The organism is Duganella sp. GW821-FHT07G03 (assembly GCF_059418605.1).
This window is the reverse complement of the sequence record NZ_JBWKQE010000001.1, coordinates 472,873-837,911: the sequence shown is the minus strand read 5'-3', so window position 1 is coordinate 837,911 and position 365,039 is coordinate 472,873. Positions and strand designations below refer to the sequence as shown.

Below are 365,039 nucleotides of genomic sequence, written 5' to 3'. Positions count from 1 at the left end.
CCACGCGGCCGCGCCGGCCGCCGGGCCGCGCGCCGAAGTGATGCACTGGTGGACCTCCAGCAGCGAGTCGGCCGCCGTGCGCAAGTTCGCCGAGGCCTACCGCGCCGCCGGCGGCGTCTGGGTCGACACCGCCGTGGCCGGCGCCGACCAGGCCAAGGCGGTGGCGATCAACCGCATCGTCGGCGGCAATCCGCCCACCGCCGCCCAGTTCAACACCACCAAGCAGTTCCGCGACCTGATCGACCAGGGCTCGCTCAACAATGTCGACGACATCGCCGCGCGCGACCACTGGGACCAGCTGATGCCGGCGCCGCTGCTCGACGTGGTCCGCGTCAAGGGCCATTACTACGCGCTGCCGGTCGACATCCACATGTCGACCTGGATCTGGTATTCGAAGGCGGCGTTCACGAAGGCCGGCATCGCCGCCGAGCCGGCCACGCCGGAGCAGCTGTTCGCCGCGCTCGACCAGCTCAAGGCGGCCGGCCTGGTCGGCCTGGCGCACGGCGGCCAGCCGTGGCAGGAAAACATCGTGTTCCAGGCCATGCTGGCCAACGTCGGCGGCCGGGAGCTGTACCTGCAGGTGCTGCGCGAGCGCGATCCCAAGGCGCTCAATTCGGCGGCGTTCAAGCAGGTGCTGGTGGCCTTCAAGCGGCTGCAGGGTTATGTCGATCCCGGCTCGCCCAACCGCAACTGGAACGACGCCACCGCCATGCTCATCAGCGGCAAGGCCGGGGTGCAGATCATGGGCGACTGGGCCAAGGGCGAGTTCGCCGCCGCCAAACAAAGCGCCGGCAAGGACTACGGCTGCATCGCCGGCCTGGGTCCGGCCGTGCCCTACCTGATCTCGGGCGACGCCTTCGTGTTCCCGAAAACGTCCAACGCCGACGCCGTCAAGGCGCAGAAGCTGCTGGCCACGACCATGCTGGCGCCGGCCGCGCAGCTGGCGTTCAGCAAACTGAAAGGCTCGCTGCCGGTGCGCAGCGACATCGACGTGTCGTCGATGGACGCCTGCGCCCAGGCCGGCATGGCGATCATGAAGGACAAGGCGCGCCCGCTGGGCATGGTCGAGGTCTACCTGACGCCCGACCAGAACGGCGCCCTGCAGGATGTGCTGACGGCGTTCTGGAACACCCGCATGCCGGTGGAGAAGGCGCAGAAGAGCATCGCCGCCGCGCTGCGCGATTGAACCCGCCGGCGCGCTTGTCACCGCCGGGCGCGATGGGGTATGCTTGCCGCCGACTGAACGGATAAGGGAAGCTGTGGCAACCATCAAAGACGTAGCCCGCCTGGCGGGAGTAGGGCTGGGCACAGCGTCGCGCGTGATCAGCGGCAAGGGTTCGGTGTCGCAGGCGACCCTGGAAAAGGTGCGCAAGGCGATCGAGGAGCTGGAGTTCCGGCCGTCGCACGCGGCGCGCTCGCTGTTGTCGGGCAGCTCGCAGATGATAGGGGTGTACATCCCGTATTTGAGCGGGACGTTCTACACGCCCATCCTGCAGTCGATCTACACGGCGCTGCGGGCCAGCGGCTTGAACATGGTGGTGGCCTTCGGCGTCGGCGAGGGCGACGCGCGGCAGCAGGCGATCGAGGGCGTCAACTTCCTGATCGAGCGCGGCAGCGACGGCTTGATCGTGATGAGCAATGCGCTGGAGGACCAGGACTTTGAGGCGCTGGGGCCGTTCCAGTCGCGGGTGGCGGTGATCAACCACGGTTTCGCCAGCATCGCCGAGCAGTGCTTCACCGTCGACCACGAGGCCGGCGGCCGGCTGGCGGCGCGCACCTTGCTGGAGCTGGGCCACCGCCGCATCGCGGTGATCGCCGGCCGCGCCAGCGCGCCGGACAACCAGCAGCGCATCGCCGGTTTCATGGCGGAGCTGGCGGCGGCGGGCATAGATCCGGCGTCGGTGTGGATGGAGGACGGGCAGTTTTCGCCGGAGGGCGGCTGGGCCTGCACCGAGCAGCTGCTAGCGTCGGGCTACGCCTTCACGGCGGTGTTTTGCGCCAACGATGAAATGGCGGTGGGGGCCTTGTCCTGCTTCCAGCAGGCGGGGGTGGCGGTGCCGGAGCAGGTCTCGGTGCTGGGATACGACGACACGCACAGCGCGGAATTCACCGCGCCGCGCCTGAGCAGCGTGCATATCCCGTGGAGCGAGATGACCTTGAACGGCCTGAACTTCCTGCTCAACCGCTGCTACGCGTTGCAGCGGCCGGTCGAGCGGGCCTACAGCGTGCACGTGACGCAGCGCGCGTCGCTGGCGCCGCCCGCTGAACAGCGGTAAAGAATGAGGGTGTGCGCCGGTCGCACGCTCTTTTTTTGTAGTATATTGGAAACGATTCCACACACGGAGGCGCAGGATGGTCACGACACGATTGCTGAGCACCGCCTGGCTGGCGACAGCCTTGCTGGCCGGCGCCGCCGAGGCGCAGGCCGCGCTGCCCATGCTGCACACGGCGGGCACGCGCTGGCTGGCGGCCGACGGCAGCGCGCCGGCGCTGCGCGGCGTCAACCTGGGCAACTACCTGATCCAGGAATTCTGGATGATGGGCCAGGGCGGCGCCGGCATCGACGACCAGTGCAAGCTGGAGGCGGTGCTGGACCGGCGCTTCGGCTACGCCCAGCGCGAGCGCCTGTATGCGCTGTACCGCGACAACTGGATCGCCGCGCGCTACAAGGACCGCGGCGCGGTGGCCGGCTACAGCATCCTCAACGAACCGTGGGGCACGACGCCGGACAACCTGGCCGTGGTCATGGGCACGCTGTATCGCGAGATCCGCAAGGTCGATCCCAACCACGTGATCATCCTGCCGGGCCATAGCAAGGGCATAGACGCCTACGGCAAACCGTCCGAGCAGGGCCAGGTCAACGTGGCGTTCGAGATGCATCCCTATCCCGGCCACTTTGGCTGGGGCAAGCCGGGCGTCGACGTGCACCGCGACTGGCTGCAATGCGGCCCTGGCGGCAAGGGCGGCGTGTGCGCATGGAAGGCCCAGCAGGAAAAACTGGACACCGCCTACTTCATCGGCGAGTTCCAGCCGTGGGCCGCCATGGGCGCGGAGCTGGGCGGCCAGGTCACGCGCGCCAGCTACGACAGCTACGTCGCCAACGGCTGGGCCTCGACCGCCTGGGCCTACAAGCTGCTGACCAACCAGGGCGGGCAGGGCAAGGGCAGCTGGGGCATGGTGACCAACGCGCCCGGCGCACGCATCCCCAAGCTCGATTTCAACACCGCCTCGCTGGCCGAGATTGAAAACCTGTTCCGGTTGTTCGGCAGCGTGCCTTACGAACCGCAGCAAACCGTCATCAAATGGATGAACGCCACCGTACCGCCCACTCCCTTCGCCCACAAAAACTAAAACCATGACCATGATTCTTACCGACCTGCCTACGGCGATCCAGCGTTCCGACTTTGCCAGCGACTTCCTGTGGGGCGTGTCGACATCGGCCTATCAAATCGAGGGCGCCGCCGCGCAAGACGGGCGCGTGCCGTCGATCTGGGACACCTTCAGCGCCACGCCGGGCAAGGTGCGCGACGGCTCCAGCGGCGCCGTGGCCTGCGACCACTACCACCGCTGGGAGGAGGACCTGGACCTGGCGCAGTCCATGGGACTGAACTCCTACCGCTTCTCAATCGCCTGGCCGCGCATCTTCAACGGCGTCGACGCCGAACCGAACGCCAAGGGACTGGCGTTCTACTCGAAGCTGGTGGACGGCATGCTGGCGCGCGGCCTGCAGCCGTGGTGCACGCTGTACCACTGGGACCTGCCGCAGTACCTGGAGGACCAGGGCGGCTGGGCCAACCGCGCCACCGTCGATGCCTTCCTGCATTACGCCGATGTGGTCAGCAAGCACCTGGGCGACCGCGTGCAGCACTGGATCACGCACAACGAGCCGTGGTGCACGGCCATGCACGGCAACTGGGACGGCATGCACGCGCCGGGCAACAAGAGCCTGCCGCTGGCGCTGCAGGTGTGCCACAACGTGCTGGTGTCTCATGGCCTGGCGGTGCCGCTGATACGCGCCAACGTGGCGGGCGCGAAGGTCGGCATCGCCCTGAGCCTGCATCCGGTCAAAGCCGCCAGCGACAGCGCCGCCGACCAGCAGGCCGTTGCGCGTCACGACGCGCTGCGCAACCGCTGGTTCCTCGATTCGCTGTATGGACGCGGCTATCCCGCGCTGGCGCTGCAGCTGGTGGGCCAGGACGCGCCGCAGGTGCTGCCGGGCGATATGGAGGCGATCGCCGCGACTATGGACTTCCTTGGCGTGAACTACTACTTCCCCGAGGTGGTGAAGGACGCGCCGGACCAGTATCCGCTGCGCACCGCCATCGTCTATCCACAGGACCGCCAGCGCACCGACTTCGGTTGGGAAGTGTCGCCGCAAGGCCTGGTCGAACTGCTGGCGCGCGTGGCGCGCGACTACCCGACCGGCGATCTGTATGTGACCGAAAACGGTTCATCCTACGACGACCACCTGGGCGCGGACGGCGCCGTCAACGACACGGCGCGGCGCGATTACCTGATCCGCCACCTGGCCGCCGTGCGCGACGCCATCGCCGCCGGCGGCAACATCAAGGGCTACTTCGCCTGGAGCCTGCTGGACAACTTCGAATGGGCGGAAGGCTATCTGCGCCGCTTCGGCCTGACCTATATCGACTACCCGACGCAGCGCCGCATCCTCAAGCAAAGCGGCCAGTGGTACAGCGCCTTCTTGCGCGACGCATAAAACACCATCAACAACGGAGACAAGCACCGAATGAAAACCAATAACCACATCCTGCGCCGCGCCGTGCTGGCCGCCACGCTGGCGCTGGGCGGCGCCATCGCAACCGCCGCCGCGCCGGCCGCCAAGCCGCTGGCCGACTGGCCGCACCTCACCAGCGCCGTCAAGCAGGACAAAGCGATGGAGGCGCGCATCGCGCAGATCGTCGCCGGCATGACGCTGGCGCAGAAGATCGGCCAGATGACGCAGCCGGAAATCAAATTCAGCACGCCGGACGACATCCGCAAGTACTACATCGGCTCCGTGCTGAACGGCGGCGGCAGCTGGCCGGACGGGAACAAGCACGCCAGCGCGGCCGACTGGGTCAAGCTGGCCGACGCCTACTACGACGCCTCAATGGCCACCGACATGAAGGTGCGGATCCCCGTCATCTGGGGCATCGACGCCATGCACGGCAACAGCAATATGTACGGCGCCACGCTGTTCCCGCACAACATCGGCCTGGGCGCCGCGCGCGACGCCAAGCTGATCGGCCAGATGGCCAGGTCGGTGGCCAAGGCGGTGCGCGCCACCGGCATCGACTGGGTGTTCGCGCCGACGCTGGCCGTGGTGCGCGACGACCGCTGGGGACGCACCTACGAATCGTTCTCTGAAGATCCGGCCATCGTCAAGGACTACGCCGGCGCCTACGTCAAGGGCCTGCAGGGTGACCTGAAATCGGACCACACCGTGGTCGCCACCGCCAAGCACTTCATCGGCGACGGCGGCACGGCCGAGGGCAAGGACCGCGGCGAGAACCAGGCGACCATGGCGGACATGATCAACATCCATGCCCAGGGCTACTACCCGGCGCTGCAAGCGGGCGTGCAGACGGTGATGGCGTCCTTCAACAGCTGGAACGACGTCAAGGGCGGCGTCGACCACGGCAAGATGCACGGCAGTAAAGAGCTGCTGACCGACGCGCTGAAAACCAAGATGGGCTTCGACGGCCTGGTGGTCAGCGACTGGAACGCCATCGCCGAGGTGCCGGGCTGCGCCAACGACAGCTGCGCCGCCTCGATCAACGCCGGCGTCGACATGGTGATGGTGCCGGAACACTGGAAGGCCTTCATCGCCAACACCATCGCGCAGGTGGAGAAGGGCGAGATCCCGATGGCGCGCATCGACGACGCCGTCACCCGCATCCTGCGCGTGAAGCTGCGCGCCGGCCTGTTCGACGGCAAGAAGCCGTCGCAGAACATCTACGCCGGCAAGCAGGAGCTGCTGCAGGAACGCGCGTTGGCGCGCCAGGCGGTGCGCGAATCGCTGGTGCTGTTGAAGAACAACGGCGGCGTGCTGCCGCTGGCGCGCGGCAAGAAGATCCTGGTGGTCGGCAAGAGCGCCGACAGCATGGCCAACCAGTCGGGCGGCTGGTCGCTGACCTGGCAGGGCACCGACAACAAGAATAGCGACTATCCGGTCAGCGACACCATCCTGGCCGGCATCCGCGACGCCGCCGGTGCGGACAACGTCACCTTCAGCGAAAACGCCGCCGGCGTCGACCTCGGCAAGTTCGACGCCGTCATCGCCGTCATCGGCGAGACGCCGTATGCGGAAGGCGACGGCGACATCGGTCCATCGGGCACGCTGCGCCTGACCGGCCGCCATCCCGAGGACCTGGCGGTGTTGCAGGCGGTGGCGGGCAAGGGCAAGCCGGTGGTGACGGTGCTGGTGACCGGCCGTCCGCTGTTCGTCAACGACCTGCTCAACCTGTCGGACAGTTTCGTTTCGGCGTGGCTGCCTGGCACCGAAGGCAAGGGCGTGTCCGATGTCTTGTTCCGCAAGGCCGACGGCAAGGTCAATGTGGACTTCCACGGCAAGCTGTCGTTCTCGTGGCCGAAGTCGGCCTGCCAGTCGCCGCTAAACGTCGGCGACGCGGCCTACGATCCGCTGTTCAAATACGGCTACGGTCTGACCTATGCGAGCAAGGGCGCCTTGCCGCTGCTGGACGCCGGCTATCCGGCCGGCGGCTGCGGCAAGACCACGGCGGTGCCGGTGTACGCGCCGGCCGACCGTTCGACCTATGCGCTGTATGTGAGCAGCGGCGGCCAGCGCGTGGCCCTGGGCGCGGACCTGAACGCCGTCTTCAAGCTGTCGACCGTCACCGTCGAAACCGCGCAGATCAACACCCAGCAGGACGCCAAGCGCCTCACCTGGACCGGCGCGGCCAAACTGGAAGCGCAAGCGGCCAAGGCGCAGAAGCTGCCGGCCTTCGCCGCGACCGACGGCGCGCTGCAATTTGATGCTATCGTGTCGGCTGCGCCGCAGGGCAAGGTCAGCGTCGGCATCGAAACGGTGGAGCTGGACGCCAGCGCCGTGTTCCAGCGCTTGGCGGGCAAGGGCAAGCAGACGGTTAAAATCCCGTTGGCCTGCTTCAGCGCCAAGGGACTGTCGCTGGCGGCATTGAGCACGCCGTTCAGCGTGGCCGCCGATGCGCCGTTCGCCGCGAGCTTCGCCAACATCCAGATCGTTGGCGGCGCCGCCAGGGACAAGGATGCGCTGGCGTGCGGCGACTTTAAATAAAAATCAGGAGACTCTCAAAGCATGGAACAATATTCCCCAGCCGTCCCGATGTCGGGCGGCCAGACCCAGACCGGCGGTAACACCGGTCCGTTGATCATCGTCACCATCCTGTTCTTCATGTGGGGTCTGCTGACCTCCCTGAACGACGTGCTGATCCCGCACCTGAAGGCGGTCTACACGCTGACCTATGTGCAGGCGATGCTGGTGCAGTTCTGCTTCTTCGGCGCCTACTTCATCGTCTCGCTGCCGGCCGGTATGCTGATCAGGAAAATCGGCTACCAGAACGGCGCCGTCGCCGGCCTGACCATCGCGGCCGCCGGTTGCGCCTTGTTCTACCCGGCGGCGACCAGCGGCTACACGCTGTTCCTGATCGCCTTCTTCGTGCTGGCGGGCGGCATCACCATCCTGCAGGTGGCGGCCAATCCTTACGTGACGGTGCTGGGCGATCCGCAGACGGCGTCGAGCCGCCTGACGCTGACCCAGGCCTTCAATTCGCTGGGCACGACCGTAGCGCCCACGCTGGGCGGCATGCTGATCCTGGCCGGCGGCGTGATGAGCTCCGCCGACATGGCCAAGCTGACCACCGAGCAGCTGGCGGCCTACCATACGACCCAGGCGGCCAGCGTGCAAGGCCCGTACCTGGTGCTGGCGGCGGCCTTGCTGGCGCTGGCGGTCTTGTTCGCGCTGGCGCGCCTGCCCAAGATCGTCGACGCCGAACAGGCGGACGGCGAAAGCGCCGGCTGGTCGGCCGTGCTGCAACACCGCCATCTGGTGCTGGGGGCGGTGGCGATCTTCCTGTATGTGGGCGGCGAAGTCAGTATCGGCAGCTTCATGATCAACTTCATCGGCGATGCGAAAGTGGCCGGCCTGTCGCCTGCCGACGCGGCGCCTTTCGTCAGCTACTACTGGGGCGGCGCGATGGTGGGCCGCTTCATCGGCTTCGCCGTGATGCGCTACGTCAGCCCTGGCAAGGCGCTGGCCTTCAACTCGGCGGCGGTGATCGCGCTGGTGCTGATCGCGATCTTCAGCGGCGGCCAGTTGGCGATGTGGGCGATGCTGGCGGTCGGCCTGTTCAACTCCATCATGTTCCCGACCATCTTCTCGATGGCGCTGAATAAACTCGGCCCACTGACCGGCCAGGGTTCGGGCGTGCTGTGCATGGCGATCGTCGGCGGCGCGCTGGTGCCGTTCGCGCAAGGCCTGCTGGCCGACACCATCAGCCTGCAGATGTCCTTCCTGGTCCCCGCCGCCTGCTACACCTTCATCCTGTACTTCGGCCTGAAATACGCCGGCATGTATTCGGAGAAGTAATTTGCCGCGGGTATACCCACCATGGGTGTACCCGCGCGCTCCTTCTAGCAAACCTGCTGAATTTTTTACTGAATTCTACTGAATTGAACTTCCTTGGGCTGCTGCGGTCTAACTCAGTAGCCGGAAGCAGAATTCAGCAGGTTTCAGTAAGGAGAACAGCATGGTTGCTACAATGAGTGTGAACGTCTCCCCCTCCACCCTGTTCGCACTGATGGAACGGCTGCGCGAGACCGGAGCGAGCATCGATCCGGCCGAAGCGGTCGATGCCGCGATTCGCCATTGGCTCGCAACATCGGGCCATGCACCTGACGCCGCACCGCGCGGCTACCAGTGGAAAACGCTGTTCCTGCCCGAAGGTACTTGGCTGCGCATGGCCTACCGCGGCGACCATGAATACGCCATCGTCGAAGGCGACCACCTCATGTACAAAGGCCGCGCCATCTCGCCCAACCAATTCGCCAGTGGCTACGCCGACAGCGTGCGCAACGCATGGCAAGACATCTCCATCCGCATGCCCGGCGAAAAGCACTGGAAACTGGCCGGCGTGCGCCGCCGCGAACTGGCGCGCGCAACAGCAGTAGCACCGCCCACATCCGCTGTCGCGAGCGTCCCAGCCGCCGCGCCGGCCCCGCTCATTGCCAGCGCACCGTGCGTAGCGCCGCCTGCTGTCCCATCATCGCCCCCACCTCGCAACACCATCCCCGGCCAAGGCTGGACGGAGCCCGAGCGCAGAAAATTCCGCTTCCGGCTCGAAGACGTCGCCTTCGAGTGATGGCCTATATTATTTTTCAATTTTTGATCTGGCGCATGGAAGTAGTGCTTTGGTGTAACGTACGGCATTTTTGACAACATAACCCCCACTATCATGGCAACTTACTTACACTAAAAGGACAGTGCCATGAGCAATAACATCAAAGCATATCTGGTCGGCGGCGGCATCGGCTCGCTGTCCGCAGCCGCCTTCATGATCCGCGACGGCGGCGTCGAAGGCAAAAACATCACCATCTTCGAAGCGATGCCGCTGGCCGGCGGCAGCCTCGATGGCGGCGGCAACGCGGACACCGGCTACACGCTGCGCGGCGGCCGCATGCTCACCACCGACAACTACGAATGCACCTGGGAGCTGTTCAAAAACATCCCGTCGCTGGAGCACGAAGGCCAGAGCGTCTACGACGAAACCGTGGCCTTCAACGAGATGCACAAATCGCACTCGCAGGCCCGCCTGGTCGACCGCAACCGCTTCCGCGTCGACGTCACGTCGATGGGCTTCAGCATGCAGGACCGCACCGAGCTGCTGGCGCTGGCCGAAGCCGACGAAGAAAAACTGGGCAACAGCGCCATCACCGACCGGCTGTCGCCGGAATTCTTCGACACCAAATTCTGGTACATGTGGGCCACCACCTTCGCCTTCCAGCCGTGGCATAGCGCGCTGGAGTTCAAGCGCTACCTGCATCGCTTCATGATGGAGTTCTCGCGCATCGAAACGCTGGCCGGCGTCAAGCGCACCGTCTACAACCAGTACGACTCGCTGGTGCGTCCTTTGCAGCACTGGCTGCAACAGCAGGGCGTGCAGATCGTCCGCAACTGCAAGGTCGACGACATCGAGCTGCTGGAGGCGGGCGGCACGCTGACCGTGACCGCGTTGAAGTGCACCCGCAACGGCGAAGCCATGACCATCGCCGTCGCCCCGCACGACCTGGTGTTCTTCCAGAACGGTTCGATGACCGATGCCTCCAGCTTCGGCAGCATGCGCAGCGCACCGCCCAAGCTGGACAAGCGCGATAGCCAGGGCTGGGCCTTGTGGGAAAAGCTGGCGGTGGACCGTCCGCAGTTCGGCAATCCGGCCGCCTTCAATTCCAGCATTCCGGAATCGTGGTGGGAGTCGTTCACGGTCACGCTGAAAGACCCGGCGTTCTTCGACAAGATGGAGCAGTTCAGCGGCAACGTGGCCGGCACCGGCGGACTGGTGACGTTCAAGGATTCGAGCTGGCTGATGTCGATCGTGCTGGCCCACCAGCCGCACTTCGCCGGCCAGCCGGAAGGCGTGCAGGTGTTCTGGGGTTACTCGCTGCACCCCGACCGCATCGGCAATTTCGTCGCCAAGCCCATGGCCGATTGCAGCGGCGAAGAGATCCTGCGCGAACTGTGCGGCCACCTGAATTTCGACATGGAGATCATGGCCAAGGCGAACTGCATCCCATGCCGCATGCCCTACATCACCAGCATGTTCATGCCGCGCTTCAAGAGCGACCGTCCGTTGCCGGTGCCTGCCAACTCGCGCAACCTGGCCTTCGTCAGCCAGTTCGTCGAGGTGGCGGAAGACGTGGTGTTCACCGTCGAATACTCGGTGCGTGCGGCGCAGATGGCGGTGTACCAGCTACTTGGCGTCAAGCGCGAAGTGCCGCCCGTCAGCCATCACGACCAGTCGCTGAAGGTGAAACTGGACGCGCTCGTGAAAGCTTTTAAATAGACGGCTATACTCTCCGTGTCCACCACACGGGGAGTGTCCATGATTGCAGGCATCGGAAGAAAACACTGGTTCGCGCTGATCGTCTTGCTGACCATGTCGGCGCACTACCTCTACTTCCGCGTGCCGTTCATCGCCAACGACTACGGCCGCAACATGGTCGACTGGCCTTTGCTGGGTGACCTGCTGGTGAGCTTCCCGCTGCTGTACTACTTCATGTTCCGCCCGTCGTGGAAGGCCTTCCTGCTCAAGTGGGTGGTGTTCGCGATGGCGGGATTCGCCTTCGGCAGCCTGATTATCCCCAACGGCAGCAAGGACCTGTGGCGCGGCGTCGAGCGGCTTTGGCCGCTGCTGGCGGTGGCGCAGGGCGCGCTGGAGCTGTTCTTGCTGGTGTACATGGTGCGTCGTATCAGGGCGTTGATGCGCTTGAGCGGCAATGCCGACGAGGCGCTGGCGACCGCCATCCACGGCCGCTTCGCCGGCACCGGCTTCGCGCCGTTCGCGCTGTTCGAGGCGCGGATCTGGTACTACGGCTTGTTCATGCGGCGCGGCGATCAGCTGCGCTTCGCCGGCCAGCAGCACTTCAGCTACGACAAGAACGACGGCAACGTCTCCAACCAGTTCGCGCTGATCATGGTGATGCTGTTCGAGATGCCGCTGTCGCACCTGATGCTGCACCTGGTGGCGGTGCGGCCGGTGTTTGCATGGGTGGTCGATGTGCTTAGCGTGTGGTCGGTGCTGTACCTGGTGGCGGAATACCGCGCCAGCCAGTGGCGGCCGGTGTCGCTGGACGACAAGGCGATCCTGATACGCTACGGCGTGTTCGCGGCCGACCGCGCGCTGCCTTTTCACCTGATCGAATCGGTGGCGCGCTGCGGCGACGACATCCACCGCCAGCGCGGCCTGCTGCGCTACCGCCAGTTCGGCAGCATGAACGTGGAGCTGCGCCTCAAACCCGGCAGCACATTGGCCAATGCCTTTGGCCGTGCGCAAGCCATCACCCGCATCTGCATCAGCCTGGACAAGCCCGACGCCTTCATCGACGCCGTGCGCGGCCGGCTGGTGGAATCAGGCTAGAACGCCCATCAGCTTTTGCATCGGACTCAGTTCAATCAGCGAGTTCGGTTCGTCGATTTCGAGCATGACATCGTTGTACGCGACCGCGCGCAGAGGCTCGATTTCCTCGGCATCGGTTTGTCTGGCTTCATGCAACAGATGCTGGATGGCGGATGCGTCCAGCAGGTCAGACTTGGTGATCAACGCCGCATATTTGCGCACGTCAGCATGGAACGCCGCAATCCTTTCGGCCGGTCGTATCGCGAAATTGAGGATCCCAAAAATGGAGAACGCTGCCAGCATCCATGTCGCCGCGACCGGCATTTGTGCCGCGATGGCGGCAATGGCGCTGCTGCCGGCCAACAAACTGATAAATGTGAATGTGGTTTGAATGCGTCGATAGAAGCGCACGCTGCGCTGGCAAAAGCGCTGTGCGTAGCGCAACTCAATCTGTAATTGCTCCTTGTCCAGTTCCATGTCATTCCCCTTTCTTCGGCTGAGGCTGCTCCGGCTTGGGTTTGCGCTTCCGGCGTTTGGGCTAGGGTATCGTGCGTGGAGGCACAAAGGATTTGGGATCCGGGAGCTTCATTGTAGGCCTTTCGGGCCCGGACTGACGGGCGCGCGAATCCATCTTGCGACTGCTTTCTGAGATCGGCTTGTGCCAAATCAGCAGTGCGCCAGACTGGTCAGCGAATTGGGGTGATACTATGGCCGCTCACCAGGAGTCCTATGCCCAACGAACTCCCCGCCAGCGCCGATGGCCTGCATCAATTGACACTCGATGGACTGGCCTTGCACGGCTGGTCGCAGCAGAACCTGTTTTTATCCCATGATTTGACGCTGGCCCTGGCCGCCGAATGCCGCGCCGGTGCGGCCGCTGGCGCGTTGGCCTTGGCCGCCGTCGGCCGCGGCGCCGCGCAGGCGGTGCGCAGCGAGATACGCGGCGACCGCATCCTGTGGCTGGAAGCCGGCCAGTCCGCCGCCTGCGACAGTTATCTGTTGGTGATGGAGTCCCTGCGACTGGCGCTGAACCGGGAGTTCTTCCTCGGTCTCGACAGCTACGAAAGCCACTTCGCGCACTACGCCCCCGGCGCCGCCTACCACAAACACCTGGACCGCTTTCGCGACGACGACCTGCGTACCGTCTCGGTGGTGATCTATCTGAATCCGGATTGGCAGGTGGAGCAGGGCGGTGCGCTGCGGGTGTATCCGCAGGACGCGCCCAGCTGCGACATCGCGCCGATGGGCAGCCGGCTGGTGCTGTTCATGTCGGCCGACATGCCGCATGAAGTGCTGCCGGCCACGCACGACCGATTGTCGCTGGCCGGCTGGTTCCGCCGCCGGCCGCACTGACGGCACGCGCTTACAGGAAGCGGTCGAGGATTTTCTTGCTGTGCTTATCCAGATCGCGCACATCGCGGATCAGGTAGTGGATGCCGTGTATGTCGGAGATCAACAGCGTGTCCACCGTCAGGCGGCGGATGTCCTCCTCGCCGCGCAGCACAAACTCGGTGTCGCCGCGATCGGTCGCCACCGACCAGGTGCACGGTGTGGCGAAGCTGGTCACGCTGTTGATGCGCGCGATCTCCGGCATGAACTCGCGTCCCTCCAGCTCCTCGCGCACCAGCTGGCCCACCGCCGCCGGCAAGTCCTCGATGCGGTCGATCCAGCCTACCTCTTTGCCATCGGTGCTCACCAGCGCGATGCCGTCGTCCGGCGCCTGCACCGGGAAGGCGCGCACCGGCGCCACGCTCTCGTGCACTTCGCCCTCGGCCGTGGTCAACACCAGGCGGCCAAAGGGATTACGGGTCAAATCAAATGTCGTCGTCATATGCTTGTTCTCTTATTCTTTGCTGGCGCTGTCGTCGAGATCCGTGTCGACGTTGCGGGCCTGCGCCTGATACAGGCGGAAGTAGGCGCCTTCGCGCGCCATCAGGTCGTCGTGCGCGCCTTCTTCCACCACCACGCCGCGGTCCAGCACCACCAGGCGGTCCGCCTTCTGCAAGGTGGACAGGCGGTGCGCGATGGCGATCGTGGTGCGGCCTTGCACCAGGTTTTCCAGCGCGCGCTGGATTTCTTTTTCAGTCTCGGAATCGACCGAGGACGTGGCCTCGTCGAGGATCAAAATCTTCGGATCGATCAGCAGCGCGCGCGCGATCGAGATGCGCTGGCGCTCGCCGCCGGACAAGCCCTGTCCACGTTCGCCCACCATCGAATCGTAACCCTGCGGCAGGCGCAGGATGAACTCGTGCGCATGCGCGGCGCGCGCGGCGGCGATGATCTCGGCGCGCGTCGCCTCCGGCTTGCCGTAGGCCAGGTTCTCGGCGATGGTGCCGAAGAACAGGAACGGCTCCTGCAACACCAGGCCGATGTTGCGGCGATAGTCCGACACAGCGAACGAGCGGATGTCCACGCCGTCGAGCATGATCGCGCCTTCCGATACATCGTAGAAGCGGCAGATCAGGTTGACCAGCGTCGACTTGCCGGAGCCCGAATGGCCCACCAGGCCGATCATCTCGCCGGCCTTGATGTCGAGCGAAATGCCGCGGTTGACGGCGCGGTTACCGTAGCGGAAGCCCACTTCGCGCAAGGTGATGTTGCCATCGACCTTGGCCAGCTTGACCGGATTGACCGGCTCCGGCACCGACGACACGTGGTCGAGAATATCGAAGATGCGCTTGGCGGCCGACGCAGATTTCTGCGTCACCGAGACGATGCGGCTCATCGAATCGAGGCGGCCGTAGAAGCGGCTGGAGTAGGCGATGAAGGCCGACAGCACACCGACCGTGATATGGCCCTTGGACACCTGGTAGATGCCGAACACCCAGATCACCAGCAGGCCCAGCTCCGTCAGGAACGAGACGGTAGGCGAGAACAGCGACCAGATTTTATTGAGCTTGTCGTTGACCGCCAGATTGTGCTTGTTGGCGGTGCGGAAGCGCGACGCTTCGCGCGACTCCTGCGCGAACGCCTTCACCACGCGGATGCCGGGAATGGTATCGGCCAGCACGTTGGTCACTTCGCCCCACACGCGGTCGATTTTTTCGAAGCCGGTGCGCAGGCGGTCGCGCACCACGTGGATCAGCCACGCGATGAACGGCAGCGGCAGCAGCGTGAACAAGGCCAGCCAAGGATCGATCGAGAACAGGATCACGCCGGTCATGATGATCATCAGGCAGTCCGACGCGAAGTCCAGCAGGTGCAGCGACAGGAACACGCAGATGCGGTCGCTCTCGCTGCCGATGCGCGACATCAGATCGCCGGTGCGCTTGCCGCCGAAGTATTCCAGCGACAGCCGCAGCAAGTGGTCGTAGGTCTCGGTGCGCAGGTCGGCGCCGATGCGCTCCGACACCAGCGCCAGCACATAGGTCTTGCCCCAACCGAGTATCCACGCCAGCACCGCCGACGCCACCAGGCCCGACATGTACAGCGCCACCAGCGAGGCATCGACCGGCTGGCCGTTCTGGTAGGGAATCAGCACCTTGTCCATCAGCGGGATGGTCAGGTAAGGGGGAATCATGTGGGCGCCGGTCGACAGCAGCATCAGCGCGAAGCCGAAACCCAGCGGCAGCTTGTACGGCTTGGCGAAGCGCCACAGGCGGAACAGGGTCCAGGTCGACGGCGGCGTGTAGACCACCTTGGTGCAGATCGGGCATTCTTCCTGATCCGGCTCCAGCGGCGCCTTGCAGCTCGGGCAGACATTCTTTTCCTCGCGCGTCACCGGCACGCCCAGCGCATGGCTGTCGCGGTGCGCGCCGAACTGCTCGACCAGGCGGATCGCGTGCAGGTTCTGGCCCAGCGTGAAGCGCCAGGCGGCCAGGCGGCCGCTGTCGTCGATCAGCTCCAGGTGGCCGACGCCCGCGTGGTCGTGGTGCTTCAGCAGCAGATCCTTGGCGAAAGGCCAACGTTGCCAGTCGCCGCGGCCCGGCGCGCGCGCCAGCACACCACGTTCGGTGACGAGAATTATCCCCTTGGCGAAACGAAGTTGTTCATCCAAGTCAACCTCCAGGGCACTTACAACGTTTTCCTCTTGGGAAAGTTGTGCCTGTATCTCGGAACGCCAGCGTTCAGGAAGCTCGCTCTGGCTGGAGTTGGAGGAAAGTTGTTCTGTTGTCATCGTGCAGCGTACTCCGGTGGCGAAAAGGTGGAACAAAGGTGGAACTAGTCGAAGTTGCGACTGATATAAGTGCTTTATTTACGGTATTCTGTCATTGGTTACATCCTTGACAGAAATCAAGAAAAACCAGTGTTTTGTTGGCGGCAAGTATAACGCACGCGCAGGGTGGGCCAAATGCAATTTGGCCGCAGGCGGTGGTACAGAGGTTAAAATACGGCGCGGGCTGGCCACGGCTGATAACAAAGATACAAGAATAGAAACATGACCAAGAAGAAAGACATAGAAGTTCTCCGCGTAACCCATTTGCGCGGACCCAACATCTGGACCTATCGCCCGGTGATCGAGGCGTGGCTGGATATTGGCGAACTGGAGAAATTTCCCTCGAATTTGTTGCCTGGCTTGTATGAGCGCCTGACGGCGATCCTGCCGGGGCTGATCGTCCACCGCTGCGGCGTGGGCGAGCACGGCGGCTTCCTCGAGCGCCTGCGCGACGGCACGTATGCCGGCCACATCCTCGAACACGTGGTGCTGGAACTGCAAAACCTGGCCGGCATGAAGACCGGCTTCGGCAAGACGCGCCAGATCGGCGACGGCACCGGCCTGTACAAGATGGCCTTCCGCACCCGCCAGGAGCAGGTGGGACGCGCCGCCTTGGCCGCCGGCCGCGACCTGCTGATGGCGATGATCGAAGACAAGCCCTACGACCTGGCCGCCACCGTCATCGACCTGACCGACCTGGTCGAGTCGGTCTGCCTGGGGCCGAGCACCGCCAACATCGTCGACGCCGCCACCGTGCGCAAGATTCCATCGATCCGCCTGACCGACGGCAACCTGGTGCAGCTGGGCCACGGCGCCATGCAGCGCCGCATCTGGACCGCCGAGACCGAAGAAACCAGCGCCATCGCCGAAGGCATCGCCAGCGACAAGGACTTGACCAAGTCGCTGCTGGCCTCGTGCGGCGTGCCCGTGCCCGAAGGCGAGCTGGTCACCAGCGCCGAGGCGGCCTGGGAGGCGGCCAAGGACATCGGCGTGCCGGTGGTGGTCAAGCCGTATGACGGCAACCACGGCCGCGGCGTCTCGCTCAACCTGATGACCGAAGCCGACGTCACCGCCGCCTACGCGCTGGCCGCGCGCAAGGGCGACAGCACCAGCGTGATCGTCGAGCGCTTCATCGCCGGCAACGAACACCGCCTGCTGGTGGTGGGCAAGCGCCTGATCGCCGCCGCCGCCGGCGAATCGCTGTGGGTCACCGGCAACGGCAGCTCCAACATCATCGCGCTGGTCGACGACCAGATCAACACCGATCCGCGCCGCGGCACCACCGAGGATTCGCCGCTGAACGCGCTGGCGCCGGAGCACGGCGCCGAGATCATCCTGGAGCTGGAGCGCCAGGGCATGACCGCCTATTCCGTGCCGCAGGACGGCCAGAAAGTGCTGATCCAGCCGAACGGCAACGTCGCCTTCGACGTCACCGACCAGGTGCACCCGCAAGTGGCCGCGATGGCCACCTTGGCCGCGCGCGTGGTCGGCCTGGACATCGCCGGCATCGACGTGGTGGCGGCCGACATCTCCCGTCCATTGGAAGAGCAGGGCGGCGCCATCATCGAAGTCAACGCCAGTCCCGGCCTGCTGGCCCACCTGAAGCCGGCCAGCGGCGAGCCGCGCAACGTCGGCGAAGCCATCGTCGACCACCTGTTCGCGCCGGAGCAGAGCGGCCGCATGCCCATCGTCGGCATCGCCGGCAAGCACGGCGCCACCATGGCCTCGCGCCTGATCGCCTGGCTGCTGCAAATCAGCGGCAAGAAGGTCGGCCTGGCCTGCGCCGACGGCCTGTTCGTCAACGGCCGCCTGCTGCCGCGCGACGGCTTCAGCGACTGGGAAACCGGCGAACGCCTGCTGCTGAATAAAAACGTCGAAGCCGGCGTGTTCGAAGCCAGCGCCCGCATGATCCTGACCGAAGGCTTGGCCTACGACAAGTGCGCGGTCGGCGTGGTCACCGACGTCAGCGATTTCGAGGACGTGGCCGAGTTCTACATCGACAGCCACGACAAGCTGTACGGCGTGCTGCGCACCCAGGTCGACGTCATCCTGCCGAGCGGCGTGGCGGTGCTCAACGCCGCCGACGCGCAAGTGGTCGACATGGCCGACCTGTGCGACGGCGAAGTGATCTTCTACGGCGTCGACGAGCACCTGGCCGCCATCGCCAAACACCGCCAGGACGGCAAGCGCGTGGTGTTCCAGCGCCAGGACCAGCAAGCGAGCCGCATCGTGCTGGCGCAAGGCCACGAAGATGTCGCCAGCCTGCCGCTGTCGCCGCTGGTGCCGCCGGAAGCCGTGCTGGCCGCGATCGCCGCCGGCTGGGCGCTGGGCCTGTCGCCGGAGCTGATCGGCGCCGGCCTGCGCACCTTCGATGCGAATCCAAAGCGAACTCATCACTGATACATCACGGAAAGAACAAGCAGATTTATGGAAGTCATCCGCACCCGCGCCCTTCGCGGCCCGAATCTTTGGAGCCACCACACGGCGGTGGAAGTGATCGTATCGTGCCCGCCCGAGGAGCAGTCGATCGCCACGCTGCCCGGCTTCGAGCAGCGCCTGCACGCGCGCTTTCCCGCCATCGGTGCCCTGCACACCACCGGCCACACCGACGCCGTGCCGCTGGCGCGCGTGCTGGAAGTGGCGGCGCTGAGCCTGCAAGCGCAGGCCGGCTGCCCGGTCACCTTCAGCCGCACCACGGCCACGCTGGAAGACGGCATCTATCAAACCGTGGTCGAGTACAGCGAAGAAGCGGTCGGCCGCCTGGCGATGACCCTGGCGCACAACCTGATCAACGCCGCCCTGGCCGACACCCCGTTCGACCTGACCGGCGCGCTCAACGAACTGCGCGACCTGGATGAAGACGTGCGCCTGGGCCCGAGCACCGGCGCCATCGTCAGCGCCGCCGTCGCGCGCGACATTCCGATCCGCCGCCTGACCGAAGGCAGCATGGTGATGTTCGGCTGGGGCTCGCGCCAGCGCCGCATCCAGGCCGCCGAAATGGACAGCACCAGCGCCATCGGCGAATCGATCGCGCAGGACAAGGAACTGACCAAGAAGCTGCTGCACGCGGCCGGCGTGCCGGTGCCCATCGGCCGCTCGGTCGAAGACGCGGAAGACGCCTGGGCGGCGGCGCTGGAGATCGGCCTGCCGGTGGTGGTCAAGCCCAAGGACGGCAACCAGGGCAAGGGCGTCACGGTCAACGTGATGTCGAAGGAGCACCTGGAAAAGGCCTTCCACACCGCCAGGGAATTCCGCGACGACATCATGGTCGAGCGCTACCTGCCGGGCCACGACTATCGCCTGCTCGTGATCGGCAACAAGCTGGTGGCCGCCGCGCGCCGCGATCCGCCGCAAGTGGTGGGCGACGGCGTGCACACCGTGCGTGAACTGGTCAGCATCGTCAACGCCGACCCGCGCCGCGGCAGCGGCCATTCGACCTCGCTGACCAAGATCCGCTTCGACGACATCGCCCTCGCGCGCCTGGCGCTGCAGGACCTGGAAGCCGATTCGATCCCGGCCAAGGGCCAGCGCGTCATCCTGCGCAACAACGCCAACCTGTCGACCGGCGGCACCGCCACCGACGTCACCGACGACGTGCACCCTGAAGTGGCGGCGCGCGCGGTGGAAGCGGCGCAGATGATCGGCCTCGATATCTGCGGCGTCGACGTGGTCTGCGACGGCGTGCTGCAACCGATCGAGAACCAGCGCGGCGGCGTGGTTGAAGTCAACGCCGCTCCCGGCCTGCGCATGCACCTCGCGCCGTCGTTCGGCAAGGGCCGCGCGGTCGGCGAAGCGATCGTCAACACCATGTTCGCGCCGGGCGAGAACGGCCGCATCCCCGTGGTGGCCGTCACCGGCACCAACGGCAAGACCACCACCGTGCGCCTGATCGCCCACCTGCTGACCGCCAGCGGCCTGCGCACCGGCATGACCAACACCGACGGCGTCTACATCGAAGGCCGCCAGACCGACAGCGGCGACTGCAGCGGCCCGCGCAGCGCGCGCAACGTGCTGCTGCACCCGGACGTCGACGCGGCCGTGTTTGAAACCGCGCGCGGCGGCGTGCTGCGCGAAGGCCTGGCCTTCGACCGCTGCCAGGTGGCCGTTGTCACCAACATCGGCAGCGGCGACCACCTCGGCCTGAACTACATCACCACGGTGGAAGACCTGGCCGTGTTGAAACGCGTGATCGTGCAGAACGTCTCCGAGAGCGGCTTCGCGGTGCTCAACGCGATCGATCCCATCGTCGCCGGCATGGCGGCCAACTGCCGCGGCAAGGTGATCTTCTTCGGCGCCGAACGCGGCCACCCGGTGATCGCCACGCATCTGGCGCAGGGCTGCCGCACCGTGTACGTGGAAGACGGCCATCTGGTCGCCGCCGAAGGCAAGCAGCTGCAGCGCATCGCGCTGGCCGAAGTGCCGATCACCCGCAACGGCGCCATCGGCTTCCAGGTGGAGAACGTGATGGCCTCGGTCGCCGCCGCGTGGGGCGTGGGCATCAGCTGGGACGCGATCCGCCTCGGCCTGAAGACCTTCGCCAACGATTCCGACAACGCGCCGGGCCGCTTCAACGTGTTCGACTACAAGGGCGCGACGCTGATCGCCGACTACGGCCACAATCCGGACGCCATCCTGGCGCTGGTGCAGGCGGTGGAAACCATGCCGGCCAAGCGCCGCGCGGTGGTCATCAGCGGCGCCGGCGACCGCCGCGACCAGGACATCACGCAGCAGACACAGATCCTCGGCCGCGCCTTCGACGACGTGATCCTGTACGAAGACGCCTGCCAGCGCGGCCGTGTCGACGGCGAAGTGGTGGGTCTGCTGCGTTCGGGCCTGAACGGCGCCGCGCGCACCACGCACATCCAGGAGATCTACGGCGAGTTCCTCGCCATCGATACGGCCCTGGGCCGCCTGCAAGCGGGCGACCTGTGCCTGATCCTGGTCGACCAGGTGGAGGAGGCGCTGGCGCACATCGCCAAGCGCATCGCCGAAGCGTAAGCCTTACCGCAGCAGTCGAAAAAAACCATCAGCCTGAACGCGCTTAAGATCGCGTTCAGTGCTGATGGTTTTTTTTGTGCGGGCCGTTCAGGCTTGCTTGGCGGCGCGGCGGCGCAGCGCGCCCACGATCGCCAGGCCGGCCAGCAGCATGGCATAGGTCTCCGGCTCGGGAACGGCGTTGACCTGGAACGCGGCCACGGTGTCGGTATAGGCGCCGTCGGAGGTGACCAGCGTATTGCCGCCAGCGTAACCGGGCACGCCCATGTTGTCGGGGTCATACCATCCGATGAAGTAGTTGCCCGCACCCAGCGAGACACCGCTAATCGTGGCGTGGATCCTGGCGACATCGTCGGTGACGTAGGTCACGCCGTAGGAGCCGGCCAGGTTGATGTGCGAGTACAGCAGGTTCATGCTGTTGTCCAAGATCGTCACTTCGATATTCCAGTTCGATCCATAGCTGCCGGTGATCGCGAAATCAGTGCTGGACAAGGTGGCCGACGACGTCAAGGAGAATTGGTCGATCATGTGCTGGCCGGCGCCGCAATCGGAGCACCAGCCGTAAACCGAGGGGTTGGCGATGTTGGCATAAGCCGACGAGGTAAACACCGGAGTTTCGGCCCGGGCTGCGCCCATCGCCAGCAGGCCGATGGACAGGGAGACGGCAAGGACAGTCAAGTAACGGGAAATAGACATGATTTTCTCTTTTTTTGGTTGACGGGAAAGCATAAGATAGCAGAATTTAAATATCAAATTGAGTAGCTATATAAATAATAAAAATATTCAATCGCGGCTGTTGTTGCGCTGCCCGCAAATTTCCCGCTTGAAATAAAGCGTGGAGGAAAGTATAGCCTGGCTAATTGTTAAATACTATCGAATTTATAGGAATATATAGTTTTTATTTATGACGCGATCTGGTTAGAATCATTGCATCGTTCACCCCAACAGGAGCCCCGCAATGAGCCAGCCACCACGTCTTACCACCGCCTCCGGCATCCCGGTCGCCGACAACCAGAACTCCGCCAGCGCCGGCCCGCGCGGCCCGCTGCTGCTGCAAGACTTCCACCTGATCGAAAAGCTCCAGCACTTCAACCGCGAGCGCATCCCCGAGCGCGTGGTGCACGCCAAGGGTTCGGGCGCCTACGGCAGCTTCACCGTCACCCACGACATCACCCAATACACCAAGGCCAGGCTGTTCTCCGAGATCGGCAAGCAGACCGACACCTTCGTGCGCTTCTCCACCGTCGGCGGCGAGAAGGGCAGCGCCGACACCGAACGCGATCCGCGCGGCTTCGCCATGCGCTTCTACACCGAGGAAGGCAACTGGGACCTGGTCGGCAACAACACGCCGATGTTCTTCATCAAGGACGGCATCAAGTTCCCGGACTTCATCCACACCCAAAAGCGCGATCCGCAGACCAACCTGAAATCGCCGACCATGATGTTCGACTTCTGGAGCAAGACGCCGGAAAGCCTGCACCAGGTGACGATGCTGTTCTCCGACCGCGGCACGCCGGACGGCTACCGCCACATGGACGGTTTCGGCAGCCACACCTTCAGCATGATCAACGCCGCCGGTGAACGCGTCTACGTCAAATGGCACTTGAAGACCAGGCAGGGCATCAAGAACCTGCCTGCCGCCGAAGCCACCCGCATCGCCGGCAGCGACCCGGACTACGCGCAGCGCGACCTGTTCGGCGCCATCGCCGCCGGCGACTTCCCGCAGTGGGACGTCAAGCTGCAAGTGGCCACCGAGGCCGAACTGGCCGCATGGGAAGCGCGCACCGGCTGGAATCCGTTCGACCTGACCAAGGTCTGGCCGCACAAGGACTTCCCGCTGATCCCGGTCGGCGTGTTTGAACTGAACCGCAATCCGCTGAACTACCACGCCGAAGTGGAGCAGGCCGCGCTGTCGCCGGCTAACGTGGTGCCTGGCCTGGGCTATTCGCCGGACAAGATGCTGCAGGCGCGCCTGTTCGCCTACCACGACGCCCAGCTGTACCGGGTCGGCACCAACCACCAGCACCTGCCGGTGAACGCGCCGCGCTGCCCCTTCCACAACCAGCAGCGCGACGGCGCGATGGCGATCGCCAACGGCGGCGCGCAGCAGAACTACGCGGCCACCGAAGCGGGCGGCAGCCATCCGCAGGGACTGGGCCACGGCGAACCGGCGCTGGCGCTGCAAGGCGGCGCGGCCCGCTACGACGGCCGCGGCCAGGAAGACGATTACACCCAGGCCGGTAATCTGTTCCGCCTGATGCCGGCGCAGGAGCAGCAGAACCTGTTCGACAACATCGCCGGTCCCCTGAGCCAGGTGAACGCCGAGATCATCGCCCGCCAGTTGGTCCACTTCGACCAGGCCGACCCGGCCTACGGCGCCGGCGTGCGCGCCGCGCTGGCGGCCAAGGGTGTCGTCGAGGCATAAAGGAAGACTGCGGGCTGCGCTGAATTGCACTACAATCGCATGGTGCAATGCAGCGTAGCCCGCATCCTTCCGGAGGTCACACTTGAATCGCAAACCCGCCCGCCTCGCGTCGCCTTCGATGCCGGGACAAGTCGTACTGGCGCTGCAAGGCGGCGGCGCGCTGGGGGCCTACCAGGTGGGCGTCTACCAGGCCATGCACGAAGCCGGCGTCGAGCCGGACTGGGTGATCGGCACTTCCATCGGCGCCATCAACGGCGCCATCATCGCCGGCAACGAGCCGCGCTACCGCATGGACCGGCTGCGCCAGTTCTGGCAGCGCATGGAGCAGAATGCGTTGGGCTTTTCCGTCATGCCGCGCGCGCTGGCCAACGCGGTGACGATGGGGCAGGGCATACCGGCCTTCTTCGAACCCAATCCGTCCTCGTGGTGGAATCCCGACGCCAAGGTCGGCATCGAACACGCCTCCTACTATCAAACCGCGCCGCTGCGCACCACGCTCGATACGCTGGTCGATTTCGATCGCCTCAATGACAGCGACACCCGCTTCACGGTCGGCGCGGTCAATGCGCGTACCGGCGGCATGCGCTATTTCGACAGCCGCAAGGACAAGCTGAGCGCCTCGCACGTGATGGCCTCCGGCGCGCTGCCGCCGGCCTTTCCCGCCGTGCGCATCGACGGCCAGCCCTACTGGGATGGCGGCATCTATTCCAACACGCCGATCGAGGCGGTGCTGGACGACGAGCCGCGCCGCAGCTCGGTGATCTTCTCGGTGCAGGTGTGGAACCCGGACGGCAGCGAGCCGCAAAGCATGTTGCAGGTGCTGGACAAATACAAGGAGATCCAGTACGCCAGCCGCGCCAGCAACATCGAACAGCAGCGCAAGCTGCACCGGCTGCGCCATGTGATCCGCCAGTTGACGCTGCACCTGTCGGACGAAGCGGCGATGTCGCCCGAGGTGCGCGAACTGGCCTCGTGGGGCTGCGGTACCACCATGCACGTGGTGTCGCTCAAATCTCCGCGGGTCGGCAACGAGGACCACACCAAGGACATCGACTTCAGCGCCGCCGGCATCCGCGCCCGCTGGCAGGCCGGCTACGAAGACACCCAGCGCATGATTGCGCTGCGGCCGTGGGACCGCGAGATCGATCCGATCGAAGGGATCGCGATCCACGAACTGCCGCCTTGACACGTCATTGACGTGTCAACACGCGCCGGTTGACACGGGTTGGGACGGCAATACCCCACATACACGTCATGTTGTCCTGGCGCGGAACTTGCGGATAGGAGCCCAGGCGCCGCATCCGCGCGTCTTCCTATCCATACCGACCGAAGGAGTTTTGCCATGAAAAAAATTGAGACCGTAGTCGCGGGCGCGTTTGCCGCCGTGTTTCTGCTTGGCCAGCCTGCCGCCCGCGCCGACGGCGCCAAACCTGTGACTTCAGGCGCCGTCATACGCGGCGTGACGCTGCCTGGTACCCCCGGTAAATCGGGAACGTCGGCCGGCGCGTCGTGCGATTTCTCAGGCGAGAGCGTGAACAGCGGCGGCAACATGGAGGACGCCAGCGTGAACTGCAAGCCGAACGCGCCGGATGAAAAGACCGTGCTCAAAGGCTTGCCCGTGCGCTTCAAGGCCTATTGCGTCATTCCCAGCGCCGCCAGCCTGAAGACCGGGCGTCTGATCACGTCCCCGCTCAAGGAAAACGCCAATCATTGCTCGCTGTCCGACCTGAAGCCGAGCGAAGCCCAGAGCAGGTTTGGCACGGCGGTCTGGCGCTGATCCGACACCGATCCAATGGGCCGACTTGGCGGTGGCCGGGCGCAGTGCCTGCCCGCCGCCATGAACCGCCGACGGCGGAGTTGCGCTGGTAAAATAGCGTCATCGGCATTCACTTAATATTGGATCAACATGACCATCAAAATCAGCCAAAACTTCGACTCCGGCGCCATCGAAGTGCTGCGCGCGGACAGCGCGGCGGAGATCGAACTGAATCTGCGCAAGGACTCGCACGCCGACATCCACCAGTGGTTCCACTTCCGCCTGCAGGGCGCGCGTGGCCAGCAGGTGCGCATGCGCTTCCTGAACGCCGGCCAGGCCACCTACGCCAAGGGCTACGAGGACTACCAGGCCGTCGCCAGCTACGACACCGAAAACTGGTTCCGCGTGCCGACCGCCTTCGACGGCGAGGTCATGACCATCAAGCACACGCCGGAAACCGATAGCGTGTACTACGCTTATTTCGAGCCGTATTCGTTCGAGCGCCACCTGCGCCTGCTGGGCGAAGTGGCCGAGCATCCGCTGGCCCGCGTGCACGACCTCGGCAACACCATCGACGGCCGCGACATGAACCTGGTCGTCATCGGCAAGCCGGAAGCGGAGAAGAAAATCTGGGTCATCGCGCGCCAGCATCCGGGCGAATCGATGGCCGAATGGTTCGTCGAAGGCCTGATCGATTCGCTGCTGGACGACGCCAATGCTATCGCCCGCAAGCTGCTGCAGCGCTGCGTGTTCTACATCGTGCCGAACATGAACCCGGACGGCTCGGTGCGCGGCAACCTGCGCACCAACGCTTCTGGCGCCAACCTCAATCGCGAATGGATGACGCCATCGGTCGAGCGCAGCCCGGAAGTGCTGTACGTGAAGCAGAAGATGCACGAAACCGGCATCGACATGTTCTTCGACATCCACGGCGACGAGGCGCTGCCGTACAACTTCGTGGCCGGTAACGAGATGCTGGAGAACTTCAGCGAAGAGCGCCGCGTCAAGCAGCAGGCCTTCATCGACCGCTACAAGAACGCCAGCCCGGACTTCCAGGACAAATACGGCTACGCCGCCAGCAAGTACAAGGAAGACATGCTGACCCTGGCGTCCAAGTATGTCGGCCACCACTTCGGTTGCCTGGCGCTGACCCTGGAGATGCCGTTCAAGGACAACGCCGACCTGCCGGACCCGCACGTGGGCTGGAACGGCGCCCGCAGCGCGGCGCTGGGCGCGTCCATCCTGCAGCCTATCCTGCTGTCGCTGGACGCCTGAGATGGGCGTTGAAATCGAGCGCAAGTTCCTGTTGCGCGGCGATGCGTGGAAGAGCCTTGGCGAACCGGTGTTTTTTCGCCAGGGCTATCTGTCGTCGCACAAGGAGCGCGTGGTGCGGGTGCGCATCGAGGGCGATCGGGCGGTGATGACGATCAAGGGCCGCAACGTCGGCGCCACGCGCGGCGAGTGGGAGTATCCGATCCCGATGGCCGATGCCGTCGAGTTGCTGGACCGTTTGTGCGAACAGCCGCTGATCGAAAAATACCGTCGCTGCATCAGCTACGCGGGCAATGTGTGGGAAGTCGACGAATTCCTCGGCGTCAACGCCGGACTGGTCGTGGCCGAGATCGAATTGAGCTCGGAAGACCAGGTCTTCGACAAGCCGGACTGGATCGGCGACGAAGTCACGGATGACCTGCGCTACCTCAACTCCAGCCTGATAAAACACCCGTTTTCGGCTTGGTAGATCGCCGGATCTGGTCTAATCTGGAATGATGGACAGCGAGGTTGCAGCGCTCAAGGCGCACATAGACGCAATCGTGCCGACGTTAGCAACGAAGGCCGACATTGAGGTTTTGCGCGCTGAAATGCACAAGATGTCGGCAGAGGGCTACCGTTGGATGGTGGCATCGATGGTCGGTATGTTTATCGGTTTTGGTGGCCTGTATTTTGCCGCCAACAGGTCGCAGGATGTGCGCTCGCTTCCCATGCAAGCTCAGCCGCAAGCCCAGCAACCCATCGTCATCTACCTGCCACAACCTCAGGCCGCGCCAATGCCGCCACAAAAATAAAAAGCCCCGCGAGGGGCTTTTGTCATCAGTGGAAGTGCTCGGTGCCGGTGGGCGTATCCTCGGGCATTTCCGCGTGCGCCAGTTCGCCGACCGGGTCGGCAAACAGCGGCGCGCCGCAGTCGTCGCAGAACTCGGCCACGAAACGTTCGCTGTGCTTCTTGATCTGCGTGATGCCGGCCTCGTTCAGGTTGTTGATGATTTCCTCCACCGGCGTCACAGGCTGCTGCACGATGCCGCCAGGACCGCCTTGCAGCGGACCCTCCGGCGGCGTGCCTTCCTCATCTTCCTGCCCGTACAGCGGCCACACCACGCCGTAGATCACGTCCGGCGACGAACGCTGGGTGAACGCCACGCGGTATTCGTCGATCTGGCCGTCGGCGTTTTCCTCGCCGAAGCCGGCGATCACCGCGCGCAGTTCGGACGGCTCGATCGCCAGCGTATGCGTCAGGTAATGCACGGCGGCGCGGATCGACACCGGGCGGATCAGCTTGTCCGCCTCGCGGCAGGCCATGTAGTAGGCCTCCGGCAGCAGCAGCTCGACACCGCAACCCGGCAGCAAACGGTTGATGGTCGGCGTGACCTGCGCGCGCCACTGCTCCAGCGCGTTGGTGCGTTCGCTGACGAAGTTGGCCTGGTTGGCCGGCATCTGCCAGCGGAACAGCGGGCCGCCCGCCGGCGTCACCACGGCCACCAGCAGGTAGCGGGTGTCGGCCAGGAAGGGCGCCGTCTCCGGCACCTTGGTGTCGGGCTTGAGCACCGTGCCCTTGAGCGCGGCCTGCGCCAGCTTGTGCACCTTGGCATAGGTCTCGACATGGCTGCGCGGCAGCTGGTCGATCGAGAACAGCGTCGGCGACATCGCCATGTGCGTGCCGTCGGCCAGCAAATGGGCCGAGAAGTGCGCCGACAGCGTGCTCAGGATATCGGCCGGGATCGCGCCCGAGGCGATGGCGAAGCGGGTCCACGCCAGGATGGGCGCGGCCACCAGCAGCACGTCGTACTGTTTGGCGACGCCGTCGGTCTCGATGGTGATGCTGCTCGATTCGCTGACCGCTTCCACGCCATCCATCAACACGTCATACGCGTTCAGGTCTTCCTTGAACAGGCTGTTCAAGGTCGAATCGATGGTTTCCTGGTGACCGGTCTTGAGGAGTTTGTGGAGCTGCGCATCGAGGCTGTGTTCCCAGGCCCGCTCTTCGATACGGCTGGCCGCCTGCCCGACCGCGAGGGCATAGGTGACCAGGCGCTGGCTCTCGGCAGACAATTTATGGGATGAATCTTTATTTGGACGACGCATAGCGCAATAAGAGTCTCATAAAAGTGGATAAAGCGGATCAGTCATGCAGATGATAACCCTTATGAACCGTATTGTAGTTGATTCGCCCGGCAGCCTCGTATTAGTTCTGAATGAAGCGCTAAATTCCCGTCCGGCGAAAAAGTTTGCGTAAGCTGGGAACGCGGCGCCCTCGGCCGCCATCTAATGCCGCACAAACAGTTATCAGACAGGAAGCCCCAGCATGCAAGCCCATCCCAGCCCACCGCTTTCCCCGGACATTCCCGACGCCGAACTGGCCCGGCGCGTGGCCGCCGGCCAGCGCGGCGCCTTCGAATTGCTGATGCGGCGCCATAACCAGGCACTGTACCGCGCCGCCCGCAGCATCCTGCGCCACGACCACGACGCCGAGGACGCGCTGCAGGACGCCTACCTGCTGGCCTTCCGCGCCATCGGCAGCTACCGCTCGGACGCCCGGCTGGCCACCTGGCTGACCCGCATCGTCATCAATGTCGCGATTGCCCGCGCCCGCCAGGGCAAACGGCGCGCCGAGGTGGTGCAGCTGGACGGCGCCGCCGAGCCCCAGCCCGACTTGACAGGAAACCCGATGGACAGCCCCGACGCCGATACCCCCGAAACCAACGCCATGCGCGCCCAGATGCGCCAGCTGCTGGAACAGCACATCGACGACCTGCCGGACGTCTACCGCACCGTGTTCGTGTTGCGGGCGGTGGAGGAGATGAGCGGTGACGAAGTGGCCGCCTGCCTCGACATCCCCGCCGCCACGGTGCGCAGCCGCTTCTTCCGCGCCCGCAGCCTGTTGCGCAGCGCGCTGGCGCTGGAGGTGGACGCCGCGCTGGAATCGGCCTACGCCTTCAACGGCGCGCGCTGCGACCGCATCGTGGCCGGCGTGCTGGCGCGCCTGGAATTTTCCGGCAAGGAGTGACCTTGCCGTTTGCAGCACCAACCTGGAGAAACACCATGTCTTTTTTGATTTCGAACGACGACGACCGCAGCCATCCACGCCGCATGTTCCTGGGCCAGTCCGGCCTGCTGCTGTCGGGCGCCGCGGTGGCGCTGCTGGCGGGGCGCGATGCGCTGGCCGCCAAGGGTAGCGCCGGCGCCGGCGACGTCGGCATCCTCAACACCGCGCTGGGCGCCGAGCTGGAGGCCATCGCCGCCTACCAGCTGGGCGCGGAGAGCGGCCTGCTGCAAAAGCCGGTGCTGGACCTGGCGCTGACGTTCCAGGGCCATCACAAGGAGCATGCCGACGTGCTGGCCAAGACCATCCTCAAGCTGGGCGGCCAGCCGGTGGCGGCCAAGGCCAAGTATGTGTTCCCGACCGATAAGCTGAAATCGCAGGAAGACGTGCTGCGCTTTGCCGCCATGCTGGAGAAGGGCGCGGTCAGCGCCTACCTGGGCGCGGTGCCGCTGTTCGGCAATCCCGAGCTGGCCAAGGCCGCCGCCAGCATCCTCGGCGACGAGGCGATGCACTGGGCCGTGCTGCGCAACGCGCTGGGTGAGGCGCCGGTGCCGTCGGCCTTCATGTCGTGAGTGTGATGAGGACGCTCTTGGCGGCCACGCTGCTGGCGCTGGCCGGCGGCGCGGTGGCCACGCCTGACGCGGAACAGCTGCGCGCCGGCGAGGCTGTCTACGCCCGCTGCCTGGCCTGCCATGCGCTAGCCTACGACCGCACCGGTCCACGCCATTGTGGCCTGTTCGGGCGGCGCGCCGGCAGCGTGCCTGGCTTTGCGTATTCGCCGGCCATGCGGCGTTCCGGCATCGTTTGGGATGCGCGCACGCTGGACAAGTTCCTGGGCGATCCGACCGGCGCCGTGCCCGGCACCAGCATGGGCTACGCTGGCGTCAAGGACAGCAAGGAGAGGGCGGCGTTGATCGCCTACCTGAAGCAGGCCAACGGCACGCCGGACTGCGCGGGCGTGAAGTAAAAAAAACGCCGGGCAAGCCCGGCGTTTTTGTTTTAGCGCTTAAAGAATCAAGCAGCCAGCAGCTGACGCAGCACGAATGGCAGGATACCGCCATGCTTGTAGTAGTCGACTTCGATCGGGGTGTCGATACGCAGCAGCACTTTGACTTCCTGTGCCGGCTTGCCTTCGCGATGGATGACCAGGGTAGCCAGTTGCTGTGGCTTGATCTCGCCTTCCAGACCCTTCAGGTCGTAGACTTCCTTGCCGGTGATGCCCAGCGATTCAACGCTGTCGTTGCCGATGAATTGCAGCGGCAGCACGCCCATGCCGACCAGGTTCGAGCGGTGGATGCGTTCGAACGAACGCACGATCACGGCCTTCACGCCCAGCAGCTGGGTGCCCTTGGCTGCCCAGTCGCGCGACGAGCCGGTGCCGTACTCTTCGCCGCCGAACACCATGGTTGGCGTGCCTTCGGCAACATACTTCATCGCCGCGTCGTAGATCGACAGCGTTTCGCCGGTAGGCTGGTGTATCGTGATGCCGCCTTCAACCGCCGAACCGTCCGCCTTGGCAGGAATCATACGGTTCTTGATACGCACGTTGGCGAAGGTGCCGCGCATCATGATCTCGTGGTTGCCGCGACGCGAGCCGTAGGAGTTGAAGTCCGCCTTCAGCACGCCGTTGGCCAGCAGCCATTTGCCCGCTGGACCGTCTTCCTTGATGGAGCCGGCAGGGGAGATGTGGTCGGTGGTGATCGAATCGCCGAACACGCCCAGTGCGCGCGCGCCGGTGATGCCGGTGGCGGCCGCTTTCGGGACCATTTCGAAGCCGTCGAAGAACGGCGGCTCGGCGATGTAGGTCGATGCCGGCCAGTTGTAGACATTGCCTTCGGTCGAAGACACGTGTTCCCACAGCTTGCCTGGGTTGCCCTTGACGTCGGCGTAGTTCGACTTGAACACTTTCGAGTTCATCGCGAACTTCATCAGCTTGGCGATCTCTTTCGAGGTCGGCCAGATGTCGCCCAGGTACACGTCCTTGCCGTCCTTGCCCTTGCCAACTGGCTGGGTCATCAGGTCGACGGTCATGTTGCCGGCGATGGCGTAGGCCACGACCAGCGGTGGCGATGCCAGGAAGTTCGAACGGATGTTCGGGTGGATCCGTGCTTCGAAGTTGCGGTTACCGGACAGCACGGCCGAAGCGACGATATCGTTGTTGCTGATGGCGGCGTTCAGTTCCGGGGTCAGGTCGCCGGCGTTACCGATGCAGGTGGTGCAACCGTAGGCGGTCACGCCGAAGCCCAGTTGCTCCATGTATGGCAGCAGGCCGGCGGCGGTCAGGTACTCGGTCACAACGCGGGAGCCAGGGGCCAGCGAGGTCTTGATGTGCGGAGCGACGGTCAGGCCGGCTTCGACAGCTTTCTTCGCCAGCAGGCCAGCGGCCAGCAGCACACTCGGGTTCGAGGTGTTGGTGCACGAGGTGATCGCAGCGATCAGCACGTCGCCGTTTTTCACGTTCACGCCGTTGGTGGTGGTGTAGGTCTTGTTCAGGTCTTCGGCTTTTTTGTTGAAGCCGTTGTCGGTGGTCGGCTTCGAGAACAGTTCGGTGAAGTTGTTCTTGACGTTGCCGATTTCGATACGATCCTGTGGACGCTTAGGACCCGCCAGCGATGGCGTCACCGAGGTCAGGTTCAGTTCCACCACGCGGGTGTAGTCGATGTCGCCGGCCTTAGGCACGCCGTACAGGCCCTGGGCCTTGAAGTAGGCGGCGAATGCAGCGATTTCATCCTTGGTGCGGCCGGTGCCTTCAAAGTATTCGATCGTGGCGTCGTCAACCGGGAAGAAGCCCATGGTCGCGCCGTATTCAGGCGCCATGTTGGCGATGGTGGCGCGGTCGGTCAGCGACAGCGTCTCGGTGCCTTCGCCGAAGAACTCGACGAACTTGCCGACGACTTTTTCCTTGCGCAGCAGTTCGGTGATGGTCAGTACCAGATCGGTTGCGGTGCAGCCTTCGCGCAGGATGCCGGTCAGGTTCACGCCGATCACGTCCGGGGTCAGGAAGTAGACTGGCTGGCCCAGCATGCCGGCTTCCGCCTCGATGCCGCCCACGCCCCAGCCGACTACGCCGATGCCGTTGATCATGGTGGTGTGCGAGTCGGTGCCGACCAGGGTGTCCGGGTAGTAGACGCCGTCAGCGGTCTTGTGCACGCCGCGCGCCAGGTATTCCAGGTTGACCTGGTGGACGATGCCGAAGCCGGGAGGCACGACGCCGAAGGTGTCGAAGGCTTGCATGCCCCACTTCATGAACTGGTAGCGCTCGTTGTTGCGCGAGAATTCCAGCTTCATGTTCAGGTCCAGCGCGCCTTTTTCACGGAAGTGATCGATGGTGACCGAGTGGTCGACTACCAGATCCACAGGGACCAGCGGTTCGATTTTCTTGGCGTTGATGCCCATCTTGTAGGCGACGTTACGCATCGCGGCCAGGTCGGCCAGCAGTGGTACGCCGGTGAAGTCCTGCAGCACCACGCGGGCGACGACGAACGGGATCTCGTCGGTACGGTCGGCGGTCGCGCCCCAGTTGGCCAGCTGCTTGACGTGTTCTTCGGTGACTTTTTTGCCGTCGCAGTTACGCAGCACGGATTCCAGCACAACACGGATCGATACCGGCAGGCGGGAGATTTTGGCGCCCAGGCTCTTTTCCAGGGCTGGCAGGGAGTAGAACTTGCCCTTTTTGCCGGAAATGTTGAAATCCTTAAGCGTGTTCAGAGTGTTGCGGGACATGACCTCTCCTTCGTGGGTATCGTCTATTATTGAAGTTAAAACCGTGGTGCTGGCGCCCGTGCCGGCACGCCCCTTTGGAACTTGAAAACTGTATTACTGAATCGTGATCTTGGTGCTGGTCGGCTCGGACGCGCCAGGGGCGACCGGCTTCAGTTGCTCGGCGTTGCGGCATTCATTGGCCAGCTGGCGGTTCTGCTTGGAGTCCAGCAGCATACCCTTGGCCGGAATGCCGATCCAGATCAGGCCGTACAAGCGGTTCTCGAAACGCTGCGCGCCGGTGGTGGTGCCCACGCGCGTCAGGCGGTGCAGGCGCTTCTTCCAGCGCAGCGCGATATGCGCTTCGTCGTTGGTGTTGGCGTAGATGGTGATCTTGTTGCCCAGTTCGCAGTCGAAGTCGGTCACGGCCGCATCGGTGACGGCCGGCTCGTCGGCGTCCTCATCCGGCGTCTTGGTTTCGGCCGGCTTGGCGGCGGCTTTGGATTTGCCCGCCTTCTTGGCGGGTTTTTTGGCCGATGCGTTGGCTGGCGCGTTGCTCTGCGCTTGCGCGCCGGCGGCCAGGGTCATGGAGGCCAGCGCGAAGCTGCAGGCCAGGAGTAGTTTGGAGATGGACATCATGGTGTTTCCAGTGTGGGGTCGGTGGGGCTGCCGTTCATCAGCGTGGTGGCGGACTCGGGCAAGCTCAGCCCGGCCAGCTTGGCGCGCTGTAAAACGGTCCAATAGTATCTGTAGCTTGCACGGTCATGCAAGCGCCCGTTTTGGGAAATTGGCCCCCATTGCTTCGCCTCTGCTTCAAGCAGGATGGCGGCCGCCTCGCTGACCTCGGACAGGCGCGGCGTGAAGGTCTTGATAATTGGTTTGATCTGGTTCGGGTGGATGCTCCACATGCGCGTGTAGCCGAATTCGGCGGCGGCGCGCTGGGCATCGTTGGCGGCGACCGCCGTGTCCTTGATCTCGGTGGTGACGTTATGCGACGGCACCTTGCCGTGCGCGTGGCAGGCGGCGGCGATGTCCAGCTTGGCGCGCACCACCAGCGGGTGGGTGAACTGGCCCGGCGTGCGCATGGCGTTGGCGGGTATCGCGCCGTAGTGCGAGGAGACGAAATCCATGATGCCGAACGACAGGCACTGCACCTGGGGCAGGGCGGCGATGTCGTAGGCTTCGCGCAGCGCGCCATGGGTTTCGATCAGCACGTGCACCGGCAGGTCCTTGCGGCCGGCCTTGGCGGCGTGGGTGTTGATCAACTTGATGGCGGCCGCCACTTCCTTGGCGCCGTGCACCTTGGGCAGCACGATATAGGCCAGGCGCTGGGCGGCGGCGCAGATGATCCCGACATCCTGCTCAAAATAGGGGCTGGCGACATCGTGCACGCGGGCGCCGATGCGGTTGAATTTGTTATCGTCCGACAGCAGCAGCTCCGCCACCAGGCGGGCGTGGGCTTCCTCGTTGCCGGCGCTGGCGCCGTCTTCGCAATCGAGGGTGATGTCGAACAGGGGGCCAAGCTCTTGTTGCAGGGCGATCGATTTGCGCATCAGCTTTTCGGAGCCGGCGTAATGGTCGCAGGCCGGCAGCAGCAGCGGCTGGCGATTGCCCTGGAATAAAACCTCGGATGGGTGCATGCGGGAATCTTGAGTGGATACAGACACCGCGCTGCTCTCGGCAGCGCGGCGGGTGCGGCGGATCGGTGCTTTAACCGGTTCCACTTGCGGGTGGTGTCAGAACTTAGGCTGGCAGCAGGTGCTTGACGCCTTCGCGCTCTTCGGTCAGTTCTTTCAGCGTCAGGTTGATGCGCTCTTGCGAGAACGCGTCGATTTCCAGGCCCTGGACGATTTTGTATTCGCCGTTTTCGGTGGTCACTGGGAAGCCGAACATGGTGCCTTCTGGGATGCCATACGAACCATCCGAAGGAACACCCATGGTGGTCCACTTGCCGGCGGTGCCCAGTACCCAGTCATGCACGTGGTCGATCGCTGCGTTGGCGGCCGAAGCAGCCGACGACAGGCCGCGCGCTTCGATGATCGCTGCGCCGCGCTTGCCGACGGTCGGCAGGAACACGTTGGCGTTCCATTCCTGGTCGTTGATCAGGTCTTTCACAGCCTTGCCGTTGACGGTGGCGAAACGGTAGTCGGCGTACATGGTCGGCGAGTGGTTGCCCCATACGCACAGCTTCTCGATGTCCTTGACGGCGGTGCCGGTCTTGGCGGCCACTTGCGACAGCGCGCGGTTGTGGTCCAGGCGCAGCATGGCGGTGAAGTTCTTGGCCGGCAGCGACGGTGCCGATTTCATGGCGATGTAGGCGTTGGTGTTGGCTGGGTTGCCGACCACCAGTACTTTGACGTTGCGCGATGCGACGGCATCCAGCGCCTTGCCTTGTACGGTGAAGATCTGGGCGTTCGCTTCCAGCAGGTCTTTGCGTTCCATGCCTGGGCCGCGTGGACGGGCGCCAACCAGCACGGCGACGTCGACATCCTTGAAGGCGGTCATCGGGTCGGAGTGGGCGGTCATCTCGGTCAGCAGCGGGAAGGCGCAGTCGTCGATTTCCATCATGACGCCCTTGAGTGCTTTTTGGGCTTTCTCGTCGGCGATTTCCAGCAATTGCAGAATGACTGGTTGGTCTTTGCCCAGCATGTCGCCGTTGGCGATGCGGAACAGCAGAGCGTAACCGATTTGACCGGCGGCGCCGGTGACAGCAACACGCATTGGGGTTTTAGCCATGATGAATCTCCAAAGTGGGAATTAAAACGTTCTCGAAGCTGGACCGGTGCCGGTCCGGGAAATCGTAATCATACTGCAAATTGAGCGCTTAGAATGGTTGCCGAGGCGTTAGCTAATGCGTCTCGCCGGGGAGTGTAGGCGTGTGGCAGGCATCTGTCAATCCTATCTTATGTCTTATATAAGACAGATAAGTTATTGCTTGTTTTTGCTGGACGGCACCGGGCATTTGTGGTGAAATCTTGGTCTATGAATTCAGTCCCGCCCAATCCGAACAGCAATTCCACTGCCGTCAGCACCGGCGGGGCTGCCGGACCGTCTGCGGGCTCCGCGGCCGCGCCGTCGCCGACTTTCTCCCCACTGTACCAGCAAATCAAGGCGCTCATCACGCAAAGCCTGCAATCGGGCGAGTGGAAACCGGGTGAATTGATCCCCAGCGAAGTGGAGCTGGCCAACCGCTTCAAGGTCAGCCAGGGCACGGTGCGCAAGGCGATCGACGAACTGGCGGCGGAAAACCTGGTGATGCGCAAGCAGGGCAAGGGCACTTTCGTGTCCACCCACCATGAGGCGCGCGCCCATTTCCGCTTCCTGCGCCTGATGCCCGACGAGGGTGTGCCGCACTACCCCGAAAGCAAATTCATCGAAGTCAAGCGCATGCGCGCGCCGGCCGACGTGGCGCGCCTGCTCGACCTGAAGTCCGGCGACGCCGTCATCTTCATCAAGCGCGTGCAATCGTTCGACAGCCTGCCGACCATCGTCGAGGAGCTGTGGTTGCCGGGCATGACCTTCAAGGGGCTGACCGCCGAGCGCCTGGTTGAATACAAGGGCCCGATGTACGGCCTGTTCGAATCCGAATTCGGCACCCGCATGATACGCGCGACGGAGAAGATCCGCGCCGTCTGCGCCGGCGCCGACGATGCCGAATTGCTGCATATTCCCGTCAATACGCCCTTGCTGGCGTCCGAACGTGTGTCGTTCACGTATGGCGACAAGGCGGTGGAACTGCGCCGTGGCTTGTACTCCACGGAACGCCATCACTATCATAATGAGTTGAATTAAGGAGACCCTGAAGCATCAGAAACCCGCTTCAGGCAGCGTAAACAGGGCGCCGTCACACCCCGGTAGCATTGTTGCGCTGATAATACGTTGAGCTACGGAAAGTAGTCGTCGCATAGTGTTGCCAAACACTATTTTGGTTATATGTAACAATAGATATTGGTTATGAGTGCGAAAATCGGCGAAAATCGCAGTCTCGATATTTTTGTTTAAGCTTAGGAGGTCTTGTTATGTCAGAAGCCGTAAGGGAAACCCCAAAAAAAGAACGGCCGGAGTTCCGTAACATTCATGTTACCGAATTGTCCAACTACCGCATGCCTTTGGCTGCTCTCGTCTCCATCCTGCACCGCATCAGCGGCTTCATGATGTTTGCGCTGCTGCCTTTCGTGCTTTATCTGCTGGAGCAGAGCTTGCGCTCCGAGATCTCCTTCGCCTACTACCAGGGGATTGTTTCCTATCCGCTGGTCAAACTGATCATCCTGGCCCTGGTCTGGGGTTATATGCATCACTTCTGCGCTGGCGTACGCCACCTGGTGATGGATGCCCACATCGGCCTGGACAAGGATTCCGCCCGCAAATCGTCGGCCGGCGTGCTGATCGTCAGCCTGTCGCTGACCGTGATCGTCGCCCTCAAACTGTTTGGAGTTTTCTGAGATGGCAAATAACAATATTGGACCTAAACGCCTGGTGGTCGGCGCCGGCTACGGCATGCGCGACTGGCTGGCACAACGCGTGACCGCCATCATGATGGTGCTGTACACCGCCATCCTGCTGATTTCCTTCCTGACCGGCCAGAACTTCACCTATGAAGGCTGGGCTGGCCTGTTCGCGCAACAATGGTTCAAGCTGATCAGCGCCGTGACCCTGTTCGGCCTGTTCTTCCACGCCTGGATCGGCGTGCGCGACATCTGGATGGACTACGTCAAAGCCGTCGGCCTTCGCCTGACCCTGCAAATCGCCACCATCCTGTGGTTGGTCGCTTGTGCCGTTTGGTCGGTACAGATACTCTGGAGTGTGTAATCGTGGCAGCTATTAAATCTGCAATCCCTACCCGCCGCTTTGACGCGGTAATCGTCGGCGCCGGCGGCTCCGGCATGCGCGCATCCCTGCAACTGGCTGAAGCCGGTCTGAACGTGGCGGTGCTGTCGAAAGTTTTCCCTACCCGCTCGCACACCGTGGCGGCGCAGGGCGGCATCGGCGCATCGCTGGGCAATATGGCGGAAGACAACTGGTTCTGGCACATGTTCGACACCGTCAAGGGCGGCGACTACCTGGGCGACCAGGATGCGATCGAATTCATGTGCCGCGAAGCACCGAAGGTCGTCTACGAGCTGGAACACTTCGGCATGCCGTTCGACCGCAATCCTGACGGCACCATCTACCAGCGTCCGTTCGGCGGCCACACCGCCAACTTCGGCGAGAAAGCCGTGCAGCGCGCCTGCGCCGCGGCCGACCGTACCGGCCACGCACTGCTGCACACGCTGTACCAGCGCAACGTCCGCGCCCGCACCCACTTCTTCGTTGAGTGGATGGCGATCGACATCATCCGCGACGCCGAAGGCGACGTGGTTGGCGTGGTGGCACTGGAAATGGAAACCGGCGAAACGATGATCCTGGAAGCGAAGACCACCATCTTCGCCACCGGCGGCGCAGGCCGCATCTTCGCCGCATCGACCAACGCCTTCATCAACACCGGCGACGGCATGGGCATGGCGGCACGCGCCGGCCTGCCGCTGCAGGACATGGAGTTCTGGCAATTCCACCCGACCGGCGTGGCCGGCGCGGGCGTCCTGATCACCGAGGGTGTACGCGGCGAGGGCGGTATCCTGATCAACTCCGAAGGCGAACGTTTCATGGAGCGCTATGCGCCGACGCTGAAGGATCTGGCGCCGCGCGACTTCGTGTCGCGCTCGATGGACCAGGAGATCAAGGAAGGCCGCGGCTGCGGCCCGAACAAGGACCACGTCATGCTGGACCTGCGCCACATCGGCGCCGACACCATCGCCAAGCGCTTGCCGTCGATTCTGGAAATCGGCCACAAGTTCGCCAACGTCGACGCGACCAAAGAGCCAATCCCGGTCGTGCCAACCATCCACTACCAGATGGGCGGTATTCCAACCAACATCCACGGTCAGGTCGTCACGCCTGGCGCCGACGGTTCGCAGAAGGTCGTCAACGGCCTGTACGCGATCGGCGAATGCGCCTGCGTTTCGGTGCACGGCGCCAACCGCCTGGGCACCAACTCGCTGCTGGACCTGCTGGTCTTCGGCCGCGCGGCCGGCAACCACGTGGTCGCGTCCAACCTGAAGCAGAAAGAGAACAAGCCTCTGCCGAAGGACGCCGCCGACTTCGCGCTGGGCCGCCTGAACAAGCTGGAAACCTCGACCGGCTCGGAAAAAGTGCAGGGCGTCGCCAACGACATCCGCGCCACGATGCAGAAGTACTGCGGCGTGTTCCGTACCGACGAAATGCTGACCCAGGGCGCCAAGGAGATCATGGTGCTGGACGAGCGTCGCAAGCACGTCTCGTTCAAGGACAAGTCCATGGTGTTCAACACCGCGCGCGTCGAAGCGCTGGAACTGGACAACCTGATCGAAACCGCGAAAGCGACGATCACGTCGGCCGTGGCCCGCAAGGAATCGCGCGGCGCCCACGCCCACAACGATTTCCCGAACCGCGACGACGACAACTGGATGAAGCACACCCTGTGGTATTCGGAAGGCAACCGACTGGAATACAAAGCGGTCGTTACCAAGCCATTGACGGTTGATACCTTCAAACCGAAACCACGTACTTTCTAAGGGCTAGAACATGGCACGCACTCTCAAACTGAAAATTTATCGTTACGATCCGGACCAGGACGCCAAGCCGTACATGCAGGACGTGACGGTCGAGCTGAAGGACACCGACAAGATGCTGCTCGACGCGCTGCAGCGCATCAAGTCCGACGTCGACGACTCGCTGGCCCTGCGCCGCTCGTGCCGCGAAGGCGTGTGCGGTTCGGACGCGATGAACATCAACGGTAAAAACGGCCTGGCCTGCACCACCAACCTGAACGAGCTGAGCGAGCCTATCGTGCTGCGCCCGCTGCCAGGCCTGCCGGTGATCCGCGACCTGATCGTCGACATGACCCAGTTCTTCAAGCAGTACGATTCGATCAAGCCTTACCTGATCAACGATTCGATCCGTCCTGAAAAAGAACGCCTGCAATCGCCGACCGAGCGCGAAGAGCTCGACGGCCTGTACGAGTGCATCCTGTGCGCCTGCTGCTCGACGTCCTGCCCATCGTTCTGGTGGAATCCGGACAAGTTCGTCGGCCCGGCCGGCCTGCTGCAAGCCTACCGCTTCATCGCCGACTCGCGCGACGAAGCCACCGGCGCGCGCCTGGACAACCTGGAAGATCCGTACCGCCTGTTCCGCTGCCACTCGATCATGAACTGCGTCGACGTTTGCCCTAAGGGTCTGAACCCGAACAAGGCGATCGGCAAGATCAAGGAATTGATGGTCCGCCGCGCGATCTAAGCGGCACCACGCGGGCGGCGGCCTCGTCGCCCGTTTTCGTATAAAGTAGCACATCCATATGACTGAACCGAACAGCTCAGCGCATCAGGCCGACCCCGCCAACCGAGCGCGCCTGCGGTGGCGTTCCCGCCGGGGCCTGCTGGAAAACGACATTATCCTGACCCGTTTTCTCGATGCGCATGAAACCGAATTGACCGACGAAGAAGTGGACGCGTTCACGCGGCTCCTCGATTTGTCGGACAATGACCTGATGGATCTGGTACTGGCCCGCAAGGAGCCCGAAGGCGAGGTCGATCTGCCGCATGTGCACGCACTGCTGCAGCGACTGCGTCGCGCGTAAAGACACACCCAGAAAAGTTTCGTTTTTTTTATTTGCCGCATCTCTCCAAGAAGGAAGAGTCCATGAACACCTCTGATAACAAAGCCACCCTATCGTTTTCCGATGGCAGCCCATCGGTAGAATTCCCGATCTACAAGGGCACCGTTGGTCCCGACGTGATCGACATCCGCAAACTGTACGCCGGCACCGGCAAGTTCACCTACGATCCAGGCTTCATGTCGACCGCGGCATGCAACTCGTCGATCACCTACATCGACGGCGACAAGGGCGAGCTGCTGTACCGCGGCTACCCGATCGAGCAGCTGGCCGTGAACGCCGACTTCCTGGAATCGTGCTACCTGCTGTTGAACGGCGAACTGCCGAACAAGGTCGAGAAGGCCGAATTCGTCGAAACCGTGACCAAGCACACCATGGTCCACGAGCAGATGCAATTCTTCTTCCGCGGCTTCCGTCGCGACGCGCACCCGATGTCGGTACTGGTTGGCACCGTCGGCGCGCTGGCTTCGTTCTACCACGACTCGCTCGACATCAACGATGCCAAGCACCGTGAAGTGTCGGCCATCCGCCTGATCGCCAAGATGCCTACCCTGGTGGCGATGGCGTACAAATACTCGATCGGCCAGCCGTTCGTGTACCCACGCAACGACCTGTCGTACAGCGCCAACTTCATGCGCATGATGTTCGGCAATCCGTGCGAAGAATACAAAGTCAACGACGTGCTGGTGCGCGCGCTGGACCGCATCCTGATCCTGCACGCGGACCACGAGCAGAACGCATCGACTTCGACCGTCCGTCTGGCCGGTTCGTCGGGCGCGAATCCGTTCGCCTGTATCGCTGCCGGTATCGCCTGCCTGTGGGGCCCTGCCCACGGCGGCGCCAACGAAGCGGCACTGAACATGCTGAAGGAAATCGGCACCGTCGAGAACATTCCTGCCTTCATCGCTCAGGTGAAAGACAAGAACTCCGGCGTCAAGCTGATGGGCTTCGGTCACCGCGTGTACAAGAACTTCGACCCACGCGCAAAACTGATGCGCGAAACCTGCTACGAAGTGCTGGAAGAGCTGGGCCTGCAAGACGACCCACTGTTCAAGCTGGCGATGGAACTGGAAAAGATTGCACTGAACGACGAGTACTTCGTTTCGCGCAAGCTGTACCCGAACGTCGACTTCTACTCGGGCATCGTGCAGTCCGCGCTGGGCATTCCGGTGTCGCTGTTCACCGGTATCTTCGCCATGGCTCGCACCATCGGCTGGATCGCCCAGTGGAACGAAATGATCGCCGATCCAGAACAGAAAATCGGCCGTCCACGTCAGCTGTTCGTCGGTTCGACCACGCGCGACGTCAAGCCGCTGGACCAGCGTTAATCGCCGGTCTCACGCAACAGACAAAAAGCCCGCCAGCACTGAGCGCGATCTTGATCGCGTTCAGGCCGGCGGGCTTTTTTTCGTCCGCGGCCTATGGCAGATAGGTTTGCAGCACCGTGTTCTGCACGCGGCCGTACAGCATCGGTTTGGCGTAGGCGATGCTGGCGAGGGCAGGCGTGCCCCATGCCAGTTGCGGTGTGGACAGCGTGCCGTTGGGCGCGATTTTGCGCACCGCGCCGCTGCCGCTGACATACAGATAGCCTTGTTCGTCCATCGCCAGCGCGCTGGCGGCGGTCAGGTTCAGGCTGCCGGCGCCGGAGGCGCCGTCGGCCGCGCCGCGCACGCCGGGGATGCCGGCGAAGACGGTGAACCCTCCCTGCGGCACCAGTTTGTAGATGACCGAGTTGCCGCTGTCGGCGATGTATAGGACGCTGTCGGTTTCGTTACCGTACACCACCGAGGCGGGCGCGTAGTTGGCGGCGCTGCCTTGCGTGCCGGCCAGGATGCTTGCCACCTCGGCGCGGGTGATGATCGAGGTGCCGAACTTGGGATTGAGGCGCATGACGCTGGCGCCGCCCTGGTCGACCGCCGCCAGTTCCTCGTAGGCGGAGGCGGCAATCCAGTTATAGCGCAGGCCTGCAAGCGGCGTCGTATTGGCGTTGACGACGCCGTCCAGCCCGACTATGCGGAAGCGGTAGGAGGCGTCGGCCGCCTGATCGATCACGCGCAGCAGGCCGCTGCGGCTGATGCCCACTGCATTCGGCGTCGTGAACGGCGCACCGGCCGCTCCGCCTGCGTGCAGGGTCAGAACACCGGCCGGCGACAGCTTGCGGATGGCGTTCTGACCAGTGTCCGCCAGGTAGACGTTGCCCAGGTAGTCGGCCGCAAACTGCGGCGCAGGCGTGAAGGGCAGCGTCGCCAGCAACACCGGCGCGCAACTGACGGCGATGTTGGAGATAGCCGCGCTGCCCACCGTGCCGCTGCCGTTTTCCAGCTTGCAGGTGGCGGTGGTGCTTTGCGTCTTGATGCTGGCAGCGTAGGCCGTGCCGGCCGGGACGGTGGTCGGAAAAGTGAAGCTGCCACTGACGGCAACGTCGACGCTGTCGCCGCCGTTGCTCAGCGTTAGCGTGGCGCCGCCGGGCAGGCCGCTGACGTTGCCGCCTATCGCGTATTTGGTGACGACAGGCGGCGGGTTGCTGTCGCCGCCGGAGCCGCCGCAACTGCAGAGGGTGGCAACGGCCAGGGGAAGTACAAATCGTGTGCGGTTCATGCTGGGGGCCTTGTATGGGTGTCGAATACAGTACCTTTATAGCATGATTATAAAAAAACTACTTTTTTCGACGCGCATAGCGCTGCCGCACGGCCAGCGGGAGGATTTGGCGATGGGGCTGGTAGCGCAGAACTTCTGCGGCGTGCTGTCAGTCTGCTTCTGACTGATCGGCGCGCCGGTCAGGCCGCACCACCAGCAGCCACCAGGCGATCACGCCCAGCGTCGCTTGCGGCAGGTTGAACAGGAACTTGTCGATGACGACCTGCTGGCGCTGCGGCCAAGGCAGATTGGCGGTGTCCGCGATGATGTTGGTGTGGTACAGGCAAACGCCCAGCAACAGCACCATGGCGATCGCCCAGATCGACGGCAGGCTGGTGACCCGGCGGCGCAGCAGCGCCGCGACCGGATAGGCCACGATGAGGCAAGCGAAATACGCGAACAGATTGGCCAGCAAATCCTGCAAACGGAAATGCGGCAGCAGGATGGGCACGGCGCAAATCGCCAGCGCGAGCATGACGGCAATGACGGGGTGAGGGCGTTCTGGCCAGTGGTTGAGGCGGCTGATCATGGGTAAGGCTCTGATGAATGGGGCCTCATTGTAGTAGATAGCAACGGAGGGTCAAGTCTGACATTCGGACACGGCCTTAACCGTAGTGAGGTGATTAAGGTTGGGCCTGTGTCCGAATGTCAGACTTGACCCTCGGTTTATTTTTCCTGATCCAGCAGCGCCTGGATTTCCTCGCGTTCCTTCTTGCTGACATGGCCGCCGCGCAGCGCGGCCAGCACCAGTGCCTTGCCCGAGCCGGAGAAGGCTTTCTGGATCAGCTCTTTCAGCAGATTGGTTTGCAGCGAATCCTGCTCCTGCGCCGGCGCGTAGACGTGGGCGCGCTGGCTTTCGTCGCGGGTCAGCAGGCCTTTGGTGTGCATCACCTGCAGCAGCCGCAGCACCGTCGCGTAGTTCATGTCGGGACGCGCCTCCATCGCCGCCTGGTGCACCTGCTTGGCGGTCGCCGGCCCGCTTTGCCATAACAGGCGCAGCATTTCCAGTTCGGACGGGGTGGGCTTCGGTGGGGCTGTGGTCATGATGGTGATGGAATGCGGGACAATGCATCTAGAATAAAATATCTAGATGCATTTGTCTAGTTCTACCGCGTTTTTTACATCACCACTTCATTTCACCCTTGGCGACCTTGGCGCTGGTGTCCAGCGCGCCGTTCAGGCCGGCGTTCGGATACAGCTCCTTCATACGGGCGATCAGCGCGGCCGAGTTGGCTGCCTTGGCCGTCTCGGCTTCGAAGCGCACCAGGTAGTCGCGGGTGAAGGCGATGCTGTCCGGCGTCAGCGCGGCGCCTTGCTTGAAGTGGCCCGGCACGATGGTGGCCGGCTTCAGCGCGGCGATGCCGTCCAAGGTCGCCAGCCACTGCTTGCGCGATTCGGCGGTCTGCGTATCGGCGGTCCACACGTGCAGGTCGTTGAACAGCACCACGCCGCCCACCACCGCCTTGATCGACGGGATCCACACGTAGCTGCGTTCCGGCGTCGCGCCTTTCAGGCTCTCGATCTTCAGCGATTGGCCTTCCAGCTTGATGGTGTCGCCCTGCAGCGGCTGCGGCACGATGATGCTCTTCGGTGCGTTGTCTTTCAGGATAGGACTCCAGAACGCCACCTTGGCATCCTTCTTCTTCTCGATGCCGGCGATGGTTTGCGGCGTGGCGACGATCTTCGCGTCCGGGAAGGCGGCGTGGATCACGTCCAGGCCGAAATAGAAGTCCGGATCGCTGTGGCTGACGTAGACGGTGGTCAGATGCTTGCCGCCGGCGCGGATCTGCTCGACCAGCTTGAGTGCTTCGCCGCGCGAGAACTGGGCGTCGATCAGCACCGCATCCTTGGCGCCGCTGACGATCACCGAGGCGACCGGGAAGATGGCCGCTTCGCCCGGATTGAACACTTCCAGTGTCAGCGGTGCGGCGGTGGCGCCGGCAACGGTGGCGGCGAGGGCGGCGGACAACAGGCTTTGCTTGATCATGATGGTCTTTCGTGTGAAGTTGGAGTGACGCCATCTTAAATTTCTTTATTCGATAGAAAAATAGGGTAATCTGCACCTGTTAATTGCATCAATCGGATGAATCGATGGACAGGATCACGGCAGCGCAGGTTTTCGTCAGCATCGCCGAGCGCGGCAGCATGATCGCGGCGGCCGAGGCGCTGGACATGTCGCGCGCCATGGTCACGCGTTATCTGGCCGAGATGGAGGAGTGGGCCGGCGCCCGTCTGCTGCACCGGAGCACGCGCCGCCTGAGCTTGACCGACGCCGGCGACGTTACGCTGGCGCGCTGCCGCCGCATGCTGGAACTGGCCGAGGCGATGGAAGTGAGCAGCGGCGCCGATGCCGATACGCCGCAAGGCCTGCTACGCATCACCTGTTCGCAATCGCTGGCGCAGGCCGCGCTGGCGATCGCCGTCACGGCCTTCCTGAAGCGCTACCCGCGCACGGCGGTCGACCTGCAAATGAATAACCGCGCCGTCAACCTGGTCGAGCAGCGCATCGACCTGGCGCTGCGCATCACCAACGCGCTGGAGCCGAACCTGATCGCGCGCCAGCTGGGCTGGTGCGATTCTGTGGTGTGCGCGGCGCCGTCCTACCTGGCCGAACGCGGCACGCCGTTGCGGGCCGAGGACCTGGCCGCGCACAACTGCCTGACCTACACCTATTTCGGCAAGAGCCTGTGGCAGTTCACGGATCGGAACGGCGAAGCGGTGTCGGTACCGGTCAGCGGCAACCTGTCGGCCAATGAGGACTTGATTTTGCTGAAGGCGGCCGAGGAGGGCGCCGGCATCGCGCTGCAACCCTGGTACAGCGCGGCGCCGCTGATCGGCGATGGCAGGCTGGTGGCGCTGCTGCCGGACTACGCGCCGCAGCAGATGGGCATCTACGGCATCTACACCTCGCGCCAGCACATGTCGCCGGCGCTGCGGGCGATGCTGGACTTTTTGCTGGACTGGTTCGCCCGCGACCCGGCATGGCTGGGCCACGCCACGCCGCGTTAAACTTGCAGCGCCATGATCCGCTGCTCCACATCCGCCAGCGATGGCCGGGCGGCGGGATCGGTTTGAACGCAGGCTGCTTGTAGTTCCGCCAGCGCCGCCTGCTGCGCGGCCGGCAGATCGCAACGCGCCATCAACTCATCGAGCAAATGGCCGAAAGCCCGTACTTCCAGCCGTTGCAAACCCGCCGCGTGCGGCGCGCCCGGCGCGAACAGCGAGGCCGCACCGAAGTCGCCCAGCAGGCTGCGGCCCTGGCCGCAATGCAGGATGTTGTGGCCGTAAAGGTCGCCGTGCATGATGCCCCGCTCGTGCAAGTGGCGCGCTGCCGAAGCAATGCCGCCCGCGATGCCGAACAATTCCGCCGGGCTGAAGCGCTTGCCGTCCGGGTAGGTGTCGCGGGTGCAGCTGTCCAGGCTGGGCGGGCCGGCCAGGTTGCCGAAGCCGGGATCGATCAGCGGCATCACGCAGCCTTTTGCGCCTTCCGGGTGATCGTACACCTCGCCAAGCACGGGAATCAGATTGGGATGTTCGCCCGAACTCACGCAGGCCGTCATCTCGCAGCGGGGCAGGCCATCACTGGTCACCGCGCCCTTGAACATCTTGACGGCCACAGCCCGTTCGCCGTCGGCTTGGCGCAGCGCAGCCTGGTGGATCACGCCGGATGCGCCTTCGCCCAGCTTCTGCTGGAATTGCAAGCGATCCCACGCGATCCCGGCGATGCCCACGCCGGCTTCGGCCGCCAGTTCGTCCGCCGCGCAGAAGGGATTGCCGGCGTAAGCCAGCCAGGACAGGCGCGGCATGTCGAGCAGCCAGGCCGGCAGCTCGGCCAGCCGGTTGGCGGCGATGCGCAGCAGTTCCAGTCGCGAGCAGGCGGCCAGCTCGGCCGGCAGGGTGCTCAGCCGGTTCCCCGCCAACATCAGCTTTTGCAGTTGCATGCACTGGCCGATGGCGGCCGGCAGTTCCGCGACCTGGTTGTCGGTCAGGATCAGCCAGCGCAGGTCCGCCGGCAGCGCGGCGGCCGGAACTTCGCGGATCTGGTTGCTTTTGAAGCCGATCATCGTCAAAGCGGGGCAGGCGCCCAGCACCGCCGGCAGCGTCGTGAACTGGTTGGCGGAGCAGAAAATCACGCGCAGCTTGCGCAGGCGCGGCAGGTCGTCCGGCAGCGAGGACAGGGCGTTGGCCGATAAGTCCAGGATTTCCAGCGTGTCGGCCAGATCGAATATCTCTTGAGGGAACTCGGTGAGACCGCAGGACATTTGCAGGCGCTGAATGCCAGCCAGTTGTCCGGCGCGTAACTGCTCTAAGGTGTGCATGTGGGGCAGGCGGGGTCAGAAAGCGCTATTCTACAACCTTCGGGACTGCGCAAAAAAGCCGTTAAAAATATGGAAACATTACGGGCGAACCGAGCAGCCATGCGGTTTAAGTGAAAACGCGTACCGAAACATTTGTTACGCTTTTTGTCGCGGAATTGGTTGTTGGGATACAATACCGGTGCTATCCTGAATGACCGATTTTTTGTAGTACTGAAGAACTATAGCCCTTCCCCACAACTTGATGTGCAATCCGCTAACCGGTCAGGCCGTGTCGCGGAAGGTTAGATTAACCCGCTAATTCCTCGCGAAGCGCGAAGAAAGGTGAGCAAGATGATGCAACAATATACGTCCAATTCCTACCTGTTTGGTGGGAACGCACCGTACGTCGAAGAACTGTACGAGGCGTACCTCAACAATCCAGGTTCCGTGCCAGACAACTGGCGCGCCTACTTCGACGCCATGCAGCATGTGCCGGCCGTCGACGGTTCCAATAAGCCAGACGTCGCTCACGCTTCGGTCATCGCCTCCTTCGCCGAACGCGCGAAAGCCGGCCCGATCCGCACCGTAGTTGCCTCCGCCGACGCTGAAATGGGCCGCAAGCGCGTCGCCGCGACCCAACTGATCGCCGCTTACCGCTACCTGGGTTCCCGCTGGGCCAACCTGGATCCGCTGCAACGCCAGGAACGTCCATCGATTCCTGAGCTGGAGCCGACCTTCTACGGCTTCACCGATGCGGACATGGACACCGTCTTCAACATCAGCAACACCTACTTCGGCCCTGAGACCGCGACCCTGCGCGACCTGCTGAACTTCCTGCGCGACACCTACACCCGTTCGATCGGCGCAGAGTATATGTACATCTCCGATCCGGCCGAAAAGCGCTGGTTGCAGGAACGCCTGGAATCGATCCGTTCGACCCCGAGCTTCACGGCCGAGAAGAAAAAGCACATCCTGGAACGCCTGACCGCGGCCGAAGGCCTGGAACGCTACCTCCACACCAAATACGTCGGCCAGAAACGCTTCTCGCTGGAAGGCGGCGAAACCTTCATCGCCTCGATCGACGAAATCATCCAGCGCGCCGGCGAAAAAGGCGTGCAGGAGATCGTTATCGGCATGGCCCACCGCGGCCGCCTGAACGTGCTGGTCAACACCCTGGGCAAGTCGCCCAAGGAACTGTTCGAAGAATTCGAAGGCAAGCACGGCGACGACCTGCCAGCCGGCGACGTCAAATACCACCAAGGCTTCTCGTCGGACATCTCGACCGCTGGCGGTCCGGTCCACCTGTCGCTAGCGTTCAACCCGTCGCACCTGGAAATCGTCAACCCTGTGGTTGAAGGTTCGGTCAAGGCGCGTATGGACCGTCGCGGCGACACCCTGGGCAAGCAAGTGCTGCCTATCCTGGTGCACGGCGATGCGGCCTTCGCAGGCCAGGGCGTTGTGATGGAAACCCTGAACCTGGCGCAGACCCGCGGCTACGGCACGGGCGGCACGGTGCACATCGTCATCAACAACCAGATCGGCTTCACCACGTCCGACCCGCGCGATGCGCGCTCGACCATCTACTGCTCGGACGTCGTCAAGATGATCGAAGCACCGGTGCTGCACGTGAACGCCGACGATCCTGAAGCCGTGGTACTGGCTTCGCAGATCGCCATGGATTACCGTCTGCAGTTCCAGAAAGATATCGTTGTCGACATCATTTGCTACCGCAAACTGGGCCACAACGAACAAGATACGCCAGCGCTGACCCAGCCGCTGATGTACAAGAAAATCGGCACCCACCCAGGCACCCGCAAGCTGTACGCGGACAAGCTGGTGGCGCAGACCGTCATCGCAGCCGATGGCGGCGAGCAGATGCAAGCGGCCTTCCGCGATGCGATGGACGCCGGCAAGCACACCGTCGATCCAGTGATCTCCAACTTCAAGAACAAGTACGCGGTCGACTGGCTGCCGTTCCTGAACCGCAAGTGGACCGACTCGGCCGACACCGCCGTGCCGATGACCGAACTGAAGCGCCTGGCCACCCGCATCACCACCGTGCCGGAAAACTTCAAAGTCCACTCGCTGGTCGAGAAAGTACTGGGCGACCGCGCCAACATGGGCCGTGGCGAACTGAACCTGGACTGGGGCATGGGCGAACACCTGGCCTACGCATCGCTGGTCGGTTCGGGCTACGCAGTGCGCCTGACCGGCCAGGACGCCGGCCGCGGCACCTTCGTGCACCGTCACGCCGTGCTGCACGACCAGAACCGCGAGCGTTGGGATGCAGGCACCTACGTGCCACTGCAGAACATCGCCGAAGGCCAGGCGCCGTTCACCGTGATCGACTCCGTGCTGTCCGAAGAGGCGGTACTGGGCTTCGAATACGGCTACTCGACCGCTGAACCAAACACGCTGACGATCTGGGAAGCCCAGTTCGGCGACTTCGTCAACGGCGCGCAAGTGGTCATCGACCAGTTCATCAGCTCCGGCGAAGTGAAGTGGGGCCGCGCTTCGGGCCTGGTCATGATGCTGCCGCACGGTTACGAAGGCCAGGGTCCTGAGCACTCGTCCGCGCGTCCAGAGCGTTTCCTGCAGCTGTGCGCCGACAACAATATGCAAGTGGTGCAGCCGACCACCGCGTCGCAGATCTTCCACGTGCTGCGTCGCCAGATGGTGCGTCAGTTCCGCAAGCCGCTGGTGATCCTGACGCCTAAGTCGCTGCTGCGTAATAAGGACGCAGGTTCGGCGCTGACCGAACTGGCCAAGGGCGCGTTCCAGACCGTGATCGGCGAAGTCGACGAGAAAATCGACGCCAAGAAAGTCAAGCGCGTGGTCGCCTGCTCGGGCAAGGTCTACTACGACCTGGTCAACGCACGCAAGACCCGCGGCCAGACCGACACCGCCATCATCCGCGTTGAACAGCTGTATCCGTTCCCGCACAAATCGTTCGCTGCCGAACTGAAGAAGTTCCCGAACCTGGCGGAAGTGGTGTGGGCGCAGGACGAGCCGCAGAATCAGGGCCCATGGTTCCAGATTCAGCACAACATCTTCGAGAGCATGGACGCCGGTCAGCGCCTGGCATACGCCGGCCGCCCAGCGTCGGCATCGCCGGCTGTCGGCTACTACGACAAGCACTACGCCCAGCAAAAAGACCTGCTGGAGACGGCGTTCTCGAAGCTCAAAGGTTTCATCCTGACCAAATAATCGCACTTCATGACGGAGCGCCCTGCTGCTACGCGGCGGGGCGCCGCAACAATAAAATAAACGGAGTTTTACATGGCACAAATCGAAGTCAAAGTCCCCCAGCTGTCGGAATCGGTAGCAGAAGCAACCATGCTGACCTGGCATAAAAAAGTCGGCGACGCAGTCGCTCGCGACGAAAACCTGATTGACATCGAAACCGATAAAGTAGTCCTGGAACTGCCTGCGCCAGCCGCCGGCGTTCTGATCAAGATCATCAAGGGCGACGGCAGCACCGTGGTTGCTGACGAACTGATCGCTGTTATCGACACCGACGGCGTCGCCGCAGCCGCAGCTCCAGCCGCCGCAGCTCCAGCAGCCGCCGCACCAGCCGCTGCCCCAGCCGCCGCAACCGGCGGTTCCAAAGGCGACGTGGCCATGCCTGCCGCCGCCAAGATCCTGTCGGAAAAAGGCCTGAGCGCTGGCGATGTCGCCGGTTCGGGCAAAGACGGCCGCGTGACCAAGGGCGACGCCCTGGCCGCTTCCGCTCCTTCGACCCCAGCCGTTGCCGCACTGGCGCCAGCCGCCGCCAAGCCGGCCCTGCAGCAAGTCGCCGCTCCGACCGTCGCCAGCCTGGGCGCACGTCCGGAAGAGCGCGTGCCGATGAGCCGCCTGCGCGCACGTATCGCCGAGCGTCTGATCCAATCGCAATCGACCAACGCCATCCTGACCACGTTCAATGAAGTGAACATGGCGCCGGTCATGGAACTGCGCAACAAGTACAAAGACAAGTTCGAGAAAGAGCACGGCGTCAAGCTGGGCTTCATGTCCTTCTTCGTCAAGGCCGCTGTGGCAGCGCTGAAGAAATACCCGATCATCAACGCCTCGGTCGACGGCAACGACATCGTCTACCACGGCTACTTCGACATCGGTATCGCGGTCGGTTCGCCACGCGGCCTGGTCGTGCCTATCCTGCGCAACGCCGACCAGATGTCGATCGCCGACATCGAAAAGAAAATCGGTGAATTCGGCGTCAAGGCCAAGGAAGGCAAGCTGACCCTGGACGACCTGACCGGCGGCACCTTCTCGATCTCGAACGGCGGCACCTTCGGCTCCATGCTGTCGACCCCGATCATCAACCCGCCACAATCGGCCATCCTCGGCGTGCACGCGACCAAGGACCGCGCCGTGGTTGAAAACGGCCAGATCGTGATCCGTCCTATGAACTACCTGGCAATGTCCTACGACCACCGCATCATCGACGGCCGCGAAGCCGTGCTGGGCCTGGTCGCGATGAAAGAGGCGCTGGAAGATCCGGCACGCCTGCTGCTGGACCTGTAATTTTGCCGTGACTCCCGAGGCCCGGCCGGGCCTCGGGGAATTCTCAGAGGGTCATCAATGAGCGTATCTGAAGAAATCAAGCGTTTGCACGAATTGCACCAGGCTGGCGCGCTGTCGGACGAAGAGTTCGCCGCTGCCAAAGCCCGGTTGCTGGACAAGGAAGCCTCTTCCGGCATCTCCAACGACATCACCCGATTGCGCCGCTCGAATACCGATCGCTGGCTGGGTGGCGTATGCGGCGGGCTGGGCCAGATCACCGGGGTTGAATCCTGGATCTGGCGTTTGCTGTTCGTACTGTTTGTGCTGACCTTTGGCTTCGGACTCGCCATCTACATTCTGCTATGGATTTTCGTACCAGAAGAGAACTGATTGGAAAATAAAAAATGAGCAAACAATTTGACGTAGTAGTCATCGGCGCCGGTCCTGGCGGTTACATCGCGGCGATCCGCGCAGCGCAACTGGGTTTCTCGGTCGCTTGCGTCGACGCATGGGAAAATGAAAAGGGCGGCCCGGCCCCAGGCGGCACTTGCACCAACGTTGGCTGCATCCCGTCGAAGGCGCTGCTGCAATCGTCGGAGCACTTCGAGCACGCCGGTCACGCGTTCAAGGAACACGGCATCGATGTCGCCGGCCTGTCGCTGAACCTGCCGCAAATGCTGAAGCGCAAGAACACCGTTGTGAAGCAAAACAACGACGGCATCCTGTTCCTGTTCAAGAAAAACAAGGTCACCTTCTTCCACGGCCGCGCAGCTTTCGCCGGCGCCGCCACCGCTGACGGCTACCCGCTGACGATCTCCGCGCCTGCCAACGAGACCATCAACGCCAAGCAAGTCATCATCGCCACCGGCTCCAACGCGCGCCCGCTGCCAGGCGCAGAGTTCGATGAAAAACTGATCCTGTCGAACACCGGCGCGCTGGCCATCGAAGGCGTGCCTGCCAAGCTGGGCGTGATCGGCGCCGGCGTGATCGGCCTGGAAATGGGTTCCGTATGGCGCCGCCTGGGTTCCGAAGTGACCGTGCTGGAAGGCCTGCCTGTGTTCCTGGGCGCGGTCGATGAGCAGATCGCCAAGGAAGCCGGCAAGCTGTTCGCCAAGCAAGGCCTGAACATCAACCTGGGCTGCAAGATCGGCACCATCACCAAGGGCGCCAACAACGTCACCGTGGCCTATGAAAACGCCAAGGGTGAAGCGCAGACCGCCGTGTTCGACAAGCTGATCATCTCGATCGGCCGCACCCCGAACACCGACGGCCTGGCCGCCGACAAGGTCGGCCTGAAGCTGGACGAGCGCGGTTTCGTAGCGGTCGACGACGACTGCAAGACCAACCTGCCAGGCGTATGGGCAGTGGGCGACGTGGTACGCGGCCCGATGCTGGCGCACAAGGCGGAAGAAGAAGGCGTTGCCGTTGCAGAGCGCATGGCTGGCCAGCACGGCCACACCAACTTCAACACCATCCCTTGGGTCATCTACACCTCGCCGGAAATCGCGTGGGTAGGCCGCACGGAGCAGCAACTGAAGGCGGACGGCGTGGCATACAAGGCCGGCACCTTCCCATTCCTGGCGAACGGCCGCGCACGCGCGCTGGGCGACACCTCGGGCATGGTCAAGTTCCTGGCCGATGCGACCACCGACGAAATCCTCGGCGTGCACATCATCGGACCGATGGCGTCCGAGCTGATCTCCGAAGCGGTGGTGGCGATGGAGTTCAAGGCTTCGGCTGAAGACATCGCGCGCATCTGCCACGCACACCCGTCGCTGTCGGAAGCGACCAAAGAAGCTGCGCTGGCGATCGACAAGCGCACGCTGAACTTCTAAGTAGCACCCATAAGCGGACTGCGGGCGGACTGCGGTCCGCCCGTTTTTATTTGCGCGCCGCCACAAAGAATCGAACACATGAACGTCGAAGAGTTTTATCAGCATGCGCTGCAAGAGCGCAATTTCAAGGCCGACGCCGCCCAGCGGCGCGCGGTCGACCGCCTGCAACTGTGCTATGACGAATGGGTGGCCTACAAGGGCCAGCGTTCCAGCACGTTCAAGCGGCTGATCAATCGTCCCGGCGTGCCGAAAGGCGTCTACATGTGGGGTGGGGTGGGGCGCGGCAAGTCCTTCCTGATGGACAGCTTTTATTCGGTGGTGCCGCTGGTGCGCAAGACGCGTTTGCACTTCCACGAGTTCATGCGCGGCGTGCACCGCCAGCTCGACGAGCTGACCGGCGTCGCCAATCCGCTGGACGAGGTGGCCAAGCGCATCGCCAAGAAATACCGTTTGATCTGCTTCGACGAATTCCACATCTCGGACGTGGCCGACGCCATGATCATGTACAACCTGTTGAGCGCATTGTTCGACAACGGCGTGTCCTTCATCATGACCTCGAACTACGATCCGAAACTGCTGTACCCGGACGGCCTGCACCGCGACCGCATCCTGCCGACCATCCAGCTGCTGTACGACAAGCTGGACGTGATGAACATCGACGCCGGCGTCGACTACCGCGGCCGGGCGCTGGAGCAGGTCGATTCCTACCTGACGCCGCTCAACGCCCATACCGACGAGGCGCTGCGCGAGGCCTACGCCCGCATCGCCGAGACCGCCGACGAAGATCCGGTGGTGCGCATCGAGGCGCGTGAAATCCGCGCGCTGCGCCGCGCCGGCACCATCATCTGGTTCGACTTCAACACCCTGTGCGGCGGTCCCCGCTCGCAGAACGATTACCTGGAAATCGCCAGCCGCTTCCATACCGTGATATTGTCCGGGATTCCGATGATGTCGGCCGCGATGTCGTCGGAGGCGCGGCGCTTTACCTGGCTGATCGACGTGTTCTACGACCAGGGCGTCAAGCTGCTGATGTCGGCCGAGGTGGAGCCGGAAGAGCTGTACACCAACGGCACGCTGGCCAACGAATTTCACCGCACGGTATCGCGCATCGTCGAGATGCAATCGCGCGAGTACATGGATAAAGAGCAGCGCGCCGCGGCCGGCGCGCTGGCGTGATGCAACAGGATAAAAATATGAGACCAAGTTTGAAACCGCTGGGCGAGATGATTGCGGTCGCCGCGCTGGCGGCCCTGGCGGCGCTGGCCGCACCGGTGCAAGCGCAGACGACCGAGCCGACCCATTCAGTTGAGCAGGCCAATGCCACGTTGGCGCAAGTGGCCAAGGACCGCGCCGTGGTCCATGGTGAATTCGCCGCCAGCGAGAGCGTGTGCTACACCAAATTCTTCGTCAATTACTGCCTGGACCAGGCCAAGGAAAAACGCCGCGCCGCGCTGGCCAGGCTGCGCGCCACCGAGGTGGAGGCCCAGCATTTCAAGCGCGCCGACTCGGTCGAGAAGCGCGACGCCGACCTGGCCGAGCGCGCCCGCAAGGATGCGGCGGACGAAGCGCAACGCGCCGCCCAGCCGCCGAAGGAAGCCAAGGTCGTGGATGAAACGCCGCGCCCGGCGCCTAACGGCGGCAAGCTGGTGAACCGCGAAGCCGAGCATGCGGCCAAGGTCAAGCGTCAGGCAGCGCAGGATGCGGCCGACGCCGGCAAGCGCGCCGCCAATGTCGCCGCGTTCGCGCAGAAACAGGCTGAATCGGAAAAACGCCTGGCGCAGGTAACCAAGAAGAAGGCCGAAAGCGACGCCAGGCGCGCCGCACATGAAGCGTCCGAGAAGAAAAAGGAGGCGGCCGCCGAGGCCGCCGCAGCCGCGGCCTCCGCCAGGAAGTAGCAGGCGCGCCGCGCCTCAGACTGCGCGGCGCATTTTCTGGATGGTGTAGTTCGGAATTTCCTTGGGCTGCTCGGCCAGCTTGATGATGGCCATCGAACAGTTGTCGCCCTTGCCCTGGGCGCGTTCGCCGGCCTTGCTGATCAGGCGTTCGGCCGCCTGGCGCGGGGTGTTGCGCGCGACCGCCGCCGCCAGTTCAGTGTCCTTGAAAAATTGCCACAGTCCGTCCGAGCACAGCAGGAAGGCATCGCCCGCCTGCAAGCCGTCGTGGTAGCCGGCCGTGACAAAGGGCGATTTGAAGCTGTTGCCCAGCGTGTTGTTGAGCAGTTTGGAACTGCGGTGTTTTTTAGCGGCTTCCAGCGGCAGCTTGTCCTGCCGGACCAGATGTTCGATGTAGGCGCCGTCGTTGCTGCGCATGGCGCAGGTCTCGCCTTCAAAGCGATACACCCGTGCATCGCCGACATGGGCCCACACCGCCTGGCCGGCCGGCGTCAGCACCATCAGCGCCAACGCGCTTTGCGGCTCGGCGGTCTTGGCGATCGGGTTCATCTTGATGACCTGGTGCGCTTCTTCGGCGATGGCCCGCAGCATTTCTTGCAGGCGTGGAATGCTGGGGGTGTCGCCGACGCGCATCTCGTCAAACAAGTGTTTGCTGGTCAACAGCACCTGGTCCGAGCCGATGGCGCTGGTGTTGCCGTCGGCCAGCACCGCCATCACGTAGCCGGGTGCCTGGGCAGCCGTGTACAAGGCCACCCGGTCGTTTTGCTGGGACCGGTTTCCGATATGCTGGGCAGTACCTGCTTCTATTTTGTATGCGCTCATAAGCGACACTGTATCCTAGACTACGGGTGAGCGATCATTATGTTGGCGGCAAGCCCGCCGTAGATTAAACTATGCACCGTGTCGCGGTTTGTTTGCAATACGTTTGTTGTTCCAGTGAAACTATTTGTGTGGGTAAAGACTGAGAATTATGACTGATGTACAAGATATCCAGCGTCGTCTGATAGAACTCGACGTCGAACACCGCGATTTGGACGCGGTCATCGACCTGCTCACGCTGGACGGCCACCACGACCAGCTGCAATTGCGCCGCCTCAAAAAGCGCAAGCTGCAATTGAAAGACCATATCACTCTGCTGAAAATGCAATTAGTGCCCGACGTTCCGGCCTGAGTCCGGCTCAGCGCAACAACTAAGTTTACCTTGACCGACCACCTTCCCACGCCCGCCGACACCATCCCCGCCGTAGTCGGCGCCACGCCCGACCAGCCCCCCGGAAAGCATGACGCCGAGGTCGAACGCCTGTTCGGCGCCGGCGGACCGCTGGGTCCGGCAGTGGGCGAGTACCGCCCGCGCCGCTCGCAGACCGAGATGGCCAAGGCGGTGGCCGACGCCATCGCCAACCAGACCACGCTGATCGCCGAGGCCGGCACGGGCACGGGCAAGACCTTCGCCTACCTGGTGCCGGCGCTGTTGTGGGGCGGCAAGACCATCGTGTCCACCGGCACCAAGAACTTGCAGGATCAACTGTTCCTGCGCGACATCCCGACCGTGCGCGCCGCCTTGCAGGCGCCGGTGTCGGTGGCGCTGCTCAAGGGCCGCTCGAATTACGTCTGCCATTACCATCTGGAACGCACGCTGCAAAACGGTCGCATGACCTCGCGCGACGACGTTGGCCACCTGCGTGAAATCTCGCGTTTCCTGAAAATGACCAGTTCCGGCGACAAGGCCGAGCTGGCCCGCGTGCCGGAAAACGCGCTGATCTGGAACCTGGTGACCTCGACCCGCGACAATTGCATGGGCGCCGAGTGCCAGTATTACCAGGATTGCTTCGTCATGAAGGCGCGCAAGGAGGCCCAGCAGGCCGATGTGGTGGTGGTCAACCACCACCTGTTCTTTGCCGACGTGGCGCTGAAGGATTCCGGCATCGCCGAGTTGCTGCCGTCCGCCAACACCGTGATCTTCGATGAGGCGCACCAGCTGCCGGACACCGCCACCCTGTTCTTCGGCGACACGTTTTCCACCTCGCAAGTGCTGGAATTGTGCCGCGACGTGCTGGCCGAAGGCTTGTCCAACGCCCGCGACGGCGCCGACTGGGGCAAGGTCGTCACGGTGGTGGAGAAGGCCGCGCGCGACCTGCGCCTGACTTTCCCGCAAGATATCGTCCGTTTGTCGCTGCCGCAGATCGCGCCGTCGAGCGACTTTTTCCCGGCCTTGCAGACGCTTAAGGATGAGCTGGACGGCATGCTGGCGGTGCTGGAAACCCAGGCCGCCCGCGCCGAAACGCTGGAGCAATGCCGCCAGCGCGGCCTGGAACTGGCGCAAAAATTAAAAGATTGGAAATTCGATCCCAAGGCACGGGTGGAAAAAGGCGCCGAGGCGGTGTTCTGGGTCGAGGCTTACGCGTCGTCCTTGCAGCTGCATAAGACGCCTTTATCGATCGCGCCTATCTTCAACGGCCAGCGCGAAGGCGTGCCGCGCAGCTGGATTTTCACCTCCGCGACCTTGGCCGTGAAGAATGATTTCAGTCATTTTTCCGAGCAAATGGGGCTGGACGGCGAGCCGTCGAAGACTTGGCCGAGCCCGTTTAATTACGAGCAGCAGGGGATTTTGTACGTCCCGCAAGGCTTGCCGGACCCGAATTCCCTGGGGTATACCGACGCCGTGCTGGACCATGCGCTGCCGATCATCGAGGCGGCGGGCGGAAAAACCTTCCTTTTGTGCACGACTTTGCGCGCCGTCAAGCGCGCCGCCGAGCGTTTGCGCGACGAATTCGAGAAGCGCGGCCTGCCATATCCGCTGTTTGTCCAGGGCGACAAGGGCCGCACCGAGCTGCTCGATCAGTTCCGCAAGGCGGGAAATGGCGTGCTGATCGGCTCGCAAAGCTTCTGGGAAGGCGTCGACGTGCGCGGCGATGCGCTGTCTTTAGTGATTATCGACAAGCTTCCATTCGCGCCGCCGGACGATCCGGTGCTGGCCGCGCGCATCGAAGTGATGGAAAAACAGGGTAAAAACGGCTTTATGCACCACACTTTGCCGGAGGCGATTATTAACCTGAAGCAAGGTGCCGGTCGTTTGATCCGCGACGAAGGCGATCGCGGCGTGCTGATGTTGTGCGATCCGCGGGTGATTTCCAAGCCGTACGGCAAGCGGATCTGGCAGAGTTTGCCGTCCTTCAAGCGCACCCGCGAACAGACGGAAGTGATCGAATTCTTCAAAAACAAGAATTCTGATCAGTAACTTCCGGTACCAATAATGGCGATTGCCGCGTCGCCGGCGGCGGCGTTACACAAACGCCGCCGGCGCGTCCGGCTTGTCAACCGGGTAATATCACCACCTTGCCCGTGACTTTCCTGGCCGCCATATCATTGAGCGCCTGCGCCGTCTGCTCCAGCGTGTAGCGGCCCGAAATATGCGGCTTGATCTTTCCTTCTTGCAACCATTCCATCAACTGACGCATGCCGGCCAGGTTGGCTTTCGGTTCGCGTTTGACGAACTCGCCCCAGAACACGCCGACCAGTGACGCACCTTTGAGCAGGGTCAAGTTGAGCGGTAATTTCGGAATCTCGCCGTTGGCGAATCCCACCACCAGATACCGCCCGCGCCATGCGATCGAGCGGAACGCCGGCTCCGCATATTCGCCGCCGACCGGGTCGTAAATCACGTCCGGCCCATTGCCGCCGGTGGCCGCCTTGATCGCCTCGCGCAAATCTTCCTTGCTGTAGTTGATCAGCACGTCCGCGCCATGTGCTTTGCACACCGCCAGCTTCTCATCAGTCGAAGCGCAAGCAATGACGCGGGCTCCAAGGGCTTTGCCGATCTCGATCGCAGCCAGCCCCACACCGCCAGCCGCGCCAAGTACTAGCATGGTCTCGCCAGCTTTTAGCGCGGCACGGTCCACCACCGCATGATGCGAAGTGCCGTAGGTGAGGGTGATGGCCGCCGCCGTCTCGAAATCCATGCCTGGCGGCATGGGTGCCAGGGCTTGTGCGGACGCCACTAGTTGTTGCCCAAAACCACCGGTCGGAGTGAAAGCGATGACCTGGTCACCTGGTTTGAAAGTTGTCACATCGTCAGCAACCGAGCGCACCACGCCGGCCACTTCGCTGCCGGGAACGAAGGGCAGTTCCGGCTTGAATTGATACTTGCCCTGGATGATGAGTACGTCCGGAAAGTTCACGCCGGCCGCTTTGACATCGATCACGACCTGCCCCGGACCGGCTTGCGGATCGGGCAATTCCTGAACGGTGAGGGTATCCGGCAAGCCCCAGTTTTGACATACGACAGCTTTCATTACGGTCTCCTTGGTTTGAAAATAGAACGGTCGTTAGATTTTTATAATACCTGAATCCGCCACCGGTTTGCACAAAGTTCGGTCTGCCGCACGTTTGCGTTTGCACAAAGTGTCGGTCGAGGTGATTGTTAGAGTTGGTTAAACGCTGCACCGCTGTAGGGCAGCAACGGAGGATGTCATGACTATCCGTCACGGCTGCTTTTTCAGTTATGCACACGGCCAGCACGCGTACATGAGCAAGTTCAAGAACGACCTGGTCGAAGCGCTCAAGTGCTACCTGGAGCCGCACTTCGACAACGAGAACGAACTCTTTGTTGATAGCGAGCAACTTGGCGGCGGCGACGATCTGGACCAGAAGATCGCGCGCGCCATGTGTGAGAGCGCTTGCATGATTGTTATTTATACACCGAAGTACGAAGCCCACGCCTACACCCGCCGTGAGTTTGCAGCAATGCAACTTATTGAGAGTGAACGCAAGCAGTGGTATCCGCTGCCCAGCCACCTGATCATCCCCGTCATCATGACCCGCCATCCGGACGGTTTGCCGCCGCAAATTTCCGGACCGGGCATGTATGTCGATTTTTCCCGCTACACGCTGGCCAGCGGCGATCTGAAAACCAATCCCGAATTTCTGCCGGATATAGAAAAAATTGTTTTGCGCATTGCCGAGCATTACCACTACTTAAAACGATGCACGCCGCCGGGGCATGACTGTGGTCGTTTTGTCATGCCGGAGATCCCGCCTGAATGGCGTGCCCATCCTCCTCCACATTTCCCACGCTAAAGGTTTGCCATGGACATCACTGCCTTGTCGCTGCCGCCGTTGACTGGAACCGGCGAAGTCGTCACTTTCTATTCTTACAAGGGAGGGACGGGGCGCACGATGGCCCTGTCCAATATCGCAGTGTTGTTGGCGCGACAACAGAACGCCACCACGCCGGTATTGATGATCGATTGGGACCTGGAGGCGCCGGGCCTGCATCACTACTTCGACCACCACGACGAGGGACCGGGTGTGCTGGAACTGTTCGAAGCTTGCCGCGAGCAACTAATGCGCCGACGCAAGGGAGCGGCGGCCTTACTGGACGAGGAGGAGCTGGCGCGCGAAGTGCTGGCCGCCGTCGGCTGGGAGCAATATGTCAGCCGGGTCGACCAGAGCAGCCAGCTGTACCTGATGCGCGCCGGCCGCTTCGACGACAGCTACGGCGAGCGGCTGGCGGCGATGCACTGGGACGAGCTGTTCAACAGCTGCCCGGCGCTGTTCCGCTGCTTTGCCGACAATCTGGCGCGGCATTTCCGTTACGTGCTGGTCGATTCCCGCACCGGCCGCACCGACAGCGCCGGCATCTGCACCACTTTGCTGCCGCGCAAGCTGGTGGTGGTGTTCACGCCCAACCGGCAGAGCCTGGAGGGAGTGCAGGCGCTGGTCACCCGTGCGACCGCCTACCGCCGCAGCCACGAGGATGAACAGCGGCCATTATTGGTCTATCCTCTGCCATCGCGCATCGAAATGGGCGACAGCGCGCAGCGCGCGCAATGGCGGCGCGGCGACCAGCAGCAACGCATACTGGGTTACCAGCCCATCTTCGAACAGTTGCTGTGTTCCTGCTACGGCATGTCGCAGATGTCGCTGGACAGCTATTTCGACGAAGTCCAGCTGCAGCAGACGCGCACCTTCGCCTACGGCGAGCAGCTGGCGGTGCGCATGGATCAGGGCGGCGACCGCTTTTCGCTGACGCGCACCTTCGAGGCCTTCCTCGACTGGCTGGCCGGCGGCTATTTCCCGTGGCAATCGAGCCGCGAGATACACCTGCTGGCCTCGATCGGCGATGCGCGCCGGGCGCTGGAGGATGGCGGCGTGCGGGCGCTGTCGCAGCCGCTGGCGCGCGACCTCAACCTGCTGGGCGAACTCTATCGTCGTGAAGGGCGGCTGCGGCAGGCGCTGACGTGTTTCGAGGAAAGCATGAGCCTGCGCCAGCGCGGCCTGGGCGAAGACCATTCCGACACATTGGCCAGCAAGAGCAATCTGGCTGGCGTGCTGCGCGTGCAGGGCCAGCTGGACGAAGCACAGTTCCTCGAAGAATGCATCGTCGAGGCGCGCGAGCGCCTGCTGGGGCGCGAGCATCTCGATACGCTGTCGGCGCGCGCCAACCTGGCGGCCACGCTGGCCGAGCAGGGGCGGGCGGCCGAAGCGCTGGCCATGCTGGACGCGGTGCTGGACGCCTATCTGCGCCTGCTGGGCTCGGAACACCTGCTGACCCTGGCCTGCAAGGCCAGCCGGGCCGACATGCTGTTCCGGCGCGGCGACACCGAACACGCCCGCATCGCCCAGGAGCAGGTGCTGGCGGCGCGCAAACGCCTGCTGGGCGCCGAGCATGTCGACACCCTGCGCAGCAAGACCGCGCTGGGCTGCACCTTGCTGCGGATGCAGGAGCTGGACGCCGCCAGCAGCCTGTTCGAGGCCGTGCTCCAGGCGCAGATCCGGCGCCTGGGGCCGGACCACCCGGACACCCGCAAGGCGCGCGCCCAGCTGGCGGACGTGCAGGTGCAGCTGGGCGGACCGGTCGGCGGGCGCATGGGCGAGCCGGTGCTGGTGCCGGAGCTGCATCAGGACGCCGCCGGGGCCGATTACGGCGACGCGCTGTCCCGGCCGCCGCGCCCGCGTGACCGGCACGGCGCCAGCGACCTGTGGACCCGCGCGGCCGAAGAGTTGCTGGCGTTGGACGGTCATTTGTCCGCTTCCAGGCCGCCGTCGCGCTAGCGCAAATTTATCTGGTTTGGAGGCCGCAGGTACGCGCAGTCAGGCCATTGCTTCAGGTAAAATCTCCGTATGAGAATCCTGATCAGTAATGACGACGGCTACCTTGCGCCGGGCATCAACGCGTTGGCGGAAGCCCTGGCGTCCATCGCCGACATCGTGGTCGTGGCGCCGGACAGCAACCGCTCCGGCGCTTCCAACTCCCTGTCGCTGGACCGTCCCTTGTCGGTGCAACGGGCCGCCAATGGTTTCTATTTTGTCAACGGCACGCCGACCGACTGCGTCCACGTGGCGCTGACCGGCATGCTGGACTACAAGCCCGACCTGGTGGTGTCGGGCATCAACAACGGCCCGAACATGGGCGACGACACGCTGTACTCCGGCACCGTCGCCGCCGCCACCGAGGGCTATCTGTTCGGCATCCCGGCCATCGCCTTCTCGCAGGGCGCCCACGGCTGGGAGCATATCGAGGACGCCGCCCGTCATGCGCGCGACATCATCCAGCGCTATTATGAAACGTTGCCGGCGCCGTATCTGCTGAACGTCAACATCCCGAACCGGCCCTACGATCAGCTGACCACCCCGGTCGCCACGCGGCTGGGCCGCCGTCACCAGGCCGAGCCGGTGATACGGGCCAGGGACCCGCGCGGCAAGGAAATTTTCTGGATCGGCCCGCCGGGCGCGACCAAGGACGCGGGCGAGGGCACGGATTTCTTCGCCTGCGCCCAGGGCCAGACTTCGATCACGCCGCTGCAGATCGACCTGACCCACAAAACTCAACTTGATGCATTGGCAAAGGCCCTGGCATGAACGACAAGAACCGTAGCTTTCCCCTCCCGCTATCCTCGGTAGTCGATAAGGGGGCCAAGAAGGCGACGGTGTTCGCGCCGGTGGCGACGCCGCAGACGGCGACCCAGAACGCGGCCCGCCACGTGGCGCCGCAGCACGGTTATGCCACGGCGGCGCCGTCCAAGTCGCACAGCTACGCGCTGGAGCGGGCGCAGCCGGTGGCGGCGCCGGCGCCGCGCGGCAATCCGCTGGTGTCGGACGCGGTGCGCCGCGCCATGGTGCAGCGGATCGCCAAGCAGGGCGTCAAGGACGCGGTGGTGCTGGGGGCGATGGAGAGCGTGCCGCGCCATCTGTTCATGGACGAGGCGCTGGCCTCGCAAGCCTACATCGATGCCTCGCTGCCGATCGGCCACCACCAGACCATCTCCCAACCCTACATCGTCGCCCGCATGATCGAGGTGATGCGCAACGGCGGTCCCTTGCAGCGCGTGCTGGAGATCGGCACCGGTTGCGGCTACCAGGCGGCGGTGTTGTCGTGCGTGGCGCAGGAGGTGTATTCGATCGAGCGCATCAAGCCGCTGCACGAGCTGGCCAAGGCCAATCTGCGCCCGCTGCGCGTGCCGAACCTGCGTTTGCATTACGGAGATGGTATGCTAGGCCTGCCGCAAGCGGCCCCGTTCGACGGTATCATCCTGGCCGCGGCCGGCCTGGAAGTGCCGCAAGCACTGCTGGAGCAGCTGACCATAGGCGGTCGGCTGGTGGCGCCGGTGGGCGTCCGCGCGCAGCACCTGGAATTAATTACACGCATCGGCAAGGCAGAATGGGCCAGCGTCACGCTGGAAGACTGCCATTTCGTGCCGCTGCGTCCGGGCACGATATGACGTGCCCGTATCATTAGACTAAGATGAGAATGACAAATAAAAGTAACTTGCTCGCCATGAGCTTTGCGCTCGCTTTATTGAGCGCCTGCAGCACCACCCCGAATCAGGCACCGGTCGTCGACCGCACCGTGCCGCCGCCAGTCAAGCCCGCCACCCCCAGCGAAACGGCGCAGATCGCCCGCGACGAGCGCGGCCTGTACACCGTCAAGAAGGGCGACACGCTGATCCGCATCGCGCTGGAATACGGCCAGAACTACCGCGACCTGGTGACCTGGAACAACCTGGCCAACCCGAACGACATCAAGGTGGACCAGGTGCTGCGCGTGCTGCCGCCCGACAGCGCGGCCAACGGCGTGCAGACCGGCGCCATCGTCATGCCGCCGGTGGAAAAGACGCCGCCGACGCCGCCAGTGGTCAAGAAAACCGAGCCCAAGGGCGAGAAGAAACCCTACTCGGACAGCGCGCTGGCCGAATTGCAGCGCGCCGACAGCAACGGCAACGGCAAGGCCGAAGCCAGCGTCAAGCCGGCCCCGGCGCCATCGGCCGCCGTCACCGCCGCGCCCCCGGCCGCCGCCGCTGCCAGCGCCAGCGCCGACGAGGAAAAATTGAGCTGGATGTGGCCGTCCGACGGGCGCGTCATCGCCACCTTCGACGAGGGCAAGAACAAGGGCGTGGACATCGCCGGCAAGGCGGGCCAGCAAGTCGTGGCTGCCGGGGCCGGAAAAGTGATGTATGCCGGCAGCGGCATCCGTGGATATGGTAATCTCGTTATTGTGAAACACAGTAATAGCTTGTTGTCGGCCTACGCCCACAATCGTACTATTGTGGTCAAGGAAGGCCAGAGCGTGACCAAGGGACAAATGATTGCTGAAATGGGCGATTCGGATGCCGATTCCGTCAAGCTGCACTTTGAAATCAGGCAGCAGGGCAAACCGGTGGACCCGTCCAGATTCCTGCCTAACCGCTAGCTGAACCATGACACAGACGCCGCACGACCCGATGGATGACGACTCGGCACCGGATGAATTTCCGGACGAGAGCAATGATGATGTCGCCATCGAATCTGCGGATGGCGAGGCGGAAACCGTCGAACCGGGCGCGGTGCTGGAAAGCGTCGACGAATTGAAAAAAGTGCTGGCGGCCGAACTGTCGACCGACACCACCCAGCACTACCTGAACCAGATCGGCACCCGTCCGCTGCTGACGGCGCCGCAGGAAGTGCACTACGCCACGCTGGCCAAGGCCGGCGACTTCAGCGCCCGGCAGACCATGATCGAGCACAACCTGCGGCTGGTGGTCTCGATCGCCAAGCACTACATCAACCGCGGCGTGGTCCTGCTCGACATGATCGAGGAGGGCAACATCGGCCTGATGCGCGCCATCGACAAGTTCGAGCCGGAGCGCGGCTTCCGCTTCTCGACCTACGCCACCTGGTGGATACGCCAGAGCATCGAGCGCGCCATCATGAACCAGGCCCGCACGGTGCGCCTGCCGGTGCACATGGTGCGCGAGCTGAACCAGATCCTGCGCGGCAAATACCATCTCGAAGCCCAGCACCACAACGGCAAGGACGCCACCGCCGAGGACATCGCCGAGCTGGTCGGCCGCCCGGTGGAGGAGGTGCAGGACATCCTGGCGCTGTCCGAGCACGCCACCTCGCTCGACGCGCCGCTGGACAACGATCCGCAATCGTCGCTGATGGACATGCTGCCCGGCGACGCCGACGACAGCCCGGACGCGCGCGCCGAGCACCACGAAATGACCTTGCTGGTGCGCGACTGGCTGACCAAGCTGCCGGACAAGCAGCGCATCGTCATCATGCGCCGCTTCGGCCTCGACAACGACGATCCGGCCACGCTGGAAACGCTGGCCGAGGAAATGGGCGTCACGCGCGAGCGCGTGCGCCAGATCCAGCAGGAAGCGCTGGTCAAGCTGAAACGCGCCATGGCGGCGCGCGGCGTAGTGCGCGATTCCCTGCTGTAGTTCCCTTCTGCTATCATGTTGGCCCCGGCAACTACGTGCCGGCGCCAGCCATTCCCAATTCAACATTGAACGTTATGCAAGAAAATACAATCTTCATCAAGTCGCTCGACATGGACGCCCGCGGCGTCGGCCATCTGAAAAATGAAGACGGCTCCCAAGGTAAAGTGGTGTTTGTCGAAGGCGCATTGCCTGGCGAGACGGTGAAATTCACCACGTTCAAGAAGAAGAAAAACTGGGAAATGGCGCGCATGGACGAGCTGCTGCACGAATCCCATATGCGCGTGAAACCCGAGTGCGTGCACTTCGAGATGTGCGGCGGCTGCTCGATGCAGCATCTGGAGCCGACCGCGCAGGTGGCGATCAAGCAGCGCGTGCTGGAAGATAACCTGCAGCACATCGGCAAGGTGCGTCCGCTGTCGGTGATGCGTCCGATGTACGGCCCGACCTGGGGCTACCGCTACCGCGCGCGCCTGTCGGTGCGCCACGTGGCCAAGAAGAACACGGTGCTGGTCGGCTTCAACGAAAAGAAAACCATCTTCGTGGCCGACATCAAGAGCTGCCTGATCCTGCCCAAGCATGTGTCGGACCTGCTGCTGCCGCTGCGCGCGCTGATTGGTTCGCTCACCTTGTTCGACCAGATTCCGCAAATCGAACTGGCGATCGGCGAGGGCGTGACCGCGCTGGTGCTGCGCATCATGTCGCCGCTGGGCGATGGCGACGATGCCAAGCTGAAGGCGTTCGCCGACCTGCACAATATCCAGTTCTGGCTGCAGACCAAGGGCCCGGAAACGGCCGCGCCCTTTTATCCGCTGGACCAGCCACTGTACTATCAGCTGCCGGAGTTCGGCATCAAGATGCCGTTCAAGCCGGTCGACTTCACGCAGGTCAACCACTACATCAACCGCGTGCTGGTGGTCAAAGCCCTGCGTCTGCTGGACGTGCAGCCGGAAGACCGCGTGGCCGACCTGTTCTGCGGCCTGGGCAACTTCACGCTGCCGCTGGCGACGCAGGCGCGCGAAGTGGTCGGCATCGAAGGCCTGACCTCGCTCACCGAACGCGCGCTGGACAACGCCAAGGCCAACGGCCTGTCGGACAAGACCACCTTCTACACCCGCAACCTGTTCGAGGTCACGGCCGATCACCTGATCGAGCTGGGCAAGTTCGACCGCATGCTGATCGACCCGCCGCGCGACGGCGCCATGGCGCTGAGCGAAGCGCTGGTGGCCCTGAGCCAGACCCGCGCCGACCTGCTGCCCAAGCGTATCGTCTACGTCTCATGCAGCCCGTCGACCCTGGCGCGCGACGCCGGCATCCTGGTCAACGCCGGCTATGTGCTCGACAAGGCTGGCGTGATCAATATGTTCCCGCACACCTCGCACGTGGAATCGATGGGCGTGTTCAATCTAGCCTGATGTTTTTCTTGTAATGTTGTTGACATTGCCGGGGGCGTTTGCAACACTGGTCTGATTCCTCATCAGCACCGGAGATGGCATGCGCCTCCTGTCCCGCTTTATCGGCATGGCCGCCTTGTGCAGCCTGCCGCTGGCCGTCCTGGCCCAGACTTCCGTCACCTCGTTTTCTCCCTCCGGCGTCGTCAAAGGCGTGCGGCAGGCGACCGCGCGCTTCAGCGGCCAGATGGTCCCGCTGGGCGACATGCGCCTGGGCGATCCGTTCACCGTCGAGTGTCCGGAGGAGGGCAAGGGCCGCTGGATCGACGGCAAAAACTGGAGCTACGATTTCGCCCGCGACCTGCCGGCCGGCGTGGCGTGCAGCTTCACGCTGAAGCAGGGCGCCAAGGACCTGGCAGGCAAGCCGCTCGCCGGCGAACGCCGCTTCGCCTTCAACACCGGCGGCCCCGCCATCGTGCAGTCGATGCCGCGCGAGGGCGCGTCGGATATCGACGAGCAGCAGATCTTCATCCTCGGCCTGGACGCGCCGGCCAGCGACGAAACGGTCGCCGCCCATGCCTGGTGCCGCGCCGAAGGCATCAACGAAAAAATCGGCGTGCGCGTGCTGGCCGGCGCGGAACGCGAGCAGATACTGGAGCAGCGCAAGTCCTTCATGGACCGCTACCTGACCGTCTACTTCAAGGCGCGCGGCGTGGTGTGGGGCGCAACGGCGACGGTGCGCAGCAAGCGCCTGGAGAAGCTGCCGCTGGCGGTCCTGCAATGCAAGCGCCGCCTGCCCGCGAACGCGGAAGTGTCGCTGGTCTGGGGCGCGGGCATCGCGGCCGACAGCGGCATCGCGACCACGCAGGACCAGACCTGGACGTACAAGACGCGGCCTGAATTTACCGCCAAGTTCAGTTGCGACAGGCTGAAGACCAACGGCGGCTGCATTCCCTTCCTGGCTGCGCGCCTGGAGTTCACAGCGCCGGTCCGCATGGCCGATGCCCTGGCCGTCAAGCTGACCGGCCCAGGTGGCAAAGTCTTCAAGGCCAGCGTCAACAAGGAAGAAGCCAAGGCCGATTACGTTAACTCGCTGACCATCGAAGGTCCGTTCCCGGAGAAGTCCAAACTGACACTGTCGCTGCCGGCCGGCTTGAAGGACGACGCCAAGCGCCCCTTGCTGAATCAGGCGCGCTTCCCGATGACGGTGCTGACGGATGTGCAGCCGCCGCTGGTCAAGTTCCCGGCGCGCTTCGGCATCATCGAAGCCAAGGGCGATCGCCTGCTGCCGGTCACGGTGCGTAATGTCGAGGGCAGCCTGGCCGGGCGCACCGCACGGATCGACGGCGCGGCCTTGCGCGTCAACGATGGCGGCGTCGCGCAGGATGAGCAGGACCGGCAGATCATGTCCTGGCTGCGCCGCATGTCCGGCTATGGCTGGGAACCGCAGGAGCTGTATGGCGAAGCCTTGTACCAGCCGCTGCTTGGCGAGAGCAGGCAGGCGCCGGTGGGCGCGGTCGAGCGCTTCACCATGCCCAAGCCGGGCGGCCGCCAGGCGTTCGAGGTGGTCGGCATCCCGCTGCGCAAGCCGGGCTTCTACGTGGTCGAACTGGCCAGCCCCAAGCTGGGCGCGGCGCTGAACGACAAGCCATCCACCGCCTATATCAGCACGGCGGCGCTGGTGACCAATATGGTGGCGCACTTCAAGCGCGGCGCGCAGTCGTCGCTGGTGTGGGTGACGTCGCTGGATAAGGGCAAGCCGGTTCCCCAGGCGCAGGTGACGGTGCGCGATTGCGCCGGCAAGCAGATATGGCAGGGCGCCACCAACAGCATGGGCGTGGCCAGCATCGCGCAGGAGCTGCCGGAGGCCAGCTGCGAATCCGCCGGCGGCTATTTCATCAGCGCGCGCAATGGCGCCGACATGACCTTTACGCTGTCCAGCTGGACGCGCGGCATCGAGAGCTGGCGCTTCAACCTGCCGACCGAAGGCAGCAACGCCGACAACGTCATCGCCGCCACGGTCTTTGACCGCACGCTGCTGCGCGCCGGCGAGACGGTGCACATGAAGCACTTCCTGCGTCGCCATGTCAATCAAGGCATCGCGCAGGTTGGCGGGCATGACGCCGCGCGCACGGCGCAGCCGGGCAGCATCTTCGTCATGCATGAAGGGAGCGAGCAGAAATATGAGCTGCCGATCGCCTGGAGCGCCAACGGCAGCGCGGAAAACCAGTGGCTGATCCCGGCCGACGCCAAGCAGGGCTGGTACTCGGTCATGCTGGGCGGCCGCACGGCGGGGCGCTTCCGCGTCGAGCAGTTCCGCGTGCCGACCATGAAGGCCGTGCTGCAAGGACCGAAGACGCCGGCCATCCAGGCGCCGGCGGTGGATCTGGATGTGCAGCTCAGCTACCTGTCCGGCGGCGGCGCCGGCGGCGCGGCGGTGCAGTTGCGCACCGTGGTGCAGGACAAGGCGGTCAGCTTTGAAGACTATGCGGACTTCACCTTCAGCACCGGCGACGTCAAGACCGGCGTGGAGCGCAGCAACGGCGCCTTCGACGAGGACGACGGCATGTTCGAGGAAGGCGAGGCCGACGCCGATGCCAACGGCGGTGCGGTCAGCGGCCCGTCCGGCATCAAGACCCGCAGCCTTACATTGGACAAGGCCGGCGGCGCACGCGTCAAGCTGGACCAGCTGCCGACGGTGCAAACGCCGCACGACCTGACGGCCGAAATGTCCTACCAGGACGCCAACGGCGAGACGTTGTCCGTGTCGGCCCGCATTCCCCTGTGGCCGTCCAGCTACGTGATCGGCATTCAGCCGGACGGCTGGGTGTTGAGCAAGGACGCGCTGAAATTCCAGGTAGTGGTGCTGGACCTGCAAGGCAAGCCGGTGGCCGACGCGCCGGTGTCGGTGGACTTCTTCCAGCGGCAGTCGTACTCGCACCGCCGGCGCCTGATCGGCGGCTTCTACGCCTACGAGAACAACAACGAAGTCAAGGCGCTGGGCGCCGCCTGCGAAGGCAAGACCGACAACAAAGGCCTGCTGATCTGCCAGGTCAAGGCGCCCGCGTCGGGCAACCTGATCCTGCGCGCCAAAACGCAGGATGGCCAGCAGCGTGTGGCGATGACCAACCGCGAAACCTGGGTGGCCGACGGCGCCGACTGGTGGTTCAACGCCACCGACAACGACCGCATCGACCTGCTGCCGGAGAAAAAGCGCTACGAGCCGGGCGAAACGGCCAGCTTCCAGGTGCGCATGCCGTTCCGTGACGCGACCGCGCTGATCACCGTGGAGCGTGAAGGCATCATCGATACCTATGTGCGTCCGTTGTCGGGCAGCTCGCCGGTGTTCACCATCCCGGTCAAGAACAGCTACGCGCCGAATGTGTACGTGTCGGCGCTGGTGGTGCGCGGCCGTGTGGCCGGCGTGCAGCCGACCGCGCTGGTCGACCTGGGCAAGCCCGCCTACAAGCTGGGCATCACGCCGTTGCGGGTGGGCTGGTCGGCCAATGAGCTGAAGGTGCAGGTCACGGCGGACAAGCCGGTCTACAACATCCGAGACAAGGCCACGGTGGCGGTCAAGGTCACGCGCTCGGACGGCACCGCGCCGCCCGCCGGCGCCGAAGTGGCGCTGGCGGCGGTCGATGTCGGCCTGCTGGAGCTGATGCCCAACACCAGCTGGGATCTGCTGGAGGCGATGATGCAGCAGCGCAGTCTGCAAGTGGAGACGGCGACCGCGCAGATGCAGGTGGTCGGCAAGCGCCACTTCGGCCGCAAGGCCGTGCCGCATGGCGGTGGCGGCGGCAAGGGCGCGGGACGAGAGCTGTTCGACACGCTGCTGTTCTGGAAGGCCCGTGTCACGCTGGACGCCAATGGAGAAGCCACGGTGCAGGTGCCGATCAACGATTCGTTGACGGCCTTCCGCATCGTCGCCATCGCCAGCGCCAACGCCGATTTGTTCGGCACCGGCCGCACCGAGGTGCGCAGCTCGCAGGATCTGATACTGCTGTCAGGCCTGCCCGCGCTGGTGCGCGAGGGCGATCGTTTCCGCGCCGGCTTCACGCTGCGTAACACCACGAATGCCGCCGTCAAGGTGGCGCTGAGCGCCAATGCGGGCGGCAAGGCGCTGGCGCCGCAGCAGGTGTCGCTGGAGGCGGGGCAGGCGCAGGATATCGGCTGGGACTACCAGGTGCCGCTGGCCGTCAGCACGCTGGCGTGGGACGTGAGCGCCAGCATCGTCACTGAAGGCGAGGGCGGTGCGGCGACGCACGACCGTCTGAAGGTCAAGCAGAAAGTGGTGGCCGCCGTGCCGGTGCGCACCACGCAGGCGACCTTGTTGCAACTGGACGGCAAGCAGTCCATGCAGGTGCGTCTGCCGGACGACGCGCTGCCGGGACGCGGCGGCGTGCAGGCGCAGTTCAGCGCCAGCCTCGGTAGCGATTTGCCGGGTGTGCGCGACTACATGAAGGACTATCCGTATCGATGCTTCGAGCAGGTCAGCTCGCGCGCCATAGCGCTGCATGACAAGGCGATGTGGCAGTCGGCGGTCGATACGCTGCCGGCGCACCTGGACGCCGATGGCCTGGTCAAGTACTTCGCCAGCATGCAGCAGGGTTCCGACACGTTGACCGCCTATGTGCTGTCAGCCTCGCAGGAAGCCGGCTACGCCATTCCCGATGAACTGAAGGGTCGCATGGAGAGCGGCCTGATGGCCTTCGTGCAGGGCAAGGTGACACGCTATTCGTCGCTGCCGACCGCCGACCTGGCGATCCGCAAGATGGCCGCGTTGGAGGCGCTGTCGCGTTCCAACGGCATTCTTCCGGAAGCGCTGGAGTCGTTCTCGGTCGAGCCGAATTTGTGGCCGACGTCCGCCGTCATCGACTGGTACCTGGTGCTCAAGCGTTCGCCCAAGCTGCCGCAGCACGCGCAGCGATTAGCGCAGGCGGACCAGATCCTGCGTTCGCGCTTGAACCTGCAAGGCACGACGATGGGCTTCTCGACCGAGCGCACCGACGACTGGTGGTGGCTGATGGCCTCCGCCGACAGCAACGCCAACCGGTTGCTGCTGGCGATGGTGGACAACCCGGCCTGGAAGGAAGATATCGGCCGCCTAGCGCGCGGGGCGTTGGGACGCCAGAAGAAAGGCCGCTGGGGCACGACGGTGGCCAATGCATGGGGCACGCTGGCGATCGACCGGTTCTCGCAGAAGTTCGAGAACGTCGCCGTGACCGGCACCAGCAGCGCCACGCTGGGGCGGGCCAGCAAGAGTATCGCCTTTGGCGGCGCGACCAAGGGTGGCAGCGTGCTGCTGCCGTGGCCGCGCGGCAGCGGCGAGCTGGAACTCGCCCACGCCGGCACGGGCAAGCCGTGGGTGACGGTGCAGACTTTGGCCGCGCTGCCGCTCAAGACGCCGGTATCGAGCGGCTACAAGATCGCCAAGACCATCACGCCGGTGGATCAGAAGAAGGCCGGCGTCTGGTCGCGTGGCGACGTCTATCGCGTGCACTTGGATCTGGAGGCGCAGTCGGACATGACCTGGGTGGTGGTGGATGATCCGATTCCCGCCAGCGCCACGGTGCTGGGCTCGGGCCTGGGGCGCGATTCGCAGCTGCTCGGTAGCGGGAACAAGAGCAGCGGTTGGACGTGGCCGGTGTTCGAGGAACGCACCTTCGAGGGCTATCACGCGTTCTACCAGTTTGTCCCGAAAGGCAAGTGGAGCGTGGAGTACACTGTGCGCTTGAATAATCCGGGCCAGTTCAACCTGCCTACCACGCGCGTCGAAGCGATGTACAGCCCGGAGATGTTTGGCGAAACGCCGAATGCACCGATGAGCGTGAGATGAAACTGATTGCAGCAACCGTGCTGGCGCTGGCCGGCGTCGCCGGCCCGGCCGCATCTGCCGATGATGCCGGCGTGCCCACGCCGGAGCAGGTGCGCGCCGGCTACCGCTCGTCGGAAGCGCAGCTGCTGGACCGTCACGGCCAGCCGGTGCAGTCGCTGCGCATCGACATGAAGGTGCGCCGCCTGCCGTGGGTGGCGCTGGCCGATATCTCACCCAGCCTGCCGGCGGCGGTGCTGCAAGCCGAGGACCAGCGCTTCTACGAGCATGGAGGCGTCGACTGGAGCGCGGCCACCAAGGCCGCCTGGGATAATCTGTTCCGCAGCCGTCCGCGCGGCGCCTCCACCATCACCATGCAGCTGGCGGCGCAGCTGGACCCGCATCTGCAAGCGTCGGCCAAGGGCCGCAGCTGGGGCCAGAAGTGGGACCAGATCAAGGCCGCCCGCCAGCTTGATGCGACGTGGACCAAACCGCAGATCATGGAAGCCTATCTGAACCTGGTGTCGTTCCGCGGCGAGCTGCAAGGCGTGGGCGCGGCGGCGCGCGGTTTGTTCGGCAAGGCGCCGTCGGGACTGAACCTGATCGAATCGATGATCCTTGCCAGCCTGCTGCGCGGGCCGGGCGCGACGCCCAAGGTTGTGTGGCAGCGCGCGTGCGCGCTGTCGCGTGAGCTCAAGGCGCCGGCCACCTGCAGCGAGATCGAGCTGCGGACCTTGATCGCGATGGGCCGCCCGTTGCTGGCGGCCGAGCTGCCGCAGGCGCCGCAAGTGGCGCAGCAGCTGCTGACTAGTGGCGGCAAGGCGGTGCGCAGCACGCTCGATGGCGATTTGCAGCGATACGCGCAAACAGCCTTGCGCCAGCAGCTGATGACGCTGAGGGAGCGCAACGTCAACGACGGAGCGCTGGTGGTGCTGGATAACGCCAGCGGCGAGATACTGGCCTACGTCGGCAATGCGGGTGGCGGCGAGGTCGATGGCGTGGCGGCGCTGCGGCAGGCAGGGTCCACGCTCAAGCCCTTCCTGTACGAGCTGGCGCTGGAGCGCAAGCTGATCACGGCGGCATCGGTGATGGACGATACGGCGATCGACATCTCCACCCCGTCCGGCCTGTACATCCCGCAGAACTATGACAAAGACTTCAAGGGCCACGTCAGCGTGCGCACCAGCCTGGCCAGTTCGCTCAACGTGCCGGCGGTGCGCACCTTGGTGATGACCGGCATGGAGCGCTTCTACGAGCGCCTGCATGACGTGGGGTTGAGCAGCCTGACCGAGTCGCCGGACTTTTATGGCTATTCGCTGGCGTTGGGTTCCGCCGAAGTATCGCTGCTGGAGTTGAGCAACGCCTATCGCACGTTGGCCAACGGCGGCATGTACGGCGTGGCGACATTGGCGCCGCGTGCCGGTGCGCAGCCTTCGCCGCGCCGCGTGCTTGATCCCAAGGCCGCCTTCATCGTCGGCGATATCCTGTCCGACCGCGCCGCGCGCAGCCTGACTTTCGGTTTGAAGAACGAGCTGGCCACCACTTTCTGGAGTGCGGTCAAGACCGGCACCAGCAAGGACATGCACGACAACTGGTGCATGGGGTATTCGGACAAATTCACGGTTGGCGTCTGGGTCGGCAATTTCGACGGGCAGTCGATGTGGAACGTTTCCGGCGTCACCGGCGCGGCGCCGGTGTGGCGCGACGTGATGGACTACCTGCACCGGGGCCAGGCCAGTCGCGCGCCGCAACCGCCGGCCGGCGTGCTGCGCCAGCAGATCGTCTACCAGCCTGCGCTGGAATCGGCGCGCGGCGAATGGTTCATCGCCGGCACCGAAACGCCGGTCATCGCGCTGGTGCAGGACACGCAGCGCGCGCCGAAGATCCTGTATCCGGGCGAAGCCAGCATCATCGCCATCGACCCCGACATCCCGGACGCCGTCCAACGTGTGTTCTTCCAGGCCCAGGCCGGGAAGGGCCTGTACTGGCGCCTGGACGGTGCCGATCTGGGCCAGGCCAGCGCCGACTACGCCTGGCGCCCCAGCCCCGGCCCGCACCAGCTGGCCCTGATCGACGCCAACGCCCAGGTCGTCGCCAGCACCCGCTTCCACGTCCGCTAACTCCGCCAATAAAAAAGCCGGCGCTGGGCCGGCTTTCGAGGGTGTTGCGGGTGTCGCTTAGTCGCGGCTGCCGCCGAAGATGCCCAGCAGGCGCAGCAGGTTGACGAAGACGTTGTACACGTCCAGGTAGATGCTCAGCGTGGCGCGGATGTAGTTGGTCTCGCCACCGTTGATGATCTGCTGCACGTCGTACAGGATGTAGGCCGAGAAGATCACGACCGCAACCACCGAAATCACCAGCGACATGGCCGGAATGTTCAGGAAGATGTTGGCCAAGGACGCCAGCATCAGCACGATAAGACCGGCGAACAGCCAGGTGCCCATGCCCGAGAAATCGCGCTTGGAGACGGTGGCCACCGTGGCCAGCACCGTAAACACGGTCGCCGTGCCGCCGAACGCCGTCATGATCAGGAAGGCGCCGTTGGTGTAGGCGCGCAGCGTGAACGACAGGATCGGCGTCAGCATCAGGCCCATGAAGAACGTGAAGCCCAGCAGCAGGGCCACGCCCACGCCGGAATCCTTGTTCTTTTCAATGCCCCAGATGAAACCAAAGGCAACCGCCAGGAACAGCAGGCTCATCATCCCGCCGCCCAGCGGCAGCTGCAGGCCTACGCCCAGCACCGCGCCGAAAATCGTCGGCACCATCGACAGCGCCAGCAGCCAGTAGGTGTTGCGCAGCACTTTGTGCTGCACCGACTGGCGGCTTCCCGCCAGGTCGTAGGTGTTTTGCATGTTGTTCATAAGGAACCTCCTTCAGAGTGATTCAAATACCGCTTGCCAAAAGGATAGCACGCCGGGGTAAAAATGCGCAAAATAGGCCCCGAAACCCGCTTAAAGATGGCTTAATCTAGGCATAGTCCTAATATTTGCCCGCCAAACCGGCGAATATGGCCGCTCTTGCAAGCTTATCTACGCCCGATTCTCGGTATATGGGGTGTTCTATGGTAAAATCAAAGGTTGATTGAGTTATCAATTTTGTTTTAAACCTTTCTTTTTATTGGAGTTTTTTAAATGGCAATCGAACGCACCCTGTCGATCATCAAACCAGACGCAGTTGCAAAAAACGTCATCGGCCAAATCTACAGCCGTTTCGAAGGCGCTGGCCTGAAGATCGTTGCTGCTCAAATGAAGCAACTGTCGCGTGAAGAAGCTGAAGGCTTCTACGCTGCGCACAAAGAGCGCGGCTTCTTCAAGGATCTGGTTGACTTCATGGTCTCCGGTCCTGTCATGATCCAGGCGCTGGAAGGCGAAAACGCAGTCCTGAAAAACCGCGAACTGATGGGCGCCACCGATCCTAAGAAGGCAGAAAAAGGCACCATCCGCGCCGACTTCGCCGATTCGATCGACGCTAACGCTGTTCACGGTTCCGACGCTGTCGAAGCCGCCCAAGTTGAAATCGCTTACTTCTTCGGTAAGTAATTTTTAGTAGATCCGTTTCCGCGCCGCGGTGCGGAAACGGAATAAATGATTAGTACTGTTTTGAACCTGAATATGAACGCACCTCTGACCAACTTGCTGGACTTCGATCCCGCGCAACTTATCGCTTATTGCGCCGAGTTGGGGGAGAAGCCGTTCCGCGCCAAGCAACTGCAACGCTGGATCCACCAATTCGGTGCGTCGGATTTCGACAGCATGACCGATCTGGCCAAGTCGCTGCGCGACAAACTGAAAACCCGCGCCCACGTCACGGCGCCGGCCGTCATCAGCGACCACACGTCGACCGACGGCACCCGCAAGTGGCTGGTCGACGTCGGCAACGGCAACGCGGTCGAAACCGTGTTCATCCCGGAAGAGAACCGCGGCACGCTGTGCATCTCGACCCAGGCCGGCTGCGCCGTCAACTGCCGCTTCTGCTCGACCGGCAAGCAAGGTTTCTCGCGCAACCTGAGCGTGGGCGAAATCATCGGCCAGCTGTGGATGGCGGAATTCGAACTGCGCCGCACCAAGGGCATCGAGCCCGGCCCGAAAGGCGAACGCCAGATCACCAACGTGGTCATGATGGGCATGGGCGAGCCGCTGCTGAACTTCGAGCCGACCGCCACCGCCCTCAAGCTGATGTTGGACGATAACGCCTACGGCCTGTCGCGCCGCCGCGTGACCCTGTCCACCTCCGGCGTGGTGCCGATGATGGACAAGCTGGCGCAGGAAGTGCCGGTGGCGCTGGCCGTCTCGCTGCACGCGTCGAACGACAAGCTGCGCGATAGCCTGATCCCGCTGAACAAAAAATACCCGCTCAAAGAGCTGATGGCCGCCTGCAAGCGCTACCTGGAATTTGCGCCGCGCGACTTCATCACCTTCGAGTACTGCATGCTCGACGGCGTCAACGACTCCGACGACAACGCCCGCGAACTGCTGGCCCTGGTGCAGGACCGCGAGTTCGGCGTCAACTGCAAATTCAACCTGATTCCGTTCAATCCCTTCCCGGAATCGGGCCTGCTGCGCTCCAAGAACCCGCGCATCAAGGCCTTCGCCCAGATCCTGGTCGACGGCGGCATCGTCACCACCATCCGCAAGACGCGCGGCGACGACATCGACGCCGCCTGCGGCCAGCTGGCCGGCGAAGTCCAGGACCGCACCAAGGTCGCCCAGCGCATGGAAAAAATGGCCGAGTACCAGCAGAAATTCGGCGCTGACTTCGGCAAGATCGTGGAGATCCGTTCCTGATGACCTTCCTGGCGCAGCGTAGCCGGCTCAGCCTCGTCGCCTTGTGCGCGGCGGGGGCGTTGGCCGGCTGCGCGTCGTCGGGACCGGAGCGAGGCAAGAGCGGCCAGGCCGAGCTGACCACCGTGTCGGACCAGACCGCAGCCCAGCGCAAGGTGGAGATCCGCATGCAGCTGGCGGTCGGCTACTTCCAGCAGGCGCAGTACACCTTCGCGCTGGACGAGGTGAAGCTGGCGCTGGCCGCCGATCCGAATTACGCCGACGGCTACGGCATGCGCGGCCTGATTTACCAGGCGATGGGCGAGCAGGGCCTGGCCGAAGACAACTTCGTCCGCGCCCGCAAGCTGGCGCCGGCGAATCCGGATTTGGCCAACAATTACGGCTCTTTCCTGTGCCAGGCCGGCCGCGTGGCCGAGGCGCTGCCGCTGTTCGACGCGGCGCTGGGTAACCGCGCCTACCGTTCGCCGGCCAACGCCGCGAACAATGCCGGTTCCTGCGCATTGAAGATCAAGGATTACGCCAGCGCGGAGCGTTATCTGCTGCAAGCCTTGCAGTTGACGCCCGACCTGCCGGCCACCAACGCCAATCTGGCGCGGGTATATTTTGAAAAGCGCGATTATGTGCGCGCCAATTTCTTCATTACCCGTCTGAACAAGGTGGCAAAGATGGAGAGCCTGACGGCCGATGTGCTGTGGCTCGGGATTAAGGTGCAGCATAGAGTGGGCGACACGGGTGCGGAAACCAGCTGGGCGACGCAATTGCGCCGCCACCACCCCGGTTCGACCGAGTATGCTGCTTATCAACGTGGGGCGTTTGATGAGTGAGACAGGGATACCAATGAATTCAGAGTGGGCAGAACCGCCAAAGGACCAGGGCAGCAGCCTGGCCACGCCCGGAGCACAACTGGCAGCCCAGCGCGAAGCGATGGGGCTGACGGTCGAACAGATTGCCGATCAACTGAAACTGGCGCCACGCCAGGTCAAGGCGCTGGAAGCAGGCGATTACGCCGCGCTCCCCAACATGGCCGTGGTGCGCGGCTTTGTGCGCGCCTACGCCAAGGTCGTGAAGCTGGACGCCACGCCGCTGGTGGCGATGATCGAAGTTATCTCGCCAACCAGCCATGAAGCGGCGCCGCCGCGCAAGGAAATCGCGGCCACCTTCACCGAGTCGCGCTTTCCGTCGATGACGGGACGTTCGCCTGGTCCGGCCGCATGGTTGGTCGGCGTTGCGGTCGTGGTGGTGGTTGCCGCCGCCGGCGCCTACGCCTACCAGGCAGGGTTGATACCGGCGACGCTGTTCCAGCGTTCGGACAAGGATGCAGCGGCCAGCGCCGCCGTCGAGGCGCCCAAGCCGGCCGATGTGGCGGTCGCGCCGATCGAAACCGCGCTGATTAAACCAGGCCAGGAAACGGCGCCGTTGCAGTCGCCAAGCGTGCCGCTGATTTCGGTGCCGCCGCAAGGCGCAGCGACGGATGCGGCGCCGGCGCCGGCAACCACCGCGCCGGCCGCAGCAACGCCGGCGCCAGCGCCGGCGCCGGTCGCGCAGGTGTCGCCGCCAGCCGCCGCCGCAGCGACGGCCAACGGCAGCCAACTGGTGCTGAAGGTAACGCAGGATTCGTGGGTGGAAATCCGCCGCCCGGGCACGACGCCGCTGATTTCGCGGCTGGTAAAAGCCGGCAGCACCGAGACCTTTGACATCAAGGATCCGGCGCTGCTGATCGTCGGCAAACCGAGCGGCGTGGAAGCCACGCTGGGCGGCGCGCCGCTGGCGTTGCCGCCGGTCGCAGGCGGTACGATTTCGCGCGTCAATATCAAATAAGTCAAATAAGTCAAATAAGTTAAAAGTACGAGTACAACCATGTCTTCAACGCAAACAGCTATTCCTTCGGGACCATTGAATCGCCGCGCCAGCCGCAGCGTGCTGGTTTCGCACGGCCAGCGCAAGATCTGGGTGGGCGGCGACGCCCCCGTGGTGGTGCAGTCGATGACCAATACCGACACCGCCAACGTGATCGAGACCGCGATCCAGATCAAGGAACTGGCGCGTGCCGGTTCGGAGCTGGTGCGCCTGACGGTGGACCGTCCAGAAGCTGCAGCCGCGGTGCCGTACATCCGCGAACAGCTGGACAAGATGGAGATCGACGTGCCGCTGGTCGGCGACTTCCACTACAACGGCCACACGCTGTTGAACGATTATCCTGACTGCGCCAAGGCGCTGTCGAAGTACCGCATCAATCCCGGCAACGTCGGCAAGGGCGCCAAGCGCGACACGCAGTTCGCGCAGATGATCGAAGTGGCCGCGCGCTACGACAAGCCGGTGCGCATCGGCGTCAACTGGGGCAGCCTGGATCAGGCGCTGCTGGCCCGCATCATGGACGAAAACGCCGGCCGCGCCGAGCCGTGGTCCGCACAGGCGGTGATGTACGAGGCGCTGATCACCTCGGCCATCGAGAACGCCGTGCGCGCCGAGGAACTGGGCCTGGGCCGCGACAAGATCATCCTGTCGTGCAAGGTCTCCGGCGTGCAGGATTTGATCGCCGTGTACCGCGAGCTGGCCAGGCGCTGCGACTATCCGCTGCACCTGGGCCTGACCGAGGCCGGCATGGGCAGCAAGGGTATCGTCGCTTCGACGGCCGCGCTGTCGGTGCTGCTGCAAGAGGGCATCGGCGACACCATCCGCATCTCGCTGACGCCGGAGCCGGGCGGCGACCGCACCAAGGAAGTCGTGGTCGGCCAGGAGATCCTGCAGACCATGGGCCTGCGCAAATTTACGCCGATGGTGATCGCCTGCCCCGGTTGCGGCCGCACCACCTCGACCACCTTCCAGGAGCTGGCAGACAATATCCAGACCTATCTGCGCGACCAGATGCCGGAGTGGAAAAAGACCTACCCGGGCGTGGAGGCGATGAACGTGGCCGTGATGGGCTGCATCGTCAACGGCCCCGGCGAATCGAAGCACGCCAACATCGGCATCAGCCTGCCGGGCACCGGCGAATCGCCGGCCGCGCCGGTGTTCGTCGACGGCGCCAAGTTCGCCACCTTGCGCGGTGAGCGCATCGTTGAAGAGTTCCAGGAAATCGTACTGAATTACGTGAAAAAGAATTATGTCCAAAACTGAGAAAATTGTCGCCGTCAAAGGCATGAACGACATCCTGCCGACTGACTCCCATCTGTGGCAGCTGTTCGAGAACACCGCGCAATCGGTGGTGCAAAGCTATGGCTTCCAGCAGATACGCACGCCGATCGTGGAAAACACCGCGCTGTTCTCGCGCGCCATCGGCGCCGTGACCGACATCGTGGAAAAGGAAATGTACTCCTTCGAGGATTCGATGAACGGCGACAAGCTGACCCTGCGCCCTGAAGGCACGGCCGGCGTGGTGCGCGCGGTGATCGAGCATAACCTGGTCTACGAAGGTCCGAAGCGCGTCTGGTACACCGGCCCGATGTTCCGCCACGAGCGTCCGCAGCGCGGCCGCTATCGCCAGTTCTACCAGTTCGGCTGCGAAGCCGTCGGCTTCAACGGCCCGGACATCGACGCCGAAATGATCATGCTGTGCCGCCGCCTGTGGGATGACCTGGGCCTGGAAAACATCCGCCTCGAACTGAACTCGATCGGCGACGCCGAAGAGCGCGCGCGCCACCGCGTCGACCTGATCGCCTACCTCGAAAAGCACGAGGACGTGCTGGACGCCGAAGCCAAGCGCCGCCTGCACAGCAACCCGCTGCGCATCCTCGACACCAAGAATCCGGCGCTGCAGGAAATCGTCACCGCCGCGCCCAAGCTGCTGGACTACCTGGGCGAGGAGTCGCTGGCCCACTTCAACGGCGTGCGCAAGATCCTCGACCACAACAACATCTCGTACGTGATCAACCCGCGCCTGGTGCGCGGCCTCGATTACTACAACCGTACCGTGTTCGAATGGGTGACGGACGCACTGGGCTCGCAAGGCACCGTGTGCGCCGGCGGCCGTTACGATCCGCTGATCGCTTCCTTCGGCGGCAAGCCGACGCCCGCCGTCGGTTTCGCGATGGGCATCGAGCGCCTGTTGGAGCTGATGAAGGAAGCCGGCGAGCCGGCCGCGCCTGACCAGTGCGACGTCTACCTGGTGCACCAGGGTGAGGCGGCGCAGCTGCAAGCCTTCGTGCTGGGCGAGCGCCTGCGCGACGCCGGCCTGGATGTGGTGATGCACGCCTCGACCGCCAACGGCCCCGGCAGCTTCAAGACGCAAATGAAAAAAGCCGATGGCAGCGGCGCCTCGTTCGCCGTCATCATCGGCGAGGACGAAGTGGCCAACCACACCGCCAGCGTCAAGGCGATGCGCGCGGAAGAGGGCGCGGCGCAGCAATCGACGGTGCCGTTCGACGACGTCGTCGATTTCGTGGTCGACCAGATCACCGACAGCGGCGACCACCACCACCACGTGCACGACGAGCATTGCAATCACTAAGCCGTACTTTTTATAAACCGCATCTACTTAACCTCTAGCAGGCGAACTGACATGGCATACGATCTCGAAGAACAAGAACAAATTGCGACCCTCAAAGCATGGTGGGACAAGTACGGCAATCTGACCTCGTGGGTGCTGATCGCCGGCTTGGCCGCGTATTCGGGCTTCACCGGTTGGAGCTACTACCAGCGCAACCAGGCGACGCAAGCCGCCGCGCTGTACGACGAAGTGCAGGCGGCCGTGAACGCGAAAGACAACGCCAAGGTGCTGCGCGCCGCCGGCGACATGGAAAGCAAATTCGGCAACACCGCCTACGCCTCGATGAGCGCGCTGGTGGCGGCCAAGAGCAGCTTCGAAGCGAATGACATGAAATCGGCCAAGGCCCAGCTGCAATGGGCGGCGGAACATGGCGGCGACGAGTTCAAGTCGGTGGCCAAGGTGCGCCTGGCTGGCCTGCTGCTGGACGAGAAAGCCTACGATGAAGCGCTGAAGGTGCTGGCAGGCGATGTGGCGCCGCAGTTCGCCGGCTCCGTGGCCGACCGCAAGGGCGACATCCTGGTCGCGCAGAACAAGCTGGTGGAAGCCCGCGCCGCCTACCAGGCCGCGCTGGACGCGACCGACAAGAAGAACCCTGGCCGCCAGCTGATCCAGCTGAAGTTTGAAGCCATCGGCGGCACCGTGCCTGCCGCCAAGGACGCAGCGTAATTCATCGGCGCCGGCCGATGTCGGCGCCTCCAGATCAAGGTTAAAAAATGCGTATTACCGAAAAAGTTATTGCTGCAAGCGTGTTTGCGATGTTGGCCGGTTGTTCCTTGTTCTCGTCCAAAGATACCAAGAACCTGCCGGCGCCGCTGGTGGAACTGAAGGGCGGCACCACGCCCAAGACGGTCTGGAAATACTCGATGGGCAAGGCCGGCACCGCCGTCTTTACCCCGGCGCTGGCCGGCGACAACCTGTACGTGGCCGACGCCGACGGCGCGCTGGCGCGCCTGAACGCGGCCACCGGCAAGGAGCAATGGCGCGTCAAGACCGGCACCGACCTGACGGCCGGCGTCGGCACCGACGGCGAGGTGGTGGTGGTCGGCGGCGTCAAGGGTGTTATCCTTGCGTACGACGCCAGCGGCAAGCAGTTGTGGAAAGGCCAGGCGTCGAGCGAAGTGCTGTCGTCGCCAGTGGTCGGCGGCGGCGTGGTCATCGTGCGCAGCGTCGACAACCTGATCACCGCGTATGACGCCAAGACCGGCGCCAAGCGCTGGAACGTCACCCGCACCACGCCGGCCCTGACCCTGCGCAACGCGCCGGGCATGGTGGTCAACGGCCCGAATGTGTACGTGGCCCAGCCGGGCGGCAAGCTGCTGGCGCTGGTGCTGGCCACCGGCCTGCCGCGCTTTGAAGTGGTGGTCGGCGAACCGCGCGGCGCCACCGAGCTGGAACGCGTCACCGACATCGCCGGCACCCCGGTGATCCTGGAAAAAGATGTCTGCGCCGTGTCGTATCAGGGCCGCGTGGCCTGTTTCGACGCCATCACCGGCGCGCCGCACTGGAGCAAGCCTGCTTCGTCCGACGTGGGCGTGGCGGTGGACCAGCGTTTTGTATTCGTCTCCGACGACAAAGGTGAAGTTGCAGCCTACAGCCGTGAAAACGGCAGCAACGCCTGGAAGAACGACAAGCTGGCTTACCGCCGCCTGTCGACGCCAGTCTCCTACGGCCGTGCAATTGCCGTGGGCGACTACCAGGGATATGTCCATCTCCTGTCACGGGAAGATGGCGCATTACTAGGTCGCGCCGCGACCGACGGCAGCCCGATCCAATCGGACCCTGTCATCGCCGGCACGAATTTGATTTTCCAAACCCAATCAGGGACAGTGACCGCTCTCGCGGTCGAGTAATAAAATGAAGCCGGTAATCGCACTAGTGGGTCGACCCAATGTAGGGAAATCGACCTTGTTTAATCGTCTGACCCGCTCGCGCGATGCGCTGGTGGCGGACTTGCCTGGGTTGACGCGCGATCGTCACTATGGCGAGGGCCGTGTCGGCGAACGTCCCTTCCTCGTCATCGACACGGGCGGCTTCGAGCCGGTCGCCAAGGAAGGCATCATGCATCAGATGGCGCTGCAGACCAAGCAGGCCGTGGCCGAAGCCGACATCGTCGTGTTCCTGGTCGACGGCCGCCAGGGCCTGACGCCGCATGACAAAACCATTACCGACTTCCTGCGTAAAAGCGGCCGTCCGGTCATGCTGGTCGTGAACAAGTCGGAAGGCATGCGCTACACCGCGGTCGTCGCCGAGTTCTACGAACTGGGACTGGGCGAGCCTTACTCGATCTCGTCGGCACACGGCGACGGCGTCGCCGACCTGGTGGAGGAGGCGCTGGACCTGGCCTTCGCCCAGCGTCCGGACGATCCCGAGGAACTGGAAAAGACCGAGCACGGCATCAAGCTGGCGCTGGTCGGCCGTCCGAACGTCGGCAAGTCTACGCTGATCAACACCCTGCTGGGTGAAGAGCGCGTGATCGCCTTCGACATGCCGGGCACCACCCGCGACTCGATCGAGATTCCGTTCGAGCGCGAAGGCAAGCAGTACACGCTGATCGACACGGCCGGTATCCGCCGCCGCGGCAAGGTGTTCGAAGCGATCGAGAAATTCTCGGTCGTGAAAACCCTGCAATCGATCTCGGAAGCGAACGTCGTCGTGCTGATGCTCGACGCCCAGCAGGACATCTCCGAGCAGGACGCCCACATCGCCGGCTTCGTGCTCGAGACCGGCCGCGCGCTGGTGATCGCCGTCAACAAGTGGGACGGCCTGCGCACCGACGAGCGCGACGAGATCAAGATCGACATCGACCGCAAGCTGGACTTCCTGTCCTTCGCCAAGATGCACTTCATCTCGGCGTTGAAGTCGCAGGGCATCGCTCCACTGATGAAGTCGGTTGAAGCGGCCTACGCCGCCGCCATGTGCAACCTGTCGACGCCGAAGCTGACCCGCGCCCTGATCGAGGCCGTGGAGAAGCAGGAGCCGCGCCGCAAGGGGTCGATCCGTCCTAAGCTGCGTTATGCGCACCAGGGCGGCATGAACCCGCCGGTGATCGTCATCCACGGCAATGCCCTGGACGCGGTCGGCGAGCCGTACAAGCGCTACCTGGAAAAGCATTTCCGCGACACCTTCCAGCTGGTGGGCACGCCGCTGCGCATCGAACTGCGCACCGGTAAAAACCCGTTCGCAAAAACTCAGTCGAAATAAGCGGTTTTTTTTGCAGGTGCGCCCTGCAAAAAAGACAAAAACAGGTTACAGTGGCTTAGAAGCACCATTCCCGGCATGGCGAACGGTGTTTCAGCGAAAATTGTTTGACTTTCGCTGGGCCACGTACTTGAAATTAAGCGTTTCGCCTCCAATTCCAACACAACAACATAAAATGGAGCTGTTATGAGCAACAAAGGGCAACTGTTACAAGACCCATTCCTCAATGCCTTGCGCAAAGAGCATGTTCCTGTCTCGATCTACCTGGTCAACGGCATCAAGCTGCAGGGCCATATCGAATCGTTCGACCAGTACGTCGTACTGCTGCGTAACACCGTGACCCAGATGGTTTATAAGCACGCCATCTCCACCGTGGTACCGGCACGCGCCGTCAACCTCAACATTGAACCCGAAGCGGAATAAGCGCTTGCAACACCGCTTCTACTCAACTCGCCCAGCCTTGACCGTCGTATGCGCGCAGCTCTAGTCGGTATCGATTTCGGTCAAGGCGACTTCGCCGCCAGCGTCGAGGAACTGAACCTGCTGGCACGCTCGGCAGGTGCGGAACCGGTGACGACGATCACGGCCAAGCGTTCCTCCCCGGACGCCGCCTATTTCGTCGGCAGCGGCAAGGCCGATGAAATCGGTCTGGCCGTGCTGGATCACCGCGTCGAAATCGTCATCTTCAACCACGCCCTGTCGCCTGCCCAGCAGCGCAACCTGGAAAAGCGCCTGAACATCCGGGTGCTGGACCGCACCAGCCTGATTCTCGACATCTTCGCCCAGCGCGCCGCCTCCCACGAGGGCAAGCTGCAGGTGGAGTTGGCTCAGCTGCAGCATCTGGCCACGCGCCTGATCCGCGGCTGGACTCACCTCGAGCGTCAAAAGGGCGGTATCGGTTTGCGCGGCCCCGGCGAAACCCAGCTGGAGACCGATCGCCGATTGATCGGCGAGCGGGTCAAGGCCTTGCGTGCGCGCCTGGACAAGCTGCGCAAGCAGCATGAAACCCAGCGCCGTTCGCGCGGCCGCAGCCAGACGTTCTCGGTGTCGCTGGTCGGCTATACCAATGCCGGCAAGTCGACGCTGTTCAACGCCGTCACCAAGGCTGGCGTGTATGTCGCAGATCAATTGTTCGCCACGCTGGACACCACCTCGCGCCGTGTGTACATGGGGCAGGAAGTGGGCAACGTGGTGATCTCGGACACGGTCGGTTTCGTGCGCGAGCTGCCGCACCAGCTGGTGGCGGCGTTCCGCGCCACGCTGGAAGAGACCATCCATGCCGATTTGCTGCTGCACGTCGTCGACGCTTCGTCGCCGGTGCGCATGGAGCAGATCGAGCAGGTCAACCTGGTGCTCAAGGAAATCGGCGCCGATCATATCCCGCAGATCCTGGTATGGAACAAGATCGACGCCGCAGGGCTGGAGCCGTCGGTCGAGCGGGATGAATATGATAAGATTTCCCGCGTTTTCCTCAGCGCGCGCACCGGTCAAGGACTGGACCTTTTGCGCGGCGCCATCGTGGAATGGGCCAAGAACGCGCCGGGTGCCCGGCTCAATCAGGCTTATGACATTGGCGACACTGGCGAAGAAGCAGCGGAACCGGATAGCAGTCCCACCCTCACTCATGTCGGATCACACTAATGCGTGTCTCGTCACTTATGAAACGTCTCGGCCTGAAGCTGTCGCTGAACGATCCCCACTGGGGCTCGGGCAAAAAAGACGGCAAGCCGCAAGCCAATGAAGGCAAGAAGCCCGGCGAAGGGCCGCCCGACATGGAGCAGCTGTGGCGCGATTTCAATCAGCGCCTGAACAGCTTCTTCGGCCAGAAGAATCGTCCCGACGGTAACGGCGGCGGTGGCAGCGGCGGCGGTCGTCCCGACCTGGCCGGCATGCGCGCCACCGCCGGCGCGATCGGCGCCGTGATCGGCCTGATCTGGCTTGCCAGCGGCTCCTTCATCGTGCAGGAAGGCCAGGCCGGCGTGGTCTACACCTTCGGCAAGATCAGCCACGTGACCGGTTCCGGTTTCAACTGGCGCTGGCCGTATCCGTTCCAGAGCGACGAAACCGTCAAGGTCTCGCAGATGCGCATGGTGGAAATCGGCTACCGCAACAACATCAAGAACAAGCAGGCGCGCGAATCGTTGATGCTGACCGACGACGAGAACATCATCGACATCCAGTTCGCCGTGCAGTTCAAGCTGAAGGACCCGGTGGCCTGGCTGGTGAACAACCGCGACGAGGAGGAAACCGTGCGCCAGGTGGCCGAGACCTCGATCCGCGAAATCGTCGGCAAGAACAAGATGGACTTCGTGCTGTACGAGGGCCGCGACAAGGTCGCCCTCGAAACCCAGCAGCTGATGCAGCAGATCCTCGACCGCTACGCTTCCGGCGTGCTGGTCTCGAACGTGACCCTGCAGGCGGTGCAGCCGCCGGAGCAGGTGCAGGTCGCGTTTGACGATGCGGTGCGCGCAGGGCAGGACCGCGAGCGCCAGAAGAACGAAGGCCAGGCCTACGCCAACGACGTGATTCCTCGCGCACGCGGCAGCGCCTCGCGCCTGTTGCAGGAAGCCGAGGGCTATCGCTCGATGATCACCGAGAACGCCACCGGTAACGCCTCGCGCTTCAAGCAGGTGCTGGCCGAGTACCAGAAGGCGCCGGGCGTCACGCGCGACCGCATGTACCTGGAAACCATGCAGCAGATCTTCACCAGCACCAGCAAGGTGATGGTCGACGCCAAGTCCGGCAGCAATATGCTGTACCTGCCGCTGGATAAAATGATCGCCCAGGCAGCGGCCAGCGACAGCGCCGCCGCTGCCGCCCGCGCCGCCTCGCAGGCTGCCGCCTCGACGTCGTCGTCCGCACTGCCGGCCGAAGTGATGCCGCAGGTGGAAGTCAGTCGCCAGCGCGATTCACGCGCCCGCGACGCCTTACGTGAACGGGAGGGTCGTTAATGAACCGCATAGCCAGTACCCTCATTGCGGCCTTCGTCGCGTTCCTGCTGCTGTCGTCCACCATGTTCGTGGTCGACCAGCGCAAGTACGCCATCGTGTTCGCGCTGGGCCAGATCAAGGAAGTCATCCGCGAGCCGGGCCTGCATTTCAAGCTGCCGCCGCCGTTCCAGAACGTGGTCTACCTCGATAACCGCATCATGACCATCGAGACCCCGGACGCCGAGCGCTTCATCACGGCCGAGAAGATGAACATCCTGGTCGACAGCTTCGTCAAGTGGCGCATCGGCCGCGCCGAGAGCCAGCCCAAGCTGTACTACGTGACCTTCGGCGGCGACGAGGGCCGCGCGCGCGACCGCATGTCGCAGATCGTCAAGGCGGCGCTGAACGAGGAAATCACCAAGCGCACCGTGGGCGAGGTGATCTCCGGCCAGCGCGGCAAGGTGATGGAAGCGATCCGCGCCAAGGTGGTGGCGGAGTCGTCGCAGATCGGCGTCGAGATCATCGACGTGCGCCTCAAGCGCGTCGAGTATGTCGAGCAGATCAACAACTCGGTGTACGAACGCATGAAGGCCGAGCGCATGCGCGTGGCCAACGAGCTGCGTTCGACCGGCAACGCCGAATCGGAGAAGATCCGCGCCGACGCCGACCGCCAGCACGCCGTGATCATCGCCGAAGCCTACCGCGACGCCGAGCAGATCCGCGGCGAGGGCGATGCCAAGGCCTCGGCGATCTACGCCGAAGCGTTCGGCAAGAACCCTGAGTTCTACAAGTTCTACCGCAGCCTGGAAGCCTACCGCGCCACCTTCAAGAATCGCAGCGACGTGATGGTGATGGATCCGAGCTCGGACTTCTTCAAGTACTTCAAGGGCTCCGGCGCCGCCGGCCCGGCCGCTCCGGCTGCCGGCAAGAAGTAAAGCAGGAAAGTAAAGTCTGACCTGCGCCGGGGTGTCGAATGGCTCCCCGGCGTATCTTTTTCCCCTCCCGCAACGCATTTTCGCGTAAAATATCAGGTTCGGCCTTCCGCTCCACGGGCCTCGGCGCGTGCGCCACATTGTTCATTTTTAAACTGCCTCCCCATGCCGAATTGGCTTTTGCCTGAGAATATCGCCGACGTTTTGCCGTCGGAAGCGCGCAAGATTGAAGAGTTGCGTCGTCTGATGCTGGATAATTTCCGTCTGTACGGATATGAACTGGTGATGCCGCCGCTGCTGGAGTACCTGGAGTCGCTGTTGACCGGCGCCGGCCAGGACACCGATCTGCGCACCTTCAAACTGGTGGACCAGCTGTCGGGCCGCATGCTGGGCCTGCGTGCCGACATGACGATCCAGGTGGCGCGCATCGACGCCCACCTGCTGAACCGCGACTCGGTCACCCGCCTGTGCTACGCCGGCAGCGTGCTGCATACCCGTCCGTCGGGCCTGCACGCCACCCGCGAGCCCTTGCAGATCGGCGCCGAGATCTACGGCCACGCCGGCCTGGAGGCCGATGCCGAGATCCAGGAACTGGCGCTGGCGTCGCTGGCCCTGGCCGGTTTCACCGAAGTGCGGCTGGACCTGACGCATGTCGGCGTGCTGCGCGCCATCCTCGAAGGCGACGCCGCGGCGTTGAAGGATGAAGCCCAGCTCTACCTGCTGCTGCGCGCCAAAGACGTGCCGGGCCTGCAGGCGCTGACCAAGAATTATTCGCCGGTGGTGCGCGACGCGCTGCTGGCGTTGCCGAACCTGTACGGCGACATCGAAGTATTGAAGCGCGCGCGCGAAGTGCTGCCGGACCTGCCGGGCATCAGCAAGGCGCTGGCGGAACTGGCCGCGTTGGCGGCCTCGGCCATCAATCGCGCCGAAGTGGCGATCGACCTGGCCGACCTGCGCGGCTATCAGTACGAAAGCGGCGCGATGTTTGCGCTGTACGTGCCGGGCCTGCCGAACGCGGTGGCGCGCGGCGGCCGTTACGATCACGTAGGCGAGGCCTTCGGCCGGGCGCGTCCCGCCACCGGCTTCTCGCTCGACCTGCGCGAACTGGCGCGCCTGCTGCCGACCGCGGAGCGCAAGCATTCGATCCGCGCGCCGTGGGGCAATGCGCCGGAATTGAAGGAGAAAATCGCCGAACTGCGCAAGTCCGGCGAAGTCGTGATCCAAAGCATGCCGGGTCACAGCAACGAACTGGACGAGTTCGAGTGCGATCGCGCTCTGGTTCTCGACGATAATGGTAGCAACTGGATTCTTAAAAACTTAGGTTAGTGTGATGTCAAAGAAAAACGCAAAAAACGTCGTCGTCATCGGTACCCAATGGGGCGATGAAGGTAAGGGCAAGATCGTCGACTGGTTGACCGATCATGCACAAGGTGTGGTCCGCTTCCAGGGCGGCCACAATGCCGGCCACACGCTGGTCATCGGCGGCGTCAAGACCGCGCTGCAGCTGATCCCGTCGGGCATCATGCGCCCGGGCGTGGCCTGCTACATCGGCAACGGTGTGGTGGTGTCGGTGCCGGACGTGCTGCGCGAAATCGACAAGCTGGAAAAGGTCGGCGTCGAAGTCGCGTCGCGCCTGAAGGTGTCGGACGCGGCGCCCGTGATCCTGCCTTACCACTCGGCACTCGACCTGGCGCGTGAAGCCAAGCGTGGCGAAGCCAAGATCGGCACCACCGGCAAGGGCATCGGCCCGGCCTACGAAGACAAGGTCGCGCGCCGCGCGATCCGCATCGCCGACCTGCTGAACGAAACCCGTTTCGCCGAAAAGCTGGCCGAGAACCTGGACTACCACAACTTCGTGCTGGAACACTACCTGAAGGCGCCCAAGGTCGACTACCAGAAGACCCTGGACGACGCGCTGGCCTACGTGCCGCGCCTGCGCCCGATGGTGACCGACGTCTCGAGCGCGCTGTACGCCGCGCACAAGGCCGGCGCCAACCTGCTGTTCGAAGGCGCGCAAGGCTCGCTGCTGGACGTCGACCACGGCACCTATCCGTTCGTCACCTCGTCGAACTGCGTGGCCGGCAATGCCGCCGCCGGCGCCGGCGTCGGTCCGAACATGCTGCACTACATCATGGGCATCACCAAGGCCTACACCACCCGCGTCGGCTCCGGCCCGTTCCCTTCGGAACTGCCTACCGATGCAGGCGTTGGCCATCACCTGGCGCAAGTGGGCCACGAATTCGGCACCGTGACGGGCCGCGCCCGCCGCTGCGGCTGGTTCGACGCGGCGCTGCTGCGCCGTTCGGTGCAGATCAACGGCGTGACGGGCATGTGCCTGACCAAGCTGGACGTCCTGGACGGCCTGGAAACGCTGAAGCTGTGCACCGGCTACACCATCGACGGCGTGGCCGTGGACATCTTCCCGTCCGGCGCTGAAGAAGCCGCCCGTTGCGTGCCGGTGTACGAAGAAATGCCGGGTTGGACCGACAGCACCGTGGGCGCCAAGTCGCTGGCGGCACTGCCTGCCACGGCCCGCGCTTACATCAAACGTATCGAAGAGTTGGTCGGCGTGCCGGTTGACATGGTATCGACCGGCCCGGATCGTGAGGAAACGATCGTGCTGCGTCATCCATTCGAGTAATAAAAGGATTGCACAAAAATGACGACCCCACAAACGAACGACAAACACCTCTGGGTCTCCTGGGATGAATACCACCGCCTGATAGAGCGCCTGGCGCTCAAGGTGCACGAGTCCGGCTGGAAGTTCGACCAGGTGCTGTGCCTGGCGCGCGGCGGCGTGCGTCCCGGCGACGTGTTCTCCCGCATCTTCGACGTGCCGCTGGCGATCCTGTCGACCAGCTCGTACCGCGAGGAAGCCGGCACCGTGCGCGGCGACCTGGACATCGCCAAATACATGACGATGACCAAGGGCCCGCTGAGCGGCCGCATCCTGCTGGTCGACGACCTGGCGGATTCGGGCGTCACGCTGGTCAAGGTGATGAAGCACTTGACCGACAACTTCGAGGGCGTGACCGAAGTGCGTTCGGCGGTGATCTGGACCAAGGGCAGCTCGGTGTTCAAGCCGGACTACCAGATGGAAGAATTGCCGCACAACCCATGGATCCACCAGCCGTTCGAAGACTACGACGGCATCCGTCCGCACCAGCTGGCGGCATGGATTAAGAAGGGTGAGAGCGCCAACTAAACGCCCCAATACACTGCGTTTATTGCTCCACAGAAAAGCGGCCACTGGCCGCTTTTCTTATTTGTGTGTCGTGGACAACGAATATATGCTTTAAGGCAATTAAAGTTGCATATTTATCCTGTTAGATGTGTAAAAAGAAATGCAAATAGGATATTTCGTGTTAAGATTGCTTTAAGTTTTGAGGCAGTGCCTTTCAGCAAGTGCTGTACACCGAGTTCAAGTTAAAAATTATTCTAGGGAATCTTCATGAAACCAACCAAAATCGCACAATTGCTAATCGCCGCATCGTGCTTCGTCGCGGCCGCCGCTTCCGCAACCACCGTGAGCGTGTCGAACACCAGTAACGTCATCGTCAGCAAGGACACGGATTGGAGCGACTTCCTGAGCTTCCAGAAATTCAACGCCAGTTTGGGTACGCTGACTTCGGTTAAGTTCGACGTCTATGCCGACGTATCGGGCAGTGTGAACCTGACCAGCTACAACGACGACGCGACCGATGTTCCAGTCAGCCTGGGCGTCAACGTGTTCCTGAATCGTCCAGATAACTCCAGCCTGGTGCTGGTCTCGGCGCCGTTGATCAACACCACCCTGACCGTGGCCGCCCAAGGCAGCGCCAGCGCCAGCAACAGCTATGTGGCATACAACTCGGCTACCTATACCAACCTGAGCGATCTGGCGCTGTTCACCGGCGCCGGCAACATCAACGCCTTGATCGCAGCGAAGGCGTGGTCGTCGGTTGATGGCGATGGCATCGATGCCCAGTTCGCCACCACGGCCGGTGGCCAAGGCACCGTAACCTATACCTACACGGCGGCAGTGCCGGAGCCGGAAACCTACGGCATGCTGCTGGTAGGCCTGGGCCTGATGGGTGTCGTCGCCAAGCGCAAATCGCGCGCCGCCAAAGCTTAAGTCCACATCGGCACAACGAATAATCTAGCGGAAATCCTATGAAAAAACTGACTAAAATCTTGCTGGCTGCTGCCGCATTGACCGCCGGCGCAAGCGCTGCCGCGGCCACCCATAGCTACAGCGTCAATTCCACCACTCCCGTGGCGTTCACCAAGAGCGCCGGCACCGGCGTTCTGGACCTTACCAAGTTCAACACCGCGCTGGGCACTCTGACCTCGGTGCAGCTGGAACTGTTCAGCAATCTGGGTACGACGATCAAGGCTGAAAACCTCAGCACGAGCTCGGGATCTAACATTTCCGGCGTGGTGAATACCGCGCTGACGCTGAAGTCCGGCGCGACCACGCTGTTGAGCCTGACGCATACCGACAGCCACACCTTTGTTGAAACCGCCTTCGACGGCAGCAATGACTTTGGCGGCCACTCGGGTGGTGTCTACACCTTCAGCGCTGTCACCAATAGCAGCAGCCATGTGTTCAGCGACAGCGCGACGCTGGCACTGTTCTCCGGTGCCGGCACGCTGTCGACCACGCTGGTTTCGAGCGGTAGCGCCTCTGTTGCTGGCATTTCCGGCAATACCCGTTCGCTGGTACTGCCGTCGTACAACGGCTACAGCAAGGTAACGTACACCTACACCACCCCAGTACCTGAGCCAGAAACCTACGCCATGCTGCTGGCTGGCCTGGGCCTGATGGGTGTGGTAGCACGCCGCCGCAAATCGGTTTAAGCCGAATCTGGTGGTACACTGCAAACGGGAGCTTCGGCTCCCGTTTTTCATTTGACCCAGGGATGCCATGACCCAGAATTTTTTCCAGACCTTCATCCTGCTGCTGCTGGTGACCGACCCGTTCGGCAACGTGCCGCTGTTCGCCAGCGTGCTCAACCCCGTGCCGGTGGCGCGCCGCTCGCGCATCGTCATCCGCGAGTGCGCGATCGCCTTCGTGCTGCTGCTGGTGTTCATGTTCTTCGGCCGCCACTTCCTGACCGCGCTGCAATTGTCGGAAGTGTCGCTGCGCATCGGCGGCAGCGTGATCCTGCTGCTGATCTCGATCCGCATGATCTTCCCGCATCCGGACGGCGTGCTGGGCCGCACCGAGGGCGGCGAACCCTTCATCGTGCCGCTGGCGATCCCGGCGCTGGCAGGGCCGTCGGCGCTGGCCACGGTGCTGCTGTTCTCGCGCGAGAGCACCGGCGAGGTGCTGGTGCACGTGGCCGCGCTGGCGGCCGTGGGCCTGGTCTGGCTGGCCGTGTTCCTCAGCGCCGAGAAGCTGCAGAAAGTGCTCGGCCCGCAAGTGATGACGGCCTTCGAACGGTTGATGGGCCTGATCCTGACGGCGATGTCGGTCGAAATGCTGCTCGGCGGCATACGCGAGTTCGTCAAGACGCTTTAATGCGGTGAGGCGGGGAGGTGGCTTGACTTGGTCCCCAAGTCGGCCTATATTTAGATGACTGTCTAATTAGATGACTGCCTTAATATGAATGCTTCCAACAACGCCTTCAAGGCCATCGCTGATCCGGGCCGGCGCGAGATACTGCGCCTGCTGCGTTCGGGCGAGATGACGGCTGGCGACCTGGCGGCGCATTTCGACATGAGCAAGCCGACCATGTCGCATCACTTCGCGGTGCTGGCCGACGCCGACCTGATTACGCGCCGGCGCGAAGGGCAGACCATCTGGTACGGCTTGAACACCACCGTGCTCCAGGATGTGCTGTCATGGATGATGGACCTGGCCGGCGCCGAAACCAAAGGGAGGAAAAAATGAGAACCCGTTATCTGCTGTTTTGCGCCTTGCTGATTGCTGTCGCCAGCGCGGCCACCGTCTACTTCTGGCCGCAGTTGCCCGCGCGGGTGCCGGTGCACTGGAACGCCAGTGGCGTGGCCGATGGCTATGGTCCCAAGGCGGCCTTGTGGTTGCTGGGCCCCGGCATGATGGCGATGGTGGCCTGGCTGGGCGTGGTGATGCCGTCGATCGCGCCGCGCCGCTTCGAGATCGACGGTTTTGAATCGACCTACTACTATCTGAGCGGCGTCGTCGTCGGCCTGCTTGCCTACGTCTACGTGCTGGTGCTGGCGGCCTCGCTGCGGGTCTCGGTGCCGATGGGGACGGCCATCCCGGCCGGCATGTTCGTGCTGCTTATCCTGGCCGGCAACCCGATGGGCAAGGTGCGCCGCAACTTCTTCATGGGCATCCGCACACCGTGGACCTTGGCCAGCGAGCGCGTTTGGTACGCCACGCACCGGCTGGCCGCGCAGCTGATGGTGGCCAGCGGCATGCTGGGATTGCTCGCGCTCTGGCTGGGCGCCCCGATATGGGCCTTGCTGGCGCTAATGCTGGCCTGGGCGCCGCTGGCGGTGGGCTACTCGCTGCTGCTTTACAAACGTCTTCCTCACTGATCGGAGAATTGGTATGCGCTTCAAGCTCTTGCTGTCTTTGTTGATGTTGTCGGTGTCGGCCCATGCGGCCCAGCGTCCGGTGTCGCTGGACGTGGGCGGCGGCACCTTGTATGGAACGGAGCTGCTGCCTGATGGCGGCGGCAAGTTCCCGGTGGTGCTGCTGCACGCCGGTTCCGGTCCCACTGACCGCGACGGTAACAACAAGCTGCTGCCAGGCCCTAACGATGCGCTGCGCATGGTGGCCGAGGCGCTGGCCCAGCGCGGCATCGCGTCGGTGCGCTACGACAAACGCGCGATAGGCGCCAGCGCGCTGCCGGTGTGGAAGGAGCAGGATCTGCGCCTGGACGACTACATCGACGACGCCACCGCATGGCTGCGCAAGCTGCGCGCCGATCCGCGCTTCTCGCGCGTGGTGATGGCGGGGCACAGCGAAGGCGCGCAAATCGCCGCCGAGGCCTGCAAACAGGCGGCGACCGATGCCTGCGTGCTGATCGCCGGCGCCGGCCATCCGCTCGACGACATCCTGCGCGAGCAGCTCAAGTCCAAGCTGCCGCCGGAGCTGGAAGCGCAGAACGAACGCATACTGGTCGCGCTCAAGCAGGGCAAGACGGTCGACGATGTGCCACCGGGATTGATGATGCTGTACCACCCGTCGGTGCAGCCGTATCTGATCTCGTCCTTGAAGCACGATCCGCGCGCGGCGATTGCGGCGTTGACGATGCCGGTGCTGATCCTGCAAGGCACGTCCGACATCCAGGTGCAGGCATCGGAAGCGCAGGCGCTGGCGACGGCGGCGCCGCGCGCCAAGCTGGTGGTGGTCGAAGGCATGAACCATCTGCTGAAGATGGTCGGCGACGATGAGGCCATGCAGAAGAAATCCTACGGCAGCCCCGAGTTTCCGGTGGCGCCGCAGCTGATCGACGCCTTGAGCAGCTTCGTCAAGGCGCCGTCGGCGGGCAAGTGAACAACTGAGCCTCAGGCGATATTGTCCGCGCCCGGCGCGCCGAACAGCTGCTGCTTGAGGTGATGCAGCTGGTCGCGCACCTGCGCGGCCTTTTCGAACTCCAGGTTCTTGGCGTGATCGAGCATGGTCTTCTCCAGGCGCTTGATCTCCTTGCTGATCTGCTTCTCGCTCATGGATTCGTACTTGGCCGTCTCCTGCGCCACTTGCAGCTCTTCCTTCGCATCCTGCGGGCTGTAGACGCCGTCGATCATGTCGCGGATCACCTTGTGCACGCCGCGCGGCACGATGCCGTTGGCGGTGTTGAAGGCGATCTGCTTGGCGCGCCGGCGTTCCGTCTCGCCGATGGCGCGCTCCATCGAATCGGTCATGCGGTCGGCGTACAGCAGCGCCACGCCGTTCAGGTTACGCGCCGCGCGGCCGATGGTCTGGATCAGCGAGCGTTCGGAACGCAGGAAGCCTTCCTTGTCGGCGTCCAGGATCGCCACCAGCGACACCTCCGGCAAATCCAGGCCTTCGCGCAGCAGGTTGATCCCCACCAGCACGTCGAAGGTGCCGAGGCGCAGGTCGCGCAGCAGCTCGACCCGTTCCACCGTCTCGATATCGCTGTGCAGGTAGCGCACCTTGATGCCGTGATCGCTCAGGTATTCGGTCAGCTGTTCCGACATGCGCTTGGTCAGCGTGGTCACCAGCACGCGCTCGTTCTTGGCGACGCGCAGCGTGATCTCGGACATCAGGTCGTCCACCTGCGAGCTGGCCGGACGCACGATGATCAGCGGGTCCACCAGGCCGGTTGGACGCACCACCTGTTCGACCACCTGGTCGGCGTGGGTGCGCTCGTATTCGGCCGGGGTGGCGGAGACGAACACCGTCTGCCGCATCTTCTGCTCGAACTCTTCGAATTTCAGCGGCCGGTTGTCCATCGCGGACGGCAGGCGGAAACCGTAGTCCACCAGGTTGGCCTTGCGCGAACGGTCGCCGTTGTACATGGCGCTCAACTGGCCGATCAGCACGTGCGACTCGTCGAGGAACATCAGCGCGTCCTTGGGCAGGTAGTCGACCAAGGTCGGCGGCGGTTCGCCGGGCAGGGCGCCGCTCAGGTGGCGCGAGTAGTTCTCGATGCCCTTGGTGAAGCCGATTTCGGCCATCATCTCCAGGTCGAAGCGGGTGCGCTGTTCCAGGCGCTGTTCCTCGATCAGCTTGTTCTCCTTGCGGTAGAACTCCAGCCGCTCGCGCAGCTCCACCTTGATGGTCTCGATCGCGCGCAGCACGGTCGAACGCGGCGTCACGTAGTGCGAACCCGGATAGACGGTGAAGCGCGGGATCTTCTGCTTGACGCGGCCGGTCAGCGGGTCGAACAGCTGGATCGATTCCAGCTCGTCGTCGAACAGGTCCAGGCGCACCGCCAGTTCCGCATTCTCCGCCGGGAAGATGTCGAGCGTGTCGCCGCGCACGCGGAAGGTGCCGCGGCCGAAGTCCACTTCGTTGCGGGTGTACTGCATCTGGATCAATCGGGCGATGATGTCGCGCTGCGACACGCGGTCCTTGGCGCGCAGCGTCAGGATCATCTGGTGGTACTCGGTCGGATTGCCGATACCGTAGATCGCCGACACGGTGGCGACGATGATGACGTCGCGCCGCTCCATCAGCGACTTGGTGCACGACAGGCGCATCTGCTCGATGTGCTCATTGATGGACGAATCCTTTTCAATGAACAGGTCGCGCTGCGGCACGTAGGCTTCCGGCTGGTAGTAGTCGTAGTAGGAGACGAAGTACTCGACCGCGTTCTCCGGGAAGAATTCGCGGAACTCCGAGTACAGCTGCGCCGCCAGCGTCTTGTTCGGCGCGAAGACGATGGCGGGACGGCCCTTGCGGGCGATCACGTTGGCCATCGTGTAGGTCTTGCCGGAACCGGTCACGCCGAGCAGGGTCTGGAAGGACAGGCCGTCGTCGATGCCCTCGCACAGCAGGTTGATCGCGGTGGGTTGGTCGCCGGCCGGCGGGAAGGGTTGGTGCAGCTTGAACGGCGAGTCCGGGAAGGTCACTACCGTTGGGTTTGGGGTGTCTACTACGGGTAAATCAGCCATCTTGTCCGACCTTTGTTAAAATAATGGCCTGCCAGCGGCCTGAAGCAGTTTTTCATTGGGCGCTGTCTACCTTCAACCGCTGCGTACCGCTTCCAATCGAATCCAATCTTATCATGACGAATCCTAGCTTGTTCAGCGCCATCGACATGGCCCCACGCGACCCTATCCTGGGCATTACCGAAGCCTTCAACGCCGACCAGAATCCGGCCAAAATCAATCTGGGCGTAGGCGTCTATTATGACGACAACGGCAAGGTGCCGCTGCTGTCGTGCGTGCAGAAAGCGGAAGAGATCCTGATCGCTACCCCGGCCCCGCGCACCTACCTGCCGATCGAAGGCCTGGCTGCCTACGACAAGGCGGTGCAGGAGCTGGTGTTCGGCGCCGACAGCGCCGTCATTCAAGAGAAGCGCGCCGTGACCGTGCAGGCCATCGGCGGCACCGGCGCGCTGAAGATCGGCGCCGACTTCCTGAAGCGCTTCGCGCCGGATTCGCAGGTCTACATCAGCGACCCAAGCTGGGAGAACCACCGCGCGCTGTTCGAAAGCGCCGGTTTTACCGTCAACAACTACGCTTACTACGATGCGGCCACCCATGGCGTGAACTTCGCCGGCATGCTGGCCGGCCTGAAGGCCATGCCGCGCGGTTCCATCGTGCTGCTGCACGCCTGCTGCCACAACCCGACCGGCGCCGACCTGACTTCCCCCCAGTGGGATGAGGTGATCGCCGCCGTGACCAATGGCGGCCTGGTGCCGTTCCTGGACATGGCTTACCAGGGCTTCGGCGCCGGCATCGCCGAAGACGGCGCCGTGGTGCGCCGCTTCGCCGCCGCCGGCGGTCCGCTGCTGGTGTCGAACTCGTTCTCGAAGTCGTTCTCGCTGTACGGCGAGCGCGTGGGCGCGCTGAGCGTGGTCGCCGCCAGCGGCGAAGAGGCGAGCCGCCTGATGTCGCAGCTCAAGCGCGTGGTGCGCACCAACTATTCGAATCCTCCGGTCCACGGCGGCAAAGTGGTGGCCACCGTGCTGACCACGCCTGAGCTGCGCCAGATGTGGGAAGACGAACTGGCCGGCATGCGCGTGCGCATCAAGGAAATGCGGATCGCCTTCGTCGCCAAGCTGAAGGCCAAGGCGCCGGCCCATGATTTCGCCTTCGTCAGCGACCAGGTCGGCATGTTCTCGTACTCGGGCCTGAGCAAGGCCCAGGTCGAGCAGCTGCGCGCGCAGTCGATCTACGCGGTCGATACTGGCCGGATCTGCGTCGCCGCGCTCAATTCCCGCAACATTGACATCGTTATTGACGCGATCGCCAAAGTCCTTTAAAATCTTGCTTCTTCGGGTTGAGCGACTAAGCTTAACCTGAATGCAGTGCTAATCCCTGATAGCTCAGTTGGTAGAGCGACGGACTGTTAATCCGCAGGTCCCTGGTTCGAGTCCAGGTCGGGGAGCCAGAATTCGAAAGCCGCATGTGTGCCTAAACGCCACATGCGGTTTTTTTTTTGCGTCCCCGGCGGGAAATCTGGTTTTTATTTCTACGTAGTAATGTATATTGCATTTGGGTAACTTTTGGACTATCATTTCGATAGTTGAAATCCCGGCCTCGCGCCGCTACCCGAAGGAACCCCATGTCAGCCCTGCACGCCGCCCCTGTCAATCGCCACTACCTGGAGAAGGTGATGTCGGTGGCTGAAGTCATGGAGGTGGAAGTGATCGTCGACATCCTCGACGTGCGCGGCTTGAAGCTGGTCGCCAAGGGCACCCAGGTCACCCGCGCGCTGCAGGAAAAGCTGATCCTGCATAAATTACGGCAACCGTTTGAAAGTTGCGTGCGGGCGAGCGGCAGCGTCGATGCGCGCGCCATCGTCGCCATCGCCAGCCGCCTGATCGACACCAGTGCGCCGGTCGCGCATATCGTGCGCGCCACCAGCAAGGGCGGCGCCTCGGTGTTGGCGCAGTTGGGCAAACTGGAATTCGGCAGCGCGCTGGAGATGATGCTGACCGTGGCCGACCGCAGCGGCGCCCATGCGCTGGAACACGCGGTGCTGGTCAGCCTGCTCTCCATCTGTATGGCGCAGAAGCAGGGCCTGAGCGAGCAGGACCAGATGGTGGCGGGCCTGTCGGGTATGCTGCACGACATCGGCGAGCTGTACATCGCCCCGGCCCACCTGGCGCGCGGCAGGCGGCTGCTGCCGCACGAGTGGTCGCACGTGGTCGTGCATCCGCGCATCGGACAGATGCTGATCGACGAGCTGGGCGGTTATCCGTTCGCGGTCGGCCGGGCGGTGGCCGAGCATCACGAGCGCTACGACGGTAGCGGCTACCCGCGCCAGATCGGCGGCGACCAGATCAGCGCACCGGGCCAGGCGGTGGCGGTGGCGGAGATGATCGCCGGCCTGTTGTTGAAGGATCATCCGCTGGAGCGGGCCGAGCTGGCGCTGAAGATCATTCCTGGCGAGCACTCGCACCAGTTGCTGTCGGCCATCTCGGGCGCGCTGCGGATGGCGGCGCCGGAAGTGGGCGCCGATCCGGTCCGCGCGCAGGGCGGGGAGGGTGTGGGGCGTTTATTTGCCCGCATTGCGGCCATCCTCGACATCGGCGAGGGATTGACGGCGGGGGCGGCGGCGAAGTCGCCCAGCACGCTGCAGCTATTGCACAAGACGATGGAGCGGGTGCGCAATATCCGCCGCGCGTTCATCAGCACCGGCCTGGACGTGTATTTGCGGCCCGAGCCGGACCTGGGCGCCGGGACGGACGACATGCTGCTGTTTGAGCGCGAGGTGGCCTGCCGGGAAATTCAATGGCGGCTGCGCGACATCGCGCGCGACCTGGCGTTGCAAACCACGACGCCGGACGAGCGGCTGGCGCTGGCGCCGCTGGTGCGCATGCTGGATGATGACTTACCCGGCGCGCCGGCAGGCGAAGCTGGCGTTGTCATGCCGCCAAGACGCCCGCACACCGGCGCGGGCGTGGCGAATGTGCGGCGCCACGGCAGCTAAGGGAAAATTTTCCCCAAGGGGAAGCCAAATTGGCTGTGAGCAGCTATAATGTTGCCTCTTTTCCCTGATAGCTCAGTTGGTAGAGCGACGGACTGTTAATCCGCAGGTCCCTGGTTCGAGTCCAGGTCGGGGAGCCAGAATTTTAGTTGTACAGAATCAAGGGGTTACATGCTTAGTCGTGTAACCCCTTTTTTTGTTGCGTTCATTGGTTTTGCGACCGGAACGGGAACCTCAGCTGCTTCAAGAACCCATCTGGCATGTAGTCGCCCTGTACGCCATATTTTTCGGGAAAACCCTGTTGGCCCTTGATGGCAGTGCCGAACAGGTGATCCAGGAAGGCATAGTGCGCCGCATAGTTGCGGTCGATCGCGACGTCGTCGGAGGAGTGATGCCAGTGATGGAAGTCCGGCGTGACGATCAGATACCGCAATGGCCCCCACGGCAGATGTACATTGGAATGATTAAACACCGCCTGGAAGCCGACGATGATGATGTAGCTATCCATCACGCTCTTATTAAAGCCGAGTACGTACAGCGCACCCAGCACGCCAACCCGGGTACAGATCAGTTCCAGCATGTGCTGGCGCGAACCCGCCAGCCAATCCATGGTTTTGGCCGAATGATGTACCGCATGAAATCGCCACAGGAACGGCACTTCGTGATAGCTGCGATGTAAGCAGTATTGCACCAGGTCGGCCGCCAGTATGCACAGCAACAGCTGCGGCAGGAATGGGATGGCCTGTACCGCATCATGCACGCTATCGTTCTGCATCCAGCCGAACAGACGATGGATGGCGAAGTTCACCGTCAGCAGCGCCAGGCCCACGATGAAGTGGTTGACCGCAAAGTGCACCATGTCGGTCTGCCACTCTTTGCGGAACAGCAGCTGGCCCTTATAAAGCGGGAAGATTTTTTCCAGCGCGGCGAAAATAATGGTGGAGCCCAGCAGGTCGAGGATGAACCAATCCAGGCCTATGTACGGCGTATGGTCGGGGAAGTCGGCGACAGGCACGTGCGAGCCGCCAGCCGCGACACTGATCAATACCAGCATGCCTGCGATCGCGTTGAGGCTGCGGTTGCGCTTGAACAGCACATTAAGCAGGCTGATTGAACCGGACAGCACCAGCGCGGCGAATAGAATATGGCGGATCAGGTCTGGCGAATAGGCATGCCTTAGTTCGGGCGTGGTCAGATATTGCGGGTAGTGGAACGCAGCCACGCCTAGCAAAGACAATATCGCCAGGGTCAGCGCCAACACTCCACTGGCCAGCCCCAGTCCTTTCGGCAGCGGCCCGCTTTGCTTGAATAGCTCGCTCGTTTCCTGAACCGCAGCGCCGACTTGGCCGACGACCTTGTTTTTCATCCAATCTCTCCAATTGTTGCAGATATACAATGTATGAAATGATAACTCAAGTACAGTGTCGGCGCGAGCGTAATGGCCCCGCCAGTCATGTGAAAAGCTTGCTCGGGGTGTGCATCCCCCTCCTGCGAGGCGGCGCCGACTGATACAACGGGCGCGGCCGCATAATTTTTCACAGATTTCCTGCAAATGGGCCTACCATTTGCAAATCAACACGCAATTTGTGTCCCTTGCGCCGACTGATCAAGGAGCTCGCCCTTATGTTCCAACAACGTGTCGTCTCAGACGATTTCCTGGGGAAGTGGCAGCAGACGACGAATGTGATGGCGGGCATCTTCGACGTGCCGGCCGGTCTGATCATGCGCGTCGGGCCGGAGCAGATCGAGGTGTTGGTGTCCAGTCACACGCCAGGCAATCCCTATGAGGCGTACGAGAAAGCCAAGCTGAACACCGGCCTGTACTGCGAAACGGTGATGGCAACCCGGTCGCTGCTGCATGTGCCGCATGCGCTGGAAGACGAGCACTGGAAGGATAATCCCGATGTCGCCCTGAACATGATTTCCTATCTGGGCGTGCCGCTGCTGTGGCCCGACGACGAGGTGTTCGGCACGATCTGCGTACTCGACAGCAAGAAGCGCTCCTATCAACAGCGCTACGTCGATTTGCTGTGGGAGATCAAGAAGGCGATCGAGGCGGATTTCAAGGTCATGGAGCAGCAGCAGAAATTGATCTCAGGTAATGCCGATCTGCTTAACGCCAACCAGGCGCTTTCGCTCAGCAACGGCGAGTTGACGACGGCGCTGGCCAAGATCGGCGCCATGCAAACCGAATTGCTGCGCGCCGAAAAGATGTCGGCCCTGGGCAATCTGGTGGCCGGCGTCGCCCACGAACTCAATACGCCGATCGGCAATGGCCTGATGGTCGCCAGCACACTCAAAAGCAACGTCGGCACGATAGCCAAGGAGTTGGAGGCGGGCGTAACGCGCAAGCATATGCACGACTTCATCGGCGGCGTCGACCAGGGCGCCGATATCCTGCTGCACTGCCTGGGCCGTGCGGCTGAGCTGGTGGACAGTTTCAAGCAGGTCGCGGTGGACCAGTCCAGCAAGCGCCGGCGTCAATTCGACCTGAAAAAAACCTTCGGCGAGATCTTGGCGACCTTGGGAACGGTCATTCGCCGGAGCGGTCACCAGGTGTTGTGCGAGGTGGACGGCGGGATCACCATGGATAGCTACCCCGGGGCGCTCGAACAGGCGCTGCTTAATCTGATCAACAATGCCCTGGTGCATGCCTTCCCCAATGGCGCGCAAGGACAGATCCGCATCGCGGCCTGCCGGCATGCCGACGACTCGGTAGAAATTAGCGTTGCCGACGACGGCATCGGCATCCCGCAAGCCAATCTGGTGCGCGTGTTCGAGCCATTCTTTACCACCCGGCTGGGGTAGGGCGGCAGTGGCCTGGGGCTGCACGTGGTCTACAACCAGGTGACGACCGCGCTGTGCGGCAACGTGCAGGTGGTGAGCGAGCCGGGTCACGGCGCCTGCTTCACGCTGCGGGTGCCGCGGGTGGCGCCGACCAGTCCGTCCCCATCGTAGATCAATTTGTTGTTTTCAAGATGTTTGCAAAATGAAATTATTGATGTTTCCTTGTATCGTATGCCATGGCGTTAATGCTAGGTGGCCGGCAATCACGCCGGCAGCTCGCACAGCGCGATGGGCTGGCAAACCGAAGGTTTCAGCTTCGTCGCCACCTCGGCCCTGAGTACGCTGACCTTCGCCGGCAGCCCCGCCAACTCGCACTACGGCGCGGCGCTGGACAATGTTTCGGTCACCGCGGCTGTGCCTGAGCCGGAAACCTATGCCATGCTGCTCGCCGGCCTGGGCCTGGTGGGCGCGATTGCGCGTCGCCGTCGCTGTGCATAAAAAAAATTCACGGCGGGGTCGCCAAATCCATTTTGAGCGGATATAATTCGGGCCTCAATTCCCTGATAGCTCAGTTGGTAGAGCGACGGACTGTTAATCCGCAGGTCCCTGGTTCGAGTCCAGGTCGGGGAGCCAGAATACGAAGGGCCGCATGCAAATGCGGCTCTTTTTGTTTTTGTGCAACGAAGCCGTTTTCAATGCTACCATCGGCCGGTTTCCGTGCTTCCCCTCCGCCCGGATGCATTCTGCATCAGTTCAAGTACAAGACTACCCCGGCCGAAGGAGCACCGCGTGACGCAGAGAAACCACCTGGTTCACAGCCTGAAGCAGCGTCACGTCACCATGATCGCCTTGGGCGGCGTGATCGGCGCGGGCCTCTTTGTTGGCTCAGCGGCGATCATCGCCACCGCCTCATGGTCTTGGGCCTATCCATTTTATTGAATATGCAGAGCGGCTTTCCGGCGCCGGGCTTGGTCCATCTGACGGCGCATGGCGGGTTCATGCCCAATGGGATCTCGCCCGTGCTGGCCGGCGTGACGGTGGTGATCTTCTCGCTTGGCGGTAGCGAGATTGCTGCCGTGGCGGCGGGCGAATCGGAAAATCCGCGCGACAACGTGAACAAGGCCATCCGCAGCGTGATTTTTCGGGTCATGGTGTTCTATGTGGGCTCTGTGTCTATCGTGATCCTGTGCCTGCCATGGACCGACACCGTCAATTTGAAGTCGCCCTACGTGTCGCTGTTTAGCCAGGCTGGGTATGGGTGGGCTGCGACGGCGATGAAAGTGGTCCTGTTCGTCTCCTTCATGTCGGTGATGAACTCCTTCCTGTTCTCAAATTCGCGCATGATGTATTCCTTGAGCCAGCGCGGCTATGCGCCGGCGCTGTTTGGCCGCACCAATGCACGCGGAGTCCCGCTCAATGCGCTGGCGCTCAGTTTTACCGTGTGCGCAGGCATCCTGGCGCTGCACTTTGCCAGCGGCGGTGATCTTTTTCTGATGCTGGCCAAGAGCAGCGGCGCCTTTATCATGACGGTGTGGATGTTCATTATCCTGGCGCACGGGAGGATGCGTCAGGCGTCGCCAGCGTCCGAGATCGGCTGCACGCCCTACAAAGCCTGGCTCTTCCCGTTCGGCAATGCCATCGCGCTACTGACGCTGCTGGCGGTGCTGGTGTCGCAGGCTTTCAATCCCGACTCGCGCTTTCAGTTCGTGTTGATGGGCGTGATCGCACTGGCTATCGTCGGCTCCTATTTCATGCTGCGCACGCGGCTGGCGTTTGGGGTTTTGCGGTCGTAGCCTGAACAGCGCTTTCTTCTTCGGCGTGACAAAGAAAAACACCGGCGCCGGGTAGGCGATCGCGACATTTTTCTCGATGATCAGGTCGGGCCCGCGCGTCCTGGCCAGCGCTTCGGTCAGGAGTTCGAGGATGTAACCCGCCCAGGGCTCGCGCTGGCTGAATTTCGGGACGCCCAATTCTTCGGCAGCGACGCGCATGCACATCAGGCTGACCAGTAGTGCAAGAATTATTCGCATGGTTATGTCTCCCTGCTGAGCCGATTATAGGTGTACTCGGCGGGCATGTGGTGGTCGGCGTGTTGCCGCGGCATGCGCTCGGCGTTAATTTCCTGCATGGGGCTTTTGCATTTTGGCACGCAAATCTCACCGAAATGCGCGATTCCGGTGGACGGGAATCTTGCACCTCGGTATTCTGAATCTTATTTCTGGCCGGAAGGAAAAGCGATGGTCATCTCAGTCGAAGCGGTCGATCAGGTGCGACGGGTGCGTGAGCTGGAGCGCGAAGTGGCGCTGTTGCGCAGCACCCTGGCCGCCCTGCCGGCTGGCGGCAGGGACCAGGAATGGAAAGATGAGGTCGTCCGCTTGCTGAGCGAAGTGGTCTTGTTCCGTCTCTCGCTGGACCAGGAAACCGTGCTTTCATCTTTTAAAAATAACTAGAGGTAGATCATGAGCGAGGAAAACAAGGAAGTTGTGTACGGGACCGAAGACTTGTTGATGAGTCTGTGCAACTCGGTGACCCGTGTCCTGAACGTCGCCACCCAGAGCAAGGTCAATTATTCCGGCATGGTGCAGCGCATCACCAAGACCGGCCTCAAGCCCGATATCGGCTGTTTCGTGCTGTTCGACGGCGGCTTCACCGGCCTGGTGGTGCTGAACTTCGCGGCCGACACGGCCATGGAACTCTACGAACGCTATATGTTGCACATGGGCATGCCGAAGTCCGAGCTGGCCAGTTCCCACACGTCGGACGAGGTGTCCAACATCCTGGGCGAGCTGATGAACCAGATCGTCGGCGACTTCACCGGCAAGGTGCGGCGCGAGCTGCAAACCAATATCACGCAGAACCAGCCGAAAATGCTGGTGCTGAACAAGCAGGTGATGCTGAGCGTGGACACACCGTTGGATCGCCCTGAGATGCGGCGCGTCACGTTTTATACGGAAAAGAGTAATATCTTTTATCTGGAGCTGGCGATCGACCGAACCGAGTTCATCCGTTTGCACGATTTCGACTCCAGCGAGGTGGGCGATCCGGACGCGCTGATGGACCGGGAGCGCGGCAATCAGGGCGGTGAATCGGCGGCCCTCTCGGCTTCGGCGGAAGATGAAGCCAACGACGAGCTGCTGAGGTCGCTGGGTATGTAGGGCGATCCGAGACTTGTGCTATTAAAGCCACCACGACCGCCCGGGATAAGACTATGATCAAAAGCAAGGGCCGTGGTTGTCGGTTGGGGGCGGCCCAGTGACTTACCCTCACGGAGGCACGACATGGACAAGCACACCCTTCTTGGCAGCCTGCGGCTCGGGCACAAGTTCCTGATCCTGAGCCTGATCGCGGTGATCCTGGCCAGCATTCCTACCTGGCTGTACATGCGCGAAGCCGGCAAGGGACTCGATGCTTATCTGGACGAGCGCGCCGGCATGCCGGCCGTGGTGAGTGGCCTGCGCATGGTGCAGCTGACCCAGCAGCATCGCGGTCTGTCTGCGCTGGTGCTGGGTGGCGCCACCTCGGACGACAAGCGCGCGGCCAAGCAACAGGAAGCCGACAACGCCTATGCGGCCACCGACGCCCTGGTCAAGACCCTGCACGACCCCGTGCTCGATGCGGCCTGGTCGCAGGCGCGCAGCGACTGGCAGACTTTGCGTTCCCAAGTGTCGTCGAAGAGCCTGACGGTGCCGCAAAGCTACGCCGCGCATACCGCACTGATGCCCAAGCTGCTGAAGGTGAACGACCTGATCGGCGATTACTACGGCCTCAGCCTTGATCCCGACCGCGACACCTACCAGCTGATCCAGGCCATGTTTTATCAGCTGCCCTATCTGTCCGAGGAGCTCGGCAAGACCCGCGCCAAGGGCGCCGGCCTGCTGGCGAGGAAGGAGGCCAGTCCGGCCGACCGGCTGCTGCTGTCGTCCATCGTGGCGCGCGTGACGGACCGGCTGGACCAGACCCTGACCGCCTTTGGCAAAGCCGCCCGCTTCAACCCTGACTTCGAGACCACGCTGGCGCCGGCCATGCGCGAGGCCGCCCAGGCTGCGGCCAAGATCACCGACCTGGCCCTCCATGAGATCGTGCAGCCGGAGGCGCTGACCTATTCGGCGGAGAATTACGTGGTGCTGGCGACCCAGGCCATCGACCTGCAGTTTGCGCTCAACGCCGTCGCCAGCAAGCAGCTGGACGCCCTGCTGGACGAGAAGATCCGCGCCTTCTACACCACCCGCTGGATGATGCTGGGCGCTATGCTGGCCTTGCTGGCGCTGGCCGGCTATGTGGCGCTGCTGATTGCGCGTTCGGTGACGCGGCCATTGAGCAGCGCCATCGCCGTCGCGCAGAGCGTTGCGCGCGGCAACCTGGTGAGCGACTTCGACGTCGGCGCGCCCAACGAGGTGGGGCAGGTGCTGCGCGCGCTCAAGGATATGAACGACAGCCTGCGCGGCATCGTCGGCGACGTGCGGGGCAGCATCGACCATATCAGCGCCGCCACCCGCGACATCGCCAGCGGCAACGCCGATGTGTCGGCGCGGCTGGAATCGCAGGCCTCCAACCTGGAGGAGACGGCCTCGTCGATGGAGCAGCTGACTTCCACCGTCAGGCAGAACGCCGACAACGCGCGCCAGGCCAACCAGCTGGTGATCAGCGCCGCCGATGTCGCCAGCCGGGGCGGCGCGGTGGTGTCGCAGGTGGTGCAGACCATGGGCGAGATCAACGAGAGTTCGCACAAGATCGTCGACATCATCAGCGTCATCGACGGCATCGCTTTCCAGACCAACATCCTGGCGCTGAACGCCGCCGTGGAAGCGGCGCGCGCGGGCGAGCAGGGCCGCGGCTTCGCCGTGGTGGCGTCCGAGGTGCGCAACCTGGCGCAACGCTCGGCCGCCGCCGCCAAGGAAATCAAGGAGTTGATCAACCGCAGCGTCGAGCGGGTCGAGGTCGGCAACCGGCTGGCCGACCAGGCCGGCGAGGCGATGGGCGAGATCGTCACCAGCGTGCAGCGCATCACCATCATCATGTCGGACATCGCCACCGCCTCGGCCGAGCAGGGCGTGGGCATCGAGCAGGTCAACGACGCGGTCACGCAAATGGACGACACGACCCAGCAAAACGCCGCCCTGGTCGAGCAGACGGCGGCGGCTTCCGCCAGCCTGGAAGAGCAAACCCAGGCCCTGGTCCAGGCCATGAGCCACTTTGTGCTGGGGAACGAGAAACCGGCCGCCGCCGCCGCGCACCGCCCGGCGGCAAGGCCTGTTGTGCAACAACAACGTTTGGCGATCCGGCATGGCTAAACAACAAGCTTGATCGATCGGTCATCGAAGGCGGTGCGGCGGGCTGTCTAGCCTTTTATTATTCAGTCCGCCCTGCTGATGCACCAAATTTCTAACAGTAAATTCCCATTTGCTTATATTGCTCTTGCAATACCTGCTATCAATGAAAGAAAATACCGCCTTTCTGCAAGACGGTGCATTCTAGACATCGAAAAACGGCCTCACATCCGCTTGCACCGCCACGGACACGTTAGATGACCGGGTGGTATCAAAAAGAAAGAGAGAACAGGAGACACTGTTTTTAACTCTTTGCCTTACCTCAAATCGGGAAATTGAATGATCAAACTGTCGAAGATGCACAAGCGCCTACTGGCGCTGAGCGCCGTGATGCCTATCGGTACCGCCATGGCACAAACCGCCGCTGAACCGCAGCTGGAAACCGTCACCGTCACCGCCCAGCGCCGTGCCGAAAACATCAAGGACGTGCCGGTCTCCGTCACGCTGTTGAAGGACGAGAAGCTGGACGTGCTGCTGTCCGGCGGCCAGGACATCCGTGTGCTGGCAGGCAAAGTGCCGTCGCTGAACGTGGAGTCGTCGAACGGCCGTACCTTCCCGCGCTTCTACATCCGCGGCTACGGCAACACCGACTTCAGCACCTTCGCCTCGCAGCCGGTTTCTCTGGTGTACGACGACGTGGTGCAGGAAAACGGCATCCTGAAAGGTTACCCGATGTTCGATGTGGCTGGCGTGGAAGTGCTGCGCGGCCCGCAGGGTACGCTGTTCGGCCGCAACACCCCGGCCGGCGTGGTCAAGTTTGAATCCGAAAAGCCGAACACCAAGAAGGTGGAGGGTTATTACAACCTGTCGTGGGCGACCCACAACACCATCAACGCCGAAGGCGCCGTCAACGTGCCGCTGACCAGCGAATGGGCGATGCGCGTGTCGACCCTGCGTCAGCACCGCGACAACTTCGTCGACAACACCTTCACCAAGCAGAACGATGTGCTGGAAGGCTACAACGAACACGCCGAGCGCGTGCAGTTCCTGTACACCCCGAGCACCACCTTCAACGCCTTGTTCAACGTGCATTCGCGCACCACCGACGGCAGCGCCCGCCTGTTCCGCGCCAACCTGATCAAGAAGGGCAGCAACGACTTCGCCGACGGTTACAGCTTCACCAAGATCGCCACCAACGGCCAGAACATGCAGAGCCTGAGCACCAACGGCGCCAATGCCCGCCTGAGCTGGGACCTGGGCGCGGTCAAGCTGTTCTCGATCACCGGCTACGAAGCCGTGGACAACTACTACAGCCGCGGCGACATCGACGGCGGCAGCCCGGCCGGCCCTGGCTTCATCCCGTTCCAGGTGCAGACCGGTGGGGGGCTGAGCGGCCTGCATCAGTACACCCAGGAATTCCGCGTCGAGTCGAAGAACCCGGGTCCGCTGAACTGGCAGAGCGGCGTCTACTACTTCAAGGAAAGCGCCAGCGGCTACAGCGACAACTTCGACAGCGACACCCAGCTGCAGACCTCGCACCTGGCCAGCCACCAGAACAACACCGCTGCCGCGGTGTTCGGCTCGCTGACCTATGACGTGTCGGAGCAGCTGGTGCTGCGCGGCGGCCTGCGCTACACCCACGACAAGAAGGACTTCGCCACCACCTCGCGCGTCAACGTGAAGCAGACCGGTCCTGACTCGGTCGACGAGAGCAAGAACAAAGCCAACTGGGACATGAGCGCGACCTACAAGATCAACCAGGACGTCAACGCCTACGCCCGCGTAGCGACCGGCTTCCGCGCGCCGAGTATCGCCGCCGCGTCGCAATTCGTACCGATCACCGTGGCCGATGCGGAAACCATCGTCTCGTACGAGGCCGGTATCAAGGCCGACCTGTTCAACCGCCGCGCCCGCGCATCGGTCAGCATCTACAACTACGATGTGAAGAACCAGCAGCTGACCGTGGTTGGCGGCACTTCCAATGTGACCAAGCTGATCAACGCAGCCAAGACCGTCGGTCGTGGCCTGGAAGCGGACTTCGAAGCCTTTGTGACGCCTGATTTCAAGGTCACCGCTGGTGGTTCGTACAACTTCACCAAGATCGAAGATCCATCGCTGTCGGTCGCCAAGTGCGGTTCGTGCACCGTGACCGATCCGCTGAACGCGGCCGGCCGCGTCAGCATCGACGGCAACCCGCTGCCGCAAGCGCCCAAGGTCATCCTGAACGCCACCGCGCGCTACAACTGGGCGCTGGCTGACGGCAACCTGTTCGTGCTGACCGACTGGGCCTACCGCAGCAAGATCAACTTCTTCCTGTACGAAGCCAAGGAATTCACCGGCAAGGCCATGGTGGAAGGCGGCCTGCGCGTGGGTTACAACTGGCAGGGCGGCAAGTATGAAGTGGCGGCGTTTGGTCGCAACATCACCAACACCGAGCGTATCGTCGGCGCGATCGACTTCAACAACCTGACCGGTTTCGTCAACGAACCGCGCCAGTTCGGCGTGCAGTTCAAGGGCAGCTTCTGATTTTTTGGAAATTTGCCTGCTAGCCTAGACAGCTAGAAATTGGCCGTATATAATGCGGCCTCTTTTCCCTGATAGCTCAGTTGGTAGAGCGACGGACTGTTAATCCGCAGGTCCCTGGTTCGAGTCCAGGTCGGGGAGCCAGAATTTGAAAGCCGCAGGTGTGCATTGCAACGCTCAAGATCGTTGCAATGCCGCCTGCGGCTTTTTTGTTTTTGCGGTCGGGCTGGATGTAAGATGTTGTTTTCCTCGCCTTTATTGACGGCGCTGCACCGGCGGGCGCAACGATGCCAAGGAATTCCAGATGAAGCTCGTCGCCTTCGATAAGCTGCTGATCGCCGCCTGCTGCGCGATGCTGGCGCTGTACCCCTTGGTCGCAGGGGCGCGCTGGCACAGCAGCAGCGATGTGCACGCCTTGCTGGAATTCTCTTCGTCGCTGGTGGCCGTCACGGCCGGCGTGATGGTGCTGTTGCATTTCCTGACGACGGGACGCTGGTTCTTCCTGTTTATCTCGGTCGGCTTCGTGCAGGTCGGCGCGGAAGAGTTTGTGCACGCGCTGTTTTCCTTTGATCGCCTGTGGCCGGCCGATTTGCCGACCGCGAAGCTGGCGATTTCGACCACCTGGCTGGCCGGACGCTCGGTTTTCGTGCTGGCCCTGATCCTGGCGTATTGCTGCGGTCGTCGGGAAGTGGCGCCGGCCAAGCGGCGCGGCGACGCGCTGCGCTTCAATTTTGCCGGCTTCCTGCTGTCGGCGTTGCTGGCCCTGGTGATCTTCGGCGCGCAACACTTGTCGTCGTCCCTGCGGCAGGGGCAGCCGCTGAAGCAAGCCCTGGAGGCGGGCATCGCCGGCCTGTTCCTGCTGGTCTTCGTGCTCTACTATCGGCAATACGCGCGGACGCGCACGCACAGTCCGCTGATGCTCAGCATACTCGCCTGTATCGTCTTGCAAGTGATGCTGCACCTGTACTTTTCCGGCGCGCGGGAGTTTTACGACGCCCGCTGGGATGTGGCGCACTTGCTGAAATTGCTCGGTTACTTTTTCCCGATCTTCGGCGTCTGGGGCGAGACGATAGCGACGCATCGGCTGGCGCGGCAGCAATACGAGGTGCTGTGCAAGGAAATGGCCGAGCGCCGCCGCTCCGAAGCGGAGCTGGCGACTTACCGCGATCATCTGGAGGAGCTCGTCGCCGAGCGTACCGCTGAGCTGGAGCAGAGCTTGAACAATTTGCGCAGCGCGCAGCACCAATTGCTGCAGGCTGAAAAATTGTCGGCGTTGGGTTCGATGGTGGCGGGCGTGTCGCATGAGCTCAACACGCCGCTCGGCAATGCCCAGATGGCGATCACCACGCTGATCGGCCGCATCGTCGAGATCCATGCCAGCTATGCGGGCAGGGGACTGAAAAAGACCCAGATCGACCAGTTTTTCGACGAGGGCCGCAAGCTGTCCGATATCGCCCGGCGTTCGATCGAGCGCTCGCTTGAACTGGTGACGTCGTTCAAGCAAGTCGCCGTCGACCAGACGTCCGAACAGCGCCGCGCCTTCGACCTGGCCACCGTGGTGCGTGCAACCATCGACTCGCTGCGTCCCAGTTATCAAAACAAGCCCTGGGAGTTCGCGATTGACGTGGCGCCAGGCATCGCCATGGAAAGTTATCCGGGGCCGCTTGAGCAGATCATCTTGAACCTGGTGCAAAACAGCATCCGCCATGGCTTCGATGGGCGCGATCGCGGTTGTATCCGCATAGAGGCCCAGGTCGACGCCGGCGCCGACCACGTCGTGCTGAGTCTGTCGGACGACGGCAACGGTATCGCGCCGGAGCACGTTGGGCGCATTTTCGATCCCTTCTTCACCACCACCCTGGGACGGGGCGGCTCGGGCATCGGCTTGAACGTCACGCATCGGATCGCGACGACCCTGCTGGGTGGGACGATTTGCGTGCATTCGCCGGCGCGGCGCGGCGCCACCTTCACGCTGCGCATACCGCAGCGCGCGCCGGCGCTGATGTAGTTAAATTGGCATCGTTCCCGTGTTATATTCTGGACACTGAATTTGTCCGGGGGATGATGATGTCGAGAAAGTGGCTGCTGGGGATGGGTGTGGTGATGAGCATGATGGCCGCGCGTGCCGAAGTACCCTTGCCGGTGCAAGTACGCCTGACGCATACTGCGCCCGATACCTGGCGCGCCGACTATCGGTTTTCGCAGCCGGTGACGGCAATCCAGTTCGAGCCGGTGGCCGACTTCCGCAAATCCTTCTGGAAGGTGTTGACGCCCGGCGTGACGCTGACCACCGGCGGCGAGCATGACACGCTGGCCGCCGCCAACGGCAAACCGCTGCGGCAGTTCAGCGTGGAAATCTCCACCTTCGATCGACTGCTGGAGAAGCAATACCTCGCCATGGACCGCTACTCCGATGGCGGGCGCCTGATCTACCTGGGCTTCCTGCAAGGCGAGGCCAGGCAGGGCAAGGTGGTGCGCGATATCGCGGCCAACTTCACGCTGGCAGGGCTCGGCAAGGAAACCGTGCTGGTGCCCGCCACCCCGGCCGCACCGTCCAACAGCGCCACGCCATATGCCTACTTCGGTCCGCAGACGCCGGTCACCGCCGGCGAGGCGCAGGTGCTGCTCGACCCTGGCCTGTCCGCCTGGGCCAGGGAAACGCTGCTCGACACCACGGCCAAGATGTCCACCTACTACCGCGCGGCGTACCGGCAACCGCTGCGCCAGCCCTTGCTGCTGCTGGCGGCCGTCAGCGATACCGCCTCGCCTGGCCTGTCGATCAAAGGGGGCGTGGTCGGTGCGCAGATCGTCTACCGTTTCGGCGGCACCGCCCTGCTCACCGCCGAAAGTCCCAAAAAGCGGGAGATGGTGGCCAAGATCGTGGCGCATGAAATGGCGCATCTGTGGCAGAACAATGCGCGCCGCGGCGGCACCAGCGAGCACTCGCCGCCGTGGGTGCACGAGGGCGGCGCCGAAGCCATGGCGCTGGATGGGCTGCTGCGCACCGGCATCTGGAGCGAGGAGCAAGGCCAGGCGTTCACCGCCGCCACGCTGGACGAGTGTGCGAAGCTGGACCACAGCTTCGACAGCTATCGCGGCATCTACGCCTGCGGCTTCGAGCGCTACAGCCAGCTGAAGGTCGACATCGTGCCCCTGTGGCGCGACATGATCAGCGCCGCCGACAGCAAGGGCGAAATCTACAGCGAGGCGATGATCAACTCGCTTGTCGAACGCGCAGGTAAAGCCGCGCCTTGATGTGCGTCAAAGGAGGGGATGGGGCGCTACTTATCATGGTAGTCCAACCACTTGAAGGAGGCTGCCATGGCTAACAGTTTGATGCGTATAGATCCTTTCCGCGACCTTGCCCGTTTCGATCCCTTCCGCGACATGGATGAAATGTTCCGCGACTTTGCGCCGGCGGCATGGCGCGGCACCGACGTGGCGCCGCGCATGCGGATGGATGTGAGCGAGACCGATAAGGAGTATCTGGTCAAAGCCGAAATCCCGGGCGTGCAGAAGGAGGACATCAAGGTGGCCGTCAACGGCAACCAGGTGTCGCTGAGCGCCGAGATCAAGGACGAGCAGCAGGCCGGCACCAACAAGACCGGCGCCCTGCGCAGCGAACGCTACTACGGACAATTGCAGCGCAGCTTCAGCTTGCCGCAGGACGTGGATGACGACCAGGCCGAGGCGCGCTACGAAAACGGCGTGCTGCACCTGACCCTGCCGAAAAAAGTCGGCACCGGCGGCAAGCAGCTGTCCATCCAGTAATCAGTGCGAGGGGGCGTTGCAGGCCGGGTCGGCATCCCAGCGGCCCGAGCAGATGCGCGAGCGGCACAGCATGCCTTCGATCAGCCCCAGCTGCTTACAGCGCGCCAGCAGTTGCGCCGTGCTGTCGCCCTCCTGGCGCTCGACCACGTCGCGGCTGCGCTCCGGCAGCACGGTGGTCGGCTTGTTTGAATGCGCGACCAAAGCGGTGAGCAGGGCGACATCGGTATCGCCGGAAGTCGCTGCCGGTGCGGCGACGGCGGGATGGGCCGCTGGCAGGCGTGCGGCGGGCGCGGTGGCGGTGCCTGCGGCGCCTGGCTGTCTGTGTGCCGGGCCGGCCGCGCGTGGCGCTTCGAACCTCGCCAGCGTGTGCGCGGCCGGGGTTGTTGCTGCGGATGGCGGGTGAGACGCCGGCGCCGGCGGTGGTGATGGCCGGGCTATCGATTCATTCACGATCGCCGCCGCCTGTACGGCCGGCGCAGTGGCGGTAGCTTGCGCCTCCACGGCTTCCAGTGGCCGCCGCTCGAAATGCGTGCGCACGCTGCTGCGGCTGCGCGCGAATGAGCCCGGGGTGAGCGTGTCATCGTGCACCAGCCAGGCGACCGCGCAGATGGTCACCACCAGCAGGCCCAGGCCGACGGTCCAGCCATCGATGGCCCAGCCGCCGGTGCGGGGTGGTTTGGACGCTGTCTTCGGACCATGTTCCAGATGCGCCAGTATGCGTTTTCCGCCGTCCGCCGCCACGCGGTTGGAGTTCATCAGGTCGGGTTTTTGCTTCGACGTATCCACGGTATTTCCTCCGAATTTGATCTGGTCTTTCACGCCGCTTGCTGGAGCGCCTACGATGAAGCGTTCTAGCACCTCAGTGTCCGATCTGCGGCGCGACCTTGCTTTGACGGAGCGCACCATGTTTCTCTTTTCAGTCTTGCTGTTTTTCATCTTGGCTTGCGTGGGCGCATGGCTGGCGCTGTTTCCTGCTGGGCGAGACGTGGTGGCGCAGTCGATGTCGGCCATCGGCCGGCGCATCGAACAAGGATTGCGCGGCGGCTACCGGCAGGGCGCGCAACAGGTGTCGCTGGCGGGACGCAGCGCCGGCGGCGGCGTGCTGCGCGCGTTGAAGTTTTTGCAGCGCCGCTATCTATTGCTGCTGTCGGCCGCGGTGCTGCTGACCGTGCCGCCGATGCTGGCGCTGGTGCTCAGCGGACGCAGCATGCTGGGCGGCTACGACGGCGATAGCCATGCCATCAACGACCAGGTCGCCGATCTGCTGAAGGGCGAGCAGCTGGCGGCGCCGGCGCCGTTGCCGCCGCCGGTCTTCACCACGGCGGAGGTGACGCTGGTGCGCCCGCTGCTCGACGGCGCCAACCGCAACTGGCGGCTGCTCGATCCCGACTTCGCCCAGCGCCTGCTGCTGGTGTTCAGGATCATGAAAGAGAACCACGGCTACGACATGGCGATCCTGGAGGGCTACCGCAGCCCGGAGCGGCAGAACGCGCTGGCCGCCGCCGGTCCCAGCGTGACCAACGCCAAGGCCTTCCAGAGCTACCACCAGTTCGGCCTGGCGGCGGACTGCGCCTTCCTGCGCGACGGCAAATTGCTGATTTCCGAAAAAGATCCGTGGGCGATGCGCGGCTACCGCCTGTACGGCGAGGCGGCCGAAGCGGTCGGCCTGCGCTGGGGCGGCCGCTGGACCATGATGGACTTCGGCCACACCGAGTTGCGGGTGGCGGGCACCGTGCGCAAATAGCACGGCGCGGGGCGATGATTGTGCTGCCTCAAGTAATCCCTGCTTTGTTGGTGGCAACATTGTTCGGTCCGCTTGCTGCTCAGGCGCTGTCGTTCAAGCCGGCCTCCACCCATGATGCGAAGAATCTGGTACTTCCTCACCGATACCCGCCACCTGACCATCATCGGCCTGACTGCGATGGCGGCCCTGTTCTACCTCGGCGCGCAAGTGCTGGAGCTGGCCCTGGTCTGGGCGCTGGCGGCCACCGCGCTGATGCTGCTGCTGGCCGGTCTGGTCTGGCTGTGGCGGCGCCGGCGCGCCCGCCGCGAATCCGAGCAGCTGGGCGCGGCCATCGGCGCCCAGGCCGCCGCCGAGGCGCCGCCGCAGGACCAGTCCGGCGCCGAGGTCAAGCTGATCCGCGACGACATGCTGAAGGCGATCGACACCATCCGCGGCTCGAAGATGGGCCTCGTGTCCGGCACGCGTGCCTTGTACGAGCTGCCGTGGTTCCAGGTCTTCGACAAAGGCGTGATGGACGACGCCGAGGGGCGCGAGATCGACTTCCGCAACACCATCATCATCGCCACCTCCAACGCCGGCTCGGCCGCCATCATGCAGGCTTGCCTGAACCAGGAAACCCCGCCGACCGAAACCGCGCTGGAGGAACTGCTGCGGCCCCACCTGGTCAAGCATTTCAAGCCGGCCTTCCTGGGCCGCCTGAAAGTGGTGCCGTACTACCCGATACCGGACGCGGTGCTGGTGCAGATCATCGCGCTCAAGCTGGAGCGCATCGGCCAGCGCATCCGCGATCACCACCGCGCGGAGTTCAGCTACGACCAGGCGCTGGTCGAAGCGGTACTGGCGCGCTGCACCGAGGTCGATTCCGGCGCCCGCAATGTCGACCATATCCTCAACGGCAGTCTGCTGCCGGAGATCGCCGAGGCGGTGCTGCAGCGGATGTCGGAAGGCGCCGCCATCGGCAAGATCAAGGTCGGCGCCAGCAAGCAAGGCCAGTTCAAATACACCATCAGATAGCCTGGAGGCGGACCATGTTCAGCATCGCTCAACTGCTACAACCCATCAGCGCAGCACAGCCCTGCGGCGAGGACGTCGCCTTCAGCGCGGAGGTGGACCAGATCGCGCAGGCTCGCATGCACGACGACCCCACACTGGACCAGGGTGAATGGATCGCCGCCCTGAAGGAGGCCGACTGGCCGCTGGTCGCCAGCCGCAGCGCCAGCATGGTCGCCAGCCGCAGCAAGGATATGCGGCTGGCGGTGTGGCTGGCCGAGGCGTTCGCCAAAACGCGCGGCCTGCGCGGCTTGGGCGACGGCTACGCAGTGCTGAGCGGATTGTGCGAACACTATTGGGACGGCATGTTCCCCGTCGCCGACGACGGCGACTACGAACAACGCATCGGCAACCTGTTCTGGCTACTGGCCCGCACGCCGGTGCTGGTCAAGGAGATACCGCTGACCGAAGGCGCGGCGCTGCTGCCGGAGGCCGAGTACTGCCTCGCCATGCTGACCGGCCTGGAAGATATCGTTGACCGGCGCTTGGGCGCGGACGGCCCAGGCTTCAGCGCCGCCAAGGACTGCCTGCAGGCCGTGATTCGAAGCGTGACCCCGGCTGGCGGTGTGCCGGCATTGGCGGTCCTCGGTGACGCCCCCGCGGGCCAAGTGGCCGTGGTTGCCAACGGCACGCCGCAAGACCGTCGCCAGGCGCTGGCGCAGCTGCGGGGGGTGGCCGATTTCTTCCGCCGCACGGAGCCGCACAGCCCCGTCGCCTACCTGGCCGACAAGGCCGCCAGTTGGGGCGACATGCCGCTACATGTCTGGCTACGCGCCGTGATCAAGGACCCCGCCGCCATCTCCAGCGTCGAGGAGTTGTTAGGCGCGCAAACCGCCGGCGAATGAGTAATATCCTTGAGGAAATATTTCTTTTAAGGCTATAGTTTTCCCTCAAATGGTGCTAGCATGGATTGAAAGGCCCATCCATCTCCATTTTGAGGACTGCTATGAACAACCTGAAAATTGGCACTCGCCTCGGTTTCGGCTTTTCACTCATCCTGTTGATGCTGACGGCGATGACCATCATCGGCATCCTCCGGCTGAGCAGCGCCAGTTCGCTGACCGACCACATGATCAACGAGAAGATTCGCGACGAGCGGCTGATCGCGGAGTGGGGCAAGATCATCGAGGTGAACGCCGCACGCACCACCGGCGCCTGGATGGTCGCCGATCCCGCCGACCAGAAGAAGCTGGAAGGCATGATGGCCGAATCGTCCGGCCGAGCGACCAAGATCCAGGACCAGATCGGCGCCAGCATCGAGGACGAGGAGCTCAAGCCCCTGTTCAAGAAGGTGCTTGATACGCGCAAGACCTACACCGACATCCGCAAGGCCGTCTTCGCCGCCAAGAATGCCGGCGATCTCGAAAAGGGCAAGAGCCTCTACGAAGGCGACATGGCGCAAAGCCGCGTGCTCTATCTGGACGCGCTGAAAAAATTCGCCGACAAGCAGGCCGACTTGCTGGACCAGGCGGCAGTCGAGATCCAACAGCAGTACACCAGCGGCCGCACCTTGCTGGTGTTACTGGGATTGGCCGCGATTGTCATGGGCGTGTTCGCCGCATGGTGGATCACGCGCACCATCACCCATCCAATTAACGAAGCGGTGAAGGTGGCGGAGACGGTATCGTCGGGCGACCTGACCAGCGACATCCAGGTGAGCAGCAGCGATGAAACCGGCCAGTTGATGAGCGCCCTCAAAACCATGAACACGAACCTGGTCAACATCGTCGGCCAGGTGCGTAATGGCACCGACCTGATGGCCCACGCGTCCACCGAGATCGCCGCCGGCAACCACGACCTGTCATCGCGCACCGAGCAGCAAGCCAGCTCCTTGCAGGAAACCGCATCCTCGATGGAGGAGCTGACATCGACCGTGCGCTTCAACGCCGAGAACGCGCGCGAGGCCAACAAGCTGGCCGTCAGCGCATCGGAAATCGCTAGCCGTGGCGGCGCCGTGGTGGGGGAAGTGGTCAGCACCATGGGCTCGATCAACGACTGCTCGCGCAAGATCGTCGACATCATTTCGGTCATCGACGGCATCGCCTTCCAGACCAATATCCTGGCCTTGAACGCGGCGGTGGAAGCGGCACGCGCCGGCGAGCAGGGACGCGGCTTTGCCGTGGTGGCATCCGAGGTGCGCAACCTGGCGCAGCGCTCGGCCGCCGCCGCCAAGGACATCAAGGGCCTGATCGACGATTCGGTGTTGAAGGTGGCGCAGGGTTCGGACCTGGTCGACAAGGCAGGGCAGACCATGAGCGAGATCGTCGTCAGTATCGGCCGTGTCACGCAGATCATGACCCAGATCAGCCACGCCAGCGAAGAACAGAGCATCGGCATCGCGCAGGTGAACGACGCGATCACGCAGATGGACCAGGTAACGCAGCAGAACGCGGCGCTGGTGGAGGAGGCCGCAGCGGCGGCTGAATCGATGCAGGAGCAATCGGCCAAGCTGGCCGACGTGGTCAGCGTGTTCAAGCTTGGTGCGACGCAGATGGCGACGCAAGCGCGTGCCTTGCCGCCTGTGCGGCCGCGCGATGCGCTGCGGCCCCTGCGTCCGGCGCCGGCAGTGAGGGCTCCGGCCCGCAAGGTGCTGGCCGCGGCGCCCAAGCGCGCGGCAGTCGCCTCCGCCAAGGATGGCGACTGGGAAGAGTTCTAAGCGCGGCCCGCGCCTTCGGTACAATGGCGGTCTATGACGACCAGTACCGACGGCGCCGCCGCACCATCCACTCCACGTTCCACGCGCGCGCTGTGCGCTGCCTGTCTGCGTCCACAGCAGACCTGCATTTGCCGCTGGGTCGCGGCTCTGCCGAACCAGGTGGAAGTGCTGATCCTTCAACACCCGATGGAAGTGAACAACGCCAAGGGCAGCGCGCGCCTGTTGCATCTGAGCCTGGCCGGCAGCCGGCTGGAAGTGGGCGAGGCCTTCGCACCGGAGCGCTTGCAGGCGCTGTTGTCGCCCGAGCGCCGCAGCGTGCTGCTGTATCCCGACACGGCGGCCGATAAGTCGCTGGGCCTGGCCGCGGCGCAGCCTTTCAATCCGGTCTGGCTGCGCGAACCGCAGCTCCTGCGGTTGGTGGTGCTGGACGGGACCTGGCGCAAAAGCCGCAAGATGCTGTACCTGAATCCAGCGCTGCAAGGCTTGCCGCGCCTGCCGCTGCGCGATACGCCGCCGTCGCACTACCTGATCCGCAAGGCGCACCTGCCGGACCAGCTGTCGACACTGGAGGCCACGGTCTACGCGCTGGCCCAATTGGAAAACGATATAAACAAATTCAATCCGTTGATCGATGCCTTCGACGGCTTCGTCGCCCAGCAGGCCGGCTACGTCGCGCGGCCGCCGTCAGGCGATCAGCTTTAAGCCCGGCGGCAGGGCTTCGCCCAGCATGCGTTTTTCGTCGGCCTGATCGAGCTGCACCACCTCGCGCACCATCGCGCTCCAGTTGGCCGGCGCGCCAACGGCGGCAAGGCGCCGCAGGATTTCCGCCCGCAGCGTTTCACCGATGTCGCGGGTGCGGTCGCCCGTCATGCGCGCCAGATGGGCTGCGGCGAAACCGGCCGGCTCCACCTTTTTCCAGTCCAGCGACAGGATCGCTGCCAGCCAATGTTCGACGACGGCTGTTTCCACCACATCGTGCGCACTGCCGTGGAAGGGTTGGCGCGCGCCGACCCGGCTCAAGCCCCACAGGAAGCGCGCCTGTGCCGCTTCGGCTTTGCCGGCGGCCTTGGTCGCCGCTTCGAGCTGACCCAGCATCCACGCGCCGATTTCGGCCTTGTAGTTGCCGGGGATGCGTTCCAGCGATGCGCCCAGGCGCAGCATGTCTTCCTCGCTGCCGTTGACCAGCGTGTGCGGGCGGCGTCCGCGTTCCTGGGCGTCGGCCTGCACGTTGAAGGCGAAATCGTCCAGCACGCGCAACTGCGCTTCCACACTTAAGCCGCCGGCCACGCGGCGCCACAGCGTCCACCATTCGGCGCAGACTTGGCTGTCCTTGTGGTGCTGGATGCCGGTGTCGAACATGGCCCACAGCTGCTCGATGCGCCATGCGTCCAGCGTGTAGCCGAAGCCGGGACGCAGGCAGTAACCGCTCAGGTTCAGCCACGCGCGTTCGTGTTCGGACGAACGGCGGCGGCCTTTGGCGCGCTGCATCAGTGCGTCGAACAGGCGGCGCAGCAGCGGCGTGGCCCAGCTCTCGCGGCTGCCCAGCAGGTGTTCGAGCTGCGCTCGCAGCTGCTTGACTTCCTTGATGTCGACCTGCTGCGCGCGACTGCCGAAAATGCGGTCGATCTTGTCGATGGCGGCGTCGAAGCCGGTCGGCATCGGCGCTTCCTGCGGCGCCGCAGCATCGGCTTCGCCATCATCGACGGCGGCTTCGCCGCGCAGCTGGAACTCCAGCAGCCAGCGTTGGGCGCCTTCGATGGCGACGCAATGTACGTCCAGCGTACCGACCTCGCTCAGCGTGGCGGCCAGCTGCACCGGGATCTCCTTGCGGGCGTCGGCGTTGCTGCTGTCGCGCAGCACGGTGGCGATCGGCGGCAGCTGGATGTATTCGTCGGCTTGCAGCTCGACCAGCTCACCGGCTTGCGGCGGCGCGGTTTCGGAGATCGACGAGGCCAGATGGAAGCGCACCGGCCGGCCGAGACGCAGCGCGAAGGTGCGGTCGGCCAGCAGGATCTCGCGGCTCTCGACGCTGCCGCGTGGCAGGATGCAGATCGCGCGGCGCGGCTTGTCCTGGCGCGCTTCGTCGTCGAGCAGCAGGAAGTAGCTGCGCGGCGAACCGCCGCCGATCACCGGCGCTTGTCCGGCCTGGCCCAGCGCGTAGGCGACGCCGCCGCGCGCCACCGCTACATCCGGATTGTCGTTGTGCAGAACTTGCAGCGGCTGTCCGCGCCAGTTGGCCAGCGTGGCTTCAAGGCGGCTGGCCAGCGCGTCGGCGCGGAACACGCCGCCGTTGAGCAGCAGCGTGTCCGGGATGGGGATGGCGGCGCGGTCGTCGGCAGTGAGGCCCAGAGCCTCGCGCGCGGCTGCCGCGTGCTGGCGCAGGAAGCTGGCCAGGTGGCGCGTGATGGCCGCGTCGCTGGCGTAGGGCAGGCCGAATTCGACGATGGCGCCACGGCCGCGCCGCGCGGGTTCCTGCTCTTCGTTGAGGGGGAAGAAACCGTCCACCACCAGCGCCGCGACTTCTTCGCGCGTCAGGTCGGCCGAACGCGAGCCGCCGATCAGGCGCGAGCCGGAACCGAGCAGGGTGACGGTGGTGCGCTCCGGCGCATCGGCGGCCAGCAGTAGCTCCTTCGCCGCCCGGCAGCGTTCCGCCAGTTGCGACAGGCTGCTGGCGGACAAACGCGCCGCCGCAGCTCCGGCATTCGACGCCATGCGCGTCTCGACCAGATGCGCCAGCGCGAGATCCATGTTGTCGCCGCCGAGGATCAGATGGTTGCCCACGCCGATACGGCTGATCTGCGGCTGGCCTTCGATCATCTCAACCTTGATCAGACTGAAGTCGGTAGTGCCGCCGCCGACGTCGCACACCAGCACCAGACGGGTGTCCGCCAGGTCCGTGGACAGCGTCGCGCGCTGGCGGAACAGCCAGTCGTAGAACGCCGCCTGCGGTTCCTCCAGCAGGCGCAAGGCGGGCAGGCCGGCCATGCGCGCCGCCTCCAGCGTCAACGCGCGCGCGCCTTCGTCAAACGATGCGGGTATCGTCAGCACCAGCTGTTGATGTTCCAAGGGATGCGCAGGGAAGCGCGCATTCCACGCCGCCCGCACATGCGCCAGGTACGACGCGCTGGCGGCCACCGGCGACACCTTGGCCACATCGGCTTCCGCGCCCCACGGCAGTATCGGCGCCATGCGGTCGACCTGGGGATGCGACAGCCAGCTCTTGGCGCTGGAGACCAGCCGCCCCGGCACCTGCGCGCCCAGCTTGCGCGCCAGACGGCCGACCACCACCTGCGACAGGCCCGCGACATCCGCCGAAGGCCAAGGCAGTTGCAGGTCGCCGTCCGCCAGCTCGCCCGGCGCCGGGTGATAGCGCAGCGAAGGCAGCAAGGCGCCGGCGCCGACTTCGCCGGGCGCCACCAGCTGCTCGATCTCGAACAGGCGGATCTGCGCGCTGCCCGGCTCCGAATAAGCCAGCACCGTGTTGGTGGTGCCGAGATCGATGCTGACGACGTATTGACTCATACTCAGGCGGCGCGGACGTCGAACTCCACCTTCCAGCGCTGGCCGTCGTTGGATACTGCCTGCAGCTCCAGCGTGCCCGACTCGGTCGCCATCGCATGCAGGCGTACCTGCACCACGTCGCTGGTCTGGCGGCCTTCCGGCGACAGCGTCGCCTGAATCTCGTTCAACTCGATCAGCTCATCGGCGCTCCAGAAGTCCAGCAGGTCGCCGATCTGGTCCTGGCGGCGCACCGACGAACCGAAGAAGCGGAACTGCACCGGCTCGCCGACCACCAGGCCGAATTCCTGGTTCGGCAGTTCGATCTCGCTGCCTTCCTCCATGCCGAACGGCGCCACGCACAGCGCCTGGATCGGCGGCTCCATGCCGGGGATGGCCGGCATCGACGATTCGATCGCCACATAATAGGAACGCGCCGTGCCGCCGCGAATGCGCACACCGCTGCCGCGACGCACGTAGCTGTAGTAGGCCGCGCCGCGCGCCACCGCCAGGTCCAGGTCCGCACCGCCCAGCATGCGCGCAGGCTCGGAGCCTTCCAGGTACAGCCAGTCGTTGATGGCGCCCATGATGCGCTGCGACAGCAGCTCCGACTTGAACACGCCGCCGTTGAACAGCACCGCCGTTGGATGCAGGAAGGTCGCGTCGGCGCTTTGCTTGCCGACGTAGCCTTCCAGTTCGCTGGTCGCGGCCAGCTGGCGCGCCAGGAAGGCGGCCAGATGGCGCGTGATGCCCGCGTCCTGCGCATACGGCAGGCCAAGCTGCGTCAGGCCCGCGCGCGTGCGCACCGCCGGACGTGCCGACGCTTCCACCTGCGGGAAGAAGCCGTCGAGGATGAAGGTGGTCACTTCGTCGCGCGTCAGTTCGGTGCGGATCGAACCGCCGATCAGTTTCGAGCCACGGCTCGGCACCACGATGGGCCAGGTGTCGACGCTGGCGTCGGCCAGCAGTTTTTCCTTGGCGCTGCGGCAGCCGTAGGTCAGCGCGCGCATTTGCCAGGCGTCGAGCTGGGTGCCGTTGGCGGCCAGCTTGCGCGCCACCAGATGCGCCAGCGCCAGGTCCATATTATCGCCGCCGAGCAGAATGTGGTCGCCCACCGCGATGCGGTGCGGTTCCAGCACGCCGTCGCGTTCCAGCACGGCGATCAGCGAGAAGTCGCTGGTGCCGCCGCCCACGTCCACCACCAGGATGATGTCGCCCGGCTTGACTTCCTTGCGCCAGCGGCCTTCGCTGCCCTGGATCCAGCTGTACAGGGCCGCTTGCGGCTCTTCCAGCAAGGTCAGGTTGGTGTAGCCGGCGGCGCGTGCCGCGTCGGCCGTCAGTTCGCGCGCGCCCGGGTCGAACGATGCGGGGATCGTCACCGTCACCGCCTGTTCGCCGAACGGCGCGTCAGGGTAGGCCTGCTCCCATGCCTTGCGCAGGTGCGTCAGGTAGCGGGTCGAGGCTTCCAGCGGCGAGACGCGCGACACTTCTTCCGGTGCGTCGTTCGGCAGTAGCGCGGAACGGCGGTCGACGCCTGGATGGCTCAACCAGCTCTTGGCGCTGGAGACCAGGCGGATAGGCGTGGTGGCGCCACGGCTGCGCGCCATTTCGCCGGCGACGGCGGTTAGCTCTTCCGGTGACTGCTGCCATGGCAGGCTCAATTCGCCCGGCGCCAGTTCGTCCGCGTGCGGCAGGTAGAGGAAGGACGGCAGCAGCGGCAGTTCTTCCACCGTGCCCGGTGCGGTCAGCTGCGCAATGGCCAGCACGGCGTGCTGGGTCTTCTCGCCATCGCTGGCGGCCAGGTCCACATAGGACAACGCGCTGTGCGTGGTGCCAAGGTCGATGCCGATGGCGTAGCGTGGATCGCTCATAATTCCACCTCCGCCGGCGCCAGGATGGCGGCATCGTGTGCTTCGGCCAGTTTCGGCAGGCGCACGTTGGAGGCGCGCCAGCCGCGATGGCTCAAGGCGCCGCGGAACGGCGCGCTGCCGACCACGTTGCCGGTCAGGCGCACGGCGCTGGCGTCGAAGCCTTCTTCCAGCACCACGCGGCTGCCTTCGGCCTCGCTGCGCACCGCTTCGATGGTGAAATGCTCGCGCAGCACTTTGCTGCAGCCTTCATGCACCACGCGCGCGGCGGCGCCGATATCGGCGTCGGAATAGGCGCTCAGGTTCTCCTGCGTGAAGTCGATCAGGCGCGCTTCGCGCTGGAACAAGCTCAGAAGCTGCAAGGCGGCGTCCGGAGTCGCCACGCGCAGCGTTTGCGCTGGCGCTGGCGCCGGGGCAGGTGCTGGAGTCGCTACGGGAGCGGCGGCCGGCTGCGGCGCGTCGTCGATGCGGGTCAGGCGGGCGGCATAGTCAGCGTCGGACAGGGCGCGGAAAAACGCGCCGATGGCGATGGAGATCCTGCTAAAAAACGACGGCAATGGTTGGGTCGAATTGTTCATATTGTTTGCTCGTATCGGGTGAGCCGGGGCGCCGCATCGGCGGCATCCTGGCGAGGTGTGGGTTGGGGGCGCGCGTGGCGCGGGGAAATTCCGTCCCCCGGAACCCCGCATGATACCAGCTTGACCACTTGGTTCCCAAGAAGGCAAGCATGCACCTTTGATATTTCGCTTGATATCGTCATTTCAAGGGCATAGAATACTGTACATGTATACAGTAGTTTGGTGCCGCGATGTCTTACGATGATAACCACGATGAAAATAATCAAGAGCATGTGATGCTGCCGCCGCCGTCGTTGAAGGCGCAAAAAGGCCGTGGCGCGGTGTCGAACCTGCAGGGCCGGTTCGAGGTCCGTGCGCGCGAGGCGTATGACGACGGCTGGGAACGCGAAGAGGAGGAGGCCGCGCCTTGGAAGACGCAGGTCACGGACGAGCTCTGCAAATCCATCCTCAGCCGCAACGCCTCGCCGGACTTGCCGTTCAGCGTCTCGCTCAATCCCTACCGGGGTTGCGAGCACGGCTGCATTTATTGTTTCGCGCGGCCTACGCACAGCTATCTCGGCCTGTCGCCCGGCATGGACTTCGAGAGCAAAATCTTCGCCAAGATCAACGCGCCGGAAGTGCTGCGGCGCGAGCTGGCCAAGGCCGGCTATGAGCCGTCGTCGATCGCACTCGGCGTCAACACCGACGCCTACCAGCCCTGCGAGCGCGAGCGCAAGCTCACCCGCCGCGTGCTGGAAGTGCTGCAGGAATGCCAGCACCCGGTGGGCCTGATCACCAAGTCATCGCTGATCGAGCGCGACATCGACATCCTGTCGGCGATGGCGGCCCGGCAGCAGGCCGGCGTCGCCATCACGCTCACCACGCTGGACCCGGCCATCGCGCGCACGCTGGAGCCGCGCGCGGCCGCGCCGGCCCGCCGCCTGCGCACGATACGCACGCTGACCGACGCCGGCATCCCGGTCGCGGTCAGCGTCGCGCCCATCATTCCCTTCGTCACCGAGCCCGATCTGGAGCGCATCCTGGAAGCGGTGAAGGAGGCCGGCGCCGTCAGCGCGCACTACACGGTGCTGCGCCTGCCGTGGGAAGTGGCGCCGCTGTTCCACCAATGGCTACAAGCGCATTTCCCGGAGCGGGCCCAGCGCGTGATGAACCGGGTGCGTGAAATGCGCGGTGGCAAAGACTACGACAGCAACTTCGGCGCCCGCATGAAAGGCGAAGGCGTGTGGGCCGAGCTGATACGCCAGCGCTTCAAGATCGCCACCGAACGCCTCGGCCTGACCGGACGGGGCAGCCGCTTCCACAACATGGACGTGTCGCAATTCACGCGTCCGTTGGTGGTGCCGCCGCTGGGCGCGCGGGCCAAGGCGGCGGCCGATGCCGGTCAGCTGGACTTATTTTGAGGAGGCCACCATACCGATGTTGACGGACAGTTCGACATCCTCCGCGAACGGCAGGGACATGAACCCGGATGCAGGCGAGCGCACTAGCGCCACGTAGTCCGGATTCATGTCGGCGTTGTCCGCGATGACGAGCGCGCCCGGCCGCAGCCGGCTGCGCACCAGGCCGAGGATCTCGGGGTAGAGCGCCTTGGCGCCGTCGAGCAGCAGCAGGTCGATCTGCTCGGGCAGATCGTTGGCCAGCGTTTCCAGCGCATCGCCGGCGCGGATGTCCACCAGGTCGAGCAGGCCGCCTTGCTCCAGATGGCCGCGCGCCCGCGCCACCTTGGACGGCTCGAACTCGCTGGTGATCAGGTGGCCGCCGCCGTTGTCGCGCAAGGCAGCCGCCAGGTACAAGGTCGAGATGCCGAACGACGTGCCGAACTCGACGATATTGCGGGCACGGCAGCTGCGCGCCAGCATGTATAGCAGCTCGCCGGTCTGGCGCGACACCGGCAGCGGCACATCCTTCAGCCGATGGTAGAGGTTGAGGTATTCGGTCTTGCTGCGCAACAGGCGATCGCGCTCGTCCTTGGACAGTTCGGCGACGGCGGGAATCGCGGCGATCTGCACGGCATCGGCTTCGTCAAACAGACGGTCGAGCAGCGATGCCACGGGATGATTGGTCAGGGTTGTCATGGTGATTCCTTTCGAATGAAGTACGGATATAATATGAAGAATCCTTCATGTTTCATATTCGCATTCGGAACCACTCCCATGGCAGACCCCGCAAAAGCCCCCATCTCCTCGCGCAGGAAGCCCAAACAGGCGCGCTCGGCCGACCTGGTTTCAGCGATTCTCGAAGCGGCTATTCAGGTTTTGGCGAAGGAGGGCGTGCGCCGCTTCACCACCACCCGGGTGGCGGAGCGTGCCGGCGTGAGCGTGGGATCGGTGTACCAGTACTTTCCGAACAAGGCGTCCATCCTGTTCAGGCTGCAGGCGGATGAGTGGCGGGAAACGACGGAGATGCTGGTCAACATCCTGCAGGACACACAGAAGCCCCCGCTGGAACGGCTGCGCATACTGGTCCATGTCTTCCTGCGCTCGGAATGCGACGAGGCCGAGATCCGTACCGCGCTCAACGACGCGGCGCCGTTCTACCGCGACACGCCCGAAGCGCATGAGACGCGCTCGACGGCCGACGGCATCATCGAGGTCTTCATGCACGAAGTACTGCCTACAGCGACAGACAGTGCGCGCACTTTGGCCGGCGATCTGGTCATGACGACCTTCAGTTCGGTCGGCAAGCAGTTTTCGGAAACACCGCGCACCGAGCAAGAAATACACATCTACTCGGAAGCGCTGGCCGATATGCTGTGCGCCTACCTGGCCGGCATAAACTAATTCTTCAGCGCAGCCAGATGCCGTTCAATCTCGAACACATGCTGGTCATGGCGGCCCAGTTCGCGCAGCGCGTTGGCGAGGTGATTGAGATAATCGCTGTTCGGTCCGCTGGGTCCGGCGGAGCGGGCGATGTGCTGCGCGATCTCCTGCTCGGAGGCGGCGCCGAGGAAGGCCGTGTTGTCCGGCGTGGCGATGTAGACCAGGCCTTCGACGCTGTCGCCGTCCTCGAACGCGATGGCGATCGCCAGCCGCAGATAGCCGTTCTTCTCGCGATGGTCCAGGTGCGCGAACACTTCCGGCGTCACCAGATAGGCCATGCCGTGGCACACCGCGCCGGGCTCTTCGATGATGGTCACCACCCGGCCCGGCGCGTCCGGCGTGCCGCGATGGTCGTGCGAGCCTTGCCAGAAGCGCCGCGTCCAGTTGGCGATGCTGGCCGGGCGGCGTTCGAGGTAGGGGAAGTCGGCCTTGTAAATCAGTGAGCCATAGCCGAACAGCCAAACGCTGTGGTGGCCGTCGAACTGGTCCATCTTCTGATTGATGGCGATGGTATCTGCTGTCATACGTCAATTATAAAACGTTCAGCCCTGCGGCACATTCCAATGATGCGCCGCTGCAAACTCTTGCAGGAAGGCGACGAAGCTCTCGGCCGCAGGGGACAGCGCCCGCGCGTTGCGCGTGTAGACGAAGAAGCGCCGCGTCAGCGCCGGCGATTCCAGCGGGCGCATCTGCAAGCCATACAGCTGCACCATCTTTTCCGCATACGGCAGGCACACCGTGATGCCCAGCCGCGCGTGCACCATGGCCAGCGCGGTGGTCATGAAGGTGACCTCGTTGTACGGACTCAGCGACTGCTCGCGGAACGACGCATGCATATCGCGCAACAGCCGCTCGGTGAACTGGCCCTGCAAGGAAATCAAGGGGAACTCGTTGACATCGGCCCAGGTGATGCGCTTGCGCCGCTCCAGCGGATGGCCGGGCGGATACACCACCACGAACGGCATCTCGAACAGCGGCTGCGCTTCGATCTCGGCGGTGGTGTCGCGGTCCGGGCCGATGCCGAAGTCGGCCTCGCCGCTGAACACCCGCGCCGACACCATCTCGACCGGGCTGTCGGCCAGCCACACTTGCACGTCCGGATAGCGCGCCTTGTAGGCGGCGATCACCTCCGGTATCAGCGTGCAGGACAGCATCTGCGGCGCCGCCACCCGCACCGAACCCTGCTTGAGTGCCTTGCGGCTGGCGATGTCGGCCATGGCGCGGTCCAGGTCCTGCAGCATCTTCTCGAACAGCGGCGTGAGTTCGCGGCCGATCTCCGACAGCTGCGCCTTGCGCGTGGTACGCTCGACGACGCGCACCCCCAGCATCTGCTCGAGCTCCTTGATCTGCCCGCTGAGCGCGGATTGGGTCACATTGAGATGCTCGGCGGCCAGCGTAAAGCTGCCGGTTTTGGCGAGCGCCACCAGGGCGCGCATCTGGCGCAAACTAGGATTCATCGGGAAATCTGATAAGTGGGCTGGAAAATATCGTTTGTATGATATCTGAAATTCGCATTTAATGCGGAATGACTGAGTTGGAGACAAACATGAAAATCAAGCAAATACACCACGTGGCCTACCGCTGCATCGACGCCAAGCAGACCGTCGAGTGGTACGTCAAACACCTGAACATGGACTTCGTGCTGGCCATCGCCGAAGACGAAGTGCCGTCCACCAAGGCCCCGGACCCGTACATGCACGTGTTCCTGGACGCCGGCCACGGCAACGTGCTGGCCTTCTTCGAGCTGCCGACCCAGGCGCCGATGGACCGCGACCACAACACCCCGGCCTGGGTGCAGCACCTGGCGATGGAAGTCGAGACCATGGACGAACTGCTGGCCGCCAAGGAGCGCCTGGTCGCCGCCGGCATCAGCGTGATCGGCCCGATCAACCACACCATCTTCAAGTCAATCTACTTCTTCGACCCGAACGGCCACCGCCTCGAACTGGCGGTCAACACCGGCACGCCGGAGATGATGCAGAAGCTCGACGCCGTCAAATGGGAGATGCTGGAAGAGTGGTCGCAGACCCGCAAGGCGCCCAAGCACGCCGCCTGGATGCATGCACCGGAGGTGAAGGCATGAAGCTCGCGACTCTGAAAGACGGCAGCCGCGATGGCCGCCTGGTGGTGGTCAGCCGCGACCTGTCGCGCTACCAGCACGTACCGAAAATCTCCGCCACGCTGCAGCACGCGCTGGACAACTGGGACCTGGTGTCGCCAGCGCTGGAGCAGGTCTATGCCTCGCTGAACGCCGGCGACGCCATTGATGCCCATTCGTTCGACCAGCAGTACTGCCACTCGCCGCTGCCGCGCGCCTACCAATGGGCCGACGGCTCGGCCTACATCAACCACGTTGAACTGGTGCGCAAGGCGCGCAACGCCGAAGTGCCGGCCTCCTTCTACACCGATCCGCTGATGTACCAGGGCGGCTCGGACAGTTTCATCGGCCCGCGCGATCCGATCTTCGCGCTGTCGGAAGAATGGGGCATCGACCTGGAAGCCGAAGTGGCCGTCATCACCGGCGACGTGCGCATGGGTGCCAGCACCGGCGACTGCGCGAAAGCGATCCGCCTGGTCATGCTGGTCAACGACGTTTCGCTGCGCAACCTGATCCCGAACGAACTGGCCAAGGGCTTCGGCTTCTTTCAGTCGAAGGCCGCCAGCGCCTTCTCGCCGGTGGCCGTCACGCCGGACGAACTGGGTGCGCACTGGGCCGACACCAAGCTGCACCTGCCGCTGCTGGTCGATCTGAACCAGCAGCCCTTCGGCAAGCCGAACGCCGGCGAAGACATGACCTTCAACTTCGCGCAACTGGTGGCGCACGCCGCCGCCACGCGTGAACTGGCGGCCGGCACCATCATCGGTTCCGGCACGGTGTCGAACAAGCAGGGCAGCCTGCACGGATCGAGCATCGCCAACGGCGGCGTGGGCTACTGCTGCCTGGCCGAAGTGCGTATGTACGAGACCATCGAAGGCGGCAAGCCGCAAACCGGCTTCCTCAAATTCGGTGACAGCGTGCGCATCGAGATGAAGGACGAGCAGGGCGCCAGCATCTTCGGCGCCATCGAGCAAACCGTCACGCACTACCAAGAGCGCAGCTAAGGCGCCGGCGAGGCAGGAGGAGACAAGCATGGAACAAGCAGTAGATATCCCCGCACTCATCGACAAGAACAAGATCAGCGCTTTCCAGATCGGCGTCTATGTGCTGTGCGGCCTGTGCATCCTGATGGACGGCTTCGACGTGCAGGCGATGGGTTACGTGGCGCCGGCCATCATCCAGGAATGGCATGTCAGCAAAGCCAGCCTCGGGCCGGTGTTTGGCGCGGGCCTGTTCGGCATGCTGGCCGGTTCGCTGGTGTTCAGCGTGATGGCCGATAAAATCGGCCGTCGTCCGGTGCTGATCGCCGCCACCATGTTCTTCTCGGTCTGCATGCTGCTTACGCCATCGTGCACCACGCTGGAGCAGTTGCAGTGGCTGCGCTTTGTCACCGGCATAGGCTTGGGCGCCATCATGCCCAACGTGATGGCGCTGGCGGGCGAGTACAGCCCTGCGCGCCGCCGCGTCACGCTGATGATGCTGGTGTCCTGCGGCTTCACCGTGGGCGCCGTGGTCGGCGGCCTGGCTTCGGCCGCGCTGATACCGTCGTTCGGCTGGCAGTCGGTGTTCTATATCGGCGGCGTGATGCCGCTGGCGATCGGCGTGCTGATGATCTTCATGCTGCCGGAGTCGATGCAGTACGTGGTCCTGAGCGGCAAGCGCGTCGAGCGCGTGGCGCAGTGGCTGCGCCGCATCGATCCATCGTCCACCGTGCATGCGGGCAGCCGCTACCTGGTGCACGAGAAGTCCGGCAAGCGCGGTTCGGTGACGGAGCTGTTCCGCGACGGCCGCGCGCGCACCACCGTGCTGCTTTGGCTGGTCAATTTCCTCAACCTGCTCAACCTGTACTTTTTGTCGAACTGGCTCCCGACCATCCTCAAGGGCGCCGGCCTGTCGACCAGCATGGCGGTACTGGCCGGAACCATCCTGCCGATAGGCGGCACCATCGGTACGCTGATGATGGGCCAACTGATCGACCGTTCCAGCTTCCGCCGCGTGCTGATACCTGGCTTCCTGGTGGCCGCCGTGGCGATCATGCTGATCGGCCGTCCGGAAGCGTCGCTGGCCTTCCTGTGCCTGGCGATCCTGGTGGCCGGCTTCTGCATCGTCGGCGGCCAGCCCGCCGTCAATGCGCTGGCGGCCAACTACTATCCAACCACGCTGCGCTCCACCGGCATCGGCTGGAGCCTGGGCGTGGGTCGGGTCGGCTCCATCATCGGCCCGGTGCTGGGCGGTGAACTGATACGCATGAACTGGCCGAACAGCACCATCTTCATTATCGCCGCCGTGCCGGCGCTGCTGTCTGCGGCCATGCTGTGGATGATGGAGCGTCCGCAGGCAGCCCCAATTCTTGAACGAGACTTTGCATGAAGCTTTTTACCTACTTCCGCAGCACCGCCGCCTACCGCGTGCGCATCGCGCTGAACCTGAAGGGCCTGGCCTATGACGCCGTGCCGGTGCACCTGCTGCGCGACGGCGGCGAACAGTTGGCCGAATCCTATCGCGCGCTCAATCCGTCGGCGCTGCTGCCGACGCTGGACGACGACGGCAGTGTGATCGGCCAATCACTGGCCATCATCGAATACCTGGAGGAGACGCGTCCGCAAGTGCCGCTGCTGCCCGCCACGGCGGTCGACCGCGCCCGCGTGCGCGCGCTGGCGCTGACGGTGGCGGCGGACACTCACCCGCTGGGCAACCTGCGCGTGCTGAAGTACCTGAAGGGGCAGTTGAAGGTGACCGAGGAAGTCAAGGCGGAGTGGCAGCAGCACTGGCTGCGCATCGGCATGGCGACGCTGGAGCGCCTGCTGGCCGACGATGGGCGCACCGGCCGCTACTGCCACGGCGACACGCCGACGCTGGCCGACTGCTGCCTGGTGCCGCAGGTCTTCGGCGCCCAGCGCTTCGGGGTGGACCTGGCACCGTATCCGACCATCATGCGCATCTTCGCCGCCTGCGCCGAGCTGCCCGCTTTCCAGCAGGCGCACCCGTCGCAGCAGCCGGACGCCGAGTAGGCGCCGGCGGGATCAGAACCGGCTGGTCAGCGTCACGCTCGCGTTGCGCGGCGCGCCCGGCTGGATCTGCACGTTGTTGATGGCCGATTCGTAGAAGCGCGCATTGCCGACGTTATTCAACTTGAACCGCACGTCGTAGCGCTTGCCGCGATAGCCCAGCGCCGCATCCACGCGGCCATAGCCGGGCAGGCGCACGGCATTGTCGGACAGCGCGAACTGGCCGCCGCTGAGTAGCACGCCCAGGCCCGCGTTCCACGCGCCGCCCAGTTCCTGGTCCACCCACAGCGAGGCGCGATGGCGCGGCGTCATCTCCGCCCGGTTGCCCCTCGGGATATCGTTGGACGCCACGATGCGCGCATCGTTGTAGGTATAGGACGCGTTCAAGCGACCGCCTTGCCACAGCGCGCCTTGCAGTTCCAGTTCCACGCCCTGGTTGCGCTGCTTGCCCACTTGTAGCTGGCGCAGGCCGGCAGCGTCGGTGGGGTCCAGCGTCAACTGGTTGCGCTGCTCGATGCGGAACAGCGCGGCGGTGGTGTAGAAGCGGCCGCCCAGCCAATCCTGCTTGTAGCCCACTTCCTGCAAATCCGTCTGCAAGGGCTTGACCTGCGACAGCGGCGTGCTGCCGGTATAAAGCAGGTCGCCGCCGCCCGGCTGCGACGAGCGGCTCAGGTTCAGATACCATGACTGTCCATCCAGCGGCTGGTACACCAGGCCCGCGCGCGGCGAGACGACGTTGTCGGTGCGTTCGCTGAACACTTTGCTCAGGCGATTGGTTTGCTCCTGCTGGAAGCGGTCGAATCGCACTCCCGCCAGCGCCTTCCATTGCGGTGCGATCGTGAGCTGGTCCTGCACGTACAGCGCCTGTGTCTTGGCCGTGAACGCGTTGTTCAGCGCGACCGGCAGGGCGCTCAGATCAGGCGCCGGCAGCACGTGCTGCGGCGCGTACAGACTTACCGGATAGGCGATGCCGGTCTGCGCGGTGATGACGTCGCGCTTCTGGTCCGACAGCTCCAGCCCGACCAGCAGCGCATGCCGGTCCAGCGTGTACGCCAACTCGGTTTGATTGATCAGGTTACGCTGCGTCTGCGGGAAGTAAGTGATCTGGCGCGATACGGTGTTGTCGGCGTTGACGCGGCGGTTGCGGGTGTTCACGCCTTCAAGTTCGGTGCGGCTGTATTGGAAGGTGTTCTCCAGCTTCAGGCGGCCGTTGAAGCGGTGTTCCAGCTTCGCCTTCGCCATGTCGCTGTCGGTGCTGGTGTAGTCATACCGTTCGCCGTAGTAGGTTGAAGGCGACACCGCGACCGGGCGGCCCGCCAGCGAAGGCACGCCGCGATCCGGCGTGCGGTCTTCGCGCTGTACCTCGGCTTGCAGCAGCAGCGAGGTGGCCGGCGACAGCGCAAACTTCAGCGAGGGTGCCAGCAGCTTGCGCGTGTGTTCGACCACGTCGCGATAGCTGTCGCCGGTGTCGTACACGGCGATCAGGCGGCCGTTGATGCTGCCGCCCAGGGCGCCGCCGGCGTCGACGCTGACGCGCCGCTCGTTGTCCGATCCCAGCGTGGCGGAGACCTCGGTTTCCTGTTGGGCGCTCGGTTGCTTGCTGACGCGGTTGATCAGGCCACCGGCCGAACCGCGGCCATACAGCGCCGCCGCCGGGCCCTTGATCACTTCTATCTTCTCCACCGTCGCCAGGTCGCGCGAATACAGCGTGTCGTCGCGCACGCCATCGAGGCTGGTGTCGCGCAACGAGTAGAAGCCGCGAATGTAGAACTCATCGCGCCGGCCTTCGCCCTGGCCAGCGACCACGCTGCTGACGTAGTCCAGCGCATCCTTGCTGGTCAGCGCGGCGCGGCTGCGCAGATTCTCCGCAGTGACCACGCTGACCGATTGCGGCGCGTCGAGTAGGCTGCCAGGGGTCTTGGCGCCGCCGACGGTTGCGGCCAGGCCGTCGCTGGAGCCGACCACGGTCACCAGCTGCATGGTTTGGATGTCGTCCGCCTGGGCCGAGAAAACGAAGCCTGCCAGCAGCAGGGGGAGTGGTTTGAGAACTGTTTTCATTGTTTTGAAGTGCTGTCGTTAATAAGATGCCGCCGCGCCGTTGACGACGCCAAGCGGGTGATACAAGGGAAGATAGCTGGCTTGGCGGTCGGCCTGGCGCAGGAAGCGCGTCAGCAGATTGCCTTTGGCCGGCAGGGGCTCTCCCGCCAGCAGACCCCGGATGCGGCGGCTGGCGGACGGATTGGGGAACTTCGCCAGATAGTCCTGCAGCGTGTTGCGCAGAACTCCCCACAGACCGAGGTACAGCGTGTGGTTGCCGTTGGCGATGCTGGCGATGACCTCGCACAGATTGTTGACGAACAGGCAGTAGCCGATGCGTATCCAGGCCCGCTCGTCGGTGCAGCACAGCGCGGACAGCGTGCCGGGTTCCAGCTGCATGGCGCGGGCCAGTGCGTGCGCCTGCGGCGCGAGCCGCGTGAGCTCCAGGTCGCGCAGGATGAAGTGGCTGGGGGCACCTTCGCCGTCCAGTCCGACGACCGTGTTTTGCATGTGCGGCTCGAACGCCACGCCGTGCTCGAACAACAGGTACAGGATGGGATGCACGGCGGTTTCCGCATAGCGCGCGAACCAGCGGCGCGCGGCTTGTTCCAGCGTATAGCCGCAATGTAGCGCATAGCGCTCGATCTGGGCGAAGACCTGCTTGCGTCCATGTTCGCCGTTGCCGAACAGCGCGGCGCACACGATCGGCTGCACTCCCTGTTGCAGCAGGCCGGCCACGCCCTCGCGCAACAGCACGCCGAAGCCGTTGCTCAGCTCCGGGTCAGCGCCGGGCAGGTCGGCGGTGACGTAGGCCTGTTCCTCCATCACGCGGAAGCCAGGGAAGCGGCTTTGCATGTCGGCCTGCACGATGCGGTACAGCCGCGTGCCGGTCAGCGCGCTTTGCAGTTCGTGGCGGGCGTTGTTGCGGATGCAGTTGGTGATGCGCATATTGAGCGACAGTTTGACGAAAGAGGCCGCGTCCTCGGCCAGCAGTGTGCGCACCGACGCCGTTGGATGGAATGGGAGGCCATGGGGGCCGAGGTCGAGGATCTCGCCGCTGCGCAAGGCGCTGGCGATGCGCGGCTGCCGGCGCATCCAGCCGGCCTGCCACGGATGCAGCGGCAGGATCGCGCCGCCGTCGCCGGGCTGCAGGCCGTGCGCACCGAGTGTTTGCAGCGCGCCGGCGTCGATGCTGTCGCTGAGCAGCCACTCTTGCGGAAGCTGGAAGTAATGCAGGCGCATGCTGGCCTTGTGTTCCGGCGAGTAGTCGCGCTGCTCGGCGGGCGACCAGTCGGAGCGGCTTTTCGGCGCAGGATGGAAGGGGTGGCCGGTCAGCAGTCCCTGCTCGCTTTCGATATACAGCTGCAGGGGCGTGGCGCCGGCTGCGGCAGGCGGCAGCGCCGGCGCCGGACGGCGGTCCATCACATCCTGCATGGTGGCGATGCTGTCGCCGATCTGTTGCAGCAGTTCTTCGTTGAACGGCGTCGCTGCGCGGCAGGACAGGTCTTCGATGATGAGCCGCGCCAATTCTCGCCAGCCGGCGTCGCGCCAGGCTTCCTGCCCTGTGCGCAGGTAGACGCCGGTGGTGTAGTCGAAATTGGCGGTCGCCGACACGTGCAGCACGCCGACGCACAACTGGCTGCCCAGGCGGGGCAAGGCGATTTCCAGCACCTGTCCGCGATAGTCGGCAGGCATGGCCGGATGGGCACTGCGGCTGGCAGGTAAGACGGCGAGTGTGTGCTCCTGCATTGCCACTTCGCGCGCATAGCAGTTGATCAGCAGCCGGCCGTGCTGCTGTTCGGCGAAGCTCTCGGTTTCGGACGGAGCGGGCTGCAGATGCTTGGGTAACAGCGGTGAGTTCATGGCAGTTTCCATTTCAGTGAAATAAACAGCGCGGCGACAACGGCAGTCCCCAGCCATAGCGGTGCGGCATAGCCGAGCGACGGCGCCAACAGGCTGGCCAGCAGGCCGGCGCTGACGGCGCCCCATTTGTTGGCCCCTTCCAGGCTGCCGAAGTGGCGGCCGGCGTGCTCGATGGTGGAGGTGGCGGCGGCCAGCGTGTTGATGGCAAGGTAGGCGCCGGTCATGCCTATGCCCATCAGGATGCGGCCGGCCAGCAGCAACGGCAGCGTGTCGGCCAAGGCCTGCAGCAGCAGGCCGGCGCTGGTCAGTGCGGCGTACCATCCGAGTGCGGCACGGGCATTGGTGTAACCGAGCTTGCGTCCCAACGGCCATGCCAACAGCAGGAACAGCGCGTGCGGCAGGCCGAACATCATTCCGGCCGTGGCGGCGCCGATCTGCAGCCGCTGCGCAAGGTCGCTGACAAAGTAGGGATAGGTGAGAACGGTGCCGATGGCGAACAGCGCCTGCAAGCGGTACAGATTCACGGCGCTGACGCCGCAACCGGCGGCGACGATGGGCTGCGCACCGGATGGCGCGCCGGCCGGCGTCTGCACCTGCCGGCGCGGCGCACCGGCGTCCGGCAGCAGGTACAGCACCACGCAAGCGACGCCGGGGAACAGCGCAAGGTACAAGAACAGCCGCAGCATGTTGGCGTGTCCGCTCATCATGCCAATCAGTGCCGGGCCGGCGAACAAGGCGGTGCGCGCCGACGCCTGCATCACGCCGAGCAGTGTCGCCAGCCGCGCCGGCGGCAGTTGTTCGGCCAGATAGGCGTTGGACGCGGAGAAGGTTCCGCCCAGCAGCCCTTGCAGCATCAGGCCCAGTGCGAATTCCAGCGGCGTGCGCGCCAGGCCGGTGAGGATGAAGCTGAGGCACAGGCCTGCGTGCGCCCGCATCAGCGAGGCGCGACGGCCGATGCGGTCGGCCAGGCGCCCCCAGGCCGGATTGACGATGGCCGCGGCCAGCGTCGGCAGCGTGAAGTACCAGCCGGTCAGCGCCGCCGACGGCGCGTTCGCCGGAAAGCTCGATTCCAGGATCTGCGCGTAAAACGGCGGCATGCACAGGGCGGCAAAGGCCGCGCCGAAGTGGCCGGCGACCGTGACCATCACCGCGCGCGTCGTCCCGGCCGGGCGCGCTGCGGCCTGCGCCACGTTCATGTATTGCCGCCGGTGTTAGCAGCGGCCAGGGGACTGCCGACCGTGCGCAGGCGCGGCGTGCTCCATCCAAGCAGGCGCCGCGCGGCCAGGCACTCAATCCGCAGTTGCGCGCCGAGCAGGTCGAACTCGCGATGGCGCGCGGCGTGCGCCGGAAAGCGCGACAGATACGCTTGAACGGTGCGCGTGGCCTGGGCCCAGAACAGTGCCTCCGCATAGCCGTGATGGCACTCCAGCCGCCACGCCAGTTCTCCCAGGTTGATAAAGAACAGCACTTCCAGCAGGTAGTCGCGCGCCTCCGCCGGCGAGTCGAACATAAATCCCGCGCTGGCGTTGAGTGCGTTGCGGTAGGCCGGCGCGCGGCGCAGGTCGGCCAGTTGCGCTTCGTTGGTCGCGCCTTGCAGATAGTGCAGGCCGCCGGGCAGGTCGCGGATGGCGATGCGGCGCGGCAGACCGTCGTGCAATATCAACAGGGTGTTTTGCGCATGGCATTCCAGCAGTACGCCATGCACCATCATCAGGTGCAGCAGGGGCGGGACGCTGGCCTCCAGCAGCGCGGCCACCCAGCGTTCCGCGCCGTGCAGCGCCAGCCACGGGCCGATGGTCAGTTCGCCGCCGGCCGTTTGGGTGGTCAGGGCGGTCATCGGGAATATCTGTTCGCCCTCGGCCAGCACCGACTCCGGCGCGCTGCGCCAGATCGCGCCCAGCATGCCATAAGCGCCTGTGCGCTGGCGCGGCGCGGCGATCGTGATGCCGGCCGGTTCGGCCAGTACCGCCAGTCGCCGGCCGTCGGCGAGAAAGGCATCGTCGCGGCAGATGGCGTCCAGCCAGCGCGAGATGATGGGCGCGTTGTGCACATGGTGGTCGGAGAGGATGCGGTCGGCCGAACTATTAGCGATGGCCAGCGGTAGCTTCAGGTTGCAGCGGCCATCGGCCGTCAGGCAGCTGAGCGAGCGTATCGATTGCTGCGCCAGCCATGCGGCGCGGCCTGCGCCCAGGTGAAGCAAGGTGCCGTCTGCCAGCCAGTCGGCGAAGTGCGGCGCCACGCCGTGCTCCCATTGCCACGGATGCACCGGCAGCAGGCGGTAACGCGCCGGTGCGTGGCCCTGCGCTTCGATCTGGACTAGCAGGCGGCGGTACTCGTCCATCCCCAATTGCGACGCCACGAAGCTGTCGTAGTCGAGCTCCGGCAGCAGGTGGGTTTCGCTGGCTTCGCGGTCGATGGCCAGCCAGGTCAGCGCGATAGCTTGCGCGAATTCCGGGCCGTAGCGGCGGTGCTCGTCGATGCTAAAGCCGATGCGCGAACGGAAGCACGGGTGGTAAGGGTGGCCGTCGCCCAATTCCGCCTCCTGCATGGCGTAGGGCGATTGCAGCGTGGCCTGCGGCGTCGCCGTCATCGACCAAGCCTGTTTGAGCGCGGTCTGCTGCAGCTCGGCGACGAAGCGGCGCAAGGCGTCCGCCTGCGGTTGCAGGTGCCGCACCAGCGCCGACACCACGGCGGCGAGATCGGCTTGCGTATCGCCGCCGCCGCGCACCTCGCCGCACAGCCGCAGGCGGTCGAACGCGCTGTGGCCGGCGATATCGATGTGGTAGACCAGCGGCGCATCGTGCTCGTCCCGGCCTTCCAGCCGCAGGCGGTCCTGCTCCGGAGTGACGGCGCCGATCAGGCAGCCCTCATTCCAGAAGGCTTCGATGAATTGACGCAGCGTGCGGGCGCGGGCGGCCGGGTAGTGCGGAAGGAAGGCAAGGGTGTGGGGCATGGCGGCGTCCGTGAATTGAAAGCTTGTCTTAAATGCTATGCCGTCAGCTTATCTTTCACAAAGACGAATGTCAATACAAATGATAATGATTCGTATTTAAATTCTGAGGCGATCAATGCCACGCGCGCCGCAAGGTCAGGCGCTGATCACCCGGTCGCGCCCTTCGTGCTTGGCCTGGTACAGCGCCTTGTCCGCGCGCGAGATCAGCGAGGAGGCGCTGTCCGGCGCCCCCTCCGGCGTCGATGCCGCCACGCCGATGCTGACGGTGAGCGCGATCAGCTCACCGTTGTCGCCCTCGATGCGCAGGTCGGCGACGTCGCTGCGCAGCCGCTCGGCGGCGCAGCTGGCGACGTCGATATCGGTCTCCGGCATCAGCAGCACGAACTCCTCGCCGCCGAAGCGCGACGCCATGTCGATATTGCGCATGCCGCCCGCCAGCGCCCTGGCCACCGCCACGATGGCGCGGTCGCCGGCCTCGTGGCCGTAGATGTCGTTGACGTTCTTGAAGTGGTCGATGTCGACCATCAGCAGCGACAGCGGATGCTTGAAGCGGCGGCTGCGTTCGAGCTCCTTGTTGATCTGTTCCGTTATGCGGCGGCGGTTGCCGATGCCGGTCAGCGGATCGGTGGTGGCCAGCTGTTCCAGCTTGGTGTTGGCGACCATCAGCTCCAGCGTGCGTTGCAGCACCCGCGCTTCCAGCTGGTTGCGTTCATCGTGCAGCGCGGACAGGGTCTGGCGGCGTCCGCGCAGCGCGACGATCAGCGCCGAGATCAAGATCCCTTGCAGCACGATCAAGGTGGCGCCGGCCAGTATCTGCCACAGGTATTGCTCGAACACGCTGCGCGGGCGGTTGAGCCACTGCGCCGTCGGCGGAATGTTCTGCAAATGGAAGCGCTGCACCGCGCCATAGTCGAACAGGTAGCCGGGTATGCCGGCGATATCGGGCTTCTGCTGCATCAGGATGGCGGCGATGGCGCGGCCTATGCGTTCGGCGCTGACCACGTAGCCGCCGACCACGCCGGGCACCACGATGGCCTCCCAGTTGGTGAACACCGGCACCTGCGTGGTGGCTGCCAGCTGGCGCGCGATGTCCACAGGCCGGCGCCGCGCGCCGCTGACGTCGTGGTAGGTGGGCAGCAGGAAGATGGCGCTGCCGGGCCGCAGCAGCGCGGCCTGGCGGAACATCTGGTCGTAGCTGAGTTGATCCCAGTATTCGAAGCGCATCTGCTTGTTGTAGTTGGCGGCCGCCTGACGCACGCCGACCACCGATTCCTGCATGCGTTCCGTGCTGTCGCCGATGACCACAATGTGCCGCACATCCGGCGCCACTTGCGGGATGATGCCGATGGCGCGTTCGAAATCCGCGTGGACCTGGTAGGCGATGCCGTCGGACGGCGTCCAGGCCAGGCGTCCGTGGTTGACGTAGTGGCGCGGCACGCCGCGGAACAGGTTGGGACGCTCGCTGAGGAAGCGCGCCGCCACGTAGTTCTCGGTGATGATGGCGTCGAACTGGATGTGGGCGTACTTGGTGCGCAGGTACTGCTCCATGCCGGCCTGCGCCTGCTCGTCGCCGACGCGCACGGCGTCGAAGCGTTCTTCGAAAATACCTAGCGCGGAGGTCAGGTTTTTATCGGCCAGTTCGGCCGTCAAGCCCTTGTGGATCAGGCGCTGCCAGGCCGACGCGGAGTCGGAGCCCAGCGAATACAGCACCAGCACCTTGCGCTCGCCGGCAGCCCATGTGGGCGTCGCCAGCATCGACATCAGCAGGGCGCAGCAAAGTAGTAGCCGGCGCCAGAGTTGGCGCGGCCCGGTTCCGTGCGCGGCAGGTGGGTAATCCTTGTGCGGCATGGTCGGCAGTGACTCCGAAGGCAAAATGGCGTATCCGGCGAAATTTGCATTCAGGCAAGTCTAGCATGCTTTCTTTTACTATTGTTGCTGGAGCGGTGCGGTTTGGGGTGCCGTTGCTCATGCAGCGCGCAAGGCGTCGACGATTTTCATGCGGGACGCGCGCAACGCCGGCAGGAAGCCGCCCACCATGCCCATCGCCAGCGAAAACATGAGCGTTTTGACCACGATCGCCGGCGTCAGGCGGAAGCCGAAGGCCAGCTCGGAGAAGGACTGGAAATTGGTGGTCGAGAAGGACAGGAACTGCATCAGCGAGGCGCAGGCCAGGCCCAGCGCGCCGCCCAGCACCGCCAGCAGCATCGACTCGGCCAGGAATGCGGCCAGGATGCTGCGGCGCTGGAAGCCCAATGCCCGCAAGGTGCCGATCTCGCCGACGCGGTTGGCGACCGAGGCGTACATGGTGATGGTGGCGCCTATCATCGCGCCGATCGAGAAGATGATCGACAGGATCAGCCCCAGCACGCTGATGAAGGTGGACAGCGCCTTCGACTGGTCGGAGTAGAAGCTCTGTTCGCGCTTGGCGTCCAGCGTCAGGCGCTGGTCGGCTTCGATGTCCTTCTTGAAGCCGTCGAACAGCGAGGTGTCGGCCAGGCGCAGCACCATGGCCGAATAGGCGTTGCGGCGGAAGGCCGGCATCAGCTGGTCGGCGTCGCCCCAGATCTCGGAATCGAAGCCGCTGTTGCCGGCGTCGAACAGGCCGACCACGGTCCACTCGCGCTGGCCGAAGCGCAGCGTCTCGCCGATGCCGGCGCCCTCGAAGCGGCGCGCGATGCTGGCGCCGGCGATGATCTCGGAAGCGCCCGGGCGGAACATGCGGCCCGCCGTCAGCTTGACCTGCGGCCGCAGCATCAGCCCGCGCTGCGAGATGCCGCGGATGATGACGTTGGACGGCTTGGCCGAGCCGCGCTTGTTGAGCGAAATGAGCACCACCGTTTCCTTCGACAGCAAGGGCTGGCCGTCGGCGCCCAGCGCGATGGCCGGGTGGCTGGAGGCCACGCTGGCCTGGGTGCGGTCCACGCCGCTCTGCACCTCGGTGTCGGCCGAGCGGCGGATCAGGATCACGTTGTCGTATTCGCCGGTGGTGACCATGGTGTTGCGCAGGCCTTCGTCGAGCATCAGCACCGTGGCGAACACGAACACCACCAGCGCCAGGCCGCCGCCGGTCAGCGCGGTGGTCAGGCGGCGGGCCCACAGGTTGCGGGCGACGTAGGAAAGTGGGATTTTCATAGCAGATTCATCATCCAATACTCCGCAGTCCATCGACGATGTTGATGCGCACCGCGCGTATCGTCGGCGCGATGGCGGCGACGGCGCCGATGGCCAGCGCCGCCAGCACCTGCTGGACCACCGTCAGCTGCGACACTTCAAACACCGGGAACATGGTGCCCATCACCTTGCCGAGGAAGGCCGCGAACGGGAACAGGATGACGATGCCGATCGCCGCGCCGAACGCCGACAGCAGCAGCGATTCGCCCAGTATCATCAGCGTCAGGAAGCCGGGGCCGAAGCCGAGCGCCTTCAAGGTGGCGTACTCGCCCAGGCGCTCGCGCGCGCTCATGGCCATGGTGTTGGCCATCACCGCCGCGATAATGATGATGACCACGAACGACACCACGCGGATCGCCACCACGATCGCCTCGGACATCGAGACGAAGCCCAGCTGGAACGCCTTCTCGGTCTCGGTCAGCGTCTCGGCCAGCGAGTTGGCGAACTCCTTGTCGACGGCGGCGGAAATGGCGGCGGCGTTTTCCGGCTGGTCGATCTGCACCACGTACACGCCGATCTGGTTGGCGCGGCGCGGCATGGTCTTCTTCACAGTCTCGTTGACGTAGTCCCAATGGAAGAACAGGGTGGCGGTATTGGTGGTGCTTTGCTTGCCGTCGTAGATGCCGCGCACTACCAGCTCCCAGTTGCCGGGGTAGATGGTGCCCTTGAGCGGAATGATGTCGCCGACCTTGAAGCCGTATTGGTCGGCCAGCTTGCGGCCGACGATGCAGCCCTTGCGGTCCTTGAGGAAGGCGGCGCGGTCTTCCGCAGGCAGCAGGTAGTCGGGATAGATGTTCAGGTAGCTCTCGCCGGAGATGGCGAACTGCGCGAAGAAGTTCTTCGGATCCTTGTAGGTGCCCTGGAACCAGTTGGCGAAGCCGACGCCGGACACGCCCCGCACCGCGCGGATGCGCGCCTGGTAGGACAGCGGCAGCGGGAACACCAGCGAGGTCTTGTTGCGCGTGACCAGCGTGGTGTTGGACGCGCCCTCGGCGCCGGCGTACCACGCGTCGACCACCGTTTGCAGCAGGCCGAAGGAAAAGATCGCCACCACCAGGCCGAGGATGGTCAGCGAGGTGCGCAGCTTGTGGCGCATGGAGTTCTTGAAGATCAGCCGCAGCGTGTACATGGTGCTAGGCCGTAATGGCCGGTTCGCCGGCGATCAATTCGCCTTTTTCGAGATGGACCATGGTGCGCGCCTGCGCCGCCGCGTTGGCGTCGTGCGTGACCATGATGATGGTCTTGCCCAACTGCTGGTTCAGCTGCTGGAGCAGGGCCAGGATCTCGCTGGCGGAATTGCGATCCAGGTCGCCGGTCGGCTCGTCGGCCACGATCAGCGTCGGGTCGCTGACGATGGCGCGGGCGATGGCCACGCGCTGCTGCTGGCCGCCGGACAGTTCGTTCGGCGTGTGGTCCATGCGGTCGGCCAGGTTGACCATCTCCAAGGTCAGCTCGACGCGCTCGCGCCGTTCGCGCCGCGACAGGGGCGTGAGCAGCAGCGGCAGTTCGACGTTCTCAAACGCCGACAGCACCGGCATCAGGTTGTAGAACTGGAAGATGAAGCCGACGTTGGTGGCGCGCCAGCGCGCCAGGTCGGTCTCGCCCATGCCGGCGATATCGAGGCCGTCGATGCGCAGCACGCCGCGGTCCGGCTTGTCGATGCCGGCGATGAGGTTGAGCAGCGTGCTTTTGCCGGAGCCGGAAGGGCCCATCAGCGCGGTGAAATCGCCGGCCGGTATCGCCAGGCTGATATCGCGCAGCACCTCCACCACCTGGTCGCCGCGGCGGTAGGACTTGACCAGGTGTTCTATCAGTACCAGTGGTTCGCTCATTATTTCTTCGCCAGGCTGACCGCGGCGCCGTCGTGCAGCTTGGCGTCCGGCGACATCACCAGCTTGTCGCCGGGCTTGACGCCTTTGAGTTCGACCAGTTCGCCGATCTTGCGGCCCTGGGTGACGGCGACCTGCCTGACCTTGTCGGCTTCGACCACGAACACCACGGTCTTGCCGTCGCGCGTGGCGAGGGCGCTCGCCTGCACGGCGGTGACGGCCTGCTTGTCCTCCGGCGGCACGGCCTTCGACAGGAAGGCCACCTTGGCGCTCATGTCCGGCAGCACGCGCGGATCGCGGTCGATGAAGCGCACCTTGACCAGCAAGGTCGCCTTGCTACGGTCCATGGTCGGCACCATGCGCGAGACGGTGCCGGCCAGGTGCAGTTCGGGGAATGCGTCGAGCAGGATTTCGGTCGGCTGGTCGACGCGGATCTTGCTGAGGTTCGATTCGGAGACGTCGGCCTCCACCTCCAGCGTGTCCATGTCGGCGATGGTGACGACCGCGCCTTTGCTGTCGGCGGCGGACGAGAAGGGCGTGATGTTGTCGCCGACGTTGGCGCTCTTGGTCAGGATCACGCCGTCGAACGGCGCCCGTATCACCGTCTGGTCCAGCGCCACTTGCGCCGACTGCGCGTTGGCCCTGGCGGCGGCGATGCCGGCGTTGTAGCCGGAGATATTGGCCCTGGCCTTGGTCAGCCGCGCCTGCGCGGTGTCGTAGGCGGAGGCGGTGATGAACTTCTGGTTGAGCAGCTCGGCGGTGCGCTTGAAGTTGGCCTGCGCGTCCAGCAGTTCGGCCTGGCCTTGCTCCAGGTTGGCCTGCGCCACCTTGATGTTGGCCTGCGCCAGGCCCAGCGAGGCGCTGACGTCGCGGTTTTCCAGCCGCGCGATCACTTCGTCCTTCTTGACCTTGCTGCCTTCGAGCACGCCCAGCCACTCCAGCCGGCCGGTGGCCTTGGACGACAGCGCCGCCTTGCGCTGCGCCACCACGTAGCCGGTGGCGTTGAGCAGGGTGTAGCTCTGCGCCGGATAGGTCTGCGCCACGGTCACGGTTTCCACGCTGGTCTTGCCGCCGAACTGGCCCATGGCGACCTTGCCGCCGACGCCGATGACGATCACCACCACGGCGATCTTGATCCAGCGGCGGCGTTTGAAACGCTGCCCTTGAACTTGCGCGGGAGCGCCGCGCTCTATTTTAAGCCGAGAGATGTCGGGAGTCGCCACAAGAGCCTCGCAGGATAGCAGAAAAGTTAACAAGAAATTCAGCAAATAGTGAGGGAAAATTAAGATTACCGCAAGTTGATTTGCTGCAATCCATGACGCCTCCGGTGCAGTTCGTGCGGTGAGGTACATACGCTGGCGGGCGCCTGTGACACCATGGGGCTTTCGGATTTGCCGGGCCCGCTATGACCACCATGCCGCATGTACAGCGCCCTCCCGCTACCGTCGATGCCGCGTCGCTGAAGTTGCTGACGGAGATGCAAAAGAATTCCTTTGAATACTTCATCCACGAGACCAACCCGACCAACGGCTTGATCCGCGACAAGACCGAGCCGGGCTGGCCGGCCAGCATCGCCGCCGTCGGCATGGCGCTGACCGCCTACACGATAGGCGTCGAGCGCGGCTGCATGCCGCGCGGCGAGGCCGTGTTGCGCACGCTGACCACCTTGCGTTTCTTTGCCAACAGCGAGCAAAGCAACGCGCCCGGCGCCACCGGCCACAAGGGTTTCTATTACCACTTCCTCGACATGGAGAGCGGGGCGAGGGCGTGGAAGTGCGAGCTGTCCAGCATCGACACCGCGCTGCTGATCGCCGGCATGCTGACGGCGGCCGAGTACTTCAGCGACGAGTCGCCCGGCGAACGCGAGATCCGCGAACTGGCGCACATGTTGTACCGGCGTGTGGATTGGCAATGGATGCGGCGCCGCAATGCGCTGCTCTGTCACGGCTGGAAGCCGGAGAGGGGATTCCTGCGCTGGCACTGGGAAGGCTACGACGAGGCGCTGATCCTGTACGTGTTGGCGCTGGGCTCGCCGACCCATCCGATCGGCCGCGACAGCTACGACGCCTGGGCCAGCACCTACGAATGGAAAACGGTGTACGGCATCGATTACCTGTATGGTGGTCCCTTGTTCATCCACCAGATGTCGCATATCTGGCTGGACCTGCGCGGCATCCGCGATGACTTCATGCGCAAGCACGACCTGGACTATTTCGAGAACAGCCGCCGCGCGACCTATGTGCAGCAGCGCTATGCGATCGAGAATCCGCTCGGCTTTCCCGATTATGGGGAGCTGTGCTGGGGCATCACCGCCAGCGACGGCCCCGGTCCCGCCACCCGGAAGATCGGCGGCGTGCAGCGCAAGTTCTACGACTACGTGGGGCGGGGTGCGCCGTATGGCCCGGACGACGGCACTGTGGCGCCGTGGGCGGTGGCGGCCTCGTTGCCGTTCGCGCCGGAGATCGTGCTGCCCAGCATCGCCTACTTTCAAGACCTGCAGCTGTGCGAGAGCAATCCGTATGGCTTCAAGGCGTCGTTCTCGACGATTTTCCACCTGTGCGAGAAGGGCTGCCGGCGCTGGGTGTCGCCCTACCATTTCGGCATCAACGAAGGACCTACGGTCATCATGGTGGAAAACCATCTAAACGATTTCCCCTGGAGCCTGCTGCGCAAGAACAGCTACCTGCGAGCCGGCCTGCGCGGCGCCGGCTTCATCGGCGGGTGGCTGGATGCATGAGTGCGCCGCCATGTAAATATTGGGCTGCGGCGCCGTTCGGCGATACAATCTCGCCTTTCCCCGAACGCTTTTCCCTCATGACGATCCCGACTGCCATCCTCGATGCGCTGACGCGCGCAGACGCTTCCTGGCGTCCATTGCTGGTGCAAGGGCTGGAGGCCATGATGGCCGCCACGCCCGACTACCTGCCGCAGTTGGCCAACGACCAGTACCTGCCGACCGAACAGCGCCTATTCGCAGCCTTCGCGCTGCCGCTGGATAAGGTGCGCTACGTCTTGGTCGGCGAAGGCCCGTATCCGCGCGCCGAGAGCGCCACCGGCGTGTGCTTCATGGACGGCGCCGTCGGCAGCCTGTGGTCGGAAGAGCGGGGCGGCGGCCTGTCCAAGCCGGTCAACAAAGCCACCTCGCTGCGCAACTTCATGAAGATGCTGCTGGTGGCGGACGGCCAGCTGTCGCTGGACAACACCGCCGGCGAAGCGATGGCCGCCGTCGCCGCCCGTGCGCGCAGCGGCGAGGGCGCGATGATCCAAACGCTGGCCGCCATGCAGGAAAAGCTTACCGCCCATGGCTTTCTGCTGTTGAACGCCTCGCTCGTCTTCCGTGGCCATGTGGCCCCGGCCACGGACGCCAAGGCCTGGCAACCATTCTTCGAGACCGTCATGGCGGGCCTGGCGGCGGAAGCCGCTTCCACCCCGACCTTGGTCCTGTGGGGGAAGCTTGCCGAGCAACTCAATAAATTGCCGATAATCAAGAGGTTTCCGCAAATAGCCGCTGAGCATCCTTACAATCTGAGCTTTATCGCCAACCGAGACATGCACGCCTTGTTCGGCCCGATGCGGCTGCTGCTCAGCTAGCTGTCCTTATGCAAGTCTGGATATAAAAAAATAAACCAAATATAACAATGATTCCATGATAACATCAATTGTAATTACGATAAGTATTACTCTTTTTACTACTTCATGGAGCATTTATGAAACGCACTTCACTTCATTTGGCCGCAATGTTGACGTTGCTCGCTACGACGCAGGCCAGTCATGCGCTCAACTACACGGGAAAACTGCTCGACGCGGGCGACTTGCAAAGCAAGAACTCCGCGGTCCGCATCAACGACAATCTGCAAATCGCCGGGTATGCGCAGGCCACTACGGGCGATCGTGCCCGGCACGCATCCACGTGGGATGGCGGCACCGCCAAGTTCACCGATCTGACGCCGCAACTGAACGGCTTCAGCCGTGCCAGCGGGATTAACGCTGCGGGCCGTGTCGTCGGCGCCATCGGTTCAAGTGGAGATGAGGCGACGCATACGGCGGTCATCTGGGATAGCAAGGGCATGACGGTGTTGGCGGGTAATGCAGCTGGCGCCTATGCAATCAATAACCACGATGTCGTTGTCGGATACGCCAACAGCCATGCATATAAATGGGAAAACGGCGTGGGAAAGGCGTTGGCCTCAATACCATACGTTGTTGAGTCGATGGCAACCGACATCAATGATCATGGTGTGATTGTTGGCTCCGTTTCCTATGGCGCCTATTACGATGCCCGCGCCACAGTATGGAAGGGCGATCAAGTGTCCACGCTGGAAATTGCCAGAGGCGACCTTGCCACGTATGCCAATGCAGTGAACAATGCGGGGCAAGCGGTCGGGTTCGGAATGGACCATGATGAAAAACTGCATGCTCAACTGTGGTCTGCGGACGGCAAGTTGACGGTGCTGAAGGCCCCCGAAGCCGGCACCTTCTATAGCTCCGCCTCCGACATCAATAACTCTGGCTGGATTGTCGGTGCCGCGACTGCCGGCAGCAACAATTACGGGGTGCTGTGGACAGGTTCGACCGGCATCAATCTCAATCAGTTTCTTGACCGTGACCTCTATAACAGCGGTTGGCGGATCACTTCGGCGAATGGCATCAATGATCGCGGTGATATTATCTCGGAACTCTCCAACGTCGCGAACCGGAACTGGGAAAGCCGGGCATATCTGCTGACCGCGAGCGCGGTGCCCGAGCCGGAAGCCTACGCCATGCTGCTGGCCGGCCTGGCGTTCGTGGGGGCCATCGCGCGTCGTCGCCGCACCGCCTGACCACCGCCTGCCACGCAGGCATTAGTCTCGAACGCCCCGGTATGGTTACCGGGGCGTTTGTCATTTGGGCGCCGGCGTTTGGCCATCGCTGGCAATTCAGTGGCGCCGGCAAACTTTGTTAAAGTTTGGTATACTTGACTAAATCGATCAAGTAATCAGTCTTTGTGACTGGCGACAAGGTCGATATTTTAACCCAGTTGAACCGAGGTAGTGATGCGTCTGACCACCAAAGGCCGTTTTGCTGTGACTGCGATGATCGATCTGGCTTTGCGCCAAGGCAAAGGCCCGGTCACGCTGTCGGGCATCAGCCAGCGCCAGGCCATTTCGCTGTCCTACCTGGAACAGTTGTTCGGCAAGCTGCGCCGCCATGAGATCGTCGAATCGATCCGCGGCCCGGGCGGCGGCTACAGTCTGGCGCGCCGCGCCGACAAGGTCACCGTGGCCGACATCATCATCGCCGTCGATGAGCCGCTCGATGCGACCCAGTGCGGCGGCAAGGAAAATTGCCACGGCGCGGACGCCGCCAGCGGCACGCGCTGCATGACCCACGAACTGTGGGCCACGCTGAACGAAAAAATGGTGGATTACCTGGATTCCGTGTCGCTGCAGGATCTGGTCGATCAACAGAAGCAAAAGAATGCTGAACAAAACGTGGTCGTGATGCACCGTAACCACGCCGCGCTTGGTTAAGAGAACTAAATAACGGAGTAACCCAGATGAACGCCCCTGAAAAAAACATCGCGCCAGTGAAGTTCCAGACCGCCCCGCATTTCCCGATCTACATGGACTACTCGGCCACCACGCCGATCGATCCACGCGTCGCCGACATGATGATTCCTTACCTGCGCGAGCAGTTCGGCAATCCGGCATCGCGCAGCCACATGTACGGCTGGACGGCGGAAAAGGCAGTGGAAGAGGCGCGTGCGCATGTCGCCGCCCTGGTCAACGCCGACCCGCGCGAAATCATCTGGACCTCCGGCGCCACCGAATCGAACAACCTGGCGATCAAGGGTGCGGCCCAGTTCTACAAGACCAAGGGCAAGCACATCATCACCGTCAAGACCGAGCACAAGGCAGTGCTGGACACGGTGCGCGAACTGGAACGCCAGGGCTTTGAGGCGACCTACCTGGAACCGCAGGACAACGGCCTGATCACCATCGAGCAGCTGACCGCCGCGATCCGTCCGGACACCATCCTGGTCTCCGTCATGCTGGTCAATAACGAAATCGGCGTGATCCAGCCGATCGACGAAATCGGCGCGCTGTGCCGCTCGAAAGGCATCATCTTCCACTGCGACGCCGCGCAAGCGACCGGCAAGCTGGTGATCGACCTGCAAAAAACCAAGGTCGACCTGATGACCTTCACCGCGCACAAAACCTACGGCCCTAAGGGCGTGGGCGCGCTGTACGTCTGCCGCAAACCGCGCGTGCGCATCGAAGCGCAAATGCACGGCGGCGGCCACGAGCGCGGCCTGCGCTCCGGCACCCTGCCTACCCACCAGATTGTCGGCATGGGCGAAGCCTTCCGCCTGGCCAAAGTGGAAATGGACAGCGAGATCACCCGCATCAAGGGTCTGCGCGACCGCCTGGCCAAGGGCCTGCAAGAGATCGAAGAAACCTACATCAACGGCGACATGGAACACCGTGTGCCGCACAACCTGAACGTCAGCTTCAACTACGTCGAAGGCGAGTCGCTGATCATGGCCGTGAAAGACCTGGCCGTGTCGTCCGGTTCGGCCTGCACCTCGGCTTCGCTGGAGCCATCGTATGTGCTGCGCGCGCTGGGTCGCAGCGACGAGCTGGCGCACAGCTCGATCCGTTTCACCATCGGCCGCTTCACCACCGAAGAGGACATCGACTTCGCCATCAACCTGATGAAGTCCAAGGTACACAAACTGCGTGAGCTGTCGCCACTGTGGGACATGTTCAAAGAAGGCATCGACATCAGCTCGATCCAATGGGCAGCCCACTAATTTTTAAAGATACAGAAAATACAGGAGCACCAAATGGCTTACTCGGAAAAAGTGTTGGACCACTACGAAAATCCACGCAACGTTGGCGCGTTCGAAAAGGGCGATGACAGCGTTGGCACCGGCATGGTCGGTGCACCGGCTTGCGGCGACGTGATGAAGCTGCAAATCAAGGTCGGCGCCGATGGCCTGATCGAAGATGCGAAGTTCAAGACCTACGGCTGCGGTTCGGCCATCGCTTCCAGCTCGCTGGTGACCGAATGGGTCAAGGGCAAGACGCTGGACCAGGCGCTGGCCATCAAGAATACCCAGATCGCTGAAGAACTGGCGCTGCCGCCGGTAAAAATCCACTGCTCGATCCTGGCGGAAGACGCCATCAAGGCAGCGGTACTGGACTACCAGACCAAGCACCCAGTCGCGGCCTAAGTCTGTTTTACACCGGCGACGCAGGTCGTCGCCGGTACGGAGAATCAAATGGCAATCACCCTGACCGAAAAAGCAGCCAAGCATATCAACCGCTACATCGAACGCCGTGGTAAAGGCGTCGGTTTGCGTTTTGGCGTGCGCACCACCGGCTGCTCGGGCCTGGCCTACAAGCTGGAATATGTGGACGAAATCGCCGACGAGGACAGCGTCTTTGAGTCGCACGGCGTCAAGGTATTCGTCGATCCGAAAAGCCTGCCGTACATCGACGGCACCGAGCTCGATTTCGCGCGCGAAGGCTTGAACGAAGGCTTCAAGTTCCATAACCCGAACGAGAAAGACGCTTGCGGTTGCGGCGAAAGCTTCCGCATCTGATAAGCCATGCAAAATCACTTTGAGTTGTTCAATCTGCCGCAGCGTTTTGCCGTAGACGCGGAGGCGCTGGACAGCGCCTACCGCGACGTGCAGGGCCGCGTCCATCCCGACAAGTTCGTCAATGCCACCGACGCCGAAAAGCGCGTCGCCATGCAGTGGGCCACCCGCGCCAACGAAGCCTATCAGACCCTGAAGAATCCGCAGAAGCGCGCGCAGTACCTGTGCGAGCTCAATGGCGTCGATTTGCAGACCGAGTCGAACACGGCGATGCCGATGGCCTTCCTGATGCAGCAGATGGAATGGCGCGAAGAACTGGGCGACGCCCGCGCCGCTAAGGACAGCGACGCGCTGGACGCGCTGGACAAACAGCTGCGCAACGAACGCAAGGCGCGCCTGGCGGAGATCGAGACGCAGATCGACGCCGGCGACTTCCACGCGGCGGCGCAAGGCGTGCGCGCGTTGATGTTCCTTGAAAAATTCGGCGAAGAAGTCCGCTTCGCCTTTGAAGCAATCGAAGCCTGAGAGTGGTTTTGGGGTCAGTTCCGGCATTGTGCCACGCGTGGCACAATGCCGGAACTGACCCCAAAACCCCCTCAGCAGACAAGATAAGAATACAGGTCCATCCATGGCACTTCTGCAAATTTCCGAACCAGGCATGTCCACCGCACCGCACCAGCATCGGCTGGCGGTCGGTATCGACCTGGGCACCACCAATTCGCTGGTCGCCACCGTGCGCAACAGCATTCCAGAAGTGCTGTGCGATGAGGATGGCCGCCCGTTGCTGCCGTCCGTGGTGCGCTACCTGCCGAACGGCCATGCCAACATCGGCTACAAGGCGCAGGCCGCGCAGACCACCGATCCAAAGAACACCATCGTTTCGGTCAAGCGCTTCATGGGCCGCGGCCTGGCCGATATCGCCTACGCGGAAAACATGCCCTACGATTTCCAGGACACCCCTGGCATGGTGCAGCTGAAGACCATCGCCGGCATCAAGAGCCCGGTCGAAGTCTCGGCGCAGATCCTGGCCACGCTGCGCCAGCGCGCCGAAGATTCGCTGGGCGACGATCTGGTGGGCGCGGTCATCACGGTGCCGGCCTACTTCGACGACGCGCAGCGCCAGGCCACCAAGGATGCGGCGCAGCTGGCCGGCATCAACGTGCTGCGCCTGCTGAGCGAGCCTACCGCCGCCGCCATTGCCTACGGCCTGGATAACGGTTCGGAAGGACTGTACGCAGTTTACGACCTCGGTGGCGGCACCTTCGATATCTCCATCCTCAAACTGAGCAAGGGCGTGTTTGAAGTACTGTCCACCGGCGGCGATTCCGCGCTGGGCGGCGACGACTTCGATCATCGTCTGTTCTGCTACATCCACCAGCAGGAAAAACTGGCGCCGCTGTCGGACGAGGACACGGCCGTGCTGATGGTGAAAGCGCGCGAAGCGAAAGAACAGCTGTCGACCAAGAACGATGTGACCGTCGACGCCATCCTCGGCTCCGGCGAAGAAGTGCATCTGAAGATCACCGCCGAGATCTTCCAGGAGATCACCAAGCACCTGATCGACAAGACCATGAAGGCCATCAAGAAGGCGCTGCGCGACGCGAATGTCGACGCGGACGACGTCGATGGCGTGGTCATGGTCGGCGGCGCCACGCGCATGCCCCACGTGCAGCGCGCGGTCAGCGAATACTTCCACACCATCCCGCACGCGAACATCGATCCGGACAAGGTCGTGGCGTTGGGCGCGGCGGTGCAGGCCAATCTGCTGGCGGGCAATCGCGCGCCAGGCGACGACTGGCTGCTGCTGGACGTGATCCCGCTGTCGCTGGGCATCGAGACCATGGGCGGCCTGGTCGAGAAGATCATTCCGCGTAACTCGACCATCCCTTGCGCACGCGCGCAGGAATTCACCACTTTTAAAGACGGCCAGACCGCGCTGGCGGTGCATGTGCTGCAGGGCGAGCGTGAGCTGGTGTCCGATTGCCGTTCGCTGGCGCGCTTCGAACTGCGCGGCATTCCGCCGATGGTGGCCGGCGCCGCGCGCATCCGCATCACCTACCAGGTGGATGCGGACGGCTTGCTGTCGGTGTCCGCGCGCGAACTGCGCTCCGGCGTGGAAGCGTCGATCATCGTCAAGCCGGCCTATGGCCTGGGCGACGACGACGTCGCGCGCATGCTGCAGGATTCGTACAAATCGGCCGATACCGACATGGTCGCCCGCGCGCTGCGCGAAGAGCAGGTCGAGGCCGAGCGCATCATGCTGGCCACGCAATCGGCGCTGGACGAAGATGCGGCTTTGCTGAGCGACGAAGAGCGCGCGGCAGTCGACGTATTGATGAACAAGGTGCGCGACGTGGTAGCCCAGTCGCAGACCGGCGCCGTCGACCACGCGGCGGTGAAGTCCGCCGTCGAAGCGCTGGCCAACGGCACCGAAGAATTCGCATCGCGCCGCATGGATCGCAGCGTGCGCAGCGCACTGGCCGGCAAGACGCTGGACCAGGTAGTTTAAACAAACCTAGAGGTATCAAGTGCCACAAATCGTATTCCTGCCCCACGCAAAACTGTGCCCGGACGGCGCTGTCGTCGAAGCCGAAGTCGGCAAGACCCTGTGCGATGTCATGCTCGAAAATGACATCCACATCGAGCACGCCTGCGAGAAGTCCTGCGCCTGCACCACCTGCCACGTGCTGGTGCGCGAAGGCTTCAACTCGCTGAGCGAAGCTAGCGAGACCGAAGAAGACCTGCTGGACAAGGCCTGGGGCTTGGAAGCCGTGTCGCGCCTGTCGTGCCAGGCGGTAGTGGCGAATGAAGACCTGGTTGTCGAAATCCCCAAGTACACCATCAATCACGCAAGCGAAGGCGGGCACTGATATGAAATGGACCGACATCACCGCGATTGCGGAAGCGCTCTACGATAAGCACCCGGACATCGATCCGCTGACTATCCGCTTCACTGATCTGCACAACTGGATCGTCGACCTCGAAGAGTTCGACGACGACCACACGCGCGGCGGTGAAAAGGTCCTGGAAGCGGTTCAGCAGGCGTGGATCGATGAAGCCAAGTAAGCCAGCAGCGAAAGCCGCGCCAGCGAAAATCGGCGCCACCGTCACCGGCGCGGACAACATGCCGGAGATCCGCGAAGGCCAGACCGTCGCGCTGCTGCAAGAGCTGCACATCCTGACCCGCGACGGCAAGATGAACCAGGACAGCCGCCGCAAGCTGAAACAGGTCTACCACCTGTACCAGTTCATCGAGCCGCTGCTGAAGGAAGTGCTGGCCGAGAAGGACAGCGTATCGCTGGTCGACCACGGCGCCGGCAAGTCCTACCTCGGCTTCATCATCTACGACCTGTTCTTCAAGGCGCTGAACGACGACTCGCACATCTACGGCATCGAAACCCGCGAAGAGCTGGTGGCGCGTTCGCAGGAACTGGCCAAGCAGTTCAAGTTCCCCGGCATGTCCTTCCTGCCGCTGTCGGTGGCCGAGTCCACCGAATCGAAGCTGCTGCCGGACCAGATCGACGTCGTCACCGCGCTCCACGCCTGCAACACGGCGACCGACGACGCCATCCACTTCGCGCTGAAGAAGAAGGCCAAGTACATGGTGCTGGTGCCTTGCTGCCAGGCCGAAGTCGCGACGGTGCTGAAGAAGAACAAGGGCAAGTCGCTGGCCAAGTCCGCGCTGACCGAGATCTGGCGCCACCCGATCCACACGCGCGAATTCGGCAGCCAGATCACCAACGTGCTGCGCTGCCTGCAACTGGAGGCGCACGGCTACCATGTCAACGTGACCGAGCTGGTAGGCTGGGAGCACTCGATGAAGAATGAGTTGATCATCGCCACGTACAAGAACCTGCCGCGCCAGCGACCATCGGAGCGTTTGCAGGAAGTGCTGGAGACATTGGGGCTGGAAGAAATGGGCAACCGCTTTTTCACCGAGCAGGTAGCTAAACAATAAATCAAAAAGGGGCGATGGAACGATGAGTGAGCTGAACGAAAAATGGTTGGACCTCCGCAGCGACACCATCACCCGCCCCAGCGCGGCGATGCGCGCCGCGATGAACGCGGCGGACGTCGGCGACGATGTCTACGGCGATGATCCAAGCGTCAACCGCCTGCAGGAATACACGGCTGATTTGTTCGGCTACGAGGACGCGCTGTTCGCGCCGTCCGGCACGCAGAGCAATCTGCTGGCGTTGCTGGCCCATTGCGGCCGTGGCGACGAATACCTGGTCGGGCAGGAAGCGCATACCTACCGCTACGAAGGCGGCGGCGCCGCGGTGCTGGGCAGTATCCAGCCGCAGCCCATCATCAACCAGCCCGACGGCAGCATCGCGCTGGCCGACATCGAAGCCTACATCAAGCCGGACGATTTCCACTTCGCGCGCACCAAGCTGCTGGCGTTGGAAAACACCATCGGCGGCCGCGTGCTGGGCCTCGACTACCTGAAGCAGGCGACCACGCTGGCGCACGAGCGCGGCCTGGCCACGCACCTGGACGGCGCGCGCGTCTGCAACGCCGCCGTCAAGCTGGGTGTGAGCCCGCGTGCCGCAGTGGCGGGTTTCGATTCCGTTTCGGTGTGCCTGTCCAAGGGCCTGGGCGCGCCGATCGGCTCCGTCCTGTGCGGCAGCAAGCCATTGATCGCCGAGGCCAAACGCTGGCGCAAGATGCTGGGCGGTGGCATGCGCCAAGCCGGCATGATCGCGGCGGGCGGCATGTACGCCTTGCAGCACAACTTCGCGCGGCTGGCGGAAGACCATGACAACGCTACTTACTTCGCGAGCGAACTGGCCAAGCTGAAAGGCATCAAGGTCAGCACGCCGCAAACCAATATTTTCTACGTCGATATCCCGGCCGACACCTGCCGTGCCTTGAACGACGTGCTGCAACTGACCCGCATACGCGTATCGATGTCGCCGCACCTGCGCATCGTCACGCACATGGATGCATCGCGCGAGGACATCGACCGCGCCATTACCGTTTTTGAGGATTTTTTCGGATGACCGACACTACTACTGATAACAGCATCCGCCTGGCCAAGCGCCTGTCGGAAATGCGCCCTTGCTCGCGCCGCGAAGCCGAACTCTATATCGAGGGCGGTTTCGTTAGCGTCGATGGCGTCGTGGTGGAAGAGGCGGGCGCCCGCGTGACGATGGAACAGCAGATCGACGTCGCCCCCGACGCCACGCTGCTGGAGATCCTGCCGGTGACGATCCTGCTGCACAAACCGGTGGGCGCCAACGGCGGCATCGGCAAAGACGGTTCGCCGGCGGTGCACCTGCTGAACCCCGCCTCGCTGACGCGCTCCGCGCCGGGCCAGCGCTTCCTCAAGCGCCACCTGGTCAACCTGACCTTGACCACGCCGCTGGAGACGCATGCCAGCGGCCTGCTGGTGTTCACGCAGGACTTCCGCGTCAGCCGCAAGCTGGTTGACGAAGCGGCCAAGATCGAGCACGAGATCATCGCCGAGGTGACCGGCACCATCAAGGACAACGGCCTGGCGTTGCTGAACCACGGCCTGCCGTTCAACGGCAAGCCGCTGCCGCCGATGAAGGTTAGCTGGCAGAACGAGAACCGCCTGCGCTTCGCGCCGAAGAATCCCAAGCCTGGCCAGATCGAACATATGTGCAAAATGGTCGGCCTGACCGTGGTGTCGCTGAAGCGCATCCGCATCGGACGTATCGCGATGTCGAGCCTGCCGGTAGGCGAGTGGCGCTACCTGCAGGATCACGAACGCTTCTGATTACTTCGCGGTGGTCTGCGACAGGATGAAGGCATAGGTATCGGCCGCTTCCACATCCTGCTGCGCGCGGGTCGAGCCCATGCCATGGCCGGCGTCGAAGTCCACCCGCAGTATCACCGGCTTGCCGCTGGCGGTCGCCGACTGCAGGCGCGCCGCCATCTTCGCCGGATGGAAGGGCGCCACGCGCGGGTCGGTCACGCCGGTGGTCAGCATGATGGCCGGGTACTTCGTGCCATCGACCACCTGCTGATAGCTGTCGATGCTCTTCAGCGCCTTGAAGCCGGCAGGATCGGCAATCGCACCCCACTCAGGTTCTTCACCGTAGCCGTTCTGCTCCGCCACGTAGCGCAGCGGATTGTGCCAGCCCACTCCCGATACCACCGCCGCAAACAGGTCCGGCCGCTCTTCCAGCGCGCGGCCCATGGTGATGCCGCCGGCCGAACGGCCGCCGATCGCCAGATGCTCAGGCGAGGTGTAGCCCTTGGCGTTGATGTCCTCGCACACGGCGATCAGGTCGCGCCAGGTGTTAGGTTTGTTTTCCAGTTGGCCGGCGCGGTGCCACTGGCGTCCGAACTCGCCGCCGCCGCGCACATTGGCGTAGCCGACGATGGCGCCCTGGTCGGCCAGTGCCAGCGTGCGTCCCGCGAATGAGGGCGTGTACGCGGCCGAGCCGTAGCTGCCGTAGGCGGAGATGAAGGCCGGATTCTTACCGTCCATCTTCAGCCCTTTTTTGTAGATCAGGCTATACGGGATCTGCGTGCCATCCTTGGCGGTGGCGTAGCGGCGCTCGGTGGTGTAGGCGCTGGTGTCGATGGCAGGCTTCGGCGTGATGCCGGTGTCGCTCATTTTGCCGTCGGCGGCCACGCTCCAGATGCCGGCCGGTTCCAGCCAGCCGGTCAGCACGGCCAGCACGCCCGGCGCGTTGGGATCGGACTCGATCTCGCGCAGCGTGCCTTCGAAGGGCAGGGCGATGGTGGTCAGCTTGCCGTCGTTGCCCAGGCGTTGCAGCGTGCTGGGGCCGCCGTCCATCGCCCGCAGGTACAGGCCGTCCTTGGCGCGCGCCATGCCTTGCAGGACCAGCTTCGATTCGGCCACTACTTCGCTTGCCTTGGCCAGCGATGGCGACTTGGTTGAGGTTTTCAGCAGGCGTCCACGCGGATGGTCCTTGGTCGACAGCAGGTACAGGTCGTCGCCGTCGATGTCGACGCCCGTCACCTCGTCGGCGAAATCCGCAACCTGCCGCCATGCGGCCTTGCCCTGGATGACGTCGCGCAGCGGCGCGGTGTAGATGCGCTTCTCGGGGCGAACATCGCTCAGGATCAGTAGCACGGTGGCGGAGTGCAGGGCGGTGCCGATGTATGGCGCCTGGATTTTTTCGTACTTCACCGCAGGATCGAGGCCGCGCTTCATCAGCAGCGGGTCCTTGGCCGGATCGGTGCCCAGCTTGTGGAAGCGGGCCACCGAATCGAGGTAGCGCTCCGGCGTGTTGTTCTTGCCGGTTAGCTGGTTGTAGAAGAAGCCGGAGCTGTCGTCCAGCCAGTTTGGTTCCGCCGATTGCGTGTCGGCGATGCGTTCCTTGAGAATGGCGCCGCTGCGCACGTCCATGATGTGCAGTACCGAGTCTTCGCTGCCATCCTTAGACAGGCCATAGGCCAGCTTGCTGCCGTCCGGCGAAGCCTGCCACCAGTCCAGCGAGACGTGGCTGGTCTTGGTATCGAGCTTGGTCGGATCGACCAGCACGCGGTCCTTGCCGCTGTTTTTGCCAACCTCGCGCACGAACAGCTTGAAGTTGTTGGCGCCGGCCGGGCGCTGCTGGTAGAACAGGCGGGCGCCGGCCTTCTGCACGCGCGCCGGCGTGGCCACGTCGCCGGACAGTTGCTGGATGCGGCTCAGCAGCACGTCGCGTTTGGGCAGCGCGTCGAGCAGGCCGCGGGCGTGGGCGTTCTGTTGTTTGAGGTAGGGCAGCCAGTCGGGGTCTTGGTCGTTTTCCATCCAGCGATAGCGGTCGACCACGGCTTCGCCGAAGTAGCTGTCGCTGACTGGTTCAACCCGCGCCACCGGCGCGTTGGGAATGTCGGCCGCGAACGCGGCGGAGACTGACAGGGCGAGGAACGCCCCGTACATCGTGCAAACAACTTTGCTCATTTGTACCCCCTGTGGCGAAACACCTATTCTGCCACAGAAGATTGTAAAAATTACACCGCCGGCACGGCCTTCTTTTTCTTTTCCGGCGGCGGCAGCTGGACCAGGCGGGTGCCGGTCAGTTTGTCGTGCAGGAACTGGCGGTCCTGGTCGAGGAAGGCGGTCAGCGACCACAGCAGGATGCCGGCGCCGACCGCGCCCAGCGCCTGCCATTTATGCAGGTCCAGCACCAGCGACAGCAGCAGCGCCGGCAGCACCCACATCCAGCTCAGCAGGTAGCGCACGGCGGCGGTTTGCAGCGACAGGTGGTTGTGGCCGGGACGCACGAGTTTCAGGCGCCAGGTCTTCATCGCCAGCGTCTGGCCGTCGCGGCTCCACTGGTGGATGAAGTAGGCGCCCAGCACCAGGAAGGCCAGCGCCTGGCGCATATGTTCCAGCGTTGGCGTGTGGCTGCCGTGGACGGCGACTTCAAAAATCAGGAAGGGCAGGAACAGCACCGCGAAACCCAGCAGGGTTTCGTAGACCATCGAAATCAGGCGGCGCTTGACGGTGGGGATGGTGACAGGCAGGCTATTTGACATTGCTGGTGGCAGGCAGAGCAGGCGGAGCGGACGCCGGCGCGGCAGGCGCGACGACCGGTGCGATGTTCGAGGCGTTCGGGGTGGTCGCGCCGGTGGCTGGATCGATGGCCGGCGCTGCGGCCGGTGCGGCGCCCGCGACCGGGGTGGCCGGCGCCACGGCGGGGCCGCCGGTGGTCGGCACGGCCGGCTTGATCGGCGCCACGGTCTTGATCTTGCTTTGGGTCGGCGTCGGCAGGTTGGCGACTTGTTTCTTCGTCGCCGCCTTGGCCGCCAGTTCCTTCTTCTGCTCTTCAGGCAGCTGCTGGTACGACTCCCACTGCGTGGATTTCTGCGATGGATCGATCTTCTGCGCGCGGGCGAAGTTCTGGCGCACCTGGCGGCGTTCGTCCGGCGTCATCTTGACCCATTCGCGCATGCGTTCCTGCACGCGGACCTGCTCGTCCGGCTTCATCGACGCGTAGCGCTTGACGATGCCCAGCCATTTCTGCTTGCGGATCGGCTCCATCTGGTCCCATTCGGGCGCCAGCGGCTCCAGCGCCTGTTGTTGCTCAGGCGTCAAATCCTTCCACATGGTTTTTTCCGCCGACTTGGCCGACGCGCGTTTGCCCGCCGCCACGCCCGGCTGCACGCCGGAAGCGGAAGAACTCGGCGCGGCAGGCTGGGCTGGCGTTTCAGACCGGCCGCAGCCAACCAACGCCGCGCTCGCCGCTGCTATCGCCAACACCACCACCGTTCTAGCGCCCCATTTTGCGCGACCGCTCAATGCCATGCTGGTTACTCGCTTTGGGTCAGGTAGGCGTTAAAACCGTGGTCCAGATAGGCGGACAACGGCAATTCGTCGGACAGCACGGCGGCGTCGAGTTCGGCCAGGTCGGCCACGCGCTGTTCCTGCTCGTACTGGTAGATGCCGGCCAAGCCGCCGACCAGCACCAGCAATGGCAGTGCCACGCCCATGCGGGCCATCCAGGTGAACGAGAAGAAGCCGGTGCCGGCGCCAGCCAGTGCATTCTTGCTGACGCGCACCTTCAACGGCGCTACCACGTGGGCCTTCTTGCGGGCGAGCGCCTGCTTGCGCGCTTGCGCCAGGCGGTCGGTGGTCGATGCGGGCAGATCGTCCAGGTGCTCATTGAGCGCGTGGCGCACCTTGTAAGCGAAATTCAGGTCGTCGGTGTTCATAGTGTTATTCCCTTGGCTTTTAGCGATTCGGCGAGCGTGTGTGTTGCACGTGAGCAATGTGTCTTCACGCTCCCCTCGGAACATCCCATCGCTTCGGCTGTTTCAGCCACGTCCATGTCCTGCCAATAACGCATTAGGAAGGCTTCTCGTTGACGCGCCGGAAGCTTTTGTACTTCGGCATCGATCAGCGTCAGCATTTGCTGGCGCTCGATCTTGTCCGCGCTCGATTCGGAGGCCTCGGAACCCTCTTCGGCGGCATACGATTCGAGCATGTCGAAATCGTCATGGTCGTCGCCGGACGGGCCCATGCTCGAGAACAGGCTGACCCAGGTGTTGCGAACCTTTTCCCTGCGGAAATAATCGAGGATGGTGGTTTGCAGGATGCGCTGGAACAGCATCGGCAGCTCGGCGGCCGGCTTGTCGCCGTATTTTTCGGCGAGCTTGATCATCGCGTCCTGCACGATGTCCAATGCGGACTCGTCCTTGCGCACTGCGTAGACGGCTTGTTTAAAGGCACGCCGCTCGACGTTTTCGAGAAAGTCGGATAATTCTTTGTCTGTGGCCATGCGTCGGGTGTGGATACTGCCGGGAAAGCCGGCGCTGGGCCGCTAGGGAGCGGCTCGTGAACTGAGCGCATGCTAGCAAAATTTAGCCATTTCTGCATGGTTTTTGCTGCTTTGACGATGCAAAAAGTACCGAAGCGGCGATTTTTTCGATATTTCACTTGCCCAAACCGGGGCGGCGGGTGTACCGTATGGGACGCTTTGAACACCCCGAAGCTCTATGGTCTGGTCGCAGTTGGCACACAACGCCGCAATCGACGAGACGCGCTTTCATATGTCAGCAGTTTGCTCTAACCCGTGCCACAAGCGCGAGAGGTACGCAGAACCGCTACAGACAGATCCAGCCAAACGAGAGTTTGCAGCTAGCACTGCTTTGCACGTCACTACGGTTGACGGAAGAGGCAGCTGTGACTGCAGAAAAAAAGGGAAGCAGGGCAATGCTGTAGAGGTGGGCCTACTTCGTTAGGAAAGAGCATCCGATCAATCTCCTATGGACCTTGAAAGGAATGTTTCATGAATACCGAAGCAACCGCATCACAAGGAGCGAACACGCTCACAGGCGCTGAAATACTGGTGCGCTGCCTGGCCGAGGAAGGCGTGGAACACGTCTTTGGCTATCCGGGCGGAGCCGTACTGTATATCTACGACGCCATCTTCAAGCAAGACAAATTCCAACACGTCCTCGTGCGTCACGAACAGGCCGCAGTGCATGCCGCCGATGCGTACTCGCGCAGCTCGAACAAGGTTGGTGTCGCGCTGGTCACGTCCGGTCCGGGCGTCACCAATGCCGTGACAGGTCTTTCCACCGCTTACATGGATTCCATCCCCATGGTCGTGATCTCGGGCCAGGTGCCTAGCCACGCCATCGGCCAGGATGCCTTCCAGGAATGCGACACGGTCGGCATCACCCGTCCCGTGGTCAAACACAATTTCCTCGTCAAAGACGTCAAGGATTTGGCGGAAACCGTCAAGAAAGCCTTCTTCATCGCCCGCACCGGCCGTCCCGGCCCCGTGCTGGTCGACATCCCGAAGGATATCTCGATGCACAAGACGACGTACTCGTACCCGAAAGAGGTCGAGATGCGTTCGTACAAACCGGTCGACAAGGGCCACTCCGGCCAGATCCGCAAGGCGGTCCAGCTGCTGCTGCAAGCCGAACGTCCGATGATCTACACCGGCGGCGGCGTGATCCTGGCCAATGCCTCGCCCGAGCTGAACAAGCTGGTCGACAAGCTGGGCTTCCCGGTCACCAACACGCTGATGGGCCTGGGCGCCTACAAAGCGTCGAGCGAGAACTTCGTCGGCATGCCCGGCATGCACGGCACCTATGAAGCGAACATGGCGATGCAGCACTGCGACGTCCTGATCGCCATCGGCGCCCGCTTCGACGACCGCGTGATCGGCAACCCGAAACACTTCGCCTCCAACCCACGCAAGATCATCCACGTGGACATCGATCCATCGTCGATCTCCAAGCGCGTGAAAGTGGACATCCCCATCGTCGGCAACGTCAAGGACGTGCTGATCGAATTCCTGGCCCAGCTCGACGCTGCGGAAGCCAAGCCGAACGCGCCCGCGCTCAAGGACTGGTGGAAGCAGATCGCCGAATGGCGCGGCAAGGATTGCCTGAACTATCCGACCTCGGACCTGGTGATCAAGCCGCAATCGGTGGTGCAGAAGCTGTGGGAAGTGACCAAGGGCGACGCCTTCATCACCTCCGACGTCGGCCAGCACCAGATGTGGGCCGCACAGTACTACCCGTTCGACAAGCCTAAGCGCTGGATCAACTCGGGCGGCCTGGGCACGATGGGCGTGGGCCTGCCGTACGCCATGGGCGTGCAGATGGCCAACCCGGACGCCACCGTCGCCTGCGTCACCGGCGAAGGCTCGATCCAGATGTGCATCCAGGAACTCGCGACCTGCAAGCAATACCATCTGACGCCGAAGATCATCATGTTGAACAACCGCTTCCTGGGCATGGTACGCCAGTGGCAGCAGATCGACTACGGTTCGCGCTATTCCGAGTCCTACATGGATTCGCTGCCGAACTTCGAGAAGCTGGCGGAAGCCTACGGCCACGTCGGCATGCGCATCGAGAAACCGGGCGACGTCGACGGCGCCATGCGCGACGCGTTTGGCATGAAGGACAAGCTGGTCTTCATGAACTTCATTACCGATCAATCGGAAAACGTCTGGCCGATGGTGAAAGCGGGCAAAGGGCTCTCTGAAATGCTGTTGGGTTCGGAGGACTTATAAGATGCGACACATTATCTCTGTCTTGCTGGAAAACGAAGCCGGCGCGCTGTCGCGCGTGGTGGGCCTGTTCTCGGCCCGCGGCTACAACATTGAAACGCTGACCGTGGCGCCGACCGAAGACGCGACCTTGTCGCGGATGACCATCGTCACCACCGGCTCGGACGACATCATCGAACAGATCACCAAGCACCTCAACCGCCTGATCGAGGTGGTGAAGGTGGTCGATCTGACCGAAGGCCAGCACATCGAACGTGAGCTGATGCTCATTAAAGTGCGGGCGGTGGGAAAGGAGCGTGAAGAGATGAAGCGCACGGCGGACATCTTCCGCGGCCGCATCATCGACGTCACCGAGAAGACTTACACGATTGAACTGACCGGCGCCAAGACCAAGCTCGACGCGTTCATCGATTCGATCGACCGCGCCTCCATTCTGGAGACGGTACGTACCGGCGGTTCCGGCATCGGACGCGGCGAACGCATCCTCAAAGTTTAATCAAATTCAAAAATACTACTAAGGAAATACCATGAAAGTTTTCTACGACAAAGACGCTGACATCTCCCTGATCAAGGGCAAAAACGTTGCCATCATCGGCTACGGTTCGCAGGGCCACGCCCACGCGCAAAACCTGAGCGATTCCGGCGTCAACGTGACCGTCGGCCTGCGCAAGGGCGGCGCTTCGTGGAGCAAGGTTGAGAAAGCCGGCCTGAAAGTGGCGGAAGTGAACGACGCGGTCAAGGCCGCCGACGTCATCATGATCCTGCTGCCGGACGAGAACATCGCCCAGGTCTACAACGAAAACATCGCCCCGCACGCCAAGCAAGGCGCGGTGCTGGCCTTCGCCCACGGCTTCAACGTGCACTACGGCCAAGTCGTGCCACGCGCCGACCTGGACGTGATCATGGTCGCACCGAAGGCCCCGGGCCACACCGTGCGCGCCACCTACACCCAGGGTGGCGGCGTGCCGCACCTGATCGCCGTGTACCAGGACAAGTCCGGCATCGCCCGTGACATCGCGCTGTCGTACGCATCGGCCAACGGCGGCGGCCGTGCCGGCATCATCGAAACCAACTTCCGCGAAGAGACCGAGACCGACCTGTTCGGCGAACAGGCTGTCCTGTGCGGCGGCGCGGTCGAGCTGATCAAGGCCGGCTTCGAAACCCTGACCGAAGCGGGCTACGCTCCGGAAATGGCGTACTTCGAATGCCTGCACGAGCTGAAGCTGATCGTCGACCTGATCTACGAAGGCGGCATCGCCAACATGAACTACTCGATCTCGAACAACGCCGAATACGGCGAGTACGTGACCGGTCCTAAGGTTGTGACCTCGGCCACCAAAGACGCGATGCGTCAGTGCCTGAAAGACATCCAGACCGGCGAGTACGCCAAGTCCTTCATCCTGGAAAACAAGGCAGGCGCTCCGACCCTGATCTCGCGTCGTCGCCTGACGGCCGAGCATCCGATCGAAGAAGTCGGCGCAAAACTGCGCGCCATGATGCCTTGGATCGCCAAGAACAAGATGGTCGACCAGTCGAAGAACTAAGCTGTACATTAACAACAAAAAAAGCCGGCGCTGCCGGCTTTTTTTTATGGTTTCCGGGCTAGGGACTACCTTGCAGAATAGATGTCAAAAATATATTTAATTATAAATTAAATAATTTAAAAAGTGGTGATATGATAATTTCTGAAAGCACACTGTTTTCAGATTCACTGTCACTACGCCGCTCTGGCACACCTTTCCTATAGGACGTCCCATGCACTCCATAAAACTGCTACTTGCCGTTTCTATCGTCGCTGCATCTTCCTTTGCCCATGCCGATGTTGATTTCTCCACCATCCAAGTGAGCTCTGGCCAGTTCACCCCGCTGCCTTATCCGGAAACCGTGACGTTTGACAGTGCGCTGCCGGCTGGCATTCATTACAGCGGTGGTCAGTACGTCACCGGAACCGCCTGGAATTCGGAATACACCACGCCGACCTACGATACCACTCGCTATCTGGCCGTCGGTAATTCCGCTCCGACCGCGACCGTCACTTTCGACGCCGGTCAGGGTGCATCGTATTTCGGCTTCTATCTTGGCACGCCGGATACCTATAATTCGGTGACCTTCATCGGCTCGGACGGCAGCAACACTACCATCGATGGCTATCAACTGGTCAACTACAGCGCGCACTCGCCGACCGGTTCCTTCTATCTGGGAGTGCAGTCGACTTCCGGCTCGCTGTTCACCTCGATTGTCTTCCATTCCAACGGCGACTCGATGGAAACCGATAATCACGCCTACGTGCTGGCCCCAGTTCCGGAGCCAGAAACGTATGCGATGCTGCTGGGCGGCCTGGGCCTGGTGGGCTTTATCGCTCGCCGTCGTCGTTCACGCGGCTAAGCTGCTTGCACCAACATGAGACCGGCACGGAGTCGTGCCGGTTTTTTTCAGCCGCGCGATGCGGCGTGCCTGGATGGGCGGACGCTGAGCGCCAGCGCTCCCAATATGCCCAGTACGATCAACAGGGTGGCGATCAACTCGGCCTGAGTGGCATGCAGGCCCGCGACATTGAACACGGGATTGACGCGGATCTGCTCGATCAGCAGGCGCTCCACGCCGGCTAGCATCAAGTACACCGAGAACAGCCAGCCGATGCGGAACGCGTGCTTGCGCAGCGCCCACAGCAGCGCGAAGCACAGCAGCGCCATCGCGGTTTCATAGATCGGCGTCGGATACACGCCGGGCAGGGCGATCAGCTCGCCGTAGATGTTGTTGTCGTAGGTTTGCGCCCACAGCCAGGTCGGCAGCCAGTCAGGCTTGAGCGCCATGTTCGCCGCGATGCCCCAGTCGCCGTCGCCCGACACCTGGCAGCCGATGCGGCCGATGGCATAGCCGAGCATCATCGACGGCGCCGCCGCGTCCAGCAGCGGACGCACCGGCAAACGCCAGCGCCGCACGCACACCATGCCCGCCAGCGTGCCGAAGATCAGTCCGCCGAAAATACTCAGGCCCGAGCGCGTGAAGATCATGCTCATCGGATCGGCCGCAAACTGGGCGGTGTGCTCCAGGATGTGGAACAGGCGCGCGCCGAAGATGCCGGCCACCAGCACCACCATCGTCAGGTCGCTGACCACGTCCTGCGGCGGCGCCTCGCGGCCGCGCACGTGCGCCGGCCCGATCCGGCCCGCCTCGTACAGTCGCTTGAGCTCGGCGCGCAGCAGCGCTCCCGCCGCCAGCGCCCCCACGGCCACGAACAGTCCGAAGGTCGCCAACGGCAGCGGCAGCTCATGGCCGGTCCAGGCCTTGATCACATCACTCAGATACGGATACGACATGTCAGCTTTCAAAAAGGAGTCCGGCTGAACTTTAGCACAAGGGACTTTGTTACAAACACTCACCATGTCTTACATATCTCGAAGGCAATTTCGGGTAAAGTTCTTCTTGTTGTAATTTTAACTTTGGAGCCCGCAATGACCGTCATGAAAACACTCGCCGCAGCCGCTGCCGCCTCCTTCGCGCTCGCCGCGCACGCCGCCCCGCTTGAATCGCTGCCGACCTCCGGCACGCTGGTCGTGGTGCCGGCCTTCGGCGAAGTCAAGCACGCCAACGATCAAGCGGTCGCCACCTTGGCGATCGAAGAGCAGGACAAGGACAAGGCCGCCGCCGCCTCGCGCGTCAACCTGAAAATGAAACAGGGCCTGGACATCGTCAAGAAGGAAGACCCCAGCGCCAGCCTGAAAACCCAGGGCTACTACACCTATCCGGTCTATCCCGAGGATCGCCCATCGGTGAACGGCCAGTCGTCCAAGCCGCGCGTGCCGACCTCCTGGCGCGTGGGCCAGTATCTGCAAGTGACCACCACCAATCTGGAGAAGCTGCCGAAAACCGTGGCCGCCGCCCAGAAGATCCTGACCCTGAACGGCCTGCAATTCGGCCTGACGCCGGAAACCACGCGCCAGCTGGACGACCAGCGCATCGCGGCAACGTATAAAAACCTGAACGAGCGCATCAACTCGATCGCCAGCGCGATGGGCCGCAAGGTCGGCGACGCCGTGCTCGACACGGTCGACTTCGAAGGTTCGGGCAACTACGCCCAGGAACGCATGGGCGGCGCACCGGCGCCGATGATGATGCGTTCGGCCAAGATGTCGGACGTCGCCGATGTGGCCGAGCCGAGCTTCGAGCCGGGCGAGACCACGCTGCAAATGAACCTGGTGGGCAAGGTTCGCTTCAAGTAATGCCGATGCGCGGCGGCGCGTGTTGAGGTACAGTTGCGATTGCCTTTATGTTAACTCAGGAGATCGCTATGACTGTCACGAAGCACCTGTCCGCCGCCCTTGTTGCCGCTTGTGCGCTGTCCGCGCAGGCAGCCCCGCAGGAATCCTTGCCGACCAACGGCGCCCTGGTGGTCGTTCCCGCCTTCGGCGAAGTCCGCCACGTCAACGACCAGGCCATCATCACGCTGACCGTCGAGGAGGTCGACAAGGACAAGGCCGCCGCCGCCTCCCGCGTCAACCAGAAGATGAAGCAGGGCCTGGAGATCGTCAAACAGGAAGATCCGCAGGCCGGCTTGAAAACCCAGGGCTACTACAGCTACCCGGTCTATCCGGAAGAGCCGGCCCCGGTGAACGGCCAGCCGCGCAAGCCACGCGTGGCGACCGCCTGGCGCGTGGGCCAGTCCTTGCAGGTCACCACCACCCAACTGGCGGGCCTGCCGAAGACGGTCGCCGCCGCGCAGCGCGTCATGGCGCTGAATAATCTGTACTTCGGCCTGACGCCGGACACCACCCGCAAGCTCGACGACCAACGCATCGCCGCCACCTACGCCAACCTGAACGAGCGCATCAACTCGATCGCGCATGCCATGGGCCGCAAACTCAGCGACGCCGTGCTCGATACGGTCGATTTCGAAGGCTCGGGCAATTTCGTCGACCGCGTCAGCATCACCGGTTCGCGCGTGATGGCGGCGCCGGCGCCGGCCTATATCGCCTCGGAGGCCGTGGTCGAGCCGAGCTTCGAAGCGGGCGAAACCACGCTGCAAATGCGCCTGGTGGGCAAAGTGCGCTTCAAGTAGGCAAACTTGGGCAGAATAGGGTGGATGGCCCGCCGACTCCCTTTTTTATGGTCGGCTCCTCTATAATGACGAGGCAACATGACCAGCTAATCAGAAACGGAACCCTATGGCCAAATTTCCCCGTCGCCGAGCCAAGAATGGCGCAGTCCAAGGCAAAACGCCGCAGATGTCGCGCTTTAGCCGCTTTGCGCGCCGCGCCAGGGGCGAGGACCTCGACCGGCCGCGCCATCGCGGGATCTACCTGTTGCCGAACGCCTTCACCACCGCCGCGCTGTTCTGCGGCTTCTACGCCATCGTCATGGCGATGAACCAGAAATTCGAACACTCCGCCTGGGCCATCTTCATCGCCATGGTGCTCGACGGCCTGGACGGCCGGGTCGCCCGCCTGACCAATACCCAAAGCGAATTCGGCGCCCAGTACGACTCGCTGTCGGACATGGTCTCCTTCGGCGCCGCGCCGGCGCTGGTGATCTACGAATGGTCGCTGCGCGGCCTGGGCAAGCTGGGCTGGATCGCCGCCTTCGTCTACTGCGCCGGCGCCGCGCTGCGCCTGGCCCGCTTCAACACCAATATCGAAGTGGTCGACAAGCGCTTCTTCCAGGGCCTGCCGTCGCCGTCGGCCGCGGCGCTGGTGGCCGGCTTCATCCTGCTGATGGTGGACCAGGAAGTGTCCGGCCTCGAATTGCGCTGGGTCTCGTGGAGCATCGCCGTGTTCGCCGGCCTGACCATGGTGACCAACGTGCCGTTCTACAGTTTCAAGGACGTGAACTTCCGCAAGTCGGTGCCGTTCATCGCGGTGTTCCTGATCGCGCTGGTGTTCGCGCTGGTGTCGATCGATCCGCCGAAAGTGCTGTTCCCGATCTTTATCGCCTACGGCCTGTCGGGCTATGTGGTGTCCGCATGGCGGCTGGCCAAGGGCAAGAAGGTCAGCCTGATCCAGACCGACGAGCATAGCAGCGACCCCAGCGAACGCCGCTGAACAAGAGGGCGGCAGGCCCTGAGAATTCAAGCAACGAAGCATCAGCCACGGAGCTATCATGAGCAACTCATCCAACCGCCTCATCATCTTTGACACCACTTTGCGCGACGGCGAGCAATCGCCAGGCGCGTCGATGACCAGGGACGAAAAAGTCCGCATCGCCAAGCAGCTCGAGCGCTTGCGCGTCGACGTCATCGAGGCCGGCTTCGCGGCCGCGTCGCAGGGCGACTTCGAGTCCATCAAGGCGATCGCCTCGGTGGTGCGCGAATCGACCATCTGCTCGCTGTCGCGCGCCAACGACCGCGACATCGCGCGCGCGGCCGAAGCGCTGGAGCCGGCCGAACGCAAGCGCATCCACACCTTCATCGCCACCTCCAAGCTGCACATGGAGATGAAGCTGCGCATGCTGCCCGACCAGGTGCTGCTGCAAGCGCGCAACGCGGTGCGCTACGCCCGCCAGTTCACCGACGATATCGAATTCAGCCCGGAAGACGGCAGCCGCTCGGACGAGGATTTCCTGTGCCGCGTGCTGGAAGGCGTGATCGAGGAGGGCGCGACCACCATCAACTTCCCGGACACGGTGGGTTACGCGGTGCCGGAGATCTTCGGCGAAACCATCCGCCGCCTGCGCGAGCGCATCCCCAATTCCGACAAGGCCATCTGGTCGGTGCACTGCCATAACGACCTGGGGCTGGCCGTGGCCAACTCGCTGGCCGGCGTGATGATAGGCGGCGCGCGCCAGATCGAGTGCACCATCAACGGCCTGGGCGAACGCGCCGGCAACACCGCGCTGGAAGAAGTGGTGATGGCGCTGCGCACGCGCAAGGCTTACTACAACCTCGAAGTCGGGATCGACACCACGCAGATCGTCGCCGCCTCCAAGATGGTGTCGCAGATCACCGGCTTCGCCGTGCAGCCCAACAAGGCGGTGGTGGGCGCCAACGCCTTCGCGCACGCCTCCGGCATCCACCAGGACGGCATGCTGAAATCGCGCGAGACCTACGAGATCATGCGCGCCGAGGACGTGGGCTGGGCCGCCACCAAGATCGTGCTGGGCAAGCTGTCGGGCCGCAACGCCTTCAAGCAGCGCCTACAGGAGCTGGGCATCGACCTGGATTCGGAAGCGGAGATCAACGCCGCCTTTGTCCGTTTCAAGGAGCTGGCCGACCGCAAGTCCGAAATCTTCGACGAAGACATCCTGGCGCTGGTGTCGGACGAAGCGCAGTCGCACGAGAGCGAGTACTACCGCTTCATGTCGCTGTCGCAGCAGTCCAACACCGGCCAGACGCCGAGCGCGAAAGTGGTGTTCTCGATCGACGGCGAGGAACATGCGTCCGAAGGCAAGGGCGATGGCCCGGTCGACGCCACCGTCAACGCCATCGAATCCGAAGTGGGCAGCGGCGCCGAGCTGGTGCTGTTCTCGGTCAACGCGATCAGCACCGGCACCCAGTCGCAGGGTGAAGTGACGATGCGTCTGTCGAAGGAGGGGCGCATCGTCAACGGCGTCGGCGCCGATCCGGACATCATCGTCGCTTCGGCCAAGGCCTACCTGTCGGCGCTGAACAAGCTGCACTCGAAGATCGAGCGCGTCAATCCGCAACCCTGAGGGGTGCCAAGCCAGAAACCGTCTATGCGAATTATCCTCCCGCTCATCCTGTTGTTGTCCGTATCGGCTGCTGTCATGGCGGAAGACGCCCCGGTCGAACCTATCCAGCAAGTGGCGGTGGCGGGCACCAAGGATCCCGACTGGAAGCCGTACCGGAAAATGCTGGATGGCTTGAACGCGTTCGACGAATACCATGCGCTCGCGCCCAAGGCGCAACTGAAATTTGTCCTGCGCCCGCAACAGCCCAACCTGACGCTGGCCGATCTGAAGCTGCGCATTGTGGGCGACAACGCCAACATCGAGTTGCCGATCGCGGCCGACTACACTTTCTCGGTGCCGCGCGACGAGTCGGCCGCCAAGGACGATGCCGATTTGCGGCTCAACAGCAAGAAGGGATTGTTCCGCTGGCGCCCGGACATCCATACCGCCGGTCTTCCCGCAGGGACGCGCCGGCTGGGCGATCTGCGCCTGGAGTGCGAGGTGCGCTGGGCGATTGATAAATTTGATGCCTCGTTTATCAAGTTGGCCTTCATTGTTCCGCTGGGCGGGGTGTGCCACTCGTCCAGAAGCCGGGTGTTCTTCACGACCGCTACGCCGATCACAGGCGCCACCTTGGTATCCGGCTCCCGTCGCGAAAAACTACCGGCAGAGCGCCTGAACGCGACGGACCTCACTCGCTATGCGCCGCCGCTGCACGACCAAAGCTGGCCAGATGACACGCTAGTGGAATTTGAGTTCCTGGCGCCGCCGGTAGTGGACAGGGGCGCCAATTGAGCCTGGGCAATGGTTTCGCCAGTCACTGCGGCGGTCATTGCTTAGGCGAGTCGGGTCATGATTCGATCAAAGATGGATTGATGTTCCAGAGCGTCTTCCAGCCTGTTTAGCAGTGCAACGACGTCGCCCGACTCGGCGTTCAGCGCCAGGGCGGCTTCGTCAAATGCTGCCCAGACCGGTCGCAACTTCGTGACCAGCCGCTTGCCTGTGGCGGTGAGGATGATTTTCTTCTTTCGGGCGTCCTCGGGATCGGATTGCGATGTCACGATCCCGGATTTTTCCAGGGATTGTCGGGTCTGACTTACAGAGACATGCGTGATCTTCAGCGTCGCCGCCAGTTCCCCCACCGTGGCAGAGCCTTTGATCGCTAATTGGTTCAGCACGCCAAACCAGCGCTGTTCAAACGCTATCCCCAAGGCGGCGTACACCCTCACCGAGTCGCCATCGAGGTTTTCCGACAAACGTCTTAGCCTGGCGCCGATGGCCGCTCCACCGGCAGCGCGCGAATAATCTTGCGTGGTCATGGTTTCTTATTTCTCAAGTTGACTTTTATGTAGGTGCCTACGCATAATAACATGCAGCCTCCGGTTTGCCACCACTTCCATGTAGAGAGAGCGAAAACATGCCAGTTCATACGCCCGCCCCTGTGTCGACGGTTTCTCGGCGTGCTTTTCTTGGCGCAGGCCTGTCCGCGTTCTTGCTGCCGGCTGGTGCGGTGGCAGGCGGTCTCGCGTCGTCGGCCTCGGATCTGGAGGACTTTATCCGAAACGAAATGCGCACTGCCAAGATTCCAGGCCTGGCCGTCGGCTTTGCCCGCGATGGCGTTGTGCAATTTGCGCAAGGCTACGGCATGGCCAATATTGGCCAGCGCAAGGCGGTGACCGCGAACACGATGTTTCACATTGCATCCATCACCAAGACGCTCACTGCGACCATGATCATGCGTTTGGTGGAGCGGGGCAAGCTTGCGTTGGATGAGCCTATCGCGGGCTACCTGGATTTCTCCGTCGCCAATCCACGATTCCGCGATACGGCTATCACGTTCCGACAGCTGTTGTTGCACACATCGAGCATTTCCGACGCGCGGTATTACGAGATCGATTTCCGGCAGTACGGTCACGACGCCGATCTATCTCTTGCCGACTTTCTCAAGCAGTATCTCACTCCTGCCGGCGGCAATTATTCGGACGCGACGTGTTTCTCCACCGCGCGCCCGGGGGCGGCCTGGGACTACTGCAACGTGGGCTACGCCTTACTGGGCTATCTTGCGGGGCGCATCGGAAAATTGGACATGCGCGAACAAACACGCAGGGACATTTTTGCGCCGTTCGCCATGGGGCATACGAGCTGGACTGTCAAAGATACCCCCGAGTCGCTCAGCGCCGAGGGCTACGGCCTGGTAGATGGTGCGCTGGTGGCTGTCAAACCTGTCGGCTTCCCTGATTGGCCGAGCGGCATGTTGCGCTCATCGATCAGCGATTTCATGAAGTTCATCGCCGCGTCGGCAAACGGCGGCAAGGCGGGCGGCATCGATGTGTTGGGCGTGGATGCCATGGCGCAGATGCTGGATATGCAGGCGCCTGCCGGGCTGCCCACATGGCTGAACGGTCAGGGTCTGGGTTGGATGGCGTCCACCTTGGGCGGGCAGATGAGGCCCAACCATTGGGGTGGCGATCCGGGTGTTTTTACCGCGGCCTATCTGGCGCCGGCCACGCGCAGTGGCGTGGCGATATTCACCAACGTTAGCGTCTCGGCGGAAAATAGAATCGCCGTAAAGAATATCGCCAGCCGTCTTTTGCAATCAGCTTCATCCTGACGGCGATGAAGCCCGCGCATGCTTCGTTCCACGCCGAAGCATGCGCCGCTTCAAACAGCTATCTTGTCGATTCGATGACAGGAGGCTGCAATGATCAAACTGATGGAAACGCCCATGCTGGCGCTGCAAGTGCGGCGCGCCGCCGAGGATCTGGGCGATGTCATCTACGTGCACGGCTCGACGTTCGGGGCCGATCTCTCCGTGTTCCACCCCGTCGATGGCCGCAGCTGGGCCGATGCGCTGAACGCCGCCGGTTTCAATGTGTGGGGTTTCGACTTTGCCGGCTATGGCGCGTCCGAACGATACGCGCAGCACGACAATATTCCCGTTGGCGATTTGCGCAGCGTGCAGGAGCAGTTGCATCGCGTGGTCTGCGCCGTTCGCGAGCGCAACGGCGGCCGGCCCGTCATGCTGCTGGCGCATTCGTGGGGCGGCTCGGTGGCGTTGCGCTATGCCGGCGAGCATCCGCAGGCATTGGCCGCGCTGGCGCTGTTCGCGCCCATCGTCACGCGCGGCGGCGCCAGGGCGGCTAGCGCCTATGTGCCGGCCGCCGCCACGGCGGCGTCGCACTTTCCGCTGACGGCATGGGCGCAGTATCGCCGCTTTGTTGAAGACGTCCCGCGCGGCCATCCGCAGTTGCTGGATGAAGCGCACTTCCAGCACTGGAGCGCCGCCTTCCTGGCGACAGATCCCGAAGCTGCGACCCGCACGCCGCCAGCCGTGCTGACACCGACAGGACCGCAGGCCGATGTCCGCGCCTTGTGGTCCGGCGAGGCGCTGTATGACGCCTCGCGCGTCACAGCGCCGACGCTGCTGGTGCGCGGCGTATGGGACAGCGTATGTTCCGAGGCCGACGCCGTCAATCTGCTGGCGGCCTTGGGCGGCAGCGTCAAGCGCTGCGAGACCTTCCCACGCGCTACGCACCTGATGCATCTGGAGTCGTCGCGCGGGCTGCTTTACAATGCCGTCAACGCCTTTTTGCGCAGGAGCGCCACATGATCGCCGTGATATTCGAAGTCATCCCCAGCACCGAAGGCTACGCCGAATACCTCGACCGCGCGGCCCAGCTGGCGCCGCTGCTGGAAAGGATGGACGGATTCATTTCCGTCGAACGCTTCGAAAGCCTGAAGTCCCCCGGCAAGCTGTTGTCGCTGTCGTTCTGGCGCGACGAGCAGGCGGTGCGCGCCTGGCGCGAGCAGGAGCAGCACCGCGAGGCGCAAAGCGCCGGCCGCGCCGGCGTGTTCGACAACTATCGCTTGCGCGTGGCCAGCGTCATCCGCGACTACGGGCTGATGGAGCGCGATGAAGCGCCGCCGTTCCATCCGCCGATTGCGGCAGGCAAGCCATGAATACACCGCAACCACGCTTCGCCCGCGTCGCCGCCGCGATCGGCGATCCGACCCGCGCGCTGATGCTGTCGCGGCTGCTCGACGGCCGCTTCTACACCGCCACCGACCTGGCCCAGCATGCCGGTGTGTCCGCGCCGACCGCGTCGCAACATTTGAAACTGCTGGTGGAAGAGCGGCTGGCGAGGGTGCGCGCGCAAGGCCGGCACCGCTACTACATGCTTGCCGACGGCAATGTCGCCCATGCGCTGGAAGCGCTGCTGCGCGTGGCCGACGGCGCGCTGCCCGAGAGTACGCGCTGGCAGGCGCCGGCCATGCGCGGCTTGCGCCATGCGCGCAGCTGCTACGGCCATCTGGCGGGCGTGCTGGGCGTGGATCTGTGCCGCTGTTTCGTCGACAACGGCTGGGTGCGGCCGGGGGAGGGCGATGGCCACGACTATCCGCTCACGCCGTTGGGCCAGGCGCGGCTGCGGCAATTGGGCATCCAGCTGGCGGAAGGGGCGCCGTCCCAGCGTCAGTTGTATGGCTGCGTCGACTGGTCCGAACGGCGCGATCATTTCGCCGGCCCGTTGGCCGTCGCATTGCTCGACAACTTCGTCGAGCGCGGCTGGCTGCGCCGCAGCGACGACAGCCGCGCGCTCGAAGTGTCGGCGCCAGGCAAGACCGAACTGGCCGCCTGGCTCAGAAACGCAACAGATTAAATCTACTCGTTCTCTTCAATACGCATCGACAGCGCCGCTGCGATGAACATCGAGATGCCGCCGAGTACCAGCATCATCACGGCGCTGCCGTTGAAGACATGGGTCAGGAAGTAGCCCAGGCAGACACCGGACACCACCTGCGGGATCACGATCGACATGTTGAACATGCCCATGTACATGCCCATTTTCTTCGCCGGAATTTTCCCCGCGAGGATGGCATACGGCATCGACAAGGTGCTGGCCCACGCCAGCCCGACGCCGGCAAACGACAGCAGCAACATCATCGGCGAGGTGATGAAGTAGATCGAGATGAAGCTGAGCCCGCCGACCACCAGGGCCAGCGCGTGCGCGGTCTTGCGGCTGGTGCGCGCGGCGATCAGCGGCAGCACGAAGGCGAAGGCGATCGAGGCGGCGTTGTAGACCGCGCCGCAGACGCCCCACCAGTTGGCGCCTTCGTTGTACAGCGCGGAGCTGGTGTCGGTGGCGTGGTAGATGTGCTGGGTCAGCGTGGCAGTGCCGTAAGTCCACATCGAGAACCAGGTGAACCAGGTGAAGAACTGCACCAGCGACAACTGCACCATGATCTTGGGCATGTTGAGGTAGTCGTTGATGAAGCCGCGCAGGCCGGTCGGCGCGTTCGCTTCCGCTTCCGCTTCGGGATGGAATTGGCTCAGCTGTTCCGGCGAGTATTCGCGGGTGCGCAGCACGGTCCACAGCACGGCGGCCAGGTAGATCGCGCCGCCGATGTAGAAGGCATAGACCACCGAATCCGGCGTCTTGCCGGCGGTGGCGGTGTTGGCCACGTCGAACCAGTGCGTCAGCACCCACGGCAGCGCGGAGGCGCCCACCGCACCGACGCCGATGAAGAAGGTTTGCACGGCGTAGCCGGTGGTCAGCTGCTCTTTCGGCAGCAGGTCGCCGACGAAGGCGCGGAACGGCTCCATCGAAATATTGATCGCGACGTCGAGCACCAGCAGCATGGCGGCGGCGGTCCACAACACGGTGGCGTTCGGCAAACCCAGCATCGCCAGCGTGGCCAGCACGGCGCCGATGAAGAAGTAGGGCCGGCGACGGCCCCAGCGGCCCCAGGTGCGGTCGCTCAGGTAGCCGATGATGGGTTGCACCAGCAGCCCGGCCAGCGGCGCGGCGGTCATCAGGAAGCCGATCTTGTCGAGCTCGGCGCCCATGGTCTGGAAGATGCGGGGGACGTTGCTTTGCTGGAGGGCGAAGCCGGCCTGGATGCCGAGAAAACCAAAGCTCATGTTCCAGATGGCCCAGAACGACAGCTTAGGCTTGCGCGCCGGCGCGGCGACGGCGCCGGGTTCGGCCAGTTTCACTTTTGCATGCATGAGGATCTCCGTTTTTGTTGGCGTATTATCTACTTGAAAAAGTAGTTTGGCTACAAAATGCGGAGATCTTGAGTGAAATGAAGTAATGGCTTTGTATCTTTGCTACATTTTAGCGGCGGCGCGATTCCCGCTCCGGGTCCGGGCCGTTGACCATGGCCTGGACGATGCCGTTGCGGTCGAATTCCACGTGCATCACGGAATCCCAGACGTTTTGTTCCTTGTAGCGATAAACCCACACATCGCCGTCGACGCTGGCGTAATGCACCTGCTGGGCCGGCTTGCCGAAGGTGCTGAGGACGGTTTGCTTGCTATCCTTGCGCGGTTTGATGGTGGCGAACTTCTCGCTGCTGAGCACTTGCTCGAAGGAGATCAGCTTGCCGTCCGGGCCGATGCGCGCCATATGGGTGTACTGGCCGAACGGGCCGCCGGCGTATTCCAGCATGATGTCCTGGCCGTTGGCATAGGTGGCGGTGGGCTGGCCCAGCTTGGCCTTGACGGCGTCGACCGGTTCGCCGGCCGCCAGCGGAGGGGTGTTGAGGCTGGCGCAGGCGCTCAGCACGGCAGGTAAGATTGCCATAAATATCAGTTTTTTCATCGCACACCCCTCTATAGGACCGGAAAGATAGAACAATTGTAGCCAACACAGGATACATGTGGGAGTTTTTCCGCTATACTTCCGGGTCTGGTCTTCGGATCAGTTTTTTTTGAAGTTCACGATGTGCAGGGTTACGACTCCGCGCACCGCATGTTAAAGGTAAATATCATGACCGTAGAAAACATCAACAAAGCCGCCATTATCGCGGACAACGCCCGTGGTCAAAAAGACACCGGCTCCCCAGAAGTTCAAGTTGCGCTGCTGACCGCACGCATCAACGAATTGAACGGCCACTTCAAGGCACACAGCAAGGATCACCACTCGCGTCGTGGTCTGATTATGATGGTTAACCGTCGTAAGAGCCTGCTGTCCTACCTGAAGGGCAAAGATGCTACCCGTTATCGCGATCTGATCGCTAAACTGGGTCTGCGTAAGTAATTTTTTGCGTCATCCGGCTTAATCGAAATGCCTGCGCCAGTTTGCTGACGCGGGCATTTTGTCATTTTTGCCGGGAAAATTGCCAAGCGGAATAGCGTCTTGGCAGTGCGACATGGAATTCCTGGGTTTTAGCAGTTGCAGTAAAGACGATAACTATATCGTCTGTGGTGAGGTGAACGACAGCCCCTGAAAATCTGTCGGCAAATAGAAAGGGATTACCCATGTTTAATAAAGTTACGAAAACCTTCCAGTACGGTCAACACACCGTGACGCTGGAAACCGGCGAAATCGCTCGCCAGGCATCCGGTGCAGTCCTGGTATCGATCGAAGATACCGTGGTGCTGGCTACTGTCGTCGCACGCAAAGACGCCAAGCCAGGCCAGGACTTCTTCCCGCTGACCGTCGACTACGTTGAGAAAACCTATGCTGCCGGTAAAATCCCGGGCGGTTTCTTCAAGCGTGAAGGTCGTCCTTCGGAAAAAGAAACGCTGACATCCCGCCTGATCGACCGTCCTATCCGTCCTCTGTTCCCAGAAGGCTACCTGAACGAAGTGCAAGTGATCATTCACGTGCTGTCGGTCAACCCGGAAATCGATCCAGACATCGCCGCCATGATCGGCGCATCGGCCGCCCTGTGCGTGTCGGGCGTACCGTTCAACGGCCCGGTCGGCGCAGCGCGCGTCGGCTACGCCAACGGCCAGTACATCCTGAACCCTACCGTTGAACAACTGAAGACATCGCAGATGGATCTGGTTGTCGCCGGTACCGAAACCGCCGTGCTGATGGTGGAATCGGAAGCCAAGCAACTGTCCGAAGAAATCATGCTCGGCGCGGTCGTCTTCGGCCACACCGAAATGAAAGCAGTCATCGACGCGATCCACGAGCTGGTGCGCGACGGCGGCAAGCCGGAAGTTGAATGGGTCCCACCAGCGAAGAACGAAGCGCTGATCGGCCGCGTTGCGCATTTCGGCGCAAGCAAAATCAACGCCGCTTACCAGACCAAAGACAAGCAAGAGCGTACCGCCAAGCTGAAGGCCGCCACCAGCGAAGTGCTGGCCGACCTGTCCGCTGAAGCCGCCGCCGCTGGCGCCGCGCCAGTCGACGCAGCCGAAGTGAACAACATCCTGTTCGACATCGAAGCGAAGATCGTCCGCACCCAGATCCTGGACGGCGAGCCACGTATCGACGGCCGCGACACCCGCACCGTTCGTCCGATCTCGATCCGTACCTCGGTGCTGCCACGCACCCACGGTTCGGCGCTGTTCACCCGCGGTGAAACGCAGGCGCTGGTGGTTGCCACCCTGGGCACCGCACGCGACAGCCAGAAGATCGACGCGCTGATGGGCGAGTTCACCGACTCCTTCATGCTGCATTACAACATGCCACCGTTCGCCACCGGCGAAACCGGCCGCGTAGGTACGCCTAAGCGCCGCGAAATCGGTCACGGCCGTCTGGCCAAGCGCGCGCTGATCGCCGCACTGCCGGCACCGGAAGAGTTCAGCTACTCCGTGCGCCTGGTGTCGGAAATCACCGAATCGAACGGTTCGTCGTCGATGGCTTCGGTCTGCGGCGGCTGCCTGGCGCTGATGGACGCTGGCGTTCCAATGAAAGAGCACGTCGCCGGTATCGCGATGGGCCTGATCAAGGAAGGCGGCAAGTTCGCCGTGCTGTCGGACATCCTGGGCGATGAAGATCACCTGGGCGACATGGACTTCAAGGTAGCCGGTACCCGCAACGGTATCACCGCGCTGCAGATGGACATCAAGATCATGGGCATCACCAAGGAAATCATGCAAGTGGCGCTGGCGCAAGCCAAAGAAGGCCGCGAGCACATCCTGGGCGAAATGCAAAAAGCCATGCCGACCGTGAAGACCGAACTGTCGGACTTCGCACCGCGCCTGATCACCATCAAGATCAACCCAGAGAAGATCCGTGACGTCATCGGCAAGGGCGGCGCAGTCATCCGCGCGCTGACCGAAGAGACCGGCACCCAGATCGACATCAGCGACGAAGGCGTGGTCACCATCGCTTCCGTCGACGCTGCCGCCGGCCAGGAAGCCAAGCGCCGCATCGAAGAACTGACCGCTTCGGTCGAAGTGGGCAAGACCTACGACGGCGTGGTATTGAAGCTGCTGGACTTCGGCGCGATCGTTCAGGTCATGCCAGGTAAAGATGGTCTGCTGCACATCTCGCAAATCGCCAACGAGCGCGTCAACGCCGTTGCCGATTACCTGAAAGAAGGCCAGGCAGTGCGCGTCAAGGTTCTGGAAACCGACGACCGCGGCCGCCTGAAACTGTCGATGAAAGCCGCCGCTGAAGAAGCCGCTGCAGCCGTTGCACAGTAATCTCAGACTCGTCTGATCGAGAGCCGCCCTTCGGGGCGGCTTTTTTTCGTCCCGAACTTTGAGAGCCGCGCCCGGTCTAACCGGATCATGGGCACCTTATATGAAGACGACATCATTGCCTGGTCTGAACAGCAGGCGGCCTTGCTGCGCGCCGGCCGCTGGGAATTGCTGGATCACGACAACATCGCCGAGGAGATCGAGGATGTGGGCAAGAGCGAAAAAAGAGAGCTGCAAAGCCGGTTGTCCGTATTGATCTCACATCTATTGAAATGGAAGTTCCAGCCGAACAGACGTACCCATAGTTGGAAAAATACGATACGCGAGCAACGGGCGGCCATCAGGCAGGACATCAAGAAAACGCCCAGCCTGAAGTCCCTGATGCGCAATGCCGATTGGCTCGATGGCGTCTATCGTCGCGCGTTGGTCGACACCTACGCCGAAACGTTCTTGCCCGCGCTGCCAAACGAGTCGCCATGGACGATCACGGAGATCCTGACTGAGGAGTTTTTTCCGGAGTAAATAATCATGGCGACTGCATATGAAGATGATGTGGCGGAATGGGCGAAGGAACAGGCCTTCTGGCTGCGTTCGGGGCAGCTCTCGCTGGCGGACTCGCTGCACCTGGCGGAGGAGATCGAAGGCGTGGCCGCATATTTTGAATGCCAGCTGGAGGAACGATGTTCGACCTTGCTGGCGCATCTGGCGCGGTGGCAAAGGCAGGACGGCAATCGCTGCGAGCTGTGGCGACAGCTGATCGCGTTGCAGCGCCGGCGAATAGCGCGAATGCTGGCGCGCCTGCCCAGCTTGCGCGCAGCCATCGCGGACACCGGGTTTCTTCAGGACGTGTGGCTGGACGCCTTGATCAAAGTGGTGGGGGAGAACTGCTGCTACGACCTGCCCGAAACCAGCCCCTGGTCGCTGGAGCAGGCGCTGGCTCAGGATTTCTTTCCAGACTATTTGCCGTCGTAAGTAACGCGGTACACGCGGCCGCCGTAGTCGTCGGACACGATCATCGAACCGTCCGGCAGCGTGGCCACGTCCACCGGCCGGCCCACCACTTCCTCGCCGCGCAGGAAGCCGTCGATGAAGGCGGTGTCGGTGACGACCTTGCTGTTGTACAGGGTAATCAAGCGCACGCTGTAGCCGCTCTTGGTGGTGCGGTTCCACGAACCATGCTCGGCGATGTAGACGTTGTTGCGATACGCCTCGGGGAACTGCTTGCCCGTGTAAAAGCTCAAGCCCAGCGGCGCCACGTGCGGCCCCAGCTTGGCGACCGGTGGTTCGAACTCTTCGCAGCTGCGGCCCTTGGCGAAGTCCGGGTCCGGCACCACGCCGCCGTGACAATAGGGGAAGCCGAAATGCATGCCAGCCTTGGGCGCCACGTTCAGCTCGCACGACGGCGTGTTGTCGCCCATCTCGTCGCGGCCGTTATCGGTGAACCACAGCAGCTTGGTGACCGGATGGAAGGCGAAGCCCACCGTGTTGCGCACGCCGCGCGCATATTCTTCCAGCTGGCTGCCGTCCGCATTCATGCGATAGATCTTGGCGCTCTTGGTGTCCTCGACGTCGCACACATTGCACGGCGCGCCAACCGGAATGTACAGCTTGCCGTCCGGCCCGGCCTTGATGACCTTCTCACCGTGCCACTTGTCGTTCGGCAGGCTGACCTTGACCACCTCGTAGGATGGCTTCTGTGCATAGCGCTGGTCGATATTGTCGTAGCGGATCACGCGGCTGACTTCGCCCACGTATAGCGCGCCGTTGAGCAGCGTCACGCCGATCGGGTGTTCCAGGCCCTCGGCGATGGTGACCACTTCGGCCGTCTGCTTGTCGGCGCGCGGCACCAGCGCGTACACCTTGCCGGCGTTGCGCGAGCCGACGTAGACGATGCCGCTGTCCGACACCACCATGCTGCGCGCGGCGCTGACCTGGTTGGCGTAGACGCTGATGTGGAAACCCTTGGGCAGCTTGAAGCCGTTCAGGTCGGGCACGGTCTGCTGCGCCTTGGCCTCGGGCGTCAGCGCGACGGCGGGTTTGGCGGCGTTGGCGGCGATCAGGTCGGCCAGCAGCGCGATCTGCGTTGCGTTCAGGGCCGGCGACCAGGCCGGCATATCCTTCTCCGGCACGCCCTTGCTGATGATCTTGATGAGGTTGGCCTTGGTGGGCGCGCCGTGCAGCCACGCGTGATCGCCCAGCGACGGACCGACGGCGCCTTCCATCTTGACGCCATGGCAGGCGGCGCAATTGGCCTGGTAAAGTTTTTCGGCGACGCCAAGCTTGGGATCGGCCGCATGGCTGGCAAAGGAGGTGGCGGCCAGGCAGGCCGTGAGGGCGGCGCGGAGTGCAGGATGTTTCATGGACGTTTCCTTCGAATGGCGACACGGTATTGTGCCAGTGTCTACCAGCTATTACCATGTTGCCGATACCGCAAGCCCCTGCATGCAGGGTGTACGGATGTACAATGTTCCTTCTTTACCAACTCTGTCGCATATTATTCATGATCAAACCTTTGCTGGCCGCTGTGCTCTGCGGCCTTGCCGCCATTGCCTCTGCAAACGCACCTGACGACAACTGGAACAAGCCGGTCGAGCCCTTCCAGATTTATGGCAACAGCTATTACGTCGGCGTGAGCAGCCTCAGTTCTGTGCTGGTGACGTCGCCGCAGGGCCATATCCTGCTGGACGGCGGCTACCCCGATTCGCCGCAACGCATCGCCGCCAGCATCCGCAAGCTGGGCTTCCGCATCCAGGACGTCAAGCTGATACTGAGCTCGCACGATCACATGGACCACGCCGGCGGCATCGCCGAACTGCAGCGCATGAGCGGTGCGACGGTGGTGGCCAGCCCACTGACGGCGGCGGACCTGAAGCGCGGCAGCATGGCCAAGGATGATCCGCAGTTCGTCGGCAGCACGCCATTTGCCAAGGTGCGCAAAGTGCGCACGGTGCGCGACGGCGAAGCCGTCAAGGTCGGGCCGCTGTCGTTGACCGCGATGTACACGCCCGGCCACACGGCGGGCGGCACCAGCTGGACGTGGAGCTCCTGCGAGCAAGACCGTTGCGCCAGCATCGTGTTCGCCGACAGCATCAACCCCATTTCCAGCGACGGCTACAACTTCAGCGCCCATCCGGAAGTACAGAAACAATATGAGCAAAGCTTTGCGGCGCTGGAGCAGGCGTCGTGCGACATCATCATCGCCGTGCATCCGGAATTCTCCGGCATGTGGGACAAGCTGAAAAGCGGCAAACCGCACCCCTTGCTGGATGGCGGCGACGGCTGCAAAGCCTACGCCAAACAATCGCGCGACAATCTCAGTCTGCGTTTGGCCAAGGAGGCGGGCAAATGATCGTGGATTTCGATGTGGCCTTTGACGGCCATGTGCTGAAGGGCGACCAGTACGTCGGCGATGGCGTCAGCCGGCTACTGTACTTGCACGGCGCCGGCACCGGCAGCCGTCGCGGCCATGACCTGCTGCGCAACGCCTTGCAGCAGCGCGGCATCGGCAGCACCAGCTTCGATTGCATCGGCCATGGCGACACCGGCGGCACGCTGGCGCAATCGTCGGTGGCAAGCCGCACGCGCCAGGCGCAGGCGGTGGCCGCAGCGCGCGGCTTGCCGGAGCCGTTGGCGGTGTTCGGCGCCAGCATGGGCGCCTACAACGCCATCCGCCTCACGCAAAGTCATCGTGTCGATGCACTGGTGCTGATCGTCCCCGGCGTCTACACGCCGTCCGCGTACGAAGTGCCGTTCGGGCCGGAGTTCTCGGCCGTGATACGGCGCGAGCGCAGCTGGGCCGACAGCGATGCCTGGGACATCCTGTCGCGCTTCGAAGGCCGCCTGCTGGTGATCGCCGCCGAGCACGACGCCACGATCCCGAGGGAGATCCCGGAGCGCCTGGTGGCCGCCGCGACGCGCGCGCAATCGAGCCGGCTGCACGTGGTGCAGGGCGCCGAACATAATCGCCTGTGGTCACTGCTGGCGGAAGACCCGGCCAGCTTCGACGCCGCCGTCGATATGGTGGCCGACACGCTTAAGTAAGATCAAGCCGCTTCCGGGCAAGTCGTTCTATTGTCGAGAGAATTCGTTTGAAAGACGCGCTCGGATAGGATAATTTGATCATGATACGTTCCTTTGCCAGCAAGGATACGGAGTTGCTATTTTTTTAGCCGATCGGCTCCGCGTTTCAAAAACACCGAGCGAGTAGCGTTGAGAAAACTACGGTTGATTGACGCCGCTTGTTCCCTGGATGATTTACGTGCTTTACCAGGAAAGCGACTGGAAACTTTGAGGGGGAGTCGGGATGGTCACCATAGCATCAGAATAAATAGCCAGTGGCGTGTTTGCTTTCGCTGGGCCGGCGCCGACGTTTATGACGTCGAAATCGTAGACTATCACTAGGAGATTCAAATGAGCGCACAGCTTCATGAAATCCATCCGGGAGAGATACTGAGGGAGGAGTTTATGGCACCCTTGGGCTTGTCGGAAGCCGAGCTGGCTTTAGCACTTGGAGCACCACTTGCGGAACTCGGTGCCCTGATCGCTGAGACTGGACCGATGACGCAGAATCTTGCCCTGTCGTTAGCGGTCTATTTCAAAACCAGCGTGCAGTTCTGGCTGAACCTACAAACCGCATACGATGCGGGCATGAGGGCGGATGGCGGAAGGCAGTAGGAGTCGAACTTACAGGGGAGCGTCTGACGCCCCCCACCGGGTTTGAAGCCCGGCCCCATCACCGGATGAGTATGCCTTCCATGGGACTACTCGTCACTGTACGACCAGACCGCGTGGGGCCGTATCAAGTGGATGTTGCCCACGCGCCGAGTATAGCCGACGCGATCGAAGAACTCCAATATCTGTATGGCCCGCTTGCGACCCAGTCCGGTCGCGTCGCGGAATGCCGACGCCTGCACCTCGGGCAGCGACGCCACCAGCGCCGCCAGTTCGGCCAGCCGCTTTGGATGATAGAACAGATCCGGCACCAGCTGGCTGATCTCTCCCGTTTTGGATAGCTTGAGCAGCAAACGCCGCACTTCCGCTTCCGGCATGCCGTGGTCGCGCGACAGGTCGCGTACCCATGGCGGATCGTATGCGCCTTCCATGAGGGCGGCCAGCAGGGACTTGGCCTGCGCTTGTTCCTGCTCACTGAGTTCGACGCTGTGGCCGGGCAGGTGCAGGCTGCGGCCGCGCTGTCTCACCTGGCCTGCGACTATCAGCGTTTCGATCAACCGGCTCCACAACCGGTCTTCCATTTCCGGCGCGACGATGCGCTTGAGACGCCACAATTCGGGGCCGGCGTCGTCCGGCGCGCGCGCGTGGAATTCGGCCAGGCCATTCAGGATGCGCGCTTCCAGGGTTTGAACTTCGTCGGCGGCCAACAGCAGCTGGTCGCCGCCTTGCAGGAGGACCTTGATGGTATCCGGCGGCAGCGCGATTTGATCTGCAGGCAGCTGCGACAGGCGCACCAGGGTCGATATACGCAAGCCCAGTGGACTGCGGGCCAGCAGCGAGGCGACGTCGCCGTTGCTGACGAAATCGGATAGCGCCTGCAACCAGGCCAGCCGCGCTGCGCCGCGCCGCTTTCGTGCCGGGCCGAAGGGATCGAGCACCAAGCCGCCGCCGATGGTGGCGGTGGCCTGTGCGTTGCGGATCACGAAGCGGTCGCCGGGGACGGCATGCACCGGCGCGTCCAGCACCAGTTGCACGCGGCCGGTCTGGCCTGGCGCCAGCAGGTCGCCGTCCAGCATCACCACGTTGGCCGTATGGTGCGCCGCGCCCAGGTGCACGTGCAGCGGCGACCATGGCTTCAACGTCTGGCCGCAGTCCGGCGTGAGCGTCAATTCGGCGTCGATGCGTTCGGAACAGGCCGCGAGTGCAGGAGCGACTACCCAGCTGCCGCGCTGTATCTCTTCCTTCGCCACGCCGCTTAAATTCAACGCCAGTCGCTGGCCCGCGTGGCCGCTGTCGGCGCTGCGGTTCTGCGCGTGGATGCTGCGCACGCGCGCCTGCTGTACGCCCGGCGCCAGCTGAAGCGTATCGCCGATGTGGATGCTGCCCGCCAGCGCGGTGCCGGTGACGATGGTGCCCTGGCCGGTCAAGGTGAACACACGGTCCACGCCAAGCCTGAATAGGCGCCGTTCGTCGCTGGCCGGCAGCGCCGCTGCCATCTGCGCCAGATGGTGCAGCAAAGCCTGCACGCCGGGGTCTACGGGCGCGCTGGCGTTGGTGCGGAAGATCGGCGCGCCGGCAAAGTCGGTCGCCGCCAGCAGGGCCTTGATGTCCCGCTCCACCTGTTCCATGCGCGGTGTGTCGACACGGTCTATCTTGGTCAGCGCCACGGCGCCGCGCCGCACGCCCAGCAGGCGCAGGATGGCGAGGTGCTCCAGCGTCTGTGGCATGATGCCGTCGTCGGCGGCGATCACCAGCAGCGCGGCGTCGATGCCGGTGACGCCTGCGGCCATGGTGCGGATGAATTTTTCGTGGCCCGGCACGTCGATCACGCCGAGGATCTCATTGTTTTCCAACGGCGCGTAGGCGTAACCGAGTTCGATCGATATGCCGCGTTCCTTCTCTTCCTTCAGCCGGTCCGTGTCGACGCCGGTGAGCGCGCGCGTCAGTGTGGTCTTGCCGTGGTCGATGTGGCCTGCCGTACCGACGATCATACGGCCAGCAGCGCCAGTTGCTCGGTGAAGCGCTGGCGCTGGTGGTCGTCCAGGCAGCGCAGGTCCAGCCACAAGGCATCCTGCGCGACGCGGCCGATGACCGGCAGCGGCAAAGCGCGCAGCCGCTGTTCCAACACGCCCAACGCGTTGCTGATGCGTCCCGCCGCAGCGGCGCGTATCACCAGTCCATGGCTGGGCAACTGGTCGACGGGCAGGGCGCCGCTGCCGATCTGGCTCATCATCGGCTCGCTGCTGATTTCATAGCCTGCGCCCAGCGCCGCTTGCAGCTGCGGCAGCAGCGACTGCGCCAGCTCGCGCATGGCGGCGGCCGGGCGGGTCAGCAGCTTGAGTGTGGTCAGGCGTTCGGGCAACAGGTCCGGCGCGCGATACAGCGCGAGCACCGGCTCCAGCGCCGCCAGCGTCAGTTTGCCGACCCGCAGCGCGCGCTTGAGCGGATTCTTCTTGATCTGCGCGATCAAATCGGCGCGGCCGACGATGATGCCGCACTGCGGACCGCCCAGCAGCTTGTCGCCGCTGAAGGTGACCAGGTCGGCGCCGCCGGCGATGGTTTCGCGTACCGTGGTTTCGTGCGGCAGGCCGTATTGTTCCAGGTCGACCAGCGTGCCGCTGCCCAGGTCCACCGCCAGCGGTATGGCGTGCTGCTTCGCCAGCGGCGCCAGCTCCGGCAGCTCGACGCTCTTGGTGAAGCCAGTGATGGCGTAATTGCTGCAATGGACCTTCATCATCAGCGCGGTCTGCGGGCCGGCCGCTTCGGCGTAGTCCTTCAGGTGCGTGCGGTTGGTGCTACCCACTTCGCGCAGCACCGCGCCGGCGCGGGTCATGATGTCCGGGATGCGGAAGGCGCCGCCGATTTCCACCAACTCGCCGCGCGAGACGATGACCTCCTTGCCTTGCGCGATCGTGTTCAGCATCAGCAGCACGGCGGCCGCGTTGTTATTGACGATGGTGGCAGCTTCGGCGCCGGTCAGTTCCAGCAGCAGGTCTTCGATCAGGTTATCTCGGTCGCCGCGCTTGCCGGTGTCGATGTCCCATTCCAGGTTCATCGGCCAGCGCAGCGCCTCGGCCACGGCTTGCACCGCGCTGTCGGGCAGCAGGGCACGGCCAAGATTGGTGTGCAGGACGGTGCCGGTCAGGTTGAAGACGGGCCGCAGCGGCGAGCGGTTGCTGTCTCGCAGACGCTTGGCCAGCATCGCCAGCAGGGCCGGAATGTCGGTAGCGCTGGCCGCCGGCATGCCGTCACGGCGGCTGGCCAGCATCATGCTGCGCAGTTCGGCCAGCAGCATGCGGGCGGCTTCCAGCGTTTGCACGCGACCGTATTCGGCGATCAGCGGCGCGCAGGCGGCGTCCGACAGGATAAGGTGGACGGCGGGGAGCCGGATTGCGCCCACTGCGGTGTCGGTGCCCAGGTCTGCGGTGTCGCTGCTCATTCGGCGTTGAACCAAAGCAGGGGATTGCCGCTGGCGCGGGCGTAGCCGGCTTCGCCCACCAGCAGATCCAGCGCCAGGCTGGCCAGGTCGTCGGCCAGCGGCTCGACGTTGTAATCGTGTTCCTGGTTGAAGATCTTGCGGTAGGTACGGCAGTCGTCGCAGGTTTCGGCGCGCGCCACCTTGCTTGGGTCATTGGCCTTGTTGACGATTTCCGGCGCAGCGTCGGCCGCCTCGATGCTCTGGTAGGCGATACGCGCCGTATGTTCGCAGCACGAGCACTTGACCCGCACCATATGCCATTCGCTGGCGCAGCAGCTGCATTGCAGGTAGCGATAACCCTGCGATTGTCCGCCGATGCGGATCACGCTGGCCACCGGATGCGCGCCGCACACGGGGCACAGCGTGTTGGTCACCAGCGGCTGCACGCGCTGCGCGTCCAGCTGGCCGGCGCGCATGCTCCACATGACCTGCAACGCCGCCGCCACGAACGGCGCGTGCAGCGGATTCACGCCGTCGGTCAGCTCCGACAGCACCGCGTCGGCGCAGCCTTCCAGTTCCGCGCTGTCGAGCGAGCGCAGTTCGGCCAGTACGGTGGCGATCTGCGGCTGGCCTTCCGCCAGCGGATCGAGTTGATCGAGCAGGGCGTCGAACACCGCGCGCCACGACGGCGGCCGCGCGCCGCTGACCGGCAGCGGCGGCATATTGTGTTCGAGCGAGACGTCGATGTCGGCGGCGTCGGGCAGGGCGAACGCCTCTGCCGGAAGGGCCAGCGCCACGGCGGCCTGCGCGTCGACCAGCGCCGCCATCAGCAGCAGATAGCCGCGCAGCGTTTCGCCGACGGGGATACCTTTGATTTCATTTTTGGCAAGTTGGCGCAGGCGGGCGGCGCGCGTGGAGAACAGGCTGCGCGGCTGCGGCAGCAGCAGGCGCGGTATGGCGTTGTGATCGAGCGCTTCGATCTCGCCGGGTGCAAGCAGACGTTGTACCAAGATGTCTCCCAGATTGCCGGCGGCGACGGAGCCGCCGGCCCGGAGACTATTCTAATCCTAAATTGCTGAGCTAATCACGCGATTTTCGGGCGACTTCCTCGAACCAGCGCGGGTGATGTTTGCGCGCCCACCCATAGGTCACGGTGCCGCGCACCATCGCGCCGATCGAACCCTTCACCCACAGGCCGGCGTAGATGTGGACCACGATGGAGCAGATGATCACAAACGCGCAGAAGGCGTGCAACAGCGCGCCGAAGCGCACGATCTCTATCGGGAAGTAGACCGCGAAGTAGGCCCGCCAGATCACCACGCCCGACAGCAGCAGCCCGCACATGCAGAAGATCAGCACATAGAACAGCAGCTTCTGACCCGCGTTGTAGCGGCCCACCTTGGGCAACTTGTCTTCGCGGTTGTTGACCACATCGCCGATTTGATCCAGCCATTGTTTGTCGCCCGGCTCGAACTTGTTGTGATGCCAGAAGCGCATCACCAGCAGCGCGAACGACACGAACATCACCAGCCCGATAAACGGATGCAGGATGCGCGTCCACTGGCCGCCGCCCAGGAACACGGCCAGCCACGCCGTCGCCGGATGGAACATCGCCAGCCCGGACACCGCCAGCAGGATGAAGCAAATGGCCGTCACCCAGTGGTTGCTGCGCTCATTCGGCGTATAGCGCTCGATCAGCGGATTGCCGTCCTTGTCGCGATTTGGCGTGCTCATTTTTCGCTCTCCCGGATGCGGTTGGCCTCATGCAGCGCCTCGGCTTCCTCTTCCTTGCTGACCTCATTCGGACCGACGCGAGAATAGTGGAACCATCCAGCCAGCGCGGTGACGGCGATGCCGGCCAGCGCCAGGGGCTTGGTCAAGCCCTTCCACAGTCCGACCATCGGGCTGATGCTCGGATTCGCCTTCAGGCCGTGGTACAAGCCCGGTTGGTCCGCATGGTGCAGCACATACATCACGTGCGTGCCGCCGACGCCTGCCGGATCGTACAAGCCGGCGTTGGCGTAGCCGCGCGACTTCAGGTCCTCGATGCGCTCCGCCGCGTGCTCCTTCATGTCCTCCTTGGTGCCGAAGACGATGGCGCCGGTCGGACAGGTCTTGACGCAGGCCGGCTCCTGGCCCACCGCCACGCGGTCCGAACAGAGAGTGCACTTGTAGGCGCGGTCGTCTTTCTTGGAGATGCGCGGCACGTCGAACGGGCAGCCGGCCACGCAGTAGCCGCAGCCGATGCAGTTCTCCTGGTGGAAGTCGACGATGCCGTTGGTGTACTGGACGATGGCGCCCGGCGCGGGGCAGGCCTTCAGGCAGCCGGGGTCCTCGCAGTGCATGCAGCCGTCCTTGCGGATCAGCCATTCGAGGTTGCCGTCGTTGGTTTCGTGTTCCGAGAAGCGCATCACGGTCCACGATTGCGGCGTCAGGTCGATCGGATTGTCGTACACGCCGGTGGTTTCGCCGATGTCGTCGCGCAGGTCGTTCCATTCCATGCAGGCGGTCTGGCAAGCCTTGCAACCTATGCACTTCGAGACGTCGATTAACTTGGCGACGGTACCGGTGACCGGGGTGCGCGCCACCGGCTCCTGCACCGTCGTCGCCGACATGCGCTTGATATCAAGGGATTGTAGTGCCATGGTTATTCTCCTCGGGCCGTCATGCTTTTTCCACTTTCACCAGGAAGGACTTGAATTCCGGTGTCTGTGAATTGCCGTCACCAACCGTCGGCGTGAGGGTGTTGATCAGGTAGCCCGGTTTGGTGACTCCCTTGAACCCGAAGTGGATCGGCAGTCCGACCTGGTGGGTCTTCTTGCCGTCGATGATGAGCGCCTTGATACGCTTGGTCACCACGGCCTTGGCCACGATGTGCCCGCGCTTGGAGCTGACCTTGACGCGGTCGCCGTGCGCCACGCCAAGCTCCTTGCCCAGCTCCTCGCCGATCTCGACGAATTGCTCCGGCTGGATAATGGCGTTCAGGCGCGCATGCTTGGTCCAGTAGTGGAAGTGCTCCGTCAAACGGTAGCTGGTGGCCACGTGTGGGAACTCCGCCACCTTGCCCAATTTGGCCCGGTCGTTCGGGAACATGCGGGCGGCCGGATTGCTGGTGGCGCGCGCATTGGTCGGATGCAGCGGGTTGTGGCCGATCGGCGACTCGAACGGCTCGTAGTGCTCGGGGAAGGGGCCCTCGGCCATCGCATCGCGCGAGAAGAAGCGCGCCACGCCTTCGGCCAGCATGATGAAGGGTCCCATGCCGTTTTCCGGCGGCTCGTCCGCCTTGAAGTCGGGGACGTCGGCGCCGGCCCAGTTGGTGCCGTTCCAGCTCACCAGTTTGCGGGTCGGATCCCACGGTTTGCCTTTCGGGTCGCATGAGGCGCGGTTGTACAGGATGCGGCGGTTGGCCGGCCAGGCCCAAGCCCAGTTCAGCGTCTGGCCGATGCCGCTCGGGTCGGAGTTGTCACGCCGGCCCATCTGGTTGCCGGCTGCGGTCCAGCAGCCGGCGAAGATCCAGCAGCCGCAAGCCGTGCTGCCGTCGTCGCGCAGCTGCGCGAAGCCGGCCACCTGCTCGTTTTTCTTCAGGATGACCTTCGTCGGGTCCTTCGGATCGGTGAGCTCCTTGAGCGCCTTGCCGTTGTACTCCATCGCCAGTTCTTCCGGCGTTGGGCTGTATGGCTTGGCGTAGGGCCAGGTCAGGTTGACGATCGGATCGGGGAATTTGCCGCCGTCCGTCTGGTAGGCCTTTTTGATGCGCAGGAAGATGCCGGACATGATCTCCAGGTCGCTCCTGGTCTGACCCGGGCCGTCGGCTCCTTGCCAGTGCCATTGCAGCACGCGCGAGGAGCTCACCAGCGAGCCGCGTTCCTCGGCGAAGCAGGTGGTCGGCAGGCGGAACACCTCGGTCTGGATCTTGGTCGGATCGACCTGGTGGAACTCGCCGAACGGACGCCAGAACTCCGCCGTCTCCACGGCCAGCGGATCCATCACCACCAGGAACTTCAGCTTGGACAAGGCTTCCGTGATCTTCTGCTTGTCCGGCGCCGAGGCCAGGATGTTGAAGCCCTGGCAGATGTAGCCGTTCATCTTCCCTTGATGCATAAGCTCGAAGGCCTGCATCATGTCGTAGGGCTTGTCCAGCTTGGGCAGGTAGTCGAAGGCGTAGTTGTTCTCCTCCGTGGCGGCGTCGCCCCACCAGCACTTCATGAAGCTGACCAGGAACTTCTTGGCGTTGCTGTAGTAGCTGAGCTGATTCGGACGCAAAGGCTTCAGCGCGCGCTTGGCGGCGTAGGCTTCGAAGTCCTGCTCCGCTTCGCCGGGCAAGGTCAGGTAGCCGGGCAGCATATTGGTCAGCAGCCCCAGGTCTGTCAGGCCCTGGATGTTGGAGTGGCCGCGCAGCGCGTTCATGCCGCCGCCGGCGATGCCGATGTTCCCCAGCAGGAGCTGCACCATCGCACCGGTGCGCAGCGTTTCCGCGCCGGTGGAATGCTGCGTCCAGCCCAGCGCATACAGGATGGTGGCGGCACGGCCCGGAACAGCGGTCGACGCCAGCATCTCGGCGACCTTGTGGAATTTTTCCGATGGCACACCGCAGGCTTTCTCCACCATCTCCGGCGTGTAGCGTGAGTAGTGCTTCTTCATCAGCTGGTACACGCAGCGCGGGTGTTCGAGCGTGGCGTCGATCTTGGCGAAACCGTCGTCGCCCATCTCGTAGTTCCAGCTGCTCTTGTCGGTGTACTTGCCCACCTTTTCGTCCCAGCCCGAATACAGGCCGTCGTTAAAGGCGAAGTCCTCGCGGACGATGAAAGGCATGTCCGTGTAATTGCGGACGTACTCGTGCTGTATCTTGTCGTTCGTGAGCAGGTAGTTGATGATCCCGCCGAGGAAGACGATGTCCGCGCCGGTGCGGGTAGGGACGTAGTAGTCCGCCACCGAAGCGGTACGGGTAAAGCGCGGATCGACCACGATCAACTTGGCGCCGCGATGCGCCTTCGCTTCCGTGACCCATTTAAAGCCACAAGGGTGTGCTTCTGCCGCGTTACCGCCCATGACCAGGATGACATCAGCGTTCTTGATGTCCACCCAGTGATTCGTCATCGCACCACGTCCAAATGTCGAGGCAAGACCTGCCACCGTCGGACCGTGTCATACGCGTGCTTGATTGTCGAATGCCAGCATGCCCAGACTGCGCATGGTTTTATGGGTTAGGTAGCCTACCTCGTTGGTGCTCGCCGACGCGCACAGCATGCCGGTGGTGGTCCAGCGGTTGACGGTCTTGCCGTCCGCCGTCTTGTCGATGAAATTGGCGTCGCGATCGGCCTTCATCAACTTGGCGATGCGGGTCAGGGCGTCGTCCCAGGACATCTTGCTCCACTCGGTTGCACCGGGCGCGCGGTACTCGGGCACCATCAGGCGGTTTTCGGAGTGGATGAAATCGATGAGGCTCGCGCCTTTGGGACACAGCGTGCCGCGGTTGACCGGGTGGTCGGCATCGCCTTCGATGTGGATGATGCTGGCCTTGGCGTTCTTGGCGCCGTCGCCCAGGCCGTACATCAGAATTCCGCAGCCTACGGAGCAGTAGGGGCAAGTGTTACGGGTTTCGGTGCTGCGCGCCAGCTTGTACTGCCGGACTTCGGCCAGGGCCGATGCCGGCGCAAAGCCGAGGAGCGCGATGCTCGAACCTGCGATGGTCGCACTAGTCACCCGAAGGAACTGACGCCTGGTCATCTGATTCATGGGGTAAGCCTCTCATAATATGAAAAGACCTGCCAAGTCTATCACTATAAAAAAGGGAGTCTCGTAACGAATTGAATCGGATGTTGTGTTTTCGGCAGCTGCTGGCCCTTGAAGGTAGTGTAAATAACAAGCTTACATCATCGTCACTTCGGCATATAGCAGGCGCGTAGGCCGACGTAGTCGTAGTAATGGCTGGCCGGGTCGATCTTCGCGTGGTCGCAGCCGCGCTTGAAATCCATTTCCTTTTCGTTGTACAGCATGCGGACTAGCGCGCGGCCCTGGTCATTGGTGTAGACATCCCACTGGATGTTGGCCGCCATCGGCGCGACCGCGTGACCGCGCCAGCTGCTGGTACCGTAACTGTACGACACTGCGCGTGGCAGCTGTTCAGACATGCCGGGCAGGCCGAGGATGGCCGCCATCGGGATGACGATTTCGGCGTGGGCGAAGCGCAGCGCGGCGGCATGCGACAGATCGCCCCTGGCGATGGCGTCCACCTCGCCGAAGAAATCGTCCAGCAGTGTTTGCGCCATGCGGTAATTGACGTCGCCGTTCTCGCTGATACCGGGACCCTTGCTGTAGAAGGCGATGGCGTCCTCGGTGGCCGCGAACACCGCCGCCTGCTGCGCCGGCATGTAGCGGGTGAAGTCGGCTTTCAGCTCGGCCTTCATGTCGGCGGCGGCCGCGTACAGGTCGTAGAGGGCCTGTGCGGCATCAATGGTGGATTTAATGTCGGTGTCGCCATCGCCGGCCAGCTTGTTGGTGAACTGCTTGTCCGCGCTGGTGTAGCTATGGGTGCCGGTGTTGGCGGCGCTGTAGCGGCCCTGGTCCAGTCCTTCGATAAAGGCCGGCGTGAACAGGCGTTCCAGCACCGCCTTGGCGGCCGCTACCACCTGCGGCTGCCCCAGCACGGTGGCTTCGCGCGCGCGTAGCTCGTCGCTTTTGGCCCAGGCCTGGTATGCCTGGCTGGCCAGGTAAGTGGCGCGCAGCGGATCGCTGTCGTAGGCCACCAGGTCCTGCTTCGCACTTAGTTTGTGGAAGTAGAGCAGGAAGCGGTCGGTGCCTGCCGGACGGCTGTCGTGATTCGCTTCGGCGAGCGGCGCCAGTGATGGCGGGCGCACGATCAGCGCCTGCAGATTGGGCTGCTGAGCGACCAGCGATCCGGCGAAGTAATCGCCGCTGTCCACGGCGCGGTCCTTGCCGGAGGTGACAAGCAGGATCTGGCGAGGCTGTGGGCCCGAGGCCGCGTTGCGGAACAGTTGCGGCACGCGGTGGTACATGCGCTCGGCGAGCTGCTTGTGCTCCATCACACCCTGCATGGTCTCGTTGCCGTAACCCGGCTTGGTGATGCCGGGAACACCGTAGCCCAGAAGCGCGTTGGCCTTCATCATTTGCAGCAGGTCGTCGCCGAGGTGGGCGCCCAGCGGCGTCAAGGCTTTCTCCTTGCCGGCCAGCTGCCACAGGTTGTAGAGCGCCAGGTCGGTCTTCATGCTGCTCAAACCGCGCGACCCATGCCGCGCCAGCAACTGGGTGTAGACCGCGCGGTAGCCCTGCGGCGCGGCTTCGTAGCTGGCGCTGGCCTGCTGCGGTTGATACGGCGTCTTGGTTTGATAATACTGCTCGCCGACGGCGTTTAACATCAACAGGGACAGCGCGGCGCCTGCCGCAAGGCGTGATGGTTTCATGGCTTAGAAGTCTACGCGAACATTCACGCTGGCGGTGCGGGGCGAGCCGACGTTCAGGTAGTTCTCCTGGTAGTAGGTCCAGTATTTTCGGTTGGCGATGTTGGAGATGTTGGCGCGCACGCTGACCATCTTGCCGAAGTAGCGGTGACGGTAGTTGAAGCCCGCATCGAACAAGGTGTAGGCCGGCAGCGTGTTGACGTTGGCCGCATCCATCGGCAGCTCGCCCAAGTACTGGGTGCCGGCATGCAGCGCCAGGCCTGGCAGCACGTCGCGCCAGGTCGCCTGTACCGAAACCTGGCGGCGCGGGGCGCCGACGGCACGCTTGCCGCTGTAGCCCGCGGCGGCGTTTTCCAGCGTCGCATCGAGCAGCATCAGGCCACCTTCGATCGACAGGTTCCTGGTGGCTTGCACCACGGTGTTGAATTCCACGCCCTGGTATTTGGACTCGCCGTCGGCCACGAAGACGTTGCCGGCATTGGTGTACTGCGCGCCGCGTTTGATGTGGAATAGCGCCGCGCTGGCGTTCCAGAAACTGCGCTCCGTCTTGATGCCGACTTCGGCCTGCTTGCTCTTGAGTGGGGCGAAGGTCTGGTTGGCGTTGACGGTGGACGTCGGCGCGCTGGAAGCCTGCTCCATCGCCTCGACGTAGCTGCCGTAGACGGTGGTGTCGGCGGCCGGCTTGTACATCAGCGCCACGGTGGGCGTGGTGCGCTGCTCCGGGTAGTTGGCGGTGACCACACCCTTGGTGGAATAGGCATTGTCGTTGTAGCGGGTGTAGCGGGCGCCGGCCAACACCGACCAGTTGTCGGTCAGCTTGACGGTGTCGCTGGCGAAGAGGGCTTCCTGGCGTGTGGCTTCGTCGCGGTAGGTGCCGCCGCTCCAGTTGATGCTGTCGACGTTCATGATGTTGGGCGCGTACAGGTTGCCGGTACCCACATTGGTTTTTGGCGTCACCACGGAGGAGGTCGACGACAGGTTCTGCGAAGTCACGCCGGCGACAATTTCATGCGCCATGCCGAAGGCGTTGACCTTGCCTTCGAAGCTGGCCTGCGCCTGGTCGAAGTGGTAGCCGTGCAGCTCGGAGGTGACGCGGTCCCTGTAGTCGGCCTTGTTGCTGGTGATGTAGTACTGGTCCTTCTTGTAGACACGGGTCGAGTTCGAGGTACGGTACGACAGTTCGGCCATCCATTGAGGACTCAGGCGGTATTCGATGCCGACGGTGGACAGTGCGTATTCGACATCGCTGCCGGCGCCTATGCTATTGAGCTTACTGTCGCCCGCGATAGGCGCTGGCACCACGTACTGCGGCGCTATGATGATGTCGGTGCCGCCCACGCTCTTGCGGCGCTGGTAGATCGCATCGTAGGTGATCGCCACGTCGTTGTTGACGCGCCATTCCAGGTTGATGCCCGCAGCGTTACGCTTGATGGAGCCGCTTTCTTCCTGCACGCCGCCGTCTTCGTGCAACAGGTTCAGACGGTAGCCGAAGCCGCCTTCGTCGCCCAGTCGGCCGCCAGTGTCGATATGTTCCTTGATCGCGCCACCTTCCTGGTAGCCCAGCGCGGCGCTGAAGCTTTTGTCGGTGGTGGGGCGCTTGCTGACATAGTTGACGATGCCGCCCGGCGAACCGAAGCCGTACATAAAGCCGGTCAGGCCTTTCAACACTTCTACGCTCTCGAACATCTCCAGCGGCATTTCGGTGCCGCGGTTGACGTTGGCCAGGCCGTTGATCTTGTAGCCGTTCAGGTCATCGAGGCGCAGGCCGCGCATCTGGATGGTGGCCGGGTGGGTGCTGATCGGTGGGCTGATGGCGGTGACCGAGGCATCGTACTTCAGCACTTCGGAGATGCTGGTGGCCAGGCGGTCTTCGATTTCGTCGCTGCTGACGGCCTTGGTGGAGAAGGGCGTATCCAGTTCCGATTTGCGTCCCAGTGCACCGCCGCTGACGCTGTCGCCCAGTTTCTTCTTCTCGACCGTCGCCTTGATGACGACCTTGGACAGCGCGCCTTCGCCGCCGTCTTCCATGGCGAAGGCCGCGCCGTGCAGTGCGCACAGGCCGGCGGCCGCGAGGGCCAGGTGCAAACGGGATTTGGCGAAGGTAGTAGTCGGGTGCATGAGAACCTAAAGAAGTGGGGCGATATAAAACCCGCAATCTTATCGGTGTTGTATGACAACCGTATGACGGTCCCCATGCTGGATTTTTACTATAGCAGCGCCTCGATCTGCGCCAGCGATGGCGGCGACGCGCCAGCAGCCAGACAGGCAGCTGCGCCGGCCGCCACGGCAAACTGCAGATGCTGCAATGGTTGATTTTGCGGGCGATGCATCATGCTCCACGCCAGCGCCGCGATACTGGCGTCGCCTGCGCCGACGGTGTCGACCACGGTGATCGGCGGTGCGGGCAGGTGCCACGCCTGATCGCCGACGTGCAACGATGCGCCGGCTCCGCCCTTGGTGTACAGCCAGGTGGCGGAGGGATTCCAGCTGCGCAGCGTGGCAAAGGCGCCATCAATATCGGTGGTGCGGAACAGGCCTTCCAGATCTTCTTCCGACACCTTGATGACGTCCGCCAGCTCCGTCATGCGGCGCAGCGTGGCGTCGTAACGCTCGTCCATCAGCAAGCGGTAGTTGGGGTCATAGCTGATGCGCACGCCGTCCTGCTTGAGCTGCCCGGCCAGCGCCACCAGCTTGTCGGCCAACGGTTGACGCGCCAGGCTGATGCCGCCGAAGTGCGCCCATTTGCAGTGTGCGCGCCAGCCTTCCGGCAGCGTCGCCGCGTCGAACTGCAAATCGGCGCTGTCGTCGCCGACGAAGAAGTAGGCCGGCGGATCGGTGCGATGCACGATCGCCAGCAGCGGTGATTTGTCGCAGCGCTGGAGGAAGCGCAGGTCGAGCCGCGCAGCCTCGCTGGCCTGCCACAGCGCGTCGCCGAAGACGTCGCGGCTGATGGCGCCGGCGAACGCGGTCGGCACGTCCAGCCTGGCCATGGTGCGCGCCACGTTCCAGGTCGAACCGCCCACCTGGCTAAGCCAATGCTGCTGTTGCGGGTCCTGCACGATCATGTCGGTCAGCGCTTCGCCCGCCGCTACGAATACCGGAAAGGCCGTCATGCTTAGTCCTTCAATACGTTGAGCACTTCGTAGCAGGCGCCCATGGTGTGATAGTCCACCTTGCCGGCGGGGCTCTTTTCGTCGGTCAGCTTGCTGTTGTCCGCGCCGAGGATGCGATACCACGCGCCGTGCTGGTGATCGACGAAATGCTCCCAGCTGTAAGCCCAGATCTTGTCGTACCAGGTCCAGTAGCGCGCTTCGCCGGTGCGCGCGGCCAGCAGCGCCGCAGTGGCCAGGCTTTCGGCCTGCACCCAGAAGTATTTGAGATCGTCGCAGATGCTGCCGTCCGGCGCGAAGCCGTAGTAGATGCCGCCGTGTTCGTGGTCCCAGGCCTTGGCCAGCGCCGCATCGAACAGCTCGACGGCGCGTGGCAGCAGCCAGTTGCTGCCGCCTTCCAGCTGCGCGCCGTGACGCTCCAGCAGCAGCAACAGCTTGGCCCACTCGGTCAGGTGGCCCGGCTGGTAGCCCCACGGACGGAAGATGTTGCTCTTGTCGTGGCGGTTGTATTCGGTGTCGACCGACCAATCGGCGTGGTAATGCTCCCAGATCAGGTTATCGGCCAGTGCGGCCTGGCGTTGCGTGATGTTGCGGGCCAGCGTTTCGGCGCGCAGCAGGTAGGCGCGTTCGCCGGTCGCCTCGAAGGCGGCGATCAGCGCTTCGCAGGCGTGCATATTGGCGTTCTGGCCGCGATAGGGCGCCTGAAAAGTCCAGTCGGAGCTGGCTTCGTCGGCATACAGGCCGTGGGCGGATTGCCAGAAGCGGCGCTCCATCAGCGCGTAGGTCTCGGCGATCCATTCGCGGGCCTGGGTTTCGCCGGCCATCAGCGCGTGGCTGTAGGCGAGCAGCACGAAGGCCAGTCCGTAGCAATGGTTGGTGCCGTCGGTGACGACGCCGGCGCCGTTGTTCCAGTCCAGCTGCCACGCATAGCCGCCGGTGTCGGCGTTGCGGTGCGCCGTGCGCAGGAAGTCCAGGCCGTGGCGCAGGCGTTGCTGGTCGCCCGCTTCTCCGAACTGGCGCCACGCCATTGCATGCGTGAAGATGAAGCGCGTGCTGCTGACCAGGTGGCGGGTGTGCGCGTCGTAGACCGTTCCGTCATCCTTGTAGAAGTGATAGAAGCCGCCGCTGGGGTCCACACAGCGGTCGTCGTAGAAGTGCTTGGTGTGGCGTATGTGGTTCAGCAGCGTTGCGCGGGATTGAAAATCTGGTACCATCGTCAGGTCCGTTTGTGGGTTAAAAAGCAGGCCGCCTTGTACGGCAAGCGCTGTATGTTTTTCAGGCGCGCAGCAGTCCCCGCATACGATTCCTGCGAATCGTACGCCCTGCGGCAAAGCCTGTTCTGTAAAAATTATTTCTAAGGTTATTTCTGTATGCGCCACCCGTCGAACACGGTGCTGGCGCGGACGATCAATTCCACCGGCGCGATTTTTTCTACTGCCTCTTCCTGCTGCCCGCTGAGCAGCAGCTCCACGCCCAGCGCGCCCAACGCTTTTTTATCGATGCGTAGCGTCGTCAGTGGACGATGCCCCAGCACGGCGGTCGCGATGTCGTCGAAGCCGACGATGGCGATGTCGTGCGGGACCTTCAAGCCCTTGGCCAGGCAGCAGCGCATCGCCACCAGCGCGGCGCTGTCGTTGTAGCAGAACACCGCATCCGGCGGATGGGGCAGCGACAGCAGCTTCTCCATCGCTTCCCAGGCGCCGGTTTCCAGGTCCACGCCGTCCGGCAATCCCGCTTCCAGGCGTGGATCGGCCAGGATGCCTTCTTCAAATAGCGCCTGCCGGTAGCCGCGTGCGCGCTCGCGGATGCTGTAGTGCGACAGCGGACCGGAGATGAAACCCACGCGGGTGCGGCCGGTGTCTATCAGGTGCTTGGTGGCCAGGTAGCCACCCATCATATTGTCCGGGTTGACGGAGCTGTAGCCGCGCAGCTGCATATCGATCAGCACCAGCTGCTTGCCGGTCGAGCGCAGGGCGCTCAGGGTCTCCGGCTCGAAGAAGCCGGCGCAGACGATGCCGTCCGGCGCATGCATGCGGATCTGGTCGATCAAACCGTCCGCCGGGCCGACCGCCATGAACGACAACACGATGCCCTGCTTGCGGCAGGCTTCCTCGGCGCCATGCAGCACCGGCGAGTAGAACGGGCTGCTCGACGCGGTGTTGTGCTGCCGGTGCAGCAGGAAGGTCAACCGCCGCAGGCGTTTCGGCCGCAGCTTGCAAAAATCGTAGCCCAGTTCCCGCGCCGCTTCCAGCACCATCTGGCGGGTAGCCTCGGTCAATCCCGGTTCATTCTTCAGCGCCCGCGAGATGGTCCCGGCGGACACCCCGGCGACTCGGGCGATATCCCGTATCGTCACTCCGGCGACATTCGTGGCATTGCCCATCTACCCTCCAAGTATCTTTATGAAACTGCTCGCGGCGGGGCCGTCGGCAGGATTCTGTGAACGCAGTCTTGCATAAGCGTCCACGCCCGGTCAAACAACTAGGTGACTTTCCCGAAAAGTTTAGCGCAATTTACTAAACATGCCAGTTTTAGCCTTTCGCTGCGCCGCAATGGCGGCGTCGCGCCTATATCGGCGTGTTTAGTGAAGGTGGCTAAACTGCGGCGAAAATGCGCTAGTTGTTTGACCACCGGATGGCGCCCATGCAGAATCTTTTTCATTAATATAAAAACCATCCATACAGGAGACAGATTTATGGAACACGTTGCATCGGCAGCTTTGCGTCGCCAAGGCCAAACGGAACAGGAGGGGACCAGCAACACCGTCCCGCTGGTCATCATCACGCTGCTGTTCTTCATGTGGGGCCTGCTAACGTCGCTAAACGACGTGTTGATTCCGCATCTGAAATCGATTTACACCCTTAATTATGTGCAGGCGATGCTGGTGCAGTTTTGCTTCTTTGGCGCTTACTTCATCGTTTCGCTGCCGGCCGGGATGCTGATCAAGCGTATCGGCTACCAGCGTGGCGCGGTCAGCGGTCTGGTACTGGCGGCGGGCGGTTGCGCGCTGTTTTATCCGGCGTCGATGAACGGCTATGCGCTGTTCCTGCTGGCCTTCTTCGTGCTCGCCAGCGGCATCACGATCCTGCAGGTGGCGGCCAATCCGTATGTGACGGTGCTGGGCGCGCCGGCCACCGCGTCGAGCCGCCTGACGCTGACCCAGGCTTTCAACTCGCTGGGCACCACCATTGCACCCACGCTGGGCGGCATCCTGATCCTGTCCGAAGGTGCGCCCGTGGTGGCGAACCTGGTCAAGACCAAGGCCGAGGAAGCGGCCGCCGTGCAGGGGCCATATCTGGCGCTGGCTGCGGCGCTGCTGGCGCTGGCCATCCTGTTCGCGCTGGTGCGCCTGCCGAAGATGACCCACGCGGAAGAGGAGACTGGCGTTATCTCCACTGTTGAGAAAACCGTGCTGGCGCATCGCCATCTGGTGCTGGGCGCGATCGGCATCTTCCTGTATGTGGGCGGAGAAGTCAGCATCGGCAGCTTCCTGATTAACTTCCTGGGCGAATCGAATGTCGCCAGCCTGCCGGCCGGCGCCGCCGCGCACTACGTCAGCTATTACTGGGGCGGCGCCATGATCGGCCGCTTCATCGGCTTCGGCGTGATGCGTTACGTCAGTCCGGGCAAGGCGCTGGCCTTCAACTCGGCTGCGTCCATCGCGCTGATCCTGGCCGCCATCTTCGGCAGCGGCGCGGTCGCCATGTGGAGCATCATCGCGGTCGGCCTGTTCAACTCCATCATGTTCCCGACCATCTTCAGCATGGCGCTGCATAAGCTGGGCAAGCAGACCGGCCAGGGCTCCGGCATCCTGTGCATGGCCATCGTCGGCGGTGCGGTCGTGCCGTTCGCGCAAGGCCTGCTGGCGGACTCCATCGGCCTGCAATGGTCGTTCTTCGTGCCGGCCGCCTGCTACACCTTCATTCTCTACTTCGGCGTGAAGTACGCCGGCATGTACTCTACAAAATAGACCATGAAACGACTATTCAAATTCTGCGCCGCCGCCCTGATGCTGGGCGCCTGCGGCATGGTGGGCGCGGCCGACGCCCATGGCGATTTCGTTAGCGCCAGGATGACGCACTTCAGCCGCAAGGGCCAGGCCTATTACATCGTCGGCGCCAATTTCTGGTACGGCGGCTATCTCGGCTCGGCCGGCGGTGTGGGCGAGCGCGCCCGCCTGCTGAAGGAGTTGGACAATATGCGCGCGCTGGGCATCAACAACCTGCGCGTGTTGGCCGTGTCGGAAAAGACGGACATCAAGAGCGCCGTCAGCCCCGCAACGACGGCGGCGCCGGGCCAGTACGACGAAGACCTGCTGGTCGGCCTGGACTTCCTGATGGCGGAAGTCGCCAAGCGCGATATGACGGTGGTGCTCTACCTGAACAACTTCTGGCAATGGTCCGGCGGCATGACGCAGTACCTGAACTGGTTCGAAGGCACGCCGGCGCTGGACCCCAACGTCACCAAGGACTTCGACGGCTTCCTGACCAGTACCTCCGCCTTCTATCGCAGCGCCGCTTCGCAAGCCGAGTACCGCAACGTGATCGCGAGGATCGTCAAGCGCGTCAACACCGTCACCGGCAAGCCGTACTCCGAGGACGCCAGCATCATGGCGTGGCAGCTGGCGAACGAGCCGCGTCCTGGCACCAGCCAGGTAACGCCGAAGGAAAGGGCGGTCTACGTCAAATGGATAGACGAAACGGCAGGCTACATCCATAGCCTGGACAAGAACCACATGGTCAGCAGCGGCAGCGAAGGCGTGGTCGGTTCCGCGCAGGACGCGCAGCTCTACCTGGACGCGCACCGCACCAGCAATATCGACTACCTGACCTATCACCTGTGGCCCAAGAACTGGGGCTGGTTCGATTCGAAGAACCCCACCGGCAGCTGGGACGGCGCCATTGCCAAGAGCCGCGACTACCTGAACACGCACATCGAACTGGCGAAGAAGCTGAACAAGCCTATCGTGCTGGAAGAGTTTGGGCTCGACCGCGACGGTCCATCGTTCAGCATCAAGGCCACCACCAAGATCCGCGACCGCTACTACCGCGAAGTCTTTGAGGTCATCTACCAGCGCGCCAGCAAGGGCGATCCGATCGCCGGCTTCAATTTCTGGGCATGGGGCGGCGCCGGCCGCGCCGCCAATGCGGATTACTGGTGGAAGCCGGGGAACGACTTCGTCGGCGATCCGCCGCAGGAAGAGCAGGGCCTGTACTCGGTATTCGATTCCGACGTCGGCTCCCTGCTGCTCATTAAGGAGTACGCCGACCGTTTGCACGGCATCTGCCGCATTCCAACAACAAGCTCCCCAGCTTTTTGTAAAGTTATGTAAGCATTTCTTACGAAGCCTTGCAGGGCGGGGGCGTTGTCTCCGCCAACTCCCCTTCGCGTCCCCATCGGCAGTAAGGAAATGTAATGCAGTGATCCCTCGCTGAAAATTTATCTCAATGAATTCAATAGCTTAGATGGCTTGTTCTGTAAGGCAACTCACTCGCCTGTCACAGAAAAGCCGGTGCTAGAATAAATTCATCGTTGTAAATAAAGCCATGCAAAGGGACCCATACATGCAAGTACGCCGGATTGTTCGCCACGCTCTGTTGATCGCCATGTTCTCCGCCCAGGCCTCCCAGGCCGGCACCCTGGTGATCGAAAGCTGGCGCGTCGACGATAAGACGCTGTGGGAAAAAGTGCTGCTGCCGGCCTTCGAAAAGAGCAATCCCGGCATCGAAGTCAAATTCGCGCCGACCGCGCCCACCGAGTACGACTCCAGCCTGGCCGCGCGCCTGGCCGGTGGTACCGCCGGCGACCTGATAGCCTGCCGGCCGTTCGATGTCTCGCTGTCGCTCTACAAGAAGGGCCATCTGGAGAAGCTGGACGGCAAGCCGGGCATGCAGAACTTCGCGCCCACTTCAACGGTGGCCTGGCAGACCGACGACGGCAAGGACACCTTCTGCATGCCGGTGGCCTCCGTGATCCACGGCTTCTTATACAACAAGAAGATCTTCAAAAAACTGAACCTGCAACCGCCGAAGACCGTCGACGAATTCTTCGCCGTGCTGGAGGCGCTGAAGAAGGGCGGTGTCGCTCCGCTGGCGCTGGGAACGGCCGACCAGTGGGAATCGAGCCAAATGGTTTATACCAATATCGGTCCGAACTTCTGGCGCGGCGAGGAAGGCCGCAAGGCGCTCATCTCCGGCAAAGCCAAGCTGACCGACGCACCGTTCGTCGAAGCCATGCAGTTCGAGCAGAGGATGGGCACTTATCTCGGCAAGGGTGCCAGCGCCCAAACCTATGGCGACAGCCAGAACCAGTTCGCGCTGGGCCGCGCGGCGATCTATCCGACCGGCTCCTGGGATATCTCGTACTTTGGCCAGACGCCGGGCCTGGAGCTGGGCGCGTTTGCGCCGCCGGTGCGCAAGGCGGGCGACCCGTGCTTCATTTCCGATCACATGGACATCGGCCTTGGCGTCAACAAAAAATCCAGGAACAAGGAAGACGCATACAAATTCCTGGCCTGGGTGGGCTCGCAGGAATTCGCTGACATCTACACCAACCGCGTGACCGGCTTCTTCTCGCTGTCCAATCACCTGATCGCGGTGCGCGACCCTGTGGCCAAGCAGATGGCGGAATGGCGCGGCAGCTGCGCTTCGACGATACGCTTCAACGCCCAGGTGCTCAATCGCGGGCAGCCCAGCATGGAAAGCGAGTTGTGGAACGTGAACGCGCAGGTATTGAACGGCAAGCTGGCGCCCAAGGATGCCGCAGCCAAGCTGCAAAACGGTTTTGCGAAGTGGTACAAGCCACAGCAAAAGTAGTATCACACCAATCCCTCCCCCTGATTGTGTGATTCCTTTGGCCGGCGCCGGGCGCGGCGCCGGCTCTTTTTTGCCCGAATTCTGGAGGCTTACTTGAAACACGTGGTTAATACGGTGCGGCCCTGGCAGTTGCTGATGTTCCTGGCGCCGGCGGTGATCGTCTACTCCCTGTTTAGCGCGCTGCCGCTGGTGCAGACGCTGGCGCAGGGCTTCTTCAGCGCCGACGACAACGGCACGACGGTTTTCGTCGGCCTGGATAACTTCCGCACTATCCTGCTCGATCCGGATTGGTCGGCGGGCTTCTGGAACGCGATGGCCAACAACGCCAAATTTTTCTGCATCCATATGCTGCTGCAGAACCCTGTCGGCCTGCTGCTGGCGACGCTGTTTAGTTTGAAAGGGCTGCGCGGCGCCCGTACCTACCGCACGCTGATCTTCTTGCCGACGCTGTTGTCGGTGGTGATCATCGGCTTTATCTGGCAGCTGATCCTGTCGCCGCTGTGGGGTGTGGGCGAGAAGCTGATGGGCTTTGCCGGTCTGGCCGACTGGTTCGCGCCGTGGATGGGGCAGGAGGAAACCGCACTGGCGACGCTGTCGATGATCTCGGTGTGGCAGTACATCGGCATGCCGATGATGCTGATCTACGCCGCGCTGCTGGCGGTGCCGGAGGAGATCGTCGAGGCGGCCCACGTGGAAGGCGCCAGCGCGCTGCGCATCTTCTGGCAGATCAAGCTGCCGCTGATTTATCCGACGCTTGGCCTGGTGACGATACTGACCTTCGTCGCCAACTTCAATGCCTTCGATCTAATCTACTCGATCAAGGGCGCGCTGGCCGGGCCGAATTATTCGACCGATATCCTCGGCACGCTGTTCTACCGCACCTTCTTCGGCTATCAGGCGCAGGTCGGCAACGCCTACCTGGGTTCCGCCGTCGCCACGCTGATGTTCCTGGTGATCCTGGCCGGAGTCGGCGTTTATTTTGTCGCTGTCCAGCGCAGGCTGACCCGCTTTGCACTGTGAGGGCCGCGACATGACCGCTATCGCCATGAATCCACCCGTACCGCTGGCCAGCCGCTTCGACCTGGGCCGCCTGATGGTGCACGCGACTTTGATCGCCTACACCGTGCTGGCGCTGTTCCCGATCGCGCTGATCCTGATTAACTCGGTCAAGAGCCGCGCCGCCATCTTCGACGATCCGCTGGCGCTGCCGACGATGGAGTCGCTGACCTTCATCGGCTTCCAGAAGGTCCTGGCCAGCACCAACTTCCTGCTCTACTTCGGCAACAGCCTGTATGTGACGCTGGTGGCGCTGCTGTGCATCGTGCTGTTTGGCGCGATGGCGGCGTGGGCGCTGTCGGAGTACAGCTTCATGGGCAACCGCGTGCTGACGCTGTTCCTCGCCCTCGGCATCATGATCCCGATCCGCCTCGGCACGGTGTCGATACTGGAGCTGATGGTCAAGCTGGACCTGGTCAACACGCTGGCCGCGCTGATCCTGGTGTACACGGCGCAGGGCCTGCCGCTGGCGATCATGATCCTGTCCGAATTCATGCGCCAGGTGCCGTCGGAGTTGAAGGACGCGGCCCGCTGCGACGGCGTCGGCGAAGTCCGCATCTTCTTCCAGGTGGTGCTGCCGCTGATACGGCCGGCGATTGCCACGGTGGCGGTGTTCACCATGATCCCGGCCTGGAACGATTTGTGGTTCCCGCTGATCCTGGCGCCGTCCGACCGCACCAAGACCGTCACGCTGGGCGTGCAGCAGTTCATCGGCCAGTACGTCACCGACTGGAATTCCGTGCTGGCGGCGCTGTCGCTGGCGGTGATTCCGATGCTGATTTTGTACGCGGTCTTTTCGCGTCAATTGATCCGCGGCCTGACGGCCGGCGCGGTCAAGTAACCCAACAACAGAAAGAGGAATGTAATGGCAAGTGTCAGCCTGAAGCAGCTGCGTAAATCCTATGATGGCAAGACCGATGTCCTGGCCGGCATCGACCTGGATATCGCGCACGGCGAGTTCGTGGTGCTGGTCGGCCCCTCCGGCTGCGGCAAATCGACGCTGCTGCGGATGTTGTGCGGCCTGGAGAGCATCACCGGCGGCAGCATGTCGATCGGCGACGAGGTGGTCAACCACCTGCCGCCGGCCGAACGCGGCATCGCCATGGTGTTCCAGAGCTATGCGCTGTATCCGCACATGACGGTGTACCAGAACATGGCCTTCGGCCTGAAGGTGGCGGGGCAGGGCAAGGCGGCGATCAAGGAGCGCATTACCCGCGCCGCCGCCACGCTGAAGATCGAACACCTTCTGGAACGTCTGCCGCGCGAGCTGTCCGGCGGCCAGCGGCAGCGGGTGGCTATCGGCCGCGCCATTGTGCGCGAACCGCGGCTGTTCCTGTTCGACGAGCCGCTGTCCAACCTGGACGCCGCGCTGCGCGTGCAGACCCGCCTGGAGATCGCCAAGTTGCACCGCCAGCTGGACGCCACCATCGTCTATGTTACGCACGACCAGGTCGAGGCGATGACTTTGGGCGACAAGATCGTGGTCATGCATGAAGGGCAGATCCAGCAGGCCGGCACGCCGCTGGACCTGTACCAACAACCGCGCAACCTGTTCGTCGCCGGCTTTATCGGTTCGCCGAAGATGAACCTGATGGCCGGCACCGTCGCCGAAGCGGGCGCCGGCGGCGTGCTGGTGCTGCTGCCCGGCGGCGAAGCGGTGCGCGCCGCCGTCGACGGCAGCGGCCTGCGCACCGGCATGAAGGTCACGCTCGGTCTGCGCGCCGAACATATCAACGAATCGCGCGCCGGTTCGGAAGTTTTCAAAGGCGAGGTCAGTGTGGTCGAACACCTGGGTGAAGCCAATTACATCTACGTCAGTCGTGAAGATGCAGAAGACGTGGTGATACGCGGAGACGGCGAACGTCACGTCGAGATCGGACAGCCCATCGTCTTCTCGGCCGACAGCACCGCCTTCCACGTGTTTGACGAAGGGGGACAGGCGCTACGCCGCCTGCGTCCGGGGAATATGGTGTCGGCCGCGCGCAGCATGATGCGCAGCGTCTGATATCAATGCGGTTCACATTTTTCAAACAAGGAGAATTGAATGACTAAGCCGGTACTTAAGAAAAAACTACTACCTCACTTGATCGCGCTGGCGCTGAGCGGCGGCTTTGCGCACCAGGTGCATGCGGCGGATCCAGTTGCGGCCGAAGCGGCTCAAACCAGCGAAGCTGCACCGGTTGGCGACACCGCAACCGTCGAAGTGCGCGGCATCCGCGAACGCCTGAAGCGCAACCTGGCTGAGAAACGCGATTCCGGCAACGTCATCGACACCGTCACCGCCGAGGAAGTCGGCAAATTCCCGGACAAGAACGTGGCCGATTCGCTGCAACGCGTGCCGGGCATCTCCGTCGACCGCACTTGGGGCGAGGGCCGCGACATCTTCGTGCGCGGCACCGACAAGAACCTGAACCTGACCCAGTTGAACGGCCAGGCCGTCGCTTCCGGCTACTGGTGGAAGAACGATTCGCAAAGCCGTGGCTTCAACTACGATATCCTGGCCTCTGAACTGGTGGCCAGCATCGACGTGTACAAAAGCCCATCGGCCGACCTGGACGAGGGTAGCATCGGCGGCCTGGTGATCGTCAAGACCCGCAAGCCACTACAATTGAAACCGCTGGTGGCGCAGGTGTCGGTCGAGGAGACCTACAGCAAGCTGCCGAAGAAAACCGATCCGCAGATCTCCGGTTTGCTGAGCTGGACCAACGAGCAGAAGACCTTCGGCGCGCTGGTCGCGGTCAGCCGCCAGCAGCGCACCATGCGCCGCGACGGCCTGGAAAACTTCACCGACTCGACCAAGTACAACATCGTCGACCAGAACGGTGTTGTCACGCCTGGCGCCTATGCATCGTGGGGCGGCGGTTCGGCGATCTTCCGCCAGGACCGCAAACGCACCACCGGCGACCTGACCCTGCAAGCCCGCCCGAACGCGAACACTGACATCTCGCTGAACTACATGAACTCGGACATGAGCATGGACAACAGCAACCAGAACTACCTGTGGGAAGCGGGCGGCCTGGCGGATGCGAAGGGCAATATCGCTGTCACTAATCCAAAGTTCATCACCACCTCCAACGGCACCAAGGCGCTGGTCGGCGGCACCGTCGGCCCTACGGGCGGTGTGTCGTTCGAGCCTATCTTCCGCCAGTCCTACATCAAGTCGGAAGTGCTGGACCTGGAAGGCACCTACGACGCCGACAACTGGAAATTCCACGGCCAGGCCGGCACCACCAAGGGCTCGGGCGGCAGCGACCATGACCGCAACTTCTGGTTCGTCGGGAATACCCGCACCACCTTCAACATCGCGCCGGACACGTATGAAGTCAAGTACCAGGATATCAATCCTCTCGATCCGAGCAAGCTGACGCTGCAAAGCTCGCGCGACTGGATTCGTCGCATGGAGACCAAGGAAAACTATGCGCAGGGCGACTTGACGCTGGACTTCAATAATGGCTTCTTCAAGTCGTTCAAGGTTGGCGCCAAGCTCCGTGACACCACGGTGCAGAACCACCGCACCATCGGCACCGACGGTCCTGGCAATCCTGGCTGGCAGTCGTTCTCGCTGGCCGACTTGTCGACTGGCGCTTCGCCTCTGTTGAGCCAAAAGGCCGCCAACCCAGGATCGCTGACGCAGTACGCATGGGTGGATGACGGTCTGGCCTACTCCAAGGGCTTCCCTATGTACGACAAAGGCATGGTCTATGCGGAAGCGAAGGGCGAGTACTACAAAATCAAGGAAAAGATCTACGCGACCTATGCGCGCGCGGACTTCGCCACCGGCCAATGGCGCGGCGACTTCGGCGCCCGCATCGTCAAGACCGACCAGACCTCCGAGGCCTACCAGGACTTGACCGGCACCGGCAATTATTCGCTGGCCAACGTCAGCCGCAGCTATACCGACGTTCTGCCCAACTTGAACGCGGTCTACACCGTCAACAAAGAGCTGCTGGTGCGCGGCGCCGTGGCGCGTGTGATGGCGCGTAACACCTACAGCGACTTGAGCGCCAGTACGGAAGTCAGCGGCACCACCAATGCCGCCACTTCCGGCAATCCGCTGCTCAAGCCTTACCACGCCAATCAGGCGGAACTCGGCGCCGAGTGGTACTACGCCGATGCCTCGCTGCTGTCGGCCACCGTGTTCGCTAAAAAGCTGGACACCTTCATCTACACGCAGACAGCGACGGAGAACGTAGGGGGCGTGATGCGTCCGGTCACCCGTCCGTACAACGCCAACAACGGCGAAACGGTCAACGGCCTGGAACTGCAATGGCAGCAAGCGTTCAGCAGCGGCTTCGGCGCCATCGTCAACTACACCTACACCGACGCCAAGACCGGCGCCAATGCGGGTGGCGTGAAGCTGAACGTGGTCGGCAACTCGCGCAACCAGGCCAATATCACCGGCTTCTTTGAAAAGGATGGCTACAGCGCGCGGCTGTCGTACAACTACCGCTCGAAGGCCTATGGTGCGCTGGATGAAGGCGGCCAGGACGTGACCAGCGCCTACGGCCAGTGGGATGCGTCGGCCAGCTGGGATATCACGCCGAAGATTAGCCTGTATCTGACGGCGGTGAACATCACCAATGAAGTCATCCGCACCAATACGACCGACGGCTTGCCGGTGGGCGTGTACGAAAACGGCGCGCGTTACAGCATCGGCTTGAAAGCCAAGTTCTAAAAAAGCTGGACGTAACACCTTGCTGCTGGCGAGACAAATAACGTTTGATCGGGAGAACAATGATGTCGCATCATAGTATCAAGAGAAAATTTATGAGTCTCGCCATTGGCAGCATTTGTGCCGGTGCGGCCCACGCACAGCAGGAGTCCGATACGTCGGCCATCGCCACCAAGGACCAGGTGGCGGAGGTCAAGGTCACGGCGACACGCCATTCCACCTCGTTGCTCAAGACGCCGGTGGCGGTAACGGCGGTGACGCAGGAGGCGCTCAGCCGCGACGGCATCACCGACGTGCGTGGATTGAGCGGCCAGATCCCCAACCTGCAACTGGGCACCTCCAACGATGGCAGCGGCGGCGTGCAGATCGCGATCCGGGGCGTGAGCAGCTCCGACTTCACGGAGATCGGCAATCCGGCCGTGGGCCTGCACGTGGCCGGCCTGTACCAGCCGCGCCCCCAGGCCGCGCTGGCGTTGATGTTCGATCTCGATCAGGTCGAGGTGCTGCGCGGTCCGCAGGGGACGCTGTTCGGCCGTAACTCGACCGGCGGCAGCATTAACATCATTCCGGCCAAGCCGGAATTCGGCAGCAGCTACGGCACTGCAGAAGCGGATTTGAGCAATTACCGTGGACGCCAGATCTCGGCGGTGCAGAACATACCGGTCAATGACAATTTCGCGATGCGCGTCACGGCGATGAAGATCAAGCGTGACGGCTACATCAACCAGCAACAGGACTTCTACGCGGCGAACTTCCCGGCGCTGGGCATCGTACCGGCACGCGACGCCGCCGGCAACGTCATCCCGGACGTTGACCAGCGCTTCAACCAGAAGGTCGGCGCCGACAAGTTCTACACCAACAAAGACGAATACGCGGCGCGCTTGCAGGCGCGCTGGAAGATCCGACCTGATCTCGACTGGCGCCTGACCTACGAGAAGTACCAGAACAACGGCGCCGGCGACCTGCCGATCAAGGACTGCGGGCAGGCGGCCGGCACGCCGTATGCCTGCACCGGCGGTCAGTGGGACGTGAAGGTCAACGTGCCCGGCGTGATGGACATGACCATCGACACCGTGCGCAGCGGCCTGGTATGGGATCTGAGTCCGTCCACCACCATCGAGTACAACGCTTCGTGGTCCAGCCAGAAGCGGCGCGAGATCCAGGACAGCGACAGCGGCTACCAGCCTATCGAGAGTGAGCTGGCGACGCGGCCCGGCACGTCGCCGTTCAACGACTATGCCACCTACACCACGGCATCCAAATACGTCTCCACCGTCCACGAACTTCAACTGCGCGGCAAGTACGACCGCCTACGATATGTGGCGGGTCTGTTCTGGATGCACGAAAAGAATAGCATCGACTACGCGCAGGATTACCTGGGCGCGTCGTGGGGCACTTACGGCTTCCCGGCAGAGTCGTACTTCTATCACCAGGCCGACCGCCAGTCCGATTCCAAGGCCATCTTCGCGCAGGCAGACTGGGAGTTCGCGCCGACCTGGAACCTGACAGTGGGTGGCCGCATGACCCGCGACACCCGCAAGGACGTTGGCGGACAGTATTGGGACACGGCCTTTTCGGATGATCCGGCGATCTACTTCAAGGGGCTGCATAATCCCGGTACACCGGGTATGCCGGGCTTCGTGCCGTTCAACAGCTCCGACCTGAAGCCGGGCATGGGCGGCTACTACGGCGCCGGCGGTTTCGATTCGTCGATCCATCCGGTGATCAGCGACGATTCGGCCTCGTGGAAGAAGTTCACCTGGCGCCTGGGCCTGAGCCGTCAGCTGACGCCGCGCGACATGGTCTACACCTCGCTGTCGACCGGCTACAAGGCCGGGGGCTTCAGCGACAAGGAAGATATCTGCCGCACCGGCTTGAACGGCAATTGCGCCGGCCTGTCGCCGGGACCGCACTACACCAACATGCCGTGGAATCCTGAAACGCTGACCAACTTCGAATTGGGCTACAAGGGCCGCCTGCTGAACAACAAGCTGAGTTTTTCGGCCACCGCGTTCTATAGCCGCTACAAGGATATGCAACTGACCGGCGGTGTCACCGTCGGCAAGATCATTCCCAAGGTGCCGTGCACCGCCACCAATCCGTATTGCGACAGCGTGGTCATTTACGGCACGCAGAATGCGGCGCAGGCGAATATCTCCGGCCTGGAAATCGAGGGCGAGTACAAGCCGTGGCCCGGTTCGCACATTGCTTACTCGTATTCGCATCTGAAGGCGGTCATCAAGTCCTATCCGACTTATAGCGAGGATAGTTCGATCAGCTGCAACGTCCGCGACAAGTACGGCGCGCCGCCTTGCGTGGCATATGAAGGCACAGATCCTCTGTTTGCCGGAAAATTCCCGTTGAATATCGCGGGAAACCGCCTGCCGTATGCGCCGGCCAATACACTGAACCTGAACGTTTCGCAGGACTTCGAATTGGGCGACTATACGCTGACGCCGTGGATTTCCGCACGCTGGCAGGACAAGATGTACTTCTCGCTGCGGAATCTGGATAATCCCCACATCTCCGATGCGCAGAAGGCCTACACCACGGTCGATGCGGCGATCAAGCTGGTTTCGCCGGGCGGCAAGTGGCACGTGGAGGCTTATGTGAAAAACTGGGGCCAGACGCTGGCGAAGAACTACGCAAGCGTGGTCGATCCCGGCTATGTGACGGCGTCCTACAACGATCCGCGCATCTTCGGCATCCGCCTCGGCGCCACCTGGTAAAAGAAAAGGAATCGAATGCGTAAGCAGATCAAGTACGGTGGCATCGCGCTGGCCTCGTGGCTGATGGTGGCAATGGCGGGTGGGGCGGCCGTGCAGGCGGCACCGGAAGCAAAGACGGCGTCCGTGGCCGGATACGCCAATGGCGCGCAGATCCGCTTGCGCTGGGAGCTGGTGCGCAATGTGTTCACGCCAGAGGCGCCGGGCGGGGGCACGCAGGCGCGCCTGATCCTGACCAATCTTAGCCAGCAGTCCTTGCCCGCGCAGGGCTGGACGCTGTACTTCAACGTCATGGATGGCGTGGCGACCGGGCCGCTGGAAGGCGATCTGCTGCTTGAGCAGGTTTCGGGCAATCTGTTCCGCATTCGTCCCGCGCCCGGCTTTGCTGGCGTGCCGGCGGGGCAGACGCTGAATATCACCTACTACCATCCCGACCTGGTCATCAAGCTGGCCAAGGCGCCGGCCGGGCCTTACCTGGTCTACGACGTTGCGCCGGACGTCGGTCAGGCCATCTCCGACTACCAGCTGCTGCCTGTTACGCGTCCCGAACAGCTGGATAAGGGCAGCAGCGGCGCCAAGCCGGTCGTCACCGCGCAGGACATCTATCGCCGTAACGCGAATGCGGACTGGATGCCGGCCGCCTCGCTGTCGCCGGTATTTCCGACGCCGCAGCATCTGCAAACTGGCGGCGGCAAGTTGCAACTTGCCGCGCTGCCGACGATCGTCGCTCCCGCCGCGCTGAAGACGGAGGCGGCATTTGCTCGCTCGCTGTTCCCCGCCAGTTTGCCGGCGGCCGGCGCGAATGCGCCGACGCTGCGGCTGAGCGTGGGCGTCGTGGCTGGCTCCACTTCCCCGGAAGCCTACACCTTGACGATCAAGAACGGCATTGACATCGTCGGCAACAGCGCGGCCGGCGTCGCCTATGGTTTGCAATCGCTGCGCGACCTGCTGCCACTGCCGGGCGCCGCCAGCATCGAACTGCCGGCATTGACGATCACCGACGCGCCGCGCTTCGAATATCGCGGCTTTCAGCTCGATGTGGGCCGCAATTTCCACACCAAACAGACAGTCTTCAAGATGCTGGACCTGATGGCGCGCTACAAGCTCAATAAATTCCACTTCCACCTGACGGAAGACGAAGGCTGGCGGCTGGAGATCGCCGGCCTGCCGGAGCTGACCAGCATCGGCGCGGTGCGCGGCCATAGTGCCAAGCCCGGCGTGCGGATGCAGCCGGCCTACGGCTCCGGCCCCGATCCGCTGGACGCCAGCGGCAGCGGCTACTACACCCGCGCCGAGTACATCGAGATCCTGCGCTACGCCGCCGCGCGCCACATCGAAGTGATACCCGAAATCGAAATGCCGGGTCACGCCCGCGCCGCCGTCAAGTCGATGGAAGCGCGCTACCACCGCCTGAAGGCCGAAGGGAAGGGCGACGCCGCCAAATATTTGCTCAACGATCTCGCCGACAAGTCGGTCTACAAATCGGCGCAGCTGTACAACGATCACGTGATCAATCCCGGACTGGAGTCCAGCTTCACCTTCATCGACCATGTGATAACGCAGGTCGCGGCGATGTACAAGGAAGCGGGCGTGCCGCTGCATACCATCCATGTCGGCGGCGATGAGCTGCCGGGCGGCGCATGGGAACAGTCGCCCGCCAGTCGCGCGGTCATGCAGAAGAAGAAACTGGAGAGCACCGCCGAACTGTGGGACTACTTCTACGACCGGGTCGACGCGATCCTGCGCAAGCACGGCCTGTACGCCTCCGGCTGGGAAGAGTTGGCGGCCCGTGGCACCAAGCTGCGCGGCGAGCACAAACTGATACCGAATCCGCACTTCACGCAACGCGGTTTCAGCGCCTACGTCTGGAACAACACCGAAGGCGCCGAGGATTTCGCCTACCGGCTCGCCAACGCCGGCTACGACGTCGTGCTCGCGCCAGTGACGAAGATGTACATGGACATGGCCTACAACGCCAATCCCGAAGAGCCAGGCGTGAACTGGGGCGATTACGTCGAACTGGATACGGTCTACGACTTCATCCCGTTGGACTACCTGAAGAACGCCAACCCGCCGCTGATCGGCAAGGACGCGCTGACCGACTACGGCAAGCGCCGCATACGCGGCCTGGAAGCCACGCTGTTCACCGAAACCGTGCGCACGCCGGAACGCATCGATTACCTCGTCATGCCACGCCTGCTGGCGGTGGCCGAGCGCTCGTGGGCTCCCGATCCCGATTGGGCAACCGAACCCGATGCCGGCAAAGCCGCCGCGCTGCACCGCAGCGCGTGGTCCGGTTTCGTCAACACGTTGAGCCAGCGCGTGCTGCCGCGCCTCGACCTGGAACACGCCGGCGTCGACTACCGCATCGCGCCACCGGGCTTGGTGCTGGACGGCGGCCGGGTGCTGGTCAACCACGTCCTGCCGGGCATCGCCATGCGCTACACCAGTGACGGTGGCGAGCCGAATACCAGTAGCAAACCAGTGAGCGGGCCGATATCCGACAAGGGCCAAATCAAAGTGGCGGCGTTCGACCGCAACGGCAGGATGGGCGCGGTGTCGCACATCGACAACCATTGAACGGGGAGTGCGCACGCGAAGCATACCAATTGATCCCGGCGGGCGGCTTCTCCGTTATAATCATGGCACTGTTTTGTACGGGATAGCGAGTGATTGTGTCGATAGAAAAAGCGTGGACCTTTGGCCTGCTGGCCGCGGCCTGCGCCTTCAATTGCGGCGGACTGTCGATGGCCTACGCAACGCAACAGCCGCAGCCTCCCGCAGCGGGCGCCGGCGCGCCGGCCACCTCCCTCAATACGCTGCAGGTACTGCATTGGTGGACTTCCAGCAGCGAGCGCAAGGCCGCCAATGCGCTGGCCGCCCGCATGGCCGACGAAGGCCTCGAATGGAAGGATGCCGCCATTCCGGGCGGCGCCGGCCTGGGCGCCGGCAAGGTGCTGAAGAGCCGCGTGCTGGCCGGCGATGCGCCGGAAGTCACGCAGATCATCGGCGTCTCCGTCGCTGAATGGGCGGAACTGGGCCTGCTACTGGAAATCGACAGCGTCGCCAGCACCGGCAACTGGAACGGCTTCCTGTTCCCCACCATCCAGACGCTGATCCAGCATCGCAAACACGTGGTGGCGGCGCCGCTTGGCATCCATCGCGTCAATACGCTGTATTACAACCGCGCGCTGTTCGCCCAGCTGAAAGTGACTCCGCCGCAGACGTGGGAAGAATTCCAGAACGTCGCGCTCAAGTTCAAGGCCGCCGGCATCATGCCGCTGGCGCAGAGCAGCGAATCCTGGCAGGTGGCCGCGCTATTCGAAAACCTGGTGCTGGCCGAAAGCGGGCCTGAGTTCTACCGCGAGCTGTTCGTGCGCCGCAATCCGGCCGCCGCCGCCGACCGCCGTACCGCCGAAGCGCTGGAGCGGCTGCGCATCGTCAAGGGCTGGATCAGCGGCCAGCTTGATGAGCGTCCCTGGCCGGAAGTGGTGCGCCAGTTCGCTCGTCGTGAAGCCGCGATGATGATCATGGGCGACTGGGCCAAGCCGGAACTGGCCGAACGCGGCATGACGCTGGACGAGGACTACGCCTGCGGCACCGCGCCGGGCACCGCCAAGTACCACTTGTACAGCGTCGACACGCTGACCATGTTCGCCGGCGACTACCGCCACATGGCGTCGCAGGAAAAGATGGCGCGTCTGCTGGTGTCGCCGACGGTGCAGGCGGAATACAACGCGCTAAAGGGCGCCGTGCCGGTGCGGCGCGACGCCGACCCGTCCAAAATGGACAGCTGCGCGCGCGCCTCCTGGACCGCCTTCGCGCAGGGCGCCGCGGTGCAGGCGCCTAGCCTGGTGCACCGCATGGCCACGGACGAAGCCAGTCGCGACGCCATCATCGCCGAAATCCACCGATATTTTCTAGACGACAGGGCCACGCCCGCCGAGGCGCAACGGCGCCTGGGCGCGTTGTTCCGACTGTTTAACCTCAGAAGCCAAGGAGCACCCGGTGCGCAAGATACTGATCGTAGACGATGACCAAAAGACCCGCGTCCTGCTCAAGACCTACCTGGAGAAAAACCAGTACGAAGTAATCCTGTCGCATAACGGCGAGAGCTTCCTGGCCGAGCTGCATACCCACTCCGAGCAGCTGTCGCTGGTGATCCTGGATGTGATGCTGCCCGATACCGACGGCTTCGCGCTGTGCAAACAGGTGCGCCAGCGATCGAATGTCCCCATCATCATGCTGACGGCCAGCTCCGACGAGACCGACCGCATCGTCGGCCTGGAGCTGGGCGCGGACGACTACATCGCCAAGCCATACAGCCCGCGCGAACTGCTGGCCCGCATCAAGGCCATCCTGCGCCGCACCGCGCTGGAGACGCCGTCGGCGCGCTACTACCGCTTCGTCGGTTTCACGCTGGACCTGATGGAGCGCAAGGTGCTCGATAGCGCCGGCGCAGTCGTCGCGCTGACGGGGCTGGACTTCCAGCTGCTGAAGTACTTTGTCGAACACCCGGGCGTGATCCTGGACCGCAGCGTGTTGTGCGAGGAAACCCGGGGCCGCGACGCCGGCCCGCTGGACCGTTCGCTCGACGTGCAGATCAGCCGCTTGCGCCTGCGCCTCAACGACGACGGCAAGCAGCCTGCCTTGATCAAGACCGTGCGCGGCGCCGGCTACGTGTTCTCTGCCGATGTCAGCGTCTCGCATGCTTAAGCGTGCATCGAATCGGATGCTGGAAAGGCTGGGCAGGATCTGGCCGCAGTCGCTGCTGGGACGATTGATGCTGGTGATGGCGGCCGGGCTGCTGGTGACGCAGCTGGCCGCCAGCGTGATCTGGGCCAGCCAGCTGCGCGCCAAGGCGCAGGTGGAGGCGCAGTCGGCGTCGCAGTACATGGCGCATGGCGCATCCGGCGCGATCCGCTTCTTCCGCAGCCTGCCGGCGAATTACCGTTTGCTGCTAATCCAGCAGTTGCGCGAGATGGGCGGCACGCGCTTCTTCGTCAATCTCAATCACGCCTATGTGCCGGTCCAGCAGATCGTCGAACATCCGCTGGCCAGCAACGTGCTGGCGACGGTGGGCGCCACCTTGAAAAGCGACCTGCCGCATTCGCCCAGCTTCCGCCTGGCCTTCGCCTGGCCGGACCAGCTGGTGGTGTCGGAAGACGGTGTCCGCTTGAGCGACCTGCCGGACGCCTGGGTCCAGCACATCCTGCTGATCCAGCCGGACCCCGCGCCGATACTGGTGATACAGACCGAGATCGAGCCTGGCAACTGGCTGTACATGGCGGCGCTGATGCCCAATCCGTACTTCTTGAGCAGTAACGATCCGCTGGCGTGGGACCGCCTGGCGCTGCAAGGCTTGTCGCTGGCCGTGGTGCTGCTGCTTTGCCTGCTGGTGGTGCGCTGGATCACGCGGCCGCTGGCCGCCTTGTCCGATGCCGCCGCCGCGTTCGGCCAAGGCCAGGACGACCGCGCGCCGCCGCTGCCGGAGACGGGCAGCCGTGAATTCATCAACACCGCGCGCGCCTTCAGCGCCATGCGCGAGCGCATCCAGCGCTACATCGAGGATCGTGAGCGCTTGTTCATCTCGATCTCGCACGACCTGCGCACGCCGATCACGCGCCTCAAGCTGCGTTCCGAACTGCTGGACGACGAAGCGCTGCGCAACGAGTTCGAAGAAGACCTCGATGAACTGGACATGATGGTCAAAGGCGCGCTGCAATGCGTGAAGGACAGCGACATCCACGAGAACCCGGCCGAGGTCAAGCTCGACGCGCTGCTGGGACGCCTGGTGCGCAGTGCGCGGCTGGCGGGGCACGAGGTGGGCTATCGCGACAGCGGCGTCACCGTGCGCGCCAAGCCGCTGGCCTTGAAGCGCGCCATCGGCAACCTGCTGGACAACGCCTTGTATTACGGCGACCGCGCCGAGATCAGCGTCAGCAGCGAGCCGGGCGCGGTGGCGATCGCGGTGCGCGACCACGGGCCCGGCGTGCCGGAGGATGCCTTCGCCAGCCTGTTCGATCCTTACGTGCGGCTGGCCCATGGCCGCGAGCAGAACGACGCCGGCATGGGACTGGGGCTGGGCATCGCCCGCAGCGTGATCGAGGCCCACGGCGGCCAGCTGCAGCTGGAAAACCATCCCGAGGGCGGCTTGAACGCCATCATCCGCTTGCCCGCCTGAGCGCCAAAGCAACAGCCGCGCAATACATTTTGTAAGGCTCTGTGAAGTTTTGTTGCAGCGGCGGACGCGACGCCGCACATACCGCGTCTGTACGCGTAAAGAACTGTAAGCATCGTCGGCAATAAGCCAATGGAATCAAGGCATTATCGCCATTCGCAGGGGGCTGGCGATGATGATAACGTCTGCAACAACCCAACACACACTGAAAGTCGACCATCAATGAAGACACAGCATCAACGCTCGCAAGCCATCGACGTGCTGCGCGGCCTGACGGTCGCGCTGATGATCATGGTGAACATGCCGGGTACGCCGGCCACCACCTACGCGCCTTTCCTGCACGCCGAATGGCATGGCCTGACGCTGACCGACCTGGTGTTCCCGACCTTTATGTTCGTGGTCGGCACGGCGCTCAGCTTCACGCTGGAGAAGTACGAGGGCATGGGCGAGGCGGCGGTGCTGAAGAAGATCTTCACCCGCGCCGCGCTGATCTTCCTGTGCGGCTTCCTGATGTACTGGTATCCCTTCTTCAGTACCGAGGGTGGATCGTTGACTGTACTGCCGCTGTCCGGCACCCGCATCTTCGGTGTACTGCAGCGCATCGCGCTGGGCTACTGCGCCGGCTCGCTGATCCTGCATTACTGGAAGGAGAAGGGCGCCATCGTGTTCGCGGTGCTGGCGTTGCTGGGCTACTGGGCGCTGATGTACTGGTTCGGCGACTATACGCTGGCCGGTAACGCGCAGCGCAAGCTGGATTTGCTGGTGCTGGGCGAAGCGCATATGTACCACGGCGAGGGCATCGCCTTCGATCCGGAAGGGATATTGAGCACGCTGCCGTCCATCGTCAACGTGCTGGCCGGTTACTTCGCCGGGCGCCTGGTGCGCCGCCTGGGCGCCAGCTACGAAACCATCGCCAAGCTGACCATGTCCGCCGCTGTACTGGCCGTGCTGGCGCTGTGCTGGAGCAGCGTTTTCCCGTTCAATAAAAAACTGTGGACCAGTTCCTACACGGTGATGACCATCGCCATCGACCTGTTCACGCTGTCGCTGCTGCTGTACGTGATCGACATGCTCGGCAAGCGTGGCTGGACTTACTTCTTCGAAGTCTTCGGCCGCAACACTTTGTTCATCTATCTGTTCAGCGAAGTGGTGGCGTCCACCTTTTTTCTGTTCAAGATCGGCGACCTGAATATCTTCGACTGGATCTACCTGAACCTGTTCCAGCCGTGGGCCGGCGCCCGCAATGGAACGCTGCTGTGGGCTGTGGTGTACATGCTGGGCTGCTGGTCGGTTGGCTACGTGCTGGATCGGAAAAAAATCTACATCAAACTCTGACTGGAGAACCACGCAATGAAAAAATTATTGATATCGACTTGCATCGCAGCGGCGCTGGCCGGGTGCGGCGGCTCGGAACCGACAGCGCAGCAATCGCCACGCGCCATGGCGCGCATGGGCAACCTGGCGGCCGCGCGCAGCGCGACTTCGCCGGAGACGCCGGCCGATGCCGGCAGCGAGCGCGTGGTGCAGGGTGGTGCGCCGGGCAGCAAGGCGCTGGCTAACGGCAAAATGGTGCTGGCCTATTATTCGGGCTATACCAACAACTACAGTTCGCTGACGAAGTACTACGCCAACGTCAACGCGGTGGCCGTCGATTTCTGGAACATCACCAGCGCCGGCGCCGTGGTAGGCAACGGCGATCCGACGCCGACCAACGCCATCACCTTCCTCAAATCGAAGGACATCGCCATCTACGGCTGCATCTCCAACGTGTCGGATACCTCGCCTGATGGCTGGGACCCGGCGGTGTCGCACGCCGTCACCGGCGCCAAGCGCGCGGCGTCGGTGGCCAACCTGGTCAGCTTCGCCAAGACCAACGGTTTCGCCGGCATTAACATCGATTTTGAAGCGGTGGACCAGGCCGACCGCAAGAACCTCAGCGACTTCGCCGGCGCGCTGGCGACGGCACTGCACGCGCAGGGTATGAAGCTGATCATGACGGTGCCGGCCTTTTCCTCCACCGACGAAAACGACATCCACAACCTGGCGTTCGACCTGCAAGCGCTGGGCCAGGTGGCCGACTACGTCCAGGTGATGACCTATGATGAAACCATCCCGTCGTGGGCGGCGGGGCCGGTGGCCGGCTCCGATTGGATGGAAAACGCACTCGACTACGCCACCAGCAAGGCGCCGGCGTCCAAGGTGTTGAACGGCATCCCGGCCTACGGCTATGACTGGATCGGCGAGGGCGACGGCAGCCAGCTGTACTGGCGCAACGTGCCTGCGCTGCTGACGAAGTATGGCCTCACGCCCAAGTACGACAATAACGTCAACGCCATCAGTTTCAACTACACCGCAGCCGGCAAGAAGCACACGGTGTGGAACGAAAACGCCAAGAGCGTGACCCTGAAGACCTCCCTGGTCAGCGCTTACGGCCTGGCCGGCACGTCGATCTACGCCTTTGGCATGGAAGACGCCAGCTTCTGGGCCGCCGTCAACGCCGGCCTGAACAAGTAATTCCCATCGCGCAGCGGCGCTCGCCGCTGCGCTTTCCAGCCCCATCCCCGGTTTTCTGTCGCCCAGTCCCCCATTTGTGCAGTTCGTCGCAATCCGCATGGTCGTCAGGCAAGTGATGGCTATAGTGATCACATACCGAAACGCATACAAGGAGAGCAAAAATGAACATCGCCAAAAACATGGAAGTCATCTTCGTCGCCGCCGCCGTACTGCTGGGCGCTTCCGCCTACGCCAGCGCCGCCGCCCAGGCCGCCGTCGCCCTGCAACCAGCGATCCAGGTCGCCGCCACCCACGCTCCGATGCAAGTTGTCGTCATCAAGGCCAAGCGCCTGAGCGCAGTGGAAAAAGCCAGCCTGTCGTAATTTGACAATTGGTCGTACTGCAAAGATTGCTAGAAAGCTTGGTGCGCTGCTACATTAGCCGTTCGCAGCAACTGAGAACAACACCAGAGGAACCCGATAATGAACAAGCTTTTCCAATTTGGCCTGCTGTTTGCCGCTTTCTGTGCGCTGTTTGGCCGCGCCCAAGCCGCTGACGAGGCTACCGAGAAGCGCACCATTCCGCTCGACGCCCGCGTGGTGCGCGTCAAGCTCGATGGCGTACTCGACCTCAAGCTGCGCCAGGGCGCCACGCCTTCGTTGACGCTCTATGCGGACAAGCGCACCATGGAAAAAGTGACGGCATCGGCCACCGGCGACACGCTGCACCTGGAGACGGAAGGCCGCGGCCTGAAGATCGGCCGCTCCTCCACCCGTGCCGAACTGGTGCTGCCGATGTTGCGGGAAGTGGTGTCGGAGGGCGTGGGCTCGACCGAGATCAGCGGCTTCAGCGGCGACGAACTGGAATTGACGATGGACGGCGCCGGCACGATGAAAGTGGTCTGTGACTACAAGGTCCTGAAGGCCAACCTGGGCGGCGTCGGCAGCATGCACCTGTGGGTCAGCGAGAACGAGAGCGTGGAACTGGACCTGCGCGGCGCCGGCTACATCACCCTCGGCGGCCATAGCAAGCTGTTGAAGGCGACCTTGGGCGGCTTGGGCGGACTGAATGCGCAGCAGTTCCAGGCGGACTCGGTCAACGTCGAGCTCAGCGGCCTGGGCAACGCCACCGTCAACGCCAAGACCAATGCGACATTGAACTTGAGCGGCCTTGGATCGGTCACTGTCTATGGCAAGCCCCTGAACCGCAACGTGAGCGTTGACGGCCTGGGCAAGGTAAGTTGGAAGTAAAACAAACACACCTACGCGACATGAAAAAACTCATACTAGCGATCAGTCTCGCACTAGGCCTGCAACAGGCTGCGATGGCCGGATTCGCCGAAGGCGCTACCGCCTACAACAACAAGAACTACACGGCGGCCTTGAAAGAGATCTCGCCGTTGGCCAAGGCCGGCAACCCGGACGCCCAGCACCTGCTGGGCTTGATGTATTACATGGGCCGCGGCGTCCCGCAAGATTACAAGCAGGCGCTGGAGTGGCATCGCAAGGCCGCGCTGCAAGGCAAGGCCGACGCGCAGTACGTGGTCGGCGCCATGTACTACACCGGCAACGCGGTGATCCAGGACCACAAGCAGGCGGTCACCTGGTTCCGCAAGGCCGCCGAGCAGGGCCATCCGGACGCGCAGCAGGCGCTGGGGCTGATGTACCGCTATCACATGGCCGGCATGCCGCAGGATAACGTGATCGCCTACATGCTGTGGAACCTGGCGGCGGCCAACGGTTCGATGAACGCGGCCGAGCAGCGTTCGGCCGTGGTCAAGAGCATGACGCCGGAACAGATCGAGGAGGGGCAGGCGCTGTCGGCGTCCTGGAGGCCGAACACGCCGTTGCCCAAGCAATCGCGTACGGGCGGCGGTTAATCGGCGGCTGTCGTACAATCGCCCTTTCTTCACGAGAGGGCGAGCCATGCGCGCGATTGAAATCACCCATCCCGGCCCCGCCGATGTCCTGAAACTGTGCGAGCGGCCGATGCCGGTCGTCAAAGGCGGCGAGGTGCTGATCAAAGTCCACGCGGCCGGCGTCAACCGCCCCGACGTGTTCCAGCGCATGGGCAACTATGCGCCGCCGGCCGGCGCTTCCGACCTGCCGGGCTTGGAAGTGGCCGGCGAGATCGTCGACGGCGATCTCGACTACACCACCTTCGACATCGGCGACAAGGTCTGCGCGCTGGTGCAGGGCGGCGGCTATGCCGAATACGTGGTCGCGCCGTTGGAGCAAGTGCTGCCTATTCCCAAGGGCTGGAGCATGCTGGAAGCGGCCACCATTCCCGAAAATTATTTCACCGTCTGGAGCAATGTGTTCGACCGCGCCCACCTGGCCGCCGGCGAGACCTTGCTGGTGCAGGGCGGCAGCTCGGGCATCGGCGTGACGGCGATCCAGCTGGCCAGCGCGCTGGGCCACCGCGTGTTCGCCACCGCCGGCAGCGACGACAAGGTGGCCGCCTGCATGCAGCTGGGTGCCGAGCGCGGCATCAACTACAAGACCGAGGATTTCGCCGTCATCGTCAAATCGCTGACCAACGACCGTGGCGCCGACGTCATCCTCGACATGGTGGGCGGCGATTACGTGCCGCGTGAAATCTCCTGCCTGGCCGACGACGGCCGCATCGCGCTGATCGCCACGCTGGGCGGCGGCAAGGCCACGGTGGACCTGGGGCAGGTGCTGCGCCGCCGGTTGACCATCACCGGTTCGACGCTGCGGCCGCGTTCGGCCGCCTTCAAGGGCGCGATCGCCAAGCAACTGCTGGACAAGGTGTGGCCGCTGATGGCAGCCAAAAAGCTCAAGCCGGTGATCTACGAAGTGTTCCCGCTGGAGCAGGCCGCCGCCGCGCATGCGCTGATGGAGACCAGCAATCATGTCGGTAAGATCATGTTGCAGGTGATTTAAACGAAAATCCGTAGCATTTTCACCATTTGCGGGGCTCGGCCGGAGCCCGCTGGTTTGACCGGGCTTCCAGCCTCGCGTTAAAATAGCGGGTTATTGAATTTTAGGCTACTATGCGTCGCAAACTCGTCATCGGCAACTGGAAAATGAACGGCAACCGCGCCGGCAATACGGCACTGTTGTCCGGAATACTGGCCGGCCTGAACGACTTTGGCGCCGATTGCGCCGTGTGCGTGCCGGCCCCATACCTGGCCCAGTGCCAGGCTGAACTGCAAGATAGCCCGCTCGCGTGGGGCGGACAGGATCTGTCGGTCCACGCCAGCGGCGCCTACACGGGGGAAGTCTCGGCCGGCATGCTGGTCGATTTCGGCTCCCGCTACGTGCTGTGCGGCCATTCCGAGCGCCGCGCCTACCACAAGGAAAGCAGCGAACTGGTGGCGCAGAAGACCGTCGCGGCGCTGGCCGCCGGCCTGACGCCGGTAGTCTGCGTGGGTGAAACGCTGGAACAGCGCGAAGCAGGAGAGACTGAAGCGGTCATCTGCGGACAGCTGCAGGCGGTGCTGGATGTGATAGTCGCCGACGACCTGGTCAGGATCGTGGTCGCTTACGAGCCGGTCTGGGCTATCGGCACCGGCAAGACGGCGACGCCGCAAATCGCCCAGGACGCGCACGCTTTCCTGCGCGCGCGCATGGCACAAAAGAATGCGCCGGTCGCGGCCGGCGTGCAGATCCTGTACGGCGGCAGCATGAAGCCGGACAATGCAAAAGAATTGATGGCCCAGCCGGACATCGACGGCGGCCTGATAGGCGGCGCCGCATTAAAGGCGGCGGATTTCCTCGGGATTATCCAAGCCGTGTAGTGCATAAACTTAGCTGTAGAAACAAAACGATACAAATCTCTTATTTTTGAATGGAATAACATGAACTCCTTGTTCAATCTGGTTATCGTAGTGCAGGTCATTTCCGCAATTAGCATTATTGGCCTGGTATTGCTGCAGCATGGTAAGGGTGCCGATATGGGCGCGGCCTTCGGTTCGGGCGCTTCGGGCAGCCTGTTCGGCGCGACCGGTTCGTCGAACTTCATGTCCAAGTCGACCGGCGTTGCCGCCGCGATCTTCTTCAGCGCCACCTTGGCCCTGTCCTACATCTCGACCCAGCACGGCAGCGGCGCTGTCAGCGGCGGCGTGATGGACAAGGCCCTGCCGGCCGCGCCAGCGCCGGTTCCAGCAACCGGCGCGGCAGCCATCCCTACCGCACCAGCGGCACCTGCCGCTGCGCCAGTGGCGCCAGCCGCTCCGGCAGCGACGGGTCCTGCAGCTTCGATCCCAAAGTAATATAATAATGAACTAGTTGTGAAGTTCAGCAGTTCCCTTAGCAACTTTTTAAGTTGTTTGCTCATTGTTTTGGCAGTACATTAGCGTTGCAAGCTAGAAAAACAATTCAGAGTGAAAAGAAGCAAAGATTTATCGTTTTTCTTCTTGTTTTGGCGCAATACGGATTAACAACCGCGTGAAAACACAGTAGAATAGCGGCCTTACGCCGACGTGGTGAAATTGGTAGACACGCTATCTTGAGGGGGTAGTGGCGCAAGCTGTACGAGTTCGAGTCTCGTCGTCGGCACCAGAAATCTAAGGCCAGCAAGGGAGCACCGAAGTGTACCTGAGCTGGCTTTTTTACGAGGATGTGTCGTTCGATCCTGGTCTAAGCAGTTTTACGATTGGGACGAACGTTAAGAGCACCGCAGAGCACCGCAGTGTGTCCTTTTAACCGACCGTTCAATATAAGCTCATCAATCGTGAACCTCGAAAATTATCTCCCCGTCCTGTTGTTCATCCTCGTCGGTCTCGGCGTAGGCATCGCTCCCCAAGTTCTGGGCCACATCCTTGGGCCTAACAAGCCAGATGCGGCCAAGCTCTCCCCGTATGAATGCGGCTTCGAAGCGTTCGAAGACGCGCGCATGAAATTCGACGTGCGTTACTACCTCGTCGCAATCCTCTTTATTTTGTTCGATCTGGAAACGGCATTCTTCTTCCCGTGGGGCGTATCCATGCGCGAACTGGGCTGGAACGGATTCCTGGTGATGATGAGCTTCATCGCTGAATTCGTCGTCGGTTTTTGGTATATCTGGAAGAAAGGTGCCCTTGATTGGGAATAAGCCATGGCTATTGAAGGCGTATTAAACGAAGGTTTCATCACCACCTCGGCCGACAAGCTGATCAACTGGGCGCGTACGGGTTCGATGTTCCCGATGACGTTCGGTCTGGCATGCTGTGCGGTCGAAATGATGCACGTGGGCGCAGCCCGTTACGACATGGACCGCTTCGGCGTGGTGTTCCGTCCATCGCCACGTCAGTCCGACGTGATGATCGTGGCCGGCACGCTGTGCAACAAGATGGCGCCCGCGCTGCGCAAGGTCTACGACCAGATGCCGGAACCGCGCTGGGTCATCTCGATGGGCTCCTGCGCCAACGGCGGCGGCTACTATCACTACTCCTACTCCGTGGTGCGCGGTTGCGACCGCATCGTACCTGTGGACGTCTATGTGCCGGGCTGCCCGCCGACGGCTGAGGCTCTGCTGTACGGCATCATGCAGCTGCAAAACAAGATCAAGCGCACCAATACGATCGCACGCTAACGGGGTCGCTTCAAGAATATGACTACACATTTAGAGCAACTGCAAACCGCCCTCGGCACAGCCCTGGGCGATCGCGTTTCCACGACCGTGGCGTTGGGCGAAATCACGCTGGTCGTGAAAGCCGCCGACTACTACGGCGTGATGCAAACGCTGCGCGACGACCAGTCGCTGGGCTTCGATCAGATGATCGACCTGGCCGGCGTCGATTACCTGAACTACGGTGAAGGCGCCTGGGACGGCCTGCGATTCGCAGTGGTCGTCCATCTGCTGTCCGTCAAGCACAACTGGCGCGTGCGCGTGCGCGCGTTCTGCGCCGACGACGAGATGCCGCTGCTGCCGTCGCTGATCCCGCTGTGGCGCGCCGTCAACTGGTACGAGCGCGAAGCGTTCGACATGTTCGGCATCCTGTTCGAAGGTCACAACGACCTGCGCCGCATCCTGACCGACTACGGTTTCATCGGCCATCCGTTCCGCAAGGACTTCCCGGTATCGGGCTATGTCGAAATGCGTTACGACCCCGAGCAGAAGCGCGTGATCTACCAGCCGGTCACCATCGAGCCGCGTGAAAACGTGCCTCGCGTGATCCGCGAAGAAAACTACGGGAAGTAAAACAATGGCTGAAATTAAGAACTACACCCTGAACTTCGGTCCGCAACACCCGGCCGCGCACGGCGTGCTGCGCCTGGTGCTGGAGCTGGACGGCGAAGTCATCCAGCGTGCCGACCCGCACATCGGCCTGCTGCACCGCGGCACCGAGAAGCTGGCCGAACAGAAGACCTACCTGCAGTCCGTGCCGTATATGGACCGCCTCGACTACGTCTCGATGATGTGCAACGAGCACGCCTACGTGATGGCGATCGAGAAGCTGCTGGGCCTGGAAGTGCCGCTGCGCGCGCAATACATCCGCGTGATGTTCGACGAGATCACCCGCATCCTGAACCACCTGATGTGGCTGGGCGCGCACGCGCTCGACGTCGGCGCCATGGGCCCGTTCCTGTACTGCTTCCGCGACCGCGAAGACCTGTTCGACTGCTACGAAGCGGTGTCGGGCGCGCGCATGCACGCGGCCTACTACCGTCCGGGCGGCGTCTATCGCGACCTGCCGGACGCGATGCCGCAGCACAAGCCATCGATCATCCGCTCGGCCAAGGCCGTCGCCGGCCTGAACGAACACCGCCAGGGTTCGCTGCTGGACTTCATCGAAGCGTTCACCGGCCGTTTCCCGACCTATGTCGACGAATACGAAACGCTGTTGACCGACAACCGTATCTGGAAGCAACGGACCGTCGGCATCGGCGTGGTCGCCCCGGAAGATGCGCTGGCGATGGGCTTCACCGGCGCCATGCTGCGCGGTTCGGGCATCGAATGGGATCTGCGCAAGCACCAGCCGTACGAAGTGTACGACCTGATGGACTTCGACGTGCCGATCGGCACCAACGGCGACTGCTACGACCGCTACCTGGTGCGCGTGGAAGAACTGCGCCAGTCGAACAAGATCATCAAGCAGTGCGTGGAATGGCTGCGCAACAATCCGGGTCCGGTCATGACCGACAACCGCAAGGTGGCGCCTCCGGGCCGCGTCGACATGAAGACCAATATGGAATCGCTGATTCACCACTTCAAGCTGTTCACCGAGGGCTTCCACGTGCCGCCGGGCGAAGCGTACAGCGCGGTGGAGCATCCGAAGGGCGAGTTCGGCATCTATCTGATTTCCGATGGCGCCAACAAGCCATACCGCATGAAGCTGCGCGCTCCCGATTACGCGCACTTGCAATCGCTGGATGAAATGGCGCGCGGCCACATGATTGCCGACGCCGTGACCATCATCGGTACGCAAGATATCGTGTTCGGCAGTATCGACCGCTAAGGAAAAAGTATGTTGTTATCAGAGCAGTGCTACAAAAAAATCGACCGCGAGTTGGCCAAGTATCCGGCCGACCAGCGTCAGTCGGCCGTGATGGCCTCGCTGGCCCACGCCCAGGTTGAACTGGGTTGGATCTCGTCGGACGTGATGGCCGAGTTGGCCGACTACATCCGCATGCCGGCCATCGCCGTGCAGGAAGTCGCGACTTTCTACAATATGTACAACCTGAAGCCGGTCGGCAAGCACAAGATTTCGGTGTGCACCAACCTGCCATGCGCCTTGTCGGGCGGCGTGCGCGCCGCCAACCACCTGAAGGAAAAGCTGGGCATCGACTTCCGTGGCACCACGGACGACGGCGCCTTCACGCTGGTGGAAGGCGAGTGCATGGGCGCTTGCGGCGACGCGCCGGTGATGCTGGTGAACGATCAGCGCATGTGCAGCTTCATGTCCAACGACAAGATTGACACCCTGGTGGAGGAGTTGAAGAAATGACGTCACTCCACAATCGTCACATCGACCCAGTCATTCTCGCCGGCCTGGACGGCAAGAACTGGCACCTGGAAGATTACGTCAAGCGCGGTGGCTACAGCGCCCTGCGCAAGATCCTCGAAGAGAAGATCACCCCGGAACAAATCATCGCCGACCTGAAAGCGTCGTCGTTGCGCGGCCGTGGCGGCGCCGGTTTCCCTACCGGCCTGAAGTGGAGCTTCATGCCACGCCAGTTCCCGGGCCAGAAGTACCTGGTATGCAACTCAGATGAGGGCGAGCCGGGCACTTTCAAGGACCGCGACATCATGCGCTACAACCCGCATGCGCTGATCGAGGGCATGGCCATTGGCGCTTACGCCATGGGCATCACCGTGGGCTACAACTACATCCACGGCGAGATCTTCGAGGTCTACACCCAGTTTGAAGATGCGCTGGAAGAGGCGCGCGCCGCCGGCTTCCTGGGCGACAAGATCATGGGCAGCGAGTTCAGCTTCCAGCTGCACGCGCACCATGGCTATGGCGCCTACATCTGCGGCGAGGAAACCGCGCTGCTGGAATCGCTGGAGGGCAAAAAAGGCCAGCCGCGCTTCAAGCCGCCTTTCCCAGCGTCGTTCGGCCTGTACGGCAAGCCGACCACCATCAACAACACCGAGACGTTCGCGGCGGTTCCGTTCATCCTGAACATGGGTCCTGAAAAGTACCTGGGCATGGGACGTCCGAACAACGGCGGCTCGAAGATCTTCTCGATCTCGGGCGACGTTGAACTGCCGGGCAACTACGAGGTCCCGCTGGGCACCCCGTTCGCCAAACTGCTGGAACTGGCTGGCGGCATGCGCGGCGGCAAAAAGATCAAGGCTGTGATCCCCGGCGGCTCGTCCGCTCCGGTGATCCGCGGCGAACTGATGATGAACACCGACCTGGACTACGACTCGATCGCCAAAGCTGGCTCGATGCTCGGTTCGGGCGCCGTCATCGTCATGGATGAAACGCGTTGCATGGTCAAGGCAATGGAGCGTCTGGCTTACTTCTACTTTGAAGAGTCGTGCGGCCAGTGCACCCCATGCCGCGAAGGCACGGGTTGGATGTACCGCATGATTCACCGCATCGAAAACGGCCAGGGACGTCCTTCGGACCTGGACGTGCTGAACTCGATCTGCGACAACATCCAGGGCCGCACCATTTGCGCGCTGGGCGATGCCGCGGCGATGCCGATGCGCGCGTTCATCAAGCAATTCCGCGAAGAATTTGAATATCACGTCGAGCACAAGCATTGCTTAGTGCCCGCTTACATCTAAGCTGCGTCAGGTAACGATCACCATGGTTGAAATCGAAATAGACGGCAAAAAAGTCGAAGTCCCTGCTGGTAGCATGGTGATGGACGCCGCCAACAAATTGGGAACCTACATTCCGCACTTCTGCTATCACAAGAAATTGTCGATCGCTGCGAACTGCCGTATGTGCCTCGTCGAAGTGGAAAAGGCCCCCAAGCCTTTGCCAGCATGCGCAACGCCGGTCTCGGCAGGCATGATTGTGCGCTCCGCTTCGGACAAGGCCGTACAGGCACAGAAGTCCGTTATGGAATTCCTGCTGATTAACCACCCGCTGGACTGCCCGATCTGCGATCAGGGCGGCGAGTGCCAGTTGCAAGACTTGGCAGTCGGCTACGGCAAGAGCGAATCGCGCTACGAAGAAGACAAGCGCGTCGTCGTGCCGAAAGATGCCGGCCCGCTGGTCTCCATGCAGGAGATGGCGCGCTGCATCCAGTGCACCCGTTGCGTACGTTTCGGCCAGGAAGTGGCCGGCGTGATGGAACTGGGCATGATCGGCCGCGGCGAACACTCGGAAATCACCGCGTTCGTCGGCCAGACCGTCAACTCTGAGATGTCCGGCAACATGATCGACCTGTGCCCGGTAGGCGCGCTGACGTCGAAGCCGTTCCGCTACAGCGCCCGTTCGTGGGAACTGTCGCGTCGCAAATCGGTCTCGCCGCACGACGGCCTGGGCGCCAACCTGATCGTTCAGGTCAAGGGCGGCAAGGTCAAGCGCGTGCTGCCGCTGGAAAACGACGCCGTCAACGAGTGCTGGATTTCCGACAAGGACCGCTTCTCGTACGAAGGCCTGGAAGCCGCCGACCGTCTGACCCAGCCGATGCTGAAGCAGGGCGGCGAGTGGAAAGAAGTCGACTGGCAGACCGCGCTGGAATACGTCGCGCACGGCCTGAAGAACATCAAGCACGAACACGGCGCCAACGCGCTGGCCGCACTGGCCACGCCGCACTCGACGCTGGAAGAACTGCACCTGCTGCAAAAGCTGACCCGCGCCATGGGCTCGGACAGCGTTGACACGCGCCTGCGTCACAGCGACTTCTCGCTGAGCGATGTGACCCCTTGGCTGGGCATGTCGATCACCGAGTTCGGTCAGCTGAATCGCGCCTTCGTCATCGGCTCGTTCCTGCGCAAGGATCACCCGTTGTTGGCTACCCGTCTGCGCACGGCAGTGAAGGGCGGCGCCAAGCTGTCGATCCTGCACGCAAGCGACGACGACCAGCTGATGAACATCGCGAACAAGATGATCGTGGCTCCGTCGGAGTGGCTGTCGGCACTGTCGCAAGTGGTTGTCGCTGTTGCTAAAGCCAAGGAAGTGGCAGCACCGGCCGGCTTCGAAGGCGTACAAGCTTCCGACGTCGCCAGCGCGATCGCCGCTTCGCTGATCTCTGGCGAGAACAAGGCCGTCTTCCTGGGTAACGCGGCAACGCAGCACCCACAGGCCGCCGCGCTGCACGCCGCAGCACAATGGATCGCCGAACAAACCGGCGCCAAGCTGGGCTACTTGACCGAAGCCGCCAACACCGTCGGCGCTTACATCGTCAACGCCAACGGCGCCAAGGCCCCGGTGTTCTCCGAGCAGAAGCAAGCCTACGTGCTGCTGAACGCCGAGCCTGAGCTGGACGCACACAACCCGCAAGCCGCCGCCGCCGCACTGAAACACGCGGAGATGGTTGTCGTCATGTCGGCTTACAAGCACGGCATGGACTACGCCGACGTATTGCTGCCGGTTTCGCCATTCAGCGAAACCTCGGGCACCTTCGTCAACTGCGAAGGCCGCGCGCAAAGCTTCAATGGCACCGTCAAGCCGCTGCTGGAAACCCGCCCTGCGTGGAAAGTGCTGCGCGTGCTGGGTAACATCCTCGGCCTGTCCGGTTTCGACTACGACACTTCCGAAGCGATCCGCGACGAAGTGCTGGGTGCCGGCGTGACCGATCTGTCGGCCAAGCTGAACAACACCACCAAGCAAGCTGTCGTTGCAGCCTCCGCTGCTTCCACCGGTACGGAACGTATCACCGACGTGCCTATCTACTTCGCCGACGCCGTAGTGCGTCGCGCCGAGTCGCTGCAAAAGATGGCCGACGCGGCTGCGCCTAAAGCGCACCTGTCGACCGCCCTGGCGCAGCAACTGGGTGTCGCCGCCGGCGACAAGGTCAAGGTCACGCAAGGTTCCGGCAGCGCGATCCTGGTCGCCGCTGTTGATGCCAAACTGCCAGCCAACGCAGTCCGTGTCGCCGCCGCTCACGCGTCGACCGCTGCACTGGGCGGCATGTTCGGTTCCATCACCGTTGAAAAAGCAGGGGAGGGTAAATAATGGCTCTGCCTGAATTCGTCAATACCATCAATGCCACCGGCGCGCAAACGCTGGGGCAGTTCTGGCCGCTGGCCTGGGCGCTGATCCGCGTTATCGTCGTGCTGCTGCCGCTGATGGGCCTGGTTGCCTATCTGACGCTGTGGGAACGTAAGTTCATCGGCTGGATCCAGATCCGCGTCGGTCCCAACCGCGTTGGTCCGATGGGCCTGCTGCAGCCGATCGCCGATGCGCTCAAGCTTCTGTTTAAAGAAATCATCACCCCGGCCAAGGCCAACCGCGGCCTGTTCGTGATCGGTCCGATCATGACCATCATGCCGGCGCTGGCCGCATGGGCGGTGGTGCCTTTCGGCGCAGAAGCCGTGCTGGCCAACGTCAACGCCGGCCTGCTGCTGCTGATGGCGATCACCTCGATGGAAGTCTACGGCATCATCATCGCCGGCTGGGCGTCCAACTCGAAGTACTCGTTCATGGGCGCGATGCGCGCCTCGGCCCAGATGATCTCCTACGAAATCCCGATGGGCTTCGTGCTGGTGGTCGTGCTGATGGTGTCCGGTTCGCTGAATTTCGGCGACATCGTCGCCGGACAGCAACGCGGCATGTTCGCCGAACACGGCCTGAACATCCTGTCGTGGAACTGGCTGCCGCTGCTGCCGCTGTTCGTGGTCTACCTGACCTCGGGCCTGGCGGAGTGCAACCGTCACCCGTTCGACGTGGTCGAGGGCGAGTCCGAGATCGTTGCCGGCCACATGGTCGAGTACTCGGGCATGGCCTACGCCATGTTCATGCTGGCCGAATACGCCAACATGATTTTGATCGCGACCCTGGGTTCGATCATGTTCCTGGGCGGCTGGTCCGCACCGTTTGCCTTCCTCGAATTCTGGGGCGGTTTCGGCGGCTTCTTCTGGTTGTTCGCCAAGGCGTTCTTCCTGGTGTCCGTCTTCATCTGGGTGCGCGGTACTTTCCCACGCTACCGTTATGACCAGATCATGCGTCTGGGCTGGAAAGTGTTTATCCCTCTGACGCTGGTGTACCTGGTGTTCGTGGCCGGCTGGATGCAGACATCCTGGAATATCTGGAAGTAAGGACTGGAAAAAATGGAACGTTTAAAAGACTTTATTGGCAGCTTCATGCTGACCGAATTGATCAAAGGGATGGCGCTGACGGGCAAGTATATGTTCTCGCGCAAGATCACCGTGCAGTACCCGGAAGAGAAGACGCCAATGTCGCCACGCTTCCGCGGCCTGCACGCCCTGCGCCGCTATCCGAATGGCGAAGAGCGCTGCATCGCCTGCAAACTGTGCGAAGCAGTGTGCCCGGCGATGGCGATCACCATCGAATCCGAGCAGCGCGACGACGGTTCGCGCCGCACCACGCGTTACGACATTGACCTGACCAAGTGCATCTTCTGCGGTTTCTGCGAAGAGTCGTGCCCGGTTGATTCGATCGTTGAAACGCACGTGCTGGAATACCACGGCGAGAAACGCGGCGATCTGTACTACACGAAAGAGATGCTGCTGGCCGTTGGCGATCGTTACGAAAACGAGATCGCCGCAGCCCGCGCAGCGGACGCTCCTTACCGCTGATAGTTGAACATTCGCCGGCTTCGGCCGGCGTCATCAGCGTGTCGATCAATAATGTACGTCTCTTGGGTTAGTTATGGAATTTAAAACTGCTTTGTTCTACGCCTTCTCAGCCATCATGATATTGGCTGCGACGCGCGTTATCACGGCCCGCAATCCGGTCCACGCCGCACTGTTCCTGGTGCTGGCGTTCTTCTCGGCTGCCGGCATCTGGATGCTGCTGGAGGCTGAGTTCCTCGCCATCGTGCTGGTACTGGTCTATGTAGGCGCCGTCATGGTGCTGTTCCTGTTCGTGGTCATGATGCTCGACATCGACACCGACAAGATGCGAGAAGGCTTCTGGGGCTACCTGCCGCTGGCGTCCTTCGTCGGCGTCATCATCGTGCTGGAAATGGCTGCCGTGCTGTGGCGCTCCTTCCTGTCGTTCGACCAGCAGGCGGTCAACGCCGGCAACATCGGCGGCACCAAGGAACTGGGCATCCTGATCTACACCAAATACATCTACGCCTTTGAAGTCGCCGGCGTCATCCTGCTGGTCGCGATCATCGCCGCCGTGGCGCTGACCCTGCGCAAGCGCAAGGACACCAAACATTTCGACCCTGCGGACGCCGTACGCGTCAAGCGTAACGACCGCCTGAAGATCGTCAAGATCGCGCCGGTGACCACGCGCGGCCAGGACGCTGCCGGGTCGGCAGAAGTTAAGGAGGCACCATGACGTTATCGCTCGCTCACTACCTCGTTCTTGGCGCGACACTGTTCGCGATCTCGATCGTTGGTATTTTCCTGAACCGCAAGAACATCATCGTTCTGCTGATGGCCATCGAATTGATGCTGCTGGCAGTGAACATGAACTTCATCGCGTTCTCGCACTACCTGGGCGATGCGGCCGGGCAGATCTTTGTGTTCTTCATCTTGACCGTGGCGGCTGCTGAATCGGCAATCGGCCTCGCGATCCTGGTGGTGATGTTCCGTAACCTGGACACCATCAACGTTGAAGACCTCGATAGCCTGAAGGGTTGATCCCGTGGCTAAAGTTCAAACCTCGAAAAATAACGATTAAGGTTCATCATGGCGGTTACACTTAACCCTAATCTCCTGCTAGCCGTACCCTTGGCGCCGCTGGCCGGCGCCGCGATTGCGGGCTTGTTAGGAACTCAATTCTTCGGCAATGTCGTAGGTCGCAAGACCTCGCACACCGCGACCATTTTGGGCGTGCTGGTTGCCTTCATTCTGTCGGCGCTGACGCTGAACGACGTGGTCAACGGCGCCTACTACAACGCCACCGTCTACAACTGGATGACCGTGGCCGGCCTGAAGCTGGAAATCGGCTTCCAGATCGACGCGCTGTCGGCGATGATGATGTGCGTGGTGACGTTCGTGTCGCTGATGGTGCACATCTACACCATCGGCTACATGGCCGAAGACGAAGGCTATAACCGCTTCTTCGCCTACATCTCGCTGTTCACGTTCTCGATGCTGATGCTGGTCATGGCGAACAACTTCCTGCAACTGTTCTTCGGTTGGGAAGCAGTGGGCCTGGTTTCCTACCTGCTGATCGGTTTCTGGTACACCCGCCCAACGGCGATCGTGGCCAATATGAAGGCGTTCCTGGTCAACCGCGTCGGCGACTTCGGTTTCATCCTGGGTATCGGCCTGCTGCTGGCCTACGCCGGTTCGATGGACTATCAGGAAGTCTTCGCCAAGAAGGAACAGCTGATGGCGATGACCCTGCCGGGCACCGACTGGGCGCTGCTGACCGTTGCCTGTATCTGCCTGTTCATCGGCGCGATGGGCAAGTCGGCGCAGTTCCCGTTGCACGTCTGGCTGCCTGACTCGATGGAAGGCCCAACCCCGATCTCGGCACTGATCCACGCCGCGACCATGGTTACCGCCGGTATCTTCATGGTGACCCGCATGTCGCCGCTGTTCGAACTGTCGGACACCGCACTGTCGTTCATCCTGGTCATCGGTTCGATCACCGCGCTGTTCATGGGCTTCCTGGGCATCATCCAGAACGACATCAAGCGCGTGGTCGCTTACTCGACCTTGTCGCAGCTGGGCTACATGACCGTGGCACTGGGTTCGTCCGCTTACTCGGTGGCTGTGTTCCACCTGATGACCCACGCATTCTTCAAAGCGCTGCTGTTCCTGGGCGCCGGTTCGGTCATCATCGGCATGCACCACGACCAGGACATTCGCAACATGGGCGGCCTGCGCAAGTACATGCCTATCACCTGGATCACTTCCTTGCTGGGTTCCCTGGCGCTGATCGGCACCCCGTTCTTCTCGGGCTTCTACTCGAAGGATTCGATCATCGAAGCCGTCGCCGCGACCCATATCTGGGGCGCAGGCTTCGCTAACTTCGCCGTGCTGGCTGGCGTGTTCGTGACCGCGTTCTACTCGTTCCGCATGTACTTCCTGGTGTTCCACGGCGAAGAGCGTTTCGGCAAGGCCCATGCGCATGACGACCATCATGCTCCGGCAGCCGCCCACGACGACGGTCACGGTCACGACGATCATGGCCACGACGACGAAGAAGAAGCCCACGGCCACCACGGCCTGGAGCCAGGCCAGAAGCCGCATGAATCGCCATTCGTGGTCTGGTTCCCGCTGGCGATGCTGGCCATTCCTTCGGTCATCATTGGCTACCTGACCATCGGTCCTATGCTGTTCGGCGACTTCTTCAAAGGTGTGATCGCCTTCGGCGAGAACCACCCGGCGATGGAAGAACTGACGCACGAGTTCCACGGCCCGATGGCGATGGCGATCCATTCGCTGACGTCGCTGCCGCTGTGGCTGGCCATCTCCGGTGTCGCATCGGCGTACTACTGCTACATGATCAATCCACGCGTACCGGCCTGGTTCTACGACAAGTTCAAGTTCCTGCACACGCTGCTGGAGAACAAGTACTACATGGACAAGTTCAACGAGGTGGTATTCGCCGGCGGCGCGCGCATGCTGGGCAATGGCCTCTGGAACATCGGCGACAAGACCCTGATCGACGGCTTGCTGGTCAACGGCAGCGCCAAAGTAGTGGCTTGGTTCTCGTCGCTGACCCGCCTGGCGCAGACTGGTTACATCTACCACTATGCGTTCGTCATGATCCTCGGCATTCTGGGGTTCCTGGTCTACTTCCTGCCGTTTTGGCACGCTTAATTAGCTGATACGCAAAGAGATAACGATAACCATGATGCAGTCAATTACATCCTATCCTCCGTTCCTGAGCCTGGCGATCTGGCTCCCGATCCTGTTCGGCCTGATCGTGCTGGCCCTGGGCCGCGACTCCAATGCAGGCCTGGTCCGCGTTGGTTCGCTGATCGCTTCCATCATCAGCTTCGTGGCCACGCTGCCGCTGATCGTCCACTTCAACAACGCCGCCCACGGTATGCAGTTCGTCGAGAAGTCGCCGTGGATCGAGCGCTTCAACATCTATTACTCGCTGGGCATCGACGGCCTGTCGCTGTGGTTCGTGCCGCTGACCGCCTTCATCACCGTGATCGTCGTGATCTCGGCCTGGCAGGTGATCCAGAAGCGCGTCGCGCAGTACATGGGCGCCTTCCTGATCCTGTCCGGTTTGATGATCGGCGTGTTCTGCGCCATGGACGGCCTGCTGTTCTACTTCTTCTTCGAAGCCACGCTGATCCCGATGTACATCATCATCGGTATCTGGGGCGGCGATAACCGCGTGTATGCGTCGTTCAAGTTCTTCCTGTACACCTTCTTCGGTTCGCTGTTGACACTGGTCGCCATCATCTACCTGTACAAGGCATCGGGCGGCAGCTTCGACATCCTGATGTGGCACAAGATCGCCCTGACGATGAAAGAGCAGATCTTCATCTTCATCGCCTTCTTCATGGCCTTCGCCGTCAAGGTGCCGATGTTCCCGGTCCACACCTGGCTGCCGGACGTCCACGTGGAAGCGCCTACCGGCGGTTCCGCCGTGCTGGCCGCGATCATGCTGAAGCTGGGTGCATATGGCTTCCTGCGATTCTCGCTGCCTATCGTGCCGGATGCGTCGCACTACATGGCGCCGTTCGTCATCACCCTGTCGCTGATCGCCGTGATCTACATTGGCCTGGTCGCACTGGTCCAGAAGGACATGAAAAAGCTGGTCGCCTATTCGTCGATCGCGCACATGGGCTTCGTCACCCTGGGCTTCTTCATCTTCAATAACATGGGCATCCAGGGCGCCATCGCGCAAATGATCTCGCACGGCTTCATCTCCGGCGCGATGTTCCTGTGCATCGGTGTACTGTACGACCAGGCGCACTCGCGCCAGATCGCCGACTACGGTGGTGTCGTCAACAAGATGCCGAAGTTCGCCGCGCTGTTCATCTTCTTCTCGATGGCCAACTGCGGTCTGCCAGCGACTTCCGGCTTCGTCGGCGAGTTCATGGTGATCCTGGGCGCCACCCAGTTCAACTTCTGGATCGGCCTGCTGGCCGCGACCGCGCTGATCCTGGGCGCAGCCTACTCGCTGTGGATGGCCAAGCGCGTCATCTTCGGCAAGGTCGCCAACCACCATGTGGCTGAACTGGTCGACCTCAATAACCGCGAATTCCTGATGCTGGGCATTCTGGCTGTCGCCGTGCTGTTCATGGGCCTGTACCCAGCGCCATTCACCGACACGATGCAAACCTCGGTTGCAGACCTGCTGGCGCACGTTGCACACAGCAAGCTGCCTTACTGAAAACGGAAACACATAAATGACTACTCCACTTCCACAAACAGTTATCGACATGGTGCCGGTGTCCGCGGAAATCGCACTGCTGGTCGGCACCTGCGCGATCCTGTTGATCGATATGTTCCTGTCGCAGGGTAAGCGCTCGGTGACCTATGCGCTGTCGCTGCTGACGCTACTGGTCTGCGCCGCCCTGAGCTACCACGACTTCGCGGCCGGCACCACGGTCTACACCTTCAACGGCATGTTCGTGTCCGACCCGATGTCGAACCTGCTCAAGCTGTTCACCTACCTGGCCGTTGGCCTGACGCTGGTCTACTCGCGTCAATACGCCGATGATCGCGGCATGTTGAGCGGTAACCTGGGCGGCGAGTTCTACGTGCTGGCGCTGTTCGCCACGCTGGGCCAGATGGTCATGATCTCCGGCTCCAACTTTCTGTCCGTGTACCTGGGCGTGGAACTGATGTCGCTGTCGCTGTATGCGCTGGTGGCGATCCGCCGCGACAACCACAAGGCCACCGAAGCCGCGATGAAGTACTTCATCCTGGGCGCGCTGGCATCCGGTTTCCTGTTGTACGGTATCTCGATGCTGTACGGCGCGACCGGCACGCTGGACATCGCCCACGTGGCAACCGCAGTCGCAGCCGGCACCATCAAGCCGACCATCCTGGTCTTCGGCCTGGTGTTCCTGGTCGCCGGCCTGGCGTTCAAGCTGGGTGCTGTACCGTTCCACATGTGGGTGCCGGACGTGTATGAAGGTTCGCCAACCGCAGTGACCCTGCTGCTGGGCGGCGCACCGAAGATCGCCACTTTCGCCATCTGCATCCGCCTGCTGGTGGAAGGCCTGCTGCCGATGGCAGTCGATTGGCAGCAGATGCTGATGGTGCTGGCGGTAATGTCGCTGGCCATTGGTAACCTGACCGCTATCGCTCAGACCAACTTGAAGCGCATGCTGGCTTACTCCACCATCGCGCAAATGGGCTTCGTGCTGCTTGGCCTGCTTGCTGGCGTGGCCGGCACCACCGACCGTACCGGCGCCGCCGCTGCCTACAGCGCCGCGATGTACTACACCATCACCTACGTGCTGACCACCATTGGCAGCTTCGGCGTGTTGATGCTGTTGTCGCGCGCCGGCTTCGAAGCGGAAAACCTGGCCGACTTCAAGGGCCTGAGCAAGCGTAACGGCTGGTTCGCTGTCGTGATGTCGATCCTGTTGTTCTCGCTGGCCGGCGTGCCGCCGATGATGGGCTTTGCCGCCAAGTTCTCGGTGCTGACCGCAGTCCTGGGCACCGGCCAGATCTGGCTGACCGTCGTGGCGGTGATGTTCTCGTTGATCGGCGCGTTCTACTACCTGCGCGTGGTCAAGATGATGTGGTTCGATGAACCGACCGACAACGCACCGATCGTGGTCAAGGGCGACATGAGCTTCGCACTGAGCCTGAACGGCGTCGCCATCATCGCTCTGGGCCTGCTGCCAGGCCCGTTGCTGGCGGCCTGCCTGAAAGCCATCACGCTGACGCTGAACACCTGATGGATGTTTCCGTCGCAAGCTGGTTGGTGATCGCCGCTGCACTGGTGGCCGCCAACCTGCCGTTTTTTAATGACAAAGTATTCGCACTGGTGGCCATCAAGTGGCCCCGCAAGCCGCTGTACGTGCGGCTGGCGGAAATGGCGGTGCTGTACTTTGTCGTTGGCGGCATCGGCTTCGCCCTCGAAGCGCAGATCGGCAACCGCTTCCCGCAGACGTGGGAATTCTACGCAATCGCCGCCTGCATCTTCCTCGTCCTGGGCTTCCCGGGATTCATTGTCCGCTACCTGCGCAAGCGTCACGGCTGATACACTATCGTTCTTCAACGACGTGGAGCAGGCATGGACAAGCATCTCAAAGAAACCCGTATCGACGGTGAACTGGTCTACAACGGCCACTTCCTCAAAGTCCAACGCGACACCATCGCTCTCCCTGACGGCAAACACACCGCGCGCGAATACGTGCTGCACCCTGGCGCCGTGGTGATCCTGCCGCTGCTGGACGACGGCACCGTGCTGATGGAACGCCAGTACCGCTATCCGCTGCATCAGGTGTTCATCGAATTCCCGGCCGGTAAAATCGACCATAACGAGGACCCGCTGGCCAGCGCCAAGCGTGAACTGGAAGAGGAAACCGGCTACACCGCCAGCGAGTGGCAGTTCGTCACCAAGATCCACAACGCCATCGCCTATTCGGACGAGCACCTGGACCTGTACCTGGCGCGCGGCCTCAAGGCCGGCCCGCAGAAGCTGGACGACGGCGAGTTCCTCGAAACCTTCACCGCCACCATCGACGAGCTGCTGCAATGGGTGCGCGAAGGGAAAGTCACCGACGTCAAAACCGTCATCGGCATCTTCTGGCTGGACAAGCTGCGCGCGGGCGACTGGACGCTATGAAGCTCGTCATCCTCCTCTGTCTGGGCCTGCTGGCCAGCGGCACGGCAAGCGCCGACGCGCAGCGCACGCCGTTCCAGATCCGTTGCGAGGATACGATTGCGAAGACGGTGTCGGTGCTGTCGGCCAAGCAGAACGGCTACACCATCAACAACCAGCTGCCATACCGCGCCTTGACCTCGAAGTACGGCAGCATCGATAACAAGATGGTGACGCTCGGCTTGACCGTGACCAAGGGCCAGTACACGGTCGACCTGGGCGGCCAGATTTTGCAGGACCCCGTCAGCGGCTACGAGTGCATCGCGCCGCGCGTGGAATTGAAGCTGAATTATTCGCCGGTGCTGATCTATGTCGGCAACGAGTTCGCGCCCGGCAGTTGCGCGTACACGGCGATCCTCGAACACGAGCAGCGTCATATGCAGGCGTATATGGAAAACCTGGCGCGCGTGGAGCAGGTTGTGCGCGACGCCTTGAACAAGCGCTTCGAAGCCAAGCCGCTGTACGCGCCGTCCGGCACCGCGATGTCGGCGCTGGAGCACGAGATCAACGGCAGCTGGTTCCCGTTCATCCGGGATGAATTTGACAAGGGCAAGGCGAAGCAGGCGGAGATCGACTCGCCGGACGAATACGCCCGTCTGGGCAAGGTCTGCGACGGCGAGATCGGCGCCATCCTGCTGCGCCGCCATAAATAATTGAACACGATGACTGCATCCAAACACACACCGCGCTACTTTGCGCTGCTGCCCGCCGCCGGCGTCGGCGCGCGCATGGCGGCGGACGGACCAAAACAATACCTGATGGTAGGCGGCAAGCCGATGCTGCGCCACGCGGTGGACGCCTTCCGCGCCAGCGACCTGGTGGGGCACACCTACGTGGTGGTCAGCGCGGCCGACGGCCAGATCGACGGCGTGCTGCCGGCGGACCTGGACGGCGTGACGGTGCTGCGCTGCGGCGGCGCCACTCGCATGGACACGGTGCTCAACGCGCTGCGCGAGCTGCAAGGCGTGGTCGCCGACGGCGACATGATCATGGTGCACGACGCCGCGCGTCCCGGCCTGACGCCGGCCCTGATCGCCAAGCTGATAGACGGCGTGGGCGACGATGCCGCAGGCGGCCTGCTGGCGCTGCCGGTGGTGGACACGGTCAAGCGCGCGACCGGCGTTGTGCCGGTGGCCGCGACCACGGTGTCGCGCAACGGCCTGTGGCTGGCGCAGACGCCGCAGATGTTCAGCTACGAGTTGCTGCTGCGCGCCCTGGGCAGCGTGCCGGACGCCAACGCCATCACCGACGACGCCAGCGCCGTCGAGATGCTGGGCCTGTCGCCGCGGCTGATCGAGGGCCATCCACGTAATTTGAAAGTCACGCTGCCGGCCGACATCCGCATCGCGGAAATGTATCTGGCCGCCGGTGAATAACACAGGATAGAAAAATGACCAAACTCCCATTCCGCATCGGCCAGGGCTACGATTGCCACGCATTGGTGGAAGGCCGCAAGCTGATTATCGGCGGCGTCGACATCCCGCACCATGTGGGCCTGCTGGGCCACTCGGACGCCGACGTGCTGCTGCACGCGATCACCGATTCGATATTGGGCGCCGCGGCGCTGGGCGACATCGGCAAGCACTTTCCGGATACCGATCCGCAGTTCAAGGGCGCCGATTCGCGCACCTTGCTGAAGGAAGCCGCGCGGCGCGTGGTGGCCACCGGCTACAGCATCGGCAATATCGACGCGACCATCATCGCGCAGCGGCCGAAGATGGCGCCGCACATCGCCAGCATGTGCGCCAACATCGCGGAGGATCTGGGCGTGGCGGTCGGCCAGGTCAACATCAAGGCCAAGACCAACGAGAAGCTGGGTTACCTGGGCAGGGAAGAGGGCATCGCGGCGGAATCCATCGCCTTGCTGATTGCTTCGTAAAACAAGGTCGCGTCGTTGTCCAGCACACCGATCGCGGTGGTGCGGGAAACCGAGGGGTAGTCGGCCAGAAAATCGTCCATAGGTTTTCCGGCCAGCAGATAGTCGAACATACGCTTGATGGGTACCAAAGTATTCTTGAATACGGGCATGCCGCCCAAGATTTCGGGTTCCATCTGCACCAGCGGCGTGATCGACTTCATATAGGCCAACCACTCCGGGTCGAATGGATCGGTTGGTGATTTTCGCGGTGGAATGATCCTGCCCCTGAATTTATGTACTGGCTCGGTGAAGTATCTTGGATCGTATTCCGGGCCATCTTCATCAATCACGATCTCGTCGTCATAGTTTGGCATTACATTCAACCAGTTATCTGGGTCATCTAAATATTCTGTTTCTTTCTTGTCTCGTTGTTCTTCTAAATGAGATGATTCGTATTTCATCATTTTCCTCCGTGTAGGTGACCACAGCAGCGTTGCTTTGAAAATATCCATACGCGTTATAGCGACGTTCACTATAAACGAACCGAGTATCCTCAATGGTGAGGTGCGCTTCCTCGATCACAGGAGGAGCATCGGTGAAATCCAGGCCGTGCTTGCGCAGGTTGCTCAGGCGCTTGGATTCGTCCCACGTATAGGTTGTCATTTCAGTGTAGTGGCTTGAAGACATCCTTCAAGCAGCACTGGAAAAAATGCCAGGTCGCCAGGACATCGTTTCGATATCCTGGGCCTGGCATTCTCAACCGTCCTTCGATTAGATCAATAGTGCTCCGCCATCGACGACGTGGATCTGGCCGGTTGCGTAGCCGCTACTCATCAGGAACAGGTAGGCGGCGGCGACGTCCTCCGCCGAGCCCACGCGCCCGACCAGCAGCGCCTCGCTGACGTCGGCAAACAATTGCTCGCGCTGCGCTTGCGGCATGTCCGCCCACAGATTCGTCGCGAGCACTCCCGGCGATACCGCGTTGACCCGCAGCGGCGCCAGCTCCACCGCCAGCGCCCGCGTCAACGCCTCCACAGCACCGCACACGCTGGACATCAGCGACCATCCGGTCTGCGGACGCGCCGACGCGATACCGGTCGTGAAGGTAATCGAACCACCAGCCCGGATATGGCGCGCGCCGTATTTGGCCGCCGCCAGCGCACCCCAGTAGCGCAAGTCAAACACCGAGCGCGCCGCCGTCAGGTCGAAGCCGGTCAAGGCGCCGATCGTGAGCGCGTCGCCCGCCGTGTAAACCAGATGATCGAATTCACCGGCGGTGGCGAAGAAGCGCTCGATGGCCCGTTCATCGTGCAGATCCAGCGCGCAGCCCTGCGCCTTGTTGCCGAGGTACTCCAGCGCTTTCTCGACGCGCGAGATCTGGCTCGACACCACCAGCACCTCCGCCTGCTCGCGCAGGGCTTCGCGCGCCACCGCCAGCCCGATGCCCGATGAAGCGCCGAGCACTATCACACGTTGTCCAAGCAAGCGGCCGTTCGTTGCATGCATTATGTTCTCCTTGAATGAGGCGGAAAGTCCGCATGCAAGAATTTTGATGCAAAACCACCGATACTCCGATAGCATGAGACTCATATCATTCATGACAAATCGGCATACATCATGGCGTTCGACGAACGGGTAGTGAATGGCATGCGCGTGCTGGCGGCGATCGTCGATGCCGGCAGTTTCGTGCGCGCGGGCGAGGCGTTGGAGATGTCGCAGTCCGGCGTTAGTCGCGCCATCGCCAAGCTGGAGGCGCGGCTCAACATCCGGCTGTTCGACCGCACCACGCGCAAGGTCTCGCTGACGGACGAGGGCCGCCGCTTCTACGCGCAAATCGGGCCGCTGTTGGCGGGACTGGAAGATGCGGTCGCCTCGGCGGGAGAGGGGGCGGTCGTGGTGCGCGGCCGCCTGCGCGTCAACATCGAGCCGTTGCTGGCTCGGTTGCTGCTCGGCCCCAAACTGGGCGCCTTCCTGAAGCGGCATCCGGAGCTGGACCTGGACCTGGTGGCGCGCGACCAGTTGGGCGACATGGTGGGCGACGGCTTCGACCTGGCGATACGATTCGGCGATCCGCAATCGTCATCCCTGATCGCCCGCAAGCTGATGGACACGCGCGTGCTGACCGTCGCCACGCCGGCCTACCTGCGCCGCCACGGCGTGCCGAAGAAGCCGTCCGATCTCGAAAGCGAGGACCACACCTGCATCCACTTCCGCAACCCGGCGACGGGCCGGCCCTACGATTGGGAGTTCCATCGCGGCGGCAAAACCACGGTGGTCAACCCACGCGGCCAGCTGACGCTGAACGACGCCGGCACCATGGAAAGCGTGCTGCTGGCCGGCTACGGCCTGGCGCAGGTGATCGACCTTGCTGTGGAGCCGCTGCTGCGCTCAGGCGCGCTGACGCCGGTGTTGACGGCATGGCCGGACGAACGTTTTCCGATGTATGCCTACTACCCGTCGCGCTATCATCCGCCGGCGAAAACGCTGGCCTTCCTGGAGTTCGTTACTTCGCTGGTGGGATAGCCGGTATCGATAGACGATCTGCTACCATGGCGCTTTTGACGGTGAAGGATGGACGATGGCGCGTGATATCTACGCTTATCGGCAGGTGGCGGTGCATTCGGTGGAGCGCGCAGGCAGGGTGGAGATCCATCCGGTGCCGGGGCAGGCCTTCTCGCCGGAGCTGCATGTGCAGTGTTCGCGCCGCATGAGCGACGACTACCCGCCCGGCACCTGCTTCCTGCTCGACGCCAAGCTGACCGACCGTCTGGGCGGCACGCCCTATTTGTACGCCTGGCACGGCGATGAAGTCAAAGTGCTGACAGCCAGGGAGACCAAGGCCTTCCTGGCTGAATTCAAACGCGGCCGGATTTGATCAGTGAACGGCGTGCAGCTTGGCTAACGGCTTGCCGTCGTCCCGCGCCCATGCCGCGATGACGGCGGCCATCGCCAGCGCAAACACGCCGCCGACCACCATCGCGCTCGACACGCCCAGATAGTCGACCGACACGCCGCCGACCAGCGCGCCGCTGGCCAGCGAGATCTGTGCAGTGGCGACGAAGACCGCACCGCCGCTTTCCATCGCATCCGGCGCCGCCTTGAACATCCAGGTTTGCACCGAGATCGGCATCATGCCGAAGGCCAGGCCCCAGATCACGATCAACACCGTGGCGCCGGCAGCCGTGGCGCCGAACAGCGGCATCGCCGCGGCGGACAGGCCCATGATCACACCGGTGGCGATCAGCGAGTTCTTCACGCTCCGGGCCACCGCCCAGCCACCGATCAGATTGCCGGCGAAACCAGCCGCGCCGTAAATCAGCAGCAGCACGCTGATGGTCTTGGCGCTCAAGCCGGCGACCTGGCTCAGGAACGGCGTCACATAAGTGTAGGCGGCGAACTGGCCGATGAAGATCAGCAGCGTGGCCAACATGCCGAGCCGCGCCTTCTGCACGCGCAGCAACGCTGGCAACTGGGCGAAGGTCAGGGCGGTCGTGGTCGGCAGCCGTGGCAGCAGCCACATTTGCGCCGCCAGCACCAGCACCGATACTGCACTGGCGGTGAAGAAGGCCATGCGCCAGCCCACCATTTCACCGATCATTGCACCGGCCGGCACGCCGGCCACGGTGCCCAGCGAGATGCCGGCAAAGATGATCGAGGTGGCGCGCGCGGCTGACGCTTCCGGCACCAGCCGGTTGCCCAGCGCGCCGCCGATGGCCCAGAAACCACCGACGCCTATGCCCAGCAGCGCACGGCCGGCCAGCACCAGAGGATAACTATGCGACAGCGCGACGATCAGGTTGGAGGCGATCAGCGTGGCGGTCAAACCCCAGATGACATAACGGCGGTCGGTCTTGCCGACACCGATGGTGACCAGGATGGCGGCAAACGCGGCAACGATGCCGGGGACCGTGACCATCATGCCGGCGATGCCTTCGGTCACGCCCAGTTCTGCGGCGATGGACGGCAGCAGGCCGACCGGCAGGAATTCCGTGGTCACCAGTGCGAATGAGCCGACGGCGACCGAAAGTACGGCCAGCCAGGCGGCGCGGGTGGGTGTGGCAATGGGGGAGGGCGCGTCGCCGGGTAGGACGGCCTGGGCGCTGGTGTGGTTTTGCATGTGAGTTATTCCCTATGAGCTGTAAAAACACTTGAGTTTTTTACTGATCGGTTCATAATGAAGTCCGCACAGAACTTTGTCAATGAATTTTTAACCGATCGGTATGAAAGATATTTCCGCTACAGCTCGCAAGTCCGGCCGCCCGCGCACCTTTGACGCGGAGACGGCGCTGGACAAGGCCATGAAAGTGTTCTGGGAGAAGGGTTACGAAGGCAGTTCGCTGCCGGAGCTGACCGAGGCGATGGGCATGAATCGTCCCAGCCTGTACGCCGTGTTCGGCAACAAGGAAAATCTGTTCCGCATGGCGCTGGAACGCTACGCCGCTTCCCACGATCCGCTGTTCAACGCGGCGCTGGCGCAGCCGACCGCGCGCGCCGTGGTCGAGTATTTTTTGCGCGGCAATGCCGACGCCCAGACCGAGTCCGAGAACCCACACGGTTGCCTGGTGATCAACGGCGCGCTCGCCTGCAGCGACGATGCGTTGCCGATTCGCGACACTTTAATTGAGCGTCGCGCCGCCAGCGAAGCCAAATTGCGCGCGCGGCTGGAACGCGCCAAGGCCGATGGCGACCTGCCGGCCGACAGCTGCTCAGGCCAGATGGCGCGTTATGTGATGACGGTTTCCAATGGGATGGCAGTGCAGGCTGCGGCCGGCGCCACCCGCAGCCAGTTGCAGGAAGTGGTGGATCAGGTGCTGCGCGGATGGCCTTCTTGATGCCGTTGAAATATTGCTTAAAGCATATATTCAGTAACAAAATGAAATTTTAATTGTGTCTTTGAAATTAGTCGGTAGAATAGCGTCATTGAGTCGCCGTTCCCACCTTTTTGAAAGCCACAACATGAAAATGTCCAAACTGATCCTGGCAGCAGCCATCGCCGCAGCAAGCATTTCGGGCGCCGCATCGGCCGCCAACCTGATCCAGAACGGCGACTTTGAAAACGTCACCGGCGTCAATCTGAACAACTACGTCATGGTGGGCGCAGGCTCGGGCGCGATCGCCAACTGGACCGTCGGCGGTGTGTCGGTCGACGTCATCAACAACAGCTACAACTCGATCTCGGGCAGCAGCATCGACATGCTGGGCACGCCAGGTCCGGGCGTACTGTCGCAATCGTTCAATGCCGTCGCCGGCGCAACCTATACGCTGTCGTTCGACCTGACCCACAATCCGTACTCGCACGGCGCTGGCCTGGACGTGTTCGTTGGTGGCAATCACTACTCGTTCGAAGGCAGCACGCCCGTCACCAACTACACCTTCAACTTCACCACCGCCGGCGGTTCGCAAGCGCTGGTGTTCAGCAGCGTCGGTGGCGACGGCTACTCGGGCGCCGTGCTGGACAATGTGTCCGTCACCGCCGCCGTACCTGAGCCGGAAACCTATGCCATGATGCTGGCTGGCCTGGGCCTGGTAGGCTTCATCGCCCGCCGCCGCAAAGCAGCCAAGTAACAGACAGCACATAAAAAAGCCCGCCGGCACTGAGCGCGATGTTAAGCGTGTTCAGGCCGGCGGGCTTTTTTACGTCGATCGTCTAGGGTAAATGAGCCAATGCTAAGTACAAAACAGCAAACACGCAAAAGAGAAAAGGCGACGCCATGATGAATATCACAATCGCGCGCGCGATTGACGAGTAGCGGCTTTCTATTGTCTCTATATTCTTCGAGAGGCGGTATGACCAGAGCGCTGCGGGAAACGCGCATGACAGCGTCAAAACGTATGTAATGCCGTAGCCAATGGCAGCTGCGAAAACCGCTCCCAGTGCATCGTCTCCCTTTGAGCCAGCGTTCATTGCCAAGAAACTGATCACAACAAAAAAAGGAGCGATACCAGCTAGCATTAGCAGGTCGGAGGTAAGTTTTTGAGCGCGCATGTCAGGACTCGGAATTGGTGCGCTTAGGTTTGATGAGTTTTAGTTCAATCCCTGGCTCACCAATTTCCGTCACCCGGTCTGCGCCGCCACTTGGCCCGTAGCCTTGATAGGAGTTTGCCGCACCCCAAGTGTGGGTCAATTCCTTGGGCTGGTTATTCCGCAGATCGTAGAGCGATATCTTCACCCATTCGGTGGGCACTCGTCCCTCGCTTTTCCTTGCGATCTCCTGGGTTTTCTCTTGTGATGCGGGTTCGATTTTCAAACCCAAGGGGAAACCATTGGGTAGTGCAAGTCGATGGATTTCGGAAGGCATGACCTCATAGTGTGCCACCTCAACATCCCCGATTGAGACGACCACGGATTGCGCGTTACATGTCGCGTGTGCAGATTGAAACCATGCCAGCCCGCTGGAGGCCAGAATCACCAGGTACAGGGCGCTTTTCATCGCAAACCTCCTTTTGGACAGAGAGCCGTAGTTTAGCTTCGACAAGCACAGACAAAACTCGCGAAGTGTAACGGCGCCAACGAAAGTGCGGAGCCTCAGTCAGTCAGTCAGTCAGTCAGTCAGTCAGCCTGCCTGCCGCCAGTTCGCCTGCGTTGAAGACCAATTGGTCGGCGGTCGCCAGAGTGACTAGGTTGCTGTAGCGGGTGAGCGCCCTGGCCGACCATGCATACGCAAGCGCCCACACGCGACTCCACAGCAGGCCTGCGGCCAGGGTGCTGGCCAGCACCCGCAGGTATCGTACCAGCACGAAAGGTTCGACGTCGGACTGCCAGGTTATTAGTAGGCGACATCTTCCAGCCGGTAGCGGAATTTTCTGCGCTCCGGTAAATCCCAGCCGGGCTCGCTGTCGGTGTTGCGTGCTGGAGCGCTAACTAACGGCGAGGCCTGCGGCGCTGGCGGCGCGGGCAACGGCGCGACTGCGACTGCGGCAGGGACAGGCATCGTCATAGCAGCCGGCGTTGCAGCAGGCGTCTTTACGGCGGAAGCCAATTCCGCGCGCAGCCTGTTGGCTAGCTTGAAGGTCTTGTCACCCGGTCGACGGATAAATAAATCTTGCCATGCATTGCGCGTCGAGCGCGCGAACGATTGCGCGAACTGGTTCGGCGAGACCGCGCGGCCATTGTGGATGATTTGGTCGCCTTCAACGCACGCGTAATTGTTATTTGAGCAGGGTATTGGTGGGCACCTGCACGGTCATTGTGGTATTCATTCGATTTTCTCCCCTATTTTTTTCGGCTTTCCTGGATTTAGACCGGCAAATCCGGAAATCGTTCAATGCTTGAAAAAATCGGAGAAAGCAGAAGAGAAAATCGGGGCTTTACCACAAGGAGCGTGGCGGCGCACCCCATGTGCATACTCCCACCGGGGTGGTGAGCGCAATGTGCAGCAGGATGGGGGATTCGATGCGCTGCGCTGCATGGCGAGGTAAGCGTAGGCCATAACTTGATTTTGGTCGCTCCAGTTTACTCGTCGCCGTCGTCGTCCTCGGTTTCCGGCGTGCCGTCCTTGACCGCGCGAACGCGGGCCGCGTCGGCGCCGGTCTTCAGCTTGGCGGCGTCGGCCATGAACTGGTCGACGCTGCGATCGGGACTGTGGCGCACTTCCGGCGGCAGCAGCACCGACATGTACAGCTCGTCCGAGGCACGTCCCGTGCTTTGCAGATTGGTCATCAGCATCAGGCCGGCGCCGCCGACCAGCATCACCCAGCAGCTGACGGCGAAGCGTCGCGGATGGTGGGGCTTGATGGTGATCAGGTGGAAGAACAGCATGCCGCAAGCGATCGCCAGCGTGACCAGGTTGCCGTAGCGGGTGAACGCCTCGGCCGACCACGCATACGCCAGCGCCGCGCCGCCAACCCGCCATACGCCCAGCACCGCCAGGCCGCTGCCGAGGATGAACAAGTGCCGGCCCAGCCGCGCGTGGCTGCCGAACAAACGGTTGGCCAGCGCCCACACGCCGCTCCACAGCAGGCCCGCGGCCAGGCTGCTTGCCAGCACCAGCAGGTAGCGTATCAACGCGAACGGTTCGACATCGGACAGCCAGGTTTCCGCGCAGGTGAAGATGGTGATCAGCGCCAGGCCAATGGCGGCCGGCGCCGCGCCTTCCCAGCCGTGCATGGTGGTGTCGGCCAGTTCGTCGGCGACCGGGAAGTCGGCCGCGCGCACCCGCAGCCGCGTGTGGCCCAGGCGCACCATGGTGTCGCCGGCCAGCACCACGCTGGTCTGGCGCTTGCCGTTCAGGTAAGTGCCGTTCTTGCTGCCCAGGTCGCGCAGCACCAGTTCGCCTTCCTCGTTGGCGTCGACCACGGCGTGGGCGGCGGCGCTGTGGGCGTCGTCGAGGATGACATCGTTGTCGTAGCTGCGGCCGAGGCGGATCGGCAGCCTGGCTACTTTGTGACGGTGCAGCACGTCGCCGTTGCGGGCCAGGATTTCGATGAAGTAGGGGGGCTTCATTGCTTGCCTCCCTTGGCTGGAACGGCCGCCACGGCGGGCTTCTTGGCCACCGGCGCCAGGCCCAGCGATTCGATGAATACGCGCGACAGGCGCAGGCCGTTTTCATACGAGACGCCGCGCGCGTCGAGCCGGCTTTGCAGACTCATCAAGCCGTGGTCGGTGCTGGCGGTCAGCAACGCGAAGTCGTACAGGCCGGCGAACTTGCGGTAGGCGCGCACGCACAGCACGGCGCGCAGCGGCAGGTCCTTGTTCTTGACGAAGTCCTCGGTGCATTGCGGGCCGGTCAGGCGGGTGTCCTTGTGCGTGCCGAAATTCTCGTTCTTGAACGAGGCGCTGGCCAGTTGCGCGAAGCGCAGCTGGTCCAGGCCGGTGCTGCGCAGGTACTGGTGGCGGATGCTCAGCTGGCCTGTTTGCAGCGAGCCGCTGACGAAGATCGCCGACTCCATCGCGCAGCTGGCGTCGTCCACCGTGAACGGCTTGTCGGCCTTGACGTTGGAGCGGCCCCAGCAGCGCATCTGCTCGGACTCGCGCACCGGCACTTGATACGGGCCCATCGGCTTCAGGCTCAGCGGGCTGGCCAGCAGCTGGTCGACCATGGCGCGCTGATGGTTCAGCAACTGGGCGGCGACCACGGCGGTGAAGTCGGTGGGCGTTTTCTTTTGCTGCTCCACCCGCTTGAGCAGGTCCTGCGCGTAGCGGGCCGGCACCAGGAAGCTGACCAGTTCGCCATCGAGGCGCTTGGAGACATTGACGCCGGCCACCGCGCCATCCACCGTCACGCTGGGGCCGCCGCTCATGCCGGCGTTGATCGGGCCGGTGAACATCAGCTGGTCGTAGAAGCTGCGCGCGATCACGCCGTTGTAGGCGCCCTCGGAAATGGCGAAGCCCAGGTCGAGCGGATTGCCCAGCGAGTACAGGTACTGGCCCTGCGTCAGCTTGGCCAGCTGCTCGGGGATCTTGAAGAAGCCGGTGCCGTTGCGGCTCACGCGCAGCACGGCCAGGTCGTGCAGCACGTCCACCGCCAGCAGTTCGACGTTGCCGCGCTGGCCGCTGGTGTCCACCCATTCGCCGACGTAGGTGTCGGGATCGAGCGCGAACTGCGAGACCACGTGGTAGTTGGTGACCACCAGGTTGCTGGTGCCGATCAAAAAGCCGGAGCCGACCGACGATTGCGTGCGACCGCTCTTGAGCAGCGAGCGCACTTGCAGGATGTCGTTCTTGGCGGAACCGTAGAGATGCTGGGCCGCGCTGGAGGGCGGCGGCAGCGGGGCGGCGTCGGCGTTGTCGGCGGCGGGCGCCGAGGCCTTGGCGGAGGATTGCGCGGCGGCCAGTTGCGGCGGCGCGGCCGGCGCGTTCGCGGCCTGTGCCGCCAGCGTGGCGGCGTTGGCCCAGGTCAGGGCGATGGCAACGGCAAGCTCGTTAAATTTCATGCAGTCCTTAAAGTTCAACCTTTAAAAATCAAGCTTACAGCGCGCCATCCTCCACCGGCGCCGGGGTCAGCGGCGTCATCATGTGGCCCAGCTTGGCTGCCTTGGTGTTCAGGTAGTGCTGGTTAAAGGCGTTGCGGTTGACCAGCAGCGGAACGCGCTCGGCCACCTCGATGCCCAGTTTGGTCATGGCATCGATCTTACGCGGATTATTGGTCATCAGGCGTAAGCTTTTGACCCCGAATTGCGCCAGCATCGGCTGCACCAGGCCATAGGTGCGCTGGTCCGGCTTGAAGCCCAGTTGCTCGTTGGCCTGCACCGTGTCGGCGCCGGCTTCCTGCAGGCGGTAGGCGCGGATCTTGTTGATCAGGCCGATGCCGCGGCCTTCCTGGCGCAGGTACAGCAGCACGCCGCGGCCCTCGGCGGCGATCTTCTTGAGCGCGCCTTCGAGCTGGGCGCCGCAGTCGCAGCGCTGGGAGAACAGCACGTCGCCGGTCAGGCACTCGGAATGCACGCGCGCCAGCACCGGCTCGCCGTTGCCGATGTCGCCCAGCACCATCGCCAGGTGTTCCTTGCCGGTGGCCTTTTCGACAAAGGCGTGCAGCGTGAACTGGGCCCAAGGGGTCGGCAGGGCGCAGGAAGTCATGTAATCCAGTTCGTCTGTTGCCGGGGTTGCTGCGCTCTGCGACATAGCTATGCTCTTCAATTGATTGATATTCAAGGTAAAAAAGGCGCGCCGGGCTGTTCGAACAGACCCGGCGCGCCCTTCATGATACCAAAACTGGCGGAAAGTTTTTTTAGGCCGTCCTCTACCCCTTATGCGGGCAGGTCGAAGACCAATATTTCCGCCGCTTTGGCATCCTGCAAGGTCACCAGCGTTTCCCCGGTGATTTTCAGCGCATCGCCGCCCTTGAGCGCCGTACCGTTGACCGTCACCTCGCCGCGGATCACGTGGACATAGGACTGGCGCCCCTTGGCCAGCTCATGTTTCAGGCTGTCGCCTGCCGTCATGATGGTGGCGTAGATCGCCGCATCCTGGTGGATCAGCACCGAGCCGTTGCGGCCGTCGCTGGAGGCGATCAGGCGCAGCTGGCCCAGCTTGCTCTCCGGCGTGAAGTGCTTCTCCTCGTAGCTCGGTGGAATGCCGGTCTGGTTGGGCTGGATCCAGATTTGCAGGAAATGCGCCGTTTCCTTCGGCGAGTGGTTAAACTCGCTGTGACGCACGCCATTGCCGGCGCTCATGCGCTGGACGTCGCCGTAATGCAGCACCGAACCGGTGCCCATGCTGTCCTTGTGCTCCAGCGCGCCGCTGAGCACGTAGGAGATGATTTCCATGTCGCGGTGGCCGTGGGTGCCGAACCCCTGGCCGCCCTGGACCTGGTCTTCGTTGATGACCAGCAGCGGGCCGAAACCGGTGTGTTTCGGATCGTGATAGCTGCCGAACGAGAAGGTGTGGCGCGATTGCAGCCAGCCGTGGTTGGCGACGCCGCGTTCTTCACTTTTACGAATTTGCAACATGGTGGGGCTCCGTTTCTTGTAAGTTAATGTGCGATAATTTTGAAAGCTGTTTTCTGATCGCTGCATCCATGAATCACAGTATAAACGGGTGTTTCGGAATAAAAAAACGGAAAATTTACCACTTTACTATCGAAAAAATCGAATGCTCAGACTCAGCCTCGAAGCCCTGCAAATCGTCGACGCCATCGACCGCCGTGGCTCGTTCTCCGCCGCCGGCAAGGAGCTGCACCGCGTGCCCTCGACCATCTCCTACACCGTCGGCAAGCTGGAGGACGACCTCGGCGTGCAGGTGTTCGAGCGCAACGGCCCGCGCGTGGTGCTGACGGCGGCCGGCGTCGAGCTGCTGAAGGAGGGGCGCTACCTGCTCAAGGCGGCGCAGGACCTGGAGCACCGCGTGCGCCGGGTGGCCTCCGGCTGGGAGACCGAGCTGGCGGTCGGCATGGATTCGATGTTCTCGGCCTGCATGTTCCACGACGATATCAAGGCCTTCTACGAGGTCGCCCAGCAGACCCGGCTGCGCATCGTGCAGGAAGCCCTGTCCGGCGCCTGGGAAGCGCTGCTGGACCGCCGTGCCGACCTGCTGGTGGGCGTGGCGGGCGACGGCCCGGCCGGCGGCGGCTACGTCTCCCTGCCGATCGGCAAGATCGGTTTCGTGTTCGCGGTGGCGCCGTCGCATCCGCTGGCGGCGGTGCAGGGCAGGCTGGACCGTGTGCAATTGCAGCAACACCGCGCCGTCAGCGTGGCCGACTCGGCGCGCCAGATGGCGCCGCGCACCGTCGGCCTGCTGCTGGGCCAGGATACGCTGACCGTGCCCGACATGGCCACCAAGTTCCAGTACCAGCTGGCCGGCATGGGCTTCGGCTTCCTGCCGGAGCCGTGCGCGCGCGCCGCCATCGCCGCCGGCCTGCTGGTGGAGAAGGACGTGGAGGAGCCCAAACCGGCCGAAACCTTCTACCTGGCCTGGCGCAGCGGCGAACACGGCGCCGCGCTGCAGTGGTGGCTGGCCCGCATGAAACAGCCGGGGCTGTTCGAACGTTTGGTCGGACATTTGCCGCACCGATTGATATTGCCCGCCACACCAGCATAATGTTGGCCGACGCCAATAATTTCGGAGTACCATAGCAGGATCATCGACCGCTTTCGCTGGACACCTTCAATGACCGCTACGACTGCCATGCCGCCTGTGTTCTTGCATCCTTTGGCCGACCGCAACGGCGTGCCGTCGGCGTTGCTGCTCGATGCCAGTGGCTTGCAAGTTGATATGGTGTCGGCCAGCGTCTTGCAGGAGCTGGCCTCCGGCAGCATGAGTTGCTACTACCGCTTCCGCCCTGGCGCCGGCCAGGCCGACGCCAGGGCGGAGGCTGTCCATCAATTGCTGGACGAGGCCGGCTGGAAGGCGCTGCCGGCCGATAAAGTCCTGCACAGCGACATTCCGCTGGCCGCCGAACTGCCCACCGGCGTCGCGTGGATCGAGGGCGACTGGTTCCTGGCGCCGCCGCCCAAGCCGGTCGGCAGCCAGGCCGCCTCGCGCGCGCTGGCGCTCCAGCTGGTGCAACTGGTCTCGGCCGACGCCGACACCCACGAAATCGAAGCGCTGCTGCGCCAGGACCCGACGCTGTCCTATCACCTGCTGCGGCTGGTGAACTCGCTGGGCATGGGCACCGGCCGCCGCGTCACCAGTTTTTCGCAAGCCATTTTGATCCTGGGCCGCTCGCAGCTGCGCCGCTGGCTCAACCTGATGCTGTTCTCGTCGCGCGAGGCCGACCAGCGCTCGGCCATGCTGCTGGCGCGGGTGTCGGTGCGGGCGCGGGCGATGGAGCTGCTGGCCAAGGCCGCCGGCCACGACAAGCCGCACCAGGAACAGGCTTTCATGGCCGGCATGTTCTCGCTGCTGGGCGTGTTGTTCGGCATGTCGTTGGCCGAGGTGCTGAAGCCGCTGACCATCAGCGAAGCCGTGCAACTGGCGCTGCTGTCGCGTGAAGGCGAGCTGGGCCAGCTGCTCAGCGTGGTCGAAGCCGCCGAACACGACGATGTCGCCGCGCTGACGCTAGGCTTGCAGGCGCTACAGATCGACAACGCCGGCTTCAACCAGGTCCTGGCCGACGCCTACTTGTGGATGCAGGGCGTATCGGCGGGCAAGGCGGGTGCTCCCCATGCATGACGCGATCGAGCGTTGCCTTGCGCTGAGCCGGCAGGCGCGCAGCGAGTCGGGCCAGGCGCTGGCGGCGACGCTGGCCAGGCTCGACGTCGCGCTGGCCGAAGCCGGCCTTGGCTTGCCCGCCAAGGCGGCGGCGCCGGCGGACGCGGAACTGGAACTCGACCTGGCCGGCTACCTGAGCGGCTGGAGCGCCGGCGCCCAGCAGATGTTCGGCTACAGCGCCGCGGAAGCGCTGGGCCAGCACGTGCTGTTCCTGTACGCCGAGGGCGACGACGACGGCAATATCGCCGAGCTGTTCTTCGAGACCGACGGCAACCCCGCCGGCGGCGCCCACACCGAGGTGCGGCGGCGCAAGAAGAACGGCGAACTGATCTGGGTGAAGCTGCACATCCTGCTGCGCCACGACGAGGGCGGCGATCCGGTCGGCATGCTGATCAAGCTCACCAAGGTCAACGAAGCCTTGTCGGAAGAGGACAAGCTCAACCTGCACGCCCGCATCATCGAGGACAGCGACCAGGGCGTGCTGATCACCGACGCCCACGAGCGCATCGTCTCGATCAATTCCTCGTTCACCCGCATCACCGGCTACACGCCGGAAGAATCGATCGGCAAGACGCCCGACCTGCTGCGCTCCGGCGTGCACGACGCCGACTTCCGCGCCAAGGTGCGCTCGGCCATGCAGGGCCAGGGCCCGTGGCGCGGCGAGATCATCGGCAAACGCAAGAACGGCGAGCTGTTCCCGCAGTCGGTGACCATCAGCGTGGTGCGCGACGAGCAGGGCAAGATCAGCCACACCTTCTCGCTGTTTTCCGACATCAGCGTGCACAAGGACGCCGAGGCGCGCATGCAGCGCATGGCCAACTACGACACGCTGACCGGCCTGCCCAACCTGTGCCTGCTGAACCAGCTGGTCGGCCAGGCGCTGACCGAGACCAAGCGCTCGCAAGAGCACGGCGCCTTGCTGGTGATCGAAATCACCCGCATCGGCGCCATCAGCGACACCTTGGGCCACGACATCGGCAACGGCCTGCTGTGCGAGATCGGCCGCCTGTTCCGGCTGTCGCTGCGCGAGGCCGACGTGCTGGCGCGGCTCGACGGCCACAAGTTCGCGGTCGCGCTGCTGCACGTGGAAAAGCGCGAACACGCGGCCATCGTCGCGCAAAAGCTGCTGGCCGCGCTGGCCGCGCCCATCGTCATCGAGAACCACCGGCTGCAGGTCGGCGCCCACATCGGCATCACCGTCTACACCGAGGACGGCACCGACGTCCCGACCCTGATCCGCTACGCCGACGTGGCGATGAACAAGGCGGCGCAGAATATCGAATCGGCCTTCCTGTTCTACAGCGAGGAGATGAACCAGCGCGCCAAGGAACACCTGCGCATCGAGAGCGAGCTGCGCCAGGCGCTCGGCAACAACGAGCTGATGCTGTACTACCAGCCCAAGGTCAGCTTGCGCAGCGGCCGCATCGTCGGCGCCGAGGCGCTGCTGCGCTGGCGCCATCCGGTGCGCGGGCTGGTGTCGCCGGGCGTGTTCATCCCGGTGGCGGAAGAGACCGGACTGATCCTCGACCTCGGCACCTGGGTGCTGGAGGAAGCCTGCCGCCAGGTGCGCGAGTGGAAGGACGCCAACCTGATCATGCCGCCGATCGCGGTCAACCTGTCGGCGCGCCAGTTCGACAACCAGCTGCCCAAGCGCATCGCGGCGGTGCTCGAGCGGCACGGCGTGCAGCCCGACCAGATCAACCTGGAAATCACCGAGAGCCTGCTGGTGCGCGGCACCGACAATGTGATCGCCATCATGAACGAGCTGGTGGCGATGGGCATGGCGCTGGCGCTGGACGACTTCGGCACCGGCTATTCCAGCCTGGCCTATCTGAAGAAATTCCCGATCAGCACCCTGAAGATCGACCGCTCCTTCGTCATCGGCCTGCCGTATGAAGAAAACGATTGCGCCATCGCGCGCGCCATCGTCACCATGGGGCAGCAGCTGCGCCAGGAGATCGTGGCCGAGGGCGTCGAGACGGCCGAGCAGATGAGCTTCCTGCGCGAGCTGGGCTGCGACCAGCTGCAAGGCTATCTGTTCAGCCAGCCGATTCCGGCGGCCGACTTCGCCGGCATGCTGCGCGAAGGCAAACGCCTGGCCTTCGGCGTGCGCTGAAGTGGGGCCCGATTGGCCTCCTGAAAAATCCCGCGATTGGCATCCCGCCGGCGCGCCGTCCCGATGCACAATACCAACATGATAGATCTCTACTACGCCGCCACCCCCAACGGCTTAAAAATGACCATGTACATGGAAGAGGCCGGTCTCGACTACCGGCTGATCCGTGTGAACATCGGCAAGGGTGAACAGTTTGCGCCGGAGTACCTGCGCATTTCGCCGAACAACAAGATCCCGGCGCTGGTGGACCACGCGCCGGCCGACGGCGGCGCGCCGCTGAGCATGTTCGAGTCCGGCGCCATGCTGCAATACCTGGCCGACAAGAGCGGCTTCGGCCTGCCGCGCGATCCGCGCGCGCGGCTGGAGGCGCTGCAATGGCTGACCTGGCAGGTGTCCGGGCTGGGGCCGATGGCGGGACAGATCGGCCACTTCAACATCTACGCGCCGGAGACCGTGCCTTACGCCATCGACCGCTACACGCGCGAGACCAGCCGCCTGTATGGCGTGCTGGACAAGCAGTTGCAAGGCCGCGACTTCATCGCCGGCGAGTTCTCGATCGCCGACATCGCCTGCTATCCGTGGATCGTGCCGCACGAGGGACACGGACAGAACCTGGCCGATTTTCCCGACCTGCAACGCTGGTTCGAAGCGATGCGCGCGCGGCCGGCCACCGTCAAGGCCTACGCCGGCGTGGAGAACGTCTACGCCCGCAAGGAGCGCAATATGTCGGCCGAAGAGCGCGCCATCCTGTTCGGCCAGGCCCGGCCCGTTTGATACGGATGGGACAAAGCACGAAATCCCGGAAGATGACAGAATAGGGACGGCCATGGTGATTATGGCAACCCACAGCTCATTCACTTCTTTCGGAGACTTCCATGCAAAAACGTACTTTCCTGGTCCGTAGCACCGCGGCGCTGATGTTCGCCGGCCTGGCGCTGGGCGGTTGCACCACCACCACCTCGGCCGGCAAGGCCGATTCGTCTGCCGTGCGCACCGAGATCGAGCAGGGTTCCTACTCGACGCTGGAGCGCCTGTATTCGGAAGTGAAGGGTTCGCGCGAGCTGGTGCGCAAATCGGCCGGCGTGCTGGTGTTCCCGCGCGTGCTGGCGGCCGGCCTGGTGGTGGGCGGCGAATATGGCAAGGGCGTGTTGCGCACCGGCGGCCAGTCGGTCGACTATTACAGCGTGGCCTCGGTGTCGGTCGGCTTTCAGGCCGGGGCGCAATCGAAGGCCGTGGTGCTGCTGTTCATGACCAGGGAAGCGCTGGATAAATTCCGCAACAGCAAAGGCTGGACGGCCGGCGTCGACGGCTCGGTGGCGCTGCTGAAAGTGGGCGCCAACGGCGAGATCGACACCACCACCGCCAACAATCCGGTGCAGGCGCTGGTGCTGACCAACGCCGGCCTGATGGCCAACCTCAACCTCGAAGGCACCAAGATCTCCAAGCTGGAGCTCTGATCCTTCGGTCCGGCGCGGAAAAGGCTATGCCGGCGCGCCGGTTGCGGCTACTCTTACGCTCATCTATCATTCATGAGGAATACCGATGAGCCGTAACATCCTGGACGAAGCCCACATCCACCCAGCCGTGCGCGAGCGCGTCGGCGGCTATCACCGCGACCTGGTGGCCGAGGTACAGGCCGCCGTGGCGGCCAATGCCGTGGTGGTGGTCGGCATGGGCTTGAATCCCTTCCCGCGCAAGGCCCGTAAAATTCTCGACGGCCTCGGCACTCCCTACCAATACCTGAGCTATGGCAGCTACCTGTCCGCATGGCGTCCGCGCACGGCGCTGAAGATGTGGACTGGCTGGCCGAGCTTCCCGATGATCTTCGTGAAAGGCACGCTGATCGGCGGCGCCGACGATCTGCAAAAGCTGGTCGAGCAGGGCGAATTCGCGCGCATGGTGGCCTGATGCAAACGCTGGCGCTGCCGCCCGGCCAGCTCGGCTAGTCGGGAGCGACTTCGTGGAGCTTGTCGGTGAGTTCCTTGAGCGGCGCCGGCACGGCGTCCAGGTGGTAGTGGATGGAGTGCGCCTGCGGGCCCTGGTCCACCTTGAGGTCGTACAAAAAATCCGACGAGCGTGGCGCGGGCTTGAGCAGCTGGTCCGGCAACGTGAAAAAGTCGCAGGCGCTCAGCAGGTGCTCCAGCTCATGCGCCTGATGCGGCGGCAGCAGCGACAGGTCGACCGTGCGCGTCTGCGCGCCGGCCGGGCCGGTAAAGCCTCCGGTGCATCGCAACGATAAACGTGTCATACGATTTCTCCTAAACGACGCCGACCACTTTCCATGCCGCCTGCACCGCGTGCTGCTCGGCCGAATCGGCGCCATACAGCAGCGTGGCCGCCTGCGCGGTGGCTTTGGCCATGTCGGCAAAGCTGGCGTTCGATGTCAGCAGGCCAAGCGCCTTGTACCAGACCGGTCCGGCCTTGTCCCACGAGTTGCCCTTGAGCGCGATGGCGGTCGCGTAGAAAGCATGGTTGGGTATGCCCGAATTGATGTGCACATCGCCGCCGTCCACATATCCTGCCATGGTTTTCGGTTGATCGTCGCCCGACCAGGTGAGTTCCTTGTTGCCCGGATCGGCCATCGAGCGCAGCGCCTTGCCGACGCTGGGCGCCAGGATGCCGGCGCCGATCAGCCAGTCGGCCTGCTCGACGCTCTGCCTGAGCTTCCATTGTTTGACGATGCTGCCAAACACGTCCGAGATCGATTCGTTCAGCGCGCCGCTCTGGTTTTCATAGACCAGGCCGCCGGGCACGGCGTGCTGGGTCACGCCATGGGTCAGTTCGTGCGCGATGACGTCGAGCGCGCCGGTGAAGCCGAGGAACAGTTTGCCGTCGCCGTCGCCGTAGACCATTTGCTGGCCGTTCCAGAAGGCGTTGTTGAACTTGTTCAGGTAGTGGACGGTGGAATCGATGCGCAAGCCCTTGTTGTCGATGGAGTTGCGCTTGAGGACCTCACGATAGAAATCGTAGGTGGCGCCGGCGCCGTCGTAGGCCTGGTTGACGGAGGCGTCCGCCACCGCCAGACCGCCTTCGCTGCGCGCCAGCTTGCCGGGCAGGGTGGATTTGTGGTGGGCGTCGAAGACGGTGCGGCGCTTTTCGCCGACCGAGGCGATGCCGGCCGCGACCGGCGTGACCGAACGCTGGCCCCGCAGGTAGGCCGAGGCTTCGCACTGGTCCAGCAGCAGGCTGCGTTCCGCCGGCGAGGCGGTATCGGCCAGCTTGCGCAGCATATTGGACGGGATGATGAAGCAAGTGCAGCTGTGCGGCTCGGTCGCCATGACGTTCTCCTTCGGAATTGCAACAGTGCCTTCTTTATACACTTGTTTGCTGGGTCGGGACGCCACGATTGCCGGGGCACCGGAGCAGGAAGCGTGGTGGGGCCATGGCTTGACTCAAAGAGGCCCGGTAGGAATAGGTTATGTTGAACAGGTCGTCGTCTCATTTTTTGACTAACCTGTCTACTACCCTAATGCCATGAAACAAAGTGAATTCGTTAGATGGTTGACACTGCGTGGCGCAACTTTTAGAGAAGGCTCCAAGCATTTGAAAGTATATTGCAATGGACGGCAAAGCCATCTTCCACGCCACCCGTCCAAGGAGTTGACGACGGGACTGGTGGAGAGCATCAAGAAGCAGTTAGGTTTAAAGTAGAAATCGAAGAATGGAGGCCATATGAAATTCCCCGCTACTTTTACGTTTGAAGAAGGAAAGATTGTTGTGCGGTTTCGCGACATTCCGGAAGCGATCACTCAAGGTGACAACGAAGCCGATGCTATGGAGATGGCCGAGGACGTGTTGATCTCTTCAATGGACTTCTACTTTGAAGATCAGCGCCCGGTGCCGCTGCCCTCGGTACCCGCTCCAGGAGACCGGCTAGTGCCGTTGCCACCAGGTCTCATGCAGCATATCCTCGCACACAACAAAATGCTGGCTTCCAAAATCGGCACTGCAATGTGAACGAGCCCCACGAGGGATATTGGTTTGCAAAAATGATATTCTTGTGGGATGTGCCATCCTCAAAATATTAATACGTAGCCCGGAGTTCCCGCATGGCCAAATTCAGCATCATCTCGTTTGTGTTGGTTCTATTGATCGGCAACGTTCCTGCACAAGCGGAGACTTGGCAACCATCGTCGGGTCAGGAGCAGGTTCCGATCTGGCCCGGCGCGGTACCTGATGCGATATCCGCGTCGAAGCCGGAGTCGGTCGCGCCGCGCGACGGGCACGGCGGCTGGCTCCAGGTCAGCGATGTGGGCCAGCCGACCATGACGGTGTACTCGCCCAAGGGCCAGAACACCGGGGCGGCGGTCGTGGTCTTTCCAGGCGGCGGGTTCAAGGTGCTGGCCATGGATTTGGAGGGCACTGAAATCTGCCACTGGCTGACGTCGCGCGGCATCACCTGCGTGCTGCTCAAGTACCGCGTCCCCAACGGCAACCACCACTGGGACGAGAAATGCCAATGCCACGTGACGCCCAAGGTTCCACGCGCGTTGCAGGACGCGCAACGGACGATCCGGCTGGTCCGATCCAAGGCCGAGGAACTGCACATCAATCCCGCTAAAATCGGCGTGATCGGCTTCTCGGCAGGCGGCTATCTGGTGGCGCAGACCAGCAACATGGTCGCGCTGACGTACAAGGCCGTCGATGCGATCGACAAGTTCAGCAGCCGCCCCGACTTCGCCATTGCGCTGTATCCAGGCCACCTGTGCCGCGCCGCCGGCAAGTTCGATTCCAGCATCCGCGTCACCAGCCAGGCGCCGCCAACGTTCCTGTTGCAAGCCTGGGACGACCCGGTCGACCCCATCTGCAACAGTACGCTGTACGCGCGGGCGCTGGACCAGGCCGGCGTATCGGCGGAGGTCCATCTGTTTGCCAAGGGCGGGCATGCCTTCGGCCTCAGGGACAAGGACCATCCGGTGTCGTCGTGGCCGTCGCTGGTTGAAAACTGGCTCAAGGATATCGGGATGCTGTAGGCCGGGGCCGTAGCATGTTGGCGACGATCTGTAAAATTGTTTGCCTCGGTAGCATTCGAGGCAACCATCCCAGCATGCGATTTGCTCCGCCGGGAACGATGTGGCTGCGGCCTCGATCCAGCGCCTGCAAGCTGGCGTTGACGACCGTATCGGCGGGCATGCGCGTGCCGACCCCGGCCTCCGCGGCGCCGACCACGTCAAAGAAAGCGGTATCGGTGGCGCCCGGACACACGGCCAGCACGCGCACGCCGCGGGCGCGGTACTCCTGCCACAAGGCTTCCGAAAACGAGAGCACGAAAGCCTTGGTGGCGCCATAGATGGCCATGTAGGGCAGGGGCTGCAAGGCGGCGGTCGATGCCACGTTGATGATTGCGCCTTCCCCCCGGTCCAACATGGCGGGCAATACCGCGTGGCTGAGCTCGACTACGGCTCGGCAATTGAGCGCTATCTCGTCAAGCTGCCGTTCCAGCGACAGCGCATCGAAATGGCCGTGCGTCGCAAAGCCGGCGTTGTTGATCAGGATGTCAGGCCTTAGTTCCAGCGCGCTTGCCCTCGCATGGACGTCGCTGGCGGCGCCGGCCTCGGTCAGGTCGGCAGCCAGAGCGTGAGCCCGGACGCCGTGGCGCTGCGCCAGCTCCCGCGCCAGGACGTTGAGCTTGTCCTCCGACCGCGCTACAAGGAGCAAGTTCGCGCCGCGCGCCGCCAGCGCGTGGGCGTATGCCAGGCCGATTCCGGATGAGGCGCCTGTTACCATGATGGTGGTGTTGCGATAGTTGAGTGGTCGCATGATGAAATGATTTGTTGAGAGAGCATTGACTGTAAAGCGTGGACCAAGGTCCACGGTCAATCACTGTTTTCAACGATAAGAAGGGAAGTGGTAATGCGCATTGGTGAGATTGCATCCCGGGCCGGCGTTTCGCGCGACACGGTCCGGTTCTATGAACGCATGGGCTTGCTCAGCGAGGCCGCCCAGCCGCATTTGAGCAACAACTACAAGGAATATTCGGCGCTGGCGTTGCGGCGTATCGAGCTCATTACGCACGCCAAGGCACTCGGTTTTACGCTGAAAGAGATCGCCGGTGTGATCGGCGCCTGGGAACAGGAAGCGCTGGCGCCAGGCAAAAAACGTCTGCTGATACGCGAAAAAATTCGTGAAGTGGAAAGCAAAGCGCACTCGCTGTCCGTGCTACGCGTTGCGCTGTCAGAAGCGCTGGACAAAGTAGAAAGCGGCTGCAGCGACGAGGACCCGGCGCGGCAGGTGGGGTGACGTGACAGACCGGCGGCTCAGCGCGACCGGCCCCGGCGCAGCGGATCGAGCAGGCTGCGCAGATCGTTGTGGTCGAGCTCGTACATCAGCGCGATCAGGCCGCCCAGTTCGCCGGAGGGAAAGCCTTCGCGCGCGAACCAGCCCAGGTAGTGGCCGGGCAGGTCGGCGATGACGCGGCCTTTGTATTTACCGTAGGGCATTTCACGCGTCAGCAGCAGGGCAAGTTTTTCGGAATTCATCGTCGGGCTACAGTACAATCGGGTTGCTATTTTAACTATCTTAACGCTGACCGAAGAGGACTGTTATGTCATTCAAAGCCGTTTTGCTGCTGTGCGCGCTGGCCGCGCCGATGCTGGCGCAAGCCGATCCACAGCCTATCCCGGCCGCCAAGCGCGCCTACATCGGCGATTGGAGGGGCAAGGACATGGAGCTTAACATCGAAGCCGGCGGCAAGCTGTACTACAAACGCAACCAGCCGGGCAAGAATATCAATCTCAGCATCGATATCATCGACTTCAATGGCGATAATTTTGATGCCGGCGTCGGCATCATCCGCAGCACCTTCGTCGTCTCCCAGCCGCCGCATCTGCAGGACAAAAAGATGAAGATGACTGTCGATGGCGTCGAGTTGACCAAGGTGGAGTGATGATTATTGCCTTGGGATCAAATATCTTTGCTATTTTTGAGTCTTTTTCTCACTAAAAAAAATCCCGATACTGCATGACATCAACTTTTCAGGAGTGAATGTCATGCCTATTGCCTTGCTGGCGCTGACCATCAGCGCTTTTGCCATCGGGACCACCGAGTTTGTCATCGTCGGCCTGCTGCCGACCATCGCCGCCGATCTGGGCGTGAACCTGCCGTCTGCCGGCCTGCTGGTGAGCCTGTATGCGCTGGGCGTGGCCGTCGGCGCGCCGGTGCTGACCGCGCTGACCGGCAAAGTGCCGCGCAAGGCGCTGCTGGTGTCGCTGATGGTGCTGTTCACCCTCGGCAATCTGCTGGCGTGGAAAGCGCCCGGCTATGAATCGCTGGTGATCGCCCGCATCCTGACCGGCCTGGCGCACGGCGTGTTCTTCTCGATCGGCTCGACCATCGCCACCTCGCTGGTGCCCAAGGAGAAGGCCGCCAGCGCGATCGCCATCATGTTCACCGGCCTGACCGTGGCGCTGGTGACCGGCGTGCCGCTGGGCACCTTCATCGGCCAGCACTTCGGCTGGCGCGAGACTTTCCTGGCCGTGTCCGCCTTGGGCGTGCTGGCTTTCGTCGGCAGCCTGCTGTTCGTGCCGTCGACGATCAAGCACAGCAAGCCGGCTTCGCTGCTGCAGCAGGTCAAGGTGCTGGGTGAGCCGCGTCTGCTGCTGGTGTATGCGATCACTGCGCTGGGCTATGGCGGCTCCTTCACCGCCTTCACCTACCTGGCGCCCATCCTGCAAGACGTCACCGGTTTCAGCGCCAATACCGTCGGCCTGGTGATGCTGGTGTACGGCGTCTCCGTCGCGGTGGGCAATATCTGGGGCGGCAGGCTGGCCGACCAGCGCGGCCCGATCGGCGCGCTGAAGATCATCTTCCTCGGCCTGGCCGCCGTGCTGTTCGTGCTGAGCTTTGCCGCGCCGTATAAATGGCTGGTGCTGGCGACTGTGCTGGCGTGGGGCGCCGTGGCCTTCGGTAATGTCGCGGGATTGCAAGTGTACGTGGTGCAGCAGGCCGAACACTTCACGCCGCGCGCCGTCGACGTGGCTTCGGGCCTGAACATCGCCGCCTTCAATGTCGGCATCGCCGGCGGCGCCTGGGGCGGCGGCCTGATCGTCGATCATTTCGGCCTGGTGCATACCGGCTGGGTCGGCGGCCTGGTGGTGCTGGGCGCGTTGGGCTTGACCGTGCTGAGCGGCCGCCTGGACCGTCTGAATCTACGCCCCGCCAGCGTCGGCGGCGAGAAATCGCTGCATGCGGTAGCCCACTAAAAAGAGCACCGGCCGCGCAGCCAGCGCGACCGGTGTATATTGGCGGCGAATTGAATCATTGGATCGCCCCCTCATGTCTGCTGTTTCCCTGTTCTGCCTCGTGTTCGCCTATTTCGCCTTGCTGCTGGCCGTGGCCTGGCGCACCTCCCGCAACGCCAGCAATGACAGCTTCTTCATCGGTAACAAGCAAAGCAACTGGATGCTGGTCGCGTTCGGCATGGTCGGCACCACGCTGAGCGGCGTCACCTTCATCAGCGTGCCCGGCGCCGTCGGCCGCGACGGCTTCGGCTACCTGCAAGTGATACTCGGCTATGTGCTCGGCTACATCGCTGTCGCCTACATCCTGTTGCCGCTGTACTACCGTCTCAAGCTGACCTCGATCTACAGCTATCTCGACCAGCGGCTGGGCCAGCGCTCCTACCAGAGCGGCGCCGCCTTCTTCATCCTGTCGCGCACCCTGAGCGCCTCGGCGCGGCTGTACCTGGTGGTCAACATCCTGCAAGCGACCATCCTCGACAGCCTGGGCGTGCCGTTCTGGCTGACCACGCTGGTGATCCTGGCCATGATCCTGCTGTACACCTACGAGGGCGGCGTCAAGACCATCGTCTGGACCGACACGCTGCAAACCACCGGCATGCTGCTGGGCCTGGTGATCTGCACCGGATGGCTGCTGGCCCAGCTGGACCTGAGCCTGCCCGCCAGCCTGGCGGCGATGGCGGCGCACGGCCTGACCCACGTCGTCACCAGCTCGGTCGACAGCCCCGCGTATTTCTGGAAGCAGGTGCTGGCCGGCTTCTTCATCGTGCTGGCGATGACCGGCATGGACCAGGAGATCATGCAAAAAAATATCTCGGTGCGGACGCTGCGCGATTCGCAAAAGAACATGCTGCTGCTGACCGTGATCCTGACCGGCGTGCTGCTGCTGTTCATGTTCCTCGGCGGCCTGCTGACCCTGTACGCGCCCACGGTGGGCCTGGCGGCGAGCGGCGACAAGCTGTTCCCGGCCGTGGTGATGCAGCACATGCCGGCCGCCGTGCAGCTGATCTTCTTCATCGGCCTGGTGTCCGCACTGTTCCCCAGCGCGGACGGCGCCATGACCGCGCTGACCTCGACCTTCTGCATCGACATCCTCGGCATGCAGCGCCGCGCCGACCTGCCGGACGCGGCCAAGGTGAGCCTGCGCCACCGCGTCCACCTGGGCTTCTGCGCGCTGTTCCTGTTGCTGGTGCTGCTGTTCAAATGGGTGGACAACGCCAGCATGATCGGCCTTGTGTTGAAGCTGACCGGCTATACCTATGGCCCATTACTCGGCCTGTTCGCCTTCGGCATCCTGACCCGCCGCAGCGTGCGCGACCGCTGGGTGCCGTTGGTGGCGCTGGCCGGCCCGGCCCTGTGCTATGTTATTGATTACAATCAAAAATTGCTGTTCGGCAGCTATCGCCTGGGCCTGGAGTTGCTTATCATGAACGGATTGCTGGTGTTCACCGGGCTGCTGCTGATCTCCAAACCGAGACAGTAACGATGGCATGCAGTATCATTCTTGCAAATTACGCAATCACTTGGAGTACAAATGAGCAGATCCCCGTTTTCCTATATACGCAGCGGCTTCGCCTTTTGCTGGCGCGCGCTGGACACCGGCCGCCGCGCGTTGCTGAACCTGCTGTTCCTGTTGGTGTTGATTATTCTGCTGTACGCCATCTTCGGCGGCGGCGCCAAACCGCTGTCGCCCAAGACCACGCTGGTGCTGAACCTGAAGGGCCAGCTGGTCGAACAGTCCAACAACAACGCGCGCGACGCGCTGCTGACCAGCGTGCGCGGCGGCGAGACCCACAAGATGATGCAGCTGCGCGACGTGCTGTCCGTGCTGGAGACCGCCGCCAAGGACCCTGAGATCACCGGCGCCGTGCTGCTGACCGACGAGATGGAAGGCGGCGGCCAGGCCATGCTGCGCGAAGTGGCGGCCGGCATCGACCGCTTCAAGGCGTCCGGCAAGCCGGTGGTGGCCTGGGGCTCCAGCTACGACCAGCGCCAGTACCTGCTGGCCGCACACGCCAGCGAGGTGTATCTGCACCCGATGGGCATGGTGCTGCTGGAAGGCTTCGGCCGCTATCGCAACTACTACCGCGACGCGCTCGACAAGCTGGGCGTGACGGTCAACCTGCTGCGCGTGGGCACCTACAAGAGCTTCGGCGAGCCCTATATCGCCAACGGCCCGTCGCCTGCGGCGGTCGAGGCTGAGTCCTACCTGAACAACGCGCTGTGGGCTTCCTACACCGGCGACATCGAGAAGGCGCGCAAGCTGCCGCAAGGCCAGGTCATGAAGACCATCAACGACCTGCCGGCGCAAGTGGCCGCCGTCAATGGCGACCTGGCCAAGGTGACCCTGTCGGCCAAGTGGGTCGACGGCTTGAAAACCAAGGACGAAGTGCGCGACATGATGATCAAGCGCGGCGCCCGCGACACCGAAGGCAAGAGCTTCCGCCAGATCAATTTTGAAGACTACCTGGCCCGCGTGCACACCAAGTTCACCGGCGACGCCATCGGCGTGATCGTGGCGCAGGGTGAAATCAGCGACGGCACCGCCGGTCCGGGCGCCATCGGCGGCGATTCCACCTCCAAGCTGATACGCGCCGCGCGCGAGGACGACCATATCAAGGCCGTGGTGCTGCGCGTCGATTCGCCTGGCGGCAGCGCCTTCGCTTCGGAGCTGATCCGCCGCGAGCTGGAACTGACCCGCGCCGCCGGCAAGCCGGTGGTGGTCTCGATGGGCAACGTCGCCGCATCCGGTGGCTACTGGATCTCGATGTCGTCCGACGAAGTGATAGCCGACCCGAACACCATCACCGGCTCGATCGGCGTGTTCGCCATCCTGCCGACCGCCGACAAGGTGATCGACAAGCTGGGCATCCACACCGCCGGCCAGCCGACCACCTGGCTGGGCGACGCCGGCAATCCACTGCGTCCGCTGGACCCGCGCTTCGGCCAGGTGATCCAGGGCAGCATCAACCACATCTACGCCGAGTTCACCGGCCGCGCCGCCAAGGCCCGCAAGACCACGCCGGAGAAAATCGACGCCGTGGCGCAGGGCCGCGTATGGACCGGCGCGCAAGCCAAGGAGCGCGGCCTGGTCGACACGCTGGGCAGCTATAACGACGCGTTGAAATCGGCCGCCAGGCGCGCCAAGCTGACCGACTACCGCGTGGTCTATATCGAACGCGAAGCAAGCAAGTTTGACCGCATCATCGACATGGTGGGCGGTTCGGCGGCGCAGGCGGTGGCGCAGGCCATCGGCGCGCAGGTCAAGCTGGGCGTGACCGCCAGCACCGGCCTGCCGCCTAACGCGGCGGCCGGCATCGTCAACGACCTGGGTTGGCTGTCGGAGATCACGGCGGCGCACAAGCCGTTCACCGCGATCACCCACTGCCTGTGCGAATCGCCTTGATATGAACGGCGAGATCGCCATCCGCGCCGCGGTGCGCGGCGACGAGGAAGCCTTGTCCGCAGTGGGCAAGGCCAGCTTCCTCGAAGCGTTCGCCGGCATCCTCGATGGTGGCGACATCATCGCGCACTGCGAGCGCCAGCACGCGGCGGCGGTCTACCGCGACTGGCTGGCCGACGACGCCATGCGCATCTGGCTGGCCGAAGCCACGCCGGGCAGGGCGCCGATAGGCTACCTGGTGCTGGCGCCGGCCAAGCTGCCGGTGGCCGATCCGCGCGCGGACGACCTGGAAATCAAGCGCATCTACCTGCTGCACCGTTTTCACGGCCAGCGGGTCGGCAAGCGCTTGATGGATGCGGCGGTGGCGGAGGCGCGCGCACGCGGCGCGGGCCGTGTGCTGCTGGGCGTGTATGCGGGGAACCACGACGCGCTGGCGTTCTACCAGCGCTGCGGCTTTGAGCGGATCGGCCAACGCACCTTCCGCGTCGGCGACACCGACTACGACGACATCATGCTGGCGCTGTCGCTAGCGGCAGCGTAATCTCGAAACTGCTGCGGCCATCGGGCAGCAGCACGCAACGGGCCTCGCCGCCGTGACGGCGGGCGATCTGGCGCACCAGCGCAAGGCCGAGGCCCGCGCCGCTGTTGTCGCGCGTGCCGCGCCGGCGATAGAACGGTTCAAACACCCGTTCGAATTCCGCTTCCGGTATCCCCGGACCGCTATCCCAAACCGCCAACGTGGCCAGGACTTCGTCGCAGGCGATGGTGACGTGCGCCGGCGGCACGCCATGGCGGTGCGCGTTCTCCAGCAGGTTGCGCAGCAGCCGGCGCAGCAGGCGCGGGTCGCCCTGCAGCACGGCGGAGGCGCCGTTGAGCACCGCGCCGTCGTAGCGCGCGCATTCCTCGGCGGCCAGCGCCAATAGATCCAGTTCTTCCAGCTCCGCGTTGTCGCGGACGGCGCCGAGGCGGCTGGCCAGCAGGATCTCGTCGAGCAGGTCGTTCAACTCGGCGATGTCCTGTTCCAGTCCGGCGCGGCGCTTCGGATCGACGCCGTCCTTGATCAGCTCCAGCGCCAGGCGGATGCGCGCCAGCGGCGTGCGCAGCTCGTGCGAGGCGTTGGCCAGCAGTGATTTGTGCGCGCCCACCAGTTGTTCGATCTGGTCGGCGGCGCGGTTGAAGCTTTGCGCCAGCCGCGCGATTTCATCCTTGCCTTCGACCGGCACGCGCGCCGTCAGGTCGCCGGCGCCCAGCGACTCCACGCCTTGCTGCAAACGCTCCAGCCGCTTGGTCAGCCGCCGCACCAGCGGGAAGGCGGCGATGCCTATGCCGAGCGCCAGCAGCAGCAGGGCGTTATGCAGCATGGCCATGGGCCGCGTGAAACCCAGCGGCTCGCTGGACAGCAAATGGCGCCCGTCCGACAGCCGCACATACGATACCTGCGGCGGATCGCCCATGTCGTGCCGCTTCCAATGATGCGGGGGGATGGGGATGCCGGCCACGGCCAGCTGCTCCCAGTTGCGGTTGTACAGCGTCATGTTCGCATGCAGGCTGCCGGCCATGCGCTCCAGCGCGGCCTGCTGCGCGGCCGGCGGCGCATCGGCCGGCGCCAGCGCGTTCTGGATCGCCATGGCCAGCATGGCATTGGAATGCTCCAGCGGTCCGCCGCTGCGGTTCCATACCATCACCACGGCCATCGCGAACAGCAACAGGCTGACCAGCAGCGTCACATAGAAGCGGAAGTAGAGGCGCGGCAGGCCCCAGCTGAAGCGCGGGGCGGCCATCAGTCCTGCACCTTGGCGAACAGGTAGCCGGCGCCGCGCACGGTGATGATGCGGCGCGGTTTCTTGGGATCGTCCTCGACGGCGGCGCGGATGCGCGACATGTGGACGTCGATCGAGCGGTCGAAGGCTTCCAGCGGTTCACCCTTGAGCAGGTCCATCAGGCTCTCGCGCGACAGCACGCGGCCGGCGTGGCGGGCCAGCACCAGCAGCAGGTCGAACTGGTAGGAGGTCAGCTCGCAGGACACGCCGTCCAGCCGCGCGGCGTGGGCTGCCGGGTCGATCTCCAGCCGGCCGAAGCGCAGGAATTCGGCGTCGCGCTGGGCCGCGCCGTCGGGCTGGTGGCGGTGTTCGACGCGGCGGCGCAGGATGGCTCGCAGGCGGGCCAGCAGCTCGCGCGGTTCGAATGGTTTGGGCAGGTAGTCGTCGGCGCCGATCTCCAGGCCGATGATGCGGTCGATGGCGTCGCCGCGTGCGGTCAGCATCAACACCGGAATATCGGATATGGCCCGCAGCTGGCGGCAGACATCGAGGCCGTCCATGTCGGGCAGCATCAGGTCCAGGATCACGGCGTCGATGTCGCCGGCCGTGATGCGCTCCAGCGCCGCGCGGCCGTTGGGCGCGTGCGTGACGCGAAAAGCCGCCTGGCTCAGATACTCGGTGAGCATCTCGGCCAGGCGGGGGTCGTCTTCTACCAGCAGGATGTGGTCAGGCATGGGGTTCATGGTTGAGGTTCACGCGGACCATTCTACGGACAGGCGACCGGCTTCACAAGATGGCTTAGCCGTGACGGCCGTGGCGCTCGTGCATCTGGCTCAGGTGCTCGGCCAGCTTCTGGCGCTGGACCGGCGTAAGGGTATCACCTACGTCGGCCAGCAGCTGCACGATGCGCTTCGATGCCTGGTCGGCCAGGGCCACGCCTTGAGCGCGGGTGGTTTCCAGCGCCGAGCGGTCGATGGTGGTGGCCGACATCTGCTCGATCAATTGCTTGTGGATCTGCGGCAGCTGCTCATGCAGTGGCTTGATGTCGGCCATGGCGGCCTTGACCAGCGGTTCGATCTTGGCCTTCTGCGCATCGGTGGCGTCGACTTCGACATACAGGTGCTTGAGCATGTGCTCCATATGGGCGCTGGCGTCGATGGCGGAATGCGGCCCGCCCATGCCCATGTGGCGTTCGACAGCGAAGGCGCCGACGCCCACGACCAGCGTGGAACCCAGCAGGAATGCGGCGACGGTTTGGCGGTTAAAGATACTCATGTTTTATCCTCGTTTGGTGAATGTGGGAGACAACGAAGCCAGTGTGCGCCGCCAGCGTGAAGCGGCGATGTCGCACCGGTAAAGATATGTAAAGCTACCTTAACGCCATGTACGCGCCAAGTGCGCAAAGTCCTTGATTTGTATCGAGTTTGTAACCTTCGGGGAGCCGCGACTGACAGCGGCAGGGGCCTGTGCTAGAGTCCACGCATTGATCGCCATGGTGCATTTGCCATGGACACGCACGCATAAAAAAAGGACCAAGATGGAATCGCAAGCCAAGCCGAGTTTGAACGCCGCCCTACCGCAGCGTAGCCGCCGTTCCAAGGTCGTCGGCAGCGTCATCGCCGTCGCCGCCATGGCGGGGCTTGGCGGCCTGGCGTGGTACCTGACGCACCAAGCGCCGGACACCGGCGCCCCCGGTGCGCAAGGCGCCGGCGGTCCTCCCGGTCCCGGTGGTCCGGGCGGAGCTGGCGGCCGGCGCGGCGGCGCGGCCACCACGGTGGGCGTGGCGACTGCCGACAAAGCCGACATTCCGGTCACGCTGGAGGCGCTGGGCACGGTGACCGCCGCGGCCACCACCACGGTGCGCCCGCAAGTATCGGGCATCCTGCAGCAGGTGCTGTTCAAGGAAGGCCAGATGGTCAAGGCCGGGCAGGTGCTGGCGCAGATCGATCCACGACAGTTTGAAATGGCGCTGTTGCAGGCTTCCGGCCAACGCCAGCGCGACGAAGCGCAACTGGAAAACGCCAAGCTGACGCTGAACCGCTATCGCACGCTGCTGGGCCAGGACTCGATCGCCCGCCAGGACGTGGACACGCAGGCCTCGCTGGTCAAGCAGCTGGAAGGCACGGTCATGACCGACCGCGCGCAGGAAGGCTCGGCCAAGCTCAATCTGGGCTACACCAAAGTGATCGCGCCGATCACCGGCCGCGTGGGCTTGCGGGTGGTCGATATCGGTAACCTGGTCAGCTCCGGCGACGCCAACGGCATTGCCGTGATTACCCAGCTGTCGCCTATCGATGTGGAGTTCTCGATCCCGCAGGACAGCGTGCCGGTCGTGATGCAGCAGGTGAATGGCGGTGCGCAGCTGCCGGCCATCGCGCTGGACCGCACCCGCACCAATGCGCTGGACAACGGCAAGTTCGCGGCGATGGATAACCAGGTCGACGTGCAGACCGGCACCGTGAAGGCCAAGGCGCGCTTCGCCAACGCCAAGTCGACGCTGTTCCCCAGCCAGTTCGTCAACGTGCGGCTGGAGCTGCGCACCATCAAGGATGCGGTGATGGTGCCGGTGACGGCGGTGCGCCACGGCGCCAACGGCGATTTCGTCTACGTGCTCAAGGAAGACAAGACCGTCACCATCCGTCCGGTCACGCGCGGCCAGGCCACGGTCGACAAAGTGCAGATCGCCAGCGGCCTGCAAGTGGGCGAACAGGTCATCACCGAAGGCGGCGACCGCCTGAAGGAAGGCGCCAAGGTCACGCTGCCGGGCGCCGGCAAGGGCAAACGCGATGGCGCTGCGGCAGCCGATGGCGCTTCCGCGCCGGCGGCGGGTGAGCGCCATCATCGCAAAGAACAGGGCGCGGCAAAACAATGAGTCCATCGGCACCCTTCATCCAGCGGCCGGTAGCGACATCGCTGCTGATGCTGGCGATCGTCCTGGCCGGCATCGTCGGCTTCAAGTTCCTGCCGCTGTCCGCGCTGCCGCAGGTTGACTTCCCCACCATCCAGGTGCAGACGCTGTACCCCGGCGGCAGCCCTGAAGTGATGGGCCAGACCGTGACCGCGCCGCTGGAGCGCCAGTTCGGCCAGATGGCCGGCTTGCAGCGCATGAGCTCCACCAGCGCCGCCGGCGTTTCCATCATCACCCTGCAGTTCGGCCTGGGCCAGACGCTGGACGTGGCCGAGCAGGAAGTGCAGGCCGCGATCAACGCCGGCGCCTCGCTGCTGCCGACCGACCTGCCGGCGCCGCCGGTGTACGCCAAGGTCAACCCGGCCGACGCGCCGGTGCTGACGCTGGCCATCACCTCGGACACGATGCCGCTGACCGAAGTGCAGAACGTGGTCAACACCCGCCTGGCGCTGAAGATCAGCCAGGTCTCCGGCGTCGGCCTGGTCACGCTCAGCGGCGGCCAGCGTCCGGCCGTGCGCATCCAGGCGGACACCAACGCCCTGGCTTCCTACGGCCTGGGGCTGGACACGCTGCGCACCGCGATCACCGCCGCCAACGCCAACGGCGCCAAGGGCAGCTTCGATGGCCCGACCCGCGCCTACAGCATCAACGCCAACGACCAGCTGGTGACGGCCAAGGATTACAAAGACCTGATCCTGGCCTACAAGAACGGCGCCCCGGTGCGCCTGGCCGATGTCGCCACCGTCAAGGACAGCGCCGAAAACGTCGAACTGGGCGCATGGTCCGGCAACAAGAAGGCCATCATCCTCAACGTCCAGCGCCAGCCGGGCGCCAATGTCATCGCCACTGTCGATGCGATCAAGGCTCGCCTGCCGGAGCTGCAAGCCGGGCTGCCTGGCGCGATGAAGGTCGAGGTGCTGAGCGACCGCACCACCGGCATCCGCGCCTCGGTCGAACATGTGGAAACTGAGCTGCTGCTGGCCGTGGTGCTGGTGGTGCTGGTGATCTTCGCCTTCCTGCATAGCCTGCGCGCCACCGTGATCGCCAGCCTGTCGGTGCCGATTTCGCTGATCGGCACCTGCGGCGTGATGTACCTGCTCGGCTATAGCCTGAACAACCTGTCGCTGATGGCGCTGACCATCGCCACCGGCTTCGTGGTCGACGATGCGATCGTCATGATCGAGAACATCGCCCGCTACATCGAAGAAGGCGAAACGCCGATGGCCGCCGCGCTCAAGGGCGCCAAGCAGATCGGCTTCACCATCATCTCGCTGACGGTGTCGCTGATCGCCGTGCTGATCCCGTTGCTGTTCATGGGCGACGTGGTGGGCCGCCTGTTCCGCGAATTCGCGATCTCGCTGGCGATCACCATCCTGATCTCCGCCGTGGTGTCGCTGACGCTGGTGCCGATGATGTCGGCGCGCTGGCTCAAGAGCCATGCCGAGGAAAAGCCGAGCCGTTTCGCCCGCCGCTTCCAGCAGTTCTTCGACTGGGTCATCAACCACTACGACCGCTCGCTGACCTGGGTGCTGGAGCACGCCGGCCTGACGCTGCTGGTCGCATTGGGCACGATGGCGCTGACGGTGCTGCTGTACGTGGTGATCCCGAAAGGCCTGTTCCCGACCCAGGACACCGGCCAGCTGCAAGCGCGCCTGGAGACCGGCAAGGCCGTTTCCTACGCCAAGATGGCGGACCTGCAGCAACAGGCCGTGCGCCTGATCCTGGAAGATCCCGACGTCGGCACGCTCAGTTCCGTGGTCGGCGTGGACGCCGCCAACAATACGATGCTCCACACCGGCAGCATGCTGATCAACCTGAAGCACGAACGCGTCGGCAGCCAGCAGGAGACCATGGACCGGCTGCGCCAGCGCGTGTCGCAGATTCCCGGCCTGACGCTGTACCTGCAACCGACCCAGGACTTGACCATCGACGCCGAATCCGGCCCGACCCAGTTCCGCGTGTCGATCGAAGGCGCGGACAACGCCACCGTCAACCAGTGGGCGACCAAACTGGCGGAGCAAATGCGCACCAGGCACGAACTGCGCAACGTGGTGTCGGACGTCGGCGCCAGCGCCAACGCTGCCTACGTCAGCGTGGACCGCGACAGCGCCTCGCGCATGTCGATCACCGCCGCCTCCATCGACGACGCCTTGTACAGCGCCTTCGGCCAGCGCATTGTCTCGACCATCTTCACCGAGACCAACCAGTATCGCGTGATCCTGGAAGCGCGCCGCGACGACATCACCACCCCGGCCGACCTGGGCAACCTGCAGATCCGCACCGGTTCCGGCAAGGCCACGCCGTTGTCGGCGGTGGCCACCATCAGCGAACGCTCGGCGCCGCTGCAGGTGACGCACGTGGCCCAGTATCCGGCCACCACACTGGGCTTCGACACGGCGTCCGGCGTGTCGCTGGGCACGGCGGTGGACTCGATCAAGCAGGCCGCCACCGAGATCAAGTTACCGGCCTCGGTCACGCTGACCTTCCTCGGCGCGTCCGGCGCCTACCAGGCCTCGCTGTCGAACCAACTGTGGCTGATCCTGGCCGCCGTGATCTGCGTCTACATCGTGCTGGGCGTGCTGTATGAAAGCTATATCCATCCGCTGACGATCCTGTCGACGCTGCCGTCGGCCGGCGTCGGCGCCTTGCTGGCGCTGCTGATCAGCGGCCAGGACCTGGGCGTGATCGGCATCATCGGCATCATCCTGCTGATCGGTATCGTCAAGAAGAACGCCATCATGATGATCGACTTCGCCATCGAGGCGGAGCGGGAGCAGGGCAAGCCGCCGCGCGAGGCGATCCACCAGGCCGCGCTGCTGCGCTTCCGGCCGATCTTGATGACGACGCTGGCCGCGCTGTTCGCCGCCGTGCCGTTGATGCTGGGCTGGGGCGAGGGCGCCGAACTGCGTCGCCCTCTGGGCTTGGCCATCTTCGGCGGCTTGATCGTCAGCCAGATGCTGACGCTGTACACCACGCCGGTGATCTACCTGGGCTTCGACAGCCTGGCGCGCCGCGTCCGCCGCAGCATGGGCAAGCCGCCGGCGCAAGTTGAAGGTGGTGTGCTGTGAATCTGTCGTCACCCTTCGTCAAGCGTCCGATCGCCACCGTCCTGTTGACGTGCGGCCTGGCGCTGGCCGGCATCGGCGCGTTCTTCGTGCTGCCGGTGGCGCCGCTGCCGCAGGTGGATTTCCCTGTCATCTCGGTCAACGCCAACCTGCCGGGCGCCAGCCCCTCCACGATGGCCACTAGCGTCTCCACGCCGCTGGAGCGCCACCTGGGCGTGATCGCCGGCGTCAACGAGATGACGTCGCAGTCGAATACCGGCTCCTCCAGCGTGACCTTGCAGTTCGACTTGAACCGCAACGTCGACTCGGTCGCGCGCGAGGTGCAGGCGGCGATCAACGCCAGCCGCGTCGACCTGCCGGCCACGCTGCGCAGCAATCCGACCTACCGCAAGGCCAATACCTCCGGCATCCCGGTGATGATCCTGGCGCTGACGTCGGATACCCGCACGCCGGGCCAGATCTTCGACGCCGTCTCCAACACCGTGCTGCAACGCCTGTCGCAAGTGAGCGGCGTGGGCGACGTGGAACTGGGCGGCAGCTCGCTGCCGGCGGTGCGCGTTGAACTGAACCCGTATTCGCTGAACCGCTACGGCCTGTCGGCGGAAGACGTGCGCGCGGCCATCCAGGCCACCAACGCCAACCGCCCGCGCGGCGCCTTGCAGGGCAACGGCCGCCGCTTGCAGATCTATTCCGTCTCGGCCAACGCCAGCGGCGGACGCTCCGCCGCCGACTACCGCAACCTGGTGGTCGGCTGGCGCAACAACACAGCGATTCGCTTGCAGGACGTGGCGGAGGTGATCGACGGCGTCGAGGACAACAACAACCTTGGCCTGTTCAATGGCAAGCCGGCGATCATCGTCATCCTGCGCTCGCAGGCTGGCGCCAACGTCATCGAAACCGTCAACAGCGTGCGCGCGCAGCTGCCGCTGTTGCAGGCGCAGTTGCCGTCGGACGTCAAGATCGACGTCGCCAGCGACAGCACCAATTCGATCCGCTCGTCGCTGAAGGAGATCGAGATCACGCTGATCATCTCCATCCTGCTGGTGGTGCTGGTGGTCAGCGCCTTCCTGCGCAGCGTGCGCGCCACCATCGTGCCGGCGGTGGCGACCATCGTCTCGCTGCTGGGCACCTTCGGCGCCATGTATCTGCTGGGCTTCAGCCTGAACAACCTGTCGCTCATGGCGTTGACGGTGGCCACCGGCTTCGTCGTCGACGACGCCATCGTGGTGCTGGAAAATACCACCCGCCATATCGAGGCCGGCATGGACCGCTTCGAGGCGGCGCTGCTGGGCGCGCGCGAGGTGGGCTTCACCGTGCTGTCGATCAGCCTTTCGCTGATCGCCGTGTTCATTCCGCTGCTGTTCATGGGCGGCCAGTTCGGCGCGTTGTTCAAGGAATTCGCCGTCACGCTGTCGGCGGCGGTGATGATTTCGCTGGTGATTTCGCTGACCACCACGCCGATGATGTGCGCCTGGCTGCTCAAGCCCGGCCATGTCCATACCAAGCCGCCGGGCCCCATCGCCCGCTTCTTCGAGCGCGGTTTCGACTTTATCCTCAAGGGCTACGAGCATAGCCTGGACTGGGCGCTGTCGAGCATCTGGCTGGTGATGCTGAGCCTTGTGTTCGTGATCGGCCTGAACTTCTACCTGTTCGCGGCGATACCCAAGGGCGGCTTCCCGCAGCAGGACACGGGCCAGATCAACGGCGGCATCCGCGCCGACCAGAGCATCTCGTTCCAGGCCATGCAGGGCAAGCTGAAACAGCTGGTCAACATCATCAAGGACGATCCCGATGTCGCCACGGTGGTCGGCTTTACCGGCGGCCGCCGCGCTGGCGGCGGCTTCATGTTCATCAACCTGAAACCGGCCAACCAGCGCAGCGTGGCGGGGCAGGCGGTGATCGCCCGTCTGCGTCCCAAGTTGGCCAAGGTGACCGGTGTGAGCCTGTTCCTGAGCCCCGTGCAGGATCTGCGGGCTGGTGGACGCCAGGCCAATTCCAACTATCAGTACACGCTGAAGAGCGACAATCAGGCCGATTTGAAGAAGTGGGCCAGCCGTCTCGCCGATGCGATGAAGGGCCAGAAGGCGCTGACCGATGTCGACACCGACCAGGCGGACAACGGCGTCGAGACCTTCGTCACCATCGACAAGGCCAGCGCCTCGCGCCTCGGCCTGTCGGCGCGCGACGTGGACAACGCCTTGTACAACAGCTTCGGCCAGCGCCAGGTGGCGACCATCTACTCGGAGCTGAACCAGTATCACGTCATCATGGAAGTGCCGCGCGAGTTCGCCAAGAGCCCGGAGGCGCTGAAGGATGTGTACGTGCCGTCGAAAGGCCTGCCCGCGCCAAGCGCCAGCAATCCTAACGGCGCACCGGTGGCGGTGACGGCTGCGGCTACCGGCGGCACCGGCAGCACCAGCACAAGCAACGCCACCCCGGCCAACGTGGCCGCACCTGCGGTCAAGGATGCGTCGTCCGGTTCCGCGCTCAGCACCAAGGCCACCACCATGGTGCCGCTGTCGGCGCTGGCCAGCTTCGCCGAAAGCTCGGCGCCGACTTCGATCAACCACCAGGACGGCGAACTGGCGACTACCATCTCCTTCAATCTGCAGACGGGCGCCAGCCTGTCCGACGCGGCGGCGCAGATCAAGGCGGCCGAAGCGGAAATCGGCATGCCGAACAACGTGCGCGGCAGCTTCCAGGGCTCGGCCAAGGCCGCGCAGGACAGCAACAAGTCGCTGCCGCTGCTGATCCTGGCCGCCATCGTGGTGATCTACATCGTGCTGGGCATCCTGTACGAAAGCCTGGTGCATCCGATCACCGTGCTGACCACACTGCCGTCGGCGGGCGTGGGTGCGGTGCTGGCGCTGCTGATCTTCAAGATGGAGTTCTCGACCATTTCGCTGATCGGCATCTTCCTGCTGATCGGTATCGTCAAGAAAAACGCCATCCTGATCATCGACTTCGCGCTGGAGGCGGAGCGCTCGCGCGGCCTGACGCCGCTGCAGGCGGTGCGCGAAGCGTGCCTGCTGCGTTTCCGCCCGATCCTGATGACCACACTGGCCGCCGCGCTGGGCGCGCTGCCGCTGGCGATCGGCTTCGGCGAAGGCTCCGAGCTGCGCCAGCCGCTGGGCGTGGCCATCATCGGCGGCCTGATTGCCAGCCAGGTATTGACGCTGCTGACCACACCGGTGGTCTACATCCTGATGGACAAGCTGCGTCGCCGCGGCACGTCCGAACAACATTTAAGCCGCATCCACAGCGAAGCGCCGGGTACACCATGAACAACACCGCACCATCCTTCCGTTACTCCCTGATCGCACTGGCGGTGTTGTTGGCCAGCGGCTGCGCCGTCGGCCCGGCTTACCAGCTGCCGTCCGCGCCGCAGCCGTCGGCCTACAAGGAAACCGCCAGCGAGGCCGAGAAGGTCGCCGCCGGCTGGACCGCCGCCGCGCCGGCCGACACGCTGGAACGCGGCCCGTGGTGGCAGCTGTTCGGCGATCCGCTGCTGAACCAGATGGCCGACAGCATCGAAGTCTCGAACCAGAACGTCGCCGCCGCCGTCGCCAACTACGCGCAGGCGCGCGCGCTGGTCGAGCAGCAACGCGCCTCGCTGTTCCCGTCGGCGACGCTGAACGGCAGCGCCAACCGCTCCGGTGGCGGTGGAGATACGCCGACCGGCAACCAGTACCGCGCCAACATCGGCGGCAGCTGGGAGCCGGACGTATGGGGCAAGCTGCGCGCCGGCACCAACAACGCCAAGGCCAACATGCAGGCCAGCGCCGCCGAACTGGCCGCCGCGCGCCTGTCGGCGCAGGGCGAGCTGGCCACCAACTACTTCTCGTTGCGCCAGACCGACGCCCAGAAGGCGCTGCTGGACGCCACCACCGAAGGCTATGCGCGCGTGCTGCAAATCACGCAGAACCGCTTCGACGCCGGCATCGCCGCCAAGTCGGACCTGCTGCAAGCGCAAACCCAGTTAGCCAACGCCCGCATCGACCAGGTGACGCTGGGCCGCCAGCGCGCCACGCTGGAGCATGCGATCGCGGTCCTGCTGGGCAAGGCTGCCAGCGATTTCACGCTGCCGCCGGCGCCGTGGAAGGTAGTGGTGCCCGATGTGCCGACCGGCGTGCCGTCGACGCTATTGCAGCGCCGCCCCGACATCGCCGCCGCCGAGCGCCGCGTGGCCGCCGCCAATGAGCAGATCGGCGTGGCCCGCAGCGCCTATTTCCCGAGCCTGAACCTGACCGGCTCCTTCGGCTACGGCTCCAGCTCCACCGGCGGCTTGTTCAACGCCTCCAATAGCTTGTGGTCACTGGGATTGTCGGCGGCGCAGACGCTGTTCGACGCCGGCGCCACCAAGGCCCGCGTCAGCGGCGCCGAGGCGCAGCGCGACGCCGCCATCGCCCAGTACCGCCAGACGGTGCTGAGCGCCTTTGCCGACGTCGAAAACCAGCTGGCCGCGACCCGTGCGCTGGCCCAGCAGCAGGACTTGCGCAAGATCGCCTCCGAGGCGGCCGACCAGGTCGAGGCGCAGATGCTCAACCGCTACCGCGCCGGCCAAGTTGGTTACAGCGACGTGGTAACCGCGCAGAACACCGCACTGGCCGCGCGCCGCGCGCTGGTGCAGTCGCAGGCCGATCGCCAGACCACGGCGGTGGCGCTGATCCAGTCGTTGGGCGGCGGCTGGCACGTGGCAAGCGAGTAAATTGGTGTAGCGCGGGCGACACAATTTGGTGTTTGGGTACGGTGTTTGTATAATCATCTGGCAAGATGTCAACAATTACCACTTTTCCCCAAACGCCTGACCGCCAGTGCAGGGTTGTTCCGGCGGTCGCCTAGCCACGATGACGAAACAAACCGCCCATGTAGCCGCTGTAGCCGCCATCGATGTCCCGGTGGCGAAGCTTGCCCCCGGCCAGGTGCCGGTGGTGGGCGTGGGCGCGTCCGCGGGCGGCCTTGATCCGATTTGCGAGTTCCTGGTCAGCGTGCCGCCGGCCAGCGGCTTCGCCTATGTCATCGTCCAGCATCTCGATCCGACCCACAAGGCCATGCTGCCGGAGCTGCTGCAACGGGTCACCCCCATGCCGGTGCACGAGATCGAGGACGGCATGCAGGTTGAAGCCGACCATGTGTACGTGATCCCGCCCGGCCACGACCTCGGTTTCGACGGCGGCGCCTTTACCGTGCTGCCGCCGTCCGGTCCGCGCGGCCACCGTTTTCCCATCGATACCTTCTTCCAGGCGCTGGCCGCGCGCGGCGGCGAGCAGGCCGCGGCCGTGGTCTTTTCCGGCATGGGCGCCGACGGCACGCTGGGCCTGGGCGCGGTGCGCGAGGCCGGCGGCCTGACGCTGGCGCAGCTGCCTGGCTCGGCGCGTTTCGATCCGATGCCGCTCAGCGCCATCGCCGCCGACGTGGTCGACATCGTGGCGCTGCCCGGCGACATGGCGGCCCACGTGGTGGGCTGGTGGAACAACCAGGAGCCCAGCCTGCCGGCCCAGGCGACGGCCCAGCGCGAGGCGTTGCAACAGCTGTTCCAGCTGCTGCTCAAGCAGACCGGCGCCAATTTTTCCGACTACAAGCTCAGTACCGTCCTGCGCCGCATCGACCGCCGCATGAAGCTGCGCCAGTGCGCGACGCTGACCGCCTATGTCGCCTTCTTGCGCGACAATCCGGCCGAGATCGAGCTGCTGTTCAAGGAACTGCTGATCGGCGTGACCAATTTCTTCCGCGACGCCAGAGTGTGGGACTACCTGATGGCGACCGCGCTGCCGCAACTGCTGGAGGCGCATCCGGACGGCGCCGCCTTCAAGGCCTGGGTGCCGGCCTGCTCGACCGGCGAGGAGGCGTACTCGCTGGCGATCGCCTTCAACGAGGTGCTGGAGCGCCTGCGGCCGGCGGCGCGCTACACACTGCAGATCTTCGCCACCGATCTCGATGACGACGCCATCGACCGCGCGCGCCAGGGCGTGTTCGGTCCCAATATCGAGGCCGAGATTCCGCCGGTGCTGCTGCAACGTTACTTCATGCCGGCCGAGAAGGGCGGCTACCGCATCCGCAAGGATGTGCGCAACACCATCATCTTTGCGCGCCAGAACGTCATTTCCGACCCGCCGTTCACCAAGCTCGATATACTGTGTTGTCGCAACCTGCTGATTTATTTCACGGCCAAGCTGCAAGAGCAGCTGATCCCGTTGTTCCACTATGCGCTCAAGCCCGAGGGGCTGCTGATGCTGGGCAGCGCCGATACGCCCGGCCATTTCAACGAGTTGTTCGCGCCGATGACCAGCGCGGGCCGCATTTACCGCCGCCTGGATGCGTCCATCCATCGCGTCGCCAATTATTTCCCGACGCGCGTCAACACCGTGTCCGTCCCTACAGCCAGTGAGTCTCATCCACCATCCATGAACGGTAATCTCCAAACGCAGGTCGAGCAGCAGCTGCTCAAGAAGCATACGCCGGCCGCCGTGCTGCTCAATATTCATGGCGACATCTTGTACATTCACGGCCGCACCGGCGCCTACCTGGAGCCGGCCGCCGGCAAGGCCAACTGGAACATCCATGCGATGGCGCGCGAGGGGCTGCGGCACGAATTGGCGGACCTGATCAAGCGCGCGGCGCAGGGCGAGGGCGTGATCGCGGTGCGTGGCCTGATCCAGCGCGACGACGCCGGCAAACCGTCGCAGGCGCTGGACCTGACCGCCGAGGCCATGCCGGACAACGGCCCCTTGTCCGGCGCCGTCATGCTGACGCTGACCACCGTGCCGCTGCCGGCGGAAAAGCGCCGCGCGCGCTCCAGCAATCCATATGTGCTGGAACTGGAACAACAGCTGGCGCAGGCGCGGATGGAGATCCAGGCGGTGCGCGACGAGATGCAGGCCTCGCGCGAGGAGCTCAAGTCGGCCAACGAGGAACTCCAGTCCACCAACGAGGAGCTGCAATCGACCAACGAGGAGCTGACCACCTCCAAGGAAGAGATGCAGTCGCTGAACGAAGAGCTGTACACCGTCAACGCCGAGCTGCAATCGAAGGTCGACGACCTGTCGGTGGTGAACGGCGACATGAAGAATCTGCTCAACAGCACCGACGTCGCCACCATCTTCCTCGACGGCGAGCTGCGCATCCGCCGCTTCACCGACCAGAGCACGCAGATCTACAAGCTGATACCGGGCGATGTGCACCGGCCGCTGAGCGATATCGTCAACGATTTGCAGTATCCCGAGCTGGAGGCCGACGCGCGCGAGGTGCTGCGCACGCTGGTGTTCCGCGAGCGCCAGGTGCCGACCAACAGCGGTGGTTGGTACACGGTGCGCATCATGCCTTACCGGACCGTCGACAATGTGATCGACGGCGTGGTTGTCACCTTCATCAACATCACCGAGTCGAAACTGCTGGAGGCTCAGCTACGTTCGATGCAGAAAGGATAGGACTAGCATGAAAAAGCGCCAGCGTCCCGAACTCGATCCCGTGCAGCTGCGCCAGATCGCCGAACTGACGGTGGCGGCGCTGCCGAAATTAAAGCCGCCGGCCGACGGCGCCGGCAGCGATGAACTCAAGCGCTGGCACGAGCTTCAGGTCAGCCAGATCGAGCTCGATATGCAGAACCTGGCGCTGGCCGAGCTGCAGATTGAACGCGACCAGGCGGAGGAAGGGCGCGACAGCTACGCCGCGCTGTATGACCAGGCGCCGGCCGGTTACCTGTCGCTCGATGCCGACGGCCGCATCACGCGCGCCAACCAGGCCGCCGCCGTGCTGCTGGCGCGCCCGCTGTCCGAGTTGGCGGGCCGGCGCTTCGAGCAGTTCGTGGAGCCGCAATCGCAGGCGCTGTTGCGCGGCTTCCTGCTCGATTTGCTCGATAGTGGCGGGCGCGGAGTGCTGGAGGCGCCGCTGTTCGATTCCTACACGCGCAGCGCCATGCGCGGACTGCGCCAGGTGCGCATCGAAGCCAATATGGATGCGGCGGGCCGCTCCTGCCGCATGATCCTGACCGACATCGGCACCGAGGACGTGCGCGAGGATGCGCGGCGGCGCGCCTTCCAGGTACTCGACAGCATCAACGAGGCGGTGCTGGTGTGCGACGCCGAGCAGAACATCATCTTCGTCAATCCCGCTTTCACCGTGCTGACCGGCTACGCGGTGGAGGAGGCGCTGGGCCGCAACCCGCGCTTCCTGGGCCGCCCCGGCGCCCATCCGGTTGGCTATCACGCGGAGTCGCTGCGCTGCCTGCGCAGCTACGGCAGATGGCAGGGCGAGGTGTACAACCGGCGGCGCGACGGCACGCCGTACGTGGCCTCGATGTCGCTGACGGTGGTGCGTGACGACGATGGTTCGATCAGCCATTTCATCGGCGTGTTCTCCGACGTCACGGCGCGCCAGCAGGCCGAGGCGGCGCTACTGAAACTGTCGCGCGAGCTCGATGCGCGGGTCGCCGCGCGCACCGCCGAACTGACCGAGGCCAATCGCCAGCTGATGCTGGAAGTGGTCGAGCGCAAACGCACCGAGGCGGCGCTGCACGAATCGCGCGAGCAGCTGCGCAAGCTGGCCGAGCACATGGAGACGGTCAAGGAGAGCGAACGTACCCGCATTGCCCGCGACATCCACGACGAGCTGGGACAAAACCTGATGGCGCTGCGCATCGATATCTGCATGCTCAGCGCCCGCACCAGCGAGCGCCATGCGCGCCTGCACCAACGGGTCGATGCGGTGCTGGAGAACGTCGACACCACCATCAGCAGCGTGCGTGGCATCATGAACGAGCTGCGGCCGGCGGTGCTGGACCTGGGCTTGCAGGCGGCGCTGGAATGGCAGGTGGGCGAGTTCCGCAAGCGCAGCGGCCTGGCCTGCTCGCTGACGCTGCCGGATGAGGCGGTGTTTGGCGCGATCGCGCCGGAGATGGAGATTGTGCTGTTCCGCACATTGCAGGAGGCGCTGAGCAATGTGCGGCGCCATGCGGGCGCCAGCCGGGTCGATGTATTGCTGGCGCGGCGCGACGGCCGCCTGCTGTTCAGCGTCAGCGACAACGGCGTCGGCATCGCGCCGCAACACCGCGACAAGAGCGAGTCGTTCGGCTTGATGGGCATGGCGCAGCGCGTGGAATCGCTGGGCGGGCGGCTCGATATCGGCCAGTACGCGCCGGGGCGTGGCTGCACGCTGACGATGGATTTCGAGTTATCCGCTTGACGATTGGAGCTTATGCGTATGGGGGTTGAATATAGACATTTTATGGTGGTGGACGATGCACACTGGCGTCCGCAGAGCGACACGGCGGCCAGAGTCGAAGCGGTGCTGCGCGAGTGGTCGCTCATAGTCGGGGCTGGGCACACGATAGACCTCTCGGCGTCTCAAGAGAATCGCAGTGGCACGTCGAACAGCGCGGCTTCTCCCGGACCGGGAGTCGCGATCGTCTATCCCGGCGCGACTGGACTTGCGATAGAGACTCTCGCCGGGCCGTCCTTATATGCCGATATCGCACCGGTTGACCGCTACCTCATGAGAGTGACCTTGGTCATTGGGGATGACTTTCGAGTGCAGTCCGGTTCGGAGAGCATCTATTTCGAGCTGGTGTCGCCACCGCTGGCCAATGGCGTACCGATTGAGGGAGGGGATTACGATTTTAATGACTGCCTGTTTGCGGCATCCTATCCGTCTTCGGAGGCGACCTCGCCTCCGGTCGTGATTGCGCACATAGCGGACGGCGCCAAGTCTGGTGTCGCGTGGGATTCCTGCCTTGGATTCTGGCGAGGTGGACTCCTGCTTAACTTTGGAAAGGATCTCCCCGCGTTCAGCGAAAAGCTACAAGCATTGCCTGCCCGCGAATTTGTCGCCGCGATCAGTGCTGCGCTGCGCGGACGGCTGGTTGAAATTGGAGAATTTTACTGACCATCCTCGCTTTCACGATGTGCCCTCAGGCCCGGAACGAGGTCGATTCCGATGGCCAGGTGAAGAATTGCATCCCCTTGTAGGGGCTTTTTTTACATTCCGCCAGCCGGGAACTCAGGGAGCCTACATGTGCTTCTAGTTGATGACCGTCCGGGTCAAGGAAATAGAAAGAGTCGCCCTCGCTTTGGTTCTGCTGCCATTCAGTCACGCCGTCATTTCTGAGTCGTTGCTTGAAATCCTGGAAGTCCGCTTGCGTGATCGAAAATGCGTAGTGGGTGTATGTTGAGGCGTTTTTTGTGCTATTGGTCTTGTCTAATGAAAGGCATAACCATAGCTCGCCCAGAGTGAGGTATGCGCCAGTGTCCCAGGTGGCGGCAGGCCGAAAATTCAGAAGTCGTGTGTAGAAGTCGAAGCTACTCGACAGGTCCTTGACGGCGAGCGTCAGATGATTAAAACCGGTAAGCATTTAAGACCTCATGCGGGCTTGGAAGGTGTTATCTTATCAAATTACCAGCCCCCTGATTACTTTGGAGATAGAACAATGGTAGTGGCGAAATCGTGTATGGAATGTGGCAACAATGAGCATTTCTCGAAGGAAGTCGTTCCAGGTGAGTTGCTGCCGGTGGGCGCTCTCCACGGCGCCACGTACCGGGTCGTTGTCTGCGGCGCTTGTGGATTTACTCGATGGTTTGTCGCCGAGCGATTTCTGTCGTTTGTAAAAGAAAAATTTGAGGCGTTGTAGTGATTTGACCTCCCGTTCGATCCGCTCGGAGCAATCTCAGAGAATCGACATGGGCTCCGACAGAACCGGCTGAAGTCCATGCTTGGCGCAATGGCGCAAATAATCCTGCCTCCTGTCCTGCACGGTAATCCGGCGCAGCACCGAGCCGTCCGGTGCCAGGTATTCCACCGCTCCGGTGACCACTACAAACACCACCAGCGGTGTGTCGCCTATGGCCTGCCACCAGTCGACATTCCCCTCCGGCTCGTACACATAGGCATGCGGACCGAGTTGCTCGCCCGTTCCCAGTTGCCGGCGTCCTTCCAGATTGAAGGCATGCACATGGCCGGTGTGCCGGTGCAGCCCCAATTTCACGCCAGGCGCCAGGCGCATCAGTTCCACCCAGCCTGTGTCGCCGGGCAGGAATTGCAGTGGTTGCGACCATTTCCCTTCGCCTTCAACGATCCACTCAGGGCCCAGCGGCGTGTTGTGTTCGGTTTTCATGTTCTGCCTTTCAAAAAAATGATGGGACTTCAGAAGGTGTAGATCAGGCCACCATTGACGGTGTGTTGTGTCGCCCCCAGGGCCGGCAAGTCTTGCCAGTAGGCCGCCACCGGGAACGCCGCCTCCCGACTGTTGCGCACCACGGCGGCCGTGGCCCACAGCGTGAGCGCCGGGGCGAAGCTGTGTTCCCAGCCGCCGCTCAACAGCAGGCCGCGGGAGTCGCTCACCTTGGTCCGTGCGCCGTAGATGCCGAGGCGCAGCAGATCGCGGGAACCGACTTTGCGGTTGACCCCGGCCCACACATGCTGCATCGACGTGTCGCTGCCGGCGGCGGCATCGGGAGCGCGCACGATGTTGTAGGCGGCAAACCAGGAGTTGGCGCCCTGTTCATAGCGGGCCCCCACGATCAATTCGCGCGAGGCGTCAAACAGGTCCGACAGATGCCCCTGCTTGTCGCGCGTTTCGTCGTAAATCGCCCGCAAATCCAGGCCGCCCCGTTGGTAGCTGAGCACGCCCGCAGCACTGCGGCAGGCGCGCTCGCCCACGCTGGTCTGCAAGCCGAAGGCCAGGCCGCCATGCTCCGCGCTGCGATAGCCGACGGTATGGCTCCACGCATTCCAGCTATGGCCTTGGGTCAGCGTGGCGGAGCCCGACCAGTTCAGACCCATCGGATCGATATACCAGACGTCGTTGCTGTAAGCCATGGAGCGGCCGGCCTCCAGCTTGCCCCAGGTTTTACTCTCGACGCCGAGCGTGGCATAGCGGCTGAACAGCACACCGTCGCTGCCGACGGTGCCGGTGGCGGTGTTGAAACCGCTTTCCAGCCGGGTCAGCAGTTGCAGATCGGGCGTCGCCGCTTCGGCCAATTGCACGCCGATCAGGCTGGTGCCCCATTCGCTGTTCGAGGCGCGCGCCACGTGTTCGTTGCGTGCGCCGATGTGGTCGATGTAGGACAGCCCGGCGGTCACCGTGCCGTACAGGGTGGGGGCAGCCGCGGCACGAGCGGGCGCCATCGCGATCAGCAGCGCGGCGCTGGCAAAGAGGCGGAGCAGGGTTGACGGCATCATGTTGGTGAATGAATTGAAGAGGTGTACAGTGTCGCAAGCCAGGGCCATGGCCAGCAGAGCCAGTCCAGGCAAACTTCAGGGTGCCGGTTGGAACGCTTCCGTACCATTTTTTTCAATCACTACGGGTCCCGATGGAGCCAGTTCTTCCGATCACTCTTGCCTTGCCGGAGCGTGGCTCCCGGCAAATCCTGCGTTCCATGCACCAGCAGATGCGGACGGCCATCGTCGATGGTCGGCTATCGGCCGGTTTTCGCTTGCCTGGCTCGCGCACGCTGGCCGAGCACTGCGGCGTTTCGCGCAATTGCGCCATGGCGGTGTACGACCTGCTGCTGAGCGAAGGACTGGTCGCGGCGCGGGCCGGCGGCGGAACTTTCGTGTCCGATATCTACCTGGCCGATCCGTCACGCGCAGCGAACGGGGCGGCTGACCGGACACCCTTGCTGCTGCCTCGCTGGCGCAATGAGCCAGTCGTGCTGCGACCGTCGACGGCAGCCCCGTTCGATTACGATTTTGCGGTGGGCCTGCCCGATACCAGCCAGTTTCCATTCGATACCTGGCGGCGCCTGGATGCTCGCTCGCTACGCCAGCTCGAGCGCGCGCCGGCCGAATACGCGGCGCCAGAGGGGCGGGCAGCGCTGCGGACCGCCATCGCCAAGCACGTGTCATTTGCCCGTGCCGTGGCTTGCAGTGGTAGCGACGTGCTGGTGACGTCCGGCGCGCAGCAGGCCTTCGACCTGTTGGCGCGCATTTTCATCGAGCCCGGCGTGACCAAGGTGGCGATCGAGGATCCGGGCTATCCGCCCTTGCGCTGGGCGCTGGAAAGCGCGGGCGCCGTGCTGGCGCCGGTGCCGGTCGATGCGGATGGCATGGCGGTGGATCGCATTCCGGCCGACGCGCGGCTGATTTGCGTGACGCCGTCCCACCAGTTCCCGATGGGGCAGGCCATGTCGCTGCAACGCCGCATGGCCTTGCTGGCGTTCGCGCGCGAGCATGGCAGCCTGATCATCGAAGACGACTACGATGGCGAGTTTAGCCATTCGTCGCAGCCGCTGGATGCGCTGAAAAGCCTGGACCGTGCCGACTTGGTGTTTTATGTCGGAACCTTCTCCAAGAGCCTGTTTCCAGGCTTGCGGCTGGGCTATGTCATCGCGCCGGCATGGGCCCGTCCCGCCCTGGTCGGCGCGAAACAGCGCAGCGACTGGCACGGCGCGGTGGTGGCGCAGGACACGCTGGCGGCCTTCATCGACGATGGCGATCTCGCCCGCCACATCCGCAAAATGCGCCAGGTCTACAGCCAGCGCAAGCAGATCCTGATGCTGGCGTTGCAGCGTCATCTACCGGAAAAGTTGTCGGTGATCCCGGCCGCAGGTGGACTGCATATCGCCGCGCTGCTACGCGATGGAGACCCGGCAATGCAGGTCGTCGCGGCAGCGGCAGCGGCGGGCATCCGCGTCGAGCCGGTCAGCCAGTATGCGCTGGCCGCCGCACCGCCGAACGGGCTGGTGTTTGGACTGGGCCTGATTCCGACGCACTTGATCGACCAGGCCGTGCTGCGCCTGGCCAAGCACCTCGGATAGCGTTGTTGTCCATGGGATCCAGGCGGATCAGCTAAATGGTTGGAATTTCAACTGCGACTTTTCGTAGTGGGTCTATCATGTGGGTCCGATGCAGCGATGAAATTTCTGATTCCTCCACTTCGATTTCAAGCACATGGTGTTTTCCGGAAGCACCGGGAAGGCATTTGGCGCCGCCAACCGGCTGCCCGACCGCCACAATTTTGCCATCGATGTCATGCCATACGTGTACCGTCGTCATACCCATGGATTCCTCCTATAGACATCCTAAAAAAATTCGCTTTGCGCAAGAATTAATGCGTTGATCGCATTGGACCCGGTATTGGCCACGGTCACGATACGCGCAACACTGCCGTCAACCGACCAACGAATTGTTTCCCCTGGAGAAAGGGTTGCTCTTCCATCTCCAAGGCTTGGAATTTCTACCTTGTTGATGATCATGCTGTAGCTTATGAACTCTCTATCGCCGTAACCGTGAATGAAGACATACTGTGAAGTACCAGGGGCGATATAACTAAAGAAATATTCGATTTTTATAGCCATGGCTAGCCTCGTCTATTAATTGCAATTCAGGAGCCTTCTGGCGGTGGCGCGCTGGGTATCCTCGGGCTGCTGAAAGCTTAAGGCGATTGCGCCGCTCGGCATTTAATGCGTATCAAGCTGCGTCATGGAACCTTGAATTAGGAAATACCTACTCTTTCAGTCCGCCATGCCGCGCCGGAACGACCTGCTTTATCGAAGCCTCCCCGGTTCCATGCCTGGCTGCACATAAAAGCATTTTCAGCTATCCGCAGAAGGAATATACTGCCGCCAGAACTCAAACTGGGGTGTATATCTTGTTAAAATATCTAGTACTTCCGGTGGCCCTGATGGGCGCCGCCGCGGCCCAGGCCGACGAAGGTCAATGGCAGCCATACCAGTTGCCGCAGCTGAAATCCGAATTGAAGCGCATCGGCATCACCATCCCGGCCGAGAAACTGTCCGATCTGTCCAAGCATCCGATGAGCGCCATCGTTTCGCTGGGCGGCTGCTCGGCGTCGTTCGTGTCGGACGCCGGCCTGGTGGTGACCAATCACCACTGCGCCTATGGCGCGATCCAGCGCAACGCCACCCCTGAACACAACTACATCGTCGACGGCTACCTGGCCAAGACCCGCGCCGAAGAGCTGCCGGGCGGCCCGAACACGCTGGTCTACGTGACCGACAAGGTTGAAAACGTCACTGTCCGCGTGCTCAAGGGCGTGAGCGACACCATGAGCGGCAAGCAGCGCCACGACGCCGTGGAAAAATCGATCAAGGCGCTGATCGCCGAATGCGAGAGCGACAAGATCTACCGCTGCTCGGTGCCGGCCTTCCATCGCGGCCTGGAGTACTACCGCATCCGCCAGATGATGATACGCGACGTGCGCCTGGTGTACGCGCCGGCTGACATGATCGGTAACTTCGGCGGCGACATCGACAACTACGAATGGCCACGCCAGGGCGGCGACTACTCCTTCCTGCGCGCCTACGTGGGCAAGGACGGCCGGCCGGCCGATCCATCGCCGGACAACGTGCCTTACCACTCCAAGGACTTCCTGGTGGTCTCCGCCGCCGGCCTGAAAAACGGCGACCCGGTGCTGCTGGCCGGTTACCCCGGCCGCACCAGCCGCTACAAGCTGCCGTCGGAAATCCGCGCCGCGCGCGATTCGGCGTATCCGGCCAAGGTGGCCGAGATCCAGGCCGACCTGGACGTGATCGCCGCCGCCACCAAGGGCAATGCCGCCGCCGCCGTGCGTTACGCCAGCGTCGACAAGGGCATGAACAACGTGATGAAGAAAACCCAGGGCCTGCTGGACGGCTTTGCGCGCAAGGACATCGCCGCCATCAAGGACGTGCAGGATGCGGAGTTCCGCGCCTGGTACGTCAAGCAGCCGGGCGTATCGAAAACCCTGCTGGCCGAGCTGGATGCGGTGATCGCCGCCGACCTGGCGCTGAGCGACGAGGAATTCGGCTACGGCGTCGCCACCACCGGCGAACTGCTGAAGAGTGCGACCACCCTGTACCGCCTGGCGCGCGAAGGCGCCAAGCCGGATGCGGAACGCGAAACCGGCTATCAAGAGCGCGACCTGACCTTCATCAAGGCCCGCCTGAACCGCCTGGAGCAGTCGTATGTGGGCAGCGTTGACCAGGCGCGCCAGGTCGCCGCCTTGCAGCGCTACGCCAAGCTGCCGAAGTCCATGCACGTTCTCGGCATGGACGCGCTGCTGCCGGCCGTCGATGCGGTGCCGGCCCTGTACCTCAAGTCGTCGCTGGGCGATACCGCCAAGCGCCTGGCCTGGGTGGGCAAGGACGCCGCCGCGCTGGCCGCGTCGGACGACGCCTTCCTGCAACTGGCCGTCAAGCTGGACGACGTGACGCAGACGCTGAAGGAACGCCGCAAGGAACTGGACGGCAACCTGGAACGCGTGATCCCGCAATACATGCAGGCCGTGATCGCATGGAAGAAGTCGCAGGGCAAGCCGGTCTATCCGGACGCGAATTCGACGCTGCGCGTAACCTACGGCACGGTGGCGCCTTACTCGGCCAAGGATGGCATCACCAAGGGCCCGTTCACGACGGTCGAGGGCATCGTCGAGAAGAACACCGGCAAGGACCCGTTCAACGCGCCGAAAAAGCTGCTCGACGCGATCAAGGCCAAGCGCTACGGCCAGTTCATGGATCCGATCCTGGGCACGGTGCCGGTCGATTTCCTGACCAGCGCCGACACCACCGGCGGCAATTCCGGCTCGGCGGTGATGAACAAGAACGGCGAGTTGATCGGCCTGAATTTCGATTCGACCTACGAGTCCATCACCAAGGACTGGTACTTCGATACCGCCATCACCCGCGCCATCCACATGGATATCCGCTATATGCTGTGGGTGATGGCCGAAGTGGACCATGCTGATAACGTGCTCAAAGAGCTGACCATCAAGTATCCGGCCAAGAAAAAATAATGAACGAGCTATCGGTTCTACTGGGGTACCTGAACATGCCGTGGCACCTGGCAGGCGTGGCCACGTCCCCGCTGGAACTGGTGTCCTTCATTTTGTCGGTGGCCACGGTGTGGCTGAACATCCGTCAGAGCCATTGGGGCTGGCTGTTCGCCATCATCTCGTCGGCCACGTACGGACTGGTGTTCTTTGGTTCGCGGCTGTATGGCGACATGGGGCTGCAACTGGTGTTCATCGCCGTGTCGTTCTTCGGCTGGTACCAGTGGCTGCACGGCGACGATAGCCATGAACGGCTGCCCGTCTCCACGCTGGATACGCGCGGCCGCTGGTGGGCCGCGGGCGGCTGGCTGGCCGGCTTCGCGCTGCTGGCCTGGTTCCTCAAATCCTATACCGACACCGACGTGCCCAACTCCGACGGTTTTCTGACCGCCGGCAGTCTGGTCGGGCAGTTGCTGCTGTCGCGTAAAAAGGTCGAGAACTGGCATGTGTGGATCATTGTCGACGTGTTGTACGTGGCGCTGTACCTGCACAAGCACCTGGTGCTGACGGCTGTGCTGTACGCGGTCTTCGTCGGCATGGCGGTGATCGGCCTGCGCGCCTGGAGCCACGACACCACGGGCGGCAGCAATGGCCGCATGGCGCTGGAATGAGTGCGCACGCGCCGCTGCGGGTGGCCATACTGGGCACCACGTCGTCCGGAAAATCGACGCTGGCGGCGGCGCTGGCCGAGCACTATCAAACGCTGTGGGTGCCCGAGTACTTGCGCGAGTTTGTCGACACCGAAGCCCGGATACCGGTGGCGGCCGACCAGTTCCACATCGCCGAGACGCAGCGCGACCGCGAGGATGCGGCCGCGCCGCGCGCCGGCAAGTATCTTTTTTGCGACACCGCGCCGCTGATGACGGTGGTCTACGGCCGCCATTATTTCGGCGGCATCGACGATCAATTGGCCGCGCTGGCGGCCAGCCACCAGCAGGACTATGCCTGCACGCTGGTGATGGCGCCGGACATCCCCTGGGTGGCCGATGGCTTGCAGCGTGAATCCGAGGAAGTGAGCGTCACCATCAACCGCATGCTGCTGGACGAGTTGGCGGCGCGTGGGATACCCTATCTGCTGGTGTCGGGCGATCCCGGCGAACGATTATCCCAGGTGGAGCGGCATCTACCATGAAGCAGCGGCTGGCGGCGATATTGATGTGTGTGTCCCCGCTGGCGTTGGCCGATACCGGCTACTACCTGGTCTCCACCTACGATGTGGAAGGCCAGGCATCCCTCGATTACAAATACTGGAACGCCCACTACAAGGGCCGCACCGTGGCGGCGCCGGAAATCGGCATCGGCTACGGCGTCACGTCGCGCTGGTACACCGAGGTCTACGCCAAGTGGGTCAAGGTGAACGGTGGCGCCGCTCATTGGGTGGAGACGGCCTGGCAGAACGACTACCTGCTGACCCAAGGCCAGTATCCCTTCGACCTGGCGCTGCACACCAAGCTGGAAAAGGCGCGCAACAACGCCGACGGCTACGCGCTCGAATGGGGCCCGGTGCTGCAAACGGAAATCGGCCGCACGCAGTTCAACGCCAACCTGTTCTTCCAGCGCGACTATCGCGTGGCGCCGGGCGGCGGCGAGCATCCGATGGAGCTGACCTACCAGCTGCAAGTCAAACATCACTGGAAGCCGTGGTTGCAGCCCGGCGTGCAGGCTTTCGGCGAAGTAGGGAAGTGGAATGACTGGCTGCCATACCGGCAGCAGTCGCACCGCGCCGGGCCGGCGGTGTTCGGACACCGCGATATCGGCCGGCAGGAGATCAAGTACGAATTCGCTTACCTGATCGGCAGGAATTCGGCACGCGCAGCGAAGAGTTTTTCGATGCGCGTGCAGCTGGTCTTTTAAAGGCGTTTTAAAAGTCCATCTGGGCCGACACGCGGAAGGTGCGCGAGGCGCCCGGCATCAGGTAACCACCCAGCTCCGGCGTGACGTCGCGCCAGTAGAACTTGTCGAACGCGTTGTCGATGCTGGCGCGCAGCGTGGTCTGCACGCCGCCGATGCGGGTGGCGTAGGCGCCGCCCAGGTTCATCACATGGTAGCTCGGCACGAACACCTGGTTGGCTTGGTCGAACGCCTTCTTGCCCGAATAGATCCAGTTGGCGCGGACCGACAGGCCGGCCACTTGCGGCACCGCGTAGTCGGCGTAGACGGTCGACTTGAAGGCCGGGACGTCGGCGACGCGCTTGCCGTCCAGGTTCGACGAACCGGTGTCGCGCTGCTGCGAGTTCAGCGCCATGGCCGAGACGCCCACCGTCAATTCACGCGAGGCGCGGCCGTTCAGTGCCATTTCCAGGCCGCGGTGCTGCGCCTGGCCGTTGCGCACGAAGTAGTTCTGGCCATCGGTGTATTCGAGGCCCTTGCGGATCTCGAACAGGGCCACGCTGGCGCTCAGGTCGGGATGGATGTCGGCCTTGACGCCTACTTCGACCTGTTTCGATTTGCCCGGCGCCAGCGCGCGGCCAGGGTTCCTGGTGCCGATCGGCGCGACGCCGCCATGCTCCAGGCCCTGTGCATACGAGGTGTAGACCGAAACGTTGGGGCGCAGGCTGTACACCAGCGCCACGTTCGGCAGCCAGAAGCCGACGTCGGTGTGGGCGTCCGGCAGTAGCACGCCATTTTCGTCCGGGCCGACATATTCGTTGCGCTTGACCTGCACGTAGCGCGCGCCGGCGTGCAGCTTGAGCTGCTCGTTGATGCTCAGGATGTCCTGCGCGAACAAGGCACGCTCGTTGTCGCTGCGGCGCTCGGAAACCGGACCGCTGGTGCCGCCGTTCGGCGCCACCATGATCGGGTGGTAGATGTTGCTGAATGCGTGGCCGTCGGTGCCGGCCTGGGTGTACAGGTAGTCGCCCCATTTCTCGCTGTTCTTGAACAACGACGCGCCACCGGTGAACTCGTGCTTGAACGAGCCGGTGCTGAACTTGCCCTGCACCAGCGCCTGCACCGCCAGCGGCGATTTCTTCTCGCCCAGGCTGACGTAGTCGTAGACGTCGTAGTCGCCGTTGCCGCAGAAGCCGGAATACAGGCCCTGTGCGGTGCAGCCGCCAGGGAAGGCGGTGTAGTCGTCGCGCTTGAACTGGTGCTGGTTGGCGCTGACGGTGGTGCTCCAGTCGGGCGTGAACTTGTATTCGAAGCGGGCGCCGATGTTGCTGCTGGTGGTCTCGACCGGACGGCTCCACGGCTGGTTGTTGAGCATGGTGTCGGCCGGGATGTTCGGCAGCGTGGTGTTGTTCAGCAGCTGGAAGCCGGGCGCGGTTACCTGCGATTTCTTCTGGTAGTCGGCGTCCACTTGCAGCAGCGCCTGCGGCGAGATCTTCCAGTCGAAGGCGGCCGAGACGAACTTGCGGTTGCCGTCGGCGCCCTTGATGTAGGAGCGCAGGCGTTCGGCGGCGGCGTTGAAGCGGTAGCCGAAACGCTGGTCTTCAAAGCGGCCACCCAGGTCGACGGCGCCGTACAGCGTGCCGCGCTCGCGTTCTTCCAGCACCACCGTGCGCAGCGGCGTATCGGTCGGGCGCTTGGTGACGTAGTTGACGATGCCGCCCGGCGCCGACACCCCCGCTTGCAGGCCGGACAGGCCCTTCAGCACTTCCAGGCGTTCCTTGTTTTCCAGCGGGATCTGGGTGTCGCCCGGGATGGCCATGCCGTCCTTGCGGTAGCTGGAGGCGTTGTCCAGTTTGAAGCCGCGGATCGAGAACTGTTCCGAGTAACCGACCGCGTTGTAGGAGTCGCCGATGCTGGCGTCGTAGCGGGCGGCGTCGGTGGTGGAGCGGATCTGCAGGTCCAGCATCTGCTGGGCGGTCAGCACGCTGACCGAGGCCGGGGTTTCCAGCAGCGGCGCGTTGGCGAAGCCGGCCACGCTGGCGCGGCTGGCCTGCGCCTTGGCGCCGGTGATCACCACTTCGGGCATGGCTTGCTCGGCGGCGGAGGTTTCAGCGGCGGCAACGCCGGGGAATGCGTGGAGTACCGCCAGGGCGATGGCGGAAACTGTGAATCTTGGTGTGTTCATGTGCTCTCTCTTTTGTTCTTGGCTGGGAGCCGCGAAGAGAGCCATCAAAGGAGGGGAGAACTACTTTGCGCTTTCCTTCGCTGGCATTATCCAGATCAGGTACGAAGGGTATCTCTCACCCGGCAGCAAAGCTCCAGGACCCCTAGCGAGGCGCTAGTGTAGCACATGCGGTGCCGTGCGCCGCGATCCGCGCCGCGCCGCTACACTTGCGGTTTGCGCCACACGGCGCCAACGAAGCAGACACAGCTTTTAACGGAGGCGCCATCATGTCCATACATTTTGGCGACACTCTGCTGCATCGTGCAAGTGAAAGGGTGGGAATGAGGCAGTCGTATCAAGAGGGAAGCTGGTTTGCCATACCGTTGCTGGATGGCGGCTATGGCTGGGGTCTGGTGGCGCGTTTGTCGCCAGGCAGCAAGATCATGCTGGCGTATCTGTTCGGACCCAAGCTGCCGCGCTTGCCGTCGCTGGAGGAGCTCAATACGCTGCAACCGCAGGACGCCGTCAAAGTGCTGCGGGTGGGCGACATGGCGCTGGCCAGCGGTCACTGGCGCGTGCTGGGCGATATCGTCGACTGGAATCCGGCGCTGTGGCCGATGCCGCAGTTCCTGCGCCGCGCCGATTCGCTCAAGCGCGCCTGGCGCGTGACGTATTCGGACGCCGACCCGAGCCGCTCGGAGCGCGAGGAGTCCGTGCCCTACGATACGCAAGGCCTGGAGGCGGATTCGCTGTACGGCTACGGCTCGACCGAGCTGCTGCTGACCAGGCTGCTGGAGCCGGAGGACCACCCGATCAACCGCGGCAGCAGCGTCAGTCGCAGCTGACGTTCCAGGCCGCATACTCGCCGCGGTGCTTGCGCACGGCGACGCGGGCGGTGGTGTCGCGGTCGCTTTCAAATACCAGGCTGAACATTACGGGCGCGCCGGCCGCCGGCGCCGCCGGCCCGATCGCGCGCAGCGTGAAGGGCAGGGCACGCTGGCGGATGCATTGCGAGTTGCCGGCGAATAGCAGGCGCGCGCGGCTCAGCAGTTCAGGATATTGGCGCAGCAGCGCCACCACGTCTTCCGGCGGCAGCGCCTGGTCCATCAACACCGTGTGCGGGGCGGCGCTGCAGATGGTCCTGGGCTGGGCCAGCCACACATGCCAGCTCGGCGGCTGGGCCGACTCGGTCCAGCGCCCATCCTTGGGCGCTTTGGCATCGTAGACAAAACTCGAACGGATTTGCCGGCACAGGTCGACCGCCGAATGGCGTGGCGCCGAGTCGACCCGCGCCACCACCTGCCACGGCTTGCCGCGCTGGCGCTGGATGTCGAAGTCCGGCGCGAACAGCGGCGGCACCGGGCGCGCGCCCCTGGATTCGGCCAGCATCTTCTGGCGGAAGTAGTCGTCGAAGGAGCTGCGTTCCTCGTCGCTGGGGGCGCGCTGTTCGATCGGCGGCGGCGCGGGCGGCTTGGCCGGTTTGGGCGGCCGACTGGCCATGGCCGGCCCGGCCGCCGCCAGCAACACTGCAAAATACCTCGCCCGCATCAAACCGCCTTCATCACGATCTGGATCAGCAGGCCGCCGCCGTCGCGGTTGCGCACGTGCAGCTCGGCGCCGTGGCGCAGCATCACGCGGTCGACGATGGCCAGGCCCAGGCCGGCGCCGTTGGCCTGGCCGCGCGCGGTGTCGAGCCGGGTGAAGGGCTTGAGCAGTTGCTCGATCTGGTCGGCCGGTACGCCGTTGCCGTGATCCTGCACCTCGACGATCACACGGCGCGAGGTGTGCATGCCCTTGGTGCTGCACTTGATGTCGATCTCGGTCAGCTCGCTGCCGGGCGTCTTGCCGTAGCGGCGGGCGTTCTCGATCAGGTTGTTGATGACGCGCTTGATGTCGGTGGCGTTGCCCATCACGTGGGCGTTGGCGACGATGTCGGTGGTGATGCGCACGTCCGGCAGGCGGCCGGCTTCATGCGCGGTGTCCTGCAGCAGTTCGCTGAGGTCGACGTTGATGAAGCTCGACACCTCGGTCGGCTTGGCGTAGTCGAGGAACTGGCCGATGATGTCATCCATCTGGCCGATGTCGGACTGGATGCCCTCGCGCGCCTCGTTCGACAGGTTGGCCATCTCCACCTCCAGCTGCATGCGCGCCAGCGGCGTGCGCAGGTCGTGCGAGATGCCGGCCAGGATCACGGCGCGGTCCGATTCCACCTGCTGCAGCTGCACCACCATCTGGTTGAAGCTGCGGTTGGCTTCCATGATCTCCATCGCGCCTTTTTCCGGTAGCGGCTCGGGCCGCTTGCCCTGGGCGAAGGCGCGCGTGGCTTGCGTCAGGCGGCGCAGCGGCAGGTTGATCAGGCTGGAGATGAAGGCCGCGCCCAGCAGCGACACCACCGACACCACGCTGGCCCAGCCCAGCCACTGGATGCCGGTCAGGCCGCGGATGCGTTCGCGCTCCAGCATCAGCCAGTAGGCGTCGTCGTCGATCTTGAAGCTGACCCAGAAGCCGGCCACGCCGTTGACGCGCGCCGAGAAGCGGGTGTCCTCGCCCAGCTTGGCCTTAACCAGCTTCTGGATGTCGGGCATCAGCGCGTTGTCGGGCGGCGGATCGACCTTGTCGTCGTCCTCCAGCGTGAACACGCGGATGCCTTCGTTGGACACCAGGTCGAACAGCAACTCGCGCCGCAGTTCGGGCGCGGAGTGGGTGAGGGCGGCGTGGGTGATGGTGACCACCGAGATCACCTGCGACGAGATCTGCTGCACCTGCGGCTCGTGCTGCACCGCGCTGATCATGGCGACCCAGGCGGTCATGCTGGTGGTGGTCAGCGCGCCCAGCAAGAAGAAGGTGCGCCAGAACAGGCCGCTTTTCAGGCTGGCGGCTCTAAACGTAAACGGAAACTTCGACGGAAACTTCATGCGCACGCCCGCGCCTTAGCGCGGCTGCCCCTCCGGAATGAACACATAGCCCAGGCCCCAGACGGTCTGGATGTACAGCGGGCTCGACGGATCGGGCTCGATCAGTTTGCGCAGGCGCGAGATCTGCACGTCCAGGCTGCGGTCGAACACTTCGTATTCGCGGCCGCGCGCCAGTTCCATCAGCTTTTCACGCGACAGCGGCTGGCGGGCGTGGCGGGCGAATACTTTCAGTACCGAGAATTCGCCGGTGGTCAGCGGCACGGTCTCGCCGGCCTTCTTCAATGTGCGGGTGCCCAGGTCCAGCACGAACTGGCCGAACTCGAAGGACTGCGGGGTTTCCGACGGCGCGCCGGGGATTTCGTCCGGGCCGCGGCGGCGCAGCACGGCGCCGATGCGGGCCACCAGTTCGCGCGGGTTGAACGGTTTGGGCAGGTAGTCGTCGGCGCCCATTTCGAGGCCGACGATGCGGTCCACGTCTTCGCCCTTGGCGGTCAGCATGATGATCGGCGTCTGGTCGCCGGCGCCGCGCAGGCGGCGGCAGATCGACAGCCCGTCTTCGCCCGGCAGCATCAGGTCCAGCACCAGCAGGTCGTAGCGCTCGCGCAGCCACAGCTTGTTCATGGCGGTGGCGCTCTCGGCGGTGAAGACGTTGAAGCCTTGCTCGGTCAGGTAGCGGCGCAGCAGGTCGCGCAGGCGCACGTCGTCGTCCACTACCATGATTTTGGCCTGGTGGCCATGCTGGTTGGCGGAGGTGTTGCCGGATTCAGTCGTTGTGCTAGTCATTTGGCTGCCAGATTTGTCATATTCATGTTGCTATGGTAACGTCATAATCGCATTGCGAAAACGTCTGTGACAACCCATTACAAAGTGTTACAAACTTTACCCAATTCGTCTTACCCCCTCAGGTAAAGCATCATACACTCTGGGCATAGATTCAGCTTTTTAGGAACGTCATGGGCATCGATCACAAAAAAAACTACGCGGCAGCAAGCGCAAATTTTTGCGTTCGATCCCTGCTGGGTGTTCTGTTGCTGAGCGGCGCCGCGATGGCGCATGACAGTTCGTCGGAGCGCGACGCTCCGCGCCGTGAAGAACCCCGCGCCCTGCCTGCGCGCGACGCGCAGCCGGCCCGCCAGGCCGAGCCGCGCCAGCTCGATCCGCGCAGCTACGAGGCCCGCGCCGAAGAGCAGCGCCGCGCCATGCAGGAAGCCGGCCGCAACGCTGAAATGAATCGCCGTGCCGGCCGCCTGACGCCGGACGAGCGCCGCGACCTGCGCCGCCAGATCAACGAAGCCGGGCAAGACATCTACGCGAATCCTCCTCGCCATTAAGAAGTCGTTTTAAAAAGACCGCAGCGTCGTTGCGGTCCCTCGCCGTGCATTCGCACTGTCTTCGGGGCCGCGCCTAACTGCGTTCATTTTGAAACAACTTCTCAAGAAGTATGGCTTTGTTATTGATCCAATATTGATCTGTAGCAATAAGTTCACAGTTGTGTCGTCCACGCCACGAAAATCGCTTTCTTTTCCTTAGTCTAAGTGTAATATTCGTTAATTACACGCAATGCCCTTCGGCCGCGTGCCGTTCGGAGGAAGATAGTGGTTCAAGAGCTTGCCCCTGTCGCGCCAGGCCAGGAGTCTCACGCTCCGGGGGGCGGCTTGCCTGTCGGCTTGCTGAAACGCCCGGACGGCATCTATATCGACCTGGCGCTGTCGCCGCTGACGCTGACCGCCGCCATCAACGAAGTCTTCCATTCCCACTGTTATTTCGCCGGCTTGAATTATCCCTTGCTGGTCAAGGCGCTGTATGGCGTCGGCCCCGCTACCGGCGTGCCGGGCCCTGCGTGGCTGGCGACCGAACTGCGCGTGATGGAGCCGGAGCGCATCGCGCTGTACAAGAATCCCAAGATGGGGCGCGGCTACGCCGAATACTATTTCGAGACGCTGTACCTGGACGAGATGACGCTGCCCGACGGCACCGTGATCCCGGAACGGCCGACCAAGCTGGACGTCGACGAGTTCGTGGCCGAGATGTGGAACAAGGGCATCCTGTTCGGCATCGAAGTGGCGGCCGTGGCGGCGGCCATCGCCTCGACCAAGGCCGACCGCATCACCGTGGCCACCGAGCTGGAGCCGGAGCCGGGCCAGGACGCGACGGTGGTGGAAGTGTCGTCCGACCTGCACCGCAGCGACGCGCCCAAGACCAAGGCCGATGGCCGCATCGACCTGGGCAGCTTCGAGAACCGCTTCCCGCAGATCAAGGCCAATGTGCGGTTGCTGAAAAAGCTGCCCGCCGTGCCGGGGAAGCCGGGCTTCGACCTGGCCGGCCGCATGACGCCGGCCGCGACGCCCAAGGACCTGACGCTGCGCTACTACGCCGGCGATGGCACCGACGCCGTGATGGTGGACGACGACGAGTACCTGGTGTCGACCCGCGAAGGCTTCCTGAATGTCGATTCCAAATCCAACCGCATTTCCATCACCGATAAAATCGTCAGCAAGGACGGCGTCAGCGGCCGCACCACCGGCAACCTGGAACTGGCCGGCGCCTACGAGGAATTCGGCGACGTGCAGGAACAGCGCGACGTCGTCGGCGGCGACATTACGGTGCACGGCAACGTCTACGGCAATATCCATTCGCGCGGCGGCACCGTGGTGCTGGACCAGAACCTGGTCAGCGGCAGCATCGCCAACGCGGCCGGCAACATCACCGTCACCGGCGTCGCCTCCGGCTCGGTGATCTCCACCCGCAGCGGCGCGATCCACATCGGCCGGGCCGAGAACTGCGTCATCTCCGGCACCATCGTGACCTTGGGCGAGGCCTCCAACTGCGAGATCATCGCCGAAGAAATCCGCATCGAAGTGGCCGAGGGCTGCGCGGTGGCCGGCCGCAATGTCGAAATCGAAAACGCCGGGCCGCGTCGCCGCACCGAGATGGTCATCTACGTGCTGGTGAAGGATGTCAGCCAGTTCGACCAGGAGATCGCCGACCTGGAGCTGCGGGTGGCGGGCTTCGAGGCGGCCAACGTGGCGGCGCGCGAGGAGGCCGAGCGCATCGCGGCGGTGCCGGACGTGCGGCGCTACCTGGCGCTGGCCGAAAGGCTGCGGGTGCAGGAGCTGCAACTGACCGCCGACCAGGGCCAGCACCTGCGCAAGATCGCCGGCGCGGTGGCGACCGAGTTGCAGGCCATCGCCAAGCTGCGCACCGAGCTGCAAGTTGGCCAGACGCAGCAAAAGCTGTTGCAGGATAAGCTGGTCCGGGTGCTCGAACAGAAGGCGGAAGCGGCGGGCGTCGCGCGCTGCGGCCTGCACATGGTCAACGGCGACACCCTGGTGCGCACCATGCCATTCCAGGCCGATGTCGCGTCGCTGACGCAGCTGCCCGCCAAGGATATCAAGCAGCGCCTGCGCGGCACGCCCACCGGCGGCGAGGTGCTGTTCAGCGACAGCGCCGGTTCGCTGGACTGGCACCTCAACGCGCGGCAGCGGCCTGTGGCTGGCTAGCCCAGGTGCGCGCACAATGCCTGCGGTTCATGCTAATCTAGATTCAACATTACAAAGTGAAGAAGCGCCGCCTGGCCGGGCGGCGTTTCGACGTACATTTTCCTGGGGATTACTGTGTCAAATGACGCGACGGCGCTGGATTTGAACGCGGAGAGCGAGCTGCCCGCAGCGATCGTCAAGCGCGCGGACGGCGTCTTTTTCGCCGCCGACGCCTCGGCCGTTTCCTGCCTGTCGGCGGTCAGCCAGGTGTTCCTTGGCAGCGCCTATTTCGCCAAGCTCGATTACGCGGTCTTCATCAAGCTGCTCTACAACTGCGGCCCGGACCTGCCGGCCAATGTGACCAGCCGGCCGTTGATACGCTTCGCCGACAGCATCGAGCCGTTTCATCCGCCGCGCCGGGCGCTGTACAAGTCCGTCAAGATCATCAACGGCGAAGCCGAATACTATTTCGAGCCGGTGTTCTTCGAGATACCGGACATGCCGCCGCAACCGGCGCGCCTGAACTTCGACGAATTCGTTTCCGACATGTGGGTCAAGGGCATACGCTTCGGCATCGACGCGCCGGCCGTGCGCGACGTGATCACCAGCGGGCGGCTGGCGCGCATCATCGTCGCCCGCCGGCTCAATGCCACGGTGGGGCGCGACGCCACCATCGTGGAAGTGTCGCAGGAGATCCATCGCAGCAATGCGCCGCGCGAAAGGTCGGACGGCAAGCTCGATTTGCAGGCCTTCCAGAACCGCTTCCCTCAAGTCAAACCCAACGTCAAGCTGCTGCGCAAGGTGCCGCGCACGGCGGGCGTGCGCGGCTATGAATTGTCGGGCATCGTGCTGGAGCCGCCGGTCCCGCGCGACATCGAATTGAGCAGCGTGGCCGGCGAAGGCACGGTGATCGAGAACCTGCGCGACGGCGAGTACCTGGTGTCGGCGGTGGAGGGCTTCCTCAGCGTGGACCCGGCCAGCAAGCGGCTGTCGATCGGGCCCAAGATCATCAGCCGCGAAGGCGTCAGCGCGCGCACCACCGGCAATCTGCAGCTGACCGGCGAATACGAGGAATTCGGCGACGTGCAGGAACAGCGCTCGGTCGAAGGCGGCAGCATCACCATCCACGGCAACGTGTTCGGCATCATCACCTCGCGCGGCGGCGACATCGTCCTGAGCCGTAACCTGATGGGCGGCACCGTCACCAACGCCGACGGCGCCATACGGGTGCAGGGCGTGGCCTCCGGCTCGGTGCTACAGACCAAACGCGGCGAGGTGACGCTGGCGCGCGCGGAGAGCTGCATCATCTCCGGCACGCGGGTGGTGATCGGCGAGGCGAGCAACTGCGAAATCATGGCCGAGGAAGTGGTGATCAAGGTGGCCGAGGGCTGCGCCATCGCCGCCCGCAAGATCGAGATCACGAACGCAGGGCCGCGCAAGCAGAACGAGATGCTGCTCTACACGTTGGTGCCGGACACCTCCAAGTTCGACAAGAAGATCGCCGAGTTGCAGCCCAGGGTGCAGCACGCGGCGCACGAGGCCAATATGCGCAAGGTGGAGATCGACGCCATCACCGGCCAGACCGAGGTGCGCAACTACCTGACGCTGGCCACGCGCGTGCGCAAGCGCGAGGTGATGTTGACGCCGGAGCAGGAGCCGCTGTTCCACAAAATGGCGGCGGCGGTGGGGCCGTCGCTGAAGGCGGTGGCGAAGATTTCGCTGGCGATGAAGGCGGCGCAGGTACAGCAGGAGCAGGCGCAGGAAGAGGTCAACCAGGTGCAGCGGCAGAAGGCCTCGGTGATGAGCGGCTCGCGTTGCATGGTCGAGACCCTGACCGGCGACGTGCTGCTGCGGACCATGACCTTTGTGCCGGACGGCCCGCCGGCGCATGACCGGCCGGCCAAGGAGGTCAAGGCCAAGGTGCGCACCACAGCGGCCGGCATGAGCACCATCTATTCCGGCGCCGCCGGGCCGATCTCCTGGGCGCCGATGACGGACTAGCTTACAAGCTGATTTTGCCGCGCAGTTGTTTGCGTTCGCCGTCCTTGGTCTTGCCGTCCAGGCGCTTGCGCTGCGAGCTGCGGGTGGGCCGGGTGGGGCGGCGCACGGTGGGCAGCACGGCCACGCTGTCGACCAGTTCCTGCAGGCGGCGCAAGGCCTCTTCCTTGTTGGCTTCCTGGCTGCGCGACTGCTGCGCCTTCAATACCACCACGCCGTCCTTGGTGATGCGCTGGTCGCGCATGGCCAGCAGGCGCTCCTTGATATGCTCCGGCAGCGACGAGCTGACGATGTCGAAGCGCAAGTGCACCGCGCTGGACACCTTGTTGACGTTCTGCCCGCCCGGCCCCTGGGCGCGGATGGCGTTGAACTCGACTTCGTTCACATCGATCACGGCGCGAACCTCACCGGTTGCGCCACCGACCACGACTCGCCTTCGGTGTCGTGCGGGCGGCGGCTGACGATGTCGCGGAACAGCGGATGCTGCAAGGCTTCCTCGGTGCGCAGCACCGGCGAGACGCAGCAGTCGGCGCTGGCGAAGGCTTCGGTCCACTGGGCCAGCGTGCGGGTGGCGAACAGCGCATCGAGTTCCGCCTTGAGCGCCATCGCGTCCTCGCCGCCGACCTGCTGGCCGAGCTGCCAGTGGCGCGGCTTCAGGTCCGGCCGTTGCAGCACGTCGCAACAGCCCTGCCAGAACTTGAGCTCCAGCGCGCCAACCGCCATGTAGCGGCCATCCGACGTGCGGTAGACGTTGTAGCAGGGGACCCCGCCGGTGAGCAGGTCGCGGCCCGGAATGGCGGGCGCGCCGTTGTTGACCGCTACCAGCGGCATGATGTTATGGGCCATCACGGCGGCCGTCATCGAGACGTCGACGAAGCGGCCGGCGCCGCCCATCTTGACCGCCACCAGCGCCGCCAGGATGCCTTGCAGCGCCGATTGCGCGCCGCCCAGCAGGTCGCCAACCTGCAGGTTGGGCAGCGCGGGCACGCCGTCGGCGCCGGCGTTCTGGTCCAGCATGCCGGCGTAGCCGATGTAATTGATATCGTGCCCGGCCAGTTGCGCAAAGGGGCCGTGCTGGCCGTAGCCGGAGATCGCGCACATCACCAGCTTGGGATTGCGCTGGCGGAGCGTGTGCCAGCCCAGGCCGAGTTTTTCCATGACGCCGGGGCGGAAGCTTTCGACCAGCACGTCGGCCGTCTCCACCATCGCCAGCAGCTGCTCGCGGTGCGCCGCGTTCTTCAGGTCCAGCCGCATCATCCGCTTGCCGCGGTTGACGGCGACGAAGAACTGCGACACTTCATTGCGCACCGGCCCCATGACGCGCGCGTAGTCGCCGGGACCGGGATCTTCGATCTTGGTCACTTCCGCGCCCATGTCCGCCAGGTGCATGGTGGCGACGGGGCCGGGCAGCAAGCGGGTCAGGTCCAGCACGCGGATGCCGCTGAGGGGGAGGTCTGTTTTCATAAGGGCATTGTAGCAAACCAGCAACCGCGAGCCGGGTGAATATTGACGCTGCTCAACGACCGCGGCGGGGGGCAAAGGTAGGATGGCACATGCCTGTTACCGCACGTCCCGGACGAAAGGATCATCATGCCTTCATTGACAACGCAAGCCACCAGCGCAGACACCGCCGCCGCGCCGGGCCAATATCTGGTGTTCCGGCTCGGTGGCCTGGACTACGCGCTGGACTTCAGCAAGGTGCAGGAGCTGCGGCCCCTGAAGGCGCTGGAGCGGTTTTCATCGGAGGGGGAGATCGTGGCCGGGGTGGCGGTGTCGCGCGGCGTGATCATGCCGATCGTCGACATGCGCATCGCCTTCGGGCCACGGCCGCCGGAGCACGATCCGCTGACGGACGTGATCATTCTCAAGCTGTCGAGCTGCGTGATGGGGATGGTGGTGGATGGGGTGACGGATATCGTCCAGTTGACGCTGGGGCAGATCCAGCCGATACCCGGCGCCAGCGCGGTGGAGTACCTGGTCGGTATCGGCGAAGCGGACGGGCGCCGGTTGATCGTGGTCGACATCGATAAGCTGATGTCGATCCAAAAAGTCAAAATGGGCGCCCGCCAGGCGGCTTAGGCCAGTGCTTCCAGCTGTTCCTGCAGTTCCAGCCATTCGGCTTCCAGCTGGCCGAGGTCCTTGGTGAAGAAGGATTGATCGGCCAGCAGCTGTTTCAGCTTGGCCTTGTTGGCGGCGTCGTAGATCGACGACTCGCCCAGGGCGGCATCCACATCGGCTTTCTGCGCGGCGCGCTTGGCGATCTGGTCGTCCAGGCGCTTGATCTTCTGTTCCAGCGGCTTGCGCAGCGTGGCCAGGCGCTGGCGGTCTTCGGCCTGCTGGCGTTTCTGGTCCTTGCTGAGCGCGGCCGGCGCGGCGGCGACCGCCGGTGCGACCGGCGAGGTCACTGGATAGTCGGTCTTGTTGGCCTTGCCCGCGGCCGGCAGCACGTCGGTGCCTTTACCCAGCTTGGTCTTGAACAGCCAATCCTTGTAGTCGTCCAGATCGCCGTCGAACGGCTGCAGCTTGCCGTCGGCGACGATGATGAATTCGTCGGTGGTGGCGCGCAGCAGGTGGCGATCGTGGGAGACCACGACCAGCGTGCCTTCGAACTGCGCCAGCGCTTCGGTCAGCGCTTCGCGGGTTTCCAGATCCAGGTGATTGGTTGGTTCATCGAGCAGCAGCAGGTTGGGGCGCTGCCAGACGATCAGGGCCAGTGCCAGGCGGGCCTTCTCGCCGCCGGAGAATGGCGCGATCGAGCTGGTGACCATGGTGCCGGGGAAGTTGAAGCCGCCCAGGAAGTTGCGCAGCTCCTGTTCGCGCACGGTCGGCGCGATCTTGGCCAGGTGCCACAGCGGCGATTCGTCGTGGCGCAGCATCTCCACCTGGTGCTGGGCGAAGTAGCCGATGTTCAGGCCCTTGCCCATGGTGGCGTCGCCGGTCAGCGGCGACAGTTCGCCGGCGATGGTCTTGATCAGCGTCGATTTACCGGCGCCGTTCACACCCAGCAGGCCGATACGCTGGCCGATCTGCAGCGAGAACTTGATCTTGTTGACGATGGTCTTGTGGGTGATCTCGCCGGTTTCGTCGTTCTCGATCTTGTAGCCGGCGTCGACGTCTTCCATCACCAGCAGCGGATTCGGGGCGCTGAGCGGCTCGCGGAATTCGAATGAGAATTCGGCTGCGGCGCGCAGCGGCGCCAGTTCTTCCATCTTGGCCAGCGCCTTCATGCGGCTCTGCGCCTGGCGGGCCTTGGAGGCCTGGGCCTTGAAGCGGTTGACGAACGATTCCAGGTGGGCGCGCTTGCGCTGCTGCTTTTCCAGCGCGCCGGCGGCCAGGATCATCTGCGCCGCGCGCTGACGTTCGAAGGACGAGTAGTTGCCCGAGTAGCGTTTCAGCTTGCGCTCGTCGATGTGCACCACCACGTTCACCACTTCGTCGAGGAAGTCGCGATCGTGGGAGATGATCAGCAGCGTGCCGGCGTAGCGTTTGAGCCAGTCTTCCAGCCAGATGATCGCGTCCAGGTCCAGGTGGTTGGTCGGTTCATCGAGCAGCAGCAGGTCGGATGGGCACATCAGCGCCTGCGCCAGGTTCAGGCGCATGCGCCAGCCGCCGGAGAAGCTGGCCACCGGTTGCTGCATCTGGTCGATCGAGAAGCCAAGGCCGAGCAGCAGCTGTTCGCCGCGCGACTGCACGGTGTAGGCGTCGGCGTCGGCCAGGGCGCTGTAGATCTCGCCGATGGCGATGCCGTTCTCGGATGTTTCAGGCTCCGATTCCAGGCGCGCCAGTTCGGCTTCCAGCTTGCGCAGGGTGACGTCGCCGTCGATGGCGTAGTCGAGCGCCGCGCGGTCCAGCGGCGGGGTTTCCTGCGCTACGTAAGCGACGCGCCATTTGGCCGGGAAATCGATCTCGCCCTGGTCCGGGTGCAGCTCGCCGCGCATCATCGCGAACAGGCTGGATTTGCCGGCGCCGTTGGCGCCGATCAGACCAATCTTGTCGCCTGGGTTGAGGGTGACATCGACCTGTTCCAGCAGCGGCTTAATACCGCGCATCAGGCTTACTTGAATAAAGCGAATCATTGGTTCTTGTTCTTCTTAAAGAGGGATTACAACTTCAGCTGGTCTGCGGTCAGCAGGAATACCATGTCGTCGCCGTTGCTGGTGGTGAGCCAGGTCAGGCCCAGTTCACCGAAGGCCGCTTCGGCGAACTCGCGTTCATTGCCGATTTCGACGATCAGGATGCCGTCGTCGGTCAGGCGCTCTGCCGCGCCGGCGACGATCTTGCGCACCAGGTCCATGCCGTCCTTGCCGCCGTCCAGCGCCAGTTCAGGTTCGGCGCGGTACTCCATCGGCAGCTTGCTCATCGACGACGAGTTGACGTAAGGCGGGTTGGTGATGATCAGGTCATACTTCTTGTCCGGCACATTGGCGTACAGGTCGGACTGGATCAGCGTCAGGCGGTCTTCCAGCTTGTAGGTGGCGACGTTTTTCTTCGCCACTTCCAGCGCGTCGGCCGAGATGTCGACCGCGTCCACGTGCGCGTCCGGGAAGGCGTCGGCCAGCATGATGGCCAGGCAGCCGGAGCCCGTGCACAGTTCCAGCACGTTGGCGACATTCTCAGGCTCGTTGACCCATGGCGCGAAGTACTGCGGGATCAGTTCCGCGATGAAGGAGCGCGGCACGATGGTGCGCTCGTCCACGTAGAAGCTGTAGGTACCCAGCCACGCTTCGTTGGTGATGTAGGCGGCCGGCACGCGCTCGTTGGTGCGGCGGTCGATGACGGCCATGACCGCGGCGATTTCCTCCGGCAGCAGCTTGGCGTCCAGGAACGGGTCCAGGTGATCCAGCGGCAGCTTGAGCGTGTGCAGGATCAGGTAGGCCGCTTCGTCGAAGGCTTCGACGCTGCCGTGGCCGAAGAACAGCTTGGCGGTGTTGAAGCGGGTGACGGCGTAGCGCAACAGGTCGCGCGGCGTGGTGAAAGGAGTCGTGTTCATGGCTATCTCGGTAAAACAGTAATCGGTTTGCGCACGCCGCGCCGCGGGCCATCAGGCCAGCAGGTTTTCCAGCGTACGGCGATAGATATTCTTCAGCGGATCGACAAAACGCAGCTCGATATGCTCGTCGATCTTGTGGATACTTGCGTTGGGAGGCCCGAATTCTATCACCTGAGGGCAGATCTGAGCGATAAAGCGTCCATCCGAGGTGCCGCCGGTGGTCGATAATTCGGTGGTGACGCCGGTTTCCGACTTGATCGCGGCCGACAGCGCATCGCTCAGCGTACCGCGCGGGGTCAGGAAGGGCAGGCCGCTCAGCGCCCATTTCAGGTCGTAGTGCAGGTTGTGCTTGTCCAGGATGGCGTGCACGCGGCGCTTCAGTTCCTCGTGGGTGCTGGCGGTCGAGAAGCGGAAGTTGAAGTCGATGACCATCTCGCCGGGGATGACGTTGTTGGCGCCCGTGCCGCCGTTGATGTTGGACATCTGCCAGGAGGTCGGCAGGTAGTACTCGTTGCCTTCGTCCCAACGTTCCGCCACCAGCTCGGCCAGCGCCGGCGCGGCCAGGTGGATCGGGTTCTTGGCCAGCTGCGGGTAGGCGATGTGGCCCTGCACGCCCTTGACCGTCAGCTTGCCGGACAGCGAGCCGCGGCGGCCGTTCTTGATCATGTCGCCCAGGGTTTCGTCGGAGGTCGGCTCGCCGACGATGCAGTAGTCCAGCGTCTCGCCGCGTTCCTTGAGCATATTGCAGACGATGACGGTGCCGTCGATGGCCGGGCCTTCCTCGTCGCTGGTGATCAGGAAGGCGATCGAGCCCTTATGGTCGGCGTGGGCGGCGACGAACTCCTCGCAGGCCACCACGAAGGCGGCGATCGAGGTCTTCATGTCGGCGGCGCCGCGGCCATACAGCTTGCCGTCGCGGTGGGTCGGGTTGAAGGGTTCCGAGCGCCATTGCTCGACCGGGCCGGTCGGCACCACGTCGGTATGGCCGGCGAACACCAGCAGCGGCGCGGTGGTGCCGCGGCGGGCCCACAGATTGGTCACGCCGTTCGATTCGATCACCTCGCAGGCGAAGCCCAGCGGCGACAGCAAATCGATCAGGTGCTGCTGGCAGCCTTTATCGTCCGGGGTGACAGAGGAGAGGGCGATCAGCTTTTCGGTCAGCGCCAGGGTCTTGGATGGAGTCATATTATTTGTCGAAGATTTGTTTGTACTGGGCGTCGGAGAAGGAAACGGCGTAGGCGCCGTCCTTGTCCAGCACCGGGCGCTTGATCACGGACGGATTTTCCAGCATCAGCGCGATGGCGCTTTCGTCATCGACGATGGCGGCCTTGCGCTGGTCGGACAGCGCGCGCCAGGTCGTGCCTTTTTTATTCACCAGCACATCGCGCGACAGGTGCTGGAGCCAACCGGCGACGATTTCGCGGGTCAGACCCTGTTTTTTAAAGTCGTGGAAGACAAAATCCTGCTGCTGGTCGGCCAGCCAGACGCGGGCCTTTTTGACGGTATCGCAGTTCGGGATGCCGTAGAGGGTAACTTTATTCATGAAATCAAGGGCTTGCAGTAGGGAATTCCGTGTGGGGCCGCATACGCTGACGCGACAAAAGAGCGATAGGATAACACGCGGCCTCTGCAGGGCGCAGCGGTGTCGGCCGGCTTTACAGGCCAGGCTGGGCGCGCACGCTCCCGCCCCAGCGTCCGGCCGCGGCATGGTTAGTGCTAATCCAGTCATCGCGCAGCTCGCGCGACTAACCGGAGATTAACCATGAAAACTCATTTCCTGGCGTTGTTATTGGCCGCTTGCACGGCGCAAGCGGCCTATGCCGGTCCGTATGCCTTGTCGGCCGATGGCGCCACCGTGGTGCGTCTGACGCCCCAGGGCACGGTGGCGGCCAGCGCACTGACCAGCGCCATGCTCACGCCGGGCTGGAGCGCCACCGCCGGCGGCGGCGGCAGCCTGGGCGTCACCAGCTACGACGCCGGCTACAAGAGCGGCGCCGGCGGCGCGCAATTCACGGCGCTGTACAACAACGGCGCACCGCTGGCGGCCGGCAAGAGCCTGGAATGGGTGCAGGTGATTAACACCAACACCCCGCTGGGCGGCGCCACGTCGCCCTATCTGGACAACGCCGGCAAGCCGGGCGAACCTTTTTACACCTTCACCGCGGCCAACCGTAACGGCTCGCTGCCGCCGGAGCAGCTCAATTTCTACGATTATTCCAAACGATCGCCAGGCACGGTCACCGCCACCCACTCCATCGACTGGAGCGCGCAACTGTTCCCCGTCATCCGGGACAGCAGCAAGCAGCTCACCGTCCAGGACGGCGTGACCTGGGGCTGGAGCATGAAGAAAGCCACGGTGGGCAACGACAGCGGCGTCTTCAAGAATCCGGCGCCATCGAGCGCGGTCACCACCGGCGTCGGCACCAACAGCTTCGCCTGGGGCGTCGGCGATCCCAGTTCGCTGAACTATGTCGGCAACAGCTTCGACACCGCGCCCAACACGCCGTTCAAGATCGGCCACCTGAACTTCCACAACGGCACCATACTGAGCGGGGCGGCCACCAGCGTCGACCTCGATATTTCCATCAACTTCGACAATATCCCGGAAAAGAACTTCAGCCTCAACTCCACCTTCAACATCGATAACACGCCCAATACCGACGACCCCATCGCCAGTGCGGACACGGTGTCGATCGGCGGCTACGGCTTCACCTTCAATGTGCTGGAAGGGGCGAGCGCGGGCGTCGATCTCTGGGCTGAACTGACGACCGGCTTGAGCGCCCTGCCAACGGGCGCGGTGCCGACCGGCGCCGACCGGTTTTCGGACACGCCTTTCGATCCCGATCCGGGTTACAAGCTCAGTTTTGTCGGCTTTCGTGATCCGAGCGCCGGCGGCTTTGTCGGCGTGACGGCGGTACCCGCACCAGGCGTGTTGCTGTTATTCGTGACAGGGATCGTGCTGATGTGGCGCAGCCGGATGCGCGCCTGATGGGCCGGCGTTGGCGCATCGCGGCCTGCTGCCTGGCCTGGCTGCTGGGGCATGCGCCCACGGCCGCGGCGGACGGCGACAGGCCGGACCGGCTGCGTTTCGAGCACATCGGCGAACAGGATGGCGCCGGCCCGCCATTCGACATCGCGGCCGGGCGCAGCGCCCAGTCCAGCTACACGCTGGTGCTGGTGTCGCCCCCGGCGTATGCGGCGCTGCGCGAGCTGGTGTCGCGTGCAACGCCGGTCGCCGGCCGCGCCGCCGGGACGTTTGAAGTCACCGAATACGCAGGTGGGCAGCTGCGCCACCGCGCCATCCTGTCGCCTGCGGCGATGAAGGCTGCAGTCGCGCTGATCCACCGCGACTGCGACCGCCAGCAGGCCCCGCTGCCCGCCGCCATCGCCATCCAGGAACAACTGCTGAAATAGCGGCCACGCGCTCAAGATCGCGCCTGGGTAATGCGCCGTGCGCGCCGCAGTAGGACGCTTCAGGTGTTGAGGGTGAACTCGGTGAACGAGGCTTCGTCCGGCGAGGCCTTGTTCGGTTCCGGCTCGGCCTGGGCGTTCTTGCTGTCCGGGCCGTTATTCAGGAGCCACAGCAGGTTGGTGGCGGAATCGGCGTTGGCCAGCGCTTCGTCCTGGCTGATCAGCCCATCCTGCACCAGCTTGAGCAAGGCCAGTTCGAACGACTGCGAACCGGGCGACATGCTCTTTTCCATCGCTTCCTTGATCTGGCCGATTTCGCCTTTTTCGATCAGGTCCGAGATGTAGCGGGTGTTGACCATCACTTCCACCGCCGCCGTGCGCGTGCCGCCGTTGATCGAGCGGACCAGCCGCTGCGAGACGATCGCCTTCACCGTCGACGACAGATCCTGCAGCAGCGCGCTGCGGTTCTCGATCGGGTAGAAACTGATAATACGGTTTAGCGCGTTGTAGCTGTTGTTTGCGTGCAGGGTCGCCAGAACCAGGTGGCCCGACTGCGCGTAGGCCAAGGCCGCGGCCATGGTTTCCTTGTCGCGGATCTCGCCGATCAGGATGCAGTCCGGCGCCTGGCGCATGGAGTTGCGCAGCGCGGTGTAGAAGTCCTTGGCGTCGCTGCCGATCTCGCGCTGGTTGACGATGGACTTCTTGTTCTTGAACAGATACTCGATCGGGTCTTCCAGCGTCAGGATATGGCCGGAGCGCAGTTCGTTGCGGTGGTCCAGCATCGAGGCGATGGTGGTGGACTTGCCGGAGCCGGTCGAGCCGACCAGCAGCAGCAGGCCGCGCTTTTCCATGATCAGGTCCGCCAGCACCGGCGGCAGTTGCAGGTCGGCCAGCAGCGGGATGGTGGCCGGCACGAAGCGGAATACGGCGGAGATGGTGCCGCGCTGCTTGAACGCGGAGAGGCGGAAGCGGCCCATGTTCGGCACCGATACGCCCATGTTCAGTTCATTGGTCGCCGCCAGTTCGTCCATCTGCGCGGGCGTGGCGATTTCCGCCAGCAGCGAATGGATGTTGTCCGGCTCGAGCTTTTGCTGATTGATGGGGATCAGGTTGCCGTTGATCTTGATGTGTACCGGCGAATTCACCGCAAAGAACATGTCCGACGCGTTCTTTTCCTTCATCAGCTGGAACAGGCGTTCCATGGCCATGGCACTCTCCTCAGTATCAAAAAAAACGGGGACTGCAATCAGTCCCCGGTTCTTGTTGCCTGCTTAGATACCGCGCAGCAGTTCGTTGATGCCGGTCTTGGCGCGGGTCTTTGCATCCACGCGCTTGACGATGACCGCGCAATACAGCGAGTACTTGCCGTCTTCCGAAGGCAGGTTGCCCGAGACGACCACCGAACCCGCAGGCACGCGGCCGTAGGTCACTTCGCCGGTGGCGCGGTCGTAGATTTTGGTCGACTGGCCGATGTACACGCCCATCGAGATCACCGAGTTCTCTTCGACGATCACGCCTTCGACGATTTCCGAACGGGCGCCGATGAAGCAGTTGTCTTCGATGATGGTTGGATTGGCTTGCATCGGTTCCAGCACGCCGCCGATGCCGACGCCGCCGGACAGGTGGACGTTCTTGCCGATCTGCGCGCACGAACCGACGGTGGCCCAGGTGTCGACCATCGCGCCTTCATCGACGTAGGCGCCGATGTTGACGTAGGAAGGCATCAGCACCACGTTCTTGGCGATGAAGGAGCCACGGCGCGCCACGGCAGGCGGCACCACGCGGAAGCCGCCTTTGATGAAGTCTTCGGCGGTGTAGTTGGCGAACTTGGTCGGAACCTTGTCGTAGAACTGCATGGTGCCGTCGGACGGCATCTGCACGTTGTTCTCCAGGCGGAAGGACAGCAGCACGGCTTTCTTGACCCACTGGTTCACAACCCAGTCGCCGGTGGTTTTTTCGGCCACGCGGATGGTGCCGGCGTCCAGGCCTGCGATCACGTGCGAAACCGCGTCGCGCAGTTCGGCGGTGCCGTTACCCGGGTTGATGTTGGCGCGGTCTTCCCATGCCTGGTCGATGATTTGCTGGAGTTGTTGGCTCATGATTTACTCAATTATTTGTTAAGGGACTTGCAGAATTGGACGATGCGCTGCGCAGCTTCCAGGCCTTCTTCCGTCTCGGCGACCAACGCCATGCGGATGCGGTTGCGGCCCGGATTGGCGCCGTGGGCGTCGCGCGCCAGGTAGCTGCCCGGCAGTACCGTGACATTATATTCGGCGTACAGGCGCTGGGCGAATTCGGTGTCCGACAAGCCGGTCTGGCTGACGTCGGCCCACAGGTAGAAGCCGGCGTCCGGCAGTTCCACTTGCAGCACTTCCTGCAGCAACGGGGTGATGGCGGCGAATTTGGCGCGGTATTTTTCGCGGTTCTGTTCGACGTGGGTTTCGTCGTTCCAGGCCGCGATCGAAGCAGCTTGCACGGTGGGGCTCATGGCTCCGCCGTGATAGGTGCGGTACAACAGGAATTTTTTCAGGACGTCGGCATCGCCGGCCACGAAGCCCGAGCGCATGCCCGGCACGTTGGAGCGCTTCGACAGGCTGCTGAACACCACCAGGCGCGCGTAAGGCCGGTCGATCGTGGACAGGCCCAGCGTGTGGGCCGCTTCCAGCGCGCCCAAAGGCGCCTTGTCGCCGTGGTAGATCTCGGAGTAGCACTCGTCGGCGGCGATGACGAAGTTGTAGCGCTCGGACAGGGCGAACAGGTTCTCCCAGTCGGTCAGCGTCAGCACGGCGCCGGTCGGATTGCCGGGGGAGCACAGGAACAGCAGCGCTACGCGCTCCCACACGGAAGTCGGGATGCTGTCGTAGTCGCAGCCGAAGTTGCGGGTCGGGTCGGAATTGACGAAGTACGGCTCGGCGCCGGCCAGGTAGGCCGCGCCTTCGTAGATCTGGTAGAACGGATTCGGGCTCACCACCAGCGACTTGGCGGCCGGGTCGATCACGGTCTGCGCCAGCGCGAACAGCGCCTCGCGCGAGCCGTTCACCGGCAGCACCTGGGTGGCTGGATTGAGCTTGGGGATGCCGTAGCGGCGTTCCAGCCAGCCGGCGATGGCGCCGCGCAGCGCGTCCGAGCCGATGGTGGTCGGGTAGCTGGCCAGGCCGTCCACATTGTCGATCAGCGCCTGCTGGATGAACGGCGGCGTAGGATGTTTGGGTTCGCCCATGCCCAGGCTGATGGCCTTGTGCTGTGGGCTGGCGGTCACCTGCGCGAACAGCTGGCGCAGTTTTTCGAACGGATAGGGTTGCAGCTTGTCGAGATGTGGATTCACTTGGCGGACCGGGTGCGGAACGTTGAAAAAAGAGCAGCGTAGACAACCATTATAGCGCCTCTGCGCAGCCCTCGTCATACGACGGCGAGTAGGTCGAGTATCCATGCCAAATAATAAACATGTGAGATACTTCGGCCCACGGTTCACAAAGAGGTCAGGCATGGAACAGGATGAAACGACGATAGGCGCGGGCGTCAGCCGGCAGGTGATGGCGCTGCGGCTGGCGACCGGGCTGGCGCAGGGCGCGCTGCTGTATTGGCTGTACCAGGCCGACCGGGGCGGCTGGTGGCCGGCCGGGTCGCCGTATGTGATGACGCCACTGCTGATGGCCTGCGCGCTGCTGCCGGCGATGCTGATATCGGCCATGGGCCACATGGCGCCGAAGAAGGTGGCGCAATGGATGGCGGCTGCCGTCGGTGTGGTGCTGATCATGGCGCTGCATGCTGTCAGCCGCGAGGCCGGCGTGCTGCGGGGCGCCGGCGAGCTTGGGAAGGGCGCGTTTACGTCGATGTCGGGGCCGATGATGGTCTTCGGCGCGGTCTTCATGTACATCGCGCATTCGCTGGTGATGGCGGGGGCGGCGGACCGGCGCCGCATCGCCAGCTACGACACATATTTTGAGCTGGCCTGGAAGCTGGCGGTGCAGCTGAAGTTCTCGGCGTTCTTCGTTGGGGCGCTGTGGTTGGTGCTGCTGATGGGCAGCGGCCTGTTCTCGATGGTGCAGCTGGGCTTCCTCAAACATATGATGGAAGAGTCGTGGTTTGTGGTGCCGGTGATCTGCTTCGCCTGGTCGTGCGCGATGCACATCACGGACGTGCGGCCGGCCATCGTGCGCGGCATCCGCAGCCTGTTGCTGGTGCTGCTGTCGTGGATACTGCCGGTGGCGGCGCTGATCATCAGCGGCTTCCTGTGCGCCTTGCCGTTCACCGGGTTGGATGTGCTGTGGGCCACGCGGCATGCGACGTCGTTGCTGCTGGCGGCGGACGCGGTGTTGATCGTGCTGATTAACGCCGCCTTCCAGAACGGCCACGCCAAGGCGGCGCTGGCGGTGCGGGTGAGCGCGCGCGTGGCTTCGCTGTTGATACTGCCGCTGACAGCCATCGCGATTTACGCGTTGGGTTTGCGGGTGTACGACTATGGCTGGACCTCCGACCGCGTGATCGCCGCCGCCTGCCTGGTGGTGGCCAGTTGCTATGCGCTCGGTTATGCGTGGGCGGCGCATCGCTATGAGACCTGGCTGTGCCCCATCGCCAACGTCAACGTGGCGGCGGCCTTCGTGGTGCTGGCGGTGCTGCTTGCCTTGTTCACGCCGATCGCCGATCCGGCGCGGCTGTCGGTGAACAACCAGATGGCGCGGCTGGAGAAGGGGCGCACCAAGGCGGCGCAATTCGATTACCACTATCTGCGATTTGAAGGGCAGCGCTACGGCCAGGAAGCCCTGACGCGCCTGTCGCAGCAAACCACCGGCCCCGATGCGGCATTGATACGCGACCTGGCCGGCAAGGCGTTGAAGGAGACGAACCGCTGGCAAGCAGGATCGCAGCTGGCGGCGGTGTCGATCACCGACAACGTCAAGGTATGGCCAGCGACCACCAGGCTGCCGGCCAGTTTTGCGGCCCAAAAGTGGAGCCCGATAGAAGACGCGGCTGTCCTGCCATGCCTGTTGAACCGCGGTAGCAGCTGCGACGCCCTGGTGCTCGATGTCGATGGCGACGGCAAGCCGGAAGTCCTGCTGTTCAATGCGGGCCGCTACTCGGCGGCGCCGCTCTACACCGAGCGCGCCGACGGCAAGTGGGTGGTGGCCGGCCATCTCGATGCGAGCGGCAGCGAATGCGCGCCGCTGATCGAGAAGCTGAAGGCGGGGCAGTACACGCTGGTGGCGCCGCGCATGAAGGCGCTGGAGGTGGCGGGGCAGCTATTGCAGTTCCAGTCGGAGTTCGGCGCGGATGACTGCAAGCTAATCAAAGCGGCGAAGTAGCCTGTCTGGGGGCGGCGGGTGTCACCGGAGTTGATTATTTTACATTTCATTTCGGAAATGCAATAATGCTTTTCCATAATTTTTAAGCAAGGAAAATCATGACCCGCCTTCAAAAGTTAGTCACCGGCCTATTTTTCATACTGGGCACAGGGGCGTCTTCCGCAGTACTGGCAGATACCGTGACCTTTGAAGATGTGCCGTTGTATTCCAACGGCCAAGTCTTCAGCTCCGGCGGCTTCACCTTCTCGTCACCAACTTTTATAGGATACGTCGCGGATGGTGCTTACTGCGATCCGGCCTGCCCTGACAATGGCACTCAGATGTTTATCAGCGGAAATGGACCATCGGCTCTGACCATGACCAATGCCGTTGGCCGGGCATTTAGTCTGAAAAGCTTCGACGGCGCGGGCGGTTCCAACTTCAACGTCTCGGCCGACCCGAGTTTTGTCGATTACATTCCGAGGCAGATCGATATCAAGGGACAGCGCGTTGACGGCAGCACTGTTTCCGAGTCGTTCCTGATTGACCGTTCGTCGAACGCCGCCGGCAGGTTGAACTTCACACAGTTCCTGGCCAACGGCTCATTCACCAACCTGGCTTCCGTAACCTTCAGTTCCAGCGGAAGTTCCTGGGAAGGTTTGAATGGCTTTTCGCTCGATAATATCGTTGCGACGCCAGTACCTGAGCCGACATCCTATGCCATGCTGTTTGCTGGTTTAGGCCTGGTTGGTCTGATGGTCCGCCGCCGGGGTTCCCCAAGATCCATCTAGCCTGAACGGCCTGGCGTCATGGCGATTGTGGCCGTTTTGGCCCCAATCCCCCGCCATCTTATTATCATCGAGACACTATCCGGCTTCAATGCGCGATGATGCTGACATGCCGGGAGCCTGCCGTGCTATTGTAGAGAGAGGTTACAGGTTTTATCTCTACACTTCGCGAAGTCCCATCATCCAGCCCACATGCATATGTGGGTTGCCTCGACCTCCCACCGCCTAGCTGTCGCTCATAACGCGCTTTATCCATGACATCCGGCGCGCATCGCGCCGGGTCGCGGACGCACGTGCCTATTCAATGTGACAACCGGGAGAATATCTTGATCGTGGACCGCTCGCTGTACGACGGACAACTGCTACTGAAGGCGGGCGCTTTGCAGGACGCCATTTTTAACAGCGCCAATTTTTCCAGCATCGCCACCGATGCCCAGGGCGTGATCCAGATTTTTAACGTCGGCGCCGAGCGCATGCTGGGCTACAAGGCAGTCGACGTGATGGACAAGATCACGCCGGCCGATATTTCCGATCCGCGCGAACTGATCGCCCGCGCCAGCGCGCTCAGCCTGGAACTGGGGACCGCGATCACGCCCGGTTTCGAAGCGCTGGTATTCAAGGCCTCGCGCGGGATCGAGGATATCTACGCGCTGACCTATATCCGCAAGGACGGCAGCCGTTTCCCGGCGATGGTGTCGGTCACGGCGCTGCGCGACGACAAGGACGCCATCATCGGCTATCTGCTGATCGGCACCGACAACACCGCGCGCAAGCGCGCCGAGGAGGCGTTGCTGAAAGCGGGCGCGCTGCAAAACGCCATCTTCAACAGCGCCAACTTCTCCAGCATCGCCACGGACGCGCACGGCGTGATCCAGATTTTCAATGTCGGCGCCGAACGCATGCTGGGCTATAAGGCGGCCGACGTGATGGACAAGATCACGCCGGCCGATATTTCCGATCCGCGCGAGCTGATCGTGCGCGCCAACGCCCTCAGCCTGGAATTGGGGACCTCGATCACGCCCGGCTTCGAGGCGCTGGTGTTCAAGGCCTCGCGCGGCATCGAGGACATCTACGAGCTGACTTACATCCGCCAGGACGGCAGCCGCTTCCCGGCGATGGTATCGGTCACGGCGCTGCGCGACGACCAGGAAACCATCATCGGCTACCTGCTGATCGGCACCGACAATACTGCGCGCAAGCGCGCCGAGGAGGCGTTGCAAAAAGCCGGTGCGCTGCAGAACGCCATCTTCAACAGCGCCAACTTCTCCAGCATCGCCACGGACGCGCAGGGCGTGATCCAGATTTTCAACGTCGGCGCCGAGCGCATGCTGGGCTACAAGGCCGCGGACGTCATGAACAAGATCACGCCTGCCGATATTTCCGATCCGCTGGAGGTGATCGCGCGCGCCCATACGCTGAGCATCGAACTGGGCACGTCGATCACGCCGGGCTTTGAGGCGCTGGTGTTCAAGGCCTCGCGCGGCATCGAGGACATCTATGAGCTGACTTACATCCGCCAGGACGGCAGCCGCTTCCCGGCGATGGTGTCGGTGACGGCGCTGCGCGACGACCTGGAACAGATCATCGGCTACCTGCTGATCGGTACCGACAACACCGTGCGCAAGCAGGTCGAGGCCGAGCAGGCGGTGCTTGACCAGCGCTTGCGCGATCAGCAGTTCTACACCCGCTCGCTGATCGAGTCGAATATCGACGCGCTGATGGCGACCGACCCGCGCGGCATCATCACCGACGTCAACCAGCAGATGGAATCGCTGACCGGTTGCACCCGGGATGAACTGATCGGTGCGCCGTTCAAGAACTACTTCACCGACCCGGACCGGGCCCAAGCCGGCATCTCCCGCGTTCTGCGCGAAGGCAAGCTCACCAACTATGAATTGACCGCGTTGTCGCGCGAAGGCTCCGAGACCGTGGTCTCGTTCAACGCCTCGACCTTCCACGACCGCGACCGCAAGCTGCAGGGTGTGTTCGCGGCGGCGCGCGACGTCACCGACCGCAAGCAATTCGAACACCGGCTGCAGGAAAACAATGTCGAGCTAGAAAGTGCCAAGGCGGCGGCGGAAATAGCCAACCTGGCCAAATCTGAATTCCTGTCGAACATGAGCCATGAATTGCGCACGCCACTCAACGCGGTGCTGGGCTTCGCGCAATTGATGGCGTCGGACACGCCGCCACCATCCTCCGCGCAAAAAACCTCGATCGATCAGATCCTGCAGGCCGGCTGGTATCTGCTACGCTTGATTAACGAAATACTCGATTTGGCGATGATTGAATCGGGCAAGGTCAGCCTGTCCAAGGAGACGATGTCGCTCACCGAGGTGTTGCTCGATTGCAGTGCCATGATGGCGCCGCAGGCCGAGCAACGCGGCATCGCCATGAATTTCCCTAGCCTCGAGGACCTGTTCTTCGTGCACGCGGACCGGACCCGGGTCAAGCAGGTCATCGTGAACCTGATGTCGAACGCCATCAAATACAATCGCCCCGGCGGCGCCGTGACGGTGAACTGCGAGCATAAACCCGACGGCCGCGTACGCGTTAGCGTGATGGATACCGGCGTGGGCCTGCAGCCTGACAAACTGGCGCATCTGTTCCAACCGTTTAACCGGCTGGGGCAGGAAGCCAGCACCGAGGAGGGCACCGGGATCGGGCTGGTGGTGACCAAGAAATTGATCGAACTGATGGGCGGAATCATCGGTGTGGAAAGCACCGTCGGCGTGGGGAGTGAATTCTGGTTCGAGTTGTTGGCGGCCGATGCGCCCGGACTGGAGTCGGAAATATCGGGCATGACGCCGGCCCGCAACGACGACATGCTCACCCGGACGGACCTCGAGTATCGCCGCACGCTGCTGTACGTCGAGGATAATCCGGCCAATCTGGCGCTGGTGGCGCAGCTGATCGCACGACGCGACGATCTGCAGCTGATGACCGCGGTGACGGGACATCTCGGCATTTTACTGGCCAAGAAACATCAACCCGATGTGATACTGATGGATATCAACCTGCCGGGAATGAGCGGCTACGGCGCGCTGAAAATATTGCGCGATGATCCGGCCACCTCGCATATTCCGGTGATCGCCTTGTCGGCGAATGCCATGCCGCGTGACATAGAAAAAGGTATCGAGGCCGGCTTCTTCAATTATCTGACCAAGCCCATCATGGTGCGCGAATTCATGGATGCGCTGGATGTGGCGCTCCAGCATTTCGCTGAAGTCAACGAGGCGGTACACGTCATTCCGGTTACGTCGGAGTAGGCTGCAAAGGGCAGGCTTGCATGTTCTCGTCCAGCCTGCGCGCCAGCTCGCCGCGCAGCGTGTGCAGGCCTTCGATGCGCTGGTCGATGTCTTCCAGCTTGCGCTCCAGCGCCGCGCGCAGCTGGGGGGCGGACGATTCCGGTTCGGCCAGCAGCGGCAGGTCGGCTTCGATTTCTGCCAGCGTGAAGCCGAGCGTCTGCGCCAGCCGGATGTAGCGCAGCCAGTCCACCGCTTCCGGCGGATAGTCGCGGTAGCCGTTGGCGCTGCGGCGCGCGCGCAGCAGGCCGCGCTTCTCGTAAAAGCGCAGGGTGTCCCGGCTTAGCCCCGTGGCGCTGGCGATTTCTCCGATTTGCATGGACAGGCTCCAAATATCGTTTGACCTTGGAGTGTACTCCAGGCCTTAGCATGGCTCCACCTTATTCCAGGAGACCTCATGCTCGCATCATCGACCTTCCGCAAAATAGTCCTCGGCAGCGCCATCTACGATTTGATCGTGACCGCGCCTTTCGCCACGCCGTGGAGCTTCGCCTACGCCCGCGCGCAGCTGGACGGCATCAACCAGGGGATGGGCGGCGCCGCACTGCCGGCGTTCGAACCGTTCCACGTGCTGTTCGCCTGCCTGCTCGGCAGCGTGGTGCTGGTGTGGTCGCTGCTGCGCATCAGCGATCCGCAGCAGCGCTTCGGCCGTTTCGACGGCATGGCGCGGCTGCTGTTTTCAATCTGGATGACCTGGACGCTGGCCGTCACCGGCGCGCCGCTGCTTTGGCTGTTTATCGTGCCGGAGATGGCTTTCTGCGTGGCGCAGTGGCTGCCGGTGCGCGGGGCGGACGTTACAGGTCGAAGCTGAGGCGTTGACGTTACTGTGATTGATAATTTGTGCGCGGACGGCGGCGCAGCGCGGCGATCAGCGTGTCGAGCAGCAGCGCGGCCAGCATGGATGCACCGAGCAGCGGGAAGCAGCAGCCCAGCACCGCGGCGATCACCACGGCGCCACGCGTCAGCCGGTCGCCGTGGCGGCGCTCGGGAACCGCCAGCCTGCCGGCGGGTCGCCGCTTCCACCAGATGACGATGCCGCTGACGCACAGGGCGATCAGCGCCAGGCAGCCGGCCAGCATGAGCAGCAGGTTGGGCGTGCCGTATTCTCCGTCCTGATGCACGCTGACGCCCCATTCGGTGATGCGGCCTATCGCGCCGATGCGTTCCGGGCCGATATCCATCAGCACCTTGCCGCTGTATTGGTCGAGGTGAATCACGCGCTGGTCCGCCGTCCGGCCGGTGCTGCGGATCGCGCTGTAGACGCCTCGGGCATCGCGCGGCAGCGCAAGGCGGTAGCCGCGATCGATGCCTATCGACGCCAGTTGCGCGACCACGGCGTCGGGGCCGGCCATGCCGGGGCGGCTGTCCGGGACCTGGACGCTGGAGGCGTCGTGCGGCGTGGCCTTGTGGTGCGCATGCGGATCGTCCGATTCGGGAACGGCGAGCTGCTGCTGGGTCCACGGCAGTTCGCCCAGGGCGTCGGCCGGCAGCGTGGACTTGGGCACGCCCCGCCACATGCCCTTCGGTACGCCCAGATCGTGCGCGGTCAGCCAGGCATTGACGTTCGCGCCCCAAAACACCGACCACGGCATGCCGGTCAGCGCAAGGAACAGGATCACGATGCCGCCGAAGGCGCCGGTGACGGCGTGCAGATCGCGCCACCAGGTCCGCCCCTGGGCCCCCGGCCGTATCGACACCACGCCTGCGCTGCGGCCGCGCGGCCACCACAGGTAGGCGCCGGTGGACATCAGGACGATGATCCAGCCGGCCACGATTTCAATCACCACCTTGCCGCCGTCACCGGCGATGGCCAGCGAATGGATGTGCTTCACGATGGTCATGATCCGCTGGTCTTCGGCGATGGCGCCGGCAACCGTGGCGGTGGCGGGATCGACGAACACTTGCAGCGTGGCGCCGTCGGGCCGGATCACGTCCACCTGCGCATTGTGCCGGTCGTCCGCCGGCAGGGTGAGCGCCTTGGGCCGTCCGGGGTGCGACTGCAGCGCCGCGGCGATAAGCCGTGACGGCGGCTGCGTGGCGACAGTGTCACCGGCCGGTTCGCGCAGTATCTGCGGGCCGTAGACAAGGTCGTCGATCTGGCGGTGGAACAGGTACATGGCGCCAGTCACGGCCAGCGAAAAAATAAAGGGCACGCAAACCAGGCCGGCAAAAAAATGCCAGCGCCAGATGCGTCGATACAGGCCGGCACGCGGCACTGCGGCCGCGGCGGAATACGATGAGTTCATTGTTATCCTCGTCAAACAGATTGACCCGGCGCACAAAAGTGCGCCCGTGTGCAGGGATCAGGCGAGGAGTGGTGGTGCGCGGGCGTGGGCCGTTGACCAGGCGTGCAGCGGCTGCGGAGCGGCGTAAAAGAGGGAAGGGTAGATATCGCGGCCGGCGTCCGCAAGCAGCGCGGCAGCCGGTGTGGTGGGGATGGCGTCGGCGCCGCCGTGGGTGGCGCAAAACGCGCAGTGCTCCATGCCGTGCCTGGCCGATGCCGGGGCTTTGCCGCCGTCGCCGGGGGCCAGCTTGACCAGCTTGTAGCCGCTCACCGTGCAGACTTCCACGGTGTCGGCGCCGGCGGCGGCCAGTGCGTGGAAAATCGAAGGCGCGAGCGCGCTGAACAGGACGGCCAGCAAGGCTATCCAGATGTGCAGCGTTTGTCGTTTTGCCATTTTGATCATGTTGCCATTATATCCGATGCCGTTTGTAGGCCAACCTGTATGCGGAGATGAAGGCGCTCAGCGCCTGATCGTCAGGCGGCCTTCAACAGCGCCCGCGGCTTGCTCCAGACCTGCTGCGCCACGCGCATCATGTTGCGGCCCATGACCAGTTCGGTCTCGCTGTCGGTCATGCCGACCTTGCGCAGCGCGGCGGCCAGCTGGCGCCAGACTTCCGGCGGCGTGAAGGTCGGTGGACGGCTGGCGCTGTAGCCGGCGGAGGCGGGCCACCAGTAGCCCGGGTCGAAATCGCCGGGCGGCGTGTCGTCCAGGCCGGGCTGCTGGAAGCAGATATCGAGGCCGATGCCGGCGTGCGATACGCCCACCAGGTCCGCGACATAGGCGGCATGGCGCGCCACGTCGTCGGCGTTCGGATGCTCCTTCCCCAGGAACCACGACAGCCCGGACACGCACACCACGCCGCCCGTGACGGCGCAGGCGCGGATCTGCTCATCGGTGACATTGCGGCCGTGCTGCACCAGCGTGCACGGATTGGCGTGGCTGAAGATCACCGGCTGCGACGAGGCGGACATGATATCGAGGCTGCACAGGCGGCCCGTATGCGAGCAGTCCATCAGGATGCCGGCGTCGTTCACGGCGTTCACCATGCTGTAGCCAAGCGACGTCAGACCGCGCGGCAGGTCGTGGCAGCCGTCGGCGACGTTGTTGTTGCGGTTGTAGGCGAAGTGGATCTGGCGCACGCCCAGTTGGGCGTACAGGGCGATCATCTCCGGCTGGTCCAGCAGCGGCATCGCGCCTTCCAGGTCGAAGCTGATGGCGATGCGGCCGTCGGCGGCGGCCTGGATCACGTCGTCCACGCTGGAGACGAGGACGTAGCGGTCCGGGTCGGAGGCTATGGTGGCGCGGTAGCCGGCGATCACGGACATCACTTGCGAGATCGGGTTCATGTCGCCCCCGACGTTGAGCGAGACGTAGTTCACCCCGGCGGCGTGCAGCCGTTGGACGGGCGTGAAGTCGGCCTGCGGATGCTGCGGCAGGCAAGCGTGGGCGTCCCAGTTGATCATGGTTGTAGGCTTTGTCAAAAATACTATGTTCCCACGAATGCGTGTCCAGGGCAAATCGGAGCGGCCGGGGTGTGGCGCGCATGCTTTATACTGGCGGAATTCACACTATTAAGGCCAACATGTCTTTTTCTTCGCTGGGCCTTGCTCCCTCACTGATTAACGCCGTCACCGAAATCGGTTACCAGGAGCCGACCGCCATCCAGAGCGCCGCCATTCCCGCCATTCTGCGCGGGGAGGACGTGCTGGGCGCGGCACAGACCGGGTCCGGCAAGACGGCCGCCTTCGCGCTGCCGCTGCTGCAATCGCTGCTGGACAACCGCAACGGCCCGCGCCAGCTGCATGGCCTGATCCTGGTGCCGACGCGCGAGCTGGCGGCGCAGGTGGGCGAGTCGATCCGCAAGCTGGTGGCGCATCTGCCGATGCAGGTCAAGGTGTCGATCGTGTTCGGCGGCGTGTCGATCAATCCGCAGATGATGGCTTTGCGCGGCGGCGTCGATATCGTGGTCGCCACGCCGGGCCGGCTGCTGGACCTGATCGACCACAATGCGCTGAAGATCTCGCGCACGGCGATGCTGGTGCTGGACGAGGCGGACCGCCTGCTGGACCTGGGCTTCAGCGAAGAATTGAACCGCATCCTGGAACTGCTGCCGAAACAGCGTCAGAACCTGTTCTTCTCGGCGACCTTCCCGCCGGCGGTGCAGGCGCTGGCCGACGGCATGCTGCACCAGCCGACGCGCATCGAGGTGCTGTCCGAGCCGCTGAGCAAACCGGATATCGAGCAGCGCGCGATCATGGTCGACGTGCCGCGCCGGACCATGCTGCTCAAGCATCTGATCCAGGAGCACCAGTGGAGCAGGGTGCTGGTGTTCGTGGCGACCAAGTACGCGGCCGAGCATGTGGCCGATAAGCTGAACCGCAACGGCATCCGCGCCGGCGCCTTCCATGGTGAATTCAGCCAGGGCGCGCGCACCGAGGTGTTGGGCGATTTCAAGGCCAGCCGCTTGCAGGTGCTGGTGGCGACCGATGTAGCGGCGCGCGGTATCGACATCGCCCGTTTGCCGGCGGTGGTCAATTACGATTTGCCACGTTCGGCGGTGGACTACACGCACCGCATCGGCCGCACCGGCCGCGCGGGCGAGAGCGGCGTGGCGATCAGCTTCGTCAGCGCGGAGACGGAGCAGCATTTCCGCCTGATCGAAAAGCGTCAGGATATCCTGCTGCCGCGCGAGGAGATCGCCGGCTTCGAGCCGGTGGAGACGCTGCCGCCGGTTGCCGCCGATTCGGTGACGGACACCGTCAACGGCGGCATCAAGGGCAAGCGCAAGAGCAAGAAGGACAAGCTGCGCGAAGCCGCCGCGGCGGCCGGGGAGTAAGTTCCCGCGCCGTCAATCCAGTGCGGCGGAGCGGTACAACTTGCGATACTCGGACGGTGAGGTCCGCAACGCCGTCCGGAAATGCTGGCGCAGCGACAGCGCGGAACCAAACCCCGCCTGCTGCGCCACCATCTCGATCGATACCTCGCTGCTCTCGAGCAGATGCTGGGCATGGGCCAGGCGCTGGTTGAGCAGCCATTGCTTGACCGAGGTGCCGGTGGCCTGGCGGAAGTGGCGGGTGAAATTCCGGCGACTCATCAAGGCGCGTTCGGCCAGCGCGTCGATGCTGTGGTTCTGCGTCAGATCCTCACCGACCCAGGCCAGTACCTGCGCGAATCGGTCGTCGCTGCCGTTGACGGGCAGCGGACGCTCGATGAACTGCGCCTGTCCTCCCTGCCGGTGCGGCGCGACCACCATCTGCCGCGCCACGCGATTGGCGATCTCCGCGCCGCACAACTGCCGCAGCAGGTGCAGGCAGCAATCCAGGCCCGCCGCCACGCCGGCCGAGGTCACCACTTTCCCTTCATCGACATACAGGACTTCACGGTCGACCCGGACCTTGGGGTAGCGCTCGGCCATGATGTCGGCGTTGGCCCAGTGCGTGGTGGCCGTGTGGCCGTCCAGCAGGCCCGCTTCCGCCAGCGGAAACGCGCCTATGCACAGGCCAACTACCTGTGCGCCGCGCTGGTGGGCCTTGCGCAAGGCTTGCAGCAGGCTGGCTGGCGCCGGGCGGCAGTCGGAATGCCACGATGGAAGGATGACGATGTCGGCGCGAGCCAGGGCGGCAAGGCTGTGGGGGGCGACGATTTCGAAGCCGGCCGTGGTGGTCAGCTGCGCCCCCGGATCTTCCGCGCACACCTTGACGTCGAAGGTGGCGCTCTCGCAGTCGGCGCGCTGGGCGCCGAATACCTGGCATGGCACCGACAGGTGAAAAGGGTTGATGCCGTCGAAGGCGATGACGGCGATGCGGAATTTCTGGATGGGCGAGGTACGTGCGGACATGGCCTGATTATATCGCATGGTGGCCTTCGGGCCACTTTTGAATAACTGCACGGCGACGGACAATGTCACTCACCGGGCGCTTCCGCCTTATCCTACAGGAGAAAATCATGACTGCAACCCCACGCCGTGCCTTGATCGTCATCGACGTACAAAACGAGTACTTCACCGGCAAGATGAGGATTGAATATCCGCCGGTTGAGACCTCGCTGCCGAACATCGGCCGCGCCATGGACGCCGCGCGCGAGGCGGGCATCCCCGTGGTGGTGGTGCAGCACGACGCGCCGGAAACCTCGCCGATCTTCGGCCTTGGCTCGGATGGCTGGAAGGTGCATCCTGTGGTGGCGCAGCGCGCGCACGACCATTTCATCAACAAGAAAATGGCGAGCGTGTTCACTGGCACGGACCTGGCCGAATGGCTGAAGGAAAACACCATCGATACGCTGACCATCGTTGGCTACATGACGCACAACTGCAATGCGTCCACCATCTACGAGGCGAAGCATCGCGGCTTGCAAGTGGAAGTTCTGGAGGATGCCACCGGTGCGCTGCCGTACGAAAACGCGGCCGGCAAGGTCAGTGCGGAAGAGATTCATCGCGTGTTCAACACGGTGTTTCATTCCAACTTCGGGGCGGTGGTGAGCACGGAAACGTGGCAGGCCGCCGTGCGTGACGGCAGCAAGCTGGAACCCGACAATATCTACCTGTCGAACCAGCGCACCCGCTAGCCGCCAGTGCGCTTGGGTTGGTGGCCCTGTTTTTTCAGGGCTTCCATCACCAGGTCGCAGTGGTCGCCCTGGATTTCGATGACGCCGTCCTTGACGGTGCCGCCGGAGCCGCAGGCGCTGCGCAGCTGCTTGCCCAGCAGGGCGAGGGCGATGGCGTCCAGCGCCAGGCCCTTCACCAGCGTGACGGTCTTGCCGCCCCGGCCCTTGGATTCGCGCGACACGCGCACGACGCCGTCGCCGGCGGGCTTGGATTTGGCTGCGGCCTTGCAGCGGCAATCGGCGACTGGCTGCCCGCAATCGGGGCACATGCGGCCGGTCTCAGTGGAGTAGACGAGTCGGGTGTTCATGGGGCGAGATTCTAGCAGAAGCCGGCCTACAGAAAACGGGCGTTCCTCAGCGATGCGGGCACGATGAGCCGGTGCATGGGCGCGACGAACAGCATGTAGACGCGGCCCAGCAGGTTGTGGATGTGGACCACGGTGCTGACGGCGATCTTCTCCTGCCCTTTGCAGACGGAGACTTCGACGTGCAGGTGCTTGTCAGAGTCGCCGAGGATGACTTCCTGCTCGCTGAGGTAGCGGATTGAGAAGATGCCGACACGGTCGCCGACGCGGTAGTCGCTGGCCGGCTTGGCGGGATCGAAGTCGCCAAGGCCGCCCAGGTTCTTCAGGCCGACCAGGCTCACCACGCGATTACGCAGCGCCATCAGCGTGTTGATCCAGCGCGGCGTACCGGCGACCACCTGCAAATACAGCGCCAACGCGGATTGCGTGGTGGGCTTGATTGCCGTTTGGTAGCAGTCGTAGTAGAAAGCGCCGTTCAGATGGCGGGATATTTCGCTTTGCGGCGGGATGTCGACGACGGATATCGTGGAGGTCATAGCGGTTTCTCAGTGATGAGGTTGATGCGGCGCTGGAGCCGTTGGGCTTCGGCGGTGTCGCCTGCCTGCGTGGCGCGCATGGCCTGTACGCCCAGCCACGCCAGCAGCGGTCGGCGCCAGCCTTGGGCGGAGGCGGTGTCCACGGCGCCGCTGAGGATCTGCGGCGTGGCTTTGCCGGCGCGCAGCAGCACGCCGCTGGCCACCAGCTTGGACAGCGGATCGGCGATGGCTTGCGCGGCGCTTGCGGCGGCCGTGTCGCTTGACGCCGAGGCGACCGGCTGGTGCTGCGGCGGCAGCAGCGCGGCATCGGCGGTGGTGGCGCGGCCGGACAGGTAGGCGGCGTAGGCGCGGTCGGCCAGGCTGGCGTCTTGCGATAGTTTTTCATAGCCGGCGCAATTCTCGAACACCAGCGAGGCGACGCGGGCGGCGCAGCGTATCAATTCCGCGCGTATCATCAGGTCGACCTTGCCGGTGCTGGCCAGCGCTGCGCGGGCGCGCTGGTACTCGGCCGCTTCCACGCGGGCGTTGCCGGACATGTAGGCGGCGGTCGAGCGTTCGATGGAACTCTGCGCGTTCATCTGCCAGTCCGGCACCGGCGGGTTGTTGCCGCAGGCGGTCAGCAGGGCGGCGGTGAGCACAGTCGCGATCAGTGGGGCGCTGGTCTTCATGGTAGCTTGATCTCCGTGTCGCGCTTGAACGGCCATTTGCGGTTGATCTCATTGACCAGCTGTTCAACCCGGCGCAAGCTGCTTTCCACTTCGCCGCGCAGCGTGCCCAGATCGGCCGTGGCTTCCTTGGCGTTGGCGCCGACGGCCTGCGCTTCGATCAGCACCGCGTCCATTTTTTTCAGGCTGTTGCGGGCGTCGGCCAGCAGGCCGTTCAGCTGCACGATGGTCGCTTGCGCGTCCGTCATCACGCCTTGCTTGCCGAAGACTTGCGTGTCGGCGTGGCCGATCAGGCTATCGGCCTTGGTGGCCAGTGCGTTCACGGTGATCAGCAGCTTGTTGGCGCGCTCCGCCAGTTGTTGCGCATTCTTGTCGTCGCCGGCGATCAGGCCCATGGCGCCGTTGGGGCCATTCAGTTTGCCGGTAACACCTTGTACGTTGGCCAAAGCTGCGGCCAGCGCGGAGTTTTCCGCCGTCAGCTTGTTGAGGTTTTCCAGCAGGTCCTTGGCGGCGGCCAGCAGGCGCGGAATCTCCGCACCGGCGTCGCCGACCAGCAGCGAACGGGCGGCGCCGTCCTCCAGCGGCGGATCGGTCGGAATGCCGCTGAAGGCGCGCAGCTTGGCGCCGCCCACCAGGCCGCGTTCCAGCGTGAAGATGCTGGAGCTGCGCAGCCAGTGCGCATCGTTGCGCGGCACGTCGACGATCACGCGCGCCTTGCCGTCCTTGCCCAGTTCTATGCGGCGCACACGGCCGATCGGGAAGCCGGCGAAGGTGACGTCCATACCGACGCTGACGCCTTCCGAGTCGTCCGCCTGCAGCACCAGCGTCTGCGTCGATTCGAAGGCGCCGCGCGCGTACATCAGGTACAGCGCCGACCCGGCCACCAGCACCACCATCAGCACCAGCAGCAGGGCCGCCTTGAATTCCGCGTTGCGCACCGGCGCCGCTTCGTTTGTTGGTTCGGTCATTATTCCATTCCGCTCAGTAGTAGTTGCCCATCAAGGAGGCGATTTCGATCAGCAGCATCACGGCGAACAGCCGCACCATGTCGTACAGGCCGTGCGTAACCTTGGCGCGGTAGCTGGCGCCAAAGTAGTAGGAGGAGGCCATCGGTATCAGTCCGACCGCAAAGCTGAAGAAGACGATCTTCAGCGCCAGGATCAGCGCCACCGCCGGATTGAAGACCTGGCCGACCACCCGCGTGTAGCCGGGCAGCGCCCACGGCGTGAAGCCGTACAGCGACAAATAGGCCAGGATCAGCGTCATGACGCAGCTGACGGCGGCCAGCATCCAGACGGCGAACACGCCAGCGGCCACGCGCGGGAAGAACTCCTGATGCAGTTCGTCGTCGCTGGTGTTGGCGGCGTTGTTGCGGCTTTGCGAGAACTCCAGTCCCGCGGGCAGGGTGGTGCGCAGGGCGACGAAGGCGGCGGCGGTCAGCGGGATCAGTTCCAGCACCAGCACGCGCACCACCATCTCCAGCGCGAAGCGCGACAGGCCATAGCTCTGCGACGTGACCACCACGATGCGGATCAGCACCAGGCTGACCAGCGCCGACAGCACGCCGTACCAGGCCAGGTTGGGCGCGGTGTCGCGCACGATGTGGCGCGCCAGCAGGTTGCGGTTGGCGCCGGCGTAGCTGGCAGGGCTGAAAGCCAGCGACAGTATCAGCACCGCGAACTGCAGCAGCCGCCACCAGCTGTTCAGCCAGGCGGCGGTGGCGTGGATCGGGCGCTTCAGCGCAGACGGGATAGCTGCTTCTATGCTCATCTTGACATCTTAGCACCGCGACAGTGCCGGCGCATGCCCGCCACGGACGGCTATTCTTCGGCGAAGGTGGCGATGATGGCGTCGGCGGCGGCGCGCACGCGGGCGCTGCGACTCAGGTCGCTGTGCATCACCAGCCAGACATCGTAGTGGTCGACGCGCTCGGGCCAGATGCGGGTGAGTTGCGGATCGCCGTCGGCCATGTGGCAGGGCAGTTCGGCCACGCCCATGCCGCGCCGCGCGGCGTCCAGCATCACCATGCCGCTGTTGACCTCAATCGCCACGCGGGCGTTGGCGATCGGCTCCATGCACAGCTTCTCCATGTGGCGCGGCGCCACCGAGCCTTGATAGACGACGATGTCGTGCCCCTGCATGCCGTTGCCCTGGACCGGCATGCCGCGTTCGGCCAGGTAGGCGGGCGTGGCGTACAGGGCCATGCTGCGCCGGGTCAGGTGGCGCGAGATCAGGTCGGGACTGGTGGGCTTGAGCGTCCGCACCGCCAGGTCGGCCTCGCGCCGGGTCAGGTTGCTGATCTCGGTGCTGGTGCTCAGGACGATGCGTATTTCCGGATGCATGGCGTGCAGCCGCTGCATGGCGCCCAGCACCGAGTGGCTGGCGATGGTGTCCGAAGTGTTGACGCGGACGATGCCGGACAGGCGATTGTCGATGCCTTGCATCTCGCGCTGGAACTGCAAGGCGGCGTGCTCCATCAATTCGGCGGCGGTGACGGCCAGTTCGCCGGCGGGCGTGGCCAGGTAGCCGGACGGCGTGCGCAGGAACAGGCGCGCGCCCAGCGATTTTTCCAGCGCGTTGAGGCGCCGGCCGACGGTGGCCTGGTCGATGTCGAGGGCGGCGGCGGCCGAGCGCAGCGTGCCTTTGCGGTAGATGGCGAGGAAAATCCTGGCGTTGTCCCAATCCATGCGGGTTTCCGGTGATGATGCATTTTTGCATCAATGTGCCGATATTATGCGTATTTACTGCATCAGGCAAGCGGGGCTAACATCGATGCATACTCACTGAAGGATGCATCATGACTACCCCTAGCACCTTGGCGCAGGCGATCCAGCCGCGCCAGATTCCCGCCTTGCTGGTGTTGATGACACTGGCGATAGGCTTCGTGATGGCGATGATCGATGTCACCGCCGTCAATACCGCTTTATCCGATATCTCGGTCAATCTGGGCGTGCCGCTCACCGGCCTGGTGTGGGTGGTGGACGGCTACACGCTGACCTTCGCCGCGCTGCTGATGGCCGGCGGCGCGCTGGCTGACCGCTATGGCCCGAAGAACGTCTACCAGGGCGGCTTGAGCGTGTTCATTCTGGGTTCGGTGCTGTGCGCCGTGGCCCCCAGCGGCAATGCGCTGATCGCGGCGCGGCTGCTGCAAGGCGCAGGTGCCGCGCTGTTCATGCCGAGTTCACTGAGCCTGCTGACGCATGCTTATGAGGACCAGGCCACTCGCGCGCGCATGCTGGCCACCTGGTCGGCGATCGTTGGTTGTTCGTCGGCCTCCGGTCCACTGGTGGGCGGCCTGCTGGTGCACGAATTCGGCTGGCGCAGCGTGTTCTGGGTGAACGTGCCTATCGGCCTGCTCGGCATCGTGTTGACGCAGTTGGTGGCGCCGGCCACGCCGCGCATGGAACGCGCGCTGTCGATGTTGAGCCATCTGCTGGGCATGGCCGCGCTGGCGGCGCTGAGCTTTGTGTTGATCGAGGGCCCGGCGCTAGGCTGGGGCGCGGCGCCGGTGCTGGTCGCCTTTGCGGTGACCGTGGCTTCGGTTTTCCTGCTGGTGCGGCGCGAGCGCACCGGCGCACATCCCCTGTTGCCACGGGCGCTATTCGAAACGCCGGTGTTTGCCGCGGCCAACGGCGTGGGCTTCCTGATTAATTTTGCGGTGTTCGGCCAGTTGTTCCTGATTAGCCTATACATCCAGCAGTCCGGCGCCGATGCGCTGCACACCGGGTTGAAGCTGATACCGATGATGGCCGCCTTCGCGGTCGGCAACCTGATCTCGGGACGCATCGCGGCGCGGGTCGGCACCAGGCCGCCCATGCTGCTTGGTTTGATGGTGGGGCTGGGCATGGCCGTGCTGATGCTGATCGGCCTGACTCCGCAAACGCCATACTGGCTGCTGGCGCTGACGGCGGCGATTATGAACGTCGCCATCGGTGTCGCGATTCCGGGCATGACGACCACGGTGATGCTGGTGGCGGGCAAGGCGCACTCCAACAGCGCCGCCGCCGCGTTGAACGCCAATCGTCAGATCGGCGCCCTGGTCGGCGTGGCGATGATGGGCACCGTGCTGCACATGGTGCCCGAGTGGGCGTGGCGCCTGCCGCTGGCCTTTGGACTAATCACGGCGGCGTACGCGGGTGCGCTAGTGCTGGTGTACCGCTACATCAAGCTGGGCAAGCCGGCTTAGACGCCGTGCGTGGTGCGCCATTCGATCATCTCGGCGATGGTCAGGATGGGCATGCCGTGCAGTTCGGCGAACTGCTCGATGTCGGCGCCGCGCATCATGGTGCCGTCGGGGTTCATCAACTCGCACAACACGGCGGCCGGATTGAGGCCGGCCATGGTCGCCAGGTCCACCGAGCCTTCGGTGTGGCCTTTGCGGGCCAGTACCCCGCCCGGCGTGGCGCGCAGCGGGAATACGTGGCCCGGATGGACCAGGTCACGCGGTTGCGCGTCCGCCGCGATGGCGGTGCGGATGGTGGTGACGCGGTCCGCAGCAGAGACGCCGGTGGTCACGCCTTCGCGCGCTTCGATCGACACCGTGAACGGCGTGCCGTAACGGCTGCCGTTATCGGCGGCCATCATCGGCAGTTCCAGCGCGCGCACCTTGTCGGCGCTCAGGCAGAGGCAGACGATGCCGCTGCATTCGCGGATCATCATGGCCATCGATTGCACGGTGATTTTTTCGGCGGCGACGATCAGGTCCGCTTCGTTCTCGCGGTCGAAATCGTCGAGCAGGATCACTGGCACGCCGGTGCGCATGGCTTCCAGCGCCGCGGCGATGCGGCCTTCCAGATCGTCCGACACCAGGGAGTAGGGGGATACTGCGGATTGTTGGTCTAACATGTGAAACGCTCCTCGCAAATAGGCGAAAAACGCGACAGGGCAAGCGAATACGCGCGGCCCGCCGCACCGATCGCTCGGGCAGGAGGCCGCGTCACCGCACATCTTCTTTCATCCGGACTATACCGTCGGCTTTGGAATCGCACCAAATCTGCTGACCCTTCGTGAGAAGGCGCTCGCGGGCTTGGCCATTGCTGGCTTTACCGCCGGTGGGGAATCGCACCCCGCCCCGAAGACGTCGTTAAATCCTGCCGGCTGGCAGGCGAGGAAGGATTCTAGCCCAAATCAGGAATTTCAGTGTAAGGTAGCTTTTTCCTTCCTATTTATGCAACGGGTATGAAGCTGATGACAATGCGTAGCGCCTCTGCCGCCGTCCTTCTGGCGTGTTCCTTCATGGCGCAAGCCGCCGATCAGCCGCCGTTGAAACTGAGCGATCCGATACCGGTAGGGCCGCAGGTCAAGGTGGGCCGGCTGGCCAACGGCCTCACTTACTATGTGCAGAAGAACACCCGTCCCGAGAAGAAGCTGGAGCTGCGGCTGGTGGTGAAGGCCGGCTCGATCCTGGAAGACGACGACCAGCAAGGCCTGGCCCACTTCACCGAGCATATGGCCTTCAACAGCTCGACCCATTTCAAGCGCAACGAGCTGGTGTCCTACCTGCAGTCGATAGGCGTGAAGTTCGGCGCCGACCTGAATGCCTACACCACCTTCAACGAAACCGTCTACATCCTGCCGCTGCCGACCGATAAGCCGGAAGTGGTGAAGCAGGGCTTCCAGGTGCTGGAGGACTGGGCGCACGGCCTGTCGTTCAACGACGCCGACATCGACAGCGAGCGCGGTATCGTGCTGGAGGAACTGCGGATGGGCAAAGGCGTGGACGACCGCATGAACAAGGTGCTGCTGCCGAAGGTGTTGAACGGCTCGCGCTATGCGCAGCGCATGCCGATCGGTAAAGAGGACATCCTCAAGACCTTCAATCACGACGCCGTCAAGCGCTTTTATCGCGACTGGTATCGCCCGGACCTGATGGCGGTGGTGGTGGTCGGCGATATCGAACCGGCCGATGCGGAAAAGCTGATAGCCCGGCATTTCGGCGGCCTGAAAAATCCGCAGAACGAGCGTCCGCGCGAATACGCCAAGATACCCGAGCGCGCGGAATCCGAAGGCGTGGTATTCACGGACAAGGAGATCGGTGCGAACTCGGTCTACATCCGCTACCCGATCCAGGAATGGCCGGCCGGCACCACCATCGCCGACTATCGCCAGAAGCTGATCGAGAATATGTACAGTTTCATCCTCAGCCAGCGCATGCACGAGCTGACGCAGCAAGCCAATCCGCCGTTCCTGCAAGGCGGCAGCGGCATGAGTTCCGTGATGCGCGGCTACCGCTCGTTCGGCGCCGGCGCGGTGCTGGGCAAGGGCGGCGCCACGCCGGCCATCAACGCGCTGGTGCAGGAAGACCAGCGCGCGCGCCAGTACGGCTTTACCGCGTCCGAAGTGGAGCGGGCCAAGAAGGGCATATTGCGCAACTACGAGCGCATGTACAACGAGCGCGATAAATCCGATTCGGCCGGCTACGCGGCGGAGTACATCCGCAACTTCCTCGACAAGGAGACCATACCCGGCATCGCGTTGGAGTACCGTTACGCCAACGAGCTGATACCGGGCATCGCGCTGTCCGAGGTGAACGCCGCCGTGCGGGCGGCGATCCCGGATAGCCAGAACAAGCTGGTGATCTACACCGGTACCGAGGTGGCGGGCGTGCCGGCGCCCATGGCCGACGAGCTGCTGGCGACTGCCAGCGCGGCGGAGAAAATCAGCGTCAAGGCCCAGGAGGAAAAGCTCTATGCCAGCCAGCTGATGGCGGCGCCGCCCAAGGCCGGTAGCATCGTCAGCGAGAGCGTCAACGCCAAGCTGGGACTGACAGAGCTCACGCTGAGCAACGGCGTCAAGGTGGTGCTGAAGCCTACCGACTTCAATAACGACCAGGTGATACTGGCCGGCCTGCGTTACGGCGGCTGGTCGCTGTTCGGCGACCAGGACCTGTTCAACGCGCGCTATGCCAGCAACATCGTGCACCAGATGGGCGTGCGCGATTACACGCCGAGCGATCTGGTGAAGGTGTTGGCCGGGAAGACGGCGGGCGCCAACGCCAGCGTCAGTTCGATCAACGAGACGGTCAGCGGCGGCTCCGGCAGCGGCGATGTGGAGACCATGCTGCAACTGGTGTACCTGAACATGACGCAGCCGCGCAAGGATGCGGGGATTTACAGCGCCTACGTCGATCGTCAGCGCGAACTGGCGAAGAACAATATGGCGCGACCGGAGTCGATCTTCGGCGACGCCATCACGGCTACGCTGTACAACAATAATCCGCGCGTGCAGCGGGCGCCGAAGCCGGCCGACTTCGACCAGCTGGGCATGGACCGCGTGGTCGACATCTACAATAGCCGCATGTCCAGCGCCAAGGACTTTACCTTCTTCATGGCGGGCAGCTTCGATGTGGCGAAGGTCAAGCCCTTGATCGCGACTTATCTGGCCAGCCTGCCGGTGGGCGAGATTCCGGTGGCCTTCAAGGACGAGGGTGTGCGCCCGGTGCGTGGCGTGATCAAGAAGGAAGTGCACGCGGGCTCCGAGCCCAAGAGCACGATCTCGCTGTCCTTCACCGGCGAGGCGTCGTTCTCGTCGCAGGAGCGCATGCGCTTGCAGGCGCTGATCGAGGTGCTGAACATCAAACTGATCGAGGTGCTGCGCGAGAAGATGGGCGCGATGTACAGCGGCGGCGTGCGCGGCAATATGGAGCGCATCCCGTACCAGAACTATTCGATCACGGCCAACCTGCCGTGCGCGCCGGAGAATGTCGACAAGGTGCTGGCGGCGACTTTCGCGGAGATCGACAAGATCAAGGAGAACGGCGCGGAAGAGGCGGACCTGGCCAAGGTCAAGGCTTCGTGGATCGAGAACTACCGCAAGGGCTTGCGCGAGAACGGCTACTGGATGGCGGTGTTGATGAACGCCTTCTTCAACAAGACCGATCCGGCCGATGTGCTGACCTATGAATCGCGCGTCGGGGCGTTGACGGCGGCCGAGTTGAAGGACGCCGCCAGGCGCTATTTCGACACCAGCAATTATGTGCAGGTGGTGCTGTATCCGGCGAAGTAGTCGGGCCGCCTGTTACACTGGCGGCTTGTATCCATCACGATGTAGAGAACTATCATGGCAAAGAAAAAAGAAGAGCTGGACCCGGAAACCCTGGAACTGATCCACTGGTGTATCGAAGTGGAGGGCTTCCTGGTGAAGGGCGGCGCCACGCAGGAACAGGCGCAGGAGCATATCGAAGAGCAGGTCGAGTGGTTCACGGATCTGTTCTACGATGGCTTGACGCCGGAGCAGGCGGCGAAGGAAGCGCTGGCCTGACGCTAGTGGCCTAGTGCGGCTGGCATCGGCTGGCCGCATACTTTTCAGTATGCTTGGCGAACCGCCACAGTATCTGCAGCGCTAAAGCCATCAGGATATGACTCCGTATTCGATTCGGCCCAAAGTGTCCAGCACGAGCTCATAACCGACTTCGGTATCCAGCAGCGATAACGGCGCTTCGCCGCCCAGCGAACGATTGCTGCGGCGTATCCATGCGCGGGCGGCATCCTCGTCCTCCAGCACCTCCAAGGCACGCAACCAGACGCGATTGGCGCGGTATATGCGGTCTTGTTCTGAAGCTGATAGCGCTTCGTTCTTGCTGATTTGTTTCTTTGAAGTCGTCGCCATGATTCGTCTAAATTAAGACTTAACTGGGTACCATTATAAAGCGCCTGCCCCCGAGAACATCGCTGGGAGTATGTCCGTAGGGTGCGCCGCCACGCTCCTTGTGGCAAAACTCCGATTTTCTCTTCGATTTTTCCCGATTTTTTCAAGCATTGAACTATTCCCGCATTTCCCGGTCTAAATCTGGGAAAGCCGAAAAAAATAGGGGAGGAAATCGAATGAATACCACAATGACCGTGCAGGTGCCCACCGATACCCTGCTCAAACTGATCGAAAAGCTGCGCCGCCGTGGCGGCTCGCAGGATATCTCGGAAGCGATGACGTTGGCCCTCGAGCGCTGGCTCTCAGACCCGGCCGCATTCGCCCCCGGAGCCGATCCCGCAGGCTTGCATGGCTACCAATGGAAAACACTATTTCTTCCCGAAGGCACTGTGTTGAAATCATGGAGCTACGGCGAGAACAATTACGCGTGCGTTGAAGGCGACCAGATCATCCACAATGGTCGTGCGGTCTCGCCGAACCAGTTCGCACAATCGTTCGCGCGCTCGACGCGCAGTGCATGGCACGATTTATACGTCCGCCGACCGGGCGACAAGACCTTCAAGCTAGCCAACAGGCTGCGCGCAGAATTAGCTGCGGCGGAGCAGCCGGCTGCGGCAACGCCTGCAGCGACGGCAATGCCTATCCCTGCCGCCGTCCCGCCATTGCCAGCGGCATCAGCGCTGGCGTTAATCGCGCCACAGGCCCCGCCTCCTGCCAGCGCGCCACCGCGCAACACCGACCGCGAGCCCGGCTGGGATTTGCCGGAGCGCAGAAAATTCCGCTATCGGCTGGAAGACGTCGCTTACTAGTTCAGTAACAACTCCGGGTGCGGCCGCACGATGGCCGTCTTCGGTAGGCAGACCACCTGTGCGCTTTGCCGGAACTAACTCCGAAGTCTTGGTTCAAGCTCGAATCAAAGACCAAAGTGAATTTCGTTATGAATGGCTATTACCCTGTCTACGAACGGAAGGCACTTTTCAGTGAAAAACTCTCGCGACTTGTTGATGCGGTACGGGGCTAGTAGTCTGTGAAGAGACTGTTCCAACTCGTAGTAGTTTTTCGTCTCAATGTCTTTCATGACTCGGAATCGGAACGGGACGCCTGTCGTGTAGAGCTGACTGATTCGGCTCTCAACACTTCCTGTTGTAATGCCGATCTTCACGATTTCGTCACCTTCATTGGTGTACAGAGAGGTTCCCAAAACATACAACCGCCCGAGTCCGGCTTCCAGTTTTTCCAAGCTCTCGGCTTCAATCTCTTCATCCGGAAGATTGACCTCTTGGCTCACATCAGGAAGTAGAGATAAAACATAGGGCCTCACCGAATCGTCAACATGGAACTGGCCGCCTCGCGCTGCAATGTAGATTTGAGCTAACAGGGCGTGGTCCAAACTGTTGTAGTTTCCTTTTTCAACATTGCGGCTGTGCGACTCGGTACCGTAGTAGGTGGGGTGGTCGGCCTTGATGATCTCGCGAATCCGCTGCGGTGTCAGACCCTCAGGGTGATTCCGCAATATGTCTTTGATGAGTCCAGAAAATGTCATGTTGTCCCTAGCTTTCTTTTATGTAGAGATACTTTAACCGATCTGCTCATGCCTTGGGCCGCGCGCGGCCAAGGCATGACGGATTACTCCTAACTACTTACCACATGATCACGCGTTGCTCGGGCGGCAGGTACATCGGATCGCCCGGCTTGATGTCGAAGGCCTGATAGAAGCCCGGCTGGTTCATCACGGTGCCTTTCGCGCGGAATTCGCCAGGCGAATGCGGATCGCTCTTGATCTGCGCGATCGCCGCTTCCGGGCGCAGCTTGGCGCGCCATTTCATCGCAAAGCCGATATACAGCCGCTGTTCGCCGGTCAGGCCGTCCAGCACTGGCGACGGCTTGCCTTGCAGCGAACGCTGATACGCCTGGTAGGTGATCGACAGGCCCGAATTGTCGCCGATGTTTTCACCCAGGGTCAGCTCGCCGTTGATGAAGTAGCCCGGCACAGGACTATACGAACCATATTGTTTGACCAGGCCTGCGGCACGCGCCTTGAAGGCGGTACGGTCTTCCGCGGTCCACCAGTTGCGCAGGCGGCCCTTGGCGTCGTACTGGCTGCCGGAATCGTCGAAGGCGTGGCTGATCTCATGGCCGAAGGTGATGCCGAGCAGGCCGTAGTTGACCGCGTCTTCAGCCTTCACGTTGAAGAACGGCGGCTGCAGGATCGCGGCCGGAATTGTGATCGCGTTCAGCGACGGGTTGTAGCTGGCGTTGACGGTTTGCGGCGTCATCGACCATTCGTCGCGGTCGACGGTCTTGCCCAGCTTCTCGAGGTTGCGCTGGCGGGTCCAGGCACGCACTGCGCGCACGTTGGCGATCAGGTCATTCTGCTGGGTTTTCATGGCGCTGTAGTCGCGCCATTTGTCCGGGTAGGCGATGTTCGGCTTCAAGGCCGCCAGTTTGAGCTGGGCTTCCTTCTTGGTCTCCGGTCCCATCCAGTCCAGCTTCTCGATGCCGTCCTTGAACGAGGCGACGAAGTTGTTAAACATGGCCATCACGCGTGGTTTGGTTTCGGCCGGCAGATATTTTTCCACATACAGCTTGCCGACCGCGTCGCCCAGCGCGCCGTCGGTAAAGCGCAGCGCCAGTTGCCACTGCGGTTCGCTTTGCGGCACGCCGCGCAGCACCGTGCCTTCGAAGGCGAAGCGTTCCTTGACGGCGGCGTCGTTCAGATAGGATGCATAGCTTTCGATGATGCGCCAGTTGAAATAGCTCTTCCACGCATCCAGCGGCACGTTGGCCACAGTCTCGGAGAAGCCGCCGAAGAAGCTCGGTTGACGCACCACGGCCGACGATTCCTTCGGCGCCAGGCCGGCGGCGGTGAAGTAGGCCTTCCAGTCAAAGGCCGGCGCCAGCGTGGCGAATTTGTCGAACTCGACGCGGTTGTAGGATTTGACCGGATCGCGCATCTGCACGCGGGTCCATTGCGCGGAGGCCAGGCGGGTCTCGATGTCGAGCACCTGGGCGGCGTGGGAGGCGGCGTCATGGTCGCCGCTCATGGCCAGCATGGTCTCGATATGCTGCAGGTATTTGGCGCGCACGGCCTTGAGCTTGGCGTCGTCGTCCTTGAGGTAGTAGTCGCGGTCCGGCAGGCCCAGGCCGGACTGGCTGACGTTGACGGTGTAGTGCTCGGGGTCCTGGGCGTCGGCCGCGACGTGGGCCGAGAACGGCGTCTGGATGCCATTGCGTTGCAGGTAGGCGAACAGCGCCGGCAAGTCCTGCTTGTCCTTGATCGCGGCCACGTGGGCCAGGTCGGCCTTCAAGGGCTTGAAGCCGGCCGCGTTGCGCGCCTTGTCGTTCATGTAGCTGGTGTACAGGTCGGCGATCTTGTGGGCGTCGCTGCCTGGCTTGCCGGGATGCTTCAGCGTGGCGTCGATCACGGCGCGCAGCTGGCCTTGCGCGGTTTCGCGCAACTCGATGTAGGTGCCCCAGGTCGATTTGTCGGCCGGGATCTCGGTATTGCGGGTCCAGACGCCGTTGACGTAACCGTAGAAGTCATCCTGCGGACGTACCGCCGGGTCCAGGGATTTCAGGTCGATGCCGGAGACCGGCGCGACGGCCTGGGCGTACAGCGATGGGGTGGAGCAGACGAGCAGGGCGCAGCAGGCGGCGCTGATCAGCGAACGATTCACGAGGAGTCCTTTAATTTTGATTGGTGCATGCTGGAGTAGTGGCTATGACCCAGCAGGCGAAGCAAGATTATACCCGTCGAAAAGTCGCAGCATTGCAGCAAAATTGGCGGCCCGCCGCGCGCCGTTTTTTCTTATTCGGGGTCGTGGCAGACCACGCACAGCTTGTTCCCGTCCGGGTCGCGGAAGTAGGCGCCGTAGTAGTTGGCGTGGTAGTGCGGGCGCAGCGCCGGCGCGCCTTCGCATACGCCGCCATGGGCCAGCGCGGAGGCGTGGGCGCGGTCGACCGCTGCGCGCGTCGGCGCCATCAGGGCCACCATCTGGCCGTTGCCGCAGGCGGCGGGCTGGCCGTCATACGGCTGCCCGATGATGAACAGGGGCCGCGCGGCTTCGGCCGGCTGCCACGCGGCCCACGGCTTGGCGGCGTCGCTGAAGCGCAGGCGCGTGCCCAGGTCCGCCATCAGCGCGCTGTAGAAGGCGAACGCCGGTTCAAAGTCGTTAATCCCCACATAGACATGCGATAGCATCGGTTTCCTCGATTGAGTGAGTATATCGTCAACATTTCGGGGTATAGTGTACGCGGAGACTTAATCAAATGGGGGAACACCATGGAACTGACGTCCGTCGCACCACCGCAGCTGCGCAGCCTCGCCGATTTGCCTGGGCCGAAGGGAAGGCCGCTGTTGGGCAATGTCCGCGATATCAATCGCAAGCCTTTGCACCAGGCGCTGGAGGACTGGAGCCGCGAGTTCGGCACCATGTATCGCTTCCGCATCATGCGCAAGGAGCTCATCGCCACGTCGGACCGTGAGCTGATCGCCAGCCTGCTGCGCGACCGGCCCGACGCGATGCGCCGCTCCAGCCGCACGGCCGACATGTTGAACGAGGTTGGCACGCGCGGCCTGTTCACGGCGGAGGGCGAGGATTGGCGCCGCCAGCGCAAGCTGGTGATGCGGGCGTTGACGCCGGAAGTGATCCATAACTTCTTCCCCACGCTGACGGCGCTGACCGAACGCCTGCGCCTGCGCTGGGACGCCGCCATCGCCGCCGGCAAGCCGGTCGACTTGTTGCGCGACCTGAAGGCCTATACGCTGGACGTGACCATCGGCCTGTCGATGGGCCAGGACATCAAGACGCTGGAGCTGGAGGAGCATCCGCTGCAGCGCGATATCGAATTCCTGTTCCAGCTGGTGGCCAAGCGTTTGACGTCGCCGTTTGCCTACTGGCGCATCTCGATGCTCAAGCGCGCCGACGACCACGAGGCCATTGCCGCCGCCGCGCGCATCCAGCGCGCCATCTTCGGCTTCATCGCCGAGGCCCGCAAGCGCATCGAGGCCAATCCGGCCTTGCGGCAGAAGCCCTCCAATATGCTGGAGGCGCTGATCGTCGCGCGCGACGAGCCCGATTCCGGCCTGACCGACGAGGCGGTGGTGGGCAATGCGATCACCATGGTGTTCGCCGGCGAGGACACGACCTCGAACACGACGGCCTGGCTGATCGATTTTCTGTCGACCCATCCGCAGGCCGCGCGCAGCATGGCGGCGGAGACGGAGCAGGTCCTCGGCGCCAAGGCGGTGCTGGACGACTATCATCTGCTGGAGCGCCTGAAATACATCGACGCCGCCACGCGCGAGGCGATGCGCCTGAAACCGGTGGCGCCCATCATGGCGGCGCAGCCGAACGACGATGCGGTGGTGGGCGATCTGCTGGTGCCGGCCGGCACGGTGATCTTCCTGCTGCTGCGGCAGGCGTCCGAGCGCGACTGCGACCTGGCGCAACCGGAAAACTTCCAGCCGGAGCGCTGGCTGGAGGGCGTCCATGGCGGCGGCGACGATCCCGCGCGCAAGCTGTTCCCCTTTGGCGGCGGGCCGCGCTTCTGTCCCGGCCGTTACCTGGCGATGGCCGAGATCAAAATGGCGATGTCCATGCTGGTCAAGAATTTTGCGATCGAGCGCGAGCCGGGCGCGGCGCCGGTCGAGGAGCGCTTCACCTTCACGATGACGCCGAGCGCCTTGCCGGTGCGACTGATCAAAAAAACATGCTAGTCTAGACGCGCATCTTAAAAAAAGGGAGAAATCATGCTGAAGAAGATCGCCATCGGTGTCGTGGTTCTGGTATTGATCGTGCTGGGCCTGGCGGCGATGCAGCCGGACAGTTTCCGCGTGCAGCGCACCATCGCCATCAAGGCGCCGCCGGATAAGATCCTGCCGCTGATCAGCGATTTCCACAACTGGACGTCGTGGTCTCCCTGGGAAAAGCTGGACCCGGCCATGAAGCGCACCTACAGCGGTGCGCCCAAGGACCAGGGCGCCGTCTATGCGTGGGAAGGCGACGACAAGGTCGGCGCCGGACGCATGGAGATCACCGGCCAGGCGCCCGCCAAGGTGGACATCAAGCTCGATTTCCTGAAGCCGTTCGAATCGCACTGCCAGACCGAGTTCACGCTGGAAACCAAGGGCGAATTGACCACCGTGAGCTGGACCATGTCCGGCCCGAGCGATTTCATGACCAAGTTGATGGGCCTCGCGGTGAGCATGGACCGCATGATCGGCAAGGACTTCGAAACCGGCCTGGCGAACTTGAAGGCGGTGGCTGAAAAATAGCGTTGCGGAGGCGGGCCATGAACAAGCGTCTGAGGCGGGCGGTGGCGATGCTGGCGATGCCGGCTGTTTTGATGGCGCCGGCCGGCGCCGCGCCTGCGCTGCGCCAGAGCCACCCGGTGATCGGCACCTGGCAGATCACGCTGCCGGACGGCTCCTGCAGCGAGACCTATCGCATCCGCGCCGACGGCACCACGCTGGTGTTCAGCAATGAGGAGGTGGCCGAGTCCACCTTCGCCATCAGCGACCAGCCGGACAAGCAGGGCTTCTACAAGGAAGTCGACACCATCGTCAAGGATAACGGCAAGCGCGATTGCCTCGGCGACGTGACCAAGGTCGGACGCGCCGTCACCAGCTATCTGCTGTTCCACCCCAGCGGCGATATGTTCCTGATGTGCGTGGAGCGGCGCACGGACAAGTGCATCGGCCCGTTCGTGCGGGTCAAGGGCAATGCAATCTAACTCCGTGATCTAGGCCCGGTATGCGCCGGGATTGACGCCGGCCCATTCCTTGAAGGCGTGGTTGAAGGCGCTCTGCTCCTGGTACCCCAGCAGGAAGGCGATATCCACCAGGCTCAGTTCCGGCTGGCGCAGGTAGTCCTTGGCCAGCGCGAAGCGGGCCTGGTCCAGGATCTGCTGGAAGGTCGCGCCGGCGTCGCTCAACTTGCGTTGCAGCGTGCGCGGCGACAGCTTCAATTCTTCGGCGATGGAGGCCAGCCGCACCTGGCCGTGCGCGAGGTTGCGGACGATGGCCGCGTGCACCTGCTGGGCGATCGAGTTGTCGGTCTGGGCCCGCTGGCGCAGCAGCTGTTCGGCGTGCTGTTGCAGCACCGGGTAGAGGCTGACGTCGGCGTTCGGCACCGGGAAGGCCAGCAGGGCGGCGTCGAAGCTGGCGACGTTGGCCGGCGCGCCGAAGCTGGGCATGGCGCCCAGCACGCGCACGTATTCGTCGCGGGCTTCGGCGGCGCCGCCGTCGTGCATCAGCGCCAGTTGCGCGGCCGGCAGCGTGAGCCCGGCCAGCCAATTGCCGAACACGCGGATGCCGGCGAACACGCTGTCGGCCAGGTGGCGCTGGGCCGGGCCGTAGTTGCTGTGCCAGGTGTAGTGGGCCACGCCTTCCGCCACCGTCAGCGTGGAGCGGCCCAGGTCATGCGCCAGCTGCTCGTAGCGCATGGTCTGCTCGAAGGCCTGGCCGAAGTCGCGGCAGCTGAGCAGGATCAGGCCATACACGCTGTAGGTGCCCAGTTTGACCCGTTCCCCCACGTGCAGGCCGAAATGCGGATCGGCCGCCAGTTCGGCGCCGAGGTCGAGCAGGCGCACGTAGTCGTCGGCGTGCAGCGAGTCGGGCAGCGGTTGCAGGGCGCCCGGCGCCATGCCGGCGGCGCGCTCCAGGGCAGCGGCCGTGACGCCGCGCGCGGCCGCCGCTTCGAGCAGGGGCTGCAGGTAGGAGCCGGCCACGCGGCGCGGCAGGTCAGCGGGCGTACTTGGCATGATCGAACAAGGCGTGTGTCATAAAAGCGCAATACCCGGTTGGTTCGTTATCTTATTCTGTTGTCATTCAAACTCGGTGCGCGCCAGTATAGCAAGCGCTCCGCTACGCAGACAGGAAAACAATGAGACGCTGGAACGGTTGGGGTGACGATACGATAGAGTTTGCGCTGAACGAGGATGCGCTGGGCTTTCTGGCGCAGCGCGTCGGCGCCGGCAGGCCGGTGGCGGATGCGGCGTTCGCGCAGGCCTGTGCGCGCATCGCGCCTTCGCGGCTGCCGCCGCATGCTTTGACCGATGGGTTGACCGATGGGTTGATCGATGGCTTGATCGACACCTCGGCCGAGGTCCGCTTGCGCAATGCGCTGGGCCAAAGCCTGCCGGACTGGCTGCGCCTGCGCTATGGCGTGATCGAGACGGCGCCGGACGGCGTGGCCTATCCGGAGAGCGCGGAGCAGGTGCGGGCGCTGATCGATTATGCGCAGCAGTTCGGCGTGGCGCTGATACCGCAGGGCGGCGGCACCAGCGTGGCCGGGCACTTGACCGCGCCGGCCGGCGCGCGGCCGGTGCTGGCGGTGAACCTGACGCGCCTGCGGCAGATGTATTACCTGGATACGGAATCGCAGCTGGCGACCTTCGGCGCCGGCGTGTTCGGGCCGGACCTGGAGGCGCAGTTGCGCGCACGCGGCTACACGCTGGGCCACTTCCCGCAGTCGTTCGAGTATTCGACGCTGGGCGGCTGGGTGGTGACGCGGTCGTCCGGCCAGCAGTCGCTGCGCTACGGCCGCATCGAGCAGATGTTCAAGGGCGGCAAGGTGGAGACGCCGGCCGGCACGCTGGATATCCCGACCTTCCCGGCATCGGCGGCGGGGACGGATCTGCGCGAGATGGTGCTGGGTTCCGAGGGCCGCCTGGGCATCCTGACCGAGGCCACGGTACGCGTGACGCCGTTGCCGGAGTACGAGGCGTTCCATGCGGTGTTCTTCCCGAGCTGGGAGGCTGCGGAAACGGCGGTGCGGCAGGTGGTGCAGGCGGGGTTGTCGCTGTCGATGCTGCGCTTGTCGAATCCCTTGGAGACGACCACCATGCTGGCGCTGGCCGGCCACAAGAAGCTGATCGGCGCGCTGGAAGGCTATTTGTCATGGCGCGGCTGCAAGGATGGCAAGTGCATGCTGATGATAGGCGTGAGCGGTCGCAAGGCCGCGGCCAAGGCGTCGCTGGGCGATGCGCTGGCGCTGACGGCAACGCACGGCGGTGTGCACATCGGCCGCAAGATGGGCGACAAGTGGAAGCAGAACCGCTTCCGCAACGTCTACCTGCGCAACGCGGCCTGGCAGCATGGCTATGCGATCGATACGGTGGAGACGGCGGTCGATTGGCCACGCGTGGGCACGATGATGCGGGCGCTGGAAGCGGCTGCCACTGGCGCGCTGGCGCAGCATGGCGAGAAGGTGCACGCCTACACGCACTTGTCGCATCTGTATGCGCAGGGGGCGAGCGTCTATTCGACCTTTGTGTACCGGCTGGCGGGCGATTATGAACAGGACTTGGCGCGCTGGCGCACGCTCAAGCATGCGGTGAGCATGGCGATCGTGGAAAACGGCGGCACCATCAGTCATCAGCATGGCGTGGGTAGCGATCACGCGCCGTATCTGGTGGCGGAGAAGGGCGAGTTGGGCCTGTCGGCGATGCGTGCCTTGTTTGCGCACTTCGATCCGCAGCAGATCATGAATCCCGGGAAGCTGCTGCCATGACGGCGCTGTGGCGCAGCGGCGGGCGTTCCGGATTGACGGAGGTGCTGGGGCGCGAGTGGGATTTGATCGTGATCGGCGGCGGCATTACTGGCGCGGGGATTTTGCTGGAAGCTTCGCGGCGCGGCTTGAGGGCGCTGCTGGTGGAGCAGCGGGATTTCGCCTGGGGTACGTCGAGCCGGTCGTCCAAGCTGGTGCACGGCGGCTTGCGGTATCTGAAGGAAGGCCAGTTCGCGCTGACGCGCGAATCGGTGCATGAGCGGCAGCATTTGCTTCAGCAGGCGGCGGGCTTGGTGGAGCCGCAGAGTTTTGCGTTCGGCGAGTTTGAAGGCCGCAAGCCGGGCAAGCGCATGTTCCTGCTTGGGCTGGCGATCTATGACCGCATGGCGGGGCAGAAGGCGCGCCATTATTTCGGCCGCGACGAGTTCGAGGCGCTGGCGCCGAACGTGTCAACCAAGGGGCTGAAGGGCGGCATGGTCTACACCGACGCCAAGACCGACGATGCGCGGCTGGTCATGCGCGTGCTGCAGGAGGCGCAGCAGCATGGCGGCGTGGCGGTCAATTACATGGCGGTGGAATCGCTGTTGCGGGCCGATGGCGGGGTGTGCGGAACGCGGCTGCGCGATGGGTTGAGTGGTGCGCAGCATGAGGTGCGCGCGCGGCTGGTGATCAGCGCGACCGGTGCGTGGGCGGACGGCTTGCGCCTGCAGGGCGATGCGGCGGCGCGCGGCGCCAAGCCGCGCTTGCGGCCTTTGCGCGGCAGCCATCTGGTGCTGCCGGCCTGGCGCCTGCCGCTGGCGCAGGCGATCAGCTTGATGCATCCGCAGGACGGCAGGCCGGTGTTCGCCTTTCCGTGGGAGGGCGTGACGCTGGTGGGCACGACGGATGTCGACCACAAGGGCGACCTGTCGCACGAGGCATCGATCACGCGCGCCGAAGTCGATTACCTGATGGCGGCGCTGCACGACCAGTTCCCGCAGTTGGATTTGCAGGAGCGCGACGTGATCGCCAGTTATGCGGGCGTGCGTCCCGTGATCGACAGCGGCAAGGCCGATCCGTCGAAGGAAGGGCGCGACCATGCGCTGTGGCTGGAGGATGGGCTGTTGACCGTCACCGGCGGCAAGCTGACCACGTTCCGCGTGATCGCGCTCGATGCGCTCAAGCTGGCGGCCACCTTGTTGCCGGACTGGCGCGACAAGCTGGAGCCGCAAGCGGTCTTTGGCAATGGCCCGAAAACCCGTTTGGGCTACCAACGCCACCTGCCGGCGGGCCAGGCGCTGCGACTGCAAGGGCGTTACGGCGCATGGGCGCAGCGTTTGATCGAGGCCGCGCAGCCGGGCGAGCTGTCGCTGATCGCGGGCACGGAGACCATCTGGGCGCAGCTGCGCTGGGCGGCCCGCTGCGAGTCGGTGCAGAAGCTGGAGGACCTGCTGCTGCGCCGCAGCCGCATCGGCATCCAGCTGCGCGGCGGCGGTGTCGAGATCCTCGATCGCATACGCGCCATCTGCCAGCCGGAACTGGGCTGGAGCGACCAGCGCTGGAATGTCGAGCAGGCTGCCTATCTGGCATTATGGAATACCCACTACAGTTTGCCCGCATAAGTACGGGCACTCACCAAGAGACTAGAGCGACATGGCCGATCAATACCTTCTTTCCATCGACAACGGCACGCAGAGTGTGCGCGCGCTGCTGTTCGATTTGGACGGCAACCTGGCCGCCAAGGCGCAGGTGCATTTGCAGGCTTACTTCTCCGATCATCCCGGCTGGGCGGAGCATGACGCCGACGGCTATTGGAAGGCGGTCGGCCAGGCGTGCCGGCAGCTGTGGGCTTCGACCGATATTCCGCGTTCGGCCGTCAAGGGCGTGGCGGTGACGACGCAGCGCGGCACGGTGGTCAACCTGGACCGCGACGGCAAGGTGCTGCGGCCGGCGATCACGTGGCTGGACCAGCGCCGCGTGGGCAAGCAGAAGCCGCTGAGTTTTTTGTGGCGCACCGCGTTCAAGCTGGCGCGCGTTTCCGGCACCATCGAGTACTTCCGCCGCGAGGCGGAGATCAACTGGATCGCCGAGCACCAGCCGGAGATATGGGCCAGGACCGACAAGTATCTGCTGCTGTCGGGATTCCTCAATTTCCGTCTGTGCGGGCGGCATGTCGATTCGGTTGGTTCGCAGGTGGCGTATCTGCCATTCGACTACAAGCGCCACAAGTGGGCCGGCGCGCGCGACTGGAAATGGGAGGCGCTGGCCATCAAGCCGGAGATGCTGCCGGAGCTGGTGGCGCCGGGCACGGTGATCGGCGCGATCACCGCCGCCGCCGCCGAGGCGACGGGCATCCCGCAAGGCACGCCGCTGGTGGCGGCCGCCGCCGACAAGGCCTGCGAGGTGATCGGCGCCGGCGCGCTGGAGCCGCACATCGCTTGCCTGAGCTACGGCACCACGGCGACCATCAACACCACGACCAAAAAATATGTCGAAGTCACGCCGTTGATACCGCCTTATCCGGCGGCCATTCCCGGCGCCTACAGCACGGAGGTGCAGATCTTCCGCGGCTACTGGATGGTGAACTGGTTCAAGGAGCAGTTCGGGCATTTTGAACAGATGGCCGGCGCGGAGCAGGGCAGGTCGCCGGAGGCGATGTTCGATCTGCTGGTGAACGAGGTGCCGCCTGGGTCGATGGGCTTGATGCTGCAGCCTTACTGGAGTCCCGGCATCAAGACGCCGGGGCCGGAGGCCAAGGGGGCGATGATCGGTTTTGGCGACGTGCACACGCGCGCCCATATGTACCGGGCGATTCTCGAAGGACTGGCCTACGCGCTGCGCGAGGGGAAGGAACGGATCGAGAAGCGCGGCGGCGTGCCGGTGACGGAGTTGCGCGTGGCCGGCGGCGGCTCGCAGAGCGACGCGGCGATGCAGCTGACGGCCGATATCTTCGGACTGCCGGCGGCGCGCGCGCACGTGTACGAGACGTCGGGGCTGGGCGCGGCCATCGCGGTGGCCGCGGGCTTGGGGCTGCACAAGGACTTCGACAGCGCGACGCGTGCGATGACGCGGCCGGGGCGGGTGTTCCATCCGATCGAGGCGAACCGGCAGATTTACGACAAGCTGTACCGGCGGGTTTATCTGAACATGTACAAGCAACTGCAGCCGATGTATCAGGAGATCGCGGACATTACGGGGTATCCGGAACAGCTGTGACGGCACGCTGTGGCATAATGCATTTTCGATAATGTTTTAAGTTTCCACATGATGCGTACTTCCGTTTTTTCCACCCTGTTGTTGCTGGGGCTTGTGGTTGTTCCCGCTTTTGCCGATGAACAGCGCGTTCGCATCGTCACCCCATCGCATCTTCCTCAGGCCGCGCGGCTGGAGACGGTCTACGCGGGCAAATGCGGCGAGGTGCGCTACAAGGTCGCCGTCTCGCTGGAGAGTCACACGGTCGTGTTCAGCGCCGACGGCATGGCCGATGTCGATTTGTCCGGCACCACCGTCGGCGCCCGTCTGCTGGAAGAAGATGTGTTGGTCCATGTCGGCTTCAATTGTCCGCGCCAGGCCGTCAATATCTTCCTCAAGGGCGTCAAGCTGGTGGACCTTGGCGCGCCGACCGGCTTCCGCGACTTGATCACGGTGGGCTTGAACGGCGAGGTCTCCAAAAGCCTGCCGCGCAGTGAACGCCTGGACGAATTGGCGATTCCTCACATGGCCCAATAAGGTAGGGTGCGCGGCCGGACGACCCGCGATACCTGTTGAGCTGGGACAGAAAAAATACCAGGAGCCGGACAATAAACCGGTGGATTTCCTCGACCGCGACGGCCGTTTGCAGATGTAAATCGCCTTGCATGGAGTTGGTCTAGTGTATAGACTAGTTTGTATTGCATGAAAAACATCGGAGGACACCGTGCGCGCATATGGAGTCTATGAGGCGAAGACTAAATTGGCGGACTTGATTAAAAGGGTCCAACAAGGGGAGCGTATTACGATCACTAATCGGGGCGCTCCAGTTGCAGACCTGGTGCCCAGCGCCAGCGGCACGGAACAGCAGGCGCTGGACGCGATCGCGGCGATCAAAAACGCGCGCGCGGGAACGATCACTCATGCCGAATTCGTCGCAATGCGTGCCAAAGGCCGCCGTTAGATGGCTACTGGATTTGTTCTCGATGCGTCGGTAACATTACGCTGGGCACTACATGACGGATCTGTCGCAGATCGCACCTACGCGGACAAGGTATTGGACTCGCTTGCCAGTCGCTGCGCGGTTGTTCCCGCTTTATGGTCTACTGAAATCGTGCATGTTCTGCGTTGCGCCGAACAAGGTGGGAAATTGGGCGAGGCGGCGGTTACGGGATTCATCTATCAATTAGGCCAGTTGCCAATCACAACGGATTCCGCAGCGCCGGCCGCTCTGCATCTTTCTGTCGCGGCCATTGCCCGTGAGTTCAAACTCACAGGATACGATGCCCAGTATCTTGAACTTGCGCGCAGACTGGGCCTGCCTTTGGCGACCTTAGATAAAGACTTGCGTAAAGCGGCGAAGAAGGCTGGCGTGCCTTTGTATGACTAATGACATGTCACTACGTTCGGCGCCGTGCGGGCCAGCACGTCGACTTCGGCAAAACCCAGCGATTGGCACAGGCTGACGAGTTCCTTCATCGCCAGCTTGCGCTGGCCGCTGACGTTGATTCCCCGCAGCATGCAGGCGTAGCGCGTCATTCGATCTTCCTTTGTTGAGTTGTCTTGCGCTGGTCCGGGTCTGGCCGGATCAGCGCATCACCAGCGCCTTGACCGCCTCCATCGCGGCGCTGCCGGTCTGGGTGGCTTGCACCTGGTTGCGGCCGCCTTCCTTGGCGACGTACATGGCGCGGTCGGCGGCGACGAACAGCGATTCGGTGTTGTCGAGCTGGTGCGGGACGATGGTGGCCACGCCGATGCTCACCGTCAGCCAGGCCGAGGTGGTCGAGCGCGGATGCGGGATCTGCAGCGATTCGACGTGGGCGCGGATCGATTCGGCCAGCAGGTGGGCCGAGTCGCCGTCGGTTTCGGCGAACAGCAGCACGAATTCCTCACCGCCGTAGCGCGCCGCCAGGTCGGTCGGGCGCAGCGCGTGCGAGGCGATCGCCTGCGCCACCTGCTGCAGGCAGGCGTCGCCGGCCGGATGGCCCAGGGTGTCGTTGTACAGCTTGAAGTGGTCGACGTCCAGCACCACCAGCGACAGTGGCTGGCCGCTGCGCATGGCGCGCTGCCATTCCTTTTCGAGGAAGGTGTCGAAGTGGCGGCGGTTGGCGATCTTGGTCAGCGGGTCGACCATGGCGGCGCGCTGCAGCGCGTCCTCCGACTGCTTGTGGTGGGTGATGTCGTGCAGCAGGCCGATGAACAGCGGCTGGCGCAGATACATCGGCGTCAAGGTCAGGTCCATGCACACCGAGCTGCCGTTGCGGTGGCGGATGATCACCTCGCGCGTGCCGTGGCTGTGCGCGGTTTCCGGCGCGGCGGCGTAGCGGTCGAAGTAGTCCAGGTATTCCCGCGCCACCAGCGGATTGAGCAGGTCGCCGATGGCGCGGCCGGCCAGTTCGTTCTCCTGGTAGCCCAGGTATTTGTCGCAGGCCGGATTGGTGTACTGGATGCGGCCGTCGGCCTCGATGATCAGCAGGCCCTCGGCCATGTTCTCGACGATGGTGCGCAGGCGTTCGGCCTGTTCTTCCTGGGTCTCGCTCTTGCTACGGATCTGCAGCTGGGTGCGCACGCGGGCGCACACCTCGGCCATGCGCAGCGGCTTGCTGATGTAGTCGACCGCGCCGATGTCGAAGCCGGCTACCACGTCCTCGGTCTCGGTGCGGGCGCTCATGAAGATGACCGGGATGCGCTGGGTGGCGGCGTGGCTTTTCAACTGGCGGCAGGTCTCGAAGCCGTCCATGCCGGGCATCATCACGTCGAGCAGGATCAGGTCGGGATGGACCCGGCGGGCGATCTTCAGCGCCCGCTCGCCGGAGGTGGCGACGAAGGTCTGGTAGCCCTGCTGGACCATCAGTTTGCGCAGCGCGCTCAGGTTCTCCGGCGCGTCGTCCACTATGAGTATCGCGGCATCGCGCCGCGTGGCAAGCATGGGATGGGGAACTGGGGTGAACAAAGGCTGGCCTGATCTGAAAGTGACTATCCGTTCAAATCATAACG

333 protein-coding genes, 6 tRNA genes, 4 pseudogenes and 2 riboswitches are annotated in these 365,039 nt (G+C 63.5%); of the genes and pseudogenes, 230 read left to right on the top strand and 113 right to left on the bottom strand.

Annotated features, from left to right (window positions below; all coding sequences use genetic code 11):
- The 9 genes from AC07OK_RS03800 to AC07OK_RS03760 all read left to right on the top strand — a co-directional run.
- Positions 1–1,186, top strand: a 1,186-nt coding sequence (locus AC07OK_RS03800; RefSeq protein WP_494689014.1) for an ABC transporter substrate-binding protein, incomplete at its 5' end; no start/stop codon positions are given.
- Positions 1,187–1,259: 73 nt separating this feature from the next.
- Positions 1,260–2,276, top strand: a complete 1,017-nt coding sequence (locus AC07OK_RS03795; RefSeq protein ID WP_494689013.1) for a LacI family DNA-binding transcriptional regulator — start codon at positions 1,260–1,262, stop codon at positions 2,274–2,276.
- Positions 2,277–2,352: 76 nt separating this feature from the next.
- Positions 2,353–3,351 carry a glycoside hydrolase family 5 protein gene (locus AC07OK_RS03790; protein ID WP_494689012.1) on the top strand — a complete coding sequence of 333 codons (999 nt, stop codon included), beginning with the start codon at positions 2,353–2,355 and terminating at the stop codon, positions 3,349–3,351.
- Positions 3,352–3,355: 4 nt separating this feature from the next.
- Positions 3,356–4,720 (top strand): GH1 family beta-glucosidase, encoded by a 1,365-nt coding sequence (locus AC07OK_RS03785; protein ID WP_494689011.1) that lies wholly within the window; start codon positions 3,356–3,358, stop codon positions 4,718–4,720.
- Between the two features lie 30 nt (positions 4,721–4,750).
- On the top strand, positions 4,751–7,279 hold the full coding sequence (locus AC07OK_RS03780; RefSeq protein ID WP_494689010.1) for a glycoside hydrolase family 3 protein: 2,529 nt from the start codon (positions 4,751–4,753) through the stop codon (positions 7,277–7,279).
- Between the two features lie 21 nt (positions 7,280–7,300).
- Positions 7,301–8,590 carry a sugar MFS transporter gene (locus AC07OK_RS03775; protein ID WP_494689009.1) on the top strand — a complete coding sequence of 430 codons (1,290 nt, stop codon included), beginning with the start codon at positions 7,301–7,303 and terminating at the stop codon, positions 8,588–8,590.
- Between the two features lie 160 nt (positions 8,591–8,750).
- Complete coding sequence (locus tag AC07OK_RS03770) at positions 8,751–9,362, top strand: hypothetical protein (protein ID WP_494689008.1); 612 nt, start codon at positions 8,751–8,753, stop codon at positions 9,360–9,362.
- A 126-nt stretch (positions 9,363–9,488) separates the two neighbouring features.
- A complete protein-coding gene (locus tag AC07OK_RS03765) occupies positions 9,489–11,060 on the top strand; it encodes an oleate hydratase (RefSeq protein WP_494689007.1) in 1,572 nt (523 codons plus the stop codon).
- Between the two features lie 39 nt (positions 11,061–11,099).
- Positions 11,100–12,134: a hypothetical protein gene (locus AC07OK_RS03760; RefSeq protein ID WP_494689006.1), complete on the top strand. Its 1,035-nt coding sequence runs from the start codon at positions 11,100–11,102 to the stop codon at positions 12,132–12,134.
- Here the strand turns inward: AC07OK_RS03760 and AC07OK_RS03755 are convergent.
- Positions 12,126–12,590 (bottom strand): hypothetical protein, encoded by a 465-nt coding sequence (locus AC07OK_RS03755; RefSeq protein WP_494689005.1) that lies wholly within the window; start codon positions 12,588–12,590, stop codon positions 12,126–12,128. The genes AC07OK_RS03760 and AC07OK_RS03755 overlap by 9 nt on opposite strands.
- A 252-nt stretch (positions 12,591–12,842) precedes the next feature.
- Here AC07OK_RS03755 and AC07OK_RS03750 point away from each other — a divergent pair, with 252 nt between their 5' ends.
- On the top strand, positions 12,843–13,466 hold the full coding sequence (locus AC07OK_RS03750) for a 2OG-Fe(II) oxygenase (protein ID WP_494689004.1): 624 nt from the start codon (positions 12,843–12,845) through the stop codon (positions 13,464–13,466).
- 10 nt (positions 13,467–13,476) lie between these two features.
- Here AC07OK_RS03750 and AC07OK_RS03745 read toward each other — a convergent pair whose 3' ends face one another.
- The gene (locus tag AC07OK_RS03745; protein ID WP_494689003.1) at positions 13,477–13,944 is read right to left on the bottom strand and encodes a cyanophycin metabolism-associated DUF1854 family protein; all 468 of its coding nucleotides are present in this window, start codon (positions 13,942–13,944) and stop codon (positions 13,477–13,479) included.
- Between the two features lie 12 nt (positions 13,945–13,956).
- Positions 13,957–16,230 carry a cyanophycin metabolism-associated ABC transporter gene (locus AC07OK_RS03740; protein WP_494689002.1) on the bottom strand — a complete coding sequence of 758 codons (2,274 nt, stop codon included), beginning with the start codon at positions 16,228–16,230 and terminating at the stop codon, positions 13,957–13,959.
- 261 nt (positions 16,231–16,491) lie between these two features.
- Here AC07OK_RS03740 and AC07OK_RS03735 point away from each other — a divergent pair, with 261 nt between their 5' ends.
- Both AC07OK_RS03735 and cphA read left to right on the top strand, forming a co-directional pair.
- Positions 16,492–18,669 (top strand): cyanophycin synthetase, encoded by a 2,178-nt coding sequence (locus AC07OK_RS03735; RefSeq protein WP_494689001.1) that lies wholly within the window; start codon positions 16,492–16,494, stop codon positions 18,667–18,669.
- Between the two features lie 27 nt (positions 18,670–18,696).
- Positions 18,697–21,267 (top strand): cyanophycin synthetase, encoded by a 2,571-nt coding sequence (cphA, locus tag AC07OK_RS03730; RefSeq protein WP_494689000.1) that lies wholly within the window; start codon positions 18,697–18,699, stop codon positions 21,265–21,267.
- A gap of 87 nt (positions 21,268–21,354) precedes the next feature.
- Here cphA and AC07OK_RS03725 read toward each other — a convergent pair whose 3' ends face one another.
- Positions 21,355–21,960, bottom strand: coding sequence for a PEP-CTERM sorting domain-containing protein (locus tag AC07OK_RS03725; protein ID WP_494688999.1), 606 nt, complete (start codon positions 21,958–21,960; stop codon positions 21,355–21,357).
- A 262-nt stretch (positions 21,961–22,222) separates the two neighbouring features.
- Here AC07OK_RS03725 and AC07OK_RS03720 point away from each other — a divergent pair, with 262 nt between their 5' ends.
- The 6 genes from AC07OK_RS03720 to AC07OK_RS03695 all read left to right on the top strand — a co-directional run bounded on the left by AC07OK_RS03720 (position 22,223) and on the right by AC07OK_RS03695 (position 27,511).
- A complete protein-coding gene (locus AC07OK_RS03720) occupies positions 22,223–23,689 on the top strand; it encodes a catalase (RefSeq protein ID WP_494688998.1) in 1,467 nt (488 codons plus the stop codon).
- 118 nt (positions 23,690–23,807) lie between these two features.
- On the top strand, positions 23,808–24,875 hold the full coding sequence (locus AC07OK_RS03715; RefSeq protein WP_494689029.1) for a patatin-like phospholipase family protein: 1,068 nt from the start codon (positions 23,808–23,810) through the stop codon (positions 24,873–24,875).
- 156 nt (positions 24,876–25,031) lie between these two features.
- Positions 25,032–25,466, top strand: coding sequence for a hypothetical protein (locus tag AC07OK_RS03710; protein ID WP_494688997.1), 435 nt, complete (start codon positions 25,032–25,034; stop codon positions 25,464–25,466).
- A gap of 129 nt (positions 25,467–25,595) precedes the next feature.
- A complete protein-coding gene (locus AC07OK_RS03705; protein WP_494688996.1) occupies positions 25,596–26,720 on the top strand; it encodes a M14 family metallopeptidase in 1,125 nt (374 codons plus the stop codon).
- A gap of 1 nt (position 26,721) precedes the next feature.
- Complete coding sequence (locus AC07OK_RS03700) at positions 26,722–27,186, top strand: CYTH domain-containing protein (RefSeq protein ID WP_494688995.1); 465 nt, start codon at positions 26,722–26,724, stop codon at positions 27,184–27,186.
- A gap of 25 nt (positions 27,187–27,211) precedes the next feature.
- Positions 27,212–27,511 (top strand): hypothetical protein, encoded by a 300-nt coding sequence (locus tag AC07OK_RS03695; protein WP_494688994.1) that lies wholly within the window; start codon positions 27,212–27,214, stop codon positions 27,509–27,511.
- A gap of 25 nt (positions 27,512–27,536) precedes the next feature.
- On the opposite strand, the gene AC07OK_RS03690 is transcribed toward AC07OK_RS03695, so the two are convergent.
- Positions 27,537–28,805, bottom strand: coding sequence for a DUF2863 family protein (locus AC07OK_RS03690; RefSeq protein WP_494688993.1), 1,269 nt, complete (start codon positions 28,803–28,805; stop codon positions 27,537–27,539).
- A 220-nt stretch (positions 28,806–29,025) separates the two neighbouring features.
- Here AC07OK_RS03690 and AC07OK_RS03685 point away from each other — a divergent pair, with 220 nt between their 5' ends.
- The 3 genes from AC07OK_RS03685 to AC07OK_RS03675 are packed head-to-tail and all read left to right on the top strand — an operon-like array spanning position 29,026 to position 30,730.
- The gene (locus AC07OK_RS03685) at positions 29,026–29,727 is read left to right on the top strand and encodes an RNA polymerase sigma factor (protein ID WP_494688992.1); all 702 of its coding nucleotides are present in this window, start codon (positions 29,026–29,028) and stop codon (positions 29,725–29,727) included.
- 35 nt (positions 29,728–29,762) lie between these two features.
- On the top strand, positions 29,763–30,335 hold the full coding sequence (locus AC07OK_RS03680) for a ferritin-like domain-containing protein (RefSeq protein ID WP_494688991.1): 573 nt from the start codon (positions 29,763–29,765) through the stop codon (positions 30,333–30,335).
- Between the two features lie 5 nt (positions 30,336–30,340).
- Complete coding sequence (locus AC07OK_RS03675) at positions 30,341–30,730, top strand: c-type cytochrome (protein WP_494688990.1); 390 nt, start codon at positions 30,341–30,343, stop codon at positions 30,728–30,730.
- A 47-nt stretch (positions 30,731–30,777) separates the two neighbouring features.
- Here AC07OK_RS03675 and acnA read toward each other — a convergent pair whose 3' ends face one another.
- The 4 genes from acnA to AC07OK_RS03655 all read right to left on the bottom strand — a co-directional run bounded on the left by acnA (position 30,778) and on the right by AC07OK_RS03655 (position 36,198).
- Entirely contained in the window at positions 30,778–33,486 is a 2,709-nt protein-coding gene (gene acnA, locus AC07OK_RS03670) for an aconitate hydratase AcnA (protein WP_494688989.1), read from the bottom strand.
- Between the two features lie 93 nt (positions 33,487–33,579).
- Entirely contained in the window at positions 33,580–34,098 is a 519-nt protein-coding gene (locus tag AC07OK_RS03665; RefSeq protein ID WP_494689028.1) for a hypothetical protein, read from the bottom strand.
- Positions 34,098–35,102: an HpcH/HpaI aldolase/citrate lyase family protein gene (locus AC07OK_RS03660; protein ID WP_494688988.1), complete on the bottom strand. Its 1,005-nt coding sequence runs from the start codon at positions 35,100–35,102 to the stop codon at positions 34,098–34,100. The genes AC07OK_RS03665 and AC07OK_RS03660 overlap by 1 nt, the downstream gene beginning before the upstream one ends.
- Positions 35,103–35,205: 103 nt before the next feature.
- Positions 35,206–36,198, bottom strand: coding sequence for a malate dehydrogenase (locus AC07OK_RS03655; protein ID WP_494688987.1), 993 nt, complete (start codon positions 36,196–36,198; stop codon positions 35,206–35,208).
- Positions 36,199–36,444: 246 nt separating this feature from the next.
- Between AC07OK_RS03655 and AC07OK_RS03650 the strand changes: the two genes are divergently transcribed.
- From AC07OK_RS03650 to gltA, 7 genes are all read left to right on the top strand, one after another.
- A complete protein-coding gene (locus tag AC07OK_RS03650) occupies positions 36,445–37,254 on the top strand; it encodes a GntR family transcriptional regulator (RefSeq protein ID WP_494688986.1) in 810 nt (269 codons plus the stop codon).
- A 227-nt stretch (positions 37,255–37,481) separates the two neighbouring features.
- Positions 37,482–37,904, top strand: coding sequence for a succinate dehydrogenase, cytochrome b556 subunit (sdhC, locus tag AC07OK_RS03645; RefSeq protein ID WP_494688985.1), 423 nt, complete (start codon positions 37,482–37,484; stop codon positions 37,902–37,904).
- A 1-nt stretch (position 37,905) separates the two neighbouring features.
- Positions 37,906–38,271: a succinate dehydrogenase, hydrophobic membrane anchor protein gene (sdhD, locus tag AC07OK_RS03640; RefSeq protein WP_116987885.1), complete on the top strand. Its 366-nt coding sequence runs from the start codon at positions 37,906–37,908 to the stop codon at positions 38,269–38,271.
- Between the two features lie 2 nt (positions 38,272–38,273).
- On the top strand, positions 38,274–40,052 hold the full coding sequence (gene sdhA / locus AC07OK_RS03635; RefSeq protein WP_492924439.1) for a succinate dehydrogenase flavoprotein subunit: 1,779 nt from the start codon (positions 38,274–38,276) through the stop codon (positions 40,050–40,052).
- Between the two features lie 10 nt (positions 40,053–40,062).
- Positions 40,063–40,773: a succinate dehydrogenase iron-sulfur subunit gene (locus AC07OK_RS03630; protein WP_217945364.1), complete on the top strand. Its 711-nt coding sequence runs from the start codon at positions 40,063–40,065 to the stop codon at positions 40,771–40,773.
- 58 nt (positions 40,774–40,831) lie between these two features.
- Complete coding sequence (locus AC07OK_RS03625) at positions 40,832–41,113, top strand: succinate dehydrogenase assembly factor 2 (protein WP_020701959.1); 282 nt, start codon at positions 40,832–40,834, stop codon at positions 41,111–41,113.
- 62 nt (positions 41,114–41,175) lie between these two features.
- On the top strand, positions 41,176–42,477 hold the full coding sequence (gene gltA, locus AC07OK_RS03620) for a citrate synthase (RefSeq protein ID WP_020701960.1): 1,302 nt from the start codon (positions 41,176–41,178) through the stop codon (positions 42,475–42,477).
- Between the two features lie 91 nt (positions 42,478–42,568).
- Here gltA and AC07OK_RS03615 read toward each other — a convergent pair whose 3' ends face one another.
- The 4 genes from AC07OK_RS03615 to AC07OK_RS03600 all read right to left on the bottom strand — a co-directional run bounded on the left by AC07OK_RS03615 (position 42,569) and on the right by AC07OK_RS03600 (position 45,773).
- The gene (locus AC07OK_RS03615) at positions 42,569–43,747 is read right to left on the bottom strand and encodes an NHL repeat-containing protein (protein WP_494688984.1); all 1,179 of its coding nucleotides are present in this window, start codon (positions 43,745–43,747) and stop codon (positions 42,569–42,571) included.
- Between the two features lie 148 nt (positions 43,748–43,895).
- Positions 43,896–44,315 (bottom strand): hypothetical protein, encoded by a 420-nt coding sequence (locus tag AC07OK_RS03610; RefSeq protein ID WP_494688983.1) that lies wholly within the window; start codon positions 44,313–44,315, stop codon positions 43,896–43,898.
- A gap of 137 nt (positions 44,316–44,452) precedes the next feature.
- Positions 44,453–44,830: a BlaI/MecI/CopY family transcriptional regulator gene (locus AC07OK_RS03605; RefSeq protein ID WP_217945371.1), complete on the bottom strand. Its 378-nt coding sequence runs from the start codon at positions 44,828–44,830 to the stop codon at positions 44,453–44,455.
- Positions 44,831–44,909: 79 nt separating this feature from the next.
- Positions 44,910–45,773 (bottom strand): MBL fold metallo-hydrolase, encoded by an 864-nt coding sequence (locus tag AC07OK_RS03600; protein WP_494688982.1) that lies wholly within the window; start codon positions 45,771–45,773, stop codon positions 44,910–44,912.
- A 104-nt stretch (positions 45,774–45,877) separates the two neighbouring features.
- Between AC07OK_RS03600 and AC07OK_RS03595 the strand changes: the two genes are divergently transcribed.
- Positions 45,878–46,795, top strand: coding sequence for a LysR family transcriptional regulator (locus AC07OK_RS03595; RefSeq protein WP_494688981.1), 918 nt, complete (start codon positions 45,878–45,880; stop codon positions 46,793–46,795).
- Here AC07OK_RS03595 and AC07OK_RS03590 read toward each other — a convergent pair.
- Positions 46,792–48,105 (bottom strand): leucine-rich repeat-containing protein kinase family protein, encoded by a 1,314-nt coding sequence (locus AC07OK_RS03590; protein WP_494688980.1) that lies wholly within the window; start codon positions 48,103–48,105, stop codon positions 46,792–46,794. The genes AC07OK_RS03595 and AC07OK_RS03590 overlap by 4 nt on opposite strands.
- 330 nt (positions 48,106–48,435) lie before the next feature.
- Between AC07OK_RS03590 and AC07OK_RS03585 the strand changes: the two genes are divergently transcribed.
- From AC07OK_RS03585 to AC07OK_RS03560, 6 genes are all read left to right on the top strand, one after another.
- Positions 48,436–51,291, top strand: coding sequence for a 2-oxoglutarate dehydrogenase E1 component (locus AC07OK_RS03585; protein WP_494688979.1), 2,856 nt, complete (start codon positions 48,436–48,438; stop codon positions 51,289–51,291).
- Positions 51,292–51,363: 72 nt separating this feature from the next.
- Complete coding sequence (gene odhB, locus AC07OK_RS03580) at positions 51,364–52,608, top strand: 2-oxoglutarate dehydrogenase complex dihydrolipoyllysine-residue succinyltransferase (protein WP_494688978.1); 1,245 nt, start codon at positions 51,364–51,366, stop codon at positions 52,606–52,608.
- Positions 52,609–52,665: 57 nt separating this feature from the next.
- Entirely contained in the window at positions 52,666–52,977 is a 312-nt protein-coding gene (locus AC07OK_RS03575; RefSeq protein ID WP_494688977.1) for a PspC domain-containing protein, read from the top strand.
- A 14-nt stretch (positions 52,978–52,991) separates the two neighbouring features.
- Positions 52,992–54,422, top strand: coding sequence for a dihydrolipoyl dehydrogenase (gene lpdA / locus AC07OK_RS03570; RefSeq protein ID WP_332852432.1), 1,431 nt, complete (start codon positions 52,992–52,994; stop codon positions 54,420–54,422).
- A 78-nt stretch (positions 54,423–54,500) separates the two neighbouring features.
- A complete protein-coding gene (gene zapE / locus AC07OK_RS03565; RefSeq protein WP_217945379.1) occupies positions 54,501–55,598 on the top strand; it encodes a cell division protein ZapE in 1,098 nt (365 codons plus the stop codon).
- A 17-nt stretch (positions 55,599–55,615) separates the two neighbouring features.
- Positions 55,616–56,317: a hypothetical protein gene (locus AC07OK_RS03560; protein WP_494688976.1), complete on the top strand. Its 702-nt coding sequence runs from the start codon at positions 55,616–55,618 to the stop codon at positions 56,315–56,317.
- A 15-nt stretch (positions 56,318–56,332) separates the two neighbouring features.
- On the opposite strand, the gene AC07OK_RS03555 is transcribed toward AC07OK_RS03560, so the two are convergent.
- Positions 56,333–57,136 carry a PP2C family protein-serine/threonine phosphatase gene (locus AC07OK_RS03555; protein ID WP_494688975.1) on the bottom strand — a complete coding sequence of 268 codons (804 nt, stop codon included), beginning with the start codon at positions 57,134–57,136 and terminating at the stop codon, positions 56,333–56,335.
- A gap of 148 nt (positions 57,137–57,284) precedes the next feature.
- Here AC07OK_RS03555 and AC07OK_RS03550 point away from each other — a divergent pair, with 148 nt between their 5' ends.
- Complete coding sequence (locus tag AC07OK_RS03550; RefSeq protein WP_026334267.1) at positions 57,285–57,485, top strand: YdcH family protein; 201 nt, start codon at positions 57,285–57,287, stop codon at positions 57,483–57,485.
- Positions 57,486–57,515: 30 nt separating this feature from the next.
- Positions 57,516–59,552, top strand: coding sequence for a DNA repair helicase YoaA (yoaA, locus tag AC07OK_RS03545; protein WP_494688974.1), 2,037 nt, complete (start codon positions 57,516–57,518; stop codon positions 59,550–59,552).
- A 76-nt stretch (positions 59,553–59,628) separates the two neighbouring features.
- Here yoaA and AC07OK_RS03540 read toward each other — a convergent pair whose 3' ends face one another.
- A complete protein-coding gene (locus AC07OK_RS03540; RefSeq protein ID WP_494688973.1) occupies positions 59,629–60,606 on the bottom strand; it encodes an NADPH:quinone oxidoreductase family protein in 978 nt (325 codons plus the stop codon).
- Between the two features lie 178 nt (positions 60,607–60,784).
- On the opposite strand from AC07OK_RS03540, the gene AC07OK_RS03535 reads away from it, so the two are divergent.
- From AC07OK_RS03535 to pbpC, 9 genes are all read left to right on the top strand, one after another.
- Positions 60,785–61,390, top strand: a complete 606-nt coding sequence (locus tag AC07OK_RS03535; protein WP_445232647.1) for a toll/interleukin-1 receptor domain-containing protein — start codon at positions 60,785–60,787, stop codon at positions 61,388–61,390.
- Between the two features lie 9 nt (positions 61,391–61,399).
- On the top strand, positions 61,400–63,367 hold the full coding sequence (locus tag AC07OK_RS03530) for a tetratricopeptide repeat protein (protein WP_494688972.1): 1,968 nt from the start codon (positions 61,400–61,402) through the stop codon (positions 63,365–63,367).
- 69 nt (positions 63,368–63,436) lie between these two features.
- Complete coding sequence (gene surE, locus AC07OK_RS03525; RefSeq protein WP_494688971.1) at positions 63,437–64,174, top strand: 5'/3'-nucleotidase SurE; 738 nt, start codon at positions 63,437–63,439, stop codon at positions 64,172–64,174.
- Positions 64,171–65,034, top strand: a complete 864-nt coding sequence (locus AC07OK_RS03520; protein ID WP_494688970.1) for a protein-L-isoaspartate(D-aspartate) O-methyltransferase — start codon at positions 64,171–64,173, stop codon at positions 65,032–65,034. Before surE ends, AC07OK_RS03520 begins: the two co-directional genes overlap by 4 nt.
- A gap of 29 nt (positions 65,035–65,063) precedes the next feature.
- Complete coding sequence (locus tag AC07OK_RS03515) at positions 65,064–66,002, top strand: peptidoglycan DD-metalloendopeptidase family protein (protein ID WP_494688969.1); 939 nt, start codon at positions 65,064–65,066, stop codon at positions 66,000–66,002.
- Positions 66,003–66,009: 7 nt separating this feature from the next.
- The gene (gene rpoS / locus AC07OK_RS03510) at positions 66,010–67,017 is read left to right on the top strand and encodes an RNA polymerase sigma factor RpoS (protein ID WP_494688968.1); all 1,008 of its coding nucleotides are present in this window, start codon (positions 66,010–66,012) and stop codon (positions 67,015–67,017) included.
- Positions 67,018–67,091: 74 nt separating this feature from the next.
- Complete coding sequence (gene rlmD / locus AC07OK_RS03505) at positions 67,092–68,429, top strand: 23S rRNA (uracil(1939)-C(5))-methyltransferase RlmD (protein WP_494688967.1); 1,338 nt, start codon at positions 67,092–67,094, stop codon at positions 68,427–68,429.
- A 79-nt stretch (positions 68,430–68,508) separates the two neighbouring features.
- The gene (locus tag AC07OK_RS03500; RefSeq protein WP_494688966.1) at positions 68,509–74,244 is read left to right on the top strand and encodes an alpha-2-macroglobulin family protein; all 5,736 of its coding nucleotides are present in this window, start codon (positions 68,509–68,511) and stop codon (positions 74,242–74,244) included.
- Entirely contained in the window at positions 74,241–76,340 is a 2,100-nt protein-coding gene (pbpC, locus tag AC07OK_RS03495) for a penicillin-binding protein 1C (protein WP_494688965.1), read from the top strand. Before AC07OK_RS03500 ends, pbpC begins: the two co-directional genes overlap by 4 nt.
- A gap of 57 nt (positions 76,341–76,397) precedes the next feature.
- Here the strand turns inward: pbpC and AC07OK_RS03490 are convergent, their stop codons facing one another.
- A complete protein-coding gene (locus AC07OK_RS03490) occupies positions 76,398–77,081 on the bottom strand; it encodes a Bax inhibitor-1/YccA family protein (protein ID WP_494688964.1) in 684 nt (227 codons plus the stop codon).
- 270 nt (positions 77,082–77,351) lie between these two features.
- Between AC07OK_RS03490 and ndk the strand changes: the two genes are divergently transcribed.
- The 22 genes from ndk to AC07OK_RS03380 all read left to right on the top strand — a co-directional run bounded on the left by ndk (position 77,352) and on the right by AC07OK_RS03380 (position 98,018).
- Positions 77,352–77,759 carry a nucleoside-diphosphate kinase gene (gene ndk, locus AC07OK_RS03485; RefSeq protein ID WP_020701986.1) on the top strand — a complete coding sequence of 136 codons (408 nt, stop codon included), beginning with the start codon at positions 77,352–77,354 and terminating at the stop codon, positions 77,757–77,759.
- A 72-nt stretch (positions 77,760–77,831) separates the two neighbouring features.
- Positions 77,832–79,004 (top strand): dual-specificity RNA methyltransferase RlmN, encoded by a 1,173-nt coding sequence (rlmN, locus tag AC07OK_RS03480; RefSeq protein ID WP_494688963.1) that lies wholly within the window; start codon positions 77,832–77,834, stop codon positions 79,002–79,004.
- Complete coding sequence (gene pilW, locus AC07OK_RS03475; protein WP_494688962.1) at positions 79,004–79,825, top strand: type IV pilus biogenesis/stability protein PilW; 822 nt, start codon at positions 79,004–79,006, stop codon at positions 79,823–79,825. Before rlmN ends, pilW begins: the two co-directional genes overlap by 1 nt.
- 13 nt (positions 79,826–79,838) lie before the next feature.
- Positions 79,839–80,819 carry a helix-turn-helix domain-containing protein gene (locus AC07OK_RS03470; RefSeq protein ID WP_494688961.1) on the top strand — a complete coding sequence of 327 codons (981 nt, stop codon included), beginning with the start codon at positions 79,839–79,841 and terminating at the stop codon, positions 80,817–80,819.
- A gap of 39 nt (positions 80,820–80,858) precedes the next feature.
- On the top strand, positions 80,859–82,118 hold the full coding sequence (gene ispG, locus AC07OK_RS03465; protein ID WP_494688960.1) for a flavodoxin-dependent (E)-4-hydroxy-3-methylbut-2-enyl-diphosphate synthase: 1,260 nt from the start codon (positions 80,859–80,861) through the stop codon (positions 82,116–82,118).
- Entirely contained in the window at positions 82,105–83,448 is a 1,344-nt protein-coding gene (gene hisS, locus AC07OK_RS03460) for a histidine--tRNA ligase (RefSeq protein WP_494688959.1), read from the top strand. The genes ispG and hisS overlap by 14 nt, the downstream gene beginning before the upstream one ends.
- A 51-nt stretch (positions 83,449–83,499) precedes the next feature.
- Entirely contained in the window at positions 83,500–84,153 is a 654-nt protein-coding gene (locus tag AC07OK_RS03455) for a YfgM family protein (protein WP_494688958.1), read from the top strand.
- 47 nt (positions 84,154–84,200) lie between these two features.
- Positions 84,201–85,337: an outer membrane protein assembly factor BamB gene (gene bamB / locus AC07OK_RS03450; protein ID WP_494688957.1), complete on the top strand. Its 1,137-nt coding sequence runs from the start codon at positions 84,201–84,203 to the stop codon at positions 85,335–85,337.
- A 4-nt stretch (positions 85,338–85,341) separates the two neighbouring features.
- Positions 85,342–86,688: a ribosome biogenesis GTPase Der gene (gene der, locus AC07OK_RS03445; protein WP_492924358.1), complete on the top strand. Its 1,347-nt coding sequence runs from the start codon at positions 85,342–85,344 to the stop codon at positions 86,686–86,688.
- 183 nt (positions 86,689–86,871) lie between these two features.
- Positions 86,872–87,108, top strand: a complete 237-nt coding sequence (hfq, locus tag AC07OK_RS03440; RefSeq protein WP_010399872.1) for an RNA chaperone Hfq — start codon at positions 86,872–86,874, stop codon at positions 87,106–87,108.
- A gap of 48 nt (positions 87,109–87,156) precedes the next feature.
- A complete protein-coding gene (hflX, locus tag AC07OK_RS03435; protein ID WP_494688956.1) occupies positions 87,157–88,326 on the top strand; it encodes a GTPase HflX in 1,170 nt (389 codons plus the stop codon).
- Positions 88,327–88,343: 17 nt separating this feature from the next.
- Entirely contained in the window at positions 88,344–89,636 is a 1,293-nt protein-coding gene (gene hflK, locus AC07OK_RS03430) for an FtsH protease activity modulator HflK (protein WP_494688955.1), read from the top strand.
- Positions 89,636–90,550, top strand: coding sequence for a protease modulator HflC (gene hflC / locus AC07OK_RS03425; RefSeq protein ID WP_494688954.1), 915 nt, complete (start codon positions 89,636–89,638; stop codon positions 90,548–90,550). Before hflK ends, hflC begins: the two co-directional genes overlap by 1 nt.
- A 162-nt stretch (positions 90,551–90,712) precedes the next feature.
- Complete coding sequence (locus AC07OK_RS03420; protein ID WP_494688953.1) at positions 90,713–91,873, top strand: ATP phosphoribosyltransferase regulatory subunit; 1,161 nt, start codon at positions 90,713–90,715, stop codon at positions 91,871–91,873.
- A 4-nt stretch (positions 91,874–91,877) separates the two neighbouring features.
- Positions 91,878–93,188, top strand: coding sequence for an adenylosuccinate synthase (locus tag AC07OK_RS03415; protein ID WP_217945403.1), 1,311 nt, complete (start codon positions 91,878–91,880; stop codon positions 93,186–93,188).
- Positions 93,189–93,206: 18 nt separating this feature from the next.
- Positions 93,207–93,752 (top strand): phosphoribosyltransferase, encoded by a 546-nt coding sequence (locus AC07OK_RS03410; RefSeq protein ID WP_494688952.1) that lies wholly within the window; start codon positions 93,207–93,209, stop codon positions 93,750–93,752.
- 246 nt (positions 93,753–93,998) lie between these two features.
- A complete protein-coding gene (locus AC07OK_RS03405) occupies positions 93,999–94,661 on the top strand; it encodes a choice-of-anchor E domain-containing protein (RefSeq protein ID WP_494688951.1) in 663 nt (220 codons plus the stop codon).
- A 38-nt stretch (positions 94,662–94,699) separates the two neighbouring features.
- Positions 94,700–95,386 carry a choice-of-anchor E domain-containing protein gene (locus tag AC07OK_RS03400; protein WP_494688950.1) on the top strand — a complete coding sequence of 229 codons (687 nt, stop codon included), beginning with the start codon at positions 94,700–94,702 and terminating at the stop codon, positions 95,384–95,386.
- Between the two features lie 67 nt (positions 95,387–95,453).
- Positions 95,454–96,050 (top strand): MarC family protein, encoded by a 597-nt coding sequence (locus AC07OK_RS03395; RefSeq protein ID WP_494688949.1) that lies wholly within the window; start codon positions 95,454–95,456, stop codon positions 96,048–96,050.
- Positions 96,051–96,134: 84 nt separating this feature from the next.
- Positions 96,135–96,422, top strand: a complete 288-nt coding sequence (locus AC07OK_RS03390; protein ID WP_494688948.1) for an autorepressor SdpR family transcription factor — start codon at positions 96,135–96,137, stop codon at positions 96,420–96,422.
- Complete coding sequence (locus AC07OK_RS03385) at positions 96,419–97,054, top strand: SdpI family protein (RefSeq protein WP_494688947.1); 636 nt, start codon at positions 96,419–96,421, stop codon at positions 97,052–97,054. Before AC07OK_RS03390 ends, AC07OK_RS03385 begins: the two co-directional genes overlap by 4 nt.
- 13 nt (positions 97,055–97,067) lie before the next feature.
- Positions 97,068–98,018, top strand: coding sequence for an alpha/beta hydrolase (locus AC07OK_RS03380; protein WP_494688946.1), 951 nt, complete (start codon positions 97,068–97,070; stop codon positions 98,016–98,018).
- An 11-nt stretch (positions 98,019–98,029) separates the two neighbouring features.
- Here the strand turns inward: AC07OK_RS03380 and uvrB are convergent, their stop codons facing one another.
- Entirely contained in the window at positions 98,030–100,102 is a 2,073-nt protein-coding gene (gene uvrB, locus AC07OK_RS03375; protein WP_494688945.1) for an excinuclease ABC subunit UvrB, read from the bottom strand.
- Between the two features lie 113 nt (positions 100,103–100,215).
- Here uvrB and AC07OK_RS03370 point away from each other — a divergent pair, with 113 nt between their 5' ends.
- The 4 genes from AC07OK_RS03370 (at position 100,216) to AC07OK_RS03355 (ending at position 103,228) form a co-directional block, all read left to right on the top strand.
- Positions 100,216–101,418 carry an amino acid aminotransferase gene (locus AC07OK_RS03370; RefSeq protein WP_494688944.1) on the top strand — a complete coding sequence of 401 codons (1,203 nt, stop codon included), beginning with the start codon at positions 100,216–100,218 and terminating at the stop codon, positions 101,416–101,418.
- A gap of 52 nt (positions 101,419–101,470) precedes the next feature.
- A tRNA-Asn gene (locus tag AC07OK_RS03365) sits at positions 101,471–101,546 on the top strand.
- A 174-nt stretch (positions 101,547–101,720) separates the two neighbouring features.
- Positions 101,721–103,091, top strand: coding sequence for an HD-GYP domain-containing protein (locus AC07OK_RS03360; RefSeq protein WP_494688943.1), 1,371 nt, complete (start codon positions 101,721–101,723; stop codon positions 103,089–103,091).
- A 61-nt stretch (positions 103,092–103,152) separates the two neighbouring features.
- Positions 103,153–103,228: transfer RNA gene (locus AC07OK_RS03355), tRNA-Asn, on the top strand.
- A gap of 65 nt (positions 103,229–103,293) precedes the next feature.
- Here AC07OK_RS03355 and AC07OK_RS03350 read toward each other — a convergent pair.
- Positions 103,294–104,454: a sterol desaturase family protein gene (locus AC07OK_RS03350; protein WP_494688942.1), complete on the bottom strand. Its 1,161-nt coding sequence runs from the start codon at positions 104,452–104,454 to the stop codon at positions 103,294–103,296.
- Between the two features lie 257 nt (positions 104,455–104,711).
- On the opposite strand from AC07OK_RS03350, the pseudogene AC07OK_RS03345 reads away from it, so the two are divergent.
- The 13 genes and pseudogenes from AC07OK_RS03345 (at position 104,712) to AC07OK_RS03285 (ending at position 117,436) form a co-directional block, all read left to right on the top strand.
- Positions 104,712–106,046: pseudogene (locus tag AC07OK_RS03345) on the top strand (ATP-binding protein).
- Positions 106,047–106,145: 99 nt separating this feature from the next.
- Positions 106,146–106,373 (top strand): annotated as a pseudogene (locus AC07OK_RS03340) (FxDxF family PEP-CTERM protein); the annotation flags it as partial.
- Positions 106,374–106,432: 59 nt separating this feature from the next.
- Positions 106,433–106,508, top strand: a tRNA-Asn gene (locus AC07OK_RS03335).
- A gap of 156 nt (positions 106,509–106,664) precedes the next feature.
- On the top strand, positions 106,665–106,814 hold the full coding sequence (locus AC07OK_RS03330; RefSeq protein ID WP_494688941.1) for a hypothetical protein: 150 nt from the start codon (positions 106,665–106,667) through the stop codon (positions 106,812–106,814).
- On the top strand, positions 106,787–107,668 hold the full coding sequence (locus AC07OK_RS03325; protein WP_494688940.1) for an amino acid permease: 882 nt from the start codon (positions 106,787–106,789) through the stop codon (positions 107,666–107,668). Before AC07OK_RS03330 ends, AC07OK_RS03325 begins: the two co-directional genes overlap by 28 nt.
- A gap of 444 nt (positions 107,669–108,112) precedes the next feature.
- Positions 108,113–108,325: a hypothetical protein gene (locus AC07OK_RS03320; protein ID WP_494688939.1), complete on the top strand. Its 213-nt coding sequence runs from the start codon at positions 108,113–108,115 to the stop codon at positions 108,323–108,325.
- A 9-nt stretch (positions 108,326–108,334) separates the two neighbouring features.
- On the top strand, positions 108,335–109,030 hold the full coding sequence (locus AC07OK_RS03315; RefSeq protein WP_494688938.1) for a DUF3334 family protein: 696 nt from the start codon (positions 108,335–108,337) through the stop codon (positions 109,028–109,030).
- Between the two features lie 123 nt (positions 109,031–109,153).
- Positions 109,154–111,166 (top strand): methyl-accepting chemotaxis protein, encoded by a 2,013-nt coding sequence (locus AC07OK_RS03310; protein WP_494688937.1) that lies wholly within the window; start codon positions 109,154–109,156, stop codon positions 111,164–111,166.
- 315 nt (positions 111,167–111,481) lie between these two features.
- Positions 111,482–113,668 carry a TonB-dependent receptor gene (locus AC07OK_RS03305; RefSeq protein ID WP_494688936.1) on the top strand — a complete coding sequence of 729 codons (2,187 nt, stop codon included), beginning with the start codon at positions 111,482–111,484 and terminating at the stop codon, positions 113,666–113,668.
- 65 nt (positions 113,669–113,733) lie between these two features.
- Positions 113,734–113,809: transfer RNA gene (locus AC07OK_RS03300), tRNA-Asn, on the top strand.
- Between the two features lie 160 nt (positions 113,810–113,969).
- On the top strand, positions 113,970–115,673 hold the full coding sequence (locus tag AC07OK_RS03295) for an ATP-binding protein (RefSeq protein ID WP_494688935.1): 1,704 nt from the start codon (positions 113,970–113,972) through the stop codon (positions 115,671–115,673).
- A gap of 59 nt (positions 115,674–115,732) precedes the next feature.
- Positions 115,733–116,920: a hypothetical protein gene (locus AC07OK_RS03290; protein WP_494688934.1), complete on the top strand. Its 1,188-nt coding sequence runs from the start codon at positions 115,733–115,735 to the stop codon at positions 116,918–116,920.
- 81 nt (positions 116,921–117,001) lie between these two features.
- Complete coding sequence (locus AC07OK_RS03285; RefSeq protein ID WP_494688933.1) at positions 117,002–117,436, top strand: Hsp20/alpha crystallin family protein; 435 nt, start codon at positions 117,002–117,004, stop codon at positions 117,434–117,436.
- On the opposite strand, the gene AC07OK_RS03280 is transcribed toward AC07OK_RS03285, so the two are convergent.
- On the bottom strand, positions 117,437–118,222 hold the full coding sequence (locus tag AC07OK_RS03280; RefSeq protein ID WP_494688932.1) for a hypothetical protein: 786 nt from the start codon (positions 118,220–118,222) through the stop codon (positions 117,437–117,439). It abuts the gene before it with no gap.
- Positions 118,223–118,340: 118 nt separating this feature from the next.
- Here AC07OK_RS03280 and AC07OK_RS03275 point away from each other — a divergent pair, with 118 nt between their 5' ends.
- From AC07OK_RS03275 to AC07OK_RS03255, 5 genes and pseudogenes are all read left to right on the top strand, one after another.
- On the top strand, positions 118,341–119,180 hold the full coding sequence (locus AC07OK_RS03275; RefSeq protein WP_494688931.1) for a M15 family metallopeptidase: 840 nt from the start codon (positions 118,341–118,343) through the stop codon (positions 119,178–119,180).
- Between the two features lie 483 nt (positions 119,181–119,663).
- Positions 119,664–120,194: pseudogene (locus AC07OK_RS03270) on the top strand (AAA family ATPase); the annotation flags it as partial.
- A 14-nt stretch (positions 120,195–120,208) separates the two neighbouring features.
- Positions 120,209–121,075 carry a type VI secretion system protein TssA gene (gene tssA / locus AC07OK_RS03265; protein ID WP_494688930.1) on the top strand — a complete coding sequence of 289 codons (867 nt, stop codon included), beginning with the start codon at positions 120,209–120,211 and terminating at the stop codon, positions 121,073–121,075.
- 101 nt (positions 121,076–121,176) lie between these two features.
- Positions 121,177–122,886 (top strand): methyl-accepting chemotaxis protein, encoded by a 1,710-nt coding sequence (locus tag AC07OK_RS03260; RefSeq protein ID WP_494688929.1) that lies wholly within the window; start codon positions 121,177–121,179, stop codon positions 122,884–122,886.
- A 33-nt stretch (positions 122,887–122,919) separates the two neighbouring features.
- Positions 122,920–123,588 (top strand): tRNA-uridine aminocarboxypropyltransferase, encoded by a 669-nt coding sequence (locus AC07OK_RS03255; RefSeq protein WP_494688928.1) that lies wholly within the window; start codon positions 122,920–122,922, stop codon positions 123,586–123,588.
- Here the strand turns inward: AC07OK_RS03255 and AC07OK_RS03250 are convergent.
- The 3 genes from AC07OK_RS03250 to AC07OK_RS03240 are packed head-to-tail and all read right to left on the bottom strand — an operon-like array spanning position 123,571 to position 128,830.
- Positions 123,571–126,408 (bottom strand): Hsp70 family protein, encoded by a 2,838-nt coding sequence (locus AC07OK_RS03250; RefSeq protein WP_494688927.1) that lies wholly within the window; start codon positions 126,406–126,408, stop codon positions 123,571–123,573. The genes AC07OK_RS03255 and AC07OK_RS03250 overlap by 18 nt on opposite strands.
- A 2-nt stretch (positions 126,409–126,410) precedes the next feature.
- Positions 126,411–128,255, bottom strand: a complete 1,845-nt coding sequence (locus AC07OK_RS03245; RefSeq protein ID WP_494688926.1) for an Hsp70 family protein — start codon at positions 128,253–128,255, stop codon at positions 126,411–126,413.
- Entirely contained in the window at positions 128,252–128,830 is a 579-nt protein-coding gene (locus AC07OK_RS03240; protein ID WP_020702040.1) for a DUF2760 domain-containing protein, read from the bottom strand. Before AC07OK_RS03240 ends, AC07OK_RS03245 begins: the two co-directional genes overlap by 4 nt.
- A gap of 275 nt (positions 128,831–129,105) precedes the next feature.
- Between AC07OK_RS03240 and AC07OK_RS03235 the strand changes: the two genes are divergently transcribed.
- Positions 129,106–130,230 (top strand): PA0069 family radical SAM protein, encoded by a 1,125-nt coding sequence (locus AC07OK_RS03235; protein ID WP_494689027.1) that lies wholly within the window; start codon positions 129,106–129,108, stop codon positions 130,228–130,230.
- Here the strand turns inward: AC07OK_RS03235 and AC07OK_RS03230 are convergent.
- Positions 130,222–130,905, bottom strand: coding sequence for an O-methyltransferase (locus tag AC07OK_RS03230; RefSeq protein WP_494688925.1), 684 nt, complete (start codon positions 130,903–130,905; stop codon positions 130,222–130,224). The two genes, AC07OK_RS03235 and AC07OK_RS03230, sit on opposite strands and share 9 nt — an antisense overlap.
- A gap of 33 nt (positions 130,906–130,938) precedes the next feature.
- Between AC07OK_RS03230 and AC07OK_RS03225 the strand changes: the two genes are divergently transcribed.
- Positions 130,939–131,610, top strand: coding sequence for a TetR/AcrR family transcriptional regulator (locus AC07OK_RS03225; protein ID WP_494688924.1), 672 nt, complete (start codon positions 130,939–130,941; stop codon positions 131,608–131,610).
- Here the strand turns inward: AC07OK_RS03225 and AC07OK_RS03220 are convergent.
- A complete protein-coding gene (locus tag AC07OK_RS03220; protein WP_494688923.1) occupies positions 131,607–132,173 on the bottom strand; it encodes a gamma-glutamylcyclotransferase in 567 nt (188 codons plus the stop codon). The genes AC07OK_RS03225 and AC07OK_RS03220 overlap by 4 nt on opposite strands.
- Positions 132,174–132,191: 18 nt before the next feature.
- Positions 132,192–133,106, bottom strand: coding sequence for a LysR family transcriptional regulator (locus AC07OK_RS03215; protein WP_494688922.1), 915 nt, complete (start codon positions 133,104–133,106; stop codon positions 132,192–132,194).
- Positions 133,107–133,195: 89 nt separating this feature from the next.
- On the opposite strand from AC07OK_RS03215, the gene AC07OK_RS03210 reads away from it, so the two are divergent.
- Genes AC07OK_RS03210 through maiA form a run of 4 tightly spaced genes read left to right on the top strand, consistent with a single transcriptional unit; the run spans position 133,196 to position 136,758 of the window.
- Positions 133,196–133,732: a VOC family protein gene (locus AC07OK_RS03210; RefSeq protein ID WP_070268715.1), complete on the top strand. Its 537-nt coding sequence runs from the start codon at positions 133,196–133,198 to the stop codon at positions 133,730–133,732.
- On the top strand, positions 133,729–134,751 hold the full coding sequence (locus AC07OK_RS03205) for a fumarylacetoacetate hydrolase family protein (protein WP_494688921.1): 1,023 nt from the start codon (positions 133,729–133,731) through the stop codon (positions 134,749–134,751). Before AC07OK_RS03210 ends, AC07OK_RS03205 begins: the two co-directional genes overlap by 4 nt.
- Before the next feature lie 28 nt (positions 134,752–134,779).
- Complete coding sequence (locus tag AC07OK_RS03200) at positions 134,780–136,117, top strand: MFS transporter (protein WP_494688920.1); 1,338 nt, start codon at positions 134,780–134,782, stop codon at positions 136,115–136,117.
- Positions 136,114–136,758: a maleylacetoacetate isomerase gene (gene maiA / locus AC07OK_RS03195; protein ID WP_494688919.1), complete on the top strand. Its 645-nt coding sequence runs from the start codon at positions 136,114–136,116 to the stop codon at positions 136,756–136,758. Before AC07OK_RS03200 ends, maiA begins: the two co-directional genes overlap by 4 nt.
- A 12-nt stretch (positions 136,759–136,770) precedes the next feature.
- Here maiA and AC07OK_RS03190 read toward each other — a convergent pair whose 3' ends face one another.
- The 9 genes from AC07OK_RS03190 to AC07OK_RS03150 all read right to left on the bottom strand — a co-directional run bounded on the left by AC07OK_RS03190 (position 136,771) and on the right by AC07OK_RS03150 (position 149,831).
- Positions 136,771–138,813: a TonB-dependent receptor gene (locus AC07OK_RS03190; RefSeq protein ID WP_494688918.1), complete on the bottom strand. Its 2,043-nt coding sequence runs from the start codon at positions 138,811–138,813 to the stop codon at positions 136,771–136,773.
- An 18-nt stretch (positions 138,814–138,831) separates the two neighbouring features.
- Entirely contained in the window at positions 138,832–140,655 is a 1,824-nt protein-coding gene (locus tag AC07OK_RS03185; protein ID WP_494688917.1) for an IucA/IucC family protein, read from the bottom strand.
- On the bottom strand, positions 140,652–141,851 hold the full coding sequence (locus AC07OK_RS03180) for an MFS transporter (RefSeq protein WP_494688916.1): 1,200 nt from the start codon (positions 141,849–141,851) through the stop codon (positions 140,652–140,654). Before AC07OK_RS03180 ends, AC07OK_RS03185 begins: the two co-directional genes overlap by 4 nt.
- The gene (locus AC07OK_RS03175) at positions 141,848–143,608 is read right to left on the bottom strand and encodes an IucA/IucC family protein (protein WP_494688915.1); all 1,761 of its coding nucleotides are present in this window, start codon (positions 143,606–143,608) and stop codon (positions 141,848–141,850) included. The genes AC07OK_RS03180 and AC07OK_RS03175 overlap by 4 nt, the downstream gene beginning before the upstream one ends.
- A gap of 135 nt (positions 143,609–143,743) precedes the next feature.
- The gene (locus AC07OK_RS03170) at positions 143,744–145,480 is read right to left on the bottom strand and encodes a diguanylate cyclase (RefSeq protein WP_494688914.1); all 1,737 of its coding nucleotides are present in this window, start codon (positions 145,478–145,480) and stop codon (positions 143,744–143,746) included.
- A 93-nt stretch (positions 145,481–145,573) separates the two neighbouring features.
- Positions 145,574–146,740, bottom strand: coding sequence for an ABC transporter permease (locus tag AC07OK_RS03165; RefSeq protein ID WP_494688913.1), 1,167 nt, complete (start codon positions 146,738–146,740; stop codon positions 145,574–145,576).
- A 10-nt stretch (positions 146,741–146,750) separates the two neighbouring features.
- Entirely contained in the window at positions 146,751–147,908 is a 1,158-nt protein-coding gene (locus tag AC07OK_RS03160) for an ABC transporter permease (RefSeq protein ID WP_494688912.1), read from the bottom strand.
- A 4-nt stretch (positions 147,909–147,912) separates the two neighbouring features.
- Entirely contained in the window at positions 147,913–148,611 is a 699-nt protein-coding gene (locus AC07OK_RS03155; RefSeq protein ID WP_217944259.1) for an ABC transporter ATP-binding protein, read from the bottom strand.
- Complete coding sequence (locus tag AC07OK_RS03150) at positions 148,611–149,831, bottom strand: efflux RND transporter periplasmic adaptor subunit (protein WP_494688911.1); 1,221 nt, start codon at positions 149,829–149,831, stop codon at positions 148,611–148,613. The genes AC07OK_RS03155 and AC07OK_RS03150 overlap by 1 nt, the downstream gene beginning before the upstream one ends.
- A gap of 182 nt (positions 149,832–150,013) precedes the next feature.
- Here AC07OK_RS03150 and AC07OK_RS03145 point away from each other — a divergent pair, with 182 nt between their 5' ends.
- The 14 genes from AC07OK_RS03145 to AC07OK_RS03080 all read left to right on the top strand — a co-directional run bounded on the left by AC07OK_RS03145 (position 150,014) and on the right by AC07OK_RS03080 (position 161,936).
- On the top strand, positions 150,014–151,345 hold the full coding sequence (locus AC07OK_RS03145) for a glucoamylase family protein (RefSeq protein WP_494688910.1): 1,332 nt from the start codon (positions 150,014–150,016) through the stop codon (positions 151,343–151,345).
- A gap of 77 nt (positions 151,346–151,422) precedes the next feature.
- On the top strand, positions 151,423–152,199 hold the full coding sequence (locus AC07OK_RS03140; RefSeq protein ID WP_494688909.1) for a uracil-DNA glycosylase family protein: 777 nt from the start codon (positions 151,423–151,425) through the stop codon (positions 152,197–152,199).
- A gap of 116 nt (positions 152,200–152,315) precedes the next feature.
- Positions 152,316–153,428 (top strand): PEP-CTERM sorting domain-containing protein, encoded by a 1,113-nt coding sequence (locus AC07OK_RS03135; protein ID WP_494688908.1) that lies wholly within the window; start codon positions 152,316–152,318, stop codon positions 153,426–153,428.
- A gap of 213 nt (positions 153,429–153,641) precedes the next feature.
- Positions 153,642–154,118 carry a Fe-S cluster assembly transcriptional regulator IscR gene (gene iscR / locus AC07OK_RS03130; RefSeq protein ID WP_494688907.1) on the top strand — a complete coding sequence of 159 codons (477 nt, stop codon included), beginning with the start codon at positions 153,642–153,644 and terminating at the stop codon, positions 154,116–154,118.
- Between the two features lie 26 nt (positions 154,119–154,144).
- Entirely contained in the window at positions 154,145–155,401 is a 1,257-nt protein-coding gene (locus AC07OK_RS03125; protein ID WP_494688906.1) for an IscS subfamily cysteine desulfurase, read from the top strand.
- 33 nt (positions 155,402–155,434) lie between these two features.
- Complete coding sequence (iscU, locus tag AC07OK_RS03120; protein ID WP_020702063.1) at positions 155,435–155,824, top strand: Fe-S cluster assembly scaffold IscU; 390 nt, start codon at positions 155,435–155,437, stop codon at positions 155,822–155,824.
- A gap of 48 nt (positions 155,825–155,872) precedes the next feature.
- Positions 155,873–156,196, top strand: a complete 324-nt coding sequence (gene iscA / locus AC07OK_RS03115; protein WP_056160441.1) for an iron-sulfur cluster assembly protein IscA — start codon at positions 155,873–155,875, stop codon at positions 156,194–156,196.
- A gap of 6 nt (positions 156,197–156,202) precedes the next feature.
- Positions 156,203–156,718 (top strand): Fe-S protein assembly co-chaperone HscB, encoded by a 516-nt coding sequence (hscB, locus tag AC07OK_RS03110; RefSeq protein ID WP_494688905.1) that lies wholly within the window; start codon positions 156,203–156,205, stop codon positions 156,716–156,718.
- 103 nt (positions 156,719–156,821) lie between these two features.
- Complete coding sequence (gene hscA, locus AC07OK_RS03105) at positions 156,822–158,702, top strand: Fe-S protein assembly chaperone HscA (RefSeq protein WP_494688904.1); 1,881 nt, start codon at positions 156,822–156,824, stop codon at positions 158,700–158,702.
- A gap of 19 nt (positions 158,703–158,721) precedes the next feature.
- On the top strand, positions 158,722–159,063 hold the full coding sequence (fdx, locus tag AC07OK_RS03100) for an ISC system 2Fe-2S type ferredoxin (protein WP_116987984.1): 342 nt from the start codon (positions 158,722–158,724) through the stop codon (positions 159,061–159,063).
- Position 159,064: 1 nt separating this feature from the next.
- Entirely contained in the window at positions 159,065–159,259 is a 195-nt protein-coding gene (gene iscX / locus AC07OK_RS03095; protein WP_008450499.1) for a Fe-S cluster assembly protein IscX, read from the top strand.
- Positions 159,246–160,151, top strand: a complete 906-nt coding sequence (locus AC07OK_RS03090; RefSeq protein WP_494688903.1) for a class I SAM-dependent methyltransferase — start codon at positions 159,246–159,248, stop codon at positions 160,149–160,151. Before iscX ends, AC07OK_RS03090 begins: the two co-directional genes overlap by 14 nt.
- Positions 160,152–160,173: 22 nt before the next feature.
- On the top strand, positions 160,174–161,196 hold the full coding sequence (ltaE, locus tag AC07OK_RS03085; protein WP_494688902.1) for a low-specificity L-threonine aldolase: 1,023 nt from the start codon (positions 160,174–160,176) through the stop codon (positions 161,194–161,196).
- Positions 161,193–161,936: an rRNA pseudouridine synthase gene (locus AC07OK_RS03080; RefSeq protein ID WP_494688901.1), complete on the top strand. Its 744-nt coding sequence runs from the start codon at positions 161,193–161,195 to the stop codon at positions 161,934–161,936. The genes ltaE and AC07OK_RS03080 overlap by 4 nt, the downstream gene beginning before the upstream one ends.
- On the opposite strand, the gene AC07OK_RS03075 is transcribed toward AC07OK_RS03080, so the two are convergent.
- The 5 genes from AC07OK_RS03075 to AC07OK_RS03055 are packed head-to-tail and all read right to left on the bottom strand — an operon-like array spanning position 161,937 to position 166,401.
- On the bottom strand, positions 161,937–164,081 hold the full coding sequence (locus tag AC07OK_RS03075) for a prolyl oligopeptidase family serine peptidase (RefSeq protein WP_494688900.1): 2,145 nt from the start codon (positions 164,079–164,081) through the stop codon (positions 161,937–161,939).
- A gap of 50 nt (positions 164,082–164,131) precedes the next feature.
- Positions 164,132–164,659: an RDD family protein gene (locus AC07OK_RS03070; RefSeq protein WP_494688899.1), complete on the bottom strand. Its 528-nt coding sequence runs from the start codon at positions 164,657–164,659 to the stop codon at positions 164,132–164,134.
- Positions 164,649–165,428, bottom strand: a complete 780-nt coding sequence (locus AC07OK_RS03065) for a DUF3106 domain-containing protein (RefSeq protein ID WP_494688898.1) — start codon at positions 165,426–165,428, stop codon at positions 164,649–164,651. The genes AC07OK_RS03070 and AC07OK_RS03065 overlap by 11 nt, the downstream gene beginning before the upstream one ends.
- Before the next feature lie 5 nt (positions 165,429–165,433).
- On the bottom strand, positions 165,434–165,835 hold the full coding sequence (locus AC07OK_RS03060) for a DUF3619 family protein (RefSeq protein ID WP_494688897.1): 402 nt from the start codon (positions 165,833–165,835) through the stop codon (positions 165,434–165,436).
- Positions 165,832–166,401 carry an RNA polymerase sigma factor gene (locus tag AC07OK_RS03055; RefSeq protein WP_494688896.1) on the bottom strand — a complete coding sequence of 190 codons (570 nt, stop codon included), beginning with the start codon at positions 166,399–166,401 and terminating at the stop codon, positions 165,832–165,834. The genes AC07OK_RS03060 and AC07OK_RS03055 overlap by 4 nt, the downstream gene beginning before the upstream one ends.
- 510 nt (positions 166,402–166,911) lie before the next feature.
- Here AC07OK_RS03055 and AC07OK_RS03050 point away from each other — a divergent pair.
- From AC07OK_RS03050 to AC07OK_RS03035, 4 genes are all read left to right on the top strand, one after another.
- Positions 166,912–168,654, top strand: coding sequence for an acetolactate synthase 3 catalytic subunit (locus AC07OK_RS03050; protein ID WP_494688895.1), 1,743 nt, complete (start codon positions 166,912–166,914; stop codon positions 168,652–168,654).
- A gap of 1 nt (position 168,655) precedes the next feature.
- Positions 168,656–169,147 carry an acetolactate synthase small subunit gene (gene ilvN, locus AC07OK_RS03045; protein WP_026334297.1) on the top strand — a complete coding sequence of 164 codons (492 nt, stop codon included), beginning with the start codon at positions 168,656–168,658 and terminating at the stop codon, positions 169,145–169,147.
- 31 nt (positions 169,148–169,178) lie between these two features.
- A complete protein-coding gene (gene ilvC / locus AC07OK_RS03040) occupies positions 169,179–170,195 on the top strand; it encodes a ketol-acid reductoisomerase (protein WP_492924159.1) in 1,017 nt (338 codons plus the stop codon).
- 211 nt (positions 170,196–170,406) lie between these two features.
- Positions 170,407–171,036, top strand: coding sequence for an Npun_F0296 family exosortase-dependent surface protein (locus AC07OK_RS03035; protein ID WP_494688894.1), 630 nt, complete (start codon positions 170,407–170,409; stop codon positions 171,034–171,036).
- 47 nt (positions 171,037–171,083) lie between these two features.
- Here the strand turns inward: AC07OK_RS03035 and AC07OK_RS03030 are convergent, their stop codons facing one another.
- Positions 171,084–171,971, bottom strand: coding sequence for a prolipoprotein diacylglyceryl transferase (locus AC07OK_RS03030; protein WP_494688893.1), 888 nt, complete (start codon positions 171,969–171,971; stop codon positions 171,084–171,086).
- Positions 171,972–172,106: 135 nt separating this feature from the next.
- Here AC07OK_RS03030 and AC07OK_RS03025 point away from each other — a divergent pair, with 135 nt between their 5' ends.
- The 5 genes from AC07OK_RS03025 (at position 172,107) to AC07OK_RS03005 (ending at position 177,069) form a co-directional block, all read left to right on the top strand.
- On the top strand, positions 172,107–172,874 hold the full coding sequence (locus tag AC07OK_RS03025) for an SIMPL domain-containing protein (RefSeq protein WP_494688892.1): 768 nt from the start codon (positions 172,107–172,109) through the stop codon (positions 172,872–172,874).
- Between the two features lie 68 nt (positions 172,875–172,942).
- A complete protein-coding gene (locus AC07OK_RS03020) occupies positions 172,943–173,710 on the top strand; it encodes an SIMPL domain-containing protein (protein WP_494688891.1) in 768 nt (255 codons plus the stop codon).
- A gap of 106 nt (positions 173,711–173,816) precedes the next feature.
- A complete protein-coding gene (gene pssA, locus AC07OK_RS03015; RefSeq protein WP_494688890.1) occupies positions 173,817–174,689 on the top strand; it encodes a CDP-diacylglycerol--serine O-phosphatidyltransferase in 873 nt (290 codons plus the stop codon).
- Between the two features lie 58 nt (positions 174,690–174,747).
- Complete coding sequence (locus AC07OK_RS03010) at positions 174,748–176,295, top strand: 2-isopropylmalate synthase (RefSeq protein ID WP_494688889.1); 1,548 nt, start codon at positions 174,748–174,750, stop codon at positions 176,293–176,295.
- Positions 176,296–176,319: 24 nt separating this feature from the next.
- The gene (locus AC07OK_RS03005) at positions 176,320–177,069 is read left to right on the top strand and encodes a hypothetical protein (protein WP_494688888.1); all 750 of its coding nucleotides are present in this window, start codon (positions 176,320–176,322) and stop codon (positions 177,067–177,069) included.
- Positions 177,070–177,110: 41 nt separating this feature from the next.
- Here AC07OK_RS03005 and AC07OK_RS03000 read toward each other — a convergent pair whose 3' ends face one another.
- Positions 177,111–177,593 (bottom strand): MarR family winged helix-turn-helix transcriptional regulator, encoded by a 483-nt coding sequence (locus AC07OK_RS03000; RefSeq protein WP_494688887.1) that lies wholly within the window; start codon positions 177,591–177,593, stop codon positions 177,111–177,113.
- Between the two features lie 98 nt (positions 177,594–177,691).
- Here AC07OK_RS03000 and AC07OK_RS02995 point away from each other — a divergent pair, with 98 nt between their 5' ends.
- From AC07OK_RS02995 to AC07OK_RS02980, 4 genes are all read left to right on the top strand, one after another.
- The gene (locus AC07OK_RS02995) at positions 177,692–178,885 is read left to right on the top strand and encodes a serine hydrolase domain-containing protein (protein ID WP_494688886.1); all 1,194 of its coding nucleotides are present in this window, start codon (positions 177,692–177,694) and stop codon (positions 178,883–178,885) included.
- Between the two features lie 90 nt (positions 178,886–178,975).
- A complete protein-coding gene (locus AC07OK_RS02990) occupies positions 178,976–179,884 on the top strand; it encodes an alpha/beta hydrolase (RefSeq protein ID WP_494688885.1) in 909 nt (302 codons plus the stop codon).
- Positions 179,881–180,234, top strand: a complete 354-nt coding sequence (locus AC07OK_RS02985) for an antibiotic biosynthesis monooxygenase family protein (RefSeq protein ID WP_494688884.1) — start codon at positions 179,881–179,883, stop codon at positions 180,232–180,234. Before AC07OK_RS02990 ends, AC07OK_RS02985 begins: the two co-directional genes overlap by 4 nt.
- Positions 180,231–180,932: an ArsR/SmtB family transcription factor gene (locus AC07OK_RS02980; protein WP_494688883.1), complete on the top strand. Its 702-nt coding sequence runs from the start codon at positions 180,231–180,233 to the stop codon at positions 180,930–180,932. The genes AC07OK_RS02985 and AC07OK_RS02980 overlap by 4 nt, the downstream gene beginning before the upstream one ends.
- A 2-nt stretch (positions 180,933–180,934) precedes the next feature.
- Here AC07OK_RS02980 and AC07OK_RS02975 read toward each other — a convergent pair whose 3' ends face one another.
- Together AC07OK_RS02975 and AC07OK_RS02970 are read right to left on the bottom strand one after the other, a co-directional pair.
- Positions 180,935–182,281, bottom strand: coding sequence for an MFS transporter (locus AC07OK_RS02975; RefSeq protein WP_494688882.1), 1,347 nt, complete (start codon positions 182,279–182,281; stop codon positions 180,935–180,937).
- A gap of 109 nt (positions 182,282–182,390) precedes the next feature.
- Positions 182,391–182,858 carry a hypothetical protein gene (locus AC07OK_RS02970; RefSeq protein WP_494688881.1) on the bottom strand — a complete coding sequence of 156 codons (468 nt, stop codon included), beginning with the start codon at positions 182,856–182,858 and terminating at the stop codon, positions 182,391–182,393.
- Between the two features lie 186 nt (positions 182,859–183,044).
- On the opposite strand from AC07OK_RS02970, the gene rpsO reads away from it, so the two are divergent.
- The 4 genes from rpsO (at position 183,045) to AC07OK_RS02950 (ending at position 186,628) form a co-directional block, all read left to right on the top strand.
- Positions 183,045–183,314: a 30S ribosomal protein S15 gene (rpsO, locus tag AC07OK_RS02965; RefSeq protein ID WP_008450438.1), complete on the top strand. Its 270-nt coding sequence runs from the start codon at positions 183,045–183,047 to the stop codon at positions 183,312–183,314.
- 221 nt (positions 183,315–183,535) lie between these two features.
- A complete protein-coding gene (gene pnp / locus AC07OK_RS02960) occupies positions 183,536–185,659 on the top strand; it encodes a polyribonucleotide nucleotidyltransferase (RefSeq protein WP_494688880.1) in 2,124 nt (707 codons plus the stop codon).
- 87 nt (positions 185,660–185,746) lie between these two features.
- Positions 185,747–186,178, top strand: coding sequence for a DUF29 domain-containing protein (locus AC07OK_RS02955; RefSeq protein ID WP_494688879.1), 432 nt, complete (start codon positions 185,747–185,749; stop codon positions 186,176–186,178).
- Positions 186,179–186,184: 6 nt separating this feature from the next.
- On the top strand, positions 186,185–186,628 hold the full coding sequence (locus tag AC07OK_RS02950; RefSeq protein ID WP_494688878.1) for a DUF29 domain-containing protein: 444 nt from the start codon (positions 186,185–186,187) through the stop codon (positions 186,626–186,628).
- On the opposite strand, the gene AC07OK_RS02945 is transcribed toward AC07OK_RS02950, so the two are convergent.
- Positions 186,613–188,016: a PQQ-dependent sugar dehydrogenase gene (locus tag AC07OK_RS02945; protein ID WP_494688877.1), complete on the bottom strand. Its 1,404-nt coding sequence runs from the start codon at positions 188,014–188,016 to the stop codon at positions 186,613–186,615. The genes AC07OK_RS02950 and AC07OK_RS02945 overlap by 16 nt on opposite strands.
- 140 nt (positions 188,017–188,156) lie before the next feature.
- On the opposite strand from AC07OK_RS02945, the gene bla reads away from it, so the two are divergent.
- The 4 genes from bla to AC07OK_RS02925 all read left to right on the top strand — a co-directional run bounded on the left by bla (position 188,157) and on the right by AC07OK_RS02925 (position 190,330).
- On the top strand, positions 188,157–189,005 hold the full coding sequence (gene bla / locus AC07OK_RS02940) for a subclass B3 metallo-beta-lactamase (protein WP_494688876.1): 849 nt from the start codon (positions 188,157–188,159) through the stop codon (positions 189,003–189,005).
- On the top strand, positions 189,002–189,697 hold the full coding sequence (locus AC07OK_RS02935) for an alpha/beta hydrolase (protein WP_494688875.1): 696 nt from the start codon (positions 189,002–189,004) through the stop codon (positions 189,695–189,697). The genes bla and AC07OK_RS02935 overlap by 4 nt, the downstream gene beginning before the upstream one ends.
- Positions 189,698–189,790: 93 nt before the next feature.
- Entirely contained in the window at positions 189,791–190,057 is a 267-nt protein-coding gene (locus AC07OK_RS02930; RefSeq protein ID WP_494688874.1) for a type II toxin-antitoxin system RelE/ParE family toxin, read from the top strand.
- 9 nt (positions 190,058–190,066) lie between these two features.
- On the top strand, positions 190,067–190,330 hold the full coding sequence (locus AC07OK_RS02925; RefSeq protein ID WP_494688873.1) for a HigA family addiction module antitoxin: 264 nt from the start codon (positions 190,067–190,069) through the stop codon (positions 190,328–190,330).
- Here AC07OK_RS02925 and AC07OK_RS02920 read toward each other — a convergent pair.
- The 12 genes from AC07OK_RS02920 to AC07OK_RS02865 form a co-directional block, all read right to left on the bottom strand.
- Positions 190,315–190,410, bottom strand: a tRNA-Sec gene (locus AC07OK_RS02920). The two genes, AC07OK_RS02925 and AC07OK_RS02920, sit on opposite strands and share 16 nt — an antisense overlap.
- Positions 190,411–190,416: 6 nt before the next feature.
- On the bottom strand, positions 190,417–192,318 hold the full coding sequence (gene selB / locus AC07OK_RS02915; protein ID WP_494688872.1) for a selenocysteine-specific translation elongation factor: 1,902 nt from the start codon (positions 192,316–192,318) through the stop codon (positions 190,417–190,419).
- Entirely contained in the window at positions 192,315–193,766 is a 1,452-nt protein-coding gene (gene selA / locus AC07OK_RS02910) for an L-seryl-tRNA(Sec) selenium transferase (protein WP_494688871.1), read from the bottom strand. The genes selB and selA overlap by 4 nt, the downstream gene beginning before the upstream one ends.
- Positions 193,763–194,755: a formate dehydrogenase accessory protein FdhE gene (fdhE, locus tag AC07OK_RS02905; protein ID WP_494688870.1), complete on the bottom strand. Its 993-nt coding sequence runs from the start codon at positions 194,753–194,755 to the stop codon at positions 193,763–193,765. The genes selA and fdhE overlap by 4 nt, the downstream gene beginning before the upstream one ends.
- Before the next feature lie 70 nt (positions 194,756–194,825).
- Entirely contained in the window at positions 194,826–195,479 is a 654-nt protein-coding gene (locus AC07OK_RS02900) for a formate dehydrogenase subunit gamma (RefSeq protein WP_494688869.1), read from the bottom strand.
- The gene (gene fdxH, locus AC07OK_RS02895; protein ID WP_026334304.1) at positions 195,476–196,390 is read right to left on the bottom strand and encodes a formate dehydrogenase subunit beta; all 915 of its coding nucleotides are present in this window, start codon (positions 196,388–196,390) and stop codon (positions 195,476–195,478) included. Before fdxH ends, AC07OK_RS02900 begins: the two co-directional genes overlap by 4 nt.
- A 19-nt stretch (positions 196,391–196,409) precedes the next feature.
- Positions 196,410–199,481, bottom strand: coding sequence for a formate dehydrogenase-N subunit alpha (gene fdnG, locus AC07OK_RS02890; RefSeq protein WP_494688868.1), 3,072 nt, complete (start codon positions 199,479–199,481; stop codon positions 196,410–196,412).
- Between the two features lie 143 nt (positions 199,482–199,624).
- Positions 199,625–201,166, bottom strand: a complete 1,542-nt coding sequence (locus AC07OK_RS02885; protein ID WP_494688867.1) for a histidine-type phosphatase — start codon at positions 201,164–201,166, stop codon at positions 199,625–199,627.
- A 3-nt stretch (positions 201,167–201,169) separates the two neighbouring features.
- A complete protein-coding gene (locus AC07OK_RS02880) occupies positions 201,170–203,281 on the bottom strand; it encodes a TonB-dependent siderophore receptor (protein ID WP_494688866.1) in 2,112 nt (703 codons plus the stop codon).
- 89 nt (positions 203,282–203,370) lie between these two features.
- A complete protein-coding gene (locus tag AC07OK_RS02875) occupies positions 203,371–204,276 on the bottom strand; it encodes a carbohydrate kinase family protein (RefSeq protein ID WP_494688865.1) in 906 nt (301 codons plus the stop codon).
- Positions 204,277–204,278: 2 nt separating this feature from the next.
- Complete coding sequence (locus AC07OK_RS02870) at positions 204,279–205,487, bottom strand: AGE family epimerase/isomerase (protein ID WP_494688864.1); 1,209 nt, start codon at positions 205,485–205,487, stop codon at positions 204,279–204,281.
- A gap of 146 nt (positions 205,488–205,633) precedes the next feature.
- The gene (locus AC07OK_RS02865) at positions 205,634–206,656 is read right to left on the bottom strand and encodes a LacI family DNA-binding transcriptional regulator (protein ID WP_116988019.1); all 1,023 of its coding nucleotides are present in this window, start codon (positions 206,654–206,656) and stop codon (positions 205,634–205,636) included.
- 312 nt (positions 206,657–206,968) lie between these two features.
- On the opposite strand from AC07OK_RS02865, the gene AC07OK_RS02860 reads away from it, so the two are divergent.
- From AC07OK_RS02860 to ispF, 40 genes are all read left to right on the top strand, one after another.
- Entirely contained in the window at positions 206,969–208,243 is a 1,275-nt protein-coding gene (locus tag AC07OK_RS02860) for a sugar MFS transporter (RefSeq protein WP_494688863.1), read from the top strand.
- A 3-nt stretch (positions 208,244–208,246) separates the two neighbouring features.
- The gene (locus AC07OK_RS02855; RefSeq protein WP_494688862.1) at positions 208,247–209,605 is read left to right on the top strand and encodes a glycoside hydrolase 5 family protein; all 1,359 of its coding nucleotides are present in this window, start codon (positions 208,247–208,249) and stop codon (positions 209,603–209,605) included.
- Between the two features lie 232 nt (positions 209,606–209,837).
- Positions 209,838–211,088: an ABC transporter substrate-binding protein gene (locus tag AC07OK_RS02850; RefSeq protein WP_494688861.1), complete on the top strand. Its 1,251-nt coding sequence runs from the start codon at positions 209,838–209,840 to the stop codon at positions 211,086–211,088.
- A 135-nt stretch (positions 211,089–211,223) separates the two neighbouring features.
- Positions 211,224–212,108, top strand: a complete 885-nt coding sequence (locus AC07OK_RS02845) for a carbohydrate ABC transporter permease (protein ID WP_494689026.1) — start codon at positions 211,224–211,226, stop codon at positions 212,106–212,108.
- Positions 212,109–212,118: 10 nt separating this feature from the next.
- Positions 212,119–212,985, top strand: a complete 867-nt coding sequence (locus AC07OK_RS02840; protein ID WP_217944307.1) for a carbohydrate ABC transporter permease — start codon at positions 212,119–212,121, stop codon at positions 212,983–212,985.
- A gap of 24 nt (positions 212,986–213,009) precedes the next feature.
- Positions 213,010–214,149 carry an ABC transporter ATP-binding protein gene (locus tag AC07OK_RS02835; protein WP_494688860.1) on the top strand — a complete coding sequence of 380 codons (1,140 nt, stop codon included), beginning with the start codon at positions 213,010–213,012 and terminating at the stop codon, positions 214,147–214,149.
- Between the two features lie 39 nt (positions 214,150–214,188).
- Entirely contained in the window at positions 214,189–216,819 is a 2,631-nt protein-coding gene (locus AC07OK_RS02830) for a TonB-dependent receptor (RefSeq protein WP_494688859.1), read from the top strand.
- A 92-nt stretch (positions 216,820–216,911) separates the two neighbouring features.
- On the top strand, positions 216,912–219,545 hold the full coding sequence (locus AC07OK_RS02825) for a TonB-dependent receptor (RefSeq protein WP_494688858.1): 2,634 nt from the start codon (positions 216,912–216,914) through the stop codon (positions 219,543–219,545).
- A 15-nt stretch (positions 219,546–219,560) separates the two neighbouring features.
- Positions 219,561–222,122: a family 20 glycosylhydrolase gene (locus tag AC07OK_RS02820; protein ID WP_494688857.1), complete on the top strand. Its 2,562-nt coding sequence runs from the start codon at positions 219,561–219,563 to the stop codon at positions 222,120–222,122.
- A gap of 95 nt (positions 222,123–222,217) precedes the next feature.
- Positions 222,218–223,579, top strand: a complete 1,362-nt coding sequence (locus AC07OK_RS02815) for an ABC transporter substrate-binding protein (protein ID WP_494688856.1) — start codon at positions 222,218–222,220, stop codon at positions 223,577–223,579.
- Positions 223,551–224,258, top strand: a complete 708-nt coding sequence (locus AC07OK_RS02810; protein WP_116988028.1) for a response regulator — start codon at positions 223,551–223,553, stop codon at positions 224,256–224,258. The genes AC07OK_RS02815 and AC07OK_RS02810 overlap by 29 nt, the downstream gene beginning before the upstream one ends.
- The gene (locus AC07OK_RS02805; protein WP_494688855.1) at positions 224,251–225,726 is read left to right on the top strand and encodes an ATP-binding protein; all 1,476 of its coding nucleotides are present in this window, start codon (positions 224,251–224,253) and stop codon (positions 225,724–225,726) included. The genes AC07OK_RS02810 and AC07OK_RS02805 overlap by 8 nt, the downstream gene beginning before the upstream one ends.
- A 219-nt stretch (positions 225,727–225,945) precedes the next feature.
- Positions 225,946–227,058 carry an acyltransferase family protein gene (locus tag AC07OK_RS02800; protein WP_494688854.1) on the top strand — a complete coding sequence of 371 codons (1,113 nt, stop codon included), beginning with the start codon at positions 225,946–225,948 and terminating at the stop codon, positions 227,056–227,058.
- A 15-nt stretch (positions 227,059–227,073) separates the two neighbouring features.
- Positions 227,074–228,237, top strand: a complete 1,164-nt coding sequence (locus tag AC07OK_RS02795; protein ID WP_494688853.1) for a glycosyl hydrolase family 18 protein — start codon at positions 227,074–227,076, stop codon at positions 228,235–228,237.
- A gap of 161 nt (positions 228,238–228,398) precedes the next feature.
- Positions 228,399–228,599, top strand: coding sequence for a hypothetical protein (locus tag AC07OK_RS02790; RefSeq protein WP_494688852.1), 201 nt, complete (start codon positions 228,399–228,401; stop codon positions 228,597–228,599).
- Positions 228,600–228,698: 99 nt separating this feature from the next.
- Positions 228,699–229,466 carry a GIN domain-containing protein gene (locus tag AC07OK_RS02785; RefSeq protein ID WP_494688851.1) on the top strand — a complete coding sequence of 256 codons (768 nt, stop codon included), beginning with the start codon at positions 228,699–228,701 and terminating at the stop codon, positions 229,464–229,466.
- Between the two features lie 20 nt (positions 229,467–229,486).
- A complete protein-coding gene (locus AC07OK_RS02780; protein WP_494688850.1) occupies positions 229,487–230,095 on the top strand; it encodes a tetratricopeptide repeat protein in 609 nt (202 codons plus the stop codon).
- 46 nt (positions 230,096–230,141) lie between these two features.
- Positions 230,142–231,122 carry an NAD(P)H-quinone oxidoreductase gene (locus tag AC07OK_RS02775; RefSeq protein WP_494688849.1) on the top strand — a complete coding sequence of 327 codons (981 nt, stop codon included), beginning with the start codon at positions 230,142–230,144 and terminating at the stop codon, positions 231,120–231,122.
- Between the two features lie 110 nt (positions 231,123–231,232).
- Positions 231,233–231,979: a triose-phosphate isomerase gene (gene tpiA, locus AC07OK_RS02770; protein ID WP_494688848.1), complete on the top strand. Its 747-nt coding sequence runs from the start codon at positions 231,233–231,235 to the stop codon at positions 231,977–231,979.
- 60 nt (positions 231,980–232,039) lie between these two features.
- Complete coding sequence (gene secG / locus AC07OK_RS02765) at positions 232,040–232,453, top strand: preprotein translocase subunit SecG (protein ID WP_494688847.1); 414 nt, start codon at positions 232,040–232,042, stop codon at positions 232,451–232,453.
- A 204-nt stretch (positions 232,454–232,657) separates the two neighbouring features.
- Positions 232,658–232,742 (top strand) — tRNA-Leu (locus tag AC07OK_RS02760).
- Between the two features lie 172 nt (positions 232,743–232,914).
- Positions 232,915–233,274, top strand: a complete 360-nt coding sequence (locus AC07OK_RS02755; RefSeq protein ID WP_116988038.1) for an NADH-quinone oxidoreductase subunit A — start codon at positions 232,915–232,917, stop codon at positions 233,272–233,274.
- 3 nt (positions 233,275–233,277) lie between these two features.
- Positions 233,278–233,754 carry a NuoB/complex I 20 kDa subunit family protein gene (locus AC07OK_RS02750; protein WP_008450353.1) on the top strand — a complete coding sequence of 159 codons (477 nt, stop codon included), beginning with the start codon at positions 233,278–233,280 and terminating at the stop codon, positions 233,752–233,754.
- Between the two features lie 18 nt (positions 233,755–233,772).
- Entirely contained in the window at positions 233,773–234,363 is a 591-nt protein-coding gene (locus AC07OK_RS02745; protein WP_494688846.1) for an NADH-quinone oxidoreductase subunit C, read from the top strand.
- A gap of 4 nt (positions 234,364–234,367) precedes the next feature.
- The gene (locus tag AC07OK_RS02740; protein ID WP_020702138.1) at positions 234,368–235,621 is read left to right on the top strand and encodes an NADH-quinone oxidoreductase subunit D; all 1,254 of its coding nucleotides are present in this window, start codon (positions 234,368–234,370) and stop codon (positions 235,619–235,621) included.
- A gap of 9 nt (positions 235,622–235,630) precedes the next feature.
- The gene (gene nuoE, locus AC07OK_RS02735; RefSeq protein ID WP_332852564.1) at positions 235,631–236,110 is read left to right on the top strand and encodes an NADH-quinone oxidoreductase subunit NuoE; all 480 of its coding nucleotides are present in this window, start codon (positions 235,631–235,633) and stop codon (positions 236,108–236,110) included.
- Complete coding sequence (gene nuoF / locus AC07OK_RS02730; RefSeq protein WP_008450345.1) at positions 236,107–237,402, top strand: NADH-quinone oxidoreductase subunit NuoF; 1,296 nt, start codon at positions 236,107–236,109, stop codon at positions 237,400–237,402. Before nuoE ends, nuoF begins: the two co-directional genes overlap by 4 nt.
- A gap of 22 nt (positions 237,403–237,424) precedes the next feature.
- Positions 237,425–239,746 (top strand): NADH-quinone oxidoreductase subunit NuoG, encoded by a 2,322-nt coding sequence (nuoG, locus tag AC07OK_RS02725; RefSeq protein ID WP_494688845.1) that lies wholly within the window; start codon positions 237,425–237,427, stop codon positions 239,744–239,746.
- Entirely contained in the window at positions 239,746–240,828 is a 1,083-nt protein-coding gene (gene nuoH / locus AC07OK_RS02720) for an NADH-quinone oxidoreductase subunit NuoH (RefSeq protein ID WP_494688844.1), read from the top strand. Before nuoG ends, nuoH begins: the two co-directional genes overlap by 1 nt.
- Positions 240,829–240,840: 12 nt before the next feature.
- Positions 240,841–241,329 carry an NADH-quinone oxidoreductase subunit NuoI gene (gene nuoI, locus AC07OK_RS02715; protein ID WP_020702142.1) on the top strand — a complete coding sequence of 163 codons (489 nt, stop codon included), beginning with the start codon at positions 240,841–240,843 and terminating at the stop codon, positions 241,327–241,329.
- 73 nt (positions 241,330–241,402) lie between these two features.
- Positions 241,403–242,041 carry an NADH-quinone oxidoreductase subunit J gene (locus AC07OK_RS02710; RefSeq protein WP_494688843.1) on the top strand — a complete coding sequence of 213 codons (639 nt, stop codon included), beginning with the start codon at positions 241,403–241,405 and terminating at the stop codon, positions 242,039–242,041.
- Positions 242,038–242,346 (top strand): NADH-quinone oxidoreductase subunit NuoK, encoded by a 309-nt coding sequence (gene nuoK / locus AC07OK_RS02705; protein WP_494688842.1) that lies wholly within the window; start codon positions 242,038–242,040, stop codon positions 242,344–242,346. Before AC07OK_RS02710 ends, nuoK begins: the two co-directional genes overlap by 4 nt.
- Before the next feature lie 48 nt (positions 242,347–242,394).
- Positions 242,395–244,482, top strand: coding sequence for an NADH-quinone oxidoreductase subunit L (gene nuoL, locus AC07OK_RS02700; protein ID WP_494688841.1), 2,088 nt, complete (start codon positions 242,395–242,397; stop codon positions 244,480–244,482).
- A gap of 31 nt (positions 244,483–244,513) precedes the next feature.
- Positions 244,514–246,016: an NADH-quinone oxidoreductase subunit M gene (locus AC07OK_RS02695; RefSeq protein ID WP_494688840.1), complete on the top strand. Its 1,503-nt coding sequence runs from the start codon at positions 244,514–244,516 to the stop codon at positions 246,014–246,016.
- 16 nt (positions 246,017–246,032) lie between these two features.
- Positions 246,033–247,538, top strand: coding sequence for an NADH-quinone oxidoreductase subunit NuoN (gene nuoN, locus AC07OK_RS02690; RefSeq protein WP_494688839.1), 1,506 nt, complete (start codon positions 246,033–246,035; stop codon positions 247,536–247,538).
- On the top strand, positions 247,538–247,843 hold the full coding sequence (locus tag AC07OK_RS02685; protein WP_217944343.1) for a DUF2818 family protein: 306 nt from the start codon (positions 247,538–247,540) through the stop codon (positions 247,841–247,843). The genes nuoN and AC07OK_RS02685 overlap by 1 nt, the downstream gene beginning before the upstream one ends.
- A 33-nt stretch (positions 247,844–247,876) precedes the next feature.
- Positions 247,877–248,431, top strand: a complete 555-nt coding sequence (locus tag AC07OK_RS02680) for an NUDIX domain-containing protein (RefSeq protein WP_494688838.1) — start codon at positions 247,877–247,879, stop codon at positions 248,429–248,431.
- A complete protein-coding gene (locus tag AC07OK_RS02675) occupies positions 248,428–249,120 on the top strand; it encodes a hypothetical protein (RefSeq protein ID WP_494688837.1) in 693 nt (230 codons plus the stop codon). Before AC07OK_RS02680 ends, AC07OK_RS02675 begins: the two co-directional genes overlap by 4 nt.
- A 9-nt stretch (positions 249,121–249,129) precedes the next feature.
- Positions 249,130–249,843, top strand: coding sequence for a 2-C-methyl-D-erythritol 4-phosphate cytidylyltransferase (ispD, locus tag AC07OK_RS02670; protein ID WP_494688836.1), 714 nt, complete (start codon positions 249,130–249,132; stop codon positions 249,841–249,843).
- 14 nt (positions 249,844–249,857) lie between these two features.
- Complete coding sequence (ispF, locus tag AC07OK_RS02665) at positions 249,858–250,346, top strand: 2-C-methyl-D-erythritol 2,4-cyclodiphosphate synthase (RefSeq protein ID WP_070268912.1); 489 nt, start codon at positions 249,858–249,860, stop codon at positions 250,344–250,346.
- On the opposite strand, the gene AC07OK_RS02660 is transcribed toward ispF, so the two are convergent.
- From AC07OK_RS02660 to AC07OK_RS02650, 3 genes are all read right to left on the bottom strand, one after another.
- Entirely contained in the window at positions 250,286–250,789 is a 504-nt protein-coding gene (locus AC07OK_RS02660) for a DUF433 domain-containing protein (protein WP_494688835.1), read from the bottom strand. The genes ispF and AC07OK_RS02660 overlap by 61 nt on opposite strands.
- Complete coding sequence (locus AC07OK_RS02655; protein ID WP_494688834.1) at positions 250,722–250,988, bottom strand: BrnT family toxin; 267 nt, start codon at positions 250,986–250,988, stop codon at positions 250,722–250,724. The genes AC07OK_RS02660 and AC07OK_RS02655 overlap by 68 nt, the downstream gene beginning before the upstream one ends.
- A gap of 108 nt (positions 250,989–251,096) precedes the next feature.
- Positions 251,097–251,831, bottom strand: a complete 735-nt coding sequence (locus tag AC07OK_RS02650) for an SDR family oxidoreductase (RefSeq protein WP_494688833.1) — start codon at positions 251,829–251,831, stop codon at positions 251,097–251,099.
- 111 nt (positions 251,832–251,942) lie between these two features.
- Here AC07OK_RS02650 and AC07OK_RS02645 point away from each other — a divergent pair, with 111 nt between their 5' ends.
- A complete protein-coding gene (locus tag AC07OK_RS02645) occupies positions 251,943–252,848 on the top strand; it encodes a LysR family transcriptional regulator (protein ID WP_494688832.1) in 906 nt (301 codons plus the stop codon).
- A 55-nt stretch (positions 252,849–252,903) separates the two neighbouring features.
- The gene (locus tag AC07OK_RS02640) at positions 252,904–253,200 is read left to right on the top strand and encodes a hypothetical protein (protein WP_494688831.1); all 297 of its coding nucleotides are present in this window, start codon (positions 252,904–252,906) and stop codon (positions 253,198–253,200) included.
- Here the strand turns inward: AC07OK_RS02640 and AC07OK_RS02635 are convergent, their stop codons facing one another.
- Positions 253,201–254,442, bottom strand: a complete 1,242-nt coding sequence (locus AC07OK_RS02635; RefSeq protein ID WP_494688830.1) for an MFS transporter — start codon at positions 254,440–254,442, stop codon at positions 253,201–253,203.
- 103 nt (positions 254,443–254,545) lie between these two features.
- Between AC07OK_RS02635 and AC07OK_RS02630 the strand changes: the two genes are divergently transcribed.
- Entirely contained in the window at positions 254,546–255,157 is a 612-nt protein-coding gene (locus AC07OK_RS02630) for a TetR/AcrR family transcriptional regulator (protein WP_494688829.1), read from the top strand.
- 124 nt (positions 255,158–255,281) lie between these two features.
- Positions 255,282–255,890 carry a choice-of-anchor C family protein gene (locus tag AC07OK_RS02625; RefSeq protein ID WP_494688828.1) on the top strand — a complete coding sequence of 203 codons (609 nt, stop codon included), beginning with the start codon at positions 255,282–255,284 and terminating at the stop codon, positions 255,888–255,890.
- Positions 255,891–255,972: 82 nt separating this feature from the next.
- On the opposite strand, the gene AC07OK_RS02620 is transcribed toward AC07OK_RS02625, so the two are convergent.
- The 8 genes from AC07OK_RS02620 to AC07OK_RS02585 all read right to left on the bottom strand — a co-directional run bounded on the left by AC07OK_RS02620 (position 255,973) and on the right by AC07OK_RS02585 (position 261,713).
- Complete coding sequence (locus tag AC07OK_RS02620; RefSeq protein ID WP_494688827.1) at positions 255,973–256,311, bottom strand: hypothetical protein; 339 nt, start codon at positions 256,309–256,311, stop codon at positions 255,973–255,975.
- Position 256,312: 1 nt separating this feature from the next.
- Positions 256,313–256,756, bottom strand: a complete 444-nt coding sequence (locus AC07OK_RS02615) for a hypothetical protein (protein WP_494688826.1) — start codon at positions 256,754–256,756, stop codon at positions 256,313–256,315.
- A 115-nt stretch (positions 256,757–256,871) separates the two neighbouring features.
- The gene (locus AC07OK_RS02610; RefSeq protein WP_494688825.1) at positions 256,872–257,063 is read right to left on the bottom strand and encodes a hypothetical protein; all 192 of its coding nucleotides are present in this window, start codon (positions 257,061–257,063) and stop codon (positions 256,872–256,874) included.
- Positions 257,064–257,092: 29 nt separating this feature from the next.
- Entirely contained in the window at positions 257,093–257,263 is a 171-nt protein-coding gene (locus AC07OK_RS02605) for a hypothetical protein (protein WP_494688824.1), read from the bottom strand.
- Between the two features lie 515 nt (positions 257,264–257,778).
- Positions 257,779–258,768: an FHA domain-containing protein gene (locus AC07OK_RS02600; RefSeq protein ID WP_494688823.1), complete on the bottom strand. Its 990-nt coding sequence runs from the start codon at positions 258,766–258,768 to the stop codon at positions 257,779–257,781.
- Positions 258,765–260,198: a S1 family peptidase gene (locus tag AC07OK_RS02595; protein WP_494688822.1), complete on the bottom strand. Its 1,434-nt coding sequence runs from the start codon at positions 260,196–260,198 to the stop codon at positions 258,765–258,767. The genes AC07OK_RS02600 and AC07OK_RS02595 overlap by 4 nt, the downstream gene beginning before the upstream one ends.
- Positions 260,199–260,232: 34 nt before the next feature.
- The gene (gene ribA, locus AC07OK_RS02590; RefSeq protein WP_116988059.1) at positions 260,233–260,886 is read right to left on the bottom strand and encodes a GTP cyclohydrolase II; all 654 of its coding nucleotides are present in this window, start codon (positions 260,884–260,886) and stop codon (positions 260,233–260,235) included.
- Positions 260,887–261,011: 125 nt separating this feature from the next.
- Complete coding sequence (locus tag AC07OK_RS02585; RefSeq protein WP_494688821.1) at positions 261,012–261,713, bottom strand: pirin family protein; 702 nt, start codon at positions 261,711–261,713, stop codon at positions 261,012–261,014.
- Positions 261,714–261,855: 142 nt separating this feature from the next.
- Here AC07OK_RS02585 and AC07OK_RS02580 point away from each other — a divergent pair, with 142 nt between their 5' ends.
- The 6 genes from AC07OK_RS02580 to AC07OK_RS02555 all read left to right on the top strand — a co-directional run bounded on the left by AC07OK_RS02580 (position 261,856) and on the right by AC07OK_RS02555 (position 267,937).
- Positions 261,856–262,800, top strand: coding sequence for a LysR substrate-binding domain-containing protein (locus AC07OK_RS02580; RefSeq protein ID WP_494688820.1), 945 nt, complete (start codon positions 261,856–261,858; stop codon positions 262,798–262,800).
- A gap of 69 nt (positions 262,801–262,869) precedes the next feature.
- Positions 262,870–263,874 (top strand): EAL and HDOD domain-containing protein, encoded by a 1,005-nt coding sequence (locus tag AC07OK_RS02575; protein ID WP_494688819.1) that lies wholly within the window; start codon positions 262,870–262,872, stop codon positions 263,872–263,874.
- Entirely contained in the window at positions 263,867–266,029 is a 2,163-nt protein-coding gene (locus AC07OK_RS02570; RefSeq protein ID WP_494688818.1) for a putative bifunctional diguanylate cyclase/phosphodiesterase, read from the top strand. Before AC07OK_RS02575 ends, AC07OK_RS02570 begins: the two co-directional genes overlap by 8 nt.
- 78 nt (positions 266,030–266,107) lie before the next feature.
- A complete protein-coding gene (locus tag AC07OK_RS02565; protein ID WP_494688817.1) occupies positions 266,108–266,803 on the top strand; it encodes a glutathione S-transferase N-terminal domain-containing protein in 696 nt (231 codons plus the stop codon).
- Between the two features lie 101 nt (positions 266,804–266,904).
- Positions 266,905–267,486 (top strand): BPSL1445 family SYLF domain-containing lipoprotein, encoded by a 582-nt coding sequence (locus tag AC07OK_RS02560; RefSeq protein ID WP_494688816.1) that lies wholly within the window; start codon positions 266,905–266,907, stop codon positions 267,484–267,486.
- A gap of 85 nt (positions 267,487–267,571) precedes the next feature.
- Positions 267,572–267,937 (top strand): glutaredoxin, encoded by a 366-nt coding sequence (locus AC07OK_RS02555; RefSeq protein WP_494688815.1) that lies wholly within the window; start codon positions 267,572–267,574, stop codon positions 267,935–267,937.
- 34 nt (positions 267,938–267,971) lie between these two features.
- On the opposite strand, the gene AC07OK_RS02550 is transcribed toward AC07OK_RS02555, so the two are convergent.
- A complete protein-coding gene (locus tag AC07OK_RS02550) occupies positions 267,972–268,277 on the bottom strand; it encodes a protealysin inhibitor emfourin (RefSeq protein ID WP_494688814.1) in 306 nt (101 codons plus the stop codon).
- A 10-nt stretch (positions 268,278–268,287) separates the two neighbouring features.
- Positions 268,288–269,307 (bottom strand): M4 family metallopeptidase, encoded by a 1,020-nt coding sequence (locus AC07OK_RS02545; RefSeq protein ID WP_494688813.1) that lies wholly within the window; start codon positions 269,305–269,307, stop codon positions 268,288–268,290.
- 196 nt (positions 269,308–269,503) lie between these two features.
- Here AC07OK_RS02545 and AC07OK_RS02540 point away from each other — a divergent pair, with 196 nt between their 5' ends.
- The 3 genes from AC07OK_RS02540 (at position 269,504) to AC07OK_RS02530 (ending at position 271,002) form a co-directional block, all read left to right on the top strand.
- Positions 269,504–269,680 carry a type II toxin-antitoxin system HicA family toxin gene (locus AC07OK_RS02540; RefSeq protein ID WP_494688812.1) on the top strand — a complete coding sequence of 59 codons (177 nt, stop codon included), beginning with the start codon at positions 269,504–269,506 and terminating at the stop codon, positions 269,678–269,680.
- Between the two features lie 21 nt (positions 269,681–269,701).
- Positions 269,702–269,986, top strand: a complete 285-nt coding sequence (locus AC07OK_RS02535) for a type II toxin-antitoxin system HicB family antitoxin (protein ID WP_494688811.1) — start codon at positions 269,702–269,704, stop codon at positions 269,984–269,986.
- Positions 269,987–270,078: 92 nt separating this feature from the next.
- Positions 270,079–271,002 carry an alpha/beta hydrolase gene (locus tag AC07OK_RS02530; RefSeq protein WP_494688810.1) on the top strand — a complete coding sequence of 308 codons (924 nt, stop codon included), beginning with the start codon at positions 270,079–270,081 and terminating at the stop codon, positions 271,000–271,002.
- Here AC07OK_RS02530 and AC07OK_RS02525 read toward each other — a convergent pair.
- A complete protein-coding gene (locus AC07OK_RS02525) occupies positions 270,980–271,789 on the bottom strand; it encodes an SDR family NAD(P)-dependent oxidoreductase (RefSeq protein WP_494688809.1) in 810 nt (269 codons plus the stop codon). The two genes, AC07OK_RS02530 and AC07OK_RS02525, sit on opposite strands and share 23 nt — an antisense overlap.
- Positions 271,790–271,882: 93 nt before the next feature.
- Here AC07OK_RS02525 and AC07OK_RS02520 point away from each other — a divergent pair, with 93 nt between their 5' ends.
- A complete protein-coding gene (locus tag AC07OK_RS02520) occupies positions 271,883–272,269 on the top strand; it encodes a MerR family transcriptional regulator (RefSeq protein ID WP_494688808.1) in 387 nt (128 codons plus the stop codon).
- Between the two features lie 17 nt (positions 272,270–272,286).
- Here the strand turns inward: AC07OK_RS02520 and AC07OK_RS02515 are convergent, their stop codons facing one another.
- A complete protein-coding gene (locus tag AC07OK_RS02515) occupies positions 272,287–272,508 on the bottom strand; it encodes a DUF3820 family protein (RefSeq protein WP_217944385.1) in 222 nt (73 codons plus the stop codon).
- A gap of 65 nt (positions 272,509–272,573) precedes the next feature.
- Here AC07OK_RS02515 and AC07OK_RS02510 point away from each other — a divergent pair, with 65 nt between their 5' ends.
- The 5 genes from AC07OK_RS02510 (at position 272,574) to AC07OK_RS02490 (ending at position 278,210) form a co-directional block, all read left to right on the top strand.
- On the top strand, positions 272,574–272,915 hold the full coding sequence (locus tag AC07OK_RS02510) for a hypothetical protein (protein WP_494688807.1): 342 nt from the start codon (positions 272,574–272,576) through the stop codon (positions 272,913–272,915).
- A gap of 103 nt (positions 272,916–273,018) precedes the next feature.
- Positions 273,019–274,230: an MFS transporter gene (locus AC07OK_RS02505; RefSeq protein ID WP_494688806.1), complete on the top strand. Its 1,212-nt coding sequence runs from the start codon at positions 273,019–273,021 to the stop codon at positions 274,228–274,230.
- Between the two features lie 73 nt (positions 274,231–274,303).
- Positions 274,304–275,749 (top strand): sodium:solute symporter, encoded by a 1,446-nt coding sequence (locus tag AC07OK_RS02500; RefSeq protein ID WP_494688805.1) that lies wholly within the window; start codon positions 274,304–274,306, stop codon positions 275,747–275,749.
- Between the two features lie 51 nt (positions 275,750–275,800).
- Positions 275,801–277,672 carry a signal peptide peptidase SppA gene (gene sppA, locus AC07OK_RS02495; RefSeq protein WP_494688804.1) on the top strand — a complete coding sequence of 624 codons (1,872 nt, stop codon included), beginning with the start codon at positions 275,801–275,803 and terminating at the stop codon, positions 277,670–277,672.
- Between the two features lies 1 nt (position 277,673).
- Entirely contained in the window at positions 277,674–278,210 is a 537-nt protein-coding gene (locus AC07OK_RS02490; RefSeq protein WP_494688803.1) for a GNAT family N-acetyltransferase, read from the top strand.
- Here AC07OK_RS02490 and AC07OK_RS02485 read toward each other — a convergent pair.
- From AC07OK_RS02485 to AC07OK_RS02475, 3 genes are read right to left on the bottom strand one after another with little or no spacing between them, the layout of a single operon-like run.
- Complete coding sequence (locus AC07OK_RS02485; protein ID WP_494688802.1) at positions 278,179–279,450, bottom strand: sensor histidine kinase; 1,272 nt, start codon at positions 279,448–279,450, stop codon at positions 278,179–278,181. The two genes, AC07OK_RS02490 and AC07OK_RS02485, sit on opposite strands and share 32 nt — an antisense overlap.
- A complete protein-coding gene (locus AC07OK_RS02480; RefSeq protein ID WP_494688801.1) occupies positions 279,450–280,172 on the bottom strand; it encodes a response regulator in 723 nt (240 codons plus the stop codon). The genes AC07OK_RS02485 and AC07OK_RS02480 overlap by 1 nt, the downstream gene beginning before the upstream one ends.
- 55 nt (positions 280,173–280,227) lie before the next feature.
- Positions 280,228–280,704 carry a Spy/CpxP family protein refolding chaperone gene (locus AC07OK_RS02475; protein WP_494688800.1) on the bottom strand — a complete coding sequence of 159 codons (477 nt, stop codon included), beginning with the start codon at positions 280,702–280,704 and terminating at the stop codon, positions 280,228–280,230.
- A gap of 262 nt (positions 280,705–280,966) precedes the next feature.
- Here AC07OK_RS02475 and AC07OK_RS02470 point away from each other — a divergent pair, with 262 nt between their 5' ends.
- The 7 genes from AC07OK_RS02470 to AC07OK_RS02440 all read left to right on the top strand — a co-directional run bounded on the left by AC07OK_RS02470 (position 280,967) and on the right by AC07OK_RS02440 (position 295,281).
- Entirely contained in the window at positions 280,967–282,301 is a 1,335-nt protein-coding gene (locus AC07OK_RS02470; protein WP_494688799.1) for an efflux RND transporter periplasmic adaptor subunit, read from the top strand.
- On the top strand, positions 282,298–285,405 hold the full coding sequence (locus AC07OK_RS02465) for an efflux RND transporter permease subunit (protein WP_494688798.1): 3,108 nt from the start codon (positions 282,298–282,300) through the stop codon (positions 285,403–285,405). The genes AC07OK_RS02470 and AC07OK_RS02465 overlap by 4 nt, the downstream gene beginning before the upstream one ends.
- A complete protein-coding gene (locus tag AC07OK_RS02460) occupies positions 285,402–288,686 on the top strand; it encodes an efflux RND transporter permease subunit (RefSeq protein WP_494688797.1) in 3,285 nt (1,094 codons plus the stop codon). The genes AC07OK_RS02465 and AC07OK_RS02460 overlap by 4 nt, the downstream gene beginning before the upstream one ends.
- Positions 288,683–290,110, top strand: coding sequence for an efflux transporter outer membrane subunit (locus tag AC07OK_RS02455; protein ID WP_494688796.1), 1,428 nt, complete (start codon positions 288,683–288,685; stop codon positions 290,108–290,110). The genes AC07OK_RS02460 and AC07OK_RS02455 overlap by 4 nt, the downstream gene beginning before the upstream one ends.
- A 139-nt stretch (positions 290,111–290,249) precedes the next feature.
- Positions 290,250–292,829 carry a chemotaxis protein CheB gene (locus AC07OK_RS02450; RefSeq protein ID WP_494688795.1) on the top strand — a complete coding sequence of 860 codons (2,580 nt, stop codon included), beginning with the start codon at positions 290,250–290,252 and terminating at the stop codon, positions 292,827–292,829.
- A 7-nt stretch (positions 292,830–292,836) separates the two neighbouring features.
- Complete coding sequence (locus AC07OK_RS02445) at positions 292,837–294,582, top strand: PAS domain S-box protein (RefSeq protein ID WP_494688794.1); 1,746 nt, start codon at positions 292,837–292,839, stop codon at positions 294,580–294,582.
- Between the two features lie 42 nt (positions 294,583–294,624).
- A complete protein-coding gene (locus AC07OK_RS02440; protein WP_494688793.1) occupies positions 294,625–295,281 on the top strand; it encodes a hypothetical protein in 657 nt (218 codons plus the stop codon).
- Positions 295,282–295,306: 25 nt separating this feature from the next.
- Here AC07OK_RS02440 and fos read toward each other — a convergent pair whose 3' ends face one another.
- Positions 295,307–295,747, bottom strand: a complete 441-nt coding sequence (fos, locus tag AC07OK_RS02435) for a fosfomycin resistance glutathione transferase (RefSeq protein WP_494688792.1) — start codon at positions 295,745–295,747, stop codon at positions 295,307–295,309.
- On the opposite strand from fos, the gene AC07OK_RS02430 reads away from it, so the two are divergent.
- Positions 295,727–296,023: a hypothetical protein gene (locus AC07OK_RS02430; protein ID WP_494688791.1), complete on the top strand. Its 297-nt coding sequence runs from the start codon at positions 295,727–295,729 to the stop codon at positions 296,021–296,023. The two genes, fos and AC07OK_RS02430, sit on opposite strands and share 21 nt — an antisense overlap.
- A 36-nt stretch (positions 296,024–296,059) precedes the next feature.
- Here the strand turns inward: AC07OK_RS02430 and AC07OK_RS02425 are convergent, their stop codons facing one another.
- Together AC07OK_RS02425 and AC07OK_RS02420 are read right to left on the bottom strand one after the other, a co-directional pair.
- Positions 296,060–296,506, bottom strand: coding sequence for a cupin domain-containing protein (locus AC07OK_RS02425; RefSeq protein WP_494688790.1), 447 nt, complete (start codon positions 296,504–296,506; stop codon positions 296,060–296,062).
- Positions 296,507–296,535: 29 nt separating this feature from the next.
- On the bottom strand, positions 296,536–297,573 hold the full coding sequence (locus tag AC07OK_RS02420) for a porin (protein ID WP_494688789.1): 1,038 nt from the start codon (positions 297,571–297,573) through the stop codon (positions 296,536–296,538).
- A 131-nt stretch (positions 297,574–297,704) separates the two neighbouring features.
- On the opposite strand from AC07OK_RS02420, the gene pdxR reads away from it, so the two are divergent.
- Entirely contained in the window at positions 297,705–299,150 is a 1,446-nt protein-coding gene (gene pdxR, locus AC07OK_RS02415) for a MocR-like pyridoxine biosynthesis transcription factor PdxR (protein WP_494688788.1), read from the top strand.
- A gap of 31 nt (positions 299,151–299,181) precedes the next feature.
- On the opposite strand, the gene AC07OK_RS02410 is transcribed toward pdxR, so the two are convergent.
- Entirely contained in the window at positions 299,182–299,394 is a 213-nt protein-coding gene (locus AC07OK_RS02410) for a hypothetical protein (RefSeq protein WP_494688787.1), read from the bottom strand.
- 20 nt (positions 299,395–299,414) lie between these two features.
- Positions 299,415–299,690 (bottom strand): hypothetical protein, encoded by a 276-nt coding sequence (locus AC07OK_RS02405; protein WP_494688786.1) that lies wholly within the window; start codon positions 299,688–299,690, stop codon positions 299,415–299,417.
- A gap of 293 nt (positions 299,691–299,983) precedes the next feature.
- On the opposite strand from AC07OK_RS02405, the gene AC07OK_RS02400 reads away from it, so the two are divergent.
- Genes AC07OK_RS02400 through AC07OK_RS02385 form a run of 4 tightly spaced genes read left to right on the top strand, consistent with a single transcriptional unit; the run spans position 299,984 to position 304,015 of the window.
- Positions 299,984–302,125: a S46 family peptidase gene (locus tag AC07OK_RS02400; protein ID WP_494688785.1), complete on the top strand. Its 2,142-nt coding sequence runs from the start codon at positions 299,984–299,986 to the stop codon at positions 302,123–302,125.
- Positions 302,125–302,772: a nicotinamide riboside transporter PnuC gene (pnuC, locus tag AC07OK_RS02395; protein ID WP_494688784.1), complete on the top strand. Its 648-nt coding sequence runs from the start codon at positions 302,125–302,127 to the stop codon at positions 302,770–302,772. The genes AC07OK_RS02400 and pnuC overlap by 1 nt, the downstream gene beginning before the upstream one ends.
- Entirely contained in the window at positions 302,769–303,293 is a 525-nt protein-coding gene (locus tag AC07OK_RS02390) for an AAA family ATPase (RefSeq protein ID WP_494688783.1), read from the top strand. The genes pnuC and AC07OK_RS02390 overlap by 4 nt, the downstream gene beginning before the upstream one ends.
- Positions 303,290–304,015, top strand: a complete 726-nt coding sequence (locus AC07OK_RS02385; protein WP_494688782.1) for a hypothetical protein — start codon at positions 303,290–303,292, stop codon at positions 304,013–304,015. The genes AC07OK_RS02390 and AC07OK_RS02385 overlap by 4 nt, the downstream gene beginning before the upstream one ends.
- Positions 304,016–304,022: 7 nt before the next feature.
- Here the strand turns inward: AC07OK_RS02385 and AC07OK_RS02380 are convergent, their stop codons facing one another.
- The gene (locus AC07OK_RS02380) at positions 304,023–306,176 is read right to left on the bottom strand and encodes a TonB-dependent siderophore receptor (RefSeq protein ID WP_494688781.1); all 2,154 of its coding nucleotides are present in this window, start codon (positions 306,174–306,176) and stop codon (positions 304,023–304,025) included.
- A gap of 55 nt (positions 306,177–306,231) precedes the next feature.
- Positions 306,232–306,330: riboswitch (TPP riboswitch) on the bottom strand.
- 166 nt (positions 306,331–306,496) lie between these two features.
- Here AC07OK_RS02380 and AC07OK_RS02375 point away from each other — a divergent pair.
- Complete coding sequence (locus AC07OK_RS02375; RefSeq protein ID WP_217944422.1) at positions 306,497–307,000, top strand: Imm26 family immunity protein; 504 nt, start codon at positions 306,497–306,499, stop codon at positions 306,998–307,000.
- Here AC07OK_RS02375 and AC07OK_RS02370 read toward each other — a convergent pair.
- From AC07OK_RS02370 to ompR, 3 genes are read right to left on the bottom strand one after another with little or no spacing between them, the layout of a single operon-like run.
- The gene (locus AC07OK_RS02370; protein ID WP_494688780.1) at positions 306,987–307,703 is read right to left on the bottom strand and encodes a hypothetical protein; all 717 of its coding nucleotides are present in this window, start codon (positions 307,701–307,703) and stop codon (positions 306,987–306,989) included. The two genes, AC07OK_RS02375 and AC07OK_RS02370, sit on opposite strands and share 14 nt — an antisense overlap.
- Positions 307,703–309,070, bottom strand: a complete 1,368-nt coding sequence (locus tag AC07OK_RS02365; RefSeq protein WP_494688779.1) for an ATP-binding protein — start codon at positions 309,068–309,070, stop codon at positions 307,703–307,705. Before AC07OK_RS02365 ends, AC07OK_RS02370 begins: the two co-directional genes overlap by 1 nt.
- Before the next feature lie 15 nt (positions 309,071–309,085).
- The gene (ompR, locus tag AC07OK_RS02360) at positions 309,086–309,853 is read right to left on the bottom strand and encodes an osmolarity response regulator transcription factor OmpR (protein WP_020702208.1); all 768 of its coding nucleotides are present in this window, start codon (positions 309,851–309,853) and stop codon (positions 309,086–309,088) included.
- 170 nt (positions 309,854–310,023) lie between these two features.
- On the opposite strand from ompR, the gene AC07OK_RS02355 reads away from it, so the two are divergent.
- The 3 genes from AC07OK_RS02355 (at position 310,024) to AC07OK_RS02345 (ending at position 314,550) form a co-directional block, all read left to right on the top strand.
- Positions 310,024–310,401 (top strand): hypothetical protein, encoded by a 378-nt coding sequence (locus AC07OK_RS02355; protein ID WP_494688778.1) that lies wholly within the window; start codon positions 310,024–310,026, stop codon positions 310,399–310,401.
- 324 nt (positions 310,402–310,725) lie between these two features.
- Positions 310,726–312,570, top strand: coding sequence for a flagellar assembly protein A (locus tag AC07OK_RS02350; RefSeq protein ID WP_494688777.1), 1,845 nt, complete (start codon positions 310,726–310,728; stop codon positions 312,568–312,570).
- Between the two features lie 114 nt (positions 312,571–312,684).
- Positions 312,685–314,550 (top strand): flagellar assembly protein A, encoded by a 1,866-nt coding sequence (locus AC07OK_RS02345; protein WP_494688776.1) that lies wholly within the window; start codon positions 312,685–312,687, stop codon positions 314,548–314,550.
- A gap of 1 nt (position 314,551) precedes the next feature.
- Here AC07OK_RS02345 and arfB read toward each other — a convergent pair whose 3' ends face one another.
- Together arfB and AC07OK_RS02335 are read right to left on the bottom strand one after the other, a co-directional pair.
- Entirely contained in the window at positions 314,552–314,941 is a 390-nt protein-coding gene (gene arfB / locus AC07OK_RS02340) for an alternative ribosome rescue aminoacyl-tRNA hydrolase ArfB (protein ID WP_116988099.1), read from the bottom strand.
- On the bottom strand, positions 314,938–316,011 hold the full coding sequence (locus AC07OK_RS02335; RefSeq protein ID WP_494688775.1) for a CaiB/BaiF CoA transferase family protein: 1,074 nt from the start codon (positions 316,009–316,011) through the stop codon (positions 314,938–314,940). The genes arfB and AC07OK_RS02335 overlap by 4 nt, the downstream gene beginning before the upstream one ends.
- Before the next feature lie 126 nt (positions 316,012–316,137).
- On the opposite strand from AC07OK_RS02335, the gene AC07OK_RS02330 reads away from it, so the two are divergent.
- Positions 316,138–316,626, top strand: a complete 489-nt coding sequence (locus tag AC07OK_RS02330; protein ID WP_494688774.1) for a chemotaxis protein CheW — start codon at positions 316,138–316,140, stop codon at positions 316,624–316,626.
- On the opposite strand, the gene AC07OK_RS02325 is transcribed toward AC07OK_RS02330, so the two are convergent.
- Genes AC07OK_RS02325 through AC07OK_RS02310 form a run of 4 tightly spaced genes read right to left on the bottom strand, consistent with a single transcriptional unit; the run spans position 316,623 to position 321,080 of the window.
- On the bottom strand, positions 316,623–318,596 hold the full coding sequence (locus tag AC07OK_RS02325; protein WP_494688773.1) for an ATP-binding cassette domain-containing protein: 1,974 nt from the start codon (positions 318,594–318,596) through the stop codon (positions 316,623–316,625). The two genes, AC07OK_RS02330 and AC07OK_RS02325, sit on opposite strands and share 4 nt — an antisense overlap.
- Before the next feature lie 53 nt (positions 318,597–318,649).
- The gene (gene prmB / locus AC07OK_RS02320; RefSeq protein WP_494688772.1) at positions 318,650–319,537 is read right to left on the bottom strand and encodes a 50S ribosomal protein L3 N(5)-glutamine methyltransferase; all 888 of its coding nucleotides are present in this window, start codon (positions 319,535–319,537) and stop codon (positions 318,650–318,652) included.
- A 51-nt stretch (positions 319,538–319,588) separates the two neighbouring features.
- Positions 319,589–320,722 carry a succinyl-diaminopimelate desuccinylase gene (dapE, locus tag AC07OK_RS02315; RefSeq protein WP_494688771.1) on the bottom strand — a complete coding sequence of 378 codons (1,134 nt, stop codon included), beginning with the start codon at positions 320,720–320,722 and terminating at the stop codon, positions 319,589–319,591.
- 1 nt (position 320,723) lies between these two features.
- Positions 320,724–321,080, bottom strand: a complete 357-nt coding sequence (locus AC07OK_RS02310) for an ArsC family reductase (protein ID WP_494688770.1) — start codon at positions 321,078–321,080, stop codon at positions 320,724–320,726.
- A 219-nt stretch (positions 321,081–321,299) separates the two neighbouring features.
- On the opposite strand from AC07OK_RS02310, the gene AC07OK_RS02305 reads away from it, so the two are divergent.
- A complete protein-coding gene (locus AC07OK_RS02305) occupies positions 321,300–322,526 on the top strand; it encodes a choice-of-anchor K domain-containing protein (protein WP_494688769.1) in 1,227 nt (408 codons plus the stop codon).
- Entirely contained in the window at positions 322,502–322,951 is a 450-nt protein-coding gene (locus AC07OK_RS02300) for a hypothetical protein (RefSeq protein ID WP_494688768.1), read from the top strand. Before AC07OK_RS02305 ends, AC07OK_RS02300 begins: the two co-directional genes overlap by 25 nt.
- A gap of 59 nt (positions 322,952–323,010) precedes the next feature.
- On the opposite strand, the gene AC07OK_RS02295 is transcribed toward AC07OK_RS02300, so the two are convergent.
- The 3 genes from AC07OK_RS02295 to dapC form a co-directional block, all read right to left on the bottom strand.
- Entirely contained in the window at positions 323,011–324,156 is a 1,146-nt protein-coding gene (locus AC07OK_RS02295; RefSeq protein WP_494688767.1) for a PilT/PilU family type 4a pilus ATPase, read from the bottom strand.
- 63 nt (positions 324,157–324,219) lie between these two features.
- Positions 324,220–325,047: a 2,3,4,5-tetrahydropyridine-2,6-dicarboxylate N-succinyltransferase gene (gene dapD / locus AC07OK_RS02290; protein ID WP_020702223.1), complete on the bottom strand. Its 828-nt coding sequence runs from the start codon at positions 325,045–325,047 to the stop codon at positions 324,220–324,222.
- A gap of 11 nt (positions 325,048–325,058) precedes the next feature.
- On the bottom strand, positions 325,059–326,273 hold the full coding sequence (dapC, locus tag AC07OK_RS02285) for a succinyldiaminopimelate transaminase (protein WP_494688766.1): 1,215 nt from the start codon (positions 326,271–326,273) through the stop codon (positions 325,059–325,061).
- Between the two features lie 160 nt (positions 326,274–326,433).
- On the opposite strand from dapC, the gene AC07OK_RS02280 reads away from it, so the two are divergent.
- From AC07OK_RS02280 to AC07OK_RS02270, 3 genes are all read left to right on the top strand, one after another.
- Positions 326,434–328,251, top strand: a complete 1,818-nt coding sequence (locus AC07OK_RS02280) for a DUF4153 domain-containing protein (RefSeq protein WP_494688765.1) — start codon at positions 326,434–326,436, stop codon at positions 328,249–328,251.
- Between the two features lie 98 nt (positions 328,252–328,349).
- The gene (locus tag AC07OK_RS02275) at positions 328,350–329,021 is read left to right on the top strand and encodes an NF038120 family PEP-CTERM protein (RefSeq protein ID WP_494688764.1); all 672 of its coding nucleotides are present in this window, start codon (positions 328,350–328,352) and stop codon (positions 329,019–329,021) included.
- Between the two features lie 329 nt (positions 329,022–329,350).
- Positions 329,351–332,287 carry a PAS domain-containing hybrid sensor histidine kinase/response regulator gene (locus tag AC07OK_RS02270; RefSeq protein WP_494689025.1) on the top strand — a complete coding sequence of 979 codons (2,937 nt, stop codon included), beginning with the start codon at positions 329,351–329,353 and terminating at the stop codon, positions 332,285–332,287.
- Here the strand turns inward: AC07OK_RS02270 and AC07OK_RS02265 are convergent.
- The gene (locus AC07OK_RS02265) at positions 332,274–332,642 is read right to left on the bottom strand and encodes a MerR family transcriptional regulator (RefSeq protein ID WP_494688763.1); all 369 of its coding nucleotides are present in this window, start codon (positions 332,640–332,642) and stop codon (positions 332,274–332,276) included. The genes AC07OK_RS02270 and AC07OK_RS02265 overlap by 14 nt on opposite strands.
- Before the next feature lie 78 nt (positions 332,643–332,720).
- Between AC07OK_RS02265 and AC07OK_RS02260 the strand changes: the two genes are divergently transcribed.
- Positions 332,721–333,134, top strand: a complete 414-nt coding sequence (locus AC07OK_RS02260) for a hypothetical protein (protein ID WP_494688762.1) — start codon at positions 332,721–332,723, stop codon at positions 333,132–333,134.
- Positions 333,135–333,144: 10 nt separating this feature from the next.
- On the opposite strand, the gene AC07OK_RS02255 is transcribed toward AC07OK_RS02260, so the two are convergent.
- The 3 genes from AC07OK_RS02255 to AC07OK_RS02245 form a co-directional block, all read right to left on the bottom strand.
- Positions 333,145–334,569 (bottom strand): PepSY-associated TM helix domain-containing protein, encoded by a 1,425-nt coding sequence (locus AC07OK_RS02255; RefSeq protein ID WP_494688761.1) that lies wholly within the window; start codon positions 334,567–334,569, stop codon positions 333,145–333,147.
- A gap of 57 nt (positions 334,570–334,626) precedes the next feature.
- Complete coding sequence (locus AC07OK_RS02250) at positions 334,627–335,001, bottom strand: DUF2946 domain-containing protein (protein ID WP_494688760.1); 375 nt, start codon at positions 334,999–335,001, stop codon at positions 334,627–334,629.
- Positions 335,002–335,081: 80 nt separating this feature from the next.
- The gene (locus AC07OK_RS02245; protein ID WP_494688759.1) at positions 335,082–336,089 is read right to left on the bottom strand and encodes a dipeptidase; all 1,008 of its coding nucleotides are present in this window, start codon (positions 336,087–336,089) and stop codon (positions 335,082–335,084) included.
- Positions 336,090–336,190: 101 nt separating this feature from the next.
- Between AC07OK_RS02245 and AC07OK_RS02240 the strand changes: the two genes are divergently transcribed.
- Entirely contained in the window at positions 336,191–337,444 is a 1,254-nt protein-coding gene (locus tag AC07OK_RS02240; protein ID WP_494688758.1) for a DEAD/DEAH box helicase, read from the top strand.
- Between the two features lie 12 nt (positions 337,445–337,456).
- Here the strand turns inward: AC07OK_RS02240 and AC07OK_RS02235 are convergent, their stop codons facing one another.
- Positions 337,457–338,446, bottom strand: coding sequence for a GlxA family transcriptional regulator (locus tag AC07OK_RS02235; protein WP_494689024.1), 990 nt, complete (start codon positions 338,444–338,446; stop codon positions 337,457–337,459).
- A gap of 107 nt (positions 338,447–338,553) precedes the next feature.
- Here AC07OK_RS02235 and AC07OK_RS02230 point away from each other — a divergent pair, with 107 nt between their 5' ends.
- Positions 338,554–339,171, top strand: coding sequence for a cysteine hydrolase family protein (locus tag AC07OK_RS02230; RefSeq protein WP_494688757.1), 618 nt, complete (start codon positions 338,554–338,556; stop codon positions 339,169–339,171).
- On the opposite strand, the gene AC07OK_RS02225 is transcribed toward AC07OK_RS02230, so the two are convergent.
- Genes AC07OK_RS02225 through AC07OK_RS02200 form a run of 6 tightly spaced genes read right to left on the bottom strand, consistent with a single transcriptional unit; the run spans position 339,168 to position 343,403 of the window.
- Positions 339,168–339,518, bottom strand: a complete 351-nt coding sequence (locus AC07OK_RS02225) for a translation initiation factor Sui1 (protein ID WP_494688756.1) — start codon at positions 339,516–339,518, stop codon at positions 339,168–339,170. The genes AC07OK_RS02230 and AC07OK_RS02225 overlap by 4 nt on opposite strands.
- Positions 339,519–339,544: 26 nt before the next feature.
- Positions 339,545–340,051 (bottom strand): DUF2867 domain-containing protein, encoded by a 507-nt coding sequence (locus tag AC07OK_RS02220; RefSeq protein WP_494688755.1) that lies wholly within the window; start codon positions 340,049–340,051, stop codon positions 339,545–339,547.
- Complete coding sequence (locus AC07OK_RS02215) at positions 340,048–340,719, bottom strand: hypothetical protein (protein WP_494688754.1); 672 nt, start codon at positions 340,717–340,719, stop codon at positions 340,048–340,050. The genes AC07OK_RS02220 and AC07OK_RS02215 overlap by 4 nt, the downstream gene beginning before the upstream one ends.
- Positions 340,716–341,684, bottom strand: a complete 969-nt coding sequence (locus tag AC07OK_RS02210; protein ID WP_494688753.1) for an MlaD family protein — start codon at positions 341,682–341,684, stop codon at positions 340,716–340,718. Before AC07OK_RS02210 ends, AC07OK_RS02215 begins: the two co-directional genes overlap by 4 nt.
- A gap of 13 nt (positions 341,685–341,697) precedes the next feature.
- Positions 341,698–342,486 carry an MlaE family ABC transporter permease gene (locus tag AC07OK_RS02205; protein WP_494688752.1) on the bottom strand — a complete coding sequence of 263 codons (789 nt, stop codon included), beginning with the start codon at positions 342,484–342,486 and terminating at the stop codon, positions 341,698–341,700.
- 50 nt (positions 342,487–342,536) lie between these two features.
- Complete coding sequence (locus AC07OK_RS02200) at positions 342,537–343,403, bottom strand: LysR family transcriptional regulator (protein WP_494688751.1); 867 nt, start codon at positions 343,401–343,403, stop codon at positions 342,537–342,539.
- Positions 343,404–343,513: 110 nt separating this feature from the next.
- On the opposite strand from AC07OK_RS02200, the gene AC07OK_RS02195 reads away from it, so the two are divergent.
- Complete coding sequence (locus AC07OK_RS02195) at positions 343,514–344,902, top strand: MFS transporter (RefSeq protein ID WP_494688750.1); 1,389 nt, start codon at positions 343,514–343,516, stop codon at positions 344,900–344,902.
- Here AC07OK_RS02195 and ribB read toward each other — a convergent pair.
- Positions 344,899–345,561, bottom strand: coding sequence for a 3,4-dihydroxy-2-butanone-4-phosphate synthase (gene ribB / locus AC07OK_RS02190; RefSeq protein ID WP_494688749.1), 663 nt, complete (start codon positions 345,559–345,561; stop codon positions 344,899–344,901). The genes AC07OK_RS02195 and ribB overlap by 4 nt on opposite strands.
- Before the next feature lie 96 nt (positions 345,562–345,657).
- A riboswitch (FMN riboswitch) is annotated at positions 345,658–345,799 on the bottom strand.
- Between the two features lie 110 nt (positions 345,800–345,909).
- Between ribB and AC07OK_RS02185 the strand changes: the two genes are divergently transcribed.
- Both AC07OK_RS02185 and AC07OK_RS02180 read left to right on the top strand, forming a co-directional pair.
- Positions 345,910–348,720 carry a M16 family metallopeptidase gene (locus AC07OK_RS02185; protein WP_494688748.1) on the top strand — a complete coding sequence of 937 codons (2,811 nt, stop codon included), beginning with the start codon at positions 345,910–345,912 and terminating at the stop codon, positions 348,718–348,720.
- A gap of 54 nt (positions 348,721–348,774) precedes the next feature.
- Positions 348,775–348,975: a hypothetical protein gene (locus AC07OK_RS02180; RefSeq protein WP_020702248.1), complete on the top strand. Its 201-nt coding sequence runs from the start codon at positions 348,775–348,777 to the stop codon at positions 348,973–348,975.
- A 90-nt stretch (positions 348,976–349,065) separates the two neighbouring features.
- On the opposite strand, the gene AC07OK_RS02175 is transcribed toward AC07OK_RS02180, so the two are convergent.
- Positions 349,066–349,323, bottom strand: a complete 258-nt coding sequence (locus tag AC07OK_RS02175) for an Xre family toxin-antitoxin system antitoxin (RefSeq protein WP_494688747.1) — start codon at positions 349,321–349,323, stop codon at positions 349,066–349,068.
- Between the two features lie 215 nt (positions 349,324–349,538).
- On the opposite strand from AC07OK_RS02175, the gene AC07OK_RS02170 reads away from it, so the two are divergent.
- Complete coding sequence (locus AC07OK_RS02170; RefSeq protein WP_494688746.1) at positions 349,539–350,171, top strand: hypothetical protein; 633 nt, start codon at positions 349,539–349,541, stop codon at positions 350,169–350,171.
- A 104-nt stretch (positions 350,172–350,275) separates the two neighbouring features.
- Here AC07OK_RS02170 and AC07OK_RS02165 read toward each other — a convergent pair whose 3' ends face one another.
- The 3 genes from AC07OK_RS02165 to AC07OK_RS02155 all read right to left on the bottom strand — a co-directional run bounded on the left by AC07OK_RS02165 (position 350,276) and on the right by AC07OK_RS02155 (position 353,563).
- The gene (locus AC07OK_RS02165) at positions 350,276–350,905 is read right to left on the bottom strand and encodes a GIY-YIG nuclease family protein (RefSeq protein WP_494688745.1); all 630 of its coding nucleotides are present in this window, start codon (positions 350,903–350,905) and stop codon (positions 350,276–350,278) included.
- Between the two features lie 97 nt (positions 350,906–351,002).
- Entirely contained in the window at positions 351,003–353,039 is a 2,037-nt protein-coding gene (locus AC07OK_RS02160; protein WP_494688744.1) for a M13 family metallopeptidase, read from the bottom strand.
- 131 nt (positions 353,040–353,170) lie between these two features.
- Positions 353,171–353,563, bottom strand: coding sequence for a VOC family protein (locus tag AC07OK_RS02155; protein ID WP_494688743.1), 393 nt, complete (start codon positions 353,561–353,563; stop codon positions 353,171–353,173).
- 81 nt (positions 353,564–353,644) lie between these two features.
- On the opposite strand from AC07OK_RS02155, the gene AC07OK_RS02150 reads away from it, so the two are divergent.
- Genes AC07OK_RS02150 through AC07OK_RS02140 form a run of 3 tightly spaced genes read left to right on the top strand, consistent with a single transcriptional unit; the run spans position 353,645 to position 356,097 of the window.
- On the top strand, positions 353,645–355,081 hold the full coding sequence (locus AC07OK_RS02150) for a cytochrome P450 (RefSeq protein WP_494688742.1): 1,437 nt from the start codon (positions 353,645–353,647) through the stop codon (positions 355,079–355,081).
- 33 nt (positions 355,082–355,114) lie between these two features.
- On the top strand, positions 355,115–355,639 hold the full coding sequence (locus AC07OK_RS02145) for an SRPBCC family protein (RefSeq protein ID WP_494688741.1): 525 nt from the start codon (positions 355,115–355,117) through the stop codon (positions 355,637–355,639).
- Between the two features lie 17 nt (positions 355,640–355,656).
- Positions 355,657–356,097, top strand: coding sequence for a hypothetical protein (locus tag AC07OK_RS02140; RefSeq protein WP_494688740.1), 441 nt, complete (start codon positions 355,657–355,659; stop codon positions 356,095–356,097).
- Between the two features lie 9 nt (positions 356,098–356,106).
- On the opposite strand, the gene AC07OK_RS02135 is transcribed toward AC07OK_RS02140, so the two are convergent.
- Positions 356,107–357,126, bottom strand: coding sequence for an AraC family transcriptional regulator (locus AC07OK_RS02135; RefSeq protein ID WP_494688739.1), 1,020 nt, complete (start codon positions 357,124–357,126; stop codon positions 356,107–356,109).
- Positions 357,127–357,248: 122 nt separating this feature from the next.
- On the opposite strand from AC07OK_RS02135, the gene AC07OK_RS02130 reads away from it, so the two are divergent.
- The 7 genes and pseudogenes from AC07OK_RS02130 (at position 357,249) to AC07OK_RS02100 (ending at position 363,432) form a co-directional block, all read left to right on the top strand.
- Positions 357,249–358,877 (top strand): FAD-binding oxidoreductase, encoded by a 1,629-nt coding sequence (locus AC07OK_RS02130; RefSeq protein ID WP_494688738.1) that lies wholly within the window; start codon positions 357,249–357,251, stop codon positions 358,875–358,877.
- Entirely contained in the window at positions 358,874–360,475 is a 1,602-nt protein-coding gene (locus tag AC07OK_RS02125) for a glycerol-3-phosphate dehydrogenase/oxidase (RefSeq protein WP_494688737.1), read from the top strand. The genes AC07OK_RS02130 and AC07OK_RS02125 overlap by 4 nt, the downstream gene beginning before the upstream one ends.
- A gap of 31 nt (positions 360,476–360,506) precedes the next feature.
- On the top strand, positions 360,507–362,069 hold the full coding sequence (locus tag AC07OK_RS02120) for an FGGY-family carbohydrate kinase (protein WP_494688736.1): 1,563 nt from the start codon (positions 360,507–360,509) through the stop codon (positions 362,067–362,069).
- 48 nt (positions 362,070–362,117) lie between these two features.
- Positions 362,118–362,582 (top strand): hypothetical protein, encoded by a 465-nt coding sequence (locus AC07OK_RS02115; protein ID WP_494688735.1) that lies wholly within the window; start codon positions 362,118–362,120, stop codon positions 362,580–362,582.
- Between the two features lie 187 nt (positions 362,583–362,769).
- A pseudogene (locus AC07OK_RS02110) lies at positions 362,770–362,880 on the top strand (type II toxin-antitoxin system Phd/YefM family antitoxin); the annotation flags it as partial.
- A gap of 3 nt (positions 362,881–362,883) precedes the next feature.
- On the top strand, positions 362,884–363,006 hold the full coding sequence (locus tag AC07OK_RS02105) for a hypothetical protein (RefSeq protein ID WP_494689030.1): 123 nt from the start codon (positions 362,884–362,886) through the stop codon (positions 363,004–363,006).
- Positions 363,007–363,432 (top strand): type II toxin-antitoxin system VapC family toxin, encoded by a 426-nt coding sequence (locus AC07OK_RS02100; RefSeq protein ID WP_494688734.1) that lies wholly within the window; start codon positions 363,007–363,009, stop codon positions 363,430–363,432. It begins immediately after the preceding gene.
- Here the strand turns inward: AC07OK_RS02100 and AC07OK_RS02095 are convergent.
- A complete protein-coding gene (locus tag AC07OK_RS02095; RefSeq protein ID WP_494688733.1) occupies positions 363,429–363,581 on the bottom strand; it encodes a DUF1697 domain-containing protein in 153 nt (50 codons plus the stop codon). The two genes, AC07OK_RS02100 and AC07OK_RS02095, sit on opposite strands and share 4 nt — an antisense overlap.
- A gap of 49 nt (positions 363,582–363,630) precedes the next feature.
- Positions 363,631–364,971, bottom strand: a complete 1,341-nt coding sequence (locus AC07OK_RS02090; protein ID WP_494689023.1) for a diguanylate cyclase domain-containing protein — start codon at positions 364,969–364,971, stop codon at positions 363,631–363,633.
- Positions 364,972–365,039 lie beyond the last annotated feature (68 nt).

Coding starts and splice junctions, on each gene's coding strand:
- AC07OK_RS03790 (WP_494689012.1), top strand. CDS start 2,353: ATGGTCACGACACGATTGCTGAGCACCGCCTGGCTGGCGACAGCCTTG.
- AC07OK_RS03785 (WP_494689011.1), top strand. CDS start 3,356: ATGACCATGATTCTTACCGACCTGCCTACGGCGATCCAGCGTTCCGAC.
- AC07OK_RS03780 (WP_494689010.1), top strand. CDS start 4,751: ATGAAAACCAATAACCACATCCTGCGCCGCGCCGTGCTGGCCGCCACG.
- AC07OK_RS03775 (WP_494689009.1), top strand. CDS start 7,301: ATGGAACAATATTCCCCAGCCGTCCCGATGTCGGGCGGCCAGACCCAG.
- AC07OK_RS03770 (WP_494689008.1), top strand. CDS start 8,751: ATGGTTGCTACAATGAGTGTGAACGTCTCCCCCTCCACCCTGTTCGCA.
- AC07OK_RS03765 (WP_494689007.1), top strand. CDS start 9,489: ATGAGCAATAACATCAAAGCATATCTGGTCGGCGGCGGCATCGGCTCG.
- AC07OK_RS03760 (WP_494689006.1), top strand. CDS start 11,100: ATGATTGCAGGCATCGGAAGAAAACACTGGTTCGCGCTGATCGTCTTG.
- AC07OK_RS03755 (WP_494689005.1), bottom strand. CDS start 12,590: ATGGAACTGGACAAGGAGCAATTACAGATTGAGTTGCGCTACGCACAG.
- AC07OK_RS03750 (WP_494689004.1), top strand. CDS start 12,843: ATGCCCAACGAACTCCCCGCCAGCGCCGATGGCCTGCATCAATTGACA.
- AC07OK_RS03745 (WP_494689003.1), bottom strand. CDS start 13,944: ATGACGACGACATTTGATTTGACCCGTAATCCCTTTGGCCGCCTGGTG.
- AC07OK_RS03740 (WP_494689002.1), bottom strand. CDS start 16,230: ATGACAACAGAACAACTTTCCTCCAACTCCAGCCAGAGCGAGCTTCCT.
- AC07OK_RS03735 (WP_494689001.1), top strand. CDS start 16,492: ATGACCAAGAAGAAAGACATAGAAGTTCTCCGCGTAACCCATTTGCGC.
- cphA (WP_494689000.1), top strand. CDS start 18,697: ATGGAAGTCATCCGCACCCGCGCCCTTCGCGGCCCGAATCTTTGGAGC.
- AC07OK_RS03725 (WP_494688999.1), bottom strand. CDS start 21,960: ATGTCTATTTCCCGTTACTTGACTGTCCTTGCCGTCTCCCTGTCCATC.
- AC07OK_RS03720 (WP_494688998.1), top strand. CDS start 22,223: ATGAGCCAGCCACCACGTCTTACCACCGCCTCCGGCATCCCGGTCGCC.
- AC07OK_RS03715 (WP_494689029.1), top strand. CDS start 23,808: ATGCCGGGACAAGTCGTACTGGCGCTGCAAGGCGGCGGCGCGCTGGGG.
- AC07OK_RS03710 (WP_494688997.1), top strand. CDS start 25,032: ATGAAAAAAATTGAGACCGTAGTCGCGGGCGCGTTTGCCGCCGTGTTT.
- AC07OK_RS03705 (WP_494688996.1), top strand. CDS start 25,596: ATGACCATCAAAATCAGCCAAAACTTCGACTCCGGCGCCATCGAAGTG.
- AC07OK_RS03700 (WP_494688995.1), top strand. CDS start 26,722: ATGGGCGTTGAAATCGAGCGCAAGTTCCTGTTGCGCGGCGATGCGTGG.
- AC07OK_RS03695 (WP_494688994.1), top strand. CDS start 27,212: ATGATGGACAGCGAGGTTGCAGCGCTCAAGGCGCACATAGACGCAATC.
- AC07OK_RS03690 (WP_494688993.1), bottom strand. CDS start 28,805: ATGCGTCGTCCAAATAAAGATTCATCCCATAAATTGTCTGCCGAGAGC.
- AC07OK_RS03685 (WP_494688992.1), top strand. CDS start 29,026: ATGCAAGCCCATCCCAGCCCACCGCTTTCCCCGGACATTCCCGACGCC.
- AC07OK_RS03680 (WP_494688991.1), top strand. CDS start 29,763: ATGTCTTTTTTGATTTCGAACGACGACGACCGCAGCCATCCACGCCGC.
- AC07OK_RS03675 (WP_494688990.1), top strand. CDS start 30,341: ATGAGGACGCTCTTGGCGGCCACGCTGCTGGCGCTGGCCGGCGGCGCG.
- acnA (WP_494688989.1), bottom strand. CDS start 33,486: ATGTCCCGCAACACTCTGAACACGCTTAAGGATTTCAACATTTCCGGC.
- AC07OK_RS03665 (WP_494689028.1), bottom strand. CDS start 34,098: ATGTCCATCTCCAAACTACTCCTGGCCTGCAGCTTCGCGCTGGCCTCC.
- AC07OK_RS03660 (WP_494688988.1), bottom strand. CDS start 35,102: ATGCACCCATCCGAGGTTTTATTCCAGGGCAATCGCCAGCCGCTGCTG.
- AC07OK_RS03655 (WP_494688987.1), bottom strand. CDS start 36,198: ATGGCTAAAACCCCAATGCGTGTTGCTGTCACCGGCGCCGCCGGTCAA.
- AC07OK_RS03650 (WP_494688986.1), top strand. CDS start 36,445: ATGAATTCAGTCCCGCCCAATCCGAACAGCAATTCCACTGCCGTCAGC.
- sdhC (WP_494688985.1), top strand. CDS start 37,482: ATGTCAGAAGCCGTAAGGGAAACCCCAAAAAAAGAACGGCCGGAGTTC.
- sdhD (WP_116987885.1), top strand. CDS start 37,906: ATGGCAAATAACAATATTGGACCTAAACGCCTGGTGGTCGGCGCCGGC.
- AC07OK_RS03630 (WP_217945364.1), top strand. CDS start 40,063: ATGGCACGCACTCTCAAACTGAAAATTTATCGTTACGATCCGGACCAG.
- AC07OK_RS03625 (WP_020701959.1), top strand. CDS start 40,832: ATGACTGAACCGAACAGCTCAGCGCATCAGGCCGACCCCGCCAACCGA.
- gltA (WP_020701960.1), top strand. CDS start 41,176: ATGAACACCTCTGATAACAAAGCCACCCTATCGTTTTCCGATGGCAGC.
- AC07OK_RS03615 (WP_494688984.1), bottom strand. CDS start 43,747: ATGAACCGCACACGATTTGTACTTCCCCTGGCCGTTGCCACCCTCTGC.
- AC07OK_RS03610 (WP_494688983.1), bottom strand. CDS start 44,315: ATGATCAGCCGCCTCAACCACTGGCCAGAACGCCCTCACCCCGTCATT.
- AC07OK_RS03605 (WP_217945371.1), bottom strand. CDS start 44,830: ATGACCACAGCCCCACCGAAGCCCACCCCGTCCGAACTGGAAATGCTG.
- AC07OK_RS03600 (WP_494688982.1), bottom strand. CDS start 45,773: ATGATCAAGCAAAGCCTGTTGTCCGCCGCCCTCGCCGCCACCGTTGCC.
- AC07OK_RS03595 (WP_494688981.1), top strand. CDS start 45,878: ATGGACAGGATCACGGCAGCGCAGGTTTTCGTCAGCATCGCCGAGCGC.
- AC07OK_RS03590 (WP_494688980.1), bottom strand. CDS start 48,105: ATGCACACCTTAGAGCAGTTACGCGCCGGACAACTGGCTGGCATTCAG.
- AC07OK_RS03585 (WP_494688979.1), top strand. CDS start 48,436: ATGATGCAACAATATACGTCCAATTCCTACCTGTTTGGTGGGAACGCA.
- odhB (WP_494688978.1), top strand. CDS start 51,364: ATGGCACAAATCGAAGTCAAAGTCCCCCAGCTGTCGGAATCGGTAGCA.
- AC07OK_RS03575 (WP_494688977.1), top strand. CDS start 52,666: ATGAGCGTATCTGAAGAAATCAAGCGTTTGCACGAATTGCACCAGGCT.
- lpdA (WP_332852432.1), top strand. CDS start 52,992: ATGAGCAAACAATTTGACGTAGTAGTCATCGGCGCCGGTCCTGGCGGT.
- zapE (WP_217945379.1), top strand. CDS start 54,501: ATGAACGTCGAAGAGTTTTATCAGCATGCGCTGCAAGAGCGCAATTTC.
- AC07OK_RS03560 (WP_494688976.1), top strand. CDS start 55,616: ATGAGACCAAGTTTGAAACCGCTGGGCGAGATGATTGCGGTCGCCGCG.
- AC07OK_RS03555 (WP_494688975.1), bottom strand. CDS start 57,136: ATGAGCGCATACAAAATAGAAGCAGGTACTGCCCAGCATATCGGAAAC.
- AC07OK_RS03550 (WP_026334267.1), top strand. CDS start 57,285: ATGACTGATGTACAAGATATCCAGCGTCGTCTGATAGAACTCGACGTC.
- AC07OK_RS03540 (WP_494688973.1), bottom strand. CDS start 60,606: ATGAAAGCTGTCGTATGTCAAAACTGGGGCTTGCCGGATACCCTCACC.
- AC07OK_RS03535 (WP_445232647.1), top strand. CDS start 60,785: ATGACTATCCGTCACGGCTGCTTTTTCAGTTATGCACACGGCCAGCAC.
- AC07OK_RS03530 (WP_494688972.1), top strand. CDS start 61,400: ATGGACATCACTGCCTTGTCGCTGCCGCCGTTGACTGGAACCGGCGAA.
- surE (WP_494688971.1), top strand. CDS start 63,437: ATGAGAATCCTGATCAGTAATGACGACGGCTACCTTGCGCCGGGCATC.
- AC07OK_RS03520 (WP_494688970.1), top strand. CDS start 64,171: ATGAACGACAAGAACCGTAGCTTTCCCCTCCCGCTATCCTCGGTAGTC.
- AC07OK_RS03515 (WP_494688969.1), top strand. CDS start 65,064: ATGACAAATAAAAGTAACTTGCTCGCCATGAGCTTTGCGCTCGCTTTA.
- rpoS (WP_494688968.1), top strand. CDS start 66,010: ATGACACAGACGCCGCACGACCCGATGGATGACGACTCGGCACCGGAT.
- rlmD (WP_494688967.1), top strand. CDS start 67,092: ATGCAAGAAAATACAATCTTCATCAAGTCGCTCGACATGGACGCCCGC.
- AC07OK_RS03500 (WP_494688966.1), top strand. CDS start 68,509: ATGCGCCTCCTGTCCCGCTTTATCGGCATGGCCGCCTTGTGCAGCCTG.
- pbpC (WP_494688965.1), top strand. CDS start 74,241: ATGAAACTGATTGCAGCAACCGTGCTGGCGCTGGCCGGCGTCGCCGGC.
- AC07OK_RS03490 (WP_494688964.1), bottom strand. CDS start 77,081: ATGAACAACATGCAAAACACCTACGACCTGGCGGGAAGCCGCCAGTCG.
- ndk (WP_020701986.1), top strand. CDS start 77,352: ATGGCAATCGAACGCACCCTGTCGATCATCAAACCAGACGCAGTTGCA.
- rlmN (WP_494688963.1), top strand. CDS start 77,832: ATGAACGCACCTCTGACCAACTTGCTGGACTTCGATCCCGCGCAACTT.
- pilW (WP_494688962.1), top strand. CDS start 79,004: ATGACCTTCCTGGCGCAGCGTAGCCGGCTCAGCCTCGTCGCCTTGTGC.
- AC07OK_RS03470 (WP_494688961.1), top strand. CDS start 79,839: ATGAATTCAGAGTGGGCAGAACCGCCAAAGGACCAGGGCAGCAGCCTG.
- ispG (WP_494688960.1), top strand. CDS start 80,859: ATGTCTTCAACGCAAACAGCTATTCCTTCGGGACCATTGAATCGCCGC.
- hisS (WP_494688959.1), top strand. CDS start 82,105: ATGTCCAAAACTGAGAAAATTGTCGCCGTCAAAGGCATGAACGACATC.
- AC07OK_RS03455 (WP_494688958.1), top strand. CDS start 83,500: ATGGCATACGATCTCGAAGAACAAGAACAAATTGCGACCCTCAAAGCA.
- bamB (WP_494688957.1), top strand. CDS start 84,201: ATGCGTATTACCGAAAAAGTTATTGCTGCAAGCGTGTTTGCGATGTTG.
- der (WP_492924358.1), top strand. CDS start 85,342: ATGAAGCCGGTAATCGCACTAGTGGGTCGACCCAATGTAGGGAAATCG.
- hfq (WP_010399872.1), top strand. CDS start 86,872: ATGAGCAACAAAGGGCAACTGTTACAAGACCCATTCCTCAATGCCTTG.
- hflX (WP_494688956.1), top strand. CDS start 87,157: ATGCGCGCAGCTCTAGTCGGTATCGATTTCGGTCAAGGCGACTTCGCC.
- hflK (WP_494688955.1), top strand. CDS start 88,344: ATGAAACGTCTCGGCCTGAAGCTGTCGCTGAACGATCCCCACTGGGGC.
- hflC (WP_494688954.1), top strand. CDS start 89,636: ATGAACCGCATAGCCAGTACCCTCATTGCGGCCTTCGTCGCGTTCCTG.
- AC07OK_RS03420 (WP_494688953.1), top strand. CDS start 90,713: ATGCCGAATTGGCTTTTGCCTGAGAATATCGCCGACGTTTTGCCGTCG.
- AC07OK_RS03415 (WP_217945403.1), top strand. CDS start 91,878: ATGTCAAAGAAAAACGCAAAAAACGTCGTCGTCATCGGTACCCAATGG.
- AC07OK_RS03410 (WP_494688952.1), top strand. CDS start 93,207: ATGACGACCCCACAAACGAACGACAAACACCTCTGGGTCTCCTGGGAT.
- AC07OK_RS03405 (WP_494688951.1), top strand. CDS start 93,999: ATGAAACCAACCAAAATCGCACAATTGCTAATCGCCGCATCGTGCTTC.
- AC07OK_RS03400 (WP_494688950.1), top strand. CDS start 94,700: ATGAAAAAACTGACTAAAATCTTGCTGGCTGCTGCCGCATTGACCGCC.
- AC07OK_RS03395 (WP_494688949.1), top strand. CDS start 95,454: ATGACCCAGAATTTTTTCCAGACCTTCATCCTGCTGCTGCTGGTGACC.
- AC07OK_RS03390 (WP_494688948.1), top strand. CDS start 96,135: ATGAATGCTTCCAACAACGCCTTCAAGGCCATCGCTGATCCGGGCCGG.
- AC07OK_RS03385 (WP_494688947.1), top strand. CDS start 96,419: ATGAGAACCCGTTATCTGCTGTTTTGCGCCTTGCTGATTGCTGTCGCC.
- AC07OK_RS03380 (WP_494688946.1), top strand. CDS start 97,068: ATGCGCTTCAAGCTCTTGCTGTCTTTGTTGATGTTGTCGGTGTCGGCC.
- uvrB (WP_494688945.1), bottom strand. CDS start 100,102: ATGGCTGATTTACCCGTAGTAGACACCCCAAACCCAACGGTAGTGACC.
- AC07OK_RS03370 (WP_494688944.1), top strand. CDS start 100,216: ATGACGAATCCTAGCTTGTTCAGCGCCATCGACATGGCCCCACGCGAC.
- AC07OK_RS03360 (WP_494688943.1), top strand. CDS start 101,721: ATGTCAGCCCTGCACGCCGCCCCTGTCAATCGCCACTACCTGGAGAAG.
- AC07OK_RS03350 (WP_494688942.1), bottom strand. CDS start 104,454: ATGAAAAACAAGGTCGTCGGCCAAGTCGGCGCTGCGGTTCAGGAAACG.
- AC07OK_RS03325 (WP_494688940.1), top strand. CDS start 106,787: ATGGTCTTGGGCCTATCCATTTTATTGAATATGCAGAGCGGCTTTCCG.
- AC07OK_RS03320 (WP_494688939.1), top strand. CDS start 108,113: ATGGTCATCTCAGTCGAAGCGGTCGATCAGGTGCGACGGGTGCGTGAG.
- AC07OK_RS03315 (WP_494688938.1), top strand. CDS start 108,335: ATGAGCGAGGAAAACAAGGAAGTTGTGTACGGGACCGAAGACTTGTTG.
- AC07OK_RS03310 (WP_494688937.1), top strand. CDS start 109,154: ATGGACAAGCACACCCTTCTTGGCAGCCTGCGGCTCGGGCACAAGTTC.
- AC07OK_RS03305 (WP_494688936.1), top strand. CDS start 111,482: ATGATCAAACTGTCGAAGATGCACAAGCGCCTACTGGCGCTGAGCGCC.
- AC07OK_RS03295 (WP_494688935.1), top strand. CDS start 113,970: ATGAAGCTCGTCGCCTTCGATAAGCTGCTGATCGCCGCCTGCTGCGCG.
- AC07OK_RS03290 (WP_494688934.1), top strand. CDS start 115,733: ATGTCGAGAAAGTGGCTGCTGGGGATGGGTGTGGTGATGAGCATGATG.
- AC07OK_RS03285 (WP_494688933.1), top strand. CDS start 117,002: ATGCGTATAGATCCTTTCCGCGACCTTGCCCGTTTCGATCCCTTCCGC.
- AC07OK_RS03275 (WP_494688931.1), top strand. CDS start 118,341: ATGTTTCTCTTTTCAGTCTTGCTGTTTTTCATCTTGGCTTGCGTGGGC.
- tssA (WP_494688930.1), top strand. CDS start 120,209: ATGTTCAGCATCGCTCAACTGCTACAACCCATCAGCGCAGCACAGCCC.
- AC07OK_RS03260 (WP_494688929.1), top strand. CDS start 121,177: ATGAACAACCTGAAAATTGGCACTCGCCTCGGTTTCGGCTTTTCACTC.
- AC07OK_RS03255 (WP_494688928.1), top strand. CDS start 122,920: ATGACGACCAGTACCGACGGCGCCGCCGCACCATCCACTCCACGTTCC.
- AC07OK_RS03250 (WP_494688927.1), bottom strand. CDS start 126,408: ATGAGTCAATACGTCGTCAGCATCGATCTCGGCACCACCAACACGGTG.
- AC07OK_RS03245 (WP_494688926.1), bottom strand. CDS start 128,255: ATGAGCGATCCACGCTACGCCATCGGCATCGACCTTGGCACCACGCAC.
- AC07OK_RS03240 (WP_020702040.1), bottom strand. CDS start 128,830: ATGAACAATTCGACCCAACCATTGCCGTCGTTTTTTAGCAGGATCTCC.
- AC07OK_RS03235 (WP_494689027.1), top strand. CDS start 129,106: ATGCTGCCGCCGCCGTCGTTGAAGGCGCAAAAAGGCCGTGGCGCGGTG.
- AC07OK_RS03230 (WP_494688925.1), bottom strand. CDS start 130,905: ATGACAACCCTGACCAATCATCCCGTGGCATCGCTGCTCGACCGTCTG.
- AC07OK_RS03225 (WP_494688924.1), top strand. CDS start 130,939: ATGAAGAATCCTTCATGTTTCATATTCGCATTCGGAACCACTCCCATG.
- AC07OK_RS03220 (WP_494688923.1), bottom strand. CDS start 132,173: ATGACAGCAGATACCATCGCCATCAATCAGAAGATGGACCAGTTCGAC.
- AC07OK_RS03215 (WP_494688922.1), bottom strand. CDS start 133,106: ATGAATCCTAGTTTGCGCCAGATGCGCGCCCTGGTGGCGCTCGCCAAA.
- AC07OK_RS03210 (WP_070268715.1), top strand. CDS start 133,196: ATGAAAATCAAGCAAATACACCACGTGGCCTACCGCTGCATCGACGCC.
- AC07OK_RS03205 (WP_494688921.1), top strand. CDS start 133,729: ATGAAGCTCGCGACTCTGAAAGACGGCAGCCGCGATGGCCGCCTGGTG.
- AC07OK_RS03200 (WP_494688920.1), top strand. CDS start 134,780: ATGGAACAAGCAGTAGATATCCCCGCACTCATCGACAAGAACAAGATC.
- maiA (WP_494688919.1), top strand. CDS start 136,114: ATGAAGCTTTTTACCTACTTCCGCAGCACCGCCGCCTACCGCGTGCGC.
- AC07OK_RS03190 (WP_494688918.1), bottom strand. CDS start 138,813: ATGAAAACAGTTCTCAAACCACTCCCCCTGCTGCTGGCAGGCTTCGTT.
- AC07OK_RS03185 (WP_494688917.1), bottom strand. CDS start 140,655: ATGAACTCACCGCTGTTACCCAAGCATCTGCAGCCCGCTCCGTCCGAA.
- AC07OK_RS03180 (WP_494688916.1), bottom strand. CDS start 141,851: ATGAACGTGGCGCAGGCCGCAGCGCGCCCGGCCGGGACGACGCGCGCG.
- AC07OK_RS03175 (WP_494688915.1), bottom strand. CDS start 143,608: ATGCCCCACACCCTTGCCTTCCTTCCGCACTACCCGGCCGCCCGCGCC.
- AC07OK_RS03165 (WP_494688913.1), bottom strand. CDS start 146,740: ATGAAAATCCCACTTTCCTACGTCGCCCGCAACCTGTGGGCCCGCCGC.
- AC07OK_RS03160 (WP_494688912.1), bottom strand. CDS start 147,908: ATGTACACGCTGCGGCTGATCTTCAAGAACTCCATGCGCCACAAGCTG.
- AC07OK_RS03155 (WP_217944259.1), bottom strand. CDS start 148,611: ATGAGCGAACCACTGGTACTGATAGAACACCTGGTCAAGTCCTACCGC.
- AC07OK_RS03145 (WP_494688910.1), top strand. CDS start 150,014: ATGACCACCATGCCGCATGTACAGCGCCCTCCCGCTACCGTCGATGCC.
- AC07OK_RS03140 (WP_494688909.1), top strand. CDS start 151,423: ATGACGATCCCGACTGCCATCCTCGATGCGCTGACGCGCGCAGACGCT.
- AC07OK_RS03135 (WP_494688908.1), top strand. CDS start 152,316: ATGAAACGCACTTCACTTCATTTGGCCGCAATGTTGACGTTGCTCGCT.
- iscR (WP_494688907.1), top strand. CDS start 153,642: ATGCGTCTGACCACCAAAGGCCGTTTTGCTGTGACTGCGATGATCGAT.
- AC07OK_RS03125 (WP_494688906.1), top strand. CDS start 154,145: ATGAACGCCCCTGAAAAAAACATCGCGCCAGTGAAGTTCCAGACCGCC.
- iscU (WP_020702063.1), top strand. CDS start 155,435: ATGGCTTACTCGGAAAAAGTGTTGGACCACTACGAAAATCCACGCAAC.
- iscA (WP_056160441.1), top strand. CDS start 155,873: ATGGCAATCACCCTGACCGAAAAAGCAGCCAAGCATATCAACCGCTAC.
- hscB (WP_494688905.1), top strand. CDS start 156,203: ATGCAAAATCACTTTGAGTTGTTCAATCTGCCGCAGCGTTTTGCCGTA.
- hscA (WP_494688904.1), top strand. CDS start 156,822: ATGGCACTTCTGCAAATTTCCGAACCAGGCATGTCCACCGCACCGCAC.
- iscX (WP_008450499.1), top strand. CDS start 159,065: ATGAAATGGACCGACATCACCGCGATTGCGGAAGCGCTCTACGATAAG.
- AC07OK_RS03090 (WP_494688903.1), top strand. CDS start 159,246: ATGAAGCCAAGTAAGCCAGCAGCGAAAGCCGCGCCAGCGAAAATCGGC.
- ltaE (WP_494688902.1), top strand. CDS start 160,174: ATGAGTGAGCTGAACGAAAAATGGTTGGACCTCCGCAGCGACACCATC.
- AC07OK_RS03080 (WP_494688901.1), top strand. CDS start 161,193: ATGACCGACACTACTACTGATAACAGCATCCGCCTGGCCAAGCGCCTG.
- AC07OK_RS03075 (WP_494688900.1), bottom strand. CDS start 164,081: ATGAGCAAAGTTGTTTGCACGATGTACGGGGCGTTCCTCGCCCTGTCA.
- AC07OK_RS03070 (WP_494688899.1), bottom strand. CDS start 164,659: ATGTCAAATAGCCTGCCTGTCACCATCCCCACCGTCAAGCGCCGCCTG.
- AC07OK_RS03065 (WP_494688898.1), bottom strand. CDS start 165,428: ATGGCATTGAGCGGTCGCGCAAAATGGGGCGCTAGAACGGTGGTGGTG.
- AC07OK_RS03060 (WP_494688897.1), bottom strand. CDS start 165,835: ATGAACACCGACGACCTGAATTTCGCTTACAAGGTGCGCCACGCGCTC.
- AC07OK_RS03055 (WP_494688896.1), bottom strand. CDS start 166,401: ATGGCCACAGACAAAGAATTATCCGACTTTCTCGAAAACGTCGAGCGG.
- AC07OK_RS03050 (WP_494688895.1), top strand. CDS start 166,912: ATGAATACCGAAGCAACCGCATCACAAGGAGCGAACACGCTCACAGGC.
- ilvN (WP_026334297.1), top strand. CDS start 168,656: ATGCGACACATTATCTCTGTCTTGCTGGAAAACGAAGCCGGCGCGCTG.
- ilvC (WP_492924159.1), top strand. CDS start 169,179: ATGAAAGTTTTCTACGACAAAGACGCTGACATCTCCCTGATCAAGGGC.
- AC07OK_RS03035 (WP_494688894.1), top strand. CDS start 170,407: ATGCACTCCATAAAACTGCTACTTGCCGTTTCTATCGTCGCTGCATCT.
- AC07OK_RS03030 (WP_494688893.1), bottom strand. CDS start 171,971: ATGTCGTATCCGTATCTGAGTGATGTGATCAAGGCCTGGACCGGCCAT.
- AC07OK_RS03025 (WP_494688892.1), top strand. CDS start 172,107: ATGACCGTCATGAAAACACTCGCCGCAGCCGCTGCCGCCTCCTTCGCG.
- AC07OK_RS03020 (WP_494688891.1), top strand. CDS start 172,943: ATGACTGTCACGAAGCACCTGTCCGCCGCCCTTGTTGCCGCTTGTGCG.
- pssA (WP_494688890.1), top strand. CDS start 173,817: ATGGCCAAATTTCCCCGTCGCCGAGCCAAGAATGGCGCAGTCCAAGGC.
- AC07OK_RS03010 (WP_494688889.1), top strand. CDS start 174,748: ATGAGCAACTCATCCAACCGCCTCATCATCTTTGACACCACTTTGCGC.
- AC07OK_RS03005 (WP_494688888.1), top strand. CDS start 176,320: ATGCGAATTATCCTCCCGCTCATCCTGTTGTTGTCCGTATCGGCTGCT.
- AC07OK_RS03000 (WP_494688887.1), bottom strand. CDS start 177,593: ATGACCACGCAAGATTATTCGCGCGCTGCCGGTGGAGCGGCCATCGGC.
- AC07OK_RS02995 (WP_494688886.1), top strand. CDS start 177,692: ATGCCAGTTCATACGCCCGCCCCTGTGTCGACGGTTTCTCGGCGTGCT.
- AC07OK_RS02990 (WP_494688885.1), top strand. CDS start 178,976: ATGATCAAACTGATGGAAACGCCCATGCTGGCGCTGCAAGTGCGGCGC.
- AC07OK_RS02985 (WP_494688884.1), top strand. CDS start 179,881: ATGATCGCCGTGATATTCGAAGTCATCCCCAGCACCGAAGGCTACGCC.
- AC07OK_RS02980 (WP_494688883.1), top strand. CDS start 180,231: ATGAATACACCGCAACCACGCTTCGCCCGCGTCGCCGCCGCGATCGGC.
- AC07OK_RS02975 (WP_494688882.1), bottom strand. CDS start 182,281: ATGCATGCAAAAGTGAAACTGGCCGAACCCGGCGCCGTCGCCGCGCCG.
- AC07OK_RS02970 (WP_494688881.1), bottom strand. CDS start 182,858: ATGGCAATCTTACCTGCCGTGCTGAGCGCCTGCGCCAGCCTCAACACC.
- rpsO (WP_008450438.1), top strand. CDS start 183,045: ATGACCGTAGAAAACATCAACAAAGCCGCCATTATCGCGGACAACGCC.
- pnp (WP_494688880.1), top strand. CDS start 183,536: ATGTTTAATAAAGTTACGAAAACCTTCCAGTACGGTCAACACACCGTG.
- AC07OK_RS02955 (WP_494688879.1), top strand. CDS start 185,747: ATGGGCACCTTATATGAAGACGACATCATTGCCTGGTCTGAACAGCAG.
- AC07OK_RS02950 (WP_494688878.1), top strand. CDS start 186,185: ATGGCGACTGCATATGAAGATGATGTGGCGGAATGGGCGAAGGAACAG.
- AC07OK_RS02945 (WP_494688877.1), bottom strand. CDS start 188,016: ATGAAACATCCTGCACTCCGCGCCGCCCTCACGGCCTGCCTGGCCGCC.
- bla (WP_494688876.1), top strand. CDS start 188,157: ATGATCAAACCTTTGCTGGCCGCTGTGCTCTGCGGCCTTGCCGCCATT.
- AC07OK_RS02935 (WP_494688875.1), top strand. CDS start 189,002: ATGATCGTGGATTTCGATGTGGCCTTTGACGGCCATGTGCTGAAGGGC.
- AC07OK_RS02925 (WP_494688873.1), top strand. CDS start 190,067: ATGAGCGCACAGCTTCATGAAATCCATCCGGGAGAGATACTGAGGGAG.
- selB (WP_494688872.1), bottom strand. CDS start 192,318: ATGATCGTCGGTACGGCAGGCCACATCGACCACGGCAAGACCACACTG.
- selA (WP_494688871.1), bottom strand. CDS start 193,766: ATGAGCAGCGACACCGCAGACCTGGGCACCGACACCGCAGTGGGCGCA.
- AC07OK_RS02900 (WP_494688869.1), bottom strand. CDS start 195,479: ATGAGCACGCCAAATCGCGACAAGGACGGCAATCCGCTGATCGAGCGC.
- fdxH (WP_026334304.1), bottom strand. CDS start 196,390: ATGGCACTACAATCCCTTGATATCAAGCGCATGTCGGCGACGACGGTG.
- AC07OK_RS02885 (WP_494688867.1), bottom strand. CDS start 201,166: ATGAAACCATCACGCCTTGCGGCAGGCGCCGCGCTGTCCCTGTTGATG.
- AC07OK_RS02880 (WP_494688866.1), bottom strand. CDS start 203,281: ATGCACCCGACTACTACCTTCGCCAAATCCCGTTTGCACCTGGCCCTC.
- AC07OK_RS02875 (WP_494688865.1), bottom strand. CDS start 204,276: ATGACGGCCTTTCCGGTATTCGTAGCGGCGGGCGAAGCGCTGACCGAC.
- AC07OK_RS02870 (WP_494688864.1), bottom strand. CDS start 205,487: ATGGTACCAGATTTTCAATCCCGCGCAACGCTGCTGAACCACATACGC.
- AC07OK_RS02865 (WP_116988019.1), bottom strand. CDS start 206,656: ATGGGCAATGCCACGAATGTCGCCGGAGTGACGATACGGGATATCGCC.
- AC07OK_RS02860 (WP_494688863.1), top strand. CDS start 206,969: ATGGAACACGTTGCATCGGCAGCTTTGCGTCGCCAAGGCCAAACGGAA.
- AC07OK_RS02855 (WP_494688862.1), top strand. CDS start 208,247: ATGAAACGACTATTCAAATTCTGCGCCGCCGCCCTGATGCTGGGCGCC.
- AC07OK_RS02850 (WP_494688861.1), top strand. CDS start 209,838: ATGCAAGTACGCCGGATTGTTCGCCACGCTCTGTTGATCGCCATGTTC.
- AC07OK_RS02845 (WP_494689026.1), top strand. CDS start 211,224: ATGTTCCTGGCGCCGGCGGTGATCGTCTACTCCCTGTTTAGCGCGCTG.
- AC07OK_RS02840 (WP_217944307.1), top strand. CDS start 212,119: ATGACCGCTATCGCCATGAATCCACCCGTACCGCTGGCCAGCCGCTTC.
- AC07OK_RS02835 (WP_494688860.1), top strand. CDS start 213,010: ATGGCAAGTGTCAGCCTGAAGCAGCTGCGTAAATCCTATGATGGCAAG.
- AC07OK_RS02830 (WP_494688859.1), top strand. CDS start 214,189: ATGACTAAGCCGGTACTTAAGAAAAAACTACTACCTCACTTGATCGCG.
- AC07OK_RS02825 (WP_494688858.1), top strand. CDS start 216,912: ATGAGTCTCGCCATTGGCAGCATTTGTGCCGGTGCGGCCCACGCACAG.
- AC07OK_RS02820 (WP_494688857.1), top strand. CDS start 219,561: ATGCGTAAGCAGATCAAGTACGGTGGCATCGCGCTGGCCTCGTGGCTG.
- AC07OK_RS02805 (WP_494688855.1), top strand. CDS start 224,251: ATGCTTAAGCGTGCATCGAATCGGATGCTGGAAAGGCTGGGCAGGATC.
- AC07OK_RS02800 (WP_494688854.1), top strand. CDS start 225,946: ATGAAGACACAGCATCAACGCTCGCAAGCCATCGACGTGCTGCGCGGC.
- AC07OK_RS02795 (WP_494688853.1), top strand. CDS start 227,074: ATGAAAAAATTATTGATATCGACTTGCATCGCAGCGGCGCTGGCCGGG.
- AC07OK_RS02790 (WP_494688852.1), top strand. CDS start 228,399: ATGAACATCGCCAAAAACATGGAAGTCATCTTCGTCGCCGCCGCCGTA.
- AC07OK_RS02785 (WP_494688851.1), top strand. CDS start 228,699: ATGAACAAGCTTTTCCAATTTGGCCTGCTGTTTGCCGCTTTCTGTGCG.
- AC07OK_RS02780 (WP_494688850.1), top strand. CDS start 229,487: ATGAAAAAACTCATACTAGCGATCAGTCTCGCACTAGGCCTGCAACAG.
- AC07OK_RS02775 (WP_494688849.1), top strand. CDS start 230,142: ATGCGCGCGATTGAAATCACCCATCCCGGCCCCGCCGATGTCCTGAAA.
- tpiA (WP_494688848.1), top strand. CDS start 231,233: ATGCGTCGCAAACTCGTCATCGGCAACTGGAAAATGAACGGCAACCGC.
- secG (WP_494688847.1), top strand. CDS start 232,040: ATGAACTCCTTGTTCAATCTGGTTATCGTAGTGCAGGTCATTTCCGCA.
- AC07OK_RS02750 (WP_008450353.1), top strand. CDS start 233,278: ATGGCTATTGAAGGCGTATTAAACGAAGGTTTCATCACCACCTCGGCC.
- AC07OK_RS02745 (WP_494688846.1), top strand. CDS start 233,773: ATGACTACACATTTAGAGCAACTGCAAACCGCCCTCGGCACAGCCCTG.
- AC07OK_RS02740 (WP_020702138.1), top strand. CDS start 234,368: ATGGCTGAAATTAAGAACTACACCCTGAACTTCGGTCCGCAACACCCG.
- nuoE (WP_332852564.1), top strand. CDS start 235,631: ATGTTGTTATCAGAGCAGTGCTACAAAAAAATCGACCGCGAGTTGGCC.
- nuoF (WP_008450345.1), top strand. CDS start 236,107: ATGACGTCACTCCACAATCGTCACATCGACCCAGTCATTCTCGCCGGC.
- nuoG (WP_494688845.1), top strand. CDS start 237,425: ATGGTTGAAATCGAAATAGACGGCAAAAAAGTCGAAGTCCCTGCTGGT.
- nuoH (WP_494688844.1), top strand. CDS start 239,746: ATGGCTCTGCCTGAATTCGTCAATACCATCAATGCCACCGGCGCGCAA.
- nuoI (WP_020702142.1), top strand. CDS start 240,841: ATGGAACGTTTAAAAGACTTTATTGGCAGCTTCATGCTGACCGAATTG.
- AC07OK_RS02710 (WP_494688843.1), top strand. CDS start 241,403: ATGGAATTTAAAACTGCTTTGTTCTACGCCTTCTCAGCCATCATGATA.
- nuoK (WP_494688842.1), top strand. CDS start 242,038: ATGACGTTATCGCTCGCTCACTACCTCGTTCTTGGCGCGACACTGTTC.
- nuoL (WP_494688841.1), top strand. CDS start 242,395: ATGGCGGTTACACTTAACCCTAATCTCCTGCTAGCCGTACCCTTGGCG.
- AC07OK_RS02695 (WP_494688840.1), top strand. CDS start 244,514: ATGATGCAGTCAATTACATCCTATCCTCCGTTCCTGAGCCTGGCGATC.
- nuoN (WP_494688839.1), top strand. CDS start 246,033: ATGACTACTCCACTTCCACAAACAGTTATCGACATGGTGCCGGTGTCC.
- AC07OK_RS02685 (WP_217944343.1), top strand. CDS start 247,538: ATGGATGTTTCCGTCGCAAGCTGGTTGGTGATCGCCGCTGCACTGGTG.
- AC07OK_RS02680 (WP_494688838.1), top strand. CDS start 247,877: ATGGACAAGCATCTCAAAGAAACCCGTATCGACGGTGAACTGGTCTAC.
- AC07OK_RS02675 (WP_494688837.1), top strand. CDS start 248,428: ATGAAGCTCGTCATCCTCCTCTGTCTGGGCCTGCTGGCCAGCGGCACG.
- ispD (WP_494688836.1), top strand. CDS start 249,130: ATGACTGCATCCAAACACACACCGCGCTACTTTGCGCTGCTGCCCGCC.
- ispF (WP_070268912.1), top strand. CDS start 249,858: ATGACCAAACTCCCATTCCGCATCGGCCAGGGCTACGATTGCCACGCA.
- AC07OK_RS02660 (WP_494688835.1), bottom strand. CDS start 250,789: ATGATGAAATACGAATCATCTCATTTAGAAGAACAACGAGACAAGAAA.
- AC07OK_RS02655 (WP_494688834.1), bottom strand. CDS start 250,988: ATGACAACCTATACGTGGGACGAATCCAAGCGCCTGAGCAACCTGCGC.
- AC07OK_RS02650 (WP_494688833.1), bottom strand. CDS start 251,831: ATGCATGCAACGAACGGCCGCTTGCTTGGACAACGTGTGATAGTGCTC.
- AC07OK_RS02645 (WP_494688832.1), top strand. CDS start 251,943: ATGGCGTTCGACGAACGGGTAGTGAATGGCATGCGCGTGCTGGCGGCG.
- AC07OK_RS02640 (WP_494688831.1), top strand. CDS start 252,904: ATGGCGCGTGATATCTACGCTTATCGGCAGGTGGCGGTGCATTCGGTG.
- AC07OK_RS02635 (WP_494688830.1), bottom strand. CDS start 254,442: ATGCAAAACCACACCAGCGCCCAGGCCGTCCTACCCGGCGACGCGCCC.
- AC07OK_RS02630 (WP_494688829.1), top strand. CDS start 254,546: ATGAAAGATATTTCCGCTACAGCTCGCAAGTCCGGCCGCCCGCGCACC.
- AC07OK_RS02625 (WP_494688828.1), top strand. CDS start 255,282: ATGAAAATGTCCAAACTGATCCTGGCAGCAGCCATCGCCGCAGCAAGC.
- AC07OK_RS02620 (WP_494688827.1), bottom strand. CDS start 256,311: ATGCGCGCTCAAAAACTTACCTCCGACCTGCTAATGCTAGCTGGTATC.
- AC07OK_RS02615 (WP_494688826.1), bottom strand. CDS start 256,756: ATGAAAAGCGCCCTGTACCTGGTGATTCTGGCCTCCAGCGGGCTGGCA.
- AC07OK_RS02605 (WP_494688824.1), bottom strand. CDS start 257,263: ATGACGATGCCTGTCCCTGCCGCAGTCGCAGTCGCGCCGTTGCCCGCG.
- AC07OK_RS02600 (WP_494688823.1), bottom strand. CDS start 258,768: ATGAAGCCCCCCTACTTCATCGAAATCCTGGCCCGCAACGGCGACGTG.
- AC07OK_RS02595 (WP_494688822.1), bottom strand. CDS start 260,198: ATGAAATTTAACGAGCTTGCCGTTGCCATCGCCCTGACCTGGGCCAAC.
- ribA (WP_116988059.1), bottom strand. CDS start 260,886: ATGTCGCAGAGCGCAGCAACCCCGGCAACAGACGAACTGGATTACATG.
- AC07OK_RS02585 (WP_494688821.1), bottom strand. CDS start 261,713: ATGTTGCAAATTCGTAAAAGTGAAGAACGCGGCGTCGCCAACCACGGC.
- AC07OK_RS02580 (WP_494688820.1), top strand. CDS start 261,856: ATGCTCAGACTCAGCCTCGAAGCCCTGCAAATCGTCGACGCCATCGAC.
- AC07OK_RS02575 (WP_494688819.1), top strand. CDS start 262,870: ATGACCGCTACGACTGCCATGCCGCCTGTGTTCTTGCATCCTTTGGCC.
- AC07OK_RS02570 (WP_494688818.1), top strand. CDS start 263,867: ATGCATGACGCGATCGAGCGTTGCCTTGCGCTGAGCCGGCAGGCGCGC.
- AC07OK_RS02565 (WP_494688817.1), top strand. CDS start 266,108: ATGATAGATCTCTACTACGCCGCCACCCCCAACGGCTTAAAAATGACC.
- AC07OK_RS02560 (WP_494688816.1), top strand. CDS start 266,905: ATGCAAAAACGTACTTTCCTGGTCCGTAGCACCGCGGCGCTGATGTTC.
- AC07OK_RS02555 (WP_494688815.1), top strand. CDS start 267,572: ATGAGCCGTAACATCCTGGACGAAGCCCACATCCACCCAGCCGTGCGC.
- AC07OK_RS02550 (WP_494688814.1), bottom strand. CDS start 268,277: ATGACACGTTTATCGTTGCGATGCACCGGAGGCTTTACCGGCCCGGCC.
- AC07OK_RS02545 (WP_494688813.1), bottom strand. CDS start 269,307: ATGGCGACCGAGCCGCACAGCTGCACTTGCTTCATCATCCCGTCCAAT.
- AC07OK_RS02540 (WP_494688812.1), top strand. CDS start 269,504: ATGAAACAAAGTGAATTCGTTAGATGGTTGACACTGCGTGGCGCAACT.
- AC07OK_RS02535 (WP_494688811.1), top strand. CDS start 269,702: ATGAAATTCCCCGCTACTTTTACGTTTGAAGAAGGAAAGATTGTTGTG.
- AC07OK_RS02530 (WP_494688810.1), top strand. CDS start 270,079: ATGGCCAAATTCAGCATCATCTCGTTTGTGTTGGTTCTATTGATCGGC.
- AC07OK_RS02525 (WP_494688809.1), bottom strand. CDS start 271,789: ATGCGACCACTCAACTATCGCAACACCACCATCATGGTAACAGGCGCC.
- AC07OK_RS02520 (WP_494688808.1), top strand. CDS start 271,883: ATGCGCATTGGTGAGATTGCATCCCGGGCCGGCGTTTCGCGCGACACG.
- AC07OK_RS02515 (WP_217944385.1), bottom strand. CDS start 272,508: ATGAATTCCGAAAAACTTGCCCTGCTGCTGACGCGTGAAATGCCCTAC.
- AC07OK_RS02510 (WP_494688807.1), top strand. CDS start 272,574: ATGTCATTCAAAGCCGTTTTGCTGCTGTGCGCGCTGGCCGCGCCGATG.
- AC07OK_RS02505 (WP_494688806.1), top strand. CDS start 273,019: ATGCCTATTGCCTTGCTGGCGCTGACCATCAGCGCTTTTGCCATCGGG.
- AC07OK_RS02500 (WP_494688805.1), top strand. CDS start 274,304: ATGTCTGCTGTTTCCCTGTTCTGCCTCGTGTTCGCCTATTTCGCCTTG.
- sppA (WP_494688804.1), top strand. CDS start 275,801: ATGAGCAGATCCCCGTTTTCCTATATACGCAGCGGCTTCGCCTTTTGC.
- AC07OK_RS02490 (WP_494688803.1), top strand. CDS start 277,674: ATGAACGGCGAGATCGCCATCCGCGCCGCGGTGCGCGGCGACGAGGAA.
- AC07OK_RS02485 (WP_494688802.1), bottom strand. CDS start 279,450: ATGGCCGCCCCGCGCTTCAGCTGGGGCCTGCCGCGCCTCTACTTCCGC.
- AC07OK_RS02480 (WP_494688801.1), bottom strand. CDS start 280,172: ATGAACCCCATGCCTGACCACATCCTGCTGGTAGAAGACGACCCCCGC.
- AC07OK_RS02475 (WP_494688800.1), bottom strand. CDS start 280,704: ATGAGTATCTTTAACCGCCAAACCGTCGCCGCATTCCTGCTGGGTTCC.
- AC07OK_RS02470 (WP_494688799.1), top strand. CDS start 280,967: ATGGAATCGCAAGCCAAGCCGAGTTTGAACGCCGCCCTACCGCAGCGT.
- AC07OK_RS02465 (WP_494688798.1), top strand. CDS start 282,298: ATGAGTCCATCGGCACCCTTCATCCAGCGGCCGGTAGCGACATCGCTG.
- AC07OK_RS02455 (WP_494688796.1), top strand. CDS start 288,683: ATGAACAACACCGCACCATCCTTCCGTTACTCCCTGATCGCACTGGCG.
- AC07OK_RS02450 (WP_494688795.1), top strand. CDS start 290,250: ATGACGAAACAAACCGCCCATGTAGCCGCTGTAGCCGCCATCGATGTC.
- AC07OK_RS02445 (WP_494688794.1), top strand. CDS start 292,837: ATGAAAAAGCGCCAGCGTCCCGAACTCGATCCCGTGCAGCTGCGCCAG.
- AC07OK_RS02440 (WP_494688793.1), top strand. CDS start 294,625: ATGGTGGTGGACGATGCACACTGGCGTCCGCAGAGCGACACGGCGGCC.
- AC07OK_RS02430 (WP_494688791.1), top strand. CDS start 295,727: ATGATTAAAACCGGTAAGCATTTAAGACCTCATGCGGGCTTGGAAGGT.
- fos (WP_494688792.1), bottom strand. CDS start 295,747: ATGCTTACCGGTTTTAATCATCTGACGCTCGCCGTCAAGGACCTGTCG.
- AC07OK_RS02425 (WP_494688790.1), bottom strand. CDS start 296,506: ATGAAAACCGAACACAACACGCCGCTGGGCCCTGAGTGGATCGTTGAA.
- AC07OK_RS02420 (WP_494688789.1), bottom strand. CDS start 297,573: ATGATGCCGTCAACCCTGCTCCGCCTCTTTGCCAGCGCCGCGCTGCTG.
- pdxR (WP_494688788.1), top strand. CDS start 297,705: ATGGAGCCAGTTCTTCCGATCACTCTTGCCTTGCCGGAGCGTGGCTCC.
- AC07OK_RS02410 (WP_494688787.1), bottom strand. CDS start 299,394: ATGGGTATGACGACGGTACACGTATGGCATGACATCGATGGCAAAATT.
- AC07OK_RS02405 (WP_494688786.1), bottom strand. CDS start 299,690: ATGGCTATAAAAATCGAATATTTCTTTAGTTATATCGCCCCTGGTACT.
- pnuC (WP_494688784.1), top strand. CDS start 302,125: ATGAACGAGCTATCGGTTCTACTGGGGTACCTGAACATGCCGTGGCAC.
- AC07OK_RS02390 (WP_494688783.1), top strand. CDS start 302,769: ATGAGTGCGCACGCGCCGCTGCGGGTGGCCATACTGGGCACCACGTCG.
- AC07OK_RS02385 (WP_494688782.1), top strand. CDS start 303,290: ATGAAGCAGCGGCTGGCGGCGATATTGATGTGTGTGTCCCCGCTGGCG.
- AC07OK_RS02380 (WP_494688781.1), bottom strand. CDS start 306,176: ATGAACACACCAAGATTCACAGTTTCCGCCATCGCCCTGGCGGTACTC.
- AC07OK_RS02375 (WP_217944422.1), top strand. CDS start 306,497: ATGAGGCAGTCGTATCAAGAGGGAAGCTGGTTTGCCATACCGTTGCTG.
- AC07OK_RS02370 (WP_494688780.1), bottom strand. CDS start 307,703: ATGCGGGCGAGGTATTTTGCAGTGTTGCTGGCGGCGGCCGGGCCGGCC.
- AC07OK_RS02365 (WP_494688779.1), bottom strand. CDS start 309,070: ATGAAGTTTCCGTCGAAGTTTCCGTTTACGTTTAGAGCCGCCAGCCTG.
- ompR (WP_020702208.1), bottom strand. CDS start 309,853: ATGACTAGCACAACGACTGAATCCGGCAACACCTCCGCCAACCAGCAT.
- AC07OK_RS02355 (WP_494688778.1), top strand. CDS start 310,024: ATGGGCATCGATCACAAAAAAAACTACGCGGCAGCAAGCGCAAATTTT.
- AC07OK_RS02335 (WP_494688775.1), bottom strand. CDS start 316,011: ATGAAAACAGACCTCCCCCTCAGCGGCATCCGCGTGCTGGACCTGACC.
- AC07OK_RS02330 (WP_494688774.1), top strand. CDS start 316,138: ATGCCTTCATTGACAACGCAAGCCACCAGCGCAGACACCGCCGCCGCG.
- AC07OK_RS02325 (WP_494688773.1), bottom strand. CDS start 318,596: ATGCGCGGTATTAAGCCGCTGCTGGAACAGGTCGATGTCACCCTCAAC.
- prmB (WP_494688772.1), bottom strand. CDS start 319,537: ATGAACACGACTCCTTTCACCACGCCGCGCGACCTGTTGCGCTACGCC.
- dapE (WP_494688771.1), bottom strand. CDS start 320,722: ATGACTCCATCCAAGACCCTGGCGCTGACCGAAAAGCTGATCGCCCTC.
- AC07OK_RS02310 (WP_494688770.1), bottom strand. CDS start 321,080: ATGAATAAAGTTACCCTCTACGGCATCCCGAACTGCGATACCGTCAAA.
- AC07OK_RS02305 (WP_494688769.1), top strand. CDS start 321,300: ATGAAAACTCATTTCCTGGCGTTGTTATTGGCCGCTTGCACGGCGCAA.
- AC07OK_RS02295 (WP_494688767.1), bottom strand. CDS start 324,156: ATGGCCATGGAACGCCTGTTCCAGCTGATGAAGGAAAAGAACGCGTCG.
- dapD (WP_020702223.1), bottom strand. CDS start 325,047: ATGAGCCAACAACTCCAGCAAATCATCGACCAGGCATGGGAAGACCGC.
- AC07OK_RS02280 (WP_494688765.1), top strand. CDS start 326,434: ATGGAACAGGATGAAACGACGATAGGCGCGGGCGTCAGCCGGCAGGTG.
- AC07OK_RS02275 (WP_494688764.1), top strand. CDS start 328,350: ATGACCCGCCTTCAAAAGTTAGTCACCGGCCTATTTTTCATACTGGGC.
- AC07OK_RS02265 (WP_494688763.1), bottom strand. CDS start 332,642: ATGCAAATCGGAGAAATCGCCAGCGCCACGGGGCTAAGCCGGGACACC.
- AC07OK_RS02260 (WP_494688762.1), top strand. CDS start 332,721: ATGCTCGCATCATCGACCTTCCGCAAAATAGTCCTCGGCAGCGCCATC.
- AC07OK_RS02255 (WP_494688761.1), bottom strand. CDS start 334,569: ATGAACTCATCGTATTCCGCCGCGGCCGCAGTGCCGCGTGCCGGCCTG.
- AC07OK_RS02250 (WP_494688760.1), bottom strand. CDS start 335,001: ATGGCAAAACGACAAACGCTGCACATCTGGATAGCCTTGCTGGCCGTC.
- AC07OK_RS02240 (WP_494688758.1), top strand. CDS start 336,191: ATGTCTTTTTCTTCGCTGGGCCTTGCTCCCTCACTGATTAACGCCGTC.
- AC07OK_RS02235 (WP_494689024.1), bottom strand. CDS start 338,446: ATGTCCGCACGTACCTCGCCCATCCAGAAATTCCGCATCGCCGTCATC.
- AC07OK_RS02230 (WP_494688757.1), top strand. CDS start 338,554: ATGACTGCAACCCCACGCCGTGCCTTGATCGTCATCGACGTACAAAAC.
- AC07OK_RS02225 (WP_494688756.1), bottom strand. CDS start 339,518: ATGAACACCCGACTCGTCTACTCCACTGAGACCGGCCGCATGTGCCCC.
- AC07OK_RS02220 (WP_494688755.1), bottom strand. CDS start 340,051: ATGACCTCCACGATATCCGTCGTCGACATCCCGCCGCAAAGCGAAATA.
- AC07OK_RS02215 (WP_494688754.1), bottom strand. CDS start 340,719: ATGAAGACCAGCGCCCCACTGATCGCGACTGTGCTCACCGCCGCCCTG.
- AC07OK_RS02210 (WP_494688753.1), bottom strand. CDS start 341,684: ATGACCGAACCAACAAACGAAGCGGCGCCGGTGCGCAACGCGGAATTC.
- AC07OK_RS02205 (WP_494688752.1), bottom strand. CDS start 342,486: ATGAGCATAGAAGCAGCTATCCCGTCTGCGCTGAAGCGCCCGATCCAC.
- AC07OK_RS02200 (WP_494688751.1), bottom strand. CDS start 343,403: ATGGATTGGGACAACGCCAGGATTTTCCTCGCCATCTACCGCAAAGGC.
- AC07OK_RS02195 (WP_494688750.1), top strand. CDS start 343,514: ATGACTACCCCTAGCACCTTGGCGCAGGCGATCCAGCCGCGCCAGATT.
- ribB (WP_494688749.1), bottom strand. CDS start 345,561: ATGTTAGACCAACAATCCGCAGTATCCCCCTACTCCCTGGTGTCGGAC.
- AC07OK_RS02185 (WP_494688748.1), top strand. CDS start 345,910: ATGCGTAGCGCCTCTGCCGCCGTCCTTCTGGCGTGTTCCTTCATGGCG.
- AC07OK_RS02180 (WP_020702248.1), top strand. CDS start 348,775: ATGGCAAAGAAAAAAGAAGAGCTGGACCCGGAAACCCTGGAACTGATC.
- AC07OK_RS02175 (WP_494688747.1), bottom strand. CDS start 349,323: ATGGCGACGACTTCAAAGAAACAAATCAGCAAGAACGAAGCGCTATCA.
- AC07OK_RS02170 (WP_494688746.1), top strand. CDS start 349,539: ATGAATACCACAATGACCGTGCAGGTGCCCACCGATACCCTGCTCAAA.
- AC07OK_RS02165 (WP_494688745.1), bottom strand. CDS start 350,905: ATGACATTTTCTGGACTCATCAAAGACATATTGCGGAATCACCCTGAG.
- AC07OK_RS02155 (WP_494688743.1), bottom strand. CDS start 353,563: ATGCTATCGCATGTCTATGTGGGGATTAACGACTTTGAACCGGCGTTC.
- AC07OK_RS02150 (WP_494688742.1), top strand. CDS start 353,645: ATGGAACTGACGTCCGTCGCACCACCGCAGCTGCGCAGCCTCGCCGAT.
- AC07OK_RS02145 (WP_494688741.1), top strand. CDS start 355,115: ATGCTGAAGAAGATCGCCATCGGTGTCGTGGTTCTGGTATTGATCGTG.
- AC07OK_RS02140 (WP_494688740.1), top strand. CDS start 355,657: ATGAACAAGCGTCTGAGGCGGGCGGTGGCGATGCTGGCGATGCCGGCT.
- AC07OK_RS02135 (WP_494688739.1), bottom strand. CDS start 357,126: ATGCCAAGTACGCCCGCTGACCTGCCGCGCCGCGTGGCCGGCTCCTAC.
- AC07OK_RS02130 (WP_494688738.1), top strand. CDS start 357,249: ATGAGACGCTGGAACGGTTGGGGTGACGATACGATAGAGTTTGCGCTG.
- AC07OK_RS02125 (WP_494688737.1), top strand. CDS start 358,874: ATGACGGCGCTGTGGCGCAGCGGCGGGCGTTCCGGATTGACGGAGGTG.
- AC07OK_RS02120 (WP_494688736.1), top strand. CDS start 360,507: ATGGCCGATCAATACCTTCTTTCCATCGACAACGGCACGCAGAGTGTG.
- AC07OK_RS02115 (WP_494688735.1), top strand. CDS start 362,118: ATGATGCGTACTTCCGTTTTTTCCACCCTGTTGTTGCTGGGGCTTGTG.
- AC07OK_RS02100 (WP_494688734.1), top strand. CDS start 363,007: ATGGCTACTGGATTTGTTCTCGATGCGTCGGTAACATTACGCTGGGCA.
- AC07OK_RS02095 (WP_494688733.1), bottom strand. CDS start 363,581: ATGACGCGCTACGCCTGCATGCTGCGGGGAATCAACGTCAGCGGCCAG.
- AC07OK_RS02090 (WP_494689023.1), bottom strand. CDS start 364,971: ATGCTTGCCACGCGGCGCGATGCCGCGATACTCATAGTGGACGACGCG.